The following is a 458,985-nucleotide window of genomic DNA, read 5'->3' as shown; positions in this document are numbered from 1 at the left end:
CACCGGCAACGACCTCGGCTGGACCGACTATCTCGACCGCATCGTGGCGGCCGGCTACCGGCACACCGAGCTTGGCCCCTACGGTTACTTCTCGACCGATCCAAAGGTGCTTTCGCACGAACTCGACCGCCGCGGCCTCTCCGTGGTCGCGGCGGCCCATGTCCACACGCTGGCGGATCCGGAGACGACCGGGGCACTGGCGGAGCGGACACACCAGATCTGTGCGTTGCTTTCTGCCGTTGGCGGCACGCATTTCATCCTGATGGACGAGTCGGAATTCTATCCGAAGGACCGGATGGGTGTCGTCGATGAAGCGGGCTGGCGCACCGTCGTCGACCTCACCACACAGGCCGCTCGGATCGTGCGGGAACATGGCCTACAATTCAGCTTCCACCCCCATGTGGGCACTTGCGTCGAGCACGAGAACCAGATCGAGCGGCTTTTTGCCGAGACCGATCCGGCGCTGGTCGGCCTCTGCCTCGACACCGGCCATCACGCCTACTGGAAGGCCGATCCGAAAGACTTCTTCCTGCGTCACGCAGCGCGCATCAACGCCATCCATCTCAAGAATGTCGACGGCGCTTTCCGCGAGAAGGTTCTGGCGGAAGGTATCCATTGCGACCGTGCCTTCGAGGACGGCATCATGACCGACCTCGACCGTGGCGTGGTCGATATCGCCGATTTCATGCGCACGCTGATCGCCCATGGCTATGACGGCCCGCTGGTCGTCGAGCAGGACCTTGCGCCGAAACATCCCGAGACGCCGGAGACGATTGCGGCGCGGAATTTTGCCTTCGTCTTCTCTCTGCTGCGGGAGCAGGCAAGCCGATGAAAGTTACGGTTCACAACAATCCTGCGGCAATCGGCGAGCATCTCGCAACCCGCATCCTTACGGAACTGCGCGCTGCCAATGCCGCCGGACGGCCCTACGTGCTCGGCTGCCCGGGCGGGCGCAGTCCCATGCCGGTCTATGATGCGCTGGAGCGGCAGCTGGCCGCCCACCCGGTCGATTGCTCCGGGCTGATCGTGGTGATGATGGACGAATATCTGCTGTCGGGCGCGGAAGGACTTCTTCCGCCGCCGGCTTCCGCACACTATTCCTGCCGTGGCTTTGGCGAGCGGGAAATCGTCGGCCGGATCAACCGGGCTCTACCGGCAGACCTGCGCATGCCGGAGGAAAATTTCCGCATGCCGACATTGCGTGAGCCCGAAGCCTACGACGCGGATATTGCAGCGCTCGTTGGCATCGACCTCTTCCTTCTGGCGTCCGGCGCGGGTGACGGTCACATTGCCTTCAACCCACCGGGCTCTGCCCGCGACAGCCGAACGCGCATCGTGACGCTCGCCGAACAGACGCGGCGCGACAATCTCGCGACCTTCCCCGAATTCCGCGGGCTGGACGACGTGCCGACGCATGGCCTCACCGTCGGCGTCGGCTCCATTGCAACCCTCTCGAAGGCGGTCGCGATGATTGTCTGGGGCGAGGGTAAGCGCGAGGCGTTCCGGCATCTTTCAACCGTTTCCGCCTACGACCCTTCCTGGCCTGCGACCATTGCTGTCGAATGCCGGAATGCCGAGCTGCATGCCGATGCAGCCGCTGGAGCAGCCCCATGACACGGCACGCGATCGGCATCGACGTCGGCGGCACTAAGACCAAGGCCTGCATCGTGCGGCTTTCGGATGGCGAGGTCGTGGCTGAACGCACCGAGGCGACGCGTTGCCAGGATGGCGGAGCTGCGGTGCTCGATCTCGTCTGCGCGCTGGCAGCTTCCATGCGGGAGCGCGGGGACAGAGAGGCGCTCGATATCACGGCGCTCGGCATCTGCCTGCCGGAACTCGTGACGCGCACCGGTGAGCCGGCCTCGGCGTGGAACTTCGACTGGCGCGGTCTCGACTATCGCGCGCGCCTCGGCGCCTTCGGCGTGTTGCACATCGATAGCGACGTGCGCGCCGCCGCCTTCGCGGAGGGCTGGATGGGCGCCGGCAAGGGCATCGATCCCTTCGTCTACGTGACCATTTCCACCGGCCTTTCCCATTCGCTGGTCATCGGCGGGGTGCCCTATGAGGGCGCGCGTGGCTTTGCCATCCACTTCTCCGGCAGTGATCTCGTCACCTTCGACGGGCCGAACCGCGACCGGCAGGTCCGCCACAATCTGGAGCTCTTTGCCGGCGGCAAGGCGCTCGGCGAACGCTACGGCGCGGTGATCGACCGGCCGGAGACGACAGCGCTCGACCTTTTCGAGGCAGAAGCGCACGATCCGCGGGCGGCGGAGATGGTGGCGAACGGGCTGCTCTCGCTCGCCTCCTATCTCGGCCAGCTCGTCAACACGCTCGATCCGGCCGTGCTTGTGCTCGGTGGCGGCATCGGCAGCGACCCGAAGGTGACGCCGCGGCTGGCGGCGCTGACGCGTCCGTTCATCTGGGCCGACGGCGCACGCGACATGCCGATCGTGCCGAGCCGTATCGGCGATGCCGCCTGCGCCATCGGGGTGGCGGCGCTTGCGGCCAAGGCAAATCCGGCAAAGGGCCGCCGCGGCTTTGCGCACACGACAACCAGCAAGATGGAACGGTCATGAGCGGTATCGATCTCATCAACGTCGTCAAGCGCTTCGGCGCACTGACCGTCATCGACGGTGTCAATCTCAATGTTGCCGAGGGTGAATTCGTGGTCTTCGTCGGCCCGTCCGGCTGCGGCAAGTCCACGCTGCTGCGCATGATCGCGGGGCTGGAGGAGATCTCCGACGGCGAACTGCGCATCGCCGACAAGCGGATGAACGAGACACCACCGGCAAAGCGCAACATCGCGATGGTCTTCCAGTCCTACGCGCTGTACCCGCACATGAATGTCGAGCGCAATCTCGGTTTCGCGCTGGAGACCGCCCGGCTTCCAGTCGCCGAAATCCGGGAACGCGTGGCCAAGGCTGCAAAATTCCTCAAGATCGACCACCTACTGGAGCGGCGGCCCGCACAGCTCTCCGGTGGCCAACAGCAGCGTGTCGCGATCGGCCGTGCCCTCGTGCGCCAGCAAAAACTCTTTCTCTTCGACGAGCCGCTCTCCAACCTCGATGCCGATCTGCGCATGGAAATGCGCGTCGAGATCGCCCGCATCCACCGCGAGGTGAAGGCCACCACGGTCTACGTCACGCATGACCAGATGGAGGCGATGACGCTCGCCGACCGCATCGTCGTGCTGAAGGACGGCCGCATCGCCCAGATCGGCACGCCGATGGAGCTCTACGAGCGCCCGGCCAATCGCTTCGTCGCAAGCTTCATCGGCTCGCCGCGCATGAATTTTCTGCCTGGTCTTCTGGCCCGCGAGGGCGAGGAGAGCGTGCTGTTGCTCTCTGGCGGACGCCACCGGCTCGCTGCCCATGACTATGCGGGCGACGTCACGCTCGGCATCCGGCCGGAAGACCTGATACTCGGCGGCGGCGATGCCGCGCTGGAAGCGGAAGTCCTGCTCGTCGAACCGCTTGGCGGTGAATCCCTCGTTCATCTCAATGTCGGCGATGGCCGCTCCATCGTCGCCAAGGCGCAGGGCAAACCCGATATCCGGCCGGGCGCCACCACGCTCGTCGGCTGGAAGCACGAGCGCGCGCACCTCTTCGACAAGGATGAACGCGCACTGCTGCCGGGGAGGGCGTGACATGGCGAACGGAGCAATGCGCATCGGCCTCAATGCGATGCGGGCGCGAACGGCCTGGCTGTTCCTCGCGCCGAGCCTCGTCGTGCTCTTCGCGGTCGCGCTCTGGCCGCTTGGCCGAACCTTCGTGTTCTCCTTCACCGACGCCTTCCTCACCGAGCCGGACATTTACGACTATGTCGGCTTCGAGAACTATTTCACCCTGTTCGAAGATCCGCTCTGGTGGCAGTCGGTCCGCAACACGCTCTATTTCACCGTCATCTCGGTCTCGATCGAGACGGTGCTGGGGCTCGCCATCGCCCTTCTGTTGAACGCCCACATTTCCGGCCGCGGCCTGATGCGCGCCGTCATCCTCATTCCCTGGTCCATTCCCGTCGTCGTCAGCGCGCGCATGTGGCAATGGATGCTGCATGACCAGTTCGGCATCCTCAACCATGTGCTGAAGCTCATGGGCCTCATCGATAACGGCATTGCCTGGACGGCCAATCCGGACCTCGTCATGCCGGTCATAATCGCGGTCGACGTCTGGATCACCACGCCCTTCATAGTGCTGCTCATCCTCGCCGGCCTGCAGATGTTGCCGAAGACTCTTTACGAGGCGGCGTCCATCGACGGCGTGCCGGAATGGCGTCAGTTCACGGCGCTGACCCTGCCGCTACTGGCACCCAGCATCGCCGTTGCCGTGCTCTTCCGGCTGCTTGATGCGCTGCGCATGTTCGACCTGAGCTTCGTTCTGTCCTCCAACAGCGACGACACGAAAACCGTGTCGATCTATGCCCGCGAGGTGCTGGTCAATTTCCAGGACATGGGCGTGGGCTCGGCGGCGAGTGCTGCCATCTTCCTAATGATCGCCGTGGTGACAGCGGTCTACGTGACCGTCTTCCGGCTCAACCGCAGGCTCCTGGGGGTGTGACATGGTACGCAGTGCAGCAAACAGGCGTATTCAGCGTTTCGCGATCTACACGCTCTTCGGCGTGGTCGCGCTCTATACGCTGTTTCCCTTCTACTGGATGATCGCGTCCTCGCTGAAATCCGGCCAGGCGATCTTCGACGTCACCTTCCTGCCGGACCTGAAATTCAACAACTACGCAGCGATCCTGTCCGACGGCGTGTTCCTGCGCAGCCTGCTGAACTCGCTCGTCGTCGCGGCCTCCGTCGTCGCGCTGTCGCTGGGACTTGCCATCGCGGCCGCCTATGCGCTCGGCCGCATCGATTTCCGCGGACGTTCGCCGATCATGTTCCTCTTCCTTGCCGTCTCGATGTTTCCGCAGATCGCGCTGCTCTCAGGCCTCTTCGAGATGATCCGCTGGCTCGGGCTCTATAATACGCTCGGCTCGCTGATCTTCGCCTACATGATCTTCACGCTGCCCTTCAACATCTGGGTGTTGACGACCTTCATGCGCAGCCTGCCGCGGCAGATCGAGGAGGCGGCCATCATGGACGGTTGCTCGCCGCTGCGCATCGTGCGCTGCATCTTTCTGCCGATGATGGGGCCGGCGCTGATTTCGACGGGGCTGCTTGCCTTCATCGCCTCGTGGAACGAGTTCCTGTTCGCGCTCACCTTCATCCTCACGGACGAGAACCGCACGGTGCCGGTGGCGATCGCGCTTATCTCCGGCTCCAGCCGCTACGAGTTCCCCTATGGCGCGATCATGGCCGCGTCGACCATCGTCACGGTGCCGCTGATCGTGCTGGCGCTGCTCTTCCAGAAATACATCGTCTCCGGTCTGACCGCCGGGGCGGTCAAGGGATAGGCCCCGTCCGGGGCAGAAAGGTCTTTTCATGCGTATCGTCCGTGTCGGTCTGGTCGGTCTTGGCGAGGTGAGCCAGCTCATGCACTTGCCGATCCTTGCCGATCACCGTCATCTGTTCGAGATCGTCGGCGTTTTCGATGTCTCGCCGAGCCTCACCGCCTATTGCGCCGGGCGCTATCCCAACGCGCAGGCCTATGAAAGCGCCGAGGCGCTCGTCGCCGCACCGGATATCGACGCAGTCTTCATCCTGACGCCCGACCAGACGCACCGCCACTATCTCGACCTGACGCTGAAGGCCGGCAAACATGTCTTCCTCGAAAAACCCGCCTGCCTGACGCTTGGCGAGATCGATGACGTGATGCCGCTCGCTCGTCAGTCAGACCGGCTCGTCTTCGTCGCCTATATGCGGCGTTATTCGGCGAGCTTCCTGAAGGCCAGGGAGATGATGCCGGCACAAGAAGACCTGCGCTACGTACGCGTACGGGATCTCATCTGCGAGGGCCCGTTTTTCATCCGCCAGACCCGCAACGTCTTCTACCCGAACGATATCGACGCCGGTTTCCTCGCCCGGTCGCGCGCCGATACCGAGGCGTTGCTGCGCGACGTCGCCGGCAAGGATGCTTCCCCTAGCCTCATGCGCGCCTACCAGGTGCTGACAGGTCTGTCCTCACACAGCCTCTCGGCCATGCGCGAGCTGATCGGCCTGCCGCAGCGGGTCATCGCCGCCCATCACAAGCAGAATGGCGAGCAGGTCGTGGCGCTCTTCGACTACGGCCACTTCACCGCGATCTACGAGGCGCTGATCGATAATGTCGCGCGCTTCGACGCCCGCATCGAAGTCTTCTCCGATCGCCGCCGCCTCAGCTTCGGTTACGACACACCCTATATCCGCAACCTTCCGACCTCGCTTGAAGTGACGGACTCGACGGACACCGAGACGGAAACCCGGGTCTTCGGGCCGAATTACACCGATCCTTTCGCCATCGAGCTGCGCGCCTTCCACGCGCATCTCGTGAGCGGCACGACGCCCAAGACGACACTCGACGACTCCCGGCAGGATCTTGCTTTGATGGCGGAAATCGTCGGTCGCCTGCGGGAAAGTTCGCCGCTATAGCGGGAAGACCAGCAACAGCATCGGGGTTCGATATGGCAAAACGTGGCACCGCCCGGGAGCGCATCCTCAGCGCCGCCGAGGAGATCGTCGTCAATGAGGGCGTCTCCTCGCTCACCTTCGACAAGGTGGCGGAAGTGACCGGCCTCAGCAAGGGCGGCATCCTCTACCATTTTGCCAGCAAGGACGCGCTGGTGCGCGCCATGGTCGAACGTTTCGTCTACCGCTTCGAGACTGGCCTCGCCGGGCTCGAAGGGACGGACGAAGAGCCGCATGGCCGCTACACACGCGCCTATGTGGCGGCGACCATGGGCGATGCCGCCAGCACCGGCGACCAGTACGACCGGCTCGGCGCCAGCATCACGGCGGCGCTGTCGAACTTTCCCGATCTTCTCGAAATCGTCCACCAGCAGAACATCCGGTGCCAGGCCGCCGTCGAAAAAGACGGCCTCGACCCGATCGACGCGACGATCATCCGGCTTGCCATCGAGGGCATGTGGATGGCCGAGGTGTTCAACGTCATGCATCTCGACCCCGCCATGAAACAGGCCGTTATCGACCGGCTGATCGCCCGCACCCGTCCCGAGCGCGCTACACCCTAGCGCTCCATCGTTCAAAAGAAGGAGTTTTCCATGGGCTACAAGCCTTCCCCCCGCCCCGTTTTCGACCGGCCGAGCCACATTCCCTATGCCGGCGTCACGCGCCATCTCTGGGGTGAGGAGAATGCCGGCCTCGTCGATGACTGGATCTATGCCTCCACGGAAAACATCCACCAGATCGTCTTCGGTATGCAGCCGGGCGGTTGCTTCAAGCATACGGACGCTTTCCGCACGATCTTCGGCGCGGACGAACTGCTTTACGTGATCAGCGGCACGCTGGGGCTCGCCAATCCCGAGACGGGTGAGGTCTGCATCGCCAAGCAGGGTGAGGCCTTGTTCTTCCGCAAGGACACCTGGCACCACGGCTTCAACCTCGGCCAGGAACAGGTGCGCGTCCTGGAGTTCTTCGCCCCGCCGCCGGCCAAGGGCACCTCCGGTCCCTATGCCCGCACCAAGCCGCTTCTCTCGGAAAACCGCTACATCCAGCAGGAATTTCTCGGGCGCTGGCCGATGGAGGCCGCGGCCCGCGAGAAGGCCCGCACGATCCATCCGATGCGCGACTCCGAAATCCTCTTCAGCCTCGATGCCGAAACGCAGGGCGCCTACACCGGCTTCTACTGCGCGACGGACCAACTGACGGTCGGCAAGACCACGGTGCTCGGTGGCAAGCGCACGGCTATCGAGCGCCACAAGGGCGACGAATGCCTCTATGTCGTCTCCGGCGTGCTCAACATCCATATCCCGGATGCCGAGGGCCAGGCCTGGTTCGAGCTCAATCCCCGCGACGGCTTCTACATCCCCGCCGGCTTTGATCACCAGTATTTCAACATGTCCCACACACCCTGCGAATTCGTCTTCGGCGTCGCACCGGATTTTTAGGGTAGGGCACCGATCTGAAAAATGACCAGAGGCATGATGGGCTTGTCCCACCGCTGGGGGCACATCACGTTGTTTGAGCTTGTTTGAGAGGGAGGGTGGCTGTGGCTGAGACCAAACGAGCGTTTCAGTCGCAGCTTTCCAGTGCGCCATAGCGTGCAAGCGGTAGAGGCGGATGGAGAACGCTAACCGTTTTCAGCGTGGCGGGACGAAGAGTTGAGAAGGTCGAGGCGAAGCATTGCAGCGATCCTGGCGATCGAAAGCCCAGCATCATTCATTGCCTCCTAGTACAGCTTTCCCGTCTCGGAAGCCTGTAAATCTGAAAGCGCGGTCTTGAAGAAACATTGGGAATCTCCGGAGAACGCAACCTCTCCGGAGGCGACCCGCTATTAGACCTCCGAAAGGTTCTCCGGAGGAGGCTATTGTTTCCGACGCAGCGCTTTCGGGGCTACACTTCTTCGGCGGCGTGACCGTCAGATTGCCTGCAGTTTGAAATCGCTTGCCGCTACCGGCATGACCGTCTTGAGGAGCGTCACCGATTTTTCCAGCCCTTCGACGCTGTTGAGCAGCACGTCCTCGTGCTCGATCGAGAGCCAGCCGTCATAGCCCGCCATCTGCAAGCGATAGCAGAACTGCCGCCACCAGGCTTCGCCGTGGCCGAAACCGAGCGTGACATAGGACCAGCTTCGCGCGGGAATGTTTAGCAGCGAGCCGTTTTCCAGAAGCGAGGTCGTCGCCTGGATCGGCGCATTCAGCATCGTGTCCTTGGCGTGGACATGAAAGACGGCATCGCCGAGCGCTTCGGCCGCGACTAGTGGATCCGCCCCCATCCAGAAGAGGTGGGACGGGTCGAGATTGGCGCCTACGATCGGGCCGACGGCCGCCCGCAGCTTCAGGAGTGAAGGGACGTTGTAGACATATTGATTGCCGTGTAGTTCGAGCGCGATGCGCTCCACACCGCATTCCTTTGCAAGCGCGACGATCTCCGTCCAGAACGGCAGGAGCTTTTCTTCCCACTGGTAGCGCAGGATCTCCTGCGTTTCCGGCGGCCAGGACGAGACGATCCAGTTCGGCATGAGGTCACCCGCACGGCCAGCCGGCAGGCCGGACATGGTGCAAACGGTCTTGATGCCCATGTCTCCGGCAAGCCGGATCGTGTCCTTGAGGCATTCCCCTTGCTCCGGCTGGGTCGGGTGTAGCGGGTTGCCGTTGGCGTTGAGCGCGATGATCTCCAAGCCACGATCCTCGAAGGCCTTGGTAAAGTGGCGTCGCGCGTCGGCGCTGCTTTTCATCGCCTGAAGATCGAAGTGGGGGGCCGTGGACCAGCCGCCGGTGTTCACCTCGACGCCCGAGACACCGAGCCGCGCCGCGTTGTCGAGAAGGGCGTCGAAAGACAGGCCGCCGAGGCTATCGGAGACGAAACCGAGTTTCATGGGAGCGTTTCCTATCGTGCGTTGTAGAGAGAAGGTTTGTCCATTGCGGCGAGGCCGATGCGTCTGCCTGTGCGCAACGCCTCGACGCCGGCTTCGGCGACAAGGGTCGCGCAATAGCCGTCCCAACTGTCGGAGGCGATTGCGGAGAACGTGCCGGTTCGAACGAAGTTGATGAAGGCCTTGTTCTGCAGGCGGTAGGCTTCCGCAAAGCGCGGGCGCCAATCGGCTGGGTAGCTCTCGAATGCCATGAGGTCGCTATTGCGGCGCGTATGGACGGGGGCATTGAGCTGAATCGATCCCTTTTCGCCAACAAGCTCACCGCGTACGTCGTAGCCATAGGCCGCGTTGTTGTTGACCTCGATGTTGACGAGCTGGCCCTTGTCGGTTTCGAGCACCATGAAGACCGGCGCTCGGGTTTTCCCCGTATCGATACCGGTGGGCTGAAAGACCGATATGGCGGTATAGTCGGCGTCGAGCATGAAACGGGCGACGTCGAATTCGTGCGGCGCCGAGTTGGTGATCGCCATCTGGCCGGTGAAGTTCGCCGGCGCTTCAACATTCCGGTGGGTGTTGTGCATCAAGATCGCCCGGCCGAGCGAGCCGTCTGCGAGCGCGGCCTTCATGTCCCGATAGGATGGGTCGAAACGGCGCATGAAGCCGAGCTGAACGAACCGGCGGCCGCGCGCGACCTCTGCGGCGATGACCGCGCGGCATTCGCTTGCATTCTGCGACAGGGGCTTTTCGCAGAGCACTGGCTTTCCCACCTCGATTGCGGCAAGCGACAGGGGGGCGTGGGTTTCATCGGGGCTTGCGATGATTACCGCGTCGATGTCGCCGCGCCGGATCGCCTGGAGCGGGTCGGTGGAGATGTCGACCGCGCCACAATCCTCCGCGATTGCGCGGGCGCGCGCCTCGGACGCATCGCAGACGACCTGCAGCACTGCTCCGGGCAAATCCTCGGAGACGATCCGGGCATGGTCCGCACCCATGATGCCCGCACCGATGATTGCAATTCTGACAGACATTCCATGTTCCTTGTTTTCGAAGGCGTGACCAGGTGGGGATGCGGGCGAACGATGTCCCGTGACGTCGATGCAGGTTCGGACCGGAACGAGCGTTCGATGCCTCGTGATCGCGCCGTGCCGGGAACCATGCCTTCCTCAGCTTGGCGGTTGGATTATCGAGATTGAAATGCCATCATTCAACGAGCGTAGCGGGCATTTTCCGATGTATTTTACATCAATAATTTCGCATTGCGGCAATTCACGGCAAACGCTTCAGGCGCTAGGTATTCAGTGTGCGGTTGTTCGATCTCATGATTTGAATCGCATCAGCAAACGAGGGGAAAATGCCAAAACCCGCGAAGCCCGGGACCTGGAAAGGGCCATCGGTCCACGAGATAGCCAGGATCGCCGCGGTCGGTTCCGCAACCGTCGACCGGGTGCTCAACAACCGCTGCGGCGTGCGGGAGAAGACGCGGGTGCGGGTCCTCGCCGCGCTCGAAAAGCTGCGCCATGAGAGCGCTGACAGCGACGTCCCGGTGCTCATTCGCTTGTTCTGTGAATCGGGCGAAACCTTCAATGCGGCCATGGCAGCGGCCGTGTCGGAAGTGAACCGCACGCAGGCCGGCATTGACGTACAGGGGGTATATGTGACGACGAGCGACGCCGAGCCGCTCGCCTTCGCGCGGCGGGTCGAGCAGGAGGGCGGCGAGGCTGATGGGGTCGTCGTCATTGCCCGCGAGCACCCGGCGACCAACCGGGCAATTCGAAAGCTTCGCACGCTCGGCCGGCCGGAGATCTGCCTCACGACGGATCTGCCGAGTTCACGAAGAAGCATCTATGTCGGGAACGACCAGTACGCCGCCGGAAGTGTCGCGGCATTGCTGATCGGCAATGCCTTGCCGAAGGTCAGCAACAGCATTCTGATCGTCATGAGCGTGCCGTTTCGTTGCCAGCAGGAGCGAGAAATGGGGTTTCGGCGCGTGCTGCGGTCCGATTTCCCCTATCTGAAGATCGAGGAGCGCGTGATGTCGGACGACAGGCCAGAAAGCACATGTGAGCAACTGACGCGGTATTTCGAGGCGAATGGGCATCCTGCTGCGATCTACAACGTCGCGGGCGCCAATCGCGGAATCGCAAAGGCGCTGGAGGCGGTTGGCAAGGTGGGGGAAACGGTGTTTGTCGGGCATGAATTGTCAAACCATTCCCGTGCGCTGCTTGAGGCCGGGGTCATGGACTACGTTATCTCGCATGATTTCGCGGCCGAGCTCGCGTCGGCAGCACGATGGATCAAGAGCAATCTGAATGGCGTGACCAGTGAACCGGGTTACTCGCAGATTCTCGTTCATACGCGGTATAATTGTGGTCTTTAGCCGGGTGAGTGCTCTTATCCCGATCGAAGGAACGTGCGGGTCGTCGCTAGGGCGTCCTACCTCTTCACGTTACCCTTGATGGCGCGTTTGCCTCAAAAACCCCGTGGCTGGTGATGTAGTTTGCATCATATCATTCGGATTTTTTGAATAAGTCAAATATTTTCAGTAATTTGAGTTCTTAGAGTCCATCGAGTCAATTTGATGGGAAGGCGATCAGGATCTGGCCTATGAAAGGCTTGTGAATCCTCTTCCCCATCCATGAAAATACCTCCCAGGCGATCTCGTCTTCAGGCGGCCCGACGATAGCCGCAAACGCTGACGCAATGCCGCGTTCGCTCCCGCTCTGGAATAAATGTTGACAGTATGAATTTAATGCAATTAATGTTGCATCTAGGAGTTCAGCAGGCGACGTGGAGGTTGCTTGTGATGCCGTCTGAAGACGACTGAGCAACCCGCTCGCATCGATAACTCCGTCTACCCATTCAAGGAGGAGGAACCTTATGAGAATTGGAAAAAGCATCCTGTATTCTGCTCTTCTGGCGTCGGCTGCGCTTGGGGTCGCCCACGCCCAGGACGGCGAAAAGCAGTATCGCTTCGTCATGGTCTCGCACATCGGATCCAACGATCCGAACATGAACTGGCTGACGACATCCCTCAAGGAGTTCGAGGCGAAGTATCCGGACGTAAAGACTGAATACATTTCCACGAACAATTACTCGGTTCAGGAGCATGTCCGCTTGCTAGAGCAGGCAATCGCAACCCAACCGGACGGCATTGCCGTGCCGATCGTCAGTTCGGATGCCTTTGAAGGCCCGCTGCGCAAGGCGATTGATGCCGGCATCCCGGTTGTCGCCTTCAACATCCCGGACGGTCGGCCCGATGGTGAGCGCATTCCCTATCTCACCTATGTCGGCGGCGACGAGTTTCTGACGGGCAAGAAGCTCGGGGAATACGCGCTGACGAAGGTCGAGGCCGGCGAAATCCCGAAGCCGACGCACGTCGTCTGCGCAAGCCATGACTCGGCACATCAGGGTCTCAAGGCGCGCTGCGCCGGCATGAAAGAGGTGATGGAGAAGGCGGGCGCCAAGTTCGACGAACTCTTCATCGGCGCGGAGCCGGCAACGGCGCGCAACACGCTGCAATCCTTCCTGCAGGCCAATCCGGACACCAATTATATCTTCACGGTCGCCGGCTGGTCGTCCCCCTGGGCGTGGGGCGTGGCAAACGAGATGAAACTCGATCCTGACGTCGACGACAAGGGCGTCACCGTTCTGACCGTCGATGAAGGCCCGGTATCGATCGAAGGCGTGCGCGCGGGGCATATTCTCGCGACAAACAGCCAGGGCTTCTGGCTGCAGGGCTACGCGCCCATGGAGTGGCTGTATTGGAACAAGAAGTTCGGATACGCGCCCCAGCAAAGCATCCTGACGGGTCCGCTCGTGATCAACAAGGATAATGCGGATCAGTGGGCCGAGCAGGTCCGCGGCGTGTTCGGCGACAAGGCCTACGACGAACAGAACACCTGGTAACCGGTACCCTCCCGGGCGAGGGCGGCTGGCCTTTCGACAGGCCGGCTGCCCTCATTTGCGCATCCCGCAGCGCATATCAACGAGCAGGATCAAGAACCATGAAGTACCTTGTCCGCAGCCAGGGCTTCGGCGCGACCATCGGCGTCATCGCCATGCTGGCCGTTTTCACAGTGATCGATTTTTCCGGATGGTGGACGGTGCAGACCCTGTCCAACGTCACGCAGTTCACGGCCATCCTTGCCCTGGTGGCCTTGGGGCAGGCCCTCGTGATCATGACAAAGGAGATCGACCTGTCCGTCGGGTCGATCTACGGGCTGACCGGCGTGGCCTTCATAACGCTGGAGCCGTCCCTCGGCGTGCCCGGCTCTCTGGTCGTGGCTCTCCTCATTGCGGCGGCGGCCGGATTTATCCAGGGAACCGCTGTCGTCAAAGGCGAGCTTCCATCGATGATCGTCACGCTTGGCGGCCTGTTTGCGGCGCGCGGCATCATCTACGTCTGGACGGGCGGATCCGTCCACAATTTCTCCCCCGATGCCCGCACCCACGCCCTGACCCGCCTCCTGGGCGGAGAGCTTTTCGGAATTTCCGCGGCCATCTACTGGGTCGCTATCATTTCCGTCCTGCTGGCAATCATGCTCTGGGGCACCCGTTTCGGGAACCGCCTTCTGGCGACCGGCGGCAGTCGGGAAAGCGCTGAATCGCGTGGTGTTCGCACCGACCGCGTCAAGACGGCGGCCTTTGTCCTCTGCTCGCTGCTTGCAGGCTTCGCCGGCATCCTGACGCTGTGCAACCAGCCGCAGACCCATGTGACGCTCGGCGAGAACATGGAACTCGAGGCCATCTCGGCAGCGGTGATCGGCGGGTGCCTGCTGACTGGCGGGCGAGGGTCGATCCTCGGTGTCGTCCTCGGCGCCTTGATCGTTGTCAGCTTCCGTTACGAGCTGATCGCGCTCGGCGCACCATCGTCCTGGTACATCACATTCGTCGGCGCCGTTCTCATCGTGGCGGTTATTTTCAATCAGAAGCTTGCCCGCTTTGTCGGGCACAGCGTTTGACGCGGGAGGACGCTCAAATGACCCAACACCCTCTGATTCAGGTCAAGAATCTTGACCTCTACTTCGGGGCCTTCCACGCCCTGAAAAACGTCTCAGTCGATTTCAACGCTGGCGAATTGATCGGCCTGGTCGGCGACAATGGTGCCGGCAAGACCACGCTGATCCGCGTTCTGTGTGGCATCCACGCCCCGTCGAAAGGCGAGGTCTTCTTCGACGGCAAGAAGGTCGAGAAGTTTCACCCGAAGCTCGCCATCGACCAGGGCATCGAGACTATCCAGCAGTCCGTCGGCCTTTGCGACAACCTTTCGATCGCGCGGAATTTCTATCTCGGCCGGGAGCCGGTCAAACGCATCCTCGGGATACCGTTTCTCGATTTCGCCAAGATGCGCGAGAAATCCAGCCGCGTTATTCGCCAGTTCGGCCTTCGCGAGAACGTCTCGGCCGATGACGAGGTGGAACGGCTGTCGGGCGGTGAGCGCCAATCGGTCAAGATCGGCCGGGCCGTCGAGTTCAAGAACCGTGTCGTGATCATGGACGAGCCGACGAACCACCTGTCGGTGCGCGAACGCGAGCATGTCAACGAGTTGGCGGTGCAGCTGAAGGAGCAGGGTCTGCTCGTCATCTACATCACGCATGATATCTTCCAGGTGCACAAACTCGCCGATCGCATCGTCATCATGGAGAATGGCGAGAAGGTTGCGGATGCGTCGACGGACAGCATGTCGGCGGAAGCGCTTGAAGACGTCATCCGCCAGGGCGGTCGGGTCGTCGAGAAGGAGGCGGTCTGATGGTGCTCTCCGCGGCAAAACCCCTCATTCGCCGCCACACGGAAATCGGCATCTTCCTGATCGGCGCCATCCTGATCGTCATTTTCGCATCGACCTCGGACGGGCGTTGGGCCAACCTCTACAATATCGGAACCATCATGCAGGTGACCGCGACGCTCGGGCTGATGAGCCTCGGTGTCGCCATCGTGATCGGGACCGGCGAAATCGACATTTCGGTCGGCTCGACCTTCGGCATGGGTGCGCTCGCCTATCTTTGGCTTGCCGCCCGTGTCGATCCCGTGTTTGCCGCTTTGGCTGCGATCGTGGTTGGCGCGGCTATCGGTTATGTGAACGGCTGGCTCATCACCAGGACAAAGACACCCTCGCTGATCATCACTCTTGGCACCCTGATGATCTTTCGTGGCGTCGCGATCGCGCTGACGGACGGCTTTTCGTTTTCCATTCCCTATGCAGCGCGAAACGGCTGGACCTACTTTCTTCTTGGCGGGGGCGATTTTCTCGGCTTCAATACCGCTCTGTTCTGGTTGATCGCGGTCTTTGCTATTCTCTTCGTCGTCCTGAAGGCTATGCCATTCGGCAACCGGCTGCTGGCCGTCGGCGGCTCGGCGGACAGTGCGCATTCGCGCGGTGTGCGTGTCGAGCGCATCAAGCTGTCCGCATTCGTCATCTGCGGTATGCTCGCCGCCTTTGCCGGCGCGCTTGAGGCTGGAAAGCTCGGATTTGCCGATGGATCCATGGGGAGACTGATGGAGTTGCAGGCCATTGCCTCCTGTGTTCTGGGCGGCTGCCTGCTGGCTGGCGGGCGGATCTCGCTGATCGGAGCCCTGATGGGTGCATTCGTCCTGTCCTCCATTCAGTCCTATCTGGTCGTCACCGGTGTTCAGCCGCAATGGTTCATTCTCATTCTCGGCCTCATCGTCGTCGGGGCGGCCTATGGCGACAAGTCGCTCCGGAACTGGGCGATCCGCAAGTAGCGGCACCTTCTCTCACCCTGTCTGACCGCATCGGCGCCGCTCACCGGCGCCGATTTTTTTTGTCTTTCTGATGGGTGATTTCCCGTTCGTGCGCCATGGCTGCGAAGTGTGTTGACATTCCATTATCTGCAATTAATGTTGCTCCTTGAGGATAAGTGCAATTATTCAATCCCGGCAGTGGCTTGCGACGTGCAACAGGCGCGTCGCGAGAGCGTCACGTGCTGATGTCTGCAGGGGTCGATACAGATCGGTAGGAGGATCTCATGAATGACATTGCAGCGGTGATTGATCTTGCGCAGTTCCGGCGCGAGGTCGAAACCGAAACCACGAAGGCGATGTGCCCGACGGCCATTGCCATCGAGAAGAACATCCCGATCTATGACGGCGCGTCCGTCAACGATGCCATCGGCCCGGAATGGGCCTCGGTCATCGGTGAGGGGCCGGGCCTCTTCGTGGTGAAGCGCGCTTTCACCGATCCTGGCGCCATCGACGCGGCCAGTGACGTGTTTCGCCAGATCATCGCCGACGAGCGCGCGGCAGGCACGGCCGCGGGTGACCACTTTGCCAAGGCCGGTGCCAATGACCGTATCTGGAACAGCCTGCAGAAGCTGTGCCTGCGCAACCCCGCCGTCTATGCCCGCTATATGGCCAATCCGGTGATCGACATTGCCTGCCGCGCCTGGCTTGGTCCCGGCTACCAGATCGCCACGCAGGTCAACCAGGTTCGCCCCGGCGGCAAGGCGCAGGCGCCGCACCGCGACTACCACCTCGGCTTCATGAAGCCAGAGCAGATGGCGGAATATCCGACCCACATCCACTCCACCGGCCCGACCCTCATCCTGCAGGGCGGCGTCGCCCATTGCGACATGCCCGTCGAGAGTGGCACGACGAAGCTTTTGCCGCATTCGCAGCGCTATCTGCCGGGTTATGTCGCCGCCACGCGCCCGGAATTCCAGGCCTATTTTGAAGAACATTGTGTCCAGCTTCCCTTGGAAAAGGGTGACGCCATCTTCTTCAGCCCGGCGCTGTTCCACGCCGCGGGCGAAAACCGGACGGCGGATGTCGTGCGCATGGTCAATCTTATCCAGACGGCATCCGCCTTCGCGCGCCACATGGAAAATCTCGACCGCACCGCCATGGCCCGCGCTGTCTATCCGCATCTGGCGGCACTTTCGCCGGAAGGACGGCGGGCGGTGATTGCAGCGACCGCGGACGGTTATCCGTTCCCGACCAATCTCGACACCGATCCGCCGCTTGGCGGTCTCGCACCGGAAAGCCAGCAGGAGCTGCTCGCCCGGGCCGTCGTGGAAGGTTGGGACGAGGCACAGCTCGATGCAGCGCTTGCCGCACAGGGCGCCAAGCGCGCCGCTTGAAAATTACCCGCAATGGCTTCGGGCGGGGAGGAAACAGGAAGCCAATTTCGGGAGGAAATCGTTCATGAAGAAAATTCTGCAATCGCTCGCCCTCGGCGCGCTGCTGGCCACGACGGCGTTTGCCGGTATCGCCAATGCTGATGGCGAGAAATTCGTCTGGATCAGCCACGGCCCGGATAGCGACAGTTGGTTCAACGTCATCAAGAACGCGATCAAGGTCACGAACGAGCAGATGGGCGTTACGACCGAATATCGTAATCCGCCGAGCGGGGACCTCGCCGACATGGCGCGCCTCGTGCAGCAGAGCTCGGCGGCCGGCGTTGACGGCATTATCGTCACGATCGCCGATTTCAATGTGCTGGAAGGGCCGATCAAGGATGCCGTCGCCAAGGGCATTCCAGTCGTGACCGTCAATTCGGGTACGGTGGAAGAAAGCCAGAAGCTCGGTGCATTGATGCATGTCGGCCAGCCGGAATATGAAGCGGGCCTCGGCGCCGGCAAGCGCGCGAAGGAGGCGGGCATCAAGAGCTTCCTCTGCGTGAACCACTACATTACCAACCCCGCTTCCGTTGAGCGGTGCCGTGGCTTTGCCGAAGGCATCGGCGTGGAACTCGGCAACCAGATGGTCGATTCCGGCATCGACCCGTCGGAAGTTCAGAACAAGGTGAAAGCCTATCTCACCGCCAATCCCGATACCGGCGCGATCCTGACGCTCGGCCCCAACTCGGCCGAACCGTCGATCCGGGCGGTCAAGGAGATGGGCCTCGATGGCGACCTGTATTTCGGCACCTTCGACCTCTCCGCAGAAATCTCTGCGGCCATCAAGGACGGCACGATCAACTTCGCGATCGACCAGCAGCCGTTCCTGCAGGGCTCGATCCCGATCCAGGTGCTGACGAACTATGTCGGTTACGGTGTGACGCCGTCGAACTCGATCTTCACCGGCCCTGGCTTCGTGACGAAGGACAACATCGCGCTCGTCGAGTCGCTGGCAGGCCAGTACCGCTGATCTGACGAACTTTTGGCGCGCACCGGCTCATTGCCCGTGCGCGCCAAAAAATGTTTCTGAGGGAGGAAATGCATTCATGACGGACGTCATTCCGGACGCGCTGAAGGACGAGCGCATCAAACCCGTCTCGCCGCTCAGGCGCGCGCTGATCCGGCCCGAGCTCGGCGGCATCTGCGGCACCATCCTGGTCTTCCTGCTGTTTGCGGTGATTGCCGGTGACAGCGGCATGTTCGCCGCCGAGGGGGTGATGAACTGGACGGTGGTTTCGGCCCAGTTCATGGTCATCGCGGTGGGCGCCTGCCTTCTGATGATTGCCGGCGAGTTCGATCTTTCCACCGGCTCGATGATAGGCTTTTCCGGTGTCATGATGGCCATCCTGTCGGTCCATCTCGGGGTGCCGCTCTGGCTCGCCATCATCGCGACCTTCGTCTTCTGCGTCCTGCTTGGCGGTGTGAACGGCTGGCTGGTCATCCGCACTGGCCTGCCGTCCTTCATCGTGACACTCGCCTTCCTCTATATCCTGCGCGGGTTGACCATCTGGGGCTCGATCTATTTTACCCGCCAGACGATCATCGGCGGCGTTGCCGAAAAGGCGGCAACCGACTGGCTCGCCCCGGTCTTCGGCGGCAAGGTTTTAGGCTGGCTCTTCACCTGGATGGGGGAGGCGGGCTGGATCGCCACCTTCACCCGCGGTAATCGCGCCGGGCAGCCGGTCATTGACGGTATTCCCATGCTCGTCGTCTGGGCGATCGTGCTCGTCGTCTTCGGTCACTGGCTGCTGACCCGCACCAAGTTCGGTAACTGGATCTTTGCCGCCGGCGGCGATGCGCTTGCCGCGCGCTACATCGGCGTGCCGGTCAATCGCGTAAAAATCCTGATGTTCATGTTCTCCGCCTTCTGCGCCGTCGTCTTCGCCACCTGCCAGGTGATGGAGTTCGGCTCGGCGGCGGCCGACCGCGGCCTGTTGAAAGAGTTCGAGGCGATCATCTGCGTGGTGATCGGCGGCGCGCTGCTCACCGGCGGCTACGGCTCCGTCATCGGGGCGGCACTTGGCGCCATCATCTTCGGCGTGGTGCAGCAGGGCCTGTTCTTTGCCAATGCGGAAAGCTCGCTCTTCCGGGTGTTCCTCGGCGTCATCCTGCTGACGGCCGTGATCATGAACACCTACATCCGCCGCATCATCACGGGAGAACGCTGATGTCCGCCATCGTGGAGATGAGAAACATCACGAAGCATTTTGGCCATGTCATTGCGCTGGCCGGCGTCTCCTTCGACGTCAAGGCCGGCGAATGCCACTGCCTGCTCGGCGACAACGGTGCGGGAAAATCGACCTTCATCAAGATCATGTCCGGTGTCTACAAACCGAGCGGCGGGGAGGTGCTGGTGGAAGGCGCGCCGACCCTGTTCCAGAGCCCGCGCGACGCCATGACGGCGGGCATCGCTACGGTCTATCAGGACCTTGCGATGATTCCGCTGATGAGCGTCAGCCGCAATTTCTGGATGGGGCGGGAGCCGGAGCGCGGCGTCTGGCCGTTCAAGACGTTCGATACGGACAAGGCCGATGACATCACCGTCAAGGAAATGCGCAAGATGGGTATCAGCCTGCGCGGTCCGGACCAGGCGGTCGGCACGCTCTCCGGCGGCGAGCGCCAAACGGTGGCGATTGCGCGAGCGGTCTATTTCGGCGCCAAGGTGCTGATCCTCGACGAACCGACCTCCGCGCTCGGCGTGCGCCAGACGGCAAATGTGCTGAGCACGATAGACCGCGTGCGCAAGCAGGGCATCGGCGTCGTCTTTATCACCCATAACGTTCGTCACGCTCTAGCTGTCGGTGATCGCTTCACGGTGCTGAACCGCGGCCAGACACTGGGAACCGCCGAACGCGGCACGGTGGATGCGGCAGCCTTGCAGGACATGATGGCCGGCGGCCAGGAGCTGGCGCTGCTGGAAGCCTCGCTCGGCGGGACGATCTGAGAGCTAATTTAAAACTGGCGTGCCGGATGGTTCATTCGGCGTGCTTCGCATCGCATGTGAGGGCTTGGTTTCAGGGATTGTGAGCCTTTTCGCCCCTCCAGCGTCATCCTCGGGCTCGACCCGAGGATCCACGCCGCGCCCGCGGCATGGATGGTCGGGTCAAGCCCGACCATGACAAAGGAGGGGCGGAGGTGGAGGCTTGTCAGTTCAGCTGACAACCTCGTAACCGGCGGCGGCCATGACGCGGAGGAGTTCCTTATGACCTATCTTCGCCATGTCGAGCGGTGGATTGTGGGTGGGATCCTGCTCCGCCTCGACGACGAACCAGCCTTCGTAGCCGTGGGAGGCGAGGCGCTTGACGATGGCCTCGAAATCGAGGCTGCCATCGCCGGGAACCGTGAAGGCGCCTTTGATGACGGCGTCGAGGAAGCTTTCGCGCGTGCGGTCGAGCGCGTCGATCACCGGCAGGCGGACATCCTTGGTGTGCACATGGGTGATGCGGCTGTGATGCGTGTCGATGACGCGCAGGACGTCGCCGCCGGCAAAGGCCATGTGGCCGGCATCGAAGAGCAGCGGCAAGCCTTCGCCGGAATGTTTCATCAGCAGATCGAGTTCTTCCTCGGTCTCGATCGGCGCCGCCATGTGATGGTGATAGGAGATCGGCATGCCCTGGTCGGAACACCATTCGCCGAAGGCCGTCATCTTGCGACCGTAGGCCTTGATCTCGTCCTCGGAGAGCTTGCGCTTGGTGGCAAGCGGCGCGGTGCGGTCACCCTGGATGGTGCCGGCCGTCTCGCCGTAGACGATGCAGGGAGCGTCGACTGCCTTGAACAACGCCATCTGCTCGGCGATCCGGTCCTTCTCCGCCTCTATGTCGCCATCGAGCAGAAGGCCGGAGAACCAGCCGCCGCAAACCTGGATGCCGTGCTTGTCGAGGATGGGGCGCAGGATCTTCGCGTCCATCGGGAACCGGCGTCCGGTCTCCATGCCGGTAAAGCCGGCTTGCGCGGCCTCGGCAAGGCATCCTTCCAGCGAAATGTCGCTGCTGATTTCCGGCAGGTCGTCGTTCCACCAGGCGATGGGGGCAATGCCGAGTTTGGCTTTCATGGTTGGGCTCCGGGTAAGGGGTTTCGAGTGTCTGAAAAACAAATATTGACACTTTCGTATTTTTGCAATGATAATTGCATTGAGCAAAATGCGCATCATCCAGGGAACAGAGAAAATGAAAAAGAAGCTCCGTCTTGGCCTCATCGGGTCGGGTTTCATGGGCAAGACGCATGTCTTCGGCTTCGCCGCCGCGGAGCGGGTGTTCGACCTGCCTTATGAGGTGGAACTCGCCACGATCGCCGATGTGACCATGGCGCAGGCGGAAGCCGCGCGCGGGGCCTTCGGTTTCGAGCGTGCCACGGATGACTGGCGCAGCCTAGTGGCGGATCCCGATATCGACGTCATCGACATCACGGCCCCGAATGCGCTGCACAAGGAGATGGCGCTATCGGCCATCGCCGCCGGCAAACACGTCTATTGCGAAAAACCGCTTGCCCCGCTTGCGCGCGACGCGCGCGCGATGGCCGAAGCGGCGGAGAAGGCCGGCATCAAGACACAAGTCGGCTTCAACTATCTTTGCAACCCGATGCTCAGCCTCGCCCGGGAGATGATCGCGGGCGGGGAACTTGGCGACATCCGCGGTTACCGTGGCCTCCATGCGGAGGACTATATGGCCGATGCAAGTGGCCCGTTCACGTTCCGGCATGATCCTGCCGGTGGCGGTGCCCTGGCGGATATCGGCAGCCACGCGCTGGCAACGGCGGAGTTCCTGATGGGACCGATCACGAAGGTCATGGGCGACTGCGTCACGATGATTGCGAGCCGCCCCGATGGCAAGGGCGGCTTGCGGCCGGTCGAGACGGATGATGTCGGCCGCGCCTTCCTGCGCTTTGCCAACGGTGCGACCGGCTCCATCGAAGGCAACTGGATCGCGACCGGCCGCAAGATGCAGCACGATTTCGAGGTCTACGGCACGAAGGGAGCGCTCGCCTTCTCGCAGGAGCGCTTCAATGAGCTTCACTTCTATTCCACGGCGGATGCCAGAGGTCGTCAGGGCTTCCGGCGCATCGAGGCCGGCCCAGACCATGCGCCCTACGGCCGCTTCTGCGTCGCGCCCGGCCACCAGCTCGGCTTCAACGATCTCAAGGCGATCGAGGTCGCGGGGTATCTGGAGGCGATTGCCGGCTTGCGTCCCGAGCCGTTCAATTTCCGCGCTGGCCTGCGCATCCAGACGCTGGTGGAGACGATCCAGCAATCGTCGCGCGCCGGCGCATGGCTTGATGTGAATGGTGATTGACCGCAGGGCGATGGTGGCGCAATAATAATTGCATATGGAGTTTTTCCGGCAATTCGTGCCGCGCTCGCCGGCACCGCGTCCGGCGCTCCATTCACCTCGAACAAGCTGTCCATCGCGCCGATTACGCTTGACGTGCAATTAAAATTGCGTCTTTGTAATAATGAAAACGAATGTTGCTGATCGGGTCTCCATCAGCAATCCGAGGAGGAAACATGTACGCGTCCTACGGCTTGTTCATCGATGGTGCCTGGTCAGGTCCCGCGACTGGCGCATCGACTGAAATCACGGATCCGGGCAATGGCGACGTTCTGGGTGTCGTTCCCGTGGCAAGCGTCGATGACACCAACAGGGCGATCAGCGTTGCGGACAAGGCTTTCCACGCGTGGAAGAGAATGCCGGCCTGGACACGCGCGGACCATTTGCACAAGGCGGCCGATGTGATGGCGGCGCGCACGGCCGAGGCTGCACGCCAGATCACGCTCGAAACCGGAAAGCCGCTGGCGCAGGCGGGTCGCGAATGGGCGCTCGCCGTCGACCAGTTCCGCTGGTACGCGGAGGAAGCCCGCCGCATCTACGGCCGCATCGTCGAAAGCCGCGTGCCAGGCGGCCGCCTGGAGGTCACGCATGAGCCCGTCGGCGTCGTCGCGGCCTTTACCGCGTGGAATTTTCCAGCGGCGTTGATTGCCCGCAAGGTCGCGCCCGCGCTTGCCGCCGGTTGCGCCGTCATCGTCCGTCCTTCCGTCGAGGTGCCGGGCGTGGCAATGGTCCTTTTCGATTGCCTGCGCGAAGCCGGCCTTCCGGCGGGTGTCGCCAATCTCCTGGTCGGCCCGACCGGCAACACCTACAAGCCGGTCATGGCATCGCCGGTCGTGCGAAAGGTTTCGCTGACGGGATCGACGCGCGTCGGCCAGCAGATGATCCGCGACAGCGCCGAGACGGTGAAGCGCATCAGCATGGAACTCGGCGGCAATGCACCGATGATCGTCTTCGACGACGCCGATCTCGATAAGGCGCTCGATCTCGCGGTGCCGACGAAATACGCCAATGCCGGCCAGGTCTGCGTGACGCCCGATCGCTTCTACGTGCACGAAACGCTGCACGATCGCTTCGCCGAAGGCTTTGCTGCCCGCGCCCGCGCGCTAAAACTCGGCCATGGCCTTGACGAGGCGACGCAGGTGGGGCCGCTGATCAACGAGCGGCGCATCGCTGCAATCGAAGAAATCGTTGCCGACGCCAGCGACCGCGGCGGCAAGATTCTCGCGGGCGGCCGGCGCCCGGCGGATATGAACGCCGGGTTCTTCTTCGAGCCGACCGTCATCACCGGCCTGCCGGACGATGCCAAGGCAATCGCCGAGGAGAACTTCGGCCCGATCGTCGCCATCACGCCGTTCTCCAGCACAGATGAGGTTTTCGAGCGGGCGAATGCCTCCGAAATGGGCCTATCCGCTTACGTCTTTACCCGCGATGCCGGCCGGGCACGTGAGGCGGCGGGGCGGCTGGAGGCGGGCATGGTCGGGGTCAACAGTTTTGCGCTCGCCGCCGCCGAGGCGCCGTTCGGCGGCATCAAGGCGAGTGGCATGGGTCGCGAAGGCGGCACCGAGGGCATCCTCGACTATTCCAACGTCAAGCTCGCGCAAATGCTGGTCTGAGGAGGCAGCCATGATCAAGAACGGTGTCAAACAACGCTGGGCCGAAGGCAAGCCCGTCCTCAACGGCTGGCTCTCCATCGCCAATTCCTTCAGTGCCGAAATCATGGCCGCGCAGGGCTACGATTCGCTCACCATCGACATGCAGCACGGCATTGTCGGTTACGACGGGGCGGTGCCGATGTTGCAGGCCATGCGGGCGAGCGGTGTCACGCCGCTGGTGCGCGTGCCCTGGCTCGATCCCGCCGACATCATGAAGGCGCTGGATGCCGGCGCCTATGGCGTCATCTGCCCGATGATCAACACGCGCGCCGAGGCCGAGCGGCTCGTCTCCTATGTGCGCTATCCGCCGACGGGCGTGCGCAGCTTCGGCCCCAGCCGGGCACTGTTTTCCGCCGGTGCCGGATACGCCGCGGAAGCCGACGACGAAATGATCTGCCTTGCCATGATCGAGACCGCGCAGGCCTATGAGAACCTCGAGGATATCCTCGCGACCCCCGGCCTCGACGGCGTCTATATCGGCCCTGCCGACCTGACGCTCGGACTTCAGGGCAAGCGTTACGCGCCCGGCTTCGATCGCCGCGAGCCGGAGATGATCGAGGCGATCAAGACGATCCTCCATGCCGCCCACAAGGCCGGCAAGCGGGCAGCGCTGCACAACGGCACCGCTGACTATGCGGCGGAAGCGGTGGGCTGGGGCTTCGATTTCGTGACGGTCACCAACGACGTTCGTCTCCTCGCAGGTGCTGCCGAGGCGAGTGTGCGAAAATTCCGCGATCTCGTGCAGGAAGTCGCGCCCGCCAACACGATCGACACGGGAGGATATTGAATGCCCAGGATCCTGGTGGCAGGAAAAATCCACGCAGACGGCCTTGCCGTCCTCAATACCGCACCCGGCGTGACGATCGACTATGTCGAGGAGGTTTCCGCGACAAGCTACGCGCCGTTCCTTGCAACGGCGGATGCACTCCTCATCCGAACCCAGCCACTTTCGGCGGCGTTCGTTGCCGATGCGCCGAACCTCAAGATCGTTTCGCGCCACGGCGTCGGCTACGATTCAGTCGATGTCGCGGCCCTGAACGGTCGCGGCATACCGCTTGCCGTCGTGGGGGATGTGAATTCTCGCGCCGTGGCAGAGCACGCCGTCATGCTGATGCTCTCGGCCGCGCGCCGCACCGTTCTCTTCGACCGCAAGATGCGGCAAGGCGACTGGAATTACCGCAACAGTCTTGATGCCGACGAGCTCGATGGGGGCACATTGCTGGTGGTCGGCTTCGGCCGCATCGGCAGGCGGCTGGCGCAGATCGCGACGGCGCTCGGCATGACGGTGCTTGCCTACGATAAGTTCCAGGGTGCGGACCAGATCGCGGCGGCCGGCGCAACGCCGGTGGACGGCTTGCTCGATGGTCTCTCCCGTGCCGACGTGGTGTCGCTGCATGTGCCGAAATTCGGCGCCGAGCCTTTGATCGGTGCGGCGGAGCTGGCCGTGATGAAGCGTTCGGCCATTCTCGTCAACACCGCCCGCGGCGGCCTGATCGATGAAACGGCGCTGCTTTCCGCGCTCAACGAGGGGCGCCTTGCCGCGGCCGGCCTCGACGTGCTCGATGCCGAACCGCCGGCACATGACGACCCCATGCTTGCCTGCGACCGGGTGGTGCTGTCCCCGCACAATGCCGGGCTCACCGAAGCCTGTGCGCGGCGCATGGCCATCTCGGCAGCGGCAAATATCCTCGATTTCTTCAGGGGCACGCTCGACCCGGCACTCGTCGTCAACCGCGCCGAGATTGCTCCGCGTCTTTCTCCGGTCGGCAGCTGATCATGGCGCTGCTGGTATTTCGCGATATCGCCAAATCCTATGGCATCGTGCCGGTGCTGAAGGGCATCGATCTCGTGGTGAAACCGGGTGAGGTGCTGGCGCTCGTTGGTGAAAACGGCGCTGGCAAGTCGACCCTCATGCGCATTGCCGCGGGGCTGGCGCCGCCGTCTTCGGGCACGATGCTGCTGGACAGCGCACCGGCGCCGGCAACGCTGCATGCCGCCGAGCGTGCGGGCATCGTCATGGTGCACCAGGAATTCTGCCTGGCGCCGCATCTGACGGTGGCGGAAAACGTCTTTCTTGGCCGGGAAATCACGCGCGGCCTCTTCACTGATCGCAAGGCGATGGAGGCACGGGCGCGCGATTTGCTGGCTGAACTCGGCTCGGTGGCTCCCGTTCGAGCGCGGTTGCGCGATCTCCCTGTCTCGGATTGGCAGATGATCGAGCTCGCCAAGGCCTTCGCCCGCCAGCCGAAACTCATTCTGATGGACGAGCCGACCGCAGTGTTGTCGGCGACGGAGGCGGGCAACCTGTTCGCCCGTATCCGCGCGTTCCGCGAGACGGGCGGTTCGGTGATCTTCACCTCGCACCGCCTTGATGAGGTGAAGGATATCGCCGATCGCGTTGCGGTCCTGCGCGACGGCCAGATCGTGCGCGTCGAGAACACCAGCGATATTTCCGAGGATGCGATGGCCGAGGCGATGGTCGGGCGGCCGCTTGCGGAAATCTATCCACCCCGGCGCGGTGCGGCAGACCGCAAGGCATTGCTCAGCGTCGCCGGCCTCACATCGCCGGGCACCGTCGAGGAGGCGACGCTCGATATCCGCGAGGGTGAAGTGCTCGGCATTTCCGGCCTTGTCGGCTCCGGCCGCACAGAGCTTTTCGAAGCGTTGTTCGGGCTACGGCCGGCGCGATGCGGGTCCTTCGTGCTGCGTGGGGAGGCGCGCAAGCTGCCGGCAGCGCGTGAGGCCTGGGGGCTGAAACTCGCCTACCTTACGGAGGACCGCAAGGGCAAGGGCCTGCTGCTCGGCAAGTCGCTCGACCAGAACGTGGCGCTCACCAAGGGGGCGATCAACGGCGCGAGCTGGATCGACCGGCGGGCGGAGCGGCGTGATCTCGAAGCGGCCGTCGGACGCTACGACATCCGCACTGGACGGCTCGACGTCACGGCCGGTGCGCTCAGCGGCGGCAACCAGCAGAAGGTGTTGATCGCCAAGACGCTTGCCGTCGAGCCCGATCTCATCGTCTTCGACGAGCCGACGCGCGGCGTCGATATCGGCGCCAAGCAGCAGATCTACGAGATCATCGCCACGCTTGCCGCAGAGGGCAAGGCGATCGTCGTCGTCTCGTCCGAGATGCAGGAGATCGTCGGTCTGTCCGACCGCGTGCTGGTCATGCGGCGCGGCCGCATTGCCGGTGAACTTTCCGGCGACGCGATCAGCGAGACCGACATCATTCGATTTGCCATGGGCCTGGAAGATAAAGCCCCGCAGGAGGAGGCAAGCCATTGACCGACATTACCGCATCATCCGCCGGCAACGCCAAAGCGTCGCCGGGCCGCACCCTTGCGGGTATTTTTGAGGCCGCAGGCCCGCTAATTGCTCTCATCCTGCTGATGCTCATCGGTTCCCTGATGAGCGACAGCTTTCTCGGCGCGGAAAACCTCTCGAACGTTTTCACGCGCAGCGCGATCATCGGCATCATCGCGGTTGGCGCCACCTTCGTCATTACGGCGGGCGGGCTCGACCTTTCCGTCGGCTCGCTCTCGGCGCTGGTCGCAGGCGTGACGATCATGTTCATGAATTCGGCCGCCGAGGTGCTCGGGCGGGGCTGGCAACTCGTTGCCGCCGGCATCGTCTGCTCCCTTGTCGTCGGAGCAGCGGCCGGTCTTCTCAACGGGGTCATGATCGTCAAGGGGCGGGTGGAAGCCTTCATCGTGACGCTCGGCGCCATGGGCATCTTCCGCTCGGTCATCACCTGGCTTGCGGATGGCGGCTCCATCTCTCTCGATTTCTCGCTACGCGATGCCGCACGCCCGATCTACTATGGCCAGATCCTCGGTATCGCCGTGCCGATCCTCGTGCTCGGCGTTATCGCCGTCGTCGGCGAACTGGTGCTACGTCGCATGCGCTTCGGCCGGCATGTGGCTGCCATCGGATCGAACCGCCATGTCGCCTTCTATTCGGCGATCCCGGTCAACCGCGTGCGCATCCTGACCTATGTCATCCAGGGCCTCTGCGTGGCCATCGCAACGGTGATCTACGTGCCGCGCCTCGGCGCAGCTACCCCTTCGACCGGCCTGATGTGGGAACTGGAGGCGATTGCCGCGGTCATCATCGGCGGCACGGCGCTCAGCGGTGGCTTCGGCCGCATCTGGGGCACGATCGTCGGCGTGCTGATCCTCGGCTTTATCAGCAACATCCTCAACCTCACCGGCTTCATCAGCCCCTATCTCAACGGCGCATTCCAGGGGGCGATCATCATCATCGCAGTCCTCCTGCAACGCGACCGTTCGCAGGGCTGACACCTTCTTTTCACTTCAACAGGGAGACAAGTGAATGTTCGACAGATTGAAATCCATCCTTGCCGCAGGTGCTGTGGTCGTCGCTAGCCTTGCGACGCCGGCGCTCGCTGCCGACGCCGTCATCGGCGTCTCGATCCCGGCCGCCACGCACGGCTGGACGGGCGGCCTCAACTACCACACCAAGCGCACCATCGACCGGATGAAGGAAGCCTTCCCGAACATCGACTTCGTGCTGGCGACCTCGTCGAGCGCCACGCAGCAGGTCAACGACATCGAGGATCTGATGGCGCGCAATATCAATGCGCTTGTCGTCTTGCCCTTCGAATCCGACCCGCTGACCGAGCCGGTCAAGGCTGCCAAGGCCAAGGGTGTGTTCATCGCGACCGTCGACCGGGGCCTTGCCGAAGAAGGCATCGAAGACCTCTATGTCGGCGGCGACAACCCGCGATATGGCACGGCGGCGGCCGAATACTTCAAGAAGAAGTTTCCGGACGGCGGCAAGATCGTCGTGATGCGCGGCATCCCGACAGCGATCGACAACATCCGCATCGACGCCTTCAACGCGGCGCTGAAGGATACCAAGATCGAAGTGCTCGACATGCAGTACGCCAACTGGAACCCGGACAAGGGTTTCGAGGTGATGCAGGACTATCTCCAGCGGTTCCCTGAGATCGACGGTGTGTGGGCTGGCGACGACGATGCCGCACTCGGCGCCATCGAGGCGATCAAGCAGGCGGAGCGCAAGAACGTGACGGTGCTGGGCGGTTCCGGCATGAACAAGGTGATCAAGCTGGTGATGGACGGCCACGACATGGTCGATGCCGACATCTTCTACCCGCCGACGCTGATCATTCCGGCGATCGAACTCGTCACCATGAAGTTCGCCACGCAGGCTCCGATCAACGGTCGCTACGTGCTCGGCAGCCCGCTGATCACCAAGGACAACGCTGCGGAATACTACTTCCCCGACGCTCCCTATTGAGGAATGACAGTGGTGCGCTCGTCAGGGCGCACCCCGTATCGTCGCCCCTGGAAGGGCGGCTGGACAGGTCTGCCGCGACAAGCGTTGCGGATTGTCGATTTTTGCAATACTGCACTGATCAGGCGATTGGACCGCGCGCAAGACACGTATGGAATGCCGCGGCCTCTTGCACATCACGCTTCAGGAGTTGCGCTGCATGCCACGGGTAAAACAGTCCGATCAGCCGCCACCGCGCACAGCCAACTACGAAACATTCGTCAATCTCGTCACGGAAGCCTATCCGGACTTGAGCGACCGTTTCCAGCAGGTTGCCCGCTTCATCACGCAGAACCCGAACGTCGTCGCGATGAAATCGATCAATGCGATTGCCGAGGAATGCGGCGCCCATCCGTCCATCCTTGTGCGCTTCGCCCAGAATTTCGGGTTTTCCGGTTTCAAGCAGCTCCAGGCCGTTTTCCAGACCCGGCTCTCGACGGCAGCGCCCGGTTATCGCGAGCGCATCAGCGCGCTGGACGTCGATCTGGAGAAGAACAAGCGGAAGGGCAACCTTGGCTTCCTGCACGATCTGGTCGTTCGCGATATTGCAACGCTTCAGGAACTGCTGAGCTCTACGCCCGAGGAAAGCCTGTCCAAGGCGGCCAAGGTCATAAAGAGCGCGAACACGATCTTTATCGCCGGACAGCTGCGCTCCGAGCCGATCGCGAAATTCCTCCGCTACGTGCTCTCCATGCTTCAGCTACGGGTCATTCTGCTCGACCCTGCGGGCGGGCTCGCGCCCGAGATGGCGCAGGTCATGGGCAAGAAGGACGTACTGATCGCAATCGCCTTCCGCCACTATGCCAAGGAAGTCGTGACGATCGCCGACGTTGCGGCACACAATGGCACGCCGATGGTTGCCATCACGGACAGCCAGCTGTCTCCACTTGCGAAGAATGCCAGCGTTCTGTTCACGATCCCGGAGGATGAATATTCGTTCTCGCGCTCGCTTGCGGCACCGATGTGCCTGACCCAGGCGATCGCGGTCGCGGTTGCAGCGCTGCTCCAGGAGGACAAGAAGGACTCGCCGCAGATTCCGACGGTGACGGGAAACCAGCGCCGCAAGCCCTGAGAAGGAATGCCCGCCATATCCATCTGGACCGGCGGGCAGGGGTCTCAGCCGACGATTTCGCGGATGTTGACGAACCGCCGCTCGGCGCGCGAGAGGTTTGCGGCCTCGGCGAGCGCGAGGGACTTTTCGCCGTCTTCAAAGGTGGCGTCCGGCGTGGCGTTGGTTTCGACGCAGTCGATGAACGATTCCAGCCCCAGCGCATAGGCTTCCGCATAGCGCTCGATGAAGAAGTTGAGGAAGGGTTCGCCGGCGCCGGTCGCGGTCGGCCCGAACCGTTCGAGGCCATGCGCGCGGCGGTTTCCGGAGATGAGCATTCCGTTCGAACCCAGGATCTCGACGCGCTGGTCATGGCCGTAGATCGCCGCACGGGAGTTGTTAATGTGGCAGAGCTTGCCGCTTTCCGTGCGCAGAACGACCATGGTGGAGTCGATATCGTTCAGCTCCGCAAGCGTCGGGTCGATGAGCGCACTGCCGGTGGCGAAGACTTCGACGGGCTCTTCGCCCAGCATGAAGCGGGCGAGGTCGAAATCGTGGATGGTCATGTCCTTGAAGATGCCGCCGGATGCCTTGAGGTATTCGCGCGACGCGAGACCGGGGTCGCGCGACGTGATGATCACCTGCCGGATGTCGCCGATCTCGCCTGAACGGGCCGCATCGCGCGCCGCCCGGTGACCCGGATCGTAACGGCGGTTGAAGCCGATCTGGATCGGCCTGTCGAAACCCTTCAGCGCCGCGCGGCAGGCCTTGACCCGGGCCAGCGACAGGTCGATGGGCTTTTCGCAGAAGATGGCCTTGCCGGCTTTTGCGGATGCCTCGATGAGGTCCGCATGCGTCGGCGTGGAGGTCGCGATCAGCACGGCATCGGCCTGTGCGATCGCCTCTTCGGCACTGTCGGCAACCATGCATCCGAACTGGCGGCCGACCTCTTCGGCGGCCGCGAAAACGGGATCGTAAACGGCTGCGAGTTCGGCTTTGCTTGAACGCACAATCGTGGCAGCATGCATCTTCCCGATACGCCCGCAGCCGAGCAACGCAATCCTGATCATCAACTTCCTCCTGATGGTGATGCAAAAAAAGTTGCGCATTTGATATTCCGTCAATATTAATTCTGCAAGCCCGTTTTCGGGCAAGCGTGGATTTTGAGGGAGGAGATCATGCCAGAGGTTTCAGGCAGCCAAGCGTTTCCGCTGGCCGAACGTCGTTTGCGGCTCGGCATCGTCGGCGGAGGGCAGGGCAGTTTCATCGGCAAGGTGCATGCGCGCGGCGCCCGGCTCTCCAATCGCTGGGATCTTGTTGCGGGTGCACTGTCGTCCCGGCCGCAGGTAGCGCTGGAATCCGGGCGTGCCTGGCTGCTCGCCGAGGACCGCATCTACACGGATTACCGGGTGATGGCCGAGCGCGAGGCGGCGCGTCCGGATGGCATCGATGCCGTGGCGATCACCACGCCAAACAACTCCCACCATGCCATTGCTTGCGCCTTCATGGAAAAAGGCATCGACGTCATCAGCGACAAGCCGCTGACGACGTCGCTTGCCGATGCACTCGATCTCGTGCGCCGGCAGAAGGAGACGGGCCTCGTTTTCGGCGTGACCTATGCCTATGCCGCCTCCGCCATGGTGCGGCAGGCGCGCCAAATGATCCGCGACGGTGCGCTTGGCGCGCTGCAGCAGGTGCATGTCGAGTATTTTCAGGAATGGGCGCTGACGCCCCTGAGCGATGCCGGTGCCGGCGCGCAATGGCGGGTCGATCCGTCGATCGTCGGCCCCACCTTCACGACCGGCGACATCGGCACCCATTGCCACCATCTCGGCGTCTTCGTCTGCGGTCGCCCTGTAACGGCGGTTCGGGCGGAGTTCCACACACTGGGCCCGCCGAAGGTGCTGGAGGACACGGCCTTCATGCATGTGCGCTACGAAGGCGACATTCCCGGCACCATCATGATCTCGCAGGTCGCGCCCGGCGCCCATTGCGGGCTGCGCATCCGCGCCTTCGGCGACAAGGCCAGCCTGGAATGGAACCAGGAAGAGCCTGAAATCCTGCATTTCCGCCGTTTCAACGAGCCGGCCCGCGTGCTGACGCGCGGCGAAGGCGCCGGTATCGGCGTGCATGCGGCGCGCTTCGTGCACATGCCGCGCGGCCATCCGGAGGCGCTGAGCGACGCCTGGGGCAATCTCTATGAGGAATTTGCGATCGCCGTCGAGGCCCGCCGTCTTGGCAGGACCCTGCCCGCAGGGCTGCTGGAATATCCGACGGTGGTGGATGGTGCGCTTGGCGTCAAGTTCATCGAAGCGGCGCTCGCATCGAACCAGTCGGGCGGGCAATGGACGGATTGCGTGCTGCCGATGTGAGTTGCAATAAGTATTGCAATATCTGTATTTATGAAATAATAAGTTCTGCGAAGAGGGCTGGCGCGGCAATGCCGGCTCAGGGAGGTTTTTAAATGGGTACCGTTCGTCTCACCATGGCGCAGGCCCTGGTCCGCTATCTCTGCAACCAGTTTACTGAAATCGACGGCCGACGCGAGCCGCTTTTCCCGGGCGTCTTCGCTATTTTCGGTCATGGCAACGTCACCTGCCTGTCGGAGGCGCTGGAGGCGGTCCAGGATACGCTGCCGACCTGGCGTGGCCAGAACGAGCAGTCTATGGCGCTGGCCGCGATCGGTTTTGCCAAGGCGACGCGCCGGCGCCAGATCATGGTCGCGTGCAGCTCCATCGGTCCGGGTGCGCTGAACATGGTGACGGCTGCGGGCGTGGCGCACACCAATCGCCTTCCCATCCTGCTTCTCGCCGGTGACAGCTTCGTCAACCGCCGCCCCGATCCGGTGATGCAGCAGGTCGAGCATTTCGGCAATCCGACCATCACCGTCAACGATGCCTTCAAGGCCGTGACGCGCTACTGGGATCGCATCACCCATCCCGAACAGATCCTCTCCTCGCTGCCGCAGGCGGTTGCCGTGATGCTGGACCCCGCCGATTGTGGCCCGGCCTTCCTCGGCTTGCCGCAGGATGTGCAGGAGATCGCCTGGGACTATCCGGAAAGCTTCTTCACGCCGACCGTGCACAGGGTGCCGCGCCCGCGGCCCGATCGCGACAGCCTTGCGGAAGCGATCCGCGTACTGAAGGCAGCCAAGCGCCCGCTGATCATCTCCGGCGGCGGCGTGCGCTATTCCGGTGCGGAAACAGCGCTGGCCGACTTTGCGGAAAAGCACGGCATCCCGCTTTGCGAGACCATTGCCGGCAAGGGCACCGTCACCCACGACCATCCGGCCCATGTCGGCCCGATCGGCATTGTCGGCTCCACTTCGGCCAATGCGCTTGCCGGTGAGGCCGATGTGATTCTGGCGGTCGGCACACGCCTCATGGACTTCACGACCGGCTCCTGGACGGCCTTCTCGCCCGACGCCCGGTTCGTCTCGATCAATGCGGCGCGCTGGGATGCCAACAAGCATCGCGCCGTCGCCGTGGTTGGCGACGCGTTGGAAACGGTCGGCGAACTTGAGGCCGCCATCGGCGACTACAAGGCCGATACAGGCTGGACGGAAAAGGGCAGGCTCGAATTCGCCAGGTGGAACGATGCCCTCGACGGCTACCAGAAACCGACGAACGCGCCGGTTCCGACCTATGCGCAGGTGGTCGGCATCGTCAATTCCAAGGCGAACGACCGCGACCTCATCATCACTGCTGCCGGCGGCCTGCCGGGTGAGGTGATGAAGAACTGGCGCGTCAAGGCGCCGAACACCTTCGATTGCGAATTCGGCTTCTCCTGCATGGGCTACGAAATCGCCGCCGGCTGGGGTGCTGCCATGGCCGATCCCACGCGCACGCCGATCGTCATGATCGGCGACGGCACCTACATGATGATGAATTCGGACATCTATTCGACCGTTCTCTCCGGCCACAAGATGATCCTCATCGTCTGCGACAACGGCGGCTACGCCGTCATCAACCGGTTGCAGAACGCCAAGGGCGGCGCCTCGTTCAACAATCTCATCAAGGATTGCCGCGTCAAGGAGCCCTTCGCGGTCGATTTCGGCAAACATGCCGAAGCGATGGGCGCGCTCACCCGGCATGTCGACAGTCTTGCCGATCTCGGCGATGCGGTCGAATGGGCGCAGACGACGGACCGCACGACCGTGCTGACGATCGTCTCCGATGCCTTCACCTGGACCCCGGGCGATGCCTGGTGGGATGTCGGCGTGCCGCAGGTCAGCGAGCGGGCGGAGGTCAATGCCGCGGCGAAAGACCAGCAGGAAGGCCGCAAGAACCAGCGCGTCGGCGTCTGATCGCGGCACGACCTCGGCACCATACTCATCTGAAGGACGACAAGCATGAGAACCATCAAGGGTCCCGGCGTGTTTCTCGCGCAATTTGCCGGCGATGATGCGCCGTTCAACTCGCTGAAGGGGCTGGCCGGCTGGGCCGCCGACAAGGGGTTCAAGGGTGTGCAGATCCCCACGTGGGACAGCCGGGTGATCGATCTCGAACGCGCGGCGGACAGCCAGGCTTATGTCGATGAGATGAAGGGAACGCTCGGCGAGCATGGCCTCGTCGTGACGGACCTCGCCAGTCACCTGCAAGGGCAGCTCGTCGCTCTCCACCCGTCCTTCAACCTGCCGGCCGATTCCTTCGCGCCGGCCAAGGTCCACCGTGACCCAGTGGCCCGCCAGGAATGGGCCGTCAACCAGTTGCTCTGCGCGGCCAAGGCCTCGCGCAGGTTCGGTCTCGACCGCCATACGACGTTTAGCGGAACACTTCTGTGGCCCTATTTCTACCCCTATCCGCAATGGCCGGACGGGCTGATTTCCGACGGCTTCGATGAACTGGCGCGCCGCTGGCGCCCGATCCTCGATGCTTTCGACCACGAGGGCGTCGACGTCTGCTACGAAATTCACCCGACCGAAGACCTGCATGACGGCCTGACCTTCGAGATGTTTCTGGAGCGCGTCGACAACCATGCGCGCTGCAACATCATGTACGACCCAAGCCATCTGGTGCTTCAGTCGATCGACTACCTCGCCTATATCGATCACTACCACCAGCGCATCAAGACCTTCCACGTCAAGGATGCGGAGTTCCGGCCAACGGGCAAAACCGGCGCTTATGGCGGGTATCAGCCGTGGGTCAGCCGTGCCGGTCGCTTCCGTTCGCCCGGGGACGGACAGGTCGATTTCGGCGCGATTTTCTCGAAACTCACGGGTTACGGTTTTGATGGATGGGCCGTGCTCGAATGGGAATGCTGCCTGAAGAACTCGGAAGACGGCGCGGCCGAGGGCGCGCGCTTCATTCGCGACCATATCATTCAGGTCTCGGATCGCGCCTTCGATGACTTCGTGAAGTCCGGTGCAGACCGATCCGTCAACAATGAAATCCTCGGGATCTAAGGACCTTGGCCGTGTCGAATACAAACCTGTCCAACCGTCGTCTTCGCCTCGGCATGGTCGGTGGCGGCGAGGGCGCCTATATCGGCGGCATCCACCGCTTCGCCGCCCGCCTAGATAACCACTATGACCTCGTGGCAGGTGCGTTCGATGTCGACGCCGAACGAGGCTACAGCTTCGCCGCGAAGAACTTCATCGATCGAGACCGCTCCTATGGCGACTATCTCGCCATGGTGGCGGGAGAGCGCGCACGCGACGACCGGATCGATGTGGTGGCGATCTGCACGCCCAACCACACGCACTTTCCGATCGCCAAGGCGTTTCTCGAAGCGGGGTTCGACGTCATTTGCGAAAAGCCCATGACCACAACCGTCGAGGATGCGATCGCGCTCCATGACCTCGCGCAGGCGACGGGGCGTTTCCTTGGGGTGACCTATACATATAGCGGCTACCCGATGATCCATGAGGCACGGGCAATGGTTGCACGCGGAGACCTCGGCAAGATCCGCGTGGTGCAGGTCGAATATCCATTGGAGTGGATGGCGACCGGCATCGAGCTTCAAGGAAACCAGCAGGCGGCCTGGCGCACGGACCCGAAGAAGAACGGACGTGGCGGCTCGATCGGCGACATCGGCACGCATGCCTATCATCTCGCAGGTTTCGTAACCGGATTGAAGGCGGAGGCCATCGCCGCCGACCTTGCAACATTTGTCGAGGGCCGCGCGCTCGATGACAACGCCCACGTGATGATCCGCTATGAAGGCGGCGCGCGCGGCCTTCTATGGTCTTCGCAAGTCGCGATTGGTCAGTCGAATGGCCTGCGGCTGCGGGTCTTCGGTGAAAAGGGCAGCCTCGCCTGGCATCAGGAACAGCCGAATGAGCTGATCTTCACGGGGCTCTTCGGCGCCCCGGAAACGATCAAGCGTGGTCGCGACGATCTCACCGATGGCGCGCGCGCTCGAACCCGCACACCGCCCGGCCATCCCGAAGGTTATATCGAAGCCTTCACGAACCTCTATTCCGGCTTCGCTGCCGTCATCCGGGCCAGGGAAAGCGGAGCCTCGGCCGGGTCTTTCGGCGAAGGGATCCCTTCCTCCTATGACGGGCTCAAAGGCGTGGCCTTCGTCGACACCGTCGTCGACAGCCACGAGAAACACAATGGCGGATGGCTGTCGTTGCAGTTCGCTTAGGGCGCACGGGACGAATCGGACGGCAAGAACAACGCGCAAGCACCCGAGAGGAAATCCAAATGGCACAGTTCGAAAACAAGATCGTCGTCGTGACCGGCGGCACGCAGGGCCTCGGTGCTGCAACCGCAAAGCTTCTTGCCGAACGCGGCGCGAAGGGGCTGGTCATTTGCGGGCGATCAGAAGAAAAAGGCGCGGCGCAGGCGGCCCAACTTGAAGCCCTTGGCGCGAAAACCGTCTTCGTCAAAGCCGATCTGTCTGATGTGAACGACTGCAAGGCCGTCATCGCCGCGGCCGACAAGACATTCGGCCGGCTCGACAGCCTGGTCAATGCTGCCGGCATGACAAATCGCGGCACGATCCTCAACACCAGTCCGGAACTCTTCGATCAGCTGTTCGCGGTCAACACCCGGGCACCGTTCTTCCTCATGCAAAGCGCGATCGAGCTTTTCAAGCGCGACAGCATTGCGGGAACGATCGTCAACATCTCGACCATGTCCTCGATGGGCGGACAACCGTTCCTCGCCGCCTACAGTGCCTCCAAGGGCGCGCTGGATACGCTGACCCGCAACACCGCCTACGCCGCCCTCAGAAACCGCATCCGCGTAAACAGCCTCAACATTGGCTGGATGGCGTCCGAAGGCGAGGACAGGACGCAGCGCGAACTAGATGGCCAGCCGGCCGACTGGCTCGAGAAGGCCGTCATCGCCCAACCCAATGGCCGCCTGATCGATCCGAATGAAGTTGCCCGCGCAATCGCATTCCTCGCATCGGAGGAATCCGGCTTGATGACCGGCGCTATCATCAACTTCGACCAGGCGGTCTGGGGCGCCTATGACAGCCTGCCCCATGCAAATGCGGCTCTATAAATATCTCTCATCACTTCGCCGAACGAGGCTGGCCAACTGATGAACTGGATTGGATATTCACGATCTGGCTACTGTGCCAAAACTGCGGGTCGGCGGTTCAAATCCCCCCTTTATTTGGAGGATTGGAATACGGTAGAGGAACATTTTACGCTTCTGCTCGCACCACGTAATAAGTTTTCCACGGAAAGCTTATTCCGCCTTTTGCATAGGTCGAGGTGTTGGGTGAAGGCGCTGGATCTGATTTGCAATGCTAGCGGAACGAGGCCAGCGCTTATTTTCAGGATGCAGAACAATCCTGACGTTCGACACTTCCACCTGCCACTATAAATCCCGCCGCATCGGTCGGGCCGCGCTCGAAAGACGGATAAAGGAGATTTGTGAGACATGGGTGCGCCATGGATATCAGCGCATCCATATTCACTTGCGTCGCAACGGATGGATAATCAACATGAAGAAGACGCGTAGGGTTTACAGCGCGTTAGGCTTTCAGTTGCGCAACAAGGGTCCCAAGCGTCGGATGAAGGCGAAGCTGCGAGACGACCGCGAGGTTGCCTCTGGCCCGAACGTTATCTGGGCGTGAAATTTGTCCACAGCCAGCTCGCAACAGCCCTAAAACTGCGTATTCTGACCATCGTGGAAATACATTCCTGCTATTGCCCGGCCACCGCGCGGGGTTCACTTGCCGTGGCGAGGATGTGGTCCAGACGCCGGAACGCGTCTGCAACAAGATCGGCTACCACAAGACGATCAACGATCGACAACGAATTCATCTCTCGTGATCTGGACCTTTGGGCCTACGTCAACAATGTCACCCTGAACTGCTCGCGCTCCGGAAAACCGATCGACAACGGCTTCAACGCGGCCTTCAACAGCAAGCAGCGGGCGGAATGCCTGAACGCGTACTGGTTCCTGACTCTTGTGGTTTCATGCGAAAAGCTGGAGACTTGGCGCCGATACTACAGTGAGGATCGCCCTCATTCGGCAATCGGACATAACGTCCAGATTGCCAAGCACAATCCCGGCGGCGAAGCCAGCCTCTTTACTCCTTCCGCCGGTCAGCAGACGGCCGAGTGTAGTGCGCAGCGTTTGATTGATGCCGCACGGCCCCCTGTGAACTACTCCGGGCGTATTTTCACCGTCAGTGCCTCTATCGGGTTCGCTTTTGCCGAAGGAGAGACTCCGACCGCACTGTTCACGAGAGCCGACCTCGCGCTCTATGCAGCAAAAGCAGCGGGGGGTGGCACATACCGAGGCCCCGCCGCACGGAATGGGCCGCCGCTCCCGATCGCCTGATCCCACGCGATCCGCACGCTCAAAGCGGTTGCCGCCAGCGAGGCGCGCGAATTACGCCGCCGCTACCTGACCACCGTGATGTATCTCGCCTTCAGGCACGCAGCACCGTTGCCAATCCAGCGTCAGTCGACAGCGCTTCTTCTCGCGCCGGCATTTCATCAATAGTCACACGATCGGACAGTTGGTGGCGAGGGTGAAGGGGTTCATCGTGCGGATTCAGCAGGAAACGGCGGGCTACGTCGAGATAGCCATCGTAGACCAGGCCACCGTTGATCTCGATAAGCGCGCTCCTGTGCCGACGGTAAAGCGGCGGTATGCGGTACCATGGAATGCCAGGGCGCTTGTGATGCAGCACATGCAGATTGTTGTAAAGGAACAACAGGCCGAATAGCGGGCTGTTTTCAACGATTGCGGTGCGCTCGTCGTGGTGGTCGGCGTAGCGGTGTTCGGCAAAGGACCGCAACCTGGAAAGCGCTGCACCGACATAGACGAAGCCGAAGAGATAGAGCCAGAGCGGCATATCGCAAACGGCGAGTACCCACACCATGACAGCGGCAATGCCGATTGCGTGGCGCACCCAGAGAGCCGCCTTCTGCCGGTCGCCATTTATAACGGCCGCCGCTTCCTGCACGAGGAAGTTCACGATCATCACGAGGGGGCCGAGTGTCAGCCGTCCAAGCAAGGTGGTGTTCCATGCGGCAAGGCGCCGACCGATACCGCCCATGCGTTCCCAGGCCGCCTGGGTGAAATAGGAGGATTCCGGATCTTCGATCGGGTCGGTCAGGTGTTCGTCGCGATGATGTGTCAGGTGTCCTTCGCGATAGATCGCATAGGGCAGCCAGAGGGAGAGCGGCGGCCAGCCGATGGCGTCATTTATGGCGCGGCTGCGGGTGGGGTGGCCGTGGATGACCTCGTGCTGCAGCGAGCCCTGCCAGGCGACCAGCCAGCCGCCGAGGCCGATCACGGCCACGACTGGCAGCGATTGCCAGAACCATGTCACGGCAAAAAAGCCGCCATAGATCACGACAGCAAGCGCCACCGTTTGCCATTCGATGCGAGTGGCGGCGGATAGGGTGGATTGCGAAGGAAGGGTATCAGGCGACTGGCGGCTGGACATGAACTGGTTCCGGCAGGAGAAAAGCGATCAATTTCAAACGCCAATATAAAAGCCGAGCGCCCGATGCCGCGCCGCATGGCTTTGCAGCAGACAGGCGAAAAAGGAAAAACGGGTTGCGTAAAACCGCGTTGTGGTGAAATATTTATTCTATGTATTTTATAGAATATTCGATCTAATCCCCTCTATCAAATTGACGAGCACCCTCCTCGCCTCGTGGCTGGTTGCTCAATACCGGAGGGACATCCATGACATTCAACCCCACCCGCCGTCAGGTGCTGGTCGGCGGCGCTTCCATCGCAACCCTCGTGGCGCTCGGCGGCATTCACCCCGCCTTTGCCAATGCGGACCGCACGAAGATCGTCGTGCGCGTCGACAAGGATCTTTCCAATCTGGATCCGGCCAACCGTTCCGGCCCCGTCGATCTCAATGTCATCTGGTCGGTTCAACAGGGCCTGATCTCCTTCAAACCGGGCTCGACCGAATGGGAGCTTGATGCCGCCGAAGAGCTGGAGCAGGTGTCGGATACGGAAATCCGCTTCAAGCTACGCGGCGGCCTTGCCTTTACCGGCGGCTACGGCGACCTGACAGCGGAAGATGTGAAATTCTCCTTCGAGCGCTTCATCAAGCCGGATGCCGAAGGCAAGCCTGTCACCTACGCCAAGGACTGGTCCGCGCTCGATCGCGTCGAGGTGACCGGCCCGCTCGAAGGCCGCATCATCCTGAAGAACCCGGTACCGGCGCTCTATACGATCGCGCTCGCAGACGGCTCGGGTCGCATCCTTTCGAAAAAGGCTTTCGAAGCGCTTGGCGAAAAGGCGATCGCCACGAAGCTGATCGGCAGCGGCCCCTATGTGCTGAAGGAGTGGACGCCGCGCGAACAGTTCGTTCTCGAGATCAACCCCGACTACAAGGGGCCGATCCAGCCGCATTTCCAGCAAATCGTCGGCAAGCCGATCGGCGAGCAAAAGACCGCGGAAATCGCCTTCCAGTCGGGCGAGATCGATTTCACCGCCATCGATCCTGAAAGCGGCAAGGCGCTCGCGGACCTGCCGGATGCGAGCGTGACGGAAATTCCCGCCATCGATTATGTCTGGTTCGGCCCGAACATCGAAAAGGCGCCGTTCGACGACATTCGCGTGCGCCAGGCGATCCGCCATGCCGTCGATATCGACGCGATCCTGCAGGGCGCCTATTCCGGCATCTATCCGCGCGCCAACGCGCTCCTGGCGCCGACGCTGCTCGGTTACTGGAAGGATGCACCGGTCCATGCCCGCGACCTGGAAAAAGCGCAGGCTCTGCTCGCCGAGGCCGGCCATTCCGGCGGCTTCAAGACGAAGCTGACGATCGAGGCCAATGCACGCTACGAAGCGATTGCCCAGATCATCCAGGCCAATCTTGCCGAAGTCGGCATCGAGGTCGAGATCGAGGCGCTCGAATCCGCCGCCTATTGGGCGCTGGGTGAAAACGATGCCAGCAAGGATCTTGAACTGTCGCTGATCAAGTACAACGGCAAGTTCGATCCCGGCTTCCAGACGCAGTGGTTCACCTCCGCGCAGGTGGGCCAGTGGAACTGGCAGCGCTGGAAGAATGCCAATTTCGACGCCCTGCATGAAAAGGGCGGCGTGACGGTCGATCCGGCCGAGCGCGAGAAGATCTACATCGAAGCACAGAAGCTGCTCGACGAATCCGCCGCCTTTATCTGGATCACCCACAACCTCAACGCCTTCGCCGCGCGCCAGTGGCTGAAGCCCGGTGTCCTGCCGAACGGCAACAACTGGCTCTACACTGCCTTCACGGAAGCGACGGCCTGATCCGGTGGCTGTTTCCGGACTGACGGATCGGGATGCGCTTCGATGAGGAGCGCATCCCTCCAGATTCATCTCGCCTTCAAGCTGGCGACGGCAATGCTCGCTGTCGCCGGCTCGGTCGTTCTTTTGATGGCGCTGACGCGGCTGATCCCCGGTGATCCCGCCACCGTGATCCTCGGCTCGCGCGCCACGCCCGAGGCCGTCGCCGCCCTCAATGCCCGCATCGGTCTCGACAAGCCGCTGATCGAACAGGTCTTTGCCTTCTTCGGCCGGCTCCTATCCGGCGATCTCGGCGAAGATGTTTTCAACGGCCGATCGGTCCTCGCTCTCGTTTCATCCGCGCTGCCGAATACCGCCGCCCTTGCGATCTCCGCCATGCTCTGCGCGATTGCCTTGGGCGTGCCGCTCGCCCTCCTCTCCGCCCGCTGGCCGGGCGGCAAGGTGGATCGGCTGATCGCGTTCCTGAGCGTCGGCTTCATCTCGACGCCGAGTTTCGTCGTCTCGGTCTTCCTGCTGATGACCTTTTCCGTCACGCTTCGCTGGTTTCCCGTACTGGGGGCCGGCGAAAGCGGCGATCTCGGCGATCAACTGTGGCATCTGGTGCTGCCGACCACGGCCCTTGCCGCCGGCTGGATTGGCTACATCGCCCGGCTGCTGCGCGCCTCGCTTCTGGAAGTGCTCGGCGAAAACCATATCCGCACGCTGCGCGCCTATGGCGTCAGCGAGACGAAAATCCTCGTGAAGTATGCGTTGAAACCAGCCATCCTACCCACCGTCGCCGTGCTCGGCATGGGATTTGGCGAGCTTCTGGGCGGCGCGGTCTTTGCCGAGGTGATTTTCAACCGGCCCGGTCTCGGCTCGTTGATCTACGATGCCATCCGGACGCGTAATTACCCGGTCGTGCAAGGCGGCGTCTTCGTCATCGTGCTTCTCTATGTGTTGACGAACCTCATTGCCGACCTCTCGCAGAGCCTGCTCGATCCGCGCGAGCGCGCCCGCCTCGTCTCCGGAAGAGGAGCATGACAATGGACCTCTTCCACGATCTCTCCCGTCGCCCCGGCGGCACGTTCGCGCTTCTTGCGGTGACGCTGCTCTGTCTGGTGGCGATCGCGGCACCGCTCATCGCACCCTATGGCCCGAACGCCATCGCACCGGTCAACCGGCTGATGGACCCGTCGTTCCAGCATCTGCTCGGAACCGACCATCTCGGCCGTGATATACTGAGCCGCATCATCTACGGCACGCGCGTCGCGCTCGGCATCTCGCTCTCGGTCATCGCCATTTCGCTGACAACCGGTGTGGCGCTTGGGATTGCGGCCGCGCTCTCGCCACGCGCCATCGACCTCGTGGTCGTGGGCATCTTCGATATCGTCACTTCGTTTCCAAGCATCATCCTGGCCCTGGCACTGGTTGCCGTCTTCGGCCCCGGCCTCGGTAATGTCGTGCTGCTCGTCAGCATCGTCTTCATTCCGCATTTCGGCCGGGTCGCCCGCGCCCAGACGATCGCGATCCGCAACAGCCCGTTCATCGAGGCCGAGCGCGTGCTCGGGGCGCAGGCCTGGCGTGTGGTGCTGCATCACGTCACACCGAACATCATCGGCCCGATCTTCGTGCTGGCCTGCATGGACATTCCCGTCGTCATCACCATCGAGGCGGGCTTGAGCTTTCTCGGCCTCGGCGTGCGCCCACCGCTGGCAAGCTGGGGCAACCTGCTCAACGACGGTTATACCTATCTCGACCGCTCGATCTGGCTTGCCACCTTTTCCGGCCTAGCGCTGATCCTCGCCACGCTCGGCTTCGCGCTGCTCGGCGAATCCCTGCGCGACACGCTCGACCCGAAGCTGAGGAGGGCGCTGTGACGGACCCACTTGTCAGCATCGAAGGCCTGAACGTGTCGTACCGGGGTGCCGGGCGCGCGGTACATGTCCTCGATGGCGTGGATATCACAATCGGTCGCGGGCAATCCGTCGGCCTGGTTGGCGAAAGCGGCAGCGGCAAGTCGACCGTGGCCTTCGCCATGCTCGGCCTGCTCGCCGACAATGCCGAGGTTTCAGCGCGCCATGCACGCTTTGACGGGCATGAGACGACCTTCGCCGACAAGGAGACGACGGCGCTGCGCGGTACCGACATCGCGATGATCTTCCAGGATCCGATGACCGCGCTCAACCCGATGTTCACCATCGGCACCCAACTCGTCGATATCCAGCGCCGGCGTTTTCCGAAGGATAACCGGCGAACACTCTGGTCACGCGCAGAAGCCGTACTCGCCGATGTCGGCGTGCAGGATGCGGCCCAGCGCATGCACCGCTATCCGCACGAGTTTTCCGGCGGCATGCGCCAGCGTGTGGTGATCGCCATGGCGCTTCTGGTCGAGCCGAAGCTGCTGATCGCCGACGAGCCGACGACGGCGCTTGATGCGACGATCGAAGCGCAGGTCGTCGACGTGTTGCATCGGCTGAGACAGCGCACCGCCGCCTCCATGCTGGTCGTCAGCCATAGCATGGGGCTGATCGCCGAACTCTGCGACAGCGTCATCGTTATGTATGCGGGAACAGTCGTGGAAAGCGGCCCGGTCCGCGATGTTCTGCATCGTCCGCGCCACCCTTATACCCGCGCGCTGCTGGCCTGCGAGATCGACCCCTACGCCGCGTTCGATCCCGCGCAGGACCTAGCGACGATCCCCGGCAACGTGCCCGATCCGGCTTGTCGGCCCGAAGGCTGCATCTTCGCCAGCCGCTGTCCCGCAAGGCACAACCGTTGCAGCGAAAAACCTCCGCGCCGCCAGATCGCTAACGGGCATGCCTTCGCCTGCTGGCTGGAGGCTGCGTGATGGCCGCGCCCGTTCTCACCCTGAAGGATGCGGTGGTCCGCTACGACCGGCTGACAGCCGTCGACGGCATTTCGCTGGAGCTCCACCGCGGCGAAACGCTCGGCCTCGTTGGCGAAAGCGGTTGCGGAAAATCCTCCGTCGCGCGCGCCATCGTCGGGCTCCAGCCGCTTGCAGCGGGCACACTGACATTAGAAGGCGAGGCACTGTCCCAGACCTCGGCTCAGCGCAGGATCCAGCTGCTGTTTCAGGATCCGGCCGCCTCGCTCTCGCCCCGTATGACCGTGCGCGCGCTTCTGGCCGAGCCATTGAAAATCCGCGGAGTGCACACGCCGGAAAGCTGGGCGCATATCGCGGCGCTTGCGGACAGCATTGGCCTCGGCGAACAGCTTTTCACGCGCTATCCGCACCAGTTGAGTGGCGGGCAGGCACGGCGCGTGGCGCTGGTGCGGGCGCTTGCGACCGAACCTTCCATCATCGTTGCTGACGAACCGACAGCTGGCCTCGATATCTCCATCCAGGGGGAACTGCTCAATCTGTTGCGGGCGCTCCGCGATCGGCTGGGGCTCAGCTACCTGCTCATCTCCCACAATCTCAATGTGGTCGGACGCGTGACCGATCGTGTCGCCGTGATGTATCTCGGCCAGATCGTCGAGAGCGGGCCGACGGCAGCGCTGTTTCGCGATCCCGCGCATCCCTATACGCAGGCGCTGCTTTCCGCCAACCTCACGCTCGATCCCAAGCGTCGAAGCGAGCGCATCGTTCTGTCGGGCGAATTGCCGAGCCCGAGCAATCCACCGTCCGGATGCCGCTTCCACAAGCGCTGTCCCCTTGCCCAGCCGAAATGCGCAGGTGAGATGCCCGTGCTGCAGGCGGGAACGGATGGACGCAGCGTCGCCTGCCACTTTCCGCTCGCCGCGGAACCGACCGTCCTGCCTCAAGCGATGGCGGGGTAACCATGGCGCGCAGCATACCGATCCAGCTCCGCCAAAACCTCGTAGTCGGCATCGCCGAGCAGGCTGATGCCGCGCAGCGAAAGCGTGTCGCAAACGTCAGCAAGTGCCGGATCGGTGATCGTCTCCGCCAGCGCGCGGCGCAGGCTCACCAGGTCCCTTGCCGGGGTCGACGCGGCCGTGATGAAGGGCAGGCCCGGCCCCTTCGCCGTTTCCGCCAGGATGCGCACGCCCGCGACGCGCTCGGGGTCGAAACGCAGGGTGTTGCCGAAGGTCACGCAGTCGATCGCCGCGATATCGGCCGCCCCGTTCGAAACGGCATCGATGCTCGCCCGATGGCCGCCGGTCTCCAGCACGGATGCGAAGAACCGGCCATCGACCGCGTGCGGCGCCAAGAAGGCGCGGAACAGGTTGTAGCCGGAATTGCTGCCGGGCTCGTTGATGGCAGCCCGCTCGCCCCTCAGATCCTCGATCGACTGTGCGGAGGACGCTGCATTGACGATGATGAAGCTGCATTTGAGTGGGCCATCGCAGCCGGGAAGCCCATACACGGGCGAAGCGACCAGTTGCACCTTGCCGCGCAGATGCTGGACGTAGGGGTAGCCGCAGGTCTGGCCGAACAGGAGGTCCGGGCGAAGCCACGCTTCGTCGTAACGGACATCGTCGTCAAGCGCCTCCGGCGCATCAAGCCCAAGGTCCCGAAGGCGTTTGCCGAGAGCCTCCCAGAACAGCCGCGTCGCCTGCGCGACTGGCTCTGGGCTGACATACATGGCGAGGCTGGCGATGGGCATGACCGAACTCCGGAAACAATTCAAAAACCTATGCAATACATAGATTTAAACCGCAATAAGATTTCTTGTCTGAAAGGATTTCTACCATGAAGTTGCCCGTGCAAGACGCCGGCTCCACCGCTGCAACTGCAACCGAGATTACCTGTGACGTGCTCGTGATCGGCGGCGGCCCGGCGGGATGCTGGGCAGCCCTCGAAGCGGCCGGCGCCAAGGCAAGGATCGTGCTGGTAGACAAGGGTTACTGCGGCAGCTCCGGTGCCACCGCTTCCGCCGGCACCCAGATTTGGTACGTACCACCGGACCCGGCAGGACGCGAAACGGCGATGGCAAGCCGCGAGGCGATGGGCGGCTATCTTTCCGACCGCGCGTGGATGGTACCCGTCCTCGACAAGACCTTCGAAAGCGTCAATCGCCTGGCGGACTGGGGTTATCCTTTCCCCCGCAACGAGGAGGGCGACCAGCAGCGCATTTCCGTGCAGGGGCCGGAATATATGCGGTTGTTGCGACGCCGGGTGAAAAATGCCGGCGTCACCATTCTCGATCACCATCCCGCCACCCGTCTGCTGACGGACCGTGGAAACGTCGTGGGCGCAAGCGGGCTGCGCCGGCAGGCGGGCGGGCACTGGACGGTCCGCGCCGGGGCGGTTGTGCTTGCGGCCGGGGGCTGCGCCTTCATGAGCAAGGCGCTCGGCTGCGACGTGTTGACCGGCGACGGTTACCTGATGGGCGCGGAAGCGGGCGCAGAGCTATCCGGCATGGAATTCTCCTCCGCCTACGCCATATCGCCGGCCTTCGCCTCGATCACCAAGACGGCGCTCTATCGCTTCGCGCAATTCTACCGCAAGGACGGAAGCCTGATCGAAGGCGCAGGGTCCGCGCGCGGGCGCTCGATCATCGCGCGCATGCTGCTCTCAGAGCCCGTCTATGCCCGGCTCGACCTCACGGAGACCGATGAGGTTAGGGTGATCCTGCGGCGCGCGCAGCCGAATTTCTTCGTGCCCTTCGACCGGCGTGGCATCGATCCCTTCACCGAGTTCTTCGAGGTGAAGCTGCGCCTGGAGGGTACCGTTCGCGGCACCGGCGGCCTTCGGCTAACCGGGCTCGACTGCGGCACCACCGTCCCCGGCCTCTACGCTGCCGGCGACAACGCCACCCGCGAGCCGATCTGCGGCGGCTTCACCGGCGGCGGCAGCCACAACGCCGCCTGGGCAATCGCCACCGGTACCTTCGCCGGCGCGTCGGCGGCCGCCTTTGCCCGAGACAACACCAACGCCGCCAACAAAACGGCTGGGACCCCTTCAACGGTTGCAAGCCATCTAAGCCCCCTGGACCCGCAAGCCATCATCAAGGCGGTCCAGGACGAGGTCTTCCCTCTCGACATCAACTACTTCCGGACTCACGCCGGGCTTTCATCATCACTCAAGCGGCTTGACGCCCTTTGGGAGGATATTGCGACGGCAACGGCGGACGAGGCTACCGCCCTGCAATTGCGTCAGGCCCAGGCGATGGTGGCAACGGCACGCTTCATGTACCGCGCGGCCCTGGCACGCACGGAAACGCGGGGCATGCACCGGCGCGATGATTTTCCCCAGCAGGACCCTCAACAACATCACCGACTGGTCTTGAGCGGTCTCGAGGCAATCCTGGTGCGGTCGGAACCGATCCGATCTGCCGGATATGCGGAGGCAGCGGAGTAATGATCGAAGTTCTCGATGCCGATACCTGCACGGACTGCAATCTCTGCGTTCAGGTCTGCCCGACCAACGTTTTCGAAGCGGTGCCGGACGGCCCGCCCCTGATCCTGCGGCAAGACTCTTGCCAGACCTGTTTCATGTGCGAACTCTATTGCCCCGTGGATGCGCTCTATGTCGATCCGGATGCCGAGGCCGTGCATAAATTGACCGTGGAAGGCGTGCGTGCCGGCAATCTCTTCGGCAGCTACAGGAAAGCCATCGGCTGGCATAAGGAGACGCGTGACCGCCGCTATATCGACGACCATTTCCGTCTGCCGCAATAGCGGCCGGCACGAAAGGCCAAAGACTGTAAGCACCCGCTGGCAAGCCCATCAAGGACTGCCAGCGGGATCGGCTGCCCGGCTAGAAGGCGCGAACGGCTGCAAATGCCCGATCGAGATCCGCCTTGAGATCGTCGGTATCCTCCAACCCGATCTGCAGGCGCAGCACAGGTCCATCGGTCGGCGCCGTCGTCACCCTGCGCTCCTTCAGGGATACGTGAAGCGCCAGGGATGCAAATCCGCCCCAGGAATACCCCAAGCCAAAGATGGACAATGCGTCCAAAAAAGCCTGGGCCTTCGCCTTGAACTGCTCTTCATGCTCGACGCGAAGAACAAAGGAGAAGACGCCGCTGGCACCCTTGAAGTCGCGCTTCCAGATATCGTGACCAGGGAAACTCGGCAGCGCGGGGTGCAGCACACGCGCGACGTCGGCGCGGCTTTCAAGCCATCTGGCAATGTCGAGGGCGCTTGTCTGATGGCGATCGAGGCGAACACCGAGCGTGCGCAAACCACGCAGGACCTGATAGGTATCATCCGGTGCAGCACACAGGCCAAGCAAGCCGTTCGCCTTTCTCAGAAGCGGCCAGTGCCGGGCGTTGGCAGACACCGTCCCGAACAGGATATCCGCGTGACCGGCGGGATATTTGGTGGAAGCCTGAATGGAAACGTCGACGCCGAAATCGAGTGGCTTGAAATAAAGCGGTGTCGCCCAGGTATTGTCCATGGTCACGATCGCGCCATGGCGATGGGCTGCTTCAACGATCGCAGGAATATCCTGTATCTCAAACGTGCTGGATCCGGGTGCCTCGGTGTGCACGAGGCGGGTGTTGGGCTTGAACAGTCCCTCGATTTCGGCCCCGATCGATGGATCATAATAATCCACCTCGATACCGAAGCGCGGCAGCATGGAATCGCAGAACTCTCGGACATTGCCGTAGACGGAATCGACGATCAGCGCGTGGTCACCCGATGAGAGATAGGCGAGCAGCGGAACCGTGACGGCGGCAAGGCCAGACGGGACGAGGATGGTGCCCGCGGCACCCTCCAGTTCGTTGATCGCCGCACAAAGGGCATCCGTCGTCGGCGTTCCGCGGGTGCCGTAGGTATATTTCTGCCCGTGCGTCTCCATCGTATGCGCATCCGGAAACAGCACAGTTGAACCGTGCACCACCGGGGGATTGATGAAAGCGCGTTGACTGACGGAATCGTATCCCGACCTGACCAGGCGCGTTTGTGGGCCTTGCTGCGTGGCAGCGTCTGCTTTGTCGTTCATGAAACACCCTCCTCGGCATTCGATTTCAGGGCCGCTCACCGGCCAGGTGGCGTTCCAGGAAAGGCAGGTTGTCCTGTCCCCAATAGAGTTCGCCATCATAGCGATAGGACGGGAAACCGAAGACGCCACTCGCAGCCGCGTGGCTTCGATCAGCCGACCATTTTGCCCTGACGTCTTCATCGCTTTCCCGTCGGCCCAACACCAAGCCGTCAAAGCCGGAGGCGCTCGCGATGGCCTCGCGAACATGCGGATTGCCGATGTCCTTCGCCTCGGCCCAGAAAGCATGTTGCAAGGCGCTTGTCAGCGCGATCCAGTCCTGCCCATCAAGTAGGGCGGCAATCACGATCAACGATGCCGGCGTCGGGTCGCTCAGTGCCGGCCTGTTGTCGAGCAGTAGAGGCTTGCCGCGGGCGCGCGCCCACCGCTGCAGATCGCGTGCACCATAGGCCCGGCGTATGTCCGGGCGGTTTCGGGAAAAGATGCCGCCGTTCTCTTCTATGACCGTGGTGAGATAGGGCCTGATCCGGGTGCCACTACGGGCGGCGAGATCGACAAAGGTGTCGAAGCCGAGGTGAGACCAGGGCGATCCGATGGAGAAGAAATAATCGACTGTTTTCGTCACTTACAAAATCCCTGCTCGCGAAGGCACCAGCGGCCTGTTGTTGTTCACGCCGCTCTCCGGCGGGCGCCTGGACCAGCCGAGTTCCGGGGCGACGCGCGTGACGAAATCATGCACGATCTGGCGGTATTCCTCGTCCTCGAATTCATAGGGAAGCTCGAGCCGCAGTTCGCTGACATGCGGTAGGATCGGGTCGGCAAACAGCCGTTCGAGGATCTGATCGGACGTGCCGACGAGGTCTTGGGCGTAGAGCGTTCGACGCTCGCCCTGCGGGGTCAACGTGCGTTCGGTGCGCGCCGCCGCATAGTCGAGATAGCGCTTTCGCGTTTTCGCGTCGGCACCATCCAGCGGCACGATCACCCGGCCGAGCGCAACCCGTCGGCTGCCCTCGGCCGCTGCCCTGTAGGTTTCAAGCTGGCGCCGCTGCGCGACGAAGAAGTCATCGGTGTCTTCGCCCGTCGTGACATTGCCGATCAGAAGGTTGAAACCGTTCCGCCCCGCCCAGCCGGCGGACCGTAGCGAACCGCCGCCATACCAGATGCGATCCGTCAGCCCTCTGGCACGGGGCTGCAACCGCGGCCGCTGGGGGCCGAAGGGCGTCTTGATGAATGTACTATCGTCACCGATCAGGGGACTGCGAAGGTTTTCGACGAAGCGCAGCACCCGTTCGTGCGAAAAATCATAGCTCTCCCAGTCTCCGTCGAAGGCAAGCGGCCCGATGAGATCGGCATGCAGCGGGCGACCGGCGCTCAAGCCTACGTTCAAGCGCCCGGCTGAGAGCACATCAACCGTCGAAAGATCTTCGGCCAGCCGGTACGGGCTCTCATAGCCGATCGGAATGACAGCCGTTCCGAGCTGGATACGGCTCGTCCGCTGCGTCGCAGCCGCGAGAAACGCCGTTGCTGACGAAATGCCGGGTTCCAGATGCCGCTGGCGGACCCACGCGCTTTCGAAACCCAGCGCCTCGCCGAATTCGAGGAGCTGCAGCGTCTTCTCCAGCCCTGACAGCGGATCATCAGCGGGATAATTGCCCGGCGAAAGAAAGCCGATATGGCGGATGATGGGTCTTGGGAGGTTCATCGGATTGTCTTTCGCTCAGGATTTCGGCAGGCCGCGCGGATTGGTCTCCGACTTCGGCAGCGCTTCCTCGCTCAGTTGCCAGCGGTCGAGAATTTTGGCGTAGACGCCGCTGTCGATCAGGCCGTTGGTGGCGATGGTCAGCGCTTCCGCCAGTCCGCTGTCCTTTTTCGTGGCGATCGCAACGTCCGAACGATCCGGCCAGCCAGCGCTCAGGGTGCCGACGCGCTTGATGTTGTGATCGCGCGCCGCAATGTAGACGAGCTGCGCATGCGGCTGCACGATCACATCCGCCCGGCCGGAGGACACAGCGAGCAGGCTTGCGGCTTCGTCGTCGTAATATTGCAGCTCCAGCGGCTTCAGGCCGGCGGCCACATTCTGATCGTTCCACCGCAGCAGGATGCGCTCCTGGTTGGTGCCGGCACCGACGATGATCCTGAGGCTCGCGGCATCCTTCGGCTCGACAATCGCGACGATGGGGCTGTCGGATTTTACGAAGAAGCCGTGCAGGCCCTGCCGGTAGGTGGAGAAATCGAATTTTTCCTTGCGCTGCTCGGTAACGCCGACATTGGAAATGACGGCATCATATTTGCCGGATGTCAGGCCGAGCGGCCAATCGATCCAGGCGACAGGCACAAGCTCCAGTTCCAGCCCGAGGCTCTCGGCCACCGCGGACGCATAGTCCGGATCGGCACCGACGACGGTTCTGGCATCGATGGCATAGGTTGCGAGCGGCGGGCCACCGGGGCTCACCGCAACGGTGAATTTTCCGGGCGTGACGAAGGTGAAATCCTGGGCGATGGCGGCAATCGCCTTGTCGTTGCGCTCCACATGGATACGGCCGGCCTGCTGCGGGCTGAGGTCGAAGGCCTCTTCTGCGTGCGCCGGGCCGATCAGGGCGAAGATGGATGCAAGCACGCCGAGCGCGAGCGTGCGGAAAGCCGGTCTGGATGTCATGTCATCGTCTCCATGCTGTGGAATGCCGGTCGAACCGGCGCCGCAAGCAGCGCCGGTCCTCATGCTTGGGAGATCAGGAGCCGCTCTTCGGCAGGCCGGCCGGATTGGTGAAGGACTGGTCGATGCCTTCTGCTTCGAGGTTCCAGCGCTTCAGCACCTCGCCATACTTGCCGCTCTTGACGAGGCCGTTGATCGCGACCGTCACCGCATCGGCAAGGCCGGCGCCCTTGCGGGTGGTGACGGCGATCTCGGCGGTCAGCGGCCAGCCGCCGCTGACGATGCCGACGAGCTTGGTCTGGCCCTTGACGGCCGAGCCATAGGCCAGCGTCGCATTGGGGTTGAACTCGACATCCGCGCGGCCCGACGACAGCGCCAGCTCAGCGGCCGCGCGATCATCGAAATACTGGACTTCAACCGGCTTCAGGCCGGCGGCGACGTTCTGGCGATCCCATTCCAGGATGATCTTCTCCTGGTTGGTGCCGGCACCGGTGATGACCTTCAGGCCGGCGACATCCTTCGGATCCTTGATCTCGGTGATCGGGCTGTCAGCCTTGACGTAGAAACCGAGCACGTCTTTGCGGTAGGTGGAGAAGTCGAATTTCTCCTTGCGCTCTTCGGTGACCGTGACGTTGCTGATCACAGCATCGTACTTGCCGGAAGACACGCCGAGCGGCCAGTCTGCCCAGGCGACCGAGACGATTTCGACCTCCAGCCCCAGCGAATCCGCCAGGAGCGTCGCGAGATCGGGATCGGCGCCGACGATCGTCTTCGCATCGTTTGCAAAGGTGGCAATCGGCGGATCCCAGGCATTGATGGCGACGGTGAACTTGCCGGGGGTCACGAACTTGAAGTCGGGCGAGAGCGCCTTGATCGCTTCCTCGTTCTTTTCCGCGCGCACACGGTTGGACGTGTCCGGGCTGAGGTCGAACTTTTCAGCCGCCTGTGCCGTCGCCAGACCAAGCGCCGTCACCGCGACCGCACCTGCCATCAGAAGTTTTGCCTTGTGAAGAAATGTCATGTCCCGTCTCCTTTTTTCATCCTGTGGTTGTGCTTTCGGTCAATTCCATTCCGTCGCCGTTTCCGGCCCTGGAATTTTGCTAGAAGACTTTTGCGAGGAACTCGCGTGTTCGCGGGTGGTCGGCCCGGCTGAAGATGTGTGCCGGCGTACCGGTTTCGAGAATCTGCCCGTCTTCCATGAAGACGACGGTATCGGCGACTTCGCGGGCAAAGCCGACCTCGTGGGTGACGATGACAAGCGTCGTGCCAGTGCGCGCCAGTTCCTTGATGACATCGAGCACTTCGCCGACGAGTTCCGGATCGAGCGCCGAGGTTGGCTCGTCGAAGAGCAGCACCTTGGGTTTCAGGGCGAGCGCGCGGGCAATCGCGACGCGCTGCTGCTGGCCGCCGGAGAGCTGGCGGGGGTAGGCGTTGATCTTGTCGCTGAGGCCGACGCGGGCGAGAAGCTCGCCGGCAAAGCGGATCGCCTCCTCTCGGCTCGTTCCGCGCACCTGGATCGGCGCCTCTATGAGGTTTTCGAGCACGGTCAGATGCGGAAAGAGGTTGAAGCTCTGGAACACCATGCCGATATCGGCGCGGCGCTTCAGGATGTCCTTTTCCTTCAGTTCATAGAGCGTATCGCCTTTCTGGCTGTAGCCGACCAGCTCGCCATCGATGGCGATGAACCCGCTGTCGACCCGTTCGAGATGGTTGATGGTGCGCAGCAGCGTCGATTTGCCGGACCCGGACGGGCCGAGAATGGCCGTGACGCTTCCGGCCGGCAGGATGAGGTCGACATTGTCGAGCACCTTCAGCGGGCCGAAGCTCTTCGAGATCTTCTGGATCCGCACGGTGCCGCCGGTGCGCAGCTGCGCCGCATCCTGGAAACCGGCATGACGGATCGCCGGGACAGCCACGGTCTCCGGCAATGCCGGCCCGCGAAAGCGGGCGAGGAAGGACTGGAAGGGCAGCGGCACCGGATTGCGCACGGCGCCCTTGGAGAAATGGCGCTCGATATAGTGCTGGGCGATCGACAGCACCGTCATGATCACGAGGTACCAGGCGGTCGCGACCATCAGCAGCGGGATGACTTCGAGGTTGCGGCGGTAGATCACCTGGACGGTGTAGAACAGCTCCGGCAGCGCGAGCACGTAGACCATCGACGTGCTCTTGGCCAAGCCGATGATCTCGTTGAAGCCGGTCGGCAGAATCGAGCGCATCGCCTGCGGCAGCACGATGCGGAATGCCTGCCGGTGACGTGGCAGACCGAGAGCGGCGGCGGCCTCATGCTGCCCCTGGTCGACGGACAGGATGCCGCCGCGCACGATCTCGGCGAAGAAGGCCGACTGGTTGAGCGTCAGCCCCAGGAAGGCGGCACCAAACGGCGTCACGAGCTGCACCATCGGATAGTCGACCAGCACGGTATCGCTGAACGGCACGCCGATGCGGATCGTCTCGTAGAGATAACCGAGATTGTTGAGCACCAGCAGCAGCACGATCAGCGGGATCGAGCGCAGCAGCCAGATGTAACCCCAGGAAAGACTGGAGAGCAGCGGCGATTTGGAAACCCGTGCCAGCGCCAGCGCCGTGCCGAGGATGGAGCCGGAGATCGTGGCAAGTGCGGTCAGGAGCAGCGTCCTGCCGAGCCCGGCAAGGACCGGTTCAGCGAAGAACCATTCGGCAAAGACACCCCAGCCCCAGCGCGGATTGGTAGAGGTGGAATAGAGCACGGCGGCGATGACGACGGCGGCGAAGACCGTTCCCACCAGGCGACCGGGATGGCGGGCGGGCACGATGCGGTAGCGCGAATAATCCTGCTTTTGATGTTCGGCCGATCGGTGATCGACCCCGATCCCGGCGAAATCTGTCGTGAGTGCCATGATCTTCCCCTTATGGTTTTAGTCGCAAGCCGGTCAGCGGTGATCCGCTGCAAGCTGCAGCGATGGCTGCACGGGAATGACGGCCGCCGCATGCGCGCCGAGCTGTTTTTCGAAGGGTAGCGACTTGTAGATTTCCGGGTCGGCATCCACATCGAAAAGGGCGGTGTAGCCATATTTCAGATAGAGGCCGACGGCCTCCGGCTGGCGAAAACCGGTCGTCAGATAGATGCGCGAATAGCCCTGCCGCGCCGCCTGCTGTTCCAGCTCGACCAGCACCTTGACCGCAAGCCCCTGGCGGCGCAGGTCGGAGCGCGTCCAGATGCGTTTGAACTCGGCGGTGTGATCGTCGTATTGCTTGAAGGCACCACCGCCGACCGCCTCGCCATTGCGCAGCAGAAGCAGGAAATTGCCGTAGGGCGGCGCGAAGGCCTCGGCCGGATAGCGGTTCATCTCCTCGACGGCGCCCGCCTCACTGAAATAGGAACCGTAGCGCTTGTCATATTCGTAGGTCAGTTCGTCGATCAGCGGCTTGGCGCGGGGATCGAGAGGCGTGGTGTAGAGGAACGTATCGCTCATGTCGCCGGTCCTGTTGCTGACGTCACTGGAGGAAGGTTTCGGTGAGGCGCACCCAATAGCGGGCGGCGGGCGCGATGATCGCGTCGTTGAAATCGTAGCGGGCGCTGTGCAGCGGCGCCGTGTCGCCATTGCCGACGAAGACGTAGCTTCCCGTCTGCGCCTGCAACATGAAGGCGAAATCCTCGCTTGCGGTGCGAGGCTTGAAGCCTTCCTCGACCTGAACCGGGCCGAACGTGTCGAGCGCCACCTTGCGCGCAAATGCCGTCGAGCCGGCATCGTTGATCAGGGCGGGGAAGCCGAGGCGGTAGTCCACCTCCGCCACCGCTCCGAAACTTTCGGCCTGCGCGCGGGCGAGTGCCGGAATGCGTGCCCGCAGTTGCTCCCGCACGCCCTCGGTGAAAGCCCGCATCGTCAGCTTCAGCTCGACGCTTTCCGGGATCACATTCGAGGCGGAGCCGGCATGGATGGAGCCGACCGTCACCACGGCCATCTCCTGCGGATCGACATTGCGCGAGACGACGCTCTGCAAGGCCGTAATGAGGGATGCGGTCGCCACCACCGGATCGACGGCGTTCTGCGGCTCTGCGCCATGGCCGCCCCTGCCGACGATGCGGATATTGGCCTGGTCGACCGAGGCCATCGCCGGGCCGGGAACGAAGCCGAACTGCCCTGCCGGCACGCCCGGCCAATTGTGCAGCCCGAAGACGGCATCGACCGGGAAACGCTCGAACAGGCCTTCCGAAAGCATCTTCCGGGCGCCGGCGCCGATCTCCTCGGCAGGCTGGAAGATGAGATGAAGCGTGCCATTGAACGCACGGGTTTGCGCAAGATAGCGGGCGGCCGCAAGCAGGATCGCCGTATGGCCGTCATGCCCGCAGGCATGCATGACGCCGGGATTGCTGCTGGCATAGGCGAGATCCGTCGCCTCCTCGATCGGCAGCGCGTCCATATCGGCGCGGATGCCGAGCCGGCGCTCTCGCGTGCCATTAGAAAGCGTTGCGACAAGGCCGGTCCCGGCAATGCCGGTCGTCACATCATAGCCCCAAGAGGAAAGCTGCGAGGCGATGAGCTTGCTGGTGCGGCGCTCCTGGAAGGCGAGCTCCGGATATTGGTGAAGGTCCTGGCGCAGCGCCACGATCTCGTCGAGAAAGGCGGCGATACCCTGCTGGATGGGATCGTTGAGGCGCGGAGGAGGTGCAATAGCGTTCATGGTTTTTTCCTCAACGCTCACGCGCCGACCGCCTTTCCGGGTTCGATGGCGTCCGCGCCGGCCGCATGGCGGCTTTCGCGATAGGGCAGGCCCAGATGGTCGCGCAGCGTCTGGCCTTCGAGTGACGGATTGAAATATCCGCGGGCCGCAAGGACGGGCAGGACATGCGCTGCGAAATCGTCGAGGCCTTCGGCGATCACCTGGAAGCCGAGGATGAAGCCATCCGCCGCACTGCCGTCGACCCAGCGGATGATCTCGTCGGCGATATGGTCGGCCGTTCCAATGAAGGCGGTGCGGGGTGTCGCGACGTCAAGCGCGATTTCGCGGAGCGTGAGGTTCTGCTCGCGCGCCGTCTTCTTGATCCGGTCGGTCGTGGCGCGAAAGCTGTTCTTGCCGATATCCCCGAGTTCCGGAAAGGCCTCGTCGAGCGGATAGGCGCTGAAATCATGGTGGTCGAAGAAGCGACCCAAATAGAGCAACGCCTCCTCGACGGTCACGAGATTGCGGATCGCCTGGTATTTCCGTTCCGCCTCCTCGGCCGTCGCGCCGACGATGGGCGCGATACCGGGGAAGATGCGCACGTCGGCCGCCCGGCGTCCCTGCGCGATCGCGCTCTGCTTCACCTGCTTGTAAAAGACCGCCGCGTCCTCGAAGGGGCCGCCATTGGTGAAGACGGCATCGGCATGTTTGCCGGCGAGCTTCACGCCGGAATCGGAGGCGCCCGCCTGGAAGACGACCGGTTGCCCCTGCTTCGAGCGACCGATATTGAGCGGCCCCTCGACGCGGAAGAACCGCCCCTTGTGGCCGAGCCGGCGGAGCTTGGTCTTGTCGACATAGACACCCGTCTCGCGGTTGCACAGGAAGGCGTCGTCGTCCCAGGAATCCCACAGGCCTTTGACGACATCGAGATATTCGTCGGCAATCTCATAGCGCAACTCGTGTTCGGGGTGCTCGCGGCTGTAGTTGCGGCCCGAGCCTTCGAGCGGCGTCGTCACGGCATTCCAACCGGCACGGCCACCGCTGATCAGATCGATCGTGGCGAACTGGCGCGCAACGGTGAAGGGATCGCTATAGGAGGTCGAGACCGTGCCGACGAGGCCGATCTTCGACGTCGAGGCTGCGAGTGCCGAGAGGATCGAGATCGGCTCGAACCGGTTGAGGAAGTGCGGGATGGACTGTTCGTTGATGTAGAGACCGTCGGCGACGAAGGCGAAGGCAATGCCTGTGTTTTCGGCCTTGCGGGCAGTCTCCACGAAAAAGGGGAAATTGACGCTTGCATCGGCCGGTCCGCTCGGATGTTTCCAGGCGTTCATGTGGCCGCCCGGCCCTTGCAGCATGATACCGAACGTGACGTTTTTCTGGGACATGGGATCATCCTTTCCGGAAAATTCAGGCAGCGAGCGACAGCCGTTCCTTCGCCAGCAGCTCAATGGACTGGAAGCGTTCGGCCGCCGTCAGCGCCGGGGTTTCGATGATGAATTCGGAGACGCCGTAGCGGTGGTGGAGATCGTCAAATTCGTCACGCACCTGCGCCGGCGTGCCATGCAGGATGCTCGGCACCTTCTCCTCGACACGGTAGTCCGTGACACCGGACTGCCGCGCGAACTCGGCCGCCTGCTCCTCGCTGCCGACATTGACGCTCTGGCCGGTCGAGAGGAAAACCTTGAAGATTCTGAGCCCCGAAACCCGCTCACGCGCCTGCGCCTCGTCCTCCGCGACGAAGGCTGCCAGCGCCAGGATCGGCGCCTTGCCGCCGCTTGCCTCGCGATACGCCTCGAATGTCTTGCGCAGGTTTTCCGGGTCGCCGTTCAGGTGACCGGCGAAGACCAGCTGCCAGCCCTTGTCGGCCGCAAGCCTGGCGCTTTCGACGCTGGCGCCGAGCAGGAAGCGCTCGGGCGCCACGGTCGGGAGCGGCGTCGCCGCGAGATCCGTCGCATCGGGCGCGACCGACAGGTAGCGGTTGAGATCGGAAAGCTGATCGTCGAATTTCGGCTTACGTGCGGGGTCGATGGCCGCCTGCAACGCGTTGGTCGAAACCGGAAAGCCGCCGGGCGCCTTGCCGACGCCGAGATCGACCCGCCCGGGCGCCAGGGAGGCCAGAAGATTGAAGGTTTCGGCGACCTTGTAGGCGCTGTAGTGCTGCAGCATGACGCCGCCGGAGCCGACGCGGATTCGCGAGGTCCTTGCCAGAAGATAGGCGATCAGCGCCTCGGGCGCCGAACTGGCGAGGCTGGCCATATTGTGGTGTTCGGCTACCCAATACCGGTGATAGCCCAGCGCTTCCGCTCTCAAAGCAAGCTTCACCGTCGTCTGCAGCGCTTCTGCAGTGGTCTGGCCGGATTCGACCGGGCTTTTGTCGAGGAGGCTGAGATGATAGGACATGAACGCACCAGTGCTGAGACAGATGCATTAATAGTCTATAGTTTTTATGGAAAATTAAGGTACGACATTCTCTTCACGCGATTGGATGCGAAAAATCGTTGTTCATTGATGGCAGAAGTTTCCGGCACTTGTCTGGACGCGGTGGCTCAGTCGCCTCAAGCGCGATGAGCCAAAATCCACGATGACCGATCCCAAAACGCGAAGGTGCGAACCGCAGCTATGGAACGCGGTGTTCGGACGAGAGACGCGTGCTGCTGCGTAGATCGAGAGATCGCTCCGGCGCACCGACCGTCTATGGCTTTCTTTCAGTCAGGCCGCATTGAGACCGATGCCTGACCCCTGCGCCGTACACTAAGGTGTCCGCTTTTTTGCGTTGTGGATTCTTGCAGCAGACGGTCTGCTATCGGCCCCAAATATGCAATTGCATCAAAGCCAATCGCGATCTCCTCTACGAGAACTTTCAGGCATTGGGCTTTTGCAACGACAAGGTCGTAGGTTCGCTTCCGTTCAAGACCTGAGACGCCATTCGGCATTCACCCAGGAAGTCAGGCCGACTGCCTGAGCATGAGATCGGATCTCAGCAGAATCTGATCTTTGGCGGTTGCGCCATCGCTCACTTCGCTGAGTTTGCGAAGGAGGAGCTCGATCGCGAGGCGGCCGATCTCGTTGTAGTTCTGCGCGACCGTCGTAATGGGTGGGCAGGCATACCGCGACAATGGATGGTCGTCGTGACCGGCGACACGCAGATCGTAGCCGGCACCGTGGCCGATCTTCAAGCCGCGCTGCCAGGCGGCGGCGATGACACCGAAGGCCAGACGGTCGTTGGCGCAAAGAATGGTGCGGGAGGCAAGCTGATCGGGTTTCGCGAAGAGGCGGCTTGCCTCCTCGAAGGCGAACTGTTCGAAATCCCAGGTGGTCGTGTCGGCGACCGGCAGGATTCGAGGCTCGACGTTGAGGCGTTCCATGGCCTCCCGGTAGGCACTCAGGCGGGTGGCGGCGTTCGTATTGACCTGCGGCATGCCGAAATAGCAGGGTGGTTCGCCGGACCGGCAGAGATAGTCGACGATCAGCCCGAAACTTTGGCGGTTGTCCGTGCCGACGAACGCCGAGGCCTCATCGATCGGAGAATCGACATAGACGAGTGGAATGGCTTCGCCGAGCCGTTCCAGCGTGGTGTGGCGCGAGCGCGTTCCGAGCGGCGCGATGATGGCGCCGGCGACGTTCATCGACTTGAACGTCTTGATCGCGTTGTCCTCCATATCCGCGCGCCCATCTGATGACAGCACGAAGGCGAGGAAGCCCGCTTCATTGGCGATCAGTTCGATGCGCCGCGTCAGCGCCATGTAGAACGGGTCAGTCGAGTTGGGGATGACCACCCCGATGATGTTCGAGCGGCGGCGGTTGAGATTCACGGCGAAGATATTCGGCCGAAAGCCGGATTTTTTCAGCGCTTCCTCGATGGTGTCGCGCGTTTTCTTGCGCACCGAAGACGGGTCGTTGAAGTATTTCGACACCGTGGGCCGGGACAGGCCGACGAACTCGGAAAAATCCTCCATCGTTCTGATCGACTTGGCCAAACGTGTGCTCCCTGGGTTCTGATGCACGCCTTCTTAGCTGGCCCCATTTCGGGGGGGAAGCGCAAACTGGAGGCGACCATCGGCAGTTCGGCGATCAGTCGGCGGCAAACTGCACCTTCATCGTGGCGGGGTCCGTCGGCTTCCGTGTAAAGAACGGTAGCACCTCCTCCAGCGTCAGCCGATGCGAGACGAGTTTTGCCATTCTGCCATCATCTCGCTTGAGGATATCCAGCGCATCAGGGATGTTGCGGTTCAACGAATGCGAACCGACCAGCTTCAACTGACGGCGAAAGATCTCGAACGGCGCGATAGAGATCCGCGCATCCGGCGCGCAAACGCCGAAAAGCAGGGCCGTGCCACCATCGGCGACAAGATCGATCATGCCTTCGACGACACGCGCAATGCCGGTGGCATCGGCCACGAAATCGTAGGAGCGCGCCCTGTTCGCAAGGTCTGCGGAACCGGAGATAATTCCGCCCAGCCCGAGTTCGGCTGCGAAGGCGAGGCGGCTTTCGTTGATATCGGCGACCGTGACGTTTTCCGCACCTTCCGCCTTCAGCGAAAGCGCCAGCAGCAGGCCGATCGGGCCGGCGCCGATGACCAGCGCCTCGCGCGGCATGGGCGCGCCGTTGCGCAGGCCCGCACTGCCGAGGCCGTTGACCACGCAGGCGAGCGGCTCGGCGAGGGCTGCGATGTGATAGGGCATGTCGCCGATGCCGTGCAGGTGGTCGGCGCGCACGATGCTGTATTCGGCAAAGCCGCCATTGTGCGACACGCCATAGGCCTTCAGGTTTTGGCAGAGGTTCGATAGCCCTTTCCGGCAGGAAGGGCAGGTGCCACAGGGCAGGTTCGGGTCGACGGCGACCCGGTCTCCAACGCGAACACCGGTGACGTCGGCTGCAATCGCCTGAACCTCACCGGCAAATTCATGGCCCGGCACAAGCGGGAAGGCGCCGTCGCCATAACGCGCGTGCAGCACATCGATATCCGTGTGGCAGAGGCCGGATGCCCGGACCTTGACCAGGGCATGGCCGGGGGGAAGATCGCCGACCGGCAGATCGGCAAGGGCGGCTTCGCCCTTGGCGGTGAAGTGGATCGCTTTCATGTGGTTTGCCATGGTTCAGTTCATCCAGTTGCCGCCGTCGACATTGTATGTCTGGGCGAGAATGTAATCACTGTCCTTCGAGGCGAGGAAGACGGCGAGGCCCTTGATGTCGTCCGGCGTCGCGAACCGGCCGATCGGTACGGATTGCGCCACCGCCGCCTTCTTCTCGCCCGGCTTCAGCCCTTCCCACTCGGCGAATTTCGCATCGACAATATCCCAATGTTCGCCATCGACGACACCAGGCGCGATCGCGTTGACGTTGATGCCGTGTTTGACGAGGGCAAGGGCTGCCGACTGCGTTGCGGAGATGATGGCGGCTTTCGATGCGCAGTACAGCGTCACCAGCGCTTCGCCGCGCCGGCCGGCCTGGCTTGCCATGTTGATGATCTTACCGCCGCGCCCGCGCGTGATCATCACATTCGCTACCGCCTTCATCGTGAACAGCGGGCCTTTGAGGTTCACGTTGAAAACGCGGTCGTAGCTGTCTTCGGTGATCGCCTGGATCGGCGCCATGTCGAAGATCGCCGCGTTGTTGACGAGGATGTCGATGCCACCGAAGTCTTCGTCGATCTTTTTGATCACGGCATCGATGTCGGCAAGGTTCGTGACGTCGAGCTTGACGGCGGTCGCTGCGGGACCGATGGATGCCGCCGCTTCGCGGGCGCGCTCGAGATTGATATCGGCAATGATGACCTTTGCGCCCTCGGCGGCGTAGGCTTCCGCGAAGCCGAGGCCGATCCCGCGCGCGCCGCCGGTGATCAGGGCAATCTTGTCTTGAAGTCTCATATCGGTTCTCCATCCCGTCGTCACAACGGGCTGTGGTGGCGGTTCTGTTGATCGAAAACTTTTTTGATGCGGAGAGGCCCGGCGCCAAAAAACGCCAGGCCTCCCGGGAGGGCCTGCGGGCAAGCCGCAGGCTGAGCCCGTTACTTGATGTAGCCGGCGCGCGTCATGTCGCGCTCGACCTGCGTCTGGGCCGCTTCAAGCGCGGCATCGACCGTCTGCTGGCCGGCGAGCGCTGCGCTGACCTGCTGGCCAACGAAGGTGCCGATCGCCTGGAATTCCGGAATGGCGACAAATTGCACGCCGGTATAGGGCACCGGATCCTTGGTCGGTTTGGACGGGTCGGCTGACAGGATTGCCTGCAATACGGTTTCCGCGAACGGTGCCGCCTTCTGGTATTCCGGCAGCGCGTAGGTGGATTTGCGCGTACCCGGGGGCACGGCAACCCAGCCTTCGCTCTCGCCGACCATCTTCACATAGTCCTTGGAGGTCGCCCACTTCAGGAAGGACTTGGCGACGTCGGCCTTTTGCGAGGTTGCCGGAATGGCGAGGTTCCAGGACCAGGACCAGCTCGATCCGTTCGCCGTCTCTGCGATCGGCGAGCGCGTGAAGGCGATCTTGTCGGCGACCTGGCTCTGCTTGGGATCGTAGACGCGACCCGCGGCAGACGTCGCATCGATCCACATCGCGCAATGACCGGTCGCAAACAGCGTCTGGTTCTCGTTGAACCCATTCGCCGTCGCACCCTGGGGGCCGTATTCACCCAGAAGGGCGACGTAGTCGGTGATGGCTTTCTTCCACGGCTCGGAATTGAGCTGCGGCTTCCAGTCCATGTCGAACCAGCGTCCGCCATAGGCATTCACCATCGTGCCGAGGAAGGCCATGTTCTCGCCCCAGCCCGGCTTGCCGCGCAGGCAGATGCCATATTGCTGCTTGGACTTGTCGGTGAGTTTGGCCGCGTATTCCTTGATCTGCTCGTAGGTCGGCTGATCAGGCATGGTGAGGCCGGCCGCGTCGAACAGATCCTTGCGGTAGAGCGTGAACGAGCTTTCGGTGTAGAACGGCACAGCATAGAGCTTGCCGTCGACGGTCAGCCCTGCCTTGATCGGCTCAAGAAGGTCGGCATAGTCGTAATCGTCGCCGAGATCGTCGACCGGCGCCAGCCAGCCCTGCTTGCCCCAGATCGGCGCCTCGTAGCCGCCGATGGTCATGACGTCGAACTGGCCGCTCTTGGTGGCGATGTCGGTCGTCACGCGTTCACGCAGGACGTTTTCTTCCAATACGATCCAGTTGATCTTGTTGCCGGTTTCCTTCTCCCAGGCGGCCGACAGCTTCTGCATGATGATCATGTCGCCGTTGTTCACGGTGGCGATGCTGATTTCTTCAGCCTGCGCCAGGCCGCTGAGCAGGCCCAGGCCGACGGCAGACGATGACAGAATGCGAATAAGAATCCTCATAGTCCGTTCCTCCTTTACGGATGTCCACGCATAAAGCTACATGCGTAAAGTTGGTATCCGGTAAATTGATGGTGGATGTCAAGGGAATTATCTGGGCTCGGTGGGCGTTCGCTTCGTACGGTTTCCGCAAATATTTGAAAAATAAGGGCTAAACTCAAGTTTCTTATTGCGTCGCAAAAAGCAATTTGCTGCGATGCGGCATTACACAATGCCGTAATTTAATTTACGCGCGTAAAGTTATGTTGACTTTTCCGATGCAAGGCCGTTATCTCTCATGTAGTTGGTGGAGCCGTCTCGGCGGCTTTCATGCGGGGAGAAAGCATTGGCTATAACAAGCGCATTGGCGCCGGAGGCCCTGGGGCCTACGGTCACGGTCGGTGAAATCCTGGTGGAGATCATGGCCACGACGATCGGTACGGGGTTTCTTGAGGCCCAGCCGCTTCTCGGCCCGTTCCCGAGTGGTGCCCCGGCCATCTTTATCGATCAGGTAGCGCGTATCGGTGGCGCGGCAGGCATTGTCGCCGCTGTCGGCGACGACGACTTCGGTACGCTCAACGTCGAGCGCCTGCGGGCCGATGGTGTCGACGTCTCGGCGATCGCCACGATTGTCGGCAAGCCGACCGGCAGTGCCTTCGTCCGCTATCGCAACGATGGCGCACGCGATTTCGTGTTCAACATTGCGTATTCGGCCGCCGGCGAAACGAGCATGACCGAGGCGGCACGCTCGCTGATCGCGCGTGCGGGGCACGTCCATGTCATGGGCTCGGCCTTCGCCATTCCCGGCATCGCCGAAATCCTGGTGGAAGCGGTCCAAGCAGTAAAGGCGCGCGGCGGTTCGGTTTCCTTTGATCCTAACATCCGCAAGGAGTTGGTGCAGGACGGTGCGGGCCGCAAGCTCATTGATGACATGCTTGCGGTGACCGACCTGCTGTTGCCGTCCGGCGACGAATTGCTGGTCGCGGCCGGCGCTGCGACGGAAGAGGCGGCGGTGCAGCACCTCCTCGGCTTGGGCATCGGCGAAGTCGTGCTGAAGCGCGGCAGTGATGGGTCTACCCATTTCAGCAAGGTCTTTGGCCGTGTCGATTGCCCGGCCTTCGCAGTGGAGGAAATCGATCCGACTGGCGCGGGCGACTGTTTCGGCGCGGCCTATCTGACAAGCCGGCGTGCTGGCCTCCCGCCCGCCCGGGCACTGCTTTATGCCAATGCTGCCGGCGCCCGCACGGTCACGAAGCAGGGGCCGATGGAGGGAGTATCCAACAAGGCGGAGCTCGATGATTTCATTGCCGCCGCAGGCCGGGAGCTGACAGCATGAAGAACGTCCTGACGGGCCTTGCCGCCGCTCGGCGTGCGGGCCAGCCTTATGGAATTCCCTCCATTTGTTCCGCTCATCCCGTTGTGCTGCGTGCAGCACTCCGGCGCGCCGCAAAGGGCGGCGGGCCGGTGCTCGTCGAAGCGACCTGCAACCAGGTCAACCAGTTCGGCGGCTATACCGGCATGACGCCCGCCGATTTCGTCGCCTTCGTCGGGCAGATCGCGGGCGAAGAGGGGGTGCACCGCGACCAGATCATTTTCGGTGGCGATCATCTTGGTCCCAATCCCTGGCGCAAGGAGACGGCGGAGGTCGCGCTTGCCAACGCGGCGGACATGATCGAAGCCTATGTCGCAGCCGGTTTCGGTAAGATTCACCTCGACGCCTCGATGGGCTGCGCCGGCGAGCCCGCCGCCCTCGATGACAGTACCGTGGCGGAGCGCGCCGCAGCACTCTGTGCAGTTGCGGAACGAACGGCCGCCCGCGCCGGCCTGCCGGCTCCCGTCTACATCCTCGGCACGGAAGTGCCCGTCCCGGGCGGCGCGGACCATGCGTTGGCGACGGTCGAGCCGACGGCGCCGGAAGCGGCCCGCGAGACCATTGCCGTGCATCGCGCGGCATTCGCCAAGGCGGGGCTCGCCGAGGTTTTTGCGCGCGTCATCGCTTTTGTCGTGCAGCCGGGTGTCGAGTTCGGCAGCGACAATGTCATCGCCTACGATCCGCCGCGTGCCGCAGCCTTGAGCAGCCTTCTCGACGACGAGCCGACATTGGTCTTCGAGGCCCATTCGACGGACTACCAGACGGGCGACGCGCTGGCGGCTCTGGTCCGCGACGGCTACCCGATCCTCAAGGTTGGCCCGGGCCTCACCTTCGCCTATCGCGAGGCGCTGTATGCACTGGACCTTGTCGCGTCGGAACTGGTGCCCGGTTACGGTGAACGATCCCTTGCCAAGGCCATGGAGGCGCTGCTGACGGAAGCGCCCGGCTATTGGATCGGCTACTACCATGGCGATGCGACGGCGCTGCGCGTTCAGCGGCATTTCAGCTACAGCGACCGCATCCGTTACTATTGGACGCGGCCGGAGGCGGAGGCTGCCGTAGCAAGATTGATGGACGCGCTTGACGGCGTGCGCATCCCCGAACCGGTGCTGCATCAATATCTGCCGCAGGTCGCGCCGGGAGAGGGCCAAAGTGCCGAGGACATTCTGGTTGCCGCGGTGGACCAGGTGCTCGCGCTCTATGAAGGCGCGGCGGCTGCGAGCGTTCGAGGCTGAAAAGACGCACGCGACGGCGTTGCCGCTCGTGTGCTGGTTGGGAGGAGGAAATCATGGCGACTGCGAACACGCGTGGATTGGCGCGGCTGATGTTGGCGCCCTCGGTTGGGTTGCTTCTGGTTTGGATGATCGTGCCATTGGCGATGACGCTGTGGTTTTCGTTCCAGAACTACAACCTGCTGAACCCGGCCAATGTCAGCTGGGCGGGGCTGTTCAACTATCAGTATTTCTATACCGACCCGGCCTTCTTCCAGTCGATCTGGAACACGCTTTTGATCGTCGGGGGCGTGCTGTTCATCACGGTGCTTGGCGGCGTGGCGATTGCGCTTCTGCTCGACCAGCCGATGTGGGGGCAGGGGATCGTGCGCATCATGATCATCTCGCCGTTCTTCGTCATGCCGCCGGTGGCGGCGCTGGTGTGGAAGAACATGATCATGCATCCGGGCTACGGCGTGCTTGCCGATATCAACCGGGCGCTGGGTCTCCAGCCGGTCGACTGGTTTGCGCAATATCCGCTGTTTTCGATCATCATCATCGTCGCCTGGCAATGGCTGCCGTTTGCCACCCTCATCCTCTTGACCGCGCTGCAATCGCTCGACGGCGAGCAGAAGGAAGCGGCCGAGATGGATGGCGCCGGCTTCGTCTCCCGCTTCATCTACCTGACGGTGCCGCATCTCTCGCGCTCGATCACCGTCGTCATCCTCATCCAGACGATCTTCCTGCTCGGCGTCTATGCGGAAATCCTCGTCACCACCAATGGCGGCCCGGGTTATGCATCGACCAACCTGCCGTTCCTGATCTACCGCACGGCCCTTCTCGGCTACGACGTCGGCGGAGCCTCCGCCGGTGGCATCATCGCCGTCATCCTCGCCAATATCGTCGCCTTCTTCCTGATGCGCGCCGTCGGCAAGAACCTCGACAAATAGTTTATCGCAGTTCCGGACGGAAAACCGCTTCACACTTTTCCTGGAACAGCTTTTAGGGAGGACAAGACCATGGCTCGCGCAGTTTCGACAAGACGCACTGTAGTGTTCACGATCGCCGCCTGGATCGTCGCGCTGATCATCTTCTTTCCGATCCTCTACACGATCATCACCTCGTTCAAATCCGAGACCGAGGCGATCCAGGGGTTCAACATCATCCCGTCAGGCACGGTGGAGAGCTATGCAGCCGTGCAGGCGCAGAGCAACTACTTCAAGTTCTTCCTGAACTCGGTGGTGCTGTCGCTCGGCTCGACGCTGCTGGCGCTGTTGATCGCCGTGCCCGCCGCCTGGTCGATGGCGTTCTCGCCGACGGCCAAGACCAAGGACATCCTGATGTGGATGCTCTCGACGAAGATGATGCCGGCCGTCGCCGTGCTGGTGCCGATCTACCTCCTCTTCCGCGACTTCGGCCTGCTCGACAGCCGCATTGGTCTCACCGTCATGCTGACCATGATCAACCTGCCGATCGTCATCTGGATGCTCTACACCTACTTCCGCGAGATCCCCGGCGAGATCCTGGAGGCGGCGCGCATGGACGGTGCGTCGCTGTGGGGCGAGATCGTCTACGTGCTGACGCCGATGGCGGTACCCGGCATTGCCTCGACCATGCTGCTCAACATCATCCTCGCCTGGAACGAAGCCTTCTGGACGATCCGCCTGACGACGACCAATGCAGCGCCGCTCACCGCCTTCATCGCCTCGTTCTCCAGTCCGCAGGGCCTGTTCTGGGCGAAACTCTCGGCAGCCTCGACGCTGGCCATCGCGCCCATCCTGATCATGGGGTGGTTCTCACAAAAGCAGCTTGTCCGCGGCCTGACCTTCGGCGCCGTGAAGTAAAAACAGATCGGGGAGGAACCACCATGGGCAAGATCATCCTGAAAAAGGTCAACAAGAGCTTTGGCGAGACGCAGGTCATTCCGGGCATCGACCTGACCATCAACGAGGGCGAGTTCGTCGTCTTCGTCGGCCCGTCGGGCTGCGGCAAGTCCACGCTGCTGCGCCTGATCGCCGGCCTGGAAGACACCACCAGCGGCATCATCGAGATCGACGGCCGCGACGTCACCGGGGAGGCGCCGGCAAAACGCGGCCTTGCCATGGTGTTCCAGTCCTACGCGCTCTATCCGCACATGTCCGTGCGCAACAACATCGCCTTCCCGCTGAAGATGGCGAAGATGAGCCCCGAGGCGATCGACAAGAAGGTGACGGAGGCCGCGCGCGTGCTCAACCTCACCAACTATCTCGAGCGCCGTCCGGGCCAGCTGTCCGGCGGCCAGCGCCAGCGCGTGGCCATCGGCCGGGCGATCGTGCGCGAACCGTCGGCCTTTCTCTTCGACGAGCCCCTGTCGAACCTCGACGCGGCGTTGCGCGGCACGATGCGGCTCGAGATCAGCGAGCTGCACCACCAGCTGAAGACCACGATGATCTACGTCACCCACGACCAGGTGGAAGCCATGACCATGGCCGACAAGATCGTGGTTCTCAATGCCGGCAATATCGAGCAGGTCGGCTCGCCGCTCGATCTCTACAACAAGCCCGACAACCTGTTCGTCGCCGGCTTCATCGGCTCGCCGCGCATGAACTTCGTCAAGGGCGAGGCGGCCAAACCGTACAACGCGCCGACCGTCGGCATCCGCCCGGAGCACATCAGGCTCTCCAAGGAGAGCGGCACGTGGAAGGGCCTCGTCGGCGTCGCCGAACATCTCGGCTCCGACACCTTCCTGCATGTCAATGTCGAGGGCATCGGCCTGATGACGGTGCGCGCCGGCGGCGACTTCCCCGTCACCCATGGCGATACGGTGTGGCTCACCCCCGACGAAACCCGCATCCACCGCTTCGACGACGCCGGGAAGGCCGTGAGATGAACAGGCTTGAGGGCAGGAGCGCGCTGATCACCGGATCGGCGCGCGGCATCGGCCGCGCCTTCGCGGAAGCCTATGTCCGCGAAGGCGCAAGGGTCGCCATCGCCGACATCAACATCGAACGCGCACGGGCGACGGCGAGCGAGATCGGTCCGGCAGCCTATGCGGTCGAGATCGACGTGACGCGGCAGGCTTCGATCGATGCCGCGGTTGCCGAATGGCGAGCTACCAGCCGGCAAACTCTGCGAGCAGGCTCTCGTCGACCCGCCCTGCTGCAACATCGGCGAGGGCCTGATCAAGGATGGCGACACCCTCCTGCGCTTGGTTTTCGGTGAGCGTCAGGGGTGGGGTGAATTCGAGCACGTTGGAGTGGACCCCGACGTAGTAGAGCACGAGGCCAAGCTGGAAGGCGCGGTAGATGGTGAGCGCAGTTTGCCGTGCTGCTGGTTCACGGCTCGTGCGGTCGGTGACAAGTTCGACGCCGAGAGCAAGGCCGCGGCCGCGTACGTTGCCGATCAGCGCCTGGCGAGCAGCGAGACGGTCGAGGGCCTCGCGCAGCACCGTGCCGGTTCTCTCCGCGTTCTCGACGAGATGGTCGCGTTCGATCGTCTGGAGCACGGCAAGGGCCGCGGCGGCGCAGACTGGATTGCCGTGCACGGTCTGTAGCGAGAAGGCGACTGCGTGGTTCATGATGGCTTCCGGGCCGACCACCGCCGAAATCGGCAGGCCACCGCCAAGGCCCTTGCCGAAGACGACGATATCCGGCTCGATGCCGGAATGTTCGAAGGCGTTGAACAGTCCGCTGCGGCCGAGCCCGACCTTGACCTCGTCGGAGACCAGCAGGATGCCGTGCTTGCGGCAGAGTGCTTCCACCGCCTTGAAGTAGCCATCCGGCGGAACCAGCATGCCCCCATCCGACTGGATCGGCTCGATGAAGAACGCGGCGACTTCTTCCGGCGGCACGTCCGTCGCGAAAAGCGTTTCGAGATGGGCGAGGGCGGTGTCCTTGGCGGCCTCCGGGCTACCGGCGGTATAGCTGTTGGGATAGGGCACAAGCGTCAGGCCTTCGGCCCGAGTGCCTTGCTGTGCCGGATGGCCGGAGACGGCCATGGAGCCGACGGTTCCGCCGTGATAGGCGCCGCTGAAGGCGAGGATGCGCGGCCGGCCGGTGGCGGCTACGACCATGCGGGCGACCGTCTCGTTGGCGTCGGAACCGGAATGGCCGAACCAGACCCGGCCGCGAGCGCGTTCCGGTACGAGGGACAGGAGCTTCTCCGCAAGCAGCACGCAGGGCTCGTTTGCGGTCGAAAGGTAGCTGGCGCCCGCCTGGTCCGAGAGCGCACGATCGACCGCCGCGCGGACCGCGGGATGGGAATGGCCGAGGCTCGCCGCACCCCAGGAGGCGGCAAAGTCGAGGAGCTGCCGTCCGTCGTCGCCGGTGAGATAGGCACCGCTGCCACCGACGATCGCCTGCGGGAAAAACCGCAGATGCGCCATTTTCGAGACCGATCGGCTTTCGCGGGCGTAGAGACCGGACATCGTGCTTTCCTCGCCTATTTGAAGAAGGTCAAAACCTCGTCGAGCTGGACGACATGGCAGTAGATCATGTTGATGATCTCGAGTTCCCGCTTGTGCAGTTCATCCGTTGCCGCAGCACCACAATCGTCGACGACCACCACGCCAAAACTTTCGTCGGCGAGGCTGCGCACGGTCGAGGAGACGCACTGGTCCGTGAAGATGCCGCAGCAGATGACGTCCTTGATGCCCATATTGGCGAGGATCAGGCGAAGATTCGTGCCGGTCAGCGCGCTGTCGGTCGTCTTGGTGATGACGATTTCGTCGGCACGAGGCGCGAGCTCCGGTACTATCTGGCCTTCCGGCAGGTCCTTCGGCAGCAGCAGGTAGTTGAAGCCGGGCTTCTTCTGGCTGAGCGAACGGTCGCGGCCATCCGGCTTCTGGCAGGCAATGCGGGCGTAGATGACCTCCACCTTGCGCTTGCGACATTCATCGATCAGCCGTGCGGTGTTCGGGATTACGGTCCCGCGCACGCGGTCGTAGAACGGTTGCCAACGGGCGGTTTCTTCCGGCGTGTCCTTTGGGTCGAGATAGGTGTTCTGGAGGTCGATGACAAGCAGCGCCGTCGTTTCCGGGTCGAGCACGATGTCGTCCGGCGCCTCGGCATTGGCGTAGTAGAAGGAACGGTAGGCGGTCTTCCAGTTCATGGTGCGGTTTCCTTCTTGCGGCGGGCGCGGGTGAGGATGTGGCCGATCTCGCGGTTGGGGAAGAGACCGCCGGGTTTCAGGATCATCACGGCGATCATGGCGAGCGCCAGCACGATTTCGGTAAGGCCGATGACCTGGCCGGCACCGACGGACGTGGCGTTCAGCGCCGACTCCGTACTACGCAGGCCCTCATAGGCGACGGTGATGAGGACCGTGCCTGCGACAGCGCCAGTCACCGTGTTGGCCCCGCCGATCACCAGCATGGTGACGATCAGGAAGGTCTCCTTGAGGTAGAAGGCTTTTGGCGCAAAGGACGTGATGAAGTGGCCCCAGAGCGCGCCGCCGATGCCGGCGATGAAGGCGGCGAGGATGAAGGCGCGCCAGCGCAGCTGCGGGATGTTGGCGCCGAGGGCTGCGGCCGCGACTTCGTCCTCGCGGGAGGCGCGCAAAAGCTTGCCGGTGCGCGATTCCTTGAAGAGCAGGGCGACGACGACGACGATGCCGGCAACGATGGCGGCGATCGGCATATCCGTCGTCTTCGGCAGGCCGAAAAGGGTGCGCGGGCCGTTGGTGAAGGCGCTCCAGTTGTTCATGACTGTGTAGAGCACGACGAGCAGCGCGAAGGAGGTGATGACCGACGCCGCATCGGACAGTCGCATCAGCGGATAGGCGACGACAGCAGCAACGACTGCGGCCAGAACCCCGGCGGCGAGCATGGCGATAAGGGGCGAGACTTCCACCAGCTTCATGAATTCGTACAGGTCGGGCAGTGCCATGCCCTTCATCTGCGCCGGTATGGTGAGCACCGCGGAGGTGTAGGCGCCAAGCCCCATGAAGCCGATATGGGCGAAGGAGAGCAGGCCGGAATTGCCCATGAAGGTCTGCAATCCGATGACCAGCACCAGCGAGATCAACAGGTTGGTGGCGATGCGGTCATAGAGGCGGATGCCGAGAAGCTGGCTGCCGACACCGATGACGAGGATGACGCCGATGAGGATGAGGGCGGTGAGATAGGAATGTTTCATGGGTTCCGCTCCTCAGGTCCGCTGACCGCTTGCCGGACCCTTGATGAGGCCTTCGGGGCGCCAGAGCAGGATCAGGATGACGAGGCTGAATGTGAAGGCGTCGCGGAACTTCAGGAGGTCCTGCGACAGGGTATAGTTGAGCGTCGTGTCGATAAGCGCGAGCAGGAACCCGCCGACGACGGCACCGGGCAGACTGCGCATGCCGCCGATGACGGTGGCGATGAAGGCGATGAGCAACGGCTCCAGGCCGACGCCCGGCACAACGGTACCGATGCGGCCGATCCAGAGGATTCCGACCACGCCGGCGAGGAAGCCCGAGAGCGCGAAGGCGGACGAGATGATGAGGTTTGCCGGCACGCCGAGCATGCGCGCCATGGTGAAGTTGGTCGCCGCTGCGCGCATGGCGATGCCGAGCGTCGTCTTGCGCATCAGAAAGGCGACGGCGGCGAGCAGCACGATGGACGCGGCAATGGTGATGAGATTGCGCACCGGCGTGATGGCGCCGCCGATCGAGACCGTTTCGGAAAAAATCTCCGGCAACGGCACGTTGCGCGGGCGGGGTGAAATGAAGAGCAGGGCCGCGTTCTGCAAGAGGTTGGAGAAGGCGAAGGAGGTAATGAGGACTGCGGTCACCGACTTGGCGCGCACCGGACGGAAGGCGGCATAGTCGGTGATGATGCCGAAGACGATCGCCATGACGACGGCGAGCACCGCCATGATGATCCAGGGCAGGCCGGAGCCGCTTGTCAGGAACATCGTGTAGCCGGCGACCATGATGAGCTCGCCATAGGCGAAGTTCACCAGTCGCAGGATGCCGTAGATGATGACGAGGCCGAGCGCCATCAGGGCATAGGCGCCGCCGAGGCTCAAGACGTCGATGACGAACTGGATTGCGAAAGCCATGGGTCAGCCTCCCAGATAGTGCGCGCTGAGATCGCTGGTCGCGCGGATCTCGTCGGGCGTGCCGGATGTGACGACCGCGCCGAGCCGCATGACATAGGCGCGATCGGCGACGGCAAGTGCCTGGTTCACGTTCTGCTCGACGAGCAGGATGGTGAGGCCGGACTTTTTCAGCGTCTCGATCATCTCGAAGATGCGTTCGACGATCGCTGGCGCAAGCCCGAGCGAGGGTTCGTCGAGCAGCAATACAGTGGGGCGCGACATCAGCGCACGGGCGATGACGAGCATCTGTTGCTCACCGCCGGACAGCGTGCCGGCCGGCTGGCGCGAGCGCTCGGCAAGGCGCGGGAACAAGGTGTGTTGCCGTTCAAGATTCTGCCGATTGCCGGCCTGGTCGCGCCGGTGGATGTAGGCGCCGAGCATGAGGTTTTCGGCGACTGTCAGGTCCGGAAACACGTCGCGGGTTTCGGGTACGGTGGCGAGACCGGCGCGCACAACCTGTTCGGGGCTGGCAGACGTGATGTCCTTGCCGTCGAGCGTGATGGACCCGCCCGACGCCTTCAACGCGCCGGCAATGCATTTGAGCGTCGAGGATTTGCCGGCGCCGTTCGCGCCGAGCAGGCTCACCAGTTCGCCCTTGCCAACGGTGAAGTTGATGCCGCGCACGGCACGGATCGTGCCGTAGCTGACGGAGAGGTCGCGGATATCAAGCATGGGCCGCTCCCTTGCCGAGATAGGCCTCGATGACCGCCGGGTGGCCGCGGACATGGGCAGCATCCCCTTCCGCGATGGTGCGGCCGGAGGCGAGCACGTGCAGCCGGTGGCAGAGGCGCATGATGAGACCCATGTCGTGGTCGATGATGAGAAGACCGAGGCCGCGTTTCTTCGGCAGTTCGGACAGCGTGTGCAGCAAGGTTTCCGTCTCGGCGTCGTTCATGCCGGCCGCCGGTTCATCGAGCAGCAGGAAGCGCGGCTCCGCTGCGAGCGCCCGAGCAATTTCCACGCGCCGTTTGTCGCCGTAGCTCAGGCTTTCGCCCAGCTCGTCCGCCTTGGCCGTCAGGCCAAGTTCGCTGAGCAGGCCTTTCGTGCGCTCGGCGGCGACAGCAAGCGAAGCACCCTTTGCCAGCGCCGCGGCCTCGACGTTTTCCAGAACCGTCATTGTGTTGAACAGCCGCACGATCTGGAACGAGCGGCTGATGCCTTGCAGCGCGATCTCGCGCGGGGAGAGACCAGACAGCCTGGTATCGCCGGCGGTGATCGTACCGCCTGCCAGTTTCACCTGGCCGGTAATAGCATTGATGAGCGTCGTCTTGCCGGAGCCGTTCGGCCCGATGAGGCCAACGACCTCGCCGGTCAAAACGGAGAGAGACACATGGTCGAGGGCGCGGAGGCCGGTGAATTCCACCGACACGTCGTTTACCGCGAGGCGCGTTTCAGACATGGCTTTTCCGAAGGTGATGGGCCGGCCTTTCGGCCGGCCCGTAAACGGGAACGATCAGGGCTTCGGCAAGGATTCCGGCTTGCGCCATCCCACGAAGGTCGGCTTGCCACCCTTGAGCTCGATCAAAGCCGCGGCCTTGTTCGGCACATGGCCTTCCTCGTTCGTACCGTAATCGAGGTCACCCGTGAGCAGCTTGAACTGGCCGTCTTCCAGCGCCTTGGCAACGGCTGCGCCATCGGTCGAGCCGGCCGCGGTAATCGCCTGAGCGAGCATCATGATCGTGTCCCAGCCGGTCGAGACGAAGGAGGTGTCCGGGTCCTTGCCGAACATCTCCTTGTAGAGGCCGATGAATTTTTCCATTTCTGGATCGGCCCCCGCTCCCATCCAGGTGTGGGTGACGAAGTAGACGTTGTTGCCGAATTTCTCGCCGAGCGCTTCGTGCATGGCCGGGTCGTCATAGGCATCGCCACCGAGAATCGGCGCATCGTAGCCGACTTCGCGCAGGGCGCGGATGATCACGCCGATATCCGTGCCGTAGGACGAGACAAAAATCACGTCCGGCTTCTTGCCAAGCGCCTGGAGACGCGCGAGCTGGGCGGAAAAGTTGTTGTCGCCGTTCGTATAGGTGTCTTCGAGCAGGATCTCGCCGCCATCGGCCTTGAACTGTTCGACGAAGTATTTCGACAGCGACTTGGTGTAGGCGATGAACTGGTCGGTGACGACATAGGCCGTCTTCCAGCCCTTTTCCTTGACCGCGAAGTCGGCGGCCGTCGCGCCCATCGTGGTGTTCCACATGGAGAGCGTGAACTGCTTGTCGCCCAGCGACCACGAGGAATAGAGCGGGTCGGAAGCGCAGGTGGAGATGCCGACGAGGTTGGCGGTCTGCGCCTCGCGGCTGGCCGGCGAACCGAAGTCGAAGTCGCAGGGCGCGACGATGACCTGGGCGCCCTTGTCGATCAGCTCGACGGCGACGTTGCCGACTGTCACCGGATCGGATTTGCCGTCGATGTTGATGAACTCGACCTGCTTGCCGAGCACGCCGCCATTGTCGTTCAGATATTTCACGGCGACTTGCGCGCCATTATAGCCGGGCGTGTCGAGCGGTGCCTGAATGCCCGTCATCGACAGTGCCCCGCCGATCACGATCTTGTCGTCGGCGGCAAAGGCCGTGGTGGAGGCGAGCGCAAAACTCGCTGCCAGAAGCAATGTGGAAGTCTTCATCATGGTCGTTCCCCTTAGTGATGCCTTTTCGGCAATGAATGGATCAGCGGTCCGGCCTTTTTGTTTTGTTGTGCGGCCCGCTTTCGAATGCTCCTCGTTTCCGTCCCGTCGGTTCGTTCCGGGTTTTTACTGTCCGATTTCCTTCAGGAGATCGTCGGTCGAAATCTGGCGGCAATAGCCCTTGATCGCACTCAGCGATGTGTTGTGGCGCGCCTCGGAATAGGTGCCGCAGGCATCCGGCACGAGCGTCACCAGGTAATTGAGATCGCAGGCGTCGCGGATCGCCGATTCCACGCACTGGTCGGTGAGCAGTCCACAAAGCACAAGTTGCTTCACGCCGAGATTGCGCAGCGTGTAGTCGATATGGGTGGAGACGAAGACACTCGACGAACTTTTCGGGAAGACGATTTCGTCTTCCAGCGGCTCCAGCTCGTCGATCACCTTGCCGTCCCACGAGCCCTTCGGCACGTTGAAGCCGGTGATCTTGTAGTCGAGGCTGCGGTCGCGGCCATCCTTGGTCAGGCTCTCGATCGTCGTGTGCAGCACTTCGATGCCGGCCTTGCGGAAACCGGCAAGTAGGCGCTGCATGTTCGGGATCGCCACCTCGTGGATGCGCTTGAAATAGTAGCCGTATTTACCGTCGATTTCCGCTTCGGAAACGTCCTTGAACTCGCCGCCCTCGCGGCGCACGGAAAAGTTCTGCACGTCGATGAAGAGGATGGCTGATGCCGCCGGGTCGAGCGGGATTTCGCGGGTGGTGAGATGGTTAGCGGCCATCAGGCTTTTCCTTCGATTCTGTCTGCGGCAAGGCGGAGGGGGCCGGCCAGACGGTCGGCCCATTCCTCCTGCCCGCGGGCATCGGTGATAAGATCGTTGCGCACTTCGAGAAGCACGTGCGGAATGCCGCGCCGCTCGCCATGCACGGGGATGGTGTAGTCGGAGACGTCGTCGACGTGATACGGCGCGTTGAGCTTGACGGTGACGTCCGGATTGGCGGCACGAAAATGCTCCGCCAGCCGTTCGGCAAGACGGGCGTCGCGATTGTAGAGTAGGCCGAGTTCGAAATCCCGCACGGCGCCCGTCGCACGCATGACCGGCGTGAAGCTGTGCACCGAGACGAGGAAAAGCGGTTTTCCGTTCGCCTGGCGCTGGTCGAGTGCCACGGCGATCGCCTCGTGCAGCGGCTGGTGGATTTCCACATAGCGGCGGGAGCGATCGAGATCCGTGATGTCGGCGTTGACCGGAACCACCGTGCCGTCGCTTTGCGTGACGATGCAGTCCTTTGCCTCCAGCGGGCGATTGCAATCGATGACGAGACGGCTGTAGCGCTGAAGGATGAGCGCCGCATCGAGCCGTTCGGCAAGGCCACGCGCCACACCCTCGGCGCCGACGTCATAGGCGATATGGCGCTCCATCTCCTCGGCTGGAATGCCGAGATCGCCGAGGGCGCGCGGCACGGCACGGCCGGCATGCTCGCAGGTCAGGAAGATCGGTGAAGAGCCGGCGGAGTTGAGCCACTCCACGGGATCGGGGTCGCCCGTCTGCAGCAATCTGGTCGTCTCGCGGCCTGCGAACCTGAGCATGGAATGGTATCCGTCATGCGGCTCGGCGAGGGCCGGGCGCTGGCTTCTTATGGTGAGCAGTCAAAGAAATTTCTCGATCATAGTCAACATAATTTTTCCATTTGACTATTTTTTTTCATAGCGCAATATCCACGCCAACAACGGGAACGAACACCAATGAGCGATGGGAAATCATCGACGACGATCCGAACGAGGATCCGCGAGGCCGCAGCGCAGCTGACGGCGAGCGAGCGCAAGATCGCCAATGCCATCCTTGCCGACTACCCCTTCACGGGCCTCGAGAGTATCCAGGAGCTGGCGGCGAAGACCGGGGTCAGCGCACCCTCGATCACCCGTTTCGTCAGCAAGATCGGCTGCAGTGGCTTCCAGGACCTGCAGCGCCAGTTGATCGCCGAGCTGAAGGAGGGGCAGCGCTCACCGCTGGACCTGAAGTCCAGCCAGAAGCCGGTCGGGCATTCGGAGTTCCTGTCGGAATATGTCGCCCGCGTTTCCGCCGTCATGCAGGAAATGACGGCAACGGTTTCGCAGGCGCAGTTCGACATTCTCGCCGGCCTGCTCGCCGATCCGTCGCGCAATATCTTCCTGCTCGGCGGTCGTGTCAGCGACAATGTCGCCGCGTTCCTGTCGATCCATCTCAGGCAGATCCGCAGCGGCATCTACCACATGGCGGACAATCCGGAATTCTGGCCGGAGCACGTGCTGCGCATGCGCAAGAAGGACGTCGTGCTGCTCTTCGATTTTCGGCGCTACCAGCTCAGCCTTTCGCGTCTCGCCGAAACGATCGCGGAAAAACGCGGCGCGACGATCGTCGTGGTCACCGACAAGTGGATGTCGCCGGCCGCTCGCAGCGCCGATCATATCGTGGCCCTGCCGATCGATGCCGGTACGGCCTGGGACACGGTGGCCGCTGCCATGGCGCTTGTCGAGGCGCTGATCGTGCGCGTCTCCGAGGCTGATTGGGAAGCAACGCAAAAACGCATCAAGGATTGGGACGGCATTCGCTTCGAGATGCCGGGCTATGACCAGGACAAGATCAACGGGGACGCAGATGAAACGTGAGGAAATGATGGTTGCCTGCTGTGGCGACCTTTCGGGCAAGGTGCGCGGCAAGGCTTTTCCGCTGGTACAGATGGAGAAGCGCTTGAAACGGGGCGTCGGCTGGACGCCGACCAACGTGCAGATCACCTGCTTCGACAACATTGCCGAAAGCCCATTCGGCTCGCTTGGCGATCTCGTGCTGATTCCGGATCCTGCGACCAGCGTCAGCATCGAGAGCGAAGAGGGTGCGCCGAACGAAAACTTCGTGCTCGGCAACATCCGTTACACCGATGGCCGGCCATGGGAATTCTGCACACGTTCCATCCTGGAAGCGGCGCTGGAGCGCCTGCAACGGGTGGCGGGCGTCACGCTCTACGGCGCGTTCGAGCATGAATTCCAGATCAAGCATCTCGTCTCCGACATCGGCAAGGCCTTCACGCTCGGCGGCTTCCAGGAGGAGCGGCATTTCTGCGAGGCGATCATCGCGGCCATGCGTCAGGCGGGGGTCACGCCCGATACGATCCTCAAGGAATTCGGCGCCGGCCAGTTCGAGGTCACGATGGGGCCGCAGAAGGGCGTCACGGTCGCGGACCATTCGCTGATCACCCGCGAACTCGTCGGCCTCGTCGCCCGAGAGCTTGGCTACGATCCGACCTTCACCCCGATCCGCGATCCAGCCGGGGTCGGCAACGGTGTGCATGTGCATATCAGCATGCTGGATTCGACTGGCAATCCGGTCACGTACGATCCGGATGGTAAGCACGAGCTTTCCGATGTCGCCGGAAAATTCGTGGCGGGCATTCTGAAATATCTCGATTCGATTATCGCCATCACCGCACCGAGCGTCGTCTCCTACCTGCGTCTCACCCCGCATCGCTGGAGTGCCGCCTTCAACAATCTCGGCTTCCGTGATCGCGAGGCCTCGGTGCGCATCTGCCCGGTCTCCGATATCAGCGACATCGCCCGGGCTGCCCAGTTCAATTTCGAATTCCGCGCCGCCGACGGCACCGCCAACCCGCACTTGACGCTCGCCGCGATCATCCACGCCGGGGTGCAGGGTATCGAGGAAGAGCTGGAGGTACCGGAGGCGACGCAGGAGGACCTCTCGCTTCTGAACGTGGAGACGCTTGCTGCACGCGGTTACGTCCGTCTGCCGCAAACGCTCGAAGCCGCCCTCCAGCGCTTCAAGGAGAATGCGACGGTTTGCGGCTGGTTTCCGGAAGGCTTTGCGGATGTCTACGTCAAACACAAGGAAGGCGAAATCGCCTATCTCGCCGGCAAGACACAGAAGGAAATCTGCGAAGCCTACGAGAGTGCCTACTGAGGTAAGCGGGAAAAGGAGGATATTTCATGCACAAGCAGGATGCCATCAAGGCGGTTTGGGACATCATCGACGCGGATAGCAGCCATGTCGTCGGTTTGACACAGGATCTGGTACGAATCCCGTCCGTCAATCCAAAATTCTTCCAGGATGCCGCGCAGAACCGCGAGCCCGACGTCCAGAAGCGTCTGCAGGCGGAACTCGAAGATCTGGGCTTCTCCTGCGAGCAGTGGGATGTGTTTCCAAACCGTCCCAATCTCGTCGGTACGGTTGCCGGGAACGAGGAGAAGAGCCTTATCCTCTGCGGCCACGTCGATACGGTGCCAATCAGCGATGAAAGCAAATGGACGGTCGATCCCTTCGGCGGCGAAATCAAGGAGGGCAAGCTCTACGGACGCGGTGCACTCGACATGAAGGGCGGCGTTGCCGCTTGCGTTGCAGCCTATGCGGCGATCCGCAAGGCGGGCCTGACGCTTGATGGCCGGCTATCGATCCATGCTGTTGTTGACGAAGAGGCCGGTGGTTTCGGCGCGATGGATGCGGTAGCCAAAGGCAAGCTTGCCAAATCGGTGCTGGTTGCCGAGCCGACCTGGGGCGACATCCTGCCATGCGAGGGGGGCCTACACTGGGTGCGCCTGACCATCAAGGGTCGGCAGGGCCACGCCGGCTGGCGCTTCAATGAGGTCTGGCCTCAGCCGAATTCACCAGGCCGGATCCAGCCGGGGGTCAACGCCGTCGAACTCGCCGCTCGCTTCCTGAATGCCTTGCGCGACTATGAAAGCATGCGCTGCCGCACGACCCATCATCCGCTTGTGCCGCCGGGGCTGAACACGATCAATCCGGGCGTGTTGCGCGCCGGCGCTGGTCTTGGCCCGGACGGACTGCCTATGGTGATGGGCAACCCCGCAATCATTCCCGATGTCGCAGTCCTCGACCTCGATTTCAAGTTCCTGCCGAACGAATCTCCGGAGCAGGTGCGGGCGGAATTCGAGGCCTTCATCCATCACTTCTGCCAGCAGGACCGCTGGCTGCGCGATAATCCGATCGCGATCGACTGGTATCTCGCCGATCTCTATTTCCCGCCGATGGACACGCCGGTCGACCACCCGATCGTCGCCTCGCTGGCAAGGCACAAGACGGCGTTGGGCAAGCCCTTCCGGATTCGTGGCTTCGAGGCCGTGTGTGATGCCGCGCACTATGCCGGCGCGGGTGCCGCGGGCGTCATCTACGGGCCAGCCGGCGACGGCCTGCATGGCTTTGACGAATTCGTCACGATCGAATCCCTCGTGGAAGCCGCGAAAGTCATTGCCGCAGCGACGATCGATTTTTGCGGAACGAAATAGCCATAAAACAAGGGAACCGAACGCATGCGACACATCACAAGAACATTCATGCTGACAGTAGCGCTGTCATCCGGCGCGCTTGCTGCCTTGCCTGCGCTGGCGCAGGAGAAGATCGCCAGGATCGGCATATTGGCACCAATTTCCGGCGGTGCTGCGGCAGACGGGCAGGACACCCAGCAAGGCGCTACGCTTGCGGTCGAGGAGATTAACGCGGCTGGTGGTGTCAACGGCTACAAGCTCGAAATCGCTGTCGCCGATACGCGTGACCTCGGCCCTTCCGCTGTCACCAGTGCCGTCGAGCGCCTGCTGAGCGACGAAGGCGTCAACATGGTCATGACCGGCTATGCCAGTGCTTCCAACTTCGAGATTGAAGCGATGGCCGAGGCCGGCATGCCCTATTTCCTCGCCGGAAACTCGACACAGACCGCCGATATCATTGCAGACGCGCCGGACGATTTCCCGACGATCTGGTCCTTCGCTCCGTCCTACGATCTTTATGAAACCGGCATCATGCCCGTCATCGAGCGCTGGCAGAGCGAGAAGAAGCTGACGCTTTCCAACAAGAAGATCGCCTTCATCACCTCCGACAACCCTTACTCCAAATCGATCTATGAAGGCATGATGGAAGATGCCAAGGCGCGCGGTTGGGAAATCACGGCAACGGAAGTCGTGCCGTTCGGCGAAATCAATGACTGGCGGGCGTTCCTCAGCAAAACCAGGCAGGATCCGCCGGCCGTGATCGTCAATACGGATTACCTGCCCGGCAACGCGGCGACTTTCACCAGCCAGTTCCTGGAGAACCCGACGCAATCGCTGGTCTTCATCCAATATGCCCCGACGGTCCCCGAATATCTCGAGCTGACCAAGGAGAAGGCGACCGGCATCATCACCTCCACGATGATCGGCGTGCTTCCAAACGAGCGCGCGGCGGCGATAAACAAGGCATACAAAGCGCGCTATGACATTGATGCAAGCACCTATGCCCAGGCGCTCTACGAAATGGTCTACATCTATCGCGACATTCTTGCAGCGGGCGTCGACCCGGCGGATCGGCTCGCGGTCAGCAAGGCGATCGGCGACGTCAAGGATCGCGTCACTGCCCTCGGCATCGTTTCGTTCGACCCCAAGACGCACCTGGCCGTCGCCGGAGACGATTTCATGCCGCTGCAGATTTTCCAGGTCTGGGACGGTAAGCGCGCGCTCCTGTCCCCCACACGCTGGGCGGACGGCGAGCTCCAGACGCCACCATGGCTGAAGAAGTAAGGTTGCCGGCGGCCGTAAACACGGCCGCCGGACTACCCGATCGTCCGAAAGCCAGCCAGGAGAACCAGATGGCGGCAATTCTTCTCGATGTCGGCAACGTCACCAAGCGCTTTGGCGCCTTCGTGGCGGTGAACGACGTCACGTTCGACGTCCGTGAAGGCGAAGTGCTCGGTATTGCCGGCCCGAACGGCAGCGGCAAGAGCACGCTCTTCAACATATTGACTGGAATCCCCTTCGGCCGCGACGCAGGCGAAATCCGCTTTCGCGGTCAATCGGTCGGGCGGCTGAAGCCCTTCGAGATCGCTCGCCTCGGCCTTGTGCGCACGTTCCAGAAGGATAGCGATTTCAAGACCCTCTCCGCATTTGACAATGTCATGATGGGCACATGGTGTTGCGGCCCGATATCGGTCTCGCAGAAGCGCGATCTTGCGGCGGCGGCGCTCGATAAAGTCGGCTTCGCGCTCGAACGCTTCCACCTTACGGCCGGTGACCTTTCGGTCTTCGACAGAAAGCTTCTGATGATCGCGAGCGCGCTTGTCTCCTCACCGCACTTGCTGATGCTCGACGAACCGGCCTCCGGCCTCACCAAGCCGGAGATCGACGCCCTGCGCGACCTGTTGATCGAGCTCAACGCCGGCGGCTTGACGATCGTTGTCATCGAACATGTGCTGCCATTGCTCATGGCCGTGGCACAACGGCTGATCGTGCTTAATGAAGGGCGCATCCTGAGCCAGGGCGATCCTCAGGTGGTCGTTCGCGACGAGCGCGTCATCAGCGCCTATCTCGGAGGGCAAGCGAGCCATGCACACGCTTCTTGAAGTCGAAGACCTGACGGCGGGATATGGTGACCATCAGGTTCTGAACGGCCTATCGTTCAAAATGGCTAAGGACGAGAATATCGGTCTCTTTGGCCCCAACGGGCATGGCAAAACGACTCTTTTCGAAACGATCAGCGGATTGATTAAACCGGCATCCGGCAAGATCACTTTCGACGGGCGCGACATAACCGGTCGCTCGCCGCGCGACATCGTCGAGATCGGCCTGATCCATGTGTCCCAGGGCAATCGGCTGTTTTCCGACATGATGGTCGGCGAGGTTCTCGCACTCGGTGCCTATTCCCGTCGGGCAAGAGCCCGCATGCGGCAGAACATCGAAATGGTGGAGGCGCTTTTTCCGCGGCTGGCGGAACGGCGCCGGCAGAAATGTGGCACGCTTTCGGGCGGCGAGCGGCAGATGCTGAACCTCGCCGTCGGGCTGATGGCCTGTCCGCGCCTCCTCATTCTGGACGAGCCAACACTCGGCCTTTCGCCGCGATTGAAGGACGAACTTGCAGCGGCGATCGCGCGCATCGCCGAGGGCGGCATGCCGCTTCTCGTGGTCGAGCAGGATATCGATTTCCTGCTGCGGCTCGCCTCGCGGCTCTACCTCGTCAATCACGGCGTGGTCGCCCGCACAATCGAGGTCGGTAGCGACAGCTTCGGCCATGCCGATGTCATGAAGGAGTATTTTGGGATGACGGGGCACTGACATGGCTGATATCATTGTCTCGATCCTCGTCAGCGGCCTCGTGCTCGGCTCCCTCTACGCCCTGATGGCGAGTGGGTTGTCGATGGTGTGGACGACACTCGGCATCTTCAATTTCGCCCATGGCGTCTCGATGACTGTCGGGGCCTATGTGGCCTATGAAATCGCCCAGCGCCTGGGCCCCGGCCTATGGGTAGGATACTCGATTCTCATCGCGCTCGTCGTCATGGCCGCCATCGGCGCGGCGTTCGAATATCTGCTGATCCGTCCCTTCTATGGCCGCGACGACATGGTGCTCGTCACCATCATGACCACGCTTGCGGGCCTGACTTTCCTGGAAAACGGCGTGCTGACCGTCTGGGGGCCGCGGCTGAAGCAGTTGGAGCCGCTAATTGGCGGAAACATCTCCTATGGATTGGTGAACATCTCCCGGCAGGAGTTGATCATCGTGCTTGTCGCGCCGGTCATCCTCATGGCGCTGTTCTTTGTGCTCAACCATACCCAGATCGGCCGGGCGATCCGGGCGGTGGGGCAGAACCAGAAGTCTGCGCAACTGATCGGCATTCCGGTCACGAGGATGTTTCTCGTCTCCTTCGGGCTTGCGGCAGCGCTTGCCGGCCTCGCTGGCATGCTGCTTGCCGGGGTGCGGCTGATGACACCGACCATGGGCGCCGACCCGCTTATGAAGGCCTTGATTGTCGTGATCTTCGGCGGGCTGGGCTCCGTCGGCGGCTCGATCGGGGCGGCCTATGTCATCGGCTTCCTCGAAGCGATCCTCATTTTTACGGTCGGTATCTACTGGACGCCGTCCATGCTGTTCCTGCTGATGGTTCTGGTCCTGCTGTTTAGGCCGCAAGGCCTGTTCGGTGCAAAAAACCCGTCGTCGCTATGAGGTGGATATGATCAACCGACCGCTCGCCATCGCCGCAGTCCTCATGTTGTTGCTGCTGCCGCTCGTCCTGCAAGGGCCGTACATTCGTCATCTTTTCATCCTGGCCTTTCTCTTTGCGATCGTCGCTGCGAGCTGGGACCTGACGCTCGGTCTCACCGGCCTCTTCAATTTCGGCCATATCGCCTTCTTCGGGCTCGGCGTCTATACGGCCGGAATCCTGACCACGCAGGTCGGCGTCGATCCATGGTTGGTCATTCCAATCGCCGGTATCGTCGCCGCGCTGGCTGCGTTGGTCGTGGCGGCGCCGACGCTTCGGCTGCGCGGCATCTATGTTGTGCTCGTCACCTTTGCCTTCTCGCAGCTTTGCCTGCAGGTCGTGATGAGCCAGGGCGATCTCACCGGTGGAGCCGGCGGCATCGTACGCGTACCGAGCCTCCGGATCGGTGACTACAACCTCGCCCGCGATCAACGGCTCGGCTACTATTATGTCTCCCTTGTCCTTTCCCTTGCCTGCATAGCGGCTCTTATCGCGATCGCGCGGTCGTCTCTCGGCAAGACGGCGCGGGCCGTGCGCGACAACCCGGAATACGCCGCTGCGCGCGGGATCGACCAGACACGCATCCGGCTGACGATGCTGGTTATCAGCGCCATTCCTACCGGTATTGCCGGCGCGCTCTACTGCATCTACTTCCGCGTCGCCGCGCCGGAAGTCTTCTCCTTCAGCACCTCGACGCTGATCCTCACGATGCTTCTGGTGGGGGGCGCCGGCAGCATCGTCGGCCCTGCGGTCGCGGCGGTCGGGATCGTCATGATCAGCGAGTATCTTGAACAGTTCCCCGATCTCAAGGCGACCAAACACATGCTGCTCGCGGTCGGCATCATCCTGGTGCTCCGCTTCTTTCCCGGTGGATTGGCGCAGATATCGTCCAACATGTTCGCGAGGCCCGCCAAGCCGGCCGACACCACCCCCGAACGATCTGAAGAGTTAGGCCGTAGGTGAACCATTGCTTAGATGCAAAACGACAAGAGAAATCGTTGCCCACTGCGGATCGCGCGCAAGAACGGCGCGACAAATGAACTGCCACCGGAGCGCGCCCCAATTCCGCTTCCTTGAATGGCGGCCTGGCCCAGGTTCGGGTCTTCACGATTCACCCCTTCCGGGGACACGCGCGCAAGCGCGGCGGCTTGGCTTTGCCTCCGCGTTGATCGTGACTGTCCCAGTGGAGCGATCAAACTACATCGCGATGTCCATGTAGTTCTGCTTCAGGTACGGAACCGAAACGAATGGGAAGAGTGTCTCGTTCCTTGCATTGCCGCGAGTCTCAAAGGAGACGTTCGCCTGAAATGCTGGCCCTTGGCCAATGAGTGTATCTTAGAAACAAATTCCGATTTGGTTCGTGACAGAACCCCATAGCTCACTACCAGCCGAGGCCTTCGGATATTTTCCTGGCGGCGTCCTTCAGCAGGGCGACGTAGCGCTGGACATCGGTGTCCTGCGTGCGAAAGGCCGGGGCGGCGACGTTCACGGCGGCGATCACCGAGCCGTCGAAGGCTAGAACCGGGACGGAGACCGACACGAGCTGATCGCTGACCTCGCCGCGGCTGACGCAATGGCCGGCCTCGCGGATGCGCTTCAGCTCGGCGTCCAGCTTTGCACGGCTAGTGATCGTCCGGGGTGTGAACCGCTCGAGTTTTTCCGGGATCATCTGGGCCTGGACCTGCGGTGGCAGGTAGGCGAGGAGCACCTTGTAGGAGCCCGCATAAAGCGGCCGGCGCCGTCCGATCATCGAATGCACACGCAGGTCGCGCGTCGGCTCGAATTTGGCGATGCACAGGGATTCACCGTTGTCGATGATCCTCAGCTGGGTCGTTTCATTCACCTTCTGCCCGAGCTGTTCCAGGATCGGGTTTGCAATTCTGACCAGGTCGACCTGGGTCGAGGCGGCCGTGCCGAGCACGATGGCAGTGTTGCCAAGGCGATAGGTCCCGCTGCTGCTCTTGCGGACCAGCCCGCGGCATTCCATTGTGCGTAACATTCGCAAGATTCTTGGCTTGGTTTCACCGGTGCTCTTGGCAATGTCGGCCAGCCGACAGTCTGGGTTCTTTGCCACATCGAGGAGCACATCGATGCAAACATCAACTGCCTGAACAGTAGAGCTTTTTTCCAACATTTTCTCATCTTTCGCGGAGCGTTTTCGTCGCGGAAACAGTCGCATTTCAGCCTGGAACGATGTGTTTCATCTATCGTAACACGCTGGTTTTCTATTTGACAATATGCACCCAGGGAACTTACGTTTTTTCCAAGAGAGGCTGAGAACCGCTCGTCAGGCTGGCGCTAGACCGGCAGGAAACTCCAACTGGGATTGTAAAGATGACCGCAAAGATATTGACGCGGGCCGCCATTGCGCTGCTCGGTACCATCGCCGTTCCTGCATTGGTCGTAGCGCAGGAGAGCCCCCTGATGATAGGCATGTCGACCACGCCGACGACCCTCGATCCGCATGAGGACAGCTCTGCGCCGAACAACGCCACGTCCCGTCACGTCTGGGACAGCTTGATCAACCTCACCGGCACATCGGCAAACGACCCGGAACTGGCCACCGAATGGAAGGCTGTCGACCCCACACACTGGGAATTCAAGCTGCGCGCCGGCGTAAAATTTCACGACGGCAGCGAGTTCAACGCCGACGATGTCGTGGCCTCCCTGCTGCGGGCCCGCGACAAGCCGAGCCAGGGTTTTGCCTCCTACACCCGCAACATCGCGAACGTGACCGCCAAGGATCCACTCACCGTCATCGTCGAAACCAAGGTTCCTGATCCGCTCATCCTGAACTCGGTCAGCCGTATCCGCATTATCAGCGCCGACTGCAAGGATGCACCGGTGCAGGATTTCGACAGCGGCAAGTGTGCGGTCGGAACGGGGGCCTATTCCTTCGTGTCCTATTCGCCGGGTAGCGACCTGACGCTGAAGCGCAACGACGGCTATTTCGCCGGCGCCTCGCACTGGTCGAACGTCACCCTGCGCTTTCTACCCGATGACGGCGCCCGGCTGGCATCACTGCTATCGAACGAGATCGACGTCATCGAGGCGCTTCCGGCCGACGGCATGGCCCGCGTCGAGACGAGCGATACGCTGCAGGTCATCAACGGTCAGTCGTCGCGCCTCGTCTATCTCGGCATGGACGTCAGCCGTGATGCCTCGCCCTTCATCAAGGCCGCAGACGGATCTGACCTTGGCAAGAACCCGCTCAAGGATACCAAGGTCCGCCGGGCCATGCTGATGTCGATCAATCGCCCGGCGATCGTCGACCGGGTCATGCAGAAGAACGGCACCGTCGCCGACCAGTTCGTTGCCGAGGGATATGCCGGCTACAGCGACAAGGTCGAGAAAGTCGCCTACGACCCGGCCGCCGCCAAGGCACTTCTGGCCGAGGCAGGTTATCCGGACGGCTTCAGCCTGACGTTGCACGGCCCCAACGGCCGCTACGTCAAGGACGCCGAGGTACTCCAGGCCATCGGCCAGATGTTCACGCGCATCGGCATTCAGTCCAAGGTCGAGGTATTGCCCTGGGCGATGTATTCGGAGGCCTATTCGGAAGGCGCCTACAGCACCTATCTCGGCTCGTGGGGCGTCAACACCGGCGAGACGACCAATCCGACCGTCGCCCTGGTCGCCACGCGCGACGAGGCTAAGGGCACCGGGCGCTACAATGGCGGCGGCGTTTCGGATCCGAAGATCGACGACGTGCTCGCCCGCGCCAGCTCCACGCTGGACGAGGCGGAACGCAACCCGCTGCTGCAGGAATTGTCGACACTGACCTTCGGCAATCTCTGGATCCTGCCCATGCACTACGAGAACGTCGTGCTCGGCGCCAAGAAGACGGTTGCCTACACCCCGCGCGGCGACAAGTACACGCTCGCCTATGACGTGAAGCCCGCGAACTGATCGCAGGCTGCGGGGGCCGCACCAAGCGGCCCCCAAACTATCGGATATCCCAGGAGACAATCATGCAGGAACTCGGAACGGGCGACGCCAATGCCCGGGCGAAGGCGATCTATGACTATGGCCAGACGGCGATCTTCGCCTCGAAAGTCGACCCGCGCCTTCATATGCTGCTCTACGTGCCGCCCACGGCGGTCGATGGCCGCAAAATCGACCTTCTGGTCGCGGTGCACGGCACGGGCCGCACCTCGGCTATTGATTTTCGCGACGGTTTTGCCGAGTTCGGTCTCTACAACGACTGCGCCATCCTGTGTCCGATCTTCCCTGTCGGCGTACTCGGCGACGACGCGCGCTCCGGCTACAAGTTCATCGAGGAAGGCGACATCCGCTACGACCATGTCGTGCTCGCCATGGTCGAGGAAGTGGCCGTCAAATACGGCCAGGACTGGTCGACCTTCGCCATGTTCGGCTTTTCTGGTGGCGGGCATTTCACCCATCGCTTTGCGATCCTTCATCCGGAAAAACTCTGGGCCGCATCGATCGGCGCACCAGGCTCGGTGACGCTTCTCGATCCGACGCGTGACTGGTGGATCGGCATTCGCGATCTGGAGACGCGGTTCGGCAAACCGTTCCAGCCGCAGGAGCTTGCCAAGGTTCCGGTGCAGATGGTCGTCGGTGGTGCCGATCTGGAGACCTGGGAAATCACCCACAAGCCGGGCGGAAGATATTACATGGAGGGCGCGAACGATGCCGGTGCGACGCGCCCCGAGCGTCTGGCCGCGCTCGCCAACTCGTTCCGCGATGCGGGCGTGGATGTGACGTTCAACAGCGTGCCGGGAGTCTCCCACGACCGGATCAAGGTGCTGGGCCACGTCAAGGCGTTTCTGGCAAAGGTATTGAAGGACCATCGCGCAAAATGAGAAATGCAACGATTGTCGCGCCTCAGCCCGAGGCGGTGGAAGCTGGTGCCCATGTCCTGGAGCGGGGCGGCAATGCCGTAGATGCGGCGCTTGCCTGCGCCTTCGTGCAGGGTGTCGTGGATCCGCAGATGGCCGGCATCGGCGGGTTCGGGTCGATGCATGTGCATATGCCGAAAAAGGGCGTGCACGAAATTCTGGAGTTTTACGCCCGCGCGCCGCTGAAGGCGACGGCGGACATGTGGCAAGGCGCGATCAAGCACGAAAGCCGCGACGGCTTTGGCTATGTGCTGGAAGGAAACGTTTCCGATATCGGCTATCTTGCGGTCTGCACGCCTGGATCGCTGAAGGGCTATGAGACCGCGCTCCGGGATTACGGCACATTCGACTGGGCCGACCTCATCGCGCCGGCGGTGCGTTATGCGCGCGATGGCTTCATGATCCGGAGCCACATGCACTGGTACTGGACCAAGGACCAGTCGAATGACGGCTTTGCCAACACCATTGACAAGCTCAGCTATTCCGCCACCGGCCGGCGCGTCTATTTCCAGGAAGACGGCAGCGTACGGAACATTGGCGATCTGCTCGTCAACACGGACATGGCGCAGACTCTCGAGCGGATCGCGAGAAGCGGCGGCTCCGACATCTTCTACCACGGCGAGATTGCCGAACAGATCGCCGCCGACTTCAAGGCCAATGGCGGCCTGATCGACCGGCAGGACCTGGCCGAATACGAGCTATCGCGCGTCGAACCCGTCTGGGGCGAGTATCGCGGGCATCGCATCGCCACGTCGCCGCCACCCGGCTCCGGCTTTCCCATGCTCGAACTTCTGCACATCATGGAAGAGTTCGATGTCGGCGCGATGCAGCATGGCAGCGTCGAGCATATCCGCATCCTCTTCGAAGCCATGAAGAGAATGACCATCGACAAGGATGCCCATATGGGCGATCCCGCCTATGTCGAGGTGCCCTACGAAAAACTGCTATCGCGTGAGCACGCCAAAGCCCTTGCCGCGTCGATCAAGGCCGGCGAACGAGCGACAGTCTCGCGTCTCGACCGCTCGCAGCGCGACACGACCCATATCTCGGTTATCGACAAGGACGGCAATGCCGTTGCCATGACGCACACGCTGGGCAGCCCGTCCGGCGCGATCACGGAGGGTCTCGGCTTCATGTATAACGGCACGATGAGCCGCTTCAATCCGGTTCCGGGCAAGCCCGGTTCCATCGCGCCCGGAAAGCGGCGCCCAAGCTCCGCCGCCCCAACGATCGTCTTCAAGGACGGCGAGCCCTGCATCGTCATCGGTGCGCCGGGGGGGAGCTATATCGCTCCGTCCGTCGCGCAATGCCTTATGAACATGATCGACTTCGACATGCCGGTGCTCGATGCAGTCGTCGCGCCGCGCATCGCGGGCGTCTCCAACACCATCGATATCTGCAACCGCATTCGCCATTCGGTCGAGGATGCGTTGCGCGCGGATGGGTATCCGGTCGCACGCTCGCCCCAGACCTATGCTTTTGGGGCCGTGCACGCGATCAGGATCGAGAATGGGGTTTCAAGGGGCGCCGCCGATCCGCAACGAGACGGGATGGCGATCTCCGTCGCTTAATGTTTGTCGGGAAAAGCGGGACGGCTTTCCCGAAAAGACGAACGGAAACAAAGTAATCTGGTGTCCATCTGGTTCGCTGTGAGCCGAATGAAATCTAGAGCAGTTGCAGCAGGGGCGCGTCGAGTCCTTGCGACCGGACTTGCATAAAAACAAGGGGAGAAAGCATTGCAAGTGATCCCGTTTTCACCGGAAGTGCTTTGGAGGAGAGTTCAATGGTCACGTCGATAATCAGGCGGTTGATACAGGCGGTGTTTGTCGTCGTTGCGATGACGATAATCGTGTTCATCGGCGTAAACGTCATCGGCAATCCGGTCGATATCCTGATCAACCCGGATGCCAATCAGGCAGAGCGCGCCCTCGTGATTGCCCATTACGGCCTCGATCAGCCGCTCTGGAAGCAATATCTGTTGTTCCTGCAAGGCTTGCTGCAAGGCGATTTCGGCAACAGCTTTGTCTATGGTCGCCCGGCCATGGGGCTGATCCTGGAGCGTCTGCCGGCTACGCTCGAACTGGCGATCACCGCCTTGCTGATCGCCCTCGTCTTCGGCCTGCCGCTTGGTCTCTATGCCGGGCTCTATCCAAACCGGGTGTCGTCTAAACTGATCATGAGCGGCTCAATCCTCGGCTTCTCGCTGCCGACATTCTGGGTCGGCTTGATGCTGATCATGGTCTTTTCGGTCGAGCTGGGTTGGTTGCCGACCAATGGGCGCGGCCCGACACTGGAACTGTTAGGCATAAAATGGTCGTTCCTCACCGGCGACGGGATCAAGCATCTTCTCCTGCCAGCCTTCAACCTCGCCTTGTTCAAGACATCGCTGATCCTGCGATTGACGCGCGCCGGTGTGCAGGAGGTGCTGCCGCAGGACTACATCAAGTTTGCCCGCGCGAAAGGCCTGCGCGAGCGCCGGGTGATCACCGTGCATGTGCTGAAGAACCTGATGATCCCGGTGGTGACCATCATCGGGCTCGAATTCGGCTCGCTGATCGCTTTCTCGGTGGTCACCGAAAGCATTTTTGCATGGCCGGGCATGGGCAAGCTGATCATCGATTCGATCAACCTTCTCGATCGCCCCGTCATCGTCGCCTACCTGATGATGATGGTCCTGCTCTTCGTCGTCCTGAACTTCATCATCGACGTCTGTTACACCCTTCTGGATCCGCGGGTCCGACTGGATTCAAAGGCTTAGACCATGTCCGGAAACAACACCCACGATACGGATACGACTGCTTCGGAGCCGAGCCGCCTTTCCAAGGGCATTGTCGACTTCTACGCTTCACCGGCCGCCGCCATCGGCTTCGTCACCCTTCTGGCCATCTGTTGCCTGGCGCTCCTTGCGCCCTGGATATCGCCGCAGAACCCCTACGATCTGATGCAGCTCGACATCATGGACGGGCGCCTGCCGCCGGGCTCGGAATCGATGACAGGCCTGGTCTACCACCTCGGCACGGACAGCCAGGGGCGGGACATCTTGTCCGGCATCCTCTACGGCCTTCGTACGTCGCTGATGGTCGGCGTGTTGTCCGCTCTGGCGGCGGCCACCATCGGCACGACGGCCGGGCTGTTTGCCGCCTATATGGGGCGCCGGACGGAAACGGTGATCATGCGCCTCGTCGATCTGCAGCTTTCGTTTCCGACGATCCTGATGGCGCTGATGCTGCTCGCAGTCCTCGGCAAGGGCGTCATCAATGTGGTCATCGCGCTGATCATCGCCGAGTGGGCGACCTATGCCCGCACCGTGCGTGCAACGGCCCTTGTCGAGCGTGAGAAGGAATATATCGAGGCGGCGCGCATGCTGCGTCTGCCGGGCTGGCGTATTCTCTTCCGCCACCTGCTTCCCAACTGTCTTGCGCCCGTCATCGTCATCGCCACTATGCAGGTGGCCCGCGCGATCGGCCTTGAGGCAACGCTGTCCTTCCTTGGCCTTGGCGCATCGGTCACCGAACCGTCGCTCGGCATGCTGATCTCGACGGGATACCAGTATCTCCTGACCGGGCTTTACTGGATCAGCTTCTTTCCCGGCATCGCGCTCCTGCTCACCATCGTCGCCATCAACCTTGTCGGCGACCGCCTGCGCGATGTCCTCAATCCGAGGAACGCATCATGAGCGCGCTGCTGCAGGTCCGCAATCTGGTAACCGAGTTCGGTGGCGGCAAGGGACAGCCCGGCACGCGGGCGGTCAACGACGTGTCGTTCTCGATCGAGCGTGGCCGCGTGCTCGGCCTCGTGGGCGAGTCGGGCTCGGGAAAGTCGGTCACCGGCTTTTCCATCATCCGGCTTTTGGAGCGGCCCGGCCGCATCGCCGCGGGCCAGATCCTCTTCGACGGCGTGGATATTGCCGGGAACTCGGAAGAGGAAATGCGGCGCCTGCGCGGCAAGCGGATCGCCATGGTGTTCCAGGATCCGACGATGACGCTCAATCCCGTCCTGTCGGTCGGCACCCAGATGGTCGAGGCCGTGCTGGCCCATGAGACCATGCCGAAGGAGATGGCGCGTCAGCGCGCCCGCGACGCCCTCGGCCTGGTCGGTATTCCGAGCCCGGAGGAACGGCTTGCGGCCTATCCCCACCAGTTTTCCGGCGGCATGCGGCAGCGCGTGGCCATCGCCATTGCCCTTTTGCACAAGCCAGACCTCATCATTGCCGACGAACCGACGACGGCGCTGGACGTCACCATTCAGAGCCAGATCATCGCGGAGTTCCAGAAGCTTGCCGAGAAATCGAAGACCGCGGTGATCTGGATCACCCACGACCTGGCGATCGTCTCCCGGTTGGCCGATGACATCGCCGTCATGTATGCAGGCCGGCTGGTGGAAACCGGACCCGTCTCCGATGTCCTCAACGACCCCCGCCATCGCTACACTGCCGGCTTGATTGCCTCGGTGCCTTCGCAGAACAGGCGCGGAGAGCGCTTGCGCCAGATCAGCGGCATGACGCCGGCTCTCAACCGGCTCCCGCAAGGTTGCAGCTTCCGCACGCGCTGCGAGTGGGCCGACGAGGGCTGCCTGACCATGCCGGATCTCGCGGTACAGGGCGACCGGTCTTTCCGCTGCATCCATCCCGTGACGAAAGTATCTGCACCATGACGGCTGTCGACACCCCCCTGATTGAAGCCAGAAATGTATCGCAGCGCTTTGGCACCAAGCCGGATCTGGCCGCCTGGATCGCGCTCGGCCTGAAACTGGCAAAACCCGCGCCCGTCGTTCACGCGCTGGACGAGGTCAGTCTCAGCATTCGCAGTGGCGAGGTCGTCGGTCTCGTAGGCGAAAGCGGCTGCGGAAAATCGACCCTCGGCCGCGTCATCGCGGGTATCGCCAAGCCGACCGGTGGCAGCGTGCTGTGGAAAGGCATGGACCGCAACACCATGACATCCGCCCAGTGGAAGGAAACTGGCCTTTCGACGCAGATGATTTTCCAGAACCCGATGGCCGCGCTCAACCCGCGCATGACGGTCGAGGACTTGGTCTTCGAGGCGCCGAAAACCCATGGTCTGGCGACCTCGGCGGAACGCGTGTCCTATGTGGACAACTACCTGACTTTAGCCGGGTTCGATCCGTCGATGAAGACGCGTTACCCTCACCAGTTCTCGGGCGGCCAGCGCCAGCGCGTCAACATTGCGCGGGCGCTTGCCGTCAAGCCGCAGTTCCTCGTCTGCGACGAGAGCGTCGCCGCCCTAGACGTGTCCATCCAGGCCCAGGTAATCAACCTGTTCATGGATCTGCGCGACCAGCTTGATCTGACCTATCTCTTTGTCAGCCATGACCTCGGCGTGGTGGAGCACATTTCCGACCGGGTCGCGATCATGTATCTCGGCCGGATCGTCGAGGAAGCGCCGGTGGAAGAGGTCTTCCGGCGGCCCAATCATCCCTATACGAAAGCCCTGCTTGCGGAGGTTCCCCGCATCGAAACCGGCAAGCGGGCCTTCAAGTCCGTGGAAGGCGAACTGCCCAGTCCGCTCGACCCGCCCAAGGGCTGTCATTTCCATCCGCGGTGTCCGTTCGCCATCGATCGCTGCCGGGTGGAGGTTCCGGTGCGCAAGGAAGTGGCACCGAAGCATCTGTCGGCCTGCCATCTGAACGGCTGAGACGGGACGCAAAATCCGACACTGCAATACGAGAGACTGGAGGCCAGCCATGGCTGAAACAAATTCCGCTTCCGGCGTCAATGACGTGACGTCGCTGATTGCCGCCATCGTCGAGGAGAACGAAGCGCGCTTCATCGATATCCGCCGGCGTATCCACGAATATCCGGAAATCGCCTTCGAGGAGGTGAGGACCGCGGCCCTCGTTGCGGAAACCCTGGCAAACCTTGGCATCGAACACCAGACCGGTGTCGGCCGCACGGGTGTCGTCGGGCATATCCGCGGCAAGCGGCCCGGCCCGACCTTGCTGATCCGGGCGGACATGGACGCCCTGCCGATGCAGGAGCAGACCGGCCTTGACTATGCGAGCAAGATTCCGAACCGCATGCATGCCTGCGGCCATGATCTCCACACCGCAACGGTGCTAGCAGTCGGGGCCGTGCTGAAGCGCCTGGAAAACCGGCTGGTCGGCAATGTCCGGCTGATCTTTCAGCCGGCCGAGGAGGCTATCGGCGGCGCGAAGGAAATGATCGCCGACGGGGTGATGGAGGGCGTCGACATGGCTCTCAGCCTGCACAACCGGCCCGAAATTGCGGCCGGCCAGTTCGGCATCGTGCACGGCTACGCCAACTCCGCGGTCGATTCCTTCGACATCACCGTACGCGGTAAAGGCGGGCATGCGGCGCGCGCCTACGACGCCATCGACCCCATCGTCATCGCCGCCCAACTGATCGGCCAGTTGCAGACCATCGTGTCGCGCGACGTGCGGGCACTCGATGCCTGCGTGGTGACGGTCGGCTCGATCCATGCGGGAGAGGCAAGAAACATCATCCCCGAAAGCTGCGAGCTGAAAGGCACCGTGCGCAGCCGGCAGCCGGAGGCTCGCGACGCGGCGGAGGCCGGTTTGCGTCGCCTTTGTGAGGGTGCGGCGTTGGGGTTCCGGGCAGGTTGCGACTTCACCTACAGGCGCGGCACGCCCCCCATTTTCAACGATCCGGGCATGCTCCAGCGGACGCTCGCCTCCATCAACACCCAGCTCGGCGACGTGGCGTTCGATTATGAACCGAGTATGGGCGGCGAGGACTTTGCGCTGATCGCGCAGATGGTTCCCTCGTTCCGGCTGCTTGTCGGCTCCTCGCAGCCAGGTCGCTCGGACAAGGTGCACAATCCCGACTATCAGCCGGACGAGCGATCGATCGCCTTCGGGACGCTGGCGCTCGCGAGGGCGGCGGTTGATCTTCTAAGCTGAGCACTACTCATCTCGCACGCTATGGCGCACTGAAACCTTCTTGATCTCAGCCGCGGCCACCCTCCCTCTCTACCAAGCTCAGCTACGCGACAAGCCCGGGAGGGCAGATCAATTCAGTCGGCGGTTATCTGCGAGATCTGACGCGCAGGACCGAGCGAGGAGAGCTCCCGCTCGGCCTGATGTTGATGGCGTTGATGAGGGCGAATGGTCAGCCGGAGCACGTCACGGGATGACACGACTGGCTGATCATTCGACTTCTGAGTTCGTGTCCTATCCGGCAGCTGCCGCCAGCCGCGTGCGGCTCGCAAACCCGATCAGGGTGGCGCCGAGCATGGCGGACAATCCGGCGAAGGCGAAAACCCCGGCCGGACCATGGCTTCCGACGATCAGGCCCCCGAACACCGCACCGCTCGAAATGGCGATCTGGAAGGTCGTCAGCGTCAATGCGCCGGCACTCTCCGGTTCATCGGATGCCGCCTGGGTGACGAAGCTCTGGACGCTGACGGGAAGCGCGCCAAAGGCAAAGCCCCAGAGCGTCGTGGCGACGGTGGCGACGACCGGCGAGGCGCCTGCAAAGCTCAGCACGAAGGCTGTGATGGCGATGCCAGCTGCCGCAAGCGTCATCGACAAGGCGGTGTTGCGCTCGGAAATAAAACCGCCAGCAAAGTTACCGAAGAAACCACCGATGCCGAAGGCCAGCAGAATTCCCGAAATGCCTTCGACGCCAAAATGCGGCACATTCTCCAGGAACGGGCGTATGAAGGTAAACCCGGCGAAGTGGCCGGCGACAACGAGCAGTATGGTCAAGAGCCCGATGCGGATGGCGGGGCGACGCAGGACGGTGGCCATCGTGCCGAGGTTGGCCGGACCGGTGGACGGCATGGCAGGCAGCGTGATCGCCTGTGTCAGAAGCGCAAGCACGCCGAGTATGGCCGTGATGACGAAGGCGAACCGCCATCCCATGATTTCGCCTATCCAGGCGCCAACAGGCGCTGCGCAGACCGTTGCGGCGGATACGCCGCCCATGATGATAGCCATCGCCCTCGGCATCAGCCGTTCAGGTACCAGCCGCATCGCCAGAGCCAGTGACATGGCCCAGAAACCGCCAAGGCCGATGCCAAGCAACGCGCGCGAGAAAAGCAACATGGGCAGCCCGCTGGAGAAGGCGGTGATGAGGCTGGACAGGATCAGCAGCGCGGTGAGCCCCAGAAGCGTATAGCGCCGATCGAAGCGGCTCGTGCCGACCACGATGGCAGGGCCGGCAATCGCGCCGACGACCGCTGTCATCGTTACCGATTGTCCGGCCGCGCCGATGCTGACGCCGAGGTCATGCGACATCGGCGTCAGCAGGCTGGCCGGCAGAAACTCCGCCGTGACCAGGCCGAACACGCCGAGCGAGAGAGAAATCACGCCCGCCCAGGCAGACTTGGTATGGCCGTCGTCGGCACGAAAGCCGGTTGTCTCTTGATTGCTATTCATCTGCTGTCTCCAAAACTGTTGAGAGAACGCTAGACGGGAAGCGGCGGTGTTTCTATGCTAAGAAATCCATAAGGCATGACTATTCGTCCAAATAGGGGCGCGCCGATGAACGATCCATTGACCGAGATGCTGCGGGGCTTACGCCTTGATGGCGTAGAATATGGCCGCTGCCAGCCTTCTGCCCCGTGGGCAACGGCGTACCCGACCCAGGTGGAAGCGCGGTTCCATTTCCTGGCCGCCGGTCACGCCTATCTGCAATCGCCCTCCGGTGAATGGACGGAAATGAACGCAGGTGATGCCGTCCTGTTGCCACGCGGCGATGCCCATGTTCTGGCAAGTGAACCGGGCGTGGCGCCCACGCCGGTGGAGTCCATGGCGCGAAAACGCCTCTGCGATGGCATCGTCGATCTGCAATGCGCCCGCCCCGACACCAGCAACCTCCTGTTTTTTGCGGTGATGCGGTTCAACGTCGACAAGCGGCATCCTCTCCTGGAACTGATGCCGGACGTGATGCGCACCAGCGATCTGGCGGCCAGCGAGCCGACAATCCCGCTCTTGCTCGATGCGATGATGCGGGAGGTGGATATGAACCGCGTCGGGGCAGGGGGTATTCTTTCCCGTCTGGCCGACGTGCTGACCGCCACGATCATCCGAACCTGGGTGGAACATGGCTGCGGCGACTCGACCGGCTGGTTAGCGGCCGTCCGAAACCCGGAAGTCGGCCGTGTTCTCGCGGCCATTCATCTCAATCCATCCCATGACTGGAGTGTCGGCGAACTCGCCCGCCACATGGGCGCCTCGCGATCCGGCTTCGCCCAGCGCTTTGCCACCGTTGTCGGTGAAACGCCCGCTCGGTACGTCGCCCGGATGCGCATGCACCAGGCCCACCAGTGGCTGGGGGAAGGCCAACGCGTCGCCGTAATTGCGGAACGCCTCGGATACGAGTCCGAGGCGTCCTTCAGCCGTGCCTTCAAACGTATCATCGGTGCGTCGCCGAGCCAGTTCCGCGAGCATCGGAAAGCAAATGGAGGCGCGCCCTAGAGGGAGGGCGATATGCACTGCTTGACGTCCGACGCTGAAAGACCGCGACGTTCCAATCAACTGATTGTCAGACGTGAGCGAGGATGCTCGACAGCGGATATGACGTCCCGTCTTGTTACTTCGTATGAGCGCAGTTGGTCGGTGACGATGCGCTTCGGCGTCTGGTCTTGCGGCGGGCTTGGGCGACCTCGTCGAGACCGTCCTGGTCGACGGCAGGCCAAAGCCAAGTTTTTGGCCGCTAATGGAAATCATGACCTCGTCCAGACGCCATGTATCCTCTCGCGACGGCTACTTCCTGCGCAACTGCTTCGCGTAAGCCACCCCGAATTTGCGACCCCATCGCGTACCGCTTCACGAGACACGACGATGTCGCGCTCCAACAGCATTTCCTCAATCAGCCATAGGCTTAAAGGGATCCGGAGATACAATCAGGCCGCACGGGTGATGATTCGCGGTGGAAAGCGGTAGTTCTGTAACTGATAGTCGGCGGATTCATCTCAGCCGCATTACTGCCCAACCACGAAGCTGCTGACAATGTGGCATCGCCTTATGACCACCATCCATGTCCCATCGTGCTTGAGTGCTTGGCGAATATGCATTGCCGCTGCCTTGGGATCACCCATGTCGTGCGGGCAATCGAAACAGGTGATCAGATCGAAATCGTGGCCGTTGAAGTCCTAGGCTCTCGCAACTTCAAGGTGCGCGTTTGTCAGGCCATGCGATCTGGCGTGCGCGATCGCAGCGGCGATCGAGTCCGGGTGAAAGTCATAGCCCGTGAACCGGGAGTACGGGAAGGCCTGTGCCATCAGGATCGTCGACAGTCCGTGCCCGCATCCGACGTCCGCGACGGTGGCTCCTGCCTTTAGCTTGTCGGCGATACCGTCCATCGCCGGAAGCCATTCTTGCACGAGGGTGTTGACGTAGCCTGGGCGGAACAGCCGTGCCACGACGCAGAATATGCCGCCGCCCTGGTCGCCCCAGGCAACGCCGCGACCCGTCTTGAAGGCCGAGCATCAGGAGCCCACCCAGCATCACCGCCGTCGTCGCCGAGCCCGGAATGCCGAGGGTGAGCAGCGGGATCATCGCGGCGTAGGAGTAGCGTTGTTGGCAGCTTCGGGCGCTGCGGCGCCCTGATGGCACCCTTGCCGAACCTTTCCGGGTTCTTGGACATGCGCTTGGAGCGGCGTAGGAGAGGATGGTGGAGGCGGTCGCGCCGGAACCGGGCAGGATGCCGACGGCAAAGTCGACGATCGAATCGACCAGCAGGTCCTCCCAGCACAGGATGATGTCGCTGAGGCGCGAGAAGAGCGAGCGGAAGGTGTATTTCGGCGCGGCGCGGTTTTCGACTTTCTCGCCCAACGCGCTGAACATTTGGCCAAGGCCGAAGACGCCGATGGCGACGACCGTGAACTCGATGCCATCAAGGAGGTTCGGGTTGTTGAGAGTGCAGCGCGGCGTGCCGGAAATGAGGTCGATGTCGACCACGCCGAGCCGGAGGCCGAGGGCGAGCAACGAGCTAGGACGCGTTCGAAATACACCTGATCGCTGCGGTGAAAAAACGCCGCGCACACGCTTGCGGCTATAGCTTCTCTACTTCACGATCCGTCTGGCTGTTCGATCCCGTGCTTTGGTGGTGCGATTCGTTTGTTGGAATGTAGGGGCATTAAGAGTCAGGTTCGTCATGGTAGCTTCAAAATGATACTCGCTATCCGAGCAGAAATGCAGCGATCGGTTGCTTTGCGATGTTCTCCGCTCGGACGAAGCCGGTGGAAGGCTGAGCGAAAACGGGACAGGCAATCCAGCCGGACTGCCAGGGTTCCTGAATGGGGATGATGTTGTGCGCGACATGCAATTCGGACCGTTCACACTAGCGCCTGCCCGCCGCGCGCTTCTGCGCGATGGCAGGCTCGTGCCGCTGGGCAGCCGGGCGGCCGATATCCTCATCTTTCTTGCCGCGCATGCGGGAGAACTGAAGACCAATGCGGAAATCGTCCGGCATGTCTGGCCGGACACGTTTGTCGAGGAGGCCAACCTTCGCGTCCATATTTCCGCGTTGCGCAAGGCGCTGGACGATATCCAGAAAGAACCGAAGTTCATCGCCAACGTGCCGGGTCGAGGCTATGCGTTCATTGCCGAGCTTGTGGCGCGGCCGACGGAGAATGCCGCGCCGGTTCCGGTTTTGGCCGGCGTCGCGGTCACGCCCCGCATTTTTGGCCGGGAGCATTCGATCATGGAGATCGCCGCGCAGCTTGCCCGGTCCCGGCTGCTCACCATCGTCGGGCCGGGTGGCATCGGCAAATCCACTGTTGCGCGGGCTGTGGCGGCGGGCGCGGAAAGCACGGTCTGGATCGACCTTTCGGATGTGGCGCAGCCCGGCCTCATCGCCACCTCGATTGCCACATCGCTCGGTATTTTGACGCGCAGCGACGATGTCGTGCGCGATATCGCCGTGCATCTTGCACAGCACGACATGTTGGTCGTGCTCGATGGCTGCGAGCAGGTGGTGGACGGGGTCGCTGTCATCGTCGAGGCAATCATGGCACGCGCGCCGGCACTGCGCGTCCTTGCGACCAGCCGCGAGCCGCTTCGGGCCGAAGGCGAGCGTGTGCACCGCTTACCGCCGCTTGATCTGCCTGCACAGACGGGTCTCGCCGAGGAGGCGATGCGTTCGCCGGCTGTGCAATTGTTCGTCGAGCGCGCCGATGCCTGTCTCGGCCGCTATGTGTTGACAGATGCGGATACGCCCCATGTCGCCAAAATCTGTGCGCAGCTCGACGGGATCGCATTGGCGATCGAGCTTGCGGCCGGACGACTGGAAACGATCAGCGTTCCAGCGCTAGCCGCTGCGCTGACGGATTGTTTTCGCCTGCTGACGCGCGGGCGGCGCACGGCGCTGCCGCGGCATCAGACGCTGCGGGCGACGCTCGACTGGAGCTACAATATCCTCAGCGAACGGGAGCGGATGGCGCTCGCCGAACTCTCGGTGTTGCGCGGCTGTTTCAGCGAGGCAGCGGGCGCGGCGGTGCTTTCCGGCGGGGAGGCGGGGGACGACCTTGCCTCGCTCGTTGCCAAGTCGCTGGTTGCTGCCGATACGCAGCCGGCCGGCACGCGTTACCGCCTGCTCGATACGACACGGCTCTATGCGGCGGAAAAGCTGGCCGCGGCAGGGAGTACCGATGCGTCGATGGGCCGACTTGCCGCCTGGCTGGCGGCGTGGCTGGTGCAAAACGAACAGCAACTCTATTCCGCTGCGATGGTCGAATGGCCGGAGGAATTTTCCGCGCATGTGCCAAGCCTGCGCGATGCGCTGGATTGGGCGTTTTCCGAGAGCGGCAATCCATCGCTCGGAGTGCGGCTGACGGTGGCGAGCCTGCCGCTCTTCTTCCGCCTGTCGCTGCTCGACGAGTGCCTGGCGGTCGTAACGCGTGCTATCGCCTATCTGGAGGCGCGGCCTGGCTTCGATGAGCGCAGCCGCATGAAGCTCAATGCCGCGCTCGGCTGGCCGCAGATGCGCGCCACGGACGCGCCGGAGCATGGCATTGCGGCTTGGTCAACGACGCTGCGTATTGCCGAGACGATCGGCGACACGGATCATCAGTTGCGAGCGATATGGGCCTTGTGGGTTGACGCCATCAATCGCGCCGAGCCGCGGATCGGCCTGCAATTTGCGGAAAGGTTCGCGGTGCTTGCCAAGATCTCCGTCGACCCCGCGGATGCGATCATCGGCCACCGCATGCACGGCGCCACGCTCCATTGGCTCGGCCGCCATGCTGAGGCACGGGATGAACTGCGGCAGATGCTGCGTGACTATACCGACCTTCGCGGCGGGCAACATTCCATACGCTTCCAGTTCGACCAGCACGTCACGGCCCGCATCGTCCTTGCCCGCGCCCTGTGGTTCCTCGGCCAGGAGGGCGCGGCGTTGCTGGAGGTGCAGGAGACCATCGACTACGCCAAGAGCATCCGGCACACGCTGTCGCTTTCCAATGTGCTGGCGGAGGCGGCCTGCCCGTTGGCACTCCTCTCAGGCCGGGACGACCTCGCCACCGGTTACATCGCGGAGCTTCGCGAACACACGCGGGCACTGTCGCTCGACGTCTGGCATGCCTATGCGGACTGCTTCGAGGCGGAGCGCCTGCTTCAGCGGGGCGAGACGCAAGCGTGCCTGCGCCAGCTTCGCCCCGCCATGGCGACGCTGCAAGGCGCTGGCTTCACCCTGTTCCAAACCTATTTCCAATCACTTGCCGCCGTCGCCCTCAGCCGGCAATGCCGGCATCCGGAGGCTTTTTCGACGATTGCGGCGGCGATCGACCATTGCCAAGCGAGCGGCGAGCGCTGGTGTCTGCCGGAGCTCCATCGGGTGCGTGCGGAGCTTTTGCTGGCGGAGGGACTGAAGGGTGCGGCTGGTGCGGCGTGGACGGACCTCGGCCTTGCCACGGCGGTGGCGGCGCAGGATGGCGCGCTCGGTTGGGCCCGCCGCATCGAGCGGGATTTGGGCTCGCTCGATGCGTGCAAGGTGTTGCCCGCAGCCGGGTAGGGCGCGGCGGTTAACACGGATTTACAACTCTCAACTCGTAGTTCTCGCCCAGAGCGATGATGATGCTGCGAGAACAGGAGTGAGAAAATGACAGAAATGCCCGCCGTCCCCCGCTTCCTGATCCTTATCGTCGAGGACGCGGAGGAGATGGAGGTCGGCCTTTCCTGGATCGCACCCGCCTACTACGCCTTCAAGGACGTGGGCGCCGAGATCGCCATTGCCACCCCCCTCGGCGGGCCGCCGATACTGGCGGGCGCGCGGGGCGAGGGCGGCGATGCGGTCGAACGCTTCCGGGCTGACAGGCAAGCCCGTGACGAACTCGCCGATACGCTCTCAGTCGACCAGATCGTCATCGAGGATTTCAACGGAGCCTTTTGCTTCGGCATGGCGGGCGGGATATGGTCGGACGGAGAGTATGGCCTTGCGCCGCTGGTACGTGCCTTTCTGGCCGCGGGAAAACCGGTCGCGCTCGTGCCTGGCCGGCATGTGCTTGTTACACCGGAGGGGGCGGGCAATGGCCTCCTGATCCTCGGCGAGAGTGCGCAATCGCCACTGCGCGCGGCACAGGCGCTCATCCGCGTCGTGCAGCAGTGTGGGTGACGAGCCCGTTTGCATCGATTTACGACGCTTAACTCGTGTTGCGGCCGGGCCTGCGTCAACCTGATGCCCGTCAACGAGACGCGGGAAAACCCGCACAGGAGGCAAGTCATGTATGAACGAGCCATCGCCTTTCCACTAGAGGCCACGCGCCGCGATCTTCTCCTTGGCGCTGCCGCCGGCCTTGCGGTGCTCGCCCTGCCGCTGGATGCCGCCGCCCAGGCATCAACCACCGAACCAAACGAAACGAAGGGAACCAACGCCATGCCTTTCATCAAGACTGCTGACGATGTCGAAATCTTCTACAAGGACTGGGGCCCGCGCGATGCGCAGCCCATCGTCTTCCATCACGGCTGGCCGCTTTCAGCTGACGACTGGGACAATCAGATGATGTACTTCCTCAACGAGGGTTTCCGCGTCATTGCCCACGATCGCCGCGGCCATGGTCGCTCGACGCAAACCGACACCGGCAACGAGATGGATACCTATGCCGCTGACGTCGCAGCGCTCACCGATGCGCTCGACCTGAAGGACGCCGTCCACGTCGGCCATTCGACGGGCGGCGGCGAAGTGGTGCATTATGTCGCCCGTGCGAAGAAGGGGCGGGTCGCCAAGGCGGTCATCATCGGCGCGGTGCCGCCGGTCATGGTGAAATCGGAAACGAATCCCGGGGGCTTGCCGATCGAGGTTTTTGACGGTTTTCGTGCTGCGCTCGTTGCCAACCGCGCGCAGTTCTTTCTGGATGTGCCGGCTGGTCCCTTTTACGGCTTCAACCGGCCTGGCGCAAAAGTCTCGCAAGGTCTGATCACCAACTGGTGGCGGCAGGGCATGATGGGCGGTGCAAAGGCCCATTACGATTGCATAAAAGCCTTTTCCGAGACCGATTTCACGGAGGATCTCAAGGCGATCGACCTGCCGGTCCTCGTCATGCATGGCGAGGACGACCAGATCGTGCCCTATGCGGATTCCGCCCCGCTTTCGGCAAAGTTGCTGAAGAACGGCACGCTGAAAACCTACAACGGCCTGCCGCACGGCATGTGCGCTACCCATCCTGAGATCGTCAATCCCGATCTCCTGGCCTTTATCAAGGGCTGACCCGCGCCTCCCCGGCAGCCCCGCGCGTCGCGGCCGTTCTCGGCCCGGCGCGCGCTTTTCCCTCTTCGAGACGATCATCAGAGGAGACCTGTGATGCCTATAGTCGAAGCAAAAACCATTCTTGCCACCCGCCGGCAGTTGCTTGCGGGCGCCGCTGCGGCCACTGCATTGCTTGCCCTGCCGCGCCAGGTACTTGCCGCGCCCTTTCATAAATTCAACCATGGCGCCTTCGATATTACGGTCGTCAGCGACGGCGTGCTGATGCTGCCGCCGGAAATCCTGCTGCCCGATGCCAATGCCGAAGAGCGGGCCGATTTCCTGAAACGGCTCGGCGGCGACGAGAAGGGCGCGGCGGTGCAGGCGAACATCCCGCTGATCCGCCATGGCGACGATCTCATCCTCGTCGACAACGGCTGCGGGCCGTATTTCCAGGCAAGCGCGGGGCGCCTTGCGGAAAACCTCGGGACACTGGGCGTCAAGCCGGAGGAGATCACCAAAATCGTCTTTACCCATGTACACCCCGACCATTCCGGCGGCACGACGACGCCCGACGGCAGGGTGCTTTTCCCGAATGCCCATTATTATGTCGGCGAGGCGGAAGCGGCATTCTGGACCGACCCGGCCTTCGAAACCCGCCAGCCATCCGGGCTGCACGGTTTCGCCAAGGGCGCGCAGCGGGATCTCGGCGCGGTCAAGGATCGCCTGACGCTGGTCAAGCCGGGCGACGAGATCGTGCCGAGCATGGCGGTCCTGCCAACACTCGGCCACACGCCCGGACATCTCTCCCTTGAGCTTGCCGGCGACGGCAACCTGCTCGTGACGGGCGATGCCTGCACCAGCGATACCATCTTCTTTGCACGGCCGGACTGGCATTTCGGTTTCGACACGGATGCGGAGACGGCCCTGAAAAGCCGGCAGATGCTGCTCGACCGGGCCGCCACGGAAAAGATCAAGATGCTGGGCTACCACTGGACCTATCCGGGCGTCGGCTATGCCGAGCGCGCCGGTGCTGCTTATCGCTTCGTGCCGGCCTGATGTGTTCTGCACGTGCCCGGCAATCGCGGGCGGCACTGCCTTCTCGCAATTGTCGAAACGCCTATCGCCTTGGCGAGAACATGGAGGGCGACCCGATTTCTGCAAAAAACAGCGGCGGTCGGCCGTCGTTTCGGAAGCGACGGTTTTTCAGGGCAAGGTTTGGAAACCGCGCTTTCTATCGTCCTTATCTATCTGTATTCACCAAGTAGGTGGCGTTTTGCTTGCCATGGCCGGTAATAGGTGTGCCTTGTTCCGACCAAGTCGAAATGCTGGAGTGATGTCATGGACACCGAGTGGCGGGTTGGAATTCTTTTCTCTCGCAGCGGCGTGACCGAAGTCACCGAGAGCGAGCATTTCTTCGGGACGGCGCTTGCGATCGAGGAGATCAATGCGGCCGGCGGTGTGCTCGGCAAGCCCATCGTCCCCGTCGCCTATGATCCGGGCGGAGATAATGCCGCCTACAGGGAACTGGCGCGCAAGCTTCTCACCGACGATGACGTGAACATCATTTTCGGCGGCTCCATGTCGGCAAGCCGCAAGGCCGTTCTCCCCATCGTTGAGCGGCACGACGGCCTTCTGTTCTATCCGTCCATGTATGAAGGCTTCGAATATTCGGAGAACGTGGTCTATACCGGGGCGACGCTAAATCAGAATACGTTCGCGCTTGCAGAATATCTGCTTCGCACCTACGGACCGCGCATTCTCTTCGTTGGCGCCGATTACATTTATCCGCGCGAATCCAACCGCGTCATGCGCGACGTGCTGGAGGCGAAAGGCGGCGAAATCGTCAGTGAGCGCTATATTCCGATAAATGCAACGGAGGATACGTTGCGCTCGGTCATTTCCGATATTCTGCGGCTGAAACCGGATGCGATCTTTTCCACGATCATCGGCCGATCCGCGCAGAAATTCTACCAGATGTATGCTGAGACCGGTATTGATCGTGCAAAGGTGCCCATCGCCAGCCTGACCATGGCGGAAACGGAAATTCGCGAGATCGGGGCGCATCTGTGCACCGGGCACATCCTCTCGGCAACCTACTTCCAGACGGTGGAGACGGCGGCCAACGATCGCTTCGTCAGCGCATTCAAGGCCCGGTTTGGTCCGGAGGTAACGACGAGCGTCTGGTCGCAGCCGGCCTATGTGCAGGTGCATCTCTTTGCTCGGGCTCTCGCCCGCGCCGGATCACTGGAGACCCACCGCATTTCCGAGGAAATTCTCGCAGAGGAGTTTCTAGCTCCGGAAGGGCGGTTGAGTTTCGATGCCGACACGCGTCATCTCTGGCTGCATCCACGCATCGGCGTTGCACGAGCCGACGGGCTGTTCGATATCGCCTGGCAGGCGCCAGGTCCGCTACGCCCCGATCCGTATCTGGCTGCCTCGCGGTTCGAAGACGTCTGGCTGGAGGCCTGAACATGGCAGGTCCCGGTAGGATCATGCAGGATCTGCGGCGCGCCAGGGTTCTCGTCGTTCACCCGAGAGACGAGGACGGGGACGCGCTGGTCGCCCATCTCAAACGGCTTGGCTGCGAGGTTCGGGCGACCTGGCCCTTGCCACCCGTCTTGCCGGCCGACGTCGATACGGTGTTCCTGCATATCGAGGATGTCCAAGTCGCGAACGCCTTGCATCTGGCCGACCAGCATCAGCCGGCGATCATTGCCATCGTCACCTATGAAAGCCCGACGTCGCTCCAGGCCATTATCGATCTCAATGCCCACGGCGTCATCAGCAAGCCGCTGAGGCCCCTTGGCATCCTCACCCAGTTTGCCCTGGCGCGGTACCGGCACAGCTACGAGAAGCGGCTGGCCGGCAAGGTCCAGAAGCTTGAGGACACTCTGAAGGGTCGTCGCCTCGTCGAAAGAGCCGTATCGGCGCTGCGAACCATCAATGGTCTCGATGAAGAATCCGCCTACAAATTGCTTCGTGATCAGGCAACGGCCAAGCGGATGCCAATGGCGGCGATCGCCGAATCCATCATTGCCGCTCACGAAACCATGAAGAGTCTCGGGCTACAGACAGCCGGACGAAACGACACCTGAGTCGAGCGGAAACACGCGCAGACATGTCGACTATAATCTTTTATTTACAATTAGTTAGTTGATTTGCGGAGCCTGCGAAGCCGTATTTCGACCGACCGTTTGTTCTGCATTTTTCCAGGCGGGAAAATACACGCTCGCCGTACTTGACGGCGAACTTCTCCTGTGAAAGTCTTGTGAGAACGAGCAAGATTGCTCAGCGGCAGGGCTGCCGCTTTTTACATGTTGGCTATGTAGCCTCTGGTTCACGGATTGATTTCCGTGCCAGGGGTTTTTTGCGTTTGGAGATAATTTTGGTTCCCAAGACCTCAACCCCGCGCCGCGTGACGATCGCAGCAATTCAATTCGAACCGGTCGTCGGCGATCGTGCCGGCAATCTTGCGGCGATCGAACGCTTGGTGACGCGCGCCGCGAGCGATGGTGCGGAGATTGTCGTCCTGCCGGAATTGGCTGACAGCGGATACAATTTCAACGATGCAGACGAAGTCGCAGAGATGGCGGGCGCGGTTCCGGGTGGAGAGAGCGCAGACGCCCTCTGCCGCCTTGCCATCGAGCAATCCATCCACCTCGTCAGCGGTGTCGCAGAGCGCGATGGCGACCGTTTTTACAACAGCGCGATGATATGCGGCCCGCAGGGGTTTATCGGCAAATACCGCAAACTGCACCTTTGGAACAACGAACATCGCTATTTTGAAAAAGGCGACCTCGGCTTGCCGGTCTTCGACCTGCCGTTCGGGCGCGTCGGCATTGCGATCTGCTACGATGGCTGGTTTCCGGAGACCTTTCGCAAACTCGCGCTCGCCGGTGCCGAGCTCGTCTGCGTTCCGACCAACTGGGTGCCGATGGCCTGCGCGGAAACCGTACCGGAGCCCATGGCAAATATCCTGCACAAGGCAGCAGCGCACAGCAACGGCCTGTTCATCGCCTGCGCCGACCGGATCGGCACGGAGCGGGGCCAGAATTTCATCGGACGCAGCCTGATCCTTGGGCCGCAGGGCTGGCCCATATCCGGCCCTGCAAGTGCCGACCGCGAGGAAATCCTTCTCGCGGACATCGATCTGTCGAGTGTTGCCGATACCCGGGCACTCAACAGTTTCAACCATCTGCTCGGTGATCGCCGGGCGGATGTCTACGGTTGATTCCAACCAACCAAGCCAAGAAAGGGGAACAAAATGAAAAATAAACTCATCACTTTAGCATTGGCATCAGCGGCATTTGCCACATCCGCCTTTGCAGAGGACCCGATCAAGATCGGCGTTCCTGTCGGTCTCTCGGGCGCCAACAGTGTTGTTGCGCCTTCGGTCGTCCAGGCGGCCGAACTCGCCGTCGAGGAAATTAATGCAAAGGGCGGCGTTCTCGGGCGCCAGTTGCAGCTGGAAATTGCCGACGACGCTTCCGGAGCGGCTGGTGCCCAGAAGGCTTTCGATGCGCTCGTCTTCCAGAAGGAGGTCAATGTCGTCATCTCGATGGAAACAAGCGCTGCGCGCAATGCGGGCCTGCCCATCATCAGCAAGGGTGACGTTCCCTACATCTACACTTCGTTCTACGAGGGAAAGTCGTGTAACGCCAATCTCTTCGTCAATGGCTGGGTGCCGGAACAGCAGGTTCCGCCGGTCGTCGACAACTTCATCAACAAGCAGGGCGCGAAGAAGTTCTTCCTGATCGGCTCCGACTACGCGTTCGGCCGCGGAATGCTCACGTTTGCCAAGGACTACATCACCAAATCCGGTGCTGAAGTCGTTGGCGAGGAATATCTGCCGATAGACGGAAGCGACTGGACGGCCGTTATTTCAAAGGCCAAGTCATCCGGTGCGGATGCAATCATTACATCGACCGCCGGCGGCGCGCCGAACGTGACCTTGACCAAGCAATTGCGGTCATCCGGCGTCGAGCTACCCTACGGCAATCTCGCGGTCGATGAAGGGACCGCCAAAAGCATGGGAGCCGAAGCCAAGGACATCTTCCTGTCCGCGTCCTATGTCACCGCCATCGAAAGCCCCGAAAACAAGGCATTCCTGGCTGCGATGGAGGCGAAGTTCGGCAAGGAACTGCGCACGCCCAACGACCTTTCCGTGCCGCAGTACGAGGCGATCTATCTCTACAAGGCAGCCGTCGAGAAAGCCGGCTCAATTGATACGGAAGCTGTTATCGAGGCCTTACCGGTCGTTTCCTTCAAGGGACCGCGCGGCGAGGTTTCGATGAGCAAGCAGCATCATGCGCCGCTGACGATGTATCTCGGCCAGGTGAAGGACGACGGAAGCGTCGTCGTCGTCGACAGCTTCAAAGATGTCGATCCAGGGGATCAGTGCCCTAACCTGTAATTCTCGTGCGGGGTGGGGCGAAAGCTCCGCCTCCAGCATCGGATTTTTTCGACATGACACTTGTTCTCGATATCGTCAGTACCGCGGCTATCCTGTTCATCGTTGCCGCCGGGCTGCTCGCGATCTTCGGCGTGCTGAAGATCATCAACTTCGCCCATGGCGCTTGGCTGACGATCGGCGCCTATTGCGCCGTCGTCGTTGCCGGTCTTGGCCTCAATCCATGGCTCGCGCTTCCGCTTGCCTTCATTGTCGGCGCGGCTTTCGGTGGCCTGACCGAGCATTTCATCGTGCGGCCGCTCTACCGTCGCCCGTTGGACGCCATTCTTGCGACCTGGGGTCTCGGCATCGTCATCGGGCAGTTGATCACCTTGTGGTTCGGCCGTGATGTCCAGTTCACCCCGCCGCTGCTGCCGGGCGCGCTCACCTTCCTCGACGTCAGCTACTCGCTTTATCGCCTTTTTGCGATTGTCGCCGCCCTTGCGCTCGGTTTCGGCTTTGCCTTCCTGCTGGACGGCACGCGCCTCGGCCTTTCGGCGAGAGCCGTGATCATGAACGAGACGCTGGCGCGGGCGCTTGGCATCGATACCGAGAAGGTCCGGCTTGCGACCTTCATGATCGGAACCGGTCTTGCCGCATTGGCCGGCGCGCTTCTGGCGCCGCTGACCAGCGTCGATCCCAACATGGGCGTCGCATGGCTCACCGGAGCGTTCATGCTGGTCATGGTCGCCGGTTCGTCCTTCGGCGCACTGGCTGCGGCCTGCCTCGTCTTCGGGGCTGCCCAGGTTCTCGTCAGCATCTATCTCAGCCCGGTTCTCGGCGGCATGGCCGTAGCCGTTCTTTGCGCTGTCACGTTGCGCATCCGACCGAAAGGATTCGCCCGTGCCTAACAGACATAACCTCCGCCTTGTTCTCCTTGTCGTGCTGGCGATCGTCGGCATCCTGCTCGTCGTGTTCGGGCCGATGTTCCTCGGCCGGTTCAGCCTCAACGTACTGACGCGCTCGATGATCTATGCGATGCTCGCCATCACCGTCGATCTCCTCTGGGGCTACACCGGCGTGCTGACCTTCGGGCAGGCGGCGTTCTTCGGGGTCGGCGCCTATGCGACGGCGATGGTGCTGACGCATCTTGGTTCGAGCCCCGCCTTCTTCGTGGTGGCGCTGGTCGCGGCTTTGGTCGTTCCGCTGCTGCTTGGGCTGGCCGTCGGCTGGTTGTCCTTCTACTACGGATCGACACCACTCTATGCCACCGTGATCTCGCTCGTTGTACCAATCGTCGTCACGCAGGCGGTCTTCTCCGGCGGCGTCTGGACAGGCTCCTCGAGCGGGCTCGTCGGCTACGAAACGCTACCTTTCGGTCTCGCCGGCTACTTTCGTCTGGCAGGCATCTGCCTCGTCATCGTTGCGGCACTCGCGATCCTCTTCGTGCGTTCCGATGCCGGCCGTCTCCTCGCGGCCGTGCGCGACAACGAAGCCCGCGTCGCATATCTCGGTATGAACCCGGCAAAGCTGAAGATCGCCTTGACTGCCGTGCTTGCTGGCGTCTGCGGACTGGCCGGCTTTCTCTATGCCAATGCGTCGGGCGTCGTCGCACCGGAGAACACCGGTTTCGTTTTCGGAACGGAACTGGTCGTCTGGACGGCACTCGGCGGTCGCGGCACGATCATTGGCCCGATGTTCGGCGCCATCGGCATCGACTACCTTAGCGCCAACCTGTCCGGTGACCTGCCGTACCTTTGGCAATTGATCGTCGGTGGGCTTTTCGTCGTGATGATCATCCTTCTGCCGGGTGGTCTGGCCTCGCTGGTCACTCGGTTGCTGAAGCCGGGCGGCACAGGGACCAAGCTGACGCCGATCCCGATGCGACCCTTCGCCGGCAAGGACGAGGGCAGTCTCCTGTCGATCCGCAATCTCGGGAAGTCCTATGGCGCCCTGTCGGTGCTGAAGGGTATCGACCTGGAAGTTCGCTCTGGCGAGCTTATAAGCCTCGTCGGCCCGAATGGTGCCGGCAAGACGACGATGATGCGTTGCCTGTCCGATGGCAGGGAGCGGGTCGAGGGCGAAGTCGACATTCTCGGCAGGAACATCGCCGGTCACACGCCGGAGAAGATTGTCGCCCTCGGGGTCGGACGAAAGTTCCAGGTTGCCAGCATTTTCGACAGCATGACGATCGGTGAATGCCTGAAGATGGCGCGGTTCAGCCATCAGACGCCGAGCTTGGTCCACTCCGCTACCGAGATCGCAATGCCGGCGCCGGCTGTCGATATCCTTGAACTGACCGGCATGGCCGCCATGCTCGACAAACCTGTGTCCCTGCTTTCTCATGGCCAGCGGCAGGCATTGGAACTTGCAATGGTGGTGGCGCTGCAGCCACGCGTCATCCTTCTCGACGAGCCGACTGCGGGTCTGACCAAGACAGAGCGGATGACGATCGGCACCATCCTGAAAAAACTGACGGACGAGATGGGGTTTGCCGCGATCCTGGTCGAACACGATCTCGACTTCGTGCGTGAGATATCGAGCCGCATCGTTGTTCTCCACCAAGGCAAGCTCGTTCTCGACGGAACCGTCGAGGAGGTGGTGAACTCCGAAACGGTCCGTACGATCTACTCAGGAGGCGCCCATGTCTGAGGCCGCAAAACTCGAACTCGTCGGCGTGTCGAGTGGCTACGGCATCAACGATGTCGTCAACGATGTGTCTCTTTCCATCCCGTCCGGTGAAATCTTCGCGCTGCTCGGCAAGAATGGCATGGGCAAGACGACGCTGCTCAAGACGATCCTAGGTTTCCTGGGCCTGAGTGGTGGGACCATCAAAGTCGATGGCTCGATCATTTCGGGAAGGAAGCCGGCTCAACTGATCGCATCGGGCATCGGCTATGCTCCACAGGAGCTGCCACTTTTCCAGGATCTTGCCATCCGCGACAATCTTCGTCTCGCCTTGAAAAGTGACAGGCTTCTGCCCGATGCGCTGGATCGGGTCTACGCCTACTTCCCGTTTCTCAAGGATCGCCTTGCCCAGAAGGCCGGCACGCTTTCCGGCGGCGAACAGAAAATGCTCATCCTGGCGCGCGCCCTCATGTTGCGTCCGAGGTTGCTTCTGATCGACGAGATCTCCGAGGGCCTGCAGCCGTCCGTCGTCCAGAATATCGCAAGGGCGCTGAAGGAAGACCGTGAGGGGTGGGGCACCACCGTGCTTCTCGTCGAGCAGAACCTGGATTTCGCGCTTTCGGTCGCAGACCGGTGGGGGATCCTCAAGCTCGGCGCTATCCAGGAGGTCAGTGCGAACGGTCCTAGTAGTGCAGGCCGCGTCATGCAGCATCTGAAGATCTAGGCGGCGGCCATGATGGACCGGTGGAACGCGTTCGTGCCCTATCCGAGCAAAGCGGTGCAGCATGCGCCCGCCGGCCGCCTGTCCGGTCTGCGACTGGCGGTGAAGGATCTGTTCGATGTCACCGGATATCCGACGGCTGCGGGAAACCCGGTCTTGCTCGCCGCTTCGGGTAACAAGACGGAGACGGCGCCGCTTGTACAGACGCTGCTCGATGACGGCGCGCGCTTTGTCGGCAAGACCAACACCGACGAGCTTGCCTATTCGTTGATCGGCGACAATGTACATTTCGGAATGCCGATCAATCCGCGACACCCGGAGCGGATCCCCGGCGGCTCATCGTCCGGTTCCGCTGTCGCCGTCGCCGCGGGCCTTGCGGATATCGGCCTTGGCACGGACACGTCAGGCTCGGTCAGGCTGCCGGCTGCGATCAATGGCGTCGTAGGTCTGCGGCCCACCCATGGGACACTGAACACAGCCGGTTTGCGCCCGCTCGCTTCGAGCTTCGATGTTCCGGGTTTTATGACCGCGCATCTCCAGCACATGGCGCAGGTCGCCGGCTCGGTCGGCCTTCCGACCGTTCCGGGCCAAACGACATCCATTGTGATTGCGGAAGACATTCTGCACTCGATCGATCCGGCCATCGCCGATGCGCTGGTTGCATGCATCCACTCGACCGCCGTGCCGCTCCAGCGTGTCCGTTCCCTGTCTTCGATTGGGTACGGCGACCTTGCGTCGGCTTTCGTTACGATCCTGCAGAGCGAAGCCTGGGAAAGTAATCGGTCGTTCTTCGAGCTCCACGGTTCGACGATTGCGCCGAGCATCGCGGCCCGCCTCCTGTCCGGGTCGCGGCTGACGCCGGCCGTGGTCAAGGAGGCGCAGGCGATCAGGAGGGCTTTTCGCAGGGAAATGAATGCTGCCTTTGCAGACGGCGCGTTGCTTGCCTTGCCAACGCTGGCGGCGAGCCCCCCGCGTCGTGAAGACACCGCGGATCAACTTGCCGAATTCCGTTCGGCCTGCATTCCCTATTTATGTCTTGCTGGCCTTGGCGGTTACTCGCAACTGGCATTTCCGGCTTCGGTGGGCGATCGGGAGTTCTCACTGTCGCTCATCGGAGCAGCGAATGCAGATTTGTTGCTTGTGGATACCGCACTGCGGGTCCGAGTGCCGTGATCCGACCGATCCATGGGCAGGCTGCGGACGAGGGGACGGTCTGCCCCCACGGGATAATCCATGGCCAACGTTAGTGCATGTTTGCGAAACCAGGATTTCTGCGACGCTCTATCGAACAACCTCTATTGGAATCGTAGAGCCGCGCGCCGACAGTTCAGCAAGGATCAGCGAAAACATGCCGGCGATGAAGAGACCGCAGGCCAGGTTGAGGGGGGTGCCGTCGTAGAAGTGGCCAATCGTTATCGCAAATACCGTGGCGACGAGGCTGGAGCCGGAGGCGATCAGCGACGCTGCCAATCCTGCGGCCTGTCCAAGCGGGCGCATCGCCATGGCGTTGAGATTGCCGAAGAGCATGCCAATTGAGAAGAAGGCGGCATAGGTCAGGGCCAGAAGGATCGCAAGCGGCAGATGCCCGTCGAAGGTGAGGACCGCGGAGAGCATCGCCATCCCCGCCAGCGTCAGGCCGAGAAAGCCGATGCGGGCCATGGCATCCATGCCGTAGCGTGGCACCAGCTTCGCATTGAGAAACGAGGCAAGTCCGATGCCGGTGGCCAGCATGGCAAAATAGAGCGGAAAGGTCTCCGCGATCCCGTAGGCATCGTAAAAGAGATCGGCGGCCGTGCTCAGATAAAGAAGTTGCGCACCAAAAACGAAGCCGGTGGCGAGGATCAGCAACGCGACGCGACGGTTCGTGAGAATGCGCTGCGCGTTGCGGAACAGCAGTCTTGGCCGAAAGGTGATCCGTCGCTCCGGCGGCAGGGTTTCCGGCTGGCGCAGCATTAGCCAAAGACCGAGGAAGCCGGCGAACACGAGGTAGCAGATGAAGATGCTGCGCCATCCTGCGGTGAGGATGACAGCTTGCGCCAAGGCTGGCGCCAGCATCGGTACGAGAATAAACAGCGTGAACATGAAGGACATGACGCGGGCCATGGCGTCACCTTCAAATTGGTCGCGAATCATCGCTCGCGTTGCAATCTTGGGGCCGGAAACACCGACTCCCTGCAGGAAACGCCCCAGGATAACCATTTCCAGCGAGCCCGCCAGCATAGCGATGATGGTTCCGGCCGCATAGACACCAAGGCCGAGGACAAGTGCCTTCTTCCGGCCCAGCGCATCGGAAATCGGCCCCAGCAGCAGTTCTCCAAATGCCATGCCGAAGATGAACAGCGATATGACATGCTGCGTCGATAATGGTGGTGAAACGCCGACATCGGCTCCGATCGCCCGCAGACCCGGCAAAAGTGCGTCGATGCTAATGGAAGTCAGCGACGTGAGCAGGGCGTAGAGCACTATGCGTTCACGCAAGCTGATCGATACGGTCTTCAGATTCGTATTCCCCCAAACAGCCTTGCTGTATCTATCGCACTCCTGGAGGGTGCCTGAAACCCCAGGTCAGGCGTTCTTCAGGAGATAGTCGCGCAATCTGCTTTTCAAACTTTCGACGACCTCGGAGTGATCCAGGAACTCGGCAATCGGCATGATTGCCCATTGCTGACCCTCGTCGCCAAACCTTATCGGCCCGAAGCCACCTTCAAGCTTTGCAACAAAGAAATAGCTCCCAGGGTCGGTCGAAATCGGCGCCGGATAGTGTCGCTCCCATACGATCCACTCGGGATCGATCGTGATATCGAATTCCTCTTGCGTCTCCCGGATTGCGCACTCCATCGGAGTTTCACCCTCTTCCCGCCCTCCTCCGGGAAGATCCCACATGCCGGGAAACGGGATGTCCGGTTTCTGGTCGCGCTGATAGGCGATCAGTTGCCCTTGATAAAGCAATGCGATTTTTGCGCCTTTGAAGGGAGAAATGTCATCTGCCAAACTCTGGGCTCGCCGGAACGAGAGCCGATTCTCGCCGGGGATTTCACGGGGCAGGATACACCATGTCCGTCTCCGGAACAGGTCGCCCGCAACGACTGCGTATGCCCGAAGTAGCTGACGACTATTTGGGCCGGACAGTCCGGTTCGCTTCATCAAGGCTTCCGTTAAGACGGCACCTCAGTGAAGACGAGGGAAGTCAGCCCGCCACGGCAATGGAGAAATCCAAGACCGGCGTTTCCGTGCGAAGGCACGCCTGCCAGTAAATCTGAGCGGTTTCGGCAAAATTCCAAACTTTCGTTCAAGTCGCCGACGGGCCGGGTGACTACCATTGCAATCATCGAACTGTTCTTCGGAGTGCAAACGATGACGGCCCTTCCCCTTCTGCCCCCCATCGAGCCCTTGCTCTTGATCGTCGACCAGCAGGCGGGGCTCGCGTTCGGTGCGGGATCCGACGATCGCCAGCCGCTGGTTGGCAATACGGTAGCCCTTGCCCGGACAGCACGTCTTTTCAACCTGCCGATTGTCGTGTCGACCTCCGCATCCAGGGTTTATAGCGACCCCCTGATGCCGACGATCCGGGCCAGCGCCAGCAAAGGGCAACGACCCGTCGATTATCGCATTCGATGCTCAAAGTCGGCGCGGGAGCTTCGCGTTTCCCGATCTAATTATTTCGTAATTCGCAATTCACTCAAAATTATTGTTGCAATTATTCGACACAATCAAACGCGCTACATCTTTCTTCACCGGGCGGCCACTGGGCGAACCGAAGAGATCAAGCCGGCCCAGATGCTGCCTCTTATCCGCCGGGAACCGAGCTGCCCCAGGGGCAGAATTTCGCTTTCCGGCCTTCATGAGCAACCAGCGAGGGGACAATGCTGAACATACTTCGTGGGAAAAGCAATTCACTGGCGCTGGCATTCGTTTCCGGATTTGCGGACGCGCTCTTCTTCATTCACTTGGGCGGCCTTTTCGTTGGGCTGGTCACCGGCAATGTCGTGCTGTTGGGGCTGGGTCTGGTCGGCCATGAAAAAGGCGGCCTGCGTGATCTCCAGCTCATGACATTCCCGCTCTTCATGGTAGGTGCGGGCTTGGCGGCCATCATGGTCGCCTGGATCAAGCCTCTCGAACGCGCGACGTTCTGGACGCTCATTATCGCCGCAGCGGCGTTCGCAACGGCCGGCCTTCTTGCCATCTTCGACGCCGGGCCGGTGTCGGCGTGTGCGCTTCTCGCGGTTGTCGCGATGGGGATGTTGACTGCGATCGAGCGCCTCGACCCCAGGCTCGGCCCACCGTTTTCACTGATGACAGGCAACATCGCCGGGCTCGCCGTCGCCGCTGCCCGTCGCCTCATCGGCTATAGCGAGAAACCTGAAGAGTGGGGGCAATCGCTGACGTCGATCATCCTGGTGCTCGGCTTCGTGGCGGGATGTGCGGCCGGCGCGTTCGCGCAAGTGACGGTAGGCGTTGCCGGCATGCTTTTGCCAGCTCTCTTGCTGCTTCTGGTCGGCCTTTTCTATTCGCCGAGGAGCGCGCAAAAGCCGAACTGAACGGATGGGCAATGTTGTTTGCACCCGCAGGCGCAATCGCCCCCTTTCCACGTCATCTCGAAGGTTGGTCAGCCTTGTCCAGGATAGCTTCATTCAGGTTGGCCCCGCGCGATCGCGGCGAGACCAACCGCGACTCGACCTCGCTCGAGTTGATGTTCGATCTTGCCACCGTCGTGACGGTGGCTGCCGCCGCGCACGCACTGGCGCAAGACATCGAAGCCGGCGATCTTGCGCTTGGTGCCATCCGGTTTGCCTGCAGCTTTTTCATGGCCTGGCTGGCCTGGGCAAACTACACGTGGTTCGCTTCGGGCTATGACAACAAGTCGGCCGCATTCCGTGTGGTGACGATGGTCATCATGTTTGGATCGTTGACGCTCGCCGGAGGGATTCGAAGCGGCCTCGGCGATCAGCCGCATTGGCTCGTCCTCATCGGCTTCAGCATCATGCGGCTTGGCATGATTGCGCTGTGGCTGGGTGCTGCGAACGGCGATCGACAGGGCCGCCTGACGGCCCTGCGCTACGTGGCCGGGATCGGCGCCATGCAGATCTACTGGAACACCTTGATCATCCTGGTTTCTCCGCAGGCGCCGCTCTACTTTCCCCTCTTTGCACTCGGTGCTCTCGGCGAGCTGGCCGTTCCCGCACTGGCGGAGCGAGGGGGCGCCAGCAACTGGCACCACGGTCACATCATTAATCGCTACAACTCCTTCAACATCATTGTCCTTGGCGAGTGTTTTGCCGCCGTCGCCTTGATTATCTCAGGCCCGGCGACGCCGCAGTTCCAGCATTTCTGGTGGGCGGCCCTATGTTCCATCATCGCCTTTTCGATGTGGGGGCTCTACTTCGACCGCAACGAACAACTGCTCGGCCGCAAGCTCAGTGTCGTTCTTACCTGGGCGTACGGTCATTGTGTGCTCTTTGCGGCGGGAGCAGCGACGGCTGCCGGTTTTGCTGTGCTTCTCGCGGATGCCAGCAATGGAACCGTTTCGAAACAGCACATCGCTCTCGCTTTCGGAATCCCGATCGCGGTGTACCTGACTGCCCTCTGGCTGGTTCGCGACCGGACGTCCAGGCATGGCTCGATGCACTGGCTGCTCTTGCTGGTCGCGGCTTTGGTTCTCGCGAGTAGCGTCTTCATCGCCGCCCATGCGCTGGAATCGATCGCGGTACTGCTGGTTGTCGCCGTATCGGTACGACGCCGGCTGTATCCGGCAGGCTCGCGCGCCGATTGACGGCCCATGCGCGAACCCGCCGTCTTCAGGGGAATACAACCGCTATTTGGACCATCTGTCAAAAAGCATGCCGTCACACTCTTGACAACGTGCAATCGTTCGCATTAATCATGCAATCGATTGCAGGAGGAAAAGCCATGGATACGGCAAAGACAGAGACCCGGCAAAGTCACATCATTGAAAACCAGGAGGAGGTGACGGACGTCGTGCTTGATGCGATGTCGCGCGCGCCGAACGATCGTCTCAGGGAGGTCATGGAATCCCTGGTCAGGCATTTGCATGCCTTCGCCCGTGAGGTCCGCCTCACCGAGGAAGAGTTCGAGCAGGGCGTCGATTTCCTCAACCGGATCGGTCAGGCGACCAACGACGCGCACAATGAAGGCGTTCTGGCCTCTGATGCGCTCGGTTTTTCGACCCTGGTCTGCCTGCTGAACAATGGCCAGAACGGTGCGACGGAAACCGCTGCGGCGCTGCTCGGCCCGTTCTGGCGGATGCATTCGCCTGCCACCGAGAACGGCGGTTCGATCATCCGCTCGCAAACGCCGGGCCCTGCGCTCTTCGCCGGATGTCGCATCACCGATCCTGAGGGTCAGCCGATCGAGGGCGTCGAGATCGACGTTTGGCAGGCGTCACCCGCCGGCCTCTACGAGAACCAGGATCCGGATCAGGCGAACATGAACCTGCGCGGTAAGTTCCGCACCGATGCGGAGGGCCGCATCGCTTTCCGCTCGGTCAAACCCGCAGGCTACCCGGTGCCGACCGATGGGCCGGTGGGAGAGTTGCTGCGCGCGCAGCTGCGCCATCCCTATCGCCCGGCCCACCTGCATTTTCTCTGCTTCAAGCCGGGCTACAGGACGCTCATCACCCAGATCTTCGTCGATGACGACGAGCATCTGGAAAGCGATGTGGTGTTCGGCGTGACGCGCCACCTGATCGGCGATTTTGCGCAAGGAACGGGCGAGCCGCCGGCAGCCGATGTGAACGGCCCCTGGTATCGCCTTGCCTATGAATTCGTGATGGAGCCCGGCGAAGCCACGCTCCCGACGCCGCCAATCCGCTGACCCCCAACCTTGAACGGATGATCCTCATGTCGAACACGGCACAGTCTGAACGTAAAACCTATCCGCGCTCGCTCAAGGGCAAGGTGGCTCTCGTCGTCGGCGGCGCCGGCGCGATCGGCGCCGCAACCAGCCGCATGCTCGCAGCAGCCGGTGCGACCATCGTCGTCACCCATATGGACACGGAGCGTGACACACAGGCGGCAAAGACGCTGATCGCGGAACTCGGCGCGCCGCACGCGGCCTATGTCGCCAATGTCGTCGATACCGCTTCCCTCGTCGCGCTTCGCACGGTGCTCGAAAAGGAGCATGGCCGCCTCGATATTCTGGTCAATGCCGCGGGCTTCACCAAGCCCGTGCCGCATGCCGATCTCGATGCGCTCACCGACGAGCTGATCGATCTCATGCTGCAGGTCAACTGGCGCGGTCAGTTTGCGACGGTCCGCACCTTCGCGCCGCTCTTGAAGGCATCCGGTGACGGTCTGGTCGTGTCGATCTCCTCGATTGCGGCCTTCACCGCCATCGGTTCGTCCATCGCCTATTGCGCGGCGAAGGCCGGCATCGATGTCATGACCAAGGCTCTGGGGCGAGCGCTCGCGCCGGAAGTGCGTGTTCTCGCCGTATCGCCCGGTGTCGTCGATACCGAGTTCGTTCCGGGGCGCAGCGCGGACTTCAACGACAAGGTCATGGCCTCGACGCCTCTCAAGCGGATCGGCGATGCCGAAGACATTGCCGCGGCGATCACCGCCTGCGCCACCATGCTCGGCTATTCGACCGGACACATCATTCAGGTAGATGGTGGCCGCGCGCTCTAGCCGGACCAACGGGAGGAAACAATGACACGCGCACCGCTCCAAAAAATCTTCATCACCTGTGCGATCACCGGCAACCTCACCAAGCCGGGGCAGACGCCGCATCTGCCGATCACGCCGCAGCAGATCGCCGATTCCGCGCTGGAAGCGGCCGAAGCCGGGGCGGCGATCGCCCACATCCATGTCCGCGATCCCGAGACCGGGCAGCCATCGATGGACCTCGACCTTTACCGCGAGGTTCTCGACCGCATCCGGTCGAAGAATGCCGAGCTGATCATCAATCTAACGACGGGGCCGGGGGGCCGGTTCGTGCCGTCGCAGCATGATCCGAAGGTTGCGGGCGAGGGCACCACGCTGATGGTGCCGGAACGCCGCGTCGATCATATCGTCGCGCTGAAACCCGACATCTGTACCCTCGATCTCAACACCATGAATTCGAGCGGCCAGGTCGTCATCAACACGCCGGAAAATGTGCGCCGCATGGCGAAGGTGATCACCGAGGCGGGCGTCAAGCCGGAGATCGAGCTGTTCGATTCCGGCGATATCGCGCTCCTTCACGACCTGGTCGCCGACGGCACGCTCACGGGGCCGCTCCTCTCCTCCTTCGTCATGGGCGTGAAATACGGCTTCCAGCCGTCACCCGAGACCGTGCTCTACGCACGCGGGTTGCTGCCGGCCAATGCTGCCTTCACGGCCATCGGCATCGGCCGGTCGGCCTTCCGGATGCTCGCCTTGTCCTATCTGGCCGGCGGCCATATCCGGGTCGGGCTCGAAGACGCCGTCTATATCGACCGTGGCGTTCTGGCGCCTTCCAATGCGGCCCTTGTCGAGAAAGCCCGCCGCATTGCCGAAGATCTGGGTGCCCAGATCGCAAATCCATCCGAAGCGCGCCGCATTCTCGGCTTGCGCGAAGCTGTGTGACAGGAGGCCTCAGTGATGAACAACGAAGATCCGAACAGCAAGACGGCAACGACGGCAAGAGGCCTGCGTCTCCATGCCAATGCGCCGAGCTACGACACGATCAAGCTTCCCATCGAGATGCATCCGCTACGGCCTCTGCGGCCAGGTGAAGTGCTTGTCGAAATTCATGCCGCGGCCGTCAATCCGGCCGATGCCAAGGCGGCAACCGGCCTGATGCCCTATGCGGTGTTTCCGCGAACGCCGGGACGCGATTTCGCGGGCCAGGTGGTGGCAGGCCCCCAGGAGTTAGCCGGAAAGCTGGTCTTCGGTTCATCCGGCGATCTCGGCATCCGGCAGGACGGCTCGCATGCGAGCCACATGATCGTCGAGGCCGATGCCGTCGTCGCGGTACCGGACGGAATCGACATCAAGGCTGCGGCAGGGATCGGCGTGCCCTTTGTTACCGCCTGGAAAGGCCTGGATCGGGCCGGGCTGCCCGAGGCTGGCGAGACCGTGCTCATCCTCGGCCTGAACGGCAAGGTGGGGCAGGCGGCGGCGCAGATCGCGACCTGGCGCGGCGCCCGCGTCATCGGCGTCGTGCGCCGGGACGAACCCTATCAGGGGCACACCAACGCACCGATCGAGGTCATCGCTGCCGACAGGACGGATGTGCCTGCGCGGGTTCGTGAACTGACCGGCGGCAAGGGAGCTGCCATCGTTTACAACACCGTCGGCGACCCGTTCTACGAGATCGGCCAGAAATCACTCGCCGTTGGGGGCAGGGCCATCTTCATCGCGGCGGTCGATCGCTTCGTTACCTTCGACCTGCTTGCCTTCTACAAGGGGCAGCATACCTATGTCGGCATCGACACGATCTCACTGAGCTCGGTCGAGACGGGCGCGATCCTCAAACAGCTGGCGCCGGGCTTTGCCGCCGGCAAGCTCAAGCCCTTTCCCATTCTTCCGAGCGCGACCTATTCGTTCGAAAACGCCTACGACGCCTACCAGGCCGTCATGGCGTCCTCGCGCGACCGTATCGTGCTGGTCCCGGGAGCGTAGACGCCATGCACGTCGTCAAGTTCGCCGACGCGCCGCCCTATCAGGCGGCAGGCCACGACAAAATGCGGATGGTTCGCCTGCAGGGCCGCGAGGCTGGGCCTTCCGACACGGTCTGGCTCGGCGTGTCGATCCTTGAGCCGGGCGGCGGCACGACCCTCGACAGTTCGTCCGTCGAAAAACTCTACGTCGTTCTCGACGGCGAGGTCACGGTGTCGAACGGCCTCGAGGCGGTCGTGCTCGCGCCGTGGGATTCCTGTCGTGTCGCGCCCAGGGAGGGGCGGAAACTTTTCAACGCGACCGACCGACCGGCGACGATCCTGCTGGTAATGCCGCTGCCGCCAGCTCAGCCGCTGTAAGGCCGGCGCGAGCTAACCGCTCGCCTACCTCGAAGTTCCGATTCCAGTTCACGTGACGGGTTGCCCGTCGCGGCAATCTTGCTCATTCCGAAGGGAGGATCTTCCATGACGCATGCTTCCACTGCTCCAAAGCCGCGCAAGGCTTGGTATCAGATACTCTACGTACAGGTTATGATCGGCATCGCGCTCGCGATCGTCTTTGGTCATTTCTGGCCGGAGGCGGCGATCGAGATGAAGCCGCTCGGCGATACCTTCATCAAACTGATCAAGATGGTGATCGCGCTCGTCATCTTCTGTACCGTGGTGTCGGGCATCGCCGGCATGAACGACCTGAAGAAGGTCGGCCGTGTCGGCGGCAAGGCACAGCTCTATTTCGAGGTCGTTTCGACACTCGCGCTCGCCATCGGTCTGGTGATCGGCAATGTGCTCAAGCCCGGTGCCGGCTTCAACGCCGATCCCGCCACGCTCGATGCCGACGCCGTCAGCGTCTATGCCGGCAAGGCCGCGGAGCAGTCCGTCACGGAATTCCTCATGAACATCGTGCCGAAGACGGTCGTCGATGCTTTCGCGCAGGGTGACATTCTTCCCGTCGTGCTGATCTCGGTCCTGTTCGGCTACGTCCTGTCGCATCTCGGCGATCGCGCCAAGCCGATCCGCGACGTCATCGATGCCGGCTCGCATCTCGTGTTCGGCGCCATCAACGCGATCATGCGCCTCGCTCCGATCGGCGCGTTCGGCGCCATGGCTTTCACCATCGGCAAGTATGGCGTGTCGTCGCTCGGCCCGCTCGCCTTCCTGATCGGCACCTTCTATCTCACCAGCATCCTTTTCGTTTTTGGCGTGCTCGGTCTGATCGCCTGGTGGACCGGCTTCAGCATCATCAAGTTTCTGGCCTACATCAAGGAAGAGATTCTCATTGTCCTCGGCACGTCGTCATCAGACTCGGCGCTGCCGAGCCTGATGGAAAAGCTGGCCCATGCGGGCGTCGCCAAACCTGTCGTCGGTCTGGTCGTGCCGACCGGCTACGTGTTCAACACCGATGGTTCGTCCATCTACATGACGCTCGCCGCCCTGTTCGTCGCCCAGGCGACCAATACGGACCTTACGCTCGCCCAGCAGCTTGCCATCTTCGGCGTCGCCATGGTCACGTCCAAGGGCGCATCGGGCGTGACGGGTGCCTCGTTCATTGCCCTTGTCGGTACGCTCTCCGTGGTGCCGGCGATCCCGGTGGCGGGCATGGCGCTCATCCTCGGCATCGATCGCTTCATGAGCGAGGCGCGCGCCCTGGTCAACATGATCGGCAACGGCGTAGCGGCGATCGTCATGGCGAAATGGGAGGGGGAACTCGACGAGGCCCGTCTCCAGGCGGTGCTTTCAGGCAGCCCGCTGGCCGACACCGAAGCCGTCGACGACCTGGATGTCATTCCGGTCCCGGAACTCGCGTCGAAGATCTGACGATGTCGGGGCCGCGGCAGAGGCGGCCCCCGATCCCCACGACCATTGGAGTGTGAAATGGCCCTCTACGATCTCGAAGAGCGCAAGCCCGTGCTTGACGAACACCTGGGATGGATCGCGCCGGATGCCGAGATCATCGGCAGGATCCGCATCGGCAAGGACAGCAGCGTCTGGTTCGGCGCGGTCCTGCGCGGCGACAACGAACTGATCGACCTCGGCGCTCGCAGCAATGTGCAGGACGGCGCCATCCTCCATACCGATCCGGGCTTTCCGCTCGCAATCGGCGAAGACTGCACCGTCGGCCACCGTGCCATCCTCCATGGCTGCACCATCGGCAACGGCTCGCTCATCGGCATGGGGGCGATCGTCATGAACGGTGCCGCGATCGGCGAAGGCTCGCTCGTCGGGGCGGGGGCGCTGGTCACGGAAGGAAAGTCGTTTCCGCCGCGCTCGATGATCCTCGGCTCGCCGGCAAAGCTGGTGAAGACGCTTTCGCAGGAAGAGTCCGAACGCCTCAAGGCATCGGCGCAGCGCTACGTGCAGAACGCGATCCGGTATCGCGACCATCTCGTATCAAAGGGAGTTTGACCCCATGAAGAAGGTAATGAGCAGCGCGACCGAGGCTTTGGCCGGTCGCCTCAAGAATGGCATGACGATCCTCTCGGGCGGCTTCGGCCTCAGCGGCATTCCGGAAGCCCTGATCCTGGCGATCCGCGAATCCGGTGTCACCGGCCTCACCGTGATCTCCAACAATGCCGGCGTCGATGGGATCGGCCTCGGCGTCCTCCTCGACTCACGCCAGATCCGCAAGATGGTCTCGTCCTATGTCGGCGAGAACAAAACTTTTGCACAGCAATACCTGTCGGGTGAACTCGAACTCGAATTCACTCCGCAAGGCACGCTTGCGGAACGCATTCGCGCCGGCGGGGCCGGCATCCCGGCCTTTTTCACGCGCACCGGCGTCGGCACTCTTGTCGCAGACGGCAAGGAGAGCCGCGACTTCGACGGCGAGACCTATGTGATGGAAAAGGGCCTGCGCGGCGATCTCGCCATCGTGCATGCCTGGCAGGGCGATAGCGAAGGCAACCTGATCTATCGCTACACCGCGCGCAACTTCAACCCGATGATGGCGACCGCGGCGGACTTCACCGTCGCCGAGGTCGAGCATCTCGTTGCGACCGGCGAGCTGAACGCCGACGGGATCCACACGCCCGGCATCTATGTCGACCGCATCGTGCATGTCGCCAATCCGGAAAAGCGCATCGAACAACGCACGACCAGACCGCGGACCGCGGCTTAGGAGGATCAAAGCATGGCATGGACTCGCGATCAAATGGCGGCGCGCGCCGCCAAGGAACTGCAAGACGGTTTCTACGTCAATCTCGGCATCGGCATCCCCACGCTGGTCGCCAATCACATTGCGCCCGGCATCAGCGTGCAATTGCAATCGGAGAACGGCATGCTCGGCATGGGGCCGTTCCCCTTCGAGGGCGATGAGGACGGCGACCTGATCAACGCCGGCAAGCAGACCATCACCCTGCTGCCGACGACCAGCTTCTTCTCCTCCGCCGACAGCTTTGCCATGATCCGCGGCGGGCATGTCGACATCTCGATCCTCGGTGCCATGGAGGTGGCCGCCAACGGCGACCTCGCCAACTGGATGATCCCGGGCAAGATGGTCAAGGGCATGGGCGGTGCGATGGACCTGGTGGCCGGCGTCGAGCGCGTCGTCGTGGTCATGGAGCATGTCGCCAAGGACAAGACCGGCGCCGTCCAGCCAAAGCTGGTTCCGCAGTGCTCGCTGCCCCTGACGGGCAAGGGCGTTGTCGATCTCGTGATCACGGACCTCGGCGTCTTCAGGCCGCTTCGCGGCGACCGTCCTGCGTTCGAGGTTCTCGAACTCGCCGACGCCGTGACGATCGAAGACGTTCGAGCCGCCACCGGGGGCGAGATCGTCGTTCCATCGCACCTCGCCGTGGGCGCCTGATCCCGGTCCGAAACTGCCGATGCGCAGCCGCGGCGATCGCCGCGGCTCTCCAACGTCTTGCCCAGATGGCAAAGGGAGCGAACTGATGTCGTTGAAAAAGACCCATTCGGCAGGCCCCTCGGTGACCGCCGCAGAAGCGCTTGAGTTTCACGCCATGGGGCGCCCTGGCAAGATCGAGATCACGCCGACCAAGCCGATGGCGACCCAGCGCGACCTTTCGCTGGCCTATTCGCCCGGCGTTGCCGAGCCTGTGAAGGCCATCGCGGAAGACCCGTCTAAGGCTTTCGACTACACCACGCGCGGCAATATGGTGGCCGTCATCTCCAACGGTACAGCCATTCTCGGCCTCGGCAATCTCGGCGCACTGGCGTCCAAGCCCGTGATGGAGGGCAAGGCGGTCCTGTTCAAGCGGTTCGCCGACATCGACTCGATCGACCTCGAGGTCGATACGCAGGATCCCGACGAGTTCATCAACTGCGTGCGCTTCCTCGGCCCTTCCTTCGGCGGCATCAATCTTGAGGACATCAAGGCACCGGAATGTTTCATCATCGAGCAGCGCTTGCGCGAAGTAATGGATATCCCGGTCTTCCATGACGACCAGCATGGCACCGCCATCATCGCCGCCGCCGGGCTGATCAATGTGCTGCACATCACCGGCCGCGACATGAAGACGACGCGCCTCGTCTGCAACGGCGCAGGTTCGGCGGCGATCGCCTGTATCGAACTCATCAAATCCCTCGGCTTTGCGCCGGAAAACGTCATCCTGTGCGATACCAAGGGCGTCGTGCATGAGGGCCGCACCGAGGGCATGAACCAGTGGAAGTCGACCCACGCGGTGAAGACGACGCTGCGCACGCTGGCCGAGGCGATCGACGGCGCCGACGTGTTCTTCGGCCTTTCGGCCAAGGGTGCGCTGACGCCGGCCATGGTGCAGTCGATGGCGAAAAACCCGATCATCTTCGCCATGGCGAACCCGGATCCCGAGATCACGCCGGAGGAAGTCGCCGAAATCCGCACCGACGCCATCATGGCCACGGGCCGTTCGGACTATCCGAACCAGGTCAACAATGTGCTGGGCTTTCCCTACGTCTTCCGTGGTGCGCTGGATGTCAGGGCGACGACCATCAACGAGGCCATGAAAGTGGCGGCCGCGCAGGCGCTGGCCGAGCTTGCACGCAAGGACGTGCCCGACGAGGTCGCCGCCGCCTATCAGGGCAACCGGCCGAAATTCGGCCCCAGCTACATCATTCCGGTGCCATTCGACCCACGCCTCATCTCAGAAATCCCAGTCGCCGTCGCGAAGGCCGCGATGGAGACAGGCGTCGCGCGTCGCGACATCGACAACCTGCAAAAATATGCCCAGGAATTGTCCGCCCGTCGCGACCCGATCGCTTCGACCCTCCAGCGCATCTACGACCGCGTGCGGCTCCAGCCCAAGCGTGTCGTCTTTGCGGAAGGCGAGGAGGAGCAGGTCATCCGCGCGGCGGTCGCCTTCGTCAATCAGGAACTCGGAACGGCGATCCTCGTCGGCCGGGAGGACCGCATCAAGCAGGCGGCGCTGAATGCCGGTCTCGATATTGCCAACACCGGCATCGAGATCACCAATGCGCGGCTTTCGCCGCGGAGCAGCGCCTATGCCCAGCACCTCTACGCGCGACTGCAGCGCAAGGGCCTTCTGCTTCGTGACTGCCAGCGCCTCATCAACAATGACCGCAACCATTTTGCGGCCAGCATGCTGGCGCTCGGCGATGCCGACGCCATGGTCACCGGGGTGACGCGCCACTATTCATCGGCGCTGGAGGATATCGGGCGGGTGATCGACCCGCGCCCGGGCCAGCGCGTCATCGGGCTGTCGATCGCGCTCAGCCGCGGGCGCAACGTCATTGTGGCCGACACCGCCGTGCATGACCTGCCCAATGCCGAGCAGTTGGCGGATATCGCGGAGGGGGCTGCCGGTTTTGCGCGACGCATGGGCTACGAGCCGCGTGTCGCGCTGCTCGCCAACGCGACCTTCGGCCAACCGCAGAGCGAGCGGTCCGAGCGTGTGCAGGAGGCCGTCCGCATCCTCGACAAACGCAGGGTGGATTTCGAGTACGATGGCGAGATGGCGGCCGACGTCGCGCTCAATCATCAGCTGATGCAGCAGCAATATCCGTTCTGCCGGCTGTCCGGCCCGGCCAATGTGCTGGTCATGCCGGCGCTGCACTCCGCTTCGATTTCGACAAAGATCCTGCAGGAGCTCGGCGGTTCGACCGTCATCGGCCCGCTTCTCGTCGGTCTCGATAAATCGGTGCAGATCGTGCCGCTCAACGCCAAGGATTCCGATATCGTCAACATGGCCGCGATCGCCGCCTTTGGAACCGATAGCGCCTGATCAGGCCCGGCGTCGTGGCCGCGGCGTTTCGCCTTGATGTTCAAAGACCGGCTATGCCATCGGTTGATCTGGCACGGTGTTGATTGGCGCTGCCCCGCCGGGGGAAGACAGGCGGGGCAGCGCTCGTCGTCAATTCAGCAGGCGCACCAGCCACAGCGAGATCGTTGGGAAGATGATGAGCGCTGAAAGACGGAGGAAGTCCGCGATGACGAAGGGAAGCACGCCGCGATAGGTCTGCACGATCGGGACATCGCGGGCGATCTTGCTGATGATGAAGACATTGAGGCCGATCGGCGGCGCCGTAAGGCCGATGCCGACGACGACAAGCACCAGCATGCCGAACCAGATCGCGACATCTTCGGGCGGCATGCCGAAATCGAGTGTGAGAACAACCGGTATGAAGACCGGCAGGGTCAGCAGGATCATGGCCAATTCGTCCATCACCGCGCCAAGGACGATATAGGCCAACATCATGGCGCAGATGACGGCATAAGGTGGCAGGGACGAATCGCCGATCATCGAGGCGAGCGTTATCGGCATCTGGGTCAGCGCAAGGAAAGCGCCGAACACTTCCGCACCAAGCAGGATCAGGAAAATCATGCCGGTCGTTTCCGCCGTCTGGAGGAAGCTCTGCTTGATGTCCTCCAGATTGAGGGTTCTCTGGGCGATACCGACCACCAGCATGATAGCTGCCCCGACGGCCGCTCCTTCGGTCGGCGTAAACACCTGGCCGTAGATGCCGCCGACGACGACGAATGCGATGCCCGCCGCCGGGATGACGGCGAAATTGGCGAACATCATGAGCAGGCCGAGGATCGTCAGCAGCACGGCGCCGGTCACGCCCACGTAGCCCACGAACCAGGTGCCTGCTGCGAGAAGAACAAGGACTGCCCCCACGGGGCGAGCCCAGGCCGGGCGCGGGGCCGCGGCCGGCGGTGCATAGCTTATGGGCGGTGCCAGTTCAGGATTGCGGCGAACGACGATGGCGATCACGATGATGTAGAACGCCGCCGCCATGAGCCCGGGGATCAGGGCCGCCTGGAAAAGCTTGGCGATGTTCTGCTCGGCGGTAATGGCGTAGATGACGAGGATGACGGATGGCGGAATGAGAATGCCCAGGGTGCCGCCGGCGGCGATGGTGCCCGTCCCGAGGCCCGGATCGACCTTCGCCCGGCGCAGTTCCGGCAGCGCCGCCCTTCCGAACGTGGCGGTGGTGGCGACCGAGGAGCCGCAGATCGCGCCAAAACCGGCGCAGGCGACGATGACCGCCATCGGCATGCCTCCCCTCAGCCGGCTAAGGCTGTGTTCGGACGCGCGTAGCAGCGTTGCCGCGATCCCGGAGCGTTCCGCCAACGCGCCCATCAGGACGAACAGCGGAATGACCGACAGCGTGTAGCTGGCGAATTGGCTGTAGGCGTTGGTTTGCAGATAGTAGACCAGGGCATGGGGGCTGGACAGCCATGCATAGCCGCCGGCGCCGACCACGAGCATGGCAAGTGCGATGGGCATGCGCGCCGCGATAAGCAGCAGCATGGCGCCGAATCCGAGCAATGCGATGGAAAAGCCGCTCACTTGCCGCCTCCGAGTTTGAGAAAAGCGACCGCGAGCGTGATCAGGCAGGCGAACGCGGCGTGAATGGAACAGGCGAAATAGACAGGCCAGATCGGCCAGGCGATCTGGACCAGCGTTTCGCCATAGGCGCGCGCGTTCAACCCTCCAGCCAGCAGCCCCCAGGAGAAGAAGCCGAGGAACCCGGCCAGAACGAGATCCCAGAGCCCGTCGATGGCGGCGTTCATGCGGGACGGCAGTTTGAGCGTGAACGTGTCGACGGCGATGTGGCCGCTCTTGGCGCCCGTGTAGGCCAGAAAGGCGAACACGGCGACAGCGACACTCACTTCGACCAGTTCGTAATCGCCTGTGATCGGTTTGTTGAACAGCCGGCGTCCGGCGACGCTGATCGTCACCAGCAAGGCTGCAAAGCAGATCAGAATGCCGCCGATCATGGCCAGCAGGCCGGCCAGGCGCTCGACCTGGCCCGCTCGGCGATCCCGGCGAGGTTGCTCAACCTTTTCCATGAAAGGCTCCGTAACGATCGTGAAGAAATCGCCGGAACGGTCAAAGGCACCGTTCCGGCAGTCCGGTCAGGCCTTGGTGTATTTCTGGATTGCATCCTGCGCGGCCTTGACGAGGGCTTCGCCGTCGAGACCTTTCGCCTTCATATCGGCAACCCACTTGTCGCGAACCGGAGCCGTGGCTTCGATCCAGCGTGCCTTTTCCGCCTCGCTAATCGTCGTGACCGTGTTGTTGCCACTGGCCTCGACCTTGGCGCGAACCTCCGCACCGACCCGGTCCCACATGTCGCCGGCGGCCTTTGCGAAGGCAAGGCCGCTGTTGCGATCGAGGATCTCGCGTAGCTCTGGGGCGAGGCCCTCATATCTCGCCTTGTTCATCGCGAGGAAGAAAGTCGTGGTATAGAGCGTCGGCGTACCCGGTATTTCCAGGTGATACGAGGTCAGTTCGTCGATCTTCAGCGAGGGCACCACCTCCCACGGCACGACGCAGCCATCGATCGCGCGCTGCGCCAGCGCTTCGGGAATTTGCGGGGTCGGCATGCCGACCGACGTTGCGCCGAGCGCTGCCAGCGCTTCCCCGGCCAGGCGGGTCGGGTTGCGCAGCTTCAAGCCCGAAAGGTCTTCCTTCGTCTTGATTTCCGTGTTGGTGTGGATGAGGCCGTGATCATGCGCCCAGAAGCAGAGTATTTTTGTATCGGCCGTGTCTTGAACGACATGGGTCTGGGCGTAGTCTTCGCAGGCCGGGGCGTTCACTGCCGCCTTCTGCGCGGCGATGAACGGCAATTCGAAGACTTCCGTCGAGGGGAAGCGCCCGGGCGTATTGCCCGGCAAGGTCCAGACGATATCGACAACGCCGTTGGCCGCCTGGTCATAGAGCTGGGGCGGCTTCCCCCCGAGCTGCATGGCCGGGAAAATTTCGACCTTGAGCTTGCCGCCGCTCTGATCGTCCAGCGCCGTCGCCCAGGGCGTCAACAAGTGCTGATGAACATTGGCAGCGGGCGGCAGGAAGTGGTGTAGCCGCAGCGTGACCACCTCCTGAGCACGCGCGATAGTGGACTTCAGGATAACCGGAGCGGCAAGCGCGGTTCCAGCGGTCGCCATGAATTTTCGCCTGGTGAATTCCATTCTCTCCTCCTTGGATATGACATCACCGCCTACTCCTCCTCGAGTAAGGCAGCGCCCCGATTGGCATGCTTGAACTGGCCTTAGCATCTCCACATATTTAACATGATAAGTAAATTATACAGTTTCACACGATAATCAATAGAACGTGATCGGGGCGGCCTGCATTTCCACGCGCAGTCCTGTGGCGAGCGTCATCTTTCTGGCAGTGGTCTGAAAGACCTGGCGATACGCGGTGCCGGGCGGGAACATTTCCGCTCCCGTTCGGCGCCGGGACATTGTAGCCTCGTCGGTAATGGCGAAACCATCGACAGGGCCGCCCCTTCGGACCCTGCCTTCCCTTTATGTGGAGAATGATCATGAGCGAAACCAGGCTTTTCTCGCCCTTCGAAATGGGCACGCTGACGCTGCAAAACCGCATCGTCATCGCGCCAATGTGCCAGTATTCGGCCATCGACGGCGAGATGACTGACTGGCATCTCATCCATCTCGGCAATCTGGCGCTCTCGGGCGCGGCCATCCTCACCATCGAGGCGACGGCGGTCTCGCCCGAGGGGCGCATCTCCTATGGTGATGTCGGGCTCTATTCGGATGCCTGCGAACGGGCGATGGGCGAGGTGCTGGACGGGGTCCGCCGCTGGTCGGACATGCCGATCGCTATCCAGCTCGGCCATGCCGGGCGAAAGGCGTCGAGCGAGGTGCCTTGGAAGGGCGGCCGGCAGATCGCTCCCGCCGGCGACGGCGGCTGGAAGACGGTCGCGCCGAGTGCAGTGCCTTTCCATGACGACTACGACCATCCGGCCGCGCTCGACCGCGCCGGGCTCGCGCGGATACGTTCGGCCTTCGCCGACGCCGCCCGCCGCGCCGCTGCGCTCGGCCTGGATGCGGTTCAGATCCATGGCGCCCACGGCTATCTGCTGCACCAGTTCCTGTCGCCCCTCTCCAACCATCGCACCGACGACTACGGCGGATCGCTGGAAAACCGCATGCGCTTCCCCCTCGAGGTCTTCGAGGCCGTGCGCGAAGCCTTCCCGGCGGAGCGGCCGGTAACGATGCGGGTTTCGGCGACCGACTGGGCGGAAAACGGCTGGAATGCCGAACAGACCATCGCCTTCTGCAAGGAACTGGAGGCACGCGGCTGCTCGGCCATCCATGTTTCGACAGGCGGGCTGGCGCATCACCAGCAGATCACCATCGGCCCGAGCTACCAGGTGCCCTTCGCCCGCACCGTCAAGGCCAATGTGACGATCCCGGTTATCGCCGTCGGCCTGATCACGGAGTTCGAGCAGGCGGAAGCCATCCTTACGGTGGGAGACGCCGATCTCGTTGCGATTGCCCGCGCCATTCTCTACGATCCCCGCTGGCCGTGGCATGCGGCTGCGCATTTCGGCGAAAGAGTATGGGCGCCCAACCAGTATTTGCGATCGCAACCCCGCCAGCTCCGGCACCTCTTCGACCGCTGAAGCATTTCCTGCAACCGCGCGCCAAAAAGAAAGGCCGTCTCCGGCGGCAGGAGACGGCCTTGGCGGACCGGGCGGTCCGCGGCTTCGGGGGAGGGGATCCCTGAAGCCAGTAGCCGGAGGCCGCTAACCGCCTCGCGGGAAGCGACGCGATGAATGAAAGGTAGGCCTCTCTCGTGCTGAGCGTAACTACACTTAGGTATCGACCCGCCTCGACCACCAGCCATTTCTTCCGGGTTGTCCTGGAGTGGCGGGTCAAAGGCCCTTTCAGGCGCGGGGTGCCCCCACACGATCCATCAGTTCCTACAGCGGGCCGCTTGAAGCGCGGCGGAGAAGAAGGAAGCACACAGTGAACCAGCCGGAGAACAATGCCGTCGTCGAGCGACCAGACCAGCACCGTTTCGAGCTGGCGGTCGATGGCGGCACTGCCACCGTCTATTACCGCCTGGAGGATGGACGTCTGGTGCTGACCCACACCGAGGTCCCGCAGGAACTGTCCGGCCGGGGTGTCGGCTCGCGGCTGGTGACGGGCGTCTTCGATCTCGTCAGGGCCAGTCACCGGAAAGTCGTAATCCGTTGCCCCTTCGTGGCCGCCTGGTATGCGCGTCACCTGGATTACGGCGACATCGTCGATGGGTGACCGGCATGCGGTGGGCTTCGCTGTCAAACCCTGCTTTTGATGCGCACGGCGTCGAGGCTGAGCGGACCACCGCCGGCTGACGCAAGATAGAGAAACACGAAACAGAACAGAATCGCCGCCGTGCCGCCGTTCTGGGCCGGATAGAAGCCTTGCGGCGCATGGCGCAGGAAATAGGCAAAGGCCATGAGGCCGGAGAGAATGAAGGCCGAAAGGCGGATCTTGAAGCCGACCAGCAGGGAAAAGCCGAGAACGAGTTCGAGGAGCCCGGCAATCCAGGGCAGGGAACCGGGCGGCGGCCCGCCGTCGTCTGCCGGAAAGCCGATGATCTTCTGTGTTCCGTAGCTGAAGAGCACGAGGGCGGACACCATCCTCATGACGCTGAGCAAATAGGGCGCGAACTGTTTGGTCGAAAAAAGCATCATCGTTTCTCCTGCAACGGGTTCGCAGCGATCGGGAAGACGGGATCGCTGCCGGGCAAAAGGCGGCAGGCCCCTTGCGGGGCCGGCCTGTTGTCTGAAACGGGGAGGGATCACTTTGCCGGGTTGGGGCCGATGCGCTTGCCGTGATGGACGCGTTCCTCGCCCTTGTGGACCATGGTCACGGCGTAGTCGATGCCCATGCCGTAGGCGCCGGAATGCTCCTTCACGATCGCGGTGACGGCATCGTAGGTTTCCTTGCGGGCCCAGTCACGCTGCCATTCCAGCAGGACCTGCTGCCAGGTCACCGGCACGACACCGGCCTGCACCATGCGGTCCATGGCGTAGTTGTGTGCATCGAGCGAGGTGCCGCCGGACGCATCGGCCACCATGTAGATTTCATAGTCGGTGTCATGCATGGCCGAGAGCGCGAAGGTGGTGTTGCAGACTTCCGTCCAGAGACCGGAGACGACGATCTTCTTGCGGCCGTTGGCGGCATTCTTTGCCAGCGCGTCGCGCACGTTCTGGTCATCCCAGGAGTTCATCGAGGTGCGTTCGAGGATGTCGTTTTCCGGGAAGACGGCGAGCAGTTCGGGATAGGTGTGGCCGGAGAAGGAGCCGGTCTCGACGGTGGTGATCGTCGTCGGGATGTCGAAGACCTTGGCGGCCTTGGCGAGACCGACGACATTGTTCTTCAGCACCTGGCGGTCGATCGACTGGACACCGAAGGCCATCTGCGGCTGCTGGTCGATGAAGATGAGCTGGCTGTTCTGCGGGGTCAGGACTTCGAGTTTGCCGGACATGGTGTGTTCCTCTCTCTTTGGTTGGGTGGGAAGAAGGGCTTTTGCCGTTGTCTTCGCCGGTTTCTGCGGGTGTCTGTGTTTCGATGGAGATAGGTGTAGCGCGGTTGATTGCGTCGCTGAATTGCAATAATAATGTTGATTGAATTGCGATTAAGGAAATAATCGAGATGAACGATTACAAGGCCCTGCGCATCTTCCTGCTCGCCGCGGAGAAACGAAACTTTGCCCAGGTGGCGCGGGAACTGAACATGGCGCCGGCCGCCATCACGCGGGCGATTGCCGCGCTGGAAGACGAACTCGGCGTCCAGCTCTTCGTGCGCACGACACGGCAGGTGTCGCTGACGACGGACGGCGCGGTCTTCGCAGCGCAGATCCAGCCGGCCATCCAGGCGATCGATACGGCGCGCAAGGATGTGATGGACGCGCACAAGGTGGACCAGGGGCGGCTGCGCATCAGCGCGCCGACCTGGTTCGGCAAGGCGGTGCTGCCGCCGATCCTGTCGGGGTTTCGAAAGCTCTATCCGAAGATCAATTTTGAAATCTCGCTGGCCGACGGCTTCGTCAACATTCTCGACCAGGATTTCGACCTCGCTATCCGCATTTCCTCCACGCCCTCCGACAAGTTCACCATCTGGCGGAAGGTCTGCGTTATCCCTCGCGTGCTCGTCGCCGCACCCGAAAGCCGGTTTACGGCGATGGACCACCCCGGCGAGCTGACGCCGGACGAATGCCTCGCCTATAGCGGCGAGAGCCGGCGTGAAACGTGGACGCTCTCGGACGGCAGCGCGAGTGTCGAGATTTCCGCGGGCCGGGCCTTCAGCGCCAACAATGGTGACATGCTCGCCGATATGGCGGCGGAGGGCGTCGGCGTCGCGTTGCTGCCGCGCTTCCACGTTGCGGGCCACCTGAAGGCCGGCCGGCTGGTGCATGTCCTGCCGCACTGGTCGCCGCCCGACCTTTGGCTCACCCTTTACTACCCGCCCTATCAGGCCCTGCCGCCTCGCATCGCCGCCTTCTCGAAATATTTCGAGCAGCACGTGCCGGCCTTCATGTCTGCATTACAGTAGATCGCCGAGAACGGACCCTAGGACGGGGCAGGGGCCGTGCTGTCGCGGATGACGAGTTCGACGGGCATAATGGTCTCGACAGGGACATCCTTGGGATCGTCAGCGTTCAGCAGGCGCAGCAGCGTCTTGGCCGCGACCTGGCCGGCGCCGTACTGTTCTATGCGCACCGTCGTCAACCGCGGGCGGATGAGGTCGAGCATCGGCATGTCGTTGAAGCCGGTGACGGAAATCTCGCGGGGGCAGTCGATGCCGCGTGCGCGCAGTGCCTCGATCGCGCCCAGCGCCAGGCGGTCATTGGCGCAGAGCACGGCGGTGAACGGCACGCCACTGGCAAGCAGGGCCGCCATGCAGCGCGCACCGTCCTGCTCGTCGAACCGCGTGGCGGTGACGATGAGGTTTTCATCCACGCCAAGCGCCTGGTCCGCGGCAGCCGTGCGGAAGGCTGCAAGGCGGAGTTGGCCGGTCGAAAGATCCTGCGGACCGGCGATGTGGGCGATGCGTCGGTGGCCGAGAGCACGCAGGTGGCGCAGCATCTCGCAGATGCCGCCGTCCTCGTCATTGATGACATAGGGAATGGATGAACTCTCCACCCTTCGGTTCAACGTGACGACCGGCAGGCCGTCCTCGGCGGCGCGGGCGATCGACGGGTCGCTGCGCAGCACGGCGGCATGGATGATGCCGTCGACGCCACGGTCGCGCAGCACGTCGAGTAGGCGCACTTCCCGTTCACGTTCGCTGTCGGTGTTGACGATGATCGAGGCGTAGCCGAGCGGTTCGAGCACGCTCTCGATGCCGCGTAGGATCGGCGGAAAGATCAGGTTGGTAATGTCCGGGATCATCACGCCGACCGTCAGCGTGCGGTTGGTCCTGAGCCCCGCGGCGATGCGGTTCGGCCGGTAGCCGAGTTTTTCCGCGGCCGCCTGTACGCGTGCAGCGACCTCCTCGGTGATGGCCTTGCGCTCCACGGGGTCAAGTGCCCGGGAGACCGTCGATACATGCACGCCGGTCTCCCGGGCTATGTCCTTCAGGGTAATTCGTTTTTTCATCATGCCTCGTTCCTAGTCCGCGCGGGCATATTAACGCGAAGAGGCGGAGAAGCAAACGATTGCATGAGTTGCTTGACACTTGATTTTTGTCATGCTAGGTGTTTTTGCAATCGATTGCATTAATTCATTGCCGTGATCTGGGTGTCGCCGGCAGGCGCAATCGGCTCCTTGCGACGGCCGGGCGAACGAGGAGCGCCAAAGGCCGTGTGGCAATGGGTGGCGTTTTACCGCCATTTCTTTGACCTGTTTATGCAATCGATTGCGCATCAAGCGTTATACGTCACCCTGGTGGAGGAGCATCAATGACATTGACGAAAACCCTGACGGCCGCCCTGGTATTCACGCTGGCGAGCACGGCGGCCTATGCCGAAACGATCCGTATCGGCTCCTCGCTGCCGATCACCGGTGGCCTGTCGGTTAGCGGCGAAAAACACAAGCGCGGCTATGAGCTATGTACGCAGCTCATCAATGCCGGCGGCGGCATTCTGGGCAAGCAGGTCGAGCTGATCGTCAGCGACAACCGTTCCGACCCCGCCACCGCCATCAACCAGTATGAGCGCTTCATCAATGTCGACAAGGTTGATGCCGTCTACGGCACCTTTTCCAGCCGCCTGACCTTCCCGGTCGCGGCAATTCTCTCGAAATACAACATGGTGCATGCGGTTCCTTCGGGCGGCGCGCTGCGCATCTATGAACAGGGCTACAAGAACCTGTTCTATTTCCAGGTGAGTGCCGCCGAATATGCCGGCAAGGACGTGACCGCGGTCATCCATGATCTCATTCCGGCCGGCGAGGGGCCGAAGAACGCGGCGATCGTTTCGGCCGATGACTTCTTCGCCAATGCCATCGCCACAGGCCTCACCGGTGAAAAGGTCATGGACCCCGCGACCGGCAAGGAGATCGCCGACCTCGCTCCAGGCTACCTCGCCAAGGAAGGCATCAAGGTGGTGATGCAGGAGAAATGGCCGGAGGAGGGGTTCAACGACTGGCTGAACCTCGCCAACTCGATCAAGCGCTCCGGCGCAGAGATGGTCATCGGCCTGACGGCCTCGGCGGAAGAGGCCGTGCAGCTCACCCGCAGCCTGAAGACCGTCGGCGCGACGCCGAAACTGGTCTATCTCAGCCAGGGCGCGCAGAGCGAATTCGTCGAGGGTGTCGGTGAATCCGCGGCCGATGGCGTGATGATCCACACCAACTGGCACAAGGATGCCCCCTTCGAAAGCACGCTCGCCGGCAAACCGTTTACCAACGGCGATTTCGTGAAGGCCTTCTCCGCTGCCTACGGCGTAGAGCCGGACGAGGACAGCGCCATTCCCTTCGCCGTCTGCCAGGGCATCGAACAGGCGATCGCCGGCGCGGGCACGACGGACAATGCCAAGATGGGCGAATGGCTGCACACCCGCACCAAGGACGCGCCTGTGCGCACGGTGCTCGGTCGCTTCACCTGGGACGCCCGGGGCCTTGCGCAGGACAAGTCGCACATCATGGTCCAATGGCAGGACGGCGACCTGAAATTCGTCGCGCCCAGGGGCGAATTCGACGGCATCACGCCCTTCCGCTACCCCAAGGCCGGGTTCTGACCCTGCGGTAAGCGCTGGCGGCAGCCCCCCTCATCCGGCTGCCGCCACCTTCTCCCCCGCGAGGAGAAGGGGAAAACGAGACGTATGGGCGGCAAGACGCCTTCGACATCCACGAGATCAACAAACCGGAGGCCGGGCCCATGCTCGAAGTCAGGAATCTCTGTAAGCATTATGGCGGCATCAAAGCCGTCGACGAGGCGACGTTTTCGGTCGAGCAGGGCTCGATCACTGCCCTGATCGGCCCGAACGGGGCCGGAAAGACCACCGCCTTCAACTGCATCAGCCGCACCGTGACGCCGACCTCCGGCGAAATCCGGCTGGACGGCAAGCGTATCGATGATCTCAGGCCTCACAAGGTCACGGCGCGCGGCCTCAGCCGCACCTTCCAGATCTCCCGCAACCTTGCCGACATGACGGTCATCGAGAATATCATCGTCCAGTCCCGCGTTGCCGGCTGGCGCGATCTCATGCGCCCGGCCATGAGCGCCGAGGAGAAGGACAAGGCGATGTCCATCCTCGAATTCCTCGGCATCACCCGCATCGCCTACGAGGACGGGCACAATCTTTCCTATGGCCAGAAGAAGCTGATGGACCTTGCAGCCCTTCTGATGTCCGATCCGAAGATCATTCTGCTCGACGAGCCCGCCGGCGGCGTCAACCCGACGCTTATGGAAGAAATCGTCGGCCATATACGGGCGCTCAACGACAAGGGCCTGACCGTGCTCATCGTCGAGCACAACATGGACCTGATCATGCGGCTCTCGCACAAGGTTGTCGTGATGGCGCAGGGCCGCGTGATCTGTTCGGGCACGCCGGATGTCGTGCGTCGCGATCCACAGGTGCTCGAAGCCTATCTCGGCGGCGTTCTCGACGCGGAGGCGGCGTGATGAGCGAGCTTCTTCAAGTCACCAACATCACCGCCGGCTACGGCGACGGTCGCGCCATTCTTGACGGCGCGCATCTGACGGTCGAGCCCGGCAAGGTCCATTGCATCATCGGCCCGAACGGCGCCGGCAAGTCGACGCTCCTCAAGGCGATCTGCGGCATGCTGAAGATCCGCAAGGGCGACGTCATCTTTAAGGGCAAGCGGCTCAATGGCCTGCGCCCCGACCAGATTCTGCGCGAGGGCATCTGTTTCGTGCCGCAGGAGCGGGCGCTCTTCCCCAAGATGACCGTGCGCGAAAACCTGCGCATGGGCGGCTTCATCCTTAACGACCAGAAGGAGCTGGAGCGGCGCATCGACGGCATTCTCGAACGCTTCCCGATCCTCAAGGAACGCGCCAACCAGCATGCCGGAACCATGTCCGGCGGCCAGCAGCAGACGCTCGCCATGGCCCGCACGCTGATCATCAAGCCGGCCATCGTCATGCTCGACGAGCCCTCGCTCGGGCTTGCGCCAAAAATCATCCAGGAGATGTTCGACATCATGAAGATGATGTCGGCGGAGGGCGTCACGGTGCTGCTCGTCGAGCAGAATGCGCTGATGGGGCTGAAAAACTCCGACTGGGGCGTAGTGCTCGATCTCGGCCGCACGCTGTTCGAAGGCCCGGCATCGGACGTGCTTTCCGACCCGCGCATCCAGGAACTCTATCTCGGCGGCAAGAAGGCCGCCTGAAGGAGCGACGATGGCAGATATTATTCAAGTCCTTATCCTCGGCCTCGCGCTCGGTGGCGTCATCGCCCTGATGGGCTCCGGCCTGGCGCTGGTCTTCGGCGTCATGCGGGTCGTCAATCTGGCGCATCCGTCCCTCATCATCGGTGGCGCCTATGTCGCCTATTGGGGCTTCAAGTTCACCGGGGCCGATCCGATCGTGCTGCTGCCGGTCGCCACCGTCATCATGGGCGCCGTCGGCATGCTGCTCTACAAGCTGCTCTTTGCCCGTGAGGCGCGCAGCGCAAAATATTCCGAAATGACGGTGCTGCTCACCTTTGCGCTCGCCATGATCGTCGAGGGCTTGCTGGGCGCGCTGTTCAGCAATACCCAGCGCGTCACCTCACCCGATTATGCGACCGATGCCTTCTTCCTCGGCGACGTCTTCATTCCGAAGGGCCAGCTCTATGCCGGGCTGATCTCCGTCCTCCTTATCGGCGCGCTGGCGCTGTTCCTCAAATATTCGCGGCTCGGCTATGCCATCCGCGCCACGGCGCAGAACCGCGAGGCCGCCGAACTGCTCGGCGTCAACGTCAACCTCATCGGCCTCGTCGCCTTCGCCATCGGCATCGGTCTTGCGGGTGCCGCCGGCTCGCTCGTCAGCTTCGTCTTCTCCTTCTTCCCTGCCAAACACTGGGAGTGGATCGCCATGCTGATGTCCGTCGTCGTGCTCGGCGGCATGGGCAGCATCCTCGGCACGGTCATCGCCGCCGTGCTGCTCTCGGTGATCGCTGCCTTCGTCGGCACCTGGGTGGGTGCCACCTGGTCGACGATGACCTTCTTCCTCGCCCTTTTCATCATTCTGCTGGTGCGGCCCCAGGGCCTGTTCGGCGAAAAACCGGAGTTGGCATGATGGTCGTGACCCTTCAGCAATCCGATACAAGCGCCGTGCTTGAGGCAAGGCGCATCCACAACGAAAAACTGGCGCTTCGCGCCGACCAGCGGCGGGCGACGTGGTTCCCGCTGGTGTTGCTGGCACTGCTTTGCGCCCTGCCGCTCCTGCAGTTCACCGGCAACTACAATTATGTCCTGCATCTGGTGCTGTTCACCGCGTCCTATGTCGCGATGGCGTCAGGTTGGAACATTCTTGGCGGCTTTACCGGCTATGTCTCGCTCGGCCATGCGGTGTTCTTCGCCATTGGTGGCTATTTCTCCGGCATGATCCTCGCCCGCTACGGCATCTCGACGATCGTCACCGCCCCGCTTGCCGGCCTTGTCGCCGCCGCAGTCGGCTATCTCATCGGGCGCATCACGCTCACGGTGCGCGGCCCGAGCTTCATCATCTCGTCGATCGCGCTTCTGATGATTGCCCGCATCCTGTTCGACAACTGGGAATTTGTCGGCGGCGCCAATGGCGTGACGCTGCCGGTCAACAGCCTGCCGGTCGAATGGGCGAAGTTGCCTTATTACTACGCCATGCTGGGTATCGCCGCCGTCTCCGTCTGGGCGAGCTACCGCGTCAAGCATTCGAAGTTTGGCCTCGGCCTGCGCGCCATTTCCAAGGATGAGATCAAGGCGGAAAGTGCGGGCATCGACACGCGTTTCTACAAGGTCATGGCCTTCGCTCTGTCCGCCTTCTTCGTCGGCATGGCCGGCGCCGTCTGGGGCGAATACCTCACCTATCTGCGCCCCAACATCTTCCTGGTCATCCTCGTCTCCGCCAACCTCGTTTTGATGTCGATCCTCGGCGGCAAGGGCACGGTCGCTGGCCCGGTCATCGGCGCAATCCTCATCGTCGCGCTCAACGAGATCTTTGTCGCCACCATGGGCGCCTCCGAACTCAACATCCTCGGCACGGGCCTGGTGATGGCGCTCGGCTTGGTGTTCTTCCCGCTCGGCCTCGTCGGCACGCTGGCCCGCAGCGGCAAGCTGCCGCGCATCCTCAACTGGGACTGACTGCCCGCCTTCGACGACCCTTTCCACCTGAATTTCGTTCACTCCATAGGAAATGAGACATGAACATCCAAGCCGATACCCAACTGGCAAAAGCGCTCCGGGTCAGCGAGAAATCGCCGGACCTCGACAATCTCAAGATCGACCTCGTCGATGTGGCATGCTGAACAGCGCCACAGACGATGTCGCCGCGATCATCAAGGAAAAGACCGGCGGGCATGGGGCGGACATCGTCTTCAACACCGTCGGCAGTCCTTATTTCGAGATCGCCAACAATGCCATGGCCAAGCGGGCGCGGCAGATCTTCCTTTTGACCTTCGATCGCGCCGGGCCCTTCGGCATCTTCAACTTCTTCCGCCGGCGCCACAAATATATCGGCGTCGATACGCCGGCGCTGTCCTCGGTCAAGCGCGCATGCATCTTCGACAAGCTGAAGGCGAAGCTCGAGGGGGCAAGTTGAGGCCGTTCCCGATCAACCCGGCGACCGTCTATGGCCTTGCCGACGCGGCCTCGGCCTACGCCTCGGTGCTGCGCGGCACGGCCGATCGTGTACTGCTGAAACCCTGATGCAGGTGACGCGCTATTGCGAGACAAAACCTTGCGAGACGGCATCGTGCCACGACATGCGCTGTCGCCAGCTACGGGGCATGGAGGCGAGTGTGACCGACACGATCTGAATCAGCCTGCAGCATCGCCTGCCGCACCTCGCACGGCCGGCCGGGCCTAGACAATCCAATCGTCGTCGCGGGTGAGGTGGCGGCCGAAACGGTGTCCGCTGTCAGATTGTGCTTGGCCCTCTCGTCATCCTGCCTTCCCGGCGGCCTCACCCTTTCGCGCCAGCACAAAATCGTACTCCACCTCCCAGAACGGCCCGGCAAATTCATAACTCTTCGCCCGCGCCGCATTGTCGACGAGATGAAAATCGGCAAGCAGGCTTTGCTTCACGCCGAAGACCGCATCCGAATTGATATAGGGGTCGTGCGGATCGAAAATGTGGGTGATCAGCGTCTCGAAGCCTTCGGCCTTGAGGATGTAGTGCAGGTGTGCCGGGCGGTAGGGGTGGCGTCCCAGGTGGTCGAGCATCTTTCCGACCGGGCCGTCATGCGGGATCGGATAGAATTTCGGCTTGACGGCGCGGAACCAGTAGCGTCCGTCCGCCCCGGTGCGAAAGACGCCGCGCAGGTTGAATTCCGGCTGGATGCCGAGCTGCTGCACGTCGTAGAAACCCTCGTCGTTGGCCTGCCAGACATCCAGCACCGCGCCTTCGATCGGCCGTCCCTGCGTGTCGAGGATGCGGCCGGAAATCACCATGTCCTCACCCTTCTGGTCGAGGCAGATGTTGGCGCCCATCGGCAGCTCCGGTGCATCCTGCACATGGAACGGCCCGAGCACCGTGCTTTCCGAGGCGCCGGAGGGCTTGCGGTTGTTGATGGCGTCGACCAGCATGGAGACGCCGAGCGTGTCGGACAAGAGGATGAACTCCTGCCGCCATTCGTTGCACATCTGACCGGTGCGGGTGAGGAATAGGATCGCCTCCATCCACTCCTCCTGCGTCGGCTCGATCTCCTTCACGGCCTCGTGCAGCTTGCGCGTCACGACTTCCATGATCGCCTTCAGCCGCGCGTCCTTGGCATTCCTGTTGCGGCCGCTGACGACCTCGATGGAATTTTCTTCGGTGAAGAAACCCTTTTCGTGCTCTTCCATCATCGGCCTCACTTTCCAAGAACGGCTGTCATCACCCGGCGCAGCTCCGCTGCCGGATTTTCAGCACTGTCCGCCTGCCGCCAGCAGACATGATGGTCGGGGCGCACCAGCACGACGCCGCCATCGCGCACCTCGCTGAGATTGGCCCAATCGCCGGTAAAATCCTGCCATTGCTGGCGCGGGCCGATGGCGTGCGCGGCGATATCGATGCCGAGTTCGCGTCCGACCGCCTTCGCCGCCTCGATCCAGCCCTGCCCGCCGGGACCGGTCAGCACGGTGAAGCGGCCGTGGCCGGCAAGGTCGAGTGTTGAAACCTTCCTGCCGTCTTCCGAAAACAGCCAGGCATGGGGTAGGCGGGCACCCGGCCAGGTCGTTTGTTGGAAATGCAACTCCGGGTCCTTCGCAAAGATGGGTTCGGGCTGACCGTCGGTCACCACGGCATCCGAGCGGTAGCGCTGGTTCATCTCCACGCCATGGGCGTCGAACTCATAGACCTTTGCCGCGATCGCCTTGCGGATGGCGGCGCGCTGTTCCTCGGCGGCCGGCGTGTTGTTGCAGCGGGCGTCCATGTTCTGCTGCATCTTCACGGGGTCAATGGAATCAAGCAGGCCGAGCGCCTTGAAGATCGGCCCGAATTCTTCGATCGACTTGTTGGCGCGGGTGACGATCTGTTTTGCGACGGGCGCGCGCTCGGTCTGGTAGCTGTCGAGCAGTTTTTCGCCGGCCTGGCCCTTCAGCACATGGGCGAGCTTCCAGGCGAGGTTGAAGGCGTCCTGGATCGACGTGTTGGAGCCAAGGCCGTTCGAGGGCGGATGGCGGTGGATGGCGTCACCCATGCAGAAGACGCGGCCGTTCGAAAGCGTGGTGGCGTACATGTTGTTGACGGTCCAGGTGGAGACCGACTTGATCGTCACGTCGAGATCGGCGACACCGACGAGATCGCGCACCACTTTTTTTGCATGATCCTCGTCCACCGCGGGGGCCGGCTGGTTAATGTCGTAGCCCCAGACGATCAGCCATTCGTGCCAGGGTCGTACCATGCGTACCAGCCCCATGCCGATGCCGCCGACATCGGCGCCCGGCTGCAAGACCCAGTAGAGTACCGAGGGACGGTGGGCGACGTAGCGCGAAAGGTCGGCCTCGAAGAGGATGTTCATCGAGCCGGCAACGCCCATGCGACCCTCGAAGGAGAGGCCGGCATGCTCGGCGACCTTTGAGTTGCCGCCGTCCGCGCCGACGAGATATTTCGAGCGAACGGTCAGCGTCTTGCCGGTCAGTCGGTCGAGGCAGGTGGTGGTGACGCCGTCCGCATCCTGCTCGTGGCTGACATATTCGGTGGACATGCGGGCCTGTGTGCCGCGCGAACAGGCGGTCTTGAACAGCAGCGGCTCCATGAAGGTCTGGGGCAGGTCGTTCATGTGGCTCGGGGAGGAGAGCTGGTGTTCGGCGCGCGAGACGGGATGTTTGCCCCAGCTCTTCATGCGGCCAATTTCCTCGCCGGCAAGCGCCGTGCAGAAGACGTTCTCGCCCATCAGGTCCTGTTCTGCGGCGTACATATAGGCCTCGTCCTCCACCTCGCGGCCGAGGTCGCGCAGCACTTCCATGGTTCGCTGGTTGGTGATGTGGGCGCGCGGCGTGTTGGCAAGCCAGCGGTAGCGGTTGATCACCATGTTCTCGACGCCGTAACTCGAAAGCAGCGCGGCGGTGGCGGAACCGGCGGGGCCGGTGCCGATGATGAGCACGTCGGTGGTGATGTCAGCCATGTGATGATCCTCCCTGATGGATAGACGGGCCGCCGACAAGCGTGCGGCGAACCGGAAAGAGCTGGATGCCGGTGCGGTCGGAGAAGGCGCCCCAGAGACCGCGCGGCGCGAAGAGCATGACGAGGATGCCGGCAAGGCCGAGCATCAGCAGGTACCACGAGCCGTAGTCGGCCATGAAATTCTGCAAGAGAAAGAACAGGATGACGCCGAGGATCGGCCCTTCGATGGTGCCGATGCCGCCGATCACGACGATGAAGATGACATAGGCCGTCCAGTCGGTGACGGAGAAGGCGGCATCCGGCGATATGCGGGCCTTCTGCACATAGATCAGCGCGCCGGCAAGGCCGGTTAGGAAGGCTGTCGCGAGATAGACCAGCGCCTTCATGCGCCGGGCATCGACGCCAACGGCACGCGCCGCCTGCTGGTTGTCGCGCACGGCGGCAAGGCCGAGCCCCTGCTTGCTGCGCAGGAGGCGGTAGATGAAGCCGATGGTGGCGGCGGCGAGGATGAGCGCCAGCCAATAGGTGATCGCGTCGCTCGCCTGGGCCGGTTTCATGCCGAAGAGATCGCGTAAAAGCGAAACACCTGCCATGTCCCGCACCGCCTCGCGCGGCAACGATGTGCCGGTGCCGCCGCCGAGCGCCTTCCACTGGGCGAAGAGCAGGCGCACGATCTCCGCCACGACCCAGGTGCCGATGGCGAAATAGGGGCCATAGAGGCGGAAGGTGAAGAAGGCGGTCGGGATGGCGAGCAGCACGGACAGAACTCCGGCGATGAGGATCGCCAGCAACGGATCGACGCCCAGCAGGATGACCGCGCCGAACATGGCATAGGCGCCGAAACCGACGAAAACCTGCTGGCCGACGGAGATCAGCCCGGCGTAACCGGCCAGCAGGTTCCAGCTCTGCGCCAGCACCAGCATGGTGAGGATGAAGAACAGGTCCTGCACCGCGCCGCGCGAGACGAGGAAAGGCGCGGCAAAACCGAGCGCCAGCACAGCGAAGGCGACGAGCAGCGAGACCGACGAGACCTTCGTGCGGGTTTCGACCTTGAGGGAGGGGATGGCGATGCTCATCGAAAACACCTCAATCGACGGCGCGCGGGAAGAGACCGCGCGGCTTGACCAGAAGGACGGCGAGGAAGGCGAGATGGCCGGACAGGATCTGCCATTCGGGATTGATCGCCGCGCCGACCGTTTGCGCCACGCCGAGGATGATGCCGCCTGCAAGCGTGCCCCAGAGCGAGCCGAGGCCGCCGATGATCACCGCCTCGAAGGCGTAGATCAACCGGGCCGGACCGGCGGTCGGATCAAAATTGGCGCGGGTACCGAGATAGAGCGCGGCAATCGTCACCACCACCATGGCAAGCCCCGTCGCGACAGCGAAAATCTTGCGCGGGTGGATACCCATCAGGCCGGCCGTTACTGCATCGTCTGACGTGGCGCGGAAGGCGCGGCCGAGCGCAGTGCGGTAGATGAGGAGGTTCAGCCCGACAATGACGGCGACGGCCGAGAGAAGGGCGAGCAGCGGCATCAGGCCGATGATGACGGGACCGGCCGCTATCGAAGCCGTTTCCAGCGATCCCGCGGAGATACGGCGGCTATCGGCCGAAAAGCCCTCCAGAAGGCCGTTTTGGATGACGATTGACAGGCCGAAGGTGACGAGCAGCGGCGGCAGCACGTCCTTCCCAAGCGTGCGGTTGAACAGCACCTCCTGCAACGCATAGCCGAGCGCAAACATGACGGGTGCGACGATGAGCGCGGCGAGAAAGGGGTTGAGGCCGAGCGTGCTCACCAGCACGAGCAGCAGGAAGGCGGCGAGCACGATCAGGTCGCCATGCGCGAGATTGACCAGGCGCATGATGCCGAAGACGAGGCTGAGGCCGGCGGCGAACAGCGCATAGAGACCGCCGAGCAATACGCCCTGGACGATGGTGTCAATGAGGCTCATGGCGCACGGCTCCGAAATAGGCGGCGTGGATGTTTTCGCGGCTCAGCTCGTCCGGCCGGCCGGAAAGGGTGATGCGCCCCTCCATCATGCAATAGACGCGGTTGGCCACCTTCAGCGCCTGGCCGATATCCTGCTCGACGATGACGATGGAGGCGCCCGAGGCGCGGATGCGCGGGAAGGCGGCGTAGATATCGCGCACGACGACGGGCGCGAGGCCGAGGCTGATCTCGTCGCAGAGCAGCACATCAGGATTGGCCATCAACGCCCGGCCGATCGCCACCATCTGTTGCTGGCCGCCGGAAAGCGCCGTCGCCGGGTTGTTGTGCCTCTCCTTGAGGATCGGGAAGAGCGTGTAGACGCTGTCGAGCGTCCAGGCGCCGCGGCGTTTGCGATAGGCGCCGATGAGGAGATTTTCCTCCACCGTCAGCGAGGGAAAAAGCCGCCGCCCCTCCGGCACCATGGCGACGCCGCGGGCCAGAATATCGGGGGCAGGGAGCGCGCCGATCGCCTCGCCCCGGCAATGGATGGTGTCGGCGGCGCTTTTGAGCACGCCGGAAATGGCGCGCATCAGCGTCGTCTTTCCGGCGCCATTGGCGCCGATAATGGCGATGGTTTCGCCGGCCTCCACGCGGATATCGACGCCGAACAGCGCCTGGAAATCGCCGTAGAAAGCCGTCAGGCCCTTGGTTTCGAGGAGCGCGGTCATATCTCGATCCCCAGGTAGATTTCCTTGACCTCGCGTGAGGCCATGATCTCGGCCGGCGCGCCCATGCCGATCACGCGACCGAAATTCAGCACCAGCAACCGTTCCACCACCGAGGTCAGCGCGTGCAGCACATGCTCGATCCAGATGACGGCGACGCCCTTGGCATGGATGGCGCGGATGGTGGCGACGAGCGCCTGGCATTCGCCCTCCGTCAGCCCGCCGGCGATCTCGTCGAGCAGCAGCAGGCGCGGTTCGGTGGCGAGCGCCCGGGCAAGTTCCAGGCGTTTGCGCTGGAGCAGACTGAGGCCGCCCGCCGGCACGTTGGCCTTGTCGATGAGGCCGGTGTCGTGAAGAATCTTGGCGCAGCGGTCATAGGCCTCCGCCTCGCTGCGCCGGGCGCCAAAACTGCCGGCGACCAGCAGGTTTTCGAAGACGGTGAGTTTCTCGAAGGGCTGGGGGATCTGAAAGGTGCGCCCCATGCCGGCAAGACAGCGCGCCATCGGCGGCGTGCAGGTGACGTCGGCACCGGAAAAGCGGATGGTGCCGCTGTCGGCGGCGATCGTGCCGTTGATCAGGTTGAAGAGCGTCGACTTGCCGGCCCCGTTCGGACCGATAATGCCGAGCGCCTCGCCTTCGCCGACGGAGAAGCTGATCGCTTCCGCGACAGTGAGCGCGCCAAAACGCTTGGAAACGCCGTCGAGCTGTAACAGGGTCATCTTGCGCCTCCGGGGCCGCCCATCCTCCGCACGTTCAGGCGATCGCTTCCATCGTCCCGCCGACGGGGATGGCCGGCGCGGTCTTGTTGTCGGTGATGACGAGGTCGTAGCCGCCGCCGTCCTTCAGTCGCCATTGGCCGCCGACAAGCGGTGTCTTGGCGATGTTCTTCGCCGCAAACGGCGGCAGGTCCTTGCCGTCCCAGGTGACGGTGCCGACGAGCGTATCGAGTTTCGTCGCCGCGATGGCGGCCGCGACCGTATCGCCGTCCGTCGGGTCCTCGGCGCGGGAAAGCGCGTCCACCGCGAGTTCAAAGAGCGCATGGGCAAAGCCGATCGGCTGCGTCCAGGGACGGCCGGTCGTCTTGGTGAAGGCGCTAGCGACTTCGGCCGAGGTCTCGCCGGTCAGCGACGACTTGAACGGATGGCTCGGCGACCACCAGATTTCCGAGGAGAGATTGTGGCCGGCCGTGCCCAGCGCCTCCACCGCCTGCGGGAAGAGCAGCGCCTTGCCGATCGAGGCGACCTTCGGCACGAAACCCTGCTGCTTGGCCTGGTTCCAGAAGGTGGTGAAATCGGGCGGGATGACGACGCCGGTGATAATCTCGCATTGACCGGCCTTGAAGGCATTGATCTGCGCGGAAAAATCGTCGGTCATGTTCTGGTAGCGGCCGGGATCGTTCAGCGAGTAGCCCATCTTCTCCAGCACGGGCGGGAAGCCGACAACCTTGTCGCCCCAGGCATTGCCGTCGCCGTCATTGGGGAAGAGACCGCCGACCTTGCGGTTGGTCTCCACCTGCGCCCACATGTTGGTGAAGACGGCGATGACATCCTCCAGCCCCCAGAAGAAGTGGTAGGCGTAATCGAAGGGTTTCCAGGAGGCGGGATCGCCGGGATTGCCCTGCTGGCCGATGAACCAGGGCTGCCAGGGCGCGACGGTGGAGATGCAGGGCATGCCCTCCGCCTCGCACGTCGTCGCGACGGGATTGGTCGTCTCCGGCGTCGAGGCAACGAGCACCAGGTTCACCTCGTCGTCGACGATGAGTTGCTTGGCGACTTCCGCCGCGCGGTTGGAGTTCGACTGGCTGTCCTTGACTGTTATCTCGTAGTTCAGCCCCTTGGATTTGGCGACGGCGAGAAAGTTGTCGATGACGAAGCTGTCGGCCTCGCCGAAGGCGGCGAGCGGCCCGGTCTGCGGGCTGACATAGCCGAGTTTCAGCGGCGCATTTTGCGCCAGAGCCGGCATGGAAAGGCCGGATGTCAGGGCGGCGGCGCTGCCAGCGGCCGTCGTCTTCAGGAAATCGCGTCTCGTCAGCATGATGGGTCCTCCTCCCAGTCCCTTTTCGGGCGTTGTCAATCCGGCCGCCGGCCCTCCCAGGCATCCTGCAGCAGCGCACGGATCGACCGCCGGTCGATCGGGCGCGGGTTTGGATAGGGGTTTTGCGTGGCGATATCGGCGGCAAGGTCGAGATCACCTTCCGTAAGCCCGAGATCCTTCAGCGCCAGCGGCGCGCCGGCCGACTTGGCGAAATCCCAGAGCCCGCGGCCAACCGAACCGCCAAAAATCTCCGCCACGGGGGCGAGCATGTCGGGCACGGCGACGGCGTTGAAGGCCGCAGTGTGCGGCAGCATGATCGCATGGGTCTCGGCATGCGGCGTATCGAATGTGCCGCCGAGCGTGTGGCAGATCTTGTGGTGCAGCGCCATGCCGACCGTGCCGAGCACCGTGCCGCAGAGCCAGGCGCCATAAAGCGCGTCCGACCGTGCCGCCTCATCCCTTGGTGAGGCGACGATCGCCGGCAGGCTCTTTTGGAAGGCGCGCAGGCCCTCGACGGCCATCAGCGAGGAAACGGGGTTGCGGTCCTCGGCATAGAGCGCCTCCACGGCATGGGCCATGGCGTTGAGGCCGCTCGTCACGCTCATGCCGACCGGCAGGCCGAGGGTGAGCGCTGGGTCGTAGATCACCACTTCCGGCAAAATGCTAGCGCTGCGCACTGTCGTCTTGCGGCCCGCCTCCGTTTGGCCGAGGATCGGCGTCACTTCCGAGCCGGCATAGGTGGTGGGGATGACGATCTGCGGCAGGTCGGTGCGATAGGCGATCGCCTTGCCGAGCCCGGTCGTCGAGCCGCCGCCGAGCGAGACGACGACATCAGCCGCGGTCTGGCGCACCACCTCCATCGCCCGTTCCGTCATCTCGACGGGCGTGTGCATCACCGCCCCGGCAAAGACGCCGGCCACGCGGGGCCCAAGCGTTTCCGCCAGCCTTTGCGCATCACCCTCCTGGTGCGGCGTCGAGAGCACGAGCGCACGGCGACAGCCGATACGGTCGCTCCACTCGCCGGCGGTTCCGGCTTTGCCCGGGCCGAAGACGATATGCGCCGGACTGGTCGAATAGACGAAATCGCGGGTCATGTTCCGGCTCCCTGTTTTTTGGCGCGCGCCAGAACGAAGGTGAAATCGAGCCGCCAGCAGGGTTTTTCGCCCATGCGCTCGAAGCGGCAGATCAGCTCCGGCTTGACGGCGAAGAGCGGGTCCTCGGCAAGGTGCGGATCGCTGCCGTCGTAGAGATGGGTGACGAGCGTCTCGAAGCCGGCCGCCCTGATCAGGAATTGCAGATGCGCCGGGCGGCGTAGCGGCAGGCCGGCCTTCAGCAACAAGGCGCCGACCGGACCATCGTCAGGCACGCCGTAACCGGCGGGGCGCACGGTGAGGTAGTGGAAGCGCCCCTCCCCATCCGTCTGGAACAGGCCGCGCAAGTTGAATTCCGGCTGGAGATCGGGCTGCTGGTTTTCGTAGAGGCCGGCGGCATTTGCCTGCCAGGTGATGATCTCGGCCCCGGCGACGGGTTCGCTGTCGAGATCCACCACGCGGCCGAAGACGGTGAGTCGTTCGCCAACGCCATCGAGCGAGATGTCGCTGCCGAGGGTGCGAGCCGGTGCATCGGCACGAAAGAAGGGTCCGCGCAGCGTGCCCGGCGTCGCCTGCTTGGGGCGATGGGTGTTGACCTCTTCGACAAGAGCGGTCGCGCCGAGAAGATCCGACAGCAGCACCCATTCCTGCCGGCGGTCGTCCGAGGCGTGGCCGACATCGGTGAGGAAGGTGATCAGGCTGCGCCACTCGGCCGGCGTCGGCTTCAATTCGCGGATGAGGGCGTGGAGATGGGTGACGGCACCGACCAGCGCCCGCCGCAACGGCTCTTCGCCCGCGGCCGCAAGCCGCCGGGAAAACACCTCTGGCGAGATGAGCGTATTGACAGGGACTGCCATGCTTCGTCCTCCAACGTAGGAAGATTAGCAAAGCCACGGATCGGCATTGATGATTTTGTTCGGCGAGAATATAACGGATCGTTATGAAAATTGACGAGCGCCACCTGATCCAGCTTGCCGCCGTCGTCAAGACGGGCGGCGTTACCGAGGGGGCGGCGCTGCTCGGCATGGCGCAGCCCGCCGTCTCACGCACGTTGTCGATGTTGGAGAAACGTCTGGGCGAACCGCTGTTCCTGAAGGGGCGGCGGCCGCTCCAGCCGACGCCGCTCGGCCGGGCGCTGGCGGATCATGGCCAGACCATGCTCGCGGCCTCTCGCAAGGCGTCGGATACGATCGAGAGTTTTCGCGTCGGCAAGGGCGGTACGGTGCGTATCGGCGGCACACCCTTCTTCATGGATGCGCTGATCGCCGGGATGATTGCAGAATTCCAGAACCAGCATCCGGACGTGCGCGTCGACCAGATCTACGGCTATTTTTCCGATCTGCGCGCTGCGCTGAAGGCCGACCAGATCGACCTCGCCATCTGCCCGATCGATATTCTCGATGAGGGCTCCGGGCTGGAATTTCATGAGATTCTGCCCGGCCGCAACGTCGTCGCCTGCCGGGTGACGCATCCGCTGCTGTTGAAGCGCCGGCCGCAGCCGATGCATCTGCTGGACTATCCCTGGGTCGCACCGCCGCCGGGCAGTCCGCTTCTGGCCGACCTGCGCAGCATGCTGCTCTCCTTCGGCGCAACGGAGCTGCGCATCCGCTATACCGGCGGTTCGCTGATGAGCGTCGTCAACTACCTGAAGGGCACCGATGCCCTGACGGTGCTGCCGCATAGCGTGGTCTTTGCCCAGCGCAACGAGAAATCGATCACCGCGCTGCCGGTCAACGTGCCCCATCCGCAGCGCGCGCTCGGCCTCCTGAAGCGTGCCGATGCACCACGCATGCCGGCGGTCGATCATTTCGCCCGCCATGTGCAGAGCGGTTTCGACAACCTCAAGCACCTCATCAAGCGCCACGAGGAATCGGTGGTCTGGGGGCTTTGAAGGAAGGCGCCGGGAGGTTTCCGCCCCGGCGCCTCAGTCGCCATCAATCCTTGATGAAGGCCAGCACGTCGGCGTTGAATTTTTCCGCCTCGACTTCCGCCAGGCCATGCGAGCCGCCCTTGTAGACAAGAAGCTTGGCATCTTTGACGATCTTTGCGGATTTTTCGGCGGAGGCGGCGATGGGCACCATCTGGTCGTCGTCGCCATGGATGATCAAGGTCGGGCGGTCGATTGCCTTCAGGTCCTCCGTGTAATCGACCTCGGAGAACTCCCGGATGCAATCATAGTGGCCCTTGATGGAGCCCATCATGCCCTGCAGCCAGAAGGATTCGCGAAAACCTTCGTTTACTTTGGCGCCCTCGCGGTTGAAGCCATAGAAGGGCATGGTGACGTCCTTGAAGAACTGCGAGCGGTTCGTTGCCGTGCCCTGGCGGATGCCGTCGAAGACCTCGAGCGGCAAGCCCTCCGGGTTGGCCTCGGTCTTCAGCATCAGGGGCGGCACGGCGCCGACGAGCACAACCTTGGCGACGCGGGCGGAGCCGTGGCGGCCGATATAATGAGCAACTTCGCCGCCGCCAGTGGAATGGCCGATCATGACGAGGTCCTTCAGGTCGAGCGTTTCGATCAGCTCGGCAAGGTCGTCGGCATATTGGTCCATGTTGTTGCCGTCCCAGGGCTGGTCGGAGCGGCCGTGGCCCCGGCGGTCATGGGCGACAACGCGAAACCCGTTCTGGCCGAAGTACAGCATCTGGCCATCCCAGGCGTCGGCTGAAAGCGGCCAGCCGTGGGAAAACAGGATCGGTTGACCCGTGCCCCAGTCCTTGTAGAAAATCCGGGTTCCGTCCTTCGTCGTGATTGTGCTCATCGGGTTGGTTCCTTCTTCAGTTGCGGTTTCGGTCTGGGCAAGCGCAAGGCGGGGCAGCAGCGTGGCGGCGCCGGCAAGGGCCGCTGCGGCAAGCGTCTGCCGCCGGGTGACAGGCAAAAAGGTGCTCCAGTCGGTCATGGACCTACTCCTCTAGTCGGGTTGTGTTGGCGGCGTTTCGTCAGCGCCGGTCGGCGGCGAGCAGGTGGCGGACCTTCGGTGGGTCATCGCCCTTGTGGAAGCGACGCACCTCCTGCTGGAGATCGGCATCGGCCTTGGAGATGCGTCGGTGCTGGCGCAGGTGTTCTGCCCAGGATTCCACGAAGAACCATTCGAGGTAGATTGTTGGGTCGGCGGCATCCTCCGTTACGCCCCAGCCATAGGCGCCGTCACGCCGCCGTTCGGAGGAGAAGCTGTGGAGTGCCGCGAGGAAGGGTGCCCGGTCGGCCGCATCCACCCGGTATTCCACGGTGATCAGCACCGGGCCACGGTCATTTTCGACCGTGCCGGCGGTCAGCGGCTCGGGCCAATGGTTGGAGGGCACGAGGTCCGCCTCGCCCTTCGGCAGCTTCAGCCTATGGAAGACCAGGCCGACGACTGTGAGGCCGGCGGCGGCGACAAGCAACGTAGCGGGAATGCCGAGCGCCTCGGCGATCGTGCCCCAGGTGAGGCTGCCAGCGGTCATAGCGCCGTTGAACACGGTGAGGTAGATGGCAAGTGAGCGGCCGCGCACCCAGTTCGGCAACACGGATTGCGCCGTGCCGTTGAGCGTGGTGAGCGCGGTGATCCAGCCGGCGCCGAGCACCAGCAACAACAGGATCGCCACCCATTGCGGCGGGGCAAGCGACAGCCCGGCCATGACGGCGGCAGCGGCTATGGCGGCAAGCAGCATCAGGCCGTCGACGTCGAAACGCGCACGCAACATCGGCATCAGGAAGGCGCCGCCGATGGCACCGGCACCCACCGCGCCGAGCAGGACGCCATAGAAACCGGCCGTGCCGCCGAGGAGGTTGCGCGCCACCAAAGGCAGCAGCGCCCAGACCGCGCTGGAAAAGGCGAAAAACACGGCGGCGCGCACCAGCACAACATGCAGCTCGCGGCTCGACTTGGCATAGCGCAGGCCCGCGCGGAAGGCGCCGAAGAAGCGTTCCGACAGCGCGTCCTCGCTATCGACGGGACGTCGCCACCAGAGGAGGGCGGCGATGACGAAGACATAGCTGATGACATCGACGCCATAGGTGACGGCCGCGCCAAAGGTGGCGAGCAGCACGCCGCCAAGGGCCGGGCCGATGGCGCGCGAAATGTTGATGCCGAGCGAATTCAGCGCGATGGCGCCCTTGACGTCGGCCTTCGTCACCAGTTCCGGCACGATCGCCTGCCAGGTGGGCGCCATCAGCGCCGCGCCGATGCCGCCGATGAAGGTGAAGGCGACGAGCGAGGTGATCGATTGCAGGCCGGTCGCTGACAGCGTCAGCAGCGAGATGCTGGCCGTGGCGAGGATGAGCTGGATGACGATCAGGAATTTGCGCCGGTCGAGGATATCGGAGAGCACGCCGGCCGGGATCGCCAGAAGGAAGATCGGGAAGGTGGAGGCGGCCTGGATGAGGGCCACGGCGGCGGGTGCGGCGGAGAGGTCCGTCACCAGCCAGGAGCTTGCGACATCGCGAACGAAGGTGCCGATGTTGCCGACGATCGTCGCCACCCAGAGCACGGCGAAAACTTTTTGGCGCAGCGGCGCGAAGGCGCCGGGCGGGCGGGCGGTCTCGGCGGCCATCAGGTCCAGTCCTCCCGGGGCGCCGTCTTCCAGCGGTGCAGGTCGTACCAGGCGACCAGCAGGAAGGCGCCGGCCAGGCCGAGATGCTCGAAAAAGGCGTTGGTCGCCATCATGCGCTCCATGCCGGGCGTCATTTCCCAGAAGCGCAACGCGATGAAGGTCGCCATCAGCGTGAAGGCCGAGAGTGCCAACGCGCCGATCCAGCGGCAAAAGCCAGTCAGTACCATGGCCGAGCAGACGAGTTCGAAGAAGATGACTGCGGCGGCGAACGGGGCGGCAGGCGTCAGACCAAAATGCTCCATCTCGGCAATCGCGCTGTTGAAATCGAAGAGCTTCATCAAGCTGCCCTGGATATAGGCGGCGCAGAGCCCGAGAAGTGCCAAAAGCCGCACCGGATGGCTGATGATGAAGGGCGCGCAGACTTTTGCCGCGCGCTGTTCCATGGTTTGCAGCATATTGTCTCCTTAAACTGCCCAGCAGGCACAGCCGAGCGCGCCAAAAAAGCCCTTCAGGTCGCCGATCGGCAGTTTCGACGTCCAGGCCGCGGCGTGGTCATGACCATGCACGCCGCAAGAACTGGCGCAGCCGCATGTCGAGATCGCGGTGCGCCGGAGCGAGCGTTTGCCGGCACCCTCCGGTTCGCCCCAGGCTGCATAACCACCGAAGGTTCTGACCGGCGACCAGTCGGGCATCGCCGGAGGCACGGGGTTTTCGTCCAACCGGGAGAAATCGCCGGCCCCGTAGACGATCTTGCCGCCGACCATGGTGAGTTCGGAGGAGAGGAAGGAGATCTCGTCCTCCGCGCAGGTGAAAAAATCCTTGTCGGGGATTATGAGGTCGGCGAACTGGCCCTTTTCGATGCGGCCCTTCTTGCCCTCCTCATTGGAGAACCAGGTGACGTTCTCCGTCCACATGCGCAGGGCCGTTTCGCGGTCGAGGCAGTTGGCGCGCGGATAGAGCGCCGTGCCGCCCACGGTCTTGCCCGTCACCATCCAGGACAGCGAGACCCAGGGATTGTAGGAGGCGACGCGGGTCGCATCCGTGCCGGCGGAGGTCTTGATGCCCTTTTCCAGCATGCGGGCGACGGGAGGCGTGGCTTCGGCTGCGGCATGGCCGTAGCGTTCGACGAAGTATTCGCCCTGATAGGCCATGCGGTGCTGCACCGCGATGCCGCCACCAAGCGCCGCCACCCGGTCGATCGAGCGTTCGGAAATGGTCTCGGCATGATCGAAGAACCAGTTGAGGCCTTGGAGCGGGATGTCGCGGTTGACCTTCTCGAAGACGTCGAGCGCACGGGAAATCGTCTCGTCATAGGTGGCATGCATGCGCCAGGGCCAGCGGTTTTCCGCAAGGATGCGCACGACCCCTTCGAGATCGCCCTCCATTTCCGGCGGCATGTCCGGCCGCGGCTCGCGAAAGTCCTCGAAATCCGCGGCGGAGAAGACCAGCATCTCGCCGGCACCATTGTGGCGGAAGTAGTCGTTGCCCTGCTTGTATTTGACCGACTTCGTCCAGTTGAGGAAATCTTCCTTCTCCTCCTTCGGCTTCTGGGTGAAGAGATTGTAGGCGAGCCGTACGGTCATCTGGTTCTCGTCGGCGAGTTTTTGAATGACAGCGTAGTCATCCGGATAGTTCTGGAAGCCGCCGCCGGCATCTATGACGGAGGTGACGCCGAGCCGGTTCAGTTCGCGCATGAAATGGCGGGTCGAGTTGACTTGGTAGTCGAGGGGGAGTTTCGGCCCCTTGGCGAGTGTCGAATAGAGGATGCCGGCATTGGGTTTGGCAAGGAGCAGGCCGGTCGGGTTGCCGCTGGCGTCGCGGGTGATCTCGCCGCCGGGCGGGTTCGGCGTGTCCTTGCCGTAGCCGACGGCGCGCAAGGCCGCGCCGTTGAGCAATGCGCGATCATAGAGGTGCAGCAGGAAGACCGGCGTGTCGGGGGCGACCGCGTTGATCTCCTCGATGGTCGGCAGGCGCTTTTCAGCGAATTGATGTTCGGTAAAGCCGCCGACGACGCGCACCCATTGCGGCGGCGGGGTGATCGCCACCTGCCGTTTCAGCATGTCCATGGCATCGGCCAACGAGCGCACGCCGTCCCAGCGCAGTTCCATGTTGAAGTTCAGGCCACCGCGCACGACGTGGGTATGGTTGTCGCAAAGCCCGGGCAGTACGCTGCGGCCCTTGAGGTCGATCACCCGCGTCTCCGGGCCGGCAAGCGCCATAACCTCGCGCTCGTCGCCGACGGCGAGGAAGGTGCCGTCCGCGATGGCGACCGCTGATGCCTGCGGATTGCTGCGGTCGAGGGTCGTGAAACGGCCGTTATGAAGGATGAGGTCGGCAGTCATCGAACGGGACTCCTGTTGGGCCTGCGTGGCGGCGCTGCCCAGTGTCAGGGCGGCAGCGGTCGCGCCAAGGAAATTACGACGGGTCGGCATCAGACGTGTGTCCTGTCGGTCGGTTTTCCGCCCTTCGGCATCTCACCGAAGACATGCGGCTTGACGTGGTGCTGCAGCCAGGATTGCGCGGCCGGGTCACGGTTCCAGAACGACTTGGCGAGCGGCACGATCTGTTCGCCGACGAGAATGCCGAGCAGGCCGATCAGCGCGACGACCGGCGGGGCGGGCGAGCGCACATTGAGCAGGCTGTAGAGCACGCCCACCATGAGGCCGGCACCGAGCGAGAGCAGATAGATCTTCATCATGGCTTCCTTCTCCATCCGGGATAGAACGCCCGTCCGCAGGGCGGCCTGCGGACGGGCGGAGCGGGCAATGAGTGCGGGAGGGGGAAACGAACTCAGTGCCCCTCGGAAGCCCCAAACATGGTCTTGGCGTAGATGATGCCGAGGCCGTAGGCGCCGCCGAATTTCTTCGCAATGCCGGTCGTCATCTCGTAGGTTTCGGTACGGGCCCAGTCGCGCTGGAGTTCCAGGAGGTATTGCAGCGAGGTCATCGGGCGCACACCCGCCTGCACCATGCGGTCTACGGCCCGATCATGGGCCTCGGTGGAAATATCACCGCAGGCATCGGTGATAACGTAGACCTCAAAGCCCTGGTCGAGCGCCGAGAGCGACGGGCCGACGATGCAGACGGAGGTCCACAGGCCGCACATTACCAGGCGCTTCTTGCCGATGCGGTTCACCTCATCGATGACAGCGGCGTCCTCCCAGGTGTTCATCGAGGTCCGGTCGAGAAGGGCCTGGCCCGGGAAGGCCTCGGTGATCTCGGTGAACATCGGACCGGAAAAGGTCTTTTCGGCCACCGTGGTCAAAATCGTCGAAACGCCGAAGCCCTTGGCACCATGGGCGACGAGAGCGGCGTTGTTGCGCAGGTTCACGGCATCGATCGATTTCGTCGCAAAGGCCATTTGCGACTGGAAGTCGATCATGATCAGCGTGTGATCCTTGGGGGAAATCAGCAGGCTGCCGGGGGTGGGCGTCGCGTTCAGGGTCATGGGGTCCTCCTTTTTGGATGCCGGTTTCAGTTTTCTTCGAACCGGACTATGCCCCTGTGCTCCGTACCGTTCTTGTCGCCTATGTTTGTCTTTTGAACATTCTGACAGGTTTCTCGGCCAAACTCGCTCTTGTTCGCGTGCGAGCAGAGGGTACGGTTCTCTGATTGCACGCGGCAGCATGCCGCTTCGGCTCACGCCTTGCGGCTGCGCCGCCAGGTCCCCGGCGCGGCGCCGACGATGCGCGAGAAAATTCGCGAAAAATGGCTCTGGTCGGCAAAGCCGCAGGCGGCGGCGACCTCGCTGAGGGTCAGGGAGGAGAAGGCGAGCAGGTCGCGCGCCTTTTCGACACGCTCCTGCATGAGGAACTGATGCGGGGTCTTGCCCACCGTCTCGCGAAAGGCACGCAGGAAGGCGCCTTCGGAAAGGTTGCAAGCGCGTGCCAGATCCTCAATCGCGACATCGCCGTGAAGCCGGTCGCGCATCATGTCCTGCACCGCGGCCATGCCACGCGACGAAAGGCGCCGGCCTTTCGCCCGCTCCGTCACGGTCTCGCGCGCGGCATTGCCGTAGTGGTGCGCAACATGGATGCCGATCGCCAGCGAAAGCTGGTCAACGAAGAGGGCGCTGCGCTCCAGCTGATCGCTGGTTGGGGCGAAAAGTGCACCCATCAGCCCGCCGAGCACCGGATCGGACTCCTCCCCGAAGGCCTGCAATTCGTTGACGCCCGCGAGATCCGCGCTGTCGGCCAAGCGCTCGAGCGCACATGGACCGATTTCCAGGAGAGCGAAATCGAACGAACCGGCCAGTTCCGCCTGGTAGGCATCCTGGAAGGAGCGCAGATAGACGGCATTCTCCGCAAAATCGTGCACGCTGGAATGATGCGCGTGAAAAATTCGCCGGCGATGGCCGCCGGTGAGCGACAGGCCGAGCAGATAGCCGCGGCTGGTGGCGGGCGTGTAGACCGGTTCCGGCGGGGCCGAGGTCGCCCTCTTGCGATGGAAGGTCATGCCACTCGCCTCGACGCGACGGTCATCGTCGAGCCGTGAAAGGCTGCATCCCAGGCTGTCGCGGGAGGAAGAGGCGGCCGAAACGGAAGGGGCATTACCCATGCCTTTTTCCTCCGAAGTTGGCTTCCCCACGGGCAAGCTACCCGATCCAGTCCCCTGGCGACACCCTAAATTTTTGCGGAGCGGCGTTCACGGCGAAAGCGGGCGGGCGTCTCTCCGGTCACGGCGGCAAAGACCTTGGTGAGATGGCTCTGGTCGGCAAAGCCGCATCCGATGGCGATTTCGGCAATCGGCAGGTCGCCAGACAGCAATTCCTTGGCGCAGGCGACGCGATACTCGTTCAGCCAGCGGGCCGGCGTTCGCCCGAAACTCGCCTTGAAAGCCGAGATGAAATAACTGCGCGACAGGTCGCAGCTTTGCGCCAGCTCCGCGATGGAGACCCCGCCATCGAGGCGCGCGGCGAGGAGTTCAAGCGCGCGTTTTTCCTGCCAGGGCGCCAGCGTGCCCTTGCGATCGACCGGAAAATAGACGCCTCCATAGGTCTGCGTGAGATGGGTGAGGATGGCGAGGCCGACCTGTTCGAGGAACAGGCGGCTTGCCTGCTGTGGCCGTTCCAGTGCAGGCAGCAGCGCTTGCGCGAGCCCTAGCATCACGGCGTCCAGCGTGCCGGGCCGGCATTTAAAGCCCGACAGTTCCGGCCGGCTAAGTTCGGTGGCGAAGGCGCGTACGTGCTGGAAGGGGATCTTGAAACGCACATTGTCGAAGGGCGAGAGATGGTGGCAGCGCCACTCCTCGCGCAGATCGGTGATGGCCAGCGCGCCCTTCGGGTGCCCCCCCTCGAAGATCAGCGACTCCCCCCGCCATAGCCGGTGCAGGCGAAAGTCGCGGAGCTGGGTAATGATATGGAACGCGTCTTCGGGCGCATTCGGGGGATCGGGGGCTAGATCGTCTCGGTCGGAACTCAGTCGTGTGATGGTGAGCGGCGAGGCACGTAGCTCCCAGCGGCGCATGGTAGCAACCATATCGGCCGTTTCCGGAACTGAATCATCGTTCATCGTGTCCTCCCCGCACCAGCCGTTGGAGAAGCCGAGAGTGCAAGATTTTCTTGCCGAAGCAAACAGCTTGCATCAATTGACGTGCATGCGGCCCCAGGCCGCTGGCGTCATGCCGGTTTCGACAGTGAAGGCCTGGTTGAAGTGTTCCAGGTCGCCGAAACCGCATTGACGGGCAATTGCTTCAATGGACAGGGTGTGTTCCGCCATGAACTCCTTCGCGCGTTCAACGCGCATCCGCGTCAGCCATTGAAAGGGTGCCAGTCCCGTCGCGCGCTTGAAGTCCAGCAGGAACGTCTCTTCGGCAAGATCGGTGGCCGTGGCGATGGGGAAAAGTGGCGGTTCGTCGACGTCGTCCGCCTGCTGCGCCCCCGCCTTCGGAACAGAGGGCAGCCGCCCGATGGTGGGGTCACCTTCCGGTGTTTCGCCATACTGATGCAGGAGATGGGCGCAGATGGCGACGGCCATATGCCCGAGCAGCGCGGGCGGCGAGGACGCTCGGCTGCCGGTCAGCAGCGCGAGCAGGGCCGTGCCGAGATTTGCGAGCACACCATCCGGCTTGCCTCGCCGACAGGCCAGGCGACGCATCTTCGTGCCCGACGATAGCGAGGCGGCCTCTTCGAAAAGCGTCTTGGGCAGAACGAAGGTCAGCGAATTCAGTCGGCTGTGCAGGCGAATGGCTGCACCGTCGTCCAGATCAACGAGGCAGATCGATCCCTGCTCGTAGCGGTGGACCGGTGTGCACGTTCCGTCCGCCAGGATATCGGCGTGGTCTGCGTCTTCCAGATAGAGCATGAGGAAATAAGCATCGCAGGCGGGAAGCCGTACGTCGTTGGCCGTTTCCTCACCCAGGTCCTTGCAGATGCTGGTAACGGAAAAAGTCGCGGCCTTGATCGGGACAGTGGTCAGGCTGGGTGCCTCGGGCGTTCCGAAGCAAAGGCCTACGCAACTCAATTCTTTTCCTGGAAACGACAACGGCAATCTCTCAATCACTCTACCGGGTCTATACGACCAAAAGAGAAACCGGATTCAATTTTTCGACTTTAGTCTAGTCCGCTGGCCTATGCAACGTTGCGTCGAAGTGCTGGCCGGAAATGCTTTAGCGGACAGAACCTGGCTTTCAAATGTTGCGTTTTTGTCAATAATATATGAATTATTATGCCCATTCTAATGGGGCAGCATTGGCTCTATCTCTTGCTCAACGAAGACACCCGAGAGCGAGGACCACATCATGCTTACCCAGATCAAAGGCCTGCACCACGTCACCTCCATGGCCGCCGACGCCCAGGAAAACAACGACTTCTTCACCAAGACGCTCGGGCTGCGCCGAGTTAAGAAGACGGTCAATTTCGATGCGCCGGACGTCTATCATCTCTATTATGGGGACGAGACCGGTTCGGCCGGTACTGTCATGACCTACTTCCCCTTCCCGCACATCGCCAGAGGCAACCGTGGCGCCGGGGAGGTTGCCGAAACCGTCTTTTCCGTACCGAAAGGCTCACTCGGCTACTGGAAGGAACGTTTTGCCGGCAAGGGTCTTACCGGCCTTGCGCAAGATGAAGCCTTCGGCGAAAAGCGCCTGCGCTTCCTCGGCCCGGATGGCGACGGCTTCGCGCTGACCGAAGTTGATGGCGATGCGCGGCTGCCTTTTTCCGGCGGCGGTGTGCCGGTGAGTGATGGCGTGCACGGTTTCCATGGCGTGACCATGCGGTTGCGCGATGGCGGTGCCACGGGTGAACTCTTGAAGTTCATGGGCTATGAGGAGGTCGATCGCCGTGGCGACCTGACCCGCTATGCCATTAAAGGCGGCAACGGTGCCGATTTCATTGACCTCGAAGTGCTGCCCGGCGCGCCGGTGGCGCGGCAGGGCGCAGGCTCCGTCCACCACGTTGCCTTTGCGGTCGAAAACCGCGCGGCTCAAGCGGAAGTGCGCAAGGCCTTGATGGACACCGGCTACCAGGTCACCCCGGTCATCGACCGTGATTACTTCTGGGCGATCTACTTCCGCACGCCTGGCGGGGTGCTGTTCGAGGTGGCGACGAACGAGCCCGGTTTCGACCGTGACGAGGACACCGCTCATCTTGGCGAAGCGCTGAAGCTGCCACGCCAGCACACCCATCTGCGCGATCGGATCGAAGATATCCTGCCGCCCATCGTCGATTGACGATCAAGGCAGCCGCCGGCATCGACCCGGCGGCTGCCGATGATGACTAGAGATTGGAGACCCTCATGTATCGCGACGCCTATTCTCATTTTGCAAGAGCCCCGGCGGCGGGTGCCCCGCTGGTCTTTGCCTTCCATGGCACGGGTGGTGACGAGCATCAGTTCACTGGCCTGATCGGCCAGATCCTGCCGGATGCCGGCATCGTCTCGCCGCGCGGTGACGTGTCGGAGCATGGTGCCAAACGCTTCTTCCGCCGTAAGGCAGAGGGGGTTTACGACATGGCTGACCTTGCCGTCCGCAGCCGCAGGATGGCTGAATTTATCGGTGCCCACCGGGACGCCAATCCCGGCGCTCCGGTCTATGGCCTAGGTTACTCCAACGGTGCCAACATCCTTGCTTCGGTGTTGTTCGAGGCGCCCGGCCTTATCGACCGGGCGGTGCTGATGCATCCGCTGATCCCCTGGACGCCCGCACCAAACCCGGCGCTTGGCGGCCGGAAAATCCTGATCACCGCGGGCCGGCGCGACCCCATCTGCCGGCTTCCCCTGACCGAGGCGCTCGTTGCCTATCTGGAAAGTCAGGGCGCCGACGTGGACCTCGTTTTGCACGACGGGGGCCACGAGGTGCGCCAGGAGGAGATCGCCGCCATCACGGCCTTCATGACGGGCCGCTGAGTTTTATGGGCCTGTTTTCTGTTGCGGAATCGTCCGCAACAGCGTCATCTTGAACCAGCCAATCGAAGGAGGAACACCATGAGTTGGATGCCCGGCATCGAACCGCAATGTCCCGAGGCAGGCACGATTGCCGATATCGAGATGCTCATCGTGCCGCGATCTCGTGATCTCGGCGGCTTCGAGGTGCGCCGAGCGCTGCCGGCGCCCGAACGCCAGATGGTCGGCCCCTTCATCTTTTTCGACCAGATAGGTCCGGCCGAATTCATCAACGAGGGTGGCATCGACGTGCGCCCGCATCCGCATATCGGGCTCGCCACGGTGACCTATCTCTACCAGGGCGAATTCCAACATCGCGACAGCCTTGGCACCAACCAGATGATCTATCCGGGCGAGGTGAACTGGATGGTGGCGGGCAACGGCGTTACCCACTCGGAACGCACCGGCCCGCTGACGCGCGCCAAGCGTCATTCGCTCTTCGGCATCCAGACATGGGTCGCTTTGCCGGAAGACGACGAGGACATGCCGGCAAGCTTCGAGCACCAGGGAGCTGAGGCCTTGCCGCTGCTCAGCGGCGAGGGCAAGGAGGTACGCCTCATCCTCGGCAATGCCTGGGGCGAGCGAGCGCCGGTGAAGACCTTCTCCGAGATGTTTTATGCCGATGCCATTCTTCAGGCCGGGGCGAAACTGCCTTTGCCCGACAATCACGAGGATCGCGGGCTCTATGTCACACAGGGCTCCGTGGTTGTCGCCGGCCAGGAATTTTCAGCCGGGCAGATGATGGTCTTCCGTCCCGGTGATCCCATCACGGTCACCGCCGGTGAAGCGGGCGCGCGGCTGATGCTGCTTGGCGGCGAGACGCTGAATGGCCCGCGCTACATCGCGTGGAACTTCGTCGCGTCCTCGAAAGAAAAGCTGGAAGCCGCGAAGGAGGCCTGGATCAAGGGCGACTTCGAACACGGTCGCTTCCGCCTGCCACCCGACGACGCCGCTGAGTTCATTCCCTTCCCCGATGCGGGGAAACCAGCGCACTGAGCCGAGCGAAGGTGGCTGGTTGGCGATGTTACGCGGGCCAGCGTTTCTCGTGCTGGCTTAACCGCCGCCGACTGCGATCGTGATCGCAATCGGCGGAGTGACTATGAGGCGATGGTGGCGTGGCCGCGTGGCCACGAAGAACCGCACTCGATTCAGAACGTGCCCTTGACGCCGATGCCGAACATCCGCGGGGCGGTCATGCTCGCCTCGATGCCGCCGATGCCGCGGTTCTGCTGCATGTAGGTCGGCGTGCGTTCGTCGAAGATGTTCTTCACGTAGCCGTAGACCTCCATATGGTCATGCACCTTGTAGCTCGCCCGTACGTCAGCGATCGTGTAGGGCTTGATCACGTAGGCTGGCGTATTGGCCGTGTCGGAGTAATAGCCGTCGAGATGACGGACCTGGCCCGATACGTTGAATTTCTCCGTAACGTCCCAGCTCGCACCGAGGCTGACCATGTACCCGGGCGACTTGGCGAACTCGTTGCCCTGGTAAGCGAGATTGCTGGCAATCTCGTCGATCTCGGTACGCAGCACGCCGGCGCTGGCTCTGATCATCAGGTTGTCCAGCAGCTGGTAGTCCGCACCGATTTCAAGGCCATAGGCGTGAGCCTGCTCGGCATTGATCGTATAGGACTGGGTCACGCCTGGCGATACCACCACCGGAATGTTGTACTGTGCATTCTTCATGTCCATGTAGAACAGGTTGCCGTTCACCATCAGCCGGTCGTCGAGGAGGCTGGCGCGCGCGAACAGCTCGTAGTTCCAGATCTTCTCTTCCTCGAAGGGCTGCCATTTCTGCGCGGTCATATTGAGCGAGACCCCGCCGGGGTTGTAGCCGCGGCTGACGAGTGCGCCAACGGTCCAGTCGTCGTTCACGGCATAGGCAAGCGATGCCTTCGGCAGCAGAGCCGAGTATGTCGTGTCGAAATCGACCGGCGTCGGCGCATAGACCGATTTGCCGATGCGCTGGATATGATCCTGCTGATAGCGCAGGCCGGTCGTCAGTGTCCATTGCTCGGCGAAGCGGTAGCTGATCTCGCCGAACAGGCCGAGATTGCGCTTCGTGTCGTCGAAGGAGGACGTGCCGTTCAGGAAGAGCAGTTCGTCGGTCTGCGTATGCGCATAATAGAGACCGGCGACGCCACTGATTTCGTCTTGCGTATCACCGAAAGTCACGCGCGTTTCATTTGAGGCGTTGGTCTGGTCGATATCGGCGTCACCGCCATTGATCAGGCCGGTGGTGCGGATCACATTCGACGTTGAAAGCTGCGCCTGGTTGAAGAGCTTGATGCCGTTCTCGAATTCATAGGAGACGTCGAGAATCCCCGTATTGGTGTGCTGCTCCCAGCTTGGCATCGTCGTGGTGACATGGTTGAGCTCGTCGAAGGGCCAGGAGGCGGCCTCCTGGCTCGGCCGGTTGCTGCTGTTGTGGGAATAGGTCAGCTTGGCCGTCAGGCCGGGGATGTCCGCGGGCTCCCACAAGAGCTTGAAGCGGGCATTCAATGCCTTGAAATCCTGATCGGTATCGCCGTGCTGGAAGCCGGAATTGATGTAGTCGATGAAGGTGTCGCGCCCGGAATAATCTATGGCCAGCCGTGCGGCCAGCTGATCCTCGATGATCGGGCCGGATAGCGCGATGGATGCCCGCTTGCTGTGATAGTTGCCGATCTCCGCCTGGTAGGCCGCTTCGGGCGTGAACGTCGGGTCCTTCGTGTTGACGATGATGGCGCCGGCAATGGCGTTCGCGCCCTGTGAGGTGGTCTGCGGTCCGCGGAAGACCTCGATGCTGTCGAGATCCCAGACGGAGGACGTGCCGAAATAGAACTCGTTATAATTCAGATAGTGGCCGTCGAGATTGATAGTGGCACGCGGAACTGTACCGGCGAAAAACGCGGTCGCACCGGTGTTCGGCCCCTGCGTGTCCTGCCCACGGATGACCGGCGCGCTGACCGTGTCGGAAAAGACGACGTTCGGCACATCGGCAATCACTTCCTGGACCGTTGCGTTGCCGGTTTTTTCCCGGTCGATCTCGCGGCTCGTCTTGATCGACACGGACGAGGCCGTGCTCTTCATGTCGCGCGCTACTTTCTCGCCGGTCACGGTGATGGTTTCGAGAATCGTAGCCTCCGTGCCGTCCTGTGCGACGGCGGCCAAAGCCGGAAGCAGTGACAGCGCAGCGACGCTGACGCCTGCTGCCAGTCTGCGATTGATATGAGTCCCCATAACAGCCCCTAAACATGAGTATTTCAGTCATGTTGACGTAGCGGGACCGCCATCGTTCCGCAATAGGGAATGCTTTCCGCATTTTGAACAGATTGCCGTCTGGCGCAAGCCGTGGCATATCCGCAACAGTGCAAACGCTTGCCAATCGACACCGCGTCGAGGCGAACGCGCCGCATCTTGTTGATAGGGAGGGTGTCGTTGACCGAATTCGAAGAAAGTGCGGATGAACTGTCGGATGCCGCAGGCGAGAAGCGGGCGGGCATCATTCAGTCTGTTTCCATCGCCTCGCGGTTTCTTACGATTCTTGCCGCCTCCGATGGGGAGTTGCCGCTGGTCGAACTTGCGCGCCGCGCCGGGACGGGCCGATCCACCGCGCATCGCTACATGCAAAGCCTTGTGCGCGAGGGGCTGGTGGCGCAGGACCAGGTCACCGGCTGTTATGATCTCGGACCGGCGGCGCTCAACATTGGCATCAGCGCGCTGAAGCGCATTGACCCCGTGGCGGTCGCGGGTCGGCATATGAAATCCATGGCCTCGCGGGTGGCGGCAAGCTGCGGCGTCGCGATCTGGACCGACCGCGGACCAACCATCGTGCAATGGTATCGCAGCGCCCGCTTCGCGATCAGCACCGTGACGCTGGGCGATGTGCTGCCGCTCGACAACACCGCCTGCGGGCTGGTGTTTCAGGCTTTTATGCCGCCGGAACGCATAGAGGCGGTGCGGCGGTTGCAGCCGGATGCCTTTCGTGGCCGTCCCCCGGCGCCGGGCGTGCTGGAGAATATCCGCCACGCTGGTGGTGCTGAACTGAATGAGCGGCTGTTTTCCGCGCTGACCGGCAAGGCGGCCCCCGTCTTCGACGTTTATGGGGAGATCTGTTGCGTGGTCACGACGGTCTCTTTCGTCGAGACGGCCGAAAGCGAAGGACATGGCGCCGCACTCGTCGAGGCTGCCCGGCAGGTGACAGTGGAATCGGGAGGGGCGTGAACCGCCCCCCCTTTCATGTCTTCGAGCGGATGCGCAAATGCGCGCGCAGTGTCTCGCCGTCATATTCCCTGCGGAAGACGCCCCGCTGTACCAGAAGCGGCACGAGGCCTTCGAGGAACAGGCGCAGCGATTCCCGCGAGCCGCCCGGCAGCGCGATGAGGCCGTCGATCGCGCCGGCGGCGAACCATTCCGTAATGTCGTCAGCGACGTCCTCGACAGTCCCGACGGAAACCCAATGCGCCGAGCCGACCACCTCCGGTCGCGCCAGCAGGTCCTCTACAAAGGGCTCGTTCTTCTCGATATAGCGGCGCAACAGGTCGGCATGGGTACGACTGCGTACCGGCTGGTCGTCTGATGGAAGCAGGTCGGCGGTCACGCGTGCGCCGGGTGACAAATGCGAGAGATCGAGGCCGAGAATCGTCTTCACGGCGTCGAGGCGCTGTACGGGCGTCAGGTGCGCATGGGCACGCCGGTGCATCGCCCACGCTTCCTCTCGCGTTTCAGCGAGGAAGAAATAAAGGCCCGGCAGAACCCGGGGTGCATCCGTCCGTCCATGTTTCAGCGCCCGCGCCCGCAAGTCGTTGCGCAAGTCCAGGGCGGCCGCCATGTCAGGGGTCGAAGCAAAGGTTGCGTCCGCCACCGAAGCCGCAAAGTCCCGCCCGATCTCCGAGGCCCCGGCCTGGAACAGCGGCGGTGGGCCGCTGGCATGGCCGGGCACGTTCAGCGGTCCCATGACGCTGAAGAATTCGCCTCGATGGTCGAGCGCCGTTGCCTCGGCCTCACCCTCCAGCGCAGCAAGGGGATAGCTTTGCCAAAGGTCGCGGACAAGTTCGGTGAACTCGGCGGCCTTGCGGTAGCGCTCCTGCGGCGGCGGCATCGGCGCATCGCCGAAATTCTCCGCGCCGTCGATCGAGGTGACGATGTTCCATGCCGCCCGTCCGTTGCTGATCCAGTGCAGCGACTGGAGCTGGCGAGCGACGACATAGGGCGGGTTGAAAGTCGTCGACGCGGTCGTGACCAAGCCGATGCGCCGGGTTGCGGTGGAAATGGCGGCGAGCAGCACCGTCAGGTCCAGCCCGACGAAAGACGGCGACGTGCCCGATTTGCCGCGCCGCATGACCAGTATGTCCGGCTTGAAGACGAAGTCGAGCTTGGCCCGCTCGGCCGCCTGCGCCAGCTTGATGTAGAAGCCGGGCGGGTCCTGTCGCTGTTCGACAAGCTCGGCGTCCTCCGCCTGACGGCCCTGGAGCCATGTTTCTGTAAGGCACAATCCGATGTGGAGCTGCCTGTCCGTCATGGCGCTGAAATCCCCTTCGGCTCCTGCCGAGGGCGTGCTGGACGATGACGCCCGAGCGGTACGATGAGCGGCGTGTGCGAAACCGGATCATCAATGACGATGCAGGGCAGGCCAAACACCGCCTCGACCAGCTTTTCCGTCACCACGTCCTCAGGGCGGCCTTCAGCAAGGATTGCGCCGTCGCGCATGGCGACGAGATGGGAGGCGTAGCGGCAGGCGTGGTTTAGATCGTGCAGCACGGCAACAACGGTTCGCCCCTCGGCATTGAGGTCGGCCAGGAGTTCCAGCAGTTCGATCTGGTGGGCGATGTCGAGGAAGGTGGTGGGCTCGTCGAGCAGCAGGATCGGTGTTTCCTGCGCCAGCACCATGGCGACCCAGACGCGCTGGCGCTGGCCGCCGGAAAGTTCGTCGACCAGCCGTTCGGCAAGATCGGTGACACTGGTTGCCTGCATCGCCGCTGCCACGGCCGTCTCGTCGGCCTTCGACCATTGCCGGAAGAACGACTGATGCGGATAGCGCCCGCGCCCGACGAGATCGGCGACAGTGATGCCGGACGGCGCTGTTGCGCTCTGCGGCAACAGGCCGAGCCGGCGCGCGATTTCCCGTGTCGGAAATTCGCCGATGCTCCTGCCGTCGAGGATCACCTGACCGGTTGCCGGAGTGAGTAGGCGCGCCATTGCTCGAAGCAAGGTGGATTTTCCGCAGGCATTCGGCCCGACGATAACGGTGAAGGAGCCGTCTGGTATGGCGATCGTCAGGTCGCTCGATATGGTTCGCTCGTCGTAACGCAGCGTCACGGAGCGGGCATGAAGGCGGTGGGTCATGGCAGTTCTTCTAGCAAGCGGTGGCGGCAATCCGTATTGCATTGCAGAATGCATTCTGCAATATGGACAAACAAATTTGACTTTAGTGCTCATGTTTTAGCGCCGCGTCGCTGCTTTATGCAACCGTTTTGACCCGGACAGTGGCTGGCATGAGGGATGACAGGAGGCGAGGGCGCCATGGCCGCACCGCGTAATGAAAGCGTTAAAGACCGAAACAATCTGCTTTCGCAGGAAGATCATATGGGCAGCATGGAGCGATTGGCGATGGAAGTCGTCGCCCTGACACGGCCCGTCCCTTCGGTCGTCCGCGTAACCGGCCGCATCGCCCCGACCGATCCTGCCGCGTGGCGCAGGCCCAATCTAGCGGTGCGTCTCGAGGTCGAGACCCCGGAAGGCCAGCGGCCGGTATCGCGCGTCTATACGATCCGCTCCTTCGACGAAAACCGCAGCCTTATCGACATCGACTTCGTGATCCATGCCGATGACAGCCCGGCCATGCGCTGGCTGGAGCGCGCCGCAATCGGCAGCACCATCCATCTCGTCGGTCCCCGGCCGCATTTCCTGCCGGACCACGCCGCCGAGGGTGGCATTGCGCTTTTCGCCGACGAAACCGCCATTCCAGCCATCCATGCGATCCTCAGCACCTGGCAGGAGGGAAGCCATGGTGTCCTTTACGTCGAAACCGCCGACCGCGCCGCCTTCGATGAACTGCCGGAGGTCGAGGGTGTCGAACGGCATCTTCTGCTGCGTGGCCCGGACGAGGGGGCCGGCACGACCGGGAAGTTGGTCGCGGCCGCCCGCGCGCTGCCGGACCCGATGGGCTGCATGATCTGGGCGGCGGGGGAGAGGCAGGATATCCGCGCCATTCGAGCCTACTTCACCGAGGAGCGCGGCCTGCCGAAGGACCGCGTGCGCGTCTTCGGTTATTGGCGAAAAGGCATGAGCAGTTCCGAGATCGACCGGATGCGCCTCCAGCAATACGAGGCGGTGCGTGCCGGGGGTGGCGGGCTTACCCAGACGGAAGATCTCGACATTCTCGCCTGAACCCCTTGCAGCTACGGCAGACACGACCATGACGCTTCGCCGCACATTCCTCACCTCTACTCTCGGCCTTGCTGCTACCGCGCTCCTGCCGCTCCGCACCACGCGCGCCGAGGATGCGTGGCCGCGCACCGTGCGCCATGACGCCGGCGAACTGACCCTGCCGGCGCGGCCGAAAAGGATCGTCTCGACGGCGCCGAGCCTCACCGGCATCCTTCTCGCCATCGGCGCGCCGGTCGTCGCGACCGCCGCGACAACGCCGAGCGCGCTGACGGATGACAAGGGCTTCTTCTCGCAGTGGGCGGCGGTTGCCGACGAGCGCGGTGTCGAGATGCTCTATGGCAAACTTGAATTCGACATCGAAGCCGTGATCGGTGCGGAACCGGACCTGCTGATCGTTTCGGCGACGGGCGCCGACAGCGTCGTGGCGCACTATGCCGAGCTTGAGGCGCAAGGCATCCCGGCGATCGTGGTCAACTATTCCAATCAGAGCTGGCAGGACATCGCGCTGGAGCTCGGCAAGGCCACCGGCCTCGAGGACCAGGCGGCCGAGGCGATCCGCCGTTTCGATGCTTATGCGGCGGAGGTTGCCGCCACGCTGCCGCGCGTAGCGGGCACCGCCAGTATCGTCGGCTACAACGTCGGCGGCAGCTATTCCGTCAGCAAGCCCACGAGTCCGCAGGCCCAGCTTCTCGCAGCACTTGGCATGACGCTGGTCGGCCTACCCGAGAGCCTCCGCGGCCAAGTCACCCGTGCTTCCGATTTCGAATTCATCTCGCAGGAGAACCTGCCGGCGGCGATCGCCGGCGACAGCGTCTTTCTGCTGCGGGCAACGCAGGAGGACGTCACGGCCTTTCTTGCCGATCCTGTTCTCACCAATCTTCCTGCCGTCGCCGGTAAGCGGGTCTATCCGCTAGGACCCACGTCCTTCCGCATCGACTATTATTCCGGCCTGCAGATGATCGACACCGTGGCCCTGTCCCTGAAAACGCAATGACCACGGCGATTTCGGGTGGGGCGGTGGGCGACTTGCGCCGCAGGCGGCGGCTCGCCGGGCTCCTCGCCGGCCTTGCGGTGCTCGTGCTGCTCTGCCTTGCCAGCCTTGCCTTCGGCTCGCGGCCCATTCCCCTTCATGTCGTTCTCGATGCAGTCTTCGTCCATGATACGCGCGACGACCAGCATCTGATCGTCTGGAGCCTGCGTCTTCCGAGAACCGTCGTCGCGCTTCTTGCAGGTCTCGCGCTTGGTCTCGCCGGCGCGGTAATGCAGGCGGTCACCCGCAATCCGCTGGCCGAACCCGGTCTGCTCGGTGTCAATGCCGGCGCCGCCGTTGCGGTCGTGCTCGGTGCCTCGGTCTTCGGAGCAACGACGATGGCAGGCTACGTCTGGTTCGGTATCGCCGGCGCGGGCATGGCGGGCGCCGCCGTCTTCGTGCTGGGACGAGCGCACGAAACCGGGACGAACCCGGTGAGGCTGGTGCTTGCCGGTGCCGGATTGTCGGTCATGCTGGGCGCGGTTACGGGCATCATGTTGATCAATGCGCCCCTCGCGGTGCTCGACAATTTTCGCAACTGGGCGGCGGGGTCGGTCGCCGGGCGCGGGTTCGACATTGCCGGCATCCTCGCCATCGCAACACTCTTCGGGGTTGGAGCAGCCGTCTCGATTGCCGGAAACCTCAATGCGGTTGCCCTCGGGGATGATCTCGGCAAGGCGCTCGGCCTCAACACACGCCTTACACTGGTTCTGGCCTGCCTCGCGGTGATGCTGCTTTCCGGTGCGGCGACGGCCGCTGCCGGCCCCATCGGCTTCGTCGGGCTGGTGGCCCCGCATCTTGCCCGCACCGTCACCGGGCCGGATTATCGCTGGATCCTTCCCTATTCCGCTCTCTTCGCCGCCATTCTCCTGCTCGGCGCAGACAGTCTCGGCCGGGTAATCGCCGCACCGGAGGAAATCGCTGCCGGCATCGTCACCGCATTGATCGGCGGTCCGTTCTTCATCCTCATCGTCCGAAAATTCCGACTGAAGCAGCTATGACAAACGCGCCCGTATCCGTCTGCCGTTTCGGCCCGCTGTCGTTTTGCTGGCGATCAAGGGTCGTCGTGCTCTGCTGCGTGCTGGCGCTGATCGTTGCGGTTTTCGCCATCCTCCTGCTCGGCACAGGCACCTTGTCCTTCAGCGCAAGCGAAGTGCTGGCGGCGCTTACCGGGCAGGGCGAGAATGCGAAGGCCGAGCGCGTCATCCTGCGCATCCGGCTTCCGCGGCTGCTGACGGCCATTCTCGTCGGCGGCGCGCTCGGCATGGCGGGGTCGAGCTTTCAGTCCATTTCGCGCAATGCGCTCGGCTCCCCGGATGTGATCGGTTTCACGACGGGGGCGGCGACCGGTGCTATCGTGCAGATCATGCTGCTGAATGCCGGGCCGCTCGAGACATCGGTAGCGGCCGTGCTTTCCGGCGTGTTGACGGCGGTCGCCGTCTTCCTGCTTGCCCGGAAGGGCCGCTCCACCGGCGGATACCGGCTCGTTCTGGTCGGCATCGGCGTCGGCGCCACGCTTTCCGGCGTCAACACGATCCTGCTGGTGAGCGGCGGTCTAGATCAGGCGGCGTCTGCCCAGTTGTGGCTTGCTGGTTCGCTGAACACGCGCACCTGGTTGCATGTCGTGCCCGCCGCCATCGGCTTTGCGGTCGTCCTGCCTGTCGCCCTCGCCCACGCGCGCCGCCTGAACCTGCTCGAAATGGGCGACGATGCCGCCCGCCAGCTTGGCGTCGATGCCGAACGGACGCGGCTCGTGATGATCATGGCGGCTGTCGGGCTGACATCAATCGCCACCGCCGCTGCCGGCCCCATCGCCTTCGTCGCGCTCGCTGCTCCGCAGCTTGCCCGGCGGCTGAGCGCATCACCGGACGTTCCCGTCATTTCTGGCGCAATGATGGGCATGGCGCTGCTTCTTGCGGCTGACCTCACCAGCCAGCACCTGCCCATCAATGTCCACATGCCTATAGGGCTGACCACAGGGCTCCTGGGCGGGGTTTACCTCCTGTGGTTGTTGATGCGCAGCAAGTCGGTCTGAGGTCGATCGGCGTTGGCGCATGGATCGGAAGCAGCGGCGACTGCTACCGAACCAGCAATATGTGGAGATTACAATCCCAAAGGGAACGAGTTATGAAGTGTTCTCACCACCGGATTTGCCGGTTGGGATGCCATGCCCACTACTATAAGCAAATCCTATGGAGAGGCCTGATGCTCGCAGCGGCGGAGTGCTATCCTTTTGGTCCCAAACGTTGTTGCAAGGCTCGACAGCAACATATTGATCAATCCTGCTAATCCAGAATTCGCCAGCATCACAACTGGCTTGAACCAACCCGTGTTTTGGAACCGCCGCTTGTTCGGCGTCTGATTCGATAAGAAGCGGCGGGCTTCCCGGTTTTCGGAACGGTCGCTTGTTAGAATGAGTAACCTCGCGAACATCGACCCGGCTGAAGCCGAAAATTCGCTCCATGGTCATGAACGGCAGCCACTTCTCGGCCATCAGGTCATCGAAAACCTTAAGTAGCGCATTGGCAGTTGGTCTGCCCCCATTGGGTGATCCGACTTTGATGCTAATGCATGCGTTAGTGAACCGCCCCAAGTTTCTGGACCAGGGGATGGTAGAGTTTTCCGGCCTGTCTCAGGGAAGCGGGCTGGCGGCGCTTGTCGGATTCATCAGTGAGATCGGTACCTTGTTGCCGATCGCACCATGGGTGCCGAAGCCATTATAGTCTCTGCGCCAATCCTCCATTTTTTCGCGGGCGTCCGCAAGGGTCAGGAACCAATGCTGGTTCAGGCACTCCGCTCGCAAGCGGCCGTTGAAGGCTTCGATAAAAGCATTGTCCGTCGGTTTACTTGGCCGTGAGAAGTCCAGGATCACGCCCTTGGCATAGGCCAAAGGTCGAGATCGCGCGACACAAATTCAGTACCTTGATCGACACGGATCGTCTTCGGATAGCCGACCTGGCGGCACACCTGTTCCAGCGTTTGCACCACGTTTTCACCGCGATAGCTATGATGCGGATCAAGCACGGGCACGTAGCGTGAGAAGATGTCGACTACCGTCAGAACCCGCAGTTTCTTTCCGGTCGCGAGTTGGTCGTGCACGAAGTCCATCGCCCACACGTCGTTCGGACCGATCGCTATCTGCCGCTTTGCCTTGATCCTGCGCTTCGGCGTCTTGTTGTGCAACTGCAGGCCCAAGTCTCTGTAAATACGATAGGTTCTCTTGATGTTGGTGCCCAACCTTCGCGTTCCAGCAGCACATGCACACGACGGTAGCCGTAGCGCACGCGCGTCTCGCAAATCTCCCGAATACGACGCTCCAGACCGGCCTGATCGGCACGACGGGAGGTGTAGTGGTAGGTCGACCGATCAAAGTCGAGTGCACCGCAAGCACGCGGATCGAGATCGTCCAATCCCGGCACATACCCTTCACCACCTCCCGCTTCCGAGCAGGCCTTAAAGCTTTCGCCGAATGACATCCTGCAGCATCTCGCGGTCCAGCGTCAGGTCCACGACGATCTTCTTCAGCCGCGCATTCTCGTCCTCAAGCTGCTTCAGCTTCTTCATCTCCGGCGGCAACAGACCGGCGTATTTTTTCTTCCAGTTGAAATAGGTCGCCTGGCAGATCTCCGCTTTGCGGCAATCTCCGCGACCGTCATCCCTTCATCACCCTGCTTCCGAATTCCCGCCCTTCTGCGCGTCCGAAAACTGCGATGCCTTCATCGTCTTCCGTTCCTTTCCCAGCCATGGAAAATCACCGGAAAACTCTAACCAAAATCGGTCCAGTTTGAAGGGGGCAGATCAGGAGCAAGCGCTCCAATCTGTGTTTGAAAATAGTCTTTCTTCTCAAGGCTCCAAATAGGCCGCTCCAGCGAAGCCAGGGTCATCAGACGACTAGAATATCTGATACGTATTGAACTTGTAACAACCGGGGGAGCGGTTCACAGCCTTTCGAGGCGTCCATGCCGGGTAGAACGGGTTGAGCCAATGGTATACCCTCGGTCCCTGAGCGCGATTTATCTAGCGTTCAAAATGATATGCCTGAGTGGGGACGTCGACTGCAGGCGAATATGAGATCCAATTCCTCCGTGATCTCGCCGGAAGCCGTCCAAAGACGTTCCGACGCTGCGAGAGATGTCGCTTGGTGCGCACCGAATATCAGCGTTGCCAAGTCCGCGATTGCAAGCCGGGCTTCGGGCCTTTCGGTGCTTCGTACTGCACCCTCCTTTCCGATAGACCAGAGACCGCTGTTGTCGGGGAACAGATCGTCTTCGACGGCAAGCGTTACCTGCCGCGTCCCGCCAAAGCGGCGGGCGGAAAGTAAAGCCGCCAGATTGAGAGGCCGTATCCAGCTTTCGTCACGTTGACCGGAGATTTCCAATGTCCGAGGATTGCGCAAAAACAGGGGTAACGGGTCATCGACCGGTTGGGACGGGAAAACCGCCCGGTGCAGGATATCCTGCGTGAAGAGATGGCCGATCAGGCCCCGCCACGCCTCATCGTCATGTGCGATTAGATCGTCGATTATCACGGTGCGCTGCGATGACGTGAACCAGTTGTCCGAGGGTTCGATATGGAAGCGCAGATAGCCGCGCTCGTTTCCTTCGGGGCCGAAAACGACCGCGTGGTAGGGCGTTGTGCCATGGATCGTGCGAAACTCCTGCATGGCCCACCAGCCATCCCAGCGAGACAGGGTTGTGGCGCGCGGCGTCGGATCGGAGTCGGCGATCTGTCGAAACAGGGGAAAATTTTCGCGTGCGTCGACAATGCGAAGCTCTTCGCGGGGCGTGGTAGTAGCAAGTTCGGCGCGGGTCAGGTCGAGCTCATGTCGGACCGACCATGAGGCGATGCCATACCCGTATCGGCCATAGATGCCAGTGTCGGATGCCCTGAGACCTGCGACGACATAGCCTTCGGAGCGGGCGCGACGAAGCTGCTCGACGATCAACTGACGGGCGATACCTCGGCGTGTCGCATCGGGAGAGACGCCGACATGTGTGACAGACAGGTGGCGCACACGCCGGCCACCGGGCAGGGTGATCGATGAATCGTAGCCGTTCACGACGCCCCGCAAGATATCCCCCTCGAAGCCGCCAAGCGATTGGCCCTCTGCCAGAAACCGCGTCTCGGTTTCTGGGCTAGTACGGCCGAAATCGCCGATTCCAAGCAAGGCCTGCCGGAATACGGCAAATGCCTTCCGGCGGTCCTCGTTACCATTCAGCGATCGGATATCCAGGCTTGGGCTGCCCGAAGATGGGACTATCGAGAGCGATGGCATGTGCCTCTCCTTATGACTGCGGTGTTACCGGAGCGAGACGGCCCCGCGCCTTGAGAAAGGCTGCGGCGCCCTCGCCGAAATGCCAGGCTTCTTCAAGATGAGGCTGGCCTGAGAGGATGAAGTGATCGAAACCGACGTCGTGATAGGCTTCGATCAGGTCGGCAACCTGCGCATGGCTGCCGACGAGGGCCGTGCCCGCTCCGCCGCGCACGAGCCCATAGCCCGACCAAAGGCCAGGGTGGATTTCCAGTTCGCGTGCTGAAGCCGGCAGGCCTTCCCGATGCGTGTGCAGCGCCGACATCTGGCTCTGGGCTACGGATTCGGATTTGGCGAGCAGATCGCGCGCCTTTCGGACCCGATCCGGCGAGAGCCACGTCAGCAGCTTGTCGGCCACGGCCCAGGCTTCGTCTTCCGTATCGCGTGAAATGACATGCAGGCGCACGCCGAAGCGCAACGAGCGGCCTTTTGCGGCAGCACGCGCTTTCAGCTGCGCGATATTTTCCGCCTCGAGTTCCGGCGGGCGCCCCCAAACCAGATAGACGTCGGCCTGTGCGGTTGCCACGTCCAGAGCGGCCGGGCTGGCGCCGCCAAAGAAGATCTGAGGGAGGCCGTAGGGCGTAGGGTCGATGCGCGCTTCCCGGATGTCATAGTGCTTTCCCGTGAAGGAGAAGGGTTGCTCCGCTGGTGCGGACGTCACCCCACGCACGACAGAAAGGAATTCCTCCGTCCGTTCATAGCGTGCATCATGGTCGAGATGGTCGCCAAAGCGTGCCTGTTCGAAGCGATCGCCGCCTGTAACGACATTGAGAAGCAGCCGCCCGCCAGTCATTCTCTGGAAGGTTGCCGCCTGATGGGCAACGAGCGTCGGCGATATGAGCCCGGGTCTGAACGCGACGAGGAATTTCAGTCGGCTTGTTTCCCGGGCGAGGGCCGCAGTGGTGATCCAGGCGTCTTCACACCATGTGCGGTGGGGGTCAAAACCGCATGGAAATGCTGCTGTTCGGCAGCGCGTGCGACCTCTCCAAGATATGAAAGTGTCGGTGCACGGAAGCCGCCGGAAACCTCGACAACGTGACTATCGTTTCCCGAGCCCGTCAGGCCCCGGCTGTCGCCATTCGTCGGTAGATACCAGTGGAGATGGATATTGCCGCTCATGCCGAACGCTCCCCACGAGCACAGAGCGAGCGCGCTCGGTCGGGCAGAGCGTTTAAAATTAGCAAGGGAGGATGGTTTGGATGCTCGCTTGAAGCCATTGGGGTCAGCCTATAGTCTATAAATTTTATAGATTTATGCTACGGGATTTGACGCTTGGCGTGGGCAATCTGTTCCAAATACGGCCACTTGAGGGAAAATCGTTCCCAATTTTCGCGGTAGAGATGGTGGCAACGGTTTGGGCAATGTTGGCCGTCATCGGTGCGGGCGGTGTCGCGCGGACAGAACGAAACGCTTCGACGCGACACTGATTTTCTGGCGAAACCCGCTTATCTGCATCTTATTTTTCCGGCGGGGGCTGAAATTGGAACGTCGCTTCGTTTCAATAATGCATAAAAACTATAGAAATAATGCATTCAATTCAAACCGAGGCGATCCACCCCATGCATGTTAACGTTCTTTTGCGCTCCGCCAAGCGGGCCGCCGTTCCGCTTCTTGCCGCTTACACTGCCCTGTGTGCCCCGGCGCTCGCCGATGAGCCGAAGTTTGGTGGTACGCTGCGCATCGCCTCGCTTGAAGCCGATCTTGACGCCTTCGATCCGCTGACCGGTTACAGCGTCGAGTCATGGGAGATCCTGCGGGCGACGACACGACAGCTCGTCACCTATCCGGGTTCCCCCGTCGGTCTCAAGGAGGACACGACTTTGGTGCCAGATCTCGCCAAGTCCTGGGATGTCAGCCCGGACGGCAAGACGTACACCTTCCATTTGAAGGACGATATTTTCTTCTCGGGCTCGACCGAACGCAAGATCGTCGCCGGCGATTTCGTCTACGGCATCAAGCGCTTCTGCGACCCCAACAAGCAGGTCGCGGCCATCAACTATTTCAACCTCGTGTTCTCGGGCTTCGTCGACTACTGCAAAGAGTTTTCGAAAGTACCGACCGGCGATCTGGCGGCGAGCAAGGCCTTCATCGATAGCCATGAAATTTCCGGTGTGTCCGCTCCGGATGACAAGACTTTGGTGATCCATTCCGACACCAAGAACTACGACTTCCTCAATATTCTCTCGATGAATTTCGTATCGCCGGTCGCTTCCGAAATCGCATCGAAATACTTCCCGGACTCGCTGGAATCCCGCAAGAATCTTCCTTCTAGCGGACCGTATTATGTCGTCTCCTACGACCAGGGGCAAAAGCTGGTTCTCAAGAAGGCCAAGAATTTCAAAGCGGAGTCGGACGAAGCCCGCAAGGCCTATGTCGACGAGATTCATGTCGACTTCACCACCAACAGCGAAGACGCGGTCGTCCAGAAAATTCAGGCGGGCGAGGCTGACCTGTCGCTCTATCTCGACACGCCGCCACGCGGCACCATCCGGCAGTATGTGTCCAAGGACAGCCCCTATCTGCATGCGACCAACAGCGGCTCGGCCAACTTCATCACCATAAATGCGCAGAAGAATGCGACAAGTGAAGGGATCGAGGCGCTGCGCAAGCCTGAAGTGCGTCAAGCCTTGTCCTACGCAGTCAACCGCGCCCATCTGGTGCAAACGCTCGGCGGATCTATTGCCGCCGTGCCCCTGTCGCAGATCATCACCTCGACGATTTCGGGATACGAGCAGTTCGATCCCTATCCAACTGAAGGCAACAAGGGGAACCCGGAAAAAGCCAGGGAACTCCTGGCGAAGGCTGGTTATCCCGACGGCATCACACTTGATGCACTCTATCGTACCAACGCCCAAAACGAAACGATCGCCGTAACGCTCAAGGAGGACCTCGCGGCTGCCGGTATCACGCTGAACTTGATCCCGGCGCCCGCCAGCGAATGGCGAGCCTATGTTCAAGATCCCAAGTCGCGCTGGGATATCTTCCTGAACGCCACCTTCTCGCCGGATTGGCAGGGCCCGAGCACGCGAATGCTGCTCGGCGGCTGGCTCAACTCGGATGCGTCGCCTTGCGGCCCCGGAAACGTCTATGCGATTTGCTACAGCAATCCCGAATTGAACAAGCTTGCGGCGGAAGCCTATCCTTCGGACAATCCCACGCCTCTTTGGACGAAGGCCGACAAGATCGTCTCGACGGACCTGCCTTGGATCCCGCTCTTCGAAAAGCGCAAGATCGCCATCACCTCGGATCGCATCAGCCATTGGGTATGGTCTTCGCTCGCGGTGCAGGCTGACATCACCAACATCGCGCTGAAGAACTCGGGTTCATAGCGGAATGTCCGTCTTCTCCGTAGATCATCTGCGCGTTCGATTTGGCGGTGTCCAGGCGGTGAGGGGCGTTTCCTTCGGCGTCGAATCCGGCAGGACACTTGCCATTGTCGGCGAGTCGGGATCGGGAAAGAGCGCAAGCCTTCTGGGTGCAACCGGGCTTCTGCCCGGTTCCGCCTCGGTGGAGGGCAACGTTCTGCACCGTGGCCAAGAAATACTTGGCCTGCCCGACAGGGATCTGCGCAGGCTTCGCGGGCCGAAGATCGGGTTCGTCTTTCAAGACCCGCTCAGCAACCTCCATCCCCTGAAGACCATCGGTGATCAGATCGGCGAGGCGATCTCGGTCCATCAGAAGAGAATAACACGACGGCAAAAGCATGAGCGCGTGCTGGCTCTGCTTGACGATGTCGGTATCGCCGATCCGCAGGCCCGGTTCTCCGATTATCCGCGCCACCTCTCGGGCGGTATGCGCCAGCGGGTGATGATTGCCATCGCCATCGCGCTCGATCCGGGACTGATCATCGCAGACGAGCCGACGACTGCCCTTGATGTCACCGTCCAGGCGGCAATCCTCGATCTTCTCAAGCGCCTGCAGGAAGAGCATGGAACGGCTTTGATTTTCGTGAGCCACGATCTCGCCGTCGTGTCCGACATTGCCGACGATGTGGTCGTCATGCGCGATGGTCTCATCGTCGAGAAAGCGCCCGCGGATGACATCTATCTCCGGCCGCGTCAGGACTATACCCGGGAACTGCTCGGCGCAGCGCGCCTCGGCGGCCCCAAGTCTTATGCCGTGCAAAGAGATCGACAGGCTACGCGCCCTCTGCTCGACGTGCAGGCCGTCGCCCGGTCCTTCGGATCGCGCCCCGTACTCGATGACGTCTCCTTCACCATTGGAGAAGCAGAGATCCTCGGTCTCGTCGGCGAGTCCGGCTCGGGAAAATCCACCATAGGACGGTTGATCGCCGGCCTGGATCGGCCCGACGCGGGGCGCATCAGCCTGCAGGGAAGGGATTATTCCCAACCGGGTTCCAGTGGAATCCTGCCGGGCGACCTTCGCAAATCGATCCAGGTGGTCTTCCAGGATCCCTATGCCAGCCTCAATCCGAGACGGCGGATCGAGGCCATCCTTGCGGATCCTTTCGTCATTCATGGCACGGTCGACAAGGCGGAGCTGCGCGAGAAAGTGAGGCAACTCGTCACCGACGTGGAATTGCCCCATGACGTTCTGGATCGGTTGCCGTCGCAATTATCCGGCGGCCAACGGCAGCGTGTCGCGATCGCGCGGGCGATCGCGCTCCGCCCTTCGCTGATCGTTGCCGACGAACCGGTATCCGCCCTCGACATCACCACCCAGGCGAAGGTCATCAAGCTGCTTGCCCGGCTTCGCGACAAACTAGGCGTATCGTTTCTGTTCATTTCGCACGATCTCGGCGTCATCGGTGAACTGTGCGACCGGGTGATCGTGCTGGAAAAGGGACAGATCGTCGAGGTCGGCCAAACACAACGGGTCTTCGAGCGCCCCGCGCATGCCTACACGCGGCGGCTGCTCGCATCCATTCCAGGCCGTAAACGTCCGCCCGCAGAGGCGGAACTTGAGGATGTCGTCTATGGCTGACACCATTCACTCGCCGGTCGCGCTGGTGGTTCCCAGAGCATCGCCGTCACCGGGCATTCTGCTTCTGAAGCGCCTTTGGCGCGAGAGAGCAGTGCGCACGGGGGCCGTCATTGTCGGTATCGTGCTGTTGGCGGCCCTGTCAGCGCCGGTGGTGAGCCATCTGTTGGGGCACGGCCCCATGGAGCAGTTCGAGGGGGCCGCGCTTGACGAAATGGGCTTGCCAATCGGTCCGACGCTAGAGTTCCCGTTGGGCGCGGATGGCAACGGCCGCGACGTTCTTGTCAGAACACTCTATGGCGCGCAGGTTTCGCTGCTCGTCGGCGTACCCGCAACAACGATCGCGATGATCATCGGTACGGCCATCGGTCTGGTCAGCGGCTTTTTTGCTGGCCGGACGGATCGCATCATTTCACAGGCGATCGACGTTGCCCTGTCTTTTCCCTTCGTCGTGACGGCACTCAGCCTTCTGGCGCTCAATCGCGGCGGAACCGGCCAGCCGATCGTGCCGCCCATGGTCGTGGTCATCACCATCATCGCCCTGTTTTCCTGGGCCTATTTCGCGCGCCTTGCGCGCGGGCTCGCTCTCGAATTGCGCACCAGCCCGATGGTGGAGGCTTCGCGCACCATCGGCGCGTCATGGGCGCGGATCATCTGGTTGGACATTCTGCCGAACATCCTACCGACGGTTTTCGTCTATTGGGCCGTGCAGCTGCCCGCCAATATCGTCGCGGAAGCGACGCTTTCCTTCCTGGGCGTCGGCATTCAGGCACCGATGCCAAGCTGGGGCAACATGATCGCCGAAGCGCAGCGGACCTCCCTCTATCAGGAGCAGCCGTGGTTTCTGGCAGGTCCCGGGCTCGCCTTGTTCCTGACGGTCGTAGGCTTCAATACGTTGAGTGCAGGCTTGAGAAACGTGCTCGACCCAAACCGCAGGCGGGCCTGAGATCATGGCGAAACAGTTTTCCTCCGTTGTCTTGCGCTCGATCTCGACGCTGGTGATCGTTCTCATCCTGTCGTTCTTCATCACCCGGATCGCCTATCGCAACCCCGCGGCGATGCTCGCACCGCGCAATGCGACACAGGAGTCGATTGATGCCGTCGCGCGCTCGCTTCGCCTCGATGACCCCTGGTATTTACAGCTGTGGTATTACCTGTTCCGCGGTCCGGATATCCAGGGCGCGCCGATGGGATTGATGCATTGGCCGCCGGCTCTTGGATATTCCTTCCGCAAGCAGGCGCCGGTTACGGATCTCATTCTGGCAAAGGCTCCGGTGACCCTTTCGCTGGCACTCGGCGCCCTGGTGATCTGGATGACGATTGCCATCCTTTCCGGAGTTGCCGCAGCGCGCTGGCAAGGGCGGCTCATCGATCACGTGCTCGCCTTCTTCGCCTATGTCGGCCTTTCGGTCCCCACTTTCCTGAGTGGTATACTGATCTCCTATTTCCTGTTCTTCCAGCTTTCGAACCAGGGCATTCACTGGTTCCCGAGCAGCGGCTATGTGCCCTTGAGCGAGGACCCGCTGCAATGGGCCCGACATCTGGCGCTGCCCTGGGCGACGCTCGCGATTGCCGAAATCGGGCTGTTTCAGCGCATGGTCAGGGCCAGCATGCTCGACGTGTTGGGGCACGATTTCATCCGCACGGCGCGCGCCAAGGGTGTTCCCGAAGGCCGGGTCTACTTTTCCCATGCCCTGAAATCGGCGTTGAATCCGATACTGACGCTCGGCGGGCTGGAGCTTGCAGCCATCATGGGCGGGGCAATCGTGACGGAAACGATCTTCGGGTTGGACGGGGTCGGCCGCATGGCGATCGCCGCCGCGCTGGAGGGGGATTTCCCCGTCGTCATCGGCACGACCATTTTCGCCGCCTCCGCCTTCATCATCACGACCCTTGCCGTCGATCTCGTCGCGCAGTGGCGTGATCCAGCCAATCGAAACTGAAGAATTCACGCCCTCCGACCATCCCTTTCATCGGACAGAAAACCAGGCAGGCCGCGCCACAGCGACCGAACAAGCCCGCAATCACATCTGTCCCGCAATTGTTGACGTACCAGCATTCAGGAGAACAAAATGACCACTGTAGACGCCCCGACTTCGCTGACTTATCTGCGTCCCGCTACAGCGAAGGAAGAAGCTCTCGTGGAGCGGTTTCAACCAATTTTCGACCGTATTGCCGAGGGCAATGTCGAGCGCGAGCGCAATCGTACATTTCCTTTCGAGCAGGTGCAGTGGCTGAAGGACGCGGATTTTTCGCTCGTGCGCATACCCGAGGAGTTTGGCGGGTGGGGCGCCTCGCTCGAACAGACATACTATCTGCTGGCTTTGCTGGCGGAGGCCGATGCGAATGTTGCTCACGTCTGGCGCAATCATCTGGCCTTCATCGAGGACCGCCTCAACGCGCGACCTTCGCAGGCCAATGATCGCTGGCTGCAGCGCTTCCGGGATCGCGAGTTCATCGGCGGCGGCTGGACAGAAGCAAACAACGGCACATATGCCAATATCAAGACGACGGTGACCCGCGAGGGAGACACCTACAAGGTCACAGGTGCGAAATTCTATGCCACCGGCAGCCTCTATGCCGATTGGCTCGACGTGATCGGCAAAGGCGAAGACGGCTCGCTCATCACCACCTTGGTCAGCCGCCACCAGCCGGGTGTCGTGCTTGCCGACGACTGGCGGGGATTTGGCCAGAGCACCACGGCAAGCGGCAGCGCCACCTATCAGGATGCGATCGCCCATGAGGGGGACGTCTTTCCGGCGAGCGAGCGTGTCGTCTATCAGGGCCACTTCTATCAAACGGCGTTGCTCGCCGTCCTCACCGGCATCACGCGTGCGATCTTGCGTGACGGGACCAAGGCGCTGAAGGCGCGGGGGCGTAACTATCCGCAAGGCCTGAACCCGGTGCCGGCGCTCGACCCGCAACTGCTGCAGGTGATCGGCGAAGTATCGGTGCGGGTCTTCTCGACAGAGGCTGCGTTGCGTCGCGCCGCCAACGCACTGGACCTGATCGCCGTCGCCCATGCGGATGGCGATGTCGCCTTGCGCGACAAGCGGGTCGTCGCGGGAGAGGTGGCCGTGGCGCAGGCGCAACTCGCGATCATCGACGGTGTGCTCTATTCGGCCACGCATATTTTCGGCGCTCTCGGTGCCTCCGCAACCTCCGAGGAGACGGCGCTTGACCGCCATTGGCGCAATGCGCGTACGCTCGCGTCGCATAACCCGGTCGCCTACAAAGCCCGCATCCTCGGTGACTATCTGGTCAACGACAATTCTCCGGCATCCAGCATCGACCGCCTGGGTCGCGGCGGCCAAGGCAACTGAGGAGACGGCACCATGACGAAACCCTATCTAGCCCTTGGTCTTGCCGGCCCGCATCTGGTGGAGCTCACCACAAGCCCATCACTGCTATCCCGCTGGGATGCACTGCCGCTTGCATTCAGTGTGCTCGGGATCGACCGCATCGATGGTAGCGCGCCTGCGCCGGTTACGCTTGCAAGCAGTGCCGCCGGCGCGACCCTTGCGGGTTCCACGAAGCATGGACGCTTCCTCATCGCCGCGGCACCGCAGCGCGACCACCCGTATAACATCGCGCGCCGTGTCGCCTCGCTTTCCCATCTGTCGGGCGGTCGTAGCGGACTGCTGATCGGCGTGCGGGATGCCTACGCACCCGAAGGCCCGAGGGACGCTCCGGCCTGGGGTGGCGCCGGCCTTGGCGGGGGAGCGCCACTCAATGCTCAGACAGCCTACGATACGGCGCGTGCAGTGCGCGCACTCGAGCAGAGCTGGCCTTACGATTCGATCATCGGCAACCGCGAGACCGGCATCCTGGTGGAGGCGAATCGTATCGTGCATGTCGATATCGACAACAGCTTCTCCATCGCAGGGCCGTTGAACGCGCCCGAACCGGAAACAGGTGCGTCGGTGATCGCCTGGTATGCCGAAGCACCGGCGGACGCCCCGCCCGTCGATGACAACAACCCGATCGACCTTATTCTGGGCGGCTCTGGCTCCGTGCCTGTCGTCGTGCTGGGCGACGAGCCGCCCGCAGGAGCATTTGCAGGCATCGTGCTGCGCGCGGGACTTGAACAGTCTGTGAATGACCTGCTCAGCGCCGCAGAACGGTGGCTTGCCGATGGCTTTGCTCCCACATCACTGGGTGGACCACTGCGAGCAGCACTCAATCTGCCTGCACCGGAGCCGCTGCCGTCAACCGCGCGGCCCGCGTTCCCTGTGCCGCAACCTCATGTCTCTTTGTAGACAACAACGGAGACATTACCCGTGACAAACAAGCGAACTGGACACGTCCTCCTCGGCATCAACGCGTTGGTGCTGGGATATCTCCCAGCGGCATGGAAGACGCCGCTTCTCAAAAAAGATGCGTTCATTGACCCGGATTACTGGGCAAATATTGGCAAGGCCGCCGAACGCGGCACCCTTGATGCCATCTTCCTGGCTGATGGTCCTCTGCTTGGCGATCCAGCTTATGATGCCAATCCGATCCGCCTTGAACCCACGGTAAACTGGGGTCACGTGGCCGCGGCGACGTCACATGTGGGCCTGGTGGCCACGGCCTCGTCCACCTTCAATGACCCCTTCGAACTCGCTGAGCGATTTCTGTCGTTCGATCATCAGACAGGCGGCCGTGCCGCATGGAATGTCGTGACAACCCGTGGCGTTCCCGCAGCACGCAACTTCGGGATACCCGATGTCCCGTTGCGGGATGATCGTTACGAACGTGCAAACGAGTTTGTCGACGTCGTTCGGGCATTGTGGGAGTCGGCCGCCACGGGCAGGGACGTCCATTTCCATGGTGAGTTCTTCGATGTCGATGGGCGCTTGCGGGTGCCGCCGTCAAAACAAGGCCGTCCGATCATCTTTCAGGCCGGGGGTTCGCCGCAGGGTCGCGAATTGGCGGGGCGCGCGGCTGAGGGTGTCTTTGCTGCCGAGCTCACGAAAAATCAGGCCATCGAGCACTACCGTCTGGTCAAGGGTTTCGCACGGAGCAATGGCCGTTCACCTGACGAGATCAAGATTCTTCCCGGCCTGCTGTTGAGCTTGGGCAGCACCGAGGAAGAGGCGCGACGCCGCAGCGACGAACTCCACGACGCAGGGCCGGCGTCATACTCCATCGGCTGGCTTTCACAAGCGATCGGCGTCGATGCCTCGAAGCTCGAACTCGATGAGCCGTTTCCAGAGGAGGTTCTGGGCCCGCTGGGCGACACCCAGACCTTCCTTGGAAGCATCGGCTTTCGCGAATCGATCATTACGCAGATTCGCAAGACCAATCCCACCGTGCGCGACTATCTCAAGCAGACCCGTTATACCGGCTCGGGCCATGCCGGATTTGTCGGGACGCCCGAGCAACTGGCCGATCACATCGAGGACTGGTTTCATGCCGGAGCCATCGACGGCTTCAACTTGCAACCGGATCGCCTCGTAGACGGGCTCGATGTCATCGTCGATGAACTCGTGCCGATCCTGCGCAAGCGCGGCCTCTACCGGCATCAATACGAAACGCAGACGCTCCGTGAGCATTTCCAGGCGGCCTCACCCACGCCTGCCTTCTAGGATCTCGCAACAGGAGGGGCGCGAATTCGCGTCCCTTCAGGATCTTGTGGGCGTTTGGCGTGGCAGCGCCTCTTCATTCGATATGGCGACGAGTTCCACTGTCGCCGTGCCTCGCCAAACGCTTTCTCGGCCCGAAAAATCTGGGCGTATCGACACAATAATCTATAAAATATATATATTTAATAATTTAATTTCTGGAATGCCTCGATTGGGCCGCTACAGTGGCCACCAACTTGATGTCATCGCAGGCGACGCGATGCGCATAATTCGTTGAGAGGGCTTATCATCATGAAATTATTTCCAACTCTAGCCGCAGGCGTATCTTTGGTCGCTGCCACTTATTCATATGCCGCCTATGCCGGCGAGGATGACAAATATGGCGGGACGCTGGTCGTTGCCCAGAATGCAGAGATCACGCAGCTTGACCCCGGCCGACAGTTGGGTTGGGAGACGTTCCGGATCACGCGCCACATTTTCGATGCGCTCGTTTCCGAAGATCTCTCGAAATCTGGCAATGATGAGCCTTCCCCAACCATCATCCCGGCGCTGGCGGAGTCGTGGACGATCTCGCCCGATGGCAAGGTCTATACCTTCAAGCTGCGTCAGGGCGTAAAATTTCATGACGGCACAGACTTCAATGCCGAAGCGGTGGCCTTCAACGTCCGGCGCGCATGGGATCCTTCCTTCGAATTCTACGATGAAGTGACGGCGGTCAATGTCCGCAACACCTACATCCATCTCGACAAGGTGGAGACGCCGGACGCATCTACCGTCGTCCTGACATTCAAGCAGCCCTTCAGCCCACTTCTGCGGCTTCTTGCGCAGGGATCCGGCGGCACAGGCCTCATCGCGAGCCCGGAATCGATCCGCAAGTACGGAAATGACGGCGTGGTGGAGCATCCGACGGGAACAGGCCCGTACAAGTTCGTCGAGCGCATTCGCGGCCAGTCGGTCGAGATCGAGCGTTTCGACGACTATTGGGGCGAGAAACCTTATCTCGACCGCATCGTCTTTCGCCCCATTCCGGACGGCAATGCACGTGTTGCAGCACTCGAGACCGGTGAGGTGGATCTCATCTCCTGGCCGCCGCGTGATGCCGTGGAACGCCTGAAGGGCGAAGGTTTCGACGTTCCGAACGTCAGCATCCCCTCGATCTACTACTACAACGTCAACTTCGCCAACGAGGCTTTCAAGGATGTCCGGGTTCGTCAGGCGCTTGTCCATGCAATCGACCGCGAAGCGCTGGCCCGTGACCTTCTGAAGGGCACGGCCAGCCCGGGATACAGCGTACTCGTTCCCGGCAGTGCGGCTTTCGATCCCGCGTTCCGTGACTACAATTTCGATCCGGAAAAATCGAAGGCGCTTCTGAAGGAAGCCGGACTTGAGAAGGGCGTGAGCGCAACGATCAGCATCTATGCCGGTGGCGAAGCTGTTGCCGAATGGGTTCAGCGCGATGCGGCCAAGGTCGGTATCAATCTTAACATCCGTTCCTATGACTGGAACAGCTTCCTGGCGCAGGAACGCACGCCGGGTGCCGATGTCGGCTTCAGCTCGATGGAATGGGGTTTTCTGACGCCCTACTGGCTGTCGATCGTCGGCAACAGCAACAGCGGCTCAAACACCGGCGGCTACAAGAGCGAGGCGTTCGACGCCGCCGTTTCGAAGGCGATTGCCGCAACCGATCCAGCCCAGGAGGTTGCCAACTGGCGGGAAGCGAACCGTATCATTGCCGAAGATGTCGGCAAGATACCGCTTTTCCTCGAGCGCACACACTACGCGGTCGGCAAAAACGTTCGCGACTTCGCGTCACCCGCCCAGGCTTGGTACGACCTGAAAAAGGTCTGGCTGGCAGAAAAGTAACGGCTGTCCGGACAGACAATGATTGCTTTTTTCCTCAGAAGACTGACAGCCGCCATTCTTGTGCTGGCGGCTGTCACCTTCGTGGTCTTCCTGATAGTCTATCTTTCCCCGGGTGATCCGGTGAAGACGTTGCTCGGCCAGTCGGCGACGGCCGAGCAGATCGCGGACATGCGGGCAAGGCTTGGACTCGATCTGCCATTCCACGAGCAGTATGGTGCCTGGCTGTGGCGTGTGGTCCATGGTGATTTCGGCCGTTCGATCAGCACGCAGGTTCCGGCGATGTCGATCCTGCTTCCCGCCTTCGGCAATACGCTGATCCTCGCCCTATCCAGCCTCTTCCTCTCGCTTCTGTTCGGTGTGGCCATCGGGGTCACCTCCGGTTTTCGGGCGGGGCGCCTGCTCGACAAGGTTCTCATGTTCATTACGGAGGTTCTGGCGGCAACGCCGGTCTTCTGGCTTGGTCTCATCCTGATCTGGATCTTTGCCCGCGAGCTCGGCTGGCTTCCGTCCTCCGGCATGCGCAACATGCGGGCACGGGGCTCCAACCTCGATCTTCTGGCGCATCTTGTCCTGCCGTCGATTGCGGCCTCGGTACTGGCGATTTCCATCATAGCCCGGCTGGTGCGCGGTGCGGTGATCGACGTGCTGGCATCCGATTATGTGAAGATCGCTCAGGCGGCCGGCATGTCCTCGTTCCGCATTTTCCGCAAGCAGGTCTGGCGCAACATCCTCCCGCCGATCGTCAGCGTCGGTGGCCTGCAGTTCGGCACGCTGTTCGGCGGCGTCATCTTCGTCGAGGCGGTCTTTGCCTGGCCGGGCATCAGCGCACAGCTCTTCAATGCCATTACGGCCGGTGACGTCGCTGTTATCCAGGCGGGCGTCCTGATGATCGCCACGACATTCGTTGCGATCAACCTTGTCGTGGACATGGTGCTTGTCTGGCTCAACCCGCGGAGGGCACTGTAGTGACTATGGCCCCTTCGCCGTTGCCGGCACCCAACCGCCGTCCGGTTTTCGGCGCCGGCTTCCGGCTCGGCCGCACCGCTGTTGCGCTTGTTGTGATTGCGTTTGTCGTCGTAGCCGCGCTTCTGGCACCGTGGGTCGCGCCATTCGATCCACTTTACGGAGACGGCGCGCTGCGCCTGCTGCCACCGGGAACGGAAGGCCATTTGCTGGGTCTCGACGCGCAGGGCCGAGACGTTTTGAGCCGTCTCCTCTGGGGCGCGCGTCCTTCCCTGATCGCTGGCATAGTGCCTGTCGCTGCAGCACTCGCCATCAGCCTGGTCCTTGGCCTTCTCGCTGGCTACACGTCGTCTTTTCTGGGCGGACTGATCATGCGGGTGATCGACGCGCTGTTTGCCTTTCCGATGATCCTCTTTGCAATCGCCACAGTCTCGCTCCTCGGGCCGGGTCTCACGACAATCATCGTGACGATCACAATTTCTCTCGTGCCCTACATGACGCGCATCGTCTACGGCGCCGTCGTTGGGGAAATCGGCAAGGGCTATCTGGAGACGGCGCGGCTGCTCGGAGCAAGCCGCAGCCGAATCCTCTTCAAGGAACTTTTGCCCAATGTCGTCTCGCCTTCGATCGTTTACGCCACGACCCTAATCGGCCCGATGATCGGTTTTTCCTCGGGATTGAGCTTTCTTGGCCTGGGCATCCAGCCGCCCAACGCGGACTGGGGACGGATGACGGTCGAGGGCGTCGAAGTGTTTGCGCAGGGTGCGCCCCATGTCGTGCTCGCAGCCGGCATCGCTATCATCGTCACGTCGCTTGCCTTCAACTGGCTGGGCAGCGGGCTGCGCGACATCCTCGATCCGCAGCAGGGCTGACCGCATGAGCACAGATCCCACGGCCACGCCGTTGCTCGACATTGCGGGACTGAGCGTCGAACTGTTGGGGCGCTCGGGCAGCCGGCGCATTCTGGACACGATCGATCTCAGCGTTCAGCCCACCGATATCCTGGCCATCGTCGGAGAATCCGGCAGCGGCAAGAGCGTGACCGTGTCCGCCGTGCTCGGCCTCCTGCCTGCCAACATCATGCGCGTATCGGCCGGAAGCATCCGTTTCGATGCCGAGGATCTTCTGCATTCCCGCGACACACGGCGACGTGTCCTGCGCAAGGATATCGCGTTCATCACACAGAACTCGCTGACCTCGCTCAACCCGGTCCACACGATCGGCAGCCAACTTTTGGACATGATCGCCTTCCGCAATGGCGTGGGCCGGCGGCAGGCGCTGGTCGACGCTGGCGAATGGCTGGTCAAAGTGGGCATCGCTGACGTCGAGCGCGTGCTCTCATCCTATCCGCACAATCTCAGCGGCGGGATGCGCCAGCGCGTCGTCATCGCCATGGCGATCAGCAGCCGGCCGCGCTTGCTCATTGCCGACGAGCCGACGACGGCGCTCGATACGATAACGCAGTTGCAGGTGTTGAACCTGCTCCGCGACATCAACACAGAATTCGGCACGGCCATCATCGTCATCACGCATGACTTCGGCGTGGTGTCGTATCTCAGCAAGCGCGTCGCGGTCATGCATAGGGGACGCATCGTCGAGGAGGGGCCGACACGCCGCGTGCTCGAAGCGCCGAAGGAAGCCTATAGCCGCAGTCTCATTGCCGCTGTCCCGCAGCTCGATCTCATCTCCTGAAAACCGCGGGGATCCTGACAGAATGGCCGTTGAAGTCCCCTTGATCGATGTGCGCGACCTCCGCCGGACGTTCGAAATCGGGCGGGGCCTGTTTCGACGCGTGCGCCGGAGCGTGGCGGCTGTCGACGATGTTGCCTTTTCGATTGGTGATGGCGAAACCGTTGGCCTTATCGGTGGCTCCGGTTCCGGCAAGTCCACGATTGCCCGCATCCTGACCGGACTTGAGCGTGCGGATTCCGGAAGCATCATGTTCGACGGCGTCAATCTCTCGGGGCTCGCGGATAGGGACCGGCTTGCCTATCGCCGCCATATCCAGCTTGTGCCGCAGGATACGTCCGCATCGCTGAACCCGCGCCGCCGGATTGGCGTGCAGATCGCCGAACCGATGCTCAGTCTCGGGATCGTTTCGTCCCGGAAAGACGCGGAGTGGGAAACCTTGCGCCTCCTTGAACGCGTGGGGCTTCGTGGGGAGGATGCCAGGCTTTTTCCGCATGCATTTTCAGGCGGGCAGAGACAGCGCATCAATATCGCCCGGACGCTCGGCGTGAAGGCCCGCTTCGTCATTCTAGACGAGCCGACATCGGCGCTCGACGTGTCGATCCAGGCGCAGATCCTCGATCTGCTGCGTGAAATCAAGCACGAGTTCGGCCTGACCTACCTGTTCATTGGCCACAATCTCGGTGTCATCCAGTCCTTCTGCGAGCGCATTCTGGTCATGAACGAGGGGCGTTTGGTGGACAGTTTTGCGTCGAATGAACTTGGCCGAGCAGGGCGCGACGAGGCGACGCGACGCCTGGTCGAAGGCGTCCTGCCGATCCATCGGCAACTGTAGCACGTCCAGATCTCAATCCGTGGCATCCCAACGTCAAGCTAGTATTGTTTTGGCAATTGCAGCCGCGGCTCCGACATGTTTTCGGCAGGCGGATGCTGCCGCATCCGGGTTGTTCGCCTCGATCGCTGCGAAAATCTCCCTTATCTGCGATGGCCCCGATGCCATGCGGTTCGATGTCGATAATGTCATGACGCGCAAGCGCGAGATGCGGCTGTTCAGTCGGCTGACGATTTCCCAGGCAATGTTGTTGCCGCCAGCTTCGAAAACGACCTTGTAGAATTCCGTCGTGGCATCAAGCACGCCGACAGGGGAGTTCTGCTTCGATGTCCGCTCCAATTCGTTCATTGCCTTGCGCAGTTTAGCCTTGACCTCCGGCCCGGCGATCCTCGCGCAATCGGCAACGGCCGTCGATTCCAGCGCCGCGCGGATCTCATAGATCTGCCGGGCGTCATCCCAGTTGAGCGTTGCAACGATCGGGCCTTGCTTTGCCAGCATTTCGACGAGGCCCTCGGCCTCGAGATGGCGGATAACTTCCCGGATGACGGATCGGGACACGCCAAGTTGGTCGCACAGCGTTCGTTCAACGAGGCGTTCGCCCGGCTCAAACAGGCCACCGATGATGGCGCGACGCATGCGGTCGAGCGCGATTTCCCGAAGTGTTGCGGGCGGGGTTTCGATGCGGAGGGCCGCAAGGTTTTCCAGGCTCTTTGTCATGTTCTCATTCATAGCTGCAAAAAAACTTCCAGACAATGGGTTGACACTTTGTCTGATGGTATACCAAGATATGAGCAGATTAAAGACAGGAGGATGCCTCGGTGACGCTGGTCCGGAAAACGCTGCTTCATGTGGAAACGACATTCGTGGAGGGCGGCAAGGAAGCGGCCAAGCCGCTCAAGCTGATCGCCGCGATGGCCGTCGTGAAAAACCCCTGGGCGGGTCGCGGCTTCGTTGAGGACCTGAAGCCGGAGATTCATGCCGTCGCTCCCATTCTCGGCGAGCTTCTGACCAAGATGATCATCGATGAAGCCGGCTCCGGCGACGTTGTTGAAGCCTATGGCAAGTCGGCGGTCGTTGGCCTCGATGGTGAAGTCGAGCACGCCTCCGCCCTGATCCACACGCTTCGTTTCGGCAATCACTATCGCAGCGCGGTTGGTGCGAAGTCCTACCTCGCGTTCTGCAACACGCGCGGTCCGGCGAACGCTCCCGTCATGATCCCGCTGATGGACAAGAATGACGAAGGACGTCGCTCGCACTACCTGACCATTCAATGCGCGATCCCGGATGCGCCTGCCGCGGACGAGATCGTCATCGCACTTGGCGCTTCCGTTGGCGGCCGCCCGCATCACCGCATCGGCGACCGGTACCAGGACCTCAAGGAGCTGGGCCACGATGTTGCAAACCCTGCCGCGGTGTAAGACGTCGTCAGGCGCAGCCTATCTGGAACGGGGCGAGGGCCGTGAGACCCTCGTTCTCATCCACGGCGTCGGCATGCGCATCGAGGCATGGCAGCCGCAGATAGATCAGCTGGCGGACCGTTTTCGTGTGATCGCGGTCGATCTTCCCGGTCACGGCTTTTCGGAGGCACTGGAGGGTGCTCCTGGTTTGTCTCTCTATGTCGGATGGTTTCGGCGCTTTCTGGAGGAAGTGGCAGGGGAGCCGGTGAATGTCGCGGGCCACTCGATGGGAGCGTTGATTGCAAGCGGCATTGTTGCGACGGCGCCGGCGATGGTTCGGCGTGTAGCGCTATTGAACGGCGTGCATCGTCGCGGAACCGATGCACGCACGGCCGTGGAGGCGCGGGCGCGCGAGATCGGCTCCGGCGCGTTCGACCGGGTGGCACCGCTTTCGCGCTGGTTCTCTGCGGATGAAGAGAGCACTGAAGCCTATGCACTTGTGCGCGATCTGCTGCAGGCCGTCGATCCGGCCGGCTATGCTGCGGCTTACGCCGCCTTTGCCAGCGGAGACGCCGTTTATGCGGACTGTTGGCCCCAGATTGAATGCCCGTCGCTTTTCCTGACGGGGGATGGAGACTTGAATTCGACCACCGTCATGGCGCGGGACATGGCCGCCGCAGCTCGCCGAGGACGAGCCGTGGTGATCGAGGGACACCGTCATATGGTGAACCTGACGGCGCCCAATGCGGTGAACCGCGCGCTTGCTGATTGGCTGGAAACGAGCTGAAACACTCGGTCCTCAGGGGCCATGGAGGAGATTATGATGTCAGATGCGAGAGCCCTGCGCGATGCCTTCGGCGCATTCCTGACCGGCGTCACAGTCGTCACGACGGTTGATGATGCGGGCGCGCCGATCGGTTTCACCGCCAACAGTTTCACGAGTGTTTCCCTCGACCCGCCGCTGCTTCTCGTCTGCCTGGCGAAAACCTCGCGTAACTATGCAACGCTCACCCAAGCCAAGGGTTTTGGCGTCAATATCCTGTCGGAAGTGCAGAAGGACGTTTCCAATACGTTTGCCCGGCCGGTCGAGGACCGGTTTGCTGCGGTCGATTGGCGACCAGGGCCGCATGGCTCGCCCGTCTTTGCTGATGTTGCCGCCTGGTTTGACTGTGCAGCGCACGACGTCGTCGATGCGGGTGATCATGTGATCCTGATCGGGCGGGTCGAGGGATTCGGCAACAGCGGAAAGACCGGGCTCGGCTATGCCCGTGGCGGTTACTTCACACCGGCCCTCGCTGAAAGGAGCCTGCTTGCCTCGGCCGAAAGCCTGCTTCTCGGCGCGGTCGCCGTGCGGAACAGTGAAATCCTGATGGTCGAGGACGGGAAGGGGGGCTGGACGCTGCCCTTCGTCGAAAAGGCCGAGGGCGACGGGATGGAAGCTCTCGAGGATCACATCGCGGCGACAGCGGGGCTAACGCTTGCGACGGGACTTCTCTATTCCGTCTATGAAGACACCATGATGGGGCGCCAGCATGTCGTTTATCGCGGCGAATTGGGAGAAGGCACGCCGCAGAGCGGCAGGTTTTTCCCGGTCCAGGCCCCACCGCTGGCCGAGATCGCCGACAGCGCGGTGCGCGACATCGTCAAGCGGTACGGGGCGGAAAGCACGCTCGGCAATTTCGGCGTCTACTTCGGAAATCAGGAAAAAGGCCGCGTGCACGCCGTGGCCGCAAAGGGGTAAGCCATGAAATTTTCCCTGTTCGTTCACATGGAGCGGCTGGATGCCAGCCAGAACCACCAGGAACTCTACGAGGAATTCATCGCGCTGTGCGAGATCGCGGACAAGGGCGGCATGCATGCCATCTGGACCGGCGAGCACCACGGTATGGACTTCACCATCGCGCCGAACCCCTTCGTCAACATTGTCGACCTCGCGCGCCGTACGAAAAATGTGCGCCTCGGCACGGGCACGGTGATCGCGCCTTTCTGGCATCCGATCAAGCTTGCCGGCGAAGCGGCGATGACCGACATCATTACCGGCGGACGCCTCGATATCGGCGTCGCGCGTGGCGCTTACAGCTTCGAGTACGAACGCCTTCTACCGGGTCTTGACCCATGGAGTGCCGGCCAGCGAATGCGCGAGCTGATCCCGGCCGTGAAGGGTCTTTGGACCGGCGACTATGCCCATGACGGCAAGTTCTGGAATTTCCCGAAGACCACCTCGGCGCCGAAGCCGGTGCAACAGCCGCATCCGCCGATCTGGGTCGCGGCACGCGATCCGAACAGCCATGAATTCGCCGTCGCGAACGGCTGCAATGTGCAGTGCACGCCGCTTGCCAATGGCGAGGCAGAAATTGCGAGTCTTATGGAGCGTTTCAACGCAGCCTGCGAGAAAGCCCCGGACATGCCGCGGTCGAAGATCATGCTGCTCCAGCACACCTACGTCGGTTCCGACGAGGCCGACATCGCAAGGGCCGCGAAGGAGATCAGCACCTACTACAATTACTTCTTCGCCTGGTTCAAAAACGAGCGGCCAATCGACCAGGGCCTCATCGAGCGCCTTTCCGAGGAAGAGCTTGCTGCCAATCCCAACCTGGCGCCGCAAAAGATGCGTGAAAACATGCCGATCGGCACAGCGGAAGAGGTGATCGGGCGCCTGAAGGTCTACGAAGACCTCGGCTACGACGAATATTCCTTCTGGATCGACACCGGCATGAGCTTCGAGCGCAAGAAGGCCTCGCTTGAACGCTTCATCGCCGATGTCATGCCGGCATTCCAGTGAGGGCGCCATGCAGAGCTTCCAGCAATACATAGACGGAACCTTCGAAGACGGCACTGCGCGGTTCGACTCTGTCGATCCGGCGACCGGCGTTGTCTGGGCAGCCATGGCCGAAGCGCGGGAAGATGACGTTGATCGCGCCGTGCAGGCCGCGCAGCGCGCGCTCTGGACCGGCGCATGGCCGGCCATGACAGCAACAGCGCGCGGCAAACTGCTCTATCGCCTTGCCGATCTCGTCCAGGCAAACGCGCAGAAGCTCGCCGAACTCGAAACCCGCGATACCGGCAAGATCATCCGCGAGACGTCGGCGCAGATCGCATATGTCGCGGATTATTATCGCTATTATGCCGGGCTTGCCGACAAGATCGAAGGTGCGACGCTTGCCATCGACAAGGCGGATATGGATGTCTGGATGCGGCGCGAGCCGATCGGTGTCGTGGCGGCCGTCGTGCCGTGGAACAGCCAACTCTTCCTGTCGGCCGTGAAGATCGGCCCGGCGCTGGCTGCCGGCTGTACGCTGGTCGTCAAGGCATCGGAGGAAGGTCCAGCGCCGCTCCTCGAATTCGCGCGGCTCGTGGATGAGGCGGGTTTTCCGCCCGGCGTCGTCAATATCCTGACCGGCTTCGGACCGACCTGCGGCAGTGCGCTGACCCGTCATCCCGGTATCGACCACATCGCCTTCACCGGCGGTCCGGCGACGGCCGCGACCGTGGTGCGCAACTCGGCGGAGAACCTTGCGACAACATCGCTGGAACTTGGGGGCAAGTCGCCCTTCATCGTGTTTGCCGACTGCGATCTCGATAGCGCCGCCAACGCGCAGGTCGCCGGGATTTTTGCCGCGACAGGGCAGAGCTGCGTGGCTGGTTCCCGCCTCATCGTCGAGGCGTCGGTGAAAGACCAGTTTCTGGCCATACTGAAAACCAAGGCGGAGGCCATCCGTATCGGCTCGCCGCTGGATATGGCGACGGAGGTCGGCCCACTCTGCACCAAGCGCCAACGGGATCATATCGAGACGGTTGTTGCTGCCTCGCTCGCAGCAGGCGCGACGCTCGTCACCGGCGGCCGGGCAGGCGAAGGGAATGGCTTCTACTACATACCCACCATCCTCGATTGCGACGGCGTTTCCGCGGCCTCCGTGGAAACGGAGCTCTTTGGGCCGGTGCTTTCCGTTCTCTCCTTCACGACAGAAGAGGAAGCGGTACAGCTGGCGAACGCGACACCCTACGGGCTTGCCTCGGGTGTCTTCACGCGCAACCTCGCCCGCGCTCACCGTATGATCAAGCGTATCCGCGCGGGCATTGTCTGGGTCAACACCTATCGCGCCGTCTCGCCGATCGCCCCCTTCGGCGGATACGGCCAGTCGGGACAGGGGCGCGAGGGGGGCCTTGCCGCGGCACTCGACTACACCAAGACAAAGACCGTGTGGCTCCGGACATCGGACGATCCGATCCCCGATCCCTTCGTGATGCGGTGACCGGGATGTTTGTCGAGATCCGCACTTACAGGCTGAAGAACGGCGGCATTCCTGAATACCTCAAGGTTGTCGGCGAAACTGGCATCGCGATCCAGAAAAAACACCTCGGTAACCTCGTCGGCTATTTCTCCTCGGAGATCGGGCCGATCAACGAGATCGTCCATATCTGGAGCTTCGCGAGCCTCGACGATCGGCAGGCCCGCCGCGCGCGCCTCGCGGCCGACCCCGACTGGCAGGCCTTCCTGCCAAGGATCCGCGATCTGATCATCACAGCGGACAACAAGATTATGACGCCGGCGGCGTTTTCGCCGATTGGCGGAACGATGCAAGCCTGAAAACTCACAAACAATAAGGAAAAGGGAACATGAAACACAAAGTCGCTCTGGCGCTTCTCTCCGCCTCTTTCTGCGTTTCGAGCAGCGTGGCCGCCCAGGACATGGTTTTCACCAGCTGGGGTGGAACCACGCAGGATGCCCAGAAAACCTATTGGGCCGACCCCTTCACCGCGGAGAAAAACGTCGCCGTCACGCAGGACGGCCCGACGGACTACGGTAAGATCAAGGCCATGGTCGAAGCGGGCAATGTGACCTGGGACGTCGTTGACGTCGAGGGTGATTACGCTGTTCAGGCCGGCAATGCCGGTCTTCTCGAAAAGCTCGACTTCTCCATCATCGACAAGAGCAAGCTCGATCCGCGCTTCGTCACGGACTACTCGGTCGGCAGCTTTTATTATTCCTTCGTGATCGGGTGCAACAAGGACGCTGTCGAAGCCTGCCCGAAGACCTGGGCCGACCTGTTCGACACTCAGAAATTCCCCGGCAAACGTACGTTCTACAAGTGGTCCGCGCCGGGCGTGATCGAGGCGGCGCTGCTTGCCGACGGCGTTTCCGCCGACAAGCTTTACCCGCTCGATCTCGACCGCGCCTTCAAGAAGCTGGACACGATCAAGGCCGAGATCGTCTGGTGGGATAGCGGCGCCCAGTCGCAGCAGCTCTTAGCCTCTGCCGAGGCCCCGTTCGGCTCGTTCTGGAACGGCCGCTTGACGGCACTCGCCGAAACCGGCGTCACCGTGGAGACGTCATGGACGAACAACATTACCGCCGCCGACTCGCTCGTCGTGCCCAAGGGCGCGAAAAACAAGGAGGCGGCAATGAAATTCATCGCGCAGGCCACGAGTGACTCTGCACAAGCTCAGTTCGCTACCGCGACGGGTTATGCGCCTGTGAATCTCGACTCCAGCACGCTGATGGACGCCGAACTGCGGAACTCGCTCCCGGACATGCAGGCGGAGAGCCAGGTCAATGCCGACATGGGCTACTGGGCGGAGCACCGCGACGAGATCGGCACGCGCTGGTACGCCTGGCAGGCGAAGTAACGCTGCCTCCCAAGACGATGGCGGGTCGGCTTCGGCCGGTCCGCCTCCTGAGACACTGGATGATCGATCATGGCTGTTACGGTAGCGACGGGCGCCGGCAAAACAAAACGTGAGGGCACACTCGGCTATCTTCTGCCGGCATTGCTGCTCATCGCCCTCTTCTTCGTCGTGCCGGTGCTAATGCTGTTGATGCGCAGCGTGCTCGAACCGGAAGTGGGCCTGCAGAATTACGAGGCCCTGCTCGGTTCGAAAACCTACCTGCGCGTCTTCCTGAACACCTTCATGGTGGCCGGCGTCGTCACGCTCGTCTCCATCGTCATCGGCTATCCCGTCGCCTGGCTGCTCGCTATCATGCCGGAGAAATGGTCGCGCATCGTGCTGGCGATCATCATCCTGTCGATGTGGACGAACCTGCTTGCCCGCACCTATGCCTGGATGGTGCTGCTCCAGCGCACCGGCGTCATCAACAAGACGCTGATGGGCCTCGGTCTGATCGACACGCCGCTGGCGCTTGTCAACAATCTCGTCGGCGTCACCATCGGCATGACCTATATCATGCTGCCCTTCGTCATCCTGCCGTTGATGGGCGTCATCCGCACCATCGATCCGGCAATCCTGCGCGCCGCCGCGCTGTGTGGCGCGGGCAAGATGCAGTGTTTCTGGCGTGTGCTGCTGCCGCTGTCGCTGCCCGGCATTGCCGCCGGCGCTTTGATGGTCTTCGTCATGTCACTCGGCTATTTCGTGACCCCCGCGCTGCTGGGCGGTACATCCAATATGATGCTCGCTGAACTCGTCGCGCAGTTCGTCCAGTCGCTGGTCAATTGGGGTATGGGCGGTGCGGCAGCTCTCGTGCTTCTTGTTGTTACGCTTGCGCTCTATGCCGTCCAGCTTCGCTATTTCAATCCGGCACGGGGGAATTAGTCATGCTGCTCGACTTCGATAAACTCGGTGGCCTCAGAACTTGTCTCATCGCGCTCGTGGTGGTGGTCTGTGTCTTTCTCATCCTGCCTATCGTCTTCATCGCCGCGTTGTCGTTCGGGTCATCGCAATGGCTAATCTTCCCGCCGCCATCCTGGACCTTCAAATGGTACCAGAACCTCTTCGCCGACCCGCGCTGGCTCTATTCGGCGCTGACCAGCCTGAAGATTGCGGCAATCGTCACCGTGCTCTCCGTCGTCATTGGCTTTCTTGCCGCTCTCGGCCTCGACCGGGGTCGCTTCGTCGGCCGGGATCTATTGCGCGCCCTGTTCCTGACGCCGATGATTCTGCCCGTCGTCGTTCTTGCTGTCGCGCTGTACGCCCTGTTTTTGAAATTCGGCCTTGCCGGCACGACCATCGCGTTCGTCATCGCGCACCTGCTAATCGCGTTGCCGTTTTCGATCATCTCGATCGGCAACGCGCTTGAGGGCTTCGATCGCTCGATCGAGGACGCGGCCATCCTGTGCGGCGCAAATCCCTGGGAGGCGCGGCTGCGTGTGACGGTTCCGGCCATCAGTCACGGCATCTTCGGCGCGGCCGTTTTCTCTTTCCTCGCCTCCTGGGACGAGGTGGTGCTGGCGATCTTCATGGCAAGTCCGACGCTGCAGACCCTGCCGGTCAAAATCTGGACGACGCTGCGGCAGGACCTGACGCCGGTCATCGCCGCCGCCTCCACACTGCTCATTGCCTTCACGATCCTCCTGATGATCGTCGCAGCACTCTTCCGCAAGGGACGAAAAGCATGACCAAGCCCTTCCTCAGCATCCGCGGTATCCGCAAATCCTATGGCTCGGTAACCGCTGTTAAGAATGTCAGCATGGATATCGCCGAGGGAGAGTTCATGACCTTCCTCGGGCCATCAGGGTCCGGCAAGTCGACGACGCTCTACATCCTCGCCGGCTTTCAAGATCCGACTGGCGGCGATATCCTGCTGAAGGGGCAGAGCCTGCTGTCGACCCCGTCGCACAAGCGCAATATCGGCATGGTGTTCCAGCGTTACACGCTGTTTCCCCATCTGACGGTCGGAGAGAACGTCGCCTTTCCGTTGCGCATCCGCCGCCGCCCGCAGGCCGAGATCGCCGAGCGGGTAAAAGCTGCGCTGAAGCTCGTCCGCCTCGAAGGTTTCGAAGATCGCAAGCCAGCGCTGATGTCCGGTGGTCAGCAGCAGCGCGTGGCGCTCGCCCGCGCACTTGTCTACAAGCCGCCGGTGTTGTTGATGGACGAGCCGCTCTCGGCCCTCGACAAGAAACTGCGCGAAGAAATCCAATTCGAGATCCGTCGCATTCACCAGGAGACGGGCGTGACCATCCTCTATGTCACGCACGACCAGGAGGAGGCATTGCGGCTGTCGGATCGCATTGCCGTGTTCAGCCAGGGCGAGATCGACCAGATCGGGACCGGCCCCGAACTCTATTCCAACCCGGCCACCCGCTTCGTTGCAGGGTTCATTGGCGATAGCAATTTCCTCGACGCAACCGTCGTTGCAAGGGAAGGCGGAAAGGCGCAACTCTCACTCGGCAATGGAGCCATGGTCGAAGGCGTGCCGTTGCATGGCCCATCGTCCGCAAACGGCATGGCATCGCTGATGTTGCGCCCGGAACGCCTGTCACTGTCACGCGCCCCGGTCCCCTCGGGTATCGCCGTGACGGTGCGGGATATCACGTTCCTCGGCAACAATATCGAAGTTAGCACCGCAACCGTGGCCGGCATCGACCTCGCCGTACGCCTGCCGTTCGGCCACGAGGCGATTTCGAGTCTCGCGCGCGGCGAAGAGGTGTGGCTGACCTTCGATACGGCATCCGCGCACGCCTTCGCCTGACCTCCAATCTCTGCTGGGGTCCTGATCGTAGCTGGGGAATGGCTTGGCTGCGATAATGCGGGCAAGACGCTTGACATTCCCAACCTATTCACGGGCGGTTGGACCGCGGCGCTTCCGCATATCGATCGGGTATCGGCTAATTCAGAACTCCAATTCTAACAGGGCGAATGAATAAGCAGATAGTTTTGATGCTGCCTATTCACTTGGACACCTTGGCGCGATGGGGAGAATGATAGAAAGTTAGACGATTGGGTAGAATGGAGTATCTGCACTTGAGCCTCAATGTGACAGACCCTGAAGCGCATCGCCTCGCTCAGGCATCGTCCATGTGACTGGGCAGAGTATGAGCCGTGTCGTGACCGACGCGCTCGGTGAATGGTATGCGCAGATTGAAAGCCAGAGAGGCAGGGCTTGTGTCGAAGAGCTTCTGGCGATCGCCGATAGGGCCGCAGTTCATTTGAGACGGCCTCATACCGATCACGCCGAGCTCCTCTATGACGAGAACGGCCTGCCGAAATGATTATTGACACAGCCGCTATGGTGGTGCTCGCGTACAGCGAGCAAGAAGCCGTTCCTTTACGCGACTGATCCGCGATTCTGCAGCAGGCTGGATCAATGTGGCAAACTATTTGGAGCTATCCATGGTGCTCGAAAAGCAGCTCGGGCGGGAAGAATGAAGCAGGCCGATGCCTTCTTCCGCCGTTCAGCGATCAACACCGAGCCAGTGACCGTCGAGTAGGGCCATCTGGCCCCACAGTAGCCGTCTTCGCGTCCGGAGTTTCGAGACACGTCCAAGCATCGGAGTTAACGAACTTATCGTCCTTTTTCCAGATGTCGACGGCTCGGGAGCGTCAATGATACCGGCAGTCGGCAAGCCGAAGGCCTGCGCGAACGCATGGCCCCGATCGTTGTGCGTCGGTACGGCCGTGAGGAAAACCTATATTGTGACATGCTCGGCGCAAATAAGCAGGTGTCGTGTGCACATGAGTACCGCTTAAGGGCGACCTGGAGTAACCCAGGGGCTCAATCTGTGCCCGGTCTAAAATGCGCTTTGATAGCGGCTCGCACAAGTGTCACTCCAGCCGAGATGTTGCCGCTTGGTATCGACGAATAGCCCATGCGAAAGAAGCGGCATGGCGCGTCGCTGCGCGGGAAGAAGGGCGAGCCGGATTCGACGAGCACGCCGTCCTGGCGCAAGTCCTGCACCAGCCGGTCGGCATCGAGGCCCTCCGGGCCCTCCATCCAGAACGAAGTGCCGCCGAAGGCCGAGGCGCCGGCGATGGTGAGGCCCTCGCGCTGCAGGCTTTCGGCCATCAGCACGTGTCGCTTGTGGTATTCCGTGCGCATGCGGTGCAGCACCGCGTCGTAATGGCCGAGCGCCAGGAAATAGGCGACGGTGCGTTGCAGGTGGCCGGGCGGGTGGCGCAGCATCAGCGAGCGCAACGCGCGTGCCTCGCGGATGAACGGTGCGGGCGCCACGAGATAGCCAAGACGCAGGCCCGGAAACAGCGACTTCGAGAAGCTGCCGATATAGAGTACGCGCCCAGTGGAATCGAAGGCCTTCAGCGCTGGCGAGGGCGGGGCAAGATAGCTGATCTCGAACTCGTAATCGTCCTCGACGATGACGAAATCCTTTTCGGCCGCCGCCTGCAGCAACCGCGTGCGCCGGTCGATCGGCATGGTCGCACCAGTCGGCGAGTGGTGGCTGGGCGTGACGAAGACGGCATCGGTATCGTCCGGCAGCCCGTCCGGCGGCAGTCCCTCGCCATCGACATCGACGGTGGTGACCTTGGCGCCGCTCAAAAGCAGCGAGGCGCTGATATCGGGATGACAGGGGTTTTCGCACACGGCACTGGAGCCCTTGTCGAGGATCAGTTGCGTGACGATCCACAGCGCATTCTGTGCGCCCACGGTGATGAGCACCTCGTCCGGGTTCGCGTGGATGCCTCGGCGGGGCAGGGTGCGCGAGCAGATGTAGTTGACCAGTCGGACGTCATCGGCCGCAGCGAAGTCGCTTGCCATGAGGATGAAGTCCTCGCGTGCCAGCGCCCGGCGGGCACAATCACGCCAGGCGTTGAGATCGAAAAGCGAGGGATCCATCTGGCCATAGAGGAAAGGGTAGGGATAGCGCCGCCAGTCGAGCGGCTTTGAAACCTGACGCACGACTTCGAAGCGCATTTTCATCTTGCCCGACCAGTCGACCGGGTTGGAGCCGGCGGAGGGGCGGTCGTTTTCAAGGCCCCGTCCGGGGGGATTGCTGGCGATGCGGTAGGAACTGCGGTTGGACGCTTCCAGATAACCCTGGGACACCAGTTCCTGATAGGCGAGCGTCGCCGTGATGCGGGAAATGTTGAGGTATTCCGCGAGCTTGCGGGTCGAAGGCAGGTGGGCGCCCGGTTGGACGCGACCTGCCAGAACAGCCGAGACGACCGTTTCCCGCAGCTGGGCCTGCAATCCCAATCCGCTCTCCCGGTCGATGAAGAAGATCGTCTCGGAAATGTTGGTCCGCATGCAACCATCCAGTGTGTCGCCAATCTGGATTTATTCAACTTCCAAACTGGATATAACGCAAGGGAGGCGTCGCATTTATCACTTTCATCAAGAAGACCGGGATAAACCGGCTCAAACAATAATCAATGAGGAGGAACGACGATGCTTTTCAGACATTTCAATCGCATGGCCGCCACGGCCAGCATTCTGGCCGGCCTTTTTGCGTCCGGTGCGGCCTACGCGGAAACCAATCTTGTCGTCGGCTATCAGCAGATCGTCGGCCCGTTCGTGGCCGCGATTGCCGATGGCCGCTTCGACGCGGCCGCCAAGGAGGTCGGTTACACGATCGACTGGCGCCAATTCTCATCGGCCGGCGACATCACGACGGCGCTCGCCTCGGGCGACGTGCCGATCGGCGTGCTTGGCTCGACCGGCACGGCTGCGGCGGCGACTCGCGGCGTGGAGATGCAGCTGTTCTGGATTCTCGACAATATCGGCAAGTCCGAGGCCTTGGTCGCCCGCGACGGGTCGGGCATTGAAACGCCCGCCGACCTCAAGGGCAAGAAGGTCGCGGTACCGTTCGTCTCGACGTCGCATTTCCATCTTCTCGTCGGCATGAGCAAGGTGTGGAACGTTGATCCACGCGAGGTGGAAATCCTCAACCTGAAGCCGCCGCAGATCGTTGCCGCCTGGCAGCGCGGCGATATCGACGCAGCCTATGTCTGGCCGCCGGCGCTGTCGGAAATCCTGAAATCGGGCAAGGTGATCTCGGATTCCGAAGTCATCGGCGCGGCAAGCGTCCCCACCTTCGACGGTCTGGTGGTCGACACGGCCTGGGCGGCAGAAAACCCCAAGTTCATGGAGGCTTTCACCAAGGTTCTGGCCCAATCCTACGCCGACTACAACGCCAACAAGGCTGCGTGGACGGTGGATTCGCCGCAGGTGCAGGGCATCGTCAAGCTCATCGGCGGCGACGGCCCGAGCACCGTCGAGGCGCTGGGACTGCTTTCGTTTCCGAATGCGGACGAGCAGGCATCCGACGCCTGGCTCGGCGGCGGGGCGACCCGTGCGCTCAGTGAAAGTGCAAAATTCCTGGTGGAGCAGAAGCAGATAGGCAAGTCGCTCGACGACTATGCGCCCTTCGTGAATTCGAGCTTCGCCGGTGCGGCTGCCAACTAGGGCATCCGTCGATTGCGCACCGGCCGGTGGAGCGGCCGGTGCAGCCATCATCGCTTACAGACGTAACCGAGGTGCAGGGAGGCATTTCTCATGGAAACACTCAGCGTCAGGAATATCAGCCTGACCTATCCGGGCTTGTACTCGGATCAGGCGGTGATTGCCCTGAAGGGCGTCAATCTCACCATCAAGAGCGGAGACTTCGTCGTCGCCCTCGGTGCTTCGGGTTGCGGAAAGACGACATTGCTCAACCTGATGGCGGGCTTCATGGCGCCGTCGGAAGGCGACATCTCGCTCGGCAACCACCGGGTCAACGGGCCCGGCGCCGAGCGTGGCGTGGTCTTCCAAAAACACGCGCTTCTGCCATGGCTCAACGTGATCGAAAACACCGAGTTCGGCCTGAAACTGCGTGGCATCGACAAGGCGGCGCGGCGGGAAATCGCGACGAAAAACCTCGCCCTCGTCGGTCTGCAGGATTTTCACCGCCATATGATCTATCATCTCTCGGGCGGCATGCAGCAGCGCGTCGGCATCGCAAGGGCGCTGACCTGCGACCCGGCCATGCTTCTGATGGACGAGCCGATGGCAGCGCTGGACGCACTGACGCGCGAAACCATCCAGGAATTGCTGCTGGAAGTCTGGCAGCTCACCAACAAGATGTTCTTCTTCATCACGCACAGCGTGGAAGAGGCGCTGTTCCTCGGCTCGCGGCTGATCGTCATGTCGCCGCGCCCGGGCCGCATCACCCATACCTACGAACTCGATTTCAACCGGCAGTTCCTAGCCGAGGGCAATGCCCGGGCGATCAAGTCGAGTCCGGAATTCATCCGCATGCGCGAGGAAGTACTCGGCATCATCTATGGCGACGAACGTGCGTCCGGCAACCCGGAGATGGCCCATGCTTGACAGAGTGACACGGGCCAAGCCCGTCAAGGCCGGCAAGATCTTTGGTGCTCCGGGTGAAGGCAACAGCGCCCTCATCAGCTTCGTGACCGCAGCCGTGCTCATCACGCTCTGGTTCCTCGTGACCGAGTCCGGTTGGGTCAAGCCGCTCTTCCTGCCCTCGCCGCTGGCGGTGTGGGACAAGTTCTGGCTGGCGATGACGGACGGCGTTTCGAATTCGACGCTGATGCAGCACACGCTGGCCAGTATCGGCCGCGTCTTCGGCGCCTTCCTGCTGGCGATGGTGACGGCGGTGCCGATCGGCATCCTAATGGGCGTCAACCGCTTCGTGCGCGGCCTGTTCGATCCAATCATCGAATTCTACCGTCCGCTCCCGCCGCTCGCCTACCTGCCGCTGGTCATCATCTGGCTCGGCATCGGCGAATTCCCGAAGGTATTCCTGATTTATCTGGCGATCTTCGCGCCGATGGCGATTGCCGCAAGGGCCGGCGTGCGTTCAGTGTCGACGGAGCAGATCCATGCGGCCTATGCGATGGGCGCCACCCGCGGCCAGGTCATCAGCCAAGTCATCATGAAGGCGGCGTTGCCGGAAATCTTCACCGGCATGCGCATCGGCATCGGCGTCGGCTGGACGACCCTGGTGGCGGCAGAAATGGTCGCCGCCAATCGAGGCCTCGGCTTCATGGTCCTCAACGCAGCGGAAAACCTCGAGAGCGACACCGTGATCATGGGCATTTTCGTCATCGGCATCTTCGCTTTCGCCTTCGACCTTCTGATCCGCTACCTCGAAAAGACGCTGATCCCCTGGAAGGGCCGCGTCTAACCGGCGGACACTTTCGACACTCCACCTACCCGGCCGTGGTGGCCTTTGAAGACGGCTTTTCCCGTCTCCGGCGAAGCCATGCCCTTCGACAGCCAAAGGACAGGACGATGACACTGACTGCAACCGATCTCAAAAGCGTGTTCGATGCCTTCAACCGGCACGACATCGATGGGGTGATGCACTTCTTTTCCGAAGACTGTGTGTTCAACGCGGTCGGTGGCCCGGAGGTCTACGGCACACGCTTTGTCGGCATCGCGGCGATCGCAGACGCCTTCAGCGGGGTCTGGAAGGCAATGCCGGATGCGGAATGGGGCAATCACAGCCATTTCGTCGAGGGGGATCGCGGCGTTTCCGAATGGACCTTCTCCGGCACGGCCGCCGATGGCAGCCGTATCGAGGCGGAGGGCTGCGACCTCTTCACCTTCAAGGGCGACAAAATCGTTCGCAAGCAGGCGTTCCGCAAGAACCGCCCTGTCCTTCAGCCTCGCTACTAGGGTCGGAGCAAGGCCATGCAACAGCACACTAATCCCCAGAGGGCCGGTAGGGCGCCGTTCGATCCTGCCTATGATCCCGAACATGCCCCGAACCCCGGCATCGGCAAGGACTACGCGCCGACCTACTGGATCGGCACCGCCGGCCCCGAGCCGGATGACGACGGCCCGATCATGCGCGATATCGATGTCGATGTCGCCATCATCGGCTCGGGCTATACCGGCCTCTCCTGCGCCATCCACCTGGCCCGCGAGCACGGCATCAAGGCGACCGTGCTGGAAGCCAACGGCGTCGCCTGGGGATGCAGCACCCGCAATGGCGGGCAGGCCCAGCTCTCCGCCGGCCGGCTGAAGCGCTCGCAGTGGATCGCCCGCTGGGGCGTCGATGTCGCAAAGCGCATGCATTCCGAGATCGCCGAGGGTTTCGACCTGTTCCGCGCGCTGGTCCGCGAGCCGGAGATCGACTGCGATCCGCAGGATGGCGGCCATCTCTACATCGCGCATCGCGACAAGGTTCTCCCGGCGCTCGAAAGCGAGACCCGCGTTCTCAACGATGTCTTCGGCTATCGCACCCGCATGGTCTCGCGCGAAGAAATCCACAGCGATTTCGTCAATGACGCAGAAGCCCGCGGCGCCATGTACGAGCCGGATGGCATGGGCATCCACGCCGCCAAGCTCGCCTTCGGCTATCTCCGGCTGGCGCGGCGCCTTGGTGCTACGGTATACACCTCGAGCCCCGTGCTCGACTGTACCGCCAAGGGCGGCGTGCATTACCTCCGCACGCCGGGCGGCACGGTGCGCGCCCGCGCCGTCTGCATCGCGACTGCCGGTTATACGTCCCCCGGCATGAATGCGCTGACGAAGCACCGCCTGATGCCGATCCTGTCGAACTCCATCGTCACGCGGCCGCTGACGGCGGGCGAGCAGCAGGCGCTGAATTTCAAGGCGCGCATTCCGCTGACGGATACGCGCACGCTGCGCCACTATTACCGCATGCTGCCGGACGGTCGGGTGCAGATCGGCAGCCGCAGCGCCATCACCGGGCGTGACGCCACCAACCCGAAACATCTCGCGCTGCTGCTGGAGGGGCTCTACCGAAAGTTCCCGATCCTGCGCGGCATCGAGATCGACTATTCCTGGTGGGGATGGGTGGATGTCAGCCATGACATGATGCCGCGCATCTTCCAGCCGGATGCCAGCCAAAGGCTGTTCTACGCCATGGGCTATGGCGGCAACGGCGTCATGTATTCGGCCCAAGCCGGCCGCCGCATGGCGCAGATGGTCGCCGGCAAGGGCGCCGGCCTCGACCTTCCGATCTTCACCTCCCCGCTGCCCAGCCACGGCCTTCTCACCCCGTTCCGCCGGCTCGGCCAGTGGGGAATGTACCGCTGGTACGCCCTGCGCGACGAAATCCTCTAACCGCCAGACATCTCGATCAATTCCGTCAGGGAAAGGACCCCGCCATGAAAATGACCACCGAAGAAGCCTTCGTCAAAGTTCTCCAGATGCATGGCCTCGAACATGCCTTCGGCATCATCGGCTCGGCCATGATGCCGGTGTCGGACCTGTTTCCCAAGGCCGGCATCCGCTTCTGGGACTGCGCACACGAAACCAATGCCGGCATGATGGCGGACGGCTTTAGCCGCGCGACCGGCACCATGGCGATCGCCATCGGCCAGAACGGCCCGGGCGTCACCGGCTTCATCACCGCTATGAAGACCGCCTACTGGAACCACACACCGCTCCTGATGGTCACGCCGCAGGCGGCCAACAAGACCATCGGCCAAGGCGGCTTCCAGGAAGTCGACCAGATGGCGATGTTCGAGGAGATGGTCTGCTACCAGGAAGAGGTGCGTGATCCCTCGCGCATTCCCGAAGTGCTCAACCGGGTTATCGAGAAGGCGATCCGCGGCTGCGCCCCAGCGCAGATCAACATCCCGCGCGACTACTGGACCCAGGTGATCGATGTCGACCTGCCCTCCATCGTGCGCTTCGAGCGCCCGGCCGGCGGCCCGCAGGCAATCACAGAGGCTGCAAGGCTGCTGTCGGAAGCCAAATTCCCGGTTATCCTCAACGGGGCCGGCGTCGTCATCGGCGGCGCGATCGGCGCGTCCATGAAGCTCGCCGAGCGGCTCGATGCCCCGGTCTGCTGCGGCTATCAGCACAATGACGCCTTCCCCGGCAGCCACCGCCTGTCGGTCGGCCCGCTCGGCTATAACGGTTCGAAGGCGGCGATGGAGCTGATCTCCAAGGCCGACGTCGTGCTGGCGCTCGGCACGCGACTCAATCCCTTTTCGACCCTTCCGGGCTACGGCATCGACTATTGGCCGAAGAATGCCGCGATCATCCAGGTCGACATCAATGCCGATCGCATCGGTCTCACCAAGAAGGTGTCCGTCGGCATCTGCGGCGACGCAAAGCAGGTGGCGGGCCAAATCCTTGAGCAGCTTTCCTCGACTGCCGGCAATGCCGGCCGCGAGGAGCGAAAGGCGGCCGTCCACCAGACCCGCTCGGCCTGGCAGCAGCAGCTCTCGTCGATGGACCATGAGGATGACGATGTCGGCACGGAATGGAACGAAAGTGCGCGCAACCGCGAGCCGGATCGCATGTCGCCGCGCCAGGCTTGGCGGGCGATCCAGGCCGCACTGCCAAAGGAAGCGATCATCTCGACCGACATCGGCAATAACTGCGCCATCGGCAACGCCTATCCGACCTTCGAGCAGGGCCGGAAATATCTCGCACCCGGTATGTTCGGTCCCTGCGGTTACGGCTTCCCGTCGATCGTCGGCGCCAAGATCGGTTGCCCGGATGTGCCGGTGGTCGGTTTTGCCGGCGATGGAGCCTTCGGCATCTCGATGAACGAGATGGGCGCCATCGGCCGCGATGGCTGGCCGGCGATCACCATGGTGATCTTCCGCAACTACCAGTGGGGTGCGGAAAAGCGCAACACAACGCTCTGGTATGACAACAACTTCGTCGGCACCGAACTCAACCCCAATCTCAGCTACGCCAAGGTGGCCGAGGGGTGCGGGCTGAAGGGTGTTTCCGTCGATACGACGGCGGCTCTTACCGAGGCGCTATCGAAAGCGATTGCCGACCAGGCGCGTGGCGTGACGACCTTCGTCGAAGTCATCCTCAACCAGGAGCTCGGCGAACCCTTCCGCCGTGATGCGATGAAGAAGCCGGTGCCAGTTGCCGGCATCGACCGCGCCGACATGCGCCCGCAGCCGCGGGCCTGATCCCGCATGACCCCCGCCCCGCCCGGTGCGCCCGGGCGGGCAAGGTTTACCGCAAGCGACTGGACCGACATCATGACCTTCGCCGCCTCCGTCCAAGACCGTTTCCGGGGCATGCCCTCCGGTTTTGCCGCCTACTGGCCGGGCTTCGCCGTCACCGCCGCCGTGGCCGTCGCCGCCCAGTTCCTGTCCGATCACTACGGCGCGCCGGCCATGTTGATGGCTCTGCTGCTCGGCATCGCCTTCCACTTCCTGTCGGAAGAGGGACGGTGCGTGGCAGGCATTGATTTCTGCGCCAAGCATGTGCTCAGGATTGGCGTCGCGCTGCTCGGCATGCGCATCAGCGTCGATCTGCTGATCGGGCTCGGTGCCGGCACCATCCTCCTGCTCGTGTCGGCGCTGGTCGCCACGATCAGCTTCGGCCTGCTCACCGCGAAACTGCTCGGCCGCGGCTGGCGGCTGGCGCTGCTCACCAGTGGTGCCGTCGCCATCTGTGGCGCCTCCGCGGCGATGGCAATCGCCGCCGTGCTGCCGAAGAACGAATTTTCCGAGCGCAACCTGATCTTTACCGTGCTTTCGGTCACGGTGCTCTCGACACTTGCCATGATAGCCTACCCGATCATCGCCCAGACCATGGGGTTGGATGCGCGCGCAACCGGCATCTTCTTCGGCGGCACTATCCATGATGTGGCGCAGGTCGTCGGCGCCGGCTTCTCCGTCTCGCCGGAGGCGGGCGAAACGGCGACGCTCGTCAAACTGATCCGCGTCACCATGCTGGCGCCGGTCGTGCTGGTCTATTCTCTCTCGTTGCGCAACGTGCCGCAGCCGGACGGGGAGAGCGGCAAGCGCCCGCCGCTGATGCCCGGCTTCGTCATCGCCTTTCTGATCTTCGCGGCGCTCAACTCCTTCGGCCTGGTGCCCGAACTGGTGGCGAAGGCCGGCATGGAGACCTCACGCTGGGCGCTGCTCGCCGGCATCGTTGCCGTCGGCATGCGAACCTCGCTACGTCGTGTGCTGGACGTCGGTGGCGATGCTGTCGCTCTCATTGTCGCCGAGACCGCCTTCATCGCTGTCTTCATCCTCGTCGGCATTCACTATCTGGGGCACGCCTGATGAAACCGCTGGACCGAATTCTCGAAGCCGCAAAATCCGCACCGCAACATATCGTGCTCGCTGAAGGGGAAGACCCACGCATTGTCGAGGGGGCGGTGCAGGCCGTCCGCGCGGGCGTCGCCAGTATCACCCTCGTCGGTCGACAACCAATCGTCGAAGAGCGACTTGCAGCGGTCGGGGCAGGAGCGGGCGAGATCCGCATCGAGGATCCTGTTTCATCTCCTCTCACGCCGCGCCTCGCCGCCGCCTATTACGCGCTCCGCAAGACCAAGGGCATCGATGAAGCCGCCGCCGACGCGGCGGTCCGCTCGCCGTTGGTCTTTGCCGCCATGATGGTACGCGAGGGCGAGGCAGACGGGACGGTGGGCGGTGCGGTCGCGACCACCGCCGATACGGTGCGCGCCGCGCTCCAGACCATCGGCCGCGCGCCGGATGTCGGACTGGTATCGAGCTTCTTCCTGATGATGCTGTGCGAAGCGCATCATGTGAAGAAAGGCGCCTTCGTCTTTGCCGATTGCGGGCTGGTGGTCGATCCCGATGCTGCGGGCCTCGCCGATATCGCTGTAATGTCGGCGCGCTCCTTTGAGGCACTGGCCGGCAAGCCTGCGAAGGTGGCGATGCTGTCCTTTTCGACGGCCGGCAGCGCCGCGCACGAGCGTGTCTCAAAGGTGGTGGAGGCAACGCGGCTGGCGCATGCTGCGGAACCCGGTCTCGTCATCGACGGCGAGTTGCAGTTCGACACCGCCTTCGTCGAGGCCGTCAGCGCTGCCAAGGCGCCGCAGTCGGCACTGCACGGCGAGGCAAATGTCTTCGTGTTCCCCAATCTCGACGCTGCCAACATCGGCTACAAGATCGCCCAGCGCATCGGCGGCGCCACCGCCATCGGCCCCATCCTGCAGGGTCTCGCCAAGCCCGCCAACGACCTTTCGCGCGGCTGCACCGCCGCCGACGTCTTCCACATGATCGCCGTGACCGTGGTCCAGGCCGGCAATCGCTGAGGGCCGCGTGCCTCGCTTAAAGTTCAAACAAAACCCACGGGATTTTGAGCGAGTTTTAGCGGCCCCTATCAATTCCGCACTTCCGAGCGAGTTCGCTCGGCGCTGCCATGACAGCCCGATTTCCCGCACATCATACGATCAGAACTCCTGCTTGTGCGTGGGCACGGCCGGGCATTGGTTTTTGGGAGACTTCCTCGAAAATACGTCTCAACCTCATGGCCAAGATTCTTTTGGCAGCACCGCTAGCCGTCATCGCGGCCTTTTCCGGCTTTTTCGGTCTATATCGACACGTTGCAACGTGGCACGGTCGACAAGGGCGTGGTGGCGGAGATCGAATCGTCCGGCCAGCTGGCGGCGGCCGGCATTTCCAACTGGCTGAACGCTCGCGTGATGCTGACCGAACTGGTCGGCGAGATCGCCGGTAAATCGACCGGTAAGGAAGATATGATCCAGCGCTTCGGCAGTCCGCTGCTGTCGCGTGAATTCGCCATGATCTATTACGGCAACGAGGCGGATGGCGCCTTTACGCGCCTTCCACCCGCCAAGATGCCCAAGGATTTCGATCCGCGCAAACGCGCCTGGGACAAGGACGCCGTCAAGCTCGGCGGACCGCTGCTGACGGATCCCTACCATGACACGGCCAGCAACGCGCTGGTGATCAGCGCCGTCGTATCGGTCAAGCGTGACGGCGAACTCATCGGCGTCGCCGGTACCGACCTTCCGCTCGAAGGCCTCATCGGCATCATCGGCAAGGACGATCTCGGCGGAATGGGCTCCGCCTTCCTCGTCAACGGCGACGGCACGGTGCTCGTCCATCCGGATCCCGCTTTGATCTCCAAGTCCCTTGCCGACGTGTTCCCGCAGGCGACCCCGATCATCGACGGCAAGCGGCTCATGTAGACCGAGCTTGGCGGCAAGCAGGTGCTCGTCAGCTTCCTGCCGATTGCCGGGTTGTCGGTCGGCAACTGGTATCTCTACCTGGTCGCCGATCGTGATATCGCCAATGCGAGCATTGGCGAGTTCCTTCTGGCCGCGTCGATCGGCACCGTCGTCGGCGTCGTCGCCATGATCGGGGTGCTGGCGCTGCTTCTGTCGCGACTGGTCGTAAAACCCGTGGTGCGCATGACCGACATGATGAGCCGGCTCGCGCGCGGCAACGTATCGGAGGAGATTCCGGCGGCGAACCGCACCGACGAGATCGGCCGTATGGCCGCTGCCGTCGCCGTGTTCCGCGACAATGCCATCGAGCGCACGCGCTTCGAAAACGCCGCCGAGGAGGGCCGCGTGCTGTCCGAAAGCGAACGCCGCGAGCGTGAGGCAGCCAAAGGCCCGCGAAGCCGCCGAAATCCATCACGCCGTCGAGGCGCTGGCAGACGGCCTGGGTCGACTGGCGGAGGGCGATCTCGCCCACCGCATCGACGCCCCCTTTGCCGGCCATCTCGATCGCCTGCGCACCGACTTCAACCACTCCGTCACCAAACTGCACACGGCGATGACGACGGTCGGCCAGAATGCCCGCGCCATCGATGCCGGCGCCATGGAAATCCGTGCGGCTGCCGACGATCTCGCCCGCCGCACGGAGCAGCAGGCCGCTTCCGTCGAAGAGACCGCCGCCGCGCTGGAGGAGATCACCACGACCGTGAAGGACTCGACCCGCCGCGCGGAAGAGGTCGGCTCGCTGGTCTCGCGCACCCGCACCGGTGCCGAAAAGTCGGGCGAGGTGGTGCGCCGCGCCGTCTCGGCCATGCAGGGCATCGAAAGATCCTCGAGCGAGATCACCAACATCATCGGCGTGATCGACGACATCGCCTTCCAGACCAACTTGCTGGCGTTGAATGCCGGCGTGGAAGCGGCGCGTGCCGGTGAGGCCGGCAAGGGCTTTGCCGTCGTGGCGCAGGAAGTGCGCGAACTCGCCCAACGCTCGGCCAATGCGGCGAAGGAGATCAAGGCGCTGATCACCACGTCGGGTGAACAGGTGCGCTCCGGCGTGTCGCTGGTCGACGAGACGGGTGCTGCCCTCGAAGCGATCGTTCGCGAGGTGCAGGAGATCAACGGCCATGTGAACGCCATCGTCCTGGCCGCCCGCGAGCAATCGACGGGTCTCCAGGAGATCAACACCGCCGTCAACACGATGGACCAGGGCACGCAGCAGAACGCCGCCATGGTGGAGGAGCAGACCGCCGCCAGCCACGGCCTCGCCGCCGAGGCCGCAGCCCTCAACGCGCTTCTGGCGCAGTTCCGGCTCGGCCAGGGTGGCGCAACCTATGCCGCCAACCCGGTGCGCCGGGCGGCCTGACCGGCCTCTCCTTATAAAGGGATTTGGAGGTTGCTACCTGGTGCTCGCAACCTCCAATTCTGGTTCTTTTGACGTGTCAGGGAGGCTGGCGATTTCTATGGCGACAGAAAGATCACGATGCTCGCGGAGCCAAAACTCGACCGTACACCCGTCTCGTCGGCATGCCATTTCAACTAAAATTCAGAGGATTAACTGGGCTGCCTTTTCGGCGATCATGACCGCAGCTGCGTGGGTGTTCCCTGAGACGATTGTCGGCATGATTGAGCAATCAGCGATACGCAGTCCCTCGATGCCGTGTACGCGCAACTTCGGATCGACCACCGCCGCGTCGTCATCGCCCATCCGCGCAGTGCCGACCGGATGGAAAATAGTCGTGGCGATATCGCCTGCGGCATGCGCGAGGTCTTCGGGCGTCTGGATATGCTTACCCGGCTTAAATTCCTCGGGGCGGAACTGGGCCATCCGTTTGGTTTCCATCAACCGGCGGGCGATGGTTATGGAAGAGGCCGCGACTTCACGGTCGCTCGCGGTGGAGAGGTAGTTGGGCGTGATTTCCGGATGATCGTCGGGCTTGGCTGAGATGATGCGCACATGCCCGCGCGATTCCGGCCTGAGATTGCACGCCGAAACGGTAATGGCCGGAAAGCTGTGCAGCGGTTGGCCGAAAGATTCCAAGGAGAGTGGCTGAATATGGAATTCGATGTTGGGTGTCTCGAAGCACGCGTCCGACTTCATAAAGATACCGAGTTGGCTTGGCGCCATCGACATAGGCCCGGAGCGTTTGAGGACATATTCAAGCGCAATCAGAGCTTTGCCTGTGAAGCTTGCCTGGCGCTCGTTTAGCGTTTCTGCTCCCGATACCTTGAAGGCGGTCCTGATTTGCAGATGGTCCTGCAGGTTTTCGCCCACGCCGGGAAGGTTATGTATCACCTCTATGCCGTGGCGTTTGAGAAGCGCGGCAGGTCCTATGCCCGATAGTTGCAGCAGCTTCGGCGTGCCTATCGCCCCGGCGGAGAGGATCAACTCGCCCTGCACCGCCACATGCGCCGGCTTGCCGTTGAGACGCAGGTCGAGCCCCGAAACCCGGCACCCGGAAAACACGATGCGCTCGGCGTGCGCGTGGGTGAGTATCGTCAAGTTTTTACGATGCTGCACCGGCCTGATGAACGCGCGCACGGCATTGAAACGGAACCCTGATTTCTGGTTCACTTCGAAATAGGACGAGCCGAAATTGGTGCCAGCGTTGAAGTCGTTGACCTTGGGCACACCGAGCTCTTCCGCCGCTTCGCGCACCGCGTCGAGTATCTGCCAACTCAGGCGCTGGCGTTCTACCCTGAGCTCACCGCCCTGGCCGTGGAAGGGGCCGGAAAGACTGTGATGGTCTTCCGATTTCCTGAACAGCGGTAGCACATCCTCCCAGCCCCAGCCGGGATTGCCGAGCTGGCGCCAGTGATCGTAATCGGCGGACTGACCGCGCATGTAGATCATGCCATTTATCGACGAACAGCCGCCCATTACCTTGCCACGCGGATAGGCCAGCGACCGTCCGTTCAGGCCGGGCTCCGCCATTGTACGGTAGCCCCAGTCGGTGCGCGGATTGCCCATGCAATAGAGGTAGCCCACCGGAATGTGGATCCAGTGGTAGTTGTCCGAGCCGCCGGCCTCCAGGAGCAGCACACGCTTGCCCTGGTCGGCGCTCAACCGGTTTGCAAGAGTGCAACCGGCCGAGCCAGCCCCAACGATCACATAATCGTAGCTGCCAATTTCTATGCGTTTGCTCATCTGACGCCTCAAGCGACATGCTCTACTGCAATACCCCTAAGGTCCATTTCGTATTCGAGATCTAGGACGGGTGGGTTGTTGAAGTGCCATGTAAGGCCGGCGCGTGCTGCTCCGCGCTTGACGATTTCGTCAGCCAGGAACGGGTGGAGGTTGTGTATCGTGTAGACTTGGACCGCGGTTGCGTCTTTCCACCCGAAGCCCAGAAGCCCGGAACGCCGCTCCATCTCCGCCAGCACGAATTGTGCTTTGGCGCGCAATCCCGCCGGGGAAAGATCGCCACGGTTGATGATATGATCGCGATAGGCGGCGTGGCCTTCTGGCACCTCTGCGGAACCGGAGACGACGAAGGACGGTGCGGCTTCAGCGCTGTGCACTGTGTATGAGAAGGCATAGATCGACGGTACGAGTGGCGGCGTGACCTGCGGACACACGTTGCTGCGCGCAACCGGGTTCAGACCCGTGTCGATGAGGCCCCAGGCTTTGAGGGTCTCCGTATAGCTGCTGTTGAAAGCAACGAAGCCCTCCTCGGTAAATGGTGCGGGTGACCGCAGTTCGCACGCTGCGAATGCTGTAAGCGGCCTGCCGGCAGCACCGATGATTTGTTTGATCTGTGCAAAGCCTTCCTTGAGGGGCAAGGGTGTCGCGAACCGCACCCTCTCCAGGCGAAAGCCCGGCAGGGCGGCCACGCCGCCTGAATATTGCGTGACGCCTTTGATGAAACGGTAGCCGCCAGACTGAAAGTCAATAACTTCGCCCATGGTGTATATCTCCTGCAGGGGCTGGCCAGATTGGTTGCAGACCATCTGGAATGGGTTCGTCAGAACACCGTGTGCAATTCAGGCAAACGGCGAATATTTTGTTGGGTTCTCAGCGTGCCGGCATCAGGCCGGAAGCGCGTGTTGCGTTCGGGTGTTCGCTCCTCCGGCCGCTTCACCGATGATCTGGTTCTGCAACACTCCGACGCGTTCGATTTCGACCTCGACGACGTCACCATCTTTCATGAAGAGGGGAGGGACGCGCGCGAAGCCCACCCCGCCAGGCGTGCCGGTCACGATCACGTCGCCGGGAGAAAACGGCGTAATACGCGAGATGTAAGCAATCAGCTGCGCTACGGAATGTATCATCTGGCTGGTGCGAGCAGCCTGGACGGTGTCCCCGTTCAAACGGCAGCTGATGGCCAGGTCTTGCGGATCAGGGATCTCGTCGGCAGTGACAAGGTACGGCCCGAATGCGCCGGTCGCCGGGAAATTTTTTCCCGGAAGGAACTGCGACGTATGGATCTGCCAGTCACGAACCGAGCCGTCATTGTAGCACGAGTAGCCAGCGACATGATCCAACGCGGCATCCTGCTGGATATTGCGACCGCCTCTGCCGATGACGACGGCAAGCTCCGCCTCGAAGTCGAACTGGGTCGAAACCGATGGCATCAGCATCGGCTCGCCATGCGCGCACTGCGAGTCGGCAAAGCGGGCAAACAAGGTCGGATGCTGTGTCGGTGCGTGGCGCGTTTCGACCATGTGGTCGTGATAGTTCAGCCCGACGCAGATGATCTTTCCCGGATTGGGAATTGGCGCCTGCTGCTGGATATCGGCAAGCGCCAGCCCTGAGCTGTGGCCGATCGCCTGGGTGCAGGTGCCGAGGAAGTCATCCTCGGCGAGGAGGCTTGCAAGCGTCGGGAAGCGATCGCCAAGGACGCCGCTGATGTTGATGACGCGGTCGTCCGTCACGACACCGTATCCGGCTCGGCCGGCATGGAGAAAACTACAAAGGCGCATTGTTCCTCACTGCGATTGAACGGTATTTGTCCTCGCAAACCGAGTGCCGGTTTGCGGCCGGCACGATGCCGATCCATGTTTGATTGTTGGCGTGGAGAACCGGACGGGCGGTACCGCCCGTCCTGGTCTTCAGCTGATGTCGAAGGTGATAGTCTTGACGTCGGTGACTTCGCGCAACGTATGCTTGCCGCCAAGGCGGCCCAGGCCGCTTGCCTTGCCCGAGGCGCCGCCAAACGGCAGGTGCAGCTCCCAGTAGCAGCTTGCGCTGTTGACGTTGACGAGACCGGCCCGGAGCTTTTCGCCAAATGCGAAGGCGCGGCTCAGATCGCGGGTGAATACACTGGCGGCTAGCCCATGCGAGGACGCATTGGCCGTATCGAGCAAGTCGGCATCGTCTGCGCAGACCACCAGAGGCGCCACTGGCCCGAACGTCTCGGAAGTATTTAGTAGGGCTTGGCGATCGACGCGTCCGAGGACTGTGGGTTCGTAGAGCAGGCCCGTGCCCCTCTTGCCGCCGGCATGGATGTCTGCGCCGCGGGCTAACCCGTCCGCCACGTGCTCTTCGACTTTGGCGATCACCTGCTGATTGTTCAGCGGTCCCATTGTCGTCTGGGCAAGAAGCGGATCGCCAAGGCGGATGGCCGCGGCAATGTTCGCGATGCGGGCTGCGAGAGCGTCATGGTTCTTCTCGGTGACGAGTATTCGCCCCGTCGCTGCACAGACCTGCCCGGCATTGAAGAAGCTGCCAAACGCGGCAGCCTGTGCTGCCCGATCCAGATCGGCGTCATCCAGCACGACGACCGGTCCATTGCCGCCTAGCTCCAGCAGCATCGGTTTTCCAGCACCGCGTTTCGCGATTGCGTTTCCGGTCTGCGGACTGCCGGTGAAGCCGATCCCATGCGTGCCTGGATTGGAGACGATCTCATCCCCGACGATCGCGCCCGGCCCTACGACAAGATTGACGGCGCCATCGGGAATGCCAGCTTCTGCAATGCATTCCATCAGTTTGACCGCACAAAGCGACGTGGTTGGCGCAGGTACCCAGACGACCGCGTTGCCTGCCGCAAGGCAGGGGGCGAGATACTCGACGGGGATATTGATTGGAAAATTCCACGGCGTGACGATGGCATAGACACCACGCGCCTGGCGGAAACTTATCACCCTCTTGCCAGGCGTCTCCACGGGGATGAATTCACCTTCGAGCCACTTGATCAGCTCGGCAGCCTCCCGAAAACCGGTTGCGGCGGCATCGACCTCACCATAGGCCTCCGTGGCCAGCGGCTTGCCTTGCTCGCGGGCAAGTGTGAGCGCCAGTTCGTCGCGACGCCTCTCGATGACGTCGGCGACGCGGTTGCAGAGGCGTGAGCGATCCCATGGCGACAACCTGGATAGCGCATTGTGGCCAGCCTGCGCCGCCTTGATCGCATCTTGCGCGTCGCTGCGGTCGCCCTCGGCGAGCACCGCCAGGTGCTGGCCGTCGTAAGGCGACCTCGCCTCGAACGTCTTGCCGCCGTTTGACGGTACCCACTTGCCGGCTATGAAATGGTGCGCCTGAACTACACTGTGATCCATTGTCGCTGTTCCGCTTGGTGTATTATTGGGATTGCATGGGATGGCTGCTGCCCGCTGGGTCGATCTCGCGACCCTTCACGATTAGGCGATCGCACACCAATCTTCTGGAAACTTCGAGGCCTTCGCTGGCCGCGTCTCTGAAAGTCCAGGGCTCATCCCGCCATTTCAAGACAGCAACATTGGCTTCGTCGCCAACGGCGATGCGGCCAAGATCAGGGCGGCCGATCACCTTTGCAGGGTTGGCGCTGCCGGCAGCCAGAGCCGTCGTCTGATCCACGCCGAGCGCGATCATCTTGTTGATCGTGGTCAGAAGGTCGAAAGCAGGGCCGTTCACCGAAAGGGAATGGATGTCCGAGCTGATCAGGTCGGGCACGAAACCTTCGGCCAACATCTCGCGGCAGACGCGGAAGGAGAAGCCGCCCATGCCATGGCCGATGTCGAAATGGACGCCGTTTTCGCGTGCCCGCCATACCGCGTCCCGGACGCGGCCATTTTCGGTCGCCGCATTGGGGTCTGGTCGGCAGCAATGCGTGATGATGTCGCCGGGCCGCAGTTGCTGCAGGACTTCCTCGATGGTGGGAGGGTCGAGGTCGACGTGGCACATCACCGGCAGTTTCAGGCGTTCCGCCACCTTAAGCGCCACTTCGAGGGCTGCGCCGCCGTTTTCGCCGGAAGCTTTCCGGCCGGCTCGCACCTTGATGCCGACGATTCTCTCTGGGTAAGCCTGCGCGGCTTCGATGCAGCTCTCTGGGTCGACGAGGCGCATATCGCAGCATTCCCCGACCATGACGCGCTTGGAGAAACCGAAGATTCCCGGAAACGAGATGTTGAGAAAGGCAAAGGCATGGAACGGCAGGGCCTCGAAGATAAAGGTCTTCAGGCCTTCGAAGTTTCCTGCACCGGCCGAGCCGGCATCAACGAAGGTTCCGGTCGCGGATCGATGTGCAACCAGTTCCGGCCGGACCCCCAAGGAGGTGGCGCCCCAGTAAATATGTGTATGGATGTCAGTCAACGCCGGCAGGACGATTGCGTCTCGTACGTCTACGACAATATCGTCCTGACGCGCCAAGCCGGTGCCAATGGCCGAAATGCGACCGTCTACGATGGCGACATCTGCAGTTGCAGCCGGTGTGTCGCCAAACGCCAGGACATGGCCGCCCTGTAGAATTGTTCTTCGTGCCATTGGCGAACTTGTCTCCGGTTAGGGCCCTATGCAGCGCCTGTTGTTGGCGCAGGCCGTTCAAGATGAGTGGTGATCTGCGCATCAAAAAAGCACATACTGACTAGTCAGTCAATATTGACAGCGGCGGTATTTTCATTTCAGATGGCTGTGTCATTCGACATTCACAGCACCATTTGGGAGGTTCTTATGGGCAATAGGTTTTTGGCCGCATTGGTAATCAGTACGGCAACTGCAGCGGCGTTGCTGCACTCTGGCAGTGCTTGGGCCACGGACACAGTGCGGGTCCGGGTTGCGGAATACAGCGCCAAAACAGGCCCGTTTTTCCAAGAGCTTGCTAAAAAATTCAATGCTGCGAATCCTGACATCGAGGTCCAGATCGAGCACCTCCCCTGGCCGGAGATGCAGCAGCAGCTCGTCAGCGACATCTCAGCCGGCACCGCACCCGATGTTTCGCATATGGCGACGCGCTGGATGGCGGGATTTGCCAAGGACGGGGCGCTCGCCCCGATCGAAGACCTGATGTCGCCCGCCTTTGCCGACACTTTCGTGCCGACATACCTCGATCTTCAGAAGCAGGACGGTCATACGTGGGGCCTGCCGATTGCCGCATCGGCACGCGGCCTGTTCTACAACAAGAAGCTCTTCGACAAGGCTGGTATCGCGAAGCCGCCGACGACCTGGGACGAAACGTTCGAGGCAGCCAAAAAAATCGCCGCGCTCGGCGATGGCGTCTACGGCATCGGCGTTCAGGGCAGGGACCTGGATACCGAAGGCTATTGGTTCTACAGCCTCTGGACCCACGGTGGCAGCATTCTCGGCCCGGACGGCAAAAGCGGTTTCGCCTCCCCGGAGGCCGTGCTGGCGACCAACAACTATCTGCGGATGATCAAGGCAAGCGTCACGCAGCCGGGCGTCACCGGTGCCAGCCGCGAAGACCTGCAGAATCTCTTCGCCGCTGGAAAGATGGGCATGGTCTTGTCAGGTCCCTGGTTCAATGCGCAGCTCGCCGAGCAGGGCAAGGATGTCGAATACGGAATCAACCGCATTCCGGTCGCGACGACCGAGGCGACTTACGGCGTTACCGACACGATCGCCGTCCTGGAGTCCTCGAAAGTGAAGCCCCAGGCGATGAAGTTCCTGGAGTTCATCTTCAACAAGGAAAACAGGCTTGAATTCGGCAAGCTCGAAGGTTTTGTCCCGGTCTTGAAGGCGGAATCGACCGAGCCCTTCTTCACCGAGAATCCGAAGATGTCAGTGTTTCTGGAAATGGGGCCGCTGGCAAAATTTGCACCCCTGTTCCCGCGTTGGGAAGAGATGGCGGACGGCCTCAAGACCGAATTGTCCAGGATCTATTCGGGTGAGGTTTCGGCCGAAGAAGGCCTGAAGCAGGCCGCCGCGAAGATGGACGCGATCCTTGCCGAAGACCAATAGGTCCTGAAATCGTCGTCCGCGGGCGAACCCGCTCTCCTCGGGTGGCGTGACACCACGCCACCTCTCTTCCTTAAAGGTAAGCGCGTATGCGAGGAATTGAGAATACCGCTCCAAGACGGGGCGTTAACACGGGGCGGCCGAACAGGGCTGGGCAACCGGATCGGGCCTTGGCGATGATCCTGATCGCACCTTGTCTGCTGCTTTCGGTCGCCGTGATCGGCTATCCGATATTCGACGTGATCCGCATGTCGCTCTTCGATGTGAGCCGCACGGGCATGGTCCGTGAGTTCGCCGGGCTGACCAATTTTGTCAAAGCGTTCGCCGACCCGGTTTTTCTGCAAGCTGCACGCCAGACCTTCGTCTGGACTGTCTGCGTGGTGGGTGGAACCCTGTTGGTCTCGGTGCCGATCGCTCTCATCCTCAATGAGGATTTCTATGGTCGGACGATCGCCCGAACGATCGTGCTGTTGCCGTGGGCCATTTCACTGGCGATGACGGCGGTGGTCTGGCGCTATGTCGTCAACGGTGATTTTGGAACGCTCAACATGACGCTGGCCGCACTTGGTCTGCCATTTGAGAACTATCCCTGGTTGGCCGATGCCAGGATGGCATTCGTCATCGAGATAATGGTCGGAATTTTGGTGTCGGTACCATTTACCGTAACGATTTTGCTTGGTGGACTGACGTCCATTCCGGAGTCCTTGTACGAGGCCTCCGCCATCGACGGGGCGTCGTCGACAAAGAAGTTTTACTACATCACGATGCCACTGCTCTGGCCGTTCATGCAGATCGCGCTCGTCCTCAACGTCATCTATGTCTTCAATTCCTTCCCGATCATCTGGATCATGACGAACGGCGGTCCCGCCAACCGGACCGACATTCTGATCACCTATGTCTACAAGCAAGCCTTCGCCTTCGGGAAGCTTGGCAACGCTGCAGCCGGCTCTGTTGTGATGTTTGCTATGTTGTTGGTGTTCGCCGTCGTCTATCTGTTTCTGACAAAAGCGCAGGGGGCACGCAACGATGTCTAAGGCGAAGAAAAGTCTTGTTTGCTGGGCACTACTTTCGCCCTTCCTGGTGGTCGTTCTCTTTCCCTATGCGACGATGCTGTCGACGTCGTTGAAGCAGAAGGACGAGATATTCACCTTCCATCGAACCTGGTTGCCACGCGATTTCTATCTGGGCAATTTTGCCGAACTCATTTTCGAGAAAGGTTTCGGACGGGCATTGGTGAACTCGCTGGCTATCAGTGTCGGGGCGACCGTCCTGTCCCTTGCGGTGGCTATCCCGGCCGCCTATGCGCTCACCCGGATGAGGGTTCCAGCCAAGGGTGCACTGACCAACTACCTGCTCATCACCCAGATGATCTCGCCGATCGTCCTGATCGTCGGCTTGTTCCGAATGTTTGCCTATTTCGGCCTCGTCAACAGCCTTCTGTCGGTCATAATCGCGCACAGCGCCTTCTTCATGGCATTTGCCGTATGGATGCTGCAAAGCTATTTCGCGACAATCCCGAAAGATCTCGAAGAGGCCGCGTGGATGGATGGTGCCGGCCGCTTCAGTGCCTTCGTCCGTGTCTTCCTGCCGCTGTGTCTTCCCGGTGTCGTCGTGACGGCAATCTTCACCTTCGTCAATTCCTGGAATGAATATGCGATGTCGCTGACACTGCTGCGTCAGGTCAGCCAGCAGACCGCACCGGTCCAGATCGCGTTCCTGACAGGGACTCTCTATCAAATTGAATGGCATCTCATCATGGCCGCGACGCTGCTTGCGTCGGTGCCTGTCGCAATCGTCTTTGCATCCATCCAGCGCTACCTCATCGGGGGAATGGCGTTGGGTGGCGTCAAGTAGGAGGAGCAAAGTGGCTTCGATCAATCTCACCAACATTCGCAAGCAATATGGCTCGCTTACGATCATCGACGACATCAATATTGAAATCGAGGATCGGGAGTTTGTTGTACTGGTCGGTCCGTCTGGATGTGGAAAATCTACGCTTTTGCGGATGATAGCTGGGCTGGAATCGATCTCGGGAGGTACCATCGCCATTGACGGCAAGGTCGTTAACGACGTTGGCCCGCAGCACCGCGACTTGGCGATGGTCTTTCAGACCTATGCGCTTTATCCGCATATGACGACCGCCCAGAACATCGGCTTTCCCCTCAAACTGCGCGGCACCAGCAAGGACGAAATTGACCGTGCTATTGCCGGAGTTGCCAACACGTTACATCTCGATGCGCTTCTTGACCGGCAACCGCGCGCCCTTTCCGGCGGGCAGCGTCAACGCGTCGCGATGGGCCGAGCCATGGTACGAGAGCCGCGGGCATTCCTATTCGATGAACCATTGAGCAATCTCGATGCGAAACTCAGGCATCATATGCGCATCGAGTTGCGCCAATTGCACACGTCGCTGGGCGCGACGTCGATCTATGTTACGCATGACCAGATCGAGGCGATGACCATGGCTGACCGCATCGTCGTGATGAACCGAGGCAAAGTCGAGCAGGTGGGCACTCCGCTTGAGCTTTTCGACAAACCGGCAAATGTTTTCGTCGCCGGGTTTCTCGGTTCGCCGACGATCAACCTGGGCAACGCAACGCTGTCTGCCGCGGACGGATCAGCCAGGCTCGAATTCGATGCCGGTTCTGGTCCGATCAACCTCGCTAATGTCGCGCCCTCGGCTCACAGGGACGTCGTGGCCGGAATCCGGCCGCAACACCTGGAAGTTGTTTCTCCAGAGGGGGCCAAGCTCACCGGAACGGTTGATCTCGTCGAACATACCGGATGTGAAACGAACATCATTCTTTCAGTCGGTTCCGAGAAATGGACTGTCCAATCTCGCAACCGCCAGCATCTCATGCAAGGAGAGCATGTCGGGCTCGTCTTCGACCCGACCAATCTCCACCTCTTCGCAGCCGAAACGAAGGAACGTATTTGATGGTAACAATGCGCAAGCGAGGCTCCGACAGTGGAGCAGAACCGGCTGGTAGAAAGCGTGACCCCGAACGCACGCGGCTCGCGATCATCGAAGCGGCTCGCGAGGAGTTCGCCGAAAACGGTTACGATGGTGCGCGTACCGATCGCATCGCCACCCGTACCGGCATGAGCAAGGGTGTGCTTTACCACTACTTCAATTCGAAAGACGAGCTGTTCGTCGCCGTTCTGGAGGACATCTATCGGGAGCTGCGCTCCCAGAACGAAGCCCTGGTTCTGGCCGATTTCGAGCCGGAAGCGGGTATTCGCGAACTCATTGCGCATACGTACAATTATTTCGTCAACCATCCCGAGTTCATCGTGTTGGTGAACTCCGAAAACCTGATGAAATCCGAACATTTGGCGAGATCGGAGAGTGTCCGCAGCATGTTTTCGCCGCTCTCCCAGCGTCTGGGTGAATTGATCAGCCGCGGTCAAAAACAGGGTATCTTCCGCGCGAATGTCGATATTATTGAGCTTTACATCTCGATAGTTGGTCTGGGCTACTTCTTCTTGTCCAACCGGTGGACGCTGAGCGTCGTTTTCAATCGCGATCTGCTGGCCGAGGGGGCGGAGGAGAAGCGGCTCGCACATATGACGGAGATGGTTCTCGACTACTTGCGCAACGTCAAGACGACGGGTGAGCCGAAATGAGTGATGAACCGTTGAAGCTGCCGATGGCTGGAACGCTGCGCTGGCGCGATATTGTTGAAACCCCGGCAGTACTGATCGATCTCGATATCGTCGAACGAAACATAAAACGCTGCCAGGATCAGTGCGATCGCCTGGGCGTGGCAATCAGGCCTCATATCAAAACGCATAAACTGCCACTGCTTGCCCATGCACAGCTGGCGGCAGGGGCGATTGGCATTACTGCGCAAAAGATCGGCGAAGCCGAGGTCATGGCCGACGCGGGCATCGAAGACATCCTGATAACGTTCAACATTGTCGGTAACCGCAAGCTTGAGCGTCTTAAACGACTTGCTGAACGGTCCCGCATATCCGTGGTTGCCGACAGTGCTGCAGTCGTCGAGGGCCTTGCTCGCACATTCGCGAACGAAAAGCGCGAAATCGACGTCCTGGTGGAATGCGATACCGGAATGCATCGATGCGGTGTTTTGACATCGGAGAGTGCGTTCGAACTGGCCCGGCTGATATCCGAGTCTCCGGGCCTGCGCTTCGCCGGATTGATGACGTATCCGGGCCCTGGTCAAGGCAACGCAGCTTGCGAATGGCTGGATCATGCGGCGTGCCTAGTCCGTGCGGCGGGCATTGAGACGCCCATCGTTTCCAGCGGCGGGACCCCCGAACTGTATGCGATGAAACACCACCCAGTCCTGACGGAATACAGGCCGGGCAGCTACATTTACAACGATCGCTCACTCGTCACTGCCGGCGCATGCGGCGTTGAGGATTGCGCGCTGACAGTTCTGTCGACTGTCATCAGTTCGCCGGAACACGGTCGCGCCATCGTGGACGCTGGCACAAAGGTGCTGACTTCCGATCTATTCGGCATGAGCGGCTACGGCTTGGTGCTGGACCGTCCCGATTGGGCGGTGATTTCACTCAACGAAGAGCACGGAAGGATCGAGTATGCCGGCGGACCGGCGCCGACGGTGGGCGATCTCCTGCGCATTGTTCCCAACCATGCCTGCGTTGTCTCCAACATGGTCGACTCTGTCCATCTCGTCAGAGGGGAGCACTACATCCGAGCCGAGCCAGTGGCCGCGCGTGGACGGATCGCCTGACGCCCGGACGAAGCCGTGCCTGCGCTGGTCTTCACACTTCAAAAGCTTCGGCGCGAAGATCGATTGTTTTAAGAAAGCATAACGCACTGCGTCGACAAATCAGAGCGCAATGCTTCCATATGGAAACATTGCGCTCCAGTCATTCGACACATCAATCCATTGCCGTATGCTTGGTGGCCGTCGATAGAACGGCAAAGTTGTCGCGGATATAGGTTGCGGTTCGCAGCGCCATTGCAGAGATGGTCGGTGTCGGATTTACGGTTCCGCCGGTCGCAAGAACACTTCCGTCGACAATGAACAGATTGGGCACCTCCCAACTCTGTGTCCAGCCGTTCACCACAGAGGTTTCCGGGTCTTTGCCCATCCGGCAAGTGCCCAGCATGTGCCAGGCGGGTGTTCTGTACACGCCACCTTCGTCACGATAATCCTGTAGGCGGTACTCGACGGCATCGCATGCTTGCGCAAGCTCCTTCAGCCGGTCAAGCATGTAATTCATCATGCGCTTGTCGTTCTCGCCTGGGGCATACTGCACTTTTGCCCCGGGCATTCCGTCCGAATCTGTTCGTTCAGGGTCGAGCGACACGCGATTCTCCGGATTGGGAAGATCATCTCCTATCGCAAAGACACCAATGGAGCGGCCGAAATGATTTTCAAACCATTGATGGTGGCCGGATCCCCAGGGCGCGCGCGCCGAAGAGAACCATCCAGCCGCCAGTTCGCCCGCAGAGGGGGTTGAGGTTACACAGTTCAGATTGAAGCCATTTACGAAACCGCGCGATATATCGGTTTCCGCGAATTCGCGCGAGATAAGCGAGGCTGCATAGCCGATATGGCCATCGACGGGACCATCGACCCACATTTCTGACGCCACGAGCGTGTGGTGCAGCAGGTTCCGGCCGACCTGATCATTGCTGTTGGCCAGATTGTTCGAGGCCAGGAGAAGACGCGGCGTTCCGACGCCATTGGCGGCGAGGACGACAATTCGTGCCTTCTGAAACAGAATCTGATCCGAGTTGCGATCGATGTAGTATGCGCCCGTTGCTCGCCCATCCGCTCCCTTCTCAATCTTCAAGACGCGGGCGTGGGTCCGCAGGTCGCATCCGGCACGGATTGCCTTGGGCCATATCGAAGTCGAGAATTCGTTCATCGAACCGCGAGGACAGCCGTTGCATACGCCGCAGTTGTTGCAGGCAGGGCGGCCGTCATAGTCTTCTGAGATGACTGAGGCCTCTACCGGCCACCAATGCCAATCCAGTTTGTCAAAACCGGCGGAAAGCCGCCGAGCGACATCAGAAACAGGCAGTGGCCCTGTCGGGCAGCGTTCACGCGGCGGCATTGCAAGATCCCCGGCCAGTCCCGAGACGCCTATGATTCTGTCTGCGCTTTCATAAAAAGGGGAAATATCCTCATAGGTGATAGGCCAGTCTGGCTGAAGCCCGTGTTCGGTGCCTTTCCTGAAGTCCGAGGGCCGGTATCGAGGCCATAGGCCGCCATAAACGTTGGTGGACCCACCAACAGCATTCCACATCAGGATCTGCGATGAGTCGGATTTGACCGGGAAATCATCGGCATGGTCGCGCCTGTTTACGTCAGGGTTCCATCTGGTTCGCCGCTGCCAGGACCAGTCCGCAAGGTGATGCGGTCGATCGGCATCATTCACCCAGGCCCCTTGCTCCAGACAAACCACATCCAGGCCAGCCTGCGCGAGTACCAGCGCCGCAAGAGCGCCTGTCGCTCCAGCGCCAACAATCAGGATGTCACACATTCGCTCCCCACTCATCGCTGCAGGCCCCAATGTGTGCTCACCGCATCAAGATCGAGTGATGACAAATCCAGAGGGGTGACGTCCCCGGTCCGCATGTAAGATCCACGACCGTGGCGCGGCGTATCGTGTTCATGGTCAAAGGCAGGCATGACATATCCGTCTGCATGAGGGGATGCAGAATATGGTCGACCGCTAGCTCTGATCGCCTCTACAACGACTGGCATCTCGTAGTAGGCGAGGACCGCTGCGGTATAGATTTTCTCGAAGAGGGCGGGGCTTAGCTCTTCAAAGCGTCGGACCGCCGAGGTGCGGTTTGCTGAGGCGGTACTAAGTAGGCCATCCGAACTGCAATCGAGAACGGGTGCCAACTGCTCGAAGAGAGCGGACGATTCCTGGCCAAACAGGCGAAGCAATATCACGTTATCTAGGCCGATTTCGGAAGCTTTTGGCCATAAAGTGTCGCCTGGAATAAGCTCATCAATCAGCAGTTTAAGAATGTGCGGTTGTTCGGTTCGGTTACTCGAAGAGAGGATTGTTGTTGTAATCGACAATTCAGTTCTTCCTAAATCATCTGGTTGAATTCTATTTTGGTTGAGTTCTTCTTTTTGAAAAAATGAACTCGGGAATTTTGTGAGGTTTGTAGCCACTTGTTGACCAGGAGAAGCGCGAATTTAACGGGTACTCTTCACGCGTCTCAATGCAGGCCGAGATACAAATTCGGTTTTCTCCATGGATCTCCCGATTGCCGTTTGTAGCATATAAACTGACTGGTCAGTCAATAAGAATCGTTCGCCACAAAAACTGGTCTACCGCTGCGAAGTGATCCTTCTTGAAGCGGGCCTATGAGCCTCGGAACGGCATTGAAATGGTGCCGGAAAAACACAAGACGGAAGAGACCGTGATGAAGCTCGTCAAGTTGATGTGTCGACCGCCATCGCCAGAAGCGAATATCCGGCTAGGCCAGAACGGACCAACATCATATATCGGACTCCAGGGTTATCTCGGCAACGACCATGTCCGGCGCCAGTGCCGAGATGTCGACATGAAGCACGTCGCCGGCTTCACGTCTTGGGTCGTGCCGTTGATCACTATTTCGCGGCCCGAAGGGTCGCGATCGCCGACGCTGACATTTAGCGAAGCGCAAAGCTTCAGCAGGCGCTCGGTTCAAACAGGCTTCAGGGCTCCCTTCGCTACTGCGTCGAATTCACTCAGCGGAAAAATTTCCTCCGAATAACGAGATGTTTCCTGTAAGGAACATAATTCGTAGGAGATAACGATGACCGAGAAGAACGAGAAAGACGGGCAGAAGCTGGCGCTGTTGTCCCAGGATCCGCACCGGATTCGCGAACCGCGGGAAAACAATCTGGAAATGGCGATCGGGCACGAGGTTCGCACCTATCGCAAAGCGCTCGGCATCACCGTCACCGACCTTGCCACCGCAACAGGCATTTCCGTGGGCATGCTGTCGAAGATCGAGAACGGCAATATCTCACCCTCGCTGACCACGCTGCAAGCCCTGACCAGAGCGCTCGGCGTGCCGCTCACGGCGTTCTTTCGCCGGTTCGAGGAGCCGCACAATGCGACATTCGTCAAAGCCGGCGAAGGCGTGAACATCGAGCGGCGCGGCACGCGCGCGGGGCATCAGTACAGCCTGCTCGGCCACATCGCCAACAACACCAGCGGCGTCACGGTCGAGCCCTATCTCATAACGCTGACGACCGAGTCCGACGTTTTTCCGACGTTCCAGCATGAAGGCATGGAGTTCCTGCATATGCTGGAAGGCGAAGTGGTCTACCGCCACGGCGACCAACTCTACACGATGCAACCGGGTGACAGCCTTTTCTTCGACGCCGATTCACCGCACGGACCGCAGGAACTGGTTCATCTGCCGGCTCGTTACCTGTCAATCATCAGCTATCCGCAGAAGCGGAATCAAAACAATTGATTATGCTCTTGAGGAAAAACTGAAGCCCAGGCGGCCTGCCTACCGCGCCGTTCTTGCGTCCACGCCGAACTCAAGGCTCATCTGGATCAACTCGTCCCACAGGCTTTCGGCAAAGCCGCGCAACACCAGAAGCTCAAAACTTTCCGTGTCCGTCCGGGTGATCAGCGCCGAGATGTGGCCGATCAGCGTCATGGCGGACTGGCCAACGGGGAAGCTGGCTCTGTCGAGATCGACGGCCGTGCCCTTGGCAAGGACGCTCTCGACTGATCGTCCGCCGATGCCGATCCGGATGCGACCGTGGCCTTGATCGGAAATCGAGGCCCTGCCGTCCAGCAGCGGCGTCTTGCCGAAAATTTCCGCAGCGGAAAGGGCCGCGTCGCCGACGACGAACCATTGTCCGGGGCCATAGGGACGTACGGCATGGGGGGTGGCATCGCCGATCCGCGGGATCAGATCTTGCAGGTCGCCGCTGTCGCGCGCGGCCAAAACCTGCAGCACATGGCCTTCCGGCAAGGCGGTGAGCGTAATCCGCGCAGCGGTTGACGGAGCGCCGAACGAGCCGGCCTTGGCATCGGCAAGGGCTGGTCGGTGAAGGAGCGCAAAATCAGCCATGGAGCTTTCCGTTTTCCGGGTCGAAGAAGACCGGGCTGCACAGCACGGCCTTGGTGTATTCGTTTTTCAGGTCGTTCCAGACAGTGACATGCTCGCCGTGCCGCGTCGGCCCATGCTTGACGAGGGCGAGGCCGATGGTCGAGCCAAGGTTGGGCGAATAGCAACTGGAGGAGACATAGCCCTGGTCGTTTTCGAGCGTCGGAACAGTGCCCTCCGAGAGGATATGCGAGCCGGTCTTGAAGGTCGTCGCCGGATCAAGCGGCTTGACGCCGACCAGCGAAAGCCGGTCCTCCGCCATCAGGCCCTCGCGCGACAACATCGCCTTGCCGATGAAGTCGGGCTTGGCCGTGGAGACCATCTTGGCAAAGCCGAGGTCGGACGGGATGACCGTGCCGTTGATCTCGGAATGGGTGACATGGCCTTTCTCGATGCGCATGACGCCCAGCGCCTCGACACCGTAAGGGCAGATGCCATGCGGCTTGCCGGCCTCCATGATCGCATCGGCGATCGCTTCGCCGTAGCCGGCCGGGACTGCGAGTTCGTAGGCCAGTTCGCCGGAAAACGAGATGCGGAACAGACGGCCCGTCAGCGTGCCGCCGCAGAGCGACACTTCCTTGGCACCGAGGAACGGGAAGGCCGCGTCGGTAATGTCTTCGTCCACCAGCGTCTGCAGGATCATGCGCGATTTTGGCCCGGCAACGGCGATCTGCGCCCATTGATCGGTCGAGGAGGCGAACTGCACGTCGAGATCGGGCCACAGCGCCTGGGCGCAGAATTCCAGATGGTTCATGACGCCTGCCGCGTAAGCCGTGGTCGTCGTCATGAAGAAATGGGTTTCGCCAAGGCGGCTCGTCGTGCCGTCGTCGTAGATCATCCCGTCTTCGCGCAGCATCAGGCCGTACCGCGCCTTGCCGATCGGTAGTTTCAGGAAGGCGTTGCAGTAGACCCGGTTGAGGAATTCGGCGGCGTCCCCGCCAAAGATCTCGATCTTGCCGAGCGTGGAGACATCACAGATGCCGGCGTTCTTGCGGACATTGAGCACTTCGCGATCGACGCTTTCGCGCCAGGTCGTTTCGCCCGCCTTCGGGAACCAGGACGAGCGGTACCAGAGGCCCGTTTCGACGAAGACCGCACCATTCTTCTTGGCCCAATCATGCAGCGGCGACTTGCGCACCGGTTGGAAGTGCTTGCCCTTGGAGGCGCCGGTCAGCGCACCGAAGGAGAGTGGCGTATAGAACGGGCGGAACGTCGTGGTACCGACATCCGCCGGCGAGACTTTTCGCACTTCGGCGAGAATGCCGATGGCGTTGATGTTCGACAGCTTGCCCTGGTCGGTTGCCATGCCATTGGTGGTGTAGCGCTTGGCTAGCTCGACATGGCCATAACCTTCGCTGACGGCGAGGCCGAGATCCTTGAGGTGCACATCGTTCTGGTAGTCGACGAAGGCCTTGCCTTTCGATCCGTGGATGCGCCAGAGCGGCTTGGAGACGGTCGCCGTGTCGGCCTTTTCGGCGAATGCGGCGCTGGCCTTCGAGAAACCGAGCGCCTGCAGGGCGGATGCGGCTTTTCCGGCGCCATCTGCAAGGCAGGCGTCGATGCTGCCAATGCCTGCGGCGGCACCCGCGACGGTCAGCCCCTCCTGGATTTCCGGCGCAAGGAACGCGGCCTTGGCATCGGACCAGACCGGTTTTGCGCCGCGATGGCAGGCGAGATGGATGATCGGGCTCCAGCCGCCGGACATGCCGAGTGCGTCCGTCGAAATGGTTTCCGTGCGGCCGTTGCTGAGGACGGTCACGCCCTTGAGGCTCCGGCCGCCCTTGGCATCGACAACCACGGCGCTGGGCAGGATGGGTGCCTTGCCGGACCAGGTGCGGGCGGCATCCGGACGAGCGTCGACGATGGCCGCGACATCAAGGCCGGCGGCTTCCAGATCGGCGGCGGTCGCGTAGCCGGAGGCGTCGTTGGTGAAGATGACCGTGCTCTTTCCGGGCGCGATAGCCTGCCGGTTGAGATAGGAGCGCATGGCGCCAGCCATCATCACGCCGGGAATGTCATTGCCGCCGAAAACCAGCGGCCGTTCTTCAGCGCCGGCGGCGAGGATCGCCTGTTTGGCGGCGATGCGCCAGATGCGCTCGACCGGCCGGTTCGGGTCTACCGTGGCCGTGTTCTTCTGCACGCTTTCGACGGCGCCAAAGACATTGCCGTCGTACCAGCCGAAGACGGTCGTCCGGGAGAAGATGCGGACATTCGGCATATCCGCCAGCTCGGCCAGCGTCTGGGCCAGCAGGTCGCTCGCGGATTTTCCACTGACGGGTGCCGTTTCTGACAGCAATGAACCGCCGGGTTCAAAACCTTCATCGGCAAGAACGACGCGGGCACCGGCGCGGCCGGCCGTCAGGGCGGCGGCGAGGCCGGCTGGGCCCGCGCCGATGACCAGAAGATCGCAATGCGCCCAGCATTTCTCGTAGCTATCGGGATCAGGCTCATAGGTCGCGCGGCCGAGGCCTGCCGCCTTTCGGATGATCGGCTCGTAGAGCTTTTCCCAGAAGGCGGCCGGCCACATGAAGGTCTTGTAGTAGAAGCCGGCGCCGAGGAAAGGCGAGAGCAGGCTGTTAATAGCGCCGAGGTCGAAATCGACCGAGGGCCAGCGGTTCTGGCTCTTTGCGGTCAGGCCGCTGTAGAGCTCGACCAGCGTGGCGCGGGTGTTGGCCTCGGTGCGACCGCCTTCGCCGATCGTCACCAGGGCATTAGGTTCGGCGGCACCCGCCGTCAGGATGCCGCGCGGGCGATGGTACTTGAAGCTGCGGCCGACGAGCTGGCGGCCGTTTGCCAGAAGCGCGGACGCCAGCGTGTCGCCGGCAAAACCCTGCATCGGCTTGCCGTCGAAGGTGAAGTCGAGCGGCTTGGCGCGATCGATGCGGCCGCCCCGGGAAAGACGATGGGACGTCATGCGGTCGCTCCCTCGGTGCTGGCATCGGACACGGCATGGATTGCGTGGGTCATCGTATCGCGCTCAACCACCAGCCAGCGGCGGCAGCCGGATGTGTGGTGCCAATGTTCCTTATGGCGTCCGCGCGGGTTGTCGCGCAGGTAGACGTAAGCGTGCCAGGCGTCCTCACCGGCATCCGGCGCCGGACGGGTGATGCCGGCATCGCCGCGAACGGTGAATTCTTCCTTGGGGCGCGGCCCGCAATGGGGGCAGGCGATCAGGCTGGCCATATGAAGTCCTCAGTGCAGGTTGGGTTGCGAGCCGACGCCCTTTTCATCGATCATCCGGCCGCGTGCGAAGCGGTCGAGCCTGAAGGCGCGGCCGGTCTCGTGCGGTTCGTTCCTGGCGATCAGATGGGCGTAGCAGAAGCCGGAAGCAGGCGTGGCCTTGAAGCCGCCGTAGCACCAGCCGACGTTCAGGTAGAGATTGTCGATGTGGGTGCGGTCGATGATCGGCGAGCCGTCCATGCTCATGTCCATCACCCCGCCCCAGGAGCGCAGCACCCGGACACGCGACAGCGCCGGGATCATCGCGACGCCGGCCTCGGCGACATGCTCGACCGTCGCGAGATTGCCGCGCTGCGCATAGGAATTATAGCCATCGATATCGCCGCCGAAGACGAGGCCGCCCTTGTCGGACTGGGAGACGTAGAAGTGGCCGGCGCCGAAGGTGACGACATTGTCGATGAACGGCTTCAGCCCCTCGGAAACGAAAGCCTGTAGAACATGGCTTTCGATCGGCAGTTTCAGGTCGACCATGGCGGCAACCACGGTGGAATTGCCGGCCGCCGCGAGCGCCAGCTTGCCGCAGCCGATAAAGCCCTGGCTGGTCTCGACGCCGGTGACGCGGCCGTTTTCGCGGCGAATGCCGGTGACCTCGCAATTCTGGATGATATCGACGCCGCGCATATCCGCGCCGCGGGCATAGCCCCAGGCAACGGCGTCATGGCGCACGGTGCCGCCGCGTTTCTGCATCAGCGCTCCCTGGATCGGGAAGCGGGCATTGTCGAAATCGAGGAAGGGCAGCATCTGGCGCACGGCGTTGCGGTCGAGCAGGTCGGCATCGACGCCGTGCAGCCGCATGGCGTTGCCGCGCCGCGTATAGGCGTCGCGCTGGGCATCGGAATGGTAGAGGTTGAGCACGCCGCGCTGGGAGACCATGGCGTTGAAGTTGAAATCCTGCTCCAGCCCCTCCCAGAGCTTCATCGACAGCTCGTAGAACGGATTGTTGCCTTGCAGCAGGTAGTTGGAGCGGATGATCGTGGTGTTGCGGCCGACATTGCCGGAGCCGATATAGCCCTTTTCCAGTACCGCCACATTGGTGACGCCGAATTCCTTGGCGAGGTAGTAGGCCGTGGCCAGACCATGCCCGCCGCCGCCGATGATGATCACGTCATAGCGGTTCTTCGGAACCGGACTGCGCCACGCCGGCGCCCAGCCCTTGTTGCCACGCAGGGCATTCAGGAAAACGGAAAAGGCAGAGTAGCGCATGGCAATGGAATCCCGGTGGAGCCTACCGATCATGACAGGATTGCGTTTCGGCACTTGCAGAAAAGAGACGCTTTGAGCCATGATTGAGCCATGGCCTCAGATGACCTGAAAAACGTCCAGAAGATCGGCTTCATCCTGATCCCGAGATTTGCGCTGATGTCCTATGCCTCGGCGGTGGAGCCGCTGCGGGCCGCCAACCTTTTGGCCGGCCGGGATATTTATGCGCTTTCGGCGCATGTCGTCGAAGGGAATGTCGGGATGACATCATCGGGCATTCCCGTTCCCGCCACGCCGCTGCCGGGCCGTGGTGCCGGTTTCCACACCGTCTTCGTCTGCGCCGGCGGCACGCCGGTTGATTGGAACGTGCCGGCCGTCCTGGCGTGCCTGCGCCAGCTTGCCCGCGACGGCGTGCGCATCGGCGGCATTTCCGGTGGTCCCTATCTCATGGCGGCGGCGGGATTGCTGGAGGATCGCGATTTCACCATCCACTGGGAACATGCCCCGGCCCTGGTGGAGGCCTTTCCGCGTCTTGCGCCCCGTCAGGCCCGCTATGTCCTCGATGGCAACCGCATCACCTGTGGTGGCGGCGTGGCCCCGCTCGACATGATGCACGCACTGATCTCCGAGCGCATGGGCACGGATTTCGCCCGCCGGGTGAGCGACTGGTACCTGCATACCCAGGTGGAAAGCTCTGGCGCACCCCAGCGGGCTTCGCTGGCGGAGCGTTACGGGATCAACCATCCGGGCCTGCTGATGGTGCTGGAAAAAATGGAAGCGACGATCGAGGCGCCGCTCGACCGGCAGGCCATGGCCAAACTGGCCGGCATTTCCCCACGTCACCTTGATCGGCTCTTTTCCAGCCTGATGGGCTCGTCCTTCCTGCTCGAATACCGGAAACTGCGGTTGGATCACGCCCGGCGCCTGTTGCAGCAAAGCCCGCTTTCCATCTCCGAAATTGCCTTCGCCACCGGGTTTTCCAGCGCCGGGCATTTTGCCCGAACCTACCGCGCGGCCTTTGGCGAGCCGCCGGGCGCACACCGCCAGTCCGTAGTGCAGACAGCGCGGATAGAATTGCTTTAAAAGAAAATAACTTTCCTCGCAGTTGAAATCAAAAAACGCACCTGCTATCCATCTTTCATCAACGAAACGAAGGATTGTCCCCATGTGCGGAATTGTCGGATTGTTTTTGAAGGACAGAAGTCTGGAGCCGCAATTGGGTGCCATGCTGTCCGATATGCTGGTCACCATGACCGACCGTGGGCCCGATAGCGCCGGCATCGCCATCTACGGTACGCCTTCAGACGGCCGCGCGAAAATCACCGTGCAATCGGCCGACCCAAAACGGGATTTTGCCGGGCTTGAAGCGGCATTGAAGCCAGCCGACTCGAGCGTTGCCGTGGAGTTGAAAAGCACCCACGCGGTCATCGAAGCCAGTGCTGACAAGGCTCAGGCGGTGCGCGACCTGCTGGGCCAGGAGCGGCCGGAGATTCGTGTCATGGGGTCCGGCGACAGCGTCGAGATCTACAAGGAAGTCGGCCTGCCGAAGGACGTGGTCTCCCGCTTCGGCATTCGCCAGATGGCGGGCACGCACGGTATCGGTCATACCCGCATGGCAACGGAATCGGCTGTCACCACGCTTGGTGCCCATCCGTTCTCGACCGGCGCTGACCAGTGCCTGGTGCACAACGGCTCGCTTTCCAACCATAACAACCTGCGCCGCGAGCTGGTGCGCGAAGGCATGACCTTCGAGACGCAGAACGATACCGAAGTCGCCGCAGCCTATCTGTCGGCCGAGATGGCCAAGGGCAAGGATCTCGGGCAAGCGCTGACCAGCGCGCTCGATGATCTCGACGGCTTCTTCACCTTCGTCGTCGGCACGAAATCCGGCTTCGGCGTGGTGCGTGATCCCATTGCCTGCAAGCCGGCCGTGATGGCCGAAACGGATCAGTACATCGCCTTCGGCTCGGAGTACCGCGCGCTCGTCAACCTGCCGGGCATCGAAAATGCCCGCGTCTGGGAGCCGGAGCCGGCCACCGTGTATTTCTGGGATCATGAGAAGGCGGCCTAACCGTGGATGTCAGCGTCAAACGAGAAAGTCTGGAAGCGATGCGCGTATTCGATCTTGCCACAACGCCGTTGCGCGAACTGAACAGCGCGCTTCACGCTATCGCCCCCGGCACCAATGATACGAATTTCGAGGTCGTCAATCCGCGCGGCAGCCATGCCGTTGCCGTCGGCATCGATCAGCCGGTCACCGTCGAGGTGCGCGGCAGCGTCGGCTATTATTGCGCCGGCATGAACGATGGCGGCACCGTGACCGTCCATGGCTCTGCCGGGCCTGGTGTCGCGGAAAACATGATGTCGGGCACGGTTGTCATCGAGGGTGATGCCAGCCAGTATGCCGGTGCCACGGGCCGTGGTGGCCTTCTTGTCATCAAGGGCAACGCTGCCTCGCGCTGCGGCATCTCGATGAAGGGCATCGATATCGTCGTCCAAGGCAATATCGGTCACATGTCGGCCTTCATGGGCCAGTCGGGTCACCTGGTGGTGCTTGGCAATGCCGGTGATGCGCTCGGCGATTCCCTCTACGAGGCTAAGTTGTTCGTGCGCGGCGAGGTCAAGAGCCTCGGCGCCGACTGCATCCAGAAGGAAATGAAGCCAAAGCATCTGAAGCTGCTTGCCGAGCTTCTGGAAAGAGCCGGCATCACGGGTGTCTCGCCGGAAGAATTCAAGCGCTACGGTTCGGCCCGCACGCTCTACAACTTCAACATCGATAACGCTGATGCGTACTAAGGCAGGGACCCGTTCATGAGCTATCACAACCCCTATACCCCGCCGCGCAAGTCAGCGACCTTCGACGATTATACGATGGCGGAAATCCGCCGCGCGGCGGCGACCGGCATCTATGATATCAGAGGCGCCGGCACCAAACGCAAGGTGCCGCATTTCGACGACCTGTTGTTCCTTGGCGCGTCGATCTCGCGCTATCCGCTCGAAGGCTACCGCGAGAAATGCGACACATCCGTCGTGCTCGGCGCGCGCCACGCCAAGAAGCCGATCATCCTGAAGACCCCAATCACCATTGCCGGCATGAGTTTTGGTGCGCTTTCGGGCAATGCCAAGGAGGCGCTCGGCCGCGGTGCCACGATTGCCGGGACATCGACCACCACCGGAGACGGCGGCATGACGGACGAGGAGCGCGGCCACAGCCAGACGCTGGTCTATCAGTATCTGCCGTCGCGCTACGGCATGAACCCGCGCGACCTGCGGCGCGCCGATGCCATCGAGATCGTCGTCGGCCAGGGTGCCAAGCCCGGTGGTGGCGGCATGCTGCTCGGCCAGAAGATTTCCGACCGCGTCGCCAACATGCGCAACCTGCCGAAGGGCATCGACCAGCGCTCGGCCTGCCGCCATCCCGACTGGACCGGCCCGGACGATCTCGAAATCAAGATCATGGAACTGCGCGAAATCACCGATTGGGAAAAGCCGATATATGTGAAGGTCGGTGGCGCGCGTCCCTATTACGATACGGCGCTTGCCGTGAAGGCCGGTGCCGACGTCGTCGTGCTCGATGGCATGCAGGGTGGCACGGCTGCGACGCAGGATGTCTTCATTGAGAATGTCGGCATGCCGACGCTAGCCTGCATCCGCCCCGCCGTCCAGGCGCTGCAGGATCTCGGCATGCACCGCAAGGTGCAACTGATCATCTCCGGCGGCATTCGGTCCGGCGCCGACGTCGCCAAGGCTTTGGCGCTGGGTGCCGACGCGGTTGCCATCGGCACGGCGGCGCTGGTCGCCATCGGCGACAACGATCCGCACTGGGAAGAGGAATACCAGAAGCTCGGAACGACGGCCGGCGCCTATGACGACTGGCATGAGGGCAAGGACCCGGCAGGGATCACCACGCAAGATCCGGAGCTTTCCAAGCGTCTCGATCCGGTTGCTGCCGGACGGCGCCTCGCCAACTATCTCAAGGTGATGACGCTCGAGGCTCAGACCATCGCGCGCGCCTGCGGCAAGAATCATCTGCACAATCTGGAGCCGGAGGACCTCGTCGCGCTGACGATCGAGGCATCCGCCATGGCGCAGGTGCCGCTTGCGGGCACCAGCTGGATTCCCGGCAAGGGAGGTTTCTAACCCTTAAAAAAAACTTCGGCCGTCGTCTGATCTCCCAAGCCAGCGGCGGCCATTTTCTTGAAAAAGTGTCTGAATAATCCAAAGGGGAACACAGTGACACTCGATCTTGCTACCTTTGCCAAAGACCGTGGCATCAAATATTTCATGATCAGCTTTACCGACCTTTTCGGCGGCCAGCGGGCAAAGCTTGTTCCGGCCGAAGCAATCGCCGATATGCAGAAGGACGGCGCGGGTTTTGCGGGCTTTGCCACCTGGCTCGATCTGACGCCCGCCCATCCCGATCTTTTTGCTCTTCCGGATGCGTCTTCTGCCATCCAGCTTCCCTGGAAGAAGGATGTCGCATGGGTTGCCGCCGACTGCGTGATGGACGACCAGCCGGTCGACCAGGCGCCGCGCGTCATGCTGAAGCGATTGATCGCCGAAGCTGCCAAGGAAGGCCTTCGCGTCAAGACCGGCGTCGAGCCGGAATTCTTCCTGATCGCACCGGATGGCGGCAAGATTTCCGACGAATTCGATACGGCCGAAAAACCCTGCTACGACCAGCAGGCCGTCATGCGCCGTTACGACGTGATCGCCGAGATCTGCGATTACATGCTGGAACTGGGCTGGAAGCCCTACCAGAACGACCATGAGGACGCGAACGGCCAGTTCGAGATGAACTGGGAATATGACGATGCGCTGCAGACGGCCGACAAGCATTCCTTCTTCAAGTTCATGGTGAAGACGGTTGCCGAGAAACACGGCCTTCGTGCCACCTTCATGCCCAAGCCCTTCAAGGGCCTGACCGGCAACGGTTGCCACGCCCATATCTCCGTCTGGGATCTGGAAGGCAAGACCAATGCCTTCGCCGACAAGACCATGCCGTTCGGTCTTTCGGCCAAGGGCAAGACCTTCCTCGGCGGCATCATGCAGCATGCGTCGGCCCTTGCCGCAGTGACCAATCCGACGGTCAATTCCTACAAGCGCATCAACGCGCCGCGCACCATTTCCGGTGCTACCTGGGCGCCAAATACGGTGACCTGGACGGGTAACAACCGCACGCATATGGTTCGCGTTCCGGGTCCGGGGCGGTTCGAGTTGCGCCTACCGGATGGCGCCGTCAATCCGTACCTGTTGCAGGCCATCATCATCGCCGCCGGCCTGAACGGCATTCGCAAAAACGCCGATCCGGGCCGCCACTACGACATCGACATGTACAAGGAAGGCCACACCGTCACCGACGCGCCGCGCCTGCCCCTGAACCTGCTCGATGCGCTCAGGGAATACGACAAGGACGAGGACCTGAAGGCCACGCTCGGCAAGGGTTTCTCCAGCGCCTACCTGAAGCTCAAGCATCAGGAATGGAATGCCTACGCATCGCACTTCACGGATTGGGAGCGGCAGACGACGCTCGATATCTGAGGCTTGGCGCTTCGGAAAAGAGACGCCACTTCGGCAATCGTTTGACCGGGAAAGAACCGATGAAAAGCCACGTCCTGACAGTATCGTGCCAATCGACCCGCGGCATCGTCGCCGCGATCACCGGCTACCTCGCCGAGAAGGGGTGTTACATCTCGGATTCGTCGCAGTTCGACGATCTCGAAACCGGCCTGTTCTTCATGCGTCTCACCTTCCTGTCCCAGGAAGGCGTATCGGAGGAGGACATCAAGGCTGAATTCGCCCCGGTCGCCAAGCCCTTCGGTATGAACTATCGCTTCAACGACAGCGACGAGCGCATGAAGGTGCTGCTGATGGTGTCGCGCTTCGGCCATTGCCTGAACGACCTGCTCTACCGCTGGAAGATCGGCGCGCTGCCGATCGACATCGTCGGCGTGGTGTCGAACCACTTCGATTACCAGAAGGTCATCGTCAACCACGACATCCCCTTCTACCACATCAAGGTAACGAAGGAGAACAAGCCGCAGGCCGAAGCGCGGCTGATGGAGGTGGTGGAACAGTCTGGTGCCGAACTCATCGTGCTCGCCCGCTACATGCAGGTGCTGTCGGATGCGGTGTGCAAGAAGATGTCGGGCCGGATCATCAACATCCACCACTCGTTCCTGCCGTCGTTCAAGGGTGCGAACCCGTACAAGCAGGCCTTCGAGCGCGGTGTGAAGCTGATCGGGGCGACGGCGCACTATGTGACGGAGGATCTCGACGAGGGTCCGATCATCGAGCAGGACGTGGCGCGCATCACGCATGCGCAGTCTGCGGAGGACTATGTGTCGATCGGGCGGGACGTGGAGAGCCAGGTTCTGGCCCGCGCAGTGCATGCCCACATCCACCACCGCACCTTTATGAATGGCAACAAGACCATCGTCTTCCCGCCGAGCCCCGGCTCCTATGCTTCCGAGCGCATGGGGTGAACCATGGGGAGTGCGACGCGCATTGACGGGAAGAAAGTCGCGGCGTCGGTGATCGAGGCTGTGAAGGCTGCGACCTCGGCGCTCGAAGATGAGGCAGGGGTGAGGACCGGGCTTGCGGTCGTCATCGTCGGCGATGATCCGGCGAGCCACACCTATGTCGGCGCCAAGGGTCGTCTGGCCAAGGAATGCGGCTTCAACTCCACCCAGCACACGCTGCCGGAGGAGACCACGCAAGGGGACCTCGCAAGCCTGGTGGCCTCGCTGAACGCGGATCCCGCCGTGCATGGCATCCTGGTGCAACTGCCCCTGCCGAAGCACCTCGACGCCGAGCCGATCATCCAGTCGATCAAGCCGGAAAAGGACGTCGATGGCCTGCATGTGGTCAATGCCGGCAAGCTTGCGACCGGCGATCTGGCGACCGGCCTGATTTCCTGCACGCCGGCAGGCGCCATGCGCCTTGTCCGCTCCATCCATGGCGAGGACCTGACGGGTCTGGCGGCCGTCGTCATTGGCCGCTCCAACCTGTTTGGCAAGCCGATGGGGCAATTGCTGCTCCATGCCAATGCGACGGTGACGATCGCGCATTCGCGCACGAAGGACCTCGCGGACGTCTGCCGTCACACGGATATCCTCGTTGCCGCCGTCGGCCGTGCTGAAATGGTGAAAGCCGACTGGGTGAAGCCGGGTGCCACCGTCATCGATGTCGGCATCAACCGCATAGATGCGCTGGAGGGCGGCGAGGGCAGGAGCCGTCTGGTGGGCGATGTCGCCTATGACGAGGTTTCAGAGGTTGCCGGCGCGATCACGCCGGTTCCAGGCGGTGTCGGACCGATGACGATCGCCATGCTGATGGCCAACACCGTGATCGCAGCCTACCGCGCATCGGGTCGTGAACCGCCGCGTTTCTAGACTGATGCCAAAGAACAATGGAGATACCAGTTTTAACACTCTTGCGACTTTGAGCAGCGGCGATATACTCAGGAAATAAATATTCCGCAAAAGAAAATGGGAACGAGAATATGAGTCTTAGCTGGCGTTTTTCCGCCCTTGCAGACAGGCATCGGGCACTCGGATCGAACCTCGAAGACTGGAGCGGCATGGGAACCGCCTGGACCTACGACAAGGACATCTACGAAGAGCACATCGCCGTGCGCACCAAGGCCGGCATCATGGATGTCTCGGGCCTGAAGAAGGTCCATCTCGTCGGCCCGCATGCGATCGCCATTCTGGAATATATCACCACCCGCGACATGACGAAGGTCTATCCCGGCAAGTCGGTCTATGCCTGCATGCTCAACGAGCGCGGCCACTTCACCGACGATTGCATCGTCTACCGCACCGGTCCCAATTCCTGGATGCTGGTGCATGGCTCGGGCTCCGGCTTCGAGGAAATCGTCAAGCAGGCACAGGGCCGCAATTGCGCCGTGCTGTTCGATGACGACCTGCACGACCTGTCCCTCCAGGGCCCGCTCGCCGTCGACTATCTCGAAAAATACGTGCCCGGCATCCGCGACCTCAAATATTTCCATCACATGCAGACGACTTTGTTCGGCGCGCCGGTGATGATCTCGCGCACCGGCTATACCGGCGAGCGCGGCTATGAAATCTTCGTGCGCGGCCAGGATGCCGGCATGGTCTGGGACCGCATCGTCGATGAAGGCAAGGCGATGGGCATCATCCCCGTCTGCTTCAGCGTTCTCGACATGCTGCGCGTCGAAAGCTACCTGCTGTTCTACCCCTACGACAATTCGCAGATGTATCCCTTCGCCAACGAGCAGCCCGGCGATAGCCTGTGGGAGCTCGGCCTCGATTTCACCGTCAGCCCCGGCAAGACCGGCTTCTGCGGCGCCGAGGAACATGCTCGCCTCAAGGGCAAGGAGCGCTTCAAGATCTTCGGCCTGCTTGTCGAGGCCGATGGTCCGACCGATCTTGGCGACGAGGTCTGGGCCGGCGACAAGAAGGTGGGCGTCATCACCTGCCCGTCCTACTCCAAGCTCACCAACCGCTCCATGGCGATCATGCGCGTGGACGTTCCCTATGCGGTGCAAGGCACCAAGCTCGAAGTGAAGGGCAAGACCGTCAACGCGCCGGCCATCGCCCACACGATCACCTTCGACGATCCGAAGAAGACAAAACGGACGGCGCAAGGCTGAGGATATCGGCATGCTCGTACAAGGGATCAAAAGCAGGCCGGAATATAAGGGGCTCGACATTGATCCCCATGCCAAACGCCACCTCTTCGTCCTTGAGGGCGAAGGGGCCCAGGCCCTGATCGATCAGGTCGGGGCAAAGGGCAACGACTTCTTGGCAAAGTCGGAAATCCTCTATCTGGCGGCGGGCGCGGCCCCCAAGGCCTACGACATCGCGCTTTCGGCGCTCTCGCCGGATGTTTTCTGGCAGGCGCCGACGCTTCAGCCGCTTCTCTTTCGCCTGCGCGCCTGTCTTGAGCAGGCCCGTATGGGAACGCGGCTCTCCATTGCCGGCACCGAGGGTTTTATCGGCCAGATCATGCAGGTGGCGATCGAATACGGCATCGACTACCATTCGATCCATACCGAACATCGCGGCTCGACGGCGCGGCGGGTGCAATGCGTGCACTGCAAGGGCATCACCGACAATGTGACGACCAGTCCTTTTGCCTGCAGCCATTGCGGTCTGCCGCTTCTGGTGCGCGACCATTACTCCAGACGGCTTGGCGCCTTCCAGGGCGTCAACATCGATGCAGAAGAACCGGGCACGGCCCCAGAACCTGAGGAGATGTTCCCGTGAGCCTCAACACAGACATGCCTGTGCGGGTCGCCGCGGTGACGCAGGTGACCGATATGGTCAAACGCTTCCGCTTCGAGCGGCTGGACGGCCATCCCATGCCGTTCTTCTCCGGCGGTGCCCATGTCGTCGTCTCGATGAACGACAACGGACTGCTGCGGCGCAATCCCTATTCGCTGATGTCCACCCCCGACGACAACAGTGCCTATGAAATCAGCGTGCTCCGGGTTCCCAATTCCCGCGGCGGCTCGATCTTCATGCACGAACAGGTGCGCCCCGGCGATCAATTGACCGTCAGCCAGCCGGTCAACCTCTTCGCGCCGGACCATCGCGGACGCAAGCACATCCTGATTGCCGGCGGCATCGGCATCACGCCGTTCATCGCCATGATGGAGCAGTTCAACCGCGATAACATCGCGTTCGAACTGCACTACGCCATCCGTTCGCGCTCGCACGGCGCCTACTGGCAGCAATTGCTCGACCGCTACGGCCCGCGGCGTATCAAGATCTATGTCGACGAGGAAAAGTCATTCATCCCCGTCGCGGAGATCGCCGACAACCAGCCGCTCGGCACGCATCTTTATGTCTGTGGGCCCGCCGGCATGATCGACGGCGTGCTGATGACGGGGCTGAAAGCCGGCTGGCCGAAGGAAAACCTGCATTCGGAACGGTTCCTTGCGCCGCCCGCCGGCCTGCCGTTCCAGGTCTTCCTCGAGAGGTCCAACATCCACATGACCGTCGGCGAGCACCAGAGCATTCTGGAAGCGGCCGAGGCGCATGGCTGCGATGCGCCCTACATGTGTCGCGGCGGCGCCTGCGGCCAGTGCGAGACGGAGGTGCTCTCCTGTGATGGCACATTGCAGCACAACGACATCTACCTGTCGGACGAGGAAAAGGCATCCGGCAAGAAGGTCATGATCTGCGTCTCGCGGTTCAAGGGCCAGCAACTCGTTCTTCAACTGTAGATAAGGGACCGGACAGATGACCATCACGTTCAGGAGCGAAACGTTCCGCGACGACTTCACCTTCCGCAACAGCCTCTACAACATCAAGCGCTTTCCCTTCCCCTTCGATCGCGACGAATACATGTATTCGGTCAACATGGAGCCGCATATCCGGGGCAAGGCGGACAGCGTTTTCGAAAACCTGATCGATGTCGACGAACACTATGTCGCCGAGATGCAGGACCGGGCGATGGTGCTGAAGGACGATCCGCTGCGCTGCCAGGCGCTGCCGCACATGATGGCGGCGCAATGGGACGTGCTGGAGCTCATCATGGAGCATCAGGCACAGGATTACCCGGAGCATTTCACGCTGACGAAGGACGGCGACCGCTGGCGCTGGATCAACCGGCCAATGGGCATCGACGACACCTTCACCTTCGGCGATCCGGCAACGCTTCCCCATCCGCCGATGGAATACATCACCCGCCAGGCGCAGGGCGATTTCTGCATCGTCGACCAGCGCGACAACAATCTCTGGATGGATGCCGGCATGGTCACCACCCAGGCCGACTGGTCGCTGGATTTCGATATCGGCATGAACTTCATGGAATGGCACGGCCCCGTGCCGCTCGCCCACCAGATCGGCGTGTTCGACCGCGCGCTGAAATTCCTGCTCAACCTGCAACAGGGCAAGCCGACCCGCCGCCTCAACTGGACGATGACGGTCAATCCGCGGCTCGATACCTCGCCGGAAAACTATCACAAATGGGGGCCGGACCGCACGACGGTGACGCCGGAGAATGTCGGCGACAAGATGCACCTGCGCGTCGAGTTGCAGAGCCTCTGGCGCCTGCCGCGCTCCAACGCCATCCTCTTCGTCATCCGGTGTTACCTGATCAGCCTGAACGAACTGGTGACCGTGCCCAAATGGGGTCGCCGCCTGCCGCGCGTGCTGAAAAACCTGCCACCGGAAATTGCCGACTACAAGGGTCTGACCCGCAACCGGCCGATCATGATCGACTGGCTGGCGAAATATGACGACGGGGCGCCGACAAGTGCAGGCATCCATCCGGATTGAAGGTCTTCACAAAGCTTACAACGATATAAAAGGGAACAGACACATATGACCAGAGTAGCGGTGATCGGCGCAGGGCCATCGGGCCTTGCTCAATTGAGAGCCTTCCAGTCCGCCGCCCAGAAGGGTGCGGAAATCCCCGAAGTGGTCTGCTTCGAAAAACAGGCCGATTGGGGCGGGTTGTGGAACTACACCTGGCGCACCGGGCTCGATGAATATGGCGAGCCCGTCCATGGCAGCATGTACCGCTATCTCTGGTCGAACGGACCCAAGGAATGCCTGGAGTTCGCCGACTACTCCTTCGAAGAACATTTCGGCAAGCCGATCGGCTCCTATCCGCCCCGTGCGGTGCTGTGGGACTATATCAAAGGCCGCGTCGAAAAGGCCGACGTGCGCAAATGGGTGCGCTTCTCGACACCCGTTCGCATGGTGCGGTTCGATGAGGCGACGAAGAAGTTCACGGTGACGGCGCACAACCGCGTTGAGGACCGGATGTATGACGAAGAATTCGACTATGTCGTCGTCGCCTCCGGCCATTTCTCTACACCGAACGTGCCCTATTTCGAAGGCGTAAAGACCTTTGGCGGCCGCGTGCTGCATGCCCATGATTTCCGCGATGCCCTGGAATTCAAGGACAAGGACGTGCTGATCGTCGGCCGCAGCTATTCGGCCGAGGACATCGGTTCGCAATGCTGGAAATACGGCGCAAAATCGGTAACCACGAGCTACCGTTCCAAGCCGATGGGCTTCAAATGGCCGGAGCGCTTCGAGGAGCGGCCGCTGTTGCAGAAACTCGTCAACAAGACGGCCCATTTCGCCGACGGATCGACCAAGGAGGTTGACGCCCTGATCCTCTGCACCGGTTACCTCCACCATTTCCCGTTCCTGCCGGACGACCTGCGCCTGAAGACCGCCAACCGCCTGTGGTCCGACAACCTCTACAAGGGCGTCGTCTACGAGGACAATCCGCAGCTGATGTATATCGGCATGCAGGACCAGTTCTACACCTTCAACATGTTCGACGCCCAGGCCTGGTATGCCCGCGACGTCATCATGGGCCGCATCGACCTGCCCTCGAAGGCGGAGATGAAGGCGCATTTCGACACATGGCGCGCCCGTGAGGAAACGCTTGAGGATGCCGAGCAGATGATCTGGTTCCAGGGCGACTATGTTATCGAGCTTCTGGAGCACACCGACTATCCGAAGTTCGACGTCGAGGGCACCAACAAGACCTTCATGGAATGGGAGCACCACAAGGCCGAGAACATCATGGGCTTCCGCGACAACGCCTACAAGTCGCTGATGACCGGCACCCTCGCACCCAAGCATCATACGCCGTGGCTTGAGGCTATGGACGATACGCTCGAGGTCTATCTGAAGAACTGATTTTGGTTCGACGACGACAAAGCCGAAGGCCACGTCCCTGGTCTTCGGCTCATACTTTTAAGTAACGGGATATCACCCAAGCCGATCAATATTCCTCTTCTCCGCACTCCAGCAATCGCCAGGTTTCCATGGATTTTCTGAGCAGCGTTCTCGGTCGCATGAATGGTTTTCTGTATCGATGCCGGGCGGACGAGCATTACACGATGCTGGAGATGACCGACGGCATCCAGCGGATCTTCGGCTATCCCGTCGACGAGATCGTCGGCAATCGTGTGCGCACGTTCACCTCCATCATGTGTGAGGAAGACGTGCCGGCGATGGACGAGGTGGTCGGCAAGGCACTGGAAGGCCGCACTGACTGGATGCTGGAATACCGCATCCGCCACAATAAGGGTCATTATCTCTGGGTCACGGAAACCGGCGGTGGCGTCTGGGGCGCTGATGGGGAACTGCTCTATCTCGAAGGCAGCATCGTCAACATCGAATCCCTCTATCAGCGCATCGACGAACAGACCGCCGACATGCGCGCGACCGCCTCGCGCACCGCCGAGATCCTGCATTCCCTGCGCTCCCTGAAATTGCTCGCCGTCAACGCAGGCATCGAGGCGGCGCGGGCCGGCACAGCCGGTGCCGGCTTCGCCGTCCTCGCCTCGGAAATGCGGGCGCTTGCCAATGATTCCGAGGCGGTCGCTCGGCAGATTGCGACGGCGCGGGGCAAGTCGAGGTGAAGTTTCGACTCCGAGCGCAACGCTTCGACGGATCGCGCCGTTCAAAATAAGCGTTTTTGTGATTTATTCTTATCCATGATAGGGTGCTCAAAAGGAGTTTCCCCACATGGCCACCATGACCATATCCCTACCTGATCCGATGAAAGAATGGATCGAAGCCCAGATCAGCAAGGGCGAGTATGCAAGCACCAGCGACTATGTGCGCGATCTCGTGCGCCGCGATCGTTCCCGCAGAGATCAGGAGCTGACGATCGAAGACTTGCGCCAGATTGTTCTGGACTCCCGGTCGAGTGAGCCCGGCAAACAAAGCGTCGACGAGATCTTTGAAAATGCAGAGCGCCTTGCCAAGGCAAGGGGCATCGTGCGTGACTAGCTACACGCTGACCGAGCGTGCCGAAGATGACCTGCTCACGCTGTTTCTCGATGGCATCGAGATGTTCGGCTTGGCCCAGGCCCGTCGCTACAAGGAAGAATTGGTACGCTGTTTTGAGCTGATAGCCTCGCGTCCACAGATGGGAAGGCTCGCTCCGTCGATCGGCGAAGGTGTGCGGCGGCATGCGCATCAGAGCCACATCATCCTCTACGAAGAGGCAGGAGAGACCGTCCTCATCCTCGCAGTCGTTCCCGCAAGGAGCGTCCGCCTTCTGAAACTCTAGACGCTACGATCTCGGCTTCAGCTTCTGCGGATCGTAATGTGCAAACGGCACGATCTTCGCCGGCAGCCGCTTCTGCTGGCCGTCCAGTTTGCCGATCTCCACGTCGGTGCCGATTTCCGAATGCAGGACATCCATCCGCGCCAGCGCGATCGTCTTCTTCAGAAGCGGCGAACGCGTCGAACTGGTAATCACGCCCACCTGCGCCCGACCGATATGCACCGTGTCGCCGTGGCCGACGGCGTCGTTGGCGTCGATGTCGAGACCGACCAGCTTGTAGCGCGGGTTCTCCTTGCGCTTGATCAGCGCCTCACGGCCGATGAAATCTTCGGTCTTCGATTTCAGCGGCACGGTGAAGCCGATGCCGGCCTCGAACGGATCGGTCTGGTCGGAGAAATCATAGTGGGCGAACACCAGCCCCGCCTCGATGCGCACCATGTCGAGCGCTTCCAGCCCCATCGGCTTCAGCCCATGCTTCTGGCCGGCCTCCCAGACAGCATCGAATACGGCAAGGGCATCCTTCGGATGGCAGAAGATCTCGTAGCCGAGTTCGCCCGTATAGCCGGTGCGCGAAACGACGACCGGCGCGCCTTCGAAATGACCGATGCGGCCGACCGCGAAGCGGAACCATTCGAGTTCGCCAATCGACGGCTGCGCCGGTGCCGTCCAGATGATCTCCTTGATGATCTCGCGGCTCTTCGGCCCCTGGACGGCGAGGTTATGCATCTGGTCGGTGGAGGAGCGCACCCAGGCCTTGTAGCCCATCTTCTCCGCCTGCTCGCGCAGCCAGATGCCGCTGACGTCATCGCCGCCGATCCAGCGGAAATTGTTTTGGCCGAGCCGGAACACCGTGCCGTCGTCGATCATGCCGCCGTTCTCGTAGCACATGGCCGTGTAGATCACCTGTCCGGGCGACAGCTTGCGGATATCGCGGGTGACGCAATATTGCAGCAGTGCCTCCGCATCCGGTCCCGTCACCTCGAATTTGCGGAGCGGCGACAGGTCCATCACCACGGCGTTTTCGCGGCAGGCCCAGTATTCCTCGATCGGCCCTTCATTGTTGAAGCGGTTCGGCAACCAGTAGCCGCGATATTCCACATGGTTGCGGGTCAGGCCTGAGAAGCGGGGATGGAAGGCGGTTTCCTGGGTCATTTCGGGCTCTGCATCGGGGGTCATTCGGATGGCGACGGCGCGCGAGAATGTCTCCTTGTCCGAATAGGTGCGGACATGGATATCGGTCGGATCCCAGCCATTCGCCGCATCGATATCATCAGGACAGGACGAGGAGACGCAGACGAGATCGGTCAGCGCCCGCATCAGCACATAATCGCCCGGCCGCGACCAGGGCTCGTCGAGATAGAGCTGGTTATGATGGTCGACGTTGGTGTTGTAGAAATAGTTGAGCGCTTCCCAGCCCTTGCGCGGCGCGATGCCGTAGGGCGCCAGCGCATGGTTGAAGTTATCCGTGCAGTTGACATGCCCCGGATAGCCCATGTCGTCGTAATAGCGCGAGTTGCAGGCGGTGGCGAAGGCATCATGACGCCCCACCGTATCCTGCACGATCTCCACCAGCGGCTCGAAATCCCGGTCGAATGCCTTCGATGGCAGGCCGGGCATCGGGTAGCTACGTCCGAGAAGCGTGCGCGTCACCGTCGCATCGAGCGCGAGATCCAGTCCCTTGTCGACCTTGCGGGCCGAGAAAGCCTGGAAATCCGTACACTGCCGGCCTGAAACATCGATGATCTGAATGAACTCGCCGGCCCGCACGAAATAGGCCGAAGCGCGCGCCGCCTGAATGCGCAGATCCTGTATCGGATCGGCCATCGGCTCGGGCAACATCTGCTCGTAAGCGCGTTCGATCGTCGAGCGGGTGACGCGCAGCTCGAGCGCAGTCGCGGTGTTTTGCGCTTCCGCGTCCATCGGTGGCGCCGGAGCTGCGACGATCAGCAGGCCGTCCAGCGCGATCGCCATTTCGGCCGAGGCACCTGGCGAGGAGCTTTCCCCGAACAGCACCAGCGCCTGAGCGCCCGCAGGGTCGATATTGCGCCGTTTCAATGCGGCGAGCGTCCGTCGTGCGCTGTCTTCGTCCCGCCCGAGAATTTCCTGAAGACCATCAGCGGATCGCGAAAACGCGACGCCGAGCCCCGCCGCGTTGAACCGGCCGCCAGCATCGACAAAGCTCACTTCACAGAGTTGTCCGCCTTCGACATCCTTGATGACGACCCGGTCGCCGGCTGTGACCTTGACCACGGTCGTGCCACGTCCCTTGACGCGATAGCGCTCGACGCCGGCCGGCAGCGCCGGCATGCCTGGCCGCAGAATGGTACTGGGTCTCGGCGGCATCAGGGTGCCTGCAAATCGTCCGGAAGTGTCCATCTCAGCTCCCACCCAACGCGCGGTCGTTTCGTTGCCCTGGAGGGGCCGCTTTATGCACCGGCAATATGGCAAAACTATCCTACGGGAGGTCCCGAAAAGTAAAGAGAGACTTGACCGAGAAGAAAAAAAAATTCACTATGAGAATAAGTTGCGGTCGCGAAATTGCAAACGGGAACAGGTGGTGACACTGCGAAAACGCAGGCGCCATCCAGCGGAAAAACCGCAGCGAGAACCATCAGATTGGGAACGCGCGCAAACGCGCTTCACGGCAAAAACTGGTCGAGGAGACTGTTTATGGCATCTATCGTTGAGACCGAGGGATCGGCAACCTCGGGCACGGGGTTGATTCGTGCGCTGGACTGGAAAGGGGCATTCTGGGTTGCCGCCGGCGTGCCCCCGCTCGTGCTGTTTTCCATCGGCGGCATTGCAGGCACGACGGGCAAGCTCGCCTTCGTGGTCTGGATCATTTCCATGGTGATGGGCTTCCTGCAATCCTTCACCTACGCCGAAATCGCCGGCATGTTCGGCAACAAATCGGGTGGCGCCTCGATCTATGGCGCCACTGCCTGGCTGCGCTACTCGAAATTCATCGCGCCGCTCTCGGTGTGGTGCAACTGGTTCGCCTGGTCGCCGGTTCTGTCGCTCGGCTGCGCCATCGCGGCGGGCTATATCCTCAATGCGCTGTTCCCCATTCCCGGCGCCACGTCCCCGGCCGTCATGGAATGGGTCACTGCCAATATGGCAACGTTGACGGCGGAAAGCCCCCGCGTCGTCGAATGGCTTGCCGCCAATGCCGGCAAGACACCGCAGGATGCCATCTCGGCCCTGCTGTCGACCGATGCCGTTGCGGCCCTGACACCGGCGATCCGCAACTGGTCGCTGCTCACCTTCGACATTCCGTTCCTTGCCACGGCAAACCTCAACGCCACCTTCGTCATCGGCGGCATCCTGATGCTGGTCATCTTCGCGATCCAGCATCGCGGCATCCAGGGAACGGCAAACGTCCAGAAATGGCTCGCCCTCATCGTCCTGCTGCCGCTCCTCGTCATCGGCCTCTACCCGATCTTCTCCGGCCAGATCGACAGCGCCAATGTCACCAACCTCGTTCCGCCGACGGCCGGTTATTCCGGCATCGACGGTGTGTGGAGCAATGGCGGCTGGACGCTGTTCCTCGGCGGCCTCTATATCGCCGCCTGGTCGACTTACGGCTTTGAAACGGCCGTCTGCTACACCCGCGAACTGAAGAACCCGAAAACCGATACGTTCAAGGCGATCTTCTATTCCGGCCTTCTCTGCTGCCTGTTCTTCTTCCTCATTCCTTTCACCTTCCAGGGCGTTCTCGGCCATGCGGGCATGCTCGCCCCCGGCATAGTCGATGGCACTGGTGTCGCGGAAGCGCTGGCAAGCCTCGTCCATGGCGGCCAGATCGTCACGCAGATCCTCGTTCTCCTGATGATCATGGCGCTGTTCCTCGCCATCATGACCGCAATGGCCGGCTCGTCGCGCACCCTCTATCAGGGCTCGAAGGACGGCTGGCTTCCGAAGTATCTCGACCACGTCAACGAACATGGCGCGCCGACCCGCGCAATGTGGACCGACTTCGCCTTCAACCTCATTCTGCTTGCCATCGCCTCCGACGTGGCCGGCTACTTCTTCGTCCTGGCCGTCTCCAATGTCGGCTACATCATCTTCAACTTCCTCAACCTCAATGCCGGCTGGATCCACCGCATGGATTCCGGCCATATCCCGCGTCCTTGGAAAGCACCGACCTGGCTGATCGGCCTCAACACCGTTCTCGCCTTCGTCAACGCGCTGTTCCTCGGCGCCGGCGCGAAGGTCTGGGGTTACTCCAACGCGCTCTGGGTCGGCTTCATTTTCGCTGCCCTGATCCTGCCGGTCTTCGCCTATCGCCACTATGTGCGTGACGGTGGAAAATTCCCGGCCGGCGCCATGGAAGACCTCGGTCTCGTCGGCCAGGATCTGGGCGTCAAGAAAGCCGGCATCCTGCCCTATGCAGCGCTCGCCGCCGGCCTCGCCGTCGTCCTCGCCGCCAACGCCTACTTCCAGCTCCCGGCCTAGCCGGGTAGCTATCAAACAAAATGGAGCCGCGCATCGAAAGATTGCGCGGTTTCGTCTGTTTTCTACGCCTCGCGATGGAGCTGCGCTGGGGAAGCGACGTTCCCGGACGGGACAAGGGCAGCGTTGAACCGTATATCAAGATTTTGGCCAGCCGGACGGTTCACCCTTCCTGGAGTTTGTCAGGGAATAATGGAAACCGGCGTTCCCGAAAAGACAAACGAAAATAAAGGAATCCAGAGCCCATCCTACTCAATCTGAGCTGGATGACGTCCAGGAGAAAGGGCAACGTCGAATGCGGCACTCGGCTCCAAGCTAAAAAGCCGTTGCTTGAGTTTCTCTGGCCGTCTTGATGGCGATGTAGGGGGGCGGTTCGCTTTTGGCCGATATCCAGATAGAGCTGCTGGACATCGGCCGCGAAGGTGCTGAACACACCGGCAAGTCCTATTGTAGAGTAGCGCTTACTGCCTGCAAGGCCGCCCCATGATATGAGACGTCTCGCTGGAGCGTCCTGCTTTGAGAGCAGCACCGCGTGTGACAGTGACTCCGATTCTCAGTCCGCGGCAATCCTCGGATGCGATTTCATGGTGGGGAATGTGAAAGAGGTTGGCGATCTGGTCGCGGGTGGACGGGAAACGCTGGAGATGTCGGGCTCACTGGAGGCGTTACATGATCCGTTCTCACCGCAGGGTCGGTTGATGGGAGCTTTCCCTGAACACGTTGCGGCTCGGATTAGATTGCCTCTTTCAATGGCCAAACTTCAACGACGCCATGCGCAACTGCACAGGGTACGCCCGAAACCTTTTTGATAGCTTCGCCCAAGTCGGCGGCCTCGATGATGGCGAAACCGGCGATCGGCAAGGCGGATGACATGAACGGTCCATTGCGGGTTTCCACGCCAATAGCCTCTGGATTGCGAACTTGGACCGGTGTGCCGGCGATCCCTATCACAGCGCCTTCGGATCTTAATTTAGCGTCCTGGGCATGCGCGGCGTCTCTGACAGCCTGGGTCGTGCGGTTGTAGTCGGCCGCGTCTCCATATCCGATTGTGATGAACTTGGGCATTGTCGCGTCTCCTTTCAGCGGTTTTGGCCGCAGCCTCGGCGACAACGGTGCCACAAGCGAGGAAGCGAACCACAGCTTTGCTGATCGGCGATCTGCTATCATTTTGCCGGGCACTGTTTTTCTGGCGGTTGCACCGATCTAATTGATCGCCAGAGTCGATGACTTGCCACACAGCGGAGCGGTTTCTCAGATCCCTGACCCATCGAGTTGCTGGGTGTCCCGGCCTTGCCACGGCGACGGCGTGGAGGCGCGGCTTAGATTGGCCGAGGGCATCGGCATCCAGCACTTCAGCTCCGGCTCGGCATATTCAATAATGCAGCCAGGTGCGGAATCGGAGGCACGCCAGCCTTCTGCGCCGAACCGATCGCCATTCGACCAATAGGCGACATCGACTTCTGCCGGCCCTTGTTCGGACGAGCGAACTGTGACGAGGATCCGGCTACCGTCTCTCGGCGCGCTTGCAATGTGGCGCCACCGGTCTGGCTCGTCCATTGTTGTTCCTCCCGCCTTGTTGCTGGTTGAAGTATCGCCTCGCCATCGAAAGGGGTCAATTCAAACTTTGCATCCTCTTTCGTGTCGCTCGCCTCGCTCCTCCAGAGAATGAAGCGCAACCTGTTTCACAGGCGAACATATCATCGGCCTGTTGAAGGAGCACGAGGGCAGGCACTCCGGTCTCGGAGGATTCCTCCCCCTTTGTCGACCGCGAATGCGCAAAATCCCGACGACTACGGCAAGCCCGCGGGAGAGCCGCGTCGGCGTTGGAGCTAGGTTCGATCCTGTCAATGTTGCCCAACTGAATTCCGGGATGGGCCATTAAAACAGGAGCTTGTCATGCCGGCCTATCTCGTTGTCGATCTCGACATTCACGATCATGATGCGATCGCCGACTATCGTTCCAAGGCGCTGCCGCTTGTCGCCAAGGCCGGCGGTCGGCTCGTTGCTCTGGATGATGCGCCCCTGCAACTCGAGGGCTGGGAGGCGAGCAATATGCTGATCATCCAGTTCCCGACCATGCAGGCGATCCAGGATCTGTTCGCCTCGCCGGATTATGCACCCTTGGCCAGGCAGAGACAGGCCGCGGCCGGATCGCGGATCGTTGCCCTGCGCGGCTTCGAGCCCGGTTGACGGCTAAACACGGCGGGCAGGAAGTGAAAATGTCGCGCTGAGTTAAAAATCGGCGTGAAAGCGGCGAGATTGTTTGGTATCGGTAAACAATACCGCCGTTCATTTCCTGCGAGGAAACGATGACGCCGACCGTCCAAGGCAGCGAATTCGCGCAATTGCGAACCTTTGTCACCGTTGCCGAGCTGTTGAGCTTCAGCCGCGCGGCGGAGCGGCTCGGCATCACGCCGTCGTCGCTCAGCCAGACGATCCGCACATTGGAGGAGCGGCTGGGCATCCGCCTGCTCAATCGCACGACGCGCAGTGTCGCTCTCACCCCGGCCGGCGAAACCCTGCTGTTGCGCTTGCGCCCGGCGATGGACGAAATCAGCGCGGCGCTCGACAGCGCCGTGCGTTTCCGCGACACGCCGGCCGGCACGGTGCGTGTTCATGCCGCGCGTGCGGCAGCGCAGGCCTTCATCACGCCAATGCTCGGCGCTTTCAGTCGATCCTACCCCGAGATCACGGTCGATGTGACCGTCGACGATGCGGTGGTCGATATCGTCGCCGGCGGATGGGACGTTGCCATCCGCCCCGGCGAGGTGATCGAGCGGGACATGATCGCGGTCGAGGTTGGCGGTGCCCTTTGCCAGCGTCCGGTGGCGACGCCCGGTTACGTTGCACAACACGGCCTGCCGGAAACGCCGGAAGATCTCTTGAGCCACACGTGTCTTCTCTGGCGCTGGTCGGGCCAGAGCCTTCCCTATGCCTGGGAGTTCCACCGGGACGGCGGCTGGTTCGAGCTCGTCGTGAAGGGGCCGATCATTACGAATGACCGGAGCATGGTTCTCTCGGCGTGCCTGGATGGTGCGGGCATCGCCTTTGCGACGAACCGGGAAACCGATCACCTGATCGCGGACGGGCGGCTTGTCACGATGCTCGATGCCTATTGCGAAGCCTATCCGGGATTTTTCCTCTGCTATCCCAAGCAACGACAGATGGCGCCCGCCTTGCGTGCCTTCATCGACGCGGTGCGAGGTGCTGCACGGCAGGAGCAGTAGGGTGCACCTTCTCTCAGCGAGGGAAGTCGCCGGATTATACGCTCTCGGCTAACAAAGAACGGTGGAATTCCGTCGATTATCCTTTGCTGCCGCATCACCCATACTCCCGTCCATCAGCAAACAACGACGACGACATCGTCGAAAGTGACCGGGAGCGTGTCATGGAAAACCTCACGAACATTACGATCCTGCGTGCCCGTCCTGGGTTGTCGGAGGCCCTGGGGCGCGCGCTCGAAAGGCTCATCGAACCGTGCCGCGCGGCAGCGGGCTGCCTTCAGTTCCGCGTGCACCGTTCGCAGGACGAGGTCGGAGTCTGGTGCATCTACGAGACGTGGCGATCGCGTGCGGATCTGCGGGATAATCTCTGCCACGCGCGCATGGACGGATATTACAGCCTCCTGCGCCATCTTGCCGAACCGGAACTCGATCTCCTGACCTTCTCGGAAGCCTCATCCCCTGCGGGGGCCGCGAATGTCGCTGGCGGCGCCAGCTGGTCCAATTCTTCGCTTGTTCCAGCTTGAAAGAGAAGGGGCATTATGTTCCTCCAGCTAACAAGCCCTGTTGAAAGGCATTGGATTATAAGCCGCGTCATCCGGGCCTAATCTTCCTTCCAGAGCCGGCGAACCAGTCAAGGAGATCGCCGCACGGAAGGAGACGGTCATGGTAAAGCGGGTCTGGTTCATTACCGGCATATCGAGGGGGCTCGGATATGCCCTTGCGCAGGCGGCCCACGAGCGCGGCGATCTGGTCATCGGCACGACGCGCAGCGGTGCCGCACCGGAGTGGCTTGAAGCGCAGGGCCTGCATGTGCTGCCGCTGGACATGGGCGATGCGGCATCGATCGATCAGGCGCTGGCGTCGGCCTTTGCGCTGCATGGCCGGATCGATGTCCTGGTCAACAATGCGGGATATGGCCTTCTTGGCTCGGTCGAAGCGGCCGATGATCGTGAGGTGCGCGACATTTTCGCGGTCAACCTCTTCGCCCCGCTCGCGATCATTCGCCGCGCGCTTCCCAGAATGCGCGGGCAGGGGCGGGGGCACATCGTCAACGTCGCGTCGATCGCCGGCATCGCGCCGGCGCCGGGTTCCGGGATCTATGCTGGAACGAAGGCCGCGTTATCGGCGATCTCCTATGCGCTTGCCCAGGAACTGGCGCCGTTCGGGCTGTGGGTGACGGTTGTCGAGCCCGGCTCGTTGCGCACCGACTTCCTGTCGGACCGGTCGGTCCTGCGTAGCGGCGCGACCATCGACGACTATGCCGCCACCAGCGGCCGGGCGGTCGATGGTCTCCTCAGCAAGGACGGCAGGCAGGCCGGCGATCCCCAGCGGGCAGCGCAGGCCATTCTCGCGGCTGTCGATGCGGAGGAGCCGCCGCTTGATCTGCTGCTCGGCAGTGATGCGCTGCAGCGCGCCCGCACCCGCCTCGATCGCTTCGATGACGATGTCCGGCAATGGGAGGACGTCAGCCGCAGCGCCGATTTTCCGCAAATGGCCTAGCGCGCCTGCCCAGGTCGAATCCAACCCCGTTACCAAAGCTTCCCAAAAAGGAGATACGCAATGTCGAACTTCACAAACCTCGTGTTCATTCGCGCCCAAAGCGGTCGTTCAGCGGACCTTGGCGAGGCCCTTCTGGCCCTCGTCGCTCCCTCCCGCGAGGAAGAGGCCTGCCTGTCCTATGATGTGCATCGGTCGAACGACGATCCCGACTTGTGGATGGTCTACGAAAACTGGCGTTCCGCCGGTGATCTCGAAGGGCACTTCACGCTTGCGCACATGCAGGCCTTCATCGCCCGCATACCCGATCTGGTCGAGGGTGATCTCGACCTCAACAACTTCACCCGGCTCTCTGCCTGAACCAACCAACCCAAAACGAAGGATCACTTCCATGAGCAATATTACAAACAAGATCGTTCTCGTCACGGGCGCCAGCAGCGGCATCGGCGAGGCAGTGGCGCGCGCCCTTGCCAAGGCCGGCGCGACGGTCGTGCTCGGCGCACGACGCACCGACCGCCTTGAAACCTTGGCCGCGGAAATTACCGCTGCCGGCGGCAAAGTCCTCTACCGGAGTCTCGACGTCACCTCCCGACAGGACGTTCAGGCCTTCGCCGATGCTGCCCTCGATGCCTTCGGACGCATCGACGTCATCATCAACAATGCGGGCGTCATGCCGCTGTCGCCGATGGCGTCGCTGAAGGTGGACGAATGGAACCGCATGGTCGACGTCAACATCAAGGGCGTGCTCTACGGCATCGCCGCCGTGCTGCCGGCGATGAACCGGCAGGGCGCCGGGCAGGTCATCAATGTGTCTTCCGTCGGTGGCCTCACCGTTTCGCCGACCGCCGCCGTCTATTGCGCGACCAAATATGCGGTGCGGGCGATTTCCGACGGGCTCCGGCAGGAGAACGACCGGATCCGCGTGACCTGCGTCTATCCGGGCGTCGTGGAATCGGAACTGGCCAACACCATCACCGATGCCACCGCGGCGGAAGCGATGGTCGCCTACCGCCGGATCGCCCTGAAGCCGGAGGCCATCGCCGAGGCGATCGTCCATGTCATCGGCCAGCCGGCGGACGTCGATACCAGCGAAATCGTCATCCGGCCGACCGCCAGCATGTGAGCGGAGGCGAGGATGTCAAACCATTTTAGACTTGCAACGGCGGGTCTTGCCGCAATGCTGCTCTGCATGGCCCCTGCCCAGGAAGGATATTCCCAGATGAACGCAACCGCTCCCGACCGGAACCACCCCTATGTCGGCCTATGGATCACCGAGGATGGCCGCATTCGCCACAACCTTCTGCCGAACGGCCGCTATGACGAGGCGCGCGGCCGCCGGAAAAGCGCCTACCAAGGGCGCTACGAGGTTCGCGGCAACCACATCGACTATTGGGACGATACCGGCTTCACCGCCGATGGCGAGTTCATCGACGGGGTGCTCCATCATGCCGGCATGATCCTCTATCGCGACGGGAAGACGCCGGATTAAGCGGCGAAACCTTGGTTCTTTTCTTTTTCGTGGCGCTGGATATCCTTGATTCCAGCGCCACATTGGCGTGAGATCAATGATCGGGGAGATGACCATGGCTTTGGACGAACCCAGCCTGCCGATCCCCGAGCGGACCTCCCCGATCGGGCTCGAGAGTTACATCAGCGGCAACACGCTGATCAGTGGCGATGGGCCGGCCTGGAAGGACGTCTTCGTGCAGGTACTCTCCCGCAACCGCGTTCAGCACCCGTTCCTGGTGCCGGCCGTTGCGGAGCCGCTCATCGTCTGGATCATGTCCGGCAGCGCCATGGTGGAAGAGCGGGACCTTCGCAGCGAATGGACGGCAAACCGCGTCGAGGTCGGCGATTTCTTCCTGACATGCTCGCCGGTGCCTTACGAAATGCGCTGGCAGGCCGAGGGTGAAAAAACCTTTCGGGTGATGCATCTCTATGTTTCCGTGCCGCTGTTCGAAAGGGTGGCCGAGGCGATGCACGGCAAGGCTGGCGCCAACGTGACATTAAAGGACGTATCGGGCGGCCGTGATGGGACACTGTCGCACATTCTGGGCCTTCTCCACGAAGAGCTGGCGGCAGACGGCGGCGGCAACCCGCTTTATGTCGAAGGGCTGGCGCAAAGCCTGGCCGTCCATCTGATCCGCCACTATGCGACTGCCGACACGGAGATGCGCACACAAAACGCCTTGCCCGGCGCAAAGCTTCGGCGGGCGATCGCCTTCATGGAAGACCGGCTGGAAGAACCGTTCGACCTTGCCCGCCTGGCGCAGGCGGTGGGCATCAGCGAATTTCATTTCAGCCGGCTGTTCAAGAAGGCGACGGGCCTTCCCCCCTCGCACTATTTCATCCGCCAGCGGGTGGCCAAGGCCCAGCAGCTTTTGCAGGAAACCGATGCCAGCATCATCGAGATCGGCCTGACCGTCGGCTATTCCAGCCCCAGCCATTTCGCCCAGATCTTTCGACGTGAAACGGGTCTTTCGCCGAGCGACTATCGCAGAGGGTAGGGTCGGCCGGCCCTGTCGACCACGAATAGAGCAAGATCCCGACAGCCGCGGCAAGGCGCCGGGAGAGGGTAAAGCCCGGGTTTACTAGAGTTCTCCTTGTCGAACGCGAATGCTTCTCCGCTTCCGGAGCGGGTTCGCAAGCAACAAGGAGACAGATCATGACGAACATCAACGGAAAAGTCGCGCTGATCACCGGCGCATCGAGCGGCATCGGCGCCGCAACGGCGCTTGCGCTTGCCGGAGCCGGCGTGAAAGTCGGCATCGCCGCCCGGCGCACCGATCGGCTGGACGAACTGAAGGCCGAGATCACTGAGAAGGGCGGCGAAGCCCTGGTTATTGATATGGACGTGGTCGACCCGGCCTCTGTCGAGGCTGGCGTCAAAAAGCTGGTCGATGCCTATGGCGCGATCGACATTCTCTTCAACAATGCCGGCCTGATGCCGCTTTCCGATATCGACCAGTTCAAGACCGCCGAATGGCTTCGCATGGTCGATGTCAACGTGAAGGGCCTCTTGAACACGACCGCGGCCGTGCTGCCGCAGATGATCAAGCAGCATTCCGGTCATATCTTCAACACGTCGTCGATCGCCGGCCGCAAGGTCTTCAAGGGACTGTCGGTCTACTGTGCGACGAAGCATGCCGTGACCGCCTTCTCCGACGGCCTGCGCATGGAGGTCGGCCAGAAGCACAATATCCGCGTCACCTGCATCCAGCCGGGTGCGGTCGCGACCGAGCTCTATGACCAGATCACGGATCCCGGCTATCGCCAGCAGATGGATGACCTCGCAAAGCAGATGACCTTCCTTCAAGGCGCCGACATTGCCGAGACCATTCTGTTTGCCGCCCAGGCGCCGGCTCATGTCAACGTGGCCGAGCTCTTCGTCCTGCCAGTCGAGCAGGGCTGGTAAGCCGCCATCTCGCATCGTGAACCATCGGCCTTCCCGTCCACGACGGGGAGGCCGAGCATCAAGGAGTTTCCCCATGAAGGAAGTACCGGCCTTCGAGGCCTATCGCCAGCTCGAGCCAGGCCCGATCGTGCTGGTCACGACCCGCCACAACGGCAAGCCCAACATCATGACGATGGGCTTCCACATGATGATCCAGCACGCGCCACCGTTGATCGGCTGCATCATCGGCCCTTGGGATCACAGCCACTGCGCGCTCCGGGCAACCGGCGAATGCGTTATCGCCATCCCGACCGTCGATCTTGCGGAGACGGTCGTCGATATCGGCAACTGCTCGGGTGACACGGTCGACAAGTTCGAGCGCTTCGGCCTGACGCAGCAGCCGGCCCGCACGGTGGCTGCACCGCTGATCAAGGAGTGCCTCGTCAACATCGAATGCAGGGTTGCCGATACCAGCCTCGTCGAGGCTTACAACCTCTTCATCCTTGAGGCCGAGCGGCTGTGGATCGACCCGATCCGTAAGGAACGGCGAACCTTGCACCATCGCGGCGATGGCAGCTTTTGCGCAGATGGTGATGTGCTCGATCTCCACGAGCGCATGGTGAAATGGCGCCACCTTTCGCGGTGACGCCATCGGCTCGTCAGCAATCGCCGAGTGACGAGGCTTGCCGGCAATGGGCGGCGTCGTAACCCGACCCGGGATCGGCGAGAGCACCAACCGTTGCTGGTGCCTCCGCCTTGGCATCGCTGGTCCATCGATCAAAGTTGGTGACGAGGACGAACAGCAGGACAACGACCACGGCAAGGGCTTCCACCAGGGACGGGCGGGGGCGTCGGCGCGGGCGGCAGGCGATAGTGTCGCTCTTTGCGACATCCCAGAAAACGGGATGCAGATTGTCACAATCGGACATGACGGTTTCCTTTGGGGAAGAGGTTCAGGGAACAAGAACCATCGGACCGTTGTTGCGGCGTTCGAGAATGTCGGCATGCGCCTGCTGTGCCTCGGAAAGCGGATATTTCCGGGCGGTGACCGCGCCGAACACGCCGGTCCGCCAGGCTGCGAACACTGCATCCGCGGCCGCCTGCAGATTGTCTTTCGTCACATGCTGGCCGGTGCTGCCGCGCACCAGGCGGATGCCGCGCCGGCTGAGGCCAGCCTCGTCGATGGCGGCACCACCGGAGGCCGCCCCGATCACGGCAATCGTTCCTCCATCGCGGATCGCACTGAGCGTGGTAGCGAAGGTCGTTGCCCCGACCAGTTCGTAGACGATGTCGACGCCGTTGGGGGCGAGCCTGCGGATATGGTCTTCAAGCCCGGCGGTGTCATAGGCGAAGGCGTGATCGACGACCTCCCGCAAGGCCGGCAGCTTGTGGCGAGAACCGGTTCCGATCACCGTGAAGCCGCGTGCCCGCAGCCAGCGGGCGAGCAGGTTGCCCACGCCGCCCGTTGCGCCCTGCACGAGGACGATATCCGAGCCGCTCGGCTTTGCCATGGCGTTGATCGCCATCCAGGCGGTCAGGCCCTTCGTGAGAAGGGTTGCGGCCGTCTCGGTCGATACGTCATCCGGCAATTTTACGAGTACGTCCTCGTTCACGACACGGGATGTGGCGTAGCTGCCGGGTGCGAAGAAGTAGGCGACCCGGTCGCCGACGGCAAAATGGCTGACGCCCTTGCCGATCGCTTCGACTGTGCCGGCGCCCTCGACCCCCGCCACGGCAGGCAGGCCGATCTTGAACGTGCCGTCCCGGAACATGGTGTCCACGAAGTTCACGCCGATTGCGTCCTGCTTTATCAGCACCTCGCCCGCGCCGGGTGCGCGGGCATTTTCCTGTTCGACATGCAGGACGGACGGGCCGCCCCATTGGCTGTATTTAACGACGTACGTCATGGCTTTCTCCATTGGGCAGGCAGGGCCTGCCTCCTGATTGGTCTCGATTGGGGGGAGTGCCGCAGGGAATTTGCACCTGCCGGCATTTTGAAATGAAATCTTACTGCCCGAACGCGCCGAGCTGGCGCAGGCCCGACATCCAGTCCTCGGTATGCCAGGTCTTCTGAATCTTGCCGCCTTCGACGAGGTGAATGTCGACGGCCTGAATTCGGAGTTTTTTGCCGGATGCCGGAAGACCGGCAAAGGGTCCTCTCTGCGTGCCGGAAATGGTCGACCGAACAACGATCATGTTGCCCTCCGCTACGATGTCCTCGACTGCGATCCGGAAGTCCGGGAAGGCGGTGTGAAGCATCTTCAGAAGGGACTTTGCAGTTTGGGCTCCAGGCGCGGCATCGGGTGCATCGGGGATGTCGCGCTAGGCGTCGGAGAGGATGGCTTCGAGGATTTCCGGCTGGTTCCGGTCGAAGGCTTCGTACCACTTGACCGCGATTGCCGTTTCCTGGCTTTCCGGCGCCGCCATGACCCCTTGGCCAACAAGGAGTGAGGCAACCAGCGGGAGAATTTTCAGAATACGCATGGGTTTTTCCTGTTCGATTGTTGCTTTGGGGGATTTTGACGTGACGCGAGAACGCCGACCCGAGGCCGGCGTGATCCACCCGCTTAGCGGCGCCAGCCGTCGATGCTGAGCTTGCCGCCGCCGAGTGCGATGACATTCAGCAAGCCACCGGCCATGGCGACGTTCTTGAAGAAGTGGACGAACTGGTTGACGTCTGCGAGATCGTTGTGGAAGCTGACGGCGGTTGCGACCGAGAACACGGCGAGCACGGCGGCGACAAGGCGCGTCTGGTAACCCAGCGCAAGGGCGAGGCCGCCGATGATTTCCACGATGAGTGCCGTGCCATACGCCAGCGTCGGGAAGGGCAGGCCGACGGATTCGATGTAGCCGATCGTCATGGCCGGAGCGGCGAGCTTGTTCAGACCGGAAAGCACGAAAATCAGGCTGATGAGAATGCGGCCGGCGGTCGGCAGGACAGCCTGTACGGCGGCGGAAGAGGCCAGGTCTTCTACCTGGCGGGCGATTGCTGTGTGCGACATGTTCGTATCCTTTTCGAAATCGGCAGGCCACCATGGCCGCCCTGTGAGACGCACTATGGCGGCACCTAACTCATCGTAAAAGCCGAATAAAATAGACAATAACGCTCTATAATTTCGAATAGTTTCTCGTCAGCTGTGACCGATGGTGGCCTTGATCGGCAGCAGCGAATCCCAACGCAAAAAGCCCCCATCGTTTGTGCGATGGGGGCTTTTTGCGTTGGGTGTGAAGCGTATCGACCGTGCGGCGAAAAGGCTCCGTCAGCCCTTCCTGATCAGATTGACGGCGACCAGCGGACCGCCGAACTGCTGGACGGTCGCGGACGCCTTGAGACCGCCGAGATTGAGCGCAGCGAAACCCAGCTTCTCGATAAGGCCGGCGACGCTGGCATTGGCGGTCTCATCGTTGCCCGACAGCAACACGACCCGGCGCCCGGAGGCCTCGACGGGATCGGCGGCCAGAACCGCGGCCGGTATCGTGTTGAAGGCCTTGACCACTTTCGCGCCGGGCAGAGCCTCGGCGACGATTTCGCTCGACAGCCTGCCGCCGAGATCGGCGGGACGGAATTCGGGGAACTGGATCGCGTTCGTCGCGTCGACGACAATGGTGCCCGACCAGTCCTTGCGCACCTTTGCAAGGTCTGGCACCGCCGAGAAGGGCAGGGCGAGGATGACAATATCCTGCGCCAGGGCTTCGTCGAGTTCGACAGGGATGACTGCGTCGCCATGTTTCCCGGCGACGGCGTCGAGGGATGCCGCGCCCCGGCTGTTGGCCACTTTGACCGGTATGCGCTTTGCCGAAAAATGCGTGATGAGAGCCGAGCCGATGGCGCCCGAACCGATGATTGCGTAGGTCATGTTCGCTTTCCTTTGGGTTCGTTGGGTTGGGGTTACGTTATGTTTGCCGGCCCATCGGGCAGCGGCGTAAACTCGGTTTCTCCCGGCACGCCCGGGAACTCCCGGTTTCGCCAGTCGCGGGCCGCCTGCTCGATCCGGTCTCGGCGGCTCGACACGAAATTCCAGAAGATGTGCCGTTTCTCGGCGAGCGGCTCACCGCCAAGCACCATCAGCCGCGCCGGGCCGATCGCCTTGAGGACGATTTCGGAGCCGGGCTTGAAGACGATCAACTGGTCCGCCGTGAAACGCTCGTCCTGCCCGGCGACCCCGATGGCGCCGCTGACGACGAAGACGGCCCGCTCGATATGTTCCCCGTCGATGCGAAAGCGTGCGCCGGAGACGAGGGCGACGTCTGCATTGAACAGGTCGGAGAAGGTTTTTGTCGGCGCGCGCCGGCCATGCAGCGAGCCGGCGATCAGGCGCATGTCGATGCCCTCGCCCTCGACGCGCGGCAGTTCCTGTGCGCCGAGATGCTGGAAACCGGGGGCAGTTTCCTCGTGGCTGGCCGGCAGCGCCACCCAGCTCTGGAAGCCGAACAGCCGCCCGCCCGCTTCCCGCAGCGTATCGCTGCTGCGCTCGGAATGCACGATGCCCCGACCCGCGGTCATGACGTTGACCTCGCCGGGCTTGATCTTCTGGACGTAGTTCTCGCTGTCGCGATGGATGATCTCGCCGTCGATCAGATAGCTGATCGTTGCCAGGCCGATATGCGGGTGCGGTCGGGAGTCGATGCCCGCGCCGGCGGCAAAGGTCACAGGCCCGAAACTGTCCAGGAAGATGAAGGGACCGACGGTCCGCCGCAGCGGCGAGGGCAGTGCGCGTTTCACCGAAAAACCGCCGAGATCGCGGGTCGCCGGAAGAATGATCTGTTCTATTCGGGCATTCGAAGCGAATGTCATTTTGAGCTCCTTCAACGATCCCTGCTTCATCCGGAAGACGAGAGGGATGTTGCTGTCGAGCTTCAAATTACCGCTGGTTGCTTGCGGAAAAAACTGACATAAATTGGACAGAAACGTTCGAGGAAATAGATATGCAGAATCCCGGCATGCCCACCCTTGACCAGCTCAAAGTGTTTCTCACGGTGGTGGATGTCGGGAGTTTTGCAGGGGCCGCGCGCAAGATGGGGCGTGCCACGTCGGTGATCAGCTATTCGATCGCCAATCTCGAAGCGCAGCTCGGCGTCTCGCTGTTCGACCGCGACACGACGAAGAAGCCGCAGCTGACGACGGAGGGGCGCACCGTGCTGGCGGAGGCGAGGATCGTCTCGAACGGCATCAACGGCCTGCGCGCTAAGGTGCGGGCCATGCTGGAGGGCGTGGAACCGGAAATCCACGTCGCGCTGGATGTCATGCTGCCCGCCTCGCGCGTCACCGACGCCTTGAAAGCCTTCAGCGAAGCCTTCCCTTCCGTGACGCTGCATCTCTACGTCGAGGCTCTGGGGGCGGTCACGCAAATGGTGCTGAACCGGGCGGCGGTGATCGGCGTCAGCGGCCCGCTCGATATCGAGGTCGACGGGCTGGAGCGGATCGGCGCGGGTTTCGTCCACCTCATTCCGGTGGCAGCACCCTCGCACCCTCTGGCGAAAGCGGGAAAAAACCTGCCGGGCGCCGGGCGCGAACATGTGCAGCTCGTGCTGACTGACCGCTCGACCTTGACGCAGGGGTTTCAACTCGGCGTCGTCGGCGCACGCACCTGGCGACTGGCCGACCTGGGCTCCAAGCATATGCTTCTGAAGGAGGGCATGGGCTGGGGCAACATGCCCGAGCCCATGGTGCGCGAGGATATCCGGACGGGCCATCTGGTCCATCTCGACATGCCCGATTGCAAGGGCGGCCCCTACCGGCTCCAGGCGGTTCACCGTACCGATGTTCCGCCCGGTCCAGCGGGCCGCTTCCTGATTGCGCATTTCGAAAATCAGGCCGAAGACGACGACATGACCTATTCCAACCGGTGGTAGCCTCCGTCACGTCATGAGGATGACATTCTTTTCCATGGCTTCGCCCGCCGCGGTGCTGCGATAGGCGTCGGCGGCCTGATCGAAGTCCCATTCCCGCAGCGGCGGCTTCTTGAAGGCACCGCCGTCGAAGGCCGCCCTGAGCTGGTCGAGAATGCCGGCGATCTCCTCGCCGGATAGTTTTGCTGTATCGACGCCCAACAGCGTCGAGCGGTTGTGGTAGAAGTCGGCAAGGTCGAACTCGACGCGCTTCTGGCCGACGCTGGTGATGACGAGTTGCCGGCCACCCAGGGCCAGCGATTTGAGCGCCGGGTCGAACATTGGGCCACCGACCGCATCGAGCACCACGTCGGCGCCCTTGCCCCAGGTTGCGGCGCGCACGGCCTCCGGCAGGTCTTTTTTCGAGAGGTCGATGAAGTCGTCCGCCTCGTTCGCGGCCCTGCTTCTCGCCGCCACGATGGTGCGCGCGCCGAGGTGGCGGGCGATCTGCGTGGCGGCGCGCCCAACTGCGCCGAGGCCGCCGGTGATCAGCAATGTCTCGCCCGCCTTCAGCGCACCGACATCGACAAGCGCATGCCAGGCCGTGACGAAGGGCGCGCCGACCGCCGCAGCCTCGGCCATCGACAGATTGGCGGGTTTCTCCGACAGCCAGCTTGAAGGCAGAACGACATAGTCCGCATGCGCGCCGTCGCGTCGGAACCCGAAGCCGGCGCCGCTCCCCCAGACCTCCTTGCCGGCAAGGTCGCCTTCGACGACCACGCCGGCAAAATCCCGCCCGGGCGTGCGCGGAACCGAGCCACCGAACAGGCCGCTAACGATCTTGACGTCGCTCGGATTGATCGCCGCCGCATGGACCTTGACCAGCACCTCGCCGGCATTGAGGGCGGGAACGGGGATATCCTGATGGGTGAGGACATCCGGCGTGCCGAATTGTTCAAAACGAAGGGCTTTCATTGTCAAAATCCTTTGCGGGGGCGTTTCGCGTCAGAGGACGGCCAGCAGGCCGCCGTCCACGAGAAGGGCAATGCCCGAGACGTAGCTGGAGAGATCCGAGCCGAGATAGGCGACCGCGTCACCCACTTCGGAGGGCTGGCCGAGGCGGCGTAGCGGCGTGCGCTTGCGAAACCCTTCCGATGCCTCGGCGATGCCGGGGCTGGTGCGCAGCAATTCGGTATCGATGGTTCCCGGTGCCACGGCGTTGACGCGGATGCCGTCTGGGCCGAGCGCATCAGCCAGCGATTTCGCCATCAGCACCACCCCGCCCTTGCTGGTGGAATAGGCGACGGTGATGCCGGCACCCGATATACCGCCCATGCTGGCCATCAGCACGATGCTGCCGCCCTTGCCGTTCGCCTTCATCTGGCGGGCCGCCGCCTGCGCGCCGAACAGCGGGCCGTCGAGATTGATCGACAGCAGCCGGTGATAGTCGTCCTCCGGCACGTCTGCGCCGTCGTTGCGAAGCGTAATCCCGGCATTGGCGACCATGACGTCGACGCCACCGAATTCGGCTGATGCCGCGATGAGCGCGTCGTTGTCGGCGCGTTTGCTGACATCGGTCTTCACGAAACGGGCGGCCGATCCGATGGCCTCGATCTCCTCGACCGTCGGCCTGCCGCCTTCGCGCGGTGTTTCGATGATGTCGGCGACGATGACGGCCTTGGCGCCATGTTCGGCGGCGCGGATGGCGATGGCGCGGCCGATGCCGCTCGATGCGCCCGTCACGACGACCACCTTGTTCTTCAGAATGTCACTCATTGCAGTCTTCCTTCGGGATGATGGGGCCGGCTCAAGCCGTCGGCTGGAGTTGGAGGCCGAGCTGGCCGACGAGCGAATAGAGGTTGGCGACACCCCAGTGTTCGGTGATCTTGCCGTCGACGACGCGCATGGCATCGACCGTCTCGAACTGGATGGTCTTGCCGGTCGGCGCAATGCCGAGGAAGGTGCCCTTGTGCGTGCCGTGATAGGTCTTGAAGGTCGTGACGAGATTGCCGTCGGCCGCTTGCCAATGAATGTCCGCGTGGAAATCCGGAAACGCCTGGCGCAGGCCGGCATAGAGGCCACGCACGCCTTCCTTGTCCGGCACCATGTTCGGCTGCGGCGTGTGGTCGAGAAAATCCTCGGAGAACACTTCGTCGAAAACCGCGAAATTGCCCTTTCCCTGCACTTCCTCGGTGTTGCGGCGCACCACTGCGATCGCTGCTTCGCTTTCTGCACTTCTGGTCATGGTCGTATCCTTCGATGTCTGGGGTTAAAGTTTGAAACCGCCGATGGTCATGCCGCCATCGACGACGATCATCTGGCCAAAGATGTAGCTTGCGGCCGGGGAGCTGAGCCAAACGGCGACCTCGGCCAGTTCGCGCGGCTGGCCGCCGCGCTTGGCAGGGATGGCCTTTCTAGCAAGGTCGGCGAAGGCCGGGTTCTGGGCGCTGTTGGCCACCACCATCGGCGTCTCCGTCCAGCCCGGGGCAAGCGCGTTTACGCGGATATTGCGGCTGGCATTTTCCATCGCCGCGACGCGGGTCAGGCCGTGAATGCCGTGTTTGGAGGCGGCATAGGCGCTCATGCCGCCCGGTCCCGTCAGCGCGGCGACGGAGGCGGTGTTGGTGATCGCGCCGGCACCCGTCTTCGCAATCAGCGGGATCTCGTATTTCATGCCGAGGAACACGCTGCGCAGGTTGACGGTCAGCACCCGGTCGAAATCGTCGGTCGGGTAGTCTTCGATGCGGTGGGTGCCGCCGGTGATGCCGGCATTGTTGAACGCCGCGTCCAGCCGGCCGGCGTCCTTTTCGATGCGCGCGAGAAAGGCCTTCACCTCCTCCTCGCTCGAAACGTCGATACGGTGGATGTCGATCTTTCCGGCCGCCGCGATGTCCTTCGTTTCCTCAAGGCCGCCCAGATTGAGGTCGGCCGCGAAAACATGGGCGCCGCGCTCGGCAAACAATCTTGCCGCCTCCCGGCCGATCCCCGAGCCTGCGCCGGTGACCAGAACCACTTTACCGTCGAAATCCGTAGGCATGGCTTCGCTCCTCGCCCGCGCTGCGGGACGACGCTTCCGTTGTGATTGTCGGTGTCGAAGAGTGTGGGCCGGGGGAGTGAACCCCCGGCCGATCAGCGGGTTAGCCGAAGACCTTGATGGCGGCAGCGGCCACGAGTTCGCCCTGGTGGCGTGCGCCGGCGAGATCGATTTCGGTCGGCTGGCGCGATCCGTCGCCGCCTGCCACCGTGGTCGCACCATAGGGTGCACCACCGACGATTTCGTCCACGCTCATCTGGCCCTGATGGCTGTAGGGAAGGCCGACGATCATCATACCGAAATGCAGGAGATTGGTGATGATCGAAAACAGCGTGGTTTCCTGTCCGCCGTGCTGCGTGGCACTGGAGGCGAAGGCGCCGCCGATCTTGCCATTCAACGCGCCGCGCGCCCAGAGGCCGCCGGCCTGGTCGAGGAAAGCCGCCATTTGCGAGGTGATACGGCCGAAACGCGTGCCGGTGCCGATGACGATGGCGTCATAGTCCGCCAGCTCCGCGACGGTGGCGATCGGCGCCTTCTGGTCAAGCTTGAAATGGGCGTTGCGGGCGATCTCTTCCGGCACGGTTTCCGGAACGCGTTTGACGTCGACTTCGGCTCCGGCCTTGCGGGCGCCCTCCGCGACAGCATAGGCCATCGTCTCGATATGTCCGTAGGTCGAATAATAGAGGACCAGTACCTTCGCCATTTTGTTCTCCTTTGGTTGGATGCAGTCGCCCTTGCGGCTTGGGAATAAGCTGGCATCAAACGGCTTGGGGGAACAGTCGAATAAAATGAGTGGTTACGGTCGAAGAAATCGAACGGTGCATGGGGCCCGATTGTCATTGGATCTGTCCGCCAGGACGAATGGTGCGATCGTTCGAGTATTTCGACCGTAACCCTCGAATCTTTGCCGCTATCGCCGGATTTTCAGACGTGTAGCCTTTCCGAACACACAAGCGCGTGCGCTTGGGAAAGGAGGCGGTCATGGACCTGCGCAGACTTCGCTACTTCGTGGCCGTCGCCGAAGAGCTTCATTTTGGACGGGCGGCCGACCGGGTGCATGTGGTGCAATCGGCCGTCAGCCAGCAGCTGAAGCTCCTAGAGGACGAACTCGGCTTCACCCTGATCAAGCGTTCGCGCCAGGATGTCAGCCTCACTTTGCTCGGCGAGGTGTTCCTTCCGGAGGCGCGCGACATCCTGCAGCGCACCGACGAAGCGGTCCGGCGCTTGAAGGCCTCGGCCAGCGGCATTGTCGGGCGCCTCTCCATCGGCTTCGTCGACAATGTGCTGTGGACGCTGCTGTCGCCGATCATCCGGGATTTTCGCGAGCGCTGGCCGCATGTCGATCTCAAGCTGATCCCTATGGACCGGGATGTCCAGGTCGAAGCCATTGCCGGGGGCACGGTCGATATCGGCATCATCCCGGCACCTTCCCATCTTGCCGCCTCGGTTCGAACCGAGGTGCTGATTTCCGCACCGTTGATGGTCGCCCTTCCATCGGCGAACGCGCTGGCGCTGAAGGCCACGGTCGAAATGGCGGAGCTTGCCGCCGAACCCTTCGTGACCTTCCCCCTGCAGATGAACAGCCGCATTCTGGATCTGCTCAAGACAGCCTGTGCGGGCGCGGGTTTTGCGCCGCGTGTCACGCAGGAGGGCGGGCAGTTGCACACGCTGCTTTCCCTCGTCAGCGCCGGGCTTGGCGTCACGCTGGTGCCGAAATGGGTGGCGCAGCTTCCCCAGCCGGGAGTGGTCTTCCGCGACCTCATGGACTTTGACACGCCTTACGAACTGCTCCTCGCTTGGAAGGACGATGAGCCGAACCCGTCTGCCGTCACCTTCCGCGAGGTGGCGCATGACGTTGTGCAGGAGATCTTGAGCGGTACATCGCGCGCCGGCAGCCCTGATCTCAAATCCAGATCACGAGGTCATTAATCCTCGTTGGACGAAGATCGTAAATTTTAGAACACTTCAAGCAACGGAAATCGAGATGGGAGGCTCCCGATGATAGACGGCCTGAACGTGATAGATGCGGTCATCCATGCCTACAATATGGACGAACGAAATTTTGCCAACCGCTTCGCAAAACCTTTATGCGATCTTGTCTATGACTCTGTCATAGCGGCCGCACTGCCCGGCTATGCGCCGACGCGAAAACAATTCTACCGGGACTGGAGTATCGAGGAGACGGTCGATCAGGTTTTCGTCGAAAGCGACACGGATCTCGCGGTCTATCACGCCCTGCCGATCTACTCCTTTCACGATGGGCTCTGTAGTTTCGAAAAGGCGGTCGAGGCGAAAAAACGGTGGCCGAACCGGATGATAATCTATTGCGGCGTCGATCCGCTGACGGGTGCCGCCGCGCTCAACGAACTCGAGCGCCAGGTCGAAATCCTGAAGCCCGTCGGCCTGAAGCTTTATCCCAACAGCTGGGTCGGCCAGGAAATCCAGGGCTGGAAAATGGACGACCCGGAGGTGGCCTTCCCGCTGTTCCAGCGGGCGCAGGAGCTGGGTATCAAGGTGGTGGCGATCCACAAGGCGCTGCCGCTCGGCCCGGTCGCCATCGAACATTATCGTGTCAGTGACATCGACCGCGCCTGCATGGCCTTCCCGGACCTCAATTTCGAGATCATCCATGGCGGCATGGCCTTTGCGGAAGAGACCGCCTGGCAATTGGCGCGCTTCCCCAATGTCTATGTGAACCTCGAAATCACCTGCGCGCTGGCCGCGACCCGGCCGGCCGCCTTCCAGCACATCATGGCCTCACTCGTCGGCCCCGGCGGACAGAATGCAATCGACCGCATCCTCTGGGGGACCGGCGCGATGGCCTTCCATCCGCAGCCGCTGCTCGAAGCGTTTGTGCACAAGTTCGCCTTCCCCGACGAACTGGTTTCCGGCGCCGGCCTGCCGCAGATCGACCGGGCGGCGAAGAAGAAGATCCTCTTCGACAACTATGCCCGCATGACCGGCCTGGATCTGGAATCGCGGATTGCCGCAACGAAGGACGACGAGTTCGCCAAACGCCGCCGCGCAGGTGTCGCAGCCCCCTTCTCGACGATGCAGGAGGCGGCCTATGCTTGACGAGGCAGCAATCTACGAGGCCCTCGAACGGGTCGTGGATCCGTGCTCGATCGCAACGGGTGCGCCGATCACGCTCAGGGAAATGGGCATGATCGAAGCGATCGACATCGACGAAGGCGCGGTGCGGGTGACGTTGAGGTTGACAAGCCCTGTCTGCTGGCAGGCCGCCAACATCATCGCCATGGTCGAAAAGGCGGTCGGCGCCCTGCCGGGTGCCGACAGTGTGGTCTGCGCGCTGAACGGCCGGGCGCAATGGATGCCCGACATGATGCATCCGGACGCAACAGCACGCCTGCGGCGCCTGCGTCCGTTGCCGGAGGCGCGGCCATGAACGCCGCCGAAAAGGTTCCGCCGGTAACAAAAGCCTACCGTAGCCGTTTCGTGAGTGTCGACGGAATCCGCACGCACTATCTTGAGGCCGGCGAAGGGCCGGTCGTCGTGCTGCTGCACAGCGGCGAGTTCGGCGGGTGTGCGGAACTGAGCTGGGAGTACCTCATACCCCGGCTTGCGGAACACTACCGGGTGATCGCGCCGGATTGGCTCGGCTTCGGGCAGACGGCGAAGATCCATGACTTCGACGGCAAGCGGGCGCGCATGATCGCGCATATGGCACGCTTCCTCGACGTTCTGGCGATCGATCGGGCGTCGTTCGTCGGTAATTCCATGGGGGCGACGTTCCTGCTGCAGATCGCGGCGGAACGGCATCCGGGTTTTGCCATCGACAGGCTCGTGGCGATCAGCGGCGGCGGCTGGATGCCGGAGAACGAGGCGCGCAGGCGGCTCACTCATTATGATGGCAGCCTCGACGGCATGGTCGGTATCCTCCAGTCGCTGTTCGAGGGCAGCGTCTGGCACAGTGATGAGGAGTACGTCCGTCGGCGCCATGCGCTCAGCATCGCGCCGGGCGCCTGGGAGGCGGTGGCGGCCGCGCGCTTCCGCTCGCCGAATGCCCCGGAGCGCAAGGAATTCGGACAGGCTGATGCAACGAACTATGAGGCGGTCGGCGTTCCGACGCTGCTGATCGCCGGGGCGGAAGACAAGCTGCGCCTGCCCGGCTACGCCAGCGAAGTGGCCAAGCGTATTGCGGGCGGTACGGTTGCCGTCATCCCGGGTTGCGGCCATTGCGCCAATATCGAGCGGCCGGACATCGTGGGGGAACTCATCCTCGATTTCCTGGCGGGCGCGGCCGGACAACCCGTCGCGGCCTGACCGCCGCCGGGCAACTATCAAACGACCATCGAAAATCGACCGCGTCGCGAAAGCGGCGGCGACGAACACCTGCGCCCGAAAACGGCGCAGGGCCCCATCACCGGCATCAACCATTCAGGGAGCATGACATGCCCAATCGTCTCAAAGGAAAAGTTGCAATCGTCACCGGCGCCGCCAGCGGCATCGGCCAGGGAACCGCGCTGCTGTTTGCCCGGGAGGGCGCGACCGTCATCGGCGTCGATGTCAACCAGGAGGCGCTGGCCGGCACCGTGGCCACCGCAAAGGCCGACGGTTTCGAGATCGACCCCGTCTCCTATGACCTGACCAGCGAAGCGGGTGCTGCCGCCCTCATGGACTATGTCGCGCAAAAATACGGCGGCATCGACACGCTGGTGACGGCGGCGGGTTTCGTCGAGTTCGCTTCCGTGCCCGACATGACGCTGGCGCAGTGGCACAAGACGCTGAAGGGCGAACTCGACATCGTCTTCCTGCCGGTGCGCGCCGCCTGGCCGCATATGATCAAGCGCGGCGGCGGCAGTATCGTCAACTTCGCCTCGATCTCCGCCTGGGGCGCCACCCGCAACATGGGCGCGATCGCCCATTCCACCGGCAAGGGCGGCGTGCTCTCGATGACCCGCCAGATGGCCTATGAGGGCGCGCGCCACGGCATCCGCGCCAACACGGTCTCGCCCGGCATCATCCACACCCCGGCCGCCCAGTTTGCCTTCGACAACCTACCGGGCTTCGAAGACTCCATGAAGACCAACACGATGATCGGCCGCCACGGCAAGCCCGACGATGTCGCCTGGGCCATCGTCTACCTCGTCTCGGACGAGGCGAGTTGGGTGACCGGCACGGACATCAAGGTGGATGGCGGCCTCACGGCCTGGTGAGGCCCCAATCCCGGGATCGACGGAGAGTGTCATGACGAGCAGCTACGTATTCCAGCCTCCTTCGGTCTCGACCGTCCCGGTTGTCGGTGGGGGCAACTATCCGGTCCGGCGCATCTACTGCGTCGGCCGGAACTATGAGGCCCATGCGCGGGAAATGGGTTTTGCGGTCGACCGGGAGGAGCCGTTCTTCTTCCTGAAACCCGGCGATACAGTGGAGCTGGACGGCGCGCGCATTCCCTATCCCCGGATGACCGGCAACTACCATTACGAGGTCGAGCTGGTCGTCGCCATCGGCAAGGCCGGCGCCGACATTCCGGTCGCGGACGCCGCGTCCCATATCTTCGGTTATGCCGTCGGCCTCGACATGACGCGCCGCGACGTGCAGATCGCCGCCCGTGAAAAAGGCCGCCCGTGGGACATGGGCAAGGCCTTCGACCGCTCCGCGCCGATCGGCGAGATCGTTCCCGTCGCACGGTGGAATGCGGTTGCGGAGGCGACGGTGACGCTCGACGTCAACGGCGAGCGCCGGCAGGAAAGCAGGCTCGCCAAGCTGATCTGGTCGGTCGACGAGATCATCCACTGGCTGTCGCGCTACATGGACCTCGCCCCCGGTGACCTCATCTATACCGGCACGCCAGAGGGCGTCGGTGCCGTGGTGCGCGGTGACGCGCTCGAAGCCCGCATCGATGGCCTTCCGCCGCTTCGGGTGTCGGTCACATGAGCGAACCCGTCACTCTCCACGGCTACTACCGCTCGTCGGCCTCGTTCCGGGTGCGCATCGCGCTCAACCTCAAGGGCGTGGCGTACACAACCATTCCGCATCACTTGCGGCGCGGCGAACAGAACCAGCCGGACTATCGCCGGATCAATCCGCAGGGTCTGGTCCCGGCGCTGGAGATCGACGGAAAGACGTTCACGCAGTCGCTCGCCATCATCGAATACCTGGACGAGACGCGGCCCGAGCCGCCGTTGCTGCCCGGTGATGCCGCAGGCAGGGCCTGGGTCCGCGCGCTTGCGCAGATCATCGCCTGCGATGTGCATCCGATCGACAATCTTCGGGTGCTTAATTACCTGCGCGGGCCGCTCGGCCTGCCGGATGAGGCGGTCGCCCGCTGGTACAACCACTGGATCGCCGAAGGATTTTTCGCGCTGGAGACCGCGCTTTCGACAAGCGCCGAGACCGGCCGGTTCTGCCATGGCGATACGGTGTCTCTCGCCGATATCTGCCTCGTGCCGCAGGTCATCAACGCAAAAACCTACGCCTTGGACCTCTCTCCCTTTCCGACATTGAAACGTATCGCGGATGCAGCACTGGCGCTCACCGCTTTCGAACAGGCTTTGCCAGCCAACCAGGAGGATGCAGAATGATACCCGTCGTGACCAATGCAAACGATACGGTCGACCGATCCGGGCGGCCGAAGGGCTATGAGTGGAAGGCGGTGACGCTGCTGTCGCTCGGCCTTGGCCTCGTCGGTGTCGACCGGTTCATCATCGTGCCGATGATGCCGGTTCTCGCCAGCGATCTCGGCCTCGACTACCAGGATCTCGGCATCATCACCGGGGCGCTCGCGGTGGCCTGGGGCCTGTCCTCGCTCTTCACCGGCAACCTGTCCGACCGCTTCGGCTTCAAGAAAATCATCGTGCCGGCCTTGTTCATCTTCTCGCTGATCGCCGGTTTCAGCGGTCTTGCAACGGGCCTTGCCTCGCTCGTGCTGGCGCGTGTTTTGATGGGGCTGGCCGAAGGCGCCTTCACCCCGGCGAGCATCATCGCGACGATGGACGCCTCGCCGCCGAAGCGGCACGGACTGAACGTCGGCATCCAGCAGACCATGCCGGCGCTGCTCGGCCTCGGCCTTGCGCCGCTCGCGGTAACGCAACTGCTCAAGGTCATCAGCTGGCCCTGGATCTTCCTGATGGTCGCCATCCCCGGCGTGGTCATCGCCTACCTGTTGCACCGTGTCCTGCAGCAGTCTGCGCCGGCGGAAATCGCCACCCACAGTGCAACGCATGATGCCGGCACACATCGCTGGTACGAGGTCTTCGCCTATCGCAACGTCCCGCTCGCCATTCTCTGCCAGCTGTTCTGGCTGACCTGCATCATCGTCGTGGCAGCACTGTTTCCCAGCTATCTCGTTGACTATCTGCACCTCAACATGGACCAGATGGGCCTTATCCTCTCCTCCATGGGTTTTGGCGGCGCGCTCGGCGCTCTGACGCTGCCGGCACTGTCCGACCGCATCGGCCGCAAGCCCGTCATGCTGCTCTCCGCCGTGCTGGCCTTCGGTGCCTTCTGGATTTTCGGCGGGGCCGGCGCCAACGTCACCGTGCTCTTCCTCTGCATGATGGTCGCGATGGGCAGCCTTTATGCGCTTCTCACGCTGACGGTCGGCCCGATCACCGCGGAATCCGTGCCCGCCCGCCTGATGGCGACGGGCTCCGGTATGGTCATCGGCATCGGCGAAATCTTTGGCGGTGGCTTTGCGCCTGCCATCGCCGGCACCATCGCAAAACACTATGGCATCGAGCACGCCGCCGCGGTCCCGCTCTATGCCCTCGGCCTTGGCATCGTCGTCATCCTGCTACTCAAGGAAACCGCCCCCATCCGCCTTCGCGGCAAGACCATCGCGGAACCGCTTGCAACAGGAGGCGCGCATGTCGGCTGACCATCTCACGGCCACCTCGACGGAGGCGGTACGCCAGGACTTTTATGACCGGATCAGCCGGAGCAACATGACGCCGCTATGGACGTCACTGGCCGATCTCGTCACCCCCACCCCGCGCAGCCTTTGCCGCCCGGCGCATTGGGATTTTTCGACGATCCGCGCGGCGATCCTGGAGGCGGGCGACCTGATCACGGCGAAGGAGGCGGAGCGGCGCGTCCTCGTCCTGGAAAACCCAGGCCTGCGCGGGCAATCGAAAATCACCACCGATCTCTATGCCGGGGTGCAGCTCGTGCTGCCCGGCGAGGTCGCCCCGGCGCACCGCCATACACAAAGCGCGCTGCGCTTCGTGCTGGAGGGCAGCGGCGCGCACACGACGGTCAATGGCGAAAAGACCATCATGCACGAGGGCGATTTCATCATCACCCCGCCGATGGCCTGGCACGATCACGGCAACCAGAGTTCGGACCCCATCTTCTGGCTGGATGGGCTCGACATCCCCATCGTGCAGTTCCTCGATGCGTCGTTTGCCGAACATTTCGACCGGGACGAGCAGCCGTTGGACCGCCCGATCGGCGACAGCGACGCCCGTTACGGCGCGAACCTGCTGCCCGTCGATCACGGTGCACGCGGCGGCACGTCCCCCGTCTTCAACTATCCCTTTGATCGAACCCGCGACGCGCTCGAACGCATGCGCCGCCATGACTCCTGGGACCCGTGCCATGGGCTGAAGATGCGCTACACCAATCCGATCACCGGCAACCACGCCATGGCGACCATCGGCACCTTCATCCAACTGCTGCCGAAGGGGTTTGCGACCGCCCGCTATCGTTCGACGGACGCCACCGTTTTCGTGCCGATCGAAGGTCGGGGCCGCACCCATATCGGTGACACGGTCATCGATTGGGGCAAGCGCGATATCTTCGTCGTGCCCTCGTGGCATCATGTCTGGCATGAGACCGACGAGGACAGCGTGCTCTTCTCCTTCTCCGACCGCCCCGTACAGCAGGCGCTCTATCTGTTCCGGGAAGAGCGCGGCCATGCATGAGGACGCCTCCGGCATCGCCGTGCATCATGTCGGGATCACGGTCACATCCCTCGAAACGTCGCTGCGTTTCTGGGTCGACGTTCTCGGCTTCGATCTGATCAGGCGCGATGTGTTGCAGGACCGTGATTTCGTCCGCGAGGTCACGGGCGTTCATGACGGATCGATCGAACTTGCCATGCTGGCAAAGGGACCGCACGTCGTCGAATTGCTGGAGTACAAGACGGCGCTTGGGCAAAAGCCGTTAGCCTTCCAGGCCTGTGACAGCGGTGCTTCGCATCTCGGCCTGCTGGTGAAGGATGTCGATGCCTTGTTGTGCGTGGCGGCGAGCCACGGCTGGGTGGCCTTCGGCCTGCCGCAGACGGTGGCGAAAGGTCCCTGGGCCGGCCGGCGCGTCGTCTACCTGAAGGGGCCGGACAATGTGCTGATCGAACTCGTCGAACCAGGTCCGGGGGAGGACTAAGCGGGTGCCGGGGGCATCCGGCCCCGCACCCGCTCATGCGCCCATCGGAAACCTGGAACGTTACGTTCGACACTATCGGGCTGGTTGGCACACGCAGCGAGATTAAGATCGGCGCCAGGCAAACCGAGGACCTTGAACATGAACGGAGAAACGCTGCTCGACCCGGAACTCCGCCCGTTCCTGCTGGAGGGAGGTGGCCTCGGCCTCAACGCCGATAACCTTGCCTCTGTGCGGGCAATGGTCGAGCAATCCTTCGGGCAGTTGGGCATGGTGGGCGAGGTGCCGCGCATTGTCGTCGTCGCCGGCCCGGTCGGCGCGCCGCCCATCCAGTTGCGAATCTATACCCCATCCGGAACGGGGATGAAGCCCGCGATCTACAACATCCACGGCGGCGGTTATGTTGTGGGCTCCGCAGTGTCGAACGACGGCCTGAACTGGCAGCTGGCGATGGACACCGCAAGCGTCGTCGTGTCCGTGGACTATCGCCTGGCGCCGGAAACGCCGTTCCCCGGCCCGGTCGAGGATTGTTATGCCGGCCTGCGCTGGCTCTTCGAAAATGCCTCCGCACTCGGCGTGGACGAACGCCGGATCACCATCATGGGCGACAGTGCCGGCGGGGGCCTCGCCGCCGCGGCGACGCTTCTTGCGCGCGATCGCGGGGCGTTCCTACCTTCGGGCGTCATGCTGATCTATCCAATGCTTGACCATCGGACGGGCTCGGACCAGGAGGTCCAGCCGAACCCCACAACGGGAGGATTTGTCTGGACGGCCGAGGACAATCGCTTCGGATGGACCTCCATGAGAGGCGCCTATGCCGTCGACGATGAACGCGCGGGTTACTTCTCTCCCAGCCTTGCCGAACATCTCGACGGTTTCCCGCCCTTGTTCCTGGCGGTCGGTGGCCTGGACCTCTTCCTTGAGGAAGGCGTGAACTTCTCGCTTCGCGCTTCAAGAGCCGGCGTCCCGGTGGAGTGCCATGTCTATCCCGGGGCAGCCCATGGATTTGACCTGATTGGAGACACAGCACTCGGGCGTCAGTTCCGTTTCGATCGACATGCTGCATTGAGCCGGTGGAACGCGCGTTCTGTATGAAGCTCACGCGGCGTCTTGCCGCTCCTTCTGAACTGTCCGGATTCGGGCCGACAATCTCTGCCATCGCCGCGGTAGGTGGCGCCATCCCGCCGATACGGGACCAGCGCCGTTTTCGAAAGGGCGATGCCGTGCAGCCTCCGGCCGAGCCGCCCCGCAGGATGCGAAAGAGCATTTCGCGCTTACAAGCGGCTGCGAGGGCGGCGATCTCGTCTGGGTTAGGCTCTCATGCGACTGGCCCGTCGTCGTCGATCGCCCTGATGGTTGCTAGGCGCATCAGGGCTGCGGAAACGCCGGAGCTATAGTCGGGATCAGCCTTCGTGCAGTTGATGACGTGGCGCTGCTGGATATGTACGGCGGCTGCGCCGACGGCGCGGGCGGTGTTGTCGAACAGTATTTGGCGCTGCATCGTGTTCATCTTCCGGGACAGGTCGCCGGGTTGCCGGTAGTGATCATCATCGACGCGGTGATCCCAATGGGCCGCCGCACCTTCGATCTCAAGCGGCGGCTCGTTGAAATCAGGCTGGTCGGTCCATTCTCCCCGACTGTTTGGAAAATAGGTCGGGGTGCGGCCAAGATTACCATCGGTGCGCATCGCGCCGTCGCGGTGATAGCTATGGAACGGGCATTTTGGCGCGTTGACCGGAATGAGGTGATGGTTGACGCCGAGGCGATAGCGCGCCGCATCCCCATAGGAGAACAGCCGGGCCTGCAACATCTTGTCAGGCGAGAAACTGATGCCCGGCACGATGTGAGCCGGCGAGAACGACGCCTGCTCGACCTCGGCGAAAACGTTCTCCGGGTTTTGGTTCAACTCGAAGTACCCCACCTCGATGAGCGGGAAATTCGCCTTCGGCCAGATCTTGGTCAGGTCGAACGGGTTGAACGGAAGGGCCTTGGCTTCAGCGTCCGTCATCACCTGGATGAAGAGTGTCCAGCGCGGAAAGTCGCCGCTCTCTATGCTGTCGAAGAGATCGCGCTGATGCGTTTCGCGGTCTTTGCCGACCAGGGCTTCGGCCTCCGCATCGCTCAGGTTCTTGATGCCCTGCTGGGTACGGAAGTGGAATTTCACCCAGGTCCGCTCATTGGCGGCATTGATGAAGCTGTAGGTGTGGCTGCCGAAACCGTGCATGTGGCGGTAACTCTTGGGGATGCCGCGCTCGCTCATCACGATCGTTACCTGGTGAAGGGCTTCCGGGAGCAAGGTCCAGAAGTCCCAGTTGTTGTCGGCTGAGCGCATGCCCGTGCGCGGATCGCGCTTGATGGCGTGGTTCAGATCCGGGAAGCGCAGTGGATCGCGGAAGAAGAACACGGGCGTATTGTTGCCGACCATGTCCCAGTTGCCTTCCTCGGTGTAGAATTTCAGGGCGAAGCCACGGATGTCGCGCTCGGCGTCGGCCGCACCGCGCTCCCCTGCGACGGTCGAGAAACGGGCGAACATCGGCGTCTGTTTGCCGATCTGCGAGAAGATCCGGGCCTTGGTGTAGCGGCTGATGTCGTGTGTGACGGTGAATGTGCCGAAGGCGCCGGAGCCCTTGGCGTGCATGCGGCGCTCCGGGATCACCTCACGGTCGAAGTGGGCGAGCTTCTCGATCAGCCAGATGTCCTGCAGCAGCGCCGGTCCTCGGCGACCTGCCGTCTGGATGTTGAGATTATCGCTGACGGGTGCTCCGGTTGCATGGGTTAGATATTTCGGTGTGTCAGTCATTGGGTGGTCCCTTGTTGGGAGTTGCTACGGCCAAACGAACTGGCCGTGCCCCCTCGTTACGTTCGGGATGAATCAGCCGTGCCAATGGGAGCAGCGGATGACGCTGCAGAAGTTGCCGCGGTGGAAATGCGGCTCCCTGTCGGCGATGACGTCGGCCTTGACGTTGCCGAAGGTCGTGTCCGGCTTGTGCTTGATCCCGTCGTAGAACGCCTGGATGATGTCTTCCTTGAACTCAGGCGTGCGCGGGAACGCTTTCACGACGGCCTCGCGCTCGTGGTCCGAATAGTCCTTGTAGGTGAGACCGAGCACGTCCATCTCGACGCCCGCGGTCACCAGCGCGACGACAGGGTGCATATGGACCGGCACGCCCGGCGTGGTGTGCAGCGCGATGGCGGTCCAGACTGTGTAGGCGTCTTTCTCGGGAATGCCGTGGCTGCGCAGGAAGTCGCGGGCGGCGTGGGCGCTATCGACCTCGAACCGCTCGTGTGGGCTGCTGTGGCTCGGCATCAGGCCGATGTCGTGGAACATCGCGCCAGCGTAGAGCAGTTCCCGGTCGAACTTCAGTCCACGATGCACTCCGGCGAGTGCGCCGAAATAATAGACGCGGCTCGAATGATTGAAGAGCAGGTCGGTCTCGGTGTCGCGGATGTAGTCGGTGATTGCACGCGCCAGCTTGCTGTCGGGGATGGCGGCCGCTTCGATGATCTTGGTCATTGCTGTCTCCTGTGTTTTTGCTCGCCAGGACGATAGATCTGGAGTAGGCGTGTCTGCAATTGTCGCAATACGACGAATTCTGACAAATCCGGGCTGAGGCGGACGCGCGCATGAAGGTGAAGACGAAAACGGTGGTGATGGTCGCGTTGCCCGGTGTGCAGCTTCTTGACATCTCTGGTCCCCTCGACGTGTTCGCCGAGGCAAACGCGCAGGCCGGTTATGCGGCATACCGGCTGCTGGTGGCGGCAGGGGAGGCCGGGCCGATCCGCAGTTCGTCGGGGGCGCGGCTGATGCCCGACTGGATCATCGACGGCGAGAACGGCGAGGCGATCGACACATTGCTCGTAGCGGGATGTCCGAATGCCGCGGAGGTCCCCGCTGACCGTATGGTGGTCGATTGGCTGCGACGCAGAGCGCCCGCCGCGCGGCGCTTCGGATCGGTGTGCAGCGGCGCCTTCTTTCTCGCGGCAGCCGGCCTGCTCGACGGCCGCAGGGTGACGACCCACTGGGCGGTGGCAGAGCAACTGGCGCTGACATATCCGAACGTCGTCATCGACCAGGACGCGATTCATGTCAGCGATGGCCAGCTCAGGACCGCGGCGGGGGTTACGGCCGGCCTGGACCTCGCGCTGGCGCTGGTGGAGGAAGATCTCGGGCGCGACATCGCGATGAAGGTTGCAAGCCAGCTCGTCATGTTCTTCAAGCGTCCGGGCGGACAGATGCAGTTCAGCCGCAAGGGTGAGGCCGTGCCGGCGGGGCGGGCGGCACTGCAGGAACTGCAGCGCTGGGTGGCGGCCAATCCGGCGCTCGACCACAGCGTCGCCAGCCTCGCGATGCGCATGGAACTCAGCCCGCGCCATTTTGCCCGGCTGTTCCGGAACGAGGTGGGAATAACGCCTGCGACATGGGTTGAGGAAGCCCGTGTCAGCGCGGCTAGGCTATTGCTGGAGCAAGGTCATGAAGCGCCAAAACAGGTCGCTGCACATTGTGGCTTCGCGGATGCCGACACATTGCGCCGGGCGTTTGCCCGCCATGTTGGGGTCACGCCGGCCGAGTATCGCAAGCGGTTCGCCAGCTTGGTGACGTAGAGCGGGCGAGCGGGGCCTGGGTAACCAACACCACTCCGAATGAAGACTTGCCGAGTTTTGGTGCGGTTACGTCCCTCCCTACCGCACTAAGATACTCTGCGACCATCGCCCGAAACGGCGCTGCGGATGATTCGGGGTGAATGGTCCCGAGTTTCTAAAGTCGGGTTGACTACTGCTCTCCGGCGTTTGAAAAATGGGCCTGTGATCAGGGGAGGTGAATGATGGCTGAAGAACAGACTCCAACCGGGAACCCGGACGGTGCATCGACGGTCGCCGACGCGGCTGCGCCGGCGCCGAAAAAGCAGCGGCTACCGAGGGGCAAAAGAGGGGCGGCAGAAGCAAAGACAGCTCCTTCGCCCCTAAAGGAAGCGAAGAATTCTAACGGCCGCAAAAAGCGAGCCGGAGCTCCAAGTGAGGTGACGCCGATTTCTGCGGTCAAGCCGGTTGCAGCCAAGCGTCGAAGGGATGGAGCCGTCGCTCATCCGGCCGGGGCGATCGCTGGATCACCATCGTCCGCGAGCGACGAGATGACTGAACTTCTGCAGCTTGAGGAAGAGAATCGCCGACTCCGGAAAACGTTGGCTGAAAAGCTTCGGGCAGAAAACGCCGACCTGCGAAAGAAGCTTGGTCTAGTCTAGCGGGCCGGTGTGCCCGTAGCGGATTGAGATCGGGTGTAGCGTCGAAATTGTCGGGGTCAAAATGTGATCAGGCTCACAACGGGAGCCTGATCAATGCGGCGCCAGACATGCCGTGGATGAGAGGCTAGCACGATGAAGTCACCGTGGAAACTTCTGGCGAACTTGATTTCGCGCGGCCGATCAGCGGAACTGGAGCACGGTACAAATTCTGATAATGCTGAAGCGACGGCACGCTCGGGCCAATCGGACGAGGTGCTGGCGCTATCATCTGCATCTGAGGCGTCCCTTCTGCCTCGGACCGATCAGCACGACGCCATGCAAGCAGCGAGTTCAAATGAAGATGCTGGTTTGCGTGCTTCGCCGAGCGCGCAAATTGATGGCAAACGGCCTGAGATGCTAGCGCAAGACCGGTTCAAGCGCGGTCGTCCCTACGCAGCGGTAGTGGCGAAAGATGAGGAAGCGGGCAAAAAGGGCCGGACGGGAACACGGACGAAGCGGTCCGGCGTGGCGAAGAACACCTCAAAGGGCGCAGTGACTCAAAACACACCCGCTTCGGACAGCTCGCGAGGCCATTCGGAGCCCTCACAGATGGGCTTCTACGCAGATATGCAGCGTGCGAACGAGGAGATCTTGCGGCTAAGAAGCCAATTGGCGGACGCGCTTGTTGTGCAGAACGGTCAGCTCAAGAAGATGCTGGAGCGATTTGGCGTTTCCTGAGCGGGTAAACCGGGCTGGCTTTTCATCAGGCCTGCTTGTTGCGTAAATCCATCCGGTCGAGCATCCGGAGAAGTTCAGCGTGCTCGGATTCAAGCTGCTGCCGCAGCCGAGCCCCAAGGTTCCGGTTCAAGTTGTCGAGCTCCATCAACGCGTCAAAGCTCATCAAGGGCGCTGCTGCCGCCTCCGATGGCTGCGGCGATGGTCTCAAGCTGGGCTGCAACGTCTGTTTCGGTGCTGAGCGTTTGCGCGAAGTGCGTGGCGTTCTCGTCGTTCGAGCGGAATGGGCTTCATCCGCTGGTTTTTCCGTCGAGACGATTGCCAGCGGTTGATCACGGTCGGAAGACACCGGTGCCTGAGCCTCGACTGTCGGCTTAGCCACGCTGGGCGCGGCAATGACTATGTCAGCAGGGAACAGCTTTTCCTCGAAGATTTGAGGTGAGTGCACTTCCATCTCGCGGGCCAATGCCTTGAAGTCCGTATCACCCCATATCGAGGGCGCAGCAGAGGTCTTCGGTCGGCGCCGGCTCGATTTTATCTCGACAACAAAGTTGCGTTGCGACTTCATGCGGATCAGGTTCTCGGTTCCACTCTTTGCGCCACAGTTCAGCAACACAGGCAACGACATACATTGGTCGCGCCAAACGGACAATAGTGTCAGGCGGCTGGGAGTTACTTCATTCCAAGCCGCTTGCGCAACTCGGCGTTTTCGGCGCGCAGCTTTTCGGCCAGCAGGTTACGGAGGCGGAGGTTTTCGGCTTCGAGCTTGAGCAGGTCCACAAGGCTATCGTCTTGCGGAGCGGGCTGCGCGACTTTTGCATCCGATGACGGCACTGAGCGCTTCCACTGATAGAAAGTCTGGTCGGAGATGCCGGCCTCTTTGGCCGCCGCTTTCAGTGTTGATCCGCCGCTGAGGCTATTCTCGATCTGGGTAATCTTCTCGAGCTTCTCGCTTTCGGAGTGCCGGCGCGCCTTCGATTGAACCGCAACCGATGCCACTCGTGACGGTGTGACAGCGACTGGTGCGTTGGTCTCCTTGCGCTTTGCTGGAGACCGACGTTTCTTGGCAGCAGTGGGGGCTGCAACGGGTGTTACGTCAACCGTTTGTGTGTTCGCATCAAGGTTTGGTTCGTCGGCCATGGTGGGCTCCAGCAAAAGACAGGCTTTTGTCGTGTGCTGGTTACGGAGAGTCAAGCCCAACCGTGTTGCGACGCCTGCGATGGGCGCCAAAAACCTTCGTCGGCAACCGGTGCTCGCTGTCGAAAGGAGAGGGATGTTCCTAAACCTATCCCCGGTTATGGATTGACCCATCGTTGGTCCGTTAGAGCGCCAAGCTCATCATAGGTGAACAGGGCTCTTCGGTTATCGGCGTGCCGTAATTCAAACCAGTCCAAGGCTTCGGCCCGGAAGCTCAGTACGCCAAAGAATGCCTTTCCGTCAGAGTCGGCGATAGCATTTGCCGCCATCGATTTGGGTATTGCCCCGACGTGCACTTCGTCGCCGGGAGGCCCGCCTGCATAGGTACTGCGCGTCCATGGTGAGAGCTCGGCCCAGGCCTTGTCCGCACGTTCGCTGCCCGGCCCATGACGTTCCACCATTCCCTGCAGACGGAGCTGTAATTTCGTTCGCGCGCAGAAGCCCAGGATCGTCACGGACGCGTGTTGCGATATCTCCTGCCATTTAGCGCTTCGGGTGTCCGTATGGACCTCAAGGAGACGTCTGGTTCTCTCGATACGGCGCAGCACGACCATGCGCGCCTGCGGTCGACCGGAGGCATCCACCGAACACAGGTTCACATATCTGAAGCCCGACTGTAGATTGACGGTTGCAGCTTCAAGTTCTGCCCATGCGGATGCGACAGTGTCGTCAAGATTCATCGCGCGGCCTCTTCTATTGTGACGGTGCGTGGTGCTCCCTCCGATCCCTCCAGAATGGAAGCTTCACGAGAATAGGCGCGCGCAGCAAATTCGAGAGAGGCTTGATATTCCGGGTCTTCGTAACAGGCTTTCGCCGTCTCATAGCTGTCGAAACGCAAGATGAACTGCCGCGGAAAATGGGCTCCCTCGACAGTCTCAACGCGGTGCCTGCCCGCGATGATTTCGATGCCGTAGCGCTTTGCAATGATGGCGAAGATTTCATTGTATGCTTTGAGCGCCTCGCCGTCTTTGACGTCGCCGCCTTTGACAATCCAGTAGCCGGACATCATCACCCTCTTTATCTTTAAAGGCGGCTCCGACCGATGAGCCGGAGCCTGCGTCAGCTCAGATCAGACCGATCGGGTGATGCCGCCGTCGACCTTGAGGTTCTGGCCGGTGATGTAGCCGGCACCCTCTGAAACAAGGAAGGAGATCGTTGCCGCCACTTCGGCGCTGGTGCCGTAGCGCTTCATCGGAATGCTGTCACGGCGCTCATCCACGGCTGGAAGGCTGTCGATCCAGCCGGGCAACACGTTGTTGATCCGGATGCCTTCAGCGGCGTAGGTTTCCGCGTAGATCTTCGTGTAGGCCGCGAGGCCTGCACGAAATACTGTAGAAGTTGGGAACATCGCTGAGGGTTCGAACGCCCAGGCCGTGGAGATGTTGACGATAGCGCCCGCCTTCTGTGCTTGCATGATCGGCGTCACCAGGCGGACCGAGCGGATGACGTTCATGAGGTAGACGTCAAGGCCCGTGTGCCACTGCTCGTCTGTGATCTCGACGATCTGCGCGCGGGGGCCGTGTCCGGCGCTGTTGACCAACGCGTCGATACGCCCCCACGTTCCCATCGTCGCATCGACCAAGCGCTTCAAGTCATCGTTTGACTGGTTCGAGCCAGTCACGCCGATGCCGCCCAATTCCTTGGCGAGCGCTTCGCCCTTGCCCGACGATGACAGGATCGCGACTTTGAAGCCGTCCGCAGCGAGGCGCCTCGCTGCCTCGGCGCCCATTCCGCTGCCGCCTGCGGTGATGATCGCAACTTTTTCTACAGACATATCGTGATCTCTTTCTTGCTTCCGGCTTCGATTGTAGGGTTTATGATCGTTGAATATCACGCCACTTACGCGAAGACGAAACAGTTATCCTTCTATTTGACAGTAGAAAAACTATCGATGATTGAGACCCTTAGAAAGCTTCCCTCACTCAACGGCCTTAAAGCATTCGAAGTGGCCGCCCGGCACCTCAACTTCCGCATGGCCGCGGAAGAACTCGGTGTGACACAGGGCGCCGTAGCTCAGCAGGTCCGCGGTCTTGAAGCCGAACTCGGTGTGATCCTGTTCGAGCGCCTTCCGCGCACACTGGTCCTGACCGGTGAGGGACGACGCTACATTGCCGATATCCGCCGTGCATTCGAGATCATCTCGCAGGCGACGGTGGAGTTGACACCTCAGCCGGTCAAGCTGACGATCAGCACCACACCGACGTTCGCCTCGAAGTGGTTGATCCCGAGGCTGCCCGACTTCACGACATGTCATCCCGACCTTGATCTGCATATTCTGGCGACAGACCGTGTGTCGAGCTTCCATGCTGATGGGGTGGACGTCGCAGTCCGGTATGGCCGGCCTCCATTCGGACCGGGCCTGGCACATCAGCTGCTGTTCGAACAGGAGATCGTCGCGGTATGCAGTCCGTCCCTGCTTTCAGAGCTTGGGACGCCGGGTACGACGGAGCAACTCGCTCGGTACACACTCCTCCACGACGCGCATAATTTTTGGCCGGAGTTCATTGAGAAGCACTTCGGAAGACGAGACCAGACGTCCTTCAAGGGCATCAGTTTCAACCAGACCTCGCACGCGATCGAAGCGGCGATCGCCGGACAGGGTGTCGTGCTGGCGAACCGTGATTTCGTTGCCCGCGATATTCTGGACGATCGGCTCGTTCGCGTCACCGATGGGTCACTCCGCGGTCCGTCCGACTTCTACCTGGTGTGGCCGCGGTATCGGAAATCGGACGCGCTCAATACGGTCTTGAGCTGGATCACTGCGGAAGCATAGCACCCGCAGATCACCAGTTTGGAGTTGGCGTCAGTTCACCACCACCAATGCTACGCCGCGTTGAGCTTCTTTTCGCAGCGAAGCAGCATGCCGTAGAGGTCGCGCGGCTCGTCGGGATCGGCAAGGAGATCGAGCTCGGCGAACATGCCATGTTCGGAAATCTTCTCCCGCACATAGCGCAGCGCCGAGAAGTCTTCGATCGCGAAGCCCACGCTGTCGAAGAGCGTGATCTGGTCGACGCTCTTGCGGCCTTCGATCTCGCCGGTCATGACCTGCCACAGTTCGATGACGGGATGCTCGGCCGGCAGCTGCTGGATTTCACCTTCGATGCGCGTCTGCGGCGGGTATTCGACGAAGATGTCCGAGCGCAGCAGGATGTCCTTGCTGAGTTCGGTCTTGCCGGGGCAGTCGCCACCCACTGCATTGATGTGGATGCCGGGGCCGACATGGTTGTCGGACAGGATCGTCGCATACTGCTTGTCGGCCGTGACGGTGGTGACGATGTCGGCGCCCTCGACGGCGTCCTCGACGGAGGAGCACTCGACAATGGTGAAGCCGAGGCCGGCGAGGTTGCGGGCGCATTTCTTCGTCGCCGACGCGTCGATATCGTAGAGGCGGAGCTTGTCGACGTCGAGAAGCGACTTGAAGGCGCGTGCCTGGAATTCGCTCTGCGCGCCATTGCCGATGATGGCCATGGTGCGGGCATTCGGCCGGGCGAGGTACTTTGCCGCGACGGCCGAGGTCGCCGCGGTGCGCAGCGCCGTCAGGATCGTCATTTCGGTCAGCAGCATCGGGTAGCCGTTGCCGACATCCGACAGGACGCCGAAGGCCGTCACGGTCTGCCGGCCGTCGCGCGTGTTCTTCGGATGGCCGTTCACATATTTGAAGCCGTAGAGCGTCCCGTCGCTGGTCGGCATCAGTTCGATGACGCCTTCCTCGGAATGGGAGGCGACGCGCGGGGTCTTGTCGAAGACCGGCCAGCGGCGGAAATCCTCCTCGATCACCGCTGCCAGTTCCGTCAGGAACCGGTCGATGCCGACCTTCAGCACCAGTTTCATCATATGGTCCACGCTGACGAACGGAACCACGTTCAATTTCGGATCAGTGTTCATTTTTCCTCCAAACAAAGTACAGTCGCGCTCAGCCCGCAAGCGTCGGGCGATCCATCACCCGCTTGCCCATCAGGCTGGCAACGAGATCGACGAGCAGTTTCGCGGTCTTGCCGCGCTCGTCGAGAAACGGATTGAGCTCGACGATGTCGAGGCTCGTCACCAGGCTGCTGTCATGGAGCATTTCCATGATCAGGTGCGCCTCGCGGAATGTCGCTCCGCCTGGCACCGTGGTGCCGACGGCCGGCGCGATGTCGGGCTCCAGAAAATCGACGTCGAAGCTTACGTGCAGGAGGCCGTTTGCGGCACTGACCCGTTCGAGAAAATTACGGACCAGCACGGCCACGCCATGCTCGTCGATGACCCGCATGTCATGCACCGTAATGCCCGTTTTTGTTATGGCGGCCCGTTCGGCGGGATCAACACTGCGAATGCCGATCATGCAGACGTTTTCCGTGGCGACGGGATGCGCCAGCGCCGGGAAATAGCCGTCGAAACCGGCCTGGCCGGTATAGTAGGCGACCGGTGTGCCGTGCAGATTGCCGCTGGCGGTCGTTTCCAGGCTATGGAAGTCGGTATGGGCATCCAGCCAGAGCACGAAGAGCGGTCTGCCGAGTTCTGCGGCGCGCCGTGCGAGGCCCGGAACGGTCCCGGCGGATATCGCGTGATCGCCACCAAGGAAAATGGGCATGCCGGCTTCACTATGCTCGTAGGCTGCCGCCGATAGCGCTTCCACCCAGGCAACGGTTTCACCGAGATGGTGCACGGCTGCGTTCGGATGCGGCATCTCCACGAATGGACGCGGCGTGAGATTGCCGGCATCCCTGACCTCATGTCCCAATTCCTCCAGCGCCGTCCGAAGACCGGCGATGCGAAGGGCGCTCGGGCCCATCTCGCAGCCAAGCTGCCCCGCACCGATTTGCAGGGGGGCTCCGATCAGCGTGCATTCCATGACTAACTCCCGGTTGGTTTTTAGAACTCTAGAAGCCTCAAGCGGCAGATTGAATATTGAAATTTGGCATGTCGGAATGCCATATTGATCAAAATGAAAAGCCATGGAGCCAAACTGGCATGGACGACCTGGACCGGAAGATCGTGACGCTTCTGCGCGGCAATGGGCGGCGCAGCGTTTCGGACCTTGCGTTGGAAACCGGCGCATCGCGGGCAACCGTGCGGGCGCGCATCGAGCGGATGGAGCAGGATGGTACCATTGTCGGCTATACCGTCATGCTGCGGGCGGATGCGCTCGAAGACGTCGTCCGCGGCGTCATGATGATCGAGATCGAAGGTCATGTGACTGACCGCGTGATCCGCACGCTCGGTGGCTTTCCGGAGATTTCGCAGATCCATACGACAAACGGCCGATGGGACTTGCTGGTCGAACTTAGTGCGTCGAGTTTGACCGAGTTCGACGCCGTGCTTCGCAAGATCCGGCTTGTGCCGGGCATCACGGGTAGCGAAACCAGCCTGCTGCTGTCCACGCCACGTTCAACGAAGGCAAAATTGTAGCTCCAGCAAAGTCGTAACTGGAATGCTGATCTGAGTTCGCAGCCTTCACCCTATGCCGACGGTATCAAACAACGTGATCTCGCCGAAGGAGCGATTTACAGCAGGACGACCTTTGGGAACTCTGCGGCGAGGTGGTCGATGAAGGCGCGGACGGATGGGAGCAGTCCCTGCCGATACGGGATCAGCGCCGTGATCGTCGATTCACCGGCGAGCCAGTCCGGCAGCACGCGCCGCAACCGTCCGGCACGCACCTCGTCGCGGCAGATGTAGCCCGGCAGGGCAACGATCCCAAGACCCGCGATCGCTGCCTGCTTCAGGCCCACGATGTCGTCGCTCAGAAGGCGCGGCGCGATGGGCACGATCATCTCGTCTCCCTTTGCGTCGCTGGAATGGCGTAGCCGCCACGTCGGTGCAATCCCGGTTCGCATCATGAACAGCGATGGATGCCTTGCGAGGTCCGGCGGTGTTTCGGGGCTGCCATTGGTGTCGAGATAGGCGGCGCCGGCGAAGAAAAGCCATGGCGCCGGCGCCAGCATTCGCTGAACGAGCGTCGAATCGGGCAGGGGAGTCGAGTGTGCACGGATCGCCACGTCGAAATTCTCGCCTACGATGTCGACGGTCTGGTCCGTCGCATGGCCGATGAGATTTACCTTGGGAAAGCGTAGGAGGAAACCCGCAACCAGGTCCCCCATCGCAAACTGCGCCGTCGCCACCCCTGTCGTATAGCGCACCGTGCCGGTCGGTTCGCTCAGCCGGTGGCGGATCGCCGTCTCCGCTTGCTCTGCCTGCTGGAGCATGGCGACGGCATGCCGGTAAAACTCGCCTCCGGCGTCGGTCATGCCGAACCTCCGCGAGGTGCGGTTGATCAGGCGAACGCCCAGATCAGCCTCCAGCCGTCGTATGCGATGGCTCAACGTCGATTTGGGCACATGAAGCGTGCGCCCCGCCGCCGTGAAGCCGCCCCGATCCACCACCTGCACAAAAAAATAGAAGTCGTTCAGGTCAAGCACGACATCCTCCATCGTCCATTCTGTTGGACGCTAAGTTGGAATTTAACCGGCTTCTTAGCCGAAAATCCAGCCTCTAGATTTACCTCGTCGCGGTCATGAGGCGGCGATCCTGGATGTGCTGCGATGGCCGCCCAGGAACTGCAAAGAAGTTGCAAGGGAACGGCGTCAATTCCTTCAGACGGCAGCGATCGGCATGGCGGCGACCGTGTTGGGAGCCGCCCCGTTGCTTGCTGCAACACACCAGCAAAAGGAGAATACAATGGTCGATCAAGCCAACGCCTATGAGCCGCTCACATCCGAGAATGCGGCGCTCGTTCTCGTCGACCACCAGATCGGTCTGATGACGGGCGTGCGTGACTATTCGACAGGAGAACTGAAGCACAATGTCGTCGCTCTGGCGAAGGCTGCGAAAGCACTCGATCTTCCGATCGTGGTCACGACGACGGCGCGTGACAGTCTTTGGGGACCGACCTTTCCGGAACTGGTCGAAGCCTTACCGGGCGTGACGATTATCGATCGCTCGTCGGTGAATGCTTTCGACGACCCTGCCGTCGCACGCGCCATCGAGGCGACGGGCCGCAGGAAGCTGATCTTCGCGGGCATCTCGCTTGAAGTTTGCGCCGCGTTCCCTGCGATCACCGCGACCGGCAAGGGCTACGACGCGTATGTGGCGGTCGATGCGTCCGGCACGTTCAGTGAAACGAAGCGTAAACCCGGCCTCCTGCGCATGCTGCAGGCCGGCGTCGTACTCTCGGATTACGCGACGCTGATGGTTGAGATATTGAAAGACAACGGGCGGCCAGAGGCGGGTGCCGTCTATGCGGCGCTCGATATGCCCTGGGCCAAGCTTGTCGGGCAGATCGCCGAGGCCAACGGCAGATGAATCGTGCCGCACATAATAGCAGATAAATCCCGAATGCCGAAAGGCATCGTTCCTCATCCATCAGAGCAGGACACGCCCTCATCCTCATCGACCATCAATCGGATAGTCATGCAACTCGTGCATGACTATCCGCCGGCCGAATTCCGCAACAATGTCATCGCGCTGGCAAAGATCGGCAAAATCTTCAACCTGCCGACCTTGCTCACGATGAGTTATGCCCAGGAGCCAAATGACTTGTTTCTGCCGGAAGTCGTAAAATGCATCCGGATGCGCCGCTCAACGACCGGTCCGGCATCGCACACCAGCCTGGGTTCGGTATGGACCTTCAAGCGGTGAGTTGTTCTATCCGCGCGACGAATGCATCAATCTGCATTTCCTGCGTTGTCCATGACGTAACGAGCCGAACGGGAAGAGGTCTCGTCATGAGGTTGCCAGGTGTAGAAATCAAATTCATCCTTCAAGGCCTCGATCAGAGCATTGGGCAGGATCGGGAAAAGCTGGTTGGTTTCGGTTTCGGCAGCGAACTGGAAGCCGGCGCTTGAAATTTTCGATGACAGGCGCTGCGCGATGGTATTGGCATGGCGGGCAAGGTCGAAATACAGGCCATCCCGAAACAGTTCCCTGAATTGAAGGTCCAGCACACGTCCCTTCGCAAGAAGACCCCCGCGCTGTTTGATGTGGAACGTGAACTCATCGCGCAGCACAGGATTGGGAATGACGATAGCCTCGCCTAGAAGCGCGCCGACCTTCGTGCCGCCGATCCAGAAAATATCCGTCAGTTCGGCGATATCCTGCAAGGTGAGATCGTTTCTTTCTGCGCAAAGAGCCGTCCCCAGCCGCGCGCCGTCAAGCAACAGCAAAAGGTTGCGCTCCTTGCAGAGCGTTGAAATCGCCTCTAGTTCCTTCTTCGTGTAGAGCGTTCCCACTTCTGTGGCGTTCGAATGGTAGACCAGCCGTGGCTTGGCCATGTGCGGAATGTGGGCATTCGCCTTCAACGCAGCGGAAATGCTGTTCCGGGCCAGTTTTCCGTGCGTTGGAGGAGCCGTGATGATTTTGTGGCCGGCCGCCTCGATTGCGCCGGTTTCACGCACGACGATATGGCCGCTCGCCGGAGCGATCACGGCTTCATGCGATCGCAATGTGCTGGTAATGACCAGGATATTGGCAAGCGTGCCGCTGGCGACGAACCAGACATCCGGGTTCACGTTGCCCATGTGCCGGCGGATCAGGTCGCGTGCTTCCTGCGAATAGGCGTCGTCGTCATAGGCCGTTTGCTGAACCATATTGGTTTCGCACAAGGCCTTGAGAATAGCCGGATGGGCGCCTTCGCTGTAGTCGTCCAGGAAACTATGACGGTTCATCTTGATCTCCTCATCGGCGCAAGGCTTCATCGAACAGAATGTGGCCAGGCTGCGGGGACCGTTCTAGAATCCTCCAGTCAGAATGTTTTGTAGGAAATTGCTCAAAGCATGGGTTTGGCTGCCTGGAACAAGCCCGGAGTGTAGCCGAGCGAGCGGCGGAACGCGTGGGTCATATGCGCTTGATCAACAAAGCCGACGGCTGCCGCAGCGTATGCAAGATTGTTGCCGGCAAGGATCAGCGCCGAGGCCCGACGTATGCGTATCTGCGAAAGATAAGCATACGTCGGCAAACCGTATGTCGCCTTGAACTGCCGCAGCAGATGGAACTTGCTGATGCCGGTCGGTGCCTTCAGCTCGGTCAGGCTGACGGCCTCGGCGTAGCGATCTTCAAGAAGGTCGCGGACCTGTCGAAGGGCCGTCCAATAGCGTTTTTGGTCAGCCTCGGGACGCCGGCCGGCATGGCGCTCGACTGCCATTCGTATGGTAGCCAGATAGAGCGTTTCGAACTCCAGGTTTTGAAAACGGGGGGGGGGGAAGTCGTCATCTGATGAAGCCGACGCAGGCAGACATGCAGTTCGGGATCATCGACGGCGGGGAAAGGGAAGGTGACATCGGGCGTCCCGAAAATATCCTCCGCGGCTTGCCCGATCAAAGATGCGGGCGGATAGAACATCCGGTATGTCCAGCCATCTTCGGTGCCGGCCCAGCCCTCGTGTACTATGCCGGGGGCAATCAGGCAGACCGTTCCGCGCGACAGGTCGACCCGATGCCTGCTGTCGTAGGAAAACGCCTGGCAACCTTCCTCGATGATCCCGATGGCAAACTCGTCGTGAAAATGTCGTTCGAAACGATGGTCTCGATACTTCGCCCATAGGAAGAGCGTGTCCTCCAGAGCATTTTAGCGCCACAACTTGATCTTGTTGACCCCTGAGGGCATGTCGTTCTTCCCCAGCCGATGATCTGGCGAGCGACAAGGAAATGCGCGTCCTTGCTTATAGTGCATAATAACCCGGCGTGAATAATCGCCACGGTGGCGCCCGCACGCTTTACCATGTCGCGCTGGGGGGCGACGGGGATCATGTGGCCCTCGGTGGTAACGAGATACCGGCTCCACTCCTCCTTCCAGGTGACCGTGCATGGACAGGTGAAATACCTCAGCAACGATGGCGAAGCTGATCACCGCAAGCTCAAGCGGCTGATCAAGTCGACGCTCGGTTTCAGGTCGACGAAGACGGTCTATGCCACACTCAAACAGGCGGTTCGGTATCTTCACCGTCTGAGGCAGCGCCTACAAGCCCATTGCGCAACCGCCGTAGCTTTTGCAACAGGGCCATTTTGGGTGCCGATTGGCAATGGTCAGCGCTTGTGGCTGCGATAGAGGAATGGCGGAGGCTCTAAAGCCTGTTGGGAAATGACGTGGTCTACGGCAGACCGGGCAGGGGAGTGGCGACAGACAGGGTCGGCTGCGTGGGGATCGGCGGTGACGGCCATCGCTTGACAGCGGCAACCGCCATGGTCACGGTCGCGGCGCGCGCAATTGCGGCAGGGCGGCAGCATCCATTCATGGCCGCGAAACGCGTTGAAGGCCGACCCATCATACCAGATTCCGGCGAGGTCTCGGTCCGTTACCCGATCGAATTGAAGTCCCGGTATCGTCGCTGCGGCGTGGCACGGCAGGACGGTGCCGTCGGGCGCGATGTTGATGCCGGTCGAGCCCCACCCGCCCATGCAGGCCTTGGGATAGTCGGCATAGTAGTCCGGTGGAACGAAGTCGATCATCATGCGGCCGGCATAGGCCCGCCTTGCTTCGGCAATTGTGTCTTTCGCGCGCATGACCTGTTCGCGCGATGGCAGCAGTGCTGCACGGTTTGCCAGCGCCCAGCCATAGAACTGGACGCAAGCGACCTCGATCCGGCGCGCGCCGAGATCGGCGGCGAAGGCGATGGCGGCGTCGATATCGTCGATCGTGTGTCGGTGCATCACGGCATTGACCGTCAGCGGAATGCCGCGCCGGTGTACCTCGGCCGCAAAAGCGACCTTGCGCGCAAAGCCGCCGCTATAGCCGCCGATCCAGTCGGCTTTCTCGGCGGTGGTCGCCTGTAGCGAGAGCTGCACATGGTCGAGTCCGGCTTCCTCAAGGGCATCGAGACGGGTGGGCGCCAGCCCGATACCCGAGGTGATGAGGTTCACGTAGAGCCCCGATTGCCGCGCCGCCCTGACCAGCTCTTCCAGATCGCGTCGGGATGCCGGTTCGCCGCCGGAAAGGTGCAGTTGCAGAACGCCGAGATCGGCCGCCTCGCGAAATACCCGTACCCAGACCTCTGTCGGCAGTTCCTTGTCGCGCGCCGTCAGTTCCAGCGGGTTGGAGCAGTAGGAACAGGATAGCGGGCAGCGATGGGTCAGTTCCGCGAGCAGGGCGATCGGCGGGGAAAGGTGCGCCGTCATCGGTAATCCACCAGGCGCTGGGCCACGAGCCCGTCGAGAAAACCACGGACATCGTTGGCCACATCCTCCGGCGGTGCGCCGTAGCGCTCCGCCAGCCGGTTGGATATCGCCGCGAGTGTCGACCTGCCGTCCACTTCCTGGAGGATGGCGGTGCCGATCTCATCGAGCAGCAACGTCCGTTCCGGAACGAGGAGAACCATCGTGTCGCGCACCCTGTCGTGATGCAGACGTGTGCCGCGCGGCAGGAGGGGGACCGGATCGGCGTTCATGACCGATCCGCCATCTGTCCCTCGCCGGGTCTCCAGGCACCCGGCGGAATGTGTCCCTCGACATAGCCGCTCCACAGGGCGTCGAGCTGCGCCCACAGCACGTCCGTCTTGAATGTCAGGGCGGCAATCGCCGCCTCCTGGTCGACGCGGGTCACCGCATGGGTCAGGACCCAGGCCAGCGTGAAGCGGACATCCTTCGGCGCTTCGGCAAGGCGGTGGCGGAAATAGCCGATCGTTTCGGGATCGGCGAATTCATAATGCTCCAACAGGCCGGCGATGCGCTGCGTGTGGATGGATGGCGCAAACATTTCGGTCAGCGAACTCGCCATGGCCGCGATCAGGGGGTCGTCTCGCACGAAGCGGATATAGGCATCGACGATGAAGCGTGTGGCCGGCATCACGCCGCGCCCGGATGCCACATAGGCGGGATCGAGCCCGACGCCCTCAGCGAGCTTCAGCCAGCGGCGTATACCGCCGCCGTCCTCGATACGGCCGTCGTGATCCTCGATACGGGATCGCCATATACGGCGCAGATCCGGATCCCGGCAGCGCGACAGGAATGCAGCGTCCTTCATGGGGATGGAGGATTGATACTGCCAGCGATTGATCACCCAGGCCTGTACCTCGTCCATCGTGCAGGCGCCGCCGTGCAGCCGGTCGTGGAACCGGTGCTTGTCGTGATAGCGCTCCTCGCCGACGCGACGCAGGCGCGCCTCGAATTCCGCGCGACTCAAGGGCCAGTCTTCGTGCCTTGGATTGGTGTTCACAGGACAACCTCCATGCCGTCTCCGGCAATTTCCCATCCGGCAGCGGCGATGGCCGCGCGGGCCGGACTTTCGGGCATCAACGCTGAATTCGTATTGTTCACGTGCGTGTAGATGCGTCGCCCCTGAAGCCGGGAAAGACGCGTGAGCGAGCCGTCCGGCCCGCTCATCGCCACATGGCCCATGCGCGCGCCGGTCTTGCTGCCGGTGCCGGAACGCGGCATTTCGTCATCGCGCCAGATCGTCCCGTCGAACAGCACGACATCGGCCAGCGTCAGCCGCTCGACGAGCCAGTCCGGGAGGGTGGCGCAGCCCGGTATGTAATGCGCGTCGCGTCCCCCGGACTGGAGGTGCAGCCCGATGGTCTGTTCGCCCATCATGTCCAGTTCCGGCATCTCGCCTTCGAGATAGAGCGGAATCTTTCCGGGAACCGCGTAGGGCGTGATCGTCAAGCCGGCAAGCGGGCTGAAGGGCCGGTTGAGGACAATGGTCCGACGCTCGACGAGGGTCGGGTCGAGCACGCCGAACACGGAGTTATCCGACAGGATCCGTTGCGTGGTTTCGGTCGCGTAGAGAGTGAAGCCGGTCTTCTCGCGCAGTGTCAGGAGGCCGGCGACATGATCGACGTCGCCGTTGGTCAGCACCACCGCCTTGACGGGACTGCCGCGAAGGCTCGCCGGATGCAGCGATGGGCAGGCGGCAAGCTGCTGGCGCAGATCCGGCGACGCATTGAGCAGCACCCAATCGCGGCCATCGACGCTGACGGCTAGCGTGCTCTGTGTCATCGGGGGGATGAGACCCGCGCGCGCTGCGCTACACTGGACGCAGCCGCAATTCCATTGGGGCAGGCCGCCACCGGCGCCTGCCCCAAGAACAACAAGACGCATTGCGTCTTGTTCAGAACGGGTGGTCGGGACGCGGGTCATCTTCCGACGGGCCGTACATGTTGATTTCCATGCCGCAGGCGATGTCTTTGATGACGGGTTTCTTCCAGGCCATTTGCTTCTCCTCCAGAACGTGGTCTGTTGACGTCTTCAGGCTGATCTCTTCGAGGTCGCTTCACAATGCGACCAAGGTCTCGATCCGCAAGAGCCCCGGCTACTGGGCGCCGGCCAGCGTCACGAAGGCGGCCGTCATTCGCTCGTTCGCCTTCTTCGGCAACTTCACCGCTTTCGCGGTGTCGAGATTGGGCGAGCCGTCGCCCACCTGGATGAGGGCGACCATGCCCATGCTGTAGTGTGGCGAGCATTTCACGCCGTAGAAGCCGGGCTCGACGACGGTCAGGACATATTCCTCGTTCACCTTGCTCTTGAAGGGTTTTACCCCTTCGGGAAGCATGCCTTTGATGCCTTCGACATTGTGACTCTTGTCCGTCGGGACGAAGCGGAGCGTATCGCCCGGCATCGCGGCGATGGCAGCCGGTTCGAAGACCATGGCGCCGCTCTCACCCTTGTTCATCATGTTGATGGTGTGCTCGGCGGCGCGGGCTGCACCGCTTGCAAGGATTAGCAGGGCTGTCGCCACGAGTAGCTTCTTCATGTCCTTCCTCCTCTAATTCGGGTGAAAGGGATGTCCCATCCGGCGCGCTCCGCCGCAATGCGACCTTCGTGCAGGATCAGCAGGCGTGCAGCACGAAGGCCTCCAGTGCGTCGGCGGCGATCGGCTTGTACATGATCTCGATACCGGCCGCCTCCGCGGCAAGGCGGGTCTGCGGCGTGCGGTTGGCGGTGAGGATGCGCGTCGGGCGCTCGCCATATTCGGCGTGCAGGGCCTGTGCGGTTTCTATGCCGGTAAGCGTGCCATCGAGCTGCTGGTCGATCAGGTAGAGATCGGGCACGATTCCGATTTCCTCCAGCAGAGAAAGCGCCTCCTCGCCGCTTGCCGCCTCGAGGACGCTGACCCCGCGACGCTCCAGCAGCAACGCGATAGCGCGCCGAAGATCTTCGTCATTCTCCACGAGAAGCGCGATGCGGTCGGTATTGTCGCCCGGCTCCTCCGGGATCGGCGGCGTGGCCTCCCTGTAGACGACTGTCGCATGAGGCGCAACGAGGGCAAGATCGACGGCGAAACAGGTGCCGCGTCCCGGTTCCGAGCGAAGCGCCAGCCTGTGTCCCAGCAGGCCGCACGCCCTTTCCACGATCGCCAGGCCAAGCCCCATGCCCTCGGACGCAGAGGCTGAACCCTGGATGCGATGGAACTCGCGGAAGATCGATTGCTGCTGGTCGGCGGCGATGCCGACGCCGGTGTCGTGCACCTCGATGCGCACCTGGCCTTTTGTGCGACGCGGCCCGATGAGCACACGGCCCTTGCTCGTGTAACGGATGGCATTGCTGATCAGGTTCTGCAGGATGCGCCGCAGATAGGTCGGGTCGCTCGATACGGTGAGGCCGCAGGGCAGAATATCGAACCGCAGTCCCTTGCGTGCGGCGATGGGTGCAAATTCGTCGGTCAGCTGCCGGAGCAGGACCGAAAGGGGTACAGGCCCGATATCGACGGCAGAGCCGCCAGATTCCAGGCGGGAAATATCGAGCAAGGCGCCGAGTATTCCCTCCACGCTGACAAGAGCGTTGTGTGCCTTTTCCAGCGTCCCGCACATCGGCGTGGCCTCTGCATCGTCCCGCGCGGCGGCGACGAAGAGTTTTGCCGCCGAGAGCGGCTGCAGCAGGTCGTGGCTCGCCGCGGCGACGAAGCGGACGCGGGCTGAATTGGCGCGTTCGGCCTCGGCGAGTGCCGCCGCGAGGTCTCCGGTGCGCGCTGCCACACGCGCTTCGAGCGAGCTGTTGGCCCGGATCATGGCGTGAATGGCGAGGCGCTCACGCGTCACGTCCGCAAAGGACATGACGAAGCCGCGCCCCGGCATTTCCTGCGCGAAGACGTCGAGGATGATGCCCGACATATGCTGGATCTCGAAGGACAACGGTTCGCGCGGCAGGCCTCCTGCGATCCATTTGCGCAACACGCCGACGTCAAAACCCTCGCCGAGCGTTAGCGAGCGGGCAATGCGGTCGGCCAGCAGTTCGAAGGGCGTGCCGCGGCGCAGCAATCTCGGGGGAATGTCGAGAAGCTGCGCTGCGCGGCTGTTCCATCCCGCCAATCGCCGGTTGGCGTCGAAGATAGCGACACCCTGATTGATGTGCTCCAGCGTGGCGCGGATCATGCGAGCCTGGTCGTCCAGCAGCTTGCCGCGTTCCGAGCGCTCCATGCGGATGATGTCGGTAATGTCGGTCTGGAGGATGACAGTGCCGCCATCGGCGGTGCGTTGCTCGCTCACCTGGAGCCAGCGGTCGCCGCGAAGCCCGACATTGAAGACCTGCGGCGTCCTATGTAGCCGGATGCGCTCGGCCATCCAGCTATCGGTTGTCACGCCTTCGGAAAGGGCGAGCATCGTGGATCGGCTGACGATCTCCACATAGTCGCTAAACGTGATACCGGGCGAGAGTTTCGTGCGGATATCGACGAGGTCGCGACAGAAGCGGGAATTGCTGAGGACCAGGACGTCGGCTGGGTCGAAAAGCGCGAAACCTTCATCGACGGCCTCGATCGCCTGGCCAAGGTCGCGCCTCGCCCGTTCGGCGGCGCTGTTGGCGTCGTTGAGCTGTTTCAGCGTCGTTTCGAGATCACGCGTGCGCTGGCGTACCCGGTCCTCCAGAACGGCCGCCCGGCGGAACTGCTCGAAGGCGACCCCCTTGTCGCCGGAACTCTGCTCGACATGACGCATGAGGGCATCGGCGATGACAAGCATCTTTTCGAGATTTCGCGTCTCGCTTTCGCCGGGGCCGAGCAATCCTTCGGACAGGCGCGTCATGGGTCGCTTCCCGAAACGACCGTGCCGGGTGGGTAGAAGGCGAAGCCCGTCATCGTGTGGTTGATGTGCATCGGGCCGATCTGCTCGCCATAGGTCGAAAACCCGATGACCCCATGCTTGCGCAGAAGCTCCGAAACGCGGCCGGTCATCTGTTTTTCCTGTGCTTCGACACGTCGCAGGATGCAGTCGAAGCCAAGCACGGCGACGGGATTGCCGGGTCGCGTCAGGGCCTGCAATTCGCTCGCCAGATGATCGACGAGATTGTTCGGCTCGGCGATGGTCAGAACCATGCCCTCGTCGATTGCGGAAAAAAACAGGAGTTCGCCCGACGGCAGGACGCGCTGAATGGCGCGGACGTGATGTCGCTCGCCCATGCGCACCGTCAACGGGTGGATCGCGAAGGTGAGAATGTCGACGCTCTCCGGCTGCATGCCGATGAGACGGGCATATTCGTGCACCGCGGGCTCTGCATTGATCTGTCGCACGATACGGGCGGCCGAATCCGCTTGTGTCACGACCATCCGGCGCTCTGTCGGTCTGATATGGTCCATCTTGAAGGCCCGGAGGGGACAGGCTCCGCGCATGATGGAAATCACCGCGGCATTCGCCAGAAGCTGCTCGCCATCGAAAACCAGGGTTTCTCGGAAATTGGCACCATCGCCCGCCGATCCGCCAATCAGCGGCATCATCCCGGTGCCTGCCGCAAGCGCCGAGGCTAGCTCGTCCTCGCGCGCGGACAATCCGTCCACCAGAAGCAGTGCGAATTCTTCCGGCAGGTGGCCGTGGTCCCGGGCGAGCGAATGCCGGATGTGGAGCAGCGCCTCCGAGAGATCGGTTGCAACCAGTTGCGAAAGATCCGGAACGAGCAGTGTCTCGGCGGCGAAGTGGCGTGCATGGAAACCGATGGCAACGATGCTTCCTTCGTCATAACCGGCGCCGGAGATTTCTCCGGCGGTGGTACAGCCGACGATGCGTGCGCCTTGCCAGATCCGTGCGGTATCGGCAACAAATCCCGCAACGTCGGCTTCGGACGAAACGAACAGGAGCACGAGTGAAAATGGGCCGGGGCCAAGGCCGGCAGCAAGCTGCTCGACCGGGCGGTCGCTATGCGCCGATACGAATGCACGCGAGATATACTGTTCGTCCACGGGTGACGGCCTCCTCCGAGCTTCCCCCACCCAAAGCTTAGAGCATCCACGGCGCGCTGACACCAGTGCGCATTTCATTCTTCCAGAAAGCAGCCCTCTGGCGTCGTCAGCATCGTACTGAAGCTCGCCTCCTGCGCGAAAAGAACGGCCTGCATGCGCGTTTGTACGCCGAGCTTGCGCATGATGGCGGTGACGTGCGCCTTCACCGTGGTCTCGGCTATGGAAAGTTCGTAAGCGATGTGCTTGTTCATTCGGCCGGCGCAGACGAGTTGCAGGATGCGTGCCTGCTGGCGGGTCAGCAAGGCCAGTCGCTTGACCGCTTCCTCGGACGGTGTGGGCGCGGAGGCCTCGAGCGCCATGCGGCTCGCGTGGATTTCCCCGCGTGCGATGACGGAGAAGGCTTCGCGGAACTCCTCGCGGGAGGCGTGCTTGGGAACGAACGCGTTCACGCCCGCCTTCAGCGCAGCTCGCACGACGCGGATTTCGTCGAGCGACGAGACGACGACGATCGGGGTTTCCGGCAGGGCGCGGCGCAGCCGCACCACCCCGTCGAGCCCGTTGACGTCGGGAAGGTTGAGGTCGAGCAACACGACATCGGGCAGGGGGCCGGTCTCGAGCCTCGCGAGCGCCGCCGCCAGCGTGCCGACGGCCTCGACTTCGGGAATGCCGACCGGGCCTGTCAGGGTCATCGATAGCGCATCGCAGAACAATGGGTGGTCATCGACGATCAAGGCCGACTTCAATATGCGCACGGGTGTCTCGGTGGCTGGGACTGGCATCATGCGAAATTCCCGAAAGGGCTGGCGATAGCTTAGCATCGAATTCATCCGTCTTCACCGGCCTTGTTCGGCCATCTCGAAAAGCAGGAAGCCGGGCGTTTCCGCCCGGCCCGTTTTCCTATTCCAAAGCCGCCAGTTGTTTGGGTAGACGGAAGGTCCAGACCATGCCGCCCTGGTTGAGGTAGTTGACCTTTTTGGCAACCTCCCCGCCCCAGAGAGGGACTGCACCGCCCCAACCGGAGATGATCGAGACATATTGCTCGCCGTCCTGCTCCCAGGTGACCGGCTGCCCGACGATCCCCGAGCCGGTCTGGAACGTCCACAGCTTCTCGCCGGTCTCGTTGTTGAGGGCGATGAAATCGCCTTCAGGCGTTCCGAAGAAGACGAGGCCGCCGGCGGTGGTCATTGCGCCGCTCCAGAGCGGTGCGCCGTTCTTGTATTCCCACTTGATCTCGCCGCTATTGGGGTCGATCGCCTTAAGGCTGCCGATGTGATCATCGAAGAGCGGCTTGATGGTAAAGCCCGCGCCGAGATAGGCGGCGCCCTTCTTGTAGGTGATCGGCTCGTTCCAGATGTCCATGCCCCATTCGTTGGAAGGAACGTAGAACAGGCCGGTGTTCGGGCTGTAGGCCATCGGCATCCAGTTCTTGCCGCCGAGGAAGGACGGAACGGCGAAGACCTGCTGGCCCTTTGCGCCATCGGCAGCGGCCGCAGCGTCGCCCGGACGATTGGCTTCGTCGTAGATCGGGCGGCCCGTCTCATCGATGCCCTTGGCCCAGGAGATGTTCTTCACGAAGGGATGGGCGGCGACGAACTTGCCGTCCTCGCGGTTCAGCACGTAGAAGAAGCCATTGCGGTCGGCCGTCGCAAAGCGCTTGTTGCCGTCCTTGTCGACGAAGGGAACGACCTCGTTGACACCATCGAAATCCCAGCCCTCGCGCGGCGTGGTCTGGAAGTGCCACTTGATCTCGCCGTTTGCCGGATCGATGCCGAGGCGGGATGCGGCGTAGAGGTTGTCACCCTTGTTGCCTTCGACCGGCTTGCCGGCGCCGCGCAGGTGGCTGTTCCAGGGCGAGGGATTTCCGGCGCCGAAAACGAGGGTCTTGGTGTCTTCGTCATAGGAGCCGCCGAGCCACGTCGCGCCGCCGCCGGTCTTCCACATGTCGCCCGGCCAGGTCGCGTTCAGCGTCCCGGTCATCGTACTTTCCTTGCCATTGAAGGTGCCCATGTGGCCTTCGATGACGGGCCGTGTCCAGACGAGTTCGCCGGTCTCTGCGTTGCGGGCCTGAACCTCGCCGACAACGCCGAATTCGCCGCCGGAATTGCCCGTGACCACGAGGCCGTTCACGATCAACGGCGCGGCGGTATAGCTGTAGCCTTCCTTGTAGTCGGCGAGCTTCTTGTTCCACACGACGTCGCCGGTCTTGCGATTCAGCGCCACGAGGCGGGCGTCGAGCGTGCCGAAATAGACGTTGTCGCCGAAGATCGCCGCGCCGCGATTGACCACGTCGCAACAGGGAAGAATACCTTCCGGCAGGCGCGCGTCGTATTGCCAGATTTCCTTTCCGGTCTTGACGTCGATAGCGTAGAGGCGGCTGTAGGAGCCGGTAATGTACATGATGCCATCATAGATGATCGGCTGGCTTTCCTGGCCACGCTGCTTTTCGCCACCGAGCGAGAAGGCCCATGCCGGCATCAAATTCTTGACGTTCTTCGTGTTCAGCGTCTCCATCGGCGAGAAACGCTGCAGGCTGCGGCCCATGCCGTTGGTCAGGATATCGCTGACGGTTTCGGCGTCCTTGGCGAGATCCTCTTCCGTTACACCGGCCTGTACGGCTCCCGCACAGGCAATGGCCGCCACCGCAGCCAGAACGACAGTCCTCATAACATCCTCCCACTCCATGCCCGCAGTTGGATGCAGGCTCCATGGTGTGGATCATCCACTTACTCACCGATCCGATGAATTGGACCTTGGTCGTAGTGGCCGGAATCCGGCGCGTTCAGCCCCCCCTCTATAGGTCGTATATCCGCCCGCAGGCACGGCGGATAGGATCACGGGAGTAAGGGGAGGAGACCCATGACAATCCTTAAGACGCTCGCCGGCGCGGCGCTCGCGGCGCTGTTGTCCAGCCTGCCGGTGCGCGCCGAAACACCTGTCCTGCGCGCGGCGCTCCAGCTTTCCGGCACCGTGAATTGGGAGGCCGATACCATCCGCCACTACGGCTTCGACGAGGCCAACGGCTTCCGCATGGAGGTGATCGATATCGCCGGCACCCCCGCGGCGCAGATCGCCCTCGTCGGCGGCGAGGTGGACATGATCGTTTCCGACTGGCTCTGGGTAGCGCGCGAGCGGACCGCCGGCCGGGACGTTGTCTTCATTCCCTATTCGCGCGCCGTCGGCGGACTGATGGTGCAGGCGGACAGTGCGGCGAAAAGCCTTGCGGACCTGAAAGGGCAGAAGATCGGCGTCGCCGGAAGCCCGATCGACAAGAGCTGGCTGATCCTGCGCGCCTATGCGCAGAAGATTGAGCATTTCGACCTCGCCGAAACGACCGAACAAGTCTTCGGCGCTCCGCCGCTCGTCTACAAGGCCGCGCTCGACGGAGAGGTAGAGGGTGCCTTGAATTTTTGGAACTTTGGCGCGCGCATGCAGGCGGCAGGCATGCGTACATTGCTTACCGTGGGCAAGGCGGCCGAAGCGCTGGGGCTCGATCCGCAGACGCCGCTCGTCGGTTATGTGGTGCGGGGCGACATCCTGAAGTCCCATCCGGGGTTGGGAGAAGCGATCGCCGCCGCCTCGCGCCAGGCGAAGAACAAGCTGTCCGCCGATCCGGCGGCCTGGGAACGGATCCGGCCGATGATGCGGGCAGAGAGCGATGCGGAATTCGAAGCACTAAAGGCGGCGTTCCTCGCCGGTGCGCCGGGAGAGGGTGCGGTGGATGAAGTGGCCGCGGCGCGGATGCTCAAGCTGATGACGGAACTCGGCGGCGCCGATCTGGTCGGGGACCTGAAGGAATTGCCCGATGGCGTCTTCCATCACTCCGGCAGCTGAGCCGGTTCTCCTGCTCGATCTCCAGCGCGGCGGGCCGGGTGGCGTTCTCGGCCCCATGACACTTTCGCTGGCGCCGGGCGAGACGGTAGCGCTCACCGGCCCGTCAGGTGTCGGCAAGACGTCGCTGCTGCGCGTCGTGGCAGGGCTCGATCGCGGCTTTACAGGGCGGCGGGAGGTGACAGAGCGGCTCGCCATGGTCTTTCAGGAGCCTGTTCTCCTGCCGTGGCGGACCGCCCTCGACAATCTCACGATCATCGCACGCATTTCGCGCGAAGAGGCCGGGCGCTGGCTCGACGATGTGGAGCTGGCGGGGCTTGGCGAGCGCTATCCCGGCATGCTGTCGCTCGGGCAGCAGCGCCGTCTGTCGCTGGCGCGGGCTTTCGCGTCGGCTCCCGATCTTCTCCTGCTGGACGAACCCTTCGTCAGTCTCGACCCAGTGCTCGCCTGCGAGATGATGAGCCTGCTCGAGCGGCTTACCGCACGCCGGCTCTGTGCCACCCTTCTTGTCACACATTTGCGGGCTGAAGCCGAGAGGCTCGCCTCCCGCATCCTGCGGCTTGAGGGACGTCCGGCGCGGGTCGTCGAGGAGGATCAGAAGCCCGGTGCGTATTTCCAGTTGTCGGCGTCCGGCGTCACTGCGTCGAGATCGTAATCGGCCGCCCGCAGGCGCTGGGCCGGGGCTAGGCCGCTGCGGGCCGCATCGTCGATATACTGGCGGCCAAGCGCCTGGTTTTCCACGACGCCGCGACCGCGCATCAGGTCGAGCCCGTAGTTCATCTTGCCGATCGGATCGCCCGCTTCCGCCGCCCGCCGGTCCCATTCGGCGGCGCTGTCCGGATCTTCCGGGCCGCCGAGCCCGTTGTCGTCGAGTTGCGACATCCAGGTCATTGCACCGGTCCAGCCGGCCGCGGCGCAGCGCTCGAAAAGCTCGCGCGCCATCTCGTGCCGACCGGACTTGGTGATGAAGTAGCCGGTTGCACAGATGGTCATGCTGGTGCGCCCCTCGATCACGTCCTTCATGACGCGGTTGAGTGTCAGTTCCTCGGGATTGAGCGTGCCGTCTGTATTGGTCTCGGTTTGAGACCAGGCGGTTTGAGCGAAAGAGAGCAGAAGGCCGGCGGCGGCAGTGGCAAGGCGCATGGCAGTTTTCCTTGGTGAGGTTGGCCCGGTCAGGTCTTTCGCGCCGTCAGCCCGCGCGCCGGATCGTAACCCCAGACAGCGACAAGGCCGAAGACGAGGAAAGCGGCGAGCGTGACCACAAGCGCGGTCGGATTTGTCTTCGCATAGAGCGCGAAGCGAATGAGTTCGACGGCATGGGTAAAGGGATTGAGTGCGCACAAGTCCCTCAGTCGTGGCGAGGCCTCGGCCATCTTCCACAGCGGATAGAGCGCGGAGGAGAGGAAGAACATCGGGAAGATGACGAAGTTCATCACGCCGGCAAAGTTCTCTAGCTGCCGGATGAAGGAAGAGAGCAGCAGGCCGAGCGCCCCGAGCATCATGGCCGCAACGGCCATGGCCGGGGCCGCCAGCAGATAGCCAGCCCAGGGAAAGCGGATGCCGTAGAGTGCGGCGATCGCCAGAAAGGCATAGGCTTGCAGCACTGCAATCAGGCTGCCGGCAAGGAGGCGGCAGAAGAGCAGCCACCAGCGTGGCAAAGGCGCCGTCAACAACAGCCGCATCGAACCCATCTCGCGGTCGTAGACGAGGCTGAGCGAGGATTGCATGCCGCTGAACAGCAGGATCATGCCGACCAGCCCCGGCACGATATAGATCTCATAGGTGATATAGGTCTGGTAGGGCGGCGTGATCGAGAGGCCGAGTGCGGCCCGGAAACCGGCCGCGAAGACGAAAAGCCAGACGAGCGGGCGCACGAGCGCCGCGACGAGCCGGCCGCGTTGGCCGAGAAATCGCAACGCTTCCCGGTGAACGATCGCGCGCAGCGCGATGACAGGGTGCGAGGAGAAAAAGCCGGGGTCTGCCTCCACGGTCATGGCTGATCTCCCGTGAGCGCAAGAAAGCGGCCGGTGAGGTCCGCGCCGCCGATCTCGCTGGCCTCGCCATTGGCAAGCACCCGGCCATGGTGGAGAATGACGAGTCGGTCCTGCGGCCAGACCTCATCGACCAGATGGGTCGCCCACAGCACCGTCAGCCCCCCGGCCGCAAGATCGTGGACATGCTGCGTTATGGCGGCGCGTGAGGCTGCGTCCAGCCCGACCGTCGGCTCGTCCAGCAAGAGCACCTCGGGCCGGTGGATGAGCGCGCGGGCGATCTCCATGCGGCGACGGTGGCCGCCGTTGAGTTTCGCGGTCTTTTCCCCCGCCCGCTCCGCCATGCCGAGCCGGTCGAGCGCTGCCATGGCGCGCGCCTCCGCCTCCCGTCCCGAAAGCCCGTGCAGGGCGGCGAAATAGAGCAGGTTGCGCTTGACGGTAAGGTCCGGATCAAGCGTCGAGGCCTGGAACACCACGCCCATGCGGGAAAGCGCTACGCGCGGCGCTCGCGCCAAGTCATGGCCGGCGATGCCGATGCGACCCGACCGCGGCACGAAGAGCCGAGTAAGCATGCCGAACAGCGTCGATTTTCCGGCGCCATTCGGCCCGAGCAGGGCACAGAAGCGTCCGCGCTCGACGGAAAAGGAGACGCCATCGAGTGCAGGCCGTGCGCCCCAGTCGTGGCTGATATCCTCTACCGTCAAGCCGCTCATGTTCTGCTCATTCTATGGTGATCGAGACCTGTTGCGTATCGCCGGTGCTGCCGGGTACCTTGAGCTGGTAGCTGCCCGGCTTGATGGCGATGAAGCTGATTTCCGCCTCACCAGCCTCGTCGAATTCGATGGAATCGACGCCGAGCGGCCGGATCTCTATGCCTTCGATGACGATCTCGTTGACCCAGATGGCGCGGAAGAAGCCGGCCCCCTCGAGCGCCAGCTCCTGGCTGCCGTCCGCCTTGATCTCCAGCGTGTAATATTTGCCGGATTTCAGCGTCAGCGGGCCACTTGATACCGGCTGGCCGGCCGAGAGGGTGAGGTCGGGCAGTTTTTCGCGATTGGATTTCGAAAGGAGACCGGCAAGCCCCATGCCGGCTTCCGGCTTGGCGTCATCATCATCATCGGCCAGCGCCACGAAGGGCAGGGCGACCAGCGCTACGGCTGCCAGGATAGCTCTTTTCATCTTGTTCTCCTCTTTCACTGCTACGGCCGGCTCGCCGCGCCCCAGGGGAAGCGGCCGACCTTGATGGATTTCACGGGCTCCAGCGAGGCGACGTCGATGACGGTCACGTCGCCGGAGACCCCGTTCGTGGTGAAGAGCTGCTTGTGATCGGGCGAGAAGGCGAGGTGCCAGACACGCCGACCGACCAGGACGTAGTTCTTGACCTCGAACGTATCGGCGTCGATCACAGCGACATGGTTTGCCGGGCCGAGCGCGACGAAGGCGGTCTTGCCGTCGGGCGTGAATTCGAAGCCGACCGGCTGGACGAGGTCGGCGTTGACGCCGGTGATCTCGAAGCGGATCTTGGCCTTTTCCGCCTGCGTCGCCACGTCGAAGACGGTGATCGTTCCGCCGATTTCCGAGGAGACCCAAAGCTCCGTCCCGCCTTTGGCGAATTCAGCATGGCGGGGACGGGAATCGACCAGCGTGTTGGCAAAAATCTTCTTCGTGTCGGTATCGATCCAGTGCGCCATATTCGTCGTTTCCGACGTGGTGATGACGATCTTGCCGTCCGGCGAAACTGCCATGCCCTCTGGCTCGATGCCGACATTGATCTGCGCCACCACCTTGCGGGTCTCGACGTCCACGACTGTCGTCACCGCATCGTCTTCGTTGGCGATCCACAAATGCCTTTCGTCGGGGGCAAGCACGAATTGCTCGGGATCTTCTCCCGACGGCAGGTCGTGCAGCACCTCGCCGGTCGCTGGATCCATGACCTGGACCGTGTCGCTGTCGGACGCGCAGATATAGACCCGGCTATAGTCGGAGTTGAACGTGATGCCGCGTGGCCGCTCGCCGGTCTTGATGGTGCGGACGACCTCCAGCTTCTCCGTATCGATAACGGAAATGGTGTCGTCCTTTTCGTTCGTCACCCAGATTTCACCGGCAATCGCCTGAAGGGGCAATACGGCCAACACGGGCGCGATCAGCAGGGCCGGAAATCTCATCTCATCCTCCAAAGGCAGTGCAGGTGCTTTCGGGCCGGTCAAGGCCCAGCGTGTCCATTTCATTGGTCTGGTGCAGGTAGCCCTCGAGCGGCGCGAGTTCGACAAGCGCGCGGGCGTTGACGACCGCCATCGGCTGGCGCAGTTGGCCATTCCATCCGCGATAGGTGAGGCTGCGGCCCTTGAAACCGTCGAGCGCAAATTTGTCCGAAAGGATGAAGTCGCGAAGCACGGCCGGGTCGGCGGAATTGGTGCGTGTGACGGCCTCGCCGATGGTGCGCAACGCCGTCCAGGCGGCATAGTCGCGCGAACTCATCTCGCGCCCCACCGCCTTTTCGAAACGGTTCTGGAGCTGAACGGCGGCCCACTGTTCCAATACCGGAGCCCAGCCTTCGCCTTGCAAGCCGTCCGAACCGGCCACCGGGCGGGGCAGCCAGGTATTGTCCTGCATATAGCGGGCGAAGTCGTCGGCCTCGTCGGCGATCAGAAGAACGTCGTGGTCGGGAAAGTCCTGCGTGAAGAGCGGGATTTCCTGCCCTGCGGCCCGGCGCAGGTCCGTGTCGAAGGTCCAGTTCTTGGAGGCGAGGACTTCGACGCCGAATTTCTGGGCGGAGGCGCGCAGCGTCTCGGCAAAGGCCTGGTCTTCCGGCTTTGGCCCGACAACCAGCACCGTGCGTGTCCAGCGTCGTGCCTTCAGCATCTGCATCAGCGCATCGGTGCGCATGGCGTCTTCCGCCATGGTGTGCAGGACATTCGCGCGGCAATCGGCATCACGCAGGCGCCGCGCGCCCGATGCGACATTGAACAGAAGCGCGTCCCGGGCTTCGGGCAGGTCGGCGATAGCGAGGATCTCTTCTGGCGATCCATCAACGAAGACGATCCTGGAGGCGGCAAGTGCCTTGCGGGCGGCATCGAGGAAATCACCGCCGGGCTCGACCGAAACGAACGCGAGGCTGTAGTCGTGGCCCATGAAGCTGCCAGTGGTCTTGGTGTCGGTGAGCGCCACCTCCGCCCCGGCAATGCCACGGTCCTCCGGGATAGGATCGAGATTGGACAGCACCGGCGGCAGCTCCGCCTCCTGCCGGAGATAGGTCATCGGTATCGCGATCTCGGCTGAGGCCGATGGCCCCCAACAGGCTAACGCGACGGCACAGCATATGCCTCCGCGCCAAGCTTTGACCCTTTCACTCATGTCGCGTCCTCCCGAAATCAGGATGGCGGCATGTCAGGCGGCTCGAAATACGACCTTGGTGCCATAGGGCGTCGCGACCTAGGTCGCATAGCCTGCCCCGTCCCAGCTGCCGTACAAAAACGCAGCTGGAAATGGACGGAGGACCGTATGTCGGCCAATATCATTCGCGGCGGGATCGCTGCAGTCATCCTCATGGCGACGACAAGTCTGGTGATCGCTCACGGCGATGTCGCGCCGCAACCCGTCAACACCGATGCGCTGCCGGAAGTTGGCGACGAGTGGTTGACCGAAAACCCCTATCGCGAGGCGAAAGCCGGCCATGAGGTCTGGTTGAAGGCGGTCGAGATCGGCTCCTCGGGATACAATCAGAATTGCGCACGCTGTCATGGCCTTGGCGCCGTATCGGGCGGTCTTGCGCCGGACCTGCGCTTCCTCGAGGCGGAGGAGGTCGGTGACGAATGGTTCGTCGAACGCTTCCGTCACGGCTATACCCAGGATGGCACGACGAAGATGCCGGGCTTCGGCGACATTCTTGGCCAGAAGGCAGCCTGGGCCATCCGCACCTATGTGGAAACGCGGCCGGAAGACGGCGCACTCGACGCTCATTCAGCCCGTCTGCACGAAATCCGGGACGAACTCGGCAGCGGCAAGGTTGCGGATACAGCAGCGCTGAAAAAGGAACTGGAGACCATTTCCACCGACGTGAAGACCGCCTCCGGCGCACCCGTCGCCGACAGCGTCACCTTCGAGGCCGCGCGGGTTCTCTCGGACAAGCCCGAAAGCTGGAAGAAGGCGGCGGAGGTGCTGACGGTCGGCCTTTCCGCATCGCAGTAAGACGGCCGTGATGCGCCGCGCCCTTCTGGCCCTTGCAATCGGCATCGCCCTTCCGGGCGGTGCCTTTGCGCGTTGTGAAGACTACGTGCCCCAGGCCAAGCCACAGAATACCTTCGCGCAGGATGTCGGGCGCAAATTCGACCAGATCATCGAGGACGGCTGGATCGAATTTGCCGTCTACGAGAACTATGCCCCCTGGTCCTACGAGGAGAAGGGCATGGCGGTCGGCGTGGATGTCGAGATCGGCAGGCTGGTCGCCAAGGCTCTTGGCGTCGAGGCGAGGTTCCGCCTCGTCGCGGCCGGCGAAAACCTCGAAGCGGATCTTCTGAACTATGTGTGGAAGGGCGCCGTCGTCGGTGGCCGCGTCAGCGACGCGATGTTGCACGTACCCTATGACAGCGCCCTTGTCTGCCGAATCGAACAGGTCACCTTTACCGGGCAATATGCCAGCGAAAACATCGCGATCGCCTATCGCGCTTCCGACTATGAGGACAAGGGGCCGACACCGCCGGTCTTCCGGTTCGATCCGGTTGCCGTGGAGAACGACTCGATTGCCGATTTTTATCTCACCTCACTGATCGGCCCTGTCGACAAAATCCATCGCTATCGCTCGACCGAGGCGGCGGTGGATGGTCTTGCTGCAGGAGACACCAAGGCGGCGATGGGGCCGCGCGCCGAGCTGGAGGCGGGGCTTGCCCGTCATACGGGACGTGGGTTGAAGGCGCATTCTCCACCGCTCGTCGGTTTTGCGCGAAGCAACTGGACCATCGGTGTCGGTGTGAATTTCCAACACAAGGACCTCGGCTACGCCATCGACGAGGCGATTGACAACGCGCTTGCCGATGGCGAGATCGCACGCATCTTCGCCGATCACGGACTGACCTTCACGCCGCCGCAGCGATAGCTTTAGAAAGTGGAGACGTCGTCGGCGAGGTCTACCGCCGTTACGCGGGCCACGCCCGTTGCCTGCGCCAGCGTCGCGCGGATTTCGCCTGCCGGCATCAGGCAGAAGGCGGTGGAAAGGCCATCGGCCATCGCGGCGCTTTCCGCTTCCACCGATATGGTCGACCAGCAAACCTGTTCGCCATGCGGGCCAAGAATGTGGAAATCGGCACCCAACATCATGGCCGAGGGACTGGACGTCGCGATGGCGTTGCCGACAAGGCGGCGGGTAGCGATCTGGCCCAATGCCGGGTCTTCCACGGAGACCCTGAACGGCCCGCCAATGGCCGCGAACTCTCCCATTTCCACCAGCGCCTGGCCGTAACCTGCTTCCTGAAGCAGCGTTCGTACACGATCAGCCGCATAACCCTGTGCGATGCCATTGAAGGTCAGCGCCTGTCCGTCGTCCAGCCGGACGAGCGGGCCGATATGCACCCGTTCCCAGCCGACGGTGGTCTGTGCCTGCGCGATATTGCGGCCCTCGGCAAGTGCGCGCCAGAGCGGCTGCACGGTCGGATCAAACCGCCCGCCCGTCGCCTTATGCATCTCGCCGGACAAGCGGAGCAGGTCGAGAAGCGCAGGCGGCGGATCGTCGAGATGACCCGCGGCGTTCAGCCTGTTGAGGGCAGAGCCGGTCTTGAACAGGCTGGCGGCGGCCTCGATCTCGGCGATCGTGTCACCGATCTTTTCCGATACGGTCTGCGCAAGGCCATGCGGGCCACGTAGGTCCACGCGCACGGTGCCGCCGAACATATCTGCCTGCCAGGTCGTGACCGCAGCGCGGGCGGCACCCGGAAAGGCCGCCGCCGCGGCAATGAACAGGAAGCGTCGCCGTTTCATGCTGGTATCTCCACCTTGCCCTGCGCGCGAGCCGGTGCTCGTTTGCGGTTCGCCAGCACCAGCGGCACACATTGCGTCGCATCATCGTGGATCGAAACGCAATCGAGACACTGGAAGCATTCGCTGTAGGCGATGTTGCCGTTCTTGCGAATGGCACCGTAAGGACACCGCACCCGGCAGAGCTGGCAGGGCGAGCCGCATTCCGCTCGGCGTGGTATCCAGCTCCGCGTGCGCAACATCCCGCCCAGGGCCATGACCGCGCCAAGCGGGCAGACATAGCGGCAAAAGCCTTTGAAGGTCGTCGCCGCAAGGACGAGCCAGAAGACGGCATAGGCGACATAATACCACTCCCGCTGGAAGAGCGTGGTAACCGCGGTCTTGAAGGGCTCGATCTCGGCAGCGGTCTCGATTTTGTCGGGCGCAAGCAAGGTGACGGCGACCAATCCGGCGAGGGAAAGCCATGCGCCAGTCTTCAGCCGCCTGTCCCACACAGGGGAAGGGTTCCATTGCGGCAGCCGCAGGAGGCGGCCGGCATGGTGGGCGAATTCCTGCATGGCGCCGAACGGGCAGAGCCAGCCGCAGAACAGACCTCGTCCCCACAGCACGAAACCGACTATGGCGGCGCCCCAGATCAGGAGAGAGAAGGGATCGTACAGCAGGACCGCCAGACTGCCGCCGCCATTTGCAGCCCGAAGCGCCGCGAGCGGCGTGACGATGGAAAGCTGGCCCTGACCCCACCAGCCGACGAAGACCAGCATGACGGCCAGGAAGGCGAGCCTCGCCGGACGCAATACAGTCGGCGCGGCGAGCCGCTGCATGCCGGGGCCGACGCCGCCGAGCAACCCGGCAAGCAGCATGCCCAATCCTGCAAGATCCCATCTCCGGTCGACGATGGCCGCCTGCCAGGGTGGCAGCGCAATCGACAGTTCCGGGCGGATATAGAAAGCGGCGTCCGCCTTCAAGACGAGTGGAAAGTGGGCAGACCCCATTTCCGGCTTGAGCATGCCGTGGGCGCGCACGGCCTGCGCCGACAATGCCCACTCGCGCGTCGGATCAAAGCCGAGGCGGCGGTCTGTTCTCAGGATCATCGTCGTTCCCTGCGGCACGTCCCGTCTGACGTCGACCGTCATGTCGGCATCGCGCAGCGCGACGGGCAGGCCATCCTGCATGGCCGAAAGCCTGTCCGGCGCGGTGTTGCGCACAAAATCCGCGGAAACGAGCCCGTGGCGGCCCCGGTCGATGACAAGGATGGGCTCGTCGTCGGGCGATGCGCGCAGCAGGCGCTGGAGGTCGGTGAAACTCTCCTCGCTCAGGACTGCCCGGGCGACAGAGGGAGGGCCGATATCCAACGCCCAGAGATCGAGGAAGAGGCCCTGCGGATCATCCGCCGCCTCGGGGTCGTCGTGGACCCAGATCGTCCCTTTGAAGCCGCTGTCGAGCTCGGCATTCGTGATCTTCAGGTTCCTCGCCAACCCCCGCTCGACAAGCGCTGCCCAATCGAGCTTTTCGTCGATCGACGGATCGGGATGCACCGGTGGGCCGCTTGCTACGCCTTGCATCTTTTCGCGCGCGACGGCGAGCGTCGCGGCGAGGATCGATTCATGGGCGATGCGAACGGAAGCCGTGGCCTTGGTTACCCCATCGAGATAGACGAGGTCGGAGCCTCCCGACGCCGCGCCATAAGGCGTACCGACGACGAGTGCTTCGCGGATCGAGTGCCCGCGATATTGTTCGAGGAAGGCGCGCAGCGGCGCTTGCCCGAGGCCGGACACGAAGATCGGCTCGTTATGGGCGATGAGGCGCACATCGAGAAAGCGACCATCCCGGTCGATCGTTACAAGCATGTTGATGGGCGCGCCGGAGAAGCCCGGAAGCGGCGCAAGTGTTCCGGTCTCGAAGACATAGCCGGCCTCAGCGCCGCCGGAATTCAACAGCGTCCACACACCGTTCTCGTTCACCGGCTCGCCCAGCACGTAAGGCGGCACAATCATGTCCGCAAGCGCCTCGCGATCGAGCGGTGCCGCCGCGGCCATGCGGGCGCAGACAAGCATGCCGAAAACGAGAATGCTCAGCAGGGCCAGGCGTCGTCTCATGGCACAATCCTCCAGCCCTGATTTCTATGCGTCAGCGCAAAGGTCGCCATACGACCAAGGTCGCGGATCGGGCGGGCGCCTCCGCGGCTATGATCTGTCCGGGAGAATTTGCATGTCGCTAAAGAGCCTCGAAGGTCGTCTCCAAGGAGGTGTGTTCCTTCTATCCCTCGGCCTGTTCGGATTGTTCTGGGCAGCGCTCTCGGCCGTCAAAGCCGATCCGACCGTCCTCCCGGGGCCGATCGATGTGGCGCATGTCTTCTGGTCGGAGCTTGTCGCCGGGCGGCTGCCGCGGGCGCTGTTGGCAACGCTGCTGCGCGTGGCGGTCGCGTTCAGCCTCGCAATGGCGGCGGGTTGCCTGCTCGGCTTCCTCCTGGGGCGATACCGGGTGTTCGACCGATGGGTCGATCCATGGGTGACGATCTTCCTGAACCTGCCTGCACTTGTTCTGATCGTGCTCTGCTATCTCTGGATCGGGCTCAACGAGCTTGCGGCGATCGTCGCCGTCACGCTCAACAAGACGGCGATGGTTCTGATCACGGTGCGGCAGGGCGTGCGGTCCTTCGATCCGGCGCTGGATGATCTGGCATTCGTCTCACGGCTGTCGCGCGGCGAGCGATTTCGCCATCTTGTCCTGCCACAACTGGGGCCATGGCTGGCGGTGGCCGCGCGCAATGGTGTCGCTGTCATCTGGAAAATCGTTCTTGTCGTCGAGTTCCTGGGCCGCTCCAGTGGCGTCGGCTTTCGCATCCATCTGTATTTCCAACAGTTCCAGACCGCCCACGTGATCGCCTATTCCATCGCGTTTGTCGGCGTCATGATGGTCGTGGAACACGCAATCATCCAGCCATGGGAGGCCCGCTCCGTCCGCTGGAAAAGCAACGCCGACCGTGGCTTCTGATGGCCCTGTTGTAAAAGGCTACGATGGTTGCGCAATGGGCTTGTCGGTGCTGCTTCAGACGTCGCAGATACATACCGAACTGCCTGTTGATCAAACGCACTCCTCCCGTGGCGCCGTCCCCATGTCGCAAGGGCTCGTCCGGTGCTGTAATGTTGATGTCGTTTTTTAACTGCTGGCTGTGATGATCGCCGAAATGACTAAGCTATTGCTCAAGTCAAGGGGCCACACCGTCGATAAGACGGATGAGATGGGGGCCAGCTGGCAAGAGGCTGGCGGGATATCGCGGCAAGGCCGTTCCTTCTGTCGCTTGCCGTCACCCTGCCTATGATCGTTGTCGGCTACAGTCTGCTACGCTGCTGGCGTCGTCGTCGCTGTCGGTTCTGCGCCTTATTCTCGGCTTCGCCATCATCGTGTCGAGCGTCCAGTTGATCCGGCGACCGTCACCGCTGGTGCAGCGGTCGTGATTGGCCTGCATACATGTTCTTTGGGGCGCTTGGCGATCTGATGGGCGGCCTCTTTTCCACGGCGGGACCACCGCTGGTCTTCCAGTTCTACCGTCAGCCCCTGCCGCACCGGGTGGTTCGCGAGACGCTCGCGGCGATCTTCTCGCTCAACTCCTTGTTCCGGCTCGGCCTCGTGGCGACACGCAATGATTGGCAGCCTCATGCGCTTCTGTGGGTGTCTGCCGGGTTGCCAGCCGTCTTGGTCTCGACCTATCTGACCCGTCGCTGGCCCCCGGCACTCTCGGCGCAAACCTTGCGCTTCGCGGCGTTCGTGCTGCTGGTGCTATCCGGCGCTTCGCTGGCCACGCCCGTGGCCCTGGAGTTCGTTGTGGTTGGAGTGAAGTGAAAACCATTCTTATGCCCTCGCAATTAGAGCGAAAATCGACCCACGGAAGTGAAACACACTCCACGGGGCCGTCAGCCGGCGTATGTCGAAGCCTCTTGCGTGGAACGTATGGCGATCCTGTAAACAGCCCACTCAGTAGTGGACTGCAAAACTTACCGAGGGATCAGCATGAGCATCCCAGTACCCCTTCCAAAGCGCCTTGCTGATGGGGCCGACATTGCCGTCGCCGACCGGCTGGCCGTCGAGCGTGGTGATCGGCATGACGCCGCCTGCGGTTGTTACGAACAGGATTTCGTCGCACTGGTAGGCGAGTTCCACCGGCACGTCGTCGATCGTGTAGGGGTAGCCGAGCGTTTCGGCGATGGCGAGCACCGACTTGCGTGTGACCCCCTCCAGAACCCCCTTCTTCGGCGTGTAGAGCTTGCCGTCCTTGATCAGGATTACGTTGAAGCCGGAGCCTTCGGTGAGGTTTGCGTCGCCGTCGGTCAGGATCGGGTACATGGCGCCGCGATCGCGTGCCTCCAGCAGGCCGCGGGTGAAATCGCCCCATTGCAGGTTCTTGACGGTGGGGTCGATTGCGCCTGGCGGCACGCGGCGCACCGTGCGGGTGATGACGGCGGTGCCGCCGGTCTTCTGCGTCGCCTCGTCCATCACCCAGAGATAGGGCATGACCATGAGGTAGCAGAAATTGTCGCACTCCTCCGGCGCATACTGGCGCACGAACCGCAGGCCGCGCGTCACGATCAGCATGACATAGGCGTCTCGGATGCCGCTTTTCGCCACCATTTCGACGAGCCGGTCACGGATTTCCTGCCGCGGCAGCGGGCTTTTCAGACGCAGTTGTGCACAGCTCTTCTCGAACCGGTCGAGGTGATCGTCGAGGCGGAAGAACCGGCCGTTCCAGACGGCGGGTACGTCATAGGTCAGGTCGGAATGCAAAAAACCCTGGTCGAGGATCGGAATGCGCGCCTCGTTGAGCGGCACATATTCTCCCGCGATATAGGCGATGCCCTTGGCGAACGGGTTGTCGCTGGCCTCGAGCTCTTTCACGCGCCGGCGATAGTCTGTGAAGATGTGGTCCGTGTAGGACATGATCTGTCCTCCCTGAAAAGCATATGATCAAGCGCCCTTGCACGCCGCCCATGGGCGGCGTGCAGGCTTTGAAAAGCAGCGTCGCTCAGGCCGCGAGGATGCCGGCGGAGACGATGTCGGCGAAGGCGCCGTCGGCGGCGTCCAGTGCCCGGTCGATGTCTTCCGCGGTATGCGCGGCGCACAGGAACATGTTGTGCTTCGGGTGAAGGTAGATGCCATGGCGCAGGCCCGCCACGCAGAAAGCACTGCCGATCCTGAAGTCCTGGTCCCCGTCGAAGAGGACCATGGGCATCTGCACCGGACCTGTCTGGCGGAGCGTGAAGCCATGGCGGGCGGAGATCGTCGCAAGGCCGTCGCGGAACCGGTTGCCCATCGCTTCGGTATGGGCGAGCGCGTCGCTGTCACGCAGGATCCGGATCGTGGCGACGGCCGCAGCCATGGCGGCGGAGCCATACCAGAAAGAACCCGTGGTGAAGATCTTGCCGGCGCCCTCCCGGAACCGGTCCGCACCCGCGACTGCGGCGAGCGGCCAGCCGTTGGCAATCGACTTCGAATAGGCCGCGAGGTCCGGCTTCACGCCGTAGCGTGCCCAGCTTCCCCTGACGTCCAGGCGGAATCCCGCGCGCACATCGTCGAGAATGAGGGCGGCACCCGTGCGGTCGCAGACGGTGCGGGCATGGGCGAGGAAGTCGGCCTCCGGCAGATGCTGGTCCTTGCCGACATCGTGCTGGAAGGCGGTGAGCAGGATGCCCGCGAGATCATCACCCGCCGCATCGACGGCGGCGTCGAGGCTTTCGATATTGTTGTAGTCGAAGAGGATGAGATGGGCGCGATCCTCCGTCGTCACACCGATGAGCGACGGTGAGCACCACGGAACGGCCCCATGATAGGCGCCACGGGCGACGAGGATCTTGCGGCGGCCGGTGGAGGCACGCGCGACGGTGACGCAGACCGTCGTCGCATCCGTGCCGTTCTTCTGGAAGAGTGTCCAGTCGGCGTGGTCGAGCGTGTCGACGAGCAGTTCGGCGAGCTCGACCATCGTGTCCGTCGGGCCGTTGCCGATGTCGCCCTGGTCGATGCGGGCAAGGGCTGCGGCCTCCACCTCGGGATGGCGATAGCCGAGCACGTTCGGCCCCCAGGCGCACATGAAGTCGATGTATTCGTTGCCGTCAGCATCCCAGGCCCGGCAGCCTTGCGAGCGCGAGAAGAACTGGGGATAGCCCGGCGCGATCGCACGGGTCGCCATATGTCCCCAGACGCCGTTCGGCACGACGCGCTGGGCGCGTTCCAGGAGTTCCGCGTCGCGGCTGTTGAGCAGTCTCGCTGTCATCTTGCGTTCCTTTCTTGGCGGGAGAGGCATTTGCGCCTCTCCCGATAGGGCGATCAGTTCGAGATTTCGGCGAGTGGCAGGTTGCAGCAGGCGCTGTAGCGAACGCCCTTGACGCTCGGGCTATGCGCCAGGATGAGGTCCGGGCTGACCATCGGAATGATGATCCGGGCCTTTGCCATCTGCTCACCGGCCTCGAACCACAGCTTTTCCGCCTCTTCCTGCGTGGCGGCGGCAAGCGCCTGTTCGCGCAGCTTGCCGGTTTGCGGGTTGATGATCGACGGATCGATCTCGCCGCCGGCGCGTTTCGCCCAGACGGAACCTTCAGACAGGCCGAAGACGTCGACATATTGCGAGGTGCCGAAGAAGTCGGGGGCGAAGAAGACGGCGGTTAGCGGAATGTGGTCGCCATTGGCCGCTTCACGCCAGTTGGCGAAGGGAACCGGCGACAGCTCCACCGTGATGCCGACCTTTGCCAGGTCCTGCTGGATCTTCTGCATCATCAGCGAGAAGTCGACGCCGTAGACGTTCATGTCCGGGTAGATCGACTTCAGCGTGAAGCCATCGCCGGCACCGGCCGCGGCAAGCAGTTCCTTGGCGCGATCCGGGTTATAGGCGGGGATCTCGTGACCATCGCCACCGGGGAAGCCGAGCGGAATGGGCGTGGCGATCGCGCGGCCGGCGCCGCCGACGGTGAAGTCGATCAGCGATGTCCGGTCGATGGCGATCGAGATGGCTTCACGCACTTCGGGCGTCAGCTTGACGGTGTTGGCCTTCGCTCCCGGCGAGAGGGAAATGTAGACGAAGTTGTAGGAGGGCACCTTCTCCACCACGATGTCGCTGCCTTCGAGCGTCTTGGCGGTTTCCGGATCGATCTGCATGGCGATGTCGGCCGAACCCGACTGCAGCATCTGCGCCTGCGCCACTGCGTCCTTGACCTGGCGGAAGACGACCTGCGGGATCGTCGGCGCCTTGCGCCAGTAGTTGTCATTGCGCTTCAGGCGCAGTTCCGCGTTCGGCTCGTAGGATTCGAGAACGAACGGCCCACTGCCGGCGGAGTTGGCGAGGAACCAGTTTTCCGAGGTGTCCTTATCGACGGCCGTCGCGTCGGCGAGCGCACCATTGGCGCCAGCGACGTCACTGTTGATGATGCCAAGGAAGCCCGCGGCCGCCTGGTTGAGGAATTCAGAGTTCGGCGCGGCGAGCTTGACGATGACCGTCTGTGCATCGGGAATGTCGATGGAGCTGATCGGGTCGGCGATGAAGGCGCCGTTGCCCTTGATGTTCTTCAATCGCTCGAACGACCATTTCACATCCTTCGCCTCGACGGGCGAACCGTCGGAGAATTTCGCCGCCGGGTCGAGCTTGAAGGTCAGTTGGGTCTGTTCCTTGTTGACCTCCCAGCTCGAGGCGATCAACGGCTGCACCTTGTTGTCCTTGTCGAGCGTGACCAGCTGCTCGTAGACCGACGTGTTGTAGATCTGGCAGGTGTCGCACCAGGCGCGCGCCGGGTCGAGCGAGTTGACGTCCATATCGCGGGCGATGACGAGCGCACGCTCCTCGGCGGCTGCAGGCTGCATGAGCCCGCCGAGCGCGGTGGCTGAGAGGGCGAGGACGAGAAAGGCCAGTCTGGATTTCGGCAGAAGAAGTCGTTTCATCGGTTTATACCTCCAGTTTGATGGGCCGCGGATGCCCGTTCCACTTGTTATTCCGCAATTCTGAGCAATGCGTCCCGCACGTCGGCAACCGTCGCCAGCGCGGCACGGTTGAGGGCGGCAGAAACCGTGGGGGCGGCAAGCCCTCCGGTCACGCGCAGGATTTCGTGATCGAGACAGTCAAAGAAGCGCTCCTGGATCTCGGCGGCCCAGGTGCCGCCCATCGACAGGCTGCGCGCCGTCTGCTCGGCGATGACGACCCGGCCGGTCTTGTCGATGGAATTGCCGATCAGCGTCCAGTCGATGCCATGATGATCGATGTTGCGCAGGTCGATGACCTCGGCGTCGATCCCCGACTCCTCGGCCGCCTTGACCGCGTTCTGGACCATGACGGAGGTCGCGAGCACCGTGCAGGCGCTGCCGGGACGCACGATGCGCGCCGAGCCGAAGGGAATGCAGAACTCCCGGTCGTCACGCGGAACGTCGAATTCCTTCTGGTAGAGTTCGGTATGCTCGAAGACGACGACGGGGTCGTCGCAGGCGAGGGCGGAATTCATCAGGCCGATATAGTCGAAGGCGTTTGACGGCGTGACGATGCGCCAGCCGGGGAACATGCCGAACAGTGCGGACGGATCACCGGAGTGCTGCGAGCCGTAGCCGGTGTGCGGCGAGATGCGCACGCGCAGGACGATCGGCACGGGAAAACCGTCGCCGAACATGTGGCGCACCTTGCCGACGCCATTGGCGATCTGGTCGGCGGCGGTGAAACAGAAATCGCCGAACATGATCTCGACGACCGGCCGCAGCCCGTTGAGCGCAGCACCGAGCGCTACGCCCGTAAAGCCGTTTTCCGCGATCGACATCGGCAGGACGCGCTCGGGCCAGCGCTCCAGCGCGCCTTTGGTGAAACCGCTGACGCCGCCGCGCATCTGATGGGCGTCCTCGCCCATGACGATGATGCGCGGGTCGCGCGCCATCGCGGCCGCCAGCGTCTCGGAGGCGGCGGTGACGAACTTCACCTTCTCGGTGGCATCAGGCCGCATGTCATCGTGGTCGAGCATTCGCTTGCCGGACAGTTCGGAGAGGTCTCCAAGAATGCCATGGTCGCGCGTCGCCGGATCGGGCCAGAGGCGCTCCGGAATCCTGAGCGCATTGCCGCCGGGGACCGGCTCGGTCAGCCGTGCGGCGGCGGATGCGACCCGGTCGCTCACCAGCGCATCGATATGCGCAAGGTCCTCGGCGGAGAGGAGGCCGAGCGCCGTCAGGCGGGCTTCGGCGAGTGCTATCGGGTCACGCTCGCGCCATGCGGTCTCTTCTTCCTTCGTGCGATAGCCGAAGTCGCTGCCAGTGCGGGAGCCGGACTGGTGAAAATGGCGGTAACAGAGCGCTTCGACAACCACCGGGCCACCCGTCTCGCGGATGATGCGGCGGGCTTCGACCATCGCCCGGTGAACGGCGACGACGTCCATGCCGTCGCATTCGATCGCGGCGATGCCGAGCATCGCGCCACGCGACGACAGCCGCGTCTCGCGCGTCACGTCGGAAATATGGGTGGCGACGCCGTAGAGGTTGTTCTCGATGAAGAAGATCACCGGCAGGTTCTGCGCGGCGGCGATGTTCATCGCCTCGTAGCTGGCGCCATTCTGGGCTGCGCCATCGCCGAAGAAGGCGACGGAGATGTGGTCGCGGCCGAGCATCTTGTCGGCGAGCGCATAGCCTGCCGCATGCGGCGGGTTGCCGCCGACGATGGCCGAGGTTCCGACGACGCCCGCACCTGCAAACCGCATGTGCATCGAGCCGCCGCGCCCGCCGCAATAACCCGGCGTCAGACCCATGATCTCCGCCATGAAGCGGTAGATCGCATCGTCCATGCCCGGCGTGAAAGTGTCCTTGCGGATGTCGAAGCCGTCCGGGACCGAAGGATTAAGCAGTTTCAGCAGCACCTGGTGGTGGGCGCGGTGCGTGCCGTTGATCTTGTCGTCGGTGCCGAGCGCCGACATGGCGCCGACGGCACCCGCTTCCTGGCCGATACTGGCATGCGCTGGACCGTGGATCAGGCCGGCCTTTTCCAGATCGAGCAGCTTTTCCTCGAAGCGGCGGATGAGCAGCATCTGGCCGTACCAGTGGGCGAGGTCCTGGGCCTGTTCCTCGCTCCAGTCCGCTTCCTCCAGTTCCAGCCGGAACCAGGGCGCGGACGGTGCGAGCGGTATCTGACGTGCCATTCGTATCCTCGGGTTCACAGGGGAGCCGCGTCGTTTGTCTCGGGCGCCGATTTTTCGTTTATGGAAATAAATTCCGATTTCTGTTGAATGGCACACTAAGCTGTGCCAGCCTTTGGATGCAACAGAAATTTTCGTGAGCCGCCAAAGAGGAAGAATTGCGATGATCCGGGACGCCGAAGTGCTGAACGCCCTGGTTGAGGTGGTGCGCCGGTTTGTGCGCGAACGCCTCTTGGCGGCGGAAGCGCGTGTCGAAGACGAAAACGCCGTTCCTCCTGAAATCATCGAGGACATGCGTGGGCTCGGCCTCTTCGGCATGTCCATTCCGGAAGATTTTGGCGGGCTTGGCCTGACGATGGAGGAGGAGGTGCTCGTCGCCTTCGAACTCGGTTATGCCTCTCCCGCCTTCCGCTCCGTCATCGGCACCAACAACGGCATCGGCTCGCAGGGCATCATCGTCGACGGCACCGAGGCGCAGAAGCACTACTGGCTGCCGCGCATGGCGACGGGCGAGGTCATTGGTTCCTTCGCGCTGACCGAGCCGGATGTCGGCTCGGACGCCGGTTCCGTGAAAACCACGGCGCGGCGGGACGGCGATCATTACGTGCTCAACGGCACCAAGCGCTACATCACCAACGCCCCGGTGGCCGATGTCTTCACCGTCATGGCGCGCACCGGCGGCCCCGGGTCGACAGGCGTGAGTGCCTTCCTCGTGCCGAAAGACAGTCCGGGCCTCAGCCTTGGCCCGATCGACAAGAAGATGGGGCAGCGCGGCACCCGCACCTGCGACGTCATCTTCGACGATTGCCGGATTGCGGCCGACAGCGTGATCGGCGGCACGGAGGGCCTGGGCTTCAAGACGGCGATGAAGGTGCTCAATCGCGGCCGCCTGCATATCTCGGCGGTTTGCGTGGGGGCTGCGGAGCGACTGTGCGACGAGGCCGTGCGGTTTGCGCGCGAGCGTATCCAGTTCGGCAAACCCATTGCGGAACACCAGCTCATCCAGGCCATGCTTGCCGACAGTTCGACGGAAACCTTTGCCGGGCGCGCCATGGTGCTGGAGGCCGCCCGCCAGTTCGACAGGGGCGAGCGGGTCGTCCAGCAGGCGGCGAGCGCCAAACTGTTCTGTTCGGAAATGGTGGGCCGTGTTGCCGACCGGGCGGTGCAGATCCACGGCGGCGCCGGTTACATGCAGGATTATGCAGTGGAACGCTTCTATCGCGACGTGCGGCTGTTCCGGCTCTACGAGGGTACGTCGCAGATCCAGCAGATCATCATCGCACGCGAAATGCTCAACGCCTGAGGCAGGATCGATGCAGCGAGCTCTTGGAATCGTCGCGGATGACTTTACCGGCGCCTTGATGGTCGCCGGCTATCTCGAAAGCGCGGGTGTACACTGTCCCGTACTGTTCGATCCCGGGGCGGATATCCCGTCCTCTGCCGTGGTGATCGCCGGCACGCGCACGCGCACCGTGCCCGTCGTAGAGGCGCTTGGCGAACTCGCGCGCTTTGCCGACGCCTTCACCCGGGCTGGCTGCAAGCGCCTGGCCTACAAGGCCTGCGCCTCGTTCGATTCGACGGAAGACGGCAATATCGGGCCCGCCGCCGACTATCTTGCCGATCGCGCCGGCATGCGGCCGGTGTTGATGAGCGCGGGTTTTCCGCGCTTCGGCGCGACGGTGCATCAGGGCTACATGTTCTATCGTGGCCGTCTCGTCTCCGATTCGATCAAGCGGTTCGACCCGCTGACGCCCATGTCCGATCCCGATCTCGTCCGCTTCCTGGGTCGTCAGACGCCGCACCGGATCGCCCTCCTCAATCATGCGACCCTCCTGAAAGGGGCGGAAGCGGCCATCGCCGCCATCGAAGTCTTTGCCGCCGAAGGTGCCGGCCATGTGCTGCTTGACACGACGGACGACGGTGACGTCGTGGTGTCCGCGTCCATCGCAGCGGCCATGCCATGCGTCGTCGTCGCGAGCGATCCGCTGATCATCGCCTACGCGACCCGTCTCGGGCTTGCCGAACAGGCGGATGTCGTTGCGTGGCCGCGGCATGTGGATGGTCCCGCGGCGGTTCTCGCCGGCAGCGTCGGCCCGGTCGTGCTGGCGCAGCTCGCCGCCTTTTCGGAACACTATCCCGTGCTGAAGCTGGATCTCATGGACCCGGCGGGGGAGGAGGGGCTGGTTTCCCGCGCCCTCGACTGGGCTAGTGAGCGGATCGGCGAAAGGCCCTTTGCCATTTCGACGGCGGCTGGCCCGCAGGAAGTGGCCGCAGTGCAGGCGGCGTTCGGTCCGGTTGCGGCAGCGCGGCGCGCCGAACGCATCCTTGGCGCTATTGCAAAGGGGCTGCGCGATCGCGGCGTGCGCCGGTTCATCGTCGCCGGCGGCGAGACGTCCGGAGCGGTTGTCGATGCAGTGGGCATCACGTCCGTCCGCGCCCTGCCGGAAGGCAAGCTTGGGACGGGTTTTTGCGTATCGCCCGGGCCGGTTCCGCTGTCGCTGTATCTCAAGCCGGGCAAACTGGGCGCCGACGATATCCTGTTGCGGGCAATCGAAGCGATGGACACTTAGAAGGGGACGATGATGGAAGAATTGGCAGCAAGAGAGACGCTGGTCGAGGCTAGCCGGCGATCGGTGGCCATCGGCCTCAACAGCGGCACGGTGGGCAACTTCAGCGTCAGGCATGGCGCGGGAATGTTGATCACGCCGACCGGTATTGTGCCGGATGTGCTTTCGCCGGAGCAGATCGTCGCGATGGATCTAGCGGGCCATTGGGTGGGCGACTGGCGCCCGTCTTCGGAATGGGCGATCCACGCGCGGCTCTATGCCACGACGACGGCGGGTGCTGTCGTGCACGCCCATCCCGACCATTGCGTCGCCCTAGCGGCACTGCGCCAGCCCATCCCGCTGTTCCACTACATGGTCGCTGGCTTCGGCGGCGGCGAGATACCGTGTGCCGACTATGCCTGTTTCGGCAGCGAGGCGCTGTCGGAAACCGTGGTCGCCGCCATGGGCACGACCTATTCCGCCTGCCTGATGGCCAATCATGGCGTGGTGACGATCGGACCTGACATTACCATTGCGCTCGCAAGGGCGGAAAAACTGGAAATGCTGGCGCGCCAGTACGTGCTCGCCCGGTCGGTCGGCCAGCCGGTGCTGCTGACGCCGGAAGAGCTGGTGGACGTGCGCGCCCGCTACGGCACCTACGGCCAGCAGGCGACGCGCTGATCCTCAGCCGCTTCGCCTGACTTCCTCGAGGATGGTCATCGCGAGCGCCGGATATTCGAGATGCGGCATGTGACCGCAATTGTCGAAGGCATGCAGGCCGACATTGCCGGGCAGGCCGGCGGTCGCGCTGAACGGCAGGATGCGGTCCTGCCGGCCGAAGACGATGCGCGCCGGACATAGCAGGCGGGCGAGATCGCTGCGGACCGACGTCGCCTGCGTGCCGTCCGGCAGGAACCGTTCGGCAAACGCGCGCATCGCCGCTGTCAGGCCCTCATCGTCACGCTGCTGCACGACGGCCTGCAGGAAGGCGGGCGAGATGGTCGCGGGATCATGGGCCAGCAGGTCGAGCCAGGGCCTGAGGCTCTCGCTCCGCCGCGCGCGCAAGATCCCATCGACAAAGGCTGCGTTGATCTCAGGGCCAAGGCCAGCCGGCGCAAAAAGGCAGAGCCCGCGGATATCCAGCTGGCCGCGGCTCGCCAGCCGCGCCGCGAGCGCGGCGCCGAAGGAATGGCCGGCCAGAACGAGCGGGCCGATTTGTTCGGCGGCAAGCGTTGCCTCGACATGGTCCGCCATCCGCTCGAGGTCTTGCGGCACGTCGCGCGGTGACCGGCCGTGCGCCGGTAGATCGATCGCCAGGGCCGGCCAATCCCCGCGCGCGCCGGCAAGCAGGCCGCGCCAGTTGTTGAGATCCGCGCTGAAACCGTGGAGGAAGACGACCGGAATACCTTGGCCCCTGCGCAGCCAAACGGCGTTGAGGGGGGCATGGCTTGCGTCAGGTAGCGGTCGGATAGCGATGCTCTCGACGGCCGCCTTGAGTGCATGCCCGGCACGACCGATCTTCGCGACGACATCCGTCTTCTGGACCCTGCCGCCCGGGCCTGTGCCGTGAAGCCCGTCCAGCACGATGCCATGTTCCTTGGCAATGCGCCGGGCGAGGGGGGTGGGGTTTGGGTGCTGGCGATGACCGTTTTGGCGCGCTGCCGCCGCCGGAGCGGCACGCGCCGCTTTCACCTCGACAGCGGACGTCTCGGCGACTGCGGCCTTGCCATCGCCGTGGGCCTCCCCGTTGGCATAGATGCGCGCCACGTTCCCGCCGACCTCGACCTCGATCTCGCTGTCGGTCAGCTCGCGGATGACGCCATCGGCCGGTGATTCGACCTCGACGGCGGCCTTGTCGTTGTCGATTTCGAACAGCACTTGTCCTTGCCGGACGGTTTCGCCCTCGGCGACCAGCCAGCGGGCGATGCGGCCGCTCGAGAGTTCGAGGCTGACCTTCGGATAGACGACATGGATGGGCATGTGGGGTCCTTGCAGGCTTGAGCCTATTCGGCGGAGGTTTTCCAGGTGGGTGTGCGCGGCGCGGTCGTGAGCGTGTCGGGTTCCCCGGCAAGCCTTGCGCGCAGGCGTCGGGTCAACCGGACGAGCTCCGGCCCGACGATCTCGCGGCAATGGTTGCGCGAGAGGATGTCGACAATCCCGCCGCAGGTGAGGGCGACGAGCGGCGAGCCGTCCGTCGGACGGAAGGCGACACCGACGGCGTTGATATAGCTGTGCCAGCTGCCGAAGGCGCTGATGAAGCCGTCACGCCGGTGGTCCTCGATGGCATTCTCGATCAGGCGATCCAGGTCGGCAGCCTTTTCGGGTTCCGCCGCGACGAGCTGCTCGACGACGGATTGGCGGATTTCCGGCTTCATTTCCACGAGATAGGCGAGCCCCATCGCCGTGCGATAGATCGGCAGGCGCGAACCGACGTTCAGCCTCAGCGAAACCGGGCTCATCGAGCGGCAATTGGCGAGATAGACCATTTCCAGCCCATCGCGCGTGCCGAGGGCGACGGCGGCGCCGGTCTGGTCCGCCAGCTCCTGCATCAGGGGGCGCACCATATGGATAACAGCGCTGGAGCTTAAAGCCGAATACCCAAGCGAAACCGTCGCCGGCCCGATGCTGTAGCGGCCGAGCATCTCGTCGTAATGGAGATAACCAAGGCCAACCAGCGTCGAAGTCAGGCGCGAGACGGTTGCCTTCGGCAGGCCCGTCCGCTCGATCAGGTCCTGGTTGCCCAGCGTGGCGTCGTCGGCGGTGAACGCGCGCAGGATTTCAAGCCCGCGGGTCAGCGACGCCGCCGAATTGCCGACCTCCGCGCCCTCGCTTCCATCTGCCGGTTTGGTCCTCTTGCGCATTTTCTGCCTTTCCTTCCAGCGCGATGTCGACGTCCGCGGATCCGTCGTTATCTCGTAATTGGAATATAATTTCATTTATGTTGACGTCGGCGCCGCCTCTTGTCAATAATGCCCGTATCGATCTTCCCGGCCGACACGGGTGCACACGGACTAAAGGACGCGATTTGTGACACGATACATACTGCGACGCCTGATCGCGATGCCCTTCCTGGTTCTCGGCATCGTGACGCTCGCCTTCCTGCTTACGACGGTCACCAAGGGCGACCCGCTGTCGGCGATCGTCTCGGACCGACAGATGAATGATCCGGTGGCAGTTGCGGCCGCAAAGGCGCGCTGGGGTCTCGATCGCAGCCTGCCGGAGCGCTACGTGATCTATGTCGGCAATCTTCTGACCGGCGACATGGGCACGTCGTTCATCACGCGCCGGCCCGTCGCGCAGGACGTGTTCTTCCGCCTGCCGGCGACGATGGAACTGGTGCTGGCCGCGATGCTCATCGGCTCGACGATCGGCATTTCGCTGGGTGTTCTCGCCGCCTATTTCCGCAACACGGCCATCGACCATGCCGCGCGCTTCTTCGCGCTGTTCGGCTCGTCGATACCGGTCTTCTGGCTCGGGCTGGCGCTGCTTTATGTCTTCTCGGTGAAGTGGGGCGTGCTGCCCGGTCCCGGTCGGCTGGATCCGCGCGTGACGCCGCCGGCCTCTATCACGGGGTTCATGACCATCGATTCCCTGCTGGCCGGCAACTTCAAACTCTTTCTCGACGCGCTGTGGCACCTCATCCTGCCCGCCTTCGTGCTCGGCTGGGCCGTCGCCGGCACCATCTCCCGGCTGGTGCGCGCCAATATGCTGGAGGTGCTCGACCGTGAATTCATTCTGACGGCGCGGGCCAAGGGTGCGGGCGAGCTTCGCGTCGTGGTCGGTCATGCACTGCGCAACACGCTTGTGCCGACGCTGACGGTCATCGGCTATTCCTTCGCCTACCTGCTCACCGGCGCGGTACTGACGGAGACGATCTTTTCCTGGCCGGGCATGGGCTCCTACGCGGTCGAGGCGGCGCGCGGCCTCGATTTTCCTGCCATCATCGGGGTCACGATCGTGGGGGGCGTCGTCTTCCTCCTGACGAACCTCATCACCGACATCGCCTATGTCATTGCCAATCCGCGCGTGCGTCTGGGATGAGATCATGACCGCAATAGCCCTCACCACCTTTCGCCGACCGTCATGGCTGTCGGTTCCACTCGCCATCGGTATCGCCATCGTGCTGTTCTGGCTGGCCGTCACGGTGCTGGCGCCGCTGATGAGCCCCTATGCGCCCCTCGACATGGTCGGACGCAGACTTCAGGCGCCGAGCTGGAGTCACTGGCTCGGCACCGATGCGCTCGGTCGCGACGTGCTGAGCCGGACCTTGTACGGCGCACAATATTCGATCCCGATTGCCGTCGTCGTCGTCACGCTGTCGGTGGCGATCGGCGCCATGCTGGGTGCGATTTCCGGCTATGCCGGCGGCCTGCTCGGCTCGTCGATCATGCGGCTGGTCGATGTCACCCTGTCGTTTCCCCCCATGCTTCTCGCCATGGCGGTTGCGGCCTCGCTCGGCCCCGGGCTTGAAAATGCAACGGTCGCCATGGTGATCGTCTGGTGGCCGGTCTATGCCCGCCTGATGCGTGCGCAGGTCCTCGAAATCCGCGAGCGCGAGCATGTTGAGGCGGCAATCGCCGCCGGTGCGAGCAGGACACGCATCCTTTTCAAACATATCCTGCCGCTCTGTTGGACGCCCGTTTTGATCAGCGCTACGATGGATCTCGGCCAGGTCATCCTGCTGGCCGCCTCGCTCAGCTTCATCGGCCTCGGCGCAACGCCGCCTTCGCCGGAATGGGGTTCGATGATCTCCGATGGCGCGTCGCAGTTCTATTCCTGGTGGGTTGCCCTCGGTCCGGGCCTCGCCATCCTCACTATCGTGCTGGGCTTCAACTTCATTGGTGACGGCTTGCACGACTACTTCGATCCGAAGTCGAAATGAGGGGCACGATGCAGCAGGAACCGCTTTTCTCCGTTCGCGACCTTCGTGTCTCTTTCACCCGCCAGGGCCAGTCCTTTGAGGCTGTGCGGGGCGTCAGCCTGCATGTCGATCACGGCGAGGTGCTCGGCATCGTCGGCGAATCTGGCTCCGGCAAATCGGTCGGAATGCTGGCGGCCCTCGGCCTCCACCCGAAGACCGCGACCGTCAGCGGATCGGCAAAGTTCAAGGGGCGCGAGCTGGTGGGAATGCCGCGAAGCGAACTTCGAACGCTGCGCGGCTCCCGCATCGCCATGATCTTTCAGGATCCGCTGTCCTCGCTCAACCCCGTCATGACAGTCGGTGCGCAGATTGCCGAAACGATCCGGCTGCACAATGCGGGCGTCTCGAAAAGAGCGGCGCTGAACCGTGCCGCCGAGCTTCTCTCGCTAGTCGCGATCCCTCAGCCGGACAGGCGCATCCACCAGTTCCCGCATGAATTCTCGGGAGGCATGCGCCAGCGCGTGATGATCGCAATGGCAGTCGCCAACGACCCGGACCTGTTGATCGCCGACGAGCCGACGACGGCGCTCGACGTCACCGTCCAGGCGCAGATCATGGACGTGCTCACGGACCTGCGGCGGCGGCTCAATCTGGGGCTGATCCTCATTACCCACGATCTCGGCGTCCTTGCGGGGCATGCCGACCGGGTCGCGGTCGTCTATTCCGGCGAGGTGGTGGAGCAGGCAGGCGTGGACGATCTCTTCGAGCGCCCGGCGCATCCCTATACACGCGGGCTCATCGCCTCGATCCCCAACATGGCGCAGGAGAAAGAGCGGCTGTTCTCGATCGACGGTGCTCCGCCGCCACTCGGCAAACTGCCCGGCGGTTGCGCCTTCCATCCCCGCTGCCCGCAGGTGCAGGACATCTGTCGCCACACGCCACCGCCCGTTCGCGCCGACGGCGAGCACACGGCAGCCTGCCATTTCGCCACCCTGCCGATCGGGAGCGCTGCATGATACTACCGGAACCCATTCTCTCCGTCCGTGGCCTCTCGAAGCGCTTCGCCGTCACCGGCGGCCTGCTGTTCGAACGGCAGGTCGCGCAGGTCAATGCCGTCAGCGACGTCTCTTTCGACGTGAAGCCCGGCGAAACGCTGGGGCTCGTCGGCGAGTCCGGCTGCGGCAAGTCCACGCTCGGCCGCTGCATCCTGCGGCTGATCGAGCCCTCAAGCGGGGAGACGCTGTTTCGCGGTCGCAACATCAACGAGGCGAACCCGACAGAGATGCGTGCGCTGCGCCGCAAGATCCAGCTGGTTTTCCAGGATCCCTACGCCTCGCTGCATCCACGTATGCGGGTTGCAGAAAACATCGCCGAGCCGCTGCGCATCAGCGATCTCTCGCCTATGCAGCGCAAGGCGCGTGTCGTCGAGATGCTCGATCTCGTCAGGCTCAATCCGGAACACGGGCAACGCTATCCGCACGAACTCTCCGGTGGCCAGCGCCAGCGCGTAGTAATTGCCCGCGCGCTGGCGCTGAAACCGGAGTTGCTGGTGCTCGACGAGCCGGTTTCCGCGCTCGACGTCTCCGTACAGGCCGGTGTGCTCAACCTCCTGAAGGATATCCAGCGGGATTTCGGCACGGCCTATCTCTTCATCGCGCATGATCTTTCGGTCGTGCAGCACATTTCCGACCGGGTGGCCGTCATGTATCTCGGCAAGATCGTCGAGATCGCCGAAAAGCACCGGCTCTATCGCGCGCCGCTTCATCCCTACACCCAGGCCCTGATGTCCGCCGTGCCGCTCGCAAGCCCTGCGCTCGAGCGCAGCCGGACCCGCATCGTGCTGAAGGGCGATCTGCCGAGCCCGCTGAACCCGCCGTCCGGCTGTCGCTTCAGGACCAGGTGCCCCATCGCCCAGCCGCTCTGCGCACAGGTGGAGCCGCCGCTGACGGCGCAAGAAGAAGGCCATTCGGTTGCCTGCCACTTCCCGAATGCCATGGAGACAGGTTTGTCGGCCCGCGAGCGACGCGGGTCTGGAGGAATGGAATGACGGAACTGACATTGCCGCTTGAGGGCATTCGTGTGCTCGACCTGACGCGCGTTCTTGCAGGACCATGGACCACCATGAGCCTCGGGGATCTCGGTGCCGAGGTCTGGAAGATCGAGAATATCAAGGGTGGCGACGATACGCGCGCCTGGTCCTTCCCGAACTTCAAGGGGCTGAGCACCTACTATCTCTGCGCCAATCGCGGCAAGCAGAGCATCGCACTCGACCTCAAGACGTCGGAAGGCCGGCAGATCGTGCTGGATCTCGCCGCCAAGGCCGATGTGGTCGTGGAGAATTTTCGCGCCGGCACGGTCGAGCGTCTTGGTATCGGCTACGAGGATATCAAGGCGATCAATCCGGGCATTGTCTACTGCGCGATTTCCGGCTACGGCCAGACGGGTCCGGAGCGCGACCGCCCGGGCTACGACTTCATCATGCAGGCCGAAAGCGGGCTTATGTCCATCACCGGCCAGGTGGACGGTCCGCCGAACAGGCTCGGCGTCGCCTTTACAGATGTCGTCGCCGGCATGACCGCTACCCAGTCGATCCTGGCCGCCCTCTACCAGCGCCGGGATACCGGGCGGGGACAATATATCGACGTCGCTTTGCTCGATGCCACGCTCAACCTCCTGATCAATGTCGGGACGGGTTACCTGAATGCCGGCGTCGAGCCCGTACGCTACGGAAATGCGCATCCCACCGTCGTGCCCTACCAGATTTTTGACGCAAGCGACGGCACGTTCGCGCTTGCCGTCGGCAATGACCGCATGTTCGTCGATTTCTGCGAGCAGGTCGTCAAGCGTCCGGAACTTGCCCGCGATCCGCGGTTCGTCACATCGCATCAGCGCGCCGTGCATCGCGAAGCGTTGCTTCCCCTGCTGGCCGAGATCGTCCGCGAGGAGACCTGCGCGCACTGGCTTGCCGCCTGCCTTGCGGCGAGCGTGCCGGCCGGCCAGGTCAAGTCCGTCTCCGAGGCGCTGAAGAGCCCCAGCGTGACGGAGCGTGGCGTGGTGCAGCATCTGGAGCACCCCGAACTCGGCACGGTCGCACTCATTCGTCCGGCCCACGGCCTAGCCGCGCAGGTGAATGCCGGTGCCAAGGCACCGCCGCTCCTCGGCGAGGACACGCGCAACGTCCTGCGCGACGTGCTGGGTTTCGACGATGCTCGCATCGAGAGCCTTGCCCTTGCGGGCGTCGTCGCCTGTCACGATCTGCAGGACGCGCCGCCCTTGGAGACGGTTCAGGGCGCGGTCGCATAGGCCGGAACTTCAAGCCGAACAGGAAACGATGATGACCGTCAACGTCGAAATCGATGGCGAGATCGCGATCGTCACGATCGAAAATCCGCCGGTCAATGCCGTGAGCGGGGCGGTGCGGGAGCGCTTGCTGACACTGGCACTGGCGCTCGATGATGATCCGAATGTCCGGGCAGTCGTTCTGACCGGTGCGGGAAAACTCTTCGTTGCAGGTGCCGACATTGCCGAATTCGACCGGCCGCCAGAGCCGCCGTTCCTGCCGGACGTCATCGCCCGCATCGAGGCTTCGGCAAAGCCTTGGATCGCGGCGATCCGAGGTGCAGCACTTGGCGGCGGGTTCGAATTGGCGCTCGGCTGCCGCTTCCGCGTTGCCACTTCGAGCGCCCGTTTCGCTTTGCCGGAAATCAACCTCGGCATCATCGCGGGTGCCGGTGGCACGCAGCGCCTGCCGCGGGTCGTCGGTGTTACCGAGGGGATCCGCATCGTTGCGGAAAACCATTCACCGGACGGCGTAGAAGCCCTGCGGCTCGGTCTGGTCGACGCCCTTGTCGACGAACCACTGGTGCCGGCTGCCGTTGCCTTCGCGCGATCGGTCGCCGGGCAGGCGTTGCCGCCGTCGAGCATCGAGCGAGTGGTTTCTGTGTCCGCTCCAGAGGTGTGGACGGAGGCGGAAACCCGGGTGACCGCTGGCGCGAGAGGGGCGGCAGCGCCGCCCCAGGCGCTCCTGGCCCTGAAACACGGCATCGAACACGGCGCGGAGGCCGGCCTTGCGCTCGAACGATCGACCTTCCTCGCGCTTCGCGCCACGGAAGAAGCGGCAGCGTTGCGCCATCTCTTCTTTGCCGAACGTGCGGCGCTGCGGCCGGCGGACTTGCGTGCTTCGAGCCCACGCCCGATTGAAACGGTCGGCGTGGTCGGTGGCGGGACGATGGGGAGCGGCATTGCCGCAGCCCTTCTCAATGCCGGCTTTTCCGTCGTGCTGATCGAGCAGGACGAAGCGGCTGTTTTGCGAGCGCGTTCGACGCTTTCGAACCTTTTCGAATCGTCCCGTCGTCGAGGCCGGATTTCGGACGACGACGCAGCCGGGTGGATGGCTCGCCTCGAAACGGCCATCGGCTATGGTGCGGCCGGGCGATGCGACATGGTGATCGAAGCGGTGTTCGAGGACCTTGCCGTGAAACGCTTGGTGTTCGCCGAGCTCGGCCGTGTCTGCCGGCCCGATACGATCCTTGCCACGAACACGTCCTACATCGATCCGCGCCTGATCGCCGACGGGTTGCCGGGGCCGGAGCGTTTTCTCGGGCTGCATTTCTTCAGCCCGGCACAGGTCATGAAGCTGCTGGAGATCGTGCCCACGCCCGAAACGGCGCCGGATGTGCTGGCAACCGGCTACGACCTTGCTCGCCGCCTCGGCAAGATTCCCGTGCGGTCCGGCATCTGCGATGGCTTCATCGGCAATCGCATTCTGCGGCGCTACCGGGCGGAAGCGGAAGCGCTGGTTCGCGGCGGTGTCCCCATTGCCGCCGTCGATGCGGCAATGCGGGCTTTCGGCTTTGCGATGGGACCTTTCGAAATGCAGGACATGGCGGGCCTCGATATCGCGTTCCTCTACCGCGAGGCGGCGCGCTCGCGCAGAGAACCCCTGCCGGACATGCCCGGGGACCTTCTGGTGCGTGCCGGGCGCAAGGGGCAGAAGACCGGCGGCGGCTGGTATGACTATGCCGCGGGCGACCGTCGCCCAAGGCCCTCCGCCGATGCGGAGCGGATCATCGCACCGCTTGTCGGAGCGAAAACAGAGATGGCGGGCGAGGCGATCGTCTTCCGGCTGATGGCGAGCATGGCGGAAGAGGGCCATGCAATTCTTGCCGAAGGCATTGCACTTGGTGCCGCCGATATCGACCTTGTCGAAGTTCACGGCTATGGCTTTCCGCGAAAACGCGGTGGACCAATGTTCCAGGCCGGCCGGACAGGCAAGACATGACCATAACGAGGACCGTATGATGACGACTTATCCCGATACATTGCTCTTCATAGACGGCGTCTGGCGTCCGGCATCCGGCGGCAGGACCATTCCCGTCGTCAACCCGGCGACCGCCCAGCCGATCGGCAGCGTCGCATGGGCGGATCGCGCGGATCTGGACGAAGCGCTGGCAGCGGCCGAACGCGCCTTCGCCTCGTGGAGCGTGGCATCGTCCCACGATCGGGCCCGGTTGATGCGCCGGGCTGCCGATCTCCTGCGTGAGCGGGCCGACGACATCGCAGTCATGATGACGATGGAGCAGGGCAAGCCGGTCTCGCAGTCGCGGGTCGAAACGCTGGCCGGTGCCGACATCATCGACTGGTTTGCCGGCGAGGCGCAGCGCGCTTACGGCCAGGTCATCCCCTCCCGATCGCCGGATGTCCTGCAGATTACCCTGAAGAAGCCCGTCGGGCCGGTCGCCGCCTTCACGCCGTGGAACTTCCCGATCAACCAGGTCGTGCGCAAGCTCTCGGCGGCGATTGCTGCCGGCTGCACGATCATCGTCAAGGCACCGGAGGAAACGCCGGCTTCGCCGGCAGCGCTCATCCGGGCCTTTGCCGATGCTGGAATTCCGGCCGGCGTCATCAATCTCGTCTATGGCGTCCCGGCGGAGATTTCCGAATATCTCATCCCGCACCCCGTCATCCGCAAGATCAGCTTCACGGGGTCGACCCCAGTCGGCAAGCAGCTTGCGGCGCTCGCCGGGGCGCATATGAAGCGCGTCACCATGGAACTCGGCGGGCATGCGCCGGTCATCGTCGCCAAGGATGCGGATCTCGACCTCGCCGTGGACCTGATGGTGGCCAACAAGTTCCGCAATGCCGGGCAGGTTTGCGTCTCGCCGACGCGTTTCCTCGTGCAGGAGCAGATAGCCGACGCCTTCACCGAACGCTTCACCGCGGGCGCCAAGGCAATACGGGTCGGCAACGGGCTCGATGCCGGTATCGAGATGGGGCCGCTCGCAAACGACCGCCGCATACCAGCGCTGGAAAGCCTGATCGCCGATGCCGTCGAGAATGGCGCGCAGCTGAAGACCGGCGGGCGCCGCATCGGGAATGAAGGGTGGTTTTTCGAGCCGACCGTGCTGGCCGATGTGCCCCTGTCGGCGCGCATCATGAACGAGGAGCCTTTCGGCCCGGTCGCCGTCATCAACCGGTTCGGTGATCTCGGCGAGGCAATCAGCGAGGCCAATCGGCTGCCCTACGGCCTTGCCGCCTACGCCTTTACGCAAAGCAGCGCGACCGCGACGCGACTTGGCAATGAGGTGGAGGCCGGCATGGTATCGATCAACCATCTGGGCCTGGCGCTCCCCGAAGTCCCCTTCGGCGGCATCAAGGATTCCGGCCACGGCACGGAAGGCGGCGCCGAGGCCCTTCAGGCCTATCTCGATACCCGCCTGGTGACGCGAAAGGGCTAACCTTCGCAGCTATGGAGAAAACGGCAGCGCGGAGTGGCTTGTCACGCCGCTCTGCCGACGTCTGGGATCCGGCCAACGGGTGAGAGAGCGACGCGGTATTGCCCGCGCATTCGCCCCCTGCGCGACAAGCAGATGGCGCCGTGTTGGAGAAAGGGCGATACGATTCCGTTGAAATCTAATGACGACGAGACAAGATGCTTTGACCAACTTGGCACCATGGGCCTAAGGAAACGGCATGGCCAAAATCTCCGAAATGACCAAACATCGTGGTTTTCCGCCCGGGCTGACCGGGACACAATGGCAGTTCACCATTCGCCGCCCGAACCCCAAGGTCACGGTGATTGGACAATGGCCGCGCCATCTTACCCGCGACCAAACGGTCGCCTTGGCCGATACGGCTTTTCTGCATGCGCTCTGGCACTACTTCGGAACGGCTCCCTTCGAGCGCGGCAATCTCGATGGGGAGCGTTTGTCGCGGTTGTTCGGACGGGAAATTCTTCCTGCGGAGCGGGGATTCGATCCGGCATCCTATCAGGCGATGCTGAAAATCAACGAACCCCTGGCGCGGAAAAACTTCCCCCAGGCCTTCGAAGACGCGACATGATTGTTCAAAACGGGCATCCGGCGACAGGTAGCCCGCGCCATTGAGGTCTTGATGGGGATGTCCGGTTAATGCGGGCTCACGTCGGCGCTGTATCGTTCGTCGCGTCGATCAGGTCAGCCGAATGCCGGACGTCGTGTCGAACAGGTGAATCGCGTCCACATTCGGGCGCACGTGGATCTTGTCGCCGACCTTGATCGGGGTGCCGCGCGGGAATTCGACGGTCAGCATGCGGGCTTCGCCGATCTCCACATAGCCGTATGTCTGGCTGCCCAGTCGCTCCGCAACGGCGAGTTCGCCGCTGAACCAGGCTTCGTCCTGCGGACAGGCCGTGAGGTCTTCCGGACGGATGCCGAGCGTTGCCGCGCCGGCCTGTATTGAATGCACACCCATGTCCGAGTTGGGAAGGGGCTTCCCCTTGAACAGCAGCGCACTCCCTTTGCCGTCGGAAACCACGTCGACCGGCATTGTGTTCATCGTCGGACTGCCGATGAAGCGGGCGACGAAAAGGCTTGCCGGGCGGTGATAGAGGTCGAGCGGCGGGCCGATCTGCTCGATCCTGCCGGCGTTCAGCACGACGATGCGGTCGGCAAGTGTCATCGCCTCGACCTGGTCGTGGGTGACATAGACGGTTGTCGCCTTCATGCGGTTGTGCAGCTTGGCGATCTCCAGGCGCATTTCGACGCGAAGGGCTGCATCGAGGTTGGACAGCGGCTCGTCGAAGAGGAAGGCGGAGGGCTCGCGCACGATGGCGCGGCCCATGGCGACGCGCTGGCGCTGGCCACCGGAAAGCTGCGCGGGTCTCCGGTCCAGGAAGGATTGAATTTTCAGGATATCGGCGGCATGCGATACCCGGCGGTCGATCGTTTCCACGGCGGTGCCACGCATCTTCAGGCCGAAGGCCATGTTTTCGCGCACGGTCATGTGGGGGTAGAGCGCGTAGTCCTGGAAGACCATGGCGATGTCGCGATCGGACGGCGGCAGGGCGTTCACCACTTTGCCGCCGATATCCAGCGCGCCGCCTGAAATTTCCTCGAGCCCCGCGATCATGCGCAGCAGCGTGGACTTGCCGCAGCCGGACGGCCCGACGAGAACCAGGAACTCACCGCTCGCAATATCGATGTCGACGTCGTGGATGACCTCAAGCGAACCATAGGTCTTCCGGATCTGCCTCAATGCGATTGCTGTCACGGTTTTCTCCTCCAGCCGGTCAATCCGCCCTTGACCTTCATTATCGATATCAATATCAATAATGATACTGACGACGATTGGCAACTCTGCAGGCCGGGTGATGACTTATTTTTCTACACCGTCGAATGCACGAAACGCGGCAAGGCCGGCCAAGTCGGCCGCTGCCTTCAATGCCATCAAGCGCGACATCATGCTGGGTGTGCTTCCGGCAGGGACGGCTCTGACGGAGTTGGAGCTGGCGGCGCATTTCTCGTGCAGTCAGGGGACTGTGCGCGAGGCGCTCCTTCAGTTGCAGGAAGAGGGGCTGGTGCGCCGGCAGGGGCATCGCGGCACGCAGGTTTCCGAATGTACGGAAGCTGAAGCCGTCGAGATGTTCCGTGTGCGCCAGCAGATCGAATGCAACGGCATTGTCCGGGTGTTGCGCGCACCGGGCCGCACGCTGGTTTCCGATCTCGACGCGATTTTCGCCGACATGCTGGAGGCGGCAAAGGCTGGCGACGAGCTTGAACTGGCATCCTTCGACCGGGATTTTCATCGTCGCATCTTTCAGGACGCGCAACTTCCGGCGCTTGATCCGATCCTGCATCGCTGCCTGGTGCACAACCACCGCTTCAAGATCTCGCGCAGCACGATGCCGCGCGACCTCGTGGCGACGGCCCAGCGTCACCGCTCGATCATCGATGCGATCGCAAGCGGCGATGTGGCTGCGGCAAGCGACGCACTGCGTCATCACATTGCGACGATCGTCGATCTCGGCCCCGACGTTTTCCCGGATGCTACACAATGACCGCTAATTCCGGCACATCGCGGCTTTCGCCGGAAATGGCGGCACTGCTCGCCCGCGTTGCCGCCGAGGCAGGGCCGCAGGTCGATCCGACGACGCTTCCGCCGGCAGAAGGTCGCGCGCTTTCGGAAGACGGCAACCGCCGCTGGAATGTCGACCTGCCCGAGATGGCACAGGTGGCTGACGTCTGGATCGATGAGGATGCGGACCTCGGCTCGGCAAGACTGCGGATCAAGGTCCTGGTCCCGCCTGGCCACGGCCCGGGTGCGGTCATCTTCGTGCATGGCGGCGGGTTTGCCTTCTGCAGCCCGGAGACGCATGAGCGCTGCGCGCGCGTGCTTGCGCTGGAATGTGGCCTGCCCGTGCTTTTGCCGGACTATCGCCTGGCACCGGAGCATCCGTATCCCGCGGGCCTCATGAATGTCGTCGCGACGATCCGCAACGCCTTTGCCGTTTCCGGTTCCAGCGGGGTCAAGGACGGTCCGCTTATCCTTTCCGGTGACTCGGCTGGCGCCAATCTTGCCCTTGCCGCGATGCTGCATGAGCAATCCAGCGGGCGTCAGGCTGTCGCGGGCGCGTTGCTTTTCTATGGCACCTATGCCGGCGATTTTCACACGGAGTCCTATCGTGACTTCGAGAACGGTCCGGGTCTGACGACTGCGAAGATGCAGCGATACTGGCAATGGTATGTCGGAGATCGTGACGTATCGGCAGACCCGCTCGCCTGTCCGCTGCTCGCGACGGATGAGGCCCTGGCAGCATTGCCGCCGCTCCACCTGATGGCAGCCGGCGTCGATCCGTTGTTGTCCGACAGCAGTACGCTGCACGAGCGCCTGAGACGCCTCGGTCGAAGCGAGGCGCTGACGGTGGTGCCGGGCGTCACGCACGGGTTCTTGCAGAACACGCTTGATCTGGCTGCCGCGCGGGAGGCGCTGGCAGCGGCAGGAGCCGCAGCGAGGCACATGGCCGGCTCGAACTGAATTCGATTTTCAAAGGAGGAGACAATGAAAATCTGGAAGACCCTGGCAATCGGCGCCGCACTCGCGGCGTCGCTTCTGGCAAGCACCGCGTCGGCGGAAACCGTTCGTTTCTGGTATCATTTCGACAATCCGGAAAACCCGATGGCCGATCTGGTCGCGAAATTCGAGTCGGCCAATCCGGGCATCGAGATCGAAGCGGAAAACGTTCCGTGGAACAGCTATTACGACAACCTCTATACCGCGCTCGTTGGCGGCAATGCGCCGGATGCCGCGATGGTCAAGCTCTTCGCCCAGCCGCGCCTGCTGGAAATGGGCGTGCTGGAACCGCTCGGCGAACGCATCGACGCCTGGGCCGGCAAGGCGGATCTGCTCGACAACCTTCTGGAGCTCAACAAGGGGCCGGATGGCCAGCAATATTATCTGCCGATCCAGTATGTCGTGCTTTATCTCTATTATCGCGCCGACCTGTTCGAGGCGGCCGGCCTGAAGCCGCCGACGACCTGCGAAGAATTCCGCGACGCCGCGATCAAGCTCACCAAGGCGCCGGCGACCTACGGCTTCGGCCTGCGCGGCGGCAAGGGCGGCTGGGACCAGTGGGGTGCCTTCGTGCTCTCGCAGGGCGCAAAGCTGGAGCCGGGTGGCCTGACGACGCCGCAGGCGATCGCCGCCAACCAGTGGCTGATTGATCTCTTCCAGAAGGATAAGGTCATCCCGGCTTCGGCGCCGAACGACGGCTTCCAGGAAATCACCGCCGCCTTCAAGAACGGCACCACGGCAATGACGATCCACCATATCGGCTCGTCCAATGACATGGTGAAAGCGCTCGGCGACAAGGTTTCGGCCACACCGGTGCCGGAATGCGGCGGCGGCCGCTGGACGTCCTATGGCGATGAATCGCTGGCTGTCTTCTCTTCCTCCGAGGTCAAGGATGCGGCCTGGAAATGGATCGCGTTCCTTGCCGAGGGCGAGAACAACGTCGCATTCAACAAGGCGACCGGCCAGATGACGGTGACCAAGAGCGGGTCTGCGAACTGGACGCTGCATGAGCGCCGCTTCGTCGATGCGACTGTCCAGTCGCTGCCCTTCGCGCATGTCTTGCCGCAGAGCACGGCGACGTCGGAATTCGTCAACACGGCCTGGCAGACGGCGATGCAGCAGGCGCTGACCGGCCAGATCACCTCTGAACAGATGATGCAGCAACTCGAGGCGCTCTTCGCGCAGCAATGATCCTCCCTGGAGCGGGCAGTCCTTGGTCCGCTCCGATCTCCCATCCGCCCAGCCCGAACATCGGGGCGGATGGGACCTTTTGATTGCCAAAGGCCCGGAACGACCGAATGACCGCGACAACCGCCCCAACTTCAACCGCCCTGACCATCCCGACGCCCTGGAGCGTCCGGATGATGCCCTATATGCTGTTGGCGCCGGCGGTGCTCGTCACGCTGTTCATCGTTTTCTTTCCCATGGTGCAGGCGGTCTTCACCAGCCTCTACGATCTTGTCCTCTGGAAACCGAATGCGAGCCGCTTCGTCGGTTTTGGCAACTATGCGAAGCTCTTCGCCGATCCGGTGTTCTGGACTGCACTCGGCAACACCGCTCTCTGGATCGGCCTGACGGTGCCGCTCCAGATGGGGCTTGGCCTGTTGACGGCACTGCTGCTCAATCGCGAGTTTCCCTGGCGGGGGCTGGCGCGGGCGCTCATCATCATCCCCTGGGCGTTGCCGAGCGTTGTGATCGCGCTGATGTGGCGCTGGATTTACGATCCCAACACCGGCGTACTGAACGATATCCTGCTTTACCTGTCGATCGTGCAGTCGGCCGTGCCATGGCTCGCCGATCCCGATCTTGCGCTCTATGCAATCATCGCGACGTTGACCTGGCAGGGCTTTCCCTTCTTCGCCGTCATGATCCTCGCCGCTCTTCAAGGCATTCCACGCAGCCACTACGAGGCCGCCTCCATCGACGGTGCTTCGGCTTGGCGGCAGTTCGTGCACATCACGCTGCCGGGCATCGCGCCGGTGCTGGCCACGGCGGGGCTCTTGCGTGTCATCTGGGTCGCCAATTCCATGGACGTGATCTTCGTCATGACCGGCGGCGGGCCGGGTTATGCCACGCACACCCTGCCGCTCTATGCATTCGTGCGCGCCCGGCAGAACCTCGATTTCGGTTACGGCACGACGATCGCCGTGACCTTCACCATCCTTCTCGGCGCGATCGTCGCCGTCTATCTCGCCCGGACCATGCGGGAGGTCGAACGATGAACAAGCCGTCCACGCTCCGTCGCATCCTCACCACCGACCTGCCGGTGCTGGCAATCGTGCTCTTCGCCATGGCGCCCTTCGCCTGGATGGTGCTGACCTCGCTGACGCCGACCGCGGCACTGAACGCAACGGGTGTTTCCGTCTCGCCGGCCGGCTGGAGCCTCGACAACTACGTGCGCCTGCTCCAGCAGACGTCGTTCCTCGGCAATATGCTTGACAGCCTGATCATCGCCTGTGGCACGGTGGTGCTCGGCCTCGCCGTCGCAGTGACGGCAGCCTATGCCTTCTCGCGCTTCCGGTTCGCGGGCCGCAAACTCCTGATGCTGCAGTTCCTGCTGATCAACATGTTCCCGGTCGTGCTGCTCATCCTGCCGCTCTTCGTGCTGATGCGCAAAGTCGGTATCCTCGACACGCATTTCGGGCTCATCCTGGCCAATGCGACCGTCGCCATTCCTTTCGCGGTCTGGATGCTGACCAGCTATATCGGCGCGATCCCGAAGAGCCTCGACGAGGCGGCGATGATCGACGGCTGCTCGCGGCTGACGGCTCTGCGCCGCGTCGTGCTGCCGCTCACCATGCCGGGCATCATCTCTACCGGCATCTACATCTTCATCACCGCCTGGAACGAATATCTCTACGCGTTGACGCTCGGCGGCAAGAATGTCCGGCCCGTCACAGTCGCGATCCAGACGCTGATCGGCGAATATCAGATCGAGTGGGGGCTGCTCGCCGCCGGTGCGGTCGTCGGCGCCATGCCCGCCACCATCCTTTTCCTTCTCGTGCAACGTCGCCTTATCGGCGGGCTGACCCAGGGCGCGGTGAAGGGCTGAATACGAATGAAAGAGGATAGACCATGAACCCCGTCGGGTTGATCTCCATGCAATATGCGCGGCCCTTCACGGCCGAGCACTTCCCGCTTTTCGCCGAAATGCGAAGGCTCGGCTACGACTTCGTCGAGCTTCTCGTGCCGGAGCCGGGCGAACTCGATCTGGCGGAGACGCGCCGTGCCCTTGAGGCCGCCGGGCTTGGTGTAGTGCTCGCCGCTCGCGTCAACCTGCAGCGCAATCTCTCGTCGGACGATCCTGCGGCCCATCGCGCCGGCATCGACTATCTCAAATACACGGCCGATTGTGCCGCAGCACTCGGTGCCACCATCGTTGGCGGCCCGCTCACCGGCAATCCGCTGGTCTTCGCCGGGCGCCCGCCGCAGCCAGTGTCGGAAGAGGAGCGGCTTGCCCGAAAGGCGCGCTGCGTTGCAGGACTGAAGGAGGCGGGCGATCATGCCGCCGCGCTCGGGGTCATGTTGGCTGTGGAGTCGCTCAACCGTTTCGAGAGTGACGTGTTGTGCACCACGCAGCAGGCGATCGAACTGCTCGATGCGGTCGATCACCCCGCCGTCCAACTGATGCTCGACACGTTCCACATGCACATGGAAGAAGCCTCGATTGCCGAGGCGATCCGGCTCGGCGGCAAGCGTATCGTGCATTTCCAGGCCAATGAGAACCACCGTGGCTTCCCGGGCACGGGGGCCACGGATTGGGTCGCGGTGTTCCGGGCGTTGCACGGGGTCGGCTACGAAGGTCCGGTGTCGCTCGAACCCTTCCGCCGCAACGACGACCGCTTCGGCGTTCCCTTCGCCCAGTGGCGTCCCCCGCATGAGGACGAGAGCGAGCGTCTCGCTGCCAGTGCCGAATTCATCAAGTCCCACATCCTGCTTACGGAATATCGTCGATGACACTCAAGATCGGTTGGATTGGCTGTGGCGTGCACGCCACCCAGATGCTGCTTCCGCAACTCGTCCGGCATGACGTTCAGATCACCGCGCTCTGCGACATCGACGGCACACGTCTCGCGTCCGCCGGGCGGCAGTTCGGCGTGACGAACCTGACGAGCGATGCTGAGGCGCTTATCCGGAGCACGGATATCGATGCCGTCGGCATGGCCGTGGGGCCGGACCAGCATCTCGTCTTCGGCAAGAAGGCGCTGGAGCGGGGTCTTCCCGTCTTCATGGAAAAACCGCCATCAGGCAGCGCCGCCGGAGCGCGCGAACTGCTCGCCGCATCGGAAAAATCCGGCAAGCCGCTGCTCGTCGGTTTCATGAAGCGCTACTCCGCCGGCAACAAGATCGCAGCAAACATCCTGCGCTCCGGCCGCTTCGGCGATATCTATGGCCTCACCGGCTACTACATGACTGCGCCTGGCTATTTCGCCGGCAATGTCGATTACACCGGCTTTTTCCTGCACCATTGCGTGCACTACATGGACCTCGTGTCCTTCCTCGTCTCACCGGTCACGAAGCTGACCGCGCGCAAGGTTGAGAAGGACCGCGGCAAGGTCCTATTCCACGTTAATTTCGATTTCGAATGCGGCGCGATCGGCACCATCGCCATGGGCACGATGCAATCACGCGGCGCGCCGGTCGAGCGTATCGAGATCATGGGTGACCACCAACGCATCGAGATCGACAATGTCATCGAGGTGCGCTGGAACCGCAACCCGCCCTTCAAGGTGGACGATGCGGCGGCCACGCTCGATGACGCGGTCGACACGCTGGCATGGAAGCCCAACTTCACCGCAGCCGCCAACGAGGACCCGAAAGGCTACCATTCGCTGCTCTCCGACGTGATCCCGGCGCTTGCGGGTGCGCAAACACCGGCACCGACGATCCGTGATGGCGTGATCGCCATGGAGCGGCTGGAAACCCTTCGGCACGAGCTTGCACTCTGACGGCGGATAGCACGATGAAGACGCTCGTCATCCAGTTCGGAACCAGCCGGTTCCTGCAAGCTCATGCCGATCTCTTTCTATCGGAGGGAACGCCACGCCGGGCAATCACTGTGGTGCAGACCTCCGGTGATGCGACCCGCAGCCATAGGCTGGCCGCTCTTGCCGCGCCGGAGGGCTATCCGGTTCGCATCCGGGGGCTCAAGGCGGGCAACACAGTCGATGAGACGAGGACCGTCACGTCGGTAAAGCGCTGCCTTTCCGCCGCCACCGACTGGCCGGAGGTGGTTCGGGTCTTCGTCGAGGAGGCGGAGTTCGTTTTGTCCAACACAGGGGATGCGGGTTATCAAAGCCGGCCGGAAGACGGCGCGGCGGCCTACCACCCCGCCATGAGCTTTCCCGCCAAGCTCTTCCATCTGCTGGCCGCCCGCCACGCCGCCGGGGCGGCCCCGATCATCGTGATGCCGATGGAACTCGTCGTTGATAACGGCAAGGTTCTCAGGGACGCGGTCATGGCGGTGGCGCGGCTGCAAGGCGCCGGCGGTGCACTTGTCTCGTATATCGAGGACCGCGTGGTCTGGGCTTGCAGCCTTGTCGATCGTATCGTTTCCGAGCCGATCGAGCCTGCCGGCGCCGTGGCGGAACCCTATGCGCTCTGGGCGATCCAGAAGGGGCACGGTGTCGTTCTCCCATGCGCGCATCTGGCGATCGAGATGGTCGACGACCTGAAAGATATCGAGCGGCTGAAGCTGCACGTCCTCAATCTCGGCCATACGGCCCTGGTCGATATCTGGCAGCAAGGGGGCGGGCAGGGCGATCCGATCGTGCGCGACTTCATCGCCAATCCTCAGGTGCTGGACCTACTGACTGCCATTTACAGTGATGATGTCCTGCCAGTTTTTAACCACCTCGGACAAGGGCAGGCGGCAGAACACTACCTAGCCGTCACGATGGAGCGTTTCGCCAATCCCTTCCTGGATCACAGGCTGGTCGATATCGCCCAGAACCATAAGCAGAAGGTCGAGCGCCGGATCGGCACATTTCTCGATCTGGCCCACGCTGCAGGATTCACCTCGCCGCAGGGCCACCTCGCAGCGATCGTAGCGAGAGAGGTATGACCTGACCGCGTAGTGGGCTAGGTCGGGGTCAGCCACATGTCTTCCAATACCTAGCCGATGAACAGTTCACTTCGTCAAAGGGCGCTGAAGACCCTTGCGAAAACCGCTTTGCCCGAAAGTAAAAAACCTACTCCAGCTGAGATGTAGTCACCCGCTTTGCAGCGTCGTTGCCCGGCGAAAGGCCGCCGGGCTCTGTGCCGTCCATTTGCGGAACGCGCGATGGAAGGCGCTGGGTTCGGAGAAGCCGAGGCGTGTGGCGATTTCGCCGACCCCGAGTGCCGTCGTTTGCAGCATCTCGATTGCGAGGTCGCGGCGGATTTCATCGCGGATGGCCGCGTAGTTTTGGCCCTCCGCATGCAAGCGGTGCCTGAGGGTCGAGGGCGACAGGCGCATCTGCGCGGCGAGATCATCGAACGTGCTCCAAGATGCGGGGGGCACCTGCCGCAGGCGCGTGCGGACGCTGGCGGCGAGGCCGGCGTTGTAGCGATAACGCACGAGGATATTGGCGGGTGCGTTGCGCAGGAACTGCTTCAACGCCTGCTCGCTGCGGGCGACCGGCAGCTTCAGCAGGGAGGCATCGAAGGCGAGCCGGCTGACCGGCTGCGCGAAGCGCACGGGCGCGCCGAAGAACAGCCGGTAGTCAGCGGCATGGTCCGGCTCGGCACAGCGGAAATCGACCATCCGCAGCGGAATGCGGCGTCCGATGAGCCAGCATGCGATGCCGTGCAGCAGGATCCAGTAGGTTCGGTAGGCAAAGGCGGAGCGTGCGCCGGTCCGGTCCTTGAGCACGACCTGGGCCAGCCCGTCGGCAATTTCGAGATGGCCTTGCGGATCCTCCAGCACGACGTTGAGGAAGCGTAGCGCGCGCCGCAGCGCCCGGTCGAGGGTCTTGGCATGCAGCACGCAGTGGCAGAGCAGCGTGAAGCTGCCGCGCCGCATCGGCCTGCCGCCCATGCCAAAGAACTCGTCGTCTATCTCGGCAGCGATCGCAAGCCACAGCGCACCATAGCTTTCGGCGGAGACCGGCGCATCGATCCGGGTGGGCAACCCGACCGCCGCCAGCACCGCTTCGGGTGCCTTGCCATGCCGCTTCAGGCAGTCTGTCGCCTCTTCCACGAAGGAAGGTTATATCATCCGCCGCCTGGTTTCTGTCATCGTAAGGTCCCGCAGGATGTGGTAAAACTGGCCGATGGTTCGAGACGCTTCGGTCATCGTATGCAATATCGCACCGTCATAGAGTGAGGCAAGACGGGCGGGTAGGCTGTCGGCAGAATGTGGCTCAGGGAGGACTGCATGACGCTTCGGGCCGGCTCTACGGAAATCGAATGCGCTGAGGGAGAGCAGCCATGTTGATCGACGGAAAGACCTTTGTCGTCACCGGTGGTGGTTCGGGCCTCGGTGCGGCGGTGGCACGCATGCTGGTGGGCGAGGGCGCGAATGTCGTGATCGCCGACGTCAACGCCGATTCCGGCGCCGGTATCGTCAGCGAGCTTGGAACCGGCGCAGCCTTCATCCAGACCGACGTGACGCAGGAGAAGGACGCTCAAGCGGCCATCGACATGGCGCTGGATCGCTTCGGTCATCTGCATGGCTTGGTCAATTGCGCCGGCGTCGCGCCCGGCGAAAAGATGCTCGGGCGCGATGGGCCGCACCTGCTCGACAGCTTTGCGCGCACGATCGCCATCAATCTCGTCGGCACGTTCAACATGACCCGGCTCGCTGCCGCGGCAATCGAAAAGCAGGAACCGGGGGCGGATGGCGAGCGGGGCATTATTGTGAGCACGGCCTCGGTTGCGGCCTTCGACGGCCAGATCGGTCAGCCGGCCTATGCGGCCTCCAAGGGCGGCGTCGCAGCGATGACGCTGCCGATTGCCCGCGAACTCGCCCGCTTCGGCATTCGGGTGGTGACCATCGCGCCGGGGATTTTCCAGACGCCGATGATGGCCGGCATGCCGCAGGAGGTGCAGGATTCGCTGGGGCGGAGCGTGCCGTTTCCGCCGCGCCTCGGAAAGCCGGCGGAATTCGCCGCATTGGTGCGCCATATCTGTGAGAACGTCATGCTGAATGGTGAGATCATCCGCCTCGACGGTGCGTTGCGCATGGCGCCGCGCTGAATGGGGTCGTTGGGAGGTTTGATATGACACTACAGGATCCCATCGTCATCGTCGGCTCGGCCCGCACCCCGATGGGCGGGTTCCAGGGCGACCTGAAGGATGCCACCGCGCCGGAACTCGGTGCGAGCGCGATCCGTGCCGCGCTCGACCGCAGCGGCGTTGCTTCGGATGCCATCGAGGAGACGGTCTTCGGCTGCGTGCTGCCGGCCGGCCTGGGACAGGCACCCGCGCGGCAGGCCGCGATCGGTGCCGGCCTGCCGTTCGCCGTCGGCGCCACAACCGTCAACAAGATGTGTGGATCGGGTATGAAGGCCGTCATGCTGGCGCACGACCTCATCGCCGCCGGCAGCGCCTCGATCGCCGTCGCCGGCGGAATGGAGAGCATGACGAATGCGCCCTATCTGCTCGACCGGGCCCGCGGCGGCTACCGGCTCGGGCACGGTCGCGTCATCGATCACATGTTCCTGGATGGCCTGGAAGACGCCTATGACAAGGGGCGCCTGATGGGCACTTTCGCCGAGGACTGCGCCGAGTCCTATCAGTTCACCCGTTCCGCGCAGGACGACTACGCCGTCACATCCCTGACCCGCGCCCGCGCTGCGATCGAGACCGGCGCCTTCGATGCCGAGATTGTTCCCGTCACCGTGAAGGCAGGGCGCTCCGAGACGGTCGTCAACCGCGATGAGCAGCCGGGCAAAGCCAAGCCGGAGAAGATCCCGACGTTGAAGCCGGCCTTCCGCGAAGGGGGAACGGTGACCGCGGCGAACGCCTCCTCGATCTCCGATGGTGCTGCCGCACTGGTGTTGATGCGGCGTTCCCAGGCCGAGCGCGAGGGCATTACGCCGCTTGCCACCATCGTTGGCCACGCCACGCACGCGCAGGCACCCAATCTCTTTGCGACCGCGCCGATCGGCGCGCTGCGCCGGCTCAGCGAGCGCACCGGCTGGAACCTGAAGGATGTCGACCTGTTCGAGATCAACGAGGCTTTTGCCGTTGTCGCCATGGCGGCGATGCGCGACCTCGATCTGCCGCATGACAAGGTCAATGTGCACGGCGGGGCCTGCGCACTCGGCCATCCGATCGGCGCTTCCGGTGCGCGCGTGCTCGTCACCCTGCTGGCCGCGCTCGAGCGCTATGGCATGAAGCGCGGCATGGCAACACTCTGCATTGGCGGCGGCGAGGCGACGGCGGTGGCGATCGAGCGACACTGAACGGTTTCGGGGAGGAGACCGGACGATGATCCTGACGGAACAGCAGACCCAGATCCGCGACATGGCGCGCGACTTCGCCCGCGAGCGGCTGGCGCCCGGTGCGGCCGAGCGCGACGCGGAGAGCCGCTTCCCTCGCGAGGAACTGAAGGAGATGGGCGAGCTCGGCTTCCTCGGCATGCTCGTGCCCGAAGCCTATGGCGGCTCGGAGACGGGGACCATCGCCTATGCCGTGGCGCTGGAAGAGATCGCTGCCGGGGATGGCCCCTGCTCGACCATAATGAGCGTGCACAGTTCCGTCGGCTGCGTGCCGATCCTGAAATATGGCAGTGAGGAACAGAAGCAGCGCTTCCTGCCGAAGCTGGCATCCGGCGAATGGATCGGCGGCTTTGCGCTGACCGAGCCGCAGGCCGGCTCCGACGCATCGAACCTGAAGAGCCGCGCCCGCCGCGACGGCGATCACTATGTCATCGACGGTGCCAAGCAGTTCATCACCTCGGGCAAGAACGGCAATGTCATCATCGTCTTCGCCGTCACCGATCCCGATGCGGGCAAGAAGGGCATCACCGCCTTCATCGTGCCGACCGATACGCCCGGTTACGAGGTCGTGCGCGTGGAACAGAAGCTTGGCCTGCACGCCTCCGATACCTGCCAGATCGCCTTCAGCAACATGCGCATCTCCGCCGATCACCGGCTTGGTGCGGAAGGTGAGGGCTACAGGATTGCCCTGTCGAACCTCGAAGGCGGACGTATCGGCATTGCCGCGCAGTCCGTCGGCATGGCGCGCGCGGCATTCGAGGCGGCGCGCGACTATGCCCGCGAGCGCATGGCTTTCGGCTCGCCGATCATCGACCACCAGGCCGTGGCCTTCCGGCTCGCCGACATGGCGACGCAGATCGAGGTGGCGCGCCAGATGGTGCTGCATGCGGCGCAGTTGAAGGAGGAGGGCCAGCCCTGCCTCACGGAAGCATCGATGGCCAAGCTGTTCGCCTCGGAAATGGCCGAGAAAGTCTGTTCCGATGCGATCCAGATCCATGGTGGTTATGGCTACATGGCGGATTATCCGGTCGAGCGCATCTACCGCGATGTCCGCATCTGCCAGATCTACGAGGGAACGAGCGACGTCCAGCGCATCGTCATTGCGCGCAATTTGTAAGTTTGTGGCCGGCCTTCCGCGAGGAGTAGCGGATGGGCGGCCGACAAGGGAGGAATGACAGGACATGAACGAGGTTCCGCATCTGAGCCTGCACGTCCCGGAGCCGGCAGTCCGGCCGGGCGGCCAGCCGGATTTCTCCACCGTCAAGATCGCCAAGGCCGGCGCGGTGCCGCGGCCGGCGGTGGATGTGGCGCCGGAGGAGATCCGTGATCTCGCCTATTCCATCATCCGCGTTCTCAATCGCGACGGCGAGGCGGTCGGCCCATGGGCGGGGCTGCTCTCCGACGAGGACCTGCTGACGGGGCTGCGCAACATGATGAAATTGCGTGCCTTCGATGCCCGCATGCTGATGGCGCAGCGGCAGGGGAAGACCTCCTTCTACATGCAGCATCTCGGCGAGGAGGCGGTCAGCTCCGCCTTCCGCAAGGCGCTGAACAAGGGCGACATGAACTTCCCGACCTATCGGCAGGCAGGGTTGCTGATCGCCGACGACTATCCGATGGTCGAGATGATGAACCAGATCTACTCGAACGAGGCGGATCCCTTGCGTGGCCGGCAGCTGCCGATCATGTATTCGTCGAAGGCGCACGGCTTCTTCACGATCTCCGGTAATCTCGCCACGCAATATGTCCAGGCCGTCGGCTGGGCCATGGCGTCGGCCATCAAGAACGACACGAAGATTGCTGCCGCCTGGATCGGCGATGGCTCGACCGCCGAATCCGACTTCCATTCGGCGCTCGTCTTCGCCTCGACCTACAAGGCGCCGGTCATCCTCAACATCGTCAACAATCAGTGGGCTATCTCCACATTTCAAGGCATTGCCCGCGGTGGCTCCGGCACCTTCGCCGCGCGCGGTCTTGGTTTCGGCATCCCGGCGCTGCGCGTCGACGGCAACGATTACCTGGCAGTCTTTGCAGTTGCCAAATGGGCAGCGGATCGCGCCCGGCAAAACCTCGGCCCGACGCTGATCGAATACGTCACCTATCGCGTCGGGGCGCACTCGACCTCCGACGATCCCAGTGCCTACAGGCCCAAGACCGAATCCGAAGCCTGGCCGCTCGGCGACCCGGTACTGCGGCTGAAGAAGCACCTGATCGTGCGCGGCGTCTGGTCGGAGGAGCGTCATGTCCAGGCCGAAGCGGAAATCCTCGACGAGGTGATCCAGGCGCAGAAACAGGCCGAAAGCCATGGCACGCTGCATGCCGGCGGCAAGCCGTCCGTGCGTGACATTTTCGAGGGCGTCTATGCGGACATGCCCGCCCATATCCGCCGCCAGCGGCAGAAGGCAGGGTTTTGACATGGCAAGAATGACGATGATCGAGGCCGTGCGCAGCGCCATGGACGTCTCGATGGGGCGCGACGACGACGTCGTCGTCTTCGGCGAGGACGTCGGCTATTTCGGCGGCGTTTTCCGCGCAACCCAGGGGCTTCAGGCCAAGTATGGCAAGACCCGCTGCTTCGACGCGCCGATCAACGAATCCGGCATTCTCGGCACGGCGATCGGCATGGCGGCCTACGGCCTGAGGCCCTGCGTCGAAATTCAGTTCGCCGACTACATGTACCCGGCCTATGACCAGATCACCCAGGAGGCGGCGCGCATACGCTACCGCTCCAACGGCGATTTCACCTGCCCGATCGTCGTTCGCATGCCGACCGGCGGCGGCATCTTCGGCGGCCAGACACACAGCCAGAGCCCCGAGGCGCTGTTCACTCATGTCTGCGGCTTGAAGGTCGTCGTTCCCTCCAACCCCTACGACGCCAAGGGCCTGCTGATCGCGGCAATCGAGGATCCGGATCCGGTGATGTTCCTAGAACCCAAGCGGCTCTACAACGGCCCCTTCGACGGCCATCACGAGAAGCCGGTGACGCCCTGGTCGAAACACGATCTCGGCGAGGTGCCGGAGGGGCATTATACGATCGCGATCGGCAAGGCGGAAATCCGCCGGGCGGGCAGTGCGGTCACCGTCATCGCCTATGGCACGATGGTGCATGTGGCGCTTGCTGCGGCCGAGGAAACGGGGATCGATGCCGAGGTTATCGACCTGCGCAGCCTCCTGCCGCTCGATCTCGACACCATCGTCCAATCGGTGAAGAAGACCGGCCGTTGTGTCGTCGTGCATGAGGCGACGCTCACCTCCGGCTTCGGCGGTGAAGTCGTTTCGCTGGTTCAGGAACACTGCTTCTACCATCTCGAGGCGCCGATGGTGCGCGTGACCGGCTGGGATACGCCCTATCCGCATGCGCAGGAATGGGACTATTTCCCTGGCCCCGCCCGCGTCGGCCGGGCGCTCAAAGAAGTGATGGAGGGCTGAGGATGGGCGAGTTCGTCATCAAGATGCCCGATGTGGGCGAAGGTGTTGCCGAGGCCGAGCTGGTCGAATGGCACGTCAAGCCGGGCGACCCGGTGCGCGAGGACATGGTGCTCGCCGCCGTGATGACCGACAAGGCGACGGTGGAGATTCCCTCCCCGGTCGATGGCGTCGTGCTGTGGCTCGGTGCCGAAATCGGCGATATTGTCGCCGTCAAGGCACCGCTTCTGCGCATCGAAATCGCGGGAGAGGGCGGGACTGCGGCCGAAGAGCCCTTGCCTGCGGCGACAGAGGCGCTTGCGAAGGCCGAACCGGTTCTGAACAAGCCTGTCGAAGCGAAGCCGATAGCCGAAGCAAAAGCTGTCGAGCCGGAAAAGCCGGCCGGGCGTCGTGCCATCCGTGAACCGGTGGAGCGGCCGCTGGCGTCGCCTGCCGTCCGGTTGCGGGCGCAGGAGGCCGGTGTCGATCTGCGCCAGGTGTCGGCCACGGGCCCGGCGGGCCGCATCACCCATGACGACCTCGACCAGTTTGTTGCACGCGGTGCGCAGCCTGTAGCCGTGCCGGCCGGCCTTGCCCGCAAGACCGCCACGGAAGAAATCAAGGTCACGGGCCTGCGCCGCCGCATCGCGGAAAAAATGCGGCTTGCAAGCTCGCGCATTCCCCACATCACCTATGTCGAGGAGGTGGATGTCACCGATCTCGAGGACCTGCGCGCGACGATGAATGCCGGCCGCAAGCCCGACCAGCCGAAACTCACCATCCTGCCGTTCCTGATGCGGGCGCTGGTCAAGACGCTTGGCGAACAGCCGGGTGTCAACGCCACCTTCGACGACGATGCCGGTATCGTCACCCGCTACAGTGCCGTGCATATCGGTATCGCCACGCAGACGCCGTCCGGCCTGATGGTGCCGGTGGTGCGCCATGCGGAGGCCCGGTCGATCTGGGACAGCGCCGCCGAACTCACGCGCCTCTCCGATGCCGCTCGCAACGGCACTGCCGCACGCGAAGAACTGTCCGGCTCCACGATCACCATCACCTCGCTCGGTGCACTCGGCGGCATCGTCACGACGCCGATCATCAACCACCCGGAAGTGGCGATCGTCGGCGTCAACAAGATCCTGATGCGGCCTGTCTGGGATGGCACCCAGTTCATCCCGCGCAAGATCATGAACCTGTCGTCGAGCTTCGACCACCGGATCGTCGACGGCTGGGACGCGGCGGTTTTCATCCAGCGGATCAAGGCGCTCATCGAAACCCCCGCACTGATCTTCATCGAAGGCTGATGACATGAAAGAGATCGTCTGCAAGCTTCTCGTCATCGGTGCCGGCCCGGGCGGATACATCTGCGCCATCCGCGCCGGCCAGCTCGGCGTCGATACGGTGATCGTCGAAATGACGAAGGCTGGTGGTACCTGCCTGAACGTCGGCTGCATCCCCTCCAAGGCGCTGATCCATGCCGCCGAAGAGTTCGACAAGGTCCGTCACATGACGAGCCCCAACGCGCTCGGGATCACGGTCGAGGCACCGAAACTCGACCTTGCCCAGACAATCCGCTGGAAGGACGGCATTGTCGGCCGGCTGAACAGCGGCGTGCTTGGCCTGCTGCGCAAGGCCAAGGTCAAGATCGTGCACGGGCGGGCGCGGTTCCGCGATGGCAAGACCGTCGAGGTCGAGACCGAGACCGGAACTCAGGTCATTCGTGCCGAAACGGTGGTGATCGCGACCGGCTCCGAACCGGTCGCGCTGCCGTCGCTGCCCTTCGGCGGCGCGGTCCTCTCGTCCACCGAGGCGTTGTCGCTTGCAAGCGTTCCCGAAACGCTCGCCGTCGTGGGCGGCGGCTATATCGGTCTGGAACTCGGTGCCGCCTTTGCCAAGATGGGTGCACAGGTGACGGTGGTCGAGGCGCTGGCACAGATCCTGCCGCAGTACGACGCCGAACTCGTCAAGCCGGTCGCCAAACGCCTGAACGAACTTGGCGTGCGTGTCGTGACCGGCGCAAAGGCGAAGGCGTACTCCGGAGAGGCGCTGGTGATCGAGACTGCCTCTGGCAAGGAGGAGCGGATTGCTGCGGACAAGGTACTCGTCACCATCGGGCGCAAGCCGCGTACCGAAGGGTGGGGCCTTGAAGAACTCGACCTTGATCGCGTCGGCCGCTTCATCCGCATCGATGAGCGCTGCCGAACCTCCATGCGCGGTGTCTACGCGATCGGTGATGTTACCGGCGAGCCGATGCTGGCGCACCGCGCCATGGCACAGGGTGAAATGGTGGCGGAAATCGTCGCCGGCCGCAAACGCGCCTGGGACAAGCGGGCCATCCCCGCCGTCTGCTTTACCGATCCCGAGATCGTCTCCGCGGGCGTATCCCCCGACGAGGCCCGTGCCCAGGGTTATGAGGTCCGCGTCGGCCTCTTTCCCCTCAATGCCAATGGACGCGCCATGACGACCCAGTCGGAAGATGGTTTCGTGCGCGCCGTGGCGCGTGCGGACACGAACCTCGTGCTTGGCCTGCAGGCAGTCGGTGCCGGGGTTTCCGAACTCTCCAGCGCCTTCTCGTTGGCGCTCGAAATGGGGGCGCGGCTGGAAGACATCGCCGGCACCATCCATGCTCATCCGACCCGCAGCGAAGGCCTGCAGGAAGCCGCATTGAAAGCCCTTGGCCATGCCCTCCACATCTGACGCCGCAAAGCCGTTCGACGCTGCTCCCCAGCCGCAGACCCTCACCGGCCGCACCGGCGCGCTTGGGCGGATCCGGCTCAATCGGCCGAAGGCGCTCAACAGCCTGACCCTCTCGATGGTCCGCGATATCGAGAAAGCGCTGGACGTGTTCGAAGCTGATCCTGACGTCGCCGCTATGCTCATCTCCGGAGAGGGCGAGCGTGGGTTGTGCGCCGGCGGCGATATCCGAATGATCTACGACGGCGGCAAGGCCGGCTCGCAAGAGCCCGTCGATTTCTGGCGCGAGGAGTACCGCATGAACGCGCGCCTTCGCCGGCTCGAAAAACCCTATATTGCCTTCATGGACGGCATCGTCATGGGTGGCGGTGTCGGGGTTTCGATCTATGGCAGCCACCGCGTCGTCACAGAGCGGACGCGCTTCGCCATGCCCGAGACCGGTATCGGCTTTTTCCCGGATGTCGGTGCCTCGTGGTTCCTCACGCGCCAGCAGAATGAACTTGGTACCTACGCCGCCCTGACCGGCGAACAGCTGACGGCCGGTGACGCGATCGCCTTCGGTCTCGCCGACGGCTACATCCCTTCCGATAGGTTGCCGGCATTGGCCGAAGAACTGTCCCGCCTGCCGGCATCCGCCTCGAGGGCCGACGTCTCGGCAACGATTGGCGCCTTTGCGGATCCGCCGCCACCGGCGCTGATGGCAGCACAGCAGCCGCTGATCGATCGCCTTTTTGCCTTCGACACGGTCGAGGAAATCCTGGAGGCGCTCGCGCAGGATGGATCGAGCTTTGCGGAAAGGACGCTCGGCGTCTTGCGGACGAAGTCGCCGCTCAGCCTGAAGGTAACATTGCGCCTGCTTCGCCTCGGGCGTCGAGAAAGCGCGCTTGAGGCGTGCCTGGAGCGGGAGTTCGCCGCCACGGCGGCCGTGCTTCGCAGCCATGATTTCTATGAAGGCGTACGGGCCGCAGTTGTCGACAAGGATCGCAATCCGCAGTGGCGGCCGGCGCAATTGGACGACGTCACAGAGCAGGATATCGCTGCCTTCTTCGAGCCATCGGCAAAGCCGCTGTTTGCCGAGGAAGCAGGGAAAGGAGAACGGACATGAACGCCATCGCATTCATCGGTCTCGGCCATATGGGTGGCCCCATGGCTGCCAATCTTGCCAAAGCCGGCCATGCTGTACGCGGTTTCGACCTGTCGCCGGCCTCGCTCGAACTCGCCCGGGCGAACGGCATTTCGACCATGGCGTCGGTCACGGAGGCGGTTTCCGGCGCCGATCTCGTGATCACCATGCTGCCGGCCGGCGCGCATGTGCTTGCGGTCTGGCAGGAACTGGTCGCCATCGTGCCTTCGGGCACGCTGCTCATCGATTGCTCCACCATCGACATGGACAGTGCCCGCAAGGCCCACGCGCTGGCTGAGGCGCATGGTTGTCCCGCGCTCGATGCGCCCGTCTCCGGCGGCACGGGTGGCGCTTCGGCCGGAACACTGACCTTCATGGTGGGGGGCGATACGGCGGTCTTTGCTGGCGCAAGGCTGGTTTTCGAGGCGATGGGCAAGAAGATCATCCATTGCGGCGATGCATCCGCCGGCCAGGCGGCAAAGATCTGCAACAACATGATCCTCGGCATCAGCATGATCGCCGTGGGCGAGGCCTTCGTGCTCGGCGAACGGCTTGGCCTGTCGCATCAGGCGCTGTTCGACGTTGCCTCCGTCTCGTCGGGCCAGTGCTGGTCGCTGACCACCTATTGCCCGGTGCCCGGCCCCGTCCCGACCTCGCCGGCCAACCGCGATTACATACCCGGTTTCGCCGCGGCGCTGATGCTGAAGGACCTGAAGCTTTCGCAGGCGGCGGCAGAAGAGACAGGTGCCATGACGCCACTCGGCGCGAAGGCCGCGCTGCTCTACCAGCTCTTTTCCGACGAGGGATTTGGCGCGCAGGATTTTTCCAGCATCATCAATATGTTGCGGGGCAAGTCGATGGCCGCCTCCGAGTAGCTGAAAAGGGGCTTCGGTGGAGAAACCGATCAGCGTCAAGCGGATGACCGCGCCGTCATCCGCGGCCGTCGCGGACCAGGCGGCCAAGCTTCTAGCCGCGCTGAACCGTCAGGAAAATAGCGACAATCAAGAGCAGGAAGAGCCCTGCCGCGGCCGCCGCTATGCCCAGGAGCGCAAACCACGTCCGCACATTGTGCAGGCTTGGCCTTTGGCCATCGGTATTCTTCGTGCCGAGAAACGTCAAAGCGCCAAGGACGACCGGCGTCCCTCCGCCAACGATCATCGCCATGGAACCTTCCGGAGCGGTGGTTCGCCAGATCACACCGAACAGGTAGATGCCGGCAATCGTTCCGACGATCAGAGAGGCAAGAAGGAGAAGAATGCGCATTGTGTGCCCTTCGCTAGGACAGAAATCGTAGGCGGATTCCCCACCGGTCGCTCGGCCGTTCGCCATTGATGTCAATGATTTCCACGGAATTCGTTTCAGCCGCGACACGGTAGGGTGATATGGCGGACCGGCCCTGTTAACGAGTGATATCGCGACGAGTTGCCACGGGGGGACGAGGTGTCCGAACGAATTCACTGTTTTGAGATCCCCAAAGACGTCTGGTACGCGGCTATATCTGCATTGCGGGACGAGGGATGGCGTGTCGAAACGGGTGGCGGCCTTGACCACAGTTGGGCGGTGCTTGAGCGGGACGGCATGCGCATCGAGATGGAATACGATATCTGGATGGAAGGCGAGATGGTTGTCGCCGCAGCAGATGTAGCGAAATTGAAAGCCTGTTTTCCAGCACCCCTTCTCGCGAAACTAGGGCTGTTTTGACCGACGGGTCCATCTCGATTTAACCCAAGGGTTCACCCTCACTTCAGTACAATGCTGTCCATGCCAAGTGGGTGGTGCCAGTGGCTTCTGGCCGACCCGCAAAGACAAGGCTATTTTTCGCAGTTTTACTAGAACGTTCCAATTTCTATGCCGAAGCGGATGCTTCGCCCATACTTACCGCCAAGAAATGGCGAATTACCACAGATAACTTCATGATGATCAAATGAGCAAGTGGTCTCGGGCGGCTTGATTTATTGGAACGTTCCAATTATAGCTTCGAAACAGGATGCCGCTGCCTGCGTGATGGGAGGATCCTCGCGCGGTTCCGGGCAGTCCTAATCACGTCACCGTCCGGTTTCAGGTCCGGTGCGGTGCGTCAGGGAGCGCAAAACCTGGGGAGGAAACGTTCACATGCAGAAACAGGTCAGAACGGGGCTGCTGCGCGCAGCCGCGATGGGTTTTGCCGTGCTTTTTCCGGCCTTGATCGCCCGGGCCGAGCCGAGCGTCGAGGTCATGCATTTCTGGACAGCGGGCGGTGAGGCGGCCGCGCTTGCCGAGGTCAAGAAGAAGGTCGAGGCGGAGGGCGTGAGCTGGATCGATGCGCCGATCGCCGGTGGTGGTGGCGACCAGGCAAAGACGGCGTTGCAGGCGCGCATCTCCTCCGGCAATCCGCCGGCCGCCATGCTGATGCTGGGCTACAACATCATCGATTGGGCGAAGGCCGGCATGCTCGCCGATCTCAAGGACATCGCGGAAGCGGGGAAATGGGACGAGGCGCTGCCGGAGGCGGTAAAGGCTTTCACGAAGGTCGATGGCCGCTGGGTTTCGGCGCCGACCAATATTCACCGCGTCAACATGGTCTGGGGATCGAAGGCTGCCTTCGACAAGATCGGTGCCACCCCTCCGACGAGCTGGGAAGAGTTCAATGCGCTGGCGCCCAAATTCTGGGAAGCCGGCATCGTGCCGCTCGCCCATGGCGGCCAGCCCTGGCAGGACGTGACGCTGTTCGATAGCGTGGCGCTCGGCATTGGCGGGCCGGACTTCTACCACAAAGCGTTCGTCGACCTCGACGATGCCACGCTGCGCGGCGAGACGATGGTGAAGGTCTTCGACCAGATGCGGCTGTTGCGCGGCATGGTCGACGACAATTTCTCCGGTCGCGACTGGAACCTCGCGACCGCCATGGTGATCGAGAACAAGGCGGCCATGCAGATCATGGGCGACTGGTCGAAGGGCGAGTTCACCAATGCAGGCAAGAAGGCGCAGACTGACTTCCTCTGCTTTGCCGCGCCCGGAACCGGCAATGACTTCGTGTTCCTGGTCAACTCCTTCTCGATGTTCGAGCAACCCGACGCCGATGCGAAGAAGGCGCAGGCGATTCTCGCCAACGCGATCATGGACCCGCAGGTGCAGCTCAAGTTCAACATCGCGAAGGGGTCGATCCCCGCGGTTTCCAACGCTCCGACCGATGGTCTCGACAGCTGCGCACTCAAGAATGTCGCTGACCTTGCGGCATCCTCGAAGAGCGGCACTGCAATGCCGACCGTGGCGTACACCCACGCTGCCAACGCCTCGGTGACGGCCGCTATCACAGACGTGGTGACGCGCCATTTCAACTCGGACCTTGCTTCCGCGGATGCCGCCGCCGAACTGGCCGACGCCGTCGCCGCCGCTCGTTGAGGAAAGGTAAGCAAAGTGCCGGGGCGGTTACCCCGGCACCTTTTGTTTCATAGACCGGCGGCAACTCGAAACCTGTTGTGTGCTCGGCGTACCGTTGTCTTTGATCGGCGTACCGTTGTCTTTGAATTGAGAGCTTTGGCTCAAACATGGCGGCCTGGTTGCGACCTCCCGTCGATGGCAGCGCCACTGGTTCACTCCCCAGCCTGTCGGGTAACCTTCCAGCGGAGTGCGATCAAAGCCCAGAGGTCGTTGACGAGGCGGAGGTGCCCGGTCCCACGTCATCGGGTACGGGCAATCCGGCCTTGCGGATCCCGGAAACCAGACGTGTCTGGTCGATGGGTCGGATATTCCTCAGCGTAAGTTCAGCGGTGAGGTTGGGCAGAAAGTCCGGCCGCATCCGCACGAAGATCTCGCCCTCTCGGCGGGCTTCCTCGTCCATGCCCGCTTCTGCATAGATGACCGCGGCGACGATGTGAAAGAGCGGGAATTTTTGCAGATCCGCCTGCTTGATCTCGGCGACGGCGGTCGGATAGTCGCCCAGCATATAGGCGGAGAGGCCACGGGTTCCATGATAGTAGCCGGCGGCGCCGGGATTGAGCGCGAGCGCCCGGTCAAGAAGTGTCGCGCCGCGTCGCCATTGCCCGCCTATGGCCAGGCGCGTCCCGAACTCCCCCATAAGCTCGGTATCGTTGGGGTTTGTAGCAAGCGCCTGCTCCCCGAAGCGCATCGACTCAGCGAACTGCCGGTTGAAGAATAACGCCATCATCAGCGCCTGAAGACCGCGGGTATTGCTCGGATCAAGCTGGGTTGCCCGCCGCGCCGCCTGGAGTGCCCGCTCCACGGGCGTCGGCGTGCCGGCCCTCGGGTTGAACCGGAAACGCTCTTCGTCGACATAGGTGATCGACAGCATTGCCCAGGCGGTCGCGTAACCCGGATACAGGGCCACGGCATTCTCAAGACATTCTCTCACTTCGGCATGACGCTCGACGCTGAGTTCCGAGCGATAGTCATAGAAGTCCAGCGTACATTTGTAGGCGCTGAGATCATCGGGCGGCGCCGCGGCGACATCTGCGCGGGCCATGATGCCGTAGGGTTGCGCGACGGCGGTGGCAACCTTGTTTGCAATGTCGGTCTGAATGGCAAACAGGTCGCGTGACTGCAGATCATCGTCGTAGTCCTGCGCCCACAGGATTGCGCCGTCCGACGTGTCGAGAAGCCGCACGGTCACGCGAATGCGGTGGCCCGAGGCCCGCACACCACCCGCGAGCAGATAGCCCGCACCAAGCTCCGTGCGGACCTGTGATACATCGACATCCGGCGAGAGCGATTTCGACGTCTCTCGACCAAACACGTTTATCTCCTTGAAACGCGGAAGCGCCGTCAGGAGCTCTTCCGTTATCCCCTGCGCATAAAGGGCGGCGTTCGGACCCTCTCCGAGATTGGCGAAGGGCGCGACTACGAGCGTGGGTCCATCGGCCTCCAACGCGGTTCCGGCCTGGAAAAACGATACCGAACCGGGCCGATCGACTATCCAGTAGGCGAGTGCCATGACGGCGATAACCGCCATGAGGCCCGCGATCAGACCGCTGCTGTAACGCCACCTCGCAACGGTCGCGGGCTGTATCGCATCCGGCGCCGCTACGGGCTCGGCTTCTCCCGTCAGCGGGGTGTTCCAGCGAAAGACGGGCACGTAGCCGCCTTTGGGAACGTCTATCCTGAGCGGGTCGCGCTGGCCGGCCACCAGATAATAACGCTCGAGGGCCCGCCGCAGGCGTGCCGCCTCTATGCGCACGACGGGATCGTCCTGCGTGAAGCTCTCATCCCGCTTGAACACTTCGATCGCGAGCGAATAGCCCTTGATGCGCTGGGCGCGGCCCGCCAGTGTCTCCTCGACGATATAAGTCAGGAAGGTCGCTCCGCGCCCGGCACTGTGGAACTCCGGGCTTGAAACGATGCGTTCGACCTGGGCGCGAACATCCTCGTCGCTCGGGGTCTGCCGAGCCGGCGTAGCCACGTCAGTGCTTGGCTCCGATATACCTTGTTTTCCACTGGCCTCTCCCGGCGCATCAGCGTCGCTGGGAGACAGCACCGAGAAGGTGGGGACATAGCTTCCTTTGGGGACTGTGATGAAAACGTCTTCCGCCGTCGGCGCCATTAGGTAATACCGTTCGAGAGCGCGGCGCAGATGGCTGGCGGCGATGCGCACGATCGGATCGTTTTGCGGGTCGAAGGCACTGTCCCGGCCGAATACTCCCACGGCAATCGTATAGGCCTTTATCCGATTGCCCCGCCCGGCCAGCGTTTCTTCGATGATGTATTCAAGGAACCGGCGTTCGCGATCGGTTGCATCAAAATCAGGGCTCCGCAGGATACGGGCAAGTTGGGCGCGGCATCTGTCATCGCTGGAAAGCGGCGTGCCCGCTCTGAATGCGGCAGGATAAGTCACGGCAACCCCCCGATTGCATAGACCGCTGTCTCTGGTTCCAGAGGCACCGCTCCGCGACAGGTTACATACCCGGTGTCTGCGCGGCAATAGAGAGAGCCGCTACTTGCGCGGGTGGTTTCGGAACCCGGCAAACATCCGCCAACAAGCTCGGCGCCGCAATATACGACGTAGGTTACAGAAACTCGCTAGGCGTACTGCAGGGCTCCCCCTAATCTATGGCTGCTCGGAGAGGCGTGATGGGGATGAACGGCAGACTGATCGGCAAGGAGCTTTCGTTTGCCGCTGCGGCGCACCGGTTTCCGCACGCCGAACTCGCCATCCGCAGACTGATGAACCATAGTGAGGCGTTCTGCGATCTTTGCCAGGAACTCGCCGAAGCCAAGGCCGCCCTCTCCAGGGTTGCGCAGACCACGCCGGAGGATTTGCGCGAAGAGCGAACCCGTGAATGGCTGGAGCTTATCGATCTACTGGTTGCCGAACTGCGCGAGGCTCTCGGCCTCGGAAGGCGAAAGCCCGGCCAGAACCAATGACTGCCGGTATGAAGCGGTCGCCAGCGACACGACCAAATCTTTGGGATGCTCGCGGACATCCACTCGACAAGAAGACAAGTGAGATGAAACAGGTGAAAGTCGATCTCGAGGCCTCTGGCGGCAACGCCGGGCTGTGGAGGCACCTGCTACCAGAACTACAGCGGCCGCTGCGTCGTCGTCTACGTGAACTGATCGCAGGCCGGGTGACGTGGAATGCCTGCGATGGACACCTGAGGAGTGCTTATGGATACACCGCCGATTGTCAGTGACCTTGCCGTCGTTATCCAAACGTCTTTAGCGCCGGTTTTCCTGTTGGCCGGCACCGCAGGCTTTGTCAGCATCTATACCATCCGCCTCGGGAGAGTATCGGACCGGCTGAACGAGATCACCGATCGTGGGCAGCAGCAAAACAAGATCTTTCGGTCGCAGCTTGCCTATTTGCGGCGAAGGGCACTTGTGCTTGAAGTTGCGGTGACGCTTGGCGTGGTGGCCGGCATTTGCACGGGCGGCGCGATCTTGAATCTGCTCGCTGGCACTCTTGCCATCGAATTGCGCCAGGAAAACCTCTTCTGGTTCTTCGGAGGAGCCATCGTCTCGCTCATTGGATCGCTCGTTGTCTTCTTGTTTGAACTGGCGCTCGCGGGACGAAACATGGTGCGGCAAATGCAAATGGACCGAGGCGCCATAGAGGAAGATTGACCGCTCGCATCCCCTGGTCTTTGACGACCATAGCTGTCTAGATTCGCTAAACAGTTGGTATTGCCAAGTGACGTTCGTGTTGCCGAACGGTCGATGTGGGCCTGTCAACAAGAGACAGTCGAGCGAAACTCCCACGGCCCGCGGCTGGTTGCCTTTCGGAAAGTGTGCCCGAAGTTGGCTGGAGACGAATATCCCAATTCGGCCGATACCGGCGTGATCGAGCCGTTGGTGTGTTGCGGGAGTTCAGTGGGTCGCGGAACCCTTGTTGCGCTCGACAATCCGCGAAAATCGGTGCCCACGATTCAATTCCCGTTGCAGTGTCCGGACGCTGGTGTCCAACGATTGCGCGCCATGATCGATTGACACACGACTGGTGAGGACCTGGACCCGGACCTGCTCCACGATGACCTCGAGCAGAACCCGCGGTGCACCTCCTGATCGGTTTCGCGCGACATCCCGGTGGTGACGAGGGGCCATGAGGCATGCCTTGAAGCTCCCGAAAGATTCTAGTGGCGTCAAGGAGGAGGTGGCTATGACAAACAGCCGGAACCTACTGATGGCGCAGAGCCAACTATGCCTGGGTCGTAGAGCCGCAAGCCATCGAAACGTTCTTGGGAAGGGTCGAGTGATGCGGGACGCCATCGCCCATCCTTATGTCGGCCTGTGGTGTGGGTAGCCGCGGAGGGACGCGTCCGGCATGAACTGCTTGCGAACGGGCGCTATGACGAGGCGCGTGGCCAGCGCGAAAGCGCCTACCAGGGACGATATGACGTTTCCGACAACCATATCGAGTACCGGGACGATGCCGGCTTCACGGCCGACGGCGATTTTGGCGGTGGTGTACTCCATCATGCCGGGATGCTCCTGCATCGCAGGCGTTGAGACAATGCGCGGGAGCTTCGAGATGAAGGCGGTTCGGAAACGGGTCGTCTTCGCCCTGGGTTTTTGTGAGAAACCGAGCTTTCGTGATGTGGGGCCGCCGGTCCGGGTTAACCGCCAGCCGACGATGGAGCGGGTGTAGGCATCGATTGACAAAGGCCAGGCACTAAAGCCCTGCCAGATGGCGGCATGGGTGAAAACGCTCACCCGTTCCTGTTCGGCACAGGAGCCGCGAACTGGCGCGGTTCATTGCTTTCCGGCTCGTCAATAATATGATGTGTTTGGTGCGGCACTCATGTTACGAGGCCCTCTGAACAACACAATGAGATACGCCGATGCTTCCTTGGATTCAGCTCGATCGTGCACCCATTCCCGGTGATGGCGGCGAGCTGCGCCTGAAGCAGCGGGGTAGCGAGTTTTCCATCATGCTTGGCGCGACAGAGCTGATGAACAGCAGGCTGAGCGGTTCGGAAGAGGCGCTAGCGACGCTTGGCTGCGAGCGGATTGCCGGTCGGAAAAACGCCAGCATATTGATCGGTGGCCTCGGCATGGGGTTCACGTTGCGGGCCGCTCTTGGTGCCCTGGCCGACGACGCCCATATCGTTGTCGCGGAGCTCGTTCCGGCGATCGTCGATTGGGCGCGCGGACCCATGGCCGATCTCCACAACGGCACACTCGATGATCCACGCGTCAAGATCCATGTCGTTGATGTCGGTGCGCTGATCCGGTCGACGAAGGCCGCCTTCGATGCCATCCTGCTTGATGTCGACAACGGTCCCGATGGCCTGACGCGCGCCTCCAACGACAGCCTCTATAACCACAATGGCCTTCGTGCCGCTAAGGTTGCTCTACGGGCAGGCGGGGTGCTGGGCGTCTGGTCATCCGCGCCGGATAGCGCTTTTACACGCCGGTTGCGTGACGTAGGCTTTGCTACCGACGAGGTGAACGTGCGCGCCAATGGCAAGCGCGGTGGTGCCCGCCATGTTCTGTGGATGGCGACCAAGCACTAGGGCGCCCCCCCAACCTTGCCGGGCGGGGATGGTGCAATCGTCAGCCATCGCGCATCGTCCATTTCACGCCGCCTCGCAGCGGTGCCAGAACCTCTGGGCTCCAATACGGCATCCTATAATGACCGGCGCTCAAGCGATTTGAGAACCCTGAACGCCGACCTCTTTCTTCCGCGCCTCAAGGAAGAGGTCGTTCAATGTCCTTTCTGCAGACATTCGAAAATCCGATCACATTTTCGGGTGGGCTGGACTCACAAGCCTTCGAGCGGAGATGACGTTCCGCCGGGCGGAACGTAGAGTGCGATAGGTTGGGGACCGGCTTCTCATTTCATCAGCCCGGCCGAGCGCAGTGCTTTCTCGATGACTGATTGAATCTTGTTTTCAGCGCCGCCGCTTGGCGGCGTTTGGCGCGCGGCCGGCTGCTCCCGCGATGTTTCGGGTCTCGTATTTTCGCGACGCTCGAAGGAGGCGACAAGGCCCCAGTTTCGTGCGATCTCTACCGTGGAGGATATGCCGACATCGAGCATGAAGGGTGCGCCCCTGCCATAGCCCGAGGATGCGTCGATGGGCGTTCCGTGTCCCATGCCGGAGATCTGGTAAAGCTCTATCGCATCCCTGCTGTGCGCATCACGCCACACCGATCGGGAATGCCGGTTAAATGTTTCCGATGCGGTCGGGTGGTCCGCCAGGCCATGCACGCCGCGCCATTGCGCGACGATCGCCGCCGCATTTTCGGGAACCACCGTCTTGTCGCTCGCTCCATGCCAGACGGAAATCGTCGGCCACGCGCCATCATGCCGCGAGGCGGCGCGCAGGCTTGTCTGCGCGACATTGGTCGGGGCAAGTCCGTGACCGCGCATGCGATCAAACGCCTCCGGAATGCTCGAAGCGGCAGCATAGGGAAGGCCGGCGATGATGGCGCCACCCGCAAACACGTCCGGGTAGCAGGCCATCATGGCATTTGCCATCGCGCCGCCCGCCGAGAGGCCAGTGATGTAGATCCGCCGTTCATCGATAGGGTGGGTAGCGACCATCGTCGCAATCATCTGCCGGATGGACAGCGCCTCGCCCCGATCGCGCTGCGTGTCAGCGACGCTGAACCAGTTGAAGCACAGGTTCGCATTGTTCTGCCGAACCTGTTCGGGAAAGAGCACCACGAAGCCGTCGTCCTCGGCCAGCGCGGTCCAGCCAGAACCGGCGTCGTAGCCGGCGGCGGTCTGCGTGCAGCCGTGCAGCACGACCACCAAGGCCGGTGCGACCGGCAATTGCTTGGGTATATGGTGCCAGGCTGACAGGGCGCCGGGGTTGCTCCCGAAATGATCGAGCTTTCTCAGGATGGAGGAGGCGGTTGGTGTCGTGGGTTTGCTCGACCGCATCCGCGCGAGGCGTTCGAGTGTATCGGATAAGGATCTCATCGGGTGCTCCAGGTGACGCGCCGGGCTGGCGCGTCCACTCTAACCCCTGGATGGAGATATGGTTGCTGCGCTGCACAATAAATCTGCTTCGCTCGGCGCCGAGCAAATGAATCCGCTCGATAGGGGCGGTTTCAGACACTTTCGGCGATCAAGGAGGCTATTCGTCACGCTGACACCCACCAGGAGCAGCGAGAACGGAAGCGAGGAGTAGCAGGGCGAAACCGGCACTGAGGGGGCTGTCGGATGATCCCGGTCATATTGTAACCACCGCTGCAAGGTATCTGCGGCTGCGGCGAGTGCGGGGTGTTTCCTGCGAGAACCCGCTGCTCTTTGATACGGTAGCGGCCTTGCGATGCGCCTCATCTGGCATCGCAAGGCCGCACATGGTGCTCGATCAGATCGAGTGAACGTTTTCCGCCTTCGACTTTCCGGTCTTGCGGTCCTGGCCAACGTCATAGCTGACCTTTTGGCCGTCCTGAAGCGAGCCGCCAGCCTGCAAGGCCGACACGTGGACAAATACGTCTGGCCCGCCGCTATCCGGCGTGATGAAGCCAAAGCCCTTGTCCTGATTGAAAAATTTTACGGTTCCAGTTGCCATTCTATCCTCGTGATCTGAACGGCCTTAGCGCCGCGGACGCAATTTATGCATTGCTTCACGGTCCTGCAACTCCTCATCCGCACGACCATGCGCGGGAGGGAACCGCCGCCCTGTCGGGTGTTCTCGTTTCGCCTTTCACAAAAGGACGTTTCCGATGAAGGCGATCGTGCGATGCACTTCACCCACGGTTGAGTGGCACCGCTGCGGTTGCCGCGACCTACCTTCCCGGGCGGTTTGCGTCGCGGCTCTCCTTCAGCCCCGGAGTGCAATGGCCGCAAACCAGGATCAAGTGTTGGGTCGGGCCGCGCCGGGAGGTCCGCCGAGGACTGCTGCAGTTGGGGCGAAATCCATTCCGTGGCGGAAGCAGGTCGCCAGCTGGTCTGGCGCAAGCGGCGGCGAAAACAGGTAACCCTGGCCAAAATCACAACCATAGGCCAGTAGCTGCTCCAACTGGTCAGGCGTTTCAATGCCCTCGGCAACGACTGTCATGCCGAGGGCATGGGCAAGGCCGATGATCGCACGAACGATTGTACAGGTATCCTGCGTGCTGCTTATCCGGGACACGAAGCCATGGTCTATCTTGATGCGATCAATGGGAAAGCGGCCGAGGTGAGAAAGCGAGGCATAGCCAGTCCCGAAGTCGTCTAGTGCAATGGAAAAGCCTGCACTTTGCAATGTCTTCAGCGTGCTGGCGATCTCATCGCCAGCTTCATCGAGCAGGATGTTCTCGGTAAGTTCGATTTCGACGTCGCCAGGTCTCAAGCCGTGGCGGTGAACATTCGCTTGAAGCATGGAGATGAAGCCGGCATGCCGTATCTGTGCCGAGGCGATGTTAATCGCGACCGGACCTGTCTTGATGCCATTCCGCCGCAAACCGCTGACCGCTTCGAGGGCCTTGTTCAGGACCTGATTCCCGAGATCGCCTATCAAGCCGCTTTCCTCGGCGATGGCGATGAAGTCGGACGGACTGACCGGCCGCCCCTCATGGTTCCAGCGCGCCAACGCCTCGAAGCCCGTGAGCTTGCGATCGCAAAGCGTGAACTGCGGTTGCAGCGCGATGTCGATCGCGCCACGGGCAACGGCCTTGGTGAGCGCGGTGGTAAGGCGACCGCGTTGTTCGACATGGGCGCGCATGGCGCGCGTGAAGATGCGGTAGGTGCCGCGGCCCTCGGCTTTGGCCCGATAGAGTGCCATGTCGGCCTTTCGCAGCAACGCCTCCAGCGTATGACCGTCCTGTGGGAAGCGCGCGATGCCGAGACTGAGCCGCGGCGTCAGCGTGCGACGCTGGATCGCGGTCGAGCGCTGGATTGCTGCAAGCAACCGCTGTGCGAGCGCGTCTATTTTATCGCGCTGGCCGAGCTGCGGTACGATGACTGCGAACTCGTCGCCGCCGAGCCGAACTACGGTATCTGAGCGGCGGAGCGTCTCCATGAGGCGCTGTGCGACGGTCTTGAGCAAGGCATCGCCCGCCGCGTGGCCCATGGAATCGTTGATCTTTTTGAAGCCGTCGAGATCCATGACCATCAGCAGGCCGCCAGTTTGATTGCGTCGGCAGGCCGCTACAGCTTCGTCGAGCCGTTGGGAAAGCACCGACCGGTTCAACAGCCCGGTAAGCGGATCGTGCTCCGCGAGGAACTTGATAGCCGATTCCGAACGCTTCAGCTCGGTGATGTCGGTGCGCGTCCCGACCGTATTGCCGGAGGTGGAGCGGCGCTCTCGAATTTGTATCCAGCGACCGTCGGACAGCTCCTGCACTGTACTTCGTCCAGGGTTGCTGTGCGCGCGCAACCGGGCGCGAAGCCATGCCTGATGGGACCCGCCCGTCTTGCGCGGAAGGACGTATTGGCCGTTTTCCAGCCCGTGCCGCAGGATGGACTCGAAACTGGCTCCAATTCGGATTGCCTCGGCCGAACGCACATGAAGATTTGCATAGGAACGGTTGAAGAGAACGAGGCGGTCATTCGCATCGAAGGCAGCAATGCCGTCCGGCACCGTCTCCATGACGTCGACGAGCAGCGCCTCGGCATCGCGTCGCCGTTCGACCTCTTCGCGCAGGGCCTGCTCGGCCGCCTTGCGCTTGGTGATGTCGTAGCGTACCGAAATATAGGCCTCCACGCGCCCGTCGAAGCCGATGAGCGGAACAATGGTCGTGTCGACCCAATAGAGGTTGCCACCCTTCGCACGGTTGCAGATCTCGCCGTGCCAAACCTGACCGTCGGCGATCGTTCTCCACATGGATTGGAAGAATTCGCCTGGATGGTATCCGGAATTGACGAGACGGTGCGGCTGACCAACGAGCTCCTCTTCGCGATAGCCGCTCACCGCACAGAATTGCCTGTTGGCAGAGAGTATCCTACTTCGCCTGTCGGTGACGGCGACGATGGCGTGTCGGTCGAGCGCGGCCTGATAAGCGTCCAGCAGCTTCGTCAACTCGACCCCTTGGCCGTCCGTGCGGGAGCCGGCATTTTGCTGTATCATGTGGCTGATCCGGCTCTCGCTGACGTGATCATCGTGGTCGGAACGGTGCTTGAATGTGTCGGACGGCTGCATGTATTCTGACAGGTGATGCGATGGCAGGTCTTCCATTGGTGACTCCAGCCGTAATCAGGCCGCACTTCGTGTCAGTGCAGGCGCCGTGTTTATATTAGGGATTGATTTAGGTTATCCGGCTACTAAGAAAATTTGACGGATAAATTCGGGGCTGACCCATTGAAAGAAAAAGACAATTCTATGGGGCCGCTACGCAACAGGATACTCGACTCCATCCGGCCGCAGGCCCAGGAGTTCTTCCGTATGCATGCCGACGTCAGGCCAATGAACACCGGTGACGTCATTTTCGAAGACGGCGCGCCTGTCACGCATGTGGTTTTCCCCCATGAGGGCGTCGTCTCGATCATCGCGGACAATGCCATAGGCACCCGGCACTAAGGCCTCACGATAAGAGGTCGATCTCCGTGCTGCTGTTGGAGAAGCAAGGCCAATAACCCAAGTGGATCGTCGCCAGATGGAAGGCTATGCGCCTTGGCGGGCCGGCATCATCGTGGCGCTGTACCGTTCAAGAAGTTGATCGATCTTCGTGGGGGCAAAGACGTCGTCCAGCAAGAGATAGGCGGCGCCGAACAAAGCGCTGTCCTCGTGCACGGTTGACAACGTGATCGAGAGGTCGCGCGTGGCGAGCGGTAGGCAGCGCTGGTAGACGAGTTCGCGGATCCCGGAGAGTATCAAGTCTCCGCCGCGTGCCAGGGTGCCGCCGATGACGATCAGGCTCGGATTGATGATGCTGACTACGTCGGAAATGGCCTCGCCGATCGTGCGCCCGGCGGCGCGCAGCAGCATCAGCGCCTCGGGTTTGCGCTGCTCGACGAGATCGATAACGTCGCGGGCCGTCTCGGCGCGAAAGCCGCGCGCGGAGAGGTCACGGGCGATGGCCCAACCGGCGGCGCGCGCCTCCACGCAGCCGAACTTGCCGCAGCGGCAGAGCGGCGCGTCTTCCGACAGGAACTGGATATGGCCGATATCGCCTGCCGCACCCTGCGCACCGCGAAACAACCGCCCACCGGCGATCATGCCGCTGCCCATGCCGGTGCCGACTTTCACGAAGAGCATGTCTTCCACTGCCGGAAAGCGCCGCTTGTGCTCACAGATGGTCATGAGGTTCACGTCGTTTTCGACATAGACCGGCACATCGAACCGCGCCTTGAGGTGGCCGATGATGTCGAACTCGTCCCAGCCCGGTAGCACCGAGGGGCCGACGACGCAGCCGCGCTTGAAATCCACCGGCGTCGGCAGGCTGAGGCTGATGCCGAGGAACATGCCGTGGGTCACCTCCGCTTCCCCCCCCGCCAGCGCGGCGAAGGCGTCGGCGATCTGGGCGAGCGTCGCCTCTGGGCCGCTCGTCGCTGAAAAAGGCAGCGTCGTTTGAGAAAGGATCGCCGGCGTCGCGTCCATGGCGGCGAGATGGATGTGGGTTTCGCCGATATTGGCGACCAGCAGGAAGCCGCTTGCCGCGTTGATCGCCAGCACCCGGGTTGGTCGGCCGCCGCTCGGCAGGGTCTTTTCCGTCTCACGCACAAGCCCGCTGGAAAGCAGCGCGTTCAGCCGCTGCGTCACCGTTACCCGCGATAGGCCGGAGGCCGAGAGCAGTTCGGCGCGCGAGGCGGCACTTCCGGCCGCAATCAGGGACAGGATGCCTCCGGCGCCGTCGAGCGTTGGTCTGTCTTGCGCCTCATCCGACCGCACCATGGCAAAACTCCTATTGCCGGATCGGTTTAGCGGGAAAGGCAGGCAAGATAAAGCCGCAGTTTAGTGTCGGCGGCAGTTATGTATAATATAATGCATAAGATTGCAATTTATGTATGGATTTGTGTATATTGGGCAATGACCGTAGGGGAAGGCGCCTCGTGACCACGTATCTCATCGGACTGGACTTCGGATCTGAATCCGCGCGCGGCGTGCTGGTGGAGGTCGAGAGCGGACAGCAGGTGGGGCAGTATGTCCATCCTTATCGGCATGGCATCATGACCCGGGCGCTGCCAGACGGGACCCGCCTGCCTTCCGGCTTCGCCCTTCAGAACGCCGAGGATTATACGGAAGCGGCCTTCGAGATTCTTTCGCGGCTCGGGCGCGGACGTGTCGTTGAGGGCATCGGCCTCGGCTTTACCGCCAGTTCCCCGTTGCCCGCGCGCGCCGACGGCGTGCCGCTCTCTCGCCTCCATCCCGCTGTGCCGCATGCCTATGTCAAATTGTGGAAGCACAATGCACAGGCCTATGCGGATGCGATCAATGCGCGTTCCCATCCGTTCCTTGCCAATTTCGGAGGCCGGGTTTCCGGCGAGTGGCTGCTGGCGAAGGCGGCGCAGATCGCGGCGGAAGCGCCGGCGATCTGGGCCGAGACGGACCGCTTCATCGAGAGCGGCGACTGGCTCGTGTGGCAATTGACCGGGCGGGAGGCGCGGGGTCTAGGCTTTGCCGCGTACAAAGCGCAGTTTTCAGCCGGTGCCGGCTATCCGCAGGGCATCGTCGCGGATCTCGATCGACGGCTGGCGAACCCGCTTGCCGTCGGCTCGCCCGCCGGCTCCCTCTCTGCGCAATGGCGCGACCTGACGGGCATCGAAGGGCGCGCGACCGTCGCCGTCGCCGTCATCGATTCCCATGTCATGCTGCCGGCGATCGGCGGCACGACGCCGGGTGCCTTCATCGGTGCACTCGGCACTTCCGCGGCCTATCTCTATCTCAGCGACATCTACCGGCCGCTGCCGCCCGGCATAGAGGGCGTCGCCTTCGACGGCTCCATGCGCCAGCTCTGGTGTTACGAGGCCGGCCAGCCGAGCTTCGGCGATACGCTCGCCTGGTTCGCACGGACCTTTCCACGCGGCGCGGATATCGACGAGAGTTTTCGCGCCTATAATGCGGAAGCGGCGGCGCTTGCACCGGCTGCCGGAAAACTCGTTGCGCTCGACTGGCTGGGCGGCAACCGCGTGCCCTATGCGGACGGCATGCTTTCCGGCCTCCTGGCAGGCCTGACACGTCAGACGACGGCGGCCGAAATCTACCTGGCCCTGATGGAAGGCCTTTGTTTTGGTGCGCGGGCGATCTTCGATCTCTTCCCGGCCGGCGGTCTTGCACCCGAGCGTGTGTTGATGTCGAGCGGTCTTGCCCGCGCCAACCCCCTGCTGATCCAGATCATGGCCGATGTGCTCGACCATCCCGTCGAGGTGCCCGAGATCGCGAATGCCACTGCCGTTGGTGCCGCCATCCACGGTGCGGTTGCCGCCGGCACTGTCGCCAGCTATGCCGAAGGCGCCGAACGTTTTGGCGCACGCAGCGTGGAGCGGATTTCTCCGCGCGAGCCGCAGGCACGGCGCTATCAAGCAGCCTATGATATCTATCGCGGCCTTTCAGGCGGGGAGAGCGTGCACGCGGCTCTGCATGCGTTGCGCGGCTTGGAGAGCGGAGCGCCAGTCTGAAATTCTTCTTTTTTGCATAAAAATATACAAAAGATAAGTAATTCCTATTTGACTTTATCCAAAAGAGATGACCTAATCTCCTTGGCCTTTGAGGAGAGGCCATGCCCGCCGAAAGAGCCGGGAGGGCTCAGCGGCATCGTTGAATTTTGGGAGGATTTCATGTCGTTTCATCGCATTCGCACATCCGCATATTCAACTACCACCTGGCGGGCCGGCATCGCCGCCGCCGGACTCGCATTCGGCCTTGTGTTCGGCCCCGGCGCTGCCGCAGCCGACGAGGTCATCGTCGGCCTCGTCACGAAAACCGAGGTCAATCCCTTCTTCGTAAAGATGCGCCAGGCCGCGGAGGCCCGCGCCACCGAGAAGGGCGCCAAGCTGATCGCCCGCGCCGGCAAGTTCGACGGCGACAACGAGGGCCAGGTCGCCGCCATCGAGGACCTGATCAGCGCCGGCGCCAAGGGCATCCTGGTCACGCCGAACAATTCGTCCGGCATGCTCGACGTCATCAAGAAGGCTCGCGAGGCGGGCGTCCTGGTGATCGCGCTCGATACGGCGACGGACCCCGCCGATGCCGTCGACGCCACCTTCGCCACTGACAATTTCGAAGCCGGCGTGCAGCAGGGCGCCTATGCCCGCAAGGCGATGGGCGACAAGAAGGCGGTCGTCGCCATGCTCGACGGTACGCCCGGCGGCACGGTCGATACGTTCCGCCACGACGGCTACCTGAAGGGTTTCGGCATTGCCGAGGGCGACCCGTCGATTGCGGGCGCGGCAATCACCAACGGCGCGCAGGACAAGGGCCAGGTCGGAATGGAGAACCTGCTCTCCAAGAACGGCGAAATCAATGCCGTTTACACGATCAACGAACCGGCGGCTGCCGGGGCCTTTGCAGCACTGAAATCCTTCGGCAAGGAAGGCGACGTGATGCTGACCTCGATCGACGGCGGCTGCGCCGGCGTGCGCGACGTCAAGGATGGCAAGATTGTCGCCACCGTCATGCAGTTCCCCTACAAGATGGCCTCGATGGGCGTCGATGCGGTGATAGAATATGCCGCGTCCGGCACCAAGCCGAGTGGCTTCGTCAACACAGGTTCCTTCCTCATCACCGACAAGCCGGTCGAGGGTCTGGAATCGAAAGACACCGCCTGGGGCCTTGAAAACTGCTGGGGTGACTGATCCCCTTTCTCCCGGCGGGACCGCTTGAGGCGTTGAGCCACTGCGGTCCCGACCGGGCGAACGGCCCCGCATAAACGATCCTGACGCACGGGATGTCCATGACCACAGCCAACGTTTCCCCGGCCGAGACGCCGCGAAGCCTGAAGGCCCGCATCCTGGGGACCCCGTCGGTGGGGCCGCTTCTGGTCCTTGTCGGCTTCTGCGTGATCTTCGCGCTGACCAACCCCCGCTTTCTCGCCACCCAGAACCTGTCGATCATCCTGCAACAGACAGTCATCATCGGCGTCCTGGCGATCGGCCAGACGCTCGTGATCATGACGGCCGGCATCGATCTCGCCGTCGGTGCCATCTGCGTGCTCGGCACCATCGTCGCGGGCAAGCTGGTCAATCTCGGTTATGACCCGGTGCTTTCCATGGGCTTTGCCGTGCTGCTCTGCACCGCGGCCGGGCTTGCCGCCGGGGGGCTCGTCAGCGGCCTCCGACTACCACCCTTCATCGTCACGCTCGGGATCCTCGGTATCCTGACGGCGGCGCTGCGGTTGATCTCGGAAGGCGGCGCCTTCCCGGTGCGCGATCCCTTCCTCGCCTGGACGGGCAACACGATGAAGCTCGGCGGCTTCGTGCTTACCTACGGCGTGCTGATCATGTTCGCGCTCTATGGTGTCGTCTGGTATCTGCTGAACCAGACGAAGTGGGGGCGCCACGTCTATGCCATCGGCAACAACGCCGAAGCCGCCCGTCTCGTCGGTATCCCGGTACGCCGTCACCTCTTGTCCGTCTACGTGCTCGCCGGCCTCATCTATGGCATCGCCGCGTGGCTGGCGCTTGGGCGAATCCCCAATGCCGATCCGAATGCCATGCAGAGCGCCAACCTCGATTCGATCACCGCTGTGGTGATCGGCGGCACCAGCCTTTTTGGGGGACGCGGTGGGCTCATCGGCACGCTGATCGGCGCCCTCATCGTCGGCGTCCTGCGCAACGGCCTGACGCTCGCCGGCATCGATCCGCTCTGGCAGGACCTCGTGACCGGCGTCCTCGTCATCATCGCCGTTGCGCTCGACCAGATGTCCCGGAGGAAGAGCTGATGTCCGACGTTCCGCATGTGGTTCTCGAAGCGCGCAATGTGGTGAAAACCTATGGCCATGTCACCGCGCTCGACGGTGTCGATTTTGAACTTCGGGATGGAGAGATCCTTGCTGTCGTCGGCGACAACGGTGCCGGCAAGTCGACGCTCATCAAGACGCTGACCGGCGCCGTGCGCCCGACGAGCGGCGAAATTCTGCTCGACGGCGAGCCGGTCCATTTCCGCGGGCCGCTCGATGCGCGCCATGCCGGCATCGAGACGGTTTATCAGGATCTTGCCGTTGCTCCCGCGCTCGACATCGCCGCAAATCTCTTCCTTGGCCGGGAATGGCGCGCACCGGGCCTCCTCGGCAGCCTCTTTCGCCGCCTCGACAAGAAGGGCATGCGCGAGGAAGCCCGCCGCGCCATGGGTGAACTGAAGTTCCGCCTGCCAGCGATCGACAGTCCGGTGGAATCGCTTTCGGGCGGCCAACGGCAGGGGGTGGCCGTCGCCCGCGCTGCGCTCTTCGCCCGTAAGCTGGTCATCATGGACGAGCCGACGGCGGCGCTCGGCGTGCGCGAGACGGGGCAGGTGTTGGAACTCATCCGCTCGATCCGCGACCGAGGCCTGCCCGTCGTTCTGATCAGCCACAACATGCCGAACGTCTTCGACATCGCCGACCGCATCCACATCATGCGCCTCGGCCGGCGCGCCGCGGTGGTCACGCCCAAAACCCACTCCATGAACGACGTCGTCGCCATCATGACGGGTGCGACGGTGGCCTGACCCTTCTAAATCTGAAGCGCTGTCACTCTACACGAGGCTATAGCAGCCCGAATACATTTGAAAACAGGATAGATCAGCTTAACTCAGCGTCCAAAATACCGGCTGCTGGCCAGAGGTCAGGTTTGTATGGGGATGAGCCAGAAAGAGGAGGCGATTGCTCAGGGCAACCACCCGCCTCAAGGGAGGCCTTATGCCGATTTCTCGGCAACTGGGTTGATTTTGCTGCTATACTTTGGATTTGCCGGCTCAAGGTCCGCCGCTTTTTGAAAGTGCAGCTTGGCGTTCTTTTTATCCTTCCTCCCGGCGTATATAACTCCAAGCTCATAATAGGATTTCGCAAGCTCAGGAGCATCCACAGTAAGGCGCGTGTGAAGTTGAGCTGAGCGATCTGTATCTCCCATCCGGCGCAGGCAACTCGCAAACGCAAACCGGGCATTGATGTCGTCCGGAGCAAGGGCGGCGGCGGCCGCGACGAAAGCATAGGCATCATTCGCCCGCCCCAGCGACATCAGTGCTCGTCCCAGCATGGAGTTTACCTCCTCTGAAGTCGGGTTCAATGCAATAGCGTTCCTGCCGTGCATTTCGGCACTCGCCCAATCCCTGTCGGACACGGAGCAATATGTGCGAAAGTATTCATATGAAAACCCGGGGATTTTCGTATAATTCCCTTCACCTTCTATGCGGGCAACCGGCCGGTCGTTTACGAAGTCACGTATTAGTGGGATGAGCTTATTTTGGTTGTGAAGCGCAACCTGAACCGCGTGCGCTTCGCCAATGATCGTCTTCACCACGACGTTCTCAATACCCTCTAAAGTAGAGGCGCAATATATGTCGACGGGGTCGGACTGTCCGGAGACGATATATATGCGCCTTGAAGCTGGTGTAATCAGTTTGGAAAGATCCGGATAGGGGATCTTCGTCCCAGGAGTCATATACTTCCTGCAGCGGCTGTGCGGCAGATTGATCAAGGTCTCCGGACAAAATGCCAAGACTTGCGCGCCCGCCAAGGCTCCGTGCAACAGGGCGCCGGCGCCTCCCATGCTTACGCCGACCATATACAAGCTCTCCGCGCCGACAAGCCGGGCGTAGTTGCGTATGGCTTCAACCGTTTTTTCCGCCGTGTCCCCGAGCCCGAGGACCCCATGCTGATACCATTCGTTGCGGTTGCCATTGTTTACGAACAGAACGTTGTCGCTGATAGACTTAGAAACATTCCAAAAAGTGAATTTTCCAGCCTTGTTGTCCGTTGCGGAGAAGATGACGACAAGCTTCTTCGAGCCTGCTCTGGGCATCAATACAAAGGTTTCGCGGTGTATGGGTTCGATCGTCATCTCGTCTCTATTCCAGCCGTTTACCGAGTTTCTGCTAGCCTCAAGGAATGGCTTCGTAAAATGGGGGGCGCCCATGCCGTCAACCACGTCGACAACCATGGCGGGAAGGTGTGATTTTCGTCGAGGCTTGTTGAGACGGCGGTTTCCAGTTCCTCTCCGATCGCCGGCCTGGAAGGGTGATATGTTCGCTGCGGAGGCCGGACTAGAGCCTCATGTGAATACAACGGATCAATCGACGGCTTCCATAAGTCCGTGTTCCACCAGCTTTCGCGCGAAATCGAGAAGCTCCCATGCCGGCGTGCCAATGATTTCGGCGACATCCAGTAAGTCGCGCGTGCCATCGGCATAGGCGATGAAGTTCATCATGGAGCGCACGCCCGCGGCGCTACCCTTCGTGGACATCGTGGGATAGAGGCCACGCCGACCGAGCTGCGGCTCGCCCAAAACCGTCACCTTGTAGCGGAGATTGCCTTCGATGCACTCGATGCAGCGTTTGAGCGCATCCAACCCACCCTGGAGACCCGCCGGGGTTACAAGCGTCAGGTCGTCGAGCGACGTATGATATTCCGGATAGCGACCGTATTTCGACCTCATAACGGAAGCCACCGGCAGATCCACGCCGGGCGAACAATATTGGCGCTCGTCACTGCCTCTGTCGAGGTATCGGTAGCGGATATAGTCGGGATCGATGTGGGCGAGAACATGCTTGGCCGCGCGGTCGGCCAATGTGTTGCCGTCCCTCGACGGCAGATAGGAGTAGACCCTGTCGTCACCGACGCAGGAAACATTGAAGCCCGCGACGATACGCTTCTTCATTTCAGCAAGATTTCGGCTGATATAGGCGATCGAGCCGATCGTTTCGGGTACGAAGACGATGCGATAACTGTAGCGCCGTGGCGCCGAGGCGATCCATCGCGCCAGCCATGTCGTGACCATCGGTCCCGACAGTTCGTTGTTCGCCATCGATGGGTGGCAGATATAGGTGGAGACGAAAATCTCCTCCTCGCTTTCGCCGGGGATTTTGGCCTCACCATAGATCAGTTCGCCCGGTGCAAGCGTGCTGTCGATCACCGCGCGATACGATCCCGGCTGCAGCATTGCACGCTTGCTGTGAGGGATGCAGAAGCCCCAATACCGGCGGTAGTAGGAGGTGACGTAGGGGATGGCGTCGGGCTGATCCGGCAGGGAGTGCAGATGCGGCTGAAGCTCTTCAAGCGACAACACGCGATCGACGGGCTCCGAGTATCCAACCACGTGAAGGTTGTGGTCCGCGAAGTCGCAAATCACCTCGCCGGACGGACCGATAAGCCGCGCCGAACGGATATTCCACTCGTCGGGTATCGTCCAGTCAAGCACCGGCTCGCCTGACTTGAGGGAAAAGGTCTCGAGATTCGGGCAGTAGCGCTTCAGGATATCGAAGGTCTGACGCACGCCGTCACCGGTGATGCTCCGGCAGATGGGAAACAGTTCGGTGGCGAGCGCATGCATCGCCAACCCTTCTTCCGGCCCTGCGAGATTCTGTGGCATATCATTCATACTTGCACCTGCCGTTTCTGCTGAAGCAATCGGGTGAGTTGATCCAGGCGGTGCGTGGCGTCGATCTCGCCCGAGGTGAACCGCACGCCGTACTGGTTTTCAATCGTTAGCAGAAGCTCGATGTGGCGAAGAGAGTCCCAACCGGGAGTTATGCCAAGCCCACCGCCGGTGAGGTCGTAGTCGGCCGGCAGCTTGAGCGCCGCCAGGACTGTGCGCTGCAGCTGGGTGTCCGATCCGCCGCCATTCGGCGCGCTCGCAAGTGAGGTGGCACTCCCTTCCTGCAACCCGCCGGCAGGCGAAGCGGAAGACTGGACCCGCGATCCGGCCGGCACGAAGCCGAAACGCCCGCGCTCGATCCTGCCGGGCTCGATGATCATGTCACGGTCGAGGGACTTGCGGTCATTCAGCAGGGTAAGCAGGCGCGATGCGACCTCGGCGGGAAGCAAGGCCGACGCTTCGGGGCCGCGATATGCTTCTGAAAAGGCAGTGGCCACATATCCCGGTGCAAGTGTATGGCCGGTGACGCCGTAGGGACGGTTCGCGGTGTCGAGCGAGCGAAGGCTCTGCGTCGCCATCATCTTGGCGCCCGCATAGGCCTCCCAACCCGGTGGGAACGTTTCCACAGCGACGGTTCCCAGCAACACAAAAGCACCGCTTTGCCGAGCGAGCATGGTGGGTAGCGCGGCCTGGGCAATGGCCTCCAGAGCCGAGAATGCGATGGCGACATGGGTCTCCGCGGAGGCTTCGACCGGAGCCGACGCCGCATGAACGACGAGGCCAAGATCCCGGTACGCCTTGATCTCGTGCGTCAAAGCCGAGCGTCCCGTCCCGGAGGCGAGGTCGGCGGCCACGAATTCGAAGCTGGCCTTCTCGTGTTCAAGCAATGCGGCCAGGGTGTCGCGACGCGCGGAAGGCCCGCGGTCTTGAAGCAGCAACCTGTAACCCTGCCGCGCCAGCGCGACCGCGATTGCCTGGCCGATCTCACCGGAGCCGCCGGTAATGAGCGCTGTAGCATCCTCTTCGCGCCGGATCGGATGGAGCGGATTGAATTCCCAATCGGCATATCGCGCCTGCACCCGCATCGTGGCATCAAGGACGATCGCCGAGCCTTTCAGGGCCAGCACCCGCAGGTTAAGAACGTGATGGCTTTGGTTGACGCTTTCGATGCGCGCCGAATAGCGAAGCGTTTCACCATAGTGGACCGGCTTCGCGGCTCGGATCTCGTGCCCGAGATAGAGGGAGGGCTCGCCCGGAAAGACCATGCCGGCGATCATGGAGAGAGGTGCGAGCGTCATGTGCAGAGGCACGATCGTGCGCGGGTCAGAGCCCTGGAGAGCTGCATAGGCCGAATCGTGGTGGAACGGATTGCGGTCGCCGCTCAGGCTCGAGAACGCATCGAATTGCGACTGGTCGAACGTTTTGTCGAAAACAATGTGATCGCCGATCTGGAATCGATCAAAGGCTGTGGTCAATGTCACATGTACCTCGGGTGTTGTTGCTTTGAAGATGGCTGCCGGGGACCGACAGCAGGGCGCGGTCCATCGGCACAGTCAAAACGCGTGGTCTCTTGGGCAGATATCCGGTCGTGGCAGGCGGGAACTGCTTCATGGTCGGGTCTCTGAAACGTGGCCGGGCAATCAGCGGCTGGAAGTCGGCATGTGATCGGCAATGGTGAGGTAGGACGGCAGGGCCACATCGGGGCTGCATGCCGCCACCCACTCGCCCGAAGCTTCCTCGTAAGCGAATCCGGTGTCCCGATACACACCTCGAACCGGGGTATTGCGTTCCGTCTCGATGATGGGCCCCCTGAGTTCCCGCCAGCCGCGCCGCGTTCCGCGGGTCATCGCCCAGCGGGTTATTGCGGTCTCCAGGCCGCGACCCAACACACGGCAGGACATCAGATAGAGGTCGATCAGGCCCGCCGCCTCCCTGTCGGGATGGTCCTTCACGATGATCAGGCCGATGTTCTCCTCGCCGGAATACTTGTCCTCCAGCGCGATGACGGCCACATCTCCGCCGGCAGCGGCAATCGCGGTGAGATCGGCGGCCTCGTAGCGCCGAGTGGTGGTGTTGAACTGGTTGGTCTTCTTGCAGAGCTGCGCTGCACGGGCGATGTTGGTGGCGTCGACCGGCTTCATATGCAAGGTCATGCCGAGGCTTTTGTAGAAATCCTCCAGGCTCACGGCCGTCTTGCGGCTCTGTTCGATCTTGGCGCGGTTCTTGTAGCTTTCGACCCGCTTCAGATCTTCAGCCGTGACGGAGATAACGCCAAGCCACGGCGAAGAAAGCAGCGTCTCGGCATATTCGGCGGGGTCGGGAGGAAGATCCAGGACCTTGACGGCAGGGAGATTCCGTTTGACGCCTTCGCGCTCGACCGGATTGTCGTCGATGAAGAGCGCCGATTCCAAGCCAAGGCTCAGTTCGTCGCAAATTTCCTGGATGTTCGAGAACTTCGGGCTCCAGTTTATCCTGTGCGTGACGATGTCGGTGCTGCGGATCTCCATGCCCGGATGTTCATCGATCATCTTCAAGGCTAGATCGGTGTCGTTCTTGCTGGCTATGGCAATCGCTATCCCACGGCGTGCCAGGGTGCGTAGCGCCTTCTGGAAGGCGAGGAAGGCGTTGCCTGGATAGTCGCCGGCAATCTTCACGCCGTCGATGCCGTCTTCGCCGAGCACTCCACCCCACATCGTGTTGTCGAGATCGACGACCAGGACGCGTGCGGTCTTGCCCATTGCAGCAAGAACCAGTCCGGTCACGTGCTTGGCCAGTTGCTGCGAGAAAGGCTCCGTGAAGGGGAAGCGCCCGAGATGCCACAAGCGGTCGTCGGTGACGCGCCCTTTCGAAAGAGCTGCCTGCTGTGCCATGTCGATCCAGGCGATCTGGTCGACGCCTTGCAGCGCCGCTTCCAGAATGCCGTTCATCTCCGCGATCAGGCGTGCCTGAGTGGTGGAACTCTCGCCGGTCGCGCGCAATGCTGCGAAGCGCGCGACGAATATCCAGCCGCGCGCTTGTTGGCGATAGTGCACGATCGCGTCGGCATAGTCGGCAACGCGGTCGTGAAGCAGTCCGGCGTCTATCCCATCGATGGAAACCGTCGCGGCGACGTCCTCGAGCCTGTCTGCAAAAAGCGTGTATTCGGCACCGAAGCCCAAAAGCCCGACGGAAGGGTCGATGAGCGCGCGCTGCATCTGTCCATAAGGCACGCTGAACGTTTCGACGGTACGGTCCTGCACATGCGCGGCGACTTCCCCCTCCAGTGCTGCGCGGAGGATCTCCACATTCGAGCTGCCAAGCACCGCTACCTTCAGCGGTCCCTGACGCTCGCGTGCGCGTCGGGCGGCGAAACTCTGGGAGACAGCCGGCCCATTGCTGACATGGGCGTAGCCGTCCGCCTTGAGCTGCTCGCGGCAGACTTCGGCCAAGTGGTTCATGGCTACCGACTCGACAACGCCGCGCCAGAGCTTAGCGGTCTTGATCGCCCCCCTGCGTCGTAGTTCCTTCACCGCAGGCATAAAGTCGTTGCGAGGGTCTGCTTGCAGATCACGCACATACATTTGTGCCGTGACCTGAGCGGACCCTGTGCCGAAATCGCCCTCGCCGGTGAACGTCTTCATGTAGCGATAAGGGACTTTGGCCAGTTCCTCATACCGATGGAACGGGGTGCAATAGTTCCAGCCGCAGCCGAGCATGACGATCGTCGCGCGGTTAGCCTCGAAAAACTCGAATGTCGAGCCGCGTCCGAATGTCGTTTCACCGGTACAGGCAAGAATGTCGGCGGCGCTTGGACCAAAGACGACGAAGGAATAAATCGGATGCGCGGTGCGGCGCGCGGTCGGAAGACCACTCAGCGCCCAGTCCGCAAGGAGACCGACTTCCGACGGGCTGTTGCGATAGCTATATGTCTTACCCCGGCAGAAGCTGAAGGTGAACGCCGGTATGGCGAAGGTCCAGCCTTCGCGCGCAAGACGATTAAGAGCATAAAGGGCATCGAAACGCCCAAAGCTGCGCTCGGCAAGCAGGGACGAAAGAGAATTGTGGACAACGGCGATGGATGGTTCGCCAGAGAGGACGGCTTTCAGCGCGCTGTAGAAGGCGACGCGCGATGTCGCATCTCCGATTTCGGAATGTTCGGAAGAAGGGCGCGCGCGGGTTTCCTCAATATCAAGTTGCATTGCTGGCTTCACCTCTTTGCGAACGAGCGCAAATATCATGAGGTGAGATAGGACGCAACGTTGATCGTGTCAGCTCCCGGCGTCGGCTCCCGACAAAATCATCAACGTTCTGCGCGAGACCCGATCAAGATCATAGAGCGCAGGGTAACTTTCCCAATTGCTGAGCCCTGAATAATAAAGCCTCCCTGTTGATCTCTATTGGAAAGTAATCAATGAAATAATCACCTTCTCAAAGAAACCCGGTCCAGGTTGGCAAATTTTACAACATACAGCACCATTAAAAGTGGCCCCAAACAGCCTAGTCAGAGAATCGTTGTGTATCCGCAAGAGGGCGAAGGAGGATAGAGATCCTGACTTTATCGTCATTCCACGCCAAAGCTGGTTATGCCCCCATAGGGATCTACTTCTGATGCTAAAAATCTATGGCCGTTGTGACGAGGGAAGTTGAAGATGAAGCTGCATCAGCTTCTCAGCAAACGCCCAGTCTTCTGGCGTATCGATATCCTGAACACGTGATCTCGGCATCATATAGGGATGGGCGTGATCCGAAAACATCGGTTTATTCTCAAGGAATGCGTCGCGACGTCCCCAGTAGAACTGTCCGGCATCGTGAAATGCTTCCGGTAAATCCTGGCTTCTGGTCGTACGATACTCGGGCCAAAGCATATCGACTGTTCCGCTTTCATTTGCCACCAAAGCTCTTTGGACCGGGTACGCGAAATGCGCGGCAGCGAAGACGAAATCGACGTTTGGTTCTGTCGTCAGGCACGCATGTGCAGCACAAAGGTCATCGGGCTCGATCATCGGTGCGGTGGCATAGATACAGCACGCTAAATCCACCCTTCGATCGAAGAAGGTCTCGGCGCTATTGATGGCGTGATTGATGACCGCGCGCGTCGGCGTTAAATCGTCTGAAATTTCCTCCGGCCGTTTGAACGGCACTTCCGCGCCTGCGCTTCGAGCCACGTCGGCGATCTCATCGTCGTCGGTTGATACGATTACCCTATCAAAAAGCCCACTGCGAACCGCAGCCGAGATTGGCCAACTCAGCATCGGGCGACCAAGGAAAGGCAATATGTTTTTACGCGGAATGCGTTTGCTTCCTCCCCGGGCGGGTATGATCGCGATTTGCACGAAACTAGATCCTGACTTGGTAGCGGTGCTTGGTTGTACCCACCATGCCCTTATGGAACCTCTTGTGGGAGGGCGGCAGGCGCGGTGTCTTCAATCCTGCCACCTGGTTCGGCTCGCAGGCCCAGTGCGCGATCAACAAGTATCGCCGCAGAGGCGTCGCGCTTATCTATGTCGGCCACATCCTCCTGAAACCAGAAAGGCGGATAGATCTTCTTGTTGGTAATCTGTCTCGTATGGAAACGGTAGTCCACGGTGAAATTCTCGTCGCTCATATAGTTGAGCCACACAGCTGAGCGTTTCTTGATGTCACTAGAGACGTGGGCGATCTTTTCGAAGCGAAGATACTCTTCAAATTCGCTGCGGGTCTGAGGCGCCACGTGACCGATGGGGTAGTCAATCGGTGCAAAATGCCCTGCGAGGACGCAGGGAATACCCATTATACCCAGCTCGACAGCAGTCGTGCCATTGTAGATGAGACCGATGTCGATCAACTCGCCCATATCGTGCATATCAAACCAACGGTTGCCCAGGAACATTACGTTCTCGCCAAGCGGCTCTGTAATAAGGTCGCGAAAATACTCAGTTGGAAAGGTTGCGACTTGGTTGTTGGTTTCATGCGGATGAGGCTTCACCAGCAGCAAAGTCTTCGTATTTTCAACCACCCGAACGCAATGATTGATCCAATCGCTCATGTTCTCGTGGGTGGGGCCTCCGTTGAAAGGGGTTCCTGAATCACAGACGACCTTGCCAAACGCACATGCGACCTTACCGCCTTGGGCACGCCATTCCAAAATACGCTTGCGGGCGGCTTCGGCATCAGGGGAGCGTTCACGCTGCCCCATTGTAGATCGTTTTACCCTCGTCACCCCCTCGAAGCGCTCCAATATTTCATCGGCTTCCCGACGCTTTTCATCGTAATAATTGGCAAAGTTGTCAGGGAGAGGGAAACTTGCCGACCGCGCCTGTGGGAAGCGCGTCATATTACGCAAAACGAACCGCTCAGAGACGTTCGTGGAGAAGTTGTTGAAATAATTCTGGTAACCGTTGGCCGCATGCAAGAAAAACAGCCGATCTGGATTGCCGTTGGTGTCGCAGTAGAAACGTAACAGCGCATCCGGGAGTCGCGAACTGAAGAGACCGACGATCGCCACACGCAGTTCAGGATCTTTTTGCTGTAGAGACTGCACATGACTTAAAACGCGGGCAGCGGATTTCGTCCAGTTGACGAGCGTTTCCGACGTTTGCTGCAATTCCGGGCATTCCCATACCACCGAATAGCGCCGCCTTTTGATCGACGCGTCTTCCCAGAGCGGGTGGGAAAGATCGATGTCGTCCCAGGATACGCGGCCCTCGTCCAGCGAAAACGCGAAATTTTCCAACGGCGGAAGAATTTTAGAGGCCGCCGTTGAAAGCTCTGCATTCTTTGTAATGGCATAGCTCATGGCATCGATATCTGGATCGCCCGTCTTGTCGAGAGGAAAGTGGCCCTCAACGACCGGAATTAGAGCCCATCCCCGGCGCTTGAATTCGCGAAGCGCCATGATAGGGTAGTTGCTCATCATTCCCACAGTGCGCGCAAAAACCAAGACAATCTCTTTCGGCTTCTGCGGTTGTTGTTGCTCGCGAAGGATGTCTGCTGTTTGACGCAGGAATTCCAACTCACCTTTTTGAATAAAAATTTGATAACACTGTACGGGTTTTAGAGCTTTTGGATTTGCCAGAATGTTGCCCAGGATCCCTGCAACGAGCGTTTCGGCTTCCTTGAATAGGCCCTGGCGACGCAATATTTCGGCGTAGTGTATACAGCACGCACGCTGACGAAACCCCTTAGCCAAACTCGCTACAAATGTAGCGCCGGCCTTATACTGCTGTGCCAAAACAGCGTAGCGCAGGTAATTTCTGATGTCATTCTCGTGCTTTGGCTTGAGGCGCTGCGTCGCTCGAATGACCGCGTCGGCATGTTCGTGGCAATCTGCTTCCGCTGCGATAACCGCCGCGGCTTGCCAGATGTCCGGGCCGACTTTTTTATGCTTGGCGAGGACGACAAAAAGCTGGTTAATCTCCTCGGCTAGTTCGCGGCGGCCAAGTTTTCGAACCAGAACGAGCAGTTGGCAAAGTGTGCTGATTCGCTTTTGCGTGATGAGCGTTAGCGGGTCTGCTTCCAGAAGCGTTTCACGGATTTCAGCCATCACTTCGTCCAGACAAGCGCTTGCGCGCTCGTACGCCGGACGGTAGTCGGGAAGCTGGCGTCGCCCAACGCGGAGCATCTGCCGAATAGTCGAGATTTTTGAAGAGAGCGCGGGCGCGTTGCGGAACTCTTCTTCGCACAGAGCCAAAAACTCCGCCTGCCGCCGTCCTTCGATTAGGGTTTCCTTGAAAAAATGGACCTGAGCACCTAAGACGGAGTCTGGTGAGGCATCATTTGCGATAGGCAAATGCGCAATAGTTTCCGCGCGGATTGGCCCATCATTGTCAAGTTCATTCTGGGTGTCGTCAGGTTGGGTATCGTCAGGTGTGTTGAACTCAAGCTGCGGTGCGCCGCCATCAGAAACGTCCTCGCTTGACCAATCGACGTTCTCGCGAGCAATTCGATCAATCACGTCCCAGCATTGTACGTAGAACGTAAACTGGGGTTTCTTCTTTCGATCCGTCAGGACAGCCGAATCTGCGAGAAGCGTTTCGATTCGGTTTGCCGATGTCCGATAATCGCCCAGCAGCGACCGGGTTAACACCGCAAGGTACAGTAAATACTTGCTTTCTGGATAAGCTTTCAGGATAGCTTCAGTAGCGTGGGAAAGTTTTTCCCGATCATCTTTATTGCTGAGGTAATTTACGATCTTTTTGCCGGCCGCGGTTTGCCCGGAGCCGCCCAAAGCCTCTAGCTGGGCCAGCACGCGAAGCATGCCAGTAATATTGTTGGCTCTCGTGAAGTTTGCGAGTATTTTCCTCAATGCGCGAACGCTCATTTCACGCGCTTCGGCTTCACGGCCCATCCTGCGCAGAAGGTCGGCCTGAAGCTGCAACGCCGCCTTGGGATTTCGCCACCTCAAGACGGCAAGCGCTTTGTTGGGGTAGCCGTACTCTGCAAATTTAAGCGCCACCTTAAGGGAGAGGGGAGCGAGATAGCGCTTGATAGTCCAGCGCCCATTCGAAGGCTTCTGTGGGGCTATCATAGCGCGCTCCATTGTGGAACCTTCCTCAAGATCAGTGTGTTTCTGCTGCGTTCTCGATGCCCGTGTACGGTCACAAGCGACAACAGTTCCGGGCCGCGATTGGGGCATGGACTAAGAGCTGCCGGGAGGCAGACCGAAGATCGGGCCGCAACGCTGGTTGATATGTTACGCGCTCCAGCGACACCGAAGACCTCGGGGTGGTGTCCAAACGCCATCATCCAATCAACTCAAGCGTGAAAGGCGTACCTATTTCCAGATCGCGGTTTACCCTGCGTCCCAACATGCTTTCGTAGTATTTCGGGGCTAGGCCGAGGCCTGGCCGGATGCGCTTGAGATTATCCTTTGTCAGGATGTCTCCTTTGGCCATGTCTGCTGCAATATATAGTGAGCGGCGTTTGGACCGGGCATGTTGTTCCTCGGCAGATGCGCCGTAGCTGATCCTACCGAGAGCAGCGTGGGCCACTTTCGTTTCAGTCACGAGGCTTTTGAATTCGTCGGGCTCTAGCGAAAACGCGGAATCGACACCGCCGTCGGCCCGAGCAATCGTATAATGCTTTTCGATAACTGTCGCACCGAATGCCACAGCCGCGATCGCGGCACCGATCCCGAGAGTATGGTCGGACAGTCCGATATCGCAACCGAACAGGCTCTTCATATGCGGTATAGTGAGCAGATTGCTCGTCTCAGGCGTTGCTGGATAAGTGCTGGTGCACTTCAACAGGGTCAGGTTTGTGCACCCGCCGTCTCGCGCCGCCCCGACCGCATCTTCGATTTCACCCAGTGAAGCCATTCCCGTCGAAATGATCATCGGTTTGCCTGTCTGGGCGACGTATCGAATAAGAGGCACGTCGGTGCATTCAAACGAGGCAATTTTATAAGCTGGCGCGCCCATCTCCTCCAGGAAATCGACGGAACTTTCGTCAAATGCGGAGCTGAAGCAAAGAATGCCTCGCTCTTTGGCCCGTTCAAAAATTGGCTTATGCCATTCCCAAGCAGTCTGTGCCTCCTTAAAAAGCGAGAACAGCTCTCTGCCCTTCCAAAGCGACTTTTCTGCCGTAACCGTAAAACCCTCTTTCTTGACGTTGAGGGTCATCGTTTCCGGCTTGAAAGTCTGCAGCTTGACTGCATCTGCTCCTGCTTCGGCCGCGATATCGACCATCCGCAGCGCTCTTTCGAGTGACGCGTTGTGATTGCCCGACATCTCCGCGATGATGAAAGGGGTCGTGTCATTGGCTTTCGGCGTGCCAGCATAGAGGGCCTGTTTGATCGTCGGAACACTAGACGTGGTCATTTTTGCAGCAAGCTCCATTTGTCTCTCATTTCTTCAAGGCCACGCCTTAAGGTGTATTCCGGCTCCCAGCCAAGCTGCTCGCGCGCGCGGTCTATAACCATATGATTGTGGATTCCCGAGGGCCGGGAATGCTCATTGGCAGGCTCGACGACGAGGTTTCCGTCGTTGCCGAACACATCGTTTGCCGTTTCTGCTATTTCAAGAACACTGACGGCCCTGCCGGAACCAATGTTATAGGCGCCTTTGGCGCCGTTATCTACTATGCGCAGAATAGCATTGACTACGTCCGCGACATAAATTTGATCGATTGCGTGGCGTCCACTCTCCGAAATCTTGACTTTCTTTTTTTGAAAGGCGCGGTCGCTAATGTTCATTAGCGCCGGCGATAGGCGTTCGCCAGCTCCGAAGGATGCCGCAAGGCGAAGATGTGCAACCGGTATCCCATGCCGCGAACTCCACCAGTCTGCGTACTGTTCGCAGAAGAGCTTTGCCAATCCATAGTTGCTTGCAGGTATCGGAACTTCTTTTTCGAAATAGGGCTTTGTATTGGCCCCGGAATATACCGCTATCGATGACGCCTGCACAACCTGTCTCAAGCCATTTGCCAAAGCACCCCTGAGCAATCCATCAAGCATCGTGAGGCCAGTATGCGCAAATTCTGCGACAAGCTCCATGTCTTCCCCGCGCACACTTCGCCTGCCAGCGAGGTGTATGAGGACGGAGCAACCGGCCATTGCGGTTGTTATGTCTTGGGGACTGAAGTCTGTTACATGTCTTTCGACGGCTCCCTCGATCTGCTCGAGAGATTCATGCGATCTCCCGATACAGACCACGTCATCTCCGCGATCTAGAAGCCTTTTGCACAAATAGCTTCCTATGAAGCCATTCCCGCCGGTTACAGCAACGCGCATTATCGTTTGTCCGCACCATATTTGCTGACCTCATCCGCCGGGGTCATGCGTACATAATAGCCAACCACTTCCATAAGGCCGTTTATAGGCAATACCGTCTCTCCGTCAGAATAGCGGTATTCGTGATAGTGCGCGTTTGCTGGTACAGGAAAATCGGCTTCTTGAAAGACGCTGCCCGGCGGGGTCTGTTGGAACAGCAACTCATGAAGGGGTATGTCTTCCCGCCGCAGGGCTAGCGCGGGGGCCTTGCCGAGCAATACGTCTACGGTGGCGGCTAGAAAATCAAAACCACGGGCGTGATATATAAGACGCCACATGTGGCAGCCGTCGAGCCGGGGGGCGATTTCAATTATCTTCGGACCGTCCGGCGTGATTTTCATCTGAAAATACAAGCAACCGCTTGTGATCTGCAACGAGGCGACGACATCGCGGACAAGTTGGCGCGCAGCAGCTCGCATTTCCTCGGACACATTGTAACAGGGAACGAGATGACCGCGCGGAATTCCAAACAGGTGACCGCTGTGTACGAGACGTTCCGAAACCTCATTCACAACGACCTCGCCTTGATAGACGAGGACATTCGAAGAAATTTCAACGCCATCTAAGTAGGCTTCTACCACCGCTGTTTTGCTGGGAGACAATAAAATCGCGGCGTCCAAGGCCCCAAGCAGCTCGTCGCTGTCCTTGACGACCACAACTCCCCGTTGGCCCTGCGCATCGGCAGGCTTGACGACGCAGGGAAACGACGACCATCCCTTTCCTTCGGATGCGCTAGTTACCTGCTTATATGCAACTTCACTGAGCCCGTTCTGATTGAGGTGAGCACGAAGTTTGTGTTTTTGATCAAGGAGGTCGATGAAATCGCTGCTGTAAAAATGTGGCAATCCCAGGCGCTCTGATACGCTTACTGCCGTCTTGATGGCCAGGTCCGAGGAGACCGAATAGACCAAGTCTGCGCCCACTCGCTTTGCAAGCGCTGCGACGGCATCCGGATCCCGCACATCGACTTGCTCGAACGCATCAGCGATAGCTTCGCCTGGAAGATTCCTGACATGCGCGCACGCCACCGTTCGCCAGCCACGAGACTTCATATGGCGAATCAGGTCTGTCTGCCCTGCATTGCTTCCCAGCACCAGCACGGTATTGTTCATTGAATTACCTCAAATCCCAGTTCGCGTTCAAACAAAGCCTCAAGAAGTCTTGTCGCGCCCTTTAAATCAACATTGTCCCTACCGGCGCGCGCCATATTCATTCTTGCGTCTCGGTCGTCAAGTAGCGAGAGGGTGCAGCTGAGTAAATGGCGCTCACGCAACTCCTGGATGTTGCCGAGATAGCGCGCGGCGCGGAGCCCGTCCCATCCCTTGCATTGCCCTTCTTGATTAGAGGCAATCGCGATCAATATCATCGGCAGGCCACAGAAGGCCGCTTCATAGACTGATGTGCCACCGGCCATAACCGCTAGATCGCAGGAAGCCATCAACGCGGGAACGTCTGGATGATCAAGTTCGATGTCGACATTGGAAAGCCCTTGCCCTTCAATCAGCGATTTGATTGCCGATACATTGGGATTCTGCGCGCTGGTCATCACGACAAGCCTTATGTCAGGCCGCAGCCGCAAGGCTGGCGCCAATGACCCAATTGAAAACCCTATCCCGCCGCGGTCGTCTCCCCCACCGAACGTAACCAAAATTCGCCGGACCGGTCTTTCAATGGGGCGCACGGCTGTCGCGGCGAATGCCTCCCTTATCACGGCAAAGCGTGGCCCATTCAAGAAGTCGACATCATGGCGAAGCAACTGCTTTGCGTGGCGCGCCGCGCTTTCCGCCGGGCTGGCGTTTACGGCGAGGTTGGCGGCAAAAGAAGGAGGGGCGCTGGCGTCATATTGGTGAAGTATGCGTAGTCCATGTTCCCGAAGCACCAATTGCTGAGCACTAGGGACTCTATAGTCATCGATTATTGCGTGCCGAACTCCTTTTGATTGCGCGACCCGTGTCAGTAATCGGGTCCAGTCCTCCCATCCGTCGACGCCCTTTTCTGGATATTCTATCCACTCCGCAAAACGGGTTCTGTCGTGCTCGTTCGAGTAATGTAGCTTGGGGCCAATGATCGTCGTCTCGATCCCGTTTCGGCACGCCGTATCGGCTATTGCCCTGCTTCTCATGAGGTGCCCAAAGCCAATATTTGGGCCGCTGTCACAGACTATGAGAAGTTTCCGAGGTGCGCTGGATCGTTCGCTTGTGCTCATTTTGTCAGGTCTTGAATCGCCGCATAAGATCACTGTGGATAGTTCCCGACCCAAGAGCTATTTTTCACCGGGGTGGAGCTACCTTTTAGACGGCTCTCTCCAAGAGCGGAAGTTGCCGTTTCTGTTATTATCACCTGAACCGATCCTTTCCTTCTTGGCAGTTCAGAGGCTATTGGCTAAAAGGCTGCGGACATGGATGCTGAATCCTAGAGAGTCTAAATGGTTTGACGAGGCAAAATGCTCAATAATAGTACAATTCTGATAACCGGCGGAACAGGTTCGTTTGGCAACACGTTTGTGCCGATGACTCTGGAGAAATTCAACCCAAAGCGACTGATCATCTACTCCCGAGATGAGATGAAGCAGTGGGAAATGGCGCAGAAATACGGCCATGACAAGCGTGTGCGCTTCTTCATCGGTGACGTGCGTGATCGCGAGCGACTTTACCGCGCCCTCGACGGCGTTGATTACGTTGTTCATGCTGCGGCGACGAAAATCGTGCCAACCGCCGAGTACAATCCATTCGAATGCGTCAAGACGAACATTAACGGCGCAATGAATTTGATTGACGCCTGCATTGATCGTGGCATCAAGCGCGTCGTTGCTTTGTCCACCGATAAGGCAAGCAGCCCGATAAATCTTTACGGTGCTACCAAGCTCGCGTCTGACAAGTTGTTTATCGCCGGGAATTCCTATGCGGGCAGCCACGAAACGCGATTTGCCGTCGTTCGCTATGGGAACGTGATGGGCTCGCGCGGCTCAGTCATTCCGTTCTTCATGTCTGTTCGGGATTCAGGTGAACTTCCGATTACCGATGAGCGGATGACACGTTTTATGATCACTCTGGAGCAGGGTGTGGAGTTGGTCTGGCACGCGTTCGACGACATGGTCGGCGGCGAGATCTACGTGAAGCGTATTCCGTCCATGAAGGTTACGGACGTTGCGATGACCGTTGCCCCCGATGCTCAACACAAGATCGTCGGCATCCGGCCTGGTGAAAAACTGCATGAGCAGATGATCGGTCTTGAGGATGCTGAATACACCTACGAATACGATAGCTATTACAAAATTCTGCCGGCAATTCACAACTGGCATATTTCCGAAGAGCGGATCAAGGTCGGCAAGAAGGTTGCGCCTGACTTCGCTTACACGAGCGACAACAACACTGAATGGATGAGTTCCAGTGAGCTCGGGGTATGGATAGAAGCAAACAGCCACAAGATTGGAAAAATATGAGCGGTCGCATCCCGTATGGCCGCCAGGACATCAATGATGCTGACGTGGCAGCAGTCATTGAGACCCTCCAGTCGGATTTTCTGACGCAGGGGCCAGCTGTGCCTCGTTTCGAGGCGGCGGTCGCTGAGTATTGTGGCGTGCGGCATGCGCTGGCGGTCAATAGCGCGACTTCGGCGCTACACATCGCCTGCGCAGCCCTGGGCCTTGGTCCTGGCGATTTGCTGTGGACGTCGTCCATTACCTTTGTGGCGTCCGCGAACTGCGGCCGCTATCTTGGGGCTGACGTCGATTTCGTAGACATCGACCCCGTAACGTTCAACCTTTGCCCGGAACGTTTGGAGGCCAAACTCAAGCAGGCCAAGGTCGATGGCAGGCTTCCCAAGATTGTCATCCCGGTTCATATGGCGGGACAGTCCTGCGACATGGAAGCGATTGCAGCGTTGTCTCGCGAATTCGGCTTCAAAATCGTTGAGGACGCGTCGCACGCCGTTGGCGGAAAGTACAAGGGCACGCCTGTCGGGAGATGTGAGTTTTCGGACATCACAGTTTTCAGCTTTCATCCTGTAAAAATCATCACCACCGCCGAAGGCGGCATGGTGACGACCAACGATGATGAGCTAGCTGCAAAAATGGCTTTGCTACGTAGCCACGGCATCACAAGGGCACCGGATCTTATGTCCAAGGTCCCGGACGGCCCATGGTACTACGAGCAGCAAGGCCTAGGTTTCAACTATCGATTGACGGATCTTCAGGCGGCACTTGGGGCAAGCCAGATGGCACGTCTCGATGCTTTCGTCGCAGCGCGTCACGCTCTTGCCGCCCGCTACGACGCCTTGCTGAGCGACATTCCCGTCGTGACACCGTACCGCCGAAACGACACCTATTCTGCTTTTCACCTCTATATCATTCGTGTCCCGGACGTAGCCGGCTCTCCAAACAGGAAAGCGGTTTTTGACGTAATGACAGCTCACAATATTGGTGTGAATGTTCATTACATTCCAGTTCATACGCAGCCTTACTGGCGGGAACATGGTCACGTCGATACTCATCTTCCAGAGACGGAACACTATTATAGGGAAGCCTTGACGCTTCCCCTATACCCAAACCTCACGCACGACGAGCAACGCTACATCGTCGATACCCTGCGTGGTGCGTTGCAGCGGTGAATTTAGCCGCGCTGACTTTGCCGGAGCCCCTAACTCGTGAGATGGTAGGGGCTCCGATAGGCAAGGCGACGAACAGGCTCCCTCCTGAAGCCGGCTATAACGCCATACGGGTGGCCGACCTGACACCAGCCGAGCATCCCTCTGAATAGCCCCAGGATTTGCGGATACCCGCTTCTTGCAACTGACAAGTCGTTTACAGCGAGGCGGTGTGTACTCGGTGTTTTCGCGGCCATGTCGGCGGAAGTCCCAAGCTGGAGGCTAGCATGATCGATGCCATGCATCTCGACGCTGCCAAGTGCTGCTTAGGGGGAAACTCTCCGGCAGAGAAGGACGACCTGTACTGCAAGCTGTTCCCCGCGTGCGAGCGTATTGAGCCCGCCACTTTTCTGTTGGTGATGGGCGTTGGGAAGGTGGGTCATCGGTTCGAAGCAGAAGAAACCGCTTTCTGCCGATGGCGAATAGAGCACGAAATGCTTGAAGATGCTGTCAGCGTCGATGGAAAGCGCAATTCCCGTTTCCGGCCATTCGATGGTTGCCTTGCCGTTCCATCCGCCGAATGCGTTGTTTAGCCAGTACGCAGGAAGCCGGGCGCCGGATGCAAAGTTCATGTCTGGCAGAACCGGGCCGGGACTGCCCGGCAAATGATTTTCTTGCTCGCTCCAGTGGTTTGCGGCCTCTGCGAAAAGGCGCGTTTCCGGCGTGCGCGGGAAGTAGGGGTGGAAGCCCAAGCCGTAGGGAAGCGCATGGTTTGCCCAGTTTGTGACCGTCAAGGACAAGCTCAGGCGATCCTCGTCAATGGCGATGGTCTGGGTCACCTCGTAGGCGAAGGGTGTTGTGGCGCTCGCCTCCTGCGCATAGCGAAACACGATCTCCTGGCGATTCTGCCGGAGGGTCGACCAGCGCTCAAGCCATCCATCGCCGTGCAGGACGAGCGGATCGGCCGTGCGGGGTGAGAGCCTGTAGTTTCGACCGCCGAAGCGGAAACCGTTGTCCTCGATGCGATTGCCGAACGGGACGAGGGGAAAACAGGCTTCCCGGCCGAGTACCTGCGAAGCGAGGCCGGGCGAGGGCGTCGGGGCGAGGATGGGGGTGCCATGCCAGCGGGCCGAAAGGATGGCGCCGCCGAGTGGGCTCACTTCGACAGCGAGCCCGCCCTTTTCGAGAAGGATGATATCCTTCGTCACAGGGTCAGACGTGCCGGCCGGCGGCGGCCGAGCGCAAGTTGTCGAGCAACACGGCGAGAAGCAGGATCAGGCCGCGCACGACATATTGGTAAAAGGCCTGGATGTTGAGCAGGTTCATGACGTTTTCGGCAATGCCCATGATCAGCACGCCGACGATGACGCCTGTCATCGCCGCCCGGCCGCCGGCAAGCGACACACCGCCGAGCACGCAGGCCGAGATGACCGAGAGTTCGAGGCCCGTCGCGGCATTCGGCTGGCCCGAGGTGATGCGCGAGGCGAGCAGCACGCCGGCAACGGCGCAGACGAGGCCCTGCAGCGCGAAGATCCAGATGCGCATGTTGGAGACGTTGACGCCGGCAAGGCGCGAGGCTTCCGGGTTGCCGCCGATCGCCAGCGTGTTCTTGCCGAAGACGGTGCGGTTCAAAACAAAACCGAAGACGATGAAGAAGGCGGTCATGACCCAGATCGGCGTCGGAATGCCGAGGAATTTCGAGAGCGCAAGCTGGTAGAAGCCCGGATCGTTGATGCCGACGGCGCGGCCGTCCGAGGCGATCAGCGCGAGGCCGCGCACGATCTGCATGGTGGCGAGCGTCGTGATCAGTGCGTTGATGCGGAAGCGGGCGATCACCACGCCGTTGACGAGGCCGACGCCGCCACCGCAGATGAGCGCGGCAATGAGGCCGACGAGGATCGAGCCCGAGGCGTTCGAGGCCATGACGGCGACCATGCCGGAAAAGGCGACGGTGGAGCCGACCGAGAGGTCGAAATCACGCGAGGCGAGGCAGAACATCATCGTGCAGGCTACGATGCCGATGGTGACGACCGATTGCAGCAGGCCGAGCATGTTGCGCTCGGTCAGGAAGTTGGGGACCGTCAGCGCCACGATGGCAAAGGCGATGGCGAAAATGACCACGAGGCCTTGCTCGCCGAGGAGGAGTTTTTTCAAAGACGTCATCGCGACTGGACCTGCTGGTTGGGGAGTTCGCTGGCATTGGACACATCGGGAAGCGCGGCGGCGAGGATGCGGCGCTCGTCGAAATCGGCCCGTTCGATATCGGCCGCAACCCGGCCCTCGCACATCACCATGATGCGGTCGGTGATGCCCATTACCTCCGGCAGTTCGCTGGAGATGACGATGATCGCCATGCCCTGGCCGGCGAGCTCGTAGAGGATTTCGTAGATTTCCGACTTGGCGCCGACATCGATGCCGCGTGTCGGCTCATCGATGATGAGGACTTTTACGCCCTGTTCGGAAAGCCAGCGGCCGAGAATGACCTTCTGCTGGTTGCCACCGGAGAGGTTGATGATGTCCTGTTTGCGCGACGGCGTGCGAACGCGAAGTTTCGCGATGAAGCGGTCGGCAAGCTCCGCCTCTTTCTTCGGCTGGAGAAGGCCGAAAGGGGAGAAGTGGCGGCGCGAGGAGATCGCCATGTTCTCCTCGATGTTGCGCCCCTGAACGATACCGTCGAATTTTCGGTCTTCCGGGCAAAGCACGATGCCGGAGCGGATCGACTGCGACGGGCTGTCGGGTATGACGGTTGCCCCATCGACACTGACGGTGCCCTGCGAGCGACTGTCCGCGCCATAGACGAGGCGCGCCATTTCGCTGCGCCCGGCACCGATGAGGCCGAAGAAGCCGAGGATTTCACCCTGGCGCACGGAAACATTGATCGGCGTACGCAGTTTTGGCCCGGCGAGGTTCTTGACCTCCAGTCGGACGGCGCCGCGCTCGCGTGGGCGAAAACCCCAGATGTTGGAGATTTCGCGGCCAACCATTTCGGCGATGATCTGGTCGCGCGTGACCTTGGCGATTTCCGGATGGTGCGCGGCAAGCTTGCCGTCGCGCAGCACGGTGAGGCTGTCGCACAGACGGAAGATTTCGTCGAGACGGTGCGAGACATAGAGGATGACCTTGCCCTGCGCGCGCAGGCGGTCGATCAGGGCGAAAAGGATTTCGCTTTCGCGGGAGGAGAGCGAGGAGGTTGGTTCGTCGAGCGCGATGACGCGCGCATCGGCCATCACGGCCTTGGCGATCTCGACCATCTGGCGTTCGCCGATCGAAAGTGCCGCGACCTTGACGGTCGGATCGATGTCGATGCCGATATCCGCAAGTTTTTCCTTCACCACGCCGACAAGACGGGTGCGGTCGATCACGCCTGCCTTGCCGGGAAAGCGGCCGAGCCAGAGGTTTTCGGCGACCGTCAACTCGGGCACGAGCTGGAGTTCCTGGTGGATGACGATGACGCCGGCCTCGAAGGCATCACGCACCGAGCGGTAGTGCTGCAACTGGCCGTCGATGCGGATCTCGCCGGTATCGGCCGACTGGTCGCCGGACAGCACGCGGATGAGGGTCGATTTGCCTGCGCCGTTTTCGCCCATCAGGCCGTGGACAGCACCCTTCTTCACGGAGAAGGAAACGTTGGCGAGCGCCTGCACGCCGGGATACCCCTTGGATATCGCCTTGAATTCAAGAAAGTCCTGCATGTCACCACCCCCCAAAGAGGCCCGGCGGCAGCACGCCGCCGGGTTGAAATCATCTTGGGAGGACGATTATTCGATGCCGAGATCCTTGCGAACGGTTTCGTAGTTGTCGCGCAGCGCAACCTGGCCGGCGGTCAGGATCAGCTTTTCCGGTTCCTTCCCGTTGGCGACCCACTCATACATGTTGAGCGCGGTCTCATAGCCGTGGCGCTTCGGCGAGATGATCACCGTGCCGAAGAAGCCGGTGGCAGTGGGCTTCTTGAACTCGTTGATTGCCGAATCCGCGCCGCCGATGCCCACGCCGATCATGCTGTCGGCGGGAATGCCGACGCTTTCGGTCGCGCGAACGGCGCCGAGCACGGCTTCGTCATTGAGGCCGACGGCGACCCAATGCTTGATGCCGGCATTCTTGTTGAGCACGACGGTTGCGGCGTTCAGCGCTGCTTCCGTGTCGGTCTTGGCCTGCGGGGCGTCAAAAATGTTGGCTTCCGGGAAGCCGGCGGCCTTCAGCACGGAAAGAGCGCCTTCGACGCGATCGACGGCGGTCGGCAGCTGGTCGTAGGACACGCGGATCGCGCCGACGTCCTTCATGTCCCAGCCGCGCTTCTTGATCTCGTCGACGATCGTCTGGCCGACGGCCTCGCCGATCTTGGTGGCCGAGATGCCCATATGGGCGACGTCTTCGATCGGGCTGCCATCGGCATTGACCAGGCGGTCGTCGACGGTCATCAGCTTGAGGTCGTTTGCGGCGGCCTTGGCGACGATGCCCGGGCCGAGCTTCACGTCCGGCGTGCAGATGATGAAGCCCTGGACGCCCTGTGCGCCGAGATTGTCGATGGCCGATTGAACCTTCTCGCCGTCTTCCGCGCCGATCTTGACAAGCGTGAAGCCCTTCTCCTTGGCGGCGACGTCGGCGAACTTCCATTCATCCTGGAACCACGGCTCTTCCGGCTGCTTCACGATGAAGCCGATCTTCACGTCGGCGGCGAAGGCGGAGGTGGCCGCGAACACGGCGACGGTGCCAGCCAGGATGGCTGCTTTGATAAAGCCCATTGTCTCTCTCCCAAATTAACTGCGCGTGCAGTGAGCTTTTGTGTAAAGTCTTTCATCATATTCGTCAATTGCGCTTGTATGATGAATTGAATATCAGTGTATGATAGAGATGGCATCAAGGGCGAATCCGCATCGTGCCATCGGGCACGAACTGGGTTATGGATCGCTGAGAGTGGGATGGAGAATGGCCGTGCAGGAACTGGGTGAAGGTTTGGGCGTGCCCGAAGGCGAGGGCGGCGTGCGCCGTCCGCGCGTGCAGAAGAACGTCACGCGGACGATCGCATCGGATATCTGCGCCGACATCTTCCCGGTCGGCGCCTTCCTGCCGACGGAAAACGAGCTGGGCACGCGCTACGGCGTCAGCCGCACGGTCATCCGGGAATCGCTGAAGATCCTCGAATCCAAGGGGCTTGTGCGGGGGCGTTCGCGTGTCGGTACCGTCGTCTGTGCGAAGGACGAGTGGAACATCCTCGACCAGCAGGTGCTGGAATGGATCGGCCCGCGCATCTTCGAACTCGATCTCCTGACCTGCGTGCTCGACGCGCGTCGCGCCATCGAGCCCTTTGCGGCGGAATTTGCCGCCGCGCGGGCAACGGTGCAGGAGGTGGCGGAAATCGAGCGGGCCTGGGAGCGCATGCGCGACGCCGAGGGCGATCTCGAAGCGTTCACACAGGCCGACGTCGCCTTTCATGCTGGCCTGCTGAAGGCCAGCCATAACCAGGTCTTCATGCAGCTTGCCAGCATCATCCAGGCGGCACTGGAATTTTCACTGCACGCCTCGAATGAGGCGGCGGACGCGCGGGACGAAGCGTTGGAAATCCACAAGCGGCTCGTCGAGGCGCTGCGCATGCGCGACAAGGCGGCGGCGCGCGAATGCTCGCACCGCATGCTTGATCTTGCGGCACGCGATCTGGCGATCGCTGTTCGCAAGCATCCCGCAACCGCTGAACGCTGAGGAGATCGCACATGGCTGGACGTCTTCAAGGGAAGCGGATCGTCGTCACCGGTGCGGCGCAGGGCATCGGCCTTGCCATCGCGGAAGTCTTCCTTGCCGAAAGGGCGAGCCTCTTCCTGATCGACCGAGACGGCGATCTGCTCGCCGCGGAAGCCGAACGGCTTCGTGCGACGGGTGGCAAGATCGGCCATGCGACAGCTGACATCACGGATGCGGAGGCAATCGAACGGGCAGTCGCCGTGGCAACGCGCGAAATCGGCTGGCCGAACGCGCTGGTCAACAATGCCGGCGCCAACGTCTTCTTCGAGCCGCTGAAGCTATCCGATGCCGACTGGGAGCGCTGCTTCGACATCAACCTCAAGGGTGCCTGGAACTGCAGCAAGGCCGTGCTGCCGGGCATGATCGGAGACGGCGGCGGCGTCATCCTCAACATCGCCTCGACGCACGCCTTCACCATCATCCCGCACACCTTCCCCTATCCGGTCGCCAAGCATGCGCTGCTCGGCATGACCAAGGCGCTCGGCCTCGAATATGCCGGGCAGGGCGTGCGCGTGAACGCGCTGGCGCCCGGCTATGTGCGCACGCAGAAGGCCGTCGAATACTGGGACAGTTTCCCGGATCCCGTCGCCGCGGAGGCGGCAACGATGAAGCTCCATCCGGGCGGGCGCATCGCGACGCCGGAAGAGATCGCCAAGGCCGCGCTCTTCATGGTCTCGGACGAGTGTCCCTTCATGAATGCCACCTGCCTGACGGTCGATGGCGGCATGAGTGTGCTGCACCACCCCTGACCGTCTTCGGCACATCTCTCCATCCCATCTGAAACCTCCGGCGTCTCCTCGCCGGAGGTTTTTCTTTGTCCGGTTTGTCCGTTCCGCCGCTTGACCAAAAATAACTCCGATTATATGAGAAAAGAAAAGTTGGCTTACAAGCGTGCATTTGTGGAGGAGTAAAAATGTCCCGGAAACTGCGGTCGCAGCACTGGTTTGGCGGGCTGGACAAGGATGCGTTCATTCACCGGAGCTGGATGAAGAACAACGGACTGCCGGACGACGTTTTCGACGGGCGCCCGGTCATCGGCATCTGCAACACCTTCTCCGAACTGACACCCTGCAACGCGCATTTCCGCGGCCTTATCGAACATATCAAGGCGGGCGTGCTGGAGGCGGGCGGCCTGCCGGTGGAGTTCCCGGTCTTCTCCTGCGGTGAATCGAACCTGCGCCCGACCGCCATGCTCTTCCGCAATCTTGCCTCCATGGATGTCGAGGAGGCGATCCGCGGCAATCCCATCGACGGCGTCGTGCTGATGGCGGGTTGCGATAAGACCACGCCGTCGCTCGTCATGGGCGCGGCCTCCTGCGACCTGCCCTCCATCGTCATTTCCGGCGGACCGATGCTGAACGGCCGTTTCCGCGGTCGCACCATCGGTTCGGGCACGGATGTCTGGAAGTTCTCCGAGGATGTGCGCGCCGGCGTGATGTCGCAGAAGGATTTCCAGGCAGCCGAAAGTGCCATGTCGCGTTCGCCCGGCCACTGTATGACCATGGGCACGGCTTCGACCATGGCCTCCATGGTGGAAGCGCTGGGGCTCGCGCTTCCTGGCAACGCCGCTGTTCCCGCCGTCGATGCCGAGCGGGCCAGACTGGCGCGGCTGACGGGCCGGCGCATCGTCGGCATGGTCGCCGAAGACCTGCGCCTGTCGAAGATTCTTACACGCGCGGCCTTCGCCAATGCCATCCGCGTCAACGGCGCGGTCGGCGGCTCCACCAATGCGGTGGTACACCTCCTGGCGATCGCCGGCCGCACCGGCACGCCCTTGTCGCTCGACGATTGGGACCAGTTCGGCCGCGACGTGCCGACCATCCTCAACCTGATGCCCTCCGGCCGCTACCTGATGGAGGACTTCTACTATGCCGGCGGCCTGCCGGTTGTCATGAAGGAAATTGCTGATCTCCTCGACCTCGATGCTTTGACAGTCACGGGCAGCAGCGTCGGCGCGAATATCGATGGCGTCGAAAACTTCAACGATGACGTCATCCTGCCGCGCGGCCGGGCGCTGACCGCAAGCGGCGGCATCGCCGTGTTGCGCGGCAACCTCGCGCCGAGCGGCGCCATCGTCAAACCATCGGCGGCAACGCCGGCACTGATGCAGCACCGTGGCCGCGCCGTGGTCTTCGAGACCATCGATCATTACAAGGCGCGTATCGACGATTCGGACCTCGATATAGACGAGAGTTCGATTATGGTTCTGAAGAACTGCGGCCCGAGGGGGTATCCGGGCATGGCCGAGGTCGGCAACATGGCACTGCCGCAAAAACTCCTGAAGAAGGGCGTGCGCGACATGGTGCGGATTTCCGATGCCCGCATGTCCGGCACGGCCTTCGGCACAGTGGTCCTGCATACGGCACCGGAAGCGGCCGTCGGCGGCCCGCTGGCGCTGGTGCGTGATGGGGATTTTATCGAACTCGACGTCGCCGGCCGTCGACTGCATCTCGATGTTGACGATGCCGAACTGGCCCGCAGAAAGGCCGAATGGGTGCCGCCGGTGCCGGAGATGACCCGCGGCTACCAGGGGCTCTATGTCGATCGCGTCATGCAGGCCGATACGGGGGCTGACCTTGATTTTCTCGTCGGTGGCAGCGGCCATGCTGTCCCCCGCGAGAGCCATTGAGGAGGCGATGGTGAAGGATTTTCGCGTTGAAGACCTGCACGGCATCCACGCCATTCTCTACGCGCTTTTCGATGAGCGGGAAAAACTCGATCGCGCCTTGATGCGCCGGCAGGTTGAAATCTGCCTGGCGAGCGGCGTGCACGGTATGGCGGCCCTCGGCCTTGCCACGGAGGCTTCCAAGCTCGATGAGGCCGAGCGCATGGCGATCATGGACTGGGTGGTCGAGGACACCGCCGGCCGCGTGCCCGTCGCGCTGACGATCTTCGGCGCCTCGGTCGAGGAACAGGTGCGCCAGGTGCGTCATGCGACGGTCGCCGGCGCCGACTGGCTGATCCTCCAGCCGCCGATGGTCGGCCAATACTCCGCCGTCGAATATATCCGTTTCTTTGGCCGCGTCGCCGAATGCACGGACCTGCCGCTTGCCATCCAGAACGCGCCGGCGCTGATGGGCCGGGGTCTGACGGCGACGGACATTCGCGATCTCGTGCGCCAACACCCCAATATCCGCCTGGTGAAGGGGGAGGGACCGGTCGTCGATATCGCTCACCTGATCGAGGTGACGGAACGTCGGCTGCCGGTCTTCAACGGCCGCGCGGGATTGGAACTGCTGGAAAATCTGCGCATCGGCTGTAGCGGCCTGATTCTGGCACCCGATTCCATCGACTATGCCGTGCGCGCCTACGAATTCTTCTGTGACGGCTGGGATTCGCATGCCGAGGAGGAATATCGCCGCATGCTGCCGGGTGTCGTCTTCACCATGCAGGGCATCGAGGCCCTCATCTGCTACGGCAAGCGTCTGTTCGGCGAGCGTGCGGGCATCGCAATCCACGACCGAGCGCCCGCCACGCGGCCCACGTCGATCGGCCTGGAAATGACCCTGCGCTATGCGGCGGCCCTGGGTGGCTTTCCCGAATAGGACGGACCGTCTATGTACGGGGAAGACGCAAGGGAGAGTGCATGAAGCCAATCGCTCGGGAAGATCGCGGCCTGCCGGCCCGTATCGCAGGCGATATCGGCCGGCGCATTACGCTGGGCGACCTGAAGGTCGGCGAGACCCTGCCGCGCGAGGCAGACATGCTGGCAGCACTCGGCGTCAGCCGCACGACGCTGCGCGAGGCGTTGAAAATCCTGTCGACGAAGGGCTTCATCGAGGCAAAGCCGCGGCTCGGCACGCGTGTGCGGGCGGCAGAACACTGGAACACGCTCGATCCGGTCGTGCTGTCCTGGCAGGGTGATGCCGAGGACCAGGACGCGCTCGCCGAAGAGCTTTTCGAAATCCGTCTTTCCATCGAGCCGCTTGCAGCACGCCTTGCTGCCCGTCGTGGTTCGGACGCGCACCACGCGGCGATCCGCGCGGCCTTCCTGCGCATGGCGGAGGAGCAGGCCGGCATCGACGCGGCGATCGAGGCCGATATCGATTTCCACCTCCAGATCTTCCAGGCTGCCGGCAACCGTTTCCTGCTGCCGGTCTCCTCGGTCATCCGGGCTGCTTTGTCGATCAGCATTCCGAAAACCATGGCCGCCTCTGGCGGCTTCGGCCAGTCGCTGGCCCAGCACGGGGCGATCCTTGAAGCGATCGAGCAGCGCGACGAGGAGGCCGCCTTCGCCGCCGCCACAACGCTCATCGCATCAACCTACAAGCGGAACTTCGGTTAAAGGCGGACCGGTCCCCTGACGGGAGACGTCACGGGCCGCCTTCCGCCCGCGAAAGCCGTCGTGCGACGTCGAAAAATGCGCTGACGAGTTTGCCGTTGCTGCGCTCGCGCAGGCAGATCATCGCCTCGTCCATCAGCATTTCCGGGGCCTTGATGTGAATCGGAACAAGGCGGTTGTCCTGGCCGAATTCGGCGGAGGAGACGAAGCCCACGCCGCCACCGGCCGCGACGATCTCGCGAACCGCCTCGCGTCCCTCCGCCTCGATGAGCGGTGTCAGGGTGACGCCGCATTGTTCGGCCATGGCCTCCAGCTTCTGACGGGTCTTCGAACCGCGCTCACGCAGGACAAGGGGGTGTTTGGCAAGTTCGGCGAACGAGACTTCCTTCTGATCGCCCAGTGGATAGCCGCGGCTCGCGAAGGCGATAATCGGCGTGGAGTTGAGCTTCAGGATCTCGAAATCGCTGGATTGCGGGATTTCGCCGAGAACGCCGATGTCCGCCTCGTAGGCATGCAGGCTGGTGATGACCGTCTCCGTGTTGCCGGCATTGATCGAGACCTGCACGGACGGGTAGGCGCGGCGGAAGGCGGCGAGGATGTGGAGCAGGTGGTGGGCGGCGTCGGCGACGATCCGCAGCTTTCCAGCACGCAGGGCCCGGGATTCCGAGAGCAGGTCCAGCGCCTGCTGCTCGACGTCGAACATGCGCCGGGTGATTTCCAGAAGCTGCTGGCCGGCCTGGGTCAGCGTCACCTGCTTCTTGTTCCGGTTGAAGAGGAGGACGTCATACTCCTCCTCGAGCTTGCGCACCTGGTCGGAAACCGCGGGCTGGGTGAGGAACAGCGCCTCCGCCGCGCGCGAAAACCCGCCATGGATGGCCACGTTGTGGAAGGCGCGAAGCTGAACATAGCGCATGTGGCATGCTCTCCCTGAATATAGGCTGAGTTTATGAATATATTAAAACCAACGATTTGATTTATGTAAAGCGGCGCGTGATAGTTTTTGCATTTCCATCCCCGCGGTGGAGCGCCTCCATGACCTTGCGACAATCGCCTTGAGTTTGTCGCTGTCGGGCGCTCGCCAGACCCCTTCATCGCGCGCGCGAGATGGCTCGCCAGAAGGAGCATGTGCGCAACCTCTTCGATAACAGCTGCAAGAGCCATCTGGAGATTGTGCAGACGCGAACGGAGGCCAATTCGTTGGTCACGGCTATGGCCTATCCGCGCCTGCGCCGGACTGGGATCTTTTTGAAAGCAGTCGGGTGCCCACAGTTAAGGATCATAAGAAAAATCTATGTATCGATACAAAAGAACGATTTTACAGATATATTTTTCAGCCGCATTGTCATCCCCGGATAAGCAAAACGTGAGGACGGACCATGCCGAACACCGCTTCTGACAGAACGATCGCGCCGCTGGAATCACCGAAGCTCGGTGAACCCTATCTGCTGACCCCCGGCCCGCTGACGACCGCCTATTCAGTCAAGGAAGCCATGCTGCGGGACTGGGGTTCCTGGGATGGCGACTTCCGTGCCATGACCAGCGATCTACGCCGCCAGCTCCTCGATATTGCCGGTGACACCAAGGGCGAGTTCGGTTGTGTCCCGATGCAGGGCAGCGGTTCCTTCTCGGTCGAGGCAATGCTCGGCAGCTTCGTTCCGCGTGACGGCAAGGTGCTGGTGCTGAGCAACGGCGCCTATGGCAAGCGCATCGCGCAGACGCTCTCCTATCTCGGGCGCGACCATATCACGATCGACAAGGGCGACTACATGCCGCCACGCGGCCCTGAAGTCGCCGCGGCACTCGATGCCGATCCGGCAATCACCCATGTCGTGGTCATCCATTGCGAAACCAGCTCTGGCATCCTCAACCCGCTGAAGGAAATATCCGACACCGTCTATGCTCACGGCCGTAAATTGCTCGTCGATTCGATGAGTGCCTTCGGTGCCGTGCCGGCCGGCCTTGCCGATTTCCGCTACGAAGCCATCGTTTCCTCCGCCAACAAGTGCATCGAGGGTGTGCCGGGCTTCGGCTTCGTCATCGCCCGCAAGAGCGAGCTGGAAGCCGCCAAGGGCCGCAGCCATTCGCTGAGCCTCGATGTGCATGCCCAGTGGGACTACATGAACAAGACGGGCCAGTGGCGCTTCACGCCGCCGACCCATGTCGTTGCCGCCTTCCTGGAGGCCCTGCGCCTGCATCGCGAGGAGGGCGGCGTCGCAGCCCGCGGCGCGCGCTACGCCCGCAACCGCGATGTCATGGTGGCCGGCATGCGCGAGGCAGGCTTCGAGACGCTGCTTGCCGACCAGTGGCTATCGCCGATCATCGTCACCTTCTTCAGCCCAGCCCACCCGGCCTTCGCCTTCGATCGTTTCTACAGCCTGATGAAGGACAAGGGTTTCATCATCTACCCAGGCAAGCTGACGGTCGTTGACAGTTTCCGCGTCGGCTGCATCGGCCGCATGGACGAGCATGTCATGCGCCGCGTGGTTGAGGCTGCCCGCTCGTCGCTGGCCGAAATGGGCGTCGATAGCGCCGCTCCGCCAGCCATCGCCCTTGAAGAACGCAGCCGTCTCGCCGCTTAACGAAGAATGGAACTCCCGATGAACCAGATGTCCACGATCACCGTCACCGCCAACCGGCGCACCTATCCCTGGCCGAACGTCCCGGCGATTGCCATCTGCCTGGACGGCTGCGAGCCGGCCTATCTCGACGAGGCCATCAAGGCCGGCCTGATGCCGACGCTTGCGCGCATCCGCAAGACGGGCACGGAAAGGACCGCGCTCAGCGTGATCCCGAGCTTCACCAATCCCAACAACCTTTCCATCGCCACCGGCCGCCCGCCTGCAATCCACGGCATCTGCGGCAATTATCTCTACGAGCCGGCGACCGGCAAGGAAGTGATGATGAATGACCCGCGATTCCTCCGCGCGCCAACCGTCTTCAAGGCCTTTTATGATGCCGGCGCCCGCGTCGCGGTGGTGACCGCCAAGGACAAGCTGCGGGCGCTGCTCGGTCATGGCCTGAAATTCGATGAAGGCCGTGCGGTCTGCTTCTCCTCCGAAAAATCCGACACCTCGACCAAGGCGGAACACGGTATCGACAATGCGTCGGCCTGGCTCGGCCGCCCCGTGCCCGAAGTCTATTCCGCGGAGCTCTCGGAGTTCGTCTTTGCCGCAGGTGTCAAGCTCCTCAAGGAGTTCCGCCCGGACGTCATGTATCTGACGACCACCGACTATGTGCAGCACAAATATGCCCCGGGCGTGAAGCAGGCGAACGACTTCTACGAGATGTTCGACAAGTACCTGACCGAACTCGATGCGCTTGGTGCAGCCATCGTCGTCACCGCCGACCACGGCATGAAGCCGAAGCACAAGGCGGACGGCTCGCCGGACGTGATCTACGTGCAGGATCTGCTCGACCAATGGCTCGGCAAGGACGCCGCGCGCGTCATCCTGCCGATCACCGACCCCTATGTCGTGCATCACGGCGCACTCGGTTCGTTTGCCACGGCGTACCTGCCGGAAGGCGCCGACAAGGAGGAGATCATCGAGCGGCTGAAGGCGATCGAGGGTATCGATGTCGTCCTGTCCCGCCCGGAAGCCTGCATACGTTTCGAGCTTCCCGATGACCGCATCGGCGACATCGTGCTCGTCTCGTCGGAGAATAAGACACTCGGCACCAGCGAGCATCGGCACGACCTTGCCGCGTTGAACGAGCCACTGCGTTCGCATGGCGGCCTGACGGAGCAGGAAGTGCCCTTCATCGCCAACCGCACACTGCCCGAGCTTCTCTCCGCCGGCACATTGCGCAACTTCGATGCCTTCTACTACGCGCTCGTCGCAGCCGCGCAGCCGGCAAAATAAGGAGCGAACGATGACCAAGGTGGAAACGACATTCGCGATCCGTCACGAGCCGATGCGAATTGCCGGCAAGATGGTCGATACCGAAGGGGTGGTCGAGGTGCACTACCCCTGGAACGATGCCGTCATCGGCACCGTCCCGGCCGGCAATGCGGAGCACGCTCGCAAGGCTTTCGAGATCGCCGCCGCCTACCAGCCGAAGCTGACGCGCTACGAGCGCCAGCGCATTCTCCTGAAGGCTGCCGAACTGCTGGTCGCCCGCAAGGAGGAGATTTCCGACCTCATCACGCTGGAACTCGGCATTTCCAAGCAGGATTCCCTCTATGAGGTCGGCCGCGCGTTCGATGTCTTCACGCTCTCCGGGCAGATGTGCATTCACGACGATGGTGAAATCTTCTCCTGCGACCTCACGCCCCACGGCAAGCAGCGCAAGATCTTCACCACCCGCGAGCCGCTGACCGCCATCTCGGCGATCACCCCGTTCAACCACCCACTCAACATGGTGGCGCACAAGGTGGCGCCGGCGATCGCCACCAACAATTGTGTGGTGCTGAAGCCGACCGAACTGACGCCGATGACGGCTTTGGTCCTCGCCGACATCCTCTACGAGGCTGGCCTGCCGCCGGAAATGCTCTCCGTCGTCACCGGCTGGCCGGGCGATATCGGCATGGAGATGATCACCAATCCGAATTTCGATCTCATCACCTTCACTGGCAGCGTGCCGGTCGGCAAGCTGATCGCGACGCATGCGCATTACAAGCGCCAGATCCTTGAACTGGGCGGCAACGACCCGCTGATCATCCTCAACGACCTGTCGGATGACGACCTCGCGCGAGCGGCAGACCTTGCGGTCGCGGGGGCCACGAAGAATTCCGGCCAGCGCTGCACGGCAGTCAAGCGCATCCTCTGCCAGGAGCGTGTGGCTGACCGCTTCGTGCCGCTGGTGCTGGAGCGGGCGAAGAAGCTCAGGTTCGGCGATCCCATGGACCGGACGATGGATCTGGGCACGGTCGTGCATGCCAAGGCTGCGGAAGTCTTCGAGCGCCGCGTGCACAAGGCGGCCGAGGAGGGCGCGCAGATCCTCTATGATCCGGGTCGGCGCGGTGCGCTGCTGCCGCCGATCGTCGTCGACCACGTTTCCCACGCGAGCGAACTGGTGATGGAGGAGACCTTCGCGCCGATCATCCCGATCGTCCGTGCACCGGATGACGACGACGCGCTGATTGCGCTTTCCAACTCGACGGCCTTCGGCCTGTCCTCCGGGGTGTGCACCAACGACTTCCGCCGCATGCAGAAATACATTGCAGGGCTGAAGGTCGGCACGGTGAACATCTGGGAGGTGCCGGGCTACCGCATCGAGATGAGCCCCTTCGGCGGCATCAAGGATTCGGGCAACGGTTACAAGGAGGGCGTGATCGAAGCCATGAAGAGTTTTACCAATGTGAAAACCTTCTCTTTGCCTTGGTGATCTGAAGCAATCCCCTACAGGATCACCCTTTCCGGGAGCCGCTTCGTGCGGCTCCTTTTTTGTTGCCTGCGGTTGGGCGGGTTATGGCAATTGCGGCGGCAAACGTGACGCGGCTGCCTGTTTTAGCGGCAAACGATCTATAGGTTTTATCTTCCGATTGATAAGAATAATAAATTTTACTTACTGAAAACCAATGCGCAGAATGCCTCCTGAAGCCGATCCTACAAGGGCGACGCCTAGATCGCCCGCCGTGCTTCCCCGGTTTTTCCAGGCCTTCAGAGGAGATTTTCAATCATGAACAAACGCATGCTTTTTTTGCTTGCCGGCACTGTCACAGCCGCGCTTCCCACCATCGCTTTCGCTGAAACCCAGCTCACCGTTTATACCGCTGTCGAAGCCGTCGACCTTGACCGCTACAAGGCGACCTTCGAGAAGGCCCATCCCGACATCAAGATCAACTGGGTGCGCGATTCCACCGGCATCATGACCGCCAAGCTGCTTGCCGAAAAGGACAACCCGCAGGCCGACGTCGTATGGGGCCTTGCGGCGACGTCGCTGCTTCTCCTCAAGACCGAAGGCATGCTGGAGGCCTATGAGCCAAAGGATGTCGCGGCGCTGGACAAGAAATTCGTCGACAAGGACACACCGCCGAGCTGGGTCGGCATGGACGCCTATGTCGCGGCCCTCTGCTACAACACCGTGGAGGGTGAAAAGCTCGGCCTCAAGGCGCCTACGAGCTGGGATGACCTGACCAAGCCGGAATACAAGGGCCACATCGTGATGCCGAACCCGGCCTCCTCGGGCACCGGTTTCCTCGATGTCTCGGGCTGGATGCAGATGTGGGGCGACGAGAAGGCCTGGTCCTTCATGGACAAACTGCATGAGAACATCTCGGCCTATACGCATTCCGGCTCGAAACCCTGCAAGATGGCCGGCGCGGGTGAGGCTGTCATCGGCGTGTCGTTCGAATTCCCGGGCGCCAAGGCCAAGAGCGCCGGCGCGCCGATCGACATCATCTTCCCGTCCGAAGGTTCGGGTTGGGAAGCCGAGGCGACGGCCATCATCGCCGGCACGGCGAATCTCGATGCTGCCAAGACCCTGGTCGACTGGTCGGTGACCAAGGAAGCCAACGAGATGTACAATGTCGGCTATGCCGTCGTCGCCTATCCCGGCGTCGCCAAGCAGGTCGAGCATCTGCCGTCCGACATCGCCTCCAAGATGATCGACAACGACTTCGAGTGGGCCGCAAACAACCGCGGCGCCATCCTCAAGGAATGGCAGAAGCGTTACGACGCGAAGTCGGAACCCAAGAGCTGATCCTGATCGACCGGGCGGGGCGTTTTCGCGCTCCGCCCTTCGCATTCTCGACCATTGCCTGACAGCCAGCGGAGCTTGCAGATGAGACATGCCATGTCGATCGAACCGACACCCACAAGCATTGCCCGCGACACCGGAGAGGCACATAAGCCGTCGCCCTATCTGGAAATCACCGATCTCTGGAAGAGCTATGGCGATTTCGTCGCGCTGCGCGACATCTCGCTTACCATTGCAAAGGGCGAATTCATCTGTTTCCTCGGCCCGTCGGGCTGTGGCAAGACGACCCTGCTGCGCGCGATTGCGGGTCTCGATCTCCAGACGCAGGGCACCATCCTGCAAGGTGATCGCAATATCTCGACCCTGCCGGCATCCCGGCGCGATTACGGCATCGTCTTTCAGTCCTATGCGCTCTTCCCGAACCTCACCATCGAGCAGAACATTGCCTTTGGTCTGGAAAATACCGGTCGCTCGAAACCGGATATCGCCGCCCGCGTCGCCGAGCTTCTGGCAACGGTCGGTCTTTCAGCACAGGGCAAGAAATATCCAGCCCAGCTTTCCGGCGGTCAGCAGCAGCGCATCGCGCTTGCCCGTGCGATCGCGATTTCGCCCGGCCTGCTCCTGCTCGACGAACCGCTGTCGGCGCTTGATGCCAAGGTGCGTGTGCACCTGCGCCACGAAATCAAGGCGCTGCAGCGCAAGCTTGGCGTGACGACAATCATGGTTACGCACGACCAGGAAGAAGCGCTTGCCATGGCGGACCGGATCGTCGTCATGAATCACGGCGTCATCGAACAGGTCGGCTCGCCGACGGACATCTACCGTCATCCCCGCACGCTGTTCGTTGCGGACTTCATCGGCGAGACCAATCAGTTTCCGGCCAAGGTGCTGCCCGATGGCCAGGTTGAGATCGGTCATTCGGCCTTCTGCTGCCCGACGGAGGGTTTTGCGACGGGCGACACCGCGACAGCCGTCGTACGTCCGGTCGATATCATCCCACATGGCGCCGATGCGCATGCCGTCAACGCGGCTGACCGGCCGGCGACGCCGCAGAACCTCATCGATGCCGAAGTGCGGGAGATGGAGTTTCTCGGCATGTTCTGGCGCACGCGGTTGACGGCGCCACGGCTCGGGGAGCGCTCGCTTGTCGCCGACTTCTCCGTCAATGCGGTCCGGCGCCTCAGCATCGAGACGGGTGCCGTCATCCAGGTGGAAATCCCGCGCGATCGCCTGCTGCTCTTTCCGAGGAGTGCGTGAGGATGAACATCGACCTTGAAGCACCATACCTGCCGCTGGTCGGCAAGCGACTGCGGCAGGAAACCTCCCGTGACGACCGCATAAAGCTTGGCTTCATGGCCGTCATCGGGCTTTACCTGGTCGTTGCCCTGGGCGCGCCGCTCTTCATCATGCTGTCGAAATCCCTCTCGACCTACCACTTCGATCTCGCCGCCTTCGAGTTCCAGGTGAGCGACGAAACGCGCACGAACTGGGGGGCGATCGTCACCGCGGACGCGCTCAACCAAGAGCTCGGCGTCGTTGCGGAAGACGAGCTTGCCAGCAGTTCCGATGGTCGCCTCGCCGCGACCAAGTTCTTCCCGGACTTCAGCTTCCGCAGCTCCGTTCACTACCGCATTCGCGGCACGACCGGTGACGCTGCCTTCCTTGCCGGCTCGACGCTGGAGAAGGGGACGGATTGGCGGGAATACGATTCCGGCACGTTCCGGCGTGTCGTGTTGCGGCCGGCGAGCAGCCTTGGCCTCGAGAACTTCAAGACCTATTTCTCGACGCCTGCACTGGCCCGCTCCATCTACAATTCGGTGCTGATGGCGGCAATCAGCACCGTGGTGACGATCTCCATCGCCTTTGCGCTCGCCTATGGACTGACGCGTAGCTGTATGCCGCTAAAGGGTCTTTTCCGCGGCATCCTGACGATCCCGATCCTTGTGCCGTCACTGCTGCCGGGCATCGCGCTCGTCTATCTCTTCGGTAATCAAGGCGTCTTCAAGGACTGGCTGATGGGTTACTCCATCTATGGTCCGATCGGCATCGTCATCGGCTCGGTCTTCTTCACGCTGCCGCATGCCTTCCTCATCATCCTGACGGCGCTGTCCATTGCCGATGCGCGGCACTACGAGGCCGCCGCGTCGCTGAAGGCCAGCAAATGGCGGACCTTCACCACCGTCACGGTGCCAGGCGCGCGTTACGGCATTGTCTCGGCAGCGTTCGTCGTCTTCACGCTGGTCATCACGGATTTCGGCCTGCCAAAGGTGATCGGCGGGCAATACAGCATGCTCGCCGTCGATATCTACAAGCAGGTGATCGGCCAGCAGAATTTCGAAATGGGGGCGGTGGTTTCCGTCATCCTGCTCGTGCCGGCAATCCTCGCCTTCGCCGTCGACCGCCGCATGCAGAAGCGGCAGGTGGCGCTGCTATCGGCCCGCGCTGTGCCCTATGCGCCAAAACCCAATGCCGGCATGGACAGGATCTGCTTCGGCTTCGCGTGCCTCGTCAGCCTGTTCATCCTCGGCATGATTGCCATGTGCCAGATCGCGGCGCTTGTAAAATTCTGGCCCTATGACCTGACGCTGACGACGAAGAATTTTGCCTTCGACCTGATGGATGGCGGCGGCTGGTCGGCCTATGGCAACTCGATCAAGCTGGCTCTGCTGACGGCATTCTTCGGCTCGCTCGTCGTCTTCGCCGGCGCCTACATGGTGGAGAAGACGGATGGCTTCCGCTTCGGCCGCAGCCTCTTCCACTTTCTGGCGATGATGCCCATGGCCGTGCCGGGCATGGTGCTCGGCCTTGCCTACATCTTCTTCTTCAACAATCCCGCTAACCCGCTGAACTCGATTTACGGAACGATGGCGATCCTCGTGATCTGTACCGTGACGCATTTCTACACGGTTGCGCATCTGACGGCACTCACCGCCCTGAAGCAGATGGATCCGGAGTTCGAATCCGTCGCCTCGTCGCTGAAGCAGCCGTTCCACAGGCTGTTCTTCCGGGTCACGGTGCCGGTCTGCCTACCGGCGATCCTCAACATCGCGATCTATCTGTTCGTCAATGCGATGACGACGGTCTCGGCGGTGGTCTTCCTCTACTCCACTGATACCAAGCTTGCGTCGGTTGCCGTGCTCAACATGGATGATGCAGGCGATATCGCGCCGGCAGCGGCGATGGGCATGATGATCTTCTACACGAATGTCGCCGCCAAGCTCATTCACGCGCTGATCGCCCGAGGGCTACTGGCCCGCACCCAGGCGTGGCGATAGGAGGTGCCCACGATCCTGATCGGACCGCACTGGAGTCGTTCTTGCCAGGCCAGGCAAACGCGACTACCGTGAGGTAGGATTAGAAAAATTAAGGGTGTCATGGCCTCCGCACATTTGCCGCTGAATTGGCTTCGGGCCTTCGAGTCCGCCGGGCGGCTCGGCACGTTCGCCGGCGCCGGCGTTGAACTGAACGTCACGCCATCCGCGGTCTCGCAGCATATCCGCGCGCTTGAGGGCAGGCTCGGCAAGGAGCTGTTCACACGGCATGCCAATGGCGTCAGGCTGACAGTTCCGGGTCGGCGTTATGCCGAGGAGCTCGGCCTGGCCTTCGCCGCGATCGACGAAGCCAGCCGCCGTTTCGCCGGGCATGGCACGCGCGAAATGCTGGTCGTGCACGTGCCCACGTCGTTTGCCAGTCAATGGATAGCACCGCGGCTCGATCTGTTTCGTGCACGTCAGCCTGAGATCGACCTCAGGCTGACGGCGCTCGACCACGGTGAGGACAAGGTTGATGCGACGATCGCGTTCGGGCTGGGCAACTGGCCGAAACACCAGGCGATGCTCCTGCTTCGTGACGAGGCATTTCCGGTCTGTGGACCGAAATATGCCGAGGCGCTCGCCTGCCCGCAGGATCTGAAGGGGCATGATCTTTTGCATGTGCCCGGATATGCGGAAGACTGGGACACATGGCTCACCCATGCCGGCGTCAAGGGCATCGATACGTCGTCCGGGTCGTTCTTCGATCAGTCGATCATGGCGATTCGGGCCGCAGTGGAGGGCAAGGGCGTGTTGTTGGGCAGGGCGGCCCTGATCGAGCGCGAGCTTTCCAGCGGCTTGCTCGTGGAGCCTTTCGGCGTCCGCCTTCCGGCTGCCGGTTCCTACTGGTTCCTCACCTCGGGGCCGAAGGAAAACCTGCCGAAAGTTGCGGCATTCCGTGACTGGCTGTCCGAGATGACGGCGGCCTAGATCAAGGATCGCTACGCGCCTCGCTCGACACCGATCGCGCTGTTGCGAAGAACGCCTGGATCGACTTGCTGTTGCGGCGATCCTTCAGGCAGATCAGCTTTTCTTGCATCGAAAGCGGATGGCCTTCGAGCGCGATTTTAACCAGCCTCGGATCGTTGTCGAATTCCGCTTCGGAGACGACCCCGATACCGAGCCCGGCGGCAACGATCCGTCGGACGGCCTCGCGCCCCTCGGCCTCGACTGCGCAACGGAGGGCTACGCCTTGCGCCTCGGCAAGCGTCTCCAGCATCTGCCTGGTGCGCGAACCCTGCTCCCGCATGACAAGGGGCCACGCGCTCAATGCTTCGAGCGGAAGGCTTGCCCGGGTCGCAAGGGGATGCGACTGCGCGACGAAGAGCACGACGGGTGAGACATTGAGCGAAAAAACCTCGAACGGCCGCTCATCGACGATGTCGCCAAGGACCCCGATATCCACATCATAGGCAAGCAGATACTCGACGATGCTATGCGAGTTTCCACCGACGATCTTGATCTGGATGCCGGGAAACCGGCTCTGGAAAACAGTGAGCACCTCGAGGACGTGATCCACCGAATCGGCTGCGATCCTGAGCATGCCCGCCCGTAGTGACCGCTCCTCCTGAAGAACCTCGAGCGCCTCGCCTTCGGCATCGAACAGGCGGCGCGTCGCCACCAGCAGCCGTGACCCTGCTGGCGTCAGCTCGATCTGGCGACGTTTTCGCACGAACAGGGCGGCATCATACTCTTCTTCCAGCCAGCGTACCTGATCGGAAATGGCGGGCTGCGTAAGGTGCAAGGTGCGCGCGGCCCGCGAAAAGCTGCCGGCGAGAGCCACGTGGTGGAAAGCCCGAAGCTGGACATAGCGCATGAGAGGCCAAGACCTTTGAGATTGACGCTTCCATGATATCGATAAATTCTTAATTTTCTAGAATAATATCGATTTTATCCGCGCTCCGATAGATGCGATAGGTTTCGCAACACGATGTTGCGATGATCGGAGAAAACGATGAAGGCCAAAGCACCCGCCTTGGTACACACGGAGGGCGAAGCCAACACGACGGCGGCGCGTGGGGCCTGGAACGCCCGGATGGGCGATGAGCGCACGCATTCCCTCGTGGCGCGCGACGCCGCCGCGTTCCTCCACCAGAGCCTGTCCAGCCCCTGCCTGTCGGCCATCGCCAAGGCGGAGGGCATCTGGATCGAGGACACCGCCGGCCGGCGCTACATGGATTTCCACGGCAACAGTGTCCACCATATCGGCTACGGCCATCCGCGGCTGAAACAGGCGATCAAGGCCCAGATCGACGATTTGTGTTTCGCGCCGCGTCGTTTCACCTGCGAACCTGCTGTCGAGCTTGCCGAAATGCTGGGCAAGCTTGCGCCTGGCGATCTCGGCAAGGTTCTGTTCACCACGGGTGGGTCGGATGCGGTCGAGGTTGCACTGAAGCTGGCGCGCGCCGCCACCGGCCGCTTCAAGACCCTTTCCTTCTGGGACGCCTTCCACGGCGCCGGTTTCGGCGCGTCGAGCGTCGGCGGCGAGGCGACCTTCCGCTCGGGCATCGCCGGCCCGCTCCTGCCGGGCGCCGAGCATGTCGCGCCATGGGCGAACCGCCACTGCGCTTATGGCCAGGACAATCTCGAAAGCTCCGCCCGCGCCTGCGCCAACATGATTTCTTACGTGCTGGCGCGCGAGGGCGATTTTGCAGCCCTTGTCGCCGAGCCGATGCGGGCAACGCCCAATCCGCCTGCACCGGGTTTCTGGAAACAGGTGCGCGAGGCCTGCGACCGGCACGGGACCTTGCTGATCTTCGACGAAATTCCGACCGGTCTCGGCAAGACCGGCCGCTTCTTTGCGTGCGAGCACGACGGGGTCGTTCCCGACATCCTCGTCCTCGGCAAATCGCTCGGTGGCGGCATCCTGCCGATTGCCGGCGTTGTCGCCCGGCGTGATCTCGATGTCGCGGGCGATTATGCCATCGGCCACTACACCCATGAAAAGAACCCCGTTACCGCGCGCGCGGCGCTGACGACCATCTCCATCATCCTCGAGGAGGGGCTCGCCGAGCGTGCCGCCGAACTCGGTGCCTACGCGATGGACCGGCTCGGGACCTTCGGCGAACGCTGCGCAGCAATCGGCGATGTGCGCGGCCGCGGCCTGCTCTTCGGCGTCGAGATCGTCTCAAGCCGGACGGATTTCACGCCGGACAATGCGCTGGCCGAACGGGCCTATTATCGCTGCCTGGATGCGGGTTTGAGCCTGAAAATCAGCCAGGGCAACGTCATGACGCTCTCGCCGCCCCTGGTGGCCTCCCGCGAGGAGCTCGACCGGGCACTGACGATCGTCGAACAGTCGATCCTCGCGGGTTAAGGGGACCGGTATCGGACAAACCAGGAGCAATGCCATGAAAGCCGTCCGGACGGATCAGGAAATCGAATGCCCGGAAATCGACGCCGGTCTCCGCGCACGCGGCGTCGAACTCGTCGCGTTGCCGGATGGCGTCCCGGAGGACAGGCTGATGTGGGAGGTGGCGGACGCCGACCTCCTGCTGATGTGCTACACGCCGATCACCGCCCGCATCATCGCTGCGGCAAAGCGGCTTCGGGGTATTGTCAAATATGGTGTCGGCATCGATGCTATCGACATTCCAGCAGCCATGGCGCGTGGCATACCGGTCGTCAACGTGCCGGACTACGCACAGGAGACGGTGGCCGAAGCGGCCTTTGCCCTGACGATTGCGCTTGCCAGGCGCCTACCCGAGATTGGCCAGGCCATGGAGCGCGATGGTTGGATCTGGCCGGATGGTCGCTGGCTGGGGCGCGACATTGCGGGTGCGACGATGGGACTGGTGGGCACCGGAAAGATCGGCCGAAGCATGGCGCGCATGGCGGGCGCCGGCTTTCGTGCGCGTGTTCTCGGCTACGATCCGCATGTCGATGCAGCAGCGATGGCCGCATCCGGAATCGAGAAGGTCGACGATCTTCAGGCGATGTTGCGGCAATGCGATTTCGTTTCGTTGCACACCATGCTGAACGCCTCGACACGCCATCTGATCGGCCGGGCCGAACTCGCCTGCCTGAAACCATCGGCAATACTCGTCAATGTTTCGCGTGGCGCGCTAATCGACGAGGCAGCACTGGTCGAAGCCGTGCTTGCAGGCCGCCTCGGCGGCGTCGGACTGGATGTCTACGGTCAGGAACCCCTGGCGAAGGAGGGCCATCCCCTCAGTGCCCTCTTCGGGCGTCCCGATGTCATCCTATCTCCACACCTGGCATTCTTCACCGACGAAGCGATGCGGCGTCTTTCCGACGACACGCTGGCCCGCTGCTTCGAGGTGTTGGAAGGCCGGCCGGTCGAGATACGATCGCATGACCCGCGCCTGCGCATGCAGGAGCACAACGTCGTCTTCGTGTGAGGCATTCTTGGCTGCCTTCTCAACTTTGTCCTCGTTATGAGCTGCCGTGAGCGGGGTTGCCTGGGAAAATCTCGCGGATCGGCGCTGAAATGCGCCTGTTCCGCATTAGGCGACACGACGCTCCTCCAAAACCATCCGGCTTTCCTCTTTACCGCCCGCGAGGGTGAGTCGGCGACGGTCAGTTTCGGCCATTCGCGTTGCCAGCGGGGTGCAGCCGTGGCGCTCCCGATAGGTCCGGGAAAAATGCGATGCGCTGGAGAAGCCGCAGGCCATGGCGATCTCGATGACGGGCTGCGATGAACTGAGCAACAGCAGGTGCGCCCGCTCCAGTCGCATATCGAGATAGTAGCGCGCCGGCGATCGCCCCATCTCGCGCTGGAACAGGCGCTCCATCTGGCGGCGCGAAAGCCCGCTTGCCGGCGTCATGTCGGCAAGCTTCAGCGGCTCGGCAAGATTCGCCTCCATTTGCTCGACGATGCGGATCAGGATCGGGTTGTCGATGCCGAGGCGCGCCTGCAGCGGCAGTCGCTGGCGTTCGCCCGCTTCGCGCACGCGTTCGGAAAGCGAAAGCTCACAGATGCGATTGACGACATCCTGCCCCAGATCTTCCTCCACGATGCGCAGAAGCATATCGAAAGGCGCGTTTCCGCCGGCGCAAGTATAGAGGTCATTGTCGATCTCATAGGCGCTCTGGCGTGTGTCGACGGCGAAAAACCGTTCGGAAAAATCCGGGAAATGTTCCCAGTGCACGGTGCAGCGGTGGCCGTCGGCCATGCCGGTTCGTGCAAGACAGTAGACCCCGCCGGCAACGCCTGCGAGCGGAACTCGGTTGCGCCGGGACAGCCGGAGCCATGCCTCAAGCGCCCTGTCCTCTAGCGGGGCCGCTCGCCCGCCGCAAACGACGATGAGGCGCGACTGTACCGGCTGATGCGGCCACGCGCGTGCCTCGGCAAGCGCTCCATCAGGCGCGATGCGGGTTCCGCAGGCGCTCAAGACGGCTTGGCCATCCCCTGTCACGACATGCCAGCCATAGATCGGGCGACTCGCCACCGCATTGGCCAGGCGAAGCGCCTCCACCGCTGCGGAAAAGGCATGCAGAGTGAAACTATCGAGCAGATAGAAAGTGAAGCGGCCGCCCCGCGCGCATGTCTGCTGCATTGTGCTCTCCCACGGTGTCGGAGGTACTGTGCAAAAAACAATTACATTATGCAACATAAATGAACAAGATCGGCGTTAGGTTGGGGCTGAAATCGCTATGATAGGGGGTGTGAAACCACCCACGCTTTTGCCGCGCGGCTTGCCAAAACAACAAAAATCACCGCAGATATCCACATGACTGATCCTCAAAGCGCCCGGGCTCTTGCCCCCCGCCGTCACGGCGAGATTCTTCGCCGCCTGGCTGCCGACGGCACGGTCGGCATCACCGTGCTTGCTGAGTTCTTCGACGTGTCGCGTCAGACGATCCGCCGCGATCTGAAGCTTCTCGCCGATCGCGGTCAGCTCGATCTCGTGCATGGCGGCGCGACCCTGTTCGAGCCGACAGAGGCGGCCTTTACCGCGCGGCGCGAAGAGAATGCCGATGCAAAGGCTGCGATCGGCCGGGCTGCGGCGGATCTGGTGCGTGACGGCATGGTGGTCTTTCTCGATTCTGGTACGACCACGCTTGCGACGGCCCACGCGTTGTTGGAGCGAAAAAACCTAACGATTTGTACGACTTCGCTTTCGATCGCGCTTCTGATGTGCCGGCAATCGATGACGCGTGTGCACATGCTGGGCGGTGAGATCGATCGAGACGAGGAAGCCTCCATCGGCGTTGATGCGCTGGAGGCGATCAATCACTTCCGCGTCGATGTCGCCTTCCTGGGTGGCGGTGGCCTGTCGCCGGATGGCGAGGTGACGGACTTTACTCGCAATGGCGCCGAACAGCGGTCGCGCATGGCGGCGACGGCCGGCAAGGCCTACTTCCTCCTCGACAGCTCGAAATTCGGCCGACTGACGCCGCTGCGGATTCCACGGTTCGAACTTGCCGCCGGCGTGGTCGTGGATCGCCGTCCGCCGGAGGCGATTTGCGAGGCGCTGGAGCGAAAAGGCCCAGCCTTGATCGTTGCTGAGTGACGAAATGTAATAATTTGTAACTTTTTGTCTTGTCCTTTTCCATCGTTTTGCTACGGTGCGGCCTTCCAGAGCTTCGGGAGGTCGCTTTATGGCGCAGGAATTTCCAACACACGCACAGGTCGTCATCATTGGCGGCGGCATCATCGGCTGTTCGGTCGCCTATCATCTGACCAAGCTTGGCTGGACGGATGTCGTGCTCCTGGAGCAGGGGCAGCTCAGCGGCGGCACGACCTGGCATGCCGCCGGTCTCGTCGGCCAGTTGCGCAGCCATGCCAACATGACAAGCCTCATCAAATATTCGACGCAGCTCTACAGCGAACTGGAGGCTGAGACGGGGCTTGCCACAGGCTGGAAGAACTGCGGCTCGGTCTCGGTGGCGCGCACGGCGGATCGTATGACGGTGCTGAAACGCACCGCGGCCTCCGCCCGCGCGCAGGGCGTCGCGATCGAGGTGATCTCGCCGAAGGAGGCGCAGGATCTCTGGCCGGTCATGGCGATCGACGACCTCGTCGGCGCTGTCTGGTTGCCCGGCGATGGCAAGGCCAATCCGACCGATCTCACGCAATCGCTCGCCAAGGGCGCTCGCAACCGCGGCGCGCGTATTGTCGAGCGGGTGCGGGTCACCGGAATTTCGACGAAAAATGGTGCGGTCACCGGCGTGGACACGGATCGTGGCGCGATCGCGGCGCAGATCGTGGTCAATTGCGCCGGCCAATGGGCACGCAAAGTCGGCCAGATGTGCGGTGTCTCCGTGCCGCTCCATTCGGCGGAGCATATGTACATCGTCACTGGCAAGATCGATGGCGTGCATCCCGACCTGCCGGTGATGCGCGACCCCGACGGGTACATCTATTTCAAGGAAGAGGTCGGTGGCCTCGTGATGGGTGGTTTCGAGCCGGAAGCCAAGCCGTGGGGCATGACGGGCGTTCCGGACGATTTTGAGTTCGCGTTGCTGCCAGATGACTGGGACCAGTTCGAAATCCTGATGCAGAATGCACTGGAGCGCGTTCCGCAGCTGGCGACTTCCGAGGTCAAGAAATTCTACAACGGCCCGGAAAGCTTTACGCCGGACAACAACTTCATTCTCGGCGAAGCCCCGGAGTTGAAGAATTTCTACGTCGGCGCCGGCTTCAACTCCATGGGCATCGCCAGTGCCGGCGGGGCAGGGCGGGCGCTAGCGGAATGGATCGTCAATGGTGCCGCGACCATGGACCTCTGGCCCGTCGATATTCGCCGTTTTGCGAACTTCAACAACAACCCGCGCTGGCTGCACGATCGCGTCAAGGAAACGCTCGGTCTCCACTATGCCATGCCCTGGCCGAACCGCGAGCTGGATACGGCGCGCCCCTTCCGCCGTTCGCCGCTCTACGACCGGCTTGCTGCAAAGCGCGCCTGCTTCGGCTCGAAGATGGGTTGGGAGCGCGCCAACTGGTTTGCCGCTGCGGACGAGACGCCGGTCACGGCCTATTCATTCGGCCGACAGAATTGGCACGAAGCCGTCAGGCGCGAAATGGAGGCGACGCGCAATGCCGCCGGTGTCTTTGACCAGACGTCTTTCGCCAAGCTGCTCGTCCAGGGGCGGGATGCCGCGGCTGCACTGAACCGCATCTGCGCTGCCGAGGTCGATGTCGAAATCGGCCGTTCCGTCTATACGGGCCTTTTGAACGAGCGCGGCGGCTATGAGAGCGACTTGACGGTCATGCGTCTGGCAGCCGATCGCTTCCTTCTCGTCACCGGTTCGGCGCAGGCCGTGCACGATGCGGACTGGATCCGCAAGAACATCGTAGCGGATGCCCATGTGACGCTCACCGACGTCACCTCCGCCTATGCCGTCCTGGCACTGATGGGGCCGAAGTCGCGCGACATCCTCGCCCGTCTCACCTCCGCCGATCTTTCCAACGAAGGCTTTCCCTTCGCCACGATCCGCGAAATCGATATCGGTTATGCTACTGCCTATGCAAACCGCATGACCTATGTTGGTGAACTCGGCTGGGAACTGATCGTGCCGACGGAATTCGCCGTTGGCGTTTATGAGGCGCTGCACGAGGCAGGCCGCGACTTCGGGCTGCTGGATTGCGGCTACTATGCGCTGGAGGCGCTCCGGTTGGAAAAGGGCTATCGCGCGTGGAGCCGCGAGCTGACGCCGGATATCACCCCATACGAGGCGGGTCTTGCCTTCGCGGTTGCCCTGGACAAGCCGGGCGGCTTCATCGGCCGGGAAGCGCTTGTTGCCGCAAAGGCCAAGGGTGTGCCAGCCCGGCGTATCGTGCAGTTCACCGTGGACGATGCATCGCCCATGTTATGGGGCGGTGAACTGATCCTGAGCGACGGCAAGCCGATCGGCGAAGTGCGCTCGGCGGCCTATGGTCATGCGCTCGGCCGTTCCGTCGCTCTCGGCCTCATCGAACATGCGTCCGGCGTGGACAAGGATTTTCTGACCGGGAGCCGCTTCGAGGTCGAGCTTGCCGGCGAGCGCTTTGCGGTGACGGCCCACCTTTCGGCGGCCTATGACGCAAAAGGTCTGCGGGTGAAGGCATAGGCGGGCTCTAAACGTCGTTGCCTTGGCCTGCCTGTTATGGTTCCTGATGGTGGGCCGCGGCTGCGGGACATCCCATCATCAGTGAAAGCGCGCAGCAGCGGCTGCGCGCGAGAAAATGCGCCGAGCGAGGACGACGTCTTGCATAACCCGAAAGTGCCCGTCGGTATCGTCATCGCGCTCGGCATGACCCAGATCATCGGCTACGGCAGCCTCTACTACAGCTTCAGCATCCTGGCGCCTGCTGTCGCCAAGGATATCGACCTCACCGTCGCGCAGGTCTTCGCCGTCTTCTCCGCGTCGCTGTTCGTTGGAGGTTTAGCGGCGCCCTACATCGGCCGCCAAATGGATCGCATCGGCGCTGCAACGGTGATGACGATCGGTTCGGCCTTGTCTGCGCTGACCTTGGTCCTCTGCGCGTGGTCGCCGTCCGTCGCGGCCTTCGCCCTCGCCATCGTGCTCCTGGAAATATCGTCCGGCATGGTCCAGTACCAGGCGGCCTTTGCGACACTGGTGGAGGCCGATCCCCGATCCGCCTCCAGAAGCATCACGTATCTCACGCTTATCGCCGGCTTTGCCTCCACGATCTTCTGGCCGATCTCGACAGCGCTGATGGGCTATCTGTCCTGGCGCGAGATCTATCTCGTCTATGCTGTGCTCAACTTGGCCGTCTGCATGCCGCTGCATCTCTGGATCATGAGGAAAGACAGGCTTGCCGCGACCGGCGGATCGCGGCCGGTGCGCGAACATGTCATCGGAGCGATCCCGCGTGAACGACGCCGCAACACCGTGCTCCTCTTGTCTGTTGCATTCGCGCTTCTGGGATTCACCCTGGGCGCGATGCTCGCGCATATGGTGCCGATGCTTACGGCACTCGGCCTTGGAAGTGCTGCCGTTGTCATCGGTGCACTGTTTGGTCCGGCGCAGGTTCTCAGCCGGCTGATCAACATGATCTTCGGCACGCGACTGGCTCCACCGGCCCTTGCCTTGATGTCGGCCATGCTCATGGTTCTCAGCGTCATCATCCTGGCGCTGTCCGGCGACTGGCTTCCGGGGGCGGTCGCCTTTTCCATTTGCCTCGGCCTCGGATCGGGTATCAACAGCATCGCCCAAGGCAGCCTGCCTCTCTATCTGTTCGGCTCCGACGGCTATGGCGCCCTCACCGGAAAGATGGCCGCTGCGCGGCTGGCTGCCGGCGCAGCAGCGCCATTTGCGTTCGCGGCAACGATGGAGACGTTCGGGTTAGGAGCTTCGCTCATCGTCAGCGCCGCCCTTGGTTCCATTGGGATCGGTGCGTTTGTCGCAGTCGCCGTGTCGGCGAAGCGGAGCGTCGTCCGCGCCCCATGAACCGTTAAATTGCATGGGATGAGCGCCCGCAGGTTTGGCAAGAGGGAGATGCCGTCATCAACGGCGCGGCATCTCCCGTCCCATGCAGGGATTCTGATGCAGACCCCGTCTCGAACTACATGCGGATGCGCTCGCCGGAAGGATCATAGGCGCACCGCTCCACGATCTTTGCCCTGCTGCGGCGGCCGAAGGCCTCGACGTCGATTTCACTGAGTGCCATGTCCTCGCCCTTGAGATACCCAAAGACGATCGACGCGCCGACGGTATGGCCGAAATCGCCGCTGGTGGTCATGCCGACGACGCGGCCGTTGACCGACATTGCTTCGCCGCCATAGACCGGCAGAGGTTCATCGAGCTGGAAGCAGGCGAGTTTACGGACGATGCCGCTCTCCTTCTGGGCCGCGATCGCGTCGCGACCCAGGAAATCGCCCTTCTTCATCGACACGGCAAAGCCAAGTCCCGCCTCCAGAGGTGTGTCGTCAGGGGTGACGTCCGCGCCCCAATAGAGGTAGCGCTTTTCCATGCGCAGACTGGAGATTGCCTTGTAGCCGACGTCGGCGATGCCGAATTCGGCACCTGCCCCTTTCAGCAGCTCGTAGACATAGGCCATGTATTCGGTGGGTACATGCAGTTCCCAGCCGAGTTCGCCGACATAGGTGACACGCGCGGCCATGACCGGCGCCCAGCCGATGCGGATGTCGCGACACGTCATGTAGGAGAAGGCGTCGTTGCCGAGGTCGTTTTCACTCACCTTGGCAAGGACGTCGCGCGAAAGCGGGCCGCAAAGATTGATGACACCATAGCCGCCCGTCACATCCTGTACGTGAACCGATCCGTCGCGCGGCATGTGGCGGCGGATCCAGCCGCCGTCGCGCGTGCCGAAGGCCGAGCCGGTCACCACATGGAACCGGTCCTCACGCCGTCGCATGATCGTGAGGTCGGCCTCGATGCCGCCGCGCCTGTTGAGGAGCTGCGTATAGATCACGGCATTTTCACTGCGGTCGACGTTGGCGGCCGCCAGCCATTGCAGGTAACGGAGAGCGCCCGGGCCGGTAACCTCGAACTTGGAAAAGGACGATTGGTCGATCAGTGCCACGCCTTCGCGGACCGCCCGGTGCTCGCGGCCGATGACCTCGGCATAGGGCGCGCGCTCAAAGGTTTCGAGCGGCGGTTTTGGCTCGCCGGCTTTCAGGAAATAGTTGGGCCGCTCCCAGCCGAATTTCACGCCGTTGACCGCCCCATTGGCCGTGAGGGTCTCATAGAGCGGCGAGCGACGGAGCGGACGGCAGGCCGAGCGCTCCTCTTCCGGCCAGGCGACGGCGTAGTATTTCGAGTAGGCCTCAATGGCACTGTCACGCAGATAGGCAAGCCCGCCATGCGGTTGACCGAAGCGGCGCAGGTCGAAGGCCCAGAGATCCATGCCGGGGTCGCCTTCCAGGATCCAGTTTGCCATGGCACGTCCAGCCCCACCCGAAGCCGCGATTCCGGACGTGAAGCCGCAGGCGACGAAGAAATTCTCGAAGTCGCCGGCAAGGCCCATGACCGGCTCGCCATCGGCCGAGATCGGTATCGGGCCATTGACCACGGAGCGCACGCCGAGTTCGTTCAAGATCGGAATGCGGTTCGACGCCCCTTCGATCACCTCGGCGATACGCTCGAGGTCGTCGGCGAACAGTTCCTGACCGAAGCTCATCGGCAGCTTGCCGAGGCCATAGGCGGCGCGTGTTTCCTTCTCCCAGCCGCCGATCACCATCGCGCCCGGCTCCGGCTTGACGTAGAAATTGGCGTCGGGGTCGCGCAGTGTCGGCAGGTTGTCCGGCACCAGAGGTGATTTCTCCGTCACGAAATATTCGTGCTCGACCACGGTGATCGGCAGGTCGATGCCTGCGAGCTCGCCGAGCTGGCGCGCCCAGAGGCCGGCGGCATTGACGACCACCTCGCAGCCAATGTCGCCCTCGGTGGTCTTGACGGTCGTGATGCGGCGATCCTTGATAGCAAAGCCGGTTACGGTAACGCCCTCGACAATGCGCACGCCGCCGGCTCGTGCACCCTTGGCATAGGCATGGGTCAACGAATAGGGATCGACATGGCCGTCCGAGGCGATCCAGGTCGCGCCGCGCAACCCCTTGACGTCGACAAGTGGAAACAGTCGCCTGATTTCGTCGGGGCCAACCAGCTCCATGTCGAAGCCGTAACTTTTGGCGGCGGTGTGGGCGCGTTTCGATTCCTCCCAGCGGGCATCGGAGGCGGCAAGTCTGAGGCTGCCGACGTTCTTCCAGCCGACGTCCTGGCCAGTCTCGGCACCGATCCGGGCGCAGAGATCGGCGCTGTATTGCATCAGACGGGTGAGGTTCACCTTGCTGCGCAGCTGGCCCATCAGCCCGGCGGCATGCCAGGTGGAGCCGGCGGTCAATGCGGTTTTCTCGAGGAGAAGGACGTCTTTTTCTCCTGCTCTCGCGAGATGATAGGCGATGCTGGTGCCGATTGCGCCTCCGCCGACAATGACGATGCGGGCGTGGGAGGGAACTTTGCTGGGCATATTCGGCCTTTCCGGTTGGGGCTTTCGACAGCGAGATGGTTTGTTTGCCCGTTGAAGCGGCCTCTTGCCGGCGCAACGCGATTTCTTAGAGGTCGAGGACGAGCCTTGGTGAACGCGCCCGGGAGCAGCAGACCGTGAGATAATCCTGCCGCTCGAGTTCGCAGAGCGCTTCGTCCCGATGGTCAGGAATGCCGTCGATGTAGCGGACCATGCAGGAGCCACAGATTCCCTGCCGGCAGCTCGTTGCGATCCCATGTCCACGCTCGGCCAGTGCAGCTAGCAACGTCTTGTCGGCCGGCACTGTGATGACCTCACCACTTGAGGCGATCTCGACTTCGAATGCCCGGTCACCCTCGGCCAAGCGCTCGTTCGGGGCGACGGACTCGACATGAATCTGATGAGGCGGCCAGCTTTCGGTCGCCTTGCCAAAGGCTTTGAGGAACCCTGGCGGGCCGCAGGCATAGACATGCGTTCCGGCGGTAGCCTTGCCGACCATTGCGGGCATGTCCGGGCGGCGGGCGGGATCGTTGCCGTCGTGATGGAGCGCTGCGTGGCCGGCGGCGATTTCGTCGAGAATGAATGTGCAGGACGCTGTTTCTTCGAGAGAGCGTGCGCAGACATGAGCGAAGTAGTCCGCCCCGGCCTGCCGTAAATGATGGATCATCGCGATGATTGGGGTGATGCCGATTCCGGCGGCGATCAGGAGATGACGCTCCGCATCTTCGGCCAGCGCAAAACCGTTGCGCGGGCGGTCGGCACGCACTATGGCCCCGTGCGTGAATGTTCTGGCCACCTCCAGTGAACCGCCCTGGCCCTGGTCTTCACGCTGGACGGCGACCCAGTATTCGGACGTCCGGGCGGGGTCACCACACAGCGAGTAACAACGCAAGTGGCCGCTTGGGAGGTGGAAGCTGAGATGAGCGCCGGCGTCCCAGGCCGGAAGGCGCTCACCGGAGGGCGAGACCAACCTGTAGGCCGAAGCTCGGGCGGTCAGCGCTTTGATATCGGTGACTTGAAGCAGGATTTCCGGCCCGGAGTGCATGGCTGGCATCAATTCGGCAGGATCAGGTGGTCATCCGCTGGGCATACCAACGGATGTAGCGATCGACGTTCTGCTCTTTGGTTGGGGAATAGGGCCCGGGTTCGAAGCCGGGCGAGGTGATGCCGATCCATTGCCGTCGACAGATCTCCCAGTCCTCCGACATGACCTGGTCGTGGAAAGCCGCGATCTTTTCGGGATCGTAGTCGCGGCCCTCGACGGCCGCCTCATCGACAAGCCAGTAGCCGCGCACGATCGTCTTCGTCGGCGAGACCGGCGTGATGCGCACGGTATGGGCATAGTCGGCGTTCGCGTGGCACCAGAAGTTGATGTTCGTGTTGGCGCGGGCCGTTCCCATGTCGGGATCGGTGAAACCGGCCATCAGCACGTCGCATACCAACTGGCCGTCCGGGCTTTCGGTGACCATGCCCTTGCGCACCGGCGTGCGATTGGCGCGAAACCATTCGGCGGTGTTGTTCGACGACGTGTTGACGCGGGCGACGTCGAGCCCTGCCTTTTCCCAACGGATCGTGCAGTCGGCAAGGCGTTCGGCGATCTCGTCCTTCAATGCCGGATTGTCGTTTTCGGTGTCGTACTGAACCGAAACGTATCCGTGATGGTTTGCCTCGCAATGGTAGCACTCGCGGTTGTTCTCGACGACGATTTTCCAGTTCACATCGAGATGATAGTCGCGGATGAGCGCCATTTTCGCGCGGGCGATACCCTGGGATTTCAGGATGGGCGAAAGGTGATCATGCAGTTCGTGGAACGGCAAAGGCGTCTCGGCGAGATTGACGAAGATCAGCCCGTGCAGTTCCCCGACATGAACCGGTTTCAGCCTGTGGGCGCTCTTGTCGAAATCGTCGCCCATCATCGGCGCGCCGATCAGCGCTCCGTCATGGGTGTATGACCAGGAATGATAGGGGCAGACGAGGCGCGAAGCCGTGCCCTTTTCTTTGGTACAGATGATCGAGCCACGGTGTCGACAGACATTGTGATGGGCGTGGATTTTTCCGTCACGGTCACGCACCACGACGACCGGCGCACCGCCGACATCGAGCGTGATATAGTCTCCCGACTTCGGCAACTCGATCGTGTGTCCGGCAAAGAACCAGTTGTTGCGGAATATCTTCTCCTGCTCGGCGGCAAAGATCTCATCACTCAGGTAGAACTGGCGTGGCAGGCCCTTGCCTGTGCTATAGGTCGAGAACATATCCATTTCGGCAGATCCTAAACGCAGGTTTGTTCGACTGGAGATGAGGCTACCTGCATCTCGCTCCGTCGAGCAAACGCGAATACCTTCGGGTCTGCGCAAGAAAATCTAAGGGTACCGAGTGTGCCGAACGCGTCCCTTGGGCAACATCATGCCCAAGGAATTCGTGGTGAAAATCGCTCTGGAAAAACAAACTCGGGCCAGATCGATGCGCTGGCCCGGAGATTCCATTGTCTGCCAAGCGGTCGCTTGCTTATGTTGAATTGTGAATGCCGGCGGTGAGCTTGTCCCCACGGCTTTGCACCAGCGTGTCCTGCCGAGGCGTCTCCATAGGGGAGAAGCCGAAGCGCTTCTTGTAGCAGGTTGCAAAATACTGGCTGGAGGAGAAGCCGCAGTCAAAAGCGACGTGGGTCACGGATTGCCGGCCATCTTCAAGGAGTTGGCGAGCGGCATTGAGCCGAAGCATCTGGAGATAGCGGACGGGCGTCATGTTGGTCAGCACCTGGCAATGCTGGGTGAACTGGGTGCGCGAAAGGTTGCACTCGGCCGCCATGTTCTCCAGCGTCCAGTCTTCGTCAAGCGCGTGTCGTAGTCGTTTCAGGAAGATTTCCACCGTGCGTTTCGAGCTTGCCAGCGCAATGTCGAGCACCGGCGACTGGCTCTCCAGCATCTGGCGAAACTGCAGCAGCATCATCGAGATCAGCAGGCGAAGCCTCGCCTCGCCGCCCTCGATATCGCCGCCTGCCACCACTTCGTGTATCTCCAGGAAGGTACGCGTGACGTCGCGTGAAGCGAGATAGGAAATCTGCTCGTTCTTCGACAGGAGTTCGCTCAGCCTTTTGCGGTCTCGCTCCGGCCAGCCGATCCATTCGGGCCAAAGCCAGGTCTCGTGCGGGCGGCGCACACCCATGTCCATCAGGACCCAGATGATATGGCTGGCGCCGATGGTCGGGTCGCCGAGCGCATGCAACTGCCAGGGCCGCACGACGAACATCTGGCCTTCGTTGAGCGTGGTCTTCCGGCCGTCCATCGTGATGGTCAGCGAGCCGCGCGCGAGATAGGCGATCTTCACACCCTCGTTGCAATGTTCGCGCAACCCCCAGTCCTGTGGCGTTGTCGCGTCCCAGCCGCCGACGGAGCAGACTTGTGGCAGAGCCTTCCCAAGGTCCGTCCCCGGATAACCCCGCCTCGTCCAGGCATTGAGCGAGACCTGTCCAGCAAGCGACGCCTTCATCAGGTCCTGGCAGTTGCCGGCATAGAGCAGGGCGCCCGGCTCACGAAAAACCGCGGGCCGGCTGACCGCCCGTTCGTTGTTGGCTTTGTTCATCACTCTCCTCCGCCGGTGTTCAAAATTTACCACTCCTCTATTTCGAACGCGGGCAACGATTTATTGCGCAATGCTTGGCCATCATCAAGCGACAAATCGAGGCGCTGGTGATTTGCCGTTGAAACTCAACGGCATGGAGGAGAAATGGGGAGGATTTGCCGGTGCGGATAGGCTTCCACACGGATGCGTTCAATTCGGTCTACTGGTCGTTCGAAAAATGCTTGCAGTGGGCGAGCGACAACGATGTGCACTTCATCGAGTGTGGCCTGATCGACGGCGTGAGCTGGATTCATGGCCTCGGCTATCAACCCCATGTCGCGCTCTACGAAGACCCCGCGCTGCTGCGCCGCAAGATGGATCGCTACGGCGTGCGGTTTTCCCAGGTCGATGCCGCCTATCCGCTTTCCGGCGAAGACGGGCCGCTCCGGGGCGTGCCCTATGTGCTGAAATCGATCGCCTGGGCCGCGCAAGCCGGCAGCCCCTGCGTCGACACGACCGACGGGCTTCACATGCCGGAAGGCTTGAGCGAAGAGGAATCGATGGCGCTGATGAAGCGCAGCTACGAGAAGATCATCGAGGTCGCGGAGGCGCACGAGATCATCGTCAACATCGAGCCGCACGGTCATTTCACGACACGTCCGGAATTTATGGCGCGCATGCTGGCCTTCGTCGATTCGAAGTGGCTGCGCATGAACATGGATACCGGCAACACCTTCATCGCCGGCCAGGAGCCGACCGAGTTTCTTCCGCGTTTCATCGACAAGGTCAGCCATGTCCACGTCAAGGACGTATCGCAATCGCTGGCAGATGCGGTGCGCGGCGGGCAGACCGGCATTGCCGTCAGTCATTGCGCGCTTGGCGACGGCGTCAATGCAGAGAACATCAAGGCCTGCCTCGCCCAACTGCGTGACCATGGCTATGACGGCGTGCTGAGCCTCGAATGCGAGGGCGCGGCCGGACCGATGATCGAGAAGTCGCTCGCCTGGATCCGCGGCACCTGCGGCGATCTCGGCATCAAGCTGCATTGAGCGCGCCATGAAACTCGGCATCAACCTTCTGTGCCTGACCGACTTCGTCGAGGACAGTCATTTCGACAGCATCGGGCGGCTGCGTGACCTTGGCTATGATGGCGTCGAGGTGCCGGTCCTCAAGGGGGCGGTCGGCCACTATGAGCGCCTGGGCAAAAAACTCGACGCTCTCGGCCTTGGCCGGTCGACCACGTCGATCGTGCCAACGCCGGAGGCCAGCCCCGTCAGCAGTGATGCCGAGGTGCGGGCGCGCGGGCTTGCGCATCTCGACTGGGCGCTGGATTGCGCCATCGCGCTCGGCGCCGAGAGCATGGGTGGCCCGTTTCACGCGCCGATCGGCGTCTTCACGGGCACCGGCGCCACCGAGGACGAACTGAAATACGGTGCGGATGCACACCGCGCGCTGGCCGAGCGGGCGGCAACTCACGGCATGCATCTGAGCCTGGAGCCGCTCAACCGCTTCGAGACCTATTACCTCAACACGATGGAGCAGGCCCGCGCGTATGTCGACCGGGTTGGACACCCCGCCTTCAAGATCATGTACGACACGTTCCACGCCAATGTGGAGGAACGCCGGCAGGAAGAGGCCATCCGGTTGATCGGTCCGGATATCGGCATTTTCCATGTGTCGGAGAACGACCGTGGCATCCCCGGGCGGGGGCACATAGACTTCGCGGCGATGTTCACCGTGTTGAAGGAGATCGGTTATGACGGCTGGTTGACGCTTGAGGCCTTCGGGGCCGGCCTGCCGGCTATCGCGGCGGCGACCCGCGTCTGGCGGCCGCTGTTTCCGGATTTCGAGACGCTTTTCTCCGAAAGCGCAACGTTCATTCGCAAGACATGGGCAGCAGCATGAGCAATCCCGCAATCGAGATGCGCGGCATCACCAAGAGTTTCCCCGGCGTGAAGGCGCTGAAGAGCGTGAGCTTTTCCGCCCATCCTGGCGAAGTGCACGCGCTCGCCGGTGAAAACGGTGCCGGCAAGTCGACGCTGATGAAAATCCTGTCCGGCGTCTATCGGCTGGATGGCGGCGCCGTCGTCGTCGGCGGCGAGGAGCGGCATTTCAGCCATCCGCTGGAGGCGATCCGCGCCGGCATCGCCGTGATCTACCAGGAATTTTCCCTGCTGCCGGAGCGCACCGTCGCACAGAACATCTTTCTCGGCCGGGAGCCGACGCGGCTTGGCCTGATCGACCACAAGGCAATGAACGCGGAGGCACGGCGGGTGCTCGCGCTGTTCGGCTCGGCGCACCGCATTGAGCCGGATACGGTCGTCGCCGATCTCGACGTCGCGAGCCAACAACTCGTCGAGATCGCCAAGGCAGTGTCGCTCGATGCGAAGGTCATCGTGATGGACGAGCCGACCGCGGCGCTCAACGAGGCGGAATGCGAGGTGCTGTTCGGGCTCGTCGACACGCTGAAGAAGCGCGGCGTGGCGATCGTCTATATTACCCATCGCATGCGGGAGATCACGCGGCTGGCCGACCGGGTAACCGTTCTGAAGGACGGTGAGACGGCCGCGAGATTCGATCATGTGCCGCAACCCGATACGATCGTGCGCGCCATGGTCGGCCGCGATATCGGCGATTTTTATGCCGCACCGGCAACGCCGGGGGAGATCGGCAACGTCGTGCTGTCCGTGCGCCATGCGGGCAATGAGTGGCTGAAGGACATTTCCTTTGACCTGCGCGCCGGCGAGATCGTCGGTTTTGCCGGGTTGCAGGGGGCAGGGCGCGTGGCGCTTGCCCAGGCGATTTTCGGCTTTGCACCCTTCGCCGAAGGTGAGGTTTTGCTTGCGGGTAAGCCAGCGCGTTTCACCAATCCACGCGACGCCATTCGCGCCGGTATCGGCCTGTTACCGGGTGACCGCAAGGCCGAGGGACTGGTGCTGATGCAGTCGGTTGCCGACAATGGTTTGCTGACGGCGCGTGCACTTTCCGGCCTCGCGGGCAAGGCCGATGCGACGCCGTTAGCCTCCGCCGAAGAGATGGACAAGCTGCTGCACGAGCTCGACGTCAGGGCCGGCAGCTTTTCCCAGGAGATCAAGGCGCTGTCCGGCGGCAATCAGCAGAAGGCGATCGTCGCGCGCTGGCTGGCGCTGGCACCGCGGCTGCTGATCTTCGTCGAGCCGACGCGCGGCATCGACGTCAATGCCAAGGCCGGCATCTATCACCTGATGCGTGATCTCGCGCGCAAGGGCACGGCGATCATGATGGTGTCGTCCGACCTGCCGGAGGTGCTGGGCGCCGCCGACCGTATCCTCGTCATGCGCGCCGGCGAACTCGTGGCCGCGTTCCCGCGCGGCGTGTCGGAAGCCGATGTCATGCTTGCCGCAACCGGCGAAGAGGCGGTGGCGGCATGAACACGGCAACCCTCACCAAACGTCCTGCCTGGCGCATGGAGCGCTATGCACCGGCTCTGCTGCTTGCCGCGGCGCTTGCCATCTACATTGTGATCGCGCTCAGCCTCGGCCTCACGCGATTCCTCACGCCGGAAGCGGCGGTCTCCATCCTCAACCGTTCCATAGCACTCGGCATTACCGCCGTCGGCCAGACGTTTGCGATCCTCGTCGGCTCGATCGACCTGTCGGTGGCGCATCTGATCTCGGCTTCCGCCGTCGTCTCGTCGGCGATCATGAACGGCGACCCGGCGATGATGGTGCCTGCGGTCCTCGTGGTGCTGCTGATGGGTGCTGTCGTGGGCACGCTGAACGGGCTGATGATCACCAAGCTTGAAGTCAATCCGCTGATCGCGACACTCGGCATGGCGCTGATCATCCAGGGTTGCCTCGCCTCCTTCCATGGCCGGTTCGGTGGCTCGGTGCCGGATGCCTTCCAGTATTTCGCCTATGGCGAGGTGCTCGGCCTGCCAGTCAGCCTCATCGCTCTGGCGCTCCTCGTCCTGGTGGCCTGGGCCGTGCTGCGCTTCACCCGCTTCGGCTCGAACATCTATTCGGTCGGCGGCAATCGCGATACGGCTCGGGCGGCCGGCATCAAGACGGCGCGGGTGGTGATGGCGAGCCACATCATCTGCAGCCTGTGCGCCTCGCTTGCCGGCCTCTATCTCGCAAGCCGGCTGAAATCAGGCTCGCCGTGGATTGGTACGGAGGGTGCCTATGACCTGGAATCCATTGCCGTGGTCGTCATCGGCGGCACGATTCTGTCCGGCGGCAAGGGCGGAATCTGGGGCACCGTGGCGGGCGTCATCATCTTCTCGCTGATCGATTCGATCTTCAATCTCGCCGGCGTCGATGCTTTCGCCAAGCAGGTGATGCGCGGCATCATCATCGTCGCCGCCGTCGCCTTCTACGCCGTGCGTTCGAAGAGGATAGTGGCATGATCCAGGAAACCGTCGATTCCGCAAAGGTGCCCGGCGCCGCAAGGGGTGGCCGCCTGCCGAAGATCAATCCGGTCTTCTTCGTGCTCGCCGCGCTGCTTGTCGCCATCACGCTGTCCAATCCGAATTTCGTCGAGCCCATGGGATACATGAATTTCCTGAAGCGCGCCGCACCGTTGGCGATCCTCGCCGCCGGCCAGATCTACGTCATCGTTTCGGGCGGCTTCGATCTCTCGGTCGGCTCGGTGATCACGCTGACGGTGGTCGGTTCGTCGATGCTGCTCAACAACAATGCCGATGCCGCCTGGTGGGTGATCCCGGTCATGTATGCGGTCGGGCTTGCCGTGGGCGTGGTTAATGGCCTCGTCGTCAGCTATTTGCGGGTGCCCTCGCTGATCGCCACGCTCGGCATGATGATCACGCTGAACGGCGCGGCCTTCATGTGGTCGAGCGGGTCGCCGCGCGGCTACCTACCGGACACCTTCCGCTTCTTCGGACGCGTGAACATTCAGGGTATTCCGCTCATTCAGTTCCTGCCGGTGGCACTACTCGTCCTCATCGTGGTTGGGATCGGCCTGTTCTGGCTCATGCACCGCACCAATCTCGGGCGTTTGCTGCATGCCATCGGCGACAATCCGCGGGCGGCGCAGATGTCGGGTGTTCCCTTGGAGCGGGTGCGCATCATCGCTTTCGTCGTCTCGTCGCTGAGTGCCGTGACGGCCGGCATCCTGCTTGGCGGCTTTGCCGGTGTCTCGACGGATGTCGGCGTGGGTTACGAATTGCAGGCGATCACCGCCTGCGTCATCGGCGGCGCACAGCTTCTCGGCGGGCGCGGCTCGGTGCCGGCCTCGATTGCCGGCGCGCTGACGCTGACGGCGATCTTCACGCTGCTCAACTTCATCGGCTTGCCGAAACCGGTGCGCGACGTCGTGCAGGGCGTGATCCTGATCGTCGCCGTCGTGCTTGCAACCTACCGGCGCAACCGCGCCGGCCGGACCTGAATTTCGCCGGCCGCAAGGCCGTCGGGAGGAACCTGACCATCATGATCAAATGGGAGTGAGACATGAAAAAACTGCTGACCGCCGCCCTTTCGGCTGCCCTCTTTGCCAGCACGGCACAAGCCCAACAGCTGAACTTCGATGACCCCGCGGAATTCGCCAGGCAGCGCGAGATGCTGACGGCGAAAGCCAATGGCCCGGAGGGGGAGCCGTGGGTGCAATATTACGGTGACCAGATGGCCGACACCGCAAAATACAAGAAGGAAGGCCCCTATACGATCTGCTTCTCGAATGCCGGTGTGAACAATGCCTGGCGCGTGACCGGCTGGACGAACATGCAGGCAGAGGTGAAGCTCCATCCGGAGATCAAGGAACTCATCCATGTCGATGCCGAAGGCTCTGACGACAAGCAGATTTCCGACATCGATGACCTGATCAACGGTGGAAAATGCTCGGTGCTGATCGTCTCGCCGAACACCACGGCTGCGCTGACCCCCGCCGTCGAGAAGGCCTGTGCCAAGCTTCCGGTCATCGTCTTCGACCGTGGCGTCAACACCAAGTGCCCGGTGACCTTCATCCACCCGGTTGGCGGCTACGGTTTCGGTATCCAGGCCGGCGAGTTCGTTGCGGCCACAGCCCCCGCTGGTGCAAACGTGCTGATGCTGCGCATCGTGCCCGGTGTCGACGTGCTGGAGACCCGCGCTTCGGCGGCCAAGCGCATCTTCAAGGAGAAGGGCCTGAACGTCATCGGCGAGGAGTTCACCGAAGGCGACAACGCGAAGACCAAGTCCATCGTCGAGGACTATCTGCAACGTGGCTCGATCGATGCAATCTGGATGGATGCCGGTGCGACGGCGGTTGCGGCGCTGGAAGCTTTTGAGGATTCCAGCCTGCCGCTGCCGATCATCACCGGCGAGGACCAGCAGGACTTCTTGATGAAATGGAAGGCCGAAGGCTTCAAGGCGATCGCGCCGACCTACCCAACCTATCAATGGCGCACGCCAATCATCGCGGCCGTCAAGGTGCTGAAGGGTGAGGCCGTGCCCGGACCGGAATGGGTAATGCCGCAGCCGGCGATCACCGCCGAAACGCTCGATCTCTATGTCAACGACAAGATGCCGCCGCTGCACCACGCGATGTGCGGCTGTGAGAAGCTGCCCGACTATCCGGCAGCCTGGGGCGGACAGTAAACATGAGCGGGGCCGCGTGACACGCGGCCCCGTTTCGCCAATCGCACGGCGGTGAGGCATGGTCCGCGCTAGGTTACGCGTCGGCCGGTCGAAGCATCGAAGATATGCAGCCGCGAGAAATCCGGCAGCACGCGAACCGTCTCGCCCGGGCGGACGTGCAGGCGTTCGCGGCCGAGATAGGTGAGTTTCTGGCCGTGCATGTCGAGCAGCAACAGTGTTTCCGCGCCGGTCTGCTCGACGACCACGACAGTCGCCTCGATGCCGGACGGATCGAGACGGAGATGCTCGGGACGGATACCAAGAACGACGTCCGCAGGACTTGCTGTGTTCTTGGTTCCGGCTGGAGCGGAGAAGCCGCCGTTTCCGGTGAAATGCCCGTTTTCAAGACGGCCTTCAAACAGATTTATCGCTGGTGAGCCAATGAAGCCGGCGACGAACACATTGTCGGGGTGATCGTAGAGGTCCAGCGGCGATCCTACCTGCTCGACGACGCCACCTCTCATCACCACGATCTTGTCCGCCATGGTCATCGCCTCGACCTGGTCGTGGGTGACATAGACGGTCGTGGTGCCGAGGCGCTGATGCAGCGCCTTGATTTCCGCACGCATCTGCACCCGCAACTTGGCGTCAAGGTTCGACAGGGGCTCGTCGAACAAGAAGACCGCCGGATCGCGAACGATGGCGCGGCCCATCGCGACACGCTGGCGTTGTCCGCCCGAAAGCTGGCGCGGCAGCCGGTTCAGCAAGGGGGAGAGGTCAAGAATTTCAGCGGCGGCGGCGACGCGCCGGTCGATTTCGTCGCGCGCCTTGCCGGCGAGCTTCAGGGAGAAGCCCATGTTCTTGGCGACGGTCATATGTGGATAGAGCGCATAGTTCTGGAAGACCATGGCGACGTCGCGCTGCTTCGGCGGAATGTCGTTGACGATCCGCCCGTCGATCCGCACCTCGCCGCCGGAAATGCCCTCAAGGCCCGCGATCATGCGCAGCAGGGTGGACTTGCCGCAGCCGGACGGCCCGACAAGGGCGACGAATTCGCCATGCTCGACCGCGACATCGATGCCCCGCAGGACCTCCGCGGTACCGTAGGATTTGCGAACGTCCCGGATCTGGACCTGTGCCATGGTTATTCCGCCCCCTCTGCGGCCGCGTCGAACGCCAGGCGCGAAAATGCTTCGGGCGGCGCGCTGTTTGCCTGCATCAATCGTGCCATCAGGTCCGTCAGGCGCTGTTCCTCTGCTGGGTCCACCAGCGGTGTTTCCTGCCCCGGATCGGCGGTGAGGTCATAGAGGCGCGTCTCGGACTCGAGCAGCGCGCCGGGGCCGTAGTTGTTGTACATCGGCGATCGATCGATCACCGGCACCTTGAGCAGCGTCGCACCCTTGGTGAAGTCGAGCGGCGGCGACAGTTCGACCGAGGCCAGTTCCGCCGGTGAGAACGGTGAGAAGATGTGCGTCGGCATCAGCGTGTACTGGTAGAGTTCCTGCTGCGACAGGTCCTCCGGGAAGCGATGATAGGTATAGCGGCCATCGGCAACATTCACCGCGCCGCCGAAATAGCCGAACAGGGCGCCATCGCGCAGTGCCGTGCCATCGGCCATCGCGCAGAGCGAAAACCCTTCGTTTTCGGCTGGCGGCGTGGCACCGAACAGGTCGAGGAACGTCGCTGCGAGATCGATCGACTGGGTGAGGGCCTGTGACCGGCTGCCCGGGCGGGCATCTCGGGGGTCGTGCAGGAAGAGCGGAATGTGCGCCACCTCTTCATAGAGGTTCATACGGTTCTTCGCCCAGAAATCATGTTCGCCGAGCAGGAAGCCATGGTCGGTGGTGACGACGAGCGCCGTGTCCTTCCACAGGTCGTGGCGATCGAAATAGTCGAGCAATTCGCCGAGCAGGTGGTCGCACATCGCGACAACGGCGTAGTAATTGGCGCGCAGCTCCTCGCATTCCTCGGGCAGTTCGTCGACGCGACCGTAACGCGGCCAGTCGCGGATCGGGCCTTTCCAGCCAGTGTCGAATGGCGCCTTGAAGCGTTCGGGCGCCGTGAAGGGCTCGTGCGGGTCGAAGGTCTCGATCTGCAGAAGCCAGTTGTCGGCGTCGCGGTTGCGGTCGAGGAAGTCAAAGCCCTCGGCAAAGCAGCGCACCGAGGGGAAATCCTTCTCTTCCTTGATGAACTCCCGGTTGACGATGTTCTGGCCGAAATAGGAGCGCTTCTGGTCGCTGAACTGCCGGGCGTGGTATTTTTCGCGAAGCCGCTCCCAATGCGGCTGCACCATCGCTTTCCACCGGTCACCTTCCTGGCCGCGCACGAATTCATAGGAATCGTAGCGGTTGTGATAGGTCGCACCACCGTCTTCCCAATAATGGAAATGGTCCGTCACGAGGTGGCTGTAGGTGCCGCGCTGCTGGTGCAGGATTTCCGGAAAGGCATTGTCGAACGGCTCCAGCGGCCCCCAGCTGCGATGCAGAAAGGTAAGCCGGCCGGTCAGCATGTCGCGACGCGCCGGCATGCAGGGCAGACTGCCGACATAGTGCTTGTCGAAGGTCACGCTGCGGGCGGCCAGGCGGTCGAAATTCGGCGTCGGGATGCGTGTGCCGCCATAGGGGCCGAGAAGATGCCTGTTCAGGGAATCGAAAAGAACAAAAACCGCCTTCATGCTATTTCACTGCTCCTTGCGTGAGGCCCTTGACGATGTACCGCTGGGCGACGAGCAGCACGAGAATGGCCGGCACCATCGCCAGAGCGGCGCTTGCCGCCATCTGGGTGTATTGAATCTCGAAATCCTGGGCGAACTTGGCGATGGCGACGGGAACCGTTGCGGTCTGCTTCATCGTCAGCGTCAGCGCGACGGCGAATTCGTTCCAGGAGAAAATGAAGGTGAGGATCGACGTCGCGGCAAGGCCGGGCGTGATGAGCGGCAGGATCACGTACCACAGGATGTGTGGCGTATCCGCACCGTCCATGATCGCCGCCTCTTCCAGCTCCTTCGGCACGTCGCGAACGAAGACCGCCATCAGCCAGATCGCCATCGGCAGGTTGAGCGTCGCGTGTGCGAGGATCAGCCCTGTGAAGGTGTTCTCCAGTCCGACGGCGCGTGCCATGGAAAACCATGCACTCGCCAGCGCCACCGGCGGGATCATGTGGAAGATCATCGTCCAGGCGAGGAAGAGATGCACGACCCACCCGGGCCAGCGCATCCGGTTGAGCGAGAAGGCGGCGAGCGTTGCGACGACGACGCAAAGCACGGTGCTGACGAGCCCGACGATGATCGAGTTGCGGTAGTTGAGCAGGAAATCCGAGGTCTTCGACCAGAGAACTTCGGAAAAATTGCTCCAGATCGGCGTGAACAGCACATCGCCCATCAAGAGCGATATCTGTGTGCGAAAGCCGGCTGCAACTGTCCAGATGATCGGCGCAAGAACAAGGACGGCACCGGCCGCGAGCGCCAGGTGGACGGGAACAATGGAATTGGTGCGACGGCTCATGATGTCGCTCCCGTGCGGCGGCGCGCTGACAGAGCGACCACCAGCAGCAGCGACACGAGGAAGATGACGGCCACCGACATGGCCGAGCCATAGCCCGCCTTGTCCTCCGTGAAGAAGCGCTGGTAGAGCGTGAAGCTGATCACCTCGGTTGCGGTGCCAGGCCCACCACTGGTCAGGAGATAGACTTCGTCGAAGACCTTGAAGGCGAGCACGAGGCGGAAGGCGAAGGTGACGATGATCGTCGGGATCATCAGCGGCAGCGTGACATAGACCAGCTCCTGCCACGGGCCGGCACCGTCCATCTCGGCAGCCTCGAAAACGTCCTGCGGCAGGGATTCGAGCCCCGCCAGGAACAGCAGGAAGCAGAATGGCGTCCAATGCCAGATGTCGACCGCGATCACTGAAAGCAGCGCCGTCTCGGGCGTTCCCAGCCAGTCATGCGGCATGATGCCAAGGAGAGAGAGCGCCTTGTTGACCAGGCCGAAGTCGTAGTTGAGCATCAGCTTCCAGATGGCGCCGATGACGATGCCGGGGATCAGGATGGGCAGGATGAAGATCGCCCGGTAGAGCACGCGCCCACGGGTTATCTTGGTGCAGAGCAGTGCCATGGCGAAGCCGAGGATCATCTGGCCGGCGACGGCCCCGAAGGCGAAGATGAGCGTGTTGGAGATGCCAGCGCCGAACAGGCTGTCTGAAAACAGGGCTTTGTAATGGGCAAGGCCGACCCAGGTGCGCACCTGCTGCCCGTCCGCCCAGGTAACGTTCTGGAAGCTTGTGAGAAACAGGTTGGCGATGGGAAGCGCGCTGAGCGCCACCATCATGGCAAGGGCCGGCCCGAAGGTCAGCCAGCGCCAGAGACGCTGGCCGCCATCCTCGGCGGGATTGGTTGACCGCCGCAGCGGGCGTTGGATTTGCGCGTTTGCGGCGGTCATGGGTGGCCCTTATTTCAGAGGGGTCAGCTTGTCGGTCTTGTAGGCGTGGCCGGCCATGATCTTCTCGATCTCGTCGGACATGCCGTTCAGCGCATCGACCGAGGTGATCTCGCCGGCGACAGCCCGGTTGAGGCCGAGTTCCAGCACGGCGATCACTTCGCTCGCCTCGGGGAACTGGTAGATGTTGACGGCGTGCGGCAAGGCTTCGGCCAAGGGCTTCATCCAGCGATACCGGTGTTCATCGGCAATCGGCTCCTTGTAGACGGCGGCGTGGATCGGGATGCCGCCGGCCTTGGCAGTTTCGAGCTGAGCTGCCTTCGTCTGGAACCAGCGTAGAAACTCGACGGCCGCGCGCTTGCGATCGTCGGGAACGTTCTTCGAAATGCCGGCGAGCCAATGGCCGAGACCGGGCGCGGTCTGGAGGCCTTCCGCGGCCGGCGGCGGCGCCCACTCGACTTTGTCGACGATCGCCGACTTGTTCGGATCGTCCATCTGCGACCAGGCGGCGATCACCATCATGATATGCGCGGAATGGCCGGTCACCATGGCCTGGATGACTTCGGCCTGGTCAGCGGCCGCCGTCTTCGGGTGGCCGGCTTCCTTGGCGAGCCGGATGTAGTAGTCGAGCGCCTCACGGCCGTGGTCGGAGTTCAGCGTGACCGAATAGTCACCGGCCGACTGGTCCTTGAAGATGCCGCCGCCGAAACCGTAGAGGTAGGGGTAGAAGTCGTAGGCCACGGTATGCGGCCCGCGCGCGCCGCGCTGGACGATGCCGTACATGTCGGGCGGATTGTGGAACTTCTTGGCGTTGGCTTCCAGTTCGGCAAAGGTCTTCGGCGCCGACAGGCCCGCTTCCTTGTAGAGGTCGCCGCGATAATAGAGCATCGGGATCAGCGGCGAGACCGGCATGGCCATCAGCTTGCCGTCGCTGGTCATGGTCTTCTTCTCGGCATTGTAAAAGACCGTGTCGCCGAGCGTATAGACCTCGGGATCGAGCTTGAAGCCGGGGTCTATGTCGGTGATGGCCTCGACGAAGCCGCCGGCATACATTTCGGCAAACCAGCCCGAATTCATGATCAGGATGTCGTACTGGCCTTCGCTGGCGCGCACCGAGTTGCGCTGCTTTTCCAGCGAGCCGGCAAAGGGATTGACGTCGAGTTCGACCTTGTTGCCGGTCTCCGCCTCATAGGCCTCAACCGTCTTGCGAAAACTTTCGAACCAGGGCGACTGATTGATCACGATGGTGATCGGAGCGACGCTTGCCGCGTAGAGCGGGCGGAATGCGCCTGGCGCGAGGCTGGCCGCCGCCGCCATGCCCACGCCTTTGAGGATCGTACGTCTGTGCATGCTGGTCTTGAATGTCATCGATGAATCTCCCTTGCCTCATTCATGCTGAACATCTATCGGCCTTCAAGAAAACGGGTGCTCCCCGCGGCCTTCGCGCCGCATTGCGGTTGCCCCCACTCTCCTATTCGCAGAAAATCGGACTGGCCCAGTTCCACTGGCCATTGGCCTGGCGCATGCGGGCATAGATCCAGTCGCCCTTGCGCAGCGGTTCGATCGCCATCTGCCCGCGCCACTGCCACTGGTGCGGGCGCGGCAGCGGGTGGAGCCGGAAGGCGGGACTGTCGATCGGCCCGAGATTGCCCGAAAGCGCACCCTGCAGAAGGCGGCCGGTGCTGACCTCGAAGGTCTGGCCGTCGACCACCAACCGGACCCTGGCATCCGGCCGGATGCGGATTCGCGCGGCAATCGCCTGCATCGAAGCGGTGGTGTTGTTGGGATTGCCGATCGAGCGGATCGTGAAATCGATGCGATTGCCGGAAAGCCGGACCGCGTTGTCGTCCTTCGCATCACCACCTCCCTCCAGCGGCGAGACCACTTCGGACCCGCGCAGGCGCGGCTCGACGGACAGGATGTCGCCGCCGATGAGTTCGAGGGAGCCTTGCCAGTCGTGGAATTTTCCGCGCGCGCCCCAGCCGAGTTCCAGCACGAGCAACGTTTCCAGCGCGCCATTGCCGGCATCGATCGGGCTGCGTTGCAGATCCGGCGTAATCCGCCCGACGACATCACCGTTGCGCACGAGGTCGATGTAGTCGATGGCACCGCCGCCGGCCGCCTCGAGTTCCAGCGTTGTCGGCCCGCCCGCCGCCACGCTGCCGCCCTGCATGGTGTCGCCGATGGAAAAGAACAGGTGGCTTGCGTCGCCGGTGAGGGCATTGGTGCGGCGCCGGTGGATGCCGTTCCAAAGGGCCGAACGGGAATTTTCCGCAGCATAGACCGCCGAGCGCCCGTGACCATAGGAGCCGGGATAACCGCTGTGGTGATCTGTATTGCCGAGGAAGCCGAAACGGAGGCCGCGATTGAGGCCATGGCGGGCGGTGGATTGGCCATCGCTCGGCCCCATGGAGTGCAGGAAGGGCCGGTCCATGACCGACGTCTCCGAACAGCCATGCATGGAGATGATCTCCATCACCGGCGACAGGTCCTCGATTACGCTGTCCCAGTTCACGCCGCGCGCGCCGAGGCGGTAGCCGATGTGATGCGGGAAGGCGAAGACGGCGTCACCGTAGGCGGCGCGCAGCTTTGCATGCAACTCCGCCGGCGTGTCGGCCTTGATCAATTCCTGGCTCGCGATGTCGCGGTAGACGATCGTGTAGTCGCCATGCGCGAAGGAGTGGATTTCATAACCGGGGAAAACGGTGAAGACGCCCGGCTCGTCTGCCTCTGCAAGCGTTTCGAAATGGGCGCCCCACAGTCTGTCGAGCTTGGCAAAACCTTTGACGTGAAAATCGACGATATGCGCCACGCTGGGATCGTCGACCGGCATATCCGGCCAATACGCGTGTCCCGTGACGGAGACGAAATCAAGCTGGCGGCGCGCACGGCGCAGCGCCTGTTCGAGGCTGCCGTGGCCATAGGAAATGTCGCAGTGGTTGTGGATATCGCCGTAATAGGCCCGTACGCCGAAACGCGAAGCCAACGGCGCCAGCCGCTCCGGCAGACGCTCACCCAACATGCCGTACCTCTCCTCCCTGGACGATGCGCGACCGCGAAGGTTCAATCACCATCAGATACAATATGTATTGTACGCTAGCAGATGTATGGGCGGATGCAAGCGCGTTTTGGGGTGATGGCGGGAAATTATGGTGGGGTTTGGTATACATCAGCGCATGCCGCCGCGAACGCCGGCAATGGCGTCAGATGGAAGGTACGCCTGTGCTGCCGCGAGCATTCGAGATGCAGTCGAGATAGACGATCTGGGGCGGCTCGTGCGGCGCGGCGATGCGCTTGCGGATCGTGTCGATCAGGCTTTTGGCGGCATTGAGATAGGAACTGCCGGCCATGGTCATGAAGCCGAAATGTTCGGTCGGGACGTCGTGATGCCCCAGTACGAAGAGGCTGAGATCCTTCGGGCAGGCGATCTCCATCTCTTCCAGGCATTGGCGAATGCCGAGAGAGTCGGAAATGCCGAGTGTGACCATCGCGGTGAACGGCAGTTTGCTATGCTCGTCGAGCAGTGCGGACAGTTCTTGTCCCAGCGCGTCGCCGACGCGCTGCGTCGGGTGCAGCACGCCGCGAAGCGCGATGCTCTGCGTGTGCCGCCAGACGGTCTCATGGCGCTGGCTTATCCGGTCGAAGGCACGCCGTGCGGCGAGGATCGGCTGGGCCATGGAGTCCAGCGAAACAAGGGCTACGGAGCGGTGGCCGAGTTCCGACAGATATTCCAGGGCTAGGTCTAGCGCCGCTTCCCAGTCGGTCCCGACGCGGTCGATGTCGACGCCGGCGACGGAATGGCCGTCGACGACGAGGGCGCGCGTCTTGCTTTGCAGCAGGTTGAGCAGGCGGATCGGAATGTTCTCGTAATGCGACTGGAGAATGGCCGCATCGAAATCGGGCACCGAGGTGAGGATCTCCAGCAGGTGCCCTGTATTGTGGTAGGAAATCTGGACGACCTTGCTGCCGGACCGCGACAATTGCTCGACAATATGGTTCTGCACCAGCACGCAGCGTTCGTTCAGGCTGGCATTCGACAGGATCAGCAGGCTCTCCAGATGCGCGACGGCACCGTCATCGCTGGACGCCGATGCCTCGCCGCCCTTGATCACGTAGGTGCCGCGGCCGACCTGCGAGGTCAGCATGCCCTCGTCGCGCAGTCGGGTCAGCGCCTCCTGCACGGTCGCCTGGCTGACCTGATGAATGCGCATGAGGTCGCGCACCGTCGGCAGCCGCGCACCATCCTCAAGCCGGGAAATCTGATCCCTCAGGGAGGCGAGAACCGTGTTTGAGGACGCAGCGCGCAAGGATCTGCCTCGACCTTCGAATCGTGTCTGTTTTTTATCGCTTCCATCTCGATACATTTTGAATCTCGCCCCGGCAATCCCGCGCCCGAAACGACGGGATAAAGGGTGGTGAAGTCGAATTGTATTATAGCTGATACAAATTGAACTTTACAATTTGAATTTCACGTATACGCTTTGGATCAAGACGGCAGCAGGTCGTCCGCGCAACGACCGGAGGGGAGTCCGTCGTGCTGGAAAACAATTTCCTTTTTCATCAGAGCCCAACCGCTCGTGCCGAGCGGAAGAGCCCGGCCTTCATTCGCGTCGATGGCGTGCGCAAGACATTCGCGCAGCGGGACGGCGGCGCGGTGCCGGTTCTGGAAAAAATCGACCTGACGATCGCGGAGAATGAATTCGTCTCGCTGGTCGGCCGCAGCGGCTGCGGCAAGACAACCCTTCTCAACATGATCGCCGGCCTGGAGGACGTCTCCAGCGGCAAAATCGCCATCGCCGGCAAAGTCGTCACCGGACCCGGCCAGGGGCAGGGGGTGGTGTTCCAGCAGCATGCGCTCTTTCCGTGGCTGACCGCGGTCGACAATGTCGCCTTCGGTTTTCGTAAATCTGGGTTCACCAGGGCCGAGCGCCGCGTGCGCGCCATGGAGCTGCTGCGCCTCGTTGGCCTGGAAGCGGCGGCCACCCGTTATCCTCGCGAGATGTCCGGTGGCATGCAGCAGCGCGTCTCGATTGCGCGAGCGCTGGCCCTCGATCCCCAAATCCTCCTGATGGACGAACCCTTTGGCGCGCTCGACGAGTTGACGCGCATCGAGTTGCAACAGGAGTTGCTGCGCATATGGGAAGCGCGCCGCAAGACGGTCGTCTTCGTCACCCATTCGATCAGCGAGGCCCTCACGCTTTCGGACCGGATCGTGCTGCTTGCGCCCAATCCCGGCCGCATCCAGCGGGTCTTCGACGTCGACCTGCCGCGTCCCCGCCAGCGCACCCAGCCGGGCTTCAATGCGCTCTATCAGGATATCTGGAACGAGCTTTCGACATGACGCGCAAGCTCGCACAGGCGGTACCGCCGCTCATCGCCTTCGCCGTGCTCCTCCTCTGCTGGGAGGCCGGCGTGCGCTACGGATTTCTCAAAGCCTATCAGTTTCCGCCCGTGAGCCGCATCGCGCAGGGTTTTGTCGAACTCTCGACCATCGGCTTTCCAACCGGCGTTTCGATCTGGTCGCATGCGCTCACCACGATCCTGCGCGTTCTGCAGGGGTATGGCGCAGCGCTTGTCCTGGCGATCCCCCTCGGCCTGCTCATCGGCGCCCTGCCGGTGGTCGATAAACTGACCGCTCCGCTGATCGTCTTCTGCCGTTCGGTTGCCACACTGAGCCTGCTCCCGCTGGTCATCGTGTGGTTCGGCGCGGGTGAATTGACCAAGATTTTTCTGATCGGCTACGGCTGCTTCTGGGTCATGCTGTCCAATGTGATTGCCGGGGTCCGCTATGTCGATCCGACCCTGCTGAAGGCGGCGCGTACCTTCGGTCTGAAAGGACTGGAACTCTACCGCACCGTCGTGTTCCCCGCGGCCCTTCCACGCATCTTCGCCGGTGCGCGCATGGCGCTCGGCGTCGGCTTCATGGTCATTGTCGGCGCTGAGATGATCGGCACCATCGAGGGACTTGGCGCCCTCATCATGGAGGCGCGCACCTTCTATCGCAGCGAAATCACCATCATCGGCATGCTGGTCATCGGTGTCATCGGCTTTTGCATCTCCGCCGGTCTCGCGGCGCTTGAGCGCCGCATGCTGCCCTGGGCTGCCAATCTCGACGAGGTGCGTCGATGAAAACATGGGTCCGCCTCGTTTCCGCCAGCGACCTCACCCTCGGCCTCATCGGCGCGGTTTCTGCCATTGCGCTGTGGGAAATCTGCGCCCGCACGGGCGTGATCGACCCCGCGATCTTTCCAAGCCCGTCGCTTGCCATCAACGCGGCAGCCGAACGCCTGACGGCCGAAACGCTTGCCGACAATTTGTTCTGGAGCCTTCTTCGCGTCTTTTCCGGGTTCCTGCTCGGCGCGCTGGCGGGGGCGGCAGTGGGCATCGCTGCCGGCTGGTATCGCGGCTTTGGCGCCGTCATGCGGCCGCTGATCGAGCTTCTGCGGCCGATCCCACCGCTTGCCTGGATCCCGTTGGCGATCATCTGGTTTGGGCTCGGTGAGCCCTCAAAATTCTTCATCATCTTTCTGGGTGCGTTCTTTCCCGTCGTCACGGCGGCGTATCAGGGCATGCGCAGCATCGATCCGATCCTGTTGAAGGCGGCGCAAACATTTGGCCTCAACGGCGTGTCGTTGCTGCTGCGCGCCGCGGTACCCGCTGCCGCAGCTGACCTTGCAACCGGCATCCGCATCGGTTGGGGCCTGAGCTTCGGCGTGCTCGTTGCCGCCGAGCTGATCGCGGCCGACCGTGGCCTTGGCTACATGATCATCAA

422 protein-coding genes and 11 pseudogenes (2 of these 433 running past the window's edge) are annotated in these 458,985 nt (G+C 62.3%); 267 read left to right on the top strand and 166 right to left on the bottom strand.

Features of this window, described 5'->3' with window-relative positions; genetic code table 11:
- The 9 genes in view from BSY16_RS31080 to BSY16_RS31040 are tightly spaced (at most 32 nt apart) and all read left to right on the top strand, a layout consistent with a single transcriptional unit that may run on beyond the window.
- Positions 1-832: the 3' portion of a sugar phosphate isomerase/epimerase family protein gene (locus BSY16_RS31080; protein WP_171902506.1), read on the top strand. Its footprint begins 44 nt before the window's first position; 832 of the gene's 876 nt are visible here — the last part of the coding sequence; the start codon falls outside the window, past its left edge; it ends in the stop codon at positions 830-832.
- Entirely contained in the window at positions 829-1,614 is a 786-nt protein-coding gene (locus BSY16_RS31075) for a 6-phosphogluconolactonase (protein WP_069063572.1), read from the top strand. Before BSY16_RS31080 ends, BSY16_RS31075 begins: the two co-directional genes overlap by 4 nt.
- A complete protein-coding gene (locus BSY16_RS31070) occupies positions 1,611-2,576 on the top strand; it encodes an ROK family protein (RefSeq protein WP_069063571.1) in 966 nt (321 codons plus the stop codon). The genes BSY16_RS31075 and BSY16_RS31070 overlap by 4 nt, the downstream gene beginning before the upstream one ends.
- Entirely contained in the window at positions 2,573-3,646 is a 1,074-nt protein-coding gene (locus BSY16_RS31065) for an ABC transporter ATP-binding protein (protein ID WP_069063570.1), read from the top strand. Before BSY16_RS31070 ends, BSY16_RS31065 begins: the two co-directional genes overlap by 4 nt.
- Before the next feature lies 1 nt (position 3,647).
- On the top strand, positions 3,648-4,556 hold the full coding sequence (locus BSY16_RS31060; protein ID WP_286157298.1) for a carbohydrate ABC transporter permease: 909 nt from the start codon (positions 3,648-3,650) through the stop codon (positions 4,554-4,556).
- Between the two features lies 1 nt (position 4,557).
- Entirely contained in the window at positions 4,558-5,397 is an 840-nt protein-coding gene (locus BSY16_RS31055) for a carbohydrate ABC transporter permease (RefSeq protein ID WP_069063569.1), read from the top strand.
- Between the two features lie 28 nt (positions 5,398-5,425).
- Positions 5,426-6,511 (top strand): Gfo/Idh/MocA family protein, encoded by a 1,086-nt coding sequence (locus BSY16_RS31050; protein ID WP_069063568.1) that lies wholly within the window; start codon positions 5,426-5,428, stop codon positions 6,509-6,511.
- A gap of 32 nt (positions 6,512-6,543) precedes the next feature.
- The gene (locus BSY16_RS31045) at positions 6,544-7,110 is read left to right on the top strand and encodes a TetR/AcrR family transcriptional regulator (RefSeq protein ID WP_069063567.1); all 567 of its coding nucleotides are present in this window, start codon (positions 6,544-6,546) and stop codon (positions 7,108-7,110) included.
- A 30-nt stretch (positions 7,111-7,140) separates the two neighbouring features.
- A complete protein-coding gene (locus BSY16_RS31040; RefSeq protein WP_069063566.1) occupies positions 7,141-7,986 on the top strand; it encodes a cupin domain-containing protein in 846 nt (281 codons plus the stop codon).
- 470 nt (positions 7,987-8,456) lie between these two features.
- On the opposite strand, the gene BSY16_RS31035 is transcribed toward BSY16_RS31040, so the two are convergent.
- Both BSY16_RS31035 and BSY16_RS31030 read right to left on the bottom strand, forming a co-directional pair.
- Entirely contained in the window at positions 8,457-9,416 is a 960-nt protein-coding gene (locus BSY16_RS31035; protein ID WP_069063565.1) for a sugar phosphate isomerase/epimerase family protein, read from the bottom strand.
- An 11-nt stretch (positions 9,417-9,427) separates the two neighbouring features.
- Positions 9,428-10,441, bottom strand: coding sequence for a Gfo/Idh/MocA family oxidoreductase (locus tag BSY16_RS31030; RefSeq protein WP_069063564.1), 1,014 nt, complete (start codon positions 10,439-10,441; stop codon positions 9,428-9,430).
- Between the two features lie 323 nt (positions 10,442-10,764).
- Here BSY16_RS31030 and BSY16_RS31025 point away from each other — a divergent pair, with 323 nt between their 5' ends.
- The 9 genes from BSY16_RS31025 to BSY16_RS30985 all read left to right on the top strand — a co-directional run bounded on the left by BSY16_RS31025 (position 10,765) and on the right by BSY16_RS30985 (position 20,492).
- Positions 10,765-11,790: a LacI family DNA-binding transcriptional regulator gene (locus tag BSY16_RS31025; protein WP_069063563.1), complete on the top strand. Its 1,026-nt coding sequence runs from the start codon at positions 10,765-10,767 to the stop codon at positions 11,788-11,790.
- Between the two features lie 500 nt (positions 11,791-12,290).
- Positions 12,291-13,319: a sugar ABC transporter substrate-binding protein gene (locus BSY16_RS31020; RefSeq protein WP_069063562.1), complete on the top strand. Its 1,029-nt coding sequence runs from the start codon at positions 12,291-12,293 to the stop codon at positions 13,317-13,319.
- 98 nt (positions 13,320-13,417) lie between these two features.
- Positions 13,418-14,374 (top strand): ABC transporter permease, encoded by a 957-nt coding sequence (locus tag BSY16_RS31015; protein ID WP_069063561.1) that lies wholly within the window; start codon positions 13,418-13,420, stop codon positions 14,372-14,374.
- A gap of 17 nt (positions 14,375-14,391) precedes the next feature.
- Positions 14,392-15,162, top strand: a complete 771-nt coding sequence (locus BSY16_RS31010; protein WP_069063560.1) for an ATP-binding cassette domain-containing protein — start codon at positions 14,392-14,394, stop codon at positions 15,160-15,162.
- Positions 15,162-16,136: an ABC transporter permease gene (locus BSY16_RS31005; protein WP_069063559.1), complete on the top strand. Its 975-nt coding sequence runs from the start codon at positions 15,162-15,164 to the stop codon at positions 16,134-16,136. The genes BSY16_RS31010 and BSY16_RS31005 overlap by 1 nt, the downstream gene beginning before the upstream one ends.
- 263 nt (positions 16,137-16,399) lie before the next feature.
- Positions 16,400-17,509 carry a phytanoyl-CoA dioxygenase family protein gene (locus tag BSY16_RS31000; RefSeq protein WP_069063558.1) on the top strand — a complete coding sequence of 370 codons (1,110 nt, stop codon included), beginning with the start codon at positions 16,400-16,402 and terminating at the stop codon, positions 17,507-17,509.
- A gap of 64 nt (positions 17,510-17,573) precedes the next feature.
- Entirely contained in the window at positions 17,574-18,518 is a 945-nt protein-coding gene (locus BSY16_RS30995; RefSeq protein WP_069063557.1) for a sugar ABC transporter substrate-binding protein, read from the top strand.
- 76 nt (positions 18,519-18,594) lie between these two features.
- Positions 18,595-19,716 carry an ABC transporter permease gene (locus BSY16_RS30990; RefSeq protein ID WP_171902505.1) on the top strand — a complete coding sequence of 374 codons (1,122 nt, stop codon included), beginning with the start codon at positions 18,595-18,597 and terminating at the stop codon, positions 19,714-19,716.
- A complete protein-coding gene (locus tag BSY16_RS30985) occupies positions 19,716-20,492 on the top strand; it encodes an ATP-binding cassette domain-containing protein (RefSeq protein WP_069063556.1) in 777 nt (258 codons plus the stop codon). The genes BSY16_RS30990 and BSY16_RS30985 overlap by 1 nt, the downstream gene beginning before the upstream one ends.
- A 207-nt stretch (positions 20,493-20,699) precedes the next feature.
- Here the strand turns inward: BSY16_RS30985 and iolE are convergent, their stop codons facing one another.
- Positions 20,700-21,599: a myo-inosose-2 dehydratase gene (gene iolE, locus BSY16_RS30980; protein WP_069063555.1), complete on the bottom strand. Its 900-nt coding sequence runs from the start codon at positions 21,597-21,599 to the stop codon at positions 20,700-20,702.
- A 115-nt stretch (positions 21,600-21,714) separates the two neighbouring features.
- Here iolE and BSY16_RS30975 point away from each other — a divergent pair, with 115 nt between their 5' ends.
- From BSY16_RS30975 to BSY16_RS30940, 8 genes are all read left to right on the top strand, one after another.
- On the top strand, positions 21,715-22,836 hold the full coding sequence (locus BSY16_RS30975) for a Gfo/Idh/MocA family protein (RefSeq protein ID WP_069063554.1): 1,122 nt from the start codon (positions 21,715-21,717) through the stop codon (positions 22,834-22,836).
- Positions 22,837-23,048: 212 nt separating this feature from the next.
- A complete protein-coding gene (locus BSY16_RS30970; RefSeq protein WP_069063553.1) occupies positions 23,049-24,485 on the top strand; it encodes an NAD-dependent succinate-semialdehyde dehydrogenase in 1,437 nt (478 codons plus the stop codon).
- 10 nt (positions 24,486-24,495) lie between these two features.
- A complete protein-coding gene (locus BSY16_RS30965; protein ID WP_069063552.1) occupies positions 24,496-25,311 on the top strand; it encodes an HpcH/HpaI aldolase family protein in 816 nt (271 codons plus the stop codon).
- Positions 25,312-26,298 carry a hydroxyacid dehydrogenase gene (locus BSY16_RS30960; RefSeq protein WP_069063551.1) on the top strand — a complete coding sequence of 329 codons (987 nt, stop codon included), beginning with the start codon at positions 25,312-25,314 and terminating at the stop codon, positions 26,296-26,298.
- A gap of 2 nt (positions 26,299-26,300) precedes the next feature.
- Positions 26,301-27,809 (top strand): sugar ABC transporter ATP-binding protein, encoded by a 1,509-nt coding sequence (locus BSY16_RS30955; protein ID WP_069063550.1) that lies wholly within the window; start codon positions 26,301-26,303, stop codon positions 27,807-27,809.
- The gene (locus BSY16_RS30950) at positions 27,806-28,822 is read left to right on the top strand and encodes an ABC transporter permease (protein WP_502696023.1); all 1,017 of its coding nucleotides are present in this window, start codon (positions 27,806-27,808) and stop codon (positions 28,820-28,822) included. Before BSY16_RS30955 ends, BSY16_RS30950 begins: the two co-directional genes overlap by 4 nt.
- 34 nt (positions 28,823-28,856) lie before the next feature.
- The gene (locus BSY16_RS30945; protein ID WP_069063549.1) at positions 28,857-29,804 is read left to right on the top strand and encodes a substrate-binding domain-containing protein; all 948 of its coding nucleotides are present in this window, start codon (positions 28,857-28,859) and stop codon (positions 29,802-29,804) included.
- Between the two features lie 196 nt (positions 29,805-30,000).
- On the top strand, positions 30,001-30,912 hold the full coding sequence (locus tag BSY16_RS30940) for a MurR/RpiR family transcriptional regulator (protein ID WP_069063817.1): 912 nt from the start codon (positions 30,001-30,003) through the stop codon (positions 30,910-30,912).
- Between the two features lie 44 nt (positions 30,913-30,956).
- Here the strand turns inward: BSY16_RS30940 and iolG are convergent, their stop codons facing one another.
- On the bottom strand, positions 30,957-31,958 hold the full coding sequence (gene iolG / locus BSY16_RS30935) for an inositol 2-dehydrogenase (protein WP_069063548.1): 1,002 nt from the start codon (positions 31,956-31,958) through the stop codon (positions 30,957-30,959).
- Between the two features lie 108 nt (positions 31,959-32,066).
- Between iolG and BSY16_RS30930 the strand changes: the two genes are divergently transcribed.
- The 7 genes and pseudogenes from BSY16_RS30930 to BSY16_RS33030 all read left to right on the top strand — a co-directional run bounded on the left by BSY16_RS30930 (position 32,067) and on the right by BSY16_RS33030 (position 39,638).
- On the top strand, positions 32,067-33,260 hold the full coding sequence (locus BSY16_RS30930; protein ID WP_069063547.1) for a Gfo/Idh/MocA family protein: 1,194 nt from the start codon (positions 32,067-32,069) through the stop codon (positions 33,258-33,260).
- Between the two features lie 92 nt (positions 33,261-33,352).
- Complete coding sequence (gene iolD, locus BSY16_RS30925) at positions 33,353-35,194, top strand: 3D-(3,5/4)-trihydroxycyclohexane-1,2-dione acylhydrolase (decyclizing) (protein WP_069063546.1); 1,842 nt, start codon at positions 33,353-33,355, stop codon at positions 35,192-35,194.
- Between the two features lie 45 nt (positions 35,195-35,239).
- Positions 35,240-36,292, top strand: a complete 1,053-nt coding sequence (locus BSY16_RS30920) for a sugar phosphate isomerase/epimerase family protein (RefSeq protein ID WP_069063545.1) — start codon at positions 35,240-35,242, stop codon at positions 36,290-36,292.
- Between the two features lie 53 nt (positions 36,293-36,345).
- A complete protein-coding gene (locus BSY16_RS30915) occupies positions 36,346-37,479 on the top strand; it encodes a Gfo/Idh/MocA family protein (RefSeq protein WP_069063816.1) in 1,134 nt (377 codons plus the stop codon).
- Positions 37,480-37,538: 59 nt separating this feature from the next.
- Entirely contained in the window at positions 37,539-38,345 is an 807-nt protein-coding gene (locus tag BSY16_RS30910) for an SDR family oxidoreductase (protein ID WP_069063544.1), read from the top strand.
- A gap of 292 nt (positions 38,346-38,637) precedes the next feature.
- A pseudogene (locus BSY16_RS33035) lies at positions 38,638-39,344 on the top strand (integrase core domain-containing protein); the annotation flags it as partial.
- Positions 39,345-39,431: 87 nt separating this feature from the next.
- Positions 39,432-39,638 (top strand): diguanylate cyclase domain-containing protein, encoded by a 207-nt coding sequence (locus BSY16_RS33030; protein WP_353652407.1) that lies wholly within the window; start codon positions 39,432-39,434, stop codon positions 39,636-39,638.
- A 91-nt stretch (positions 39,639-39,729) separates the two neighbouring features.
- On the opposite strand, the gene BSY16_RS30900 is transcribed toward BSY16_RS33030, so the two are convergent.
- Positions 39,730-40,755, bottom strand: a complete 1,026-nt coding sequence (locus BSY16_RS30900; RefSeq protein WP_083243199.1) for a fatty acid desaturase — start codon at positions 40,753-40,755, stop codon at positions 39,730-39,732.
- 245 nt (positions 40,756-41,000) lie between these two features.
- On the opposite strand from BSY16_RS30900, the gene BSY16_RS30895 reads away from it, so the two are divergent.
- Genes BSY16_RS30895 through BSY16_RS30875 form a run of 5 tightly spaced genes read left to right on the top strand, consistent with a single transcriptional unit; the run spans position 41,001 to position 46,346 of the window.
- Complete coding sequence (locus BSY16_RS30895; RefSeq protein WP_069063542.1) at positions 41,001-42,566, top strand: ABC transporter substrate-binding protein; 1,566 nt, start codon at positions 41,001-41,003, stop codon at positions 42,564-42,566.
- A gap of 42 nt (positions 42,567-42,608) precedes the next feature.
- The gene (locus BSY16_RS30890; protein ID WP_069063541.1) at positions 42,609-43,586 is read left to right on the top strand and encodes an ABC transporter permease; all 978 of its coding nucleotides are present in this window, start codon (positions 42,609-42,611) and stop codon (positions 43,584-43,586) included.
- Positions 43,583-44,422, top strand: a complete 840-nt coding sequence (locus BSY16_RS30885) for an ABC transporter permease (protein WP_286157297.1) — start codon at positions 43,583-43,585, stop codon at positions 44,420-44,422. Before BSY16_RS30890 ends, BSY16_RS30885 begins: the two co-directional genes overlap by 4 nt.
- A complete protein-coding gene (locus tag BSY16_RS30880; protein ID WP_069063539.1) occupies positions 44,419-45,393 on the top strand; it encodes an ABC transporter ATP-binding protein in 975 nt (324 codons plus the stop codon). Before BSY16_RS30885 ends, BSY16_RS30880 begins: the two co-directional genes overlap by 4 nt.
- Positions 45,393-46,346 (top strand): oligopeptide/dipeptide ABC transporter ATP-binding protein, encoded by a 954-nt coding sequence (locus BSY16_RS30875; RefSeq protein WP_069063538.1) that lies wholly within the window; start codon positions 45,393-45,395, stop codon positions 46,344-46,346. The genes BSY16_RS30880 and BSY16_RS30875 overlap by 1 nt, the downstream gene beginning before the upstream one ends.
- Here the strand turns inward: BSY16_RS30875 and BSY16_RS30870 are convergent.
- Positions 46,328-47,134 carry a phosphate/phosphite/phosphonate ABC transporter substrate-binding protein gene (locus BSY16_RS30870; protein ID WP_069063537.1) on the bottom strand — a complete coding sequence of 269 codons (807 nt, stop codon included), beginning with the start codon at positions 47,132-47,134 and terminating at the stop codon, positions 46,328-46,330. The two genes, BSY16_RS30875 and BSY16_RS30870, sit on opposite strands and share 19 nt — an antisense overlap.
- A gap of 86 nt (positions 47,135-47,220) precedes the next feature.
- Here BSY16_RS30870 and BSY16_RS30865 point away from each other — a divergent pair, with 86 nt between their 5' ends.
- Positions 47,221-48,831 (top strand): FAD-dependent oxidoreductase, encoded by a 1,611-nt coding sequence (locus BSY16_RS30865; RefSeq protein WP_069063536.1) that lies wholly within the window; start codon positions 47,221-47,223, stop codon positions 48,829-48,831.
- A complete protein-coding gene (locus BSY16_RS30860; protein WP_069063535.1) occupies positions 48,831-49,151 on the top strand; it encodes a 4Fe-4S dicluster domain-containing protein in 321 nt (106 codons plus the stop codon). The genes BSY16_RS30865 and BSY16_RS30860 overlap by 1 nt, the downstream gene beginning before the upstream one ends.
- A gap of 79 nt (positions 49,152-49,230) precedes the next feature.
- On the opposite strand, the gene BSY16_RS30855 is transcribed toward BSY16_RS30860, so the two are convergent.
- The 14 genes from BSY16_RS30855 to BSY16_RS30790 form a co-directional block, all read right to left on the bottom strand.
- Positions 49,231-50,421 (bottom strand): cystathionine beta-lyase, encoded by a 1,191-nt coding sequence (locus tag BSY16_RS30855; RefSeq protein WP_083243198.1) that lies wholly within the window; start codon positions 50,419-50,421, stop codon positions 49,231-49,233.
- Between the two features lie 25 nt (positions 50,422-50,446).
- On the bottom strand, positions 50,447-51,043 hold the full coding sequence (locus BSY16_RS30850; RefSeq protein ID WP_069063534.1) for a 2-hydroxychromene-2-carboxylate isomerase: 597 nt from the start codon (positions 51,041-51,043) through the stop codon (positions 50,447-50,449).
- A complete protein-coding gene (locus BSY16_RS30845) occupies positions 51,044-52,120 on the bottom strand; it encodes an LLM class flavin-dependent oxidoreductase (RefSeq protein WP_069063533.1) in 1,077 nt (358 codons plus the stop codon).
- Positions 52,121-52,135: 15 nt separating this feature from the next.
- The gene (locus BSY16_RS30840) at positions 52,136-53,074 is read right to left on the bottom strand and encodes an ABC transporter substrate-binding protein (protein ID WP_069063532.1); all 939 of its coding nucleotides are present in this window, start codon (positions 53,072-53,074) and stop codon (positions 52,136-52,138) included.
- A 73-nt stretch (positions 53,075-53,147) separates the two neighbouring features.
- A complete protein-coding gene (locus BSY16_RS30835) occupies positions 53,148-54,092 on the bottom strand; it encodes an ABC transporter substrate-binding protein (protein WP_069063531.1) in 945 nt (314 codons plus the stop codon).
- Positions 54,093-54,171: 79 nt separating this feature from the next.
- Positions 54,172-55,950 carry an amino acid ABC transporter permease/ATP-binding protein gene (locus BSY16_RS31815; protein ID WP_083243197.1) on the bottom strand — a complete coding sequence of 593 codons (1,779 nt, stop codon included), beginning with the start codon at positions 55,948-55,950 and terminating at the stop codon, positions 54,172-54,174.
- A 33-nt stretch (positions 55,951-55,983) separates the two neighbouring features.
- Positions 55,984-56,526 carry a GNAT family N-acetyltransferase gene (locus BSY16_RS30825; protein ID WP_069063530.1) on the bottom strand — a complete coding sequence of 181 codons (543 nt, stop codon included), beginning with the start codon at positions 56,524-56,526 and terminating at the stop codon, positions 55,984-55,986.
- Between the two features lie 22 nt (positions 56,527-56,548).
- Entirely contained in the window at positions 56,549-57,736 is a 1,188-nt protein-coding gene (locus tag BSY16_RS30820; protein WP_069063529.1) for a M20 aminoacylase family protein, read from the bottom strand.
- Positions 57,737-57,753: 17 nt separating this feature from the next.
- Positions 57,754-59,103 carry an LLM class flavin-dependent oxidoreductase gene (locus BSY16_RS30815; protein WP_069063528.1) on the bottom strand — a complete coding sequence of 450 codons (1,350 nt, stop codon included), beginning with the start codon at positions 59,101-59,103 and terminating at the stop codon, positions 57,754-57,756.
- 22 nt (positions 59,104-59,125) lie between these two features.
- The gene (locus BSY16_RS30810) at positions 59,126-60,118 is read right to left on the bottom strand and encodes an LLM class flavin-dependent oxidoreductase (protein ID WP_069063527.1); all 993 of its coding nucleotides are present in this window, start codon (positions 60,116-60,118) and stop codon (positions 59,126-59,128) included.
- A 545-nt stretch (positions 60,119-60,663) separates the two neighbouring features.
- Positions 60,664-61,674: a LacI family DNA-binding transcriptional regulator gene (locus tag BSY16_RS30805; RefSeq protein WP_069063813.1), complete on the bottom strand. Its 1,011-nt coding sequence runs from the start codon at positions 61,672-61,674 to the stop codon at positions 60,664-60,666.
- A 115-nt stretch (positions 61,675-61,789) separates the two neighbouring features.
- Positions 61,790-62,800 carry a zinc-dependent alcohol dehydrogenase family protein gene (locus BSY16_RS30800; protein ID WP_069063526.1) on the bottom strand — a complete coding sequence of 337 codons (1,011 nt, stop codon included), beginning with the start codon at positions 62,798-62,800 and terminating at the stop codon, positions 61,790-61,792.
- A gap of 15 nt (positions 62,801-62,815) precedes the next feature.
- Positions 62,816-63,586 carry an L-iditol 2-dehydrogenase gene (locus BSY16_RS30795; protein WP_069063525.1) on the bottom strand — a complete coding sequence of 257 codons (771 nt, stop codon included), beginning with the start codon at positions 63,584-63,586 and terminating at the stop codon, positions 62,816-62,818.
- A gap of 140 nt (positions 63,587-63,726) precedes the next feature.
- Positions 63,727-65,040 (bottom strand): ABC transporter substrate-binding protein, encoded by a 1,314-nt coding sequence (locus tag BSY16_RS30790; RefSeq protein ID WP_069063524.1) that lies wholly within the window; start codon positions 65,038-65,040, stop codon positions 63,727-63,729.
- 322 nt (positions 65,041-65,362) lie between these two features.
- Between BSY16_RS30790 and BSY16_RS30785 the strand changes: the two genes are divergently transcribed.
- The 6 genes and pseudogenes from BSY16_RS30785 to BSY16_RS31810 all read left to right on the top strand — a co-directional run.
- Positions 65,363-66,352 carry a tagatose kinase gene (locus BSY16_RS30785; RefSeq protein WP_286157296.1) on the top strand — a complete coding sequence of 330 codons (990 nt, stop codon included), beginning with the start codon at positions 65,363-65,365 and terminating at the stop codon, positions 66,350-66,352.
- Entirely contained in the window at positions 66,349-67,623 is a 1,275-nt protein-coding gene (locus tag BSY16_RS30780; RefSeq protein ID WP_069063522.1) for a D-tagatose-bisphosphate aldolase, class II, non-catalytic subunit, read from the top strand. Before BSY16_RS30785 ends, BSY16_RS30780 begins: the two co-directional genes overlap by 4 nt.
- A 53-nt stretch (positions 67,624-67,676) precedes the next feature.
- Positions 67,677-68,549 (top strand): carbohydrate ABC transporter permease, encoded by an 873-nt coding sequence (locus BSY16_RS30775; protein ID WP_069057896.1) that lies wholly within the window; start codon positions 67,677-67,679, stop codon positions 68,547-68,549.
- Positions 68,550-68,618: 69 nt separating this feature from the next.
- Positions 68,619-69,443 carry a carbohydrate ABC transporter permease gene (locus BSY16_RS30770; RefSeq protein WP_069057897.1) on the top strand — a complete coding sequence of 275 codons (825 nt, stop codon included), beginning with the start codon at positions 68,619-68,621 and terminating at the stop codon, positions 69,441-69,443.
- A 23-nt stretch (positions 69,444-69,466) separates the two neighbouring features.
- A complete protein-coding gene (locus BSY16_RS30765) occupies positions 69,467-70,468 on the top strand; it encodes an ABC transporter ATP-binding protein (RefSeq protein WP_069057898.1) in 1,002 nt (333 codons plus the stop codon).
- Positions 70,465-70,680: pseudogene (locus BSY16_RS31810) on the top strand (SDR family NAD(P)-dependent oxidoreductase); the annotation flags it as partial. The gene BSY16_RS30765 and the pseudogene BSY16_RS31810, both read left to right, overlap by 4 nt.
- A 10-nt stretch (positions 70,681-70,690) precedes the next feature.
- Here BSY16_RS31810 and BSY16_RS30760 read toward each other — a convergent pair.
- The 9 genes from BSY16_RS30760 to BSY16_RS30720 form a co-directional block, all read right to left on the bottom strand.
- Positions 70,691-72,004: an aspartate aminotransferase family protein gene (locus BSY16_RS30760; RefSeq protein WP_069063521.1), complete on the bottom strand. Its 1,314-nt coding sequence runs from the start codon at positions 72,002-72,004 to the stop codon at positions 70,691-70,693.
- A 14-nt stretch (positions 72,005-72,018) separates the two neighbouring features.
- A complete protein-coding gene (locus BSY16_RS30755) occupies positions 72,019-72,687 on the bottom strand; it encodes a cysteine hydrolase family protein (RefSeq protein ID WP_069063520.1) in 669 nt (222 codons plus the stop codon).
- On the bottom strand, positions 72,684-73,712 hold the full coding sequence (locus BSY16_RS30750) for a branched-chain amino acid ABC transporter permease (RefSeq protein WP_069063519.1): 1,029 nt from the start codon (positions 73,710-73,712) through the stop codon (positions 72,684-72,686). Before BSY16_RS30750 ends, BSY16_RS30755 begins: the two co-directional genes overlap by 4 nt.
- Before the next feature lie 12 nt (positions 73,713-73,724).
- Positions 73,725-74,615, bottom strand: a complete 891-nt coding sequence (locus BSY16_RS30745) for a branched-chain amino acid ABC transporter permease (protein ID WP_069063518.1) — start codon at positions 74,613-74,615, stop codon at positions 73,725-73,727.
- 3 nt (positions 74,616-74,618) lie between these two features.
- Positions 74,619-75,326, bottom strand: a complete 708-nt coding sequence (locus BSY16_RS30740) for an ABC transporter ATP-binding protein (protein WP_069063517.1) — start codon at positions 75,324-75,326, stop codon at positions 74,619-74,621.
- Positions 75,319-76,053: an ABC transporter ATP-binding protein gene (locus tag BSY16_RS30735; protein WP_069063516.1), complete on the bottom strand. Its 735-nt coding sequence runs from the start codon at positions 76,051-76,053 to the stop codon at positions 75,319-75,321. The genes BSY16_RS30740 and BSY16_RS30735 overlap by 8 nt, the downstream gene beginning before the upstream one ends.
- Before the next feature lie 54 nt (positions 76,054-76,107).
- A complete protein-coding gene (locus BSY16_RS30730; protein WP_069063515.1) occupies positions 76,108-77,277 on the bottom strand; it encodes an ABC transporter substrate-binding protein in 1,170 nt (389 codons plus the stop codon).
- Positions 77,278-77,400: 123 nt separating this feature from the next.
- Complete coding sequence (locus BSY16_RS30725) at positions 77,401-78,051, bottom strand: cysteine hydrolase family protein (protein ID WP_069063514.1); 651 nt, start codon at positions 78,049-78,051, stop codon at positions 77,401-77,403.
- The gene (locus BSY16_RS30720; protein WP_069063513.1) at positions 78,051-78,857 is read right to left on the bottom strand and encodes an N-formylglutamate amidohydrolase; all 807 of its coding nucleotides are present in this window, start codon (positions 78,855-78,857) and stop codon (positions 78,051-78,053) included. Before BSY16_RS30720 ends, BSY16_RS30725 begins: the two co-directional genes overlap by 1 nt.
- A 156-nt stretch (positions 78,858-79,013) precedes the next feature.
- On the opposite strand from BSY16_RS30720, the gene BSY16_RS30715 reads away from it, so the two are divergent.
- The 8 genes from BSY16_RS30715 (at position 79,014) to BSY16_RS30680 (ending at position 87,238) form a co-directional block, all read left to right on the top strand.
- Positions 79,014-79,916, top strand: a complete 903-nt coding sequence (locus BSY16_RS30715) for a MurR/RpiR family transcriptional regulator (RefSeq protein WP_069063512.1) — start codon at positions 79,014-79,016, stop codon at positions 79,914-79,916.
- On the top strand, positions 79,906-81,219 hold the full coding sequence (locus tag BSY16_RS30710) for a type I glutamate--ammonia ligase (RefSeq protein WP_150130200.1): 1,314 nt from the start codon (positions 79,906-79,908) through the stop codon (positions 81,217-81,219). The genes BSY16_RS30715 and BSY16_RS30710 overlap by 11 nt, the downstream gene beginning before the upstream one ends.
- 26 nt (positions 81,220-81,245) lie before the next feature.
- Positions 81,246-82,559 carry a M20 family metallopeptidase gene (locus BSY16_RS30705; protein ID WP_069063510.1) on the top strand — a complete coding sequence of 438 codons (1,314 nt, stop codon included), beginning with the start codon at positions 81,246-81,248 and terminating at the stop codon, positions 82,557-82,559.
- Between the two features lie 48 nt (positions 82,560-82,607).
- Positions 82,608-83,822 (top strand): ABC transporter substrate-binding protein, encoded by a 1,215-nt coding sequence (locus BSY16_RS30700; protein ID WP_286157295.1) that lies wholly within the window; start codon positions 82,608-82,610, stop codon positions 83,820-83,822.
- A gap of 68 nt (positions 83,823-83,890) precedes the next feature.
- Positions 83,891-84,640 carry an ABC transporter ATP-binding protein gene (locus BSY16_RS30695; RefSeq protein ID WP_069063508.1) on the top strand — a complete coding sequence of 250 codons (750 nt, stop codon included), beginning with the start codon at positions 83,891-83,893 and terminating at the stop codon, positions 84,638-84,640.
- Positions 84,624-85,349 (top strand): ABC transporter ATP-binding protein, encoded by a 726-nt coding sequence (locus tag BSY16_RS30690; RefSeq protein WP_069063507.1) that lies wholly within the window; start codon positions 84,624-84,626, stop codon positions 85,347-85,349. The genes BSY16_RS30695 and BSY16_RS30690 overlap by 17 nt, the downstream gene beginning before the upstream one ends.
- 1 nt (position 85,350) lies before the next feature.
- Entirely contained in the window at positions 85,351-86,238 is an 888-nt protein-coding gene (locus tag BSY16_RS30685) for a branched-chain amino acid ABC transporter permease (protein WP_069063506.1), read from the top strand.
- Between the two features lie 7 nt (positions 86,239-86,245).
- Positions 86,246-87,238: a branched-chain amino acid ABC transporter permease gene (locus tag BSY16_RS30680; protein WP_150130199.1), complete on the top strand. Its 993-nt coding sequence runs from the start codon at positions 86,246-86,248 to the stop codon at positions 87,236-87,238.
- 418 nt (positions 87,239-87,656) lie between these two features.
- On the opposite strand, the gene BSY16_RS30675 is transcribed toward BSY16_RS30680, so the two are convergent.
- A complete protein-coding gene (locus tag BSY16_RS30675; RefSeq protein WP_150130198.1) occupies positions 87,657-88,409 on the bottom strand; it encodes an IclR family transcriptional regulator in 753 nt (250 codons plus the stop codon).
- A 200-nt stretch (positions 88,410-88,609) separates the two neighbouring features.
- Between BSY16_RS30675 and BSY16_RS30670 the strand changes: the two genes are divergently transcribed.
- The 9 genes and pseudogenes from BSY16_RS30670 to repC all read left to right on the top strand — a co-directional run.
- On the top strand, positions 88,610-90,184 hold the full coding sequence (locus BSY16_RS30670) for an ABC transporter substrate-binding protein (RefSeq protein WP_069063503.1): 1,575 nt from the start codon (positions 88,610-88,612) through the stop codon (positions 90,182-90,184).
- 62 nt (positions 90,185-90,246) lie between these two features.
- Positions 90,247-91,101: an alpha/beta hydrolase family protein gene (locus BSY16_RS30665; protein ID WP_069063502.1), complete on the top strand. Its 855-nt coding sequence runs from the start codon at positions 90,247-90,249 to the stop codon at positions 91,099-91,101.
- A complete protein-coding gene (ggt, locus tag BSY16_RS30660; protein WP_069063501.1) occupies positions 91,098-92,708 on the top strand; it encodes a gamma-glutamyltransferase in 1,611 nt (536 codons plus the stop codon). Before BSY16_RS30665 ends, ggt begins: the two co-directional genes overlap by 4 nt.
- A gap of 212 nt (positions 92,709-92,920) precedes the next feature.
- A complete protein-coding gene (locus BSY16_RS30655) occupies positions 92,921-93,895 on the top strand; it encodes an ABC transporter permease (protein ID WP_069063500.1) in 975 nt (324 codons plus the stop codon).
- A 3-nt stretch (positions 93,896-93,898) separates the two neighbouring features.
- Entirely contained in the window at positions 93,899-94,813 is a 915-nt protein-coding gene (locus tag BSY16_RS30650) for an ABC transporter permease (RefSeq protein ID WP_069063499.1), read from the top strand.
- Positions 94,810-95,790 (top strand): ABC transporter ATP-binding protein, encoded by a 981-nt coding sequence (locus BSY16_RS30645; protein ID WP_069063498.1) that lies wholly within the window; start codon positions 94,810-94,812, stop codon positions 95,788-95,790. Before BSY16_RS30650 ends, BSY16_RS30645 begins: the two co-directional genes overlap by 4 nt.
- Positions 95,787-96,788, top strand: a complete 1,002-nt coding sequence (locus BSY16_RS30640; RefSeq protein WP_069063497.1) for an ABC transporter ATP-binding protein — start codon at positions 95,787-95,789, stop codon at positions 96,786-96,788. Before BSY16_RS30645 ends, BSY16_RS30640 begins: the two co-directional genes overlap by 4 nt.
- 49 nt (positions 96,789-96,837) lie before the next feature.
- Positions 96,838-98,034 (top strand): M20 metallopeptidase family protein, encoded by a 1,197-nt coding sequence (locus tag BSY16_RS30635; protein ID WP_069063496.1) that lies wholly within the window; start codon positions 96,838-96,840, stop codon positions 98,032-98,034.
- Positions 98,035-98,132: 98 nt separating this feature from the next.
- Positions 98,133-98,267, top strand: a pseudogene (repC, locus tag BSY16_RS31805) (replication initiation protein RepC); the annotation flags it as partial.
- A 37-nt stretch (positions 98,268-98,304) separates the two neighbouring features.
- Here the strand turns inward: repC and BSY16_RS30630 are convergent.
- On the bottom strand, positions 98,305-99,513 hold the full coding sequence (locus BSY16_RS30630) for an MFS transporter (RefSeq protein WP_069063495.1): 1,209 nt from the start codon (positions 99,511-99,513) through the stop codon (positions 98,305-98,307).
- A gap of 105 nt (positions 99,514-99,618) precedes the next feature.
- Between BSY16_RS30630 and BSY16_RS30625 the strand changes: the two genes are divergently transcribed.
- Complete coding sequence (locus tag BSY16_RS30625) at positions 99,619-100,554, top strand: AraC family transcriptional regulator (RefSeq protein WP_069063494.1); 936 nt, start codon at positions 99,619-99,621, stop codon at positions 100,552-100,554.
- 83 nt (positions 100,555-100,637) lie between these two features.
- On the opposite strand, the pseudogene BSY16_RS33025 reads toward BSY16_RS30625, so the two are convergent.
- The 3 pseudogenes from BSY16_RS33025 to BSY16_RS33020 all read right to left on the bottom strand — a co-directional run.
- Positions 100,638-101,097 (bottom strand): annotated as a pseudogene (locus BSY16_RS33025) (DDE-type integrase/transposase/recombinase); the annotation flags it as partial.
- 8 nt (positions 101,098-101,105) lie between these two features.
- Positions 101,106-101,564: pseudogene (locus BSY16_RS30620) on the bottom strand (class I SAM-dependent methyltransferase); the annotation flags it as partial.
- A 40-nt stretch (positions 101,565-101,604) separates the two neighbouring features.
- Positions 101,605-102,039: pseudogene (locus BSY16_RS33020) on the bottom strand (tripartite tricarboxylate transporter permease); the annotation flags it as partial.
- A 361-nt stretch (positions 102,040-102,400) separates the two neighbouring features.
- Here BSY16_RS33020 and BSY16_RS30615 point away from each other — a divergent pair.
- The 12 genes from BSY16_RS30615 (at position 102,401) to BSY16_RS30560 (ending at position 116,673) form a co-directional block, all read left to right on the top strand.
- Positions 102,401-105,091, top strand: a complete 2,691-nt coding sequence (locus BSY16_RS30615; RefSeq protein WP_069063812.1) for an ATP-binding protein — start codon at positions 102,401-102,403, stop codon at positions 105,089-105,091.
- A gap of 87 nt (positions 105,092-105,178) precedes the next feature.
- Positions 105,179-105,691: a type 1 glutamine amidotransferase family protein gene (locus BSY16_RS30610; protein WP_286157294.1), complete on the top strand. Its 513-nt coding sequence runs from the start codon at positions 105,179-105,181 to the stop codon at positions 105,689-105,691.
- 261 nt (positions 105,692-105,952) lie between these two features.
- Positions 105,953-106,783, top strand: coding sequence for an alpha/beta fold hydrolase (locus tag BSY16_RS30605; RefSeq protein ID WP_069063811.1), 831 nt, complete (start codon positions 105,953-105,955; stop codon positions 106,781-106,783).
- Positions 106,784-106,882: 99 nt separating this feature from the next.
- The gene (locus BSY16_RS30600) at positions 106,883-107,818 is read left to right on the top strand and encodes an MBL fold metallo-hydrolase (protein WP_069063810.1); all 936 of its coding nucleotides are present in this window, start codon (positions 106,883-106,885) and stop codon (positions 107,816-107,818) included.
- A 282-nt stretch (positions 107,819-108,100) separates the two neighbouring features.
- Positions 108,101-109,231, top strand: coding sequence for a transporter substrate-binding domain-containing protein (locus tag BSY16_RS30595; RefSeq protein WP_069063492.1), 1,131 nt, complete (start codon positions 108,101-108,103; stop codon positions 109,229-109,231).
- A gap of 2 nt (positions 109,232-109,233) precedes the next feature.
- Positions 109,234-109,857 carry an ANTAR domain-containing response regulator gene (locus BSY16_RS30590; protein ID WP_069063491.1) on the top strand — a complete coding sequence of 208 codons (624 nt, stop codon included), beginning with the start codon at positions 109,234-109,236 and terminating at the stop codon, positions 109,855-109,857.
- A 290-nt stretch (positions 109,858-110,147) separates the two neighbouring features.
- On the top strand, positions 110,148-110,993 hold the full coding sequence (locus BSY16_RS30585; protein WP_069063490.1) for a nitrilase family protein: 846 nt from the start codon (positions 110,148-110,150) through the stop codon (positions 110,991-110,993).
- 33 nt (positions 110,994-111,026) lie between these two features.
- The gene (locus BSY16_RS30580) at positions 111,027-112,175 is read left to right on the top strand and encodes a substrate-binding protein (RefSeq protein ID WP_069063489.1); all 1,149 of its coding nucleotides are present in this window, start codon (positions 111,027-111,029) and stop codon (positions 112,173-112,175) included.
- A 53-nt stretch (positions 112,176-112,228) separates the two neighbouring features.
- Complete coding sequence (locus tag BSY16_RS30575; RefSeq protein ID WP_069063488.1) at positions 112,229-113,062, top strand: branched-chain amino acid ABC transporter permease; 834 nt, start codon at positions 112,229-112,231, stop codon at positions 113,060-113,062.
- Positions 113,055-114,803: a branched-chain amino acid ABC transporter ATP-binding protein/permease gene (locus BSY16_RS30570; protein ID WP_069063487.1), complete on the top strand. Its 1,749-nt coding sequence runs from the start codon at positions 113,055-113,057 to the stop codon at positions 114,801-114,803. The genes BSY16_RS30575 and BSY16_RS30570 overlap by 8 nt, the downstream gene beginning before the upstream one ends.
- Positions 114,796-115,503 (top strand): ABC transporter ATP-binding protein, encoded by a 708-nt coding sequence (locus BSY16_RS30565; protein ID WP_069063486.1) that lies wholly within the window; start codon positions 114,796-114,798, stop codon positions 115,501-115,503. Before BSY16_RS30570 ends, BSY16_RS30565 begins: the two co-directional genes overlap by 8 nt.
- A 9-nt stretch (positions 115,504-115,512) precedes the next feature.
- Positions 115,513-116,673, top strand: coding sequence for an amidase family protein (locus BSY16_RS30560; protein WP_069063485.1), 1,161 nt, complete (start codon positions 115,513-115,515; stop codon positions 116,671-116,673).
- Between the two features lie 108 nt (positions 116,674-116,781).
- Here the strand turns inward: BSY16_RS30560 and BSY16_RS30555 are convergent, their stop codons facing one another.
- Positions 116,782-117,963, bottom strand: a complete 1,182-nt coding sequence (locus tag BSY16_RS30555; protein WP_286157293.1) for a multidrug effflux MFS transporter — start codon at positions 117,961-117,963, stop codon at positions 116,782-116,784.
- Positions 117,964-118,065: 102 nt separating this feature from the next.
- A complete protein-coding gene (locus BSY16_RS30550) occupies positions 118,066-118,479 on the bottom strand; it encodes an NUDIX hydrolase (protein WP_069063809.1) in 414 nt (137 codons plus the stop codon).
- Between the two features lie 375 nt (positions 118,480-118,854).
- Between BSY16_RS30550 and BSY16_RS30545 the strand changes: the two genes are divergently transcribed.
- From BSY16_RS30545 to BSY16_RS30485, 13 genes are all read left to right on the top strand, one after another.
- Positions 118,855-119,370: a cysteine hydrolase family protein gene (locus BSY16_RS30545; protein ID WP_150130193.1), complete on the top strand. Its 516-nt coding sequence runs from the start codon at positions 118,855-118,857 to the stop codon at positions 119,368-119,370.
- The gene (locus BSY16_RS30540) at positions 119,364-120,038 is read left to right on the top strand and encodes a DUF1275 family protein (protein WP_069063482.1); all 675 of its coding nucleotides are present in this window, start codon (positions 119,364-119,366) and stop codon (positions 120,036-120,038) included. The genes BSY16_RS30545 and BSY16_RS30540 overlap by 7 nt, the downstream gene beginning before the upstream one ends.
- 98 nt (positions 120,039-120,136) lie before the next feature.
- Complete coding sequence (locus BSY16_RS30535) at positions 120,137-121,270, top strand: low temperature requirement protein A (protein ID WP_171902504.1); 1,134 nt, start codon at positions 120,137-120,139, stop codon at positions 121,268-121,270.
- A 137-nt stretch (positions 121,271-121,407) separates the two neighbouring features.
- The gene (locus tag BSY16_RS30530) at positions 121,408-122,331 is read left to right on the top strand and encodes a dioxygenase family protein (RefSeq protein ID WP_069063481.1); all 924 of its coding nucleotides are present in this window, start codon (positions 121,408-121,410) and stop codon (positions 122,329-122,331) included.
- 26 nt (positions 122,332-122,357) lie between these two features.
- The gene (locus BSY16_RS30525; protein ID WP_069063807.1) at positions 122,358-123,143 is read left to right on the top strand and encodes an SDR family NAD(P)-dependent oxidoreductase; all 786 of its coding nucleotides are present in this window, start codon (positions 122,358-122,360) and stop codon (positions 123,141-123,143) included.
- Positions 123,144-123,164: 21 nt separating this feature from the next.
- Positions 123,165-124,061 (top strand): beta-keto acid cleavage family enzyme, encoded by an 897-nt coding sequence (locus tag BSY16_RS30520; protein ID WP_069063480.1) that lies wholly within the window; start codon positions 123,165-123,167, stop codon positions 124,059-124,061.
- A gap of 15 nt (positions 124,062-124,076) precedes the next feature.
- Positions 124,077-125,099, top strand: a complete 1,023-nt coding sequence (locus tag BSY16_RS30515) for a quinone oxidoreductase family protein (protein WP_069063479.1) — start codon at positions 124,077-124,079, stop codon at positions 125,097-125,099.
- Positions 125,100-125,104: 5 nt separating this feature from the next.
- The gene (locus BSY16_RS30510; RefSeq protein ID WP_069063478.1) at positions 125,105-125,455 is read left to right on the top strand and encodes a cupin domain-containing protein; all 351 of its coding nucleotides are present in this window, start codon (positions 125,105-125,107) and stop codon (positions 125,453-125,455) included.
- 105 nt (positions 125,456-125,560) lie between these two features.
- On the top strand, positions 125,561-126,910 hold the full coding sequence (locus tag BSY16_RS30505) for a dicarboxylate/amino acid:cation symporter (RefSeq protein ID WP_069063477.1): 1,350 nt from the start codon (positions 125,561-125,563) through the stop codon (positions 126,908-126,910).
- A gap of 57 nt (positions 126,911-126,967) precedes the next feature.
- Complete coding sequence (locus tag BSY16_RS30500) at positions 126,968-127,498, top strand: gamma carbonic anhydrase family protein (RefSeq protein WP_069063476.1); 531 nt, start codon at positions 126,968-126,970, stop codon at positions 127,496-127,498.
- A gap of 4 nt (positions 127,499-127,502) precedes the next feature.
- Entirely contained in the window at positions 127,503-128,210 is a 708-nt protein-coding gene (locus BSY16_RS30495; RefSeq protein ID WP_069063475.1) for a CoA transferase subunit A, read from the top strand.
- Positions 128,211-128,222: 12 nt separating this feature from the next.
- A complete protein-coding gene (locus tag BSY16_RS30490; RefSeq protein ID WP_069063474.1) occupies positions 128,223-128,897 on the top strand; it encodes a 3-oxoacid CoA-transferase subunit B in 675 nt (224 codons plus the stop codon).
- A gap of 85 nt (positions 128,898-128,982) precedes the next feature.
- Entirely contained in the window at positions 128,983-131,271 is a 2,289-nt protein-coding gene (locus BSY16_RS30485) for an NADP-dependent malic enzyme (protein ID WP_069063473.1), read from the top strand.
- A 129-nt stretch (positions 131,272-131,400) separates the two neighbouring features.
- Here BSY16_RS30485 and BSY16_RS30480 read toward each other — a convergent pair whose 3' ends face one another.
- The 3 genes from BSY16_RS30480 to BSY16_RS30470 form a co-directional block, all read right to left on the bottom strand.
- Positions 131,401-132,843 (bottom strand): TRAP transporter large permease, encoded by a 1,443-nt coding sequence (locus BSY16_RS30480; RefSeq protein WP_083243195.1) that lies wholly within the window; start codon positions 132,841-132,843, stop codon positions 131,401-131,403.
- Positions 132,840-133,346 (bottom strand): TRAP transporter small permease, encoded by a 507-nt coding sequence (locus BSY16_RS30475; RefSeq protein WP_069063472.1) that lies wholly within the window; start codon positions 133,344-133,346, stop codon positions 132,840-132,842. The genes BSY16_RS30480 and BSY16_RS30475 overlap by 4 nt, the downstream gene beginning before the upstream one ends.
- 66 nt (positions 133,347-133,412) lie before the next feature.
- Entirely contained in the window at positions 133,413-134,468 is a 1,056-nt protein-coding gene (locus tag BSY16_RS30470) for a TRAP transporter substrate-binding protein (protein WP_069063471.1), read from the bottom strand.
- Between the two features lie 356 nt (positions 134,469-134,824).
- Between BSY16_RS30470 and BSY16_RS30465 the strand changes: the two genes are divergently transcribed.
- A complete protein-coding gene (locus BSY16_RS30465; protein WP_069063470.1) occupies positions 134,825-135,928 on the top strand; it encodes an NADH:flavin oxidoreductase/NADH oxidase in 1,104 nt (367 codons plus the stop codon).
- A 346-nt stretch (positions 135,929-136,274) separates the two neighbouring features.
- A complete protein-coding gene (locus BSY16_RS30460) occupies positions 136,275-136,565 on the top strand; it encodes a GNAT family N-acetyltransferase (protein ID WP_069063469.1) in 291 nt (96 codons plus the stop codon).
- A 23-nt stretch (positions 136,566-136,588) separates the two neighbouring features.
- Here the strand turns inward: BSY16_RS30460 and BSY16_RS30455 are convergent, their stop codons facing one another.
- Entirely contained in the window at positions 136,589-136,984 is a 396-nt protein-coding gene (locus tag BSY16_RS30455; RefSeq protein WP_069063805.1) for a DoxX family protein, read from the bottom strand.
- A gap of 110 nt (positions 136,985-137,094) precedes the next feature.
- The gene (locus BSY16_RS30450) at positions 137,095-137,784 is read right to left on the bottom strand and encodes a hydrolase (protein ID WP_069063468.1); all 690 of its coding nucleotides are present in this window, start codon (positions 137,782-137,784) and stop codon (positions 137,095-137,097) included.
- Between the two features lie 167 nt (positions 137,785-137,951).
- Here BSY16_RS30450 and BSY16_RS30445 point away from each other — a divergent pair, with 167 nt between their 5' ends.
- Positions 137,952-138,851, top strand: coding sequence for a LysR family transcriptional regulator (locus tag BSY16_RS30445; protein ID WP_069063467.1), 900 nt, complete (start codon positions 137,952-137,954; stop codon positions 138,849-138,851).
- Between the two features lie 17 nt (positions 138,852-138,868).
- On the opposite strand, the gene BSY16_RS30440 is transcribed toward BSY16_RS30445, so the two are convergent.
- Positions 138,869-139,900 carry a LacI family DNA-binding transcriptional regulator gene (locus BSY16_RS30440; RefSeq protein ID WP_069063466.1) on the bottom strand — a complete coding sequence of 344 codons (1,032 nt, stop codon included), beginning with the start codon at positions 139,898-139,900 and terminating at the stop codon, positions 138,869-138,871.
- Positions 139,901-140,199: 299 nt separating this feature from the next.
- On the opposite strand from BSY16_RS30440, the gene BSY16_RS30435 reads away from it, so the two are divergent.
- The 6 genes from BSY16_RS30435 (at position 140,200) to BSY16_RS30410 (ending at position 145,481) form a co-directional block, all read left to right on the top strand.
- Positions 140,200-141,477 carry an amino acid ABC transporter substrate-binding protein gene (locus BSY16_RS30435; protein ID WP_069063465.1) on the top strand — a complete coding sequence of 426 codons (1,278 nt, stop codon included), beginning with the start codon at positions 140,200-140,202 and terminating at the stop codon, positions 141,475-141,477.
- Positions 141,478-141,617: 140 nt separating this feature from the next.
- Positions 141,618-142,364, top strand: coding sequence for an ABC transporter ATP-binding protein (locus BSY16_RS30430; protein ID WP_069063464.1), 747 nt, complete (start codon positions 141,618-141,620; stop codon positions 142,362-142,364).
- Positions 142,364-143,092, top strand: a complete 729-nt coding sequence (locus tag BSY16_RS30425; protein ID WP_069063463.1) for an ABC transporter ATP-binding protein — start codon at positions 142,364-142,366, stop codon at positions 143,090-143,092. Before BSY16_RS30430 ends, BSY16_RS30425 begins: the two co-directional genes overlap by 1 nt.
- A 10-nt stretch (positions 143,093-143,102) precedes the next feature.
- Positions 143,103-143,981 (top strand): branched-chain amino acid ABC transporter permease, encoded by an 879-nt coding sequence (locus BSY16_RS30420; RefSeq protein WP_069063462.1) that lies wholly within the window; start codon positions 143,103-143,105, stop codon positions 143,979-143,981.
- The gene (locus tag BSY16_RS30415) at positions 143,978-145,024 is read left to right on the top strand and encodes a branched-chain amino acid ABC transporter permease (protein WP_069063461.1); all 1,047 of its coding nucleotides are present in this window, start codon (positions 143,978-143,980) and stop codon (positions 145,022-145,024) included. The genes BSY16_RS30420 and BSY16_RS30415 overlap by 4 nt, the downstream gene beginning before the upstream one ends.
- Positions 145,025-145,181: 157 nt before the next feature.
- Positions 145,182-145,481 (top strand): MDR/zinc-dependent alcohol dehydrogenase-like family protein, encoded by a 300-nt coding sequence (locus tag BSY16_RS30410; protein WP_069063460.1) that lies wholly within the window; start codon positions 145,182-145,184, stop codon positions 145,479-145,481.
- Positions 145,482-145,822: 341 nt separating this feature from the next.
- Here the strand turns inward: BSY16_RS30410 and BSY16_RS30405 are convergent, their stop codons facing one another.
- The 9 genes from BSY16_RS30405 to BSY16_RS30365 are packed head-to-tail and all read right to left on the bottom strand — an operon-like array spanning position 145,823 to position 155,122.
- A complete protein-coding gene (locus BSY16_RS30405; protein WP_069063804.1) occupies positions 145,823-146,725 on the bottom strand; it encodes an intradiol ring-cleavage dioxygenase in 903 nt (300 codons plus the stop codon).
- Between the two features lie 8 nt (positions 146,726-146,733).
- Complete coding sequence (locus BSY16_RS30400; protein ID WP_069063459.1) at positions 146,734-148,488, bottom strand: FAD-dependent oxidoreductase; 1,755 nt, start codon at positions 148,486-148,488, stop codon at positions 146,734-146,736.
- Complete coding sequence (locus BSY16_RS30395) at positions 148,481-149,563, bottom strand: branched-chain amino acid ABC transporter permease (protein WP_069063458.1); 1,083 nt, start codon at positions 149,561-149,563, stop codon at positions 148,481-148,483. The genes BSY16_RS30400 and BSY16_RS30395 overlap by 8 nt, the downstream gene beginning before the upstream one ends.
- A 10-nt stretch (positions 149,564-149,573) precedes the next feature.
- Positions 149,574-150,437 carry a branched-chain amino acid ABC transporter permease gene (locus BSY16_RS30390; protein ID WP_069063457.1) on the bottom strand — a complete coding sequence of 288 codons (864 nt, stop codon included), beginning with the start codon at positions 150,435-150,437 and terminating at the stop codon, positions 149,574-149,576.
- Positions 150,424-151,143: an ABC transporter ATP-binding protein gene (locus tag BSY16_RS30385; RefSeq protein ID WP_069063456.1), complete on the bottom strand. Its 720-nt coding sequence runs from the start codon at positions 151,141-151,143 to the stop codon at positions 150,424-150,426. The genes BSY16_RS30390 and BSY16_RS30385 overlap by 14 nt, the downstream gene beginning before the upstream one ends.
- The gene (locus tag BSY16_RS30380) at positions 151,140-151,859 is read right to left on the bottom strand and encodes an ABC transporter ATP-binding protein (RefSeq protein WP_069063455.1); all 720 of its coding nucleotides are present in this window, start codon (positions 151,857-151,859) and stop codon (positions 151,140-151,142) included. Before BSY16_RS30380 ends, BSY16_RS30385 begins: the two co-directional genes overlap by 4 nt.
- A 34-nt stretch (positions 151,860-151,893) precedes the next feature.
- Positions 151,894-153,174 carry an ABC transporter substrate-binding protein gene (locus BSY16_RS30375; RefSeq protein WP_069063454.1) on the bottom strand — a complete coding sequence of 427 codons (1,281 nt, stop codon included), beginning with the start codon at positions 153,172-153,174 and terminating at the stop codon, positions 151,894-151,896.
- A 35-nt stretch (positions 153,175-153,209) separates the two neighbouring features.
- The gene (locus BSY16_RS30370) at positions 153,210-154,268 is read right to left on the bottom strand and encodes a maleylacetate reductase (RefSeq protein ID WP_069063453.1); all 1,059 of its coding nucleotides are present in this window, start codon (positions 154,266-154,268) and stop codon (positions 153,210-153,212) included.
- Positions 154,265-155,122 carry a dioxygenase family protein gene (locus tag BSY16_RS30365; RefSeq protein ID WP_069063452.1) on the bottom strand — a complete coding sequence of 286 codons (858 nt, stop codon included), beginning with the start codon at positions 155,120-155,122 and terminating at the stop codon, positions 154,265-154,267. The genes BSY16_RS30370 and BSY16_RS30365 overlap by 4 nt, the downstream gene beginning before the upstream one ends.
- Before the next feature lie 83 nt (positions 155,123-155,205).
- Here BSY16_RS30365 and BSY16_RS30360 point away from each other — a divergent pair, with 83 nt between their 5' ends.
- Complete coding sequence (locus tag BSY16_RS30360; protein WP_069063451.1) at positions 155,206-156,156, top strand: LysR family transcriptional regulator; 951 nt, start codon at positions 155,206-155,208, stop codon at positions 156,154-156,156.
- A 43-nt stretch (positions 156,157-156,199) separates the two neighbouring features.
- Here BSY16_RS30360 and BSY16_RS30355 read toward each other — a convergent pair whose 3' ends face one another.
- The 9 genes from BSY16_RS30355 to BSY16_RS30315 all read right to left on the bottom strand — a co-directional run bounded on the left by BSY16_RS30355 (position 156,200) and on the right by BSY16_RS30315 (position 165,279).
- Positions 156,200-157,021, bottom strand: a complete 822-nt coding sequence (locus BSY16_RS30355; RefSeq protein WP_069063803.1) for an alpha/beta fold hydrolase — start codon at positions 157,019-157,021, stop codon at positions 156,200-156,202.
- 178 nt (positions 157,022-157,199) lie between these two features.
- On the bottom strand, positions 157,200-158,792 hold the full coding sequence (locus BSY16_RS30350) for an MFS transporter (protein WP_069063450.1): 1,593 nt from the start codon (positions 158,790-158,792) through the stop codon (positions 157,200-157,202).
- Entirely contained in the window at positions 158,792-159,235 is a 444-nt protein-coding gene (locus BSY16_RS30345; protein WP_286157372.1) for a DoxX family protein, read from the bottom strand. Before BSY16_RS30345 ends, BSY16_RS30350 begins: the two co-directional genes overlap by 1 nt.
- Before the next feature lie 21 nt (positions 159,236-159,256).
- Positions 159,257-161,134, bottom strand: a complete 1,878-nt coding sequence (locus BSY16_RS30340) for an amidohydrolase (protein WP_069063802.1) — start codon at positions 161,132-161,134, stop codon at positions 159,257-159,259.
- Positions 161,135-161,223: 89 nt separating this feature from the next.
- Positions 161,224-161,487 (bottom strand): XapX domain-containing protein, encoded by a 264-nt coding sequence (locus BSY16_RS30335; RefSeq protein ID WP_069063801.1) that lies wholly within the window; start codon positions 161,485-161,487, stop codon positions 161,224-161,226.
- Between the two features lie 95 nt (positions 161,488-161,582).
- Positions 161,583-162,239, bottom strand: a complete 657-nt coding sequence (locus tag BSY16_RS30330; protein WP_069063448.1) for a hydrolase — start codon at positions 162,237-162,239, stop codon at positions 161,583-161,585.
- A 191-nt stretch (positions 162,240-162,430) separates the two neighbouring features.
- Positions 162,431-163,348, bottom strand: a complete 918-nt coding sequence (locus BSY16_RS30325) for an AraC family transcriptional regulator (RefSeq protein ID WP_069063447.1) — start codon at positions 163,346-163,348, stop codon at positions 162,431-162,433.
- 65 nt (positions 163,349-163,413) lie between these two features.
- The gene (locus tag BSY16_RS30320; RefSeq protein ID WP_069063446.1) at positions 163,414-164,301 is read right to left on the bottom strand and encodes a helix-turn-helix domain-containing protein; all 888 of its coding nucleotides are present in this window, start codon (positions 164,299-164,301) and stop codon (positions 163,414-163,416) included.
- Positions 164,302-164,373: 72 nt separating this feature from the next.
- A complete protein-coding gene (locus tag BSY16_RS30315; protein ID WP_150130191.1) occupies positions 164,374-165,279 on the bottom strand; it encodes a helix-turn-helix domain-containing protein in 906 nt (301 codons plus the stop codon).
- 250 nt (positions 165,280-165,529) lie between these two features.
- Here BSY16_RS30315 and BSY16_RS30310 point away from each other — a divergent pair, with 250 nt between their 5' ends.
- The 3 genes from BSY16_RS30310 to BSY16_RS30300 all read left to right on the top strand — a co-directional run bounded on the left by BSY16_RS30310 (position 165,530) and on the right by BSY16_RS30300 (position 168,168).
- Positions 165,530-166,462: a ring-cleaving dioxygenase gene (locus BSY16_RS30310; protein ID WP_069063444.1), complete on the top strand. Its 933-nt coding sequence runs from the start codon at positions 165,530-165,532 to the stop codon at positions 166,460-166,462.
- Between the two features lie 65 nt (positions 166,463-166,527).
- On the top strand, positions 166,528-167,136 hold the full coding sequence (locus tag BSY16_RS30305; RefSeq protein ID WP_069063443.1) for an alpha/beta hydrolase: 609 nt from the start codon (positions 166,528-166,530) through the stop codon (positions 167,134-167,136).
- A 78-nt stretch (positions 167,137-167,214) separates the two neighbouring features.
- Positions 167,215-168,168 carry a pirin family protein gene (locus tag BSY16_RS30300; protein ID WP_069063442.1) on the top strand — a complete coding sequence of 318 codons (954 nt, stop codon included), beginning with the start codon at positions 167,215-167,217 and terminating at the stop codon, positions 168,166-168,168.
- 152 nt (positions 168,169-168,320) lie between these two features.
- On the opposite strand, the gene BSY16_RS30295 is transcribed toward BSY16_RS30300, so the two are convergent.
- A complete protein-coding gene (locus BSY16_RS30295; RefSeq protein WP_069063441.1) occupies positions 168,321-170,393 on the bottom strand; it encodes a TonB-dependent receptor in 2,073 nt (690 codons plus the stop codon).
- A gap of 198 nt (positions 170,394-170,591) precedes the next feature.
- On the opposite strand from BSY16_RS30295, the gene BSY16_RS30290 reads away from it, so the two are divergent.
- On the top strand, positions 170,592-171,377 hold the full coding sequence (locus tag BSY16_RS30290; protein ID WP_069063440.1) for an IclR family transcriptional regulator: 786 nt from the start codon (positions 170,592-170,594) through the stop codon (positions 171,375-171,377).
- A gap of 13 nt (positions 171,378-171,390) precedes the next feature.
- Here the strand turns inward: BSY16_RS30290 and BSY16_RS30285 are convergent, their stop codons facing one another.
- On the bottom strand, positions 171,391-172,674 hold the full coding sequence (locus tag BSY16_RS30285; RefSeq protein WP_069063439.1) for an NtaA/DmoA family FMN-dependent monooxygenase: 1,284 nt from the start codon (positions 172,672-172,674) through the stop codon (positions 171,391-171,393).
- Positions 172,671-173,498: an ABC transporter ATP-binding protein gene (locus tag BSY16_RS30280; RefSeq protein WP_069063438.1), complete on the bottom strand. Its 828-nt coding sequence runs from the start codon at positions 173,496-173,498 to the stop codon at positions 172,671-172,673. Before BSY16_RS30280 ends, BSY16_RS30285 begins: the two co-directional genes overlap by 4 nt.
- A gap of 240 nt (positions 173,499-173,738) precedes the next feature.
- Between BSY16_RS30280 and BSY16_RS30275 the strand changes: the two genes are divergently transcribed.
- The 5 genes and pseudogenes from BSY16_RS30275 to BSY16_RS33015 form a co-directional block, all read left to right on the top strand.
- The gene (locus tag BSY16_RS30275) at positions 173,739-174,542 is read left to right on the top strand and encodes a siderophore-interacting protein (protein ID WP_083243192.1); all 804 of its coding nucleotides are present in this window, start codon (positions 173,739-173,741) and stop codon (positions 174,540-174,542) included.
- A gap of 28 nt (positions 174,543-174,570) precedes the next feature.
- Complete coding sequence (fepB, locus tag BSY16_RS30270) at positions 174,571-175,536, top strand: Fe2+-enterobactin ABC transporter substrate-binding protein (RefSeq protein ID WP_069063436.1); 966 nt, start codon at positions 174,571-174,573, stop codon at positions 175,534-175,536.
- Positions 175,533-176,573 (top strand): FecCD family ABC transporter permease, encoded by a 1,041-nt coding sequence (locus BSY16_RS30265; RefSeq protein WP_069063435.1) that lies wholly within the window; start codon positions 175,533-175,535, stop codon positions 176,571-176,573. The genes fepB and BSY16_RS30265 overlap by 4 nt, the downstream gene beginning before the upstream one ends.
- Positions 176,570-177,607, top strand: a complete 1,038-nt coding sequence (locus BSY16_RS30260) for a FecCD family ABC transporter permease (RefSeq protein WP_069063434.1) — start codon at positions 176,570-176,572, stop codon at positions 177,605-177,607. Before BSY16_RS30265 ends, BSY16_RS30260 begins: the two co-directional genes overlap by 4 nt.
- Before the next feature lie 37 nt (positions 177,608-177,644).
- Positions 177,645-177,934: pseudogene (locus BSY16_RS33015) on the top strand (RES family NAD+ phosphorylase); the annotation flags it as partial.
- A gap of 270 nt (positions 177,935-178,204) precedes the next feature.
- On the opposite strand, the pseudogene BSY16_RS30255 reads toward BSY16_RS33015, so the two are convergent.
- From BSY16_RS30255 to BSY16_RS30245, 3 genes and pseudogenes are all read right to left on the bottom strand, one after another.
- Positions 178,205-179,292: pseudogene (locus BSY16_RS30255) on the bottom strand (IS3 family transposase).
- 304 nt (positions 179,293-179,596) lie between these two features.
- On the bottom strand, positions 179,597-180,847 hold the full coding sequence (locus BSY16_RS30250) for a GNAT family N-acetyltransferase (RefSeq protein WP_069063433.1): 1,251 nt from the start codon (positions 180,845-180,847) through the stop codon (positions 179,597-179,599).
- Between the two features lie 10 nt (positions 180,848-180,857).
- Positions 180,858-182,002, bottom strand: a pseudogene (locus BSY16_RS30245) (LLM class flavin-dependent oxidoreductase).
- 440 nt (positions 182,003-182,442) lie between these two features.
- Here BSY16_RS30245 and BSY16_RS30240 point away from each other — a divergent pair.
- From BSY16_RS30240 to BSY16_RS30185, 12 genes are all read left to right on the top strand, one after another.
- Positions 182,443-184,212 (top strand): ABC transporter substrate-binding protein, encoded by a 1,770-nt coding sequence (locus BSY16_RS30240; RefSeq protein WP_069063432.1) that lies wholly within the window; start codon positions 182,443-182,445, stop codon positions 184,210-184,212.
- Positions 184,213-184,216: 4 nt separating this feature from the next.
- Positions 184,217-185,827 carry a dipeptide ABC transporter ATP-binding protein gene (locus BSY16_RS30235; protein WP_069063431.1) on the top strand — a complete coding sequence of 537 codons (1,611 nt, stop codon included), beginning with the start codon at positions 184,217-184,219 and terminating at the stop codon, positions 185,825-185,827.
- On the top strand, positions 185,820-186,770 hold the full coding sequence (locus BSY16_RS30230) for an ABC transporter permease (protein ID WP_069063430.1): 951 nt from the start codon (positions 185,820-185,822) through the stop codon (positions 186,768-186,770). Before BSY16_RS30235 ends, BSY16_RS30230 begins: the two co-directional genes overlap by 8 nt.
- Positions 186,771-186,774: 4 nt before the next feature.
- Positions 186,775-187,767, top strand: a complete 993-nt coding sequence (locus BSY16_RS30225) for an ABC transporter permease (RefSeq protein ID WP_069063429.1) — start codon at positions 186,775-186,777, stop codon at positions 187,765-187,767.
- Positions 187,768-187,896: 129 nt separating this feature from the next.
- Positions 187,897-189,147, top strand: coding sequence for an acyl-CoA dehydrogenase family protein (locus BSY16_RS30220; RefSeq protein ID WP_069063428.1), 1,251 nt, complete (start codon positions 187,897-187,899; stop codon positions 189,145-189,147).
- A gap of 12 nt (positions 189,148-189,159) precedes the next feature.
- Complete coding sequence (locus BSY16_RS30215; RefSeq protein ID WP_069063427.1) at positions 189,160-190,083, top strand: LLM class oxidoreductase; 924 nt, start codon at positions 189,160-189,162, stop codon at positions 190,081-190,083.
- Between the two features lie 21 nt (positions 190,084-190,104).
- A complete protein-coding gene (locus BSY16_RS30210; RefSeq protein ID WP_069063426.1) occupies positions 190,105-191,394 on the top strand; it encodes an NtaA/DmoA family FMN-dependent monooxygenase in 1,290 nt (429 codons plus the stop codon).
- 324 nt (positions 191,395-191,718) lie between these two features.
- The gene (locus BSY16_RS30205; protein ID WP_069063425.1) at positions 191,719-193,254 is read left to right on the top strand and encodes an ABC transporter substrate-binding protein; all 1,536 of its coding nucleotides are present in this window, start codon (positions 191,719-191,721) and stop codon (positions 193,252-193,254) included.
- 18 nt (positions 193,255-193,272) lie between these two features.
- Positions 193,273-194,220, top strand: a complete 948-nt coding sequence (locus BSY16_RS30200) for an ABC transporter permease (RefSeq protein ID WP_069063424.1) — start codon at positions 193,273-193,275, stop codon at positions 194,218-194,220.
- 5 nt (positions 194,221-194,225) lie between these two features.
- Entirely contained in the window at positions 194,226-195,089 is an 864-nt protein-coding gene (locus BSY16_RS30195; RefSeq protein ID WP_083243190.1) for an ABC transporter permease, read from the top strand.
- Positions 195,090-195,093: 4 nt separating this feature from the next.
- The gene (locus BSY16_RS30190) at positions 195,094-195,909 is read left to right on the top strand and encodes an ABC transporter ATP-binding protein (protein ID WP_069063423.1); all 816 of its coding nucleotides are present in this window, start codon (positions 195,094-195,096) and stop codon (positions 195,907-195,909) included.
- Positions 195,910-195,931: 22 nt separating this feature from the next.
- The gene (locus BSY16_RS30185) at positions 195,932-196,741 is read left to right on the top strand and encodes an ATP-binding cassette domain-containing protein (RefSeq protein ID WP_069063422.1); all 810 of its coding nucleotides are present in this window, start codon (positions 195,932-195,934) and stop codon (positions 196,739-196,741) included.
- Between the two features lie 33 nt (positions 196,742-196,774).
- Here BSY16_RS30185 and BSY16_RS30180 read toward each other — a convergent pair whose 3' ends face one another.
- Positions 196,775-197,455 carry a GntR family transcriptional regulator gene (locus tag BSY16_RS30180; RefSeq protein ID WP_069063799.1) on the bottom strand — a complete coding sequence of 227 codons (681 nt, stop codon included), beginning with the start codon at positions 197,453-197,455 and terminating at the stop codon, positions 196,775-196,777.
- Positions 197,456-197,556: 101 nt separating this feature from the next.
- Here BSY16_RS30180 and BSY16_RS30175 point away from each other — a divergent pair, with 101 nt between their 5' ends.
- From BSY16_RS30175 to BSY16_RS30125, 11 genes and pseudogenes are all read left to right on the top strand, one after another.
- Entirely contained in the window at positions 197,557-198,156 is a 600-nt protein-coding gene (locus BSY16_RS30175) for an amino acid synthesis family protein (RefSeq protein WP_069063421.1), read from the top strand.
- Positions 198,131-198,922 carry an alpha/beta fold hydrolase gene (locus tag BSY16_RS30170; RefSeq protein ID WP_069063420.1) on the top strand — a complete coding sequence of 264 codons (792 nt, stop codon included), beginning with the start codon at positions 198,131-198,133 and terminating at the stop codon, positions 198,920-198,922. The genes BSY16_RS30175 and BSY16_RS30170 overlap by 26 nt, the downstream gene beginning before the upstream one ends.
- 36 nt (positions 198,923-198,958) lie before the next feature.
- Entirely contained in the window at positions 198,959-199,876 is a 918-nt protein-coding gene (locus tag BSY16_RS30165) for a flavin reductase (protein WP_069063798.1), read from the top strand.
- A gap of 3 nt (positions 199,877-199,879) precedes the next feature.
- Positions 199,880-200,917 (top strand): LLM class flavin-dependent oxidoreductase, encoded by a 1,038-nt coding sequence (locus BSY16_RS30160; protein ID WP_069063419.1) that lies wholly within the window; start codon positions 199,880-199,882, stop codon positions 200,915-200,917.
- Between the two features lie 7 nt (positions 200,918-200,924).
- Positions 200,925-202,388, top strand: coding sequence for an aldehyde dehydrogenase (locus BSY16_RS30155; RefSeq protein WP_069063418.1), 1,464 nt, complete (start codon positions 200,925-200,927; stop codon positions 202,386-202,388).
- Between the two features lie 5 nt (positions 202,389-202,393).
- Positions 202,394-202,723, top strand: coding sequence for an NIPSNAP family protein (locus BSY16_RS30150; protein ID WP_069063417.1), 330 nt, complete (start codon positions 202,394-202,396; stop codon positions 202,721-202,723).
- A gap of 29 nt (positions 202,724-202,752) precedes the next feature.
- Positions 202,753-203,763, top strand: a complete 1,011-nt coding sequence (locus tag BSY16_RS30145) for an ABC transporter substrate-binding protein (RefSeq protein WP_069063416.1) — start codon at positions 202,753-202,755, stop codon at positions 203,761-203,763.
- 69 nt (positions 203,764-203,832) lie between these two features.
- Positions 203,833-204,684 (top strand): ABC transporter permease, encoded by an 852-nt coding sequence (locus tag BSY16_RS30140; RefSeq protein ID WP_083243187.1) that lies wholly within the window; start codon positions 203,833-203,835, stop codon positions 204,682-204,684.
- Positions 204,685-204,686: 2 nt separating this feature from the next.
- Positions 204,687-205,487: an ABC transporter permease gene (locus tag BSY16_RS30135; protein WP_069063414.1), complete on the top strand. Its 801-nt coding sequence runs from the start codon at positions 204,687-204,689 to the stop codon at positions 205,485-205,487.
- Positions 205,484-206,560, top strand: a complete 1,077-nt coding sequence (locus BSY16_RS30130) for an ABC transporter ATP-binding protein (RefSeq protein ID WP_069063413.1) — start codon at positions 205,484-205,486, stop codon at positions 206,558-206,560. Before BSY16_RS30135 ends, BSY16_RS30130 begins: the two co-directional genes overlap by 4 nt.
- A 272-nt stretch (positions 206,561-206,832) precedes the next feature.
- A pseudogene (locus tag BSY16_RS30125) lies at positions 206,833-207,080 on the top strand (type II toxin-antitoxin system VapB family antitoxin).
- A gap of 503 nt (positions 207,081-207,583) precedes the next feature.
- On the opposite strand, the gene pdxR reads toward BSY16_RS30125, so the two are convergent.
- A complete protein-coding gene (gene pdxR / locus BSY16_RS30120) occupies positions 207,584-209,071 on the bottom strand; it encodes a MocR-like pyridoxine biosynthesis transcription factor PdxR (RefSeq protein WP_069063412.1) in 1,488 nt (495 codons plus the stop codon).
- A 141-nt stretch (positions 209,072-209,212) separates the two neighbouring features.
- Between pdxR and tauA the strand changes: the two genes are divergently transcribed.
- The 9 genes and pseudogenes from tauA (at position 209,213) to BSY16_RS32635 (ending at position 220,086) form a co-directional block, all read left to right on the top strand.
- Entirely contained in the window at positions 209,213-210,229 is a 1,017-nt protein-coding gene (gene tauA, locus BSY16_RS30115) for a taurine ABC transporter substrate-binding protein (protein ID WP_069063411.1), read from the top strand.
- A 90-nt stretch (positions 210,230-210,319) separates the two neighbouring features.
- Positions 210,320-211,132 carry a taurine ABC transporter ATP-binding protein gene (locus BSY16_RS30110; RefSeq protein WP_069063410.1) on the top strand — a complete coding sequence of 271 codons (813 nt, stop codon included), beginning with the start codon at positions 210,320-210,322 and terminating at the stop codon, positions 211,130-211,132.
- Complete coding sequence (locus BSY16_RS30105) at positions 211,125-211,952, top strand: ABC transporter permease subunit (protein ID WP_069063409.1); 828 nt, start codon at positions 211,125-211,127, stop codon at positions 211,950-211,952. The genes BSY16_RS30110 and BSY16_RS30105 overlap by 8 nt, the downstream gene beginning before the upstream one ends.
- Positions 211,953-212,065: 113 nt before the next feature.
- Positions 212,066-212,446, top strand: a complete 381-nt coding sequence (locus BSY16_RS30100; protein ID WP_150130241.1) for a nuclear transport factor 2 family protein — start codon at positions 212,066-212,068, stop codon at positions 212,444-212,446.
- A gap of 15 nt (positions 212,447-212,461) precedes the next feature.
- The gene (locus tag BSY16_RS30095) at positions 212,462-213,862 is read left to right on the top strand and encodes an NAD(P)/FAD-dependent oxidoreductase (protein WP_069063407.1); all 1,401 of its coding nucleotides are present in this window, start codon (positions 212,462-212,464) and stop codon (positions 213,860-213,862) included.
- Between the two features lie 44 nt (positions 213,863-213,906).
- Positions 213,907-215,682 (top strand): sulfoacetaldehyde acetyltransferase, encoded by a 1,776-nt coding sequence (xsc, locus tag BSY16_RS30090; protein ID WP_069063406.1) that lies wholly within the window; start codon positions 213,907-213,909, stop codon positions 215,680-215,682.
- A gap of 111 nt (positions 215,683-215,793) precedes the next feature.
- Entirely contained in the window at positions 215,794-216,792 is a 999-nt protein-coding gene (locus BSY16_RS30085; RefSeq protein WP_286157371.1) for a YeiH family protein, read from the top strand.
- Positions 216,792-217,790: a phosphate acetyltransferase gene (gene pta, locus BSY16_RS30080; protein WP_069063404.1), complete on the top strand. Its 999-nt coding sequence runs from the start codon at positions 216,792-216,794 to the stop codon at positions 217,788-217,790. The genes BSY16_RS30085 and pta overlap by 1 nt, the downstream gene beginning before the upstream one ends.
- 215 nt (positions 217,791-218,005) lie before the next feature.
- Positions 218,006-220,086: pseudogene (locus BSY16_RS32635) on the top strand (methyl-accepting chemotaxis protein).
- Between the two features lie 180 nt (positions 220,087-220,266).
- On the opposite strand, the gene BSY16_RS30070 reads toward BSY16_RS32635, so the two are convergent.
- From BSY16_RS30070 to BSY16_RS30050, 5 genes are all read right to left on the bottom strand, one after another.
- Positions 220,267-221,868: a GMC family oxidoreductase gene (locus tag BSY16_RS30070; protein WP_069063403.1), complete on the bottom strand. Its 1,602-nt coding sequence runs from the start codon at positions 221,866-221,868 to the stop codon at positions 220,267-220,269.
- 8 nt (positions 221,869-221,876) lie between these two features.
- On the bottom strand, positions 221,877-222,626 hold the full coding sequence (gene cnbZ / locus BSY16_RS30065; protein WP_069063402.1) for a 2-amino-5-chloromuconate deaminase CnbZ: 750 nt from the start codon (positions 222,624-222,626) through the stop codon (positions 221,877-221,879).
- Positions 222,627-222,749: 123 nt separating this feature from the next.
- The gene (locus tag BSY16_RS30060) at positions 222,750-223,595 is read right to left on the bottom strand and encodes a fumarylacetoacetate hydrolase family protein (RefSeq protein ID WP_502696022.1); all 846 of its coding nucleotides are present in this window, start codon (positions 223,593-223,595) and stop codon (positions 222,750-222,752) included.
- A 177-nt stretch (positions 223,596-223,772) separates the two neighbouring features.
- Positions 223,773-225,215, bottom strand: coding sequence for an aldehyde dehydrogenase family protein (locus BSY16_RS30055; RefSeq protein ID WP_069063400.1), 1,443 nt, complete (start codon positions 225,213-225,215; stop codon positions 223,773-223,775).
- Positions 225,216-225,237: 22 nt separating this feature from the next.
- Positions 225,238-226,398 carry an amidohydrolase family protein gene (locus BSY16_RS30050; RefSeq protein WP_069063399.1) on the bottom strand — a complete coding sequence of 387 codons (1,161 nt, stop codon included), beginning with the start codon at positions 226,396-226,398 and terminating at the stop codon, positions 225,238-225,240.
- A 114-nt stretch (positions 226,399-226,512) separates the two neighbouring features.
- On the opposite strand from BSY16_RS30050, the gene BSY16_RS30045 reads away from it, so the two are divergent.
- The 6 genes from BSY16_RS30045 (at position 226,513) to BSY16_RS30020 (ending at position 232,547) form a co-directional block, all read left to right on the top strand.
- Positions 226,513-227,829 carry an ABC transporter substrate-binding protein gene (locus BSY16_RS30045; RefSeq protein ID WP_150130188.1) on the top strand — a complete coding sequence of 439 codons (1,317 nt, stop codon included), beginning with the start codon at positions 226,513-226,515 and terminating at the stop codon, positions 227,827-227,829.
- Positions 227,830-228,002: 173 nt separating this feature from the next.
- A complete protein-coding gene (locus BSY16_RS30040) occupies positions 228,003-228,860 on the top strand; it encodes a carbohydrate ABC transporter permease (RefSeq protein ID WP_069063397.1) in 858 nt (285 codons plus the stop codon).
- On the top strand, positions 228,853-229,680 hold the full coding sequence (locus BSY16_RS30035) for a carbohydrate ABC transporter permease (RefSeq protein ID WP_069063396.1): 828 nt from the start codon (positions 228,853-228,855) through the stop codon (positions 229,678-229,680). Before BSY16_RS30040 ends, BSY16_RS30035 begins: the two co-directional genes overlap by 8 nt.
- 10 nt (positions 229,681-229,690) lie before the next feature.
- On the top strand, positions 229,691-230,764 hold the full coding sequence (locus BSY16_RS30030) for an ABC transporter ATP-binding protein (protein ID WP_069063395.1): 1,074 nt from the start codon (positions 229,691-229,693) through the stop codon (positions 230,762-230,764).
- Positions 230,764-231,453: a TetR/AcrR family transcriptional regulator gene (locus BSY16_RS30025; protein WP_286157291.1), complete on the top strand. Its 690-nt coding sequence runs from the start codon at positions 230,764-230,766 to the stop codon at positions 231,451-231,453. Before BSY16_RS30030 ends, BSY16_RS30025 begins: the two co-directional genes overlap by 1 nt.
- Positions 231,450-232,547, top strand: a complete 1,098-nt coding sequence (locus tag BSY16_RS30020) for a D-TA family PLP-dependent enzyme (protein ID WP_286157290.1) — start codon at positions 231,450-231,452, stop codon at positions 232,545-232,547. The genes BSY16_RS30025 and BSY16_RS30020 overlap by 4 nt, the downstream gene beginning before the upstream one ends.
- Positions 232,548-232,698: 151 nt before the next feature.
- Here the strand turns inward: BSY16_RS30020 and BSY16_RS30015 are convergent, their stop codons facing one another.
- Positions 232,699-234,312: a GMC family oxidoreductase gene (locus BSY16_RS30015; protein WP_286157289.1), complete on the bottom strand. Its 1,614-nt coding sequence runs from the start codon at positions 234,310-234,312 to the stop codon at positions 232,699-232,701.
- A gap of 11 nt (positions 234,313-234,323) precedes the next feature.
- Positions 234,324-234,959 (bottom strand): hypothetical protein, encoded by a 636-nt coding sequence (locus BSY16_RS30010; RefSeq protein ID WP_150130187.1) that lies wholly within the window; start codon positions 234,957-234,959, stop codon positions 234,324-234,326.
- 182 nt (positions 234,960-235,141) lie between these two features.
- Between BSY16_RS30010 and BSY16_RS32210 the strand changes: the two genes are divergently transcribed.
- Positions 235,142-235,546, top strand: coding sequence for a hypothetical protein (locus BSY16_RS32210; protein ID WP_150130186.1), 405 nt, complete (start codon positions 235,142-235,144; stop codon positions 235,544-235,546).
- A 42-nt stretch (positions 235,547-235,588) separates the two neighbouring features.
- Complete coding sequence (locus BSY16_RS30005) at positions 235,589-236,257, top strand: helix-turn-helix domain-containing protein (protein ID WP_069063391.1); 669 nt, start codon at positions 235,589-235,591, stop codon at positions 236,255-236,257.
- 39 nt (positions 236,258-236,296) lie between these two features.
- Here BSY16_RS30005 and BSY16_RS30000 read toward each other — a convergent pair whose 3' ends face one another.
- Genes BSY16_RS30000 through BSY16_RS29985 form a run of 4 tightly spaced genes read right to left on the bottom strand, consistent with a single transcriptional unit; the run spans position 236,297 to position 241,348 of the window.
- Positions 236,297-236,869, bottom strand: coding sequence for a sarcosine oxidase subunit gamma family protein (locus BSY16_RS30000; RefSeq protein ID WP_069063390.1), 573 nt, complete (start codon positions 236,867-236,869; stop codon positions 236,297-236,299).
- Positions 236,862-239,819 carry a sarcosine oxidase subunit alpha family protein gene (locus BSY16_RS29995; protein ID WP_069063389.1) on the bottom strand — a complete coding sequence of 986 codons (2,958 nt, stop codon included), beginning with the start codon at positions 239,817-239,819 and terminating at the stop codon, positions 236,862-236,864. Before BSY16_RS29995 ends, BSY16_RS30000 begins: the two co-directional genes overlap by 8 nt.
- Positions 239,816-240,088 carry a sarcosine oxidase subunit delta gene (locus BSY16_RS29990; RefSeq protein ID WP_069063388.1) on the bottom strand — a complete coding sequence of 91 codons (273 nt, stop codon included), beginning with the start codon at positions 240,086-240,088 and terminating at the stop codon, positions 239,816-239,818. Before BSY16_RS29990 ends, BSY16_RS29995 begins: the two co-directional genes overlap by 4 nt.
- 9 nt (positions 240,089-240,097) lie before the next feature.
- A complete protein-coding gene (locus BSY16_RS29985) occupies positions 240,098-241,348 on the bottom strand; it encodes a sarcosine oxidase subunit beta family protein (RefSeq protein WP_069063796.1) in 1,251 nt (416 codons plus the stop codon).
- A gap of 90 nt (positions 241,349-241,438) precedes the next feature.
- Here BSY16_RS29985 and BSY16_RS29980 point away from each other — a divergent pair, with 90 nt between their 5' ends.
- The 15 genes from BSY16_RS29980 to BSY16_RS29910 all read left to right on the top strand — a co-directional run bounded on the left by BSY16_RS29980 (position 241,439) and on the right by BSY16_RS29910 (position 255,385).
- On the top strand, positions 241,439-242,428 hold the full coding sequence (locus tag BSY16_RS29980) for a GlxA family transcriptional regulator (protein WP_069063387.1): 990 nt from the start codon (positions 241,439-241,441) through the stop codon (positions 242,426-242,428).
- 82 nt (positions 242,429-242,510) lie between these two features.
- The gene (locus BSY16_RS29975; protein ID WP_069063386.1) at positions 242,511-243,416 is read left to right on the top strand and encodes a class II glutamine amidotransferase; all 906 of its coding nucleotides are present in this window, start codon (positions 242,511-242,513) and stop codon (positions 243,414-243,416) included.
- A gap of 38 nt (positions 243,417-243,454) precedes the next feature.
- Positions 243,455-244,141 (top strand): GltB/FmdC/FwdC-like GXGXG domain-containing protein, encoded by a 687-nt coding sequence (locus BSY16_RS29970; RefSeq protein ID WP_069063795.1) that lies wholly within the window; start codon positions 243,455-243,457, stop codon positions 244,139-244,141.
- Between the two features lie 15 nt (positions 244,142-244,156).
- On the top strand, positions 244,157-245,485 hold the full coding sequence (locus tag BSY16_RS29965; RefSeq protein ID WP_069063385.1) for an FMN-binding glutamate synthase family protein: 1,329 nt from the start codon (positions 244,157-244,159) through the stop codon (positions 245,483-245,485).
- 93 nt (positions 245,486-245,578) lie between these two features.
- Positions 245,579-246,886, top strand: a complete 1,308-nt coding sequence (gene glnT / locus BSY16_RS29960; RefSeq protein WP_069063384.1) for a type III glutamate--ammonia ligase — start codon at positions 245,579-245,581, stop codon at positions 246,884-246,886.
- Positions 246,887-246,945: 59 nt separating this feature from the next.
- The gene (purU, locus tag BSY16_RS29955; RefSeq protein ID WP_069062465.1) at positions 246,946-247,830 is read left to right on the top strand and encodes a formyltetrahydrofolate deformylase; all 885 of its coding nucleotides are present in this window, start codon (positions 246,946-246,948) and stop codon (positions 247,828-247,830) included.
- 3 nt (positions 247,831-247,833) lie between these two features.
- Complete coding sequence (gene folD, locus BSY16_RS29950; protein ID WP_069063383.1) at positions 247,834-248,739, top strand: bifunctional methylenetetrahydrofolate dehydrogenase/methenyltetrahydrofolate cyclohydrolase FolD; 906 nt, start codon at positions 247,834-247,836, stop codon at positions 248,737-248,739.
- Between the two features lie 110 nt (positions 248,740-248,849).
- Positions 248,850-249,983, top strand: a complete 1,134-nt coding sequence (locus BSY16_RS29945; protein ID WP_069063382.1) for an aminomethyl transferase family protein — start codon at positions 248,850-248,852, stop codon at positions 249,981-249,983.
- 10 nt (positions 249,984-249,993) lie between these two features.
- Entirely contained in the window at positions 249,994-250,599 is a 606-nt protein-coding gene (locus tag BSY16_RS29940; RefSeq protein WP_069063381.1) for a dimethylamine monooxygenase subunit DmmA family protein, read from the top strand.
- Between the two features lie 14 nt (positions 250,600-250,613).
- Positions 250,614-251,561, top strand: coding sequence for a PDR/VanB family oxidoreductase (locus BSY16_RS29935; protein WP_502696038.1), 948 nt, complete (start codon positions 250,614-250,616; stop codon positions 251,559-251,561).
- 16 nt (positions 251,562-251,577) lie between these two features.
- Positions 251,578-252,618: a heme-dependent oxidative N-demethylase family protein gene (locus BSY16_RS29930; protein ID WP_069063379.1), complete on the top strand. Its 1,041-nt coding sequence runs from the start codon at positions 251,578-251,580 to the stop codon at positions 252,616-252,618.
- Positions 252,619-252,663: 45 nt separating this feature from the next.
- The gene (locus tag BSY16_RS29925; RefSeq protein ID WP_069063378.1) at positions 252,664-254,001 is read left to right on the top strand and encodes a trimethylamine monooxygenase; all 1,338 of its coding nucleotides are present in this window, start codon (positions 252,664-252,666) and stop codon (positions 253,999-254,001) included.
- A 128-nt stretch (positions 254,002-254,129) separates the two neighbouring features.
- Positions 254,130-254,729 carry a methyl-accepting chemotaxis protein gene (locus BSY16_RS29920; protein ID WP_069063377.1) on the top strand — a complete coding sequence of 200 codons (600 nt, stop codon included), beginning with the start codon at positions 254,130-254,132 and terminating at the stop codon, positions 254,727-254,729.
- A 106-nt stretch (positions 254,730-254,835) separates the two neighbouring features.
- A complete protein-coding gene (locus BSY16_RS29915) occupies positions 254,836-255,102 on the top strand; it encodes a type II toxin-antitoxin system ParD family antitoxin (RefSeq protein WP_069063376.1) in 267 nt (88 codons plus the stop codon).
- Positions 255,095-255,385, top strand: coding sequence for a type II toxin-antitoxin system RelE/ParE family toxin (locus BSY16_RS29910; RefSeq protein ID WP_083243185.1), 291 nt, complete (start codon positions 255,095-255,097; stop codon positions 255,383-255,385). The genes BSY16_RS29915 and BSY16_RS29910 overlap by 8 nt, the downstream gene beginning before the upstream one ends.
- Positions 255,386-255,388: 3 nt before the next feature.
- On the opposite strand, the gene BSY16_RS29905 is transcribed toward BSY16_RS29910, so the two are convergent.
- Entirely contained in the window at positions 255,389-257,758 is a 2,370-nt protein-coding gene (locus tag BSY16_RS29905; protein WP_069063374.1) for a trimethylamine N-oxide demethylase, read from the bottom strand.
- A gap of 294 nt (positions 257,759-258,052) precedes the next feature.
- On the opposite strand from BSY16_RS29905, the gene BSY16_RS29900 reads away from it, so the two are divergent.
- Positions 258,053-259,837: a trimethylamine N-oxide permease gene (locus tag BSY16_RS29900; RefSeq protein ID WP_069063373.1), complete on the top strand. Its 1,785-nt coding sequence runs from the start codon at positions 258,053-258,055 to the stop codon at positions 259,835-259,837.
- A gap of 729 nt (positions 259,838-260,566) precedes the next feature.
- On the opposite strand, the gene BSY16_RS29895 is transcribed toward BSY16_RS29900, so the two are convergent.
- On the bottom strand, positions 260,567-260,899 hold the full coding sequence (locus BSY16_RS29895; protein ID WP_069063372.1) for a YciI family protein: 333 nt from the start codon (positions 260,897-260,899) through the stop codon (positions 260,567-260,569).
- A 186-nt stretch (positions 260,900-261,085) separates the two neighbouring features.
- On the bottom strand, positions 261,086-261,391 hold the full coding sequence (locus BSY16_RS31780; protein ID WP_083243184.1) for a hypothetical protein: 306 nt from the start codon (positions 261,389-261,391) through the stop codon (positions 261,086-261,088).
- A 339-nt stretch (positions 261,392-261,730) separates the two neighbouring features.
- Here BSY16_RS31780 and BSY16_RS29885 point away from each other — a divergent pair, with 339 nt between their 5' ends.
- The 10 genes from BSY16_RS29885 (at position 261,731) to BSY16_RS29840 (ending at position 268,595) form a co-directional block, all read left to right on the top strand.
- Entirely contained in the window at positions 261,731-262,024 is a 294-nt protein-coding gene (locus BSY16_RS29885) for a DUF1330 domain-containing protein (RefSeq protein ID WP_069063370.1), read from the top strand.
- Between the two features lie 119 nt (positions 262,025-262,143).
- Positions 262,144-263,061: a LysR family transcriptional regulator gene (locus BSY16_RS29880; RefSeq protein WP_069063369.1), complete on the top strand. Its 918-nt coding sequence runs from the start codon at positions 262,144-262,146 to the stop codon at positions 263,059-263,061.
- A 161-nt stretch (positions 263,062-263,222) separates the two neighbouring features.
- On the top strand, positions 263,223-263,582 hold the full coding sequence (locus BSY16_RS29875; RefSeq protein WP_069063368.1) for a putative quinol monooxygenase: 360 nt from the start codon (positions 263,223-263,225) through the stop codon (positions 263,580-263,582).
- A gap of 139 nt (positions 263,583-263,721) precedes the next feature.
- Positions 263,722-264,558: an oxidoreductase gene (locus BSY16_RS29870; RefSeq protein ID WP_069063367.1), complete on the top strand. Its 837-nt coding sequence runs from the start codon at positions 263,722-263,724 to the stop codon at positions 264,556-264,558.
- A gap of 60 nt (positions 264,559-264,618) precedes the next feature.
- Complete coding sequence (locus tag BSY16_RS29865; RefSeq protein WP_069063366.1) at positions 264,619-264,915, top strand: putative quinol monooxygenase; 297 nt, start codon at positions 264,619-264,621, stop codon at positions 264,913-264,915.
- A gap of 31 nt (positions 264,916-264,946) precedes the next feature.
- Positions 264,947-265,678: an SDR family oxidoreductase gene (locus BSY16_RS29860; RefSeq protein ID WP_069063365.1), complete on the top strand. Its 732-nt coding sequence runs from the start codon at positions 264,947-264,949 to the stop codon at positions 265,676-265,678.
- A 12-nt stretch (positions 265,679-265,690) separates the two neighbouring features.
- A complete protein-coding gene (locus BSY16_RS29855; RefSeq protein ID WP_083243183.1) occupies positions 265,691-266,044 on the top strand; it encodes an Atu4866 domain-containing protein in 354 nt (117 codons plus the stop codon).
- A 94-nt stretch (positions 266,045-266,138) separates the two neighbouring features.
- Complete coding sequence (locus BSY16_RS29850) at positions 266,139-267,062, top strand: helix-turn-helix domain-containing protein (RefSeq protein WP_286157287.1); 924 nt, start codon at positions 266,139-266,141, stop codon at positions 267,060-267,062.
- Between the two features lie 158 nt (positions 267,063-267,220).
- Positions 267,221-267,970, top strand: coding sequence for an SDR family oxidoreductase (locus BSY16_RS29845; protein ID WP_069063364.1), 750 nt, complete (start codon positions 267,221-267,223; stop codon positions 267,968-267,970).
- A gap of 73 nt (positions 267,971-268,043) precedes the next feature.
- On the top strand, positions 268,044-268,595 hold the full coding sequence (locus tag BSY16_RS29840; RefSeq protein WP_069063363.1) for a flavin reductase family protein: 552 nt from the start codon (positions 268,044-268,046) through the stop codon (positions 268,593-268,595).
- A gap of 13 nt (positions 268,596-268,608) precedes the next feature.
- Here BSY16_RS29840 and BSY16_RS29835 read toward each other — a convergent pair whose 3' ends face one another.
- The 7 genes from BSY16_RS29835 to BSY16_RS29810 all read right to left on the bottom strand — a co-directional run bounded on the left by BSY16_RS29835 (position 268,609) and on the right by BSY16_RS29810 (position 272,744).
- Positions 268,609-268,878, bottom strand: a complete 270-nt coding sequence (locus tag BSY16_RS29835) for a hypothetical protein (RefSeq protein ID WP_069063362.1) — start codon at positions 268,876-268,878, stop codon at positions 268,609-268,611.
- Positions 268,879-268,902: 24 nt separating this feature from the next.
- The gene (locus BSY16_RS29830) at positions 268,903-269,856 is read right to left on the bottom strand and encodes a zinc-binding dehydrogenase (protein ID WP_171902501.1); all 954 of its coding nucleotides are present in this window, start codon (positions 269,854-269,856) and stop codon (positions 268,903-268,905) included.
- A 100-nt stretch (positions 269,857-269,956) separates the two neighbouring features.
- Positions 269,957-270,208, bottom strand: a complete 252-nt coding sequence (locus tag BSY16_RS29825; RefSeq protein ID WP_069063360.1) for an ester cyclase — start codon at positions 270,206-270,208, stop codon at positions 269,957-269,959.
- Positions 270,209-270,271: 63 nt separating this feature from the next.
- The gene (locus BSY16_RS32580; protein WP_171902500.1) at positions 270,272-270,433 is read right to left on the bottom strand and encodes a hypothetical protein; all 162 of its coding nucleotides are present in this window, start codon (positions 270,431-270,433) and stop codon (positions 270,272-270,274) included.
- Between the two features lie 83 nt (positions 270,434-270,516).
- On the bottom strand, positions 270,517-270,951 hold the full coding sequence (locus tag BSY16_RS29820; RefSeq protein WP_069063359.1) for a DoxX family protein: 435 nt from the start codon (positions 270,949-270,951) through the stop codon (positions 270,517-270,519).
- Positions 270,952-271,209: 258 nt separating this feature from the next.
- Positions 271,210-271,806: an NADPH-dependent F420 reductase gene (locus tag BSY16_RS29815; protein ID WP_069063358.1), complete on the bottom strand. Its 597-nt coding sequence runs from the start codon at positions 271,804-271,806 to the stop codon at positions 271,210-271,212.
- A 32-nt stretch (positions 271,807-271,838) separates the two neighbouring features.
- The gene (locus BSY16_RS29810) at positions 271,839-272,744 is read right to left on the bottom strand and encodes a pirin family protein (protein WP_069063792.1); all 906 of its coding nucleotides are present in this window, start codon (positions 272,742-272,744) and stop codon (positions 271,839-271,841) included.
- A gap of 131 nt (positions 272,745-272,875) precedes the next feature.
- Here BSY16_RS29810 and BSY16_RS29805 point away from each other — a divergent pair, with 131 nt between their 5' ends.
- Positions 272,876-273,802, top strand: a complete 927-nt coding sequence (locus tag BSY16_RS29805) for a LysR family transcriptional regulator (RefSeq protein WP_069063357.1) — start codon at positions 272,876-272,878, stop codon at positions 273,800-273,802.
- Between the two features lie 6 nt (positions 273,803-273,808).
- Here the strand turns inward: BSY16_RS29805 and BSY16_RS29800 are convergent, their stop codons facing one another.
- From BSY16_RS29800 to wrbA, 5 genes are all read right to left on the bottom strand, one after another.
- Positions 273,809-274,753 (bottom strand): quinone oxidoreductase family protein, encoded by a 945-nt coding sequence (locus tag BSY16_RS29800; RefSeq protein ID WP_069063356.1) that lies wholly within the window; start codon positions 274,751-274,753, stop codon positions 273,809-273,811.
- Between the two features lie 30 nt (positions 274,754-274,783).
- On the bottom strand, positions 274,784-275,554 hold the full coding sequence (locus BSY16_RS29795; RefSeq protein ID WP_069063355.1) for an SDR family oxidoreductase: 771 nt from the start codon (positions 275,552-275,554) through the stop codon (positions 274,784-274,786).
- A gap of 31 nt (positions 275,555-275,585) precedes the next feature.
- Positions 275,586-276,023: an ester cyclase gene (locus BSY16_RS29790; protein ID WP_069063354.1), complete on the bottom strand. Its 438-nt coding sequence runs from the start codon at positions 276,021-276,023 to the stop codon at positions 275,586-275,588.
- A gap of 24 nt (positions 276,024-276,047) precedes the next feature.
- Positions 276,048-276,815, bottom strand: coding sequence for an SDR family NAD(P)-dependent oxidoreductase (locus tag BSY16_RS29785; protein ID WP_069063353.1), 768 nt, complete (start codon positions 276,813-276,815; stop codon positions 276,048-276,050).
- A gap of 100 nt (positions 276,816-276,915) precedes the next feature.
- Complete coding sequence (gene wrbA / locus BSY16_RS29780; protein ID WP_069063352.1) at positions 276,916-277,515, bottom strand: NAD(P)H:quinone oxidoreductase; 600 nt, start codon at positions 277,513-277,515, stop codon at positions 276,916-276,918.
- Between the two features lie 278 nt (positions 277,516-277,793).
- Between wrbA and BSY16_RS29775 the strand changes: the two genes are divergently transcribed.
- From BSY16_RS29775 to BSY16_RS29725, 11 genes are all read left to right on the top strand, one after another.
- Entirely contained in the window at positions 277,794-278,741 is a 948-nt protein-coding gene (locus BSY16_RS29775) for a LysR family transcriptional regulator (protein WP_069063351.1), read from the top strand.
- A 69-nt stretch (positions 278,742-278,810) separates the two neighbouring features.
- On the top strand, positions 278,811-279,887 hold the full coding sequence (locus tag BSY16_RS29770) for an amidohydrolase family protein (RefSeq protein WP_069063350.1): 1,077 nt from the start codon (positions 278,811-278,813) through the stop codon (positions 279,885-279,887).
- A complete protein-coding gene (locus BSY16_RS29765; RefSeq protein ID WP_069063349.1) occupies positions 279,880-280,218 on the top strand; it encodes a metal-sulfur cluster assembly factor in 339 nt (112 codons plus the stop codon). The genes BSY16_RS29770 and BSY16_RS29765 overlap by 8 nt, the downstream gene beginning before the upstream one ends.
- Complete coding sequence (locus tag BSY16_RS29760; RefSeq protein ID WP_069063348.1) at positions 280,215-281,096, top strand: alpha/beta fold hydrolase; 882 nt, start codon at positions 280,215-280,217, stop codon at positions 281,094-281,096. The genes BSY16_RS29765 and BSY16_RS29760 overlap by 4 nt, the downstream gene beginning before the upstream one ends.
- A 128-nt stretch (positions 281,097-281,224) precedes the next feature.
- Entirely contained in the window at positions 281,225-281,989 is a 765-nt protein-coding gene (locus BSY16_RS29755; RefSeq protein ID WP_069063347.1) for an SDR family NAD(P)-dependent oxidoreductase, read from the top strand.
- Between the two features lie 31 nt (positions 281,990-282,020).
- A complete protein-coding gene (locus tag BSY16_RS29750; protein ID WP_069063346.1) occupies positions 282,021-282,710 on the top strand; it encodes a fumarylacetoacetate hydrolase family protein in 690 nt (229 codons plus the stop codon).
- Entirely contained in the window at positions 282,707-283,357 is a 651-nt protein-coding gene (maiA, locus tag BSY16_RS29745) for a maleylacetoacetate isomerase (protein ID WP_069063345.1), read from the top strand. The genes BSY16_RS29750 and maiA overlap by 4 nt, the downstream gene beginning before the upstream one ends.
- The gene (locus tag BSY16_RS29740; protein WP_069063344.1) at positions 283,354-284,652 is read left to right on the top strand and encodes an MFS transporter; all 1,299 of its coding nucleotides are present in this window, start codon (positions 283,354-283,356) and stop codon (positions 284,650-284,652) included. The genes maiA and BSY16_RS29740 overlap by 4 nt, the downstream gene beginning before the upstream one ends.
- The gene (gtdA, locus tag BSY16_RS29735) at positions 284,642-285,697 is read left to right on the top strand and encodes a gentisate 1,2-dioxygenase (protein WP_069063343.1); all 1,056 of its coding nucleotides are present in this window, start codon (positions 284,642-284,644) and stop codon (positions 285,695-285,697) included. Before BSY16_RS29740 ends, gtdA begins: the two co-directional genes overlap by 11 nt.
- Positions 285,690-286,157 (top strand): VOC family protein, encoded by a 468-nt coding sequence (locus BSY16_RS29730; protein WP_069063342.1) that lies wholly within the window; start codon positions 285,690-285,692, stop codon positions 286,155-286,157. The genes gtdA and BSY16_RS29730 overlap by 8 nt, the downstream gene beginning before the upstream one ends.
- 138 nt (positions 286,158-286,295) lie before the next feature.
- On the top strand, positions 286,296-287,249 hold the full coding sequence (locus tag BSY16_RS29725; protein WP_069063341.1) for an alpha/beta hydrolase: 954 nt from the start codon (positions 286,296-286,298) through the stop codon (positions 287,247-287,249).
- 223 nt (positions 287,250-287,472) lie between these two features.
- Here the strand turns inward: BSY16_RS29725 and BSY16_RS29720 are convergent, their stop codons facing one another.
- Both BSY16_RS29720 and BSY16_RS29715 read right to left on the bottom strand, forming a co-directional pair.
- Positions 287,473-288,954, bottom strand: coding sequence for a catalase (locus BSY16_RS29720; RefSeq protein ID WP_069063340.1), 1,482 nt, complete (start codon positions 288,952-288,954; stop codon positions 287,473-287,475).
- 72 nt (positions 288,955-289,026) lie between these two features.
- Positions 289,027-289,668: an HD domain-containing protein gene (locus BSY16_RS29715; protein WP_069063339.1), complete on the bottom strand. Its 642-nt coding sequence runs from the start codon at positions 289,666-289,668 to the stop codon at positions 289,027-289,029.
- Positions 289,669-289,778: 110 nt separating this feature from the next.
- Here BSY16_RS29715 and BSY16_RS29710 point away from each other — a divergent pair, with 110 nt between their 5' ends.
- The 3 genes from BSY16_RS29710 to BSY16_RS29700 all read left to right on the top strand — a co-directional run bounded on the left by BSY16_RS29710 (position 289,779) and on the right by BSY16_RS29700 (position 292,111).
- Entirely contained in the window at positions 289,779-290,756 is a 978-nt protein-coding gene (locus tag BSY16_RS29710) for a GlxA family transcriptional regulator (protein WP_069063338.1), read from the top strand.
- Between the two features lie 221 nt (positions 290,757-290,977).
- Positions 290,978-291,394 carry a hypothetical protein gene (locus BSY16_RS29705; protein ID WP_069063791.1) on the top strand — a complete coding sequence of 139 codons (417 nt, stop codon included), beginning with the start codon at positions 290,978-290,980 and terminating at the stop codon, positions 291,392-291,394.
- Between the two features lie 132 nt (positions 291,395-291,526).
- The gene (locus BSY16_RS29700) at positions 291,527-292,111 is read left to right on the top strand and encodes a hypothetical protein (RefSeq protein WP_069063337.1); all 585 of its coding nucleotides are present in this window, start codon (positions 291,527-291,529) and stop codon (positions 292,109-292,111) included.
- Positions 292,112-292,136: 25 nt separating this feature from the next.
- Here the strand turns inward: BSY16_RS29700 and BSY16_RS29695 are convergent, their stop codons facing one another.
- From BSY16_RS29695 to BSY16_RS29675, 5 genes are all read right to left on the bottom strand, one after another.
- Positions 292,137-292,736, bottom strand: coding sequence for a hypothetical protein (locus BSY16_RS29695; RefSeq protein ID WP_150130184.1), 600 nt, complete (start codon positions 292,734-292,736; stop codon positions 292,137-292,139).
- A 44-nt stretch (positions 292,737-292,780) separates the two neighbouring features.
- Positions 292,781-293,248: a transposase gene (locus BSY16_RS29690; RefSeq protein WP_069063335.1), complete on the bottom strand. Its 468-nt coding sequence runs from the start codon at positions 293,246-293,248 to the stop codon at positions 292,781-292,783.
- Positions 293,249-293,403: 155 nt separating this feature from the next.
- Entirely contained in the window at positions 293,404-293,985 is a 582-nt protein-coding gene (locus tag BSY16_RS29685) for a pyridoxamine 5'-phosphate oxidase family protein (protein WP_069063334.1), read from the bottom strand.
- Complete coding sequence (locus BSY16_RS29680; RefSeq protein ID WP_069063790.1) at positions 293,982-294,311, bottom strand: DUF1330 domain-containing protein; 330 nt, start codon at positions 294,309-294,311, stop codon at positions 293,982-293,984. The genes BSY16_RS29685 and BSY16_RS29680 overlap by 4 nt, the downstream gene beginning before the upstream one ends.
- A 63-nt stretch (positions 294,312-294,374) precedes the next feature.
- Positions 294,375-295,079, bottom strand: a complete 705-nt coding sequence (locus tag BSY16_RS29675; protein ID WP_069063333.1) for an SDR family oxidoreductase — start codon at positions 295,077-295,079, stop codon at positions 294,375-294,377.
- Positions 295,080-295,196: 117 nt separating this feature from the next.
- On the opposite strand from BSY16_RS29675, the gene BSY16_RS29670 reads away from it, so the two are divergent.
- On the top strand, positions 295,197-296,078 hold the full coding sequence (locus BSY16_RS29670) for a LysR substrate-binding domain-containing protein (protein ID WP_069063789.1): 882 nt from the start codon (positions 295,197-295,199) through the stop codon (positions 296,076-296,078).
- Positions 296,079-296,128: 50 nt separating this feature from the next.
- Here BSY16_RS29670 and ocd read toward each other — a convergent pair whose 3' ends face one another.
- Together ocd and rocF are read right to left on the bottom strand one after the other, a co-directional pair.
- Positions 296,129-297,190, bottom strand: a complete 1,062-nt coding sequence (gene ocd, locus BSY16_RS29665) for an ornithine cyclodeaminase (RefSeq protein WP_069063332.1) — start codon at positions 297,188-297,190, stop codon at positions 296,129-296,131.
- Positions 297,191-297,218: 28 nt separating this feature from the next.
- Positions 297,219-298,139 (bottom strand): arginase, encoded by a 921-nt coding sequence (gene rocF / locus BSY16_RS29660; RefSeq protein WP_069063331.1) that lies wholly within the window; start codon positions 298,137-298,139, stop codon positions 297,219-297,221.
- A 119-nt stretch (positions 298,140-298,258) separates the two neighbouring features.
- Here rocF and BSY16_RS29655 point away from each other — a divergent pair, with 119 nt between their 5' ends.
- Entirely contained in the window at positions 298,259-298,696 is a 438-nt protein-coding gene (locus BSY16_RS29655; protein ID WP_069063330.1) for an Lrp/AsnC family transcriptional regulator, read from the top strand.
- Between the two features lie 95 nt (positions 298,697-298,791).
- On the opposite strand, the gene BSY16_RS29650 is transcribed toward BSY16_RS29655, so the two are convergent.
- A complete protein-coding gene (locus BSY16_RS29650; protein WP_069063788.1) occupies positions 298,792-299,706 on the bottom strand; it encodes a LysR substrate-binding domain-containing protein in 915 nt (304 codons plus the stop codon).
- 187 nt (positions 299,707-299,893) lie between these two features.
- Here BSY16_RS29650 and BSY16_RS29645 point away from each other — a divergent pair, with 187 nt between their 5' ends.
- Together BSY16_RS29645 and BSY16_RS29640 are read left to right on the top strand one after the other, a co-directional pair.
- On the top strand, positions 299,894-300,589 hold the full coding sequence (locus BSY16_RS29645; RefSeq protein ID WP_286157369.1) for an isochorismatase family protein: 696 nt from the start codon (positions 299,894-299,896) through the stop codon (positions 300,587-300,589).
- Between the two features lie 33 nt (positions 300,590-300,622).
- On the top strand, positions 300,623-300,925 hold the full coding sequence (locus BSY16_RS29640; protein WP_150130183.1) for a cysteine hydrolase family protein: 303 nt from the start codon (positions 300,623-300,625) through the stop codon (positions 300,923-300,925).
- A 26-nt stretch (positions 300,926-300,951) separates the two neighbouring features.
- Here BSY16_RS29640 and BSY16_RS29635 read toward each other — a convergent pair whose 3' ends face one another.
- From BSY16_RS29635 to BSY16_RS29570, 13 genes are all read right to left on the bottom strand, one after another.
- Positions 300,952-301,980 carry a threonine aldolase family protein gene (locus BSY16_RS29635; RefSeq protein ID WP_353652385.1) on the bottom strand — a complete coding sequence of 343 codons (1,029 nt, stop codon included), beginning with the start codon at positions 301,978-301,980 and terminating at the stop codon, positions 300,952-300,954.
- Between the two features lie 71 nt (positions 301,981-302,051).
- Positions 302,052-302,426: a helix-turn-helix transcriptional regulator gene (locus BSY16_RS29630; protein WP_069063327.1), complete on the bottom strand. Its 375-nt coding sequence runs from the start codon at positions 302,424-302,426 to the stop codon at positions 302,052-302,054.
- The gene (locus BSY16_RS33200) at positions 302,309-302,758 is read right to left on the bottom strand and encodes an AraC family ligand binding domain-containing protein (RefSeq protein WP_353652406.1); all 450 of its coding nucleotides are present in this window, start codon (positions 302,756-302,758) and stop codon (positions 302,309-302,311) included. Before BSY16_RS33200 ends, BSY16_RS29630 begins: the two co-directional genes overlap by 118 nt.
- Positions 302,759-303,306: 548 nt before the next feature.
- Positions 303,307-304,395: a pyrroloquinoline quinone biosynthesis protein PqqE gene (pqqE, locus tag BSY16_RS29615; protein WP_069063324.1), complete on the bottom strand. Its 1,089-nt coding sequence runs from the start codon at positions 304,393-304,395 to the stop codon at positions 303,307-303,309.
- Positions 304,392-304,664 carry a pyrroloquinoline quinone biosynthesis peptide chaperone PqqD gene (gene pqqD, locus BSY16_RS29610; RefSeq protein WP_069063323.1) on the bottom strand — a complete coding sequence of 91 codons (273 nt, stop codon included), beginning with the start codon at positions 304,662-304,664 and terminating at the stop codon, positions 304,392-304,394. The genes pqqE and pqqD overlap by 4 nt, the downstream gene beginning before the upstream one ends.
- Complete coding sequence (gene pqqC / locus BSY16_RS29605; RefSeq protein WP_069063322.1) at positions 304,661-305,398, bottom strand: pyrroloquinoline-quinone synthase PqqC; 738 nt, start codon at positions 305,396-305,398, stop codon at positions 304,661-304,663. The genes pqqD and pqqC overlap by 4 nt, the downstream gene beginning before the upstream one ends.
- Positions 305,399-305,427: 29 nt before the next feature.
- The gene (gene pqqB / locus BSY16_RS29600; RefSeq protein ID WP_069063321.1) at positions 305,428-306,315 is read right to left on the bottom strand and encodes a pyrroloquinoline quinone biosynthesis protein PqqB; all 888 of its coding nucleotides are present in this window, start codon (positions 306,313-306,315) and stop codon (positions 305,428-305,430) included.
- A 10-nt stretch (positions 306,316-306,325) separates the two neighbouring features.
- A complete protein-coding gene (pqqA, locus tag BSY16_RS29595; protein ID WP_069063320.1) occupies positions 306,326-306,427 on the bottom strand; it encodes a pyrroloquinoline quinone precursor peptide PqqA in 102 nt (33 codons plus the stop codon).
- Between the two features lie 99 nt (positions 306,428-306,526).
- On the bottom strand, positions 306,527-306,967 hold the full coding sequence (locus BSY16_RS29590; protein ID WP_069063319.1) for a pseudoazurin: 441 nt from the start codon (positions 306,965-306,967) through the stop codon (positions 306,527-306,529).
- A 76-nt stretch (positions 306,968-307,043) separates the two neighbouring features.
- On the bottom strand, positions 307,044-309,233 hold the full coding sequence (locus BSY16_RS29585; protein ID WP_150130181.1) for a PAS-domain containing protein: 2,190 nt from the start codon (positions 309,231-309,233) through the stop codon (positions 307,044-307,046).
- The gene (locus tag BSY16_RS29580) at positions 309,230-310,381 is read right to left on the bottom strand and encodes an FIST N-terminal domain-containing protein (protein ID WP_069063318.1); all 1,152 of its coding nucleotides are present in this window, start codon (positions 310,379-310,381) and stop codon (positions 309,230-309,232) included. Before BSY16_RS29580 ends, BSY16_RS29585 begins: the two co-directional genes overlap by 4 nt.
- Before the next feature lie 74 nt (positions 310,382-310,455).
- Positions 310,456-311,163, bottom strand: a complete 708-nt coding sequence (locus BSY16_RS29575; protein ID WP_069063786.1) for a response regulator transcription factor — start codon at positions 311,161-311,163, stop codon at positions 310,456-310,458.
- A gap of 115 nt (positions 311,164-311,278) precedes the next feature.
- Positions 311,279-313,045 carry a PQQ-dependent methanol/ethanol family dehydrogenase gene (locus tag BSY16_RS29570; protein WP_069063317.1) on the bottom strand — a complete coding sequence of 589 codons (1,767 nt, stop codon included), beginning with the start codon at positions 313,043-313,045 and terminating at the stop codon, positions 311,279-311,281.
- A gap of 192 nt (positions 313,046-313,237) precedes the next feature.
- On the opposite strand from BSY16_RS29570, the gene BSY16_RS29565 reads away from it, so the two are divergent.
- Both BSY16_RS29565 and BSY16_RS29560 read left to right on the top strand, forming a co-directional pair.
- Positions 313,238-314,212 carry an ABC transporter substrate-binding protein gene (locus tag BSY16_RS29565; protein ID WP_069063316.1) on the top strand — a complete coding sequence of 325 codons (975 nt, stop codon included), beginning with the start codon at positions 313,238-313,240 and terminating at the stop codon, positions 314,210-314,212.
- On the top strand, positions 314,184-314,864 hold the full coding sequence (locus tag BSY16_RS29560; protein ID WP_069063315.1) for an ABC transporter ATP-binding protein: 681 nt from the start codon (positions 314,184-314,186) through the stop codon (positions 314,862-314,864). Before BSY16_RS29565 ends, BSY16_RS29560 begins: the two co-directional genes overlap by 29 nt.
- Here the strand turns inward: BSY16_RS29560 and BSY16_RS29555 are convergent.
- The 6 genes from BSY16_RS29555 to BSY16_RS29530 are packed head-to-tail and all read right to left on the bottom strand — an operon-like array spanning position 314,804 to position 319,554.
- Positions 314,804-315,352 (bottom strand): tetratricopeptide repeat protein, encoded by a 549-nt coding sequence (locus tag BSY16_RS29555; RefSeq protein ID WP_069063314.1) that lies wholly within the window; start codon positions 315,350-315,352, stop codon positions 314,804-314,806. The genes BSY16_RS29560 and BSY16_RS29555 overlap by 61 nt on opposite strands.
- 29 nt (positions 315,353-315,381) lie before the next feature.
- Positions 315,382-316,203 carry a lanthanide ABC transporter permease protein PedC gene (locus BSY16_RS29550; protein ID WP_069063313.1) on the bottom strand — a complete coding sequence of 274 codons (822 nt, stop codon included), beginning with the start codon at positions 316,201-316,203 and terminating at the stop codon, positions 315,382-315,384.
- Entirely contained in the window at positions 316,200-316,913 is a 714-nt protein-coding gene (locus BSY16_RS29545; RefSeq protein WP_069063312.1) for a lanthanide ABC transporter ATP-binding protein PedB/LutE, read from the bottom strand. The genes BSY16_RS29550 and BSY16_RS29545 overlap by 4 nt, the downstream gene beginning before the upstream one ends.
- 7 nt (positions 316,914-316,920) lie before the next feature.
- Positions 316,921-317,379, bottom strand: a complete 459-nt coding sequence (locus BSY16_RS29540; protein WP_069063311.1) for a cupredoxin domain-containing protein — start codon at positions 317,377-317,379, stop codon at positions 316,921-316,923.
- 20 nt (positions 317,380-317,399) lie between these two features.
- On the bottom strand, positions 317,400-318,365 hold the full coding sequence (locus tag BSY16_RS29535) for a YVTN family beta-propeller repeat protein (RefSeq protein ID WP_069063310.1): 966 nt from the start codon (positions 318,363-318,365) through the stop codon (positions 317,400-317,402).
- Between the two features lies 1 nt (position 318,366).
- Positions 318,367-319,554: a lanthanide ABC transporter ABC transporter substrate-binding protein PedA1 gene (locus tag BSY16_RS29530; protein WP_069063309.1), complete on the bottom strand. Its 1,188-nt coding sequence runs from the start codon at positions 319,552-319,554 to the stop codon at positions 318,367-318,369.
- Positions 319,555-319,701: 147 nt separating this feature from the next.
- Between BSY16_RS29530 and pedF the strand changes: the two genes are divergently transcribed.
- Positions 319,702-320,388 (top strand): cytochrome c-550 PedF, encoded by a 687-nt coding sequence (gene pedF / locus BSY16_RS29525; RefSeq protein ID WP_069063308.1) that lies wholly within the window; start codon positions 319,702-319,704, stop codon positions 320,386-320,388.
- 10 nt (positions 320,389-320,398) lie between these two features.
- Positions 320,399-321,292, top strand: a complete 894-nt coding sequence (locus BSY16_RS29520; protein WP_150130180.1) for a substrate-binding periplasmic protein — start codon at positions 320,399-320,401, stop codon at positions 321,290-321,292.
- A gap of 2 nt (positions 321,293-321,294) precedes the next feature.
- Here BSY16_RS29520 and BSY16_RS29515 read toward each other — a convergent pair whose 3' ends face one another.
- Both BSY16_RS29515 and BSY16_RS29510 read right to left on the bottom strand, forming a co-directional pair.
- The gene (locus tag BSY16_RS29515; RefSeq protein ID WP_069063307.1) at positions 321,295-322,170 is read right to left on the bottom strand and encodes an FAD:protein FMN transferase; all 876 of its coding nucleotides are present in this window, start codon (positions 322,168-322,170) and stop codon (positions 321,295-321,297) included.
- Positions 322,167-324,263 (bottom strand): 4Fe-4S binding protein, encoded by a 2,097-nt coding sequence (locus BSY16_RS29510; RefSeq protein ID WP_069063306.1) that lies wholly within the window; start codon positions 324,261-324,263, stop codon positions 322,167-322,169. The genes BSY16_RS29515 and BSY16_RS29510 overlap by 4 nt, the downstream gene beginning before the upstream one ends.
- Positions 324,264-324,375: 112 nt before the next feature.
- On the opposite strand from BSY16_RS29510, the gene BSY16_RS29505 reads away from it, so the two are divergent.
- Both BSY16_RS29505 and BSY16_RS29500 read left to right on the top strand, forming a co-directional pair.
- Complete coding sequence (locus tag BSY16_RS29505; RefSeq protein WP_069063305.1) at positions 324,376-325,161, top strand: ABC transporter permease; 786 nt, start codon at positions 324,376-324,378, stop codon at positions 325,159-325,161.
- 504 nt (positions 325,162-325,665) lie between these two features.
- On the top strand, positions 325,666-326,010 hold the full coding sequence (locus BSY16_RS29500) for a hypothetical protein (protein WP_171902498.1): 345 nt from the start codon (positions 325,666-325,668) through the stop codon (positions 326,008-326,010).
- 132 nt (positions 326,011-326,142) lie between these two features.
- Here BSY16_RS29500 and BSY16_RS29495 read toward each other — a convergent pair whose 3' ends face one another.
- From BSY16_RS29495 to BSY16_RS29480, 4 genes are all read right to left on the bottom strand, one after another.
- Entirely contained in the window at positions 326,143-327,102 is a 960-nt protein-coding gene (locus BSY16_RS29495) for an aminotransferase class IV (protein ID WP_069063303.1), read from the bottom strand.
- Positions 327,103-327,187: 85 nt separating this feature from the next.
- Positions 327,188-328,432 (bottom strand): aminotransferase class III-fold pyridoxal phosphate-dependent enzyme, encoded by a 1,245-nt coding sequence (locus BSY16_RS29490; RefSeq protein WP_150130179.1) that lies wholly within the window; start codon positions 328,430-328,432, stop codon positions 327,188-327,190.
- Positions 328,433-328,485: 53 nt separating this feature from the next.
- Entirely contained in the window at positions 328,486-330,087 is a 1,602-nt protein-coding gene (locus tag BSY16_RS29485) for an ABC transporter substrate-binding protein (protein WP_069063302.1), read from the bottom strand.
- A gap of 47 nt (positions 330,088-330,134) precedes the next feature.
- Positions 330,135-332,306: an alpha-ketoacid dehydrogenase subunit alpha/beta gene (locus tag BSY16_RS29480; RefSeq protein ID WP_069063301.1), complete on the bottom strand. Its 2,172-nt coding sequence runs from the start codon at positions 332,304-332,306 to the stop codon at positions 330,135-330,137.
- Positions 332,307-332,466: 160 nt separating this feature from the next.
- On the opposite strand from BSY16_RS29480, the gene BSY16_RS29475 reads away from it, so the two are divergent.
- The 3 genes from BSY16_RS29475 to BSY16_RS29465 are packed head-to-tail and all read left to right on the top strand — an operon-like array spanning position 332,467 to position 335,530.
- Positions 332,467-333,606, top strand: a complete 1,140-nt coding sequence (locus BSY16_RS29475; protein ID WP_069063300.1) for an acyl-CoA dehydrogenase family protein — start codon at positions 332,467-332,469, stop codon at positions 333,604-333,606.
- Between the two features lie 10 nt (positions 333,607-333,616).
- A complete protein-coding gene (locus BSY16_RS29470; protein WP_069063299.1) occupies positions 333,617-334,873 on the top strand; it encodes a four-carbon acid sugar kinase family protein in 1,257 nt (418 codons plus the stop codon).
- Between the two features lie 9 nt (positions 334,874-334,882).
- Positions 334,883-335,530, top strand: a complete 648-nt coding sequence (locus BSY16_RS29465; RefSeq protein ID WP_286157286.1) for a class II aldolase/adducin family protein — start codon at positions 334,883-334,885, stop codon at positions 335,528-335,530.
- Positions 335,531-335,533: 3 nt separating this feature from the next.
- Here BSY16_RS29465 and BSY16_RS29460 read toward each other — a convergent pair whose 3' ends face one another.
- Positions 335,534-336,829: an acetoin dehydrogenase dihydrolipoyllysine-residue acetyltransferase subunit gene (locus BSY16_RS29460; protein ID WP_069063298.1), complete on the bottom strand. Its 1,296-nt coding sequence runs from the start codon at positions 336,827-336,829 to the stop codon at positions 335,534-335,536.
- A gap of 23 nt (positions 336,830-336,852) precedes the next feature.
- Positions 336,853-337,710 carry an IclR family transcriptional regulator gene (locus tag BSY16_RS29455; RefSeq protein WP_069063297.1) on the bottom strand — a complete coding sequence of 286 codons (858 nt, stop codon included), beginning with the start codon at positions 337,708-337,710 and terminating at the stop codon, positions 336,853-336,855.
- A gap of 199 nt (positions 337,711-337,909) precedes the next feature.
- On the opposite strand from BSY16_RS29455, the gene BSY16_RS29450 reads away from it, so the two are divergent.
- The 8 genes from BSY16_RS29450 (at position 337,910) to BSY16_RS29415 (ending at position 347,051) form a co-directional block, all read left to right on the top strand.
- Positions 337,910-338,890 carry an ABC transporter permease gene (locus BSY16_RS29450; RefSeq protein WP_502696037.1) on the top strand — a complete coding sequence of 327 codons (981 nt, stop codon included), beginning with the start codon at positions 337,910-337,912 and terminating at the stop codon, positions 338,888-338,890.
- Between the two features lie 4 nt (positions 338,891-338,894).
- Positions 338,895-339,731, top strand: coding sequence for an ABC transporter permease (locus tag BSY16_RS29445; RefSeq protein ID WP_069063295.1), 837 nt, complete (start codon positions 338,895-338,897; stop codon positions 339,729-339,731).
- Positions 339,728-340,726, top strand: coding sequence for an ABC transporter ATP-binding protein (locus BSY16_RS29440; RefSeq protein WP_069063294.1), 999 nt, complete (start codon positions 339,728-339,730; stop codon positions 340,724-340,726). Before BSY16_RS29445 ends, BSY16_RS29440 begins: the two co-directional genes overlap by 4 nt.
- Entirely contained in the window at positions 340,723-341,757 is a 1,035-nt protein-coding gene (locus BSY16_RS29435; RefSeq protein ID WP_069063293.1) for an ABC transporter ATP-binding protein, read from the top strand. Before BSY16_RS29440 ends, BSY16_RS29435 begins: the two co-directional genes overlap by 4 nt.
- Positions 341,754-343,013: a CaiB/BaiF CoA transferase family protein gene (locus BSY16_RS29430; protein WP_069063292.1), complete on the top strand. Its 1,260-nt coding sequence runs from the start codon at positions 341,754-341,756 to the stop codon at positions 343,011-343,013. The genes BSY16_RS29435 and BSY16_RS29430 overlap by 4 nt, the downstream gene beginning before the upstream one ends.
- A gap of 31 nt (positions 343,014-343,044) precedes the next feature.
- On the top strand, positions 343,045-344,991 hold the full coding sequence (locus BSY16_RS29425) for a 3-hydroxyacyl-CoA dehydrogenase NAD-binding domain-containing protein (RefSeq protein WP_069063291.1): 1,947 nt from the start codon (positions 343,045-343,047) through the stop codon (positions 344,989-344,991).
- A 19-nt stretch (positions 344,992-345,010) separates the two neighbouring features.
- Positions 345,011-346,447 (top strand): NAD-dependent succinate-semialdehyde dehydrogenase, encoded by a 1,437-nt coding sequence (locus BSY16_RS29420; RefSeq protein ID WP_069063782.1) that lies wholly within the window; start codon positions 345,011-345,013, stop codon positions 346,445-346,447.
- Positions 346,448-346,682: 235 nt separating this feature from the next.
- A complete protein-coding gene (locus BSY16_RS29415) occupies positions 346,683-347,051 on the top strand; it encodes a hypothetical protein (protein ID WP_069063290.1) in 369 nt (122 codons plus the stop codon).
- Positions 347,052-347,159: 108 nt separating this feature from the next.
- Here the strand turns inward: BSY16_RS29415 and BSY16_RS29410 are convergent, their stop codons facing one another.
- Positions 347,160-348,239 (bottom strand): ABC transporter ATP-binding protein, encoded by a 1,080-nt coding sequence (locus BSY16_RS29410; protein WP_069063289.1) that lies wholly within the window; start codon positions 348,237-348,239, stop codon positions 347,160-347,162.
- Positions 348,240-348,339: 100 nt separating this feature from the next.
- On the opposite strand from BSY16_RS29410, the gene BSY16_RS29405 reads away from it, so the two are divergent.
- The 8 genes from BSY16_RS29405 (at position 348,340) to BSY16_RS29370 (ending at position 356,103) form a co-directional block, all read left to right on the top strand.
- Entirely contained in the window at positions 348,340-349,026 is a 687-nt protein-coding gene (locus BSY16_RS29405; protein WP_069063781.1) for a GntR family transcriptional regulator, read from the top strand.
- Positions 349,023-350,003: an alpha/beta hydrolase gene (locus tag BSY16_RS29400; protein WP_069063288.1), complete on the top strand. Its 981-nt coding sequence runs from the start codon at positions 349,023-349,025 to the stop codon at positions 350,001-350,003. Before BSY16_RS29405 ends, BSY16_RS29400 begins: the two co-directional genes overlap by 4 nt.
- A gap of 24 nt (positions 350,004-350,027) precedes the next feature.
- Positions 350,028-351,230: an ABC transporter substrate-binding protein gene (locus BSY16_RS29395; RefSeq protein ID WP_069063287.1), complete on the top strand. Its 1,203-nt coding sequence runs from the start codon at positions 350,028-350,030 to the stop codon at positions 351,228-351,230.
- A 107-nt stretch (positions 351,231-351,337) separates the two neighbouring features.
- On the top strand, positions 351,338-352,261 hold the full coding sequence (locus BSY16_RS29390; RefSeq protein ID WP_069063286.1) for a carbohydrate ABC transporter permease: 924 nt from the start codon (positions 351,338-351,340) through the stop codon (positions 352,259-352,261).
- The gene (locus BSY16_RS29385; protein ID WP_069063285.1) at positions 352,258-353,091 is read left to right on the top strand and encodes a carbohydrate ABC transporter permease; all 834 of its coding nucleotides are present in this window, start codon (positions 352,258-352,260) and stop codon (positions 353,089-353,091) included. Before BSY16_RS29390 ends, BSY16_RS29385 begins: the two co-directional genes overlap by 4 nt.
- 23 nt (positions 353,092-353,114) lie before the next feature.
- Entirely contained in the window at positions 353,115-353,996 is an 882-nt protein-coding gene (locus tag BSY16_RS29380; protein WP_069063284.1) for a sugar phosphate isomerase/epimerase family protein, read from the top strand.
- Complete coding sequence (locus BSY16_RS29375; protein ID WP_069063283.1) at positions 353,993-354,988, top strand: Gfo/Idh/MocA family protein; 996 nt, start codon at positions 353,993-353,995, stop codon at positions 354,986-354,988. The genes BSY16_RS29380 and BSY16_RS29375 overlap by 4 nt, the downstream gene beginning before the upstream one ends.
- Positions 354,989-355,002: 14 nt before the next feature.
- Positions 355,003-356,103 carry a mannitol dehydrogenase family protein gene (locus BSY16_RS29370; protein WP_069063282.1) on the top strand — a complete coding sequence of 367 codons (1,101 nt, stop codon included), beginning with the start codon at positions 355,003-355,005 and terminating at the stop codon, positions 356,101-356,103.
- Positions 356,104-356,250: 147 nt separating this feature from the next.
- On the opposite strand, the gene BSY16_RS29365 is transcribed toward BSY16_RS29370, so the two are convergent.
- Entirely contained in the window at positions 356,251-357,219 is a 969-nt protein-coding gene (locus tag BSY16_RS29365; RefSeq protein ID WP_286157284.1) for an AraC family transcriptional regulator, read from the bottom strand.
- 230 nt (positions 357,220-357,449) lie between these two features.
- Here BSY16_RS29365 and BSY16_RS29360 point away from each other — a divergent pair, with 230 nt between their 5' ends.
- The 12 genes from BSY16_RS29360 to BSY16_RS29305 all read left to right on the top strand — a co-directional run bounded on the left by BSY16_RS29360 (position 357,450) and on the right by BSY16_RS29305 (position 370,067).
- Positions 357,450-358,217 carry a 3-hydroxyacyl-CoA dehydrogenase gene (locus BSY16_RS29360; RefSeq protein ID WP_069063281.1) on the top strand — a complete coding sequence of 256 codons (768 nt, stop codon included), beginning with the start codon at positions 357,450-357,452 and terminating at the stop codon, positions 358,215-358,217.
- Positions 358,218-358,240: 23 nt separating this feature from the next.
- The gene (locus tag BSY16_RS29355) at positions 358,241-359,428 is read left to right on the top strand and encodes an acetyl-CoA C-acyltransferase (protein WP_069063280.1); all 1,188 of its coding nucleotides are present in this window, start codon (positions 358,241-358,243) and stop codon (positions 359,426-359,428) included.
- 25 nt (positions 359,429-359,453) lie between these two features.
- The gene (locus BSY16_RS29350) at positions 359,454-360,581 is read left to right on the top strand and encodes an acyl-CoA dehydrogenase family protein (RefSeq protein ID WP_069063279.1); all 1,128 of its coding nucleotides are present in this window, start codon (positions 359,454-359,456) and stop codon (positions 360,579-360,581) included.
- A gap of 64 nt (positions 360,582-360,645) precedes the next feature.
- The gene (locus tag BSY16_RS29345; RefSeq protein ID WP_069063278.1) at positions 360,646-361,878 is read left to right on the top strand and encodes a 3-methyl-2-oxobutanoate dehydrogenase (2-methylpropanoyl-transferring) subunit alpha; all 1,233 of its coding nucleotides are present in this window, start codon (positions 360,646-360,648) and stop codon (positions 361,876-361,878) included.
- A 1-nt stretch (position 361,879) separates the two neighbouring features.
- A complete protein-coding gene (locus BSY16_RS29340) occupies positions 361,880-362,893 on the top strand; it encodes an alpha-ketoacid dehydrogenase subunit beta (protein WP_069063277.1) in 1,014 nt (337 codons plus the stop codon).
- Between the two features lie 2 nt (positions 362,894-362,895).
- The gene (locus BSY16_RS29335) at positions 362,896-364,173 is read left to right on the top strand and encodes a dihydrolipoamide acetyltransferase family protein (RefSeq protein WP_069063276.1); all 1,278 of its coding nucleotides are present in this window, start codon (positions 362,896-362,898) and stop codon (positions 364,171-364,173) included.
- Between the two features lie 4 nt (positions 364,174-364,177).
- Positions 364,178-365,566, top strand: coding sequence for a dihydrolipoyl dehydrogenase (gene lpdA / locus BSY16_RS29330; RefSeq protein ID WP_069063275.1), 1,389 nt, complete (start codon positions 364,178-364,180; stop codon positions 365,564-365,566).
- Entirely contained in the window at positions 365,550-366,668 is a 1,119-nt protein-coding gene (locus BSY16_RS29325; RefSeq protein WP_069063274.1) for an enoyl-CoA hydratase/isomerase family protein, read from the top strand. Before lpdA ends, BSY16_RS29325 begins: the two co-directional genes overlap by 17 nt.
- Positions 366,665-367,561, top strand: coding sequence for a 3-hydroxyisobutyrate dehydrogenase (gene mmsB / locus BSY16_RS29320; protein WP_069063273.1), 897 nt, complete (start codon positions 366,665-366,667; stop codon positions 367,559-367,561). Before BSY16_RS29325 ends, mmsB begins: the two co-directional genes overlap by 4 nt.
- Positions 367,562-367,577: 16 nt before the next feature.
- The gene (locus BSY16_RS32205) at positions 367,578-368,018 is read left to right on the top strand and encodes a hypothetical protein (RefSeq protein ID WP_150130178.1); all 441 of its coding nucleotides are present in this window, start codon (positions 367,578-367,580) and stop codon (positions 368,016-368,018) included.
- A 108-nt stretch (positions 368,019-368,126) separates the two neighbouring features.
- Positions 368,127-368,387 (top strand): hypothetical protein, encoded by a 261-nt coding sequence (locus BSY16_RS29310; RefSeq protein WP_150130177.1) that lies wholly within the window; start codon positions 368,127-368,129, stop codon positions 368,385-368,387.
- 411 nt (positions 368,388-368,798) lie between these two features.
- Positions 368,799-370,067: an ABC transporter substrate-binding protein gene (locus BSY16_RS29305; RefSeq protein ID WP_069063270.1), complete on the top strand. Its 1,269-nt coding sequence runs from the start codon at positions 368,799-368,801 to the stop codon at positions 370,065-370,067.
- A 232-nt stretch (positions 370,068-370,299) separates the two neighbouring features.
- On the opposite strand, the gene BSY16_RS29300 is transcribed toward BSY16_RS29305, so the two are convergent.
- A complete protein-coding gene (locus BSY16_RS29300; RefSeq protein WP_069063269.1) occupies positions 370,300-372,513 on the bottom strand; it encodes an adenylate cyclase in 2,214 nt (737 codons plus the stop codon).
- A 242-nt stretch (positions 372,514-372,755) separates the two neighbouring features.
- Between BSY16_RS29300 and BSY16_RS29295 the strand changes: the two genes are divergently transcribed.
- The 4 genes from BSY16_RS29295 (at position 372,756) to BSY16_RS29280 (ending at position 375,631) form a co-directional block, all read left to right on the top strand.
- Positions 372,756-373,043, top strand: coding sequence for a hypothetical protein (locus BSY16_RS29295; RefSeq protein WP_286157283.1), 288 nt, complete (start codon positions 372,756-372,758; stop codon positions 373,041-373,043).
- Between the two features lie 243 nt (positions 373,044-373,286).
- Positions 373,287-373,742 (top strand): DUF2721 domain-containing protein, encoded by a 456-nt coding sequence (locus BSY16_RS29290; protein WP_069063267.1) that lies wholly within the window; start codon positions 373,287-373,289, stop codon positions 373,740-373,742.
- Positions 373,743-374,405: 663 nt separating this feature from the next.
- Positions 374,406-374,624 (top strand): Atu4866 domain-containing protein, encoded by a 219-nt coding sequence (locus BSY16_RS31770; RefSeq protein ID WP_353652383.1) that lies wholly within the window; start codon positions 374,406-374,408, stop codon positions 374,622-374,624.
- Positions 374,625-374,956: 332 nt separating this feature from the next.
- Complete coding sequence (locus BSY16_RS29280) at positions 374,957-375,631, top strand: spermine/spermidine synthase domain-containing protein (protein ID WP_069063265.1); 675 nt, start codon at positions 374,957-374,959, stop codon at positions 375,629-375,631.
- Between the two features lie 320 nt (positions 375,632-375,951).
- Here BSY16_RS29280 and BSY16_RS29275 read toward each other — a convergent pair whose 3' ends face one another.
- The 3 genes from BSY16_RS29275 to BSY16_RS29265 all read right to left on the bottom strand — a co-directional run bounded on the left by BSY16_RS29275 (position 375,952) and on the right by BSY16_RS29265 (position 380,227).
- Complete coding sequence (locus BSY16_RS29275; protein WP_069063264.1) at positions 375,952-377,043, bottom strand: extracellular catalytic domain type 1 short-chain-length polyhydroxyalkanoate depolymerase; 1,092 nt, start codon at positions 377,041-377,043, stop codon at positions 375,952-375,954.
- Between the two features lie 394 nt (positions 377,044-377,437).
- Entirely contained in the window at positions 377,438-377,641 is a 204-nt protein-coding gene (locus tag BSY16_RS29270) for a cold-shock protein (protein WP_069063263.1), read from the bottom strand.
- A 285-nt stretch (positions 377,642-377,926) separates the two neighbouring features.
- On the bottom strand, positions 377,927-380,227 hold the full coding sequence (locus BSY16_RS29265) for a putative bifunctional diguanylate cyclase/phosphodiesterase (RefSeq protein WP_083243175.1): 2,301 nt from the start codon (positions 380,225-380,227) through the stop codon (positions 377,927-377,929).
- A gap of 123 nt (positions 380,228-380,350) precedes the next feature.
- Between BSY16_RS29265 and BSY16_RS29260 the strand changes: the two genes are divergently transcribed.
- Complete coding sequence (locus BSY16_RS29260; protein ID WP_150130176.1) at positions 380,351-380,569, top strand: cyclic nucleotide-binding domain-containing protein; 219 nt, start codon at positions 380,351-380,353, stop codon at positions 380,567-380,569.
- A gap of 84 nt (positions 380,570-380,653) precedes the next feature.
- Here the strand turns inward: BSY16_RS29260 and BSY16_RS29255 are convergent, their stop codons facing one another.
- The gene (locus tag BSY16_RS29255; protein WP_069063260.1) at positions 380,654-381,883 is read right to left on the bottom strand and encodes an ROK family transcriptional regulator; all 1,230 of its coding nucleotides are present in this window, start codon (positions 381,881-381,883) and stop codon (positions 380,654-380,656) included.
- Positions 381,884-382,041: 158 nt separating this feature from the next.
- Here BSY16_RS29255 and BSY16_RS29250 point away from each other — a divergent pair, with 158 nt between their 5' ends.
- The 4 genes from BSY16_RS29250 (at position 382,042) to BSY16_RS29235 (ending at position 386,632) form a co-directional block, all read left to right on the top strand.
- The gene (locus tag BSY16_RS29250; RefSeq protein ID WP_286157282.1) at positions 382,042-383,607 is read left to right on the top strand and encodes an FGGY-family carbohydrate kinase; all 1,566 of its coding nucleotides are present in this window, start codon (positions 382,042-382,044) and stop codon (positions 383,605-383,607) included.
- Positions 383,608-383,766: 159 nt separating this feature from the next.
- Positions 383,767-384,783 carry a substrate-binding domain-containing protein gene (locus BSY16_RS29245; protein ID WP_069063258.1) on the top strand — a complete coding sequence of 339 codons (1,017 nt, stop codon included), beginning with the start codon at positions 383,767-383,769 and terminating at the stop codon, positions 384,781-384,783.
- Positions 384,784-384,875: 92 nt separating this feature from the next.
- A complete protein-coding gene (locus BSY16_RS29240; RefSeq protein ID WP_069063257.1) occupies positions 384,876-385,868 on the top strand; it encodes an ABC transporter permease in 993 nt (330 codons plus the stop codon).
- Positions 385,868-386,632 (top strand): ATP-binding cassette domain-containing protein, encoded by a 765-nt coding sequence (locus BSY16_RS29235; protein WP_069063256.1) that lies wholly within the window; start codon positions 385,868-385,870, stop codon positions 386,630-386,632. Before BSY16_RS29240 ends, BSY16_RS29235 begins: the two co-directional genes overlap by 1 nt.
- A gap of 188 nt (positions 386,633-386,820) precedes the next feature.
- Here BSY16_RS29235 and BSY16_RS29230 read toward each other — a convergent pair whose 3' ends face one another.
- The 10 genes from BSY16_RS29230 to BSY16_RS29185 form a co-directional block, all read right to left on the bottom strand.
- Entirely contained in the window at positions 386,821-387,963 is a 1,143-nt protein-coding gene (locus BSY16_RS29230; protein WP_171902497.1) for a tetratricopeptide repeat protein, read from the bottom strand.
- A 228-nt stretch (positions 387,964-388,191) separates the two neighbouring features.
- Positions 388,192-389,499 (bottom strand): DUF4910 domain-containing protein, encoded by a 1,308-nt coding sequence (locus tag BSY16_RS29225; protein WP_069063254.1) that lies wholly within the window; start codon positions 389,497-389,499, stop codon positions 388,192-388,194.
- Positions 389,496-390,977, bottom strand: a complete 1,482-nt coding sequence (locus BSY16_RS29220) for an SDR family NAD(P)-dependent oxidoreductase (protein ID WP_083243174.1) — start codon at positions 390,975-390,977, stop codon at positions 389,496-389,498. The genes BSY16_RS29225 and BSY16_RS29220 overlap by 4 nt, the downstream gene beginning before the upstream one ends.
- A gap of 159 nt (positions 390,978-391,136) precedes the next feature.
- Positions 391,137-393,674, bottom strand: a complete 2,538-nt coding sequence (locus BSY16_RS29215) for an HAD-IIIC family phosphatase (protein ID WP_171902496.1) — start codon at positions 393,672-393,674, stop codon at positions 391,137-391,139.
- A 420-nt stretch (positions 393,675-394,094) separates the two neighbouring features.
- Positions 394,095-394,808, bottom strand: a complete 714-nt coding sequence (gene pseF / locus BSY16_RS29210; RefSeq protein WP_069063252.1) for a pseudaminic acid cytidylyltransferase — start codon at positions 394,806-394,808, stop codon at positions 394,095-394,097.
- Between the two features lie 50 nt (positions 394,809-394,858).
- Entirely contained in the window at positions 394,859-397,981 is a 3,123-nt protein-coding gene (locus BSY16_RS29205; RefSeq protein ID WP_150130175.1) for a hypothetical protein, read from the bottom strand.
- Positions 397,982-398,195: 214 nt separating this feature from the next.
- Positions 398,196-399,290, bottom strand: coding sequence for a pseudaminic acid synthase (pseI, locus tag BSY16_RS29200; RefSeq protein ID WP_502696020.1), 1,095 nt, complete (start codon positions 399,288-399,290; stop codon positions 398,196-398,198).
- Entirely contained in the window at positions 399,269-400,183 is a 915-nt protein-coding gene (locus BSY16_RS29195) for an NAD-dependent epimerase/dehydratase family protein (protein WP_069063250.1), read from the bottom strand. The genes pseI and BSY16_RS29195 overlap by 22 nt, the downstream gene beginning before the upstream one ends.
- Positions 400,183-401,334: an ATP-grasp domain-containing protein gene (locus tag BSY16_RS29190; RefSeq protein WP_069063249.1), complete on the bottom strand. Its 1,152-nt coding sequence runs from the start codon at positions 401,332-401,334 to the stop codon at positions 400,183-400,185. Before BSY16_RS29190 ends, BSY16_RS29195 begins: the two co-directional genes overlap by 1 nt.
- Positions 401,331-402,344 (bottom strand): hypothetical protein, encoded by a 1,014-nt coding sequence (locus BSY16_RS29185; protein WP_069063248.1) that lies wholly within the window; start codon positions 402,342-402,344, stop codon positions 401,331-401,333. Before BSY16_RS29185 ends, BSY16_RS29190 begins: the two co-directional genes overlap by 4 nt.
- A 321-nt stretch (positions 402,345-402,665) precedes the next feature.
- Here BSY16_RS29185 and pseB point away from each other — a divergent pair, with 321 nt between their 5' ends.
- Together pseB and pseC are read left to right on the top strand one after the other, a co-directional pair.
- Positions 402,666-403,664, top strand: coding sequence for a UDP-N-acetylglucosamine 4,6-dehydratase (inverting) (gene pseB / locus BSY16_RS29180; RefSeq protein ID WP_069063247.1), 999 nt, complete (start codon positions 402,666-402,668; stop codon positions 403,662-403,664).
- Complete coding sequence (gene pseC / locus BSY16_RS29175) at positions 403,661-404,830, top strand: UDP-4-amino-4,6-dideoxy-N-acetyl-beta-L-altrosamine transaminase (protein WP_069063246.1); 1,170 nt, start codon at positions 403,661-403,663, stop codon at positions 404,828-404,830. Before pseB ends, pseC begins: the two co-directional genes overlap by 4 nt.
- 302 nt (positions 404,831-405,132) lie before the next feature.
- On the opposite strand, the gene BSY16_RS29170 is transcribed toward pseC, so the two are convergent.
- From BSY16_RS29170 to BSY16_RS29155, 4 genes are all read right to left on the bottom strand, one after another.
- Positions 405,133-406,014, bottom strand: a complete 882-nt coding sequence (locus BSY16_RS29170) for an aldose 1-epimerase (RefSeq protein ID WP_069063245.1) — start codon at positions 406,012-406,014, stop codon at positions 405,133-405,135.
- A 4-nt stretch (positions 406,015-406,018) separates the two neighbouring features.
- On the bottom strand, positions 406,019-406,969 hold the full coding sequence (gene araH, locus BSY16_RS29165) for an L-arabinose ABC transporter permease AraH (RefSeq protein WP_069063244.1): 951 nt from the start codon (positions 406,967-406,969) through the stop codon (positions 406,019-406,021).
- Positions 406,966-408,498 carry an L-arabinose ABC transporter ATP-binding protein AraG gene (gene araG, locus BSY16_RS29160; protein WP_069063243.1) on the bottom strand — a complete coding sequence of 511 codons (1,533 nt, stop codon included), beginning with the start codon at positions 408,496-408,498 and terminating at the stop codon, positions 406,966-406,968. The genes araH and araG overlap by 4 nt, the downstream gene beginning before the upstream one ends.
- A 66-nt stretch (positions 408,499-408,564) precedes the next feature.
- Positions 408,565-409,548 carry an arabinose ABC transporter substrate-binding protein gene (locus BSY16_RS29155; protein ID WP_069063242.1) on the bottom strand — a complete coding sequence of 328 codons (984 nt, stop codon included), beginning with the start codon at positions 409,546-409,548 and terminating at the stop codon, positions 408,565-408,567.
- Positions 409,549-409,732: 184 nt separating this feature from the next.
- Here BSY16_RS29155 and BSY16_RS29150 point away from each other — a divergent pair, with 184 nt between their 5' ends.
- From BSY16_RS29150 to BSY16_RS29130, 5 genes are all read left to right on the top strand, one after another.
- Positions 409,733-410,503: a FadR/GntR family transcriptional regulator gene (locus tag BSY16_RS29150; RefSeq protein WP_069063241.1), complete on the top strand. Its 771-nt coding sequence runs from the start codon at positions 409,733-409,735 to the stop codon at positions 410,501-410,503.
- A gap of 11 nt (positions 410,504-410,514) precedes the next feature.
- Positions 410,515-411,291, top strand: a complete 777-nt coding sequence (locus tag BSY16_RS29145) for an SDR family oxidoreductase (RefSeq protein WP_069063240.1) — start codon at positions 410,515-410,517, stop codon at positions 411,289-411,291.
- 164 nt (positions 411,292-411,455) lie between these two features.
- A complete protein-coding gene (gene araD, locus BSY16_RS29140) occupies positions 411,456-413,171 on the top strand; it encodes an L-arabinonate dehydratase (protein ID WP_069063239.1) in 1,716 nt (571 codons plus the stop codon).
- A 10-nt stretch (positions 413,172-413,181) separates the two neighbouring features.
- Positions 413,182-414,087, top strand: coding sequence for a dihydrodipicolinate synthase family protein (locus BSY16_RS29135; protein ID WP_083243248.1), 906 nt, complete (start codon positions 413,182-413,184; stop codon positions 414,085-414,087).
- A 41-nt stretch (positions 414,088-414,128) separates the two neighbouring features.
- Positions 414,129-414,827, top strand: a complete 699-nt coding sequence (locus BSY16_RS29130) for a FadR/GntR family transcriptional regulator (RefSeq protein WP_069063237.1) — start codon at positions 414,129-414,131, stop codon at positions 414,825-414,827.
- Positions 414,828-414,855: 28 nt separating this feature from the next.
- On the opposite strand, the gene BSY16_RS29125 is transcribed toward BSY16_RS29130, so the two are convergent.
- Positions 414,856-415,737 carry a LysR substrate-binding domain-containing protein gene (locus tag BSY16_RS29125; protein ID WP_069063236.1) on the bottom strand — a complete coding sequence of 294 codons (882 nt, stop codon included), beginning with the start codon at positions 415,735-415,737 and terminating at the stop codon, positions 414,856-414,858.
- A gap of 463 nt (positions 415,738-416,200) precedes the next feature.
- Here BSY16_RS29125 and BSY16_RS29115 point away from each other — a divergent pair, with 463 nt between their 5' ends.
- From BSY16_RS29115 to BSY16_RS29085, 7 genes are all read left to right on the top strand, one after another.
- Positions 416,201-417,403 carry a 2-aminoethylphosphonate--pyruvate transaminase gene (locus tag BSY16_RS29115; RefSeq protein ID WP_069063234.1) on the top strand — a complete coding sequence of 401 codons (1,203 nt, stop codon included), beginning with the start codon at positions 416,201-416,203 and terminating at the stop codon, positions 417,401-417,403.
- Between the two features lie 18 nt (positions 417,404-417,421).
- Entirely contained in the window at positions 417,422-418,684 is a 1,263-nt protein-coding gene (phnA, locus tag BSY16_RS29110; RefSeq protein WP_069063778.1) for a phosphonoacetate hydrolase, read from the top strand.
- Between the two features lie 10 nt (positions 418,685-418,694).
- Complete coding sequence (gene phnY, locus BSY16_RS29105) at positions 418,695-420,149, top strand: phosphonoacetaldehyde dehydrogenase (RefSeq protein WP_069063233.1); 1,455 nt, start codon at positions 418,695-418,697, stop codon at positions 420,147-420,149.
- A 294-nt stretch (positions 420,150-420,443) separates the two neighbouring features.
- A complete protein-coding gene (locus tag BSY16_RS29100; protein WP_069063232.1) occupies positions 420,444-421,466 on the top strand; it encodes a putative 2-aminoethylphosphonate ABC transporter substrate-binding protein in 1,023 nt (340 codons plus the stop codon).
- Between the two features lie 81 nt (positions 421,467-421,547).
- Positions 421,548-422,720 carry a putative 2-aminoethylphosphonate ABC transporter ATP-binding protein gene (locus BSY16_RS29095; protein ID WP_069063231.1) on the top strand — a complete coding sequence of 391 codons (1,173 nt, stop codon included), beginning with the start codon at positions 421,548-421,550 and terminating at the stop codon, positions 422,718-422,720.
- A gap of 2 nt (positions 422,721-422,722) precedes the next feature.
- Entirely contained in the window at positions 422,723-424,738 is a 2,016-nt protein-coding gene (locus BSY16_RS29090; protein WP_069063230.1) for a putative 2-aminoethylphosphonate ABC transporter permease subunit, read from the top strand.
- A 99-nt stretch (positions 424,739-424,837) separates the two neighbouring features.
- Positions 424,838-425,704 (top strand): LysR substrate-binding domain-containing protein, encoded by an 867-nt coding sequence (locus BSY16_RS29085; protein WP_069063229.1) that lies wholly within the window; start codon positions 424,838-424,840, stop codon positions 425,702-425,704.
- 1 nt (position 425,705) lies between these two features.
- Here the strand turns inward: BSY16_RS29085 and BSY16_RS29080 are convergent, their stop codons facing one another.
- Positions 425,706-426,590 (bottom strand): LysR substrate-binding domain-containing protein, encoded by an 885-nt coding sequence (locus BSY16_RS29080; RefSeq protein WP_069063228.1) that lies wholly within the window; start codon positions 426,588-426,590, stop codon positions 425,706-425,708.
- A gap of 138 nt (positions 426,591-426,728) precedes the next feature.
- Here BSY16_RS29080 and pbfA point away from each other — a divergent pair, with 138 nt between their 5' ends.
- The gene (pbfA, locus tag BSY16_RS29075) at positions 426,729-428,090 is read left to right on the top strand and encodes a (R)-1-hydroxy-2-aminoethylphosphonate ammonia-lyase (protein ID WP_069063227.1); all 1,362 of its coding nucleotides are present in this window, start codon (positions 426,729-426,731) and stop codon (positions 428,088-428,090) included.
- A 34-nt stretch (positions 428,091-428,124) separates the two neighbouring features.
- Positions 428,125-429,135, top strand: a complete 1,011-nt coding sequence (locus tag BSY16_RS29070; protein WP_069063226.1) for a 2-hydroxyacid dehydrogenase — start codon at positions 428,125-428,127, stop codon at positions 429,133-429,135.
- Between the two features lie 105 nt (positions 429,136-429,240).
- Here the strand turns inward: BSY16_RS29070 and BSY16_RS29065 are convergent, their stop codons facing one another.
- Positions 429,241-430,293, bottom strand: coding sequence for a GlxA family transcriptional regulator (locus BSY16_RS29065; RefSeq protein ID WP_069063225.1), 1,053 nt, complete (start codon positions 430,291-430,293; stop codon positions 429,241-429,243).
- Between the two features lie 174 nt (positions 430,294-430,467).
- On the opposite strand from BSY16_RS29065, the gene BSY16_RS29060 reads away from it, so the two are divergent.
- The 3 genes from BSY16_RS29060 to arsK all read left to right on the top strand — a co-directional run bounded on the left by BSY16_RS29060 (position 430,468) and on the right by arsK (position 435,133).
- Positions 430,468-431,250: a DeoR/GlpR family DNA-binding transcription regulator gene (locus BSY16_RS29060; RefSeq protein ID WP_069063224.1), complete on the top strand. Its 783-nt coding sequence runs from the start codon at positions 430,468-430,470 to the stop codon at positions 431,248-431,250.
- 88 nt (positions 431,251-431,338) lie between these two features.
- The gene (locus BSY16_RS29055) at positions 431,339-433,789 is read left to right on the top strand and encodes a GcvT family protein (RefSeq protein ID WP_069063223.1); all 2,451 of its coding nucleotides are present in this window, start codon (positions 431,339-431,341) and stop codon (positions 433,787-433,789) included.
- Positions 433,790-433,927: 138 nt separating this feature from the next.
- Entirely contained in the window at positions 433,928-435,133 is a 1,206-nt protein-coding gene (gene arsK / locus BSY16_RS29050; RefSeq protein WP_502696019.1) for an arsenite efflux MFS transporter ArsK, read from the top strand.
- Positions 435,134-435,248: 115 nt separating this feature from the next.
- Here the strand turns inward: arsK and BSY16_RS29045 are convergent, their stop codons facing one another.
- The 4 genes from BSY16_RS29045 to BSY16_RS29030 form a co-directional block, all read right to left on the bottom strand.
- On the bottom strand, positions 435,249-437,672 hold the full coding sequence (locus BSY16_RS29045; RefSeq protein WP_069063222.1) for a GcvT family protein: 2,424 nt from the start codon (positions 437,670-437,672) through the stop codon (positions 435,249-435,251).
- Between the two features lie 85 nt (positions 437,673-437,757).
- Complete coding sequence (locus BSY16_RS29040; RefSeq protein ID WP_069063221.1) at positions 437,758-438,714, bottom strand: PDR/VanB family oxidoreductase; 957 nt, start codon at positions 438,712-438,714, stop codon at positions 437,758-437,760.
- Between the two features lie 22 nt (positions 438,715-438,736).
- Complete coding sequence (locus BSY16_RS29035) at positions 438,737-439,930, bottom strand: aromatic ring-hydroxylating oxygenase subunit alpha (protein ID WP_069063220.1); 1,194 nt, start codon at positions 439,928-439,930, stop codon at positions 438,737-438,739.
- Positions 439,931-440,177: 247 nt separating this feature from the next.
- Positions 440,178-441,251, bottom strand: a complete 1,074-nt coding sequence (locus BSY16_RS29030; RefSeq protein WP_069063219.1) for an AraC family transcriptional regulator — start codon at positions 441,249-441,251, stop codon at positions 440,178-440,180.
- Positions 441,252-441,412: 161 nt separating this feature from the next.
- On the opposite strand from BSY16_RS29030, the gene BSY16_RS29025 reads away from it, so the two are divergent.
- The 6 genes from BSY16_RS29025 to BSY16_RS29000 all read left to right on the top strand — a co-directional run bounded on the left by BSY16_RS29025 (position 441,413) and on the right by BSY16_RS29000 (position 447,802).
- The gene (locus tag BSY16_RS29025; protein WP_171902495.1) at positions 441,413-442,279 is read left to right on the top strand and encodes a sugar phosphate isomerase/epimerase family protein; all 867 of its coding nucleotides are present in this window, start codon (positions 441,413-441,415) and stop codon (positions 442,277-442,279) included.
- A 7-nt stretch (positions 442,280-442,286) separates the two neighbouring features.
- Positions 442,287-443,135 carry a sugar phosphate isomerase/epimerase family protein gene (locus tag BSY16_RS29020; protein WP_069063217.1) on the top strand — a complete coding sequence of 283 codons (849 nt, stop codon included), beginning with the start codon at positions 442,287-442,289 and terminating at the stop codon, positions 443,133-443,135.
- Positions 443,132-444,640 (top strand): sugar ABC transporter ATP-binding protein, encoded by a 1,509-nt coding sequence (locus BSY16_RS29015; RefSeq protein ID WP_083243247.1) that lies wholly within the window; start codon positions 443,132-443,134, stop codon positions 444,638-444,640. The genes BSY16_RS29020 and BSY16_RS29015 overlap by 4 nt, the downstream gene beginning before the upstream one ends.
- A complete protein-coding gene (locus tag BSY16_RS29010; RefSeq protein ID WP_069063215.1) occupies positions 444,637-445,617 on the top strand; it encodes an ABC transporter permease in 981 nt (326 codons plus the stop codon). Before BSY16_RS29015 ends, BSY16_RS29010 begins: the two co-directional genes overlap by 4 nt.
- Positions 445,614-446,615, top strand: a complete 1,002-nt coding sequence (locus BSY16_RS29005; protein ID WP_069063214.1) for an ABC transporter permease — start codon at positions 445,614-445,616, stop codon at positions 446,613-446,615. Before BSY16_RS29010 ends, BSY16_RS29005 begins: the two co-directional genes overlap by 4 nt.
- Before the next feature lie 62 nt (positions 446,616-446,677).
- Positions 446,678-447,802: a substrate-binding domain-containing protein gene (locus BSY16_RS29000; RefSeq protein ID WP_069063213.1), complete on the top strand. Its 1,125-nt coding sequence runs from the start codon at positions 446,678-446,680 to the stop codon at positions 447,800-447,802.
- A gap of 68 nt (positions 447,803-447,870) precedes the next feature.
- On the opposite strand, the gene BSY16_RS28995 is transcribed toward BSY16_RS29000, so the two are convergent.
- The 7 genes from BSY16_RS28995 to BSY16_RS28965 form a co-directional block, all read right to left on the bottom strand.
- Positions 447,871-448,923 (bottom strand): ABC transporter ATP-binding protein, encoded by a 1,053-nt coding sequence (locus BSY16_RS28995; protein ID WP_069063212.1) that lies wholly within the window; start codon positions 448,921-448,923, stop codon positions 447,871-447,873.
- A gap of 2 nt (positions 448,924-448,925) precedes the next feature.
- Positions 448,926-450,455: a sulfatase gene (locus BSY16_RS28990; RefSeq protein ID WP_069063211.1), complete on the bottom strand. Its 1,530-nt coding sequence runs from the start codon at positions 450,453-450,455 to the stop codon at positions 448,926-448,928.
- A 1-nt stretch (position 450,456) separates the two neighbouring features.
- The gene (locus BSY16_RS28985; RefSeq protein ID WP_069063210.1) at positions 450,457-451,284 is read right to left on the bottom strand and encodes a carbohydrate ABC transporter permease; all 828 of its coding nucleotides are present in this window, start codon (positions 451,282-451,284) and stop codon (positions 450,457-450,459) included.
- Entirely contained in the window at positions 451,281-452,216 is a 936-nt protein-coding gene (locus BSY16_RS28980) for a carbohydrate ABC transporter permease (protein WP_083243168.1), read from the bottom strand. The genes BSY16_RS28985 and BSY16_RS28980 overlap by 4 nt, the downstream gene beginning before the upstream one ends.
- 9 nt (positions 452,217-452,225) lie before the next feature.
- Positions 452,226-453,581 carry an extracellular solute-binding protein gene (locus BSY16_RS28975; RefSeq protein WP_069063209.1) on the bottom strand — a complete coding sequence of 452 codons (1,356 nt, stop codon included), beginning with the start codon at positions 453,579-453,581 and terminating at the stop codon, positions 452,226-452,228.
- 103 nt (positions 453,582-453,684) lie between these two features.
- Positions 453,685-455,235: a CehA/McbA family metallohydrolase domain-containing protein gene (locus tag BSY16_RS28970; RefSeq protein WP_069063208.1), complete on the bottom strand. Its 1,551-nt coding sequence runs from the start codon at positions 455,233-455,235 to the stop codon at positions 453,685-453,687.
- 181 nt (positions 455,236-455,416) lie between these two features.
- Positions 455,417-456,520, bottom strand: a complete 1,104-nt coding sequence (locus BSY16_RS28965; RefSeq protein WP_069063207.1) for a GntR family transcriptional regulator — start codon at positions 456,518-456,520, stop codon at positions 455,417-455,419.
- 227 nt (positions 456,521-456,747) lie between these two features.
- Between BSY16_RS28965 and BSY16_RS28960 the strand changes: the two genes are divergently transcribed.
- The 3 genes in view from BSY16_RS28960 to BSY16_RS28950 are tightly spaced (each overlapping or abutting the next) and all read left to right on the top strand, a layout consistent with a single transcriptional unit that may run on beyond the window.
- The gene (locus tag BSY16_RS28960) at positions 456,748-457,554 is read left to right on the top strand and encodes an ABC transporter ATP-binding protein (RefSeq protein ID WP_286157279.1); all 807 of its coding nucleotides are present in this window, start codon (positions 456,748-456,750) and stop codon (positions 457,552-457,554) included.
- The gene (locus tag BSY16_RS28955) at positions 457,551-458,342 is read left to right on the top strand and encodes an ABC transporter permease (protein WP_069063206.1); all 792 of its coding nucleotides are present in this window, start codon (positions 457,551-457,553) and stop codon (positions 458,340-458,342) included. Before BSY16_RS28960 ends, BSY16_RS28955 begins: the two co-directional genes overlap by 4 nt.
- A protein-coding gene (locus tag BSY16_RS28950) for an ABC transporter permease (protein ID WP_083243166.1) crosses the window boundary here: on the top strand, positions 458,339-458,985 show its 5' portion. The gene runs 133 nt beyond the window's last position; the window shows 647 of its 780 coding nt (coding positions 1-647); its start codon is at positions 458,339-458,341; the stop codon falls past the right edge of the window. The genes BSY16_RS28955 and BSY16_RS28950 overlap by 4 nt, the downstream gene beginning before the upstream one ends.

It is taken from the genome of Sinorhizobium sp. RAC02 (assembly GCF_001713395.1).
Lineage (GTDB): Bacteria > Pseudomonadota > Alphaproteobacteria > Rhizobiales > Rhizobiaceae > Shinella.
The sequence above is the reverse complement of the archived record's forward strand: the minus strand, read 5'-3'. Positions and strand labels throughout refer to the sequence as shown.

Bases quoted from the DNA above. Each gene is read 5' to 3' on its own strand.
- BSY16_RS30420 (WP_069063462.1), top strand. From the start codon at position 143,103: ATGGCAGATATTATTCAAGTCCTTATCCTCGGCCTCGCGCTCGGTGGC.
- BSY16_RS30915 (WP_069063816.1), top strand. From the start codon at position 36,346: ATGGTCGGTGGCGGCGAGGGCGCCTATATCGGCGGCATCCACCGCTTC.
- BSY16_RS29675 (WP_069063333.1), bottom strand. From the start codon at position 295,079: ATGTCTGTAGAAAAAGTTGCGATCATCACCGCAGGCGGCAGCGGAATG.
- BSY16_RS30975 (WP_069063554.1), top strand. From the start codon at position 21,715: ATGAAAAAGAAGCTCCGTCTTGGCCTCATCGGGTCGGGTTTCATGGGC.
- pta (WP_069063404.1), top strand. From the start codon at position 216,792: ATGAAACCGCTGGACCGAATTCTCGAAGCCGCAAAATCCGCACCGCAA.
- BSY16_RS29845 (WP_069063364.1), top strand. From the start codon at position 267,221: ATGACGAACATCAACGGAAAAGTCGCGCTGATCACCGGCGCATCGAGC.
- BSY16_RS30455 (WP_069063805.1), bottom strand. From the start codon at position 136,984: ATGCTTTTTTCGACCAAACAGTTCGCGCCCTATTTGCTCAGCGTCATG.
- BSY16_RS30545 (WP_150130193.1), top strand. From the start codon at position 118,855: ATGACGGCCCTTCCCCTTCTGCCCCCCATCGAGCCCTTGCTCTTGATC.
- BSY16_RS30505 (WP_069063477.1), top strand. From the start codon at position 125,561: ATGACGCATGCTTCCACTGCTCCAAAGCCGCGCAAGGCTTGGTATCAG.
- BSY16_RS30530 (WP_069063481.1), top strand. From the start codon at position 121,408: ATGGATACGGCAAAGACAGAGACCCGGCAAAGTCACATCATTGAAAAC.
- BSY16_RS30745 (WP_069063518.1), bottom strand. From the start codon at position 74,615: ATGGCTTTCGCAATCCAGTTCGTCATCGACGTCTTGAGCCTCGGCGGC.
- BSY16_RS29770 (WP_069063350.1), top strand. From the start codon at position 278,811: ATGATAGACGGCCTGAACGTGATAGATGCGGTCATCCATGCCTACAAT.
- pbfA (WP_069063227.1), top strand. From the start codon at position 426,729: ATGAAGGCCAAAGCACCCGCCTTGGTACACACGGAGGGCGAAGCCAAC.
- BSY16_RS29450 (WP_502696037.1), top strand. From the start codon at position 337,910: ATGCCCTTCCTGGTTCTCGGCATCGTGACGCTCGCCTTCCTGCTTACG.
- BSY16_RS30425 (WP_069063463.1), top strand. From the start codon at position 142,364: ATGAGCGAGCTTCTTCAAGTCACCAACATCACCGCCGGCTACGGCGAC.
- ocd (WP_069063332.1), bottom strand. From the start codon at position 297,190: ATGAACACTGATCCGAAATTGAACGTGGTTCCGTTCGTCAGCGTGGAC.
- BSY16_RS30655 (WP_069063500.1), top strand. From the start codon at position 92,921: ATGGTCACGTCGATAATCAGGCGGTTGATACAGGCGGTGTTTGTCGTC.
- BSY16_RS30650 (WP_069063499.1), top strand. From the start codon at position 93,899: ATGTCCGGAAACAACACCCACGATACGGATACGACTGCTTCGGAGCCG.
- BSY16_RS29720 (WP_069063340.1), bottom strand. From the start codon at position 288,954: ATGACTGACACACCGAAATATCTAACCCATGCAACCGGAGCACCCGTC.
- BSY16_RS30665 (WP_069063502.1), top strand. From the start codon at position 90,247: ATGCAGGAACTCGGAACGGGCGACGCCAATGCCCGGGCGAAGGCGATC.
- BSY16_RS29000 (WP_069063213.1), top strand. From the start codon at position 446,678: ATGAAAAAACTGCTGACCGCCGCCCTTTCGGCTGCCCTCTTTGCCAGC.
- BSY16_RS30005 (WP_069063391.1), top strand. From the start codon at position 235,589: ATGACCGAGAAGAACGAGAAAGACGGGCAGAAGCTGGCGCTGTTGTCC.
- BSY16_RS31045 (WP_069063567.1), top strand. From the start codon at position 6,544: ATGGCAAAACGTGGCACCGCCCGGGAGCGCATCCTCAGCGCCGCCGAG.
- BSY16_RS30910 (WP_069063544.1), top strand. From the start codon at position 37,539: ATGGCACAGTTCGAAAACAAGATCGTCGTCGTGACCGGCGGCACGCAG.
- BSY16_RS30610 (WP_286157294.1), top strand. From the start codon at position 105,179: ATGACAGAAATGCCCGCCGTCCCCCGCTTCCTGATCCTTATCGTCGAG.
- BSY16_RS29965 (WP_069063385.1), top strand. From the start codon at position 244,157: ATGAGCTATCACAACCCCTATACCCCGCCGCGCAAGTCAGCGACCTTC.
- BSY16_RS29350 (WP_069063279.1), top strand. From the start codon at position 359,454: ATGATCCTGACGGAACAGCAGACCCAGATCCGCGACATGGCGCGCGAC.
- BSY16_RS30485 (WP_069063473.1), top strand. From the start codon at position 128,983: ATGTCGTTGAAAAAGACCCATTCGGCAGGCCCCTCGGTGACCGCCGCA.
- BSY16_RS30415 (WP_069063461.1), top strand. From the start codon at position 143,978: ATGATGGTCGTGACCCTTCAGCAATCCGATACAAGCGCCGTGCTTGAG.
- BSY16_RS30770 (WP_069057897.1), top strand. From the start codon at position 68,619: ATGGCTCGCGCAGTTTCGACAAGACGCACTGTAGTGTTCACGATCGCC.
- BSY16_RS29045 (WP_069063222.1), bottom strand. From the start codon at position 437,672: ATGCCCAGCAAAGTTCCCTCCCACGCCCGCATCGTCATTGTCGGCGGA.
- pedF (WP_069063308.1), top strand. From the start codon at position 319,702: ATGTCGGCCAATATCATTCGCGGCGGGATCGCTGCAGTCATCCTCATG.
- BSY16_RS29725 (WP_069063341.1), top strand. From the start codon at position 286,296: ATGAACGGAGAAACGCTGCTCGACCCGGAACTCCGCCCGTTCCTGCTG.
- BSY16_RS30885 (WP_286157297.1), top strand. From the start codon at position 43,583: ATGACAATGGACCTCTTCCACGATCTCTCCCGTCGCCCCGGCGGCACG.
- BSY16_RS30870 (WP_069063537.1), bottom strand. From the start codon at position 47,134: ATGCCCATCGCCAGCCTCGCCATGTATGTCAGCCCAGAGCCAGTCGCG.
- BSY16_RS30055 (WP_069063400.1), bottom strand. From the start codon at position 225,215: ATGGATCACAGTGTAGTTCAGGCGCACCATTTCATAGCCGGCAAGTGG.
- BSY16_RS30135 (WP_069063414.1), top strand. From the start codon at position 204,687: ATGCTGCTCGACTTCGATAAACTCGGTGGCCTCAGAACTTGTCTCATC.
- BSY16_RS30855 (WP_083243198.1), bottom strand. From the start codon at position 50,421: ATGAACGACAAAGCAGACGCTGCCACGCAGCAAGGCCCACAAACGCGC.
- BSY16_RS29785 (WP_069063353.1), bottom strand. From the start codon at position 276,815: ATGCCTACGGATTTCGACGGTAAAGTGGTTCTGGTCACCGGCGCAGGC.
- BSY16_RS29100 (WP_069063232.1), top strand. From the start codon at position 420,444: ATGAACAAACGCATGCTTTTTTTGCTTGCCGGCACTGTCACAGCCGCG.
- BSY16_RS29915 (WP_069063376.1), top strand. From the start codon at position 254,836: ATGGCCACCATGACCATATCCCTACCTGATCCGATGAAAGAATGGATC.
- BSY16_RS30385 (WP_069063456.1), bottom strand. From the start codon at position 151,143: ATGACCGCGCTCCTCGAAACCAAGGGCCTGACGGCTTTCTACGGCGAT.
- rocF (WP_069063331.1), bottom strand. From the start codon at position 298,139: ATGGAATGCACGCTGATCGGAGCCCCCCTGCAAATCGGTGCGGGGCAG.
- BSY16_RS29800 (WP_069063356.1), bottom strand. From the start codon at position 274,753: ATGAAAGCCCTTCGTTTTGAACAATTCGGCACGCCGGATGTCCTCACC.
- BSY16_RS29850 (WP_286157287.1), top strand. From the start codon at position 266,139: ATGGCTTTGGACGAACCCAGCCTGCCGATCCCCGAGCGGACCTCCCCG.
- BSY16_RS30400 (WP_069063459.1), bottom strand. From the start codon at position 148,488: ATGGCTGACATCACCACCGACGTGCTCATCATCGGCACCGGCCCCGCC.
- BSY16_RS29020 (WP_069063217.1), top strand. From the start codon at position 442,287: ATGAAACTCGGCATCAACCTTCTGTGCCTGACCGACTTCGTCGAGGAC.
- BSY16_RS30225 (WP_069063429.1), top strand. From the start codon at position 186,775: ATGGCGAAACAGTTTTCCTCCGTTGTCTTGCGCTCGATCTCGACGCTG.
- BSY16_RS30185 (WP_069063422.1), top strand. From the start codon at position 195,932: ATGGCCGTTGAAGTCCCCTTGATCGATGTGCGCGACCTCCGCCGGACG.
- BSY16_RS31065 (WP_069063570.1), top strand. From the start codon at position 2,573: ATGAGCGGTATCGATCTCATCAACGTCGTCAAGCGCTTCGGCGCACTG.
- BSY16_RS29150 (WP_069063241.1), top strand. From the start codon at position 409,733: ATGGCCGTGCAGGAACTGGGTGAAGGTTTGGGCGTGCCCGAAGGCGAG.
- BSY16_RS29275 (WP_069063264.1), bottom strand. From the start codon at position 377,043: ATGAGATCCTTATCCGATACACTCGAACGCCTCGCGCGGATGCGGTCG.
- BSY16_RS30370 (WP_069063453.1), bottom strand. From the start codon at position 154,268: ATGACCCGCGATTTCGTCTATTCGACCAGTCCGGCGCATATCGTCTTC.
- BSY16_RS31035 (WP_069063565.1), bottom strand. From the start codon at position 9,416: ATGAAACTCGGTTTCGTCTCCGATAGCCTCGGCGGCCTGTCTTTCGAC.
- BSY16_RS30995 (WP_069063557.1), top strand. From the start codon at position 17,574: ATGAAGAAAATTCTGCAATCGCTCGCCCTCGGCGCGCTGCTGGCCACG.
- BSY16_RS30105 (WP_069063409.1), top strand. From the start codon at position 211,125: ATGCTTGACAGAGTGACACGGGCCAAGCCCGTCAAGGCCGGCAAGATC.
- BSY16_RS29775 (WP_069063351.1), top strand. From the start codon at position 277,794: ATGGACCTGCGCAGACTTCGCTACTTCGTGGCCGTCGCCGAAGAGCTT.
- BSY16_RS30720 (WP_069063513.1), bottom strand. From the start codon at position 78,857: ATGCTCAGGTTCGCAGGCCGCGAGACGACCAGATTGCTGCAGACGGGC.
- BSY16_RS29425 (WP_069063291.1), top strand. From the start codon at position 343,045: ATGACCGTCAACGTCGAAATCGATGGCGAGATCGCGATCGTCACGATC.
- BSY16_RS29685 (WP_069063334.1), bottom strand. From the start codon at position 293,985: ATGAATCTTGACGACACTGTCGCATCCGCATGGGCAGAACTTGAAGCT.
- BSY16_RS30145 (WP_069063416.1), top strand. From the start codon at position 202,753: ATGAAACACAAAGTCGCTCTGGCGCTTCTCTCCGCCTCTTTCTGCGTT.
- BSY16_RS30940 (WP_069063817.1), top strand. From the start codon at position 30,001: ATGCCACGGGTAAAACAGTCCGATCAGCCGCCACCGCGCACAGCCAAC.
- BSY16_RS29375 (WP_069063283.1), top strand. From the start codon at position 353,993: ATGACACTCAAGATCGGTTGGATTGGCTGTGGCGTGCACGCCACCCAG.
- BSY16_RS31000 (WP_069063558.1), top strand. From the start codon at position 16,400: ATGAATGACATTGCAGCGGTGATTGATCTTGCGCAGTTCCGGCGCGAG.
- BSY16_RS29360 (WP_069063281.1), top strand. From the start codon at position 357,450: ATGTTGATCGACGGAAAGACCTTTGTCGTCACCGGTGGTGGTTCGGGC.
- BSY16_RS29825 (WP_069063360.1), bottom strand. From the start codon at position 270,208: ATGCTTCACACCGCCTTCCCGGACTTCCGGATCGCAGTCGAGGACATC.
- BSY16_RS29695 (WP_150130184.1), bottom strand. From the start codon at position 292,736: ATGTCGTTGCCTGTGTTGCTGAACTGTGGCGCAAAGAGTGGAACCGAG.
- BSY16_RS29640 (WP_150130183.1), top strand. From the start codon at position 300,623: ATGCCGAAAGGCATCGTTCCTCATCCATCAGAGCAGGACACGCCCTCA.
- BSY16_RS29570 (WP_069063317.1), bottom strand. From the start codon at position 313,045: ATGAGGACTGTCGTTCTGGCTGCGGTGGCGGCCATTGCCTGTGCGGGA.
- BSY16_RS29690 (WP_069063335.1), bottom strand. From the start codon at position 293,248: ATGGCCGACGAACCAAACCTTGATGCGAACACACAAACGGTTGACGTA.
- BSY16_RS30305 (WP_069063443.1), top strand. From the start codon at position 166,528: ATGTATCGCGACGCCTATTCTCATTTTGCAAGAGCCCCGGCGGCGGGT.
- BSY16_RS30350 (WP_069063450.1), bottom strand. From the start codon at position 158,792: ATGGCCGCCGAGACCGCCCGCCCGCCCGGCGCCTTCGCGCCGCTGCGC.
- BSY16_RS29875 (WP_069063368.1), top strand. From the start codon at position 263,223: ATGGAAAACCTCACGAACATTACGATCCTGCGTGCCCGTCCTGGGTTG.
- BSY16_RS29325 (WP_069063274.1), top strand. From the start codon at position 365,550: ATGCCCTCCACATCTGACGCCGCAAAGCCGTTCGACGCTGCTCCCCAG.
- BSY16_RS30520 (WP_069063480.1), top strand. From the start codon at position 123,165: ATGACACGCGCACCGCTCCAAAAAATCTTCATCACCTGTGCGATCACC.
- BSY16_RS30190 (WP_069063423.1), top strand. From the start codon at position 195,094: ATGAGCACAGATCCCACGGCCACGCCGTTGCTCGACATTGCGGGACTG.
- BSY16_RS29860 (WP_069063365.1), top strand. From the start codon at position 264,947: ATGAGCAATATTACAAACAAGATCGTTCTCGTCACGGGCGCCAGCAGC.
- BSY16_RS29575 (WP_069063786.1), bottom strand. From the start codon at position 311,163: ATGATGCCAGTCCCAGCCACCGAGACACCCGTGCGCATATTGAAGTCG.
- BSY16_RS29500 (WP_171902498.1), top strand. From the start codon at position 325,666: ATGGGCGGCCTCTTTTCCACGGCGGGACCACCGCTGGTCTTCCAGTTC.
- BSY16_RS30710 (WP_150130200.1), top strand. From the start codon at position 79,906: ATGAAACGTGAGGAAATGATGGTTGCCTGCTGTGGCGACCTTTCGGGC.
- BSY16_RS29280 (WP_069063265.1), top strand. From the start codon at position 374,957: ATGCTTCCTTGGATTCAGCTCGATCGTGCACCCATTCCCGGTGATGGC.
- BSY16_RS30015 (WP_286157289.1), bottom strand. From the start codon at position 234,312: ATGTGTGACATCCTGATTGTTGGCGCTGGAGCGACAGGCGCTCTTGCG.
- BSY16_RS29225 (WP_069063254.1), bottom strand. From the start codon at position 389,499: ATGAATGATATGCCACAGAATCTCGCAGGGCCGGAAGAAGGGTTGGCG.
- BSY16_RS30705 (WP_069063510.1), top strand. From the start codon at position 81,246: ATGCACAAGCAGGATGCCATCAAGGCGGTTTGGGACATCATCGACGCG.
- BSY16_RS29040 (WP_069063221.1), bottom strand. From the start codon at position 438,714: ATGCACTCCGGGCCGGAAATCCTGCTTCAAGTCACCGATATCAAAGCG.
- BSY16_RS29475 (WP_069063300.1), top strand. From the start codon at position 332,467: ATGATCCGGGACGCCGAAGTGCTGAACGCCCTGGTTGAGGTGGTGCGC.
- pseI (WP_502696020.1), bottom strand. From the start codon at position 399,290: ATGGAGCTTGCTGCAAAAATGACCACGTCTAGTGTTCCGACGATCAAA.
- BSY16_RS30900 (WP_083243199.1), bottom strand. From the start codon at position 40,755: ATGTCCAGCCGCCAGTCGCCTGATACCCTTCCTTCGCAATCCACCCTA.
- BSY16_RS29945 (WP_069063382.1), top strand. From the start codon at position 248,850: ATGAGTCTTAGCTGGCGTTTTTCCGCCCTTGCAGACAGGCATCGGGCA.
- BSY16_RS29405 (WP_069063781.1), top strand. From the start codon at position 348,340: ATGACTTATTTTTCTACACCGTCGAATGCACGAAACGCGGCAAGGCCG.
- BSY16_RS30320 (WP_069063446.1), bottom strand. From the start codon at position 164,301: ATGAACGATGATTCAGTTCCGGAAACGGCCGATATGGTTGCTACCATG.
- pqqA (WP_069063320.1), bottom strand. From the start codon at position 306,427: ATGGCCTGGAAGAAACCCGTCATCAAAGACATCGCCTGCGGCATGGAA.
- BSY16_RS29255 (WP_069063260.1), bottom strand. From the start codon at position 381,883: ATGGTGCGGTCGGATGAGGCGCAAGACAGACCAACGCTCGACGGCGCC.
- ggt (WP_069063501.1), top strand. From the start codon at position 91,098: ATGAGAAATGCAACGATTGTCGCGCCTCAGCCCGAGGCGGTGGAAGCT.
- BSY16_RS29125 (WP_069063236.1), bottom strand. From the start codon at position 415,737: ATGCGCTATGTTCAGCTTCGCGCCTTCCACAACGTGGCCATCCATGGC.
- BSY16_RS29115 (WP_069063234.1), top strand. From the start codon at position 416,201: ATGCCGAACACCGCTTCTGACAGAACGATCGCGCCGCTGGAATCACCG.
- lpdA (WP_069063275.1), top strand. From the start codon at position 364,178: ATGAAAGAGATCGTCTGCAAGCTTCTCGTCATCGGTGCCGGCCCGGGC.
- BSY16_RS30355 (WP_069063803.1), bottom strand. From the start codon at position 157,021: ATGAGCACAATCACGACGAAGGACGGAACCCGGATTTTCTACAAGGAC.
- BSY16_RS29590 (WP_069063319.1), bottom strand. From the start codon at position 306,967: ATGAAGAAGCTACTCGTGGCGACAGCCCTGCTAATCCTTGCAAGCGGT.
- BSY16_RS30605 (WP_069063811.1), top strand. From the start codon at position 105,953: ATGCCTTTCATCAAGACTGCTGACGATGTCGAAATCTTCTACAAGGAC.
- BSY16_RS29990 (WP_069063388.1), bottom strand. From the start codon at position 240,088: ATGGCCAGCCTGATCGCCTGCCCCCATTGCGGGCCGCGCCCCAAGGAA.
- BSY16_RS29710 (WP_069063338.1), top strand. From the start codon at position 289,779: ATGAAGGTGAAGACGAAAACGGTGGTGATGGTCGCGTTGCCCGGTGTG.
- BSY16_RS30750 (WP_069063519.1), bottom strand. From the start codon at position 73,712: ATGAAACATTCCTATCTCACCGCCCTCATCCTCATCGGCGTCATCCTC.
- BSY16_RS30715 (WP_069063512.1), top strand. From the start codon at position 79,014: ATGAGCGATGGGAAATCATCGACGACGATCCGAACGAGGATCCGCGAG.
- BSY16_RS29565 (WP_069063316.1), top strand. From the start codon at position 313,238: ATGACAATCCTTAAGACGCTCGCCGGCGCGGCGCTCGCGGCGCTGTTG.
- fepB (WP_069063436.1), top strand. From the start codon at position 174,571: ATGACGCTTCGCCGCACATTCCTCACCTCTACTCTCGGCCTTGCTGCT.
- maiA (WP_069063345.1), top strand. From the start codon at position 282,707: ATGAGCGAACCCGTCACTCTCCACGGCTACTACCGCTCGTCGGCCTCG.
- BSY16_RS29810 (WP_069063792.1), bottom strand. From the start codon at position 272,744: ATGACATTCGCTTCGAATGCCCGAATAGAACAGATCATTCTTCCGGCG.
- BSY16_RS30845 (WP_069063533.1), bottom strand. From the start codon at position 52,120: ATGAACCTCCCAAGACCCATCATCCGCCATATCGGCTTTCTTTCGCCG.
- BSY16_RS30630 (WP_069063495.1), bottom strand. From the start codon at position 99,513: ATGAATAGCAATCAAGAGACAACCGGCTTTCGTGCCGACGACGGCCAT.
- BSY16_RS29680 (WP_069063790.1), bottom strand. From the start codon at position 294,311: ATGTCCGGCTACTGGATTGTCAAAGGCGGCGACGTCAAAGACGGCGAG.
- BSY16_RS30375 (WP_069063454.1), bottom strand. From the start codon at position 153,174: ATGCTGACGAGACGCGATTTCCTGAAGACGACGGCCGCTGGCAGCGCC.
- BSY16_RS29805 (WP_069063357.1), top strand. From the start codon at position 272,876: ATGCAGAATCCCGGCATGCCCACCCTTGACCAGCTCAAAGTGTTTCTC.
- BSY16_RS30510 (WP_069063478.1), top strand. From the start codon at position 125,105: ATGCACGTCGTCAAGTTCGCCGACGCGCCGCCCTATCAGGCGGCAGGC.
- BSY16_RS30285 (WP_069063439.1), bottom strand. From the start codon at position 172,674: ATGACGGACAGGCAGCTCCACATCGGATTGTGCCTTACAGAAACATGG.
- BSY16_RS29345 (WP_069063278.1), top strand. From the start codon at position 360,646: ATGAACGAGGTTCCGCATCTGAGCCTGCACGTCCCGGAGCCGGCAGTC.
- BSY16_RS31060 (WP_286157298.1), top strand. From the start codon at position 3,648: ATGGCGAACGGAGCAATGCGCATCGGCCTCAATGCGATGCGGGCGCGA.
- BSY16_RS30140 (WP_083243187.1), top strand. From the start codon at position 203,833: ATGGCTGTTACGGTAGCGACGGGCGCCGGCAAAACAAAACGTGAGGGC.
- BSY16_RS30160 (WP_069063419.1), top strand. From the start codon at position 199,880: ATGAAATTTTCCCTGTTCGTTCACATGGAGCGGCTGGATGCCAGCCAG.
- BSY16_RS30110 (WP_069063410.1), top strand. From the start codon at position 210,320: ATGGAAACACTCAGCGTCAGGAATATCAGCCTGACCTATCCGGGCTTG.
- BSY16_RS29035 (WP_069063220.1), bottom strand. From the start codon at position 439,930: ATGGATATGTTCTCGACCTATAGCACAGGCAAGGGCCTGCCACGCCAG.
- BSY16_RS31050 (WP_069063568.1), top strand. From the start codon at position 5,426: ATGCGTATCGTCCGTGTCGGTCTGGTCGGTCTTGGCGAGGTGAGCCAG.
- BSY16_RS29060 (WP_069063224.1), top strand. From the start codon at position 430,468: ATGACTGATCCTCAAAGCGCCCGGGCTCTTGCCCCCCGCCGTCACGGC.
- BSY16_RS29560 (WP_069063315.1), top strand. From the start codon at position 314,184: ATGGCGTCTTCCATCACTCCGGCAGCTGAGCCGGTTCTCCTGCTCGAT.
- BSY16_RS29830 (WP_171902501.1), bottom strand. From the start codon at position 269,856: ATGACGTACGTCGTTAAATACAGCCAATGGGGCGGCCCGTCCGTCCTG.
- BSY16_RS30590 (WP_069063491.1), top strand. From the start codon at position 109,234: ATGGCAGGTCCCGGTAGGATCATGCAGGATCTGCGGCGCGCCAGGGTT.
- BSY16_RS29730 (WP_069063342.1), top strand. From the start codon at position 285,690: ATGCATGAGGACGCCTCCGGCATCGCCGTGCATCATGTCGGGATCACG.
- BSY16_RS30560 (WP_069063485.1), top strand. From the start codon at position 115,513: ATGATGGACCGGTGGAACGCGTTCGTGCCCTATCCGAGCAAAGCGGTG.
- BSY16_RS30310 (WP_069063444.1), top strand. From the start codon at position 165,530: ATGCTTACCCAGATCAAAGGCCTGCACCACGTCACCTCCATGGCCGCC.
- BSY16_RS29545 (WP_069063312.1), bottom strand. From the start codon at position 316,913: ATGAGCGGCTTGACGGTAGAGGATATCAGCCACGACTGGGGCGCACGG.
- BSY16_RS30595 (WP_069063492.1), top strand. From the start codon at position 108,101: ATGGACACCGAGTGGCGGGTTGGAATTCTTTTCTCTCGCAGCGGCGTG.
- phnY (WP_069063233.1), top strand. From the start codon at position 418,695: ATGACCAAGGTGGAAACGACATTCGCGATCCGTCACGAGCCGATGCGA.
- cnbZ (WP_069063402.1), bottom strand. From the start codon at position 222,626: ATGGGCGAAGTTATTGACTTTCAGTCTGGCGGCTACCGTTTCATCAAA.
- BSY16_RS30195 (WP_083243190.1), top strand. From the start codon at position 194,226: ATGGCCCCTTCGCCGTTGCCGGCACCCAACCGCCGTCCGGTTTTCGGC.
- BSY16_RS32580 (WP_171902500.1), bottom strand. From the start codon at position 270,433: ATGCGTATTCTGAAAATTCTCCCGCTGGTTGCCTCACTCCTTGTTGGC.
- BSY16_RS30865 (WP_069063536.1), top strand. From the start codon at position 47,221: ATGAAGTTGCCCGTGCAAGACGCCGGCTCCACCGCTGCAACTGCAACC.
- BSY16_RS30435 (WP_069063465.1), top strand. From the start codon at position 140,200: ATGACATTGACGAAAACCCTGACGGCCGCCCTGGTATTCACGCTGGCG.
- BSY16_RS30565 (WP_069063486.1), top strand. From the start codon at position 114,796: ATGTCTGAGGCCGCAAAACTCGAACTCGTCGGCGTGTCGAGTGGCTAC.
- BSY16_RS30130 (WP_069063413.1), top strand. From the start codon at position 205,484: ATGACCAAGCCCTTCCTCAGCATCCGCGGTATCCGCAAATCCTATGGC.
- BSY16_RS30240 (WP_069063432.1), top strand. From the start codon at position 182,443: ATGCATGTTAACGTTCTTTTGCGCTCCGCCAAGCGGGCCGCCGTTCCG.
- BSY16_RS29265 (WP_083243175.1), bottom strand. From the start codon at position 380,227: ATGGAAGACCTGCCATCGCATCACCTGTCAGAATACATGCAGCCGTCC.
- BSY16_RS30685 (WP_069063506.1), top strand. From the start codon at position 85,351: ATGGCTGATATCATTGTCTCGATCCTCGTCAGCGGCCTCGTGCTCGGC.
- BSY16_RS29760 (WP_069063348.1), top strand. From the start codon at position 280,215: ATGAACGCCGCCGAAAAGGTTCCGCCGGTAACAAAAGCCTACCGTAGC.
- BSY16_RS30680 (WP_150130199.1), top strand. From the start codon at position 86,246: ATGATCAACCGACCGCTCGCCATCGCCGCAGTCCTCATGTTGTTGCTG.
- xsc (WP_069063406.1), top strand. From the start codon at position 213,907: ATGAAAATGACCACCGAAGAAGCCTTCGTCAAAGTTCTCCAGATGCAT.
- BSY16_RS29515 (WP_069063307.1), bottom strand. From the start codon at position 322,170: ATGAAACGGCGACGCTTCCTGTTCATTGCCGCGGCGGCGGCCTTTCCG.
- BSY16_RS30390 (WP_069063457.1), bottom strand. From the start codon at position 150,437: ATGAGCCTCATTGACACCATCGTCCAGGGCGTATTGCTCGGCGGTCTC.
- BSY16_RS30095 (WP_069063407.1), top strand. From the start codon at position 212,462: ATGCAACAGCACACTAATCCCCAGAGGGCCGGTAGGGCGCCGTTCGAT.
- BSY16_RS30050 (WP_069063399.1), bottom strand. From the start codon at position 226,398: ATGGCACGAAGAACAATTCTACAGGGCGGCCATGTCCTGGCGTTTGGC.
- BSY16_RS30690 (WP_069063507.1), top strand. From the start codon at position 84,624: ATGCACACGCTTCTTGAAGTCGAAGACCTGACGGCGGGATATGGTGAC.
- BSY16_RS29215 (WP_171902496.1), bottom strand. From the start codon at position 393,674: ATGCAACTTGATATTGAGGAAACCCGCGCGCGCCCTTCTTCCGAACAT.
- BSY16_RS30725 (WP_069063514.1), bottom strand. From the start codon at position 78,051: ATGGCCGCTAACCATCTCACCACCCGCGAAATCCCGCTCGACCCGGCG.
- BSY16_RS29305 (WP_069063270.1), top strand. From the start codon at position 368,799: ATGCAGAAACAGGTCAGAACGGGGCTGCTGCGCGCAGCCGCGATGGGT.
- BSY16_RS30265 (WP_069063435.1), top strand. From the start codon at position 175,533: ATGACCACGGCGATTTCGGGTGGGGCGGTGGGCGACTTGCGCCGCAGG.
- BSY16_RS30450 (WP_069063468.1), bottom strand. From the start codon at position 137,784: ATGTCCGGCAAACTCGAAGTCCTGACCCCGCAGAACAGCCAGCTCATC.
- BSY16_RS29295 (WP_286157283.1), top strand. From the start codon at position 372,756: ATGAACGGCAGACTGATCGGCAAGGAGCTTTCGTTTGCCGCTGCGGCG.
- BSY16_RS29195 (WP_069063250.1), bottom strand. From the start codon at position 400,183: ATGCGCGTTGCTGTAACCGGCGGGAATGGCTTCATAGGAAGCTATTTG.
- BSY16_RS30740 (WP_069063517.1), bottom strand. From the start codon at position 75,326: ATGCTTGATATCCGCGACCTCTCCGTCAGCTACGGCACGATCCGTGCC.
- BSY16_RS30395 (WP_069063458.1), bottom strand. From the start codon at position 149,563: ATGAGCATCGCCATCCCCTCCCTCAAGGTCGAAACCCGCACGAAGGTC.
- BSY16_RS30380 (WP_069063455.1), bottom strand. From the start codon at position 151,859: ATGACCCTGTTACAGCTCGACGGCGTTTCCAAGCGTTTTGGCGCGCTC.
- BSY16_RS29900 (WP_069063373.1), top strand. From the start codon at position 258,053: ATGGCATCTATCGTTGAGACCGAGGGATCGGCAACCTCGGGCACGGGG.
- BSY16_RS29145 (WP_069063240.1), top strand. From the start codon at position 410,515: ATGGCTGGACGTCTTCAAGGGAAGCGGATCGTCGTCACCGGTGCGGCG.
- BSY16_RS31040 (WP_069063566.1), top strand. From the start codon at position 7,141: ATGGGCTACAAGCCTTCCCCCCGCCCCGTTTTCGACCGGCCGAGCCAC.
- BSY16_RS29230 (WP_171902497.1), bottom strand. From the start codon at position 387,963: ATGACGATCGAACCCATACACCGCGAAACCTTTGTATTGATGCCCAGA.
- BSY16_RS30495 (WP_069063475.1), top strand. From the start codon at position 127,503: ATGAAGAAGGTAATGAGCAGCGCGACCGAGGCTTTGGCCGGTCGCCTC.
- BSY16_RS30875 (WP_069063538.1), top strand. From the start codon at position 45,393: ATGGCCGCGCCCGTTCTCACCCTGAAGGATGCGGTGGTCCGCTACGAC.
- BSY16_RS29270 (WP_069063263.1), bottom strand. From the start codon at position 377,641: ATGGCAACTGGAACCGTAAAATTTTTCAATCAGGACAAGGGCTTTGGC.
- BSY16_RS29480 (WP_069063301.1), bottom strand. From the start codon at position 332,306: ATGGCACGTCAGATACCGCTCGCACCGTCCGCGCCCTGGTTCCGGCTG.
- BSY16_RS30625 (WP_069063494.1), top strand. From the start codon at position 99,619: ATGAACGATCCATTGACCGAGATGCTGCGGGGCTTACGCCTTGATGGC.
- BSY16_RS29455 (WP_069063297.1), bottom strand. From the start codon at position 337,710: ATGCGCAAGAGGACCAAACCGGCAGATGGAAGCGAGGGCGCGGAGGTC.
- BSY16_RS30955 (WP_069063550.1), top strand. From the start codon at position 26,301: ATGGCGCTGCTGGTATTTCGCGATATCGCCAAATCCTATGGCATCGTG.
- BSY16_RS31005 (WP_069063559.1), top strand. From the start codon at position 15,162: ATGGTGCTCTCCGCGGCAAAACCCCTCATTCGCCGCCACACGGAAATC.
- BSY16_RS30365 (WP_069063452.1), bottom strand. From the start codon at position 155,122: ATGGCAGTCCCTGTCAATACGCTCATCTCGCCAGAGGTGTTTTCCCGG.
- BSY16_RS29415 (WP_069063290.1), top strand. From the start codon at position 346,683: ATGGCCAAAATCTCCGAAATGACCAAACATCGTGGTTTTCCGCCCGGG.
- BSY16_RS29980 (WP_069063387.1), top strand. From the start codon at position 241,439: ATGGCCTCAGATGACCTGAAAAACGTCCAGAAGATCGGCTTCATCCTG.
- BSY16_RS30180 (WP_069063799.1), bottom strand. From the start codon at position 197,455: ATGACAAAGAGCCTGGAAAACCTTGCGGCCCTCCGCATCGAAACCCCG.
- BSY16_RS30235 (WP_069063431.1), top strand. From the start codon at position 184,217: ATGTCCGTCTTCTCCGTAGATCATCTGCGCGTTCGATTTGGCGGTGTC.
- BSY16_RS29095 (WP_069063231.1), top strand. From the start codon at position 421,548: ATGAGACATGCCATGTCGATCGAACCGACACCCACAAGCATTGCCCGC.
- BSY16_RS30730 (WP_069063515.1), bottom strand. From the start codon at position 77,277: ATGATGAAGACTTCCACATTGCTTCTGGCAGCGAGTTTTGCGCTCGCC.
- BSY16_RS30000 (WP_069063390.1), bottom strand. From the start codon at position 236,869: ATGGCTGATTTTGCGCTCCTTCACCGACCAGCCCTTGCCGATGCCAAG.
- BSY16_RS29205 (WP_150130175.1), bottom strand. From the start codon at position 397,981: ATGATAGCCCCACAGAAGCCTTCGAATGGGCGCTGGACTATCAAGCGC.
- BSY16_RS31020 (WP_069063562.1), top strand. From the start codon at position 12,291: ATGAGAATTGGAAAAAGCATCCTGTATTCTGCTCTTCTGGCGTCGGCT.
- BSY16_RS30825 (WP_069063530.1), bottom strand. From the start codon at position 56,526: ATGAGCGATACGTTCCTCTACACCACGCCTCTCGATCCCCGCGCCAAG.
- wrbA (WP_069063352.1), bottom strand. From the start codon at position 277,515: ATGGCGAAGGTACTGGTCCTCTATTATTCGACCTACGGACATATCGAG.
- BSY16_RS29430 (WP_069063292.1), top strand. From the start codon at position 341,754: ATGACGGAACTGACATTGCCGCTTGAGGGCATTCGTGTGCTCGACCTG.
- BSY16_RS29750 (WP_069063346.1), top strand. From the start codon at position 282,021: ATGACGAGCAGCTACGTATTCCAGCCTCCTTCGGTCTCGACCGTCCCG.
- BSY16_RS30820 (WP_069063529.1), bottom strand. From the start codon at position 57,736: ATGAACGCTATTGCACCTCCTCCGCGCCTCAACGATCCCATCCAGCAG.
- BSY16_RS28985 (WP_069063210.1), bottom strand. From the start codon at position 451,284: ATGAGCCGTCGCACCAATTCCATTGTTCCCGTCCACCTGGCGCTCGCG.
- BSY16_RS28975 (WP_069063209.1), bottom strand. From the start codon at position 453,581: ATGACATTCAAGACCAGCATGCACAGACGTACGATCCTCAAAGGCGTG.
- BSY16_RS29935 (WP_502696038.1), top strand. From the start codon at position 250,614: ATGCCTGTGCGGGTCGCCGCGGTGACGCAGGTGACCGATATGGTCAAA.
- BSY16_RS30780 (WP_069063522.1), top strand. From the start codon at position 66,349: ATGAAGAACGTCCTGACGGGCCTTGCCGCCGCTCGGCGTGCGGGCCAG.
- pqqD (WP_069063323.1), bottom strand. From the start codon at position 304,664: ATGAACGCCGATCCGGTCCCCCTCCTGCCGCGCGGCACACGTCTGCAT.
- BSY16_RS29905 (WP_069063374.1), bottom strand. From the start codon at position 257,758: ATGGACACTTCCGGACGATTTGCAGGCACCCTGATGCCGCCGAGACCC.
- BSY16_RS31075 (WP_069063572.1), top strand. From the start codon at position 829: ATGAAAGTTACGGTTCACAACAATCCTGCGGCAATCGGCGAGCATCTC.
- BSY16_RS29005 (WP_069063214.1), top strand. From the start codon at position 445,614: ATGATCCAGGAAACCGTCGATTCCGCAAAGGTGCCCGGCGCCGCAAGG.
- BSY16_RS29995 (WP_069063389.1), bottom strand. From the start codon at position 239,819: ATGACGTCCCATCGTCTTTCCCGGGGCGGCCGCATCGATCGCGCCAAG.
- BSY16_RS29705 (WP_069063791.1), top strand. From the start codon at position 290,978: ATGGCTGAAGAACAGACTCCAACCGGGAACCCGGACGGTGCATCGACG.
- BSY16_RS30840 (WP_069063532.1), bottom strand. From the start codon at position 53,074: ATGACATCCAGACCGGCTTTCCGCACGCTCGCGCTCGGCGTGCTTGCA.
- pseC (WP_069063246.1), top strand. From the start codon at position 403,661: ATGAGCGGTCGCATCCCGTATGGCCGCCAGGACATCAATGATGCTGAC.
- BSY16_RS29840 (WP_069063363.1), top strand. From the start codon at position 268,044: ATGAAGGAAGTACCGGCCTTCGAGGCCTATCGCCAGCTCGAGCCAGGC.
- BSY16_RS30085 (WP_286157371.1), top strand. From the start codon at position 215,794: ATGCCCTCCGGTTTTGCCGCCTACTGGCCGGGCTTCGCCGTCACCGCC.
- BSY16_RS30635 (WP_069063496.1), top strand. From the start codon at position 96,838: ATGGCTGAAACAAATTCCGCTTCCGGCGTCAATGACGTGACGTCGCTG.
- BSY16_RS29865 (WP_069063366.1), top strand. From the start codon at position 264,619: ATGTCGAACTTCACAAACCTCGTGTTCATTCGCGCCCAAAGCGGTCGT.
- BSY16_RS30760 (WP_069063521.1), bottom strand. From the start codon at position 72,004: ATGTCCGGTCTCTACGCCCGCGAAAGCCGATCGGTCTCGAAAATGGCG.
- BSY16_RS30215 (WP_069063427.1), top strand. From the start codon at position 189,160: ATGACGAAACCCTATCTAGCCCTTGGTCTTGCCGGCCCGCATCTGGTG.
- BSY16_RS29880 (WP_069063369.1), top strand. From the start codon at position 262,144: ATGACGCCGACCGTCCAAGGCAGCGAATTCGCGCAATTGCGAACCTTT.
- BSY16_RS29390 (WP_069063286.1), top strand. From the start codon at position 351,338: ATGACCGCGACAACCGCCCCAACTTCAACCGCCCTGACCATCCCGACG.
- tauA (WP_069063411.1), top strand. From the start codon at position 209,213: ATGCTTTTCAGACATTTCAATCGCATGGCCGCCACGGCCAGCATTCTG.
- BSY16_RS29985 (WP_069063796.1), bottom strand. From the start codon at position 241,348: ATGCGCTACTCTGCCTTTTCCGTTTTCCTGAATGCCCTGCGTGGCAAC.
- BSY16_RS30945 (WP_069063549.1), top strand. From the start codon at position 28,857: ATGTTCGACAGATTGAAATCCATCCTTGCCGCAGGTGCTGTGGTCGTC.
- BSY16_RS29555 (WP_069063314.1), bottom strand. From the start codon at position 315,352: ATGCGCCTTGCCACTGCCGCCGCCGGCCTTCTGCTCTCTTTCGCTCAA.
- BSY16_RS30890 (WP_069063541.1), top strand. From the start codon at position 42,609: ATGAGGAGCGCATCCCTCCAGATTCATCTCGCCTTCAAGCTGGCGACG.
- BSY16_RS30360 (WP_069063451.1), top strand. From the start codon at position 155,206: ATGAAAATTGACGAGCGCCACCTGATCCAGCTTGCCGCCGTCGTCAAG.
- BSY16_RS30500 (WP_069063476.1), top strand. From the start codon at position 126,968: ATGGCCCTCTACGATCTCGAAGAGCGCAAGCCCGTGCTTGACGAACAC.
- araD (WP_069063239.1), top strand. From the start codon at position 411,456: ATGTCCCGGAAACTGCGGTCGCAGCACTGGTTTGGCGGGCTGGACAAG.
- BSY16_RS30805 (WP_069063813.1), bottom strand. From the start codon at position 61,674: ATGGAGGATTTTTCCGAGTTCGTCGGCCTGTCCCGGCCCACGGTGTCG.
- BSY16_RS30920 (WP_069063545.1), top strand. From the start codon at position 35,240: ATGAGAACCATCAAGGGTCCCGGCGTGTTTCTCGCGCAATTTGCCGGC.
- BSY16_RS29290 (WP_069063267.1), top strand. From the start codon at position 373,287: ATGGATACACCGCCGATTGTCAGTGACCTTGCCGTCGTTATCCAAACG.
- BSY16_RS29755 (WP_069063347.1), top strand. From the start codon at position 281,225: ATGCCCAATCGTCTCAAAGGAAAAGTTGCAATCGTCACCGGCGCCGCC.
- BSY16_RS30335 (WP_069063801.1), bottom strand. From the start codon at position 161,487: ATGAAGATCTATCTGCTCTCGCTCGGTGCCGGCCTCATGGTGGGCGTG.
- BSY16_RS29670 (WP_069063789.1), top strand. From the start codon at position 295,197: ATGATTGAGACCCTTAGAAAGCTTCCCTCACTCAACGGCCTTAAAGCA.
- BSY16_RS29495 (WP_069063303.1), bottom strand. From the start codon at position 327,102: ATGTCCTACACGGACCACATCTTCACAGACTATCGCCGGCGCGTGAAA.
- BSY16_RS30440 (WP_069063466.1), bottom strand. From the start codon at position 139,900: ATGATGAAAAAACGAATTACCCTGAAGGACATAGCCCGGGAGACCGGC.
- BSY16_RS30965 (WP_069063552.1), top strand. From the start codon at position 24,496: ATGATCAAGAACGGTGTCAAACAACGCTGGGCCGAAGGCAAGCCCGTC.
- BSY16_RS30295 (WP_069063441.1), bottom strand. From the start codon at position 170,393: ATGGGGACTCATATCAATCGCAGACTGGCAGCAGGCGTCAGCGTCGCT.
- gtdA (WP_069063343.1), top strand. From the start codon at position 284,642: ATGTCGGCTGACCATCTCACGGCCACCTCGACGGAGGCGGTACGCCAG.
- BSY16_RS30765 (WP_069057898.1), top strand. From the start codon at position 69,467: ATGGGCAAGATCATCCTGAAAAAGGTCAACAAGAGCTTTGGCGAGACG.
- BSY16_RS29970 (WP_069063795.1), top strand. From the start codon at position 243,455: ATGCGCGTATTCGATCTTGCCACAACGCCGTTGCGCGAACTGAACAGC.
- BSY16_RS29740 (WP_069063344.1), top strand. From the start codon at position 283,354: ATGATACCCGTCGTGACCAATGCAAACGATACGGTCGACCGATCCGGG.
- BSY16_RS28990 (WP_069063211.1), bottom strand. From the start codon at position 450,455: ATGAAGGCGGTTTTTGTTCTTTTCGATTCCCTGAACAGGCATCTTCTC.
- BSY16_RS29400 (WP_069063288.1), top strand. From the start codon at position 349,023: ATGACCGCTAATTCCGGCACATCGCGGCTTTCGCCGGAAATGGCGGCA.
- BSY16_RS31030 (WP_069063564.1), bottom strand. From the start codon at position 10,441: ATGTCTGTCAGAATTGCAATCATCGGTGCGGGCATCATGGGTGCGGAC.
- iolG (WP_069063548.1), bottom strand. From the start codon at position 31,958: ATGATCAGGATTGCGTTGCTCGGCTGCGGGCGTATCGGGAAGATGCAT.
- BSY16_RS30200 (WP_069063424.1), top strand. From the start codon at position 193,273: ATGATTGCTTTTTTCCTCAGAAGACTGACAGCCGCCATTCTTGTGCTG.
- BSY16_RS29245 (WP_069063258.1), top strand. From the start codon at position 383,767: ATGTCGTTTCATCGCATTCGCACATCCGCATATTCAACTACCACCTGG.
- BSY16_RS29240 (WP_069063257.1), top strand. From the start codon at position 384,876: ATGTCCATGACCACAGCCAACGTTTCCCCGGCCGAGACGCCGCGAAGC.
- BSY16_RS29535 (WP_069063310.1), bottom strand. From the start codon at position 318,365: ATGAGATTTCCGGCCCTGCTGATCGCGCCCGTGTTGGCCGTATTGCCC.
- BSY16_RS30700 (WP_286157295.1), top strand. From the start codon at position 82,608: ATGCTGACAGTAGCGCTGTCATCCGGCGCGCTTGCTGCCTTGCCTGCG.
- BSY16_RS30615 (WP_069063812.1), top strand. From the start codon at position 102,401: ATGCAATTCGGACCGTTCACACTAGCGCCTGCCCGCCGCGCGCTTCTG.
- BSY16_RS30575 (WP_069063488.1), top strand. From the start codon at position 112,229: ATGACACTTGTTCTCGATATCGTCAGTACCGCGGCTATCCTGTTCATC.
- BSY16_RS30675 (WP_150130198.1), bottom strand. From the start codon at position 88,409: ATGTTGGAAAAAAGCTCTACTGTTCAGGCAGTTGATGTTTGCATCGAT.
- pdxR (WP_069063412.1), bottom strand. From the start codon at position 209,071: ATGCGGACCAACATTTCCGAGACGATCTTCTTCATCGACCGGGAGAGC.
- BSY16_RS30930 (WP_069063547.1), top strand. From the start codon at position 32,067: ATGCCAGAGGTTTCAGGCAGCCAAGCGTTTCCGCTGGCCGAACGTCGT.
- BSY16_RS29630 (WP_069063327.1), bottom strand. From the start codon at position 302,426: ATGGCAGTCGAGCGCCATGCCGGCCGGCGTCCCGAGGCTGACCAAAAA.
- BSY16_RS29460 (WP_069063298.1), bottom strand. From the start codon at position 336,829: ATGCCCATCCATGTCGTCTATCCGAAGGTCAGCCTCGAACTCTCGAGC.
- BSY16_RS29185 (WP_069063248.1), bottom strand. From the start codon at position 402,344: ATGAGAAGCAGGGCAATAGCCGATACGGCGTGCCGAAACGGGATCGAG.
- BSY16_RS29085 (WP_069063229.1), top strand. From the start codon at position 424,838: ATGGCCTCCGCACATTTGCCGCTGAATTGGCTTCGGGCCTTCGAGTCC.
- BSY16_RS30970 (WP_069063553.1), top strand. From the start codon at position 23,049: ATGTACGCGTCCTACGGCTTGTTCATCGATGGTGCCTGGTCAGGTCCC.
- BSY16_RS29505 (WP_069063305.1), top strand. From the start codon at position 324,376: ATGTCGCTAAAGAGCCTCGAAGGTCGTCTCCAAGGAGGTGTGTTCCTT.
- BSY16_RS29925 (WP_069063378.1), top strand. From the start codon at position 252,664: ATGACCAGAGTAGCGGTGATCGGCGCAGGGCCATCGGGCCTTGCTCAA.
- BSY16_RS29030 (WP_069063219.1), bottom strand. From the start codon at position 441,251: ATGAACAAAGCCAACAACGAACGGGCGGTCAGCCGGCCCGCGGTTTTT.
- BSY16_RS29440 (WP_069063294.1), top strand. From the start codon at position 339,728: ATGAGGGGCACGATGCAGCAGGAACCGCTTTTCTCCGTTCGCGACCTT.
- BSY16_RS29940 (WP_069063381.1), top strand. From the start codon at position 249,994: ATGCTCGTACAAGGGATCAAAAGCAGGCCGGAATATAAGGGGCTCGAC.
- BSY16_RS29435 (WP_069063293.1), top strand. From the start codon at position 340,723: ATGATACTACCGGAACCCATTCTCTCCGTCCGTGGCCTCTCGAAGCGC.
- BSY16_RS30800 (WP_069063526.1), bottom strand. From the start codon at position 62,800: ATGAAAGCGATCCACTTCACCGCCAAGGGCGAAGCCGCCCTTGCCGAT.
- iolE (WP_069063555.1), bottom strand. From the start codon at position 21,599: ATGAAAGCCAAACTCGGCATTGCCCCCATCGCCTGGTGGAACGACGAC.
- BSY16_RS30810 (WP_069063527.1), bottom strand. From the start codon at position 60,118: ATGTCCTATCATCTCAGCCTCCTCGACAAAAGCCCGGTCGAATCCGGC.
- BSY16_RS30985 (WP_069063556.1), top strand. From the start codon at position 19,716: ATGTCCGCCATCGTGGAGATGAGAAACATCACGAAGCATTTTGGCCAT.
- iolD (WP_069063546.1), top strand. From the start codon at position 33,353: ATGGGTACCGTTCGTCTCACCATGGCGCAGGCCCTGGTCCGCTATCTC.
- BSY16_RS30165 (WP_069063798.1), top strand. From the start codon at position 198,959: ATGTCAGATGCGAGAGCCCTGCGCGATGCCTTCGGCGCATTCCTGACC.
- BSY16_RS31055 (WP_069063569.1), top strand. From the start codon at position 4,558: ATGGTACGCAGTGCAGCAAACAGGCGTATTCAGCGTTTCGCGATCTAC.
- BSY16_RS30670 (WP_069063503.1), top strand. From the start codon at position 88,610: ATGACCGCAAAGATATTGACGCGGGCCGCCATTGCGCTGCTCGGTACC.
- araG (WP_069063243.1), bottom strand. From the start codon at position 408,498: ATGCAGGACTTTCTTGAATTCAAGGCGATATCCAAGGGGTATCCCGGC.
- BSY16_RS29855 (WP_083243183.1), top strand. From the start codon at position 265,691: ATGTCAAACCATTTTAGACTTGCAACGGCGGGTCTTGCCGCAATGCTG.
- BSY16_RS29540 (WP_069063311.1), bottom strand. From the start codon at position 317,379: ATGAAAAGAGCTATCCTGGCAGCCGTAGCGCTGGTCGCCCTGCCCTTC.
- BSY16_RS29930 (WP_069063379.1), top strand. From the start codon at position 251,578: ATGACCATCACGTTCAGGAGCGAAACGTTCCGCGACGACTTCACCTTC.
- BSY16_RS29445 (WP_069063295.1), top strand. From the start codon at position 338,895: ATGACCGCAATAGCCCTCACCACCTTTCGCCGACCGTCATGGCTGTCG.
- BSY16_RS30475 (WP_069063472.1), bottom strand. From the start codon at position 133,346: ATGGAAAAGGTTGAGCAACCTCGCCGGGATCGCCGAGCGGGCCAGGTC.
- BSY16_RS29080 (WP_069063228.1), bottom strand. From the start codon at position 426,590: ATGCGCTATGTCCAGCTTCGGGCTTTCCACCACGTGGCTCTCGCCGGC.
- BSY16_RS31025 (WP_069063563.1), top strand. From the start codon at position 10,765: ATGCCAAAACCCGCGAAGCCCGGGACCTGGAAAGGGCCATCGGTCCAC.
- BSY16_RS29700 (WP_069063337.1), top strand. From the start codon at position 291,527: ATGAAGTCACCGTGGAAACTTCTGGCGAACTTGATTTCGCGCGGCCGA.
- BSY16_RS30860 (WP_069063535.1), top strand. From the start codon at position 48,831: ATGATCGAAGTTCTCGATGCCGATACCTGCACGGACTGCAATCTCTGC.
- BSY16_RS30340 (WP_069063802.1), bottom strand. From the start codon at position 161,134: ATGACTGCCGACCTCATCCTTCATAACGGCCGTTTCACGACCCTCGAC.
- BSY16_RS31015 (WP_069063561.1), top strand. From the start codon at position 13,418: ATGAAGTACCTTGTCCGCAGCCAGGGCTTCGGCGCGACCATCGGCGTC.
- BSY16_RS30230 (WP_069063430.1), top strand. From the start codon at position 185,820: ATGGCTGACACCATTCACTCGCCGGTCGCGCTGGTGGTTCCCAGAGCA.
- BSY16_RS29010 (WP_069063215.1), top strand. From the start codon at position 444,637: ATGAACACGGCAACCCTCACCAAACGTCCTGCCTGGCGCATGGAGCGC.
- BSY16_RS30020 (WP_286157290.1), top strand. From the start codon at position 231,450: ATGAGTGATGAACCGTTGAAGCTGCCGATGGCTGGAACGCTGCGCTGG.
- BSY16_RS30835 (WP_069063531.1), bottom strand. From the start codon at position 54,092: ATGACATTTCTTCACAAGGCAAAACTTCTGATGGCAGGTGCGGTCGCG.
- BSY16_RS30465 (WP_069063470.1), top strand. From the start codon at position 134,825: ATGAGCGAAACCAGGCTTTTCTCGCCCTTCGAAATGGGCACGCTGACG.
- BSY16_RS30735 (WP_069063516.1), bottom strand. From the start codon at position 76,053: ATGTCTGAAACGCGCCTCGCGGTAAACGACGTGTCGGTGGAATTCACC.
- BSY16_RS30525 (WP_069063807.1), top strand. From the start codon at position 122,358: ATGTCGAACACGGCACAGTCTGAACGTAAAACCTATCCGCGCTCGCTC.
- BSY16_RS29190 (WP_069063249.1), bottom strand. From the start codon at position 401,334: ATGAACAATACCGTGCTGGTGCTGGGAAGCAATGCAGGGCAGACAGAC.
- BSY16_RS30275 (WP_083243192.1), top strand. From the start codon at position 173,739: ATGGGCAGCATGGAGCGATTGGCGATGGAAGTCGTCGCCCTGACACGG.
- mmsB (WP_069063273.1), top strand. From the start codon at position 366,665: ATGAACGCCATCGCATTCATCGGTCTCGGCCATATGGGTGGCCCCATG.
- BSY16_RS29550 (WP_069063313.1), bottom strand. From the start codon at position 316,203: ATGACCGTGGAGGCAGACCCCGGCTTTTTCTCCTCGCACCCTGTCATC.
- BSY16_RS29895 (WP_069063372.1), bottom strand. From the start codon at position 260,899: ATGCCCAAGTTCATCACAATCGGATATGGAGACGCGGCCGACTACAAC.
- BSY16_RS30540 (WP_069063482.1), top strand. From the start codon at position 119,364: ATGCTGAACATACTTCGTGGGAAAAGCAATTCACTGGCGCTGGCATTC.
- BSY16_RS29485 (WP_069063302.1), bottom strand. From the start codon at position 330,087: ATGAAACGACTTCTTCTGCCGAAATCCAGACTGGCCTTTCTCGTCCTC.
- BSY16_RS30755 (WP_069063520.1), bottom strand. From the start codon at position 72,687: ATGAACTGGAAGACCGCCTACCGTTCCTTCTACTACGCCAATGCCGAG.
- araH (WP_069063244.1), bottom strand. From the start codon at position 406,969: ATGACGTCTTTGAAAAAACTCCTCCTCGGCGAGCAAGGCCTCGTGGTC.
- BSY16_RS30790 (WP_069063524.1), bottom strand. From the start codon at position 65,040: ATGAGGATTCTTATTCGCATTCTGTCATCGTCTGCCGTCGGCCTGGGC.
- BSY16_RS29885 (WP_069063370.1), top strand. From the start codon at position 261,731: ATGCCGGCCTATCTCGTTGTCGATCTCGACATTCACGATCATGATGCG.
- BSY16_RS30895 (WP_069063542.1), top strand. From the start codon at position 41,001: ATGACATTCAACCCCACCCGCCGTCAGGTGCTGGTCGGCGGCGCTTCC.
- pqqB (WP_069063321.1), bottom strand. From the start codon at position 306,315: ATGCGTCTTGTTGTTCTTGGGGCAGGCGCCGGTGGCGGCCTGCCCCAA.
- BSY16_RS30170 (WP_069063420.1), top strand. From the start codon at position 198,131: ATGTTGCAAACCCTGCCGCGGTGTAAGACGTCGTCAGGCGCAGCCTAT.
- BSY16_RS30640 (WP_069063497.1), top strand. From the start codon at position 95,787: ATGACGGCTGTCGACACCCCCCTGATTGAAGCCAGAAATGTATCGCAG.
- BSY16_RS31070 (WP_069063571.1), top strand. From the start codon at position 1,611: ATGACACGGCACGCGATCGGCATCGACGTCGGCGGCACTAAGACCAAG.
- BSY16_RS29340 (WP_069063277.1), top strand. From the start codon at position 361,880: ATGGCAAGAATGACGATGATCGAGGCCGTGCGCAGCGCCATGGACGTC.
- pseB (WP_069063247.1), top strand. From the start codon at position 402,666: ATGCTCAATAATAGTACAATTCTGATAACCGGCGGAACAGGTTCGTTT.
- BSY16_RS30150 (WP_069063417.1), top strand. From the start codon at position 202,394: ATGTTTGTCGAGATCCGCACTTACAGGCTGAAGAACGGCGGCATTCCT.
- BSY16_RS29795 (WP_069063355.1), bottom strand. From the start codon at position 275,554: ATGAGTGACATTCTGAAGAACAAGGTGGTCGTCGTGACGGGCGCATCG.
- BSY16_RS29065 (WP_069063225.1), bottom strand. From the start codon at position 430,293: ATGCAGCAGACATGCGCGCGGGGCGGCCGCTTCACTTTCTATCTGCTC.
- BSY16_RS29055 (WP_069063223.1), top strand. From the start codon at position 431,339: ATGGCGCAGGAATTTCCAACACACGCACAGGTCGTCATCATTGGCGGC.
- BSY16_RS29380 (WP_069063284.1), top strand. From the start codon at position 353,115: ATGAACCCCGTCGGGTTGATCTCCATGCAATATGCGCGGCCCTTCACG.
- BSY16_RS30405 (WP_069063804.1), bottom strand. From the start codon at position 146,725: ATGGAAGAGCACGAAAAGGGTTTCTTCACCGAAGAAAATTCCATCGAG.
- BSY16_RS29465 (WP_286157286.1), top strand. From the start codon at position 334,883: ATGATGGAAGAATTGGCAGCAAGAGAGACGCTGGTCGAGGCTAGCCGG.
- folD (WP_069063383.1), top strand. From the start codon at position 247,834: ATGGGGAGTGCGACGCGCATTGACGGGAAGAAAGTCGCGGCGTCGGTG.
- BSY16_RS31815 (WP_083243197.1), bottom strand. From the start codon at position 55,950: ATGGCACTCACGACAGATTTCGCCGGGATCGGGGTCGATCACCGATCG.
- BSY16_RS28980 (WP_083243168.1), bottom strand. From the start codon at position 452,216: ATGACCGCCGCAAACGCGCAAATCCAACGCCCGCTGCGGCGGTCAACC.
- BSY16_RS29090 (WP_069063230.1), top strand. From the start codon at position 422,723: ATGAACATCGACCTTGAAGCACCATACCTGCCGCTGGTCGGCAAGCGA.
- BSY16_RS30695 (WP_069063508.1), top strand. From the start codon at position 83,891: ATGGCGGCAATTCTTCTCGATGTCGGCAACGTCACCAAGCGCTTTGGC.
- BSY16_RS30445 (WP_069063467.1), top strand. From the start codon at position 137,952: ATGAACGATTACAAGGCCCTGCGCATCTTCCTGCTCGCCGCGGAGAAA.
- BSY16_RS30795 (WP_069063525.1), bottom strand. From the start codon at position 63,586: ATGAGACTTCAAGACAAGATTGCCCTGATCACCGGCGGCGCGCGCGGG.
- BSY16_RS29235 (WP_069063256.1), top strand. From the start codon at position 385,868: ATGTCCGACGTTCCGCATGTGGTTCTCGAAGCGCGCAATGTGGTGAAA.
- BSY16_RS29820 (WP_069063359.1), bottom strand. From the start codon at position 270,951: ATGTCGCACACAGCAATCGCCCGCCAGGTAGAAGACCTGGCCTCTTCC.
- BSY16_RS29130 (WP_069063237.1), top strand. From the start codon at position 414,129: ATGAAGCCAATCGCTCGGGAAGATCGCGGCCTGCCGGCCCGTATCGCA.
- BSY16_RS29815 (WP_069063358.1), bottom strand. From the start codon at position 271,806: ATGACCTACGCAATCATCGGTTCGGGCGCCATCGGCTCGGCTCTCATC.
- BSY16_RS30035 (WP_069063396.1), top strand. From the start codon at position 228,853: ATGTCTAAGGCGAAGAAAAGTCTTGTTTGCTGGGCACTACTTTCGCCC.
- BSY16_RS29715 (WP_069063339.1), bottom strand. From the start codon at position 289,668: ATGACCAAGATCATCGAAGCGGCCGCCATCCCCGACAGCAAGCTGGCG.
- BSY16_RS30960 (WP_069063551.1), top strand. From the start codon at position 25,312: ATGCCCAGGATCCTGGTGGCAGGAAAAATCCACGCAGACGGCCTTGCC.
- BSY16_RS29070 (WP_069063226.1), top strand. From the start codon at position 428,125: ATGAAAGCCGTCCGGACGGATCAGGAAATCGAATGCCCGGAAATCGAC.
- phnA (WP_069063778.1), top strand. From the start codon at position 417,422: ATGAACCAGATGTCCACGATCACCGTCACCGCCAACCGGCGCACCTAT.
- BSY16_RS29470 (WP_069063299.1), top strand. From the start codon at position 333,617: ATGCAGCGAGCTCTTGGAATCGTCGCGGATGACTTTACCGGCGCCTTG.
- BSY16_RS30300 (WP_069063442.1), top strand. From the start codon at position 167,215: ATGAGTTGGATGCCCGGCATCGAACCGCAATGTCCCGAGGCAGGCACG.
- BSY16_RS30490 (WP_069063474.1), top strand. From the start codon at position 128,223: ATGGCATGGACTCGCGATCAAATGGCGGCGCGCGCCGCCAAGGAACTG.
- BSY16_RS30645 (WP_069063498.1), top strand. From the start codon at position 94,810: ATGAGCGCGCTGCTGCAGGTCCGCAATCTGGTAACCGAGTTCGGTGGC.
- BSY16_RS29635 (WP_353652385.1), bottom strand. From the start codon at position 301,980: ATGAAGCCTTGCGCCGATGAGGAGATCAAGATGAACCGTCATAGTTTC.
- BSY16_RS30040 (WP_069063397.1), top strand. From the start codon at position 228,003: ATGATCCTGATCGCACCTTGTCTGCTGCTTTCGGTCGCCGTGATCGGC.
- BSY16_RS30580 (WP_069063489.1), top strand. From the start codon at position 111,027: ATGAAAAATAAACTCATCACTTTAGCATTGGCATCAGCGGCATTTGCC.
- BSY16_RS29790 (WP_069063354.1), bottom strand. From the start codon at position 276,023: ATGACCAGAAGTGCAGAAAGCGAAGCAGCGATCGCAGTGGTGCGCCGC.
- BSY16_RS30280 (WP_069063438.1), bottom strand. From the start codon at position 173,498: ATGACCCACCGCCTTCATGCCCGCTCCGTGACGCTGCGTTACGACGAG.
- BSY16_RS29395 (WP_069063287.1), top strand. From the start codon at position 350,028: ATGAAAATCTGGAAGACCCTGGCAATCGGCGCCGCACTCGCGGCGTCG.
- BSY16_RS30330 (WP_069063448.1), bottom strand. From the start codon at position 162,239: ATGACCCTGAACGCGACGCCCACCCCCGGCAGCCTGCTGATTTCCCCC.
- BSY16_RS29975 (WP_069063386.1), top strand. From the start codon at position 242,511: ATGTGCGGAATTGTCGGATTGTTTTTGAAGGACAGAAGTCTGGAGCCG.
- BSY16_RS30990 (WP_171902505.1), top strand. From the start codon at position 18,595: ATGACGGACGTCATTCCGGACGCGCTGAAGGACGAGCGCATCAAACCC.
- BSY16_RS30220 (WP_069063428.1), top strand. From the start codon at position 187,897: ATGACCACTGTAGACGCCCCGACTTCGCTGACTTATCTGCGTCCCGCT.
- BSY16_RS29530 (WP_069063309.1), bottom strand. From the start codon at position 319,554: ATGAGTGAAAGGGTCAAAGCTTGGCGCGGAGGCATATGCTGTGCCGTC.
- BSY16_RS30775 (WP_069057896.1), top strand. From the start codon at position 67,677: ATGGCGACTGCGAACACGCGTGGATTGGCGCGGCTGATGTTGGCGCCC.
- BSY16_RS28995 (WP_069063212.1), bottom strand. From the start codon at position 448,923: ATGGCACAGGTCCAGATCCGGGACGTTCGCAAATCCTACGGTACCGCG.
- BSY16_RS29490 (WP_150130179.1), bottom strand. From the start codon at position 328,432: ATGACAGCGAGACTGCTCAACAGCCGCGACGCGGAACTCCTGGAACGC.
- BSY16_RS30325 (WP_069063447.1), bottom strand. From the start codon at position 163,348: ATGGGTAATGCCCCTTCCGTTTCGGCCGCCTCTTCCTCCCGCGACAGC.
- purU (WP_069062465.1), top strand. From the start codon at position 246,946: ATGAAAAGCCACGTCCTGACAGTATCGTGCCAATCGACCCGCGGCATC.
- BSY16_RS29835 (WP_069063362.1), bottom strand. From the start codon at position 268,878: ATGTCCGATTGTGACAATCTGCATCCCGTTTTCTGGGATGTCGCAAAG.
- BSY16_RS29520 (WP_150130180.1), top strand. From the start codon at position 320,399: ATGCGCCGCGCCCTTCTGGCCCTTGCAATCGGCATCGCCCTTCCGGGC.
- BSY16_RS29355 (WP_069063280.1), top strand. From the start codon at position 358,241: ATGACACTACAGGATCCCATCGTCATCGTCGGCTCGGCCCGCACCCCG.
- BSY16_RS30070 (WP_069063403.1), bottom strand. From the start codon at position 221,868: ATGAGCAAACGCATAGAAATTGGCAGCTACGATTATGTGATCGTTGGG.
- BSY16_RS29385 (WP_069063285.1), top strand. From the start codon at position 352,258: ATGAACAAGCCGTCCACGCTCCGTCGCATCCTCACCACCGACCTGCCG.
- BSY16_RS30430 (WP_069063464.1), top strand. From the start codon at position 141,618: ATGCTCGAAGTCAGGAATCTCTGTAAGCATTATGGCGGCATCAAAGCC.
- BSY16_RS28970 (WP_069063208.1), bottom strand. From the start codon at position 455,235: ATGTTGGGTGAGCGTCTGCCGGAGCGGCTGGCGCCGTTGGCTTCGCGT.
- BSY16_RS30025 (WP_286157291.1), top strand. From the start codon at position 230,764: ATGGTAACAATGCGCAAGCGAGGCTCCGACAGTGGAGCAGAACCGGCT.
- BSY16_RS29420 (WP_069063782.1), top strand. From the start codon at position 345,011: ATGACGACTTATCCCGATACATTGCTCTTCATAGACGGCGTCTGGCGT.
- BSY16_RS29370 (WP_069063282.1), top strand. From the start codon at position 355,003: ATGAAGACGCTCGTCATCCAGTTCGGAACCAGCCGGTTCCTGCAAGCT.
- BSY16_RS30515 (WP_069063479.1), top strand. From the start codon at position 124,077: ATGAACAACGAAGATCCGAACAGCAAGACGGCAACGACGGCAAGAGGC.
- BSY16_RS29920 (WP_069063377.1), top strand. From the start codon at position 254,130: ATGGATTTTCTGAGCAGCGTTCTCGGTCGCATGAATGGTTTTCTGTAT.
- BSY16_RS30260 (WP_069063434.1), top strand. From the start codon at position 176,570: ATGACAAACGCGCCCGTATCCGTCTGCCGTTTCGGCCCGCTGTCGTTT.
- BSY16_RS29335 (WP_069063276.1), top strand. From the start codon at position 362,896: ATGGGCGAGTTCGTCATCAAGATGCCCGATGTGGGCGAAGGTGTTGCC.
- BSY16_RS28955 (WP_069063206.1), top strand. From the start codon at position 457,551: ATGACGCGCAAGCTCGCACAGGCGGTACCGCCGCTCATCGCCTTCGCC.
- BSY16_RS29510 (WP_069063306.1), bottom strand. From the start codon at position 324,263: ATGAGACGACGCCTGGCCCTGCTGAGCATTCTCGTTTTCGGCATGCTT.
- BSY16_RS29155 (WP_069063242.1), bottom strand. From the start codon at position 409,548: ATGGGCTTTATCAAAGCAGCCATCCTGGCTGGCACCGTCGCCGTGTTC.
- BSY16_RS30250 (WP_069063433.1), bottom strand. From the start codon at position 180,847: ATGCCATCGCTCTCGATAGTCCCATCTTCGGGCAGCCCAAGCCTGGAT.
- BSY16_RS30155 (WP_069063418.1), top strand. From the start codon at position 200,925: ATGCAGAGCTTCCAGCAATACATAGACGGAACCTTCGAAGACGGCACT.
- BSY16_RS30470 (WP_069063471.1), bottom strand. From the start codon at position 134,468: ATGGAATTCACCAGGCGAAAATTCATGGCGACCGCTGGAACCGCGCTT.
- BSY16_RS29585 (WP_150130181.1), bottom strand. From the start codon at position 309,233: ATGACGCGCCTGTCCGAAGGATTGCTCGGCCCCGGCGAAAGCGAGACG.
- pqqE (WP_069063324.1), bottom strand. From the start codon at position 304,395: ATGACGGCGCACCTTTCCCCGCCGATCGCCCTGCTCGCGGAACTGACC.
- BSY16_RS30815 (WP_069063528.1), bottom strand. From the start codon at position 59,103: ATGTCCCAGAAAAACGTCACGTTCGGTATCATGCTGCAAGGGCCGGGC.
- BSY16_RS31010 (WP_069063560.1), top strand. From the start codon at position 14,392: ATGACCCAACACCCTCTGATTCAGGTCAAGAATCTTGACCTCTACTTC.
- BSY16_RS29655 (WP_069063330.1), top strand. From the start codon at position 298,259: ATGGACGACCTGGACCGGAAGATCGTGACGCTTCTGCGCGGCAATGGG.
- BSY16_RS30410 (WP_069063460.1), top strand. From the start codon at position 145,182: ATGCTGAACAGCGCCACAGACGATGTCGCCGCGATCATCAAGGAAAAG.
- BSY16_RS29015 (WP_083243247.1), top strand. From the start codon at position 443,132: ATGAGCAATCCCGCAATCGAGATGCGCGGCATCACCAAGAGTTTCCCC.
- BSY16_RS30345 (WP_286157372.1), bottom strand. From the start codon at position 159,235: ATGGAACAGCGCGCGGCAAAAGTCTGCGCGCCCTTCATCATCAGCCAT.
- BSY16_RS31780 (WP_083243184.1), bottom strand. From the start codon at position 261,391: ATGGACGAGCCAGACCGGTGGCGCCACATTGCAAGCGCGCCGAGAGAC.
- BSY16_RS29765 (WP_069063349.1), top strand. From the start codon at position 279,880: ATGCTTGACGAGGCAGCAATCTACGAGGCCCTCGAACGGGTCGTGGAT.
- BSY16_RS29870 (WP_069063367.1), top strand. From the start codon at position 263,722: ATGGTAAAGCGGGTCTGGTTCATTACCGGCATATCGAGGGGGCTCGGA.